Below are 459,998 nucleotides of genomic sequence, written 5' to 3'. Positions count from 1 at the left end.
GACCCAGCACGGTCTCCTTCGGCCCAAAGGCCTGCATGCGACCATCCTTCAGCACCAGCAGCATGTCGACGCCTTCGATGCCGATCGGCCGGTGTGCAACCACGATGACGATGGCGCCGCGCGTACGGGCCGCGCGCACGGCCTTGGTCAGCGCTTCATCGCCTTCGGTATCGAGATTGGAATTCGGTTCGTCCAAAACGATCAGGAACGGATCGCCATACAGCGCGCGCGCCAACGCGATGCGTTGCGCCTGACCGGCGGATAGAACGCCGCCGTGATCGCCGACCTGCGTATCATAGCCCTCGCGCATGCCGACGATGAGGTCATGGACGCCGGCCTGCCTTGCCGCGGTGATGATATCGTCATCCTTCGCATCGGGATCAAAACGGCAGATATTGTCGGCAATGGAGCCTGCGAACAGTTCGACATCCTGAGGCAAATAGCCGATATGGCGGCCGAGATCGTCCGGCGCCCATTGGTCGAGCGCCGCGGCATCGAGCCGGACATGACCGCGCACCGGCTTCCAGACGCCGACCAGTGCGCGCAGCAGCGATGACTTGCCGGAGCCCGACGGTCCGATGATGCCGAGGCCGTTGCCGGCCGCGAGTGCAAACGTGATGTCGCTGACCGTGATCTTCTGCTCACCCGGCGGTGCGATGCTGACGCCTTCGATCGTCAGTTTCTGCGACGGGTTCTGCAGTTGAGTAACAGCTGCCTGATCCGGCAAGGCGTATAGAAGCCCGTTGAGCCGATGCCAGCTCTGCCGGGCGGTGACAAAACCCTTCCAGTGCGCGATCGCCAGATCGACCGGCGCCAGCGCGCGGGCGCTGAGGATCGAGCCCGCGATGATGATGCCGGCGGTGGCTTCCTGATTGATCACGAGATAGGCACCGACACCGAGCACCGCCGATTGCAGGATCATGCGCATGACCTTGGCGATGGCGCCGAGACCGCCGGCCACATCGCTGGTGCGCTGGTTGCCGGCCAGATAGGTCTCGTTGGCCTCGCGCCAGCGCTGCGTCAGGCGCCCGGCCATGCCCATCGCGACGACGACTTCGGCATTGCGCCGGCTGGCTGAAGCGATGCCGCTGCGACGAGCGGCTAGTCCGTTGGCCTCGCGCGCTGGTTCGCGGGTCATGATTTCCGTGAGGATCGTCAGGCCCACCAGCAGAACTGCGCCGACCAGCGCGGTAACGCCGATCATCGGATGGAAGGCAAAGCAGATCGCCAGATAGAGCGGCAGCCATGGCAGGTCGAACAGTGCGCTCGGCCCCATGCCGGAGAGGAACGAGCGAACGTTATCGAGGTCGCGCAGCGGTTGCAGGCCTTCGTTGTGTCCGCCGGCAAGGAGGGGCAGTCGCACCACGGTCTGGAACACGCGAGGGCTCAGCGCCTCGTCAAGCGAACTACCGATCCGCACCAGAATGCGGCCGCGCAGCAGGTCGAGAATACCCTGAGCCACGTAAAGGCCGCCGGCCAGGACGATGAGACCGACGAGAGTCGGCACGCTGCGGCTTGGCAGCACGCGGTCATAGACCTCGAGCATGAAGAACGAGCCGGTCAGATACAGAATATTGATCATGCAGCTCATCAGCCCGACGCCCAGAAAGGCGCCGCGGCAGGCCCGCAAGGCATCGCCGAGCTCGGTCCGCGCCGGCAGGCTGGAGGTTCGTGACAGGCCACGCTGCATCGTCAAACCTTTGCGGATCATGCGGACGGTCGCTCGTCAGGTACCAAGCGCCACCCCAAGCCCCGATCTGACAGCCATTATGCCATCAGTCAGGCGACTTGTGCAGGTGCTGTCGGGACGGTTAACGGTGCCGCGCTACGCCACGTTGGAATAGGGGTGGACGATGAAGTCGCTGGCGTGCAGCTGGGACATGTGCACGTTATTGAGTTGCAGCGTGTCACCGCCATCGAGGTGGATCAGGGTATTGCTTCCCTTCTGCTCGATTCCGCCGGACAGCTCCCAAAGGGTCAGCTTCAAATCGCCGAAGGGGCCTGAAAGATTGGGCACACCACGAATGTGGTCGAGCACGATCTTGTCGGTGCCGACCTCGAAGTCCGTGATGATATCCCTATCGATCGATCCGCTATGCGACCCGAAGACGAACTGATCCGAGCCGTGGCCACCCATCAGCGTGTCTTTATTGACCGTTGCGAAGATGACGTCATTTCCGGCCGTGCCGTTCAGTGACACCTGCGTATTGGACTGGAGAGGCGCTGTATTGAAGATGAAATTGACATGTTCGCTGGCGCCGAACCCGTCAGTGATGGTGACCGCAACGGTCGTTTGAGGCGTTCCCGAACTGGTTGGTTTGAAGGTGAAACCATCTTCGAGATAATGATCAATAGACGAGAGTGATCCCGACTTCACCACCGTGCCGTTGATGTCCAGCTTATAGTTCTCACCGCTGGACCAATCTTTGTCCCATACGGACACGTCGGAAATCTTGAAATAGCCGTCGTGGAGCCTGGAAAGCTCAGCCGACGACGTATCGATGTCGGGCGCGTCATTGCTCCAGGTCATCTCGGTGCCACCGTGATGGTCGGAGTCAATGTCGAGGTGTTTCAGCACGCCTGGATCGGTCAGCGTGAAATAGTCATTCTTGCCCCAGCCGTAATGCACATCGACAACGCCGTCGTGCTGGTCGAACCAGAGCTGCCAGGGCGAAATGCCCTTCAGGTCGATCGTGTCGCCATAGGACAGACCGGATACCGTGCCGACAAAGTGCGAACCACGATCGAGGATCAATTCGTCGCTGCTGCAGCCAGAGAATGTGACATTGGCATCCGACCAGCCGCCGAATTCGAGATTGCCGCCGCTGATCCTCGCGGTACCGTGACCGGTGACGTTGCCGCCGATCTCGAACAGGCCCGCATAGGCTTCGATGGTCCCGTAATTGACCAGATCGCCTTTGATTTCGAGACCGCCGGTGGCCATCGACGCGATCAAACCAAAGTTGATCAGGCTACCCTTGCCGGTGTCGATAATCAGTGCGTGCGAGCAGTCGGATGCGATGATTTTACCGTCGCATTCATTGACGATGCTGAGCTTGCCGTCGCCGAGCTTGCCATAGCCGTTGATCGTATTGTCGGCATTGATGAGTTTCGAGCTGAGCGAGTCGCTGGTGATCCGGTCGGCGCTTCCGTCGAGCGTCACGGTGCCTTCGCCATCGAGCGTGACCGTGCCGTGGATCAGCAGGGTCGCGCCGGCCGTGTGATCATCGACCAGCAGCGTGCCGGTGTTTTGCACGACACCATGGACTTCGAGTGTCGTGCCCGGTGCGAGCTGAATATCGCCGTCGTTCACCAGTGTGCCGGTGACATTCAGCGTTCCGGTGCCGGTCAAATCGAGTTCGGCCCGGACTCCGATGTGAAGCCCGGCGATTTCCAGCAGGCCATTGAGATTGAAGGTAACTGTCCCCGTATTGATATAGACGATCTCGTCTGCCGTCGGGACGATCCCGAGCGACCAGTTGCCGGGCGTGTTCCAGTCATTGTTGACGGCGCCAGTCCAATAGTTGGAGGCTCCGTAGGGTGGCGGCGCAGCGATGATCACATCGGTTGGGCCACTGGCAACCAGTTCGGCGGTTCCACCGCCGTCGGTGTAGCTGACGATAACATAGACGGTCACGCCGACATCTGCGGCAGTGAGGACGTAGCTGCTGCCCGTGGCCTGCGAAATCGCGACAGGTCCATTGGAGCCGGGGCTCAAGCGGTACCATTGATAGTGAAACATCCCCAGCCCATCGACATCGGCCACGCTGCCGGTCTGGGCAGTGATCGTCGCGCCTTCCTGGAACGTTCCGGAGATCGTGACCTTGCCGCTGGGCAAATCATTGACCGGCGTGACGTCAAGCGCCGCATGGCCATCAACAGCCGTCACGCCGTCGGAGATCCGATACGTAAACGACACGGGTCCGTTGAAATTGGCCGCAGGCGTGAAGGTCCAGGTGCCGTTTTGGTTGTGAGTGAGCGTGCCGCAGCCGTTCGCGACTTCAAGACAGGTTACGTGCAGCGTCTGGCCGTCGGCATCCGTGGCATTTGCCAGCAGCTGCGCCTCTGTGATGGTCAGGCTGCCGTCTTCGTCGACGGCTGCGAGCGTCACACTGCATGTATCCGGGGCGTGGTTCTCACCGGGCGCGACCGTGCCTTCATAGGGGGCGCTGAAATTGTTGTGGCTGCCGCCATCGTCCACCTGCACCGTGAAGGTGGGCTGGCTCGTGCTGCCGTCACTGACGAAACGGACATGATGTTGGGCGAGTTGCTCACTCGTGAAAGTGCAGGTGGTCTCCGAGCCAGTCGACTCAGCGCTAACTCTTTGCGACATGGGCGTCGCCGGCACCCAGTCGGTGCCGTCCCACACTTCGAATGTGCCGCCAGTGACGTTGCTCACCGTGAAAGTGAAATCGGTCGTTCCGTCGGGATCGCTGACCGTGAAGCTTGTATCGCTCAGCACCGTCACGCCGCCAAGGACGACTTCGATCGATGTGCCGGCGATTACCGGAGCATCGTTGACGCCTGTAATCGTGATGGTTTCGGTCTGCGCGATGCTCGCGCCATGGGCGTCGGTGATATTATAGGTGACCTTGAGAGTCGCGGTCTCACCTTCGCCGAGATAGGCAAATGCGTTCGGGCCGATTTCCAGCGTGGCGCCGTTGAGTGTCACGCCGGCCTGCGTGTTGGCCGGTGCGCCGTTGTTCAGTGAGAATTTCACATTGCTTACGGTCAGCGTCGCGGTTTCGCCGAGATCGGCATCGGACGCACCGGCGAGCAAATCGAAGCTCTGGGTGGCATTGCTCTGCGTTGCGGCGCCTGTCAGCGTAGATGCAACGACCGGCGCATCATTGGAGCCATCGACCGTGAAGGTCAGCGTCTCATGGGTCGTGTCCGGCCCGGATTGGCTATCGAAGCCGATAGTGTAGACGGCCTTCTGTCCTGCGGCGAGGAACTTGAACGCTGCCGGGTCGTAACTGACATGGCCGGTTTGCGGATCGACGGTGATCAGCGATTTGAGGTCAAGCGAGGCAGGTGTGCCGCTCGGGCCGTTCGCCGAAATGATATGCGCCGTTCCCGGCACATAGGGTGTCGCAACGTCGCCGCTGTCGGGATCGGTGATCTGGACCTGATCCTTGATCTCGAAGCTGGTCTTGTCGATCGGCAGCATCACGACAACCGGCGCAACGGTGATGGTCGGCGCCGTGTTGAAGCGCGTGATCGTGACGATGATCGGCGGCGTATTGGGAGCATCACCTGGCAGGTTGATTGGAACCTGGAAGGGCTGCCCCGGCGGCGCATCCGGCAGAGGAGCGAATTTCAGCGGATCCGGGCTGGTGCCGGAATTGGGATCGGCCGGTGATGATCCACTACCGGATCCGTTGCTGCGCGGATTGGCGTTCGGCACATAGTTCGGGAAATACGTCTGGAAAACAGGGCCAAGAATAGCCATTGCTTCCGGCGACAGCGGTGGTGCCTGGCCTGTCGACGTATCGCCATTGCCGAGCACGCTGGTCACCTGACCGGCTGCATTCACTGTGCCGATGATCTGGCCGCTCGTCTTACTATACAGCACATAAGAGCCGACGCGCCCGCCCGGCTCGACCAGAACCTGGAATTTCACCGGCGGCGCACTGCCTTGTCCCGGAACCTCGAAACCGATTTCGACCAGCACCGCGGTGCCGCGGATGCCCATGGTGGCAACCGGCGTATCGACGCGCATGTTGCCATGCTTGGCAGTCTCGCCAGCAACGAAGGTGATCGTGCCCTGCACGAGGCTGAGCAGAGATGAATTCGACGATCCGTTGGGATCGTAGACCATCTCGTTCAGCACCATGCGTGCGTTGGCCGAGAGACCGAACACGGTGCCGTCAATGAAAGTCATGGTCAGCGATGAGTCCCCGCCGGCCTGGACAACGTCGCCCTTCTGCACCTGATCGCCGACATTGAGCATCACGGAGACGCCGTTGCGGATCGCAGTCGCGCTGCCGGCTAGTTTGCTGACGGTGCCAATGACCTGCGCGGCAGCATTGGCGCCGCCGCCGAGCTGCGCGACCTGCACTTCGCCGACAAGGGCAGTGACGAGGTCGCCGGACAGCTGCGCGCCATCGGGCGACGACAGAGCTGCGCGCAGCGAACCCTTGAAATAGTCGGAGACGACGTGTTCGTGCCCGTCCTTGGACAGCACGAGATCGACGCCGGAGCGCTTGTAGTCGCCGGAGAACAGCAGGTTGGCATCCTGCACGACAATAGTGGAACCGGCTGTATGAGTGGAAAACGTATGGCCAATACTGCCGCCACCAGCCGTTGGTTCGGCCGGAGCATCGCCAGATTGCGAAAATTCGAATGGACCCGCGTAGTTCAATGTCTACCGCGCATGGTTATGGTTATTAATTAGCTAATTTGCGAGCCATGCATACCACCGCGGGGTGCAATGCGATAGTGGACGTCTGCGCATCACCCTTTCAAGCTATTGGCTGCTTTGTGAAATCGCCTCAATGTCATTGATCCATATGGTAAATTTTCATTAACGATGTTCCAAGTTCAGTCTGTGTTCCCGGTCAAGGAACTCAAGGCCAAGGGAACAAGGGCGTGAGGTAATATAATCCTCTAATTCGGCCATTTCGATAAAATTGTAGCCAAGCCGGTTAGCCCCCTTTCAGCCTGTCTGCGAACTTCGTCGACCCGGCTAACCCCTTTTAATCCCGTCGAAAATCCCCCGCCTCAAGATGGCCCCACAAATGATCCGGTCACGTGCGAGCAGCCCAGCTTGCCGATGCCCGGACAGACGGGGCGTCTATGATGTGGACTTCTGCTTTTGTGCGGGTGCGCTGCGCGTCTGTGCTGGCCTTGGGGCTGGTGATTTTCGCGGCACCCACGGATCTCACGGCCGGAACGGCCTTCCCTGACCAGGCGATCGGTGCTGTCGACCGGCCTGCGGAGCCGTTTGGCCTCGCCACATCGGCGCTGCCGGAAGGCGAGCTCAAAGCCAAGTGGCGCGGGGTGGAACGCGAGCAGGACGACGAGCAGCTTGCCCTGGAGCTTTGTGCCGAGACGCCCGTCCGCTGCTCGCCCGAGGCGGCGAAGTTTCTGGATATCGTCGGCGATGCCAGTGCCCGCGATGGTCGCGCCCGTATGGGTGAGGTCAATCGCGCTATCAATCTGGCGGTTCGGCCCGGCGATGATCTTGTGCTCTATGGCGCAACGGATGTCTGGCGTTCGCCGCTGGCACTGTTCGCCACGGGCGCCGGCGATTGCGAGGACTACGCCATCGCCAAGTTCACCGCATTACGTGCCGCCGGCGTTGCGGCCGAGGATCTGCGGGTCGTGATCCTGCGCGATACGCTGCGCCAGGAGGATCACGCCGTTGCGGCCGCCCGCCTTGATGGCCGCTGGTTCATGCTCGACAACCGTCGCATGGCGATGGTCGAGGACGTTAACATGAAGAACACCAGGCCGCTCTTCGTGATGGATCACAACGGTATCCGGCAATATGTCGATGCGCCGCTGCTGGCAGCTACGCAGCGTCCCGTCGCGGATGAAGCAGCTCTGACCACGCTGGCATCCAGCGCCAAAAAGACATCGGGCCGCCCCGCGCTGTAAGCGGAACGGCCCGTATCGATCGAAGCTTCGGTCGGCCGCCTGATTTAGGCCGCGCGAACCTTGGTCAGGAAGTCTGTCACCGCCGATTGCAGCATGCTGGCCTGCCCGTCGAGCTCGCGCGCACCGTTGAGGACCTGTCCGGCCGCTTGTCCCGTGGCGGAGGCTGCCGCGTTGACGCTGCCGATATTGGTAGCGATTTCGCTGGAGCCCGTCGCTGCCGCCTGAATGTTGCGGGCGATTTCGCGGGTCGCAGCGCCCTGTTCCTCGACGGCCGATGAGATCGCCATCGAAATCTCGCTCATCTTCTCGATGGTCGCACTGATATTGCCGATCGCCGAGACGGCATCGCCGGTCGTCGACTGCATGCTGGCAACTTGCGCCGAGATTTCCTCCGTCGCCTTGGCTGTCTGGGTCGCCAGGGCCTTCACCTCCGAGGCGACGACCGCGAAACCGCGTCCCGCTTCGCCTGCGCGGGCGGCCTCGATGGTGGCGTTGAGCGCCAGGAGGTTGGTCTGTGCTGCAATCGTGTCGATCAACTGCACCACGACGCCGATCTTCTCGGCTGCGCCGGACAGGAGCTGAACCGTTGCGTTGGTTCGGTCTGCTTCGCCGACGGCCTGCCGCGCGATCTCGGTCGATTGCGCGACCTGCCGCGAGATTTCCTCGACGGACGCCGTCAGTTCTTCCGCTGCAGCCGCAACGGTCTGCACGTTGTTCAGCGCCTTCTCGGACGCCATGCTGACGCTCGCGACGCGATCGGTGGTTTCGCTTGCGGTGTTGGTCATGGACGATGCGGTGGCCTGCATTCCGGCCGCGGACGTCGCAACCGATTTCACGACGCCGTTGACGCTTTGCTCGAAGCCATCGGCAAGGCTGTTCATCGCCGACTTGCGTTCGGCGGCGACGCGCTGCTGGACGGCGACCTCTTCCTGCTCGAGGCCGTGCATGCGGATCGCGTTGTCCTTGAACACCTGCACCGTCGTAGCCATCGCACCGATCTCGTCGCGACGGCCGGCGCCGGGGATCTCGGCTTCCAGCTTGCCGTCAGCAAGATCCCGCATGCGGGTGCCGAGCTGGCTCAGCGGCCTCGTGATACTGCGGGCGATGAACCAGGCGATCAGACCGGCAACAACAGCGATACCGAGGATCGCTGTTGCCAGTGACCAGATGATCGGCGTCATCTTGGTATCGAGGTCGTCGAGATAGGCGCCGGTGCCGACGAACAGATTCCAGTCGGGCACGGCAACCGCATAGGAGAACTTGCGGATCAATTCGGTCGTGCCCGGCTTCATGTATTCGTAATACAGCGTGACATCGCCCTTGGCGGCGACGCCGTCGCGCAACTCGCGGGTCAGCGCACGGCCGTTGGTCGGGACGTCCAGCCGGTTGGTGCCGAACTGTTTCGGATCCGGCGTCACCAGCGCGATGCCGTTCATGTCATAGGAGAAGACGTAGCCGTTGCCCTTGTCATAAGTCATTGTGCGGGCGCGCTTAACGAATTCCTGGATCGCGGCATCCTTCGTCAACTCACCGGCTGTCACTTGCTTCTGCAGACCGAGCGCCATGTTGTGCGCCGTTTCGACGATGGCGAGAACCTGCTCCATGCGAGAGCTGCGCATCTCGGCGCTGACGAGGCGCGTCGCCTGCACGCCGGCGAGGCAGAGACCGATCAGAGTGACGGTGACGAGAAGCCCGAGCTTGGCGGAAATCGGAAGGTTATTGAGCAGCTTCACGGAAAAGGTCTCCAGCAATCGCGAGCCATGCTTGGATGGCGGTACAATGCTGCACGATACGCAGATGCGTCTTAGAACTTCCTTAATCGTAATTCTCGGGCCTCTCCGACGGTGGTGGCTTGGAAAGTGCGCCGCTTCATCTGCAAATTCAGCGGGCCGCGAGTCGCGCTGACTCAAAATACGCCTTGCGCGGGCGCAGGTTCGGGGCGTCAAATGCCGGCCATAAAAACAAACGGGGAAACGATATGGGGCGTCTCGACAACAAGGTCGCAGTCATCACCGGTGCAACGAGCGGCATCGGATACCGTACGGTGGAAATCTTCATCGCGCAGGGTGCGAAAGTTGTGATTGCCGGGCGTCGTGCGCCGGAAGGCAATGCGCTTGCTTTGAAGCTCGGCGCAAATTGCAGTTTCCGTCAGACCGACGTTACCGATGAAGCGCAGATGAGTGCACTGATCGGTCACGCGGTCGAGAAATTCGGCCGCATCGATTGCCTGTTCAACAATGCCGGCGGTCCGGCGCAGACCGGCGGTATCGAGGGTCTTGACGTCGATCGTTTCGATGCGGCGATGGCGACGCTCGTACGCAGCGTCATGCTCGGCATGAAACATGCCGCCCCGCATATGAAGAAGCAGGGCTCGGGCAGCATCATCAACAATGGCAGTATTGCCGGCCGGCTCGCCGGCTACTCGTCCTCGGTGGTCTACGGCGCCGCCAAGGCCGCGGTCATCCATCTGACCAAATGCGTGGCGATGGAGCTCGGTGAGAGCGGCGTGCGCGTCAACAGCATCTCGCCAGGCGCCATTGCGACCGGAATCTTCGGCAAGGCGCTGGGACTATCGGTGGAAGCAGCCGAGCAGACGCCGGCGCTGATGCGCGAGGCATTCAAGGCTGCACAGCCGATCCCGCGTGCCGGCCTGCCGGACGATATCGCCCATGCCGCGGTGTTCCTCGCCAGCGATGAATCCTCTTTCGTCAACGGCAACGATCTGGTGGTCGATGGCGGTGTCACCGGCGGTCGTAACTGGAGCCAGCAGCAGCAGGGCTATGTCGCGATGCGCAAGGCGTTCGGCCAGGACAACGGCTGACGGGCAGGGAGCGAAGAATGTCCATCACATGCGATGCGATCGCACCGCGGCTGCCTGAAGCCCGCTATGTGTCTGTTGCCATTGCCGCAGGACTGATGTGTGCGATTGCCCTTGGCAAGGCACTTCCGGCGACAATGGACGCCTTGTCGATTGTTCTGGCGCCGCTTTGCGCCGTCAATGCTGGCTCCAGTGCCAATCCCGGCGATGCGGTGGAGCTGATCACGTCGCATGCGCTGCCGAATGTGCCGGGAAAGCGCGTGACCATTGTGCGCGTGTCCTATGGCCCCGGCGGCTTCAGCGCGCCGCATCGTCATTCCGGCACGGTGACAGCCTACGTCACCAAGGGAGAGATTCGCTCGCAGCTCGGCGGCGGGCCGGTCGAAACCTTCAAGGTTGGGCAGTCATTCTTCGAGCCACCGGGCTCGACGCATCTCGTTTCGGCCAATGCGAGCAATACGGAGCCGGCCGAGCTGATCGCGGTGTTTGTGGCCGATGAAGGCGCGCAGCTTACGATGCCGCTGGACTAGTTGCGGTGATCGAGGCTGGCGTCTTTGGCATGACGCGTCCATGCCGTTGCAGAAAGGACAAACCTGCGGCCGTCACTTGAACGACGGAACTATGTCCGGCGATGTGCAGGCGCGTCGCGAATCCACGGTCGATGCAGTCTTCCCACACCGTCAGTCGTGGGCACGATGTCCGCCACGCATCGAGCACGTCGGCATAGGATCTGGGTTCGCGCGCGATCCATTCCAGGAGATCAAGGATCAGGGGATCGAGGTCATGGGAAACGAGCTCAAGGAGAACATGGTCATGGGGCATGGCGCTGTCTGCCTCCCGCGATCGAGGCCGGCGCAATCCGCACCGACCTATGCTATCGATACGCATATCCGCACATAATAAGAACCGGGAGACATTCCATTGTCCAGAACTTTGCGAGTCTTGCTTGTCGCCGTGGCGACCCTTACTGCCATGGCCAGTGCGTCCGTTGCGGTGCAAGCGCAGACCAAACCCAAGGTCACGACGCTGGGGCCGGATTTTCCGAAGACCGAGATCTTCATCGGCAACAGCTTCTTCTATTTCAACAACAGCATGCATAGCCACGTGTTGGGGATGGTGCGTGCTGCCGACTCCGCCAACAGGACGAGCTATCAGGCGACCTCGGTGACCATCGGCGGCTCCGGCTTCGAATGGCACGATGTCGAGAGCTATTTCCGACCCAACGCAATCGCGTCCTATTCCTTCGACGACAATAACAACATCATCTTCAACAAGCGCGAGCGGCTGTTCGATGCTGCGATCATGATGGATTGCAGCCAGTGCCCGATCCATCCCAAGCTGAAGTCGGTCTTTACCGAATATGCGAAGAAGGATGCCGACATCGTCAGGGCGCATGGCGCGAAACCGGTCTTCTTCATGTCCTGGGCCTATGAAGACAAGCCGGAGATGACGCAGCAACTGGCCGAGGCCTATACGGTCGCCGGTAATGATAACAATGCCTTGGTGATTCCGGCAGGTCTGGCATTTGCGAGGGTGCGCGCGAAGCAGCCCGAGCTCAATCTGTACCAGTCCGACAGGCGTCATCCGAGCATGGCAGGCACATACCTTGCGTCCTGCGTGGTCTTCGCCGCGCTGACGGGCCGCTCGCCGGTGGGCAATCCGTATCTCGCGGGTCTCGATGAAGCGACTGCGAAGATGCTGCAGACGGCGGCGTGGGAAACGGTGCAGGATTATTACGGGAAGTAGGCCGCCAGCCTCTCCCCGTCATTGCGAGCGCAGCGAAGCAATCCAGTCTTTCTTTGCCGAAGTGAAGAGCTGGATTGTCGCGTCGCTTCGCTCCTCGCAATGACGGGGGAAAGGCCTGAGCCGGGCTTACCCCTTCTTCTGCAGATCCGGTGCATTGACGAGTGGAATCGCCACGCGTCCCGGCCCCGTCAGCGGCAATGCCGCAGCTGCTTTCTCGTTGGCCATGATCTTGGCCATCACGGCCTGGCCCGCACGCTCGAACACCTCGCGGTTCTCGATCACGAATTGCTGCGACTTGCGCAAAGACGCGATGTAGCCGTTGATCTCTGGCACCACGTAGCGTGCCACCATGTCCCAGCTGCGCCGCGTGTTCTCCGGATTAGCCCAGTCATGCACGAAGCCGATGATGGTGCCGACACCGCCTGAGACCTGCATCAGGTTCTTGATGGTCTTGATGAGGTCATCTGGCGTGCCGATGGTCGAGGCCGCATTCTCGCCGCCCGCCGTCTTTTCCACTGCGTCCTCGGGTGAGATGAAGGGCTGCAGGCCCGGCCGCTGCAGCGTGCCGACATTATATTCGTTGTGCCAGCGCATCAGGCCGGGGCCGGCCTCGCGCGCCGCCTGTTCGCGCGTCTCGGCGATGTGCCAGGATAGCAGCACGCGCCAGTTGGCGCGGTCGACCGTGGTGCCGTGCTTCTTCGCGGCATCCTCCGCAAAGCCCCATTGTGTCGGCAGTGCCATCAGGCCCTGCGTCGACATCGAGCCCAGCGAGATGATGCCGATGCCGTATTTGCCGGCCAGTGTCATGCCCGAGGGCGATATCTGCGACGCCACCACGAACGGCATCTCCTCTTGCAGCGGCAGGATCTGTAGCGCGGCGTCGTTCATGGTGAACCACTCGCTCTTCGCGGTGACGCGCTCACCGTTGAACAGACGGCGGATGATGGCGATGGCTTCGTCCTGACGGTCGCGCTGGGTCATCGGGTCGATACCGAGCGTATGCGCGTCGGAGGCGAGCGCGCCCGGCCCGGAGCCGAAGATCGCGCGGCCGCCGGTCATGTGATCCAGCTGCACCATGCGCTGTGCGACATTGTAGGGATGATGATAGGGCAGTGAGATCACGCCGGTCCCCAAGCGAATGCGCTTGGTGCGTTCGCCTGCCGCGGCGAGGAACATCTCCGGCGAGGCAATCATCTCCCAGCCCGACGAATGATGCTCGCCGCACCAGAATTCATCGTAGCCGAGCGCATCGAGCTGCTCGACGAGATCGAGGTCCCGCCGGAACTGCAGCATCGGGTGTTCGCCGATCGGATGATGCGGTGCGAGAAAGGCGCCGAACTTCACGCGAGCCATAGTGTTTCCTCTTTGTAATGTTTGTTAATGTTTTCGTTGCGCAGCCTATGGCCGGATGTCGCGGCATTCAATGCAATCCGCTGCATGGCCGCGACGCGCTGCCGCACAATGCCGTCTTGCGGAACGATCGGGCGGATCACCATTTGATGCCTGCACCGCAGCGTTTCCCGCAGGCGGGCAGGAGGACCAATGAGCTACTTCAAGACCGCGATTCTGCTGGCTGGCATGACCGCCCTGTTCATGGGCGTCGGCTATCTCATGGGCGGCGCGTCGGGTGCGATGATCGCGCTGGTGGTCGCCGCCGGCATGAACATGTTCGCCTACTGGAATTCGGACCGCGCGGTGCTGTCGATGCACGGCGCCCAGCCGGTTGATATCAGCAATGCGCCGGACCTGTATCGTATGGTCGGTGAGCTCGCCCACAATGCCGGCCTGCCGATGCCCAAGATCTACATCATGGACAATCCGCAGCCGAACGCCTTTGCGACCGGCCGGAATCCCGAGAACGCCGCCGTCGCCGTGACGACGGGGCTGATGCAGCAGCTGTCGCGCGAAGAGCTCGCCGGCGTGGTGGCGCATGAGCTGGCGCATATCAAGCATCACGACACGCTGCTGATGACCATCACCGCGACCATCGCCGGTGCGATCTCGATGATCGCCCAGTTCGGCATGTTCTTCGGCGGCAACCGCAACAATAATGGCCCGGGCATGATCGGCCAGATCGCGCTGATGATCCTGGCGCCGCTCGCCGCCATGCTGGTGCAGATGGCGATCAGCCGGACGCGCGAATATGCCGCCGACGAGATGGGCGCGCGGATCTGCGGCCAGCCGATGTGGCTGGCCTCGGCACTGGCCAAGATCGACAACGCCGCGCATCAGATTCCCAATGAGGATGCCGAGCGTGCGCCGGCGACCGCCCATATGTTCATCATCAATCCGCTGTCGGGGCGTGCCATGGACAATCTGTTCACCACGCATCCGGCGACGCAAAATCGAATCGCAGCGCTGCAGCAGCTTGCGGGGCAGATGGGTGCTCAGTCGCAGGTACCGACGCGTTCCGCGCCTCAAGCAACCGGCCCGTGGAACGGCGGCAGTCAGACGCGCCGCGGTCCGTGGGGCTAAACCCGTTTGGACTTAACGAGATTGGTCGCCGCGCAGCACCGTTCGGTTCAATGAAAACCGGACATGGCTGCGCGGCCATTCGCTGCGCTTTAGTCCGCTTGTTTACATGTCCCAAATCGTCATCGTGAGCGCTCCTGAAACGGGGACGCATGACTCATGCTCGGACGCATTCTGACGGTTGGCTTGTTTGTTCTTTTCGGTGCGTGTGCGGCACAGGCCGATGCGACAATTCCCAACAAAGATATTCCCGGTGCCCGAGATAGTGCGCTGCTGAAGCGTTACGACGGCTCCTTCATCATCAGCTATGAGCGTCTCGCCTTCACTGACTTCACCATCCCGCTGTCGAAGCTCGAAAAGACGGGTGATAGCGACCGCGATCGCATGAACAATCAGGTCTACAAGCCGAACAAGGTGCTTGAAGTGGAAGGAGCACGCACGCGCATCACCTATCTGCTGCCGGCCAACCGTTCGCCGCTCGAAGTGCTGCGGAACTATCAGGATGTGGTCAAGGCAGCCGGCGGCGAAGTGCTCTATAACTGCAAGACCGATGACTGTGGCGGCGATCCGACGCGCTCGGCCGCGGGCGGCGGCGGCGATATGAGCCTGCTGATGTATTTCGTCGCTGAGGCGCAGCTGAAGGATGGCGACTTCTCCAACGGCAAATGCGCCATGGCGTCCCATCTGGACGACCAGCGCTTCTTCGCTGCAAAAATTCCGCAAGCTGGCGGTGATGCCTATGTCACCGTGCAGACTTACTTCGTGAAGGACGATCTCTACTGCAAGGCCTTCAACGAACGCACCGTGGCCGTCGTGCATATCGTCGAGCCGAAGCCGCGCGAGCAGAAGATGGTGGTCGTGAAAGCCGACGAGATGGCGAAGACCATCGGCTCTACCGGCCGCGTTGCGCTCTACGGAATATTCTTCGATACGGGCAAGGCCGACCTGAAGCCGGAATCATCGCCGACCCTGCAGGAGATTGCAGGTCTGCTGTCGTCGGATCCGAAGCTCGCCGTGCTGATCGTTGGCCATACCGATAATCAGGGCGCCTATGACTACAATCTCGATCTGTCGCGCCGCCGCGCCGAGTCGGTGGTCGCAGCGCTCACTACGAGCTTCCGTGCAGACGGCAAGCGCCTGCGCGCGGCCGGTGTCGGCATGCTCGCACCCGCAGCATCGAATGACCAGGATGATGGCCGCGCCAAGAACCGGCGCGTGGAGGTCGTGAAGCTGAACTGAGTGCAACGGATGTTGTAGTGGGTGGGCTCGCCGGTGTCAGGTCCTTCGGATAGCGCTGTTCTGTTGGGGGAGAGATATCTCTGCGGATTCGACCAAAGCCCAATAGTGTTGAAGAAGCAGGCGGGGATATTAGTATCGGAAGTTGATGGAAAGGTTGTTGCCCGGACAGATAGAAGGGTAATTGCATGACGCCCGATGCCGTCGCTTTGGCCTCTATGGTCCTTCTGATTTTCTCGATGGGCTTCTTTCTGCTGTCGTCACCGGCCTTTCTGCTGGTGAGGCTGGATATCCCGGAAGTGACTCAGTTACTGCGGGGCCTGTTCCGCTCTTATTTTCTGATGGTCGCTATCGCCGGTGTCATCGCGACAACGGCCTTTGCACTGGCGGGTCGACTGGTTTTCACCATCGGCATCGGCTTGATCGCGGCTTTTGCGATTTGGGCGCGGGGCTGGTTCTTGCGGCGGATGGATAGTCAGATGAGTGCACGAGACGCCGGTGATGCCGAGGCCGTGCGCCGGCTCCGACGGATGCATTGGGGCGGCATGCTGTCGAACGCATTCCAGCTTGCCGCCATTATCGGCAGCATCCCCTACGTCATGTCGGCTTGATCAGCCTCGCAGCACAGCGATGTGCTGACGATAAAGCGCGATGGAGAATGCAGATGAGCAAGTTCTCATGGCGGTGGTTGTCACGTCAGAAGCCTAAGCCTTCGAATGCTGGGTCTCTGGATGCAGCGCAGGGTACTGAACGATTTGCAGGCAGCGATCGGCGCCAACTGCTTCAGGCGCTTTCGGTGATCGTCGGTGGCGGCGCTTTGGCCGCGCTGCCGCAAAGCTCGGATGCGAAAGATGCGAGCGAGCTGCCACCGCCCAAGCGGGTCGTGACCGGCCGCGATGAAGCCGGCAAGTCGGTGTTCAAGTCCTTCGATGTCACGTCCAAGGTCGTGGAGATCGATGCCAATCCCGGCCTGACATTCTACGAACTCTACATGACCGAGGGAGTGCCCGGACTTACGGGCCTGGAGCCGGACCCGATGCTCAAGGGAACGCGCGCTTTTCCCGGCCCGGGAGGAACGATGTTTCGTCTGATTTCGTATCCGCCCAAGCGGCCCGAAGGCTGGAAGCCGCCGCCCGGCGTCACAATGGAAAGCGGGCTGCGCGAGTTGTCGGACAAGGTCCCGGGCATGGGGGATCATTTCGAGCGCGATGCACCAGGCATGCACACGTCGGATACGATCGATTACGGAGTCGTGGTTCGCGGCGAGATGACGCTGGAATTGGACGATGGTCAGAAAGTCCATTTGCGTCAGGGCGACTGCGTCGTGCAGAACGGGACACGCCATCGCTGGCGCAACCCGTTGCCGGAGCCCTGTCTCATGGCGTTCATCTCGATTGGTGGCAAGCGCAGCTAGGAGAGTGGGGCTGCCTCAGTCATTCCCGGCTCGTGCTCTCGGCTGCGCCGAGACTGTGCTCCGGAATGACAAAGAGTTACCTTGCCGTCATCCTGTTCCACGCATCCAGCCCGGCGATCTTGTAGGCCTCCGCCAGAGTCGGATAGTTGAACGTGTTCTGGATGAAATAGTCGATCGTGCCTTTGAGGTTGAGCACGGCCTGGCCGATATGGATCAGCTCGGTGGCGCCTTCGCCGAGAATATGCACGCCGAGCAGGCGGCGGGTCTTGGTCGAGAAGATCATCTTCATCATGCCGCTATCCAGGCCCATGATATGTCCACGCGAGGTCTCGCGAAACCGCGCGACGCCGACTTCATAGGGAATGCCCTTCTGGCGGACTTCCTCTTCGGTGAGCCCGGTCGTGGAAATCTCCGGCACCGAATAGATGCCGTAGGGAAAGAACTCCGGGGGCGCCAGCGGCTCCATCCCGAGCGCGTGGCAGGCGGCAACGCGGCCTTGCTCCATCGATGTGGAGGCCAGTGAAGGAAAGCCGATGACATCGCCCGCCGCATAGATATGCGACACGCTGGTCTGCAGCGTTACGGGATCGACGGCAATGCGACCGCGGTGATCGATGGCGATGCCGGCAACATCGAGATTGAGCCGGTCGGTCGCGCCGACGCGGCCGGCAGCGAACAGCAACATCTCGGACGTGACGTTGCGGCCGTCAGCGAGCCGGGTGACGATCTGGCCATGTGCGTTCTGCTCGATCGTACTGACCTTGGAGCCGAGCCGCAGCGCGACATTGCGATCGCGCAGCTCATGCATGAATTCGTCGATCAGCTCCTTGTCGATGAAATCGAGAAAGGTCGGCCGCGGCTCGATCAGGGTCACGGCGACATCGAGCGCGCTGAAGATGGTGGCATATTCGACACCGATCACGCCGGCGCCGATCACCGCGAGGCTGCGCGGCAGCTTCGGCAGGTCGATGATCTCGTCGCTGTCGAACACTGTCTTGTTGTCGAACGGGACGTAGTCGGGTCGGAATGGCCGTGTGCCGCAGGCGATCAGGATATGACCGGCGGTGACATTCTTGATTTCGTTCTTTTCGTTGGCGATCTCGATCTGGTGCGGTCCGGTGAAACGTGCCTCGCCGAGCGCCGTCTTCACGGCATTGCGGCTAAACTGATGCTCCAGCACCTCGACCTCGTGGTCGAGTGTCTTCTGCAGCCGCACGATCAGGTCGTGGGCCTCGATGTCCTGTTTCACCCGATAGGAGCGGCCGTAGAAGCCGCGCTCGCGCCAGCCGGACAGGTTGAGCACGGTCTCGCGCAGGGTCTTCGATGGAATGGTGCCGGTATGGACCGAGACGCCGCCGACCCGTCGGCCCTTCTCCACCACCAGCACCGATTTGCCGAGCTTGGCGAACTGGACGGCTGCGCGCCGGCCGGAGGGGCCGGAGCCGATCACGATCATGTCGTAGTCATACATCGAAGAGGCCTCGAAACCGGAAGGGCCGGCATATGCAATCGCTTCGCCATGCAGCAATCGGGCCACAGGCGGTATCTTCCTGCACGAGGAATGCAAATTCGGTGTGACTTGGACGGGGAGATCGACCTGCGAAGCCGGGCCTGCGGTCAGCGCGCCACCAATTCCGACGGGAGAGTTCAATTGAATAAAGCTACCTCCGAGGTAATCGACGCGATGACTGGAAGCTGGGATCAAAGTGGACGGCTGCTTCAGGCCGACCGTTGAGCGAGGCGCTCCATGCACCAGATCGTTGCCAATCCTGTCGACTCCGTGCGCCGCTGGTGGGTGCTGGCGATCGTCGTTGTGGCGCAGTTCATGTTTGGGGTCGATGCCTTCATCGTCAATGTCGCGATCCCAACCATCGCGGTCGAGCTTCGTGCCAGCGCGGCGCAGATCGAGGCCGTGATTGCGGTCTATCTGATCGGATATGCGACGCTGGTGATCACCGGCGGCCGGCTCGGTGACATCTACGGCACCAGGAACACCTTTCTCGCCGGCGTGCTCGGCTTCACCCTGACGTCGCTGTGGTGCGGGCTCGCGCAATCCGGACCGGAGCTAATTCTGGCGCGGCTGGCACAGGGCGCCACTGCAGCGCTGATGGTGCCTCAGGTGCTGGCCACCATCCACGTGCTGTTTGTCGATGAAGCCCGCGCCCGCGCCTTCGCCGTCTACGGCATCGTGCTCGGCCTTGCTGGCGCTGCGGGCTTTCTGCTCGGTGGGCTGCTGGTAACGATGGACCTTGCAGGCCTCGGCTGGCGTGCGGTGTTCTTCGTCAATGTACCGATGGGGCTTGTCATCATCGCGGCGGCGTGGCGGCTGATGCCATCCGTTCCTCGCCGTCCAGGCACGCGGCTGGATATACCGGGTGCGTTGGTGCTGTTCGCCGGGTTGCTCGGTCTGATCGGCCCGCTGCTGTTCGGGCACGAATTGCACTGGGCGCCGTCTGTGTGGCTGGCGATGGCTATGGGTGCGGCAGTGATCGTCGGCTTCGTCAGGCTGGAGCGCCGTGTCGCGCTGCGTGGTGGCATGCCGCTGATCGATCTGGCGTTGCTCGCGGATGCTGCTTTCATGCGCGGGCTGTGCGCGGTGTTCTTTTTCTTCTTCGCCAATCTGTCATTCTACCTCGTGATGACGTTGTTCATGCAGAACGCGTTGCACATGCCGCCGCTGCGGGCCGGTTTTATTTTCGTATCGCTGGCGCTGGCTTTCGTTGTCGCGTCGCGTCACAGCGGCATGCGGTCACGCCATCGTGGCACGCTGGTGCTGATCGAGGGGTGTGCGGTGCAGGTCATCGGTCTTGCCGCGCTGGCTGCAACGGTGCTGGCCGTCAACGCGTCGTCTGCATCGCTGCTGGCGGTACCGCTTGCCGTGTTCGGTTACGGCCAGGGTCTGGTCATGGCGCCGCTGTCCAGTGCCGTGCTGTCGACCGTACAAACGTCGAGCGCGGGAGCCGGCTCGGGCATGTACGGCACCACGACACAAATCGCCAATGCAGCCGGCGTTGCTGCGATCGGCGCGGTCTATTTCGCGGTGCAATCCGCAGCATCGGCAGTCACCGCGCTGCTCGCAAGCCTCGCATTATGCGTGTTGTCGGTCGCCGCCAGTGCGGGCTTTCTGCTGTGGATGCGCCGCGCGGGCAACGTATAGAATTCCAGCACGGCGTTTGATCGTCCAGCACGCGCCTTGACAGGTCAATCGCGATGGCTTGATATTAGGGCATGGGGACAAAGCGATCTCCCCACGAGGCGACATGCCCAAGTATCGCGTCCCGCATTCCTGCAAGGACGCGCCATGTCATCGATTAACAGCATTTCCGTTGAAAAACTCGTTCGCCTGATCGGGACGCCGAAATGTCCCGCGCTCGTCGATGTCCGCACCGACGAGGATTTCGCCCGGTCGCCGTTTCTCCTGCCGGGTTCGGTCCGGCGGCCATTCGGCGACGTGAATGGTTGGGCCGCGGCGCTGCGCGGTCGGTCCGCCATGGTGATCTGCCAGAAAGGTCTCAAGCTCAGTCACGGCGTTGCCGCGCTGCTGCGCGATGCCGGTATCCCGGCAGAGGTTTTGGAAGGCGGGTATCTCGCATGGGAGAGTGCAGGCCTGCCGCGCGTTCCCACCAGCAAGTTGCCGCCGCAAAACCCGCAGGGCCGCACTTTGTGGGTGACGCGCGAACGCCCAAAGATCGACCGCATTGCCTGTCCCTGGCTGATCCGGCGTTTCATCGATCCGGCGGCGCTGTTCATGTTCGTTGCGCCGTCGGAAGTCTCGGCCGTCGGCGAGAAATTTGATGCTGCGCCCTTCGATATCGAAGGCGTGTTCTGGAGCCATCGCGGCGAGCTCTGTACCTTCGATGTGATGATCGAGGAATTCGGCCTCGCCACGCCGCCGTTGCTGCGGCTGGCTACCATTGTCCGCGCAGCGGATACAGCACGGCTCGATCTCGCCCCGGAAGCGCCGGGCCTGCTGGCGGCGTCACTCGGCCTGTCGCGGATGTATGCCGACGATCTCGAGCAGCTTGAGGCTGGACTGAATCTGTACGATGCGTTCTATCGCTGGTGCCGAGATGCCAGCACCGAAACCCACAACTGGCCGACAGCAAAGACGAAAGCTTGAGATGGCGGAAGCAACTTCGGTCACACCACCAGCCATTCCCGAGCCGCAGACCCACGGCGTTTCCTTCTCGGAGGCATTTTCGGTGTGGCTGCGGATCGCGTTGCTTTCCTTCGGCGGTCCGGCCGGGCAGATCGCGGTGATGCATCGCATCCTCGTCGATGAGAAGCGCTGGGTGTCGGAGAGCCGGTTTCTGCACGCGCTGAACTATTGCATGCTGTTGCCGGGCCCGGAGGCGCAGCAGCTTGCGACCTATATCGGCTGGCTGATGCACCGGACCGCTGGCGGGCTGATGGCCGGCGGGCTGTTCATCCTTCCCGGTGCGATCTGCATCATGGTGCTGAGCTGGATTTATGCTGTGTTCGGCAATGTCGGCATCGTCGCGGCGCTGTTCTTCGGCTTGAAGGCCGCAGTGCTCGCGATCGTGCTGCAGGCGGTGGTGCGGGTCGGTAGCCGTGCACTGAAGAACGATGTGATGCGCGTGCTGGCAGCCATCGCCTTCCTCGCGATCTTCTTTCTCGATGTGCCGTTCCCGGTGATCGTTTTCGGTGCGGCAGCGATTGGCTTCCTCGGCGGTCGGGCCGGTCTGCCGGCCTTCACGGTGAGTGCGGGTCACGGGTCATCAGGCGGAGGCGACGCTGATAGTTTGCTCGGAGATCAACTTCCTCTCCATGCCCGGCCGAGTGTACGGCAGTCGCTCATCGTTGCGACCGTCTGGCTGGTGCTGTGGCTCACGCCCGTCGCTGTGCTGCTCGTGGCGTTCGGCAGCAATGACGTGTTCAGCCAGATTGCCGTTTTCTTCTCCAAGATGGCAATGGTCACCTTTGGTGGTGCCTATGCGGTTCTCGCTTATGTCGCGCAGCAGGCCGTCGATCACTACGCATGGCTGAAGCCGGGCGAGATGCTCGATGGCCTTGGCATGGCCGAAACCACGCCTGGTCCGTTGATCATGGTGCTGCAATTCGTGGGCTTCATGGCGGCCTTCCGCGCACCGGGGATGTTGCCGCCGCTGCTGGCGGGCACGCTTGGTGGATTGCTCGCGACCTGGGTGACCTTTGCGCCGTGCTTTCTCTGGATTTTTCTCGGGGCGCCGTTCGTCGAAACCCTTCGTGGCAATCGCGCGCTGAGCGCCGCGCTGGCGGCGATTACCGCCGCAGTGGTCGGTGTCATCCTCAACCTGGCGATATGGTTCGCCATCCACACGATGTTTCGCGACGTGAAACCTGTTCGTGCGCTCGGACTCAGCTTCGACATGCCGGTTCTGCACAGCGTCAACGGATGGGCTGTCGCGCTGTCGGTCGCGGCGCTGCTTGGGGTCTTCTATCTGAGGATTGGTCTGCTGCAGATACTGTTGGCTTGTGCAGGCGCGGGTGTGCTTTTGCACATCGTCGGTCTGGTGTGACGTCAATCGCGAAACCGTGTGCGGAACCGGTAATTGACGGCCGACGGAACAGGAACGTTTCGAACGACGTTGCGTTGAAGGCCGTTCACTCAACAGGAGCTGACCATGCGGAAAACCATTCTTGTTGCGATCTGCGCCACGGCCATCGGCGCTACTCCGTTCGCAGCCTTTGCCCAGGCGACCGGCCCCTCCGGCCAGGATTCGACCAAGATGGGCACCGGCACGACGGCGAAGGAAGGCGAGACCAAGGCCACGGGCACCCAGGGAATGTCGAAAAATAGCGCGAAGAAGGATTCCATGCACAACGACGGCATGAAGAAAGACAAGATGATGAAGAACGAGATGAAACAGTAACTCGTCATCTCTCCCCGACTCGCCCCGTATGACCTGGCCATGTTATGGCCGGCCCTGCGGGGCTTCCTTTGCAATATAGGTAATTTCGGAAGCGTCCGTGGCGCCTCTCGTTTCGTTGATAGGTATATTGAAACCGTATTTGTTTTATTTTGCAGTGCAGCAACCATATGTCGTCGGTACTGTTGTATAAGCCTGACGACCTAGGAGCTGCCGTGTCTCTTGCCGATAATATCGATTTCCTTCGCAATCTCCCGAAACCGCCCGGAATCAATACGTTGCAGGGGTTGGCGCGCGGCCGTGCGTCGGCAGGTTTGAGCCCGATCAGCGAATCAACGGGTTTCGGCAGCAATCCCGGCGACCTTCGTATGTTCAGTTACGTGCCCGCCACGCTGGCAGCAAATCCGGCATTAGTCGTCGTGCTGCACGGATGCACTCAGAACGCTGCGGGCTATGACAACGGCACCGGCTGGTCTGCTCTCGCCGAGCGTTATGGTTTCGCGCTGCTGATGCCTGAGCAGAAGTCATCCAATAATGGCAACACCTGCTTCAACTGGTTCAATGCCGATGACATCGCGCGCGATAGCGGCGAAGCGCTCTCGATCCGTGAGATGATCGAGCAGATGGCCGTGGACCACGATGTGGATCGCAAGCGCATCTTCGTTACGGGTCTGTCGGCCGGCGGCGCGATGACCTCGGTGATGCTCGCAACCTATCCTGACGTGTTTGCGGCCGGCGCCATCATTGCGGGCTTGCCTTACGGTATCGCCACCACCATGCAGGAAGCGCTGAGCGGCATGTATCGCGCGGCGCCGCGTGCCGCGAACGATCTCGGCAACCTCGTGCGCAAGGCATCGCCGCATACCGGTGAGTGGCCGAAAGTGTCCGTCTGGCACGGCAGTGCCGATCGCACCGTCAATCCGGCCAATGCCGGCGAGATCGTCAAGCAATGGCTCGACCTTCACGGCCTGCCGCCCGCACCGATGTCCGCCGTGGATGTCGACGGCTATCCGCGTGAGGTGTGGTGGAACAAGGACGGTGAAACCGTCGTGGAATCCTACACGATCACCGACATGGCGCATGGCACGCCGCTGGCGATTGCCGGACAGGACGAGCCCTATGGCGCCGCCGGTGCCTTCCTGCTCGAAGCCGGCATCTCATCCTCGTATCATATCGCGCAGTTCTTCGGCCTTACCCGGCAGCTTGCACCCCGCAATGTCGAAGCTGCAGCCGTGGAACCGGCGGCTCCGGCGGATGCCACTGTCTCATCGGTGACGCAAAAGCCGCGCACATCAGGCGATCGACGCGCCGCGCGCCGCGATCCCGTAGGACGGCGGTCTATCGATATCAACGGTGCCATTACTCGTGCCCTCACGGCTGCCGGTCTCATCAAGTCACCCTGACAAGTAACAGGCGTGATCGGCGCCGATTTGCGCCAGGTCTGACAGGGCGCTAAGTTCTCAAGATACGTCAGACTGGTCTTGCGTACCGATTGCCCGCGCATGTTGGATGCCCATCGACCGAATTCGCCCGACTTTCTCGCCGGTGGAGGCGAGATGGGGGCGTTGATGCGTGCTTACGATTGGGCATCGCATCCGATCGGAGCCCCGGATACCTGGCCGCAGAGTCTGCGCACCGCGATCCGGATCGTCCTGAATACCAACCACCCGATGTTCATCTGGTGGGGACCGGACCTCATCCAGTTCTATAATGACGCCTATGCGCTGACCATGGATGCACAACAGCATCACGCAGGGCTGGGCGCGCGCGGCCGTGAATTCTGGCACGAAATCTGGCCCATCATCGGCCCGCAGATCGCGCAGGTGATGAGTGGCGGCGGTGCCACCTGGCATGAAAACCAGCTGATCCCCATGACGCGCAATGGCAAGCTCGAACACAGCTATTGGACCTACAGCTATAGTCCGCTCGATCTGGATGACGGCGTCGGCGGCGTGCTGGTGGTTTGCCGCGATGTTACCCGGGATCATGAAGCGACCATTGTCTTGCGCGAGCGAGAAGCAGAGCTCGCGCGTGTGCAGCAGATCGGCCAGATCGGTGGTCTCGAAGTCGATCTGCGTACCGGCTTCCGCAACCGTCGATCGCCCGAATATCTGATCGTTCATGGTTTGCCGCCGGAAGCGGCCAACGAATCGCACGAAGATTGGGTGCGTCGCATCCATCCCGAGGATCGCGAGGCGACGGAGCAGAAGTTTCGCGACGCGGTGAAAAGCGGCGTGCGCGACTATACTGTGCAGTATCGCATCATTCGCCCGAGCGATGGCCAGACCCGCTGGATTTCAGTGCGATCCTATATCGAGCGCGACGACGCGGGAAAGCCGCTGCGGCTGGTCGGTGCGCATACCGACGTCACCGATCAGGTGCTGGCAGAGCAAGCGCTGCGCAAGAGCGAGGATGAGGCGCGTCGGCTCGCGGCAAAACTAGCAGACCTCAATGAGACGCTGGAACAGCGCGTGCGCGACAAGACGCGTGAGCGCGACCGGATCTGGAGCGTGTCGCAGGACCTCCTGATGGTCGCCGACCATGATGGCGTCTGGCGCACCGTCAATCCGGCCTGGACGCGCACGCTCGGCTGGAGCGAGGCCGAGCTGCTCAACACGACCTCGCGCTGGCTCGAGCATCCTGAGGATCAGGCCAGGACGATGGCCGAGGTCGATAAGCTTGCTGCCGGCGAGCCGACGATCCGCTTCGAGAATCGCCTTCGCCACAAGGATGGCTCCTATCGCTGGCTGTCCTGGACGGCGGTGCCGGATCAGAACCAGATCTATTGCGTGGCGCGCGATATCACGGCCGAGAAGGCTGCCGCCGAGCGCCTTAAAAACACTGAAGAGGCGCTGCGGCAGTCGCAGAAAATGGAGGCTGTCGGTCAGCTCACCGGCGGCATCGCGCATGACTTCAACAACCTGCTCACCGGCATCGTCGGCTCGCTCGACTTGATGCAGACACGGCTCGGTCAGGGTCGCACCGACAATATCGCGCGCTATATCGACGCTGCGATGACCTCGGCCAATCGTGCGGCTGCGCTGACGCACCGGTTGCTGGCCTTCGCGCGGCGGCAACCGCTGATTCCGAAAAGCGTCGATGCCAATATGCTGATCGTCTCGCTGGAGGATCTGTTGCGCCGGACCATTGGCGAGACGCTGGATCTCGATATCGTGGCGGCACCTGATCTATGGTGCACGCTGTGCGATCCGAACCAGTTGGAGAGCGCGTTGCTCAATCTGGCGATCAATGCGCGCGACGCGATGCCTGATGGCGGGCACTTGAAGATCGCGACACAGAATGTGCGCGTCGATGCCATCAATGCCAATGCGCCGGCTCTGACGCCTGGCGACTATATCTGCATCAGCGTCAGCGACAGCGGAACCGGCATGAGCCCGGAGGTCGTGGCGCGCGCCTTCGATCCGTTCTTCACGACAAAGCCGATCGGGCAGGGCACGGGCCTCGGCCTATCGATGATCTACGGCTTCGCGCGTCAGTCCAACGGACATGTCAGCATCGACAGCAGGCTCGATATTGGGACGACCGTGAAACTGTATCTGCCGCGCCATGAGGGAGACGCTGCCGCACAGGATGCGGCCCCGCTGAAGGGCGATCAGCATGTGGCCGCAGGCGAAACCCTGCTGGTGGTCGAGGATGAGCCGGTGGTGCGCTCTGTCATCGTCGATATGTTGAAGGACGAAGGCTATCGCGTGCTTGAGGCAGTTGATGGTCCGTCGGGCTTGCGGGTCCTGCGCGAGACGCCGAATATCGATCTGCTGGTCACCGATATCGGGCTGCCCGGCATGAACGGCCGTCAGCTTGCCGATCAAGCGCGCGAGGCGCGGCCGGACTTGAAGATCCTGTTCATCACCGGTTATTCCGAAAGCGTCGTTATGGCGAAAGGCTTTCTGCTGCCTGGGATGGAGATGATCACCAAGCCGTTCGACCTCGATCATTTCCTGCGACGCATCCGCGCGATGGTCACGAGCTAAAGCGTTTTCAAGCGAAGTGGATACCGGTTCGCGTCTAGAAAACGCGTCAGAATAAAAGGCGTAGCCCTCCGGTTCCATATCTCTCCAGATATTTCAGCCTCGATGCGCAGGTTCTAACAGTTCAATCGCCGGAACCATTGTGCGGCCGCGAGCTTGTATCGGCGCAATACCGATCAATCAAAACTGGAGATCATCATGATCCGCCGTCTTCTTGGAACCGCTGCCATCGTCACCATGATGGCTCTTCCCGCCGTTGCTCAGGCTCAGGGTGTCCCCGGAGGCATTGAGCGTGGTGCGCGCGATGGCGAGCGCGCAGCTGGTCCTGTGGGCGCTATCGTAGGCGGCACCATCGGTGGTGTTGTCGGCGGCGTAGCCGGCGTGCTCGGTGTCGACGATCGTCCGCGGTTCCGCAGCTATGTCGTGGAACAGCGTCGCCCATCCTACACCTATAGCAACGAAGTTCGTGTCGGTGCCGTGCTGCCTGAGAGCGGCGTGACCTATTACGAGGTTCCGGCAGAATACAATTCCGCCCGTGAATACCGCTACACCGTGGTCAATGGTCGCACGGTTCTCGTCGAGCCGCGCACCCATCGCATCGTGGAAGTGATCGATTAAGCCGATCAATAAATGACTTTTCGAACGGGCCGCCTTCAGGCGGCCCGTTTTGTTCCATCTATGGCCTGCGGCGTATCTGTAGTCAGCGCCGATGTTCTCGCGTAGAGAAGTGCCGGGGAATCACACGAGCACCACGCGGCGATCAATCGCCCGGATGCGGAGAACGATGGCCACCAGCAATCGCGATCAGATCGCCCCTGCCATCGCACTGGACATTCCCCTTGCCGATCGTACCGAGACAGGTCTCGCTTTGCCGGACGGCGTGCAGCCCTATCGCATCGACTGGCTCAACACGCTCACCATCGCCACCTTTCACGCACTCGCACTACTCGCGCTGATGCCGATGTTCTTCAACTGGACAGCGGTGATTGTGGCGGTCATCGCAGCGCGGTTGTTCGGCCTCATCGGCATCAATATCGGTTATCACCGGTTGCTGACGCATCGTGGTTTCAAGTGTCCGAAATGGCTGGAGCACGCTTTCGTTGTCGTGGCGATCTGCTGCGCCGAGGATACGCCGGCGCGCTGGGTTGCCATCCATCGCCGTCATCACGAGAAGTCCGACGAGCAGCCGGACCCACACAGCCCGCTTGCCAGCTTCTTCTGGGGCCATATGGGCTGGCTGCTGGTGAAGAACCCGGACCTGTCCCGCCTCGGCATCTATGAACGATATGCCAAGGACGTCCTGCGCGATCCGTTCTATGTCGCGCTGGAGCGCAATTTCTGGCAGCTGAAGATCCTGCTCATCCAGATCAACGTCTTCTTCTTTGCGGGCCTGGCCGGCAAACTGCTGTGGGGCGGCTCATGGGCCGAGGCCGTGCAGTTCGCTTTGAGCATCGTCATCTGGGCGGTCTTCGTGCGAACCGTCTTCGTCTGGCATCAGACCTGGGCGGTCAACTCGGTCACCCACATCTGGGGCTATCGCAACTACGCGACCGATGAGGACAGCCGCAATAATCTGTTCATTGGCTACCTCGCCCATGGCGAGGGCTGGCATAACAACCATCACGCCGATCAGCGCTCCGCGCGCCATGGCCATCGCTGGTGGGAGTTCGATACCACCTATCTGACGATCCGCCTGCTGGAGAAGCTCGGCCTGGTATCGGATATTGTCGAGCCGCGGCATACGACCAAGAGGTAAGGCCTGCCAAGCTCGAGCATGCCACACGAGATGCAACTTTTCGTCACAATTCGCGTTACTACACCATGATGACGAAGCCCGATATCTGGTACGTGGCGTTTGGCCCCGACAAATCCGTGAAGTCCGACACTCGTGCGACAAACGGTGTGCGTACGACCAGGACCTTCAAATCCGAAATCGATGCAAAACTGTTCGCCCGGGAAATCCTGGCCAAAGGCTGGACCGCTACAGCCGGCACACTCAATCCATATCAACCCAAGCGCACCATTGCGGCATCGCAGATCGAAGACTGGGCCGATCCCGCTCGAGCCGACTAATCTGGCTAGATGACTTCGTAGGCGAAAAACAGAATGATTACCGTGATCGCGACGAGGCCTCCCAGAAAGCACTGATCGGCAATCGACTCGCAGCGCTCGCTGAGTTGGCGGTTTTGCGACTTCCGCATCGATGTGTAGGACGCGACCGCGCTGGCGAGGAAGAACAGCGAGGCGATGGCCGAATATTCATCGACCCGGCTGGGGCCGATCTGCGGCTCCATGATCTTGACCAGTCCGATCAGCGTCGCGCAGACGCCGATCATCGTCCCGGAGCTCGGCAGGATGTGCTTGGAAAGCGCTCCTTGCTCCCCGGAAGCCCTGTCGTCGCTCATGGCGGGATTATGCCTCGCCGGTGAGGAACGGGTTGGTCATGCGCTCCTGGCCGATGCTGGAGCCGGGGCCATGACCGCAGATGAAGCCGACATCGTCGCCGAGCGGCAGCAGCTTGGTCGTGATCGAATTGATCAATGTCTCATGGCTGCCGCCGGGGAAATCGGTCCGCCCGATGGAGCCTGCGAATAGCACGTCGCCGACATGGGCGAATTTCATCGCCTTGCTGTAATACACGACGCTGCCGGGCGAATGACCGGGGCAGTGCAACACGTCGAAAGTCAGGCCCCCGACACTGACGGTGTCGCCTTCATTGAGCCAGCGATCAGGCATGAAGTTGCGGGTGCCCGTCATGCCGTATTTTGCGCCGCTGTCCTCGACATGTTCGAGCAGGAACGTATCGGCGACATGCGGGCCGATGATTTCGACCTTCAGCGTTTCGCGCAGCTCGTCGGCGCCGCCGACATGGTCGATATGGCCGTGGGTCAGCCAGATCTGTTCGACCTTCACATTGGCCTTGGCAATGGCGTCCAGGATCAGCGGCACGTCGCCGCCGGGATCGATCACCACGGCCTGCCGCGTGGCCTCATCCCACAGCAACATGCAGTTCTGCTGAAACAGGGTCACCGGAATGATGGTGCCGCCGGCCTGGCCTTTATGTTCGGTTTCATCTGTCATCGCGCCACAATGCTGATTTTTGCGGGCGAGAAAAGGGGGAATTTGGGCGGCTTTCTTTCTTCCCCTCTCCCCGGGCGTGGCGCAGCCGCGACGGGTGGGAGAGGGTGGATCGAACCGCAGAGCGGTTCGAGACGGGAGAGGGGGGCGCTTGCTCAAGGCCCTCTCCCGCCTTCGCTTCGCTCAGGCACCCTCTCCCGCGGCGCGCAGCCTCGCTGCGCTGGGGGAGAGGGGAGGAAGGACGACCGCGTTCTACTTCTTCAACTGCACCTTCAGCGTCGCCTCCACCTCGCGGTCGAAGGACGACGCCTTGGCCGGCGCCTTGTCGCGCTGGGTCATGAGGTAGGCATCGCGCTTGGCCACCAGCGCTGTCAGCTTGTCGTTCAGCGCCTTGCGATCCTTCATCTGCTTGCCGAGTTCATCGGCGCGCTGCTGCGGCGACAATTTGCGAATGGCCTCAGGCAATTCATCTTCCTTCACGCTGTCGAGTTTCTGCTTGCCGGCGGACACGTCGCTGACGAGGTCGCCGCCGCCGGTGACGGCTTCCGACGACACTTTCGCGCGCTTGTTGATGTAGCTTGCCATATCCGTTGCCGAGGCGGGCGCCGCCGCTGCGACTTCCGAGAGCTGCCGGGTCTTGTTCTCGGTGTGCTTCTGCAGCGCGCGCGGGCCGTAGGGGATCACCGTCTTGTTGATGTCGTTCTGCAGGATGATGATCTCTTCGTCATAGGGCGTCTCGATGATGACAATCTGGCCGCCATCCTGCGGGATTGCGATGAAACGGCCGTCGCCGCGCTGGGCGACGTCGCGCCAGACCTTCTCCGTATCGCGGGCGGCGCCTGCGAGAACAGCGTTCACGATGATGTTCTTCTGCTTCGCGACTTCGAGCGTGGTCGTGTATTTCGTGTCCTGCTGATAATCCATATGCGGCGGCGCGTCGCCGACCAGGAAGACGATACGCCTGACATCGTTGCCCTTGGTCCATTGCAGCTTGTTGACGGCGACATCGAGCGCCTCGTTGACGCTTTCCGGCCAGTCGCCGCCACCCTGCGCCCGGACCTGCAGCAGGTTGCCATAGAGGTCCTGGATGTCGGTGGTGAGGTCGAAGGTCTTGGTCACGTAGTCGTCGCCGATGTCGCGATAGGCGACGAGACCCATGCGGATGTCGGCGTCGGGATTGCTGTCGAGGATCGTGGTTGCGATCGACCAGATCTTACGTTTGGCGCCTTCGATCAGCCCGCTCATGGAACCGGTGGTGTCGAGCACGAAGGCGACTTCGACGGTCGGCTTTGCCTGCGCGGAACCGGCGAAAATCGCCTGCGGCAAAGTTGCGGCAGCGGCGATCAGGATGACGCGGCCGATATGGGCTAAGTTCATGGGATGTCTCCGTAATCCGGGCTGCAGCGATGGAAGAACTCGCCCGCCGCCGCTCGCGGAAAACTTGCGTCCGGCTTGCGACATGCGAGCGGCAGACCGGCGGGAGACGTGATGGGCGGCCCCGCCGAAATCGGCTAAGTTTGTCGCCATGGAATCGAATGCCGTTCACACCCCCGCGCTGATTTTCGATCGCCGCCAGTCGGAGACGGCGTTGGCCATTGCGCGCGGAACCACAAGGCTGCTGCGGTCGCTGGGATTCTCATGCGTCAGCGAACTATCATTGCCGTCCGGACGGCGTGCGGATCTGGTCGCGCTGAACGAGCGCGGGGATGTCTGGATCGTCGAGATCAAGTCATCGATCGAGGATCTGCGGGCGGATCAGAAATGGCCCGAGTATCGCGCGCATTGCGACCGGCTGTTCTTTGCCTTCACGCAGGATCTCCCCTGCGAGATTTTTCCTGCCGACACAGGCCTGATCGTGGCGGATGCCTATGGCGCGCATGTTCATTGCGATGCACCGGAGCACCGGCTGCCGGCGCCGACGCGCAAGGGCATGATGCTGCGCTTCGCGATGACCGCGGCGCACAGACTGAACAGGCTGCACGACCCTCAAGGTCATGCAGCCTGGCCGAACGAAATCTAGCTTTTAAAGAAGGCTCAGCGCGGCGCGCGCTTGGCGAGAATGCGCTGCAGCGTACGGCGATGCATGTTCAGACGACGTGCGGTTTCCGAGACGTTGCGGTTGCACATCTCATAGATGCGCTGGATGTGCTCCCAGCGCACGCGGTCGGCCGACATCGGGTTGTTCGGCAGTTCGGACTTGTCATTGTCGATCGCAAGCAGCGCTGCAACGACGTCGTCGGCATCGGCCGGCTTCGACAGATAGTCGACAGCACCCATCTTCACCGCCGTCACGGCGGTGGCGATGTTGCCATAGCCGGTGAGTACGATGGCGCGCGCATCGGGACGCTGTTGCTTCAGCGCCGACACGACATCGAGGCCGTTGCCGTCACCGAGACGAAGATCGACCACAGCAAAAGCGGGTGCTGACTTGCTGATCTGGGCGAGACCTTCGGAAACGGAGTCGCAGGATGTGACCGTGAAGCCGCGCGTTTCCATTGCACGCGAAAGACGCTCCAGAAACGGCTTGTCGTCCTCCACGATCAGGAGCGAGCGGTCGGTCTGTTCAGTCACTTCGGCGAGCGCATTCACGGTTCAAAATCCTCCATATCCAATACGATACCATATGGCGCTGCCGAATGCAGCTGCCAAGGGTGTGAAGATTTGAATGGCTTGATTGTGAAGTTAATCCAAAAGCGTTTTGGCCCGTAAAACGGGTGGTTAATTCTAATCACGGTGGTACATCAGCGCGGCGTGTTGTCGCAGAGCAGCATGATGGACGAAACGTAATGAAAGTAGATCCGGAATGGACGCGACTCCAACTGGGCCGAAGAAGCCCGAGGTAAATGACGAGACATCGGCTCGTTACGACGGCTGGCGTATCGTCGGTGTTTGTTTCCTGCTCGCGACATTCGGCTGGGCGCTCGGCTTCTATGGCCAGAGCGTCTATCTCGCGGAACTTCAGCGCGTGCATGGCTGGCCGGCCTCGACCATCGCAACGGCCACCACGTTTTTCTATCTCGTCGGCGCGTTGCTCGTCGCATTCGTGAGTGAAGCAATGCGTGCGCTCGGGCCGCGCAACTGTTTGCTGGCCGGCGTCGGCGTGATGGCTTTCGCCACCATCCTGCTCGGACAAATCACGTCGCCCTGGCAGCTCTATGCGGTGAATGTGCTGCTCGCATTCGGGTGGGCCGGCACCAGTCTCGGCGCCATCACCAACACGCTCGGTCTGTGGTTCGACAAGAAGCGCGGTATGGCCATCAGCCTTGCGCTGAATGGCGCGAGTTTCGGCGGCATCGTCGGCGTGCCTTTACTGGTCGCGGCGAGCAATGCCTTCGGCTTTGGCGGCGCGACTATCGCAGCAGCGATCGCGATGCTTGTGCTGCTCGTCCCGGTGATCATCATCTTCGTCGGCCATCCGCCGCATCGCGCAGCATCCGCCACACCGGACGGTGTTGCCGCTGCGGCCGGCGCGCCATCGTCGACACGCATTCGCGCGGAGGCGATGCGCGACGTGGCGTTCCTGACGCTCACCATTGCTTTTGCGTTCGGATTATTTGCGCAGGTCGGCTTCATCGTGCACCTGATCTCGTTTCTCGATCCGGTGATCGGCCGCGAGCGCGCGGCAGCCGCGGTATCGCTGCTGACGCTGATGGCGGTGGTTGGTCGCATGCTGTTCTCGACAGTGATCGACCGGCTCAATCAGCGACTGGCATCGGCGCTGTCGTTTCTCAGCCAGGCGACGGCGCTTGCGATAATTATCAATTCGCGCAATGAGGCGCTGGTGTTCTTTGCCTGCGCGTTGTTCGGCTTTTCGGTTGGAAACCTGATCACGCTGCCGGCGCTGATCGTGCAGCGCGAATTTGCCGCACGCTCGTTCGGGGTGCTGGTCAGCCTGATCACGGCGGAGACGCAGGTCACTTACGCTTTCGGTCCGGGCATTGTCGGCTGGCTGCGCGATCTTTCGGGCAGTTACGCCGTGCCGTTTTATGTCTGCATGGCGTTGCAGGTGGCCGCAGCCGTGTTGATCATGGTGCGGGGGCGAAAGAGCAAAGCTCTCACCTCATGGTGAGGAGGCGTAGCGCCGTCTCGAACCATGAGCCGCTTGGCACATCCTTCGAGACGCCGCGCGAAGGGCGCGGCTCCTCAGGATGAGGACTGAGTTTATGTCTGCCGCTGCTTCAGCAGCTCCTCAACATCCAGCCGCTTCGTAAACATCGCAATCCCGCCATCGCCACTCCGTGGCCACTCCGCCTCCGGCCGATCCCAATATAACTCGACGCCGTTCTGGTCAGGGTCGCGCAGATACAGCGCTTCGCTGACGCCGTGGTCGCTGGCGCCGTCAAGCTGTATGCCGGCCGAGAGCACGCGGTGTAGCGCGTCGGCCAATGCGGCGCGGGTGGGATACAGGATCGCGGTATGGAAAAGACCTGTCGTGCCGGGCGCCGGCGGCTGGCCGCCTTTGCTCTCCCAGGTGTTAAGGCCGATGTGGTGATGGTAATCGCCGGCGGCGATGAAGACAGCCTGATCGCCATAGCGTTGCTTGACCTGAAAGCCGAGGACGTCGCGGTAAAAGCCGAGCGCGCGATCAAGATCGGCAACCTTCAGGTGAACATGCCCGATCCGTGTGCCTGCGGGGATCGGCGTGGTGGGGTCGGGCATGTCGAAGCTCCTGAATGGTGTGACGCTCGGGACGATCTAGTCACGCGATCGCAGGAAGGGTAGAGCGTCTTCGCGAAACCCATCGTTTCCGGGAATTGGATTGATGGGTTTCGCCGCGCTTTACTCATCCCAAGGGACGTCGGCTATGCAAGCTCGGACACCAGCCCGTCCGGCAGGCCGAATTCGTAGGTGTTCAGCGTCATTGAGACCATGGTGTAGTAGCCGCACAGGCCGATGATCTCGACGAGGCCCTGGGCGCCCAGCGTCTCGGTGGCTTCGTCATAGAGCGGCTTGGACAGGCCCTGTGCCTCGTGCAGCGACTTGGCGACGTCATAGATCACCCGCGCCTTCTTCTCGCTGAAACTCGGCGTACGACGGTTCTTGATGTCTTCGATGACGGCGGGATCGAGACCGCCGTCCAGCGCCATCTTCTTGTGGGCGTACCATTCGAAATGCGCGGTCCAGTGCCGTGCGGTGACGAGGATCGCCAGCTCGGCATGCGCCGGCGTCAGCGTGGTGTCGTAGCGCAGAAACGCGCCGAGGCGGGTCGCGTGCCGGGCCATATTCGGGCTGGCGAGCCAGGCCATCATCGGCTCCGGCGGGCGTCCGCGCTTGCTGGCGATCGACTCGTCATAGATGGACTTCTGGTCGGGAGACATTTCGCCAGGCGAAAGCCACTTGAGACGCATGTTGTTTCCTCGTGTGTTTTTGCTCGTTGTCCTTTGGCGATACACCGGAATGGCGAGCCTGACTACTTCCGCTTTGCAGCAGGCCATTGAATTCCACGAAGTGGCGAGTAAGCTTCGCCCAACAACATTGCGGATGCTCGGCATCCCGCGCACAAAACGGATGGAAACGCTGATGTCGGATCTCGATCAATTTCGCGGCGAGACGCGCGCCTGGCTCGAGGCCAATTGCCCGCCGGAGATGCGCAAGCCGATGAGCTCGGACGAGGATACGTTCTGGGGCGGTCGCAATGCGAAGTACTCATCCGAGCCGCAGCGGATCTGGTTCGAACGGATGCGCGACAGGGGCTGGACCGTGCCGCATTGGCCAAAGGAATATGGCGGCGGCGGCCTCGACGGCGAACAGACGAAGATCCTGCGCCAGGAAATGGCTGCGATCTCCGCCCGTCTGCCGCTGGTGTCGTTCGGCATTTCCATGCTCGGGCCGGCGCTGCTGAAATATGGCACCGACGCCCAGAAGCAGGAGCATCTGCCGAAGATCGCTGCGGGTCTGATCCGCTGGTGCCAGGGTTATTCCGAACCCAATGCCGGATCCGATCTGGCCTCGTTGCAAACGCGCGCTGAGAGCGACGGCGATGACTATCTCATCACCGGCCAGAAGATCTGGACGTCTTATGCGAACTATGCCGACTGGATCTTCTGCCTGGTGCGTACCGACGCGTCCGGCAAGAAGCATGACGGCATCAGCTTCATCCTGTTCGATATGACGTCGAAAGGTGTCTCGACCAAGCCGATCCTGCTGATCTCCGGCAAGTCGCCCTTCTGCGAAACTTTCTTCGATAGCGTCCGCGTGCCGAAGTCACATGTGCTCGGCACTGTCGATCGCGGCTGGGACGTGGCGAAATATCTGCTGCAGCATGAGCGTGCGATGATCTCTGGCATGGGCGAGCGCGGCGCTGGCCGACCGCTTGGCCAGGTCGCTGCCGACTCCATCGGGGCTGATGCGCAGGGCCGTCTCGACGACGCGATGCTGCGCGGGCAGATCGCAAGTTTCGAAGTCGACGAGGCCGCCCTGGCCTGTGCGGCCGAGCGCGCCGTCGATCTGGCGAAAGCGGGGCAGGCGCATCCGGCGTTTTCGTCGGCGATGAAATATTACGGCACCGAACTCAACAAGCGCCGCCATGAAATCCTGATGTCATCGGGCGGCATCGATGCACTGGAATGGGAAAGCCAGCGCTCGCATGAAGGCGCACGTCCGCGTGCGTGGCTGCGCACCAAGGCGAATTCGATCGAAGGCGGCACCAGCGAAGTGATGCTGGGGATCGTCGCCAAGCGCATTCTGGATTTGCCGGGGGCGTGAATTTCACTCTGCCCTCATCCTGAGGAGTGGCCGGAGGCCGCGTCTCGAAGGATGGTGGTGCACTCCATCTCATGGTTCGAGACGGCGCTTCGCGCCTCCTCACCATGAGGACTGAGCTAGGATCAATTTGGTCGCCAGACCGCCTCATCATTGGATCACACCCATGCCTCTCCTCCTCAACGAAGAACAGACCATGCTGCGCGATAGTGCCCGCGGCTTTATCGGCGACAAGGCGCCGGTCAGTCATTTCCGGCAGCTCCGCGATAGCAAGGATGCGACCGGGTTCTCGCGCGACTATTGGCGCGCGTTTTCCGAGATGGGATTTGCCGGATTGCTGGTGCCGGAAGCGTTCGGCGGCAGCGGGCTCGGCGCCGTCGAAGCCGGCGTCGTGATGGAAGAGATCGGCCGCACACTGATGCCGTCGCCATTCTTCTCCACGGCTGTGCTGGGCGTCTCGGCGCTGAATCGGGGCAGCGACGCGCAGAAGTCGGAATATCTGTCGAAGATCGCCAGTGGCACGCTGCTGGCGGCACTGGCCATCGATGAAGGCGCGAAGCATCGCCCGCTGCAGACGGCGATGAAGGCCGCACGCTCCGGCAATGGCTTCAAGCTGAATGGCGCGAAGGCCTTCGTCGTGGATGGTCACACCGCCGATCTCCTGATCGTCGCAGCGCGCAGTGCAGGTGCGCCGGGTGAGCGGGACGGCCTCACGCTGTTTCTGGTCGATCCGAAGGCCAAGGGCATCGCGCTCGAGCGCACCGCGATGGTGGATTCGCACAATGCAGCGCGGATCACGTTCGAGAATGTCGAGGTCACGGCCGACAGCGTGCTCGGCGATGTCGATCAGGGCGGCGCATTGCTGGACAGCGTGCTGAATATCGGCCGCGGTGCCGTTGCTGCCGAAATGGTCGGCCTGTCAGACGAAGTGTTCGGCCGCACCGTGACCTATCTCAAGGAGCGCAAGCAGTTCGGCAAGCTGATCGGTGAATTCCAGGCGCTGCAGCATCGCGCCGCGCATCTCTATACCGAGATCGAGGTCACGCGCGCGGCCGTGCTGAAGGCGCTACAGCTGATCGACGACGGCGCGCCGACGGCGCCGGCCGCTATTGCCGTCGCCAAGGCCAAGGCCGGCACCACAGCGACGCTGGCTGTGCAGGAAGGCGTGCAGATGCATGGCGGCATGGGCATGACCGATCAGTTCGACATCGGCTTCTTCATGAAGCGCGCGCGGGTCTGCCAGGAATTGCTGGGGGACAGCAATTATCACGCGGACCAGCTGGCGCGGCTGAAGAATTATTGAGGCGGGCGCTCTTAACCTCTCCCCGCGCTTTGCGGGGAGAGGTCGCCGCGTCTTCGCGGCGGGTGAGGGGCATGGCAGGCGCGCGCCTCATCGGCAGTTCATCGGATCGCTCCGATGATGGGCGCCGAAGCTTCCCGTGGAATTCTTTGCTTAGAGAGTGTGAGATTGGCGCTGGCCCTGTGCCATGCCCCTCACCCGCCCCGGCGTCGCTGTGCTCTGCCGGGTCGACCTCTCCCCGCGCAAGATGCGGGGAGAGGTTAAGTACCTACCTGATCGGCGGGGCGTACTGAATGCCGCCGGCGCTCCAGATCTGGTTCAACCCGCGCGGAATCTTCAGCTTCGAGCCTTCGCCGATATTGCGGTCATAGACTTCGCCGTAATTGCCGACATGGCGGATGATGCGGGCAGCCCAGTCCTTCGAGAGGCTGAGGTCTTCGCCATAAGCGCCTTCGGTGCCGACCAGACGCATCACGTCGGGCTTCTTGGACTTCAGGGCTTCGTCGATGTTCTTCGAGGTGATGCCAAGCTCCTCGGCATTGATCATGGCGTAGAGCGTCCACTTCACGATCATCATCCAGTCGTCGTCACGCTGGCGCACCACGGGGGCCAGCGGCTCCTTGGAGATGACGTCAGGTAGAATCACATGATCGTCCGGTTTGCTCATAGTCAGGCGCAACGCATAGAGCTGCGACGCATCCGCCGTGAAGGTGTCGCACTGGCCGGAATTATAGGCCTTGAGGACTTCGTCCAGCTTGGGAAACTTCACTTCGGTATATTTGATGTTGTTGCTGCGGAAGTAGTCGGCAAGATTCAACACCGTCGTGGTGCCGTCCTGGACGCAGACCTTGCTGCCATCGAGTTCCAGCGCGGAATCGATCTTGCGGGACTTCGGCACCATGAAGCCCTGGCCGTCATAATAGGATACGGCCGGGAAATAGAGATCGTAATTGGTCTCGCGCGACATGCTCCATGTGGAGTTGCGCGACAGGATGTCGACCTTGCGGCTCTGCAGCTCCTTGAAACGATCGGACGCGTCGAGCGGGACGAAGGTCACCTTCTTCGGATCGTTGAAGATCGCGGCGGCAACGGCGCGGCAGAAGTCGACGTCGAAGCCGGTCCAGGTGCCCTGCGCATCCGGCGACGAGAAGCCGGGCAGGCCAGTGTTCACGCCGCACAATACGGCGTCGCGCTTGACAGTGCGCTTCAGCGTCTTGGTGTCGTAGCGCTCATAGGTGATCGCAGCCGCAGCCACTGCAGTGGCAACCACCAGGCCGATGGCCAGCCCGGTCGTGAAAGTCCGCTTCATCCCCATGCGAAGTCCGCCCCGTCGTCAGAGAAAAATATGTCAGAGAAAAACTGGATCGAAGAGCTGCGCGGCGAGGCGCAGATCAGATTTCAGGCTTCTGCCGCACGATGACCTTGGTGCCCACCGGGATCCTCTCATAGAGGTCGGCGACATCCGCATTGACCAGCCGGAAGCAGCCGGACGATACGGCGGTGCCGATGGTGTCGGGCCGGTTGGTGCCGTGGATGCGATAGACGGTGGCGCCGAGATAGAGCGCGCGGGCGCCGAGCGGATTGCCGGGGCCGCCTGCCATAAAGCGCGGCAGATAGGGCTGACGCGCGATCATTTCCGGCGGCGGCGTCCAGTCCGGCCATTCCGCCTTGCGCGAGATTTTCAAGAGGCCCTGCCACTGGAAGCCGTCGCGGCCGACGCCGATGCCGTAACGCAGCGCGCGACCATTGCCCTGCACCACATAGAGATGGCGCTCTGAGGTCGCGATGATGATGGTGCCCGGTGCCTCGGTGGTGCGGTACAGCACCATCTGCTTCTGGAATTCCGGTTCAAGCTGAACGGAGTCGTCGGCAATCAGCCCGGGCTCGTCGCCGACATCCGGACGCGGTTGCTGGGCGAGGCCTTGCGTGATCGACAACATCAGGCTGGCTGCGGCGACGAGTTGAAAGCCAAGCAGGCGGCGGATGTTGATCATCGCAGGCATCTCCGGTTTCGCGTCCGATATCCTGTATCATCCCAGCCAAATCACGGGAACCATGAAATCAGCGGGCATGGCGACGGTCCGCGCGCGGACCTCGTGAATCGCCGGCATATTTGCCGTCCGCGGGTGACGATTTGATTAAAGGTCACCGCGTCTATTTCGGTGCGATCCACAGTCGCAGCACGTAGCTGACGAGGGTCACACTGGCGACGCCGCCCAGCCACAGCGCAACAAACCACAACAGGCGCTGCATCAGCGGGCGCTTGTCTGAAGGGGCGGGCTTTTGCTGCGACGCAGGTGTCATCAGTGATAGCCCGCGCCGGCGCGAACTTTGCCGCGAAACACGTAATAGGCCCAGGCGGTGTAGCCGAGGATGATGGGAACCAGCACGGCGACGCCGTAGCTCATGAAATGCAGGCTGTTGTCGGGCGACGCGGCCTGCCAGATGGTGATGCTGCGCGGCACGATATAGGGCCACATGCTGATGCCCAATCCGGCATAGGACAATGCGAACAGCGCCAGCGACAGGAAGAACGGCCGGTAATCCTGTTTGGTCGCGAGGCTTCGCATCAAGAGCGCTGTGATGGCAGCAACTGCAATCGGCACCGGCGCCGTCAGGATGATGTTGGGCCAGGCGAACCAGCGCCTTGCATATTCGGCATCCAGAAATGGCGTCGCAATGCTGACGAGACCGATGGCAGCGAGCATGGCGAATAGCAGCCACCAGCTCAGACGATAGGCCTGATCGCGCAACGCGCCTTCGGTCTTCAGCACCAGCCAGGTGGCGCCGAGCAGGCCGTAGCCGGCCATCAGTGCGAGTCCGGTCAGGACGCTGAACGGTGTCAGCCAGTCCCACCAGCCGCCGCCATAGTGGCGACCATTGACGACGATGCCTTGCAGGATCGCGCCGAGCGCCACGCCCTGCGCCAGCGTGGCCATCAGCGAGCCGCCGGCAAAGGCGATGTCCCACAGATTGCGCTCGCGCGTGGTGCGCCAGCGGAATTCGAAGGCGACGCCGCGAAACACCAGCCCCAGCAGCATCACGATCATCGGCGTATAGAGCGCCGGCATCAGCACCGCATAGGCCAGCGGAAACGCCGCCATCAGCCCTCCGCCGCCGAGCACCAGCCAGGTCTCGTTGCCGTCCCAGACCGGGGCGACCGAGTTCATCATGACGTCACGGTCTTCCTTCTTCGGGAAGAGTGGAAACAGCATGCCGAGGCCGAGATCGAAGCCGTCCATCACGACATAGACGAACACGGCAAAGGCGATGATGAAGGCCCAGACGACCGCTATATCGATCATGACGCGTGCCCCGATGCGGTTGCACCCACAGCCGGGGTAATGCCCGCCGCACGACTCGGCACGTTGCCGGCCGGGCCTTGCTCATCATGATGCGGCGGCGCGGCCATGAGCCGGAGCAGATAGATCGTGCCCGCGGCGAAGACCAGGAAATAGACGATGGCGAAGGCGATCAGCGACGACGCAACGGCTGGCGCCGCCAGCGGCGAGACCGAATCGCTGGTCCGCAGCAGGCCGAACACCGTAAACGGTTGCCGCCCGGTTTCGGTTGTCACCCAGCCGGCCAGCACGGCGATGAATCCGGCCGGTCCCATCGCCAGCGCAAAGCTGTGAAGCAAACGCGACTCATAGAACTTGCCGCGGAAGCGCATGAAGAGGCTCAGCAGTCCCAGCCCCAGCATCAGGAATCCGATGCCGACCATGATGCGGAACGACCAGAAGGTCACCGGCACCGGCGGCCAGTTTTCGCGCGGAACAGTATCGAGCCCGGCCATCGGCGCATTGAGGTCGTGCTTCAGGATCAGCGATCCGAGCTTGGGTATCTCGATGGCGTAGTTCACTTTGCCTTCGGCCTGGCTCGGGATGCCGAACAGGATCAGCGGCGCGCCATGGGGATGGCTCTCGAAATGGCCTTCCATGGCCATGATCTTGGTCGGCTGATGCTCGAGCGTGTTGAGGCCGTGCTGATCGCCGGCGAGTATCTGCAGCGGCGCGACCAACGTGGCCATCCACATCGCCATGGAGAACATCACGCGCGGGCCGGGCAGGCGCGTATCCTTGAGAAGATGCCAAGCGCCGACCGCGCCCACCACGAAAGCCGTGGTGAGATAGGCCGCCAGCACCATATGCACGAGACGATATGGGAAGGACGGATTAAAAATCACCTTCCACCAGTCGGCGGCAACAAACTGGCCGGCAGCGTTGATAGTGTAGCCGGTCGGCGTCTGCATCCAGGAATTCGCGGAGAGAATCCAGAAGGCCGAAAACAGCGTCCCGATCGCGACCATCAGCGTAGCGAAGAAATGCAGCCTTGGACCGACGCGGTTGAGGCCAAACAGCATGACGCCGAGAAAACCTGCTTCGAGAAAGAAGGCGGTGAGGACTTCATAGGCCATCAGCGGGCCGATGATCGGTCCCGCCTTGTCGGAGAAGGCCGACCAATTGGTGCCGAACTGGTAGGACATCACGATGCCCGAGACCACGCCCATACCGAAGGCAACGGCGAAGATCTTGAGCCAGTAATTGAACAGGTTGAGGAAGACGTCGCGCCCGGTCCACAACCAGAGCGCTTCGAGCACGGCGAGATAGCTCGCTAGCCCGATGGAGAACGCGGGAAAGATGATGTGAAATGACATCGTGAACGCAAATTGCGCTCGGGCTAGTATGACAGGGTCAAAGCCTTCGAACATCTGCATCCGTCCATGTGTAGTCTGGACGTGTTCTATCATGCAGAGCGCGCGGGCGAAACTGCGCGAGGTCTTTGTTAGTTGGCCGCCCGGATTCGGCAACGTCTTGAAAAGGCTGTCCATCTGCCCACATTGGCGTTCGCCGTTGGACTCGTAGACAATTTGTCCAATTTTGTCAGATGTATTGCGCAGGTCGATGCGGAAGTTCGTGCGTCCGCCGACGATGACAAAGCCGTAGCTCCAAACAGAATACGACCCGGAAGGGGGCATCCCGTCCGGGTCGCTGGAGGTGGGGAGGTTTACGCGAACTGACGTCTGTAACGTTGGAGCAAAAGGAACGCGGCAGATTACGCTGCGATACTGTCGATGCCGGCGGTCTTCAGGAGATCGGCGAGCTGCTTGCGGGCGTAGAACATGCGGGTCTTCACCGTCGACGCGGGGATGCCGATCAGGCCGGCGACCTCTTCCACTGACTTCTCATGATAGTAGACGAGGTTGACGATCTCGCGATGCGCCGGCGACAGCTTGGCGACACAGGCCCGGAGGATGGCGCTGGTGCGGCTGCGATCGAGCGATGCCTCAGGTGTATCGGCCTGGTCGGCGATTTCCATGACATCGTCCTGGTCGATGTCTTCATATTTACGCTGGCGTAGCGCGGTCAGTGCCTTGAAGCGTGCGATCGACAACAGCCATGTGGAGACCTGCGAGCGGCCTTCGAACTGGCTGGCGGTCCGCCACACATCGAGGAACACCTGGCTGACCAGATCTTCAGCCGCCGACGTGTCACGCAGCATGCGGAGAACGAAGCGATAGACCCGCACATTGTGCCGGGCATAAAGCGTGTGCATCGCTGTGCGGTCGCCGCTGGCGATATTCTCCAGCAGCATCTCGTCCGAGGTGGCGCGGGCCGTAATGATACCCTGCTGACCGGCGGCATTGAGGGCGATGACGTTCTGCATGACTAACTCCCGTAAGAGACCGCGTTGCGGCTTCGTTGGGAGGATTGTTAAGGAGCCCCGGTTTCAGGGCGTCTGCTTCAAAAGCGGAAAATGGTTTCATGGAACCGGAGAATTGTTTCGTCGCAGGGTTAGCGACGAAACATTCAGAGGTGAAATGCGTGCAACTTGAATGAGATAGATTCCAAAAGGGGTGCTCAGGCCTTGTCGCCCACCGGGGAGAACAAATAGCCCCCACCGCGAATTGTACGGATCACGGCGGGTTTCGTCGGATCGGGCTCGATCTTGCGGCGGATTCGCATGATCCGTAGGTCAACCGCCCGGTCGAAAGCCTCTGCATCGCGGGCATTGGCCAGTTCGAGCAGCCGTTCGCGCGAGAGCACGCGCTTCGGATTCGCGGCGAATACCTTGAGCAGGCCAAATTCAGAGGCTGTCAGCGGATGTTCGTTGCCTTCATCATCACGCAGGGCCTGCGCTTCCAGATCGAGCCATTTCGTGCCGAAGCGCACGAGATGATCCTTGCTCTCCTTGGCAGGCGTTGCGTCTGTTGCTGCGCCCTTCACCGGCGTGCTTCGGCGCAAGACCGAGCGGATGCGCGCCATCAATTCGCGGAGTTCGCAGGGCTTGGCGATGTAATCGTCGGCACCGAGTTCGAGGCCGACGACACGGTCGATCGGGCTCGCGGTGGCAGTGAGCATGATCACCGGCACATTGATGCGGCTCTTGAGGTCGCGGATGATCGAGAGCCCGTCTTCCTCGGGCATGTTGAGGTCGAGCACCACGAGATCCGGCACCTTGGTCTCGATCTCGCTGCGCAGGCTCTTGCCGCCGTCGCACAGGGTCACGGCAAAGCCGTGCATCTTGAGATAGTCGCCCACCATCTCGCGGGCGGGTGCTTCGTCGTCGACGATGACGATATGCGGGCTCTGGCTCATGACAGGCCCTCACTGGTGGCTGGCAGCAGGATGGTGAAGGTGGCGCCCTGGCCGGGGCCGGGGCTATGTGCGTTCACTTCGCCGCCATGCATGTCGATGATGCGTTTGACGATCGACAGGCCGAGGCCGGTCGAGCTTTCGCCGCCGGTCGGCTTGGCTGAAAGCCGCTGGAAACGACCAAACAGGCGGTCGAGATCCTCCGGCGACAGGCCGGGACCTTCGTCGCTGATGCTGATGCGGACATAATCGGCATCGCCTGTGATGAGCAGCGCGATCTTGCCGCCGATCGGGCTGTATTTGATGGCGTTGCTGACGAGATTGTCGATCGCTTCGCGCATCCGGTCGGCATCGCACATGGTGAGATCGTGGTGGTCCGGCGCCGAGACGGAGAGGTCCTGCTGCTTGTTCACCGCAGACGGCCGGTTCGCTTCAGCGACGTCCCGGACCAGCGTCGCCAGATCGACCGGCTCACGGCGGATGGTGATATCGAAGGCGTCCGCCATGGCGTCGGAGATCAGGTGATCGACCATCGAGGTCAGTCGCTTGGTGGCGTCACGAATGTGATCGACCTGCGCGGAGATGTTTTCCTTCGGCGATCCCGCGGATATCAGCTCGGTCAGCATCTCGGTGCGGCCGAGGATCACGCCGAGTGGATTCTTCAGGTCATGGGCGACGGTACCCAGAATCTCGTTCTTGAAGCCGTTGGCGCGCTGCAGCCGCAGCCACTGCGCGGAAAGCCGGCGATTGGCCTGCATCAGGGCGCGGGTACGCTGCGCCACGCGGTCTTCCAACTGCGTATTGGCCTCGTGCAGTTGCTGATAGAGGATCACGTTGTCGAAGGCGATCGACAGCCGGCTGCCGAAGATCTCAACCAGAGAACGGTCTGTCTCCGACAATTGCCGCTCCGCCTGCAGCAGCACGACAACCTCACGGCCGCTGCCGGTGCGAATATAGAGCGCCGTCCGATGGTCGGCGAAGTCGTGCTTGCGGCGCTTGAAGGCATCTTCGACCATCTGGCGCAGGTCCGGATCGAGCGACTGTGCGGTGGCGGTACCCATGAAGCGGCTGTAACAGCCTGATCCGGCGAGGACGGCATAGTCGTCGCCGACAACGCCGCCATCGCGCAGCACCAGAATGCCGGCGCAATCGACATTCAGCAGCGAGGCGATCTGCGTCAGCACGCCTTCGGCAAGCCGCTGCATCGATTTGAAATCATAGAGCGTCGAGGCTGCGTCGATGATGATTTCGAGGCCGCGCCGTGTCTGCACCATGCGCTCGAGCTGCTGATAGCTGCGCAGCGCGGCCGTCAGCGAGGTGAACAGCTTGTCGGCGGTCAGTTCGGTCTTCGCCTTGTAATCGTTGATGTCGTAGTCGACGATGACCCGGCGCTCCGGCGCCTGACCGGGCTGGCCGGTGCGCAGGATGATACGAACGGTTTCATTGTGCAGTTCGTTGCGGATGAACTCGACCAGCTCGAGGCCGGCCGCATCCGTCTCCATGATGACGTCGAGCAGTACGGCTGCGATATCCGTATGCTCGCGCATCAGGGCCTGGCCTTCGGCAGCGGAATAGGCCGACAGGATTTCCAGCGACTGGCCGTTCAGGGTGTAATCGCTCAGCGCGAAGCGCGTGCCCTCATGCACGGCTTGGTCATCGTCGATGACCGCGATCTTCCATTTTCGGTTATTGGATTCTTCCGGGACATCACCGGAGTCTTCAATCAGGTAGAGGACATCGTCCTGGTCGGCCATTGCGTAGTCCCGTCAAATGATCCGGCGGCGCCAGTGGCGGCCCGCGGCATGATAATGCGAAATGTCGTGCCTTGTCCCAATCTTGACTCCAGCATCATCCGGCCCCCCAGCTGCTGGGTCACCAGATTGTACACGATGTGGAGGCCGAGGCCGGTGCCGCCTTCGTTGCGGCGCGTGGTGAAAAACGGGTCGAAAGCCTGTCGCTGGACGTCCGGGCTCATGCCCGCGCCGTTGTCGGAGAAGCTGATCTCGATATCGTCGGTGCCGCGCGGCTTGGCGGTGATAGCGATGGCGCCCGGCTTGCCGTCCGGAAATGCGTGATTGGCTGCATTCAGGAACAGATTGGTCAGGATCTGGCCGTAGGAACCGGGATAGCCATCGATCATCAGCCCGTCCGGCACGTCGACTGTCAGCGTGATCGGAGCCTTCTTCAGGACGGGGCGCAGACTGGCGATGATCTGATCGGTAGCCTCGGAGAGGCTGAATTGCCGCCGTTCGGCGTGGGACCGATCGACGGCGACCTGTTTGAAGGACTGAATAAGCTCGCCGGCGCGATGCAGGTTGGCGACCAGTTGCTGCGCCGCGTCGCGTGACGTCTTGACGAATTCTTCCAGTTGCGAGCGCCGCAGCGGGGCATTGGAGCGCAGCTCGGCCTCGAACATTTCCGAGCGCCGGGCGAAGCTCGATGCCACCGTAAGGCTGATGCCGATCGGATTGTTCACCTCGTGGGCCACGCCGGCGACCAGACCGCCAAGTGCGGCCAGCCGTTCGGCGTCGATCAAATTCTGCTGTGCGGCATTTAGTTCGAGCAAGGCGCTTTCGGCTTTCTCTTTCGATGCACGCAGCTCGTTCTCGGCTTCGCGCTTGGCGACGGCGTTCTCACGGAACACCTCGACCGCGCGGGCCATGGCGCCAACCTCGTCCTTGGCGGCGGTGCCCTGAACCTTGCGATCATAGTCGCCGGAGGTGATTGCGCGCATCGAGGCCATGATCTGCTGCAGCGGCAGGCGGATGCTCAGCGCGATGATGATGCCTGCGGTGATGATCAGCCCAAGAAAGCCCGTGGCGATGACCATGACATTGCGGGAGATAGCCGTCAGCGTGCGGTCGAAAGTGGCCTGCGCGGACTGCTCGCGCTGGCGCATCTTGACGGACAGGCCATCGATCGCAGCAATCGTGTCGGCCTGGCTGGCATCGATCGAATTGCGCAGCAGGTCCGTGCGGCTGGAGAGTTGTTCGGACAGTTTTGCGAGCCCCTGGCGGAGGGCAACTGAGCGTCCCTTGAGCCGCTGCAACGCAATACGCTGCAGATCATTGTCGGCGAGGTCGGTCATGACCGGGATAGTACGCTCGATCGTCTCGGTGTTGCGGCGTGCATCTTCGGCCGAGGCGGATGCCAGCGACAGATAATAGGCGTTGGCGGCGACCAGCATCGCGGTGAATGCCTCACGCGACTTGCCGAGTGCCGGCCAGATCAGCGCGTCGCGCTGGCCGGTGGCGCCCTCGATGATGGAGTACAGTCCCGCCATGTCCTTGGCAGGCCCAAGCACCTGTTCTTCGTAGGTCTTGGCAATGGTGGTTTGAAGCGTCCGCAATTCACCGAAGCCGCTAAGGAAGCGCTCGGTGACGCGTTCCAGCTCGGCGACCGAGCCAGACAGCATGGGGTCGGTCGAGGCACGGGTGTTCAGTGTCCCAAGCACAGCCTCGCGCAGCAGCAGGATTTCGGCGAACAGTTCGGGGCTGGGCTGATTGATATAACGATGGATCAGGTTCTGCAGCCGGCCGGTCTCGCTCTCGAGCAGGGCAAGAACCTGATCGGACTGCCGGACCTGGCGCACGTCGTCCCAGGCGGAGGACAACACCCGCGAGCCGCTCCAGATCAATCCCGCCAGGACGAGGACGACCGCCGAGTTCAGGGCTGCGATGGACAAAATGCGCCAGCGGATCGGAATCGCACGGACAGCCGCAACGAGGCCGGTCCGGCCTCGCGCCGCCAGCTCGTCCTGTCCTTCAGAAACTCCGTTGTGCGGGCTCGTCACCACAGGTGTGTCATTCGGCCTTGCGAAAGGTTCAATCGGTGAGACAGCCGTGCGTCGCAACCCGGCAATTCGTTTTTTCTAGTCTGAAAGAGTTTCGTTGAGGTTGCGAGACAGTTCAATGTAGCAAATACAGGCGGTGCTGGCTATTAACCTGCAACAACTGGTTGAATTGGCGCAGTCCCGATTGAACCGAACGCCGCGAAGTCGCAACAGAGTGCTGCGGCAGATCGCGTCCGGTGAACGCCACCGTGCGGGGCGATTTCGATCAAAACTATAACGGAATCATTATTTTATTGGGCGGCGGAAGCTTTGGCCTCCCAACAAGAATGATTAGCACAGCAGGCCGGCAGCCGACGGCGTTGTAAGGGCAGAATGAAATGAAGTTGAAGGCGGCGCTCGGATATCTCGCGCTCGTGGTGACAGTCAGCCAGACGGCGACGCCCGCACGCGCCACCGACATTCAGTGGTGGCACGCGATGTCCGGAGAACTCGGCCGGCACGTTGAAAAGCTGGCCGCGGATTTCAACGCCACGCAGACGGGCTATCGCATCGTTCCGGTCTACAAGGGCAACTATACCGAAACCGTCACGGCGGCGATCTTTGCTTTCCGGTCCCGGAGCCAGCCGGCCATCGTCCAGGTCAACGAAATCGCGACGGCCACCATGATGGCCGCCAAAGGCGCAACCTATCCCGTCTATGAGCTGATGCGCGATCAGGCGGAGGCGTTCAATCCGTCAGCCTATCTGCCAGCCATTACGGGCTACTACACCGACATGGCCGGCAACATGCTGTCCTTCCCGTTCAATGCGTCGACGCCGATCCTTTACTACAACAAGGATCTGTTCCGTGCCGCTGGGCTCAATCCGGACGAGCCGCCGCGGACATGGCCGGAACTCGGCGCAGCTGCCAAGCGATTGCGGACGGCAGGTGCGGTTTGCGGCTTCACCACGGCCTGGCCGTCATGGATCAATGTCGAGAACTTCTCGGCATTCCACAACATTCCGGTGGCGACCAAGTCCAATGGCCTTGGCGGGTTAGATGCGGTGCTCACCTTCAACAACCCGCTGATGGTGAGGCATATTACGCAACTTGCCGAATGGCAGAAGACCAAGGTCTTCGATTACAGCGGCCGCGCGACAGCGGCTGAGCCACGCTTTCAGAAGAGCGAATGCGGCATTTTCCTGGGCTCGTCGGGGACCCGCGCCGACATTCTCGCCAATGCGAAATTCGAGGTCGGCTATGGTATGATGCCGTACTGGCCGGATGTCACGGCCGCGCCGCAGAATTCGATCATCGGCGGCGCGACGCTCTGGGTGCTGCGGGATCGACCGCGCGAAGAATATAAGGGCATCGCGAAGTTCTTTGCGTTTCTTTCGCAGCCCGAAGTGCAGGCGACCTGGCATCAGAAGACGGGTTACCTGCCGATCACGCGCGCCGCTTATGAACTCACGCGCCAGCAGGGTTTTTACGACCGCAACCCTGGCACCGTGAAATCCATCGAGCAGATCACGCTCAAAGCACCGACGGAAAATTCGAAGGGATTGCGCCTTGGTTCGTTCACGCTGATCCGTGACGCCATCGAGGATGAGCTGGAGCAGGCATTCAGCGGCAAGAAGCCTGCGCAGGAGGCCCTCGACGCTGCAGCAGAGCGCGGTAACAAACTGCTGCGCCAGTTCGAGCGCGCCAATCCGGTGCAGTGATATCTGCCCGGTCGCGGCGCGTCACGATCTTCGGCTGTTGCTAACGAAGGTCGTATCGCAGTGGAACATTGAACGCCTCCGTACCACCGGTCTTCTCCGGCGGAAATGCCGGGAATGGCTGCGCGCGACGAACCATGGCGAGCGTTTCGGCATCGAGCGCTTGATTTCCCGACGATCCCAGGAGGCGAGAAGACAGCACGCGACCGCTGCGATCGAGTGTAAAGGCGATCCTGACGACTGCTGTGCCTGACTGACCGGTGCGTGCACTCTGGGGAAATTGCTTGAAGCGCTGCAAGTGTGATTGAACGAGCTGATTGTAAGACGCTGACGCTGCCCTCGAGGCACCGGCGGCGGCCGCTGATGCTGCAGGCGCGATGCGTTCTGCGCGCGGTGCCGCAGTGGTCTGCGGCGCTGCTGGCGTATCGTTGGGCTTCTTCTTGATCTCGGCGCGTATTGGCTTCGGCTTGGGCTTTTCCGGCACCGGCTTTGGCGGATCGGGAATGATCTTGGCGGGCTCGGGCGGGGGCGGCGTCGGCTCGGTCTTCTGCTCGGGCGGCGCTTCGACGACCGGCTTCTCCATCAGCGGCGTCGGCGGGATCTGTTCTTCCACCTGCTTCTGCTGAACGGGCTCGGGCGGCGGCTCGGACGGCGCTTCCGCTTGCTGCATCTCGGGACCAGGGGCGATATCCAGCGGCTGCGTTTCAGGCGCGGCGGTGGCGGGCGCCATGTCGATCATGATGGTGGGCATCGTAACGCCCGGCGGGTTCGGTTGATGGTACCACCAGATGCCTGCGGCGATCAGGCCGGCATGGATCGCGACGATAGCGATCGCCGACCCGGTCCAGCGAAGACCGACGCTGTCGGTCGGCGCATGTAGCGCAAAGACGTTCATGGCGCGGAGGTTCGTCCGTCGAGGCCGACCAGTGCGATTTTGAGGTAGCCTGCGTTGCGCAGCAGGTTCATCACTTCCATCAGATCGCCATAGCTCACGACCTTGTCCGCGCGCAGGAAGATGCGCTCGTCCTTGTTGTTCTTGGTCGCAGCATCCAGCGTGCCGCTCAGCGTATCGCGCGGGATGATGTCTTCGCCGACGGCGATCGTCAGGTCAGGTTTGACGGTGACGAAGACCGGCTTGTCGGGACGCGGCTGTGGTTCGACGGCGCTTGCCGGCAGGTCGACACCGAGATCGACCGTCGCCAGCGGCGCTGCCACCATGAAGATGATCAGCAGAACCAGCATCACGTCGATGAAGGGCGTCACATTGATTTCGTGGTTGACTTCGAGGTCGTCACCGCCACCTGAGCGTCCACCTAATCTTGCAGCCATGATCTATTCCGCCGCCCGCGAGATCGGCATGCCGCGACGGCCGTGATCGCGGCTCATCAGCAGCATGACCTGTGCGGAGGCGTCGCCGAGCAGCGCTCGGTAGGTCGTGATGTTACGAACGAGCTGGTTATAGATCACCACGGCCGGAATGGCTGCGACAAGACCGAGTGCTGTCGCGAGCAAGGCTTCGGCGATGCCCGGCGCGACGACGGCGAGGTTGGTGGTCTTGGTTTCCGAAATACCGATGAAGGCGTTCATGATGCCCCAGACGGTTCCGAACAGGCCGACAAAGGGCGCAGTCGCACCGATCGTGGCGACCACGCCGATGCCACGGGAGATCCGGCGCGACATCGCCTGTTCGACGCGCTCAAGGCGGAGCGCAATGCGCTCCTTGAAGCCGTCATCGAACAGTCCATGGGAGAGGGCAGTCTCGCGCACTGCCGAATGAATGAGTTGGGCCACGGGATCGCGGGCGTTGGCACTATCGCGCTCGACCTGAGCCAGCGTCGTGTCGCTTTCCAGTATATCGAGCCGCCGTTTGGCGGACCGCGTTTCGCGGTTGAGTTCGATGGTCTTTGCGAGCCAGACCGTCCAGGTCACCAGCGAGGCGATGGCAAGCCCGATCATCACGGCCTTCACCACGATGTCGGCGTTCATGAACATGCCCCACGGGGACAGATTATGCGGCAGCAGCGCTTCCGTGGTCGCAGCTACAGCAAACTGCGGAAGCGCCGCCGTTCCGCTAACCGCCACCAATACAGTTGTAATGGGAGACCAGGATCTTGTCATAGGGGCTGCATTCCGTCGGTCGAAGTTTGCAATGGGAGATGATGGCGAAGAATACCTTCGCATGTGAACGATGTCGCCCTCTGGAGGCCGAGTTGAGGCCCAAACTGGAGCGATTCCAAGGTCATTGGGCTCAAAATCTCATACTCGTGAAGAGCCGCACGCCACGTCCGGGCTGCAGCACCTCCGCCTTCTTGAAGGAGATGTGGTTGCGGACCTGTTCGTCGAGCAGATTGTCGCCGGTGACGCCGAAGGTGATGTCGCGCAGGCCGCCGTCGACCTTCGCGAATGTGTGGGTATAGCTCACCTCAGCCTTCAGCAAGTTGTAGCCGGCCGTCGACGTTTCATTGAGTGCAATATCGTTCTGTGTGAACGCGTGGAGCACGCCCAGGCGCGCATACCATTCGGCGCTGCGCCACCAGACGCCGCCGCCCACGCGCATCGGTGCGATGCGCGGAACATTGCTGCCATCGGCGAAGGTCGCGCGGACCACGTCGAACTGGGTGTCGACTCCGAGCATGCCGTCGCTGAGCGGCGTTACATCGAGTTGTGCCATCAGCTCGGCGCCGCGGAAATTGGCATCTCGCTGACCGTAGGCCACTTGCAGCAGTGGGCCGGTCGCGCCGCAGCTTGCGAAAGTGTCGGTGCAGAAGTTGCCGGTCACCTGTTTGAAGATGAAATCCAGATAGCGCGTGTAGTAGAGGCTGGCCTCGAAACGTAGCTGGCCGCCGCTGCGCTTGAGACCGACTTCGACCGACTCTGCGGTTTCGATTTTCAGATCCGGATTGCCGATGACGAAAGTGCCGGATGCGCCGTCAGAGCCGCGCGAATAAAGCTCGGGCGCGGCAGGCGCGCGCTGTGCACGCTGTACGCTCAGATTGGCAACCATATCCCAGGGCAGTGATTTCAGCAGTCCGAAGCTGAAGCTCTTCGGGGTGAAATCGCGCGTCGCTGCTGTCTCGGAGAATGTGTCGGGTGGTGGCAGGAAATTGCTGGGGAAGATCGGCGCCATGCCGGAGACCGACAGGCTCTCGATACGGCCGGCCGCCTGGAATTTGAGTGTGTCCGAGAGCTGCAATTGCTCGAACACGAAGCCTGCGACTGTGTCCGTATTGGTGGGAGCGAGCAGCCCGCCGAGCAGGCCCGCGGTGCCGAGCTTGCGGTTGCTGGCCTGTACGCCCCAGCTTCCGGTCAATGCGCCGAGCGGTGTTGCGACCGCGGCGTGGTCCAGTTCGAAACGGCCTTCGATTTCCTTGTTGGTGATGGTGTTCTGCAGGCCATCGACACCATTGCTGCCGATGCCGAGCTCGCCATGCTTGTAGTCGCTGACGCCGAACGTATAGCGGATCGCGGCGATGCCGTCGGTGGGCGCGCGCCATTCGCCCTTGCTGGTCACCTTGGTCTGTTCGAGGTCGATGCGGGTTCTTGCAGCTGACTCGGCGATGCCGGGGATATGATACAGGCTAGTGATGTGCTGGATCGCGGTGCCGATATAGCCGCCATCGAAGATGTAGGAGCCGCCGACCGACTGGCCTTCCGAGCGCAGTCTCGTATTGGCCTGTACGCCGCCGCCGGGAATTCTGTAATCGCCGGCGCTGCGGCCGAAGGCATCGACGTGAATGGCGACATTGTTGCCTGACGCATCGATGCTGGCCGCGCCGTCGATGCTGCTATCCACCGAGGAGCCGCCACCCTTGATGCGCGCGCTGAAATTGTCCGGCACGAGATTTTCCGGAATGCGATTGTTGCTGGCATTGACGACGCCGCCGATGGCCTGATTGCCATAGCGCAGCGTTGCGGGACCGCGGATCACCTCGATCTTGTCGGCGGAGAGCGGATCGACCGGGACCTGATGATCCTGGCTGAAATCCGAGGCGTCCTGGCTGCCGATGCCGTTCTCCTGGATGCGGACGCGATAGTCGTCGAGGCCGCGGATATTCGGCCGGCTCGCGCCCGGCGCAAAGGTCGATGCGGCAACGCCCGGCTGGGTCGCTAGCAAGTCGGCGATGGAGGCGGAGGTGGTGCGTTGGAGGGCGTCGCCGGTCAGCAGGGTAGTGGACTGGAAGGCGTCAGCTTCCTTCTGCCGCTCGGCGCTGACCACGATTTCCGACAGCGTTTGCCCCTCCTGGGCCTTCGCCTCTCCAATCCAGATTGATGAGAGGCACGCCGCCCCCGTGATCGACGCCCACAACCTCAAACTCACGCCATTCCCCAAGGTTCTTGATCTGATGCAAATGCTAATGCGAATTATTCGCAATAAGAAGCGGGAGCCGATGTATGTCAAGCCAGAAACAGGCGATCAATGACCGAGCAACGCCTGCACATCAGTCTAAATTATGTGCATCTCAATATCTTTGTATGCAATACAGTCGGGTCTCTGGTTATGCCGGCCGCCGGGCTCGTTGCAAAATGCGAGATTTATCAGATGCCTAGGCGCGCATTAGGTGTTCGTTAAGCTCTGGCACGAAGTTTGCGATGTCTGTTCCCAAGCCGATCCACTCGCGCCCTTGGGGAGAGCCAGAATGAAGCGTCGTGATTTTCTGAAAACCGCCACAGGCGCCGCCGCTGGCGCCATGGTCTCCGGCCCGGCAATCTTTTCGTCCGCCAAGGCAGACGCCCGATCCGAAACCCTGCTGATCGTCTCCGAAAGCGGCCCCAACAACCTCGATATCCATGGCGTGGGCACCAATGTGCCCGGCTATGAAGTGTCCTGGAATTGCTACGACCGCCTGATCGGCCACGAGATGAAGGCCGGCCCCGGCGGCGTGCCCTATTACGACCGCGACAAGTTCAAGCCCGAACTCGCCGAGGACATGACCATCAGCGACATGTCGGCGACCTTCAAGCTGCGCAAGAACGCGAAGTTTCACGACGGCACGCCGGTCACGGCGAAGGACGTCAAGTGGTCGCTGGATCGTTCGGTCAGCGTCGGCGGTTTTCCGACCTTCCAGATGAGCGCCGGATCGCTGAAGAAGCCCGAGCAGTTCGTCGTTGTCGACGATCACACCGTGCGCGTCGATTTCGCCACCAAGGATCGCCTGACGATTCCGGATCTCGCGGTCATCGTGCCCTGCGTGATCAATTCCGAGCTGGTGAAGAAGAATGCCACCGAGAAGGATCCGTGGGGGCTCGAATACACCAAGATGCAGACGGCAGGTGGCGGAGCCTACAAGGTGACCAAGTGGACGGCAGGCACCGAAGTCATCCTCGAGCGCAATGATGATTGGGTCTCCGGCCCGATGCCGAAGATCAAGCGCGTGATCTGGCGCATGGTGCCGCAGGCCGGCAACCGGCGCGCGCTGCTCGAGCGCGGCGATGCCGACATGTCCTATGAACTGCCCTACAAGGATTTCCAGGAGATCAAGGCCAACGGCAAGCTTGACGTGGTGTCGCTGCCGTTCTCCAACGGCATCCAGTATATCGGCATGAATGTCACCAAGCCGCCCTTCGACAATCCGAAGGTGCGTCAGGCCGTGGCCTATGCGCTGCCCTATCAGAAGATCGTCGATGCCGTGCTGTTCGGTCTCGCCAATCCGATGTACGGCGCATCAGCCGACAAGCCCACCGAAGTCGCGTGGCCGCAGCCGCATAAATACAATACAGACATGGTAAAGGCGAAGGCGCTGCTGGCCGAGGCCGGCTATCCCAACGGCTTCGAGACCACGATCTCATTCGATCTCGGCTTTGCCGTCGTCAACGAGCCGCTGTGTGTGCTGGTGCAGGAAAGCCTCGGCCAGATCGGCATCAAGACGACCATCAACAAGATCCCCGGCGCCAATTGGCGCACCGAGCTGAACAAGAAGGAGATGCCGCTCTACACCAACGTATTCTCCGGCTGGCTCGATTACCCCGAATACTTCTTCTACTGGTGCTATCACGGCGACAATTCGGTGTTCAACACCATGAGCTACAAGTCGCCCGAGATGGACAAGTTCATCAACGGCGCGCGCACCGCCGCCGCAACCGGCGACAAGGCCGCCTATGATGCCGACGTGAAGGGTTTCGTCGATCTCGCTTTCACTGATGTGCCGCGCATCCCGCTCTATCAGCCCTATGTCAACGTGGCGATGCAGAAGAACATCTCGGGCTACCAATACTGGTTCCACCGTCGGCTCGACTATCGCGCGCTCGTGAAGGCGTGATGTGATGATCGCCGCGAAGCGCGGGCACTTTCTTCCCCTCTCCCCAACCCTCTCCCGCCTAGCGAAGCTTCGCTTCGCGTGGGGGAGAGGGAGCGCTGCGAGTTCGCGTTCGCATCCGTCGATGAACACGAGGTATGCATCATGCTCGCTTTGATCGGCAAACGACTGATGCTCGCGATCCCGAGTTTGATCGGGGTCGTGATCGTGACGTTCCTGCTGACGCGCGCGCTGCCCGGCGATCCCGCGGCCTATTTCGCAGGACCGTCAGCGGACAAACAGGCGATCGAGGAAATCCGCAAGAAGCTCGGCCTCGACAAGCCGCTGATCGAGCAGTTCTTCCGCTATACAGCGGATCTGGCCAAAGGCGATTTCGGCAACTCGCTGACGACCGGCCAACCGGTAGCGACTGAAATTCGCAATCGCCTGCCGGCCTCGGCGGAGCTGACGCTGCTGGGTCTGCTGGTCTCGGTCATGATCGCCATTCCGCTTGGCATTCTCGCCGCCACCCGGCCGGGCTCGTGGATCGATCATCTCTGCCGGGTGACGACGACGGCCGGCGTATCGCTGCCGGTGTTCTTCACCGGCCTAGTGCTAGTCTATGTCTTCTATTTCAGGCTCGGCTGGTCGCCGGCTCCGCTCGGACGTCTCGACGTGTTCGCGTCGACGCCGCCCAACGTGACCGGCTTCTATCTGATCGACAGTCTCATCGCCCGTGACTGGGAAGCCTTCAGGTCCGCCTTCAACCAATTGATCCTGCCGACGGCGACGCTGGCGATCTTCTCGCTGGCGCCGATCGCCCGCATGACACGCGCGTCGATGCTGGCGATCCTGTCCTCCGATTTCGTCCGTACTGCGCGCGCCAGCGGTCTGTCGCCGCGCGCCGTAATCGTCACTTACGCCTTCCGCAACGCCATGCTGCCGGTCATCACCACACTGTCGATGACATTCTCGTTTCTGCTCGGCGCCAATGTGCTGGTCGAGAAGGTGTTCGCCTGGCCGGGCATCGGCTCCTACGCGGTCGAAGCTCTGATCTCGTCGGATTTCGCGCCGGTGCAGGGCTTCGTGCTGACCATGGCCGTCATGTATGTGCTGATCAATCTGATCATCGACATTCTTTACGGCGTGATCGATCCACGCGTGCGGCTGGAAGGGTGAGGTGTAAACCATGAACGCTGTCACGCCTGTCGATTCCGAAGCCGTTCCCGCGCCGCCGCCTGCGCCAGCAAAACGCACCTCCGGCTTTGCCGCGACGCTGTCGCACACCCGCTACATCCTCGGCGAGAACCGCGTCACGGCCTTTGCCTTCGGCCTGCTGGTGCTGATCGTTTTCGCTGCATTGTTCGGTCCGTATGTCGTGCCTTACGATCCGCTCGCCAGCGACACGGCGCAGGCGCTGAAGGCGCCGTCCGCGGCGCACTGGTTCGGGACCGATCAGCTCGGCCGCGATATTTTCAGCCGCGTCATTGTCGCGACCCGGCTCGATTTCTTCATCGCTATCGCCTCGGTCATCCTGGTGTTCGCCATGGGCGGCCTCGCCGGCATCGCCTCGGGCTATTTCGGCGGCTGGACCGATCGCATCGTCGGCCGCATCGCCGATACGATCATGGCGTTTCCGCTGTTCGTGCTCGCCATGGGTATCGTCGCGGCGCTGGGCAACACCGTGCAGAACATCATCATTGCGACGGCGATCGTGAATTTCCCGCTTTATGCGCGTGTCGCTCGCGCCGAGGCCAATGTCCGCCGCGAGGCCGGCTTTGTGCAGGCGGCCCGGCTGTCGGGCAATAGCGAGATGCGCATCCTGCTGGTGCATATCCTGCCCAACATCATGCCGATCATGATCGTGCAGATGTCGCTGACCATGGGTTACGCGATCCTCAATGCGGCGGGCCTCTCCTTCATCGGTCTCGGTGTCCGTCCGCCGACCGCAGAATGGGGCATCATGGTCGCCGAAGGCGCATCCTTCATGGTGTCGGGCGAATGGTGGATCGCATTGTTTCCCGGTCTGGCGCTGATGATCGCGGTGTTCTGCTTCAACCTGCTGGGCGATGGTCTGCGCGACATCGTCGATCCGCAGCGACGCACCTGAGGGCCCGGACATGACAGCTCAACCGCTTCTCGACGTCAGCGACCTCACTGTCCAATTCGCCACGCGGCGCGGCATCGTCAAGGCCGTGCAGCACGTCAATATTTCCGTGGCCAAGGGCGAAACACTCGGCATCGTCGGCGAGTCCGGCTCGGGCAAGTCGGTGACGTCCTATGCGGTGATGCGCATTCTCGACCGGGCCGGCAAGATCGCCGAAGGCTCGGTGATGTTCTCCGGCGTCGACATCAAGGGCGCAACCGAGAACCAGATGCGCGACCTGCGTGGCCGCGAAATCTCGATGATCTTTCAGAACCCGCGGGCGGCACTGAATCCAATCCGGAAGGTCGGCGACCAGATCGAGGACGTGCTGCGGCAACATGCGCAGGCTGGTAGCGCAGACCGTGCGGAGAAAGCCATCGAGGCGCTGGAGCAGGTCAAGATCGCACGCCCGCGCGAGCGCTATCACGCCTATCCGTTCGAACTCTCGGGCGGCATGTGCCAGCGCGTGGTGATCGCATTGGCGCTGGCCTGCAATCCACAGCTCCTGATCGCTGACGAGCCGACCACCGGCCTCGACGTCACGACGCAGAAGGCGGTAATGGATCTGGTCGTCGAGCTCACCAAGAGCCGCGGCATGTCGACGATCCTGATCACCCATGATCTCGGCCTGGCCGCTGCCTATTGCGACCGTGTCGTGGTGATGGAAAAGGGCAGGGTGGTCGAGACGGCGCTGTCGGCCGATATCTTCGCCAATCCGAAACACGCCTATACGAAGAAATTGATGCAGGCGACGCCCCGGCTTGGCGTCTCGCTGCGCGATCTGCTGCCGGCCGAAGAACGCGCGGCAATGCCGGTGCAGCAGCCGATTGCTGACAGTGTCAGCGCCGATACTGCCGCAAAGCCGCTGCTGGTGGTCGAAAATCTGGTCAAGGAATATGCCCGCCAGGGCGCAACCGCCTCTCTGGCAAAACTGTTCTCGCGCAAGCCGCCGACCGAGCCGGACAAGTTTCGTGCTGTCGATGGCATCAGCTTTACGGTTGGCCACGGCGAGAGCGTCGGTCTTGTCGGCGAATCCGGTTGCGGCAAGTCCACGACGTCGATGATGGTGATGCGGCTGATCGACAAGACCTCGGGGCGCATCTCCTTCGATGGCGACGAGATCGGCGAGATGGCGCCGAATTCCTTTGCGCGGTTGCCGCTGCGCAAGAGCATCCAGATGGTGTTTCAGGATCCCACGGACAGCCTGAATCCTCGTTTCACGGCGGCGCGGGCCATCGCCGATCCGATCATGCAGCTCGGCGATATCAAGGGCTCCGATGCATTGCGTGCAAAATGCGAAGACCTCGCGCGACAGGTGGGGCTGCCGCTCGAATTGCTCGATCGCTTTCCGCATCAGATGTCCGGCGGCCAGAAGGCGCGCGTCGGCATTGCGCGGGCCATCGCGCTGCAGCCGAAGTTGATCATCCTGGACGAGCCGACCGCCGCGCTCGACGTCTCCGTGCAGGCGGTGGTGCTGAACCTGTTGCAGGACCTGAAACAGTCGATGGGAATGAGCTATTTGTTCGTGTCGCACGATTTGAATGTGGTGCGTTTGCTGTGCGATCGTGTCATCGTGATGCGCACCGGGCGGATCGTCGAGCAGGGCCTGACAGAGACTGTGCTGGATGCGCCGCAAGATGCTTATACGAAGGAACTGCTGTCGGCGATCCCGCATCCGCCGTTGCCGATTCATTGAGACAGATCGAGAGAGGGACCGTGGCCGAACCGCTTGATGACTATATCGACGCCGTCGCAAAGGCGTTGGAATTGCCAATCTACGACGCGTGGAAGCCGTCCGTCCGTGCCAATCTCGCGGTGACGCTGAAAATGGCTAAGATGGTCGACGAATTTTCGCTGCCAGATGAAACCGAACCGGCGAGCATCTATGCAGCTTGATCCCGTTATCACCCCCGAAGGCGATTGGCGTCCGGCGTCCGACATCGCGCAGGCGGTTGCCGCGAAGAAAATCTCCGCACTCGCTATCACCGAAGCTGCGCTCGCGCGGATCGCGCAGCACAATCCGGTCCTGAACGCATTCACCGATGTCACCGCCGACCGCGCACGCGCCACGGCGAAGGCGCTGGATGCCGCTATTGCTGCGGGCCAAAGTGTTGGGCCACTCGCAGGCGTGCCGTTTGCAGTGAAGAACCTGTTCGATGTCACCGGCCTGCCGACCCGCGCCGGCTCCAAAATCAACCGCGATCGTCCAGCTTCGACCCGCGATGCGACACTGGTCGAACGCATGGAAGCGGCCGGCGCCGTATTGGTCGGCGCTCTCAACATGGGCGAATACGCCTATGATTTTACGGGCGAGAATATTCATGACGGGCCGTCGCGGAATCCGCATGACGTGACCCGGATGACCGGCGGCTCATCGGGCGGTTCCGGCGGCGCCGTCGGCGGCAGTCTTGTGCCGCTTGCCTTGGGGTCGGACACCAACGGATCGATCCGCGTGCCGTCGTCGTTTTGCGGTATCTTCGGCCTGAAGCCGACTTACGGCCGGCTGTCGCGGGCGCGCTCGTTTCCGTTTGTCGCGAGCTTCGATCATCTCGGCCCGTTCGCACGATCGGTCGAGGACCTCGCGCTGGCCTACGACGCCATGCAGGGACCCGACGCCGAGGATGCGGCGTGTTCAACCCGCGCCATCGAGCCGGTGACGGCGCTGCTCGGACAGGATATCGGCTCTCTCCGCATCGCTGCGGCCGGCGGATACTTCCGCAAGAACCTGTTTCCGGAGGCCCAGGAGGCGGTTGCGCGTGTCACGAAGGCGCTCGGCGTCACACGCGACATCGAGCTGCCCGAGGTCGCCCGCGCGCGTTCGGCGGCCTATATCATCTCGACCGTTGAAGGCGCCTCGCTGCATCTGGATCGCTTGCGCACACGTCCCAATGACTTCGACCCGGCGGTGCGGGACCGGTTGCTGGCCGGCGCCATGGTGCCGGCGCCGCTGGTCGATCGCGCGCAGAAATTCCGTCGCTGGTACCGCGCGAAGGTGCTCGAACTGTTCAAGGACGTCGATGTGATCATCGCGCCGGCGACGCCTTGCGTCGCGCCGAAGCTGGGGCAGGCGACTTTTGTGCTCGACGGCATCGAGCTGCCCGTGCGCGCCAATATCGGCATCCACACCCAGCCAATCTCCTTCATCGGTCTCCCCGTGGTCGCCGTGCCGGTGCCGCTCGATCCGATGCCGATCGGCGTGCAGATCATTGCAGCGCCGTGGCGGGAAGACATCGCGCTGCGCGTCGCTTATGCTCTGGAGCGGGCCGGCATCGTTGCTGCTCCATCAGCAAAAGGGTTCTGACATGGAAATCGATCTGCCGGACGTCATCGCCGAAGTGGGCGCCGCTTTCGCACGCTATGAGAAGGCGTTGACGACCAACGACACGGCGGTGCTTGGCGAGCTGTTTCGCAACGATCCGCGGACGCTCCGTTACGGCATGGGCGAAAACCTCTACGGCTATGACGAGATCCAGGCCTTTCGCGGTGCACGCTCGCCGGTCGGATTGATGCGCCGCACTGCGCGCACGGTGATTTCCGCCTATGGCCGCGACACTGCGGTCGCCTCGACGCTATTTTATCGCGACACGGCTCCGGGTAAGGTCGGTCGACAGATGCAGACGTGGATCCGCTTTCCGGAAGGCTGGCGAATCGTGGCGGCGTCTGTCAGCCTGATCGACGAACCGCAGGGCGCCAAGGGATGAGTTTCGACGACATGCTGATTCAGCCGGGGAAGCCGCGCCGCAAGGCGGGCATCGCCGGGCCGGTCAGCCGGGTTGACCGTGCCGGGACGATCACCGGCAAGATGACGCGCGCCGAAGAGCTCCGCCTGCAACTGGCCGACGAGATCGTGCGCGGCGTGCTGCCCCCCGGTACCTCACTCGACGAAACCGATCTGGCACAGCGTTTCAATGTTTCGCGCACGCCCGTTCGTGAAGCGTTGCGTCAGCTCACGGCAAGCGGCCTTGTCGACTCGCGCGCGCATCGCGGTGCCGTCGTGGCGCAGCCGTCGATCGATCGTCTCACCGGCATGTTCGAGGCGATGGCCGAGCTCGAAGCGATATGTGCGGGTCTCGCCGCCGAACGGATGCCGGCCGTGCAACGTCACGGGCTGGAGGCCATTCACGAAGAGCTGCGGGTGCTGAGCTATGACGGCAATCCGGATCGCTTCCACGAAGTGAACGAGCGTTTTCACAACGCGATCTATGCGGGCTCGCAGAACGAATATATCGCCGAGATCACGCTTGCGACCCGGGTTCGGGTGCAGCCGTTCCGGCGAGCCCAGTTTCGCAATCTCGGTCGTCTTGCCAAGTCGCAGGCCGAGCATGACCGCGTCGTCGTCGCCATCATGCGCGGCGATCGCAACGGCGCCGCCGCGGCGATGCGCGCCCATATCGAGTTGGTGCGCGGCGAATACGAGCATTACGCCGTTTCGCTCTAGGTCCCAATTCCCCCGCATAAAATCGGAACCAACGCGCTCTTCGCGGGTTGTTTCCCGGAGAATGTAACCCTCTGGCGCTGAATGACCCGTCACCGCAAGGTTTCGGGCTTTTCGCGTTGCTGTCGATTTTCCGCCTGTCCGTGGGAATAGCGAGCAAATGCTCAGGAGCAAGGCGGCATGGCTTATCTGAGCAGCGCGGATATCACGGCTTCGCCGGTGCCGGGCCAGACGCCAGCTTCTGACCCGGGTCGTATCATCGAAACCGATATTCCCGCGCGTCTGGATGCGCTGCGCTGGAGCGGCTTTCACACACGCGTTGTTCTGGCGCTCGGTATTACATGGATTCTCGATGGTCTTGAGGTGACCCTGGCGGGCGCGCTGTCCGGCGCGCTCAAGGAAGATCCGCTGTTGAGGTTCTCGAACGTCGATGTCGGCTTTGCCAATAGCGCTTATCTTGCAGGCGCTGTGATCGGTGCACTGGGCTTCGGCTGGCTGACGGATCGCATCGGCCGGAAGAAACTGTTCTTCATTACGCTTGCGCTTTATCTCACGGCGACTGCCGCGACGGCGCTGTCATGGAATCTTGCCAGCTATGCCGTGTTTCGATTCCTGACGGGTGCCGGCATTGGCGGGGAATATACGGCGATCAATTCAACGATTCAGGAGCTTGTCCCGGCGCGTTATCGCGGCTGGACCGATCTGGTGATCAACGGCAGCTTCTGGCTGGGCGCCGCAATGGGTGCCGTTTGTGCCATTGTCCTGCTGGACCCCGCAGTGATTTCGCAAGCCTATGGCTGGCGGCTGGCCTATTTCACTGGTGCTATTCTGGGTCTCATCGTGCTGTTCATGCGGATGTGGATTCCGGAAAGCCCGCGATGGCTGATGATCCACGGTCAGCCGCAGCGCGCCGAAGAGATCGTGGCTGAGATCGAAATCTCCGCGCATCAGAAGGCCAAGCCGTCGGTTCTGGCCGCGCTGCCGAAGATCAGGCTGACGATGCGCGATCATACGCCGCTGAAGGAAGTCGCGCAGACACTGTTCGTGCTGTATCGGCAACGGTCGCTGGTCGGACTCGTGCTGATGGCATCGCAGGCGTTTTTCTACAACGCGATCTTCTTCACCTATGCGCTGGTACTGACGGATTTCTTCGGTATCCCGTCCAACCATGTCGGCTGGTATATCCTGCCGTTTGCCGCAGGCAATTTTCTTGGACCGCTGCTGCTCGGCCGGCTGTTCGATACGCTCGGGCGTCGCGTCATGATTGCGGTGACCTACGGGATGTCGGGCATCTTGCTTGCGATCTCCGGCTATCTGTTCTCGATCGATGTGTTGAGTGCACAGACCCAGACCATCGCCTGGATGATCATCTTCTTCTTTGCGTCGCCTGCGGCGAGTGCGGCCTATCTCACCGTCAGTGAGACGTTCCCGATCGAGGTGCGCGCATTGGCGATCGCTGTCTTCTACGCGATCGGCACCGGGATCGGCGGCGTTGCCGGCCCGGCGCTGTTTGGCGTGCTGATCGATACCGGGTCGCGCAATAGCGTGTTTGCCGGCTACCTGTTTGGCGCTGTTCTGATGATCGTGGCTGCGATTGTCGGCTGGCGCTATGCCATCGCGGCGGAACGCCAGCCGCTTGAATCAGTTGCACGGCCGCTGGCCGTGGTGGAGTAACTTGATGAACATGTCTCAGAAAATTATCGAAATTCATGTCGACGATGCGCCGCACTCCGAAGAGGTACTGTATCCGGGTGCGGAGTTGCCGCGGCTTACCGAATGTGCGCTGCTGCTCGATATCGACGGTACGCTGCTGGATCTTGCGCCGACGCCGCGTGAAGTGTGGGTGCCACCGGATCTGGCGACGTCCATGGGCAAGCTGCTGCAGCGCACGAATGGCGCCATGGCTCTCGTTTCGGGCCGCTCGATCAACGATATCGATCTGATCTTTGCGCCTATGCAGTTTCCTGCCGTTGGCGGTCATGGCGCCGAAATGCGATTGTCAGGCGACAATGAATCGGTAGCGTCAGGCGCGCCGCCGATGGACAAGGAATTGAAGCGTCGCCTTGCTGCCATTGCGAAGTTGAGCCCGGGCATTCTGCTCGAGGACAAGGGCTATGCGCTCGCGCTGCATTATCGTCTCGCGCCGCATGCGGAGAAGGCGATCTATGATGCGGTCTCTGCGATCCGTGCCGATCTGCCGAATGCGCCGATCGAAGTGCTGCCGGGCAAGGCTGTCTGCGAGATCAAGCCGGCTGGTGTGACCAAGGCGACGGGCGTGATCGAATTGATGACGCATGAGCCGTTCAGCGGGCGCCGTCCGATCTTCATCGGCGATGATGTCACCGATGAATCGGTATTTGCGATCATGCCCGGCATGAATGGTCTCGCATTCTCCGTCGGTCGCCGTGCGCAAGGCGTATCGGGTCACTTCGACGAGCCGCGCGATGTGCGCGCATGGCTCGCGCGCTTGCTGATCGACGATGCAGCGAAATCGAAGTGATTCATCTCATGTCTTGATACCGATGCAGATGGAACTCACTGAAAGGTGAGTTCCATCGTCGCGTGCCCGAATTTGGTTTCAATTGGGTCGAATGGTGACGAGGAACCATATTGATGAACGGACGTTTATCAATGTGTGCAATCAGGAGGGGACCCTGTGAATCTCGTCGTAGTCTCAAACCGAGTATCGCGCGCTTCGGCGAATGAGCCGATGACCGGCGGTCTGGCAGCAGCCTTGCTGCCCGTGGTGGAGAAATCTGGCGCGATTTGGGTGGGTTCCAGCGGCCGCGTGCGCGACGGCGCGCAGAAGGAACCGTTTGCCGAAATCGAGGCGCTGGGCGCCGGTGCGCTGGCAATGCTCGATCTGCCTGCCGCGCATTACGGTGGCTATTACGAAGGCTTCGCCAATTCAGCGCTTTGGCCTGCGCTGCACTCCCGTACCGACCTGATCTGCACGTCGCACGATGATTATCAGTCGTATCGCGAAGTGAATTCGTTCTTCGCGCGCGCGCTGCTGCGGTTCCGCAAGCCCGATACCGCGTTCTGGATTCAGGATTACCATTTCCTTGCGCTCGGCGCAGAATTGCGCGCGCTTGGCGTGACGCATCCGCTGGGTTTTTTCCTGCATACGCCGTGGCCGGCACGCGATATTTTTGGCGGCGTGCCGCATCATCGCGAACTGGTCGAGGCAATGCTCGCTTACGATCTGATCGGCTTCCAGACCGAAGGTGATCGCGACAACTTCCTGTCTTATGTCGATGGCGAGCTCGGCCTGGACACGACGGGTGGTGTGGTGATGTCGCGGTACGGCGTGTCGCGCTGTGCGGTATTTCCGATCGGCATCGATCCCGCGAAGTTTGCTGCGCATGCCGCCAAGGCGGCGTCGCATCCAGATGTGTCGCGGCTGCGCCGCAGCCTGAACGGCGAGAAACTCGCCATCGGCGTCGATCGCGTCGATTACTCCAAGGGCCTCGTCAATCGTCTCGATGCGTTCGATCGCATGCTAACGCGGCAGCCGCAGCTCAAGCGCTCGGTCTCGCTGTTGCAGATCGCGACTCTGTCGCGCGGCACGATCGAGGCCTATGGTGATCTGCAGAACCAGCTTGCGAAGCTGGTGAGCGACATTAACGGGCGTCACGGCGAAGTTGACTGGACGCCGATCCGCTATCTCAACAAGGGCTTCAGCCAGACGGTGCTCGCTGGCCTCTATCGCACCGCGCAGGTCGGTCTGGTGACGCCGCTGCATGACGGCATGAATCTGGTCGCCAAGGAATATGTCGCTGCGCAGAACCCGGTCGATCCCGGTGTGCTGGTGCTGTCGAAATATGCCGGTGCCGCGAACGAGCTCGATACGGCCCTGCTGGTCAATCCGCATGATGTGGACGGCATGGCGCGCACCATCGCGACCGCATTTTCGATGCCGTTGCTGGAGCGCCGGATGCGCTGGGAAGCCATGATGGCGAAGCTGCGCGCCGGCACCATTCAGGACTGGTTCGCCGATTTCGTCGAGGCGCTTCAGCAGGCCCATGTCGCCAATGACAAGACGCCGGTGGAAACGCTGCCGGTTGAGCCGGCCGTACTCTGGCCGGTCCAATCGCTGGGCGCTGGGGTCGGTAGCCGGTTCCACTGAGCCGCGGCGCCGCCCAGGCGAAATGGGGAGGTCCCCCCGCGGCGCGCTAGCGCGGGGATTGCTGTGCCGACGCATCGCAAGCCGATTCGCCGCTCGCCAGGACGGGCAGGTGGCGCCAAGGCTCCCCGGAATTCCCTATATCCTTCAATAATTTGAGAAAAACCGCCGGGCCGAGCCGGCGGTCCCTTGCAAATCTCGCTCCGGCCCGTCATGAGAAGGCGCGCCGGAGAGATGGCCGAGTGGCTTAAGGCGCACGCTTGGAAAGCGTGTGTGCGGGAAACCGTACCGTGGGTTCGAATCCCACTCTCTCCGCCAGCACCCCCTCCTAACCATCTGATCCATTTGCGAGCCGGCCGTCGTCCTTCCGCACCCCGCGCGCGGTAACAGGATGACGTCTACGTCGATGGCTGGGTTTTTAGCGAGCCTGTTTAGGCAGGCTGGACTGGAAAAGGAATCTCTCGCTCTGGGAGACGGACCTTCCGGAGTGGCGCAAAGTCTGGCAAGGCCAAAATGGCCTAATACGTCAGGCTCGTTGGCTTGATTTGAGCCTGAATCATTAGGTAGCCTTTTTGCGTCGTGTCCGGGGCATCAATTGCGTAGATCTCGAATTGTTATCGCTGCTGCGTCTGTCGGAGCCCTCGCTGCGGCTTTGACGCTATGTGCGTATGTTCGAGAGCCTCAAAATGTACTGAGCTTCTTTAAGGCGAAAAATCCAAGTAGTCCCCAGCTCGACGACGTCTCGTTCGTTCAGCGTTTTCCGCAAGCGTTTGATTTTGAAGTGTCGGCTTCTCATGTCGAATTAGAAGTTCAGCGGGCTAAGTCGCAGCTCGCGCAAGCAATGCGATCGCCGCCAGTGCTTCCCGCCGACAGCTCGCTCGGAATCTCGGCGGCGAATGGAAAAGTGCCGCTACCGAGAGTCCGGCCGTCGGCGGCCAATTTGATTGCTGTGTCTCTGCCCGATCAAGCGTCAACACCGTCTGATCCTTTGTCCAACGTAAGCGCAGCACTTAAAAAAGTCTTCGCGATGCTACAGCCGTCTGAAACTGTTTTGGCATCTGCGTCACCCGAGGGTGGAATCTCCGGTGACGGAAAGGACAGTGCACCTCCAACGTTGGCGGAAACGCGAACGGCGCTTTACGATATTTCCGCGCGCACCGTTTACATGCCCGACGGAACGCGGCTCGAGGCTCACTCCGGACTTGGCGAACTGATGGACGATCCAACGCAAGTCCACGTCCATGATCGAGGTGCGACGCCGCCGCAGATATATGAACTGAGCAAGCGAGAGAAGCCGTTTCACGGCGTTGAAGCATTGAGAATGAAGCCGGTGGGTCAAGGTGATCTGTTTGGCCGCGCCGGATTGCTTACGCACAGCTACCTGATGGGACCAAAGGGAGATTCGAACGGTTGCGTATCGTTCAAGGACTACGCAACGTTCTTGCAGGCTTACAAAGCAGGCGCCGTGAAGCGATTGATCGTCGTACCGAGCCTGGCCGATCCGACCGTTATGGTGGCACAAAAAACGTCGATGTAGCCGTGTCTGTGAATACTCAGATATCGCACCGGCTTGAGATTGATCTTCAGAACTAATTTTCGCCCAGATTTAGATTGGTAGTATGCCAACGCCGAATCGGGGGATTCGCATATGACACCCAGTGACTACGCGCGAATGGCGAAAAATTGCGCTGAGCGAGCTGACGCCTTGGAGCCCGGCCCGAAGAGAGACGAACTGCTTAAGAAAGCACAGCAGTTTCGTTTTTACGCGAAGGTCGAAAATTGGGTGGCGTCACCGGGACTGCAACCCCCGGATTGATTTCCGCGCAGTCAGAGCGGCAAACGACGCAGTGCCTGGAAGACGGGACGCAGATAGTCCAGCATTTTTGGCGGGTTCTCCGTCATCGGAAAATGCCCGAGCTCCGGCATCTCTGTCACCACGGCGCCTTCGATCCATTCGGCGAGCGCGTAGGCATCGCTCACGGTGGCAGAGAAGTCGTAGTGACCGATCAGGAGATGGACGGGGATCTTGTGGCCGTCGATGAGCTTGGCGATCTGCTCGCCGTCGAACTCGTCCGAATAGAAAGCCAGATCGCCGTCATAGATGCCCGGCGCACCCTGCGAATAGATCCACGCGGCGCGGCGGCGATCCTCAGTGGGGCTGGACGGGCTCATCAATCCGCGCACATAGGCTGCCGAATGCCAGCCGCCATTGACGCGTGCATGGGTGAGATAGTCGTTACGACGGCCACGCGGGCGCAAGGGCGCCTCGAGCGCGATCACGGCCTTCACGAGATCAGGTCGCTCTGCGGCGAGCGCCATGGCGATGCCGGCGCCCATCGAGCAGCCCATCACCACAACGGGGTCGCCGATCGCCTGTTCGATGAAGCTCGCGCACCAGTCCAGATAGGTCGGTTGATCGAGCTGATAGATGCTGCCGTCCCAACCGATAGGTGGCATGGAGCGGCCATGATGCGGCATGTCGAAGCCGATCAGGCGCCAGTCGCGCCCCAGTTCGGGATCGCACATCACGCCGTGAAACTGCCGCGTATCCGCTCCGGCTGTGTGGAGGCACAACACTGGCCTGCCGGTGCCCGTGGCCTCTGAATAGATTTCGGCAATCTGCCCGCCGGCGCTGTGCACGCGGTGATAGCGGCCCTCAAGGCGTGTGAGATCGACTTCTACCGCATGCGCGGCCGGCGTCGTCAGATTCGCAAACACGGCTTCTAGAAATGCGCGGGCCTGCGCAATGACCAGCGCATCGCCGCTCACGGTGAAGCTGGTGTTGCGCAGCTGGATCGATGAAAATGAATGATAGGTCGGCGGCGGGCAGGGCGCCAGCACCTTCAGCCATGCTGTGGCTGGTCCAGATAGCGCGATATCCGGCGCATTGCTGGGTATACTGACAACCGGCTGGTTGTTGCGACAAGCGATCGCGACGGCGGCCTCATCGATCCCAAACTGAATTTCAAGATCCAGTCCGCGCGCAAAAGACTGCACCTCCGGCGCGGCAATCGCGACCGCAAGTCGATTGCGAAGCTCGTCGATCAGGCCCATGCCCAACGTCACCTACTTCCTGGCAGTGAGATAGCGGCCAATTTCGACATGGTCGGCCGACGGTCCGAGTTTCTCCAGCGCGGCATCCCACAGTGCAGCGACTTCATCTGCCAGTGGCGCGCTGACGCCGATCTGGTGGGCGAGCTCGTCGGCGGTGCGGATATCTTTCGCCATCAGGGCCAGCCCAAATCCCGAAGTGTATTTCTCGGGAATGATAAACTGCTTGAGCTTGTTCTCGGTCGAGTTGTTGCGCCCGGTGGAGGCGTTCAGCACGTCGACGAGGACATTCGGGTCGATGCCGAACTTACCGCCGATGGCAACGGCTTCGGCGGCAGCGGCGAGGCCTGCTGCCGAGACATAGTTGTTCAGCGCTTTGGCGGCGTGACCGGATCCGAGCGGGCCGGTGCGGAATACCGACTTGCCCATGGCATTCAGCACGGGATCGGCGCGATCGATGGTCTTGCCGTCGCCGCCGGCCATGATCGCCAGCGTGCCGTCGACGGCGCGTTTCACGCCGCCCGACACCGGTGCGTCGATGAAAGCAAGGCCTGCCGCGATCAGTTCTTCGCCGAGTGCACGCGTGCCCATCGGAGCGGAGGAACTCATATCGATCACCACCGTGCTCGGCGCGAGCTTCGCCTTGAAGCCTTCCACGGCCGCGCGCACGATCTTGCCATCGGGCAGCAGCGTGATGACGGCGGCTGCATCCTTGACGGCTTCATCGACGGTCGCCGCTGACGTGCCGCCGGCTTCGGCATATTTGGCGCGGGCTTCCGCAAACGTATCGAAGCCAACCACCTGATAGCCCGCGCGCGCAATACATGCGGCCATGGGGCGTCCCATATTGCCGAGGCCGATGACGGCGATCTTGGCGGGCGGATTGATGGCGGCTGAATTCGACACGGGCGTTCCTCTTCAAGTTCTTATTTTAGTCGATATCTGGCGCGGCAGGTGATCGCGCTGGTCAGGGATTATCACGCCGTAACGCTTCCAGCGCTATCGCGGCGGCATTCTTGATGTGCTGGACGCAAGCCTGCTCGGCGCCATCTTGGTCGCCGGCCTCGATCGCGACAAGGATGGTCTCGATTTCGGCAAGACTGCGGCCGATGCGATTGGACTGGGTCATCGACGTCATGCGCAGCACCGTGACGCGGTTCAGCAGCATCTTCAGAAAGCGTTCGACGAAAACATTGCCGCAGCCTTCGAGCAGCGCAGCATAGAATTCAGTCTTGGCGGCCAACAGGTCGCTGCGGTCTTCCTGACCGGCAACGGCGCCCATCTGGACGAACTGTTTACGCAATCGTCCAATGATTTCCGGATCGCGCAGCCGCGCACATTCACGGCCGGCATAACCCTCCAGCAGCGCGCGCAGATCGTAGAGCTGCTCGGCTTCCTCGACGCTGATGGTGCTGACGATGGGGCCGCGATGCGGGATCGTAGTGACAAGGCCCTCTGCCTCCAGTTGCCGGAGCGCCTCGCGGATCGAGGTGCGGCCGACGCCGACCTGCTCGCACAGCTCACGCTCGATCAGCCGCTGGCCGGGCTTGAACAGCCCGCTACCGATTGCAGAGCGCAGTCTGTTTTCAACCAGCAGTCGCAGGCTGGTCGATTCCCGCGAGACATTCAGGTCCGATTCGATCTTTGCCATGCGTCAAGTTGACCGCCTATCAGACAATCTGTCAAGCTGCTTGACCGCTCGTCTGTTTTATGTCGAATTGGCGATGAAGCCGCAAAGGCCGTTCTGCATTCGGAGAAAACGCCCATGTCCAAGACAACCTCCCATCGTGGTGGCCTGAGCCGACGTTCGCTGCTCGCCGGAACCGCGTCTCTGCTGGCCAGCCCGATGATTGTTTCGTCGGCACGCGCGCAGGCGAAGCCGGTCAATATCGGCGTGATCATGCCGCTGTCGGGCGCCAATGCGCAGTTCGGCATCAATTCGCGCAACGGCATCGAGCTGGTCGCCGATGAGATCAACGCAGCCGGCGGCATCAAGGCGCTCGGCGGTGCCAAGATCAATTTGATCGTCGCGGACGCGACCTCGACACCGACCACCGCGGGCACCGTTGCGCAGCGCCTCATTACCCAGAACGAAGTGACGGCGATCCTCGGCGCATTCGCATCATCGCTGACCATCGCCATTTCGGAAGTCACGGAACGCCGTGACATTCCGCTGCTCACCATGTCCTTCGCGGACCAGATCACCGGCCGCGGTTTCAAGAACATCTTCCAGATCGTCGCCAAGGCATCTGCGCTCGGCAAGGCGCAGCTCGACTACACGCTGGCGATTGCGCAGGCATCCGGCGCCAAGATCGACAAGATCGCGATCATGTATGAGGACACTGCCTATGGCACTGCGCAGGCGGCCGGCCTTCGTGCCGCTGCCAAGGCAGCCAATATCGACATCGCGATGGACGATGCCTATCCGCTGGGGATCACCGACACCACGCCGTTGATCAACAAGCTGCGCGCGTCCGGTGCCCAGGCCGTCTTCCCGGTGTCCTATCTCAATGACAGCCTGCTGCTGATCCGCACCATGCGCCAGCAGCGCATCACGATTCCGGCCATCGGTGGCGCGGCCGGCTATGTTATTCCGGATTTCGAGAAAGGCCTCGGCGAATTCGCGGAGAATGTGCTCTCGATCGCGCCAGCCAATTACGATCTCGCGCCGGATCTCACCGAGCGTTTCCGCAAGCGCTTCGGCTATTTCATGGTGCATGAGGCGCTGGAACACGCCGTCGCGCTCGACGTGCTGGTGCAGGCGATCGAGAAGGCGAAGTCGGCCAAGGCCGAGGACGTCACCATGGCGCTGCGCGGCGCGAAGTTCACCGGCGGCTGGACCAAGGCGATGACCGGCGGCGCCGTCGAATTCGACAGCACTGGCCTCAATATCCTGTCGGTTCCCGTCATGGCGCAATGGCGCAACAAGGAGCTCGTCACGGTCTGGCCGAAGGATGTCGCCAAGGGCACGGCGGTCTGGAAGTCCTGACGAACTGAAGAAAGATCGCAGTGTCATTTCTACAAGCAATAATCGACGGGTTGTTGGTTGGTGGCGTTTACGCCGTCATCTCCATCGGCCTGACGCTGGTCTATGGTGTCATGGGCATCGTGAATTTCGCGCAGGCGGAATTCCTGATGATCGGCATGTTCGTGTCCTGGTTCGCCTGGGCTTATCTCGGCCTTGATCCGGTGCTGGCCGCGCCGCTGTCCTTCGCGGTGGCGTTCGGCATCGGCTGGCTGGTGCAGGGGCAGTTGATTGCGCGCGTGTTGAAGGCACCGTCGGTAGCGCAGATCTTCCTCACCGTCGGACTCTTGATCGTCATCGAGAACGGATCGCTGTTGCTGTTCGGCTCGCAGTTTCGTTCGGTGACCTCGTCCTACCAGACCATGTCGCTGTCGCTCGGCGCGCTGTTCATCAGCGTGCCGTATCTGATCGCCTTCGGCATGTCGCTGGCTTGCGGCCTGGCCCTGTGGTGGTTCATGCGCACGAGCTGGTTCGGCCGCGCCATGCGCGCGACGGCGCAGAACCCGATGGCCGCGCAGCTGATGGGGATCGATACAGCATTGATGTACAAGATCGCATTCGCGCTCGGCGTCGGCCTCACGGCTTTCGGCGGCGCGGTGATCCTGCCTTATGTCACTGTATTCCCCGGGGTCGGTGGCCAGTTCGTCGTGCTGATGTTCACCGTCGTCGTGCTCGGTGGTCTCGGCAGCGTTGCGGGTGCCGTCGTTGGCGGGCTCGCGGTGGGCGTCATTCAGGCATTGTCCTCGCTGTTCTTTCCGATCCAGTTGCAGAACCTCATTCTGTTCATCGTCTTTATCTTCGTGCTCGCGGTGAGGCCGCAAGGCCTCGTGGGAGCATCCCGATGAAACGCTGGATCGCAATTCTGGCTGTGATCGCCATTGCGGCTGTGTTGCCGCTGCTGCTTAGCCCGACCGGATACTGGATCCGCGTGCTCACCTTCACGCTGCTGTTCGCGGCGATGGCGCAGGTCTGGAATATCATCGGTGGCCTGGCCAATCAGACGTCGCTCGGCCACGCCGCCTTCTTCGGCATCGGCGCCTATACGTCCACCATCCTGGTGCTGAAATTCGGCATCAGCCCGTGGATAGGCATGTTCGCCGGCGGCTTCCTCGGTGGCATCGCCGCGCTGATCATTGCCGTTCCGACCATGCGACTGCAGGGCCATTACTTTGCTCTGGCAACGCTGGCGTTCGGCGAAGTGATGCGCGTCATTGCCAATGTCTGGACATCGCTCACCGGCGGACCGGTCGGCCTCTCGGTGCCGTTCGTGCCGCCCAGCATTGCTGCCTATTCGTTCAAGCAGCTATTGCCGCATGCCTATATCGCGCTGATCGCCTTGATCATTGTGACGGTCATTTTTGAATGGATTCGGCGCAGTGCCATGGGCTATCGGCTGCGCGCCATCAAGGAAAACCCGGCCGCTGCGGAAGTGATCGGCATCGACACCACCAAGGTGAAGCTGCAGACCGCTGTGATCTCCGGCGTGCTGATGGCCATGCTGGGCACGCTCTATGCGCAGGTCGCGGTGTTCTTCGATCCGGATACGGTGTTCAGCGCCGCCTCCATCTCCATTCGCGTCGCTTTGATCGCCATTCTGGGCGGCGTCGGTACGGCGATCGGTCCGATCCTCGGCGCATTGTTCATCATCCCCGTGGAGGAGCTGATGAACGATCTATTCTCGTCGGGCGCGGCGGGCCTGTCGCAACTGATCTTTGGCGCCATCCTGATCGCCGTCATTCTGTGGCGTCCACGGGGCTTTATCACGGTGTTCGACTCGTTGATGGCACGCTTCTCGAAGAAGGCACGCTCATGACCATTCTCGATGTGCGTAGCATCTCGCGTCGTTTCGGCGGCCTTCAGGCGCTGTCCGACGTGACGTTCTCGGTACCGAAAGGCCAGATCGTCGGCCTGATCGGGCCCAACGGTGCCGGCAAGACGACGTTCTTCAGTACGCTGGTCGGCCTCATTCGCCCGGACAGTGGCTCGATCCAGCTCGACGGCACCAGCGTCGTCGGCCAGAAGCCGCATAGGGTTGCGGCGCTTGGCATGACCAAGACGTTCCAGAACGTGGCGCTGTTTGCCGAAAGTTCGGTGCTCGACAACGTGCTCACCGCAGGCCTGTTGCGCCACGATGTCGAGACTGCGCGCAAGGAGGCGTTGATCTGCCTCGACCGCGTCGGGCTCAAATCCGTCGCCCACAAGCTTGCGGGCAATCTCTCGTTCCCCGAGCGCGCGCGTGTCGAACTGGCACGCGCATTGTGTACCGGCCCGAAGGTGCTGCTGCTCGATGAGGTGATGGCCGCACTCAATCCGGTGGAGATGCAGGAGATCATGGACCTGATCCGCTCGCTGCGCGACGACGGCATCACGCTGCTGGTTGTCGAGCATCATATGCGCGCAATCATGACGATCTGCGATCGCATCCTGGTGCTGAACTTCGGCCGCCTTCTAGCCGATGGTACGCCGGAGCAGGTGGCGAACGATCCGGTGGTGGTGGAAGCCTATCTTGGCCGTTCGATGGAGGCCCACAAATGAATGCGTCTCAGCCATTGCTCGAGATCAAGGGCCTCAATGCCGGTTACGGCGAGATCGAAGTCCTGCACGGCATCGATCTACAGATGTTCGAAGGCGAGTTCGTCTGCATCATCGGCGCCAATACTGCGGGCAAGAGCACGATCCTGCGCGCGATCTCGCGCCTTGTGCCGCATGTCACCGGCACGTTGCGTTTTGCCGGCAATGATCTGTCAAGCCGCGCCTCGCATGATATCCCCACGCTGGGCATCGCGCATGTTCCCGAAGGGCGTCATGTGTTTACGGATATGATGGTGGAAGAAAACCTCATGCTCGGTGCCTTCACCGCACGGCATGCCAAGGATCTGTCGTCGCGCATGGAAGGCATCTTCGAACTGTTCCCGCGTCTGCGCGAGCGGCGCGGTCAACTGGCAGGCACGCTCTCGGGCGGCGAGCAGCAGATGGTCGCTGTCGGGCGTGCGTTGATGCTTCAGCCGAAGCTGTTGCTGCTGGACGAACCGAGCCACGGTCTGGCGCCGAAGGTCGTCGAAGAAATGCACGATGCCTTCACCAAGATCCACAGCCGCGGAACGTCGATCCTGCTGGTCGAGCAGAATGTCGGGCTGGCGCTCGATGTTGCGACACGCGGTTATGTGCTGGAAAGCGGTCGCATCGCCCTGCAGGGCACGTCTGCAGAATTGAATGAAAATCCTGCCGTTCGCGCGGCCTATCTCGGCATATGATCGAGTCAGACGGGCGAACGACGTCGAATCCCGGCAATCGCAAATGGAAGGAATAAACATGAGCTACGATCAGAACATCACACTCGGCGGAATGTTCGACATCGGTCTTGCCGCGCGGCGCGAAGTTCTCGGCGCGGCCTATGTCGACAAGTCGATGCAGTCGACCAATGACTTCATGATGTCGTTCCAGCACATCACCACCGAATGGTGCTGGGGCTATGCGTGGAATCGTCCGGGCCTCGATCGCAAGACCCGCAGCATGCTGAACCTCGCAATGCTGACGGCGCTGAACCGCGCGCCGGAAATCAAGCTGCACACGCGCGGCGCAATCACCAATGGCGTCACGGTTGACGAGATCAAGGAAGTGCTGCTGCACGCCACGGTCTATTGCGGTATCCCGGCCGGCCTCGATGCCTTCAAAGCCGCCAACGAAGTACTCAAGGAAATGGGCAAGGTGGAGTAGGTCGCCGGCCTAACAACGACACCTCAAACGCAAATTCAACAGTCCGCTTGATCTGCGCAAGATCAGGCGGACTTCGTTATTCGCGGCGATGATACGCACAAGAGCAATTGGCGCAGATATCTACGCCGAGCGCTTCTGTTGTACCCATGCCAGCCCAAGCAAACTCAGGCAGCGGGCTTGGATGCCGTGGTCGTGGACGCCGCTGGTGCTGCCTGAGCCTGGGGCTCGGTTGTGGCCTTGGCGAGCGCGTTCCTGAGCGCCTGCTCCTTGGCATCGTCCAGGGACGTCTTCAGCACGGTGCCGCCGGCGTCCTGGATTTCCTTGAGCACCTTGTCTGCGGTGATGCTCTTGATGAGAACGAACAGCGCCGCATTTCCCGGCTGAAGATTTGCCGATAGTTCCTTCATGAAATCATCGTTGATGCCGTAATCCGTCAGTGCGCCGCCCAATGCACCGGATGCGGCGCCCAGTGCCACGCCGAGAAGGGGATTCAGGAACAACACGCCGATCAATAATCCCCAGAAGCTGCCGGAGGCCGCACCGGCCATGGTGGTATTCATCAACTGGTTCAGCTTGACCGGGCCGGCTTCGGTTTTCACCGCGATAACGGCATCGCTGATCGTGATCAGATATTCCTTCTGCAGCTTGAACAGACGCTGCCGCACCTCTTCGGCTTTTGCTTCGGATGGATAGATGATCGCAACGAGATCTGACATTTCTATTCCTCCTGACTGAGAGATTTCTATGGTGCCACGTGGCCTTCGTCGTTGATGGTTCCTTCTGCCGCTATGCTGCCTTGGTTCTCAGTTGCCATGCGTAAGCGAGCCACGCCAAACCGTGGGAGATCATGTCGACGGCCAGCAGAGAGCCGAGGACCCACAGGCCCGTCCTGGGAAAACCTGTCAGAATAACCAGACCTGCCAGAACGCCGAACAGTCCTGAAGCCAGCATGATCCAGCCCCCTTTGCTCCAGCGGCTAAATCCAAGCAGCGCGCGAATGACGCCGGAAACCAGCAGCAATATACCGAGGACATAGGTGAGGATGATCGCGCTGGCGACGGGCTGTTGCACCAGAACGATGCCGAATGCGACGTAGAGAATGGCGAGGAGGATCTGCCACAGAAATCCTCCCCATCCTTTCGTCCAGAACGCATGGATCATTTCGAACACGCCGGCGGCAATGGCCGTCCAGCCGATGAACAGCGTGCTGATGACGGTGGCGAGAACGACATCGCCGAGGATCAGGAGCCCGGCCAAAATTAGAACGATGCCAAGCAGTACGCATATCCAGAACGGCGGTGAAGACAAGCCGGTGACGCTTACCGAGGAACTATTGCCATACGTCGTCATCTTGTCCTCCCGCTCCTGCGCTGCTTTTGCGCTATGATTTGAGGCCGCCCGTGTCACTGCGCATGCGCTTCATACCATCAGCGCCAAGCGCAGACGCGGCGACCATGGCGCCACCAACATACACGGCGACGACGTCGCCACGATCGATGCGGGTGGTGAAGGACCCTGCGTGGCGGCCGGCCCGCCACAACCACCTGGGCGTTTTCGGTGAGCGGCTCCAGCTTGTTGGCAAGGTCTTTCTGCAGCGGGATTGGCGCGGCCTTGGCAGTCGTAAGAAAGACGCTCGTGCCAAGGCCCGTGGCGACCGCGCTGAACAGAAGGCCCTGCAAGAGGTTTCGCCGATCCATCGCTTCCATAGAACTTCTCCTTTCACGAATAGAAAAGGAACGTCAGGGATATAAGGAGGCGCCGGAACTGCACGGCAGAGCCGATAATCGTAGCGACTCCGAATAGCGACGGCATCGCAAGATCAACGGTGAGGCGCGGACGTGCATGGGCCCGCAAATGGCAGTCGCGAATGATAGTTCGCCCATGAAAGCTGTTGTGAAGCGGCGATGGGTTTCAGGCGCCAGCCCTTGAACAGTCTCCGACCAGGTCGATTGCCCAGTCGGGACATCAGGCCGTTCAGCCTGTGTTGCGATCGATTGCGAGTCCATGGGACTCCGTTCCGGCTTTTTATCAGCCTGATTTTTGATATCGCACGGGGCGAATGGATATTACCAAAGGCGTAGTCCGTCAATCAGAACGGGAAGATGCGCTCCATATGGGTATGCCTCGCTGTCTCAATTTTCAGGAGTCTTGAACCGCCTAATCAGATCTGCATGCCTGCTGCAACATGTTCGAGAAATTGAGTGATATTTTCAGTGACCTGTCTCTATTTGCCGCGCTCATCTCTCGCCATGCTTCGGTAATTACATCATACGAGCGGTGATGTTGCATCGGGTCAAACCCTGACGCGCGCGGATGTCGTCGAAGATGTGATAGCGTCACTCTGGTGACAGGAACATGCCTGCTCACAAGAGGCGATGCCATGAAGAGAGGGGATGCGGGAGACGACGAGCCAACGAAGGAGTGGAACAGGGAAACGATCGACCCGCGCCAGGGCGACATCGAGGACGATGCCGCCAGTCCTGAACAGCGAACCCTGCTCTCGATGGCCGGGAGCCTGCTTGTTGAAGTCAGTCTGCCGAAGCTCCTGTTTGCCTGGACAGTATCGTTGTTATTGCCGGCGGTGTCGTTGGGTCTCGCGGCATTGGTTGCTTCTGCCTGGCTCTCAACTCTGTCGGACAAGGTTCTCGTCCTGACCGAGATTGGCGCGTTCCTGGTGGCGATCGGGATCATCGCGCTGGGGTGGATCGGCTGGAAGCCTCTGTTTCGGTTCGCCGAGACCAACTTCTGGTCTCTTAACGCGCTTGCCATCCAGCCCGGATATGTCTTCGGCCGCGAAGGCCTGCAGCATCTGACGGAGAAAGTGCTGGGGAGACATCTGACCGTGCATGGCAGAGCGCGGCTCCGCGCGGTGAATTCGGCCGCGGCAGGAATCGCCATCTCCATCTGCGCTGTGGCGGTCGCGATGTGGGCGTGGCCAGCCTCGCGCTGGACAGGAAGCCTGGAAGATCTTGGTGTTCCCCATCGTTTGATCATTCCGACGCTGGCAAATGCCGCAGTCCTGATATGCGGCTACCTTGCCGGCGCATCGCTTGTCTGGGGCCTGGCCGATGCCCGTATGGCACAGCCGGTGGATATTGTCGCGTTCGATGCAGCGCCGGCACACACCAGGATCTGGCGCGTGGCTCACTTGTCGGACCTCCATGTGGTTGGCGAACGATACGGGTTTCGCATTGAAAGCGGGCGCGCCGGGCCGCAGGGGAATGAGCGTCTTGAGCAAGTGATGGTGCGGCTGGCCGCCATTCACGCCGTTGATCCGCTCGACCATGTACTGATCAGCGGAGACATGACCGATGCCGGACGGGCGACCGAATGGGCAGAGTTTCTGGACGTCCTGTCGGGCTATCCGGATCTCGTCGCGCGCACCTTCGTGCTGCCCGGAAATCACGATATCAACATCGTGGACCGGGCGAATCCGGCACGGCTGGATCTCCCGTTCAGTCCGGGCAAACGGTTGCGACAGGTCCGCACGCTTTCGGCCATCGCTGCCATTCAGGGCGATCGTGCGTTTGTTGTGAAAGACGGGAAAGGCCATACAACGACACTGAACGACGCGTTGGCGCCGTATCGCCGTCAGATGGCCGACTTCGCGGACCTCGGTGGCCTGCAGCGCGCAGCCCGGTTGCGTGGGGTCTTCGATGATTTGTATCCGATGGTGGTTCCTCCTCTGGAGGAGAATGGCCTCGGCATAGCGCTGCTCAATTCCAATGCCGAAACACATTTCTCCTTCACCAATGCACTTGGCCTCGTCTCGATCGAGCAAACCCGTCGGCTGGAGGCTTTTATCGCTCAGTTCCCGAAAGCGCGCTGGATAATCGCATTGCACCATCATCTGATGGAGTATCCGATGCCAGTGACCGCGTTCGCTGAACGCATCGGCACGGCTGTGATCAACGGCAGCTGGTTTGTACGTCGGTTGGAGGCCTTTGCCGATCGGGCCGTCGTCATGCACGGACATCGCCATATCGATTGGATCGGCACCTTTGGATCGTTGAAGGTCATTTCGGCGCCGTCACCGGTCATGGGCGCTGCCGATGCGGCCAGCACGCACTTCTATATTCACAGGCTTGCGGCAGGGCCGGGTGAGCAGCTTTGCTTGCTTGAGCCGGAGCGGATCGACGTGCTGGCGGGCGCGCTTGACCATGCGGATGCAGCGGAGGATACGACCGCCAGATCATCGATCGCGTAATGCGATCACTCGCAATCGTCTGCGGAAATGTATCGACCAGAAAATAGCGCCGGGCCGCATCGCGTCGTAACTATTCGAATCGAAATCGAGTCAGCTTGTGAGTTGGCCTGACGTGGCGATCTTGCGGCGCTGAATAGCAACTGCCATATTCTCGCGCAGAAAGTGGAGGCTCCCATGATCAAGAAAGCCCTGCTTGGACTTTTCGGTGCATCCCTTTTGCTTTGCGTTTCATCGCTGCCGGCTTCCTCTGCCGCATTCAGGGCAGGAACGCTGACATGTATGAGCAACGTCCGGATTGGATTGATTATCGGTTCACGTCAGACGTTGCGATGCGTGTTCAGGGTACGAAATGCGTCACGGCAGTACATCTATGAGGGAACGGTACGCCGCATCGGCCTGGATCTCGGAGTAACTCCGTCGAGCGCGTTGGTCTGGCGGGTCTTTGCCCGAAACTCACAGGTCGGCCGGGGTACGCTCCGTGGAAATTACGTCGGCGCGAGTGGCAGTGTGGCGTTTGGCCCGGGTCTGGGCGCTAATGTTCTGATCGGGGGATCTCGCAGGACCGTGATGCTCCAGCCACTGTCGCTTGAGCGCCAGATCGGCGTGAGCCTTGCCGCGGGAATAGCGACGCTGACGTTACGCTAGCGTCACTCGACTGATCTTTGTTGCCGGCGCAACCGCAATTGTCGCTCGCTCGGAGGTCGCGGCATGGCGTGCAAGCGTGGTCGCCCTCTGCGGTGCAGTGTCTGTCCTTGAGTTTGCCGCGGTTGTTCGACGTTGAGCGGTGACGCTGGTGTCTTCAGGCGGTTGGTGCGGACATCGTCTCGAATTGCTTCAGAATCCAGTCTTTGACCGCGCTCGACGGAGTCGCGAGGGTCTGCAGTCGCGGAGAACGCAGCGCACAAGAAAATCAGCCCTGAACCTGCCGCAGCAATAAAGCGCTTCATGACATCTCCCAACAAGGATCGCTCCCACGGAAACTCTTAAATGAAAAAGCTGCGCATCTCCATGCGGCCTAACGCAGCTTCCTGGTTTGTCAGATCCGCTAATCGTCGCTTAGCCCAAGGCGCCGGCGAGCTGCTTCGATGTCCGATGTATCTTCGTCCGATGTGTCTTCGTGACCGGCAACCGGATCGCCCGGCGAGGCAGGCCGTGAAGACGCCGTTCGCTCCGATCGACGCGTATCCGTCCGGAGCGACCAGAAAGCCATGGCAAGGCCGATTACGAAGACCACAACCAGAATCAGAAAGAGCGCCGATTGCTTGATCCAGGAAATCGCGGGAACTGCCAGAGCCATCGAGAGGCCGAGAAAGCCCATTTGCAGCGACATAAGGTTCAGGCCGGCGAGAAAGGTGCCAAGCGCCAGCAACATCAAAAGCACGAGACTCGTCGCAGGCGCAGGCAGAAGCTGTTGAACGCCTGCCAGCAGCATGATGTTCATCGTAACAAGAACAGCGATCCAGTGAAGCGCTTGCGTCCATACCAGTCGAACCCGAGCCTGCCTGTCATCGAGCTCGGTCCATTCGGTCACGACGCATACAACGCCAATTGCGAGGGCGAGGAACTCCCAATAGCCAATGAGCGGTTTGCCTGAAAAATTCGTATAGGCCACACCCGCAATTGCAAGCGCGAGGATGGCGAGAAAGGGTAGCTGCCTGAGTACGATGCTTCTCGTTCTGAAGCGAATGTCTTCAGTATGTCGACCCGGTGGCAAATCCAGTTCACTCATCGACGATCCAGTCGCAATTCTGTCCGCTGTCGCGAACTCCGAAACGGCGCGGCCTCCTTGAAAAAGCTAGCCTAAGCTTCTGTGAGGCCGATGCGATATCGGATGATCACCTTAGGGGACCTAGGAGATTTCCCGATGAGTTCGCAGGTGCCATTCGTTTCCAGCCTGGGTGAGGCGTCGCCGGACGCAACAAGTGCGGGCGCAATCGGCGTTCCCTAATCTGGATCCTGCATCTCGCCCTAGGGGAAACACCTGATTGTACTGGTGGTAGCGTCAATGATCTGCTGGGATTTCTCGGCTCGTCGGACATTCCCTGCGACCGCCGCGCCGGCACGCCTCGTTGCTCGAAGACGATCGAGAAAGGTTATGAGAAACCGTTCGACCGAAGGGGCACAAGTCGGGCGAATAGAAATGAAGCTTCGCAAGGTATCGCAGCTCTTCGATACGCTCGATCCGTCTCCGTTCCGCGAGACTGATCTCGCGCTACAGGCTGAGGATTATATCGTTGATCGCGTGCTGGAGTTTTCCGACCGTGTCCCAATTGAAATCGTCATCTATCTGCCGCCTGACGAACTGCGAAAAACGCACGTATCCGATATCGCTGCCGCCGTCAGATACTACTTTGGCCTTCGAAGCCAGGCCGTCTCGCGTGAACTGAGCGAGTTATTCAAGACCGGCCGGCTGTCACTCGTCGTCGGAATGGTGATCCTTTTCATTTGCCTCTTGCTCGGCTGGGTCTTCGCTCAGCGAATGACGGAGGGACCGTTCTCAAGAGTTCTGTCAGAGAGCTTTCTTATTCTGGGCTGGGTTGCGATCTGGAAGCCTTCGGAAATCTTTCTTTACGCCTGGCCACCCGTTGCAGCTCGCAGAAAACTCTTTGACCGGCTTTCCAGGGCGGCTGTTCTGCTCGATGTGGACGACACCGTGTCGCCGATTGCAGAAGGTGCGAACGGATAGCCGGAACGATCTCGGAGGGACCCGGAAACGGTGCCCTCCTATTGCTGCGCCAATACCGGTCCTTCTTCATTCGACCGATCGTCTTCGAGCGTCAGGTTCAATAGAAAAATGGGAACATCATCCAATTCATCCGATCAGAAGCTCTCGCGCGGCGCGTTGATTGCGCTCGTGGTCGGCTCGATGGTCGGCTCCGGGATCTTTGCATTACCATCGGCATTCGGTCGCGCCACGGGCGGTCTCGGCGCCCTGATTGCCTGGTGCATTGCCGGCACCGGAATGCTGATGCTCGCTTTTGTCTTTCAGACGCTGTCCCGGCGTCGGCCCGATCTCGATACGGGCATTTTCGCTTATGCTGAAGCTGGCTTCGGCGACTATGCCGGCTTTGCATCTGCGGCCGGTTACTGGATCGGATGCTGCCTTGCCGATGTTGCGTGTCTTGTGCTGATCAAAGCGACATTGGGACAGTTCTTTCCGGTGTTTGGCGACGGCACCACGCCCGTTGCGATCGTGGCCGCGTCGTTGCTGCTCTGGAGCGTTCATATCCTTATCCTCCGGGGCATCAAGGAAGCTGCTGCGCTCAATACGATTGCGACATTCGCGAAGATGATACCGATACTCCTGTTCATCGTCGTTGCCGCTTTTGCGTTCAAGGCCGACGTCTTCGCACTTAATTTCTGGGGCGGTGAGGAGCCGAGCTTTGCCAGTGTGTCGAGCCAGGTTCGCAACACGATGCTCGTCACCGTATTCGTGTTTGTGGGGATCGAAGGAGCAAGCGTCTACTCGCGCTACGCAAAGGACCGCAACGATGTCGGGATCGCGACGGTTCTGGGTTTTCTCGGTGTGCTCGCTTTGCTTGTCCTGGTCACCATGCTGTCCTATGGAATTCTGCTCCGCCCGGAGCTGAGCGCGCTCGCGACGCCGTCGATGGCGGGCGTATTGGAAGCGATCGTTGGGCCTTGGGGCAAGGTATTCATCAGCATCGGCCTGCTGATCTCCGTGCTTGGAAATTATCTATCCTGGTCATTGCTCGCCGCCGAGGTTCTCCATTCCGCAGCCGTCAGCGGCACGATGCCGCGCTTCCTCACGCGCGAGAACATCAATAAAGTGCCCGCAGGGGCGCTGTGGCTTACCAACTGCCTGATCCAGCTTTTCCTGCTCGTTACCTATTTTGCTGAATATGCCTTCACGCTGGCATTGAAGATGACGAGTTCAATGACGCTCATTCCCTATCTGTTTGTCGCTGCATACGGACTTAAACTCGCATGGACCGGGGAAACATATCAGACAGAGACGCGTAGCCGCGCTATCGACTGGGTGCGCGGTGCGCTCGCCACGATTTACGCGGCTGTGATGATTTACGCAGGCGGTCCCACCTTCCTGCTGCTTTCGGCACTTCTCTATGCGCCGGTCACGATCCTGTTTGTGATCGCGCGGCGGGAACAGAAAGCGACGGTCTTTGCATCTGCCGAAGGAATCCTGTTCGGAGCGATCCTCGTGGCAGCGGCCGCTGGCCTCTACAATCTTGCGATGGGCAATATTTCCATCTAGTCGGAGTTTCCCGCCTTTACCTAAGGTCAGGACCGTCGTTCAGGTTATCTCCCAGGCAGTCCTCCACATAGAGTCGAAGAACGGCGACGCGCCCGATCGCGAATAGCGGCATCGCAAGCGCAATTCCCAGGACGCCGAACAGAGAGCCGAGCAGGACGATGGCGACCAGCGTCCATGCGGGCGGCAGCTCCACCGCGCGCCGCTGAATGAGCGGGCCGATCACATAGCCCTCGATGGATTGAATAACGGTGTAGATCCCGATGGCCCAGATCACCATCGAGGGGCCAAGCGGCATTGCCACCAATCCCACGGGGATACTGGCCAATATCGGCCCGAGATAAGGCACGAAGTTCGACAGGCCGGCCTGCAGGCCGAGCAGAAATGCGCTTGGAAGGCCGAGCAAATAGAGCGCCAGCCACACGCAGGCGGTCATCAGGACGATCCGGATCAATTGCCCCATGAGCCATGAGCGCAGCACGGCGCCCATTTCATCCAGAACAGAGCGCATGCGCTCACGCGAGGAGGGCTTGACCAGCAATACGACACCGTCGCGATAGGCCTGCGGATCGAGCGAGAAGAGAAGGCCGAGAAATATGATGACGAGCGTATTGGCAAGAAAGCTCGAGGCGGTCCCGACGGCCGATTGAGCGTGGCCAAAGAGCTTGTCGTGATCGGGAAACCAGCGGGAGAAGTCGCGCCCTCCGTCCGGGCCGAACAGATCCACGCCAAAAGCCAGAAGGCGTTGTTGCAGGACATCCAGTTGTGCGTCCATGACGCGCATCAGGATCCGGGCCTGCTCGGGGATTTTTCCAATCCCCCATATTGTCCCGAGCACGATCACTGCAGTCAGGATGACGATCACGATGGCTAGCCGCCACGCGCGCCCGATCGGAATGTATCGACCAAGCGACCGAGCGCAGGCATCGAGAAGCGATGCAAGCAGGATCGCCGCAAATATGATGAGAAGGCTGGACGACGCGCGCCAGGCGAGGAAGATGCCGCTGGCAACACCCAGAATAACGAGTGCTCCTCCGAGGGTCAGCCGCCGGCCGGCGTTCGCGCCTGCCGTCGGAAGATCCCCACTTCGAACGTCCTTGGCTAGGATGGCTTGATCCACTCTCGGCTCAGGCATGGTCCCCCACATTTCCTATGGCAGCTAGGGTCCAATCAGTTTCATGCGAATTGCATACCGGACCAGTTCGGCAGTGGAGGAAACTCCAAGTTTACGCATGGCGGATGCGCGGTGGGCCTCGACAGTTTTCACGCTGAGATTCAGTACCGTGCCGACGGACTTGTTGGTGTGTCCTTCGGCGATCAGCTGGACAACGTTTTGCTCGCGTAACGACAGCAGGACTTTCGATTTGTCCCTCTTGCTGGCCAGGTAGTCGTGAAGCAATTTTTCCACGACCACACCAGTGAAGTAAGGCCGGTGATTGAGTAATGCGTCGATCGCTGCAATGAGATGATGTCGCGCATCTGACTTTAACAAGAAGCCTCGTACCCCTGCCAGGAGGGATTCGGTGAGGATTTCATTGCTTTCATGCATTGTCAGGATGAGCACCTCCGTCCGGGGGTAATGCAACTTGATCTGACGGCTCACCTCCAGACCATTCAGGACGGGCATGGAATAGTCGACAATTGCTATATCGGGCTTCAACTCCCTGATCATGGCGACCGCAGCCCTGCCATCGCTCGCTTCTCCGCTCACCGCCCAGTCCGCACGGCTTTCGACGATCGCGCGCAATCCGGATCGCACGACTTCATGATCGTCTGCAATCAAGATCTGCTTCACAGTGCCGTTCCCATTCGTTGGAACCACTGGCCATATCCAATTGACGAAAGCAGCTCGCTAGAACGACCGCCTTGACATGATATGCATCACGACCTTCAATTCCGTGAAGGCCGTCGACCATGTTTGCGCAATCACGCTTCTACTAGATTATTTCGTACGGCGTACCGAACCAGACCTGCAGTCGATTTTACGTTAAGCTTGCGCATCGCCGCAGCTCGGTGGGTCTCGGTCGTCTTGATACTCAAATTCAAGGTCTCGCTTACACGCTTGTTGCTGTAACCCTCGGCAACCAGTTTAACGATTGTCTTCTCTCGCGGCGAAAGCGATCGGCTTGTGCCAATATTTCCGTCAGCCGATCCGACCATTGTGCCGCAAGTCGCGCCGGCATGAAACGATCGGTGATGCATCAGTGATTCAACGGCTGCCAGGAGCATTTTGTTGGCATCGGATTTTCGCAGGAATGCGCGAACGCCAACTTGAGATGCCTGTAGCTCGAGCGCGATTGAGTCGTGCATCGTGAAGATGAGCACCTCTGTTGCGAGTTTGCACTCCTTCATCCGCCTCGCTACCTCGATGCCGGTCATGAATGGCATCGAGTAATCAACGATAGCGACATCCGGCTGCTTCTCGATGGCGCAAGCGACAGCTTCTTTACCGTCGCGGGCCTCGCCAACGACCTCCCATCCGGGACGTCGTTCCAGAACTGCACGAATTCCAGCCCGCACCGCGTCATGATCATCGGCTATCATAATCTGCTTCATGGTCCTCAGTACTCCGATGTCATTTCCTTACGGGCGGCAAAATACTTTCATCGGGAAGATCCAGCCCTTGGAGTTCGTTGCCCTCGCTGAGCGTCAAATTGCTGCATCCGTTAGCTGACCTTTAGCCATGCGACGGTCGGATCTTCGCCGATCCTCGGCCGCCCTGGTGGATATCTGCTGGTTTGTTTCCTTTGCGCGAGATGGCTCGTGGAATAGTCGCGTACACTGTGGTCCCGCTCCATGCCGCTGTGGATGACGAGTGGATCTCAAATGTGCCTCCCATCTGATCCAGTCTCGCTCTCATGGCCGGAATTCCAACACCAAGCGGCACTGCTTTATGGCGATCTCTCGCCTGAGAAATCGGCATTCCGCAGCCATTATCGCTAATCCGAAGCGTGACGTTGGTGTCTGTGGCCTTGATCGAGATAGTCACCTGCGTCGCTTTCGCGTGCCTGAAGACGTTCGCGAGCGCTTCCTGGACAACTCTCAGCAATGAGCGCTGCGTTTCGTTAGGCAATGCGTCGACCGCAGCATCGATCTTGAGACGCGTTTCCAGCGATGTCCGCGATGAAAGCCCCACCACAAACTCCTCGATCGCCGACTTCAATCCGCCGTCGAGCAAATTCTGGGGATGCAGGAGGTAGGTGAAAGCCCTGATTTCCCTAAGAGCCTCACAGATCGACGCGTCGATCTCATCACAAATTTTTATTGCGCTGCCGATGCCAGCAACGGCGCACCTCATTCGCATCATATTCAAACTTGCGGCCAGCAGATGCTGGCAAGTCGAATCGTGAAGGTCTGATGCAATCCGCTGCTGCATATCTTCTTGCAGCGCCAAAAGCTGGATACCAAGGCCTGATTTTCCAAGTTTCGATTTTGTTCGTGCACTAGCGGTGCCGTTGAAAGTGTCGTGAACCACGATCTTTTCCCGAACGTGAATTCGACACGAGTCGTCTACGTGAGCCTTGTGGGCCATCATGTAGTCCGATGCATCTTGGATCGAGTGGCGAGTAACCACTAAGGTTAAATGCCATCGTTCTCTTGCGCGAAGTTGTCCTTACTAAATACCCTTGATTGAATCGGCGTCAAGTAAGATGTCGCCAGATCGTCCGATGTGCGACTGACTGTACTCAGTCTCGAAATATACGAAGTAACAATAGAAGTAATTTCAGTTAATTGCCGCGTTTGCTTTGCACAAGGAACCTTGTCGTCTTCAACAGGGCGCATGAATCCCGCTACGGTTTGAGAGCGTCCAGCAGCGCGTCAGAGAATCGTTGGTGCGATCAGTAGTTTCCCCGATACCGGGTAGATATCCGCACCCCCAGAATAGTTTGAGTCATAGAAGAATTGGCGGGCAGGCGATCACGCAGGCAAAAGCCAGCTATCTGCTTTTGCGAGGTGGTCAGCGAATCTGGTGTGCAATTTTGCTCAGCGAGGGTTTCTTCATGCCTGCGTATGCGCGTCATGCCTACCTATGTCGAGTTACACGATATCGGACGATTATAATTATTCTAACAATTGTGCCGGCGTTTCTGCTGACGGCGTGCGGCAGAGAGTCTGATGAAGCCGCTCCTGTCGTGCGGCCCGTGCGTACGGTCACTGTTGCGAAGAGCATTGCGGGCGCGCCGCTTTCATTCACCGGCCGTATCGAAGCGGAAGACGAGGTGGCGCTGGCATTTCGTATCTCGGGTCGGCTGATCGAAAACAACGGGAAGACCGGAGATCGGGTGCAGCCCGGTCAGGTCATCGGGCGGCTTGAATCCCAGAATGAGTTGAACACGTTGCGCCAGGCCCAGGCGGCAGTCGCGGCCACGCAGGGGCAACTGACCCAGGCACGCAACCATTTCGATCGTCAGCAGACACTGCTTGCACAGGGCTGGACCACCCGCGTCAACTACGACCAGGCAACGCAGGCGCAACAAACCGCTCAATCGCAGGTCGATGCCGCCGAGGCCCAGCTCAAGACGGCACATGATCTGGTGAGCTTTACCGAGCTGAAGGTAGATGCACCGGGCGTCATAACCGCTGTCGGACCTGGTGCCGGAGAAGTTGTTCAGGCCGGGCAAATGATTCTCAGGCTGGCGCGTCAGGATGGCCGCGACGCAGTCTTTGACGTACCGGCTCAATTTTTTCGATCGGCACCGAGCGATCCGCAAATAACCGTCAGCCTGACCGACGATCCCGCGGTGACGGCTCACGGTCGTGTCCGTGAGGTCGGCGCCCAGGCCGATCCCGTCACGCGCACCTTTGAAATCAAGGTTGGCCTGACGGATCCGCCGGCGGCGATGCGGCTTGGCGCGACCGTCGTGGGGCGCATGGAAATGGATGCCGTCTCCATGATCGAGATCCCGGCATCGGCATTGACGAGGGCCAATCAACAGCCCGCAGTCTGGATTGTCGATCCCGCGAGTCGCACGGTTTCGATCCGAAACGTGGACGTCTTGCGCTTCGAGCAAGCGCAGGTCGTGGTGTCTCAGGGACTCGACACGGGGGAGGTCATCGTGACCGCGGGTGTGCAGGCGCTGCACCCCGGCCAGAAAATACGTCTTCTTGGGTCAGAGCAATGACCGGCTTCAACCTCTCGGAATGGGCACTTAAGCACCGTTCCCTGGTGGTTTATGTCATGATTGTTGCCGTTATCTTCGGTGTCCTGTCCTACTTGCGCCTCGGTCGCAGCGAGGACCCGTCATTCATCATCAAGACGATGATCGTTCAGGCGGCATGGCCCGGAGCAACGGTTGAGGAGACCGTCAAACAGGTTACCGAGCGGCTCGAGCGCAAGCTGCAGGAAACAACGCATCTGGACTTCCTGCGCAGTTTCACGCGGGCAGGCGTCACCACAATCTTCGTCAACCTGCAGGGGAACGCGAACGCCAAACAAGTCTCCGACACCTGGTATCAGGTCCGCAAGAACATTGGTGACATCCGCGATACGCTGCCGGCAGGGGTGGTCGGACCCGGGTTTAACGATGATTTCGGCGATACGTTCGGAATTATCTATGGCTTCACGAGCGACGGTTTCACGCACCGCGCGCTTCGCGACTATGTGGAAGACGTCCGCTCGAAGCTTCTCCTAGTCCCCGACGTATCGAAGATCGAGTTGCTGGGAGCTCAGGACGAGCGGATCTTCGTTGAATTTTCGATGAAGGAACTGGCAAGCCTTGGCATCGACCGCACCGCACTGCTGTCCGCTCTCCAGACGCAAAATATCATAAGGCCAGCTGGCACGATTCAAACGGGCGACGAGACACTATCGCTTCGGGTATCGGGTGCATTTCAGTCCGAGCAGGATGTCGCTGACATCAATTTTGTCGCCGGCGGCCGCATGATCCGCTTGAGCGACATCGCCCGGATTACGCGCGGCTATTCCGATCCGCCGCAGCCTTTGTTTCGCGTCAATGGCGAGCCGGCCATCGGCCTGGCCATCTCGATGCGGGACGGTGGAGACATTCTCGCGCTCGGCAAGAGTCTCAAGCGGGCGATGGCTGCGATCACGGCGGATCTGCCGATTGGCATTGAACCGAAGCTCATTGCCGACCAGGCTGTCACGGTCGAGAGCGCTATCTCCGAATTCATGATGTCATTGCTGCAGGCAATTGCCATCATTCTCGTGGTGAGTTTTATCAGCCTTGGCGTGCGCCCGGGCCTGATCATTGCGCTGTCCATACCGCTGACACTCGCCATCGTGTTCCCGATCATGAAGCTTGCCGGAATCGACATGCAGCGCATATCGCTCGGCGCGCTCATTATCGCGCTCGCGCTCCTCGTCGATGATGCAATGACCACCACGGATGCCACCCTGAACCGGCTGGCTGAAGGCGACGACAAGGTTCAGGCTGCCAGCTTTGCCTTTCGCACCTACGCGTTCGCCATGCTGGCGGGAACACTGGTGACCATCGCGGGCTTCGTGCCCGTCGGTTTTGCCGCGAGTTCTGCGGGAGAATACACGTTCTCCCTCTTTGCCGTTGTTAGTATCGCCCTGATCGTCTCCTGGTTCGTTGCCGTGATCTTCGCTCCGCTGATGGGCGTTGTCATCCTCAAGCCGCCGAAGGACCGCAAGACAGACGCCCCCGGCAGAGTTTTCAGGTGGTATCGCGGCTTTCTAATATTCGCCGTGCGGGCGAAATGGCTGACCATCGTGCTCTCGCTGGTGCTTTTCGTCGGCTCGTTTCTTCTTCTCCCGTTCATCCCTCGGCAATTCTTTCCGTCGTCTGATCGTCCGGAGTTGCTCGTCGATATCAGCCTGCCGCAGAATGCATCCATCTATGCGAGCCAGACAGCCGCACAGAAATTCGATGCCGCTCTGCAGGGTGATCCGGACGTTGCGCGCTGGAGCACCTATGTGGGCCGCGGTGCTATCCGGTTCTATCTTCCGCTCAATGTTCAGCTGCCAAATGATTTCTTTACTCAGTCAGTGGTCGTCGCAAAGGATGTCGCAGCGCGTGAACGTATCCGCGCAAAGCTGGAGACGCTTCTGGCGAATGATTTTCCCGGTGCGATTACACGGGTCTCGCCCCTCGAGCTGGGGCCGCCGGTCGGCTGGCCCGTCCAATATCGTGTCAGTGGTCCTGACGCAGGCATGGTGCGCGAAATTGCGTTCAAGCTTGCTCAGGTCATCGCCGCCAATCCCCAGGCGAATGGTGTCAATTTTGACTGGATCGAGCCGGCAAGGCAGGTGCGTATTCGGGTCAATCAGGACAAGGCGCGTTTGCTGGGGTTGAGTTCTCAAGCCCTGGCAGGCGTGCTGAATACGGTCATCTCAGGCACCACGGTCACCCAGGTTCGCGATGATATCTATTTGATCGATATCGTTGCTCGCGCGGTCGATGAACAGCGCGTCTCATTGCCCAACTTGCGCAATTTGCAAGTTCCGCTGCCAGGCGGGCAGACGGTTTCGCTCAGCCAGTTTGCAACTTTCGAATACGAGCAGGAATATCCCTTGATCTGGCGGCGTGATCGTGTCCCGACCCTGACGGTGCAGACGGATATCACTGCCGGTGCAATTCCGGAATCCGTCGTCAACTCGCTGACGCCGGCCGTTGCCGCGTTGTCGAAGACCATTCCAGCATCCTACAGGATCGTGGTTGGGGGCACGGTCGAAGAAAGTCAGAAATCGCAGGCGTCGGTCATCGCCGTTGTGCCGGTGATGCTGCTGATCATGTTTACGGTCCTCATGATCCAGCTCCAGAGCTTTCAGCGGCTGTTTCTGGTCCTCAGCGTCGCGCCCCTCGGGCTCATCGGTGTGGTCGCTGCCCTTCTGCTGTCAGGCCGACCGCTCGGCTTCGTTGCGATTCTGGGCATTCTCGCGCTGCTCGGTATGATCACAAAAAATGCGGTGATCCTGATCGGTCAGATCGACGCCGAACGCGATGACGGGAAAAGCGTGTGGGACGCCGCGCTGGATGCCTCGAGTTCTCGTTTTCGCCCGATCATGCTGACGGCCGTGTCGACCGTGCTCGGCATGATACCGATCGCCCCAACGGTGTTCTGGGGACCGATGGCTTTTGCGATCATGGGTGGGCTGTTGGTTGCGACGGTTCTCACTCTGATCTTTCTGCCCACATTGTATGTGGCATGGTTCGGGGGAAAAGAGAGGGCGCCGGAGCCGCTCCGATCAGCGCAAGCATAGTCAGATCGTATCCGTTTCACGCCGGACGCTTCGGCACTTAGGGTAACTCCCCGTCTTCAACCTAGGGCATCACCCGATATCGTGGTGCATCCCGAATGTGCTCTTCTTTCCAGTAGTTGATGTTGGAAGGGGACGCCCGGTGCAGGACCTGATGTTGTTTACATCTGCCCGCGCCTTGCGCGCGCCGGCGCGGCTCCTGCGGCCACCGTATGAGGCTGCGCAACACAATCAGTGCGCACGCTCTTCGCGGTCAATCATTCTTCAATCCCGTCGCCGCGTCTTGCAGACCCCGGTCGCAGGTGGTCGCCTGTATGTCCCATTTGCTGCAGGCCGACTGCATCTGCACATGGGAGTGCTTTGGCCATGAGCAATGCAGGTGACCAGAAATTGCCGCTTTGGACGCTCACGGCCATGGTGGTTGGCGGCATGGTCGGCGCCGGTGTGTTTTCGATACCGCGTAATTTTGCGCAGGCCACCGGCATCTATGGAGCGCTGATAGCGTGGGCCGTCGCTGGCGCCGGCATGCTGATGCTGGGATTTGTGTTTCAGACGCTGGCCAACCGCAAGCCGGATCTCGATGCGGGCGTCTACGCCTATGCGCGCGAGGGGTTCGGGCCCTATGTCGGCTTCTTCTCCGCCTTTGGCTACTGGGCCAGTGCCTGCGTCGGCAACGTATCCTATTGGATTCTGATCAAGTCGACGCTCGGCGCGTTGTTCCCAGCGCTCGGTCAGGGCAATACGGTCACTGCCATCGCACTATCGTCGGTCGGTGTCTGGGCATTTCATTTCCTTGTGCTGCGCGGCGTCAAGGAGGCGGCAGCGATCAACAAGATCGTGACGATTGCCAAACTCATTCCGCTGCTGTTGTTCGTCGTCCTGTCGATCTTCTTCTTCAAGCCGGATGTGTTCGTCGGAAACCTCTGGGGCGGTGCAAGCGGGGACTACGGAAATCTCTTCGCGCAGATCAAGGCGACGATGCTGGTAACGGTCTTCGTGTTTCTCGGCATCGAAGGCGCCAGCAACTACTCCCGCTTCGCGCAACGGCGCGAGGACGTCGGTATTGCGACTGTGACGGGATTTCTGGCCGTGTTGGCCTTGTTCGCGTCGGTGTCCATTCTTGCATACGGCATCCTCCCCCGCGAAGAACTGGCGCAATTGCGTCAGCCCTCGGTTGGCGGCGTTCTCGAAGCGGCCGTTGGTCATTGGGGTGCGATCTTCATCGGCATCGGCGTGATTATCTCGGTGCTCGGGGCCTATCTTGCCTGGACCCTGATGGCCGCCGAAGTGCTGTCGGTTGCGGCGAAGAGGCAAGACATGCCGGCCTTCCTGGCGCGCGAAAACGCAAATCAGGTTCCGTCAATGGCGCTCCTGATGAGCACGTTACTGGTTCAGGCTGTTCTCATCGCGACGTTGTTTTCCGACGATGCCTTCACCTTCGCTCTCTCGCTGTGCAGCCACCTGTCGCTGATCCCGTATTTCCTCTCGGCGGCGTTCGCGTTGATGCTGGTCTACCGCAAGGAGACTTACGAGACCGATCCAAGCGATCTTCGGAAGGACACGATCATCGCTGTTCTGGCGACTGCCTACACGATCTTCCTTCTGTTCGCCGGCGGTATGAAATTTCTGCTGCTTGGCTTCATCATCTATGCGCCCGGCACAATCCTGTACTTCATCACACGGAGGGAGCTCAACAAGCAGCTCTTCACTCCGGCAGAATGGGTCCTGTTCGGCGTCGCTGTCGTCGGATGCGTAGTCGGCATCCACGGTCTCGCCACCGGCTATATCAGCATCTAGGAAATCGATGGGAGTTCATGATGGCCAGCGCAAAAAAAGTCCCGTTTGGTGTGCACTCCGAAGTTGGCCAGCTGCGCAAGGTCCTGGTCTGTGCCCCCGGCCTTGCCCATACACGCTTGACCCCGTCCAACTGCGATCAGTTGCTGTTTGACGATGTGCTCTGGGTCGATAATGCGAAGCGCGACCACTTCGATTTCGTCACCAAAATGCGGGACCGCGGCGTCGATGTCGTTGAGATGCATAACCTGCTCGCCGAGACGCTGGCAGTCCCGGAGGGCAAGGCCTGGATCCTCGACAATCAGGTCGTGCCGAACCAGGTTGGCCTTGGCTTCATCGACGAGCTCAAAAGCTACCTGTCCGGGCTGGAAAACCGAAAGCTCGCGGAAACGCTGATCGGTGGCCTGTCGACCCATGACTTTCCCGAAGCACATGGGGGCGCGGCACTCAGGATGGTCAAGGAGGCCGCGGGGGCGACTGAATATCTTCTGCCGCCGCTGCCGAACACGCTCTATACGCGCGACACGACCTGCTGGATCTATGGCGGTGTCACTCTCAACGCGCTGTACTGGCCGGCGCGACACGAGGAAACGATCCTCACCACCGCGATCTACAAGTTTCATCCCGATTTTGCCGGCAACGTCAATGTCTGGTGGGGCGACCCGACAAAGGACCATGGACTAGCCACGCTGGAAGGCGGCGATGTGATGCCCATCGGCAAGGGGGTCGTGCTGATCGGCATGAGCGAACGCACCTCCCGCCAGGCGATCAGCCAACTCGCAGCGACCCTCTTTAAAAAGAAGGCTGCGGAGCGCGTGATCGTTGCGGCAATGCCGAAGATCCGCGCGGCCATGCATCTCGATACTGTTTTCACATTCGCCGACCGCGACTGCGTGCTGCTCGCGCCCGACTTTATGAACCAGACACGTACCTATTCCTATCGTCCGAGCGATCATCCGAGCGGTGTCGAGTTGTATGCCGAGAAGAAGTCGTTTGTCGGCGTCGTCGAGGAAGCGCTGGGCCTCAAGAAGCTCCGCGTGGTCGAAGCCGGTGGCAGTGACTACCAGCGGGAACGGACCCAGTGGGACAGCGGCGCCAACCTCGTTTGCGCATCGCCAGGTGTCGTCTACGCCTACGACCGCAACACTTACACCAACACGTTGCTGCGCAAGGAAGGCATCGAGGTGATTACGATCGTCGGCGCCGAACTCGGTCGCGGCCGTGGCGGCGGTCACTGTATGACCTGCCCGATCATCCGCGATGCCGTGGATTACTAACGTAATCGGCCATTCTCCGCTCGGGGGAGCGAGATCATGGGACTGTTACCATCGAAGCCAACACCATCGACCGACGGAGAGTAATTGTCTGGGGAGTGTGCAATGCGTGGATCCGGAATTGTCCTGGCAGCAACAAGCTTCCTTTATGCCAGCTGGGCATTGGCTGCCGACATAGATCTGACCGAGCTCAGAAAGGTCGAATACACGTCGATGAGCCCGACATGGAGCGTTGTTGGATCCCTATCGCCCACCTACACGGCCAATGCCCTGTTTTCGCGCGACGACCGGCGGGGGGATTTTTACTATGAGCCCGATGTGAGCTTGCGGCTGGACGGCAAACTTGCGCCGGACCTGTCCTACCGTATTTTTGCACGTGCTCAGTTTGAGGCATTTTCCAGAGAACACGACGGCAATGCCGCCATTGCGCGTCTGGGCGCGCGGCTGACGAAGAATCTGTATGGCTGGAGAATAAGCGCAACCTACGAAAACAGATATGACTACGATGGCGTCTTTCGCGATCTCGCCTTCACCTCCCACGATGTCACCGGTGCCATCGCGCGCGATTTCAGCTTCGACAATGTCACGCTCTCGCCGCTCCTCCAGCTCACTTATCGTTTCTCCGATCTCGCCGAGGCCAGGCGCTGGCGTGCCGATGCGCTGCTTGGCATCGAGGTCGAGCTGAATTCGAAATGGTCGATCGTCAGCACGCCTTTCATCGAAGCGTTCTGGTTTACAGACGGCTTGAACCGCGACCGGCAGGACCAGATCTATTCGGCGTCTCTCGGCCTGAAATACAACATCGCCAGCAACGTATCGCTCACCACGAACGTCATCTACGAGGCGCGAAACTCAAACGTGGCGCTGCGTCACTATAGAGACTGGCTGATCGGCCCACGGCTCGACTTCGCGTTTTAGCGATCAGGACACAAGAGGCGATCATGCGGAATTCGATTGTGGCGGCAGGTACCGCTATTCTCTTCATCTGTACGGCGTTCGCCGCCAGTGCGGAGCCACGCGACTCCGTCGAGCGCGGCGACCGGATGGACCGGGATGCCTTGCGGGACGATGTGCGCATCGATCGTCTGAAAATTCCGCAGCACCCGATCGTCGTCGAGGAGCCCCAGCAGCCCGTTTACAATACGAAGAGCAAGCAGAAATCAAAGCGGAGCACGGACAGCAGTCGTTAGGGTGGCTTCAATGAATTTGATCAAGGCCGGCAATATTGGCGAGGCGAGTCCGGCGAGGTGGTCGGATGCCATCGGCAGTGCTGTGATCCGCGCTATCGGCTTTTTCTGCTTCTGGCTAATACTGACGCGCGGCGATCCCGGCGATGTGGGGCCCGGTCTGATTTCAGTTGCCGCAGCGACTTGGGCAAGCCTCAAGCTGCTGCCTGCCGAACAATGGGGCTTCCGCCCGATCAGGTTTGCCGGGTTCGTCCTGCACTTCCTCCGTCAGTCGATTGTCGCGGGAGCGGACGTTGCGCTGCGGGCGCTTCACCCACGACTGCCGCTGCATCCAGGCTTCGTCACCTACCGGGCGCAGCAGCCGCAGGGCAGGAAGCGAAATACGTTTTGCGCGATCATGAGCCTGATGCCGGGTACGCTTCCGTGCGGAACGTCGAATGACGGCAGTCTGGCCATTCATTGTCTCGATGTGACGCAGCCCGTCGTCGAACAATTGTCGATGGAGGAAACCCTGTGCATGGGGGCGCTCGGAGGCGCAAGATCCGATGCCTAGCCTGCTGTTGGGTGCTTCGGTCTTTGTGCTGCTGACGGTGGCGCTGGGCCTGTTCGCCATCCTTCGGCGATCGGCCGATGTGGACCGCCTGATGGCCGTCCAACTGCTGGGCACGGGAGGAGTCGCCATCCTCCTTCTGCTCGCGGTCGCAACCGAGACGCCGCCTGTCATGGATGTTGCTGTGATGCTCGCGCTGTTCGCGGCGTTTGCGGCCGTCGCATTCGTCAGAGACGCGTCCGGCGCGTCATCCGAAGCCAAAGGGGAGTGAGGCGCGCATGAGCTTCGTCATGGATATCCTGACCATTTGCGCGGTCTTCGCAGGAGCGCTGTTCTTCCTTGCGGGCACGGTGGGTCTGTTGCGTTTCCCGGATACGCTGACGCGTCTGCACGCCCTGACCAAGGTTGACAATCTCGGTCTTGGCCTGATCGTTCTGGGCTTGCTGCCGCAGACGAGCAGCCTGCTGTTCGCGGTCAAATTGGTGATCGTCTGGCTGCTGGTCCAGCTGTCCGGGGCGGTCGTCACCCAATTGATCGCCGGTGCGGTACGCCACCACGGAGCAGACGGATGAGCATCGCCTCCGTCTTCGATGTCGCTCTCGTTGCGCTGATCCTGACGATCGGTGCTTCAGCCATCCTTGTGCGCACGGCATTCGCCGCAGTTGTCATGTTCGTCGTCTATGGGCTGCTTCTGTCCATGGTATGGGTCCGGCTCCACGCCGTTGATGTGGCGCTGACAGAGGCCGCGATCGGCGGCGGCATGACCGGCCTGTTGCTGCTCGGCGCCGTCGCGCGTTCCCGCTCCGTGACTGTCGATGGTCCGCGGATTTCGCGGCCGACGCGCCTTGCCACCTGTGCAATGTGTGCGCTGGTCGTGGCGAGTCTTGCCGTTGCCATCCTCCATCCGCCGGCGCCCGTTCCGACGCTCGCGCCGATGGTGATGGAAAACCTGCCGCCGAGTGGTCTCGGCAACCCCGTTGCCGGCGTGCTGTTCGTGTTCCGGGCACTCGACACGCTGCTCGAAAAGGTGGTCCTGCTACTCGCTTTGCTCGGGGTCTGGTCGCTGGCGCCAGATCATGCCTGGGGTGGAACGCCAGGTTTGCAGGTTTACGCACGGCCCGATCCCACGCTGATCTTTCTAGCTCAGCTTTTGCCGCCGGTGGGAATCGTGTTCGGAATCTATATGTGCTGGGTCGGCGCGAAGGATCCTGGTGGCGCCTTTCAGGGTGGCACGGTGCTGGCTGCGATGTGGCTCCTTGTCATTGTCGCGGGATTGCAAAAAGCTCCTGCGATCGGTCGGCTCTGGCTACGTGTTCTGCTCGTCACCGGACCGGTGCTGTTCCTTGCCATTGGCCTTGCTGGATGGGTATTTGCCGACGCTTTTCTGGCTTACCCGGCAGGCTACGCCAAACCGCTGATTGTCGCCGTGGAAGCCGCTCTCACGCTGTCGATCGCTGTGGCGCTTGGCATGCTGGCCGCAGGACCGCCGGTACGGGCGCAGCAGCAATGAACGCGGCAACGCTGTTCGGCTTGTGTGGCGCAGCGCTGGTGGGCATCGGACTGTACGGGCTCATCACGAATCCCGAGCCACTACGCAAGATCCTTGCATTCAATTTGCTCGGGAGCGGTGTGTTTCTGCTGTTCGGTGTGATCGCCAGGCGGGGGGCAGCGGCCGGGCTCGGCGGTGACCCGGTCCCCCAGGCGATGGTGATCACCGCGATTGTCGTCGCCTTCGCGGCGACGGCCATGGCCATCGCGCTGGTGCAGCGTCTTGGCGATGAGACCGGCCGCGCCTCGATCGGTTCCGACAGTTCTGAAACCGGCGAGGAAAAATCCTGATGCCGGCTGCAACCGCGCTTGAGGCGACAACTGCCGACGGGGCGCTTCTTGTTCTGGCCATCGTATTGCCGGTTGTCGGCATCCTGCTGTCGTTTGTCCTTGGCGGGCGGCACGCCGAAAGGATTGCCGCGTTTCTGTTGCCCGCCGGTCTCTGCGTGGCCTGCATTGTCTTCCTGAAAGTATGGCAAAGCGAAACGTCGCTGAGCTACATTGTGGGCAACTGGCAGCAACCGCTCGGCATCACGCTGCGCGCCGACGGACTTTCAGTCGCGATGATGGTGGCAATGGCCATCGTGATCTGCCTCATTGGCGTGTTCGCGCATGCGAATTTCGGCAGTCGCGCAGCGTCCGTTGAAACCCGCGCACCGTTGGTGTTCTGGGTCATGCTCATGGCGATCTCGGGCGCGATGAACATGATCTTTCTCGGCGGCGATCTGTTCACCCTCTACGTTGCGCTTGAGCTGCTGACTTTCGCTGCGGTGCCGCTGGTCTGTCTCGATGGTCGCGGGGAAACCTTGCAGGCAGCATTGCGCTATCTGCTCTTTGCGCTGCTGGGCTCGATCCTCTATCTGGTCGGAACGGCCTTGATGTATGGCAGCTATGGGACCCTCGACATCGTCTTGATGTCGCAGCGCGTGCGTCTTGAACCAGCGACGCTCGCTGCTGCCACGCTGATGACGGTGGGGCTGTTCGCCAAGACCGCGCTCTTTCCACTGCATCTCTGGCTTCCCCCGGCGCATGCCGGCGCACCGGCGGCGGCAAGCGCGGTTCTGTCAGCCGTCGTGGTGAAGGGATCGTTCTTTCTCATTGTGAGGCTCTGGTTCGACGCCATGCCGGGTCTGCTGAACGTAGCCGGCGGTCAACTCCTTGGGGCGCTGGGGGCGTCGGCGATCATATGCGGCAATGTCGTTGCGCTACGCCAGCGACGGCTCAAATTGTTGATCGCCTATTCGACGGTCGCGCAGATCGGCTATCTGTTTCTGATGTTCCCGCTCGCTGCCGACCCGTTGCATCTCCAGTATGGCGATGCCCTGACGGGAGGCATGCTTCAGGCCATCTCGCACGCGACCGCCAAGGCAGCCATGTTCATGGCTGCCGGACTTGTCTATGCCGCGCTTGGACATGACCAGATTTCGGAGCTTGGCGGGATCGCGCGGGCGCTTCCCATGACGATGTTCGCCTTTGGCCTCGGTGGCCTATGCCTGATCGGGTTGCCGCCGACGGGTGGCTTTCTGGCAAAGTGGCTGTTGCTGGAGGCGACGATCGCAACGGCGCAGTGGTGGTGGGCAGTCGTGATCGTCGCAGGAGGGCTGCTCACGAGCGCATATACCTTCATCGTGCTGTCGCGGGCGATGGGCCCACCAAGCGCGCCGCTGATACTGCGCGCCGCGGTGCCGAAGTATCAGGAAGTGGCGGCGCTGGGGCTGGCCCTTCTTTCGGTATCGCTGGGGCTCGTGGCGCTCGGCCCGATCGATGTATTGCAAGTTGGTCGTCCGGAGGCACCGATGGCTTGGCTGCGATGATAGAGGCCTATCCCTTGCTGGCTTTCGCGTTGCTCTTTCCGCTCGGGATGCTGCTGGCTTGCCTCTGGCCAATGGCATTACTGCGAATGCCTTCATATCTGGCGTTTGCTCCGATTCCTGCATTTGTGGCCGTGCTCCTTGTCTCCGACGATTCCCCGCTTGTCGTCGGCCCCGCCCGTCTGCATTTGACTTTCGCCCTTGATCTCCCCGGGGCACTGCTGCTCGGCGTTGCCGCGCTGCTATGGAGCATGGCCGGGGCCTATGCGTCACCGTATCTGCAGGGCAAGCCGAATCGCGGGCGGTTCGCCGTGTGCTGGCTCACCGCATTGACGGGTTGCATCGGCGTCTTTCTCGCTGCCGACATGGTGGGTTTCTATTTGTTTTTGGCGATGCTGACGCTTGGCGCCTGTGGCCTCATCATCCAGCATGAAACGACCGATGCGTGGCGGGCCGGCGCGCTCTATATCGGCCTCGGATTGCTGGCGGAGACATTGCTGCTCATCGCCTTCGTGCTGCTCGCGGCGGATATTCCCGGCAACGGGCTGTTAATCGGCGATGCCGCCGCCGCACTCCCGACGTCGCCGCACCGCGACCTGATCATCAGCCTGTTGATCGCAGGTTTTGGCATGAAGGCTGGCCTTGTTCCATTTCACGTCTGGATGCCACGGGCCTATGCGGCCGCGCCGGCGCCGGCTGCCGCTGTTCTGAGTGGTGCAGCCGTCAAGGCAAGCATCCTCGGAATGATCCGCTTTCTCCCCCTCGATACGGCACTGCCCCACGCAGGAACGTTACTCGCAGCTGCGGGCCTGTTCGCGGCGCTCTACGGGGTGGTGATTGGAATGACGCAACGCAGGCCCAAGGTTGTGCTGGCTTATTCGAGCGTTAGCCAGATGGGATTCATCGTGGCCGTCATTGGCATGGGCATGATCGCCGGAGATGGCCGCGCTGCACTGGCGGCGATCTTCTATTCTGCGAACCACGTTCTGGTCAAAGGTGCGCTGTTTCTCTCCGTCGGTGTGATCGCCGCGACCGGTCGCCGATATCTGCTGCCCATCCTTCTCCCTGTGGCGATCATCGCAGTCGGCCTTGGCGGCCTTCCGCTGACGGGCGGTGCGCTGGCAAAAATCGTGGTCGATGGACCGCTCGGAGACGGGGCCGCCAACACGGTTGCAACGCTGTCCGCTGTCGGCACGACGCTGCTCATGCTGCAGTTCGTCCGAGGCCTGGTGACGACGGTGTCGACAGATCAGGAGGCGACAGCGGCGCCGAGCTTGTTCTGGCCATGGCTGTCGACCGCCGTAGCGTCGCTCATCGTACCGTGGGCGCTATTCCTCGCGGTCCCCGAAGGAATGTTGCCCAATCCTCTGGCGCCCGAACTGCTATGGAAAGCCCTGCTTCCAGTTTTGTTGGGGGCCATACTGGCCGCAGTGCTGTGGCGCTGGGTGCGACGGCTGCCCCATATTCCCGAGGGGGATATCGTCGTCGTTCTGGACAGGTGTGTGAAGATCGCTCCAGCCTGGGGCAGGACCATCGAGCAAGCGGAAGGCACGCTTCGCCAATGGCATGTGGCTGGAATTTCACTGCTCGCACTGACAGTGGCTCTCGGAGCGGCACTGTTGGCCCAGTGATCATGCCGAAGATCTGCATCTCTAGGATGCACCTGATCGCGTCAGGCTGACATCGCGGCCAAATTCTTTATGCGAGCGACGACGTGCTGTCGAAGTTCGACACGCTGCCGGGACGATACACCCAGAAGGTCTGCCGCACGCCAGATCAGATTCTCTTCAAATTCGTTGACCCGCTGATCCGCGTAAACGGTCTCCCACATCAGTTGAACGATCCGTCGACGTCCATCGTCATCGAGGAACTCGTTGAGTTGCCGGGTAAAGCGATAAAGATCGACCGCGCTACGAGCGACTGCATCTGCATCAACGAGAAGCTGAACCGTAGCCGCGTCATCCAGCCCATAATGCGATCTGAAAATGGCATGCAATCTGACGCGCCTGATATCCGATAGCTCGCTATCGACGGTGGCGACGCGGATGAGCAATGCCGCGGTCACGATGAGAAGCTCTCTCTGCTCGACGTTTTTCCGTTGATTGGCGTCTTCCATCGCACGCGAGATGAACGCCTTGATTGATCCAAACATCACCCGACCATTCTCTTCAGAGACAACGACGACTGCGCTCTTGCGGCCGGCCATCCGGGCCCGCGATATCTGGGAAGTTTCAGGAGCGGTCGCCTGAGCTGAAGATGGCGTTTGTCCATCGGCGCCGCCACTTTCTTACCGAATTTTAAAGTTTCCGGATTTGGCCAAAAGCGAGGCTAAGCAGCCGTAGTTGTGGCGCTCCGGCCTCTGCGCATGACCTGGAATTTTCCGCGGGGACAGGCGTTGCTGCGCGTACCTGAATCCAGATCAATGTTCCCCGGCAATCCGGGTACTCATCATGACCTCTTCAGGGTTTTTCCCGATTAACTATTGCGTGCTGACGGCTAGCCTCGTCCGGCAGAAGCCTGGTTATTTTGTCGCGGCTCCGAGAGGGAAGCAGATGTTCAGCATTCGCATATTGACCGTGGCATGTGCCTTCCTGATCCCGCAGATGCTATCCGCACCGGCTCATGCGCAACAGCTTTTCCGCGTCGGCGGACTGACATGCAGCACCGGTCCGAGAGTTGGGCTGGTTCTAGGCTCACGCCAGGAGATGCAATGTGTCTTCCTGTCCACCGTGGCTGCGCGGCAATATAGTTACAGGGGCACGATCAGGCGGGTTGGCCTCGATGTTGGCGTAACGCGCGGAGGAACGCTGTTCTGGGGCGTCTTTGCGCGCAACAGTAATATCGGCCGCGGCACGTTGCGAGGCAGCTATGTCGGGGCAAGCGGAAATGTTGCCATCGGCTTGGGTCTTGGCGCCAATGTCCTCGTCGGCGGATCACGCCGTACGATCACGCTGCAGCCGCTCTCTGTCGAGGGCCAGATCGGACTGAATCTGGCACTGGGCATATCCAATCTCGTTCTTCGATAGTCGGCATTTATTATCGGTCATCGCTTTATCGGGCGGGTTGAGCGGTCTTTGCCGGGGGTGAGAATGCTCTCACCGATCCGGCCGACCATATAGGGGAAGAACGGGTTTGATGACGCCCGCATCAGCGAGTCGAGGCTGGCGATCAGCACATTGCGTTCGCCGCGCGGCGCCAGGGTACCGAGGTTCTCGCCAAAATCTTCGGACTTGTCCGGCTCCGCCCCATAGAGAGAATCGCTGACCGGAAATGGCAGCGCCACGTGCGACAGCGAATAGAAGCCCCGTGGATAGTTCAGGCCGAGCGGGCGGGAATGCTCGTCGACGGTACCGGCCTCGGTCACACGTTCGATCACGTCGTCATTATTGTCACCGGAATTGGTAATGACGGCGAGGCGGTAGCGCCGCGGGCCGGCAGGTACAATGCGTGCCAGCGCGGTATCGGTGCTGGTGCGGAGCAGCGGGCCAAATCTGGCGGTGCGGTTGACGTCGAACAGGACGAGTTCGCTCCCATTGGCCGGCAGATGGGCATAGAGATCGGAGACGATGGCCCGTGTGCTGACGGTGAAATCCATCAGCGACTGGAATGTCAGGATGGGTGGAAACTGACTCAATCGGCCTTCACTCGCATAGCGCGCGAGCCGCCGTTGCAGAGCCCTGGTCAGGAGATGCGATTGACGCGCACCGTTCACCGGGAATGAATTGTACTTGAAGGGATTGAACTCCGGAACAACATCGAGCCATGCGGCCTTGGCGAAGGCGGGCAGAATTGCTGGAAATCCCGCAAGGCCGGCAAACCGTGCAAAACTGGTGATGCCGACCATCGGCGAGATCAATATCAGGCGGTCGGGTCGCGACAGTTTTTCGTCGTCGATGGCATCAAGCGCATACATGATGGCCAGTGCACCGCCATTGGAAAACCCCACCAGATGCAGCGGCACGGGCGAATCCACACGCTTCTTCACTTCCCGCACTGCGAGCCGCGTGGCTGCCAACCAGTCTTCCCACGCGACGTCGGTCAGCGCAGCCGGAACCGTGCCATGTGCCGGCAGCCTTGGTACGATCGCCAGGAAGCCTTGATCGCGGTAGAAGCGCGCAATATGGCGCTGGCTGTAGGGGGAATCCGTCAGGCCATGAAGAAGCACGACCGCCCCGATCGGCTTCCCCTTCGGCTCCAGCACAAAGGAGCGGTTGAAATCCTGCACGAAATGCGGGGGATAGACCGGGCTGCCTTCGAAGTACCGATTGGGTGGCACACGTTCTGTCGCATCGAGCTTCTGCGATACCTCGCGCTGGACTTCGTCGAAAAGCTCCGCCTCAGCCGCCATGTATTGCGCCCAGTCGGCAGTATCCAGCTTGCTCGCATGGAGCTCATGCGGAACGTAGGTATGCCATGTCTCGAGTGGCAGTCCGCGCTGCGAATCGTAGATGCGGACAGCGAAGATCGTCATCAGCGCGATGCCGAAAAACGCCATCAGGATCTTTGCAAATCTGAAGATTCTGGCCCGCACGACCGAACCCCGTAAATGACGACGTGGTGCAGGATAGTCCGGAAAATTTGAAGCGCGACAGGAGATATAAGGGAAAGCACCTGAGCGGGTATCGGGCTTTACCCTGATAATCGGTAACTTCTTCGGCGACGTCTAGATCCGCGCATGCGACGGCAGTCATATGCAAAGCCGTCAGTTAGCCCGGCAGCCGAAGATCCGGTTGCCGTTCTCGTCGAGAACGAACACCAGATGGGACCCGCAAAGCGCGCCGGCCTTGCCTAGTTCCGTAGCAAGGGCGCGCGCTTGCGTGATCGCAAGCTTCGGATTTGAAAGGCGGCTTCCGACCTCATCGGGAAAAACTTTCGGCCCGTCCAGGATATGGAAAAAGTATCGCATCGGGCTCCAATAATTCGGAAGAGCCGCGTGTCCCAGTGAATAATTAGTAAGGCGCTGACACATACGATGGCGCGTCATGTGCACCGACCAAGGGTTTTCCCCGATAGCCATGGTTCTGGATGTGCATTTCAAATCGGAACGCGTGCGGGGGCCACAGCATCAATTGTCAGGGAGTTACGCATGCGAAGGATCTCAGCCTTGCTCGTTCTACTCGCGCTATCTGCAGTGGTTCCGCTGGCGGATGCGCTTGCCCAAAGCGCAGCAGGACGCGGCGCAGTGTCCGGTGCCATCATTGGCGGCGCCGTCGGTGGGCGACGCGGCGCGGCCATTGGCGCTGCCACCGGAGCGGCCGTGGGGAGTCACAGGCGGCATTGGCATAACCGGTATTACTGGCGTCATGGTCGTTGCTGGGTCCGCACATCGAGCGGAAGATCCCACCCGGTATCGCATCGCTATTGCAGGTGAGCGATACGATTGCACCGTTGCGGCTGCGATAGCCATTCCAGCGCATCACGATCTTTCGCTGTGATCGCAGGGGTGATTCCGCGGCTCGGATCAGGTCAACACCCGATATCGTGATGCAATCGCGTCATCCATTATTCTGACGATTGAAAAGGAGGATGCGATGCAGAACCTGAAGAAGCGTTTCTTATTGTCCCTGCTTGTTTCCACGATTGTGGCGAGCGCGAGCATGGTATTCGTCACCACGCAGAGCGAAGCCAAGGGGAGGGCGTGGTGCGCCAAATCACAGTCGCGGGGCACCGATTGTAGTTATGACACGATCGACCAATGCCGTGCAGCGGTCAGTGGAACAGGGGCTTCCTGTCGCAAGCGCGTCCGTTAAGGCGCCTTGTCGTCATTGAAATGGCGCTCCATTGACCCGTCGCCGATCAACGGAGTCTCCATATACAAACGAAGCGGCGGCCTCCGACGGAGGCCGCGTAGGTCTGTGAGCCCTCCGCCCTGGTCGGCGACATCAGCGTTCTGCGTCACAGCAGAAGCGCGCGAAAACTAACTCGATCTTTGGTTGGACCTGCGTGATCGTCTCGCCGGCGATGGGAGGCGGAAATGCCCTCCAATGAGGAGGCGACCCTTGCCGGCGACATTTCCCCAGTAAACCAGCAACTCAGGCGGCGAGTGGTAATCCGCGATCTCATGAACAGTCTGGTCGCCGGGAGCGGAGCACAAACATCCATCGTCCTTCACTCATGATGAGTCGGACTCTCGGAGTCAGCCGTCGAATATTCACCAACTAAAACTGGCTCCAAACTTGCCGTTGTATGCGTAGCTCTTTCCTTCGAAGCGAGATTGATACGAAACACTGGCGAACAGAGTGGCATTCGAGGTCACCTGGCCGCTGACGCCGGCGTTCAATTCGCCCCACGTGCCATTGAGTGTGGCCTGGAAAGGGGTGAAGCCGGTATCGGACGAAAATTCGGTCAGGGGATTTCCGCGAAATTCGTGCCAGAGGCTTGGACGGATCCACGCAGTCAAGTGACGGCGGATCGCATCGTCACCGATGTTCCAACTACGGCCAATACGAGCGCCGATCCGGCTTGCTAACGAATCAACTTTATCGAAGCGAACCTGGGCGCCGACGTCACGGCTACCGGAGAGATCGATCGCCTGATAGGCGACCTGGACCTGCGGCTCGATGAAAAATCCGTGGCGCAAGTTGATCGGATAGCCTGCCTCGACTGATCCGCCGATACCCGTCCCGTCGGTGGTAAGCGAGGTTAGACCACGATTGGCGTTGCTGGTCACGTCGTACCAGGTGCCCTGCAGCACAGTGTCGAAATACCAACCAGTCGCGCCAAAGTGAGTCCAATAACCGCCGAGAGTGTAGCCCTTGACGTCACTTTCGCCGGTGATGCCGTCATAATGAGTAACTCGCCCGTAGGCCCCGCCGAGAGCAAAATATAAACCGAGATGATCCCGGCTGCCGTTGCTGTGTTCGCGGCGCACAAAGTCTTGGCCAGCCTGAAGGCCAAGGAAATTATATGTGTACTGCGGACCGGTGCCGTAAATGCCGCGCGCGTCCCCGTCGCGCCGCCCGGTCATGCCGATAAAGCGGCCCCAGCCTCCGATGAAAGGCGCATCTGCGTTCGACTCAGTGCGTCCACCGACGTCCTCCCGGTTGCCTGCGCGCTCGTGGAACGTATCAAGGAGGTTCCGTCCGTAGAGCAGGGCCATCGCAGGCACCGCAGCATAAAGGGAGGTCTCCGGCCGGAAGTTCGGCACCGGTGGTTGCGGTGCTGATCCCGGCGGCGACGGGCATACCGCTGCGTTGGGGGCCAGACTACAATCGAGCGTCGAGCGGAGATACCATGCTTGCGAGTTGCTACCATCTACACTGCTGCGATGGAGCGTATATTCGAAGGGACCAGCCACGACCGGTCCAGCGAGCTTGAATGCAGCCGGCGCCGTCGTGCCGCCGTTGGTCGTGTCGACGACAAGGATGCCGTTGCCTACAGTCAGCTCGCCGCCGCCACCTGCGTTTGTTACGCGCAACGACGTATCACCCGTTGCGGTCCCGCCGTTGATCGAGAGCCTGTCGGATGGCGCACCATCCGTGTCGAGGAACGTATTCAATCCGATGGTTCCGCCGACGCCCGTATAGTTGATGGCGCTCAGCGTCTTGAACGCCCCGCCCGACGTCGGTGCAAAATCGATCAAGCTCGACGTGTTGATAAGATTGGAAACGTTGGAGTTGCCGGTCACCTTCCACGTCGTTGCATTTTGCAATGTCAAATTCGACGCGCTTCCCGCGTCCGTCACCGCTGCGCCGGTAAGTGTCGAAGATGCTGCTATCAAGTTCAGCGTGCCATTGGCAACGACTTCCAGGAGATTCGGATTTCCGGCGAGGGAAGAGCCAAGGAATGTTGCATTCAGCGTCGTGCCGGAGATCCGGATACCTGCGCCCTGGGCTGAACTGAGTGTGCTGTTTGAAATCTGCGCAATACTGGCCCCCGCATCGTAGGCCGATGAATACAGCGCGGCACCGCCCGCTCCAGAAACGGTCAGGGTGCTGTCGTTCAGCGCAAGGCTGCTTCCGCCGCGAACGCTCGCACCATGAGATCCGGTTCCGGATGTTCTGACTGTCACACCGTTCGCAGTGAGAGTTGAGCCGGTTGGACTGGCAGAAGGCGTTGCGGCATCGTCGAGCAATATGAGTGCTGTCGGAACCGCCGGCGTGGCCGATAGAGCCGAAAGCAACCCGACCGAGAAAAGACCTGCCGCCGATGCGCCTGTGGTTGTGACCGTTCCGCCGTTCAAGATGAGCTGGCCACCAAATTGCGCGCTTGCGCCAGTTCCACTTGCCCCGCTCGTGACTACCGTCGCATTTGTTGCCGTCAACGTACTTCCCAATGTCGCCAGCAGGCCGAACGACGAGGTTCCGAGGGTTGTGAACGCGCCTCCTGTGATTGCGACCGAGCCGGCATTGTCGGCCCTGGCGCCGTGGGAGTTATCGCCAATCGTCGTGACCGCAAGATTGTCGAGTGTCATGCTTCCGTAAAACGCATTGGCGCCGCTGGCCGTTGGGCCACTTGTGCGGATAATGATATTTGCCGCATCAATCGTGGCGGTACTGTCGATGGTGATGAGGGCGTCGGCGCCGCTGCCGGTGGTTGTGATCGAGCCTCCATTGAGAGCGATATGCCCAGCTGCATTCGCCCGCGCTCCGTAGCCAGCGCCCCCGGTCGTGTTGATGGTCACGTTGGTCGCGCTTATCATCGCGTTGGCTTGGGTGGCAAAAAGACCATAGGCCATACTGCCAGCTGTCGTGACCGAAACGCCGGCAAGGTTTACGGTCCCACCCTGTGCCGCTTCGACGCCGTAGGCGTTGCTACCTGTCGTGAAGACGGTGGTGTCGGTCGCATTGACGATCGAGTTGACCCCCGTTGCGAACAGACCCACTCCACCTCCGCCGGTGGTCGAAACGGACGAGCCGCTGAAGAGCGTGATACTGCCGCCGCTCTGCGCGTATGCCGCGTGGGAGGCTGAGCCCCCTGTGATCACACTCAGCGGGCTGAAGCTATCGATGATTCCATTGTTAAGTGCGTAGAGCCCGTAGCCTGCCGTGGGCGTCAACACACCCGTGTTGATCGTTCCACTCGCGCTCTGCGTGGTGCCGTTCGCGATCACCTGCTGGGCATATGCAGTGCAGCAATCCAGCAGATCTGATACTGAAATAACAACCAGACTGAGCGCGGTCGTCCTTGAGTATTTTCGCATGATGACTTCTCCGATCACCAGGCGGTCTTCGTTGGGCGACTTCGGCCTCAGCGAATCTCAGCCGAAAAATCAGAGAGGCAATCATCTCGATCGCTGCGCGTATTGCTATTGGGGGAAACCCTGAATGTCGGGGCAATTAAAGATCGTGATCGTCATGACGACATCTCCCGTACGCGTTTGGCGCTGCAGCTTGATGTCGAGATCCGCCCTGGTCGGCATTACCTGCATCAGGACCAGCCGACCACATACCCATAGACCAGAACCGGGATCGCAAGAAGAATGCGCTGGATTGCACAGCGCAGCGTCTTGCGCTCTCTTTATTCCGCCGCGACTGCGACCTGACCCAGCCTGTCGAACACGACGTCGCCGCCCAGAATGGTGAGGTCGCAGCGGGTGTCCTTTTCGACTTCTTCCGGCGAGACCGTAAACACGTCGTGGCTGAGCACGGCGATATCCGCGAGCTGGCCCGGCACCAGACGGCCCATGCGATCTTCGGCGAATTGCGTATAGGCGCCGAAATAGGTGTAGGCGTGGATCGCTTCCGCCATCGACAGCTTCTGTCCTTCGCCCAGCAATGTATGGCGGTTGGACATGCGCGTCGTCATCGTGAACAGGTTCTTGAACGGGTCTGTGGTGGAGACCGGCGCGTCCGAACTCGCTGCGGGATGCAGGCCGGCGTCGAACCACTTGCGCATGGGATAGGCGACATCGGTGCGCGCCTGGCCGAGATTGGTGATGTAGAGATCGCCGAATTCATACATGAAGACCGGCTGCGGCACTGGATCGATGCCCGCAGCTGCCATGCGTGCGATCTGGCTGTCGCTGAGGAAGCCGCAATGCTCGATGCGATGGCGGCGGCTGAGGATAGGGTTCTCCGCCGTACCGGCCTTCTCGATTCCTGACAGCACCTGTTCGATGGCGGCGTCGCCGATGGCGTGGATGGCGAGCTGGTAGCCGAGATTGTGATAATGCGCGAGATAGTCGTGCATCTCCTTGTCGGTGTAGCAGAAGATACCGCGATTATCGGGATCGCCCACGAGATAGGGCTCGGACATCGCAGCGGTGAGTCCGCCCGCGCTGCCGTCGCCGAACACTTTCATCGCGCCATAGCGCAGCAAGCCGACCTCGCGGCCGAAGCGATAACCGGCAGCATGGGCCTGATCGCCGATGCCGTCGGTGTTGCCGTAGATACAGACCCAGGTGCGGATCGGCAGCGTGTTCGATTTCGCAAGATGCTCGTAGGCGTCGATCTCGTCCATGCCCGCGGCCATGCCGACCGCGGCATCCATCACGCTGGTGAAGCCTTGCTCGAGCATGAACCGGCTGGCGCGGTCAATCGCATCGCGCAGGCGCTCGGCGCTTGGCTTCGGCGCGGCGTCGACGATCAGGCGCAGCGCGCGTTCGGCGAGCAGGCCTGTCAGCTTGTTGTCGCGGCGTTCGATGATGCCGCCATCAGGCTGCGGCGTGTTGTGGCCGATGCCGGCTACGCGCATCGCCTGTGTGTTGATCACCGCGACATGGCCGCAGGTGCGCTTGAGATAGACCGGATTGTTCGGCGCAACCTGATCGAGCTCTTCCGCGGTGGGGTGACGCTTTTCCGCGAGCTCGTAATGGTCGTAGCCGCGGCCATTGATCCATTCGCCGGGCTTGGCGGTCTTGGCCTTCTCGGCGACGCGGCGCAGGATCTCGCCGATGCTGTTGGCGCCGGTCTCCGGCCGCAGATTGATCTCGGTCATGGTCAGGCCGAGCGGCAACAAATGCATATGGGCGTCGTTCAGGCCGGGGATGGCGGTGCGGCCGGCGAGTTCGATGATGCGCGTATCCGGCCCGGCAAGCTCGGCGATTGTTTCGGCCGAACCGGTCGCCAGCACGTGTCCCGATGCGATCGCGATGGCTTCGACAAAGCCCTCGTTGAGACCACAGAACACGCGTCCTCCGGTCAGGATGAGGCTTGGCTTTTCCATCTTAAGTCTACCTTTTATTCACGGGATCGAGTGCAGCGACGGGTACGCCAAAATTATTCAGCGGAGCAAGATCGCAGATTGTGCAGTGTGAGCCTGCAGACGGGGCAACGCGCCGCATATCGCGCTTTATGTTGGAGTTTTTCTCGCAGGTCAGGAATTAGACACCTGCCATGCGCGTCACGCAGCGACATTTGCGTGAGGCGCACGTCGGTGTAGGATTCGCCTGATGTCTGGAGCCGGTGTGATGACGACCAATACTCAAGCTGCAACGCGTGCGACGGCCGAAATCCCGAGCATCCCCTGTGACGCCGAGGGTCCGGTGTTTCGCGAGCCGTGGGAGGCCCAGGCCTTTGCCATGGCCGTGACGCTGCATGAGCGCGGCGTGTTCACCTGGATGGAATGGGCTGCGGCGCTGGCTGCCGAGATCAAGCACGCCCAGGCGGGCGGCGATGCCGACACCGGCGAGACCTATTACCGGCACTGGCTGGCGACGCTGGAAAACCTGATCGCCGAGAAGGGTGTGACGACGGCGGATGCGCTGCATCGCTACCGCGATGCCTGGGACCACGCCGCCGATCGCACGCCGCATGGCCAGCCGATAGAACTGACCCCGGCGGATTTCGATCGCCACGCGTAGAGCCGCGGCGCACGCCTCTCTCCGCCGTCATGGCCGGGTTTGTCCCGGCCATCCACGTTTTTGACAGAAGTGAAGTGAGGCGTGGATGCCCGGGACAAGCCCGGGCATGACGAGTTCTTATTGAAGCGTCATCCCTCACGGTGCGCAGCGCGCACCACCGACCCCCTGTTTGGCATCTCCCGCAATCGCCTGGGCAATTCGATGATCCCTTCGTTGACGCTGGCCCTGTTCGTGGCTGTCCGGCGTCGTCGGAGAAAAACATGCTCGATACAACAAGAACAACCGGCGATTTGCAGGCGCTCGACGGCGCGCATCACGTCCATTCCTTCACCGATCCTGCCGTGATCGCCGGCGGCAAGACACGCGTCGTGGTGCGAGGCGAGGGCTGCCAGATCTGGGACAGTGACGGCCGCAGATTTCTCGACGGCATGGCCGGATTGTGGTGCGTCAATGTCGGCTATGGCCGGCAGGAACTGGTCGAGGCCGCCACACGGCAGATGGCGGAGCTGCCCTTCTACAGCAACCATTTCCAGTCGACGACGCCGGCGATGACGGAGCTCGCGCACAAGCTGTCGCAGCTGACGCCGGGAGGTCTCGACCACTTCCTGTTCACCTCGTCGGGCTCCGAGGCCAACGACACCATCGTCCGCATGGTGCGCTATTTCTGGAAGCTGCAGGGCAAGCCCACCAAGCGCACCTTCATTAGCCGCACCATGGCCTATCACGGCAGCACGCTGGCGGCCGTGAGCCTGTGCGGGATGCCGCACATGCATGCCATGGACGGCGGCACGCTTCCGGGTTTCGCGCATATCCAGCATCCGCACTGGTACATGTTCGGCGGCGAGCTGACCAAGGAGGAATTCGGGCTGCAGGCCGCGCAGGCGCTGGAGCAGAAGATTCTCGAACTCGGGCCCGACAATGTCGCGGCCTTCATCGGCGAGCCCGTGCAGGGCGCTGGCGGGGTGATCGATCCGCCGTCGACCTACTGGCCGGAAATCCAGCGCATCTGCCGCAAATACGATGTGCTGTTGATTGCGGATGAAGTGATCTGCGGTTTCGGCCGCACCGGCGAATGGTTCGGCGCACAGACCTATGGTGTCACGCCGGACCTGATGACGCTGGCCAAGGGTCTGTCCTCCGGCTACCTGCCGATCGCCGCGGTGGCGATGAACAAGCGGGTGTTCGAGACCATCGGCGCCGGCGGGTTGCTCGCTCACGGCTATACCTATTCGGGCCATCCCGTCGCCTGCGCGGTGGCACTCGCCAATATCGACATCATTGAACGCGAAGGCCTGGTCGACCGCGTTCGTAACGACATCGGCCCCTATCTGCATCAGGCGCTGGCGCAGTTCGAACAGCATCCGGTGGTCGGCGAGGTACGCGGTATAGGCACGCTGGCGGCGCTGCAACTGGTCAAGGACAAGGACACCCGTGAGATCTTCACGGTCGAGGACGGCGCCGGCATCTTCTGCCGCGAAGCCGCCTATGCCCATGGCCTGATCGTTCGCGCCGTCGGCCAGTCCATTGTGCTCAGCCCGTCGCTGGTTATCACCCATGCCGAGATTGACGAGATCGTCGACAAGCTCAAGCGTGCGCTGGATGAGACGGCCCGGCATTTTGACCTGTAAATATTTCAACCTGATTTGGAGAACCGCATGAGGATGAGATCAGCTTTCGTCGCGCTTGTTGCGGCCTTTGCTTTCGCGGGCCCGGTCGCCGCCGAGGAGCCGATCCGCGGCGGCACCATGCGGATCGTGATGACGGCGGATATCCGCACGCTTGACGCCTCGCGCAGCGACAATCTCACCGATCACGTCCTCAACCACATCTATGAGCAGCTTGTCGCGCACAGGAACGACATGACCATCGGTCCCGCAGCAGCCGAGAGCTGGACCGTGTCGCCGGACGGCAAGACCTACAGTTTCAAGCTGCGCGACGGCATGACCTATCACAACGGCGACAGGGTGAAGGCTGCCGACGTCAAATGGCTGTGGGATCGCCGCATGGCCGCGCCGAAGTCCGGCGCACCATGGGTCTGCGCCGCGAGCTTCGACGGGTCGCGCGGCATGAAGGTCGAGTCGGTGGAAGCACCGGACGATGGCACGGTTGTCTTCACCCTCGACAAGCCGAACACGCTGTTTCTGATCCGGCTCGCCGACATCGTCTGCAATTTCTGGATCGCCAGTCCGAAGAATGTCGATGCCGACGGCAACTGGATCGCAGGTTCGGCGATCGGCTCCGGCTCGTTCAAGCTGAAGGAATGGCGCAAGGAGCAATATGTCTCGCTGGAACGCTTCGCGGATTATGTCCCGTCGAAGCAGAAGCGTGACGGTTTTGGCGGCGACCGCACCAGCTATTTCGATGAGGTCCGTTTCGTCGTCATTCCCGACAAGACCGCGGCGGAAACCGCGCTGCTTGCCGGGCAGGTCGATATCGTCACCTATCTTCAGGTCTCGCGCATCGAGGAGATGAAGAAGCGCGGCGCCATCGTGAAGACCGCGCCGGGCCTGTCGCTATCGGCGGTCCTGATCCAGACCTCCGATCCCCTGATGTCGAACGTCAAGATTCGCCGCGCGCTGGCGCATGCGATCGACTTCAAGGAAATGGCCGAAACCAAGCTGCTCGGGCTCACCGAGTTCAACCCGTCGGGGGTGGCGGAATCCTCGGCCTATTTCGATAAGTCGTTCCAGGCCTGGCCGAAATACGATCCGGAAGCCGCGAAGAAGCTGTTGAAGGAGGCCGGCTACAAGGGCGAGCCGATCAAGATGCAGACCAACAAGCGCTATATCGGCATGTATGAGAATGCCGTTGTGGTGCAGGCGATGCTCAACGCCGCCGGTTTCAACGTGCAGCTCGATGTGATCGACTGGGCCGCGCAGCTCGAGAACTGGATGAGCGGCAAGTTCCAGCTCCAGTCCTTCGGATATTCGTCGCGCGCCGACCCGATGCTGATGTATGGCACCATCATCGGCAACAAGACCAAGGCGCCGACGTCGCAATGGGACGATGCGGAGGCGCAGGCGCTGTATCTCAAGGCGCTGACGACGACCAGCTTCGACGACCGCAAGGCGCTCCTGAAGCAGCTCCACGCCAAAATGGCGGAGGAAGTGCCCATCCTCGGGCTTTACTACTATCCCGTAATCGAGGCGGTCTCGCCGAAGCTCGTGAATTACGAGTCGTGGCCGCTCGAAAAACCGCGCGCCTGGGGTGTGTGGAAGAAGCCGTAACTGCCCGCAGCGTTACGGTAGACTTGAAGACCCGGAGCCAGCGACGGCTCCGGGTTTTTTCGTGGGGGGATACTTAGAGAAGTGGGAGGAGCGCTTGGAGATGGTGTGCACCGACCTCTCCCCACGTCATTGCCGGGCTTGACCCGGCAATCTATCTTTCAGGCGACGAGAGTGGCGTGTGGGGCAAAGATGGATACGCGGGTTGTCTAGCGAAGCTCTTCGCGCTGCCCGCGATGACGGCCTGAGAAATCGGCGCTAGACGGCTGTTGCCGCCACCGCTCCCTCAAACCTCCGATCCAGCAGCATCGCCGCATTCAGCAACCGCTTCGTATAGTCATGCTGCGGCCGGTCGAAAATATCGTCCCGGCTGCCGACCTCGACAATCTTTCCGTTCTGCATGACGGCGACACGGTCGGCGACCTGCTCGACGGCACCGAGATCATGCGAGACGAACAGACACGCAAACCCATAGCGCTCCTGCAACTCGCGGATCAGTTTCAGGATCTGCTTCTGCACGGTCATGTCGAGCGCGGACACCGGCTCGTCGGCGACCACGAAGGCCGGGCGCCGTGCGATGGCGCGGGCGATGGCCACGCGCTGGCGCTGGCCGCCGGAGAGCTGATGCGGCAGCCGGCGCAGGAAGTCCTGGGACAGGCCCACTTCATCGAGCACCTCACGCACGCGGAGTTCGCGCGCCTTGCCATCCATTGTGGTGTCGAGGCGCAGTGGTTCGCCGACGATGTCGCCGACGCGTTGGCGCGGATCGAGCGAGGAATACGGATCCTGAAAGATGATCTGCATTTCCTCGCGCTGCAGCCGCGCCGCGCGGCCGCGCCAGGTCATGATCTGCCCGCCGCGGAAGGCGATACTGCCGGAGGTCGGTGTGATCAGGCCGACGGTGGCGCGGCCAAGCGTGGTCTTGCCGGAGCCGGAGCCGCCGACCAGCGCCAGCGTCTCGCCCTCGCCGATGGTGAGATCGATGCCGTCGACGGCGCGCTTGGCCTCCGTGCGGCCGAACAGGCGCGGGCGTCCCGCATAGTCGATCACCACATCGCGCAATTCGACTAGCGGTTTGATCGTGCGGGCGCTGCGTAAGCCGCCGGCGCTTCGTCGCGGCAGCGCGTCGACGAGACGCTGAGTATAGTCGTGCTGCGGCGACGACAGCACGTCGAGGCTGCGACCCTGTTCGACGATCCGGCCCTTCAGCATCACGGCGACATCGCGCACATAATGCGAAACCATGCCGAGGTCGTGGCTGATCAGCAGCACCGCGGTGCCGTTCTCCTGCGTCAGTTCCACCATCAGATCGAGCACGTCGCGCTGCACCAGCGTGTCGAGCGCCGTGGTCGGCTCGTCTGCGATCAGCAGGTCCGGCTTCAGCAGCATCACCGAGGCCAGCATGATGCGCTGGCGCATGCCGCCGGAAAATTCATGCGGATAGGCGCCGAGGCAATGGACGGGGTTGGGAATGCTGACGCGCTTCAGCATCGCGAGGCAGCGCTCGCGGATCTCGCCGCGCGACAGCCGGCGATGATGCAGCGCGAGGCCCTCGGCCATCTGCCGGCCGATGGTCATCGACGGATTGAGCGATACCATCGGCTCCTGGAACACCATCCCGATATGGGCGCCGCGAATCTTGCGCAGCGCCGGGGGCGCGATGCCGACCAGCTCGGTGTGGCGGAACCTGATGCTGCTGCCGGGTGCGGCGATCAGCGGCGTCGGCAGCAGGCCGAGCACGGCGCGCGCGGCCATGGTTTTGCCCGAGCCGGACTCGCCGACCAGCGCCAGCATGCTACCGGGCATGATGGAGAAGCTGGCATCGTCGACGAGCTTGTTGCCGTCGGGGCCGACGGTAACCGTCAGATGCTCGGCGGCGATGACGGGCTGCGATGGATCGTGTGTCATCGTCATCGCATCAGGCCTGCATCTTCGGGTCGAGCCAGTCGCGCAGCGCATCGCCCAGCATGTTGATGCCGAGCAGCGTCAGCGAGATGCACAGGCCCGGCAAAATGAGCAAATACGGCGCCTGGGTGATGAAAGGCCGGCCCGAGGCCAGCATGTTGCCCCAGCTCGGCGCCGGCGGTGGCACGCCGAGGCCGAGAAAGCTCAGCGCGCTCTCCGACAAGATGACCCAGCCGAACATCGTGGTGGCCAGCACCGTGATCGGCGCCATGCAGTTCGGCAGCACATGGCGCACCATGGTCACGAGTTCCGAATTGCCCATCACCCGCGATGCCTCGATATATTCGCGTTCGCGCACCGACAGCACGCTGGCGCGTGCGACGCGCACCACGGCGGGCATATAGGCGACGCTGAGCGCCAGGATCAGCGCCTCGCGGCTGGCGCCGGAGATCGCCATGATGAACAGCGCCAGCAGCAGGCCGGGAAAGGCCAGCAGCGAGTCGTTGAGGATCATGAGTATCCTGTCGGTCCAGCCGCGCAGGAAGCCGGCGACGATGCCGAACAACAGGCCGAGTGAGACGGCGATGGCAACGGTCGCGAGCGCGATCCAGCCGGTGGTGCGTGCGCCATAGATCAGGCGGCTCAGCACATCGCGGCCGAATTCGTCGGCGCCGAACAGATGCGATGCGGAAGGTGCTTTCAGCACGGCGCGCAGGTTGAGCTTGAGCGGATCATAGGGCGCCAGCATGGGGCCGAAGATCGCGAGCAGGGTCAGCAGCAGCACGAGGCCGCCACCGATCAGGAGATTGGCGCGGCCGCGCGCGAGGCGGGGGAAGTAGCGCGTCATTGGGCGATCTTCGGATCGAACAACGGATACAGCATGTCGACGACCAGATTGACGATGACATAGATGACGCTGATGAACAGGATGCAGCCCTGCACCACCGGATAGTCGCGGGCATAGATCGCCTCGACCAGCAGGCGGCCGAGGCCGGGAATGGTGAATACCGTCTCGGTGATGGCGATGCCGCCGAGTAATCCGCCGAGGATCAGGCCGATCAATGTCCAGGTGGGCGCAAAGGCGTTGCGGAAGGCATGGCGCCACATCACCTCGGATTCCGACAGGCCCTTGGCGCGGGCATGGGTGATATATTCGAGCCGCGACACTTCGATGGTGGAGGCGCGCGCCATGCGCACGATCGGGCCGAGCTCGACCATGATCAGCGTCAGCACCGGCATGAAGATGAACAGCACGCCCTGACGGAAATTCTCGCTCAGCGATACGTAGCCGATGACGGGAAACCATTCGAGCCACATGCCGAATACCAGAAGGATCATCAGGCCAAGCCAGAAGCTCGGGATCGACAACAAGAGCGTCGAGAGTGCCACGGTGCCGTAGTCGGCGAAGGTGCCCTGCCGCCAAGCCGCGAACATGCCGGCCGGTACCGCGATGAGCGCGGCAAACACCACGGCTGTAACGACGATGGTCGCGGACACCGCGAAGCGGTCCAGCATCAGCGGCAGCACGTGTTCGCCTGATGAGATCGACTTGCCGAAGTCGCCGGAAAAAATATGGCCGAGCCAGGTCAGATATTGCGACGGCAGCGCGCCGGACAGACCCATCTCCCGGCGCAGCGCCTCGACCTGTTCGGGCGTCGCGAGATCGCCGAGCATGACGGAAGCAGGATCGCCGGGGATCAGTCGCATGGCAAAAAAGATCGCCGCCGATACGATGATCAGTGTCGGCACCGCCTGCAGCAGACGTCCGAGCAGGAAGCGGCCCATCACGCTGCCTTTCGGTTATCGTGCGAGTGCATCGCGGATCGCATGCGCGGCGGCGACGGCCTCGCGGGCGCGGGGCACGCTGGTGACCTCGGGCCAGGTCGAGAGCTTGACGAAAGCAAATTCGGATTCCGGATCGATATAGATCAATTGCCCGAAGATGCCGCGTGCCAGCATGGCACGCCCCCGGGGGTCCTCGATCCACCATTTGTTGTGATAGGCGCCCTCGGGCAGCGTCTCGCGGAAGAAGCCCTGGAACAGTTCGGTGTTGCCGTTGTTGCGGGTCTCGTCGATCCACGCTTTCGGGATCACCTGACGATCGCCGGACCGTCCGCCATTGATGATCATCTGGGCGAAGCGGCCATAGTCGCGCAGGCTTGCGCAGAAGCCGCCATCGGCCAGCGCGAAGCCGCCGTGGTCGACAGTGAAATAGCCGTCCTCCTGCGCGCCCATCGGCGCCCATAATTCGCGGCTGACCAGTTCGGAGAGCGAAGTTGCGGTGGCACGTTCGAGGATGAAGCCGAGCACGTCGGTCTCGATGGAGCGATACTGGAACAGCGCGCCGTGGGGGCGGTCCTGTTCGGTCAACGTCAGGATCAGCTCCCACATGGTGCGCGGGTAATCCGGCTGGTCGTTGACGCGCCAGCCGCAGGCATAGCCGAGCTTCACCATATGTGAGCCGGGCGTGGTGTAGGATTCGTCGAACACCACGCCGGTGGTCATGTCGAGCACGTGCTGCACGGTCGCGCCGCTATAGGCGGTGCGCGCTAGCTCCGGCAGATACTGCGTCACCGGCGCCTTGGGATCGAGCACGCCGCGGTCAGTGAGAATGCCGGCCACCATGCCGACCATCGATTTCGCCATCGACATCGACAGGTGCAGGCTGTGCGGCTTCATGCCGTTGAAATAGCGCTCATAGACGATGGCGCCGCGATGCAGCACCAGCATGCCGTCGGTGGCGTTGTCTGCGAGGATGCGGTCGAAACTCAACTCGCGGCCATCGAAGGTGAACGCGACATCGTCCAGCGCCTGAAAATTCTCGAGCATCGGCATGACCGGGCCCGGGCCGCGCCAGACCTGCGCGGTCGGCGTCATCTCGCGGATGTGCTGGAAGGTCCAGCGATGCATCGGCGCGCGGCTCCAGCCGGAGCGTGGCAGCAGGGGGCCGCCGGGATCGAGCGGGTCGCGGTAGGGTGGCCGTTGAAACAGGTCGGTCAGCGTCGTCATCCCCATGCAGCGGCCGCCGCGCAGCGCGCGATGAGCCATCGTTAGACCTCACGAGGGTAACGCCATCAAGATGGCTCGGAAGATGCCAATGAGGGGCATGGTGGTGCACCGGGCGCACCGTGCTAGACTGCCATCTTGCCGCAGCCTTGCCGACTTGCCTCTGCGCATACCGGCATGTCTCTTGCTTCGCTGAATGTTTGTCTCACTGGCACGATCCGCCTGGCGGTCGTGCCGCCAACCGAATGTGGATGGATGATGAAGCCGGTCTCCGGTCCAGGCCCCAATCCTGTCGTGATGGACGATAGCGGCGCCGCGCCGGCCCCCGCACTGAACCCGCCGTCGCGCAAGTCGATCCCGCCTTTCGAGGCGCTGCGTGCCTTCGATGCGGTGGCACGGCTCGGCGGCGTGCGCCGCGCGGCGCAGAGCCTCGGGCGTGATCACGCGGTGATCAGCCGGCATCTGCGCACGCTGGAATCATGGACTGGCACCAAGTTGATCGACCGGACCTCATCGAGCATCTCGCTGACCGATGACGGCGTGCGTTATCACCGGCATATTGCGGCGGCGATGGATGCCATCGCCGATGCCACCATCGACCTGATGCGGCGCGGTGACAATCATCGCCTGCTGATCTGGTGCGCGCCGGGCTTCGCGCTGCACTGGATGTCGCGCAAGATCGGATTGTTCGAGAAGGCCAATCGCGACGTCGATATCGAGCTACGCCCCACCGATCGCCGGCCGGATTTCGCCTCGCACGAGACGGATATCGATATCCGCTTCGAGTCAGTCTATGGCAATCCGCTGCAGCTCGCCCCCGGCCTGCGTTGCATCGAGGCGGCGCGTGTGCCGATCGTCGCGGTGGCCAGCCCGGCCTACCTGGCTTCAATGCCGGCGATCGAGACGCCGCGCGATCTGCTCAGCCAGCGCCTGCTGCATGAAGAGGATTTCGATAGCTGGGCGCACTGGCTGGCAGCGCACGGCATCTATGACGAACTCGACCTCGGCGGTCCTCGCCTGTGGCAGGGCCACATGACGCTCGACGCTGCGATCCACGGCCGCGGCGTCGCGCTGTCCAACCATATGGTGGTTGCGCATGAGCTGGAATCCGGCCGCCTCGTCGAGATTGGAAAAGACAATGCGAGCTTTCAACCTTATTCGGACGGCATCTATTACTTGATCACCCGCGCCGACCGCTGGGATGCGCCGCTGATCCGCCGCTATCGCAACTGGCTGATCGAGGCCATCGCGCAAGACTGGCCCGAGCTGAGCGTCGCGGCGCAGGCGAAGCGGAGCAGGGTGGGGTAGAACAAGCGAGCGGCTTCCTAACCTCTCCCCGCTTGCGGGGAGAGGTCGACTGGAACGCGCGAAGCGCGTGGAAGTCGGGTGAGGGGGACTATCCATTCGCTCTGAGCTTGCGGAGACTCCCCCTCACCCAAAGCCTTCGCTGCGCTCAGGCTTCGACCTCTCCCCGCTTGCGGGGAGAGGTTAGGAAGCCAGCGCCTCACTTCAGCGCCTTCACCACCGCATTGAAGAAATCATTGTCCAGAATCGGCGCGTTCAGCGTCGTCGGTTTTGAGCGTGCGCTCAGCACGACGCAGATCACGCGCTGTTTCGGATTGATGTACAGCATCTGGCCGAAGATGCCGCGCGCGACGAAGGCGCCGTCGTCGAGCGTGCCGTCGGGCGCCGGCACGATCCACCACATATAGCCGTAATCGACGCGCTGGCCGTTGATCTGGCGTGAGGACCCGGCCTCGCGGACCCAACCTTCCGGCAGCACGCGGGTGCCATCGATCACGCCGTCATCGAGAATGAACCGGCCGAACCGGGCATAGTCGCGCAGGGTGGCGAACAGGCCGCTGCCGGCGACTTCCAGCCCGCCGGGCGCTTCCAGCCACCAGGCGCCATCGGCCTCCATGCCGAGTCTGGACCAGATCTTCTCCGAGAGATAATCGCTCAGCCATTTGCCGGTGGCGGCCTTCACCAGCGCGCCGACGACATGGGTATCGCCGGTCGAATAGGTCCATTGTGTGCCAGGCACCGCGGCGCGTGGGCGCTCAGCCATGTAGCGCATGACGGCACCGGGCTCCTGCCCGACCTGCAATGCGAGCATCTTGCGGCGCTCGGAATTCGCGTCGGTCTGGTCGTCGCTCCAGCGCAGGCCCGACGTCATCTGCATCAGCGTCTTCACGCTGACGCCCTCATAGGCGGTGCCGGAAAATTCGGGAAGATAAGTCACCAGCGGATCGTCGACGCTCTTGATGTACCCGTCCTGGATGGCAGCGCCGATCAGTGTGGTGCTGAAGGATTTCGCCATCGACATCGACAGCCAGCGTGTCGATGCCTCGATACCGAGATCGTAATGTTCGAGCAGAACCTCGTCGTCCTTCATCACCAGAAGTCCGGCGACGCGGTTGCGCGAAACATAGTCGTAGATGTCGTAATTCGCGCCATTGGAGACGATCGGAAAGTCAGGCAGCGTGTGCTTGCTATAGATCAGTGGCCGCACCGGTGCGCCCGCCTTGATGGTGCGCGTCGCGAAATTCATCTCGGGCGTGACGAAGGTCCGCAGATGATCGATAGGCATCGATCGGCCGGCATAGGAATTGATGATCGCGTCGGTTGCAGTTTGGGGGCTCGTCGCGGAAGCCTGACGAATGGTGCTGTTGGCTTCGCCTGCACCCGGCGCCACATCTGTCACAGTCAAAGGTCTGTCCTGCATCTTCGGGCGCGTCGATGCGCTCAAGGATTTACTATGGCAGGGCAGAAGGGCTGTCGAGGGTGCCAAGGTTGAAACGCGCGGTGCGCCGGGATCACCGGCGCATGTCGCTGATCCCGGGATCAGCGGCACATCACGCTGATTTAAGTCAAACCGGTCCGGTGTCCTGATGCGATAATCAGCGAACCGCCGTCGTGTTCGAACTGGTGAGCGCGGTCGGCTGACCGGCCTTGATGACGCGGGCCGTCTGGGTGCCGTCGCTGGTGCCCGTGCGGGCGGCAATGCCGAAACCTGCAACCGCGATGCCGGCAACCAGGGCGACAACGACGATCTTCAGATGCGTGCTGCGGTCTGCGCTGTGGATCGAGTGGTTCATGGCGGCCTCCTGCCGTCTACGCGGCTACTTGTTGCATGGAGGTGTAGTCCCGGCCGGTTTCCAGCCGATGGCGTCCGTGTAGAAAATTGTTTCGTGGAAGCGGAGATTTGTTTCGTCGCGTAGCCGGATACTTATGAAACCAGCGGTTTTGGCGCCTTTGGTGGTATTCGCGTCATACGTATTGTTCGATGCCGGGGAGTCCCGACCCACGCTTGTCATTCCGGGCGCGGCCGGCACTTGCCGGACGCGAACCCGGAATCGCGAGATGTTCAGCGCAAAACAGGTCGGGATTCCGGGCGCGTGATCGCCGTCCGCGACGTCGCTCCCGCCCTCAGGCAAACCAATTGGTTTGCCGGGGAATGACGGGTTGGAGGCGGCAGATAGCCCCCAACATTTTTTCCTATTCTTTGTTGACAACATCCCTATAAGGATTATTATCTCCTCCGTCCGGCCCCGATGAGAGGGGCGAGCGCGATCGTCACGTTCGCGGGGCTGGATGCGGTGGACGCCGGAGATGCGGCGTCACGCGGTTCACGGAGGAACGTCTGTCTTCGGGCAGGACGGATCTGCGCCAGCACTGCCACTGGCAAGGAGACGACCGGCCTTCGGATGGAAAGACTCCCGGGACAGTGTGACGGACGACCAAGTCAAAACGTGTCCGGCCTATTCGCTTGAGGCTCCCTTCCCATCGCCTTGGGACTTTAATTCGCGATCGGAGCGTTCGTCGAGGCAAAGTGCAAGCAACCGAAAAAACACCGCAGGCGGAACGTCGGGCACTTGCCTGACGCCTCCGAAAGTCCTGATGCACTCTAAATTGCGGAAGACCGCATCGCATCAGGCCCAAGGGTGCAACGGGCACCCGGCGTTCCGCACGCCCTCTTGATTGAGGGTGGGAAGGAATGCGCAAAACTCGGACGCGCAAGCGCCGCGAGAATGCGAGCGTGTGTTTCCACGTCACCGAAGCAGGTACCGCCACCCCACTCGATTTAGGTAAGCACTCCTGCTTGTTATTGCGGAGGACGGACCTCAAAACTCCCACTCGACAGGCTCATGGGCAGACGAGGATCACATGATCATCAAGCCCAGCGCATCGTGGCACACCCGCTCGACCCTCAGCAGGTTGGCGCACATTCTCGAACGGACCGGACTCGCTTTGGTTGGGGCTGCCTGCGGGCTGTTCGTTGCCGAGGTTGGCCGCTTCATCGAGGTCATTGGCTCGGGTGAAGTCGTGTTCGCCATGATCATTTACGGGGCTACCGGCTTCTATCTCGGGATCGATCTGCCCCAGGTTCCTGCCGATTACCGCATGCATCTGCCGCTATGGCGCGGGCTGGGCAACAGTGCGGATATGGTGGAGCTGCTCACGGCGGCCGGTACCTTCATCACATCGGTGACGGCGATCACGTCAGTCTCCAGTATCATTCTGGGCGAAACCGTGCGCCCCAGGACGGCTGGCATCATCTGTTTGAGCTGGGCAATCGGCGCCACCATGCAGATCGCTGCCGGTATCATCGCGCGAATAGAGTTAGGCCGTGCCGTGAAAATGGCGAAGCTCGCGCTGTTCTCCCGGTGAAAGGTCAGGACAATCCCGGCTGACGGAGGTCGAACATGCCGCTCTATATGTATCAGGCTGCCTACACGCCGGAATCATGGGCCGCGCAAATGAAGAATCCGCAGAACCGCGTTGAATCCGTTGGACGGCAGACGACGGAGGCTGTCGGAGGACAATTGATCGGTGGTTGGTATTGCCTGGGCGAATATGACGTGATGCTGATCGCCGATGTGCCGGATATCGAGAGCATGGCGGCTATCGCCGTCGCGATTGCGGCGGGCGGCGCTATCAAGTCCAGCCAGACGACTGCATTGATGACCGGGGCGGAACTTGTGGCGGCTCTGAAGAAGTCGGAGTCCGTCATCAAGGGCTACAAGCCCGCCCGATAGACATCGGTGGCGTCGATCGCCCGCTATCGTCCCGGCGTCGCATTCACCAAAGCGAGGATCTCCGCGCCGTAATGCTCCAGTTTCTTGTCGCCGATCCCCGGGATTTCGCGGAGCTGGTCGAGCGTGGTGGGATGTTCGCTGGCGATGCCATCGATGGTGGCGTCGTGCAGCACGACATAGGCCGGGACGTTGCGCTTCTTCGCGACTTCCGAGCGCCAGGCGCGCAGCACGGCGAGCAGATCGGGATTGGCGTTGTCGCTGCGCGGTGCCGCGAGATCGCCGCGGCGGGATTTGCTGCGCGGCGCGCGGCCGGTGCCGCCGGTCTCCTCGCGGAACATCAGCTCGATCTCGCCCTTGAGCACACCGCGCGCTTCTTCGGTGAGCTTCAGCGCATTGAACGCGTCCGCGTCCGCATAGAGAAAGCCGCGCGCCACCAGTTGCCGCATCACGGCGCGCCATTGTTTCTCGGTGAGTTCGCCGCCGATGCCGAATACCGACAGCTTGTCATGGCCGAATTGCTTGACCTTGTCGGTGAGGCGGCCGATCAGCACGTCCACCAGATGCATGGCGCCGAATTTCTGCCCGGTGCGATAGGCGCAGGACAACAGCTTCTGCGCGGCGACGCTGCCGTTCCAGACTTTCGGCGGCGAGAGGCAATTGTCGCAATTGCCGCAGCGTGTGCCGGTCGCCTCTTCGCCGAAATAACCCAGCAGTCGGGTGCGCCGGCAATCGACGGTCTCGGCGAGGCCGACCAGCGCATCGAGCTTGCCGATGGAGACGCGCTTGAAGGTCTCCGATCCCGTGGACTCGTCGATCATGCGGCGCTGCTGCACGATGTCGGAAAGACCATAGGCCATCCACGCATTCGACGGCTTGCCGTCGCGGCCGGCGCGGCCGGTCTCCTGATAATAGGCCTCGATGCTCTTCGGCAGATCGAGATGGCACACGAAGCGCACATCGGGCTTGTCGATGCCCATGCCGAAGGCGACGGTGGCGACGATCACCACGCCGTCTTCATTGATGAAGCGATCCTGGTTGGTCTCACGCAGGCGCGCGTCGAGCCCGGCGTGATAGGGCAGCGCGAGGATTCCGGCCTTGTTCAATGCGGCTGCGGTGTCCTCGACCTTGGCGCGCGACAGGCAATAGACCACGCCGGCCTCGCCGGAATGCCGGTCGCTGATGAAAGCCTGCAACTGCTTCTGTGCGTTGGTCTTGTCGACGATCTCGTATTTGATGTTGGGCCGGTCGAAGCTCGCCACGAAATTCGGTGCGTCTTCCAGGCGGAGGCGTTGCACGATCTCCTGCCGGGTCAGATCGTCGGCGGTGGCCGTCAGCGCAATGCGCGGAATGTTCGGGAACCGTTCGGCGATGACCGAGAGGCCGATATATTCGGGCCGGAAGTCGTGGCCCCATTGCGCGACGCAATGCGCTTCATCGATGGCGAACAGGGCGATCTTGGCGCGGCCGAGCATCGACAGACAGCGCGGCGTGACCAGACGTTCAGGGGCGACGTAGAGAAGGTCCAGTTCTCCGGCGAGCAATTGCCGCTCGACCTCGTTGGCTTCGTCCCAAGACAGGGTGGAATTCAGCACCGCCGCCTTGACGCCCGCCTCAAGCAGGCCCGCGACCTGGTCGCGCATCAGTGCGATCAAGGGCGAGACGACGATACCGCAGCCCGGGCGTAGCAAGGATGGCAACTGGTAACACAGGGACTTGCCGCCGCCGGTCGGCATCAGCACCAGGCAATTGCCGCCATCGGTCACGTGGCGAACGATATCTTCCTGTGCACCGCGAAAACCCGGCAGGCCGAACACCGAATGCAGCACGGACAATGCGCCCGAGGTCTGGAACACGTCTGGCTGATTTTTCGATTGACGCGAGGCGCCGGCGGGAACGGACATGGCGCAGGTCTATTCCTGATTCGAGGGTCGCGTATATCCCGGGAAACGCGTCGTTCCCCCAGGAGAACGCGTCATTCCCGAGAGAATGCTTCATTCTCTATGGCATCGCGACGTTTCGCCTTGATCGCGCCGCTTTACCCCTGTCGATGATCCGTTCTAAGAGAATGAGTGCGCGACCGCGCCAGCGTCGCTGCAACCGGGCAAAAAGAAAAGCCGTATGCCATTCATTTTGCGAATCTTTTCTTGGCTTCTGAACCGTCGCCGCGGACCCAAGATCCGCTGGCACGCGGCCAATGAGAATGCCGCGCGCAAAGTGCGCCGGAAATTCAAAAAGGGGCCAAAGTCCGCGATCCTGTCCCATGTCATCGCGCATCGGCCGTCCGTGACGCTGGTGGGGCGGCTGCCCGCGGTCGAAATCTGGAACTTGTCCGATCCGAAGCGTGTCGCGCTGCTCTATCTGCAGCATGGCCGCCGGTTGCGGCTGCCAGCGCCAAAGGCGTTGATGGACGATGCCGTGAAGCGGGCCCGCGCCGCGGAATAGTGGACGTGGTCCACGCGGGGCCACTTGTGCCGTGTGACGTCATGGGCTTGACGGGCCAGTTCCGAGCGGGGATGGTCCCGCCCGGGTCACTCCGTTCCACACTCAATGAAAGACTTCTGCATGATCAAGCGTCTCGGTCCCGGCAAGCGTCTCAGCCAGGCTTCCATCCATGGCAACACCGTCTATCTGGCCGGCCAGGTGCCCGATGAATATTCGGGCGACGTCAAGACGCAGACCAAGCAGGTGCTCGACAAGATCGATGCGCTCCTCAAGGAAGCCGGCACTGACAAGAACAACATCCTCAGCGCCACCGTCTGGCTGCCGAATATCAATGACCGCGATGCCATGAATACGGTGTGGGATGCCTGGGTGCCCGACGTCGGTCCGGCACGCGCCTGCGTCGAGTCGAAGCTCGCCGACCCCGCTATCAAGGTCGAGATCGCCGTCATCGCAGCGATTCCGTAAATCATGTCACCCGTTGCCATTGCGGTCGCCCCCAACGGCGGCCGCAAGGTCAAGGCCGACCATCCCGCCGTGCCGCTGACGCCGGCGGAGTTGGCGGTGACGGCCGCGCATTGCCTCGAGGCAGGCGCGGCGATGATCCATGCCCATGTGCGCAACGCCGACGGCAGTCACCTGCTCGATACGGCGGCCTATCGGGACGCCATCGCGGCGATCCGCAGCGCAGTCGGCGACAGGCTCGTCATCCAGATCACCTCCGAGGCGCTCGGCAAATACACACCAGCGCAGCAGCGCGCGGTGGTGCAGGCGGTGAAGCCGGAAGCGGCGTCGCTGGCGCTGCGCGAACTGGTGCCCGATGCCAGCGAGGAGCAGGCCTTCGCCGATCTGCTCGGCTGGATGAAGCGCGAGCGCGTGACACCGCAAATCATTCTCTACGATGCGCAGGATGCTGCGCGGCTGGCCGAGTTTCGCAAGCGCGGGCTGGTGCCGTTCGAGAAGCTGCCAGTGCTGTTCGTGCTCGGCCGTTATACGGCGGGGCAGACGTCGCACCCGTCCGATCTGTTGCCGTTCGTCGCGCCCGCTGCGCCAACATTCGAACACTGGAGTGTCTGCGCCTTCGGTGCGCAGGAGACGGCCTGCGTCACCGCGGGCGCATTGCTGGGCGGCCATATCCGCGTCGGCTTCGAGAACAACGAATTGCTGCCGGATGGCTGCCGCGCCAAAGGCAATCAGGATCTGGTTGCGGCGGCGCGCCGCGCGATCGAGGCGGTTGGGCTTAAGCACGCGACGGCGGATGAGCTGCGCGCCGCGACGGCGGACTAATCAAACCACGGCCATTCCGCGCCGCCGTCATGCGTGACGGCGCCGCCGGGGGCCTGTCCGACGAGCTTGGCATATTTCGCCAGCGCACCGGCGCGGTGACGCGGCGGGCGCTGGGTCCATGCGGCCTTGCGTGCGGCGAATTCGGCATCACTGATCATCAGATCCAGTCGCCGCGCCGGCGCGTCGATGCGGATCTTGTCACCATCGCGCACCAGCGCGAGTGGGCCGCCGATATAGGCTTCCGGCGAGACATAGCCGATGCACATGCCGCGGGTGGCGCCGGAGAAGCGCCCGTCGGTGATCAGGGCGACCTTCTCGCCCATGCCCTGGCCGTAGATGAGCGCGGTGACTCCGAGCATCTCGCGCATGCCGGGGCCGCCGACCGGGCCTTCGTTGCGGATGATCAGCACGTCGCCTTCCTTGTAGTTCTGGTCCCTCACGGCGGCGACGCAGCTCTCCTCGTCCTCGAACACACGCGCCGTGCCCTCGAATACCGTCTTCTTCAGGCCGGCGACCTTGATCACCGCGCCATCGGGGGACAGGTTGCCCTTCAACACCGCGACGCCGCCATCAGGCATGATCGGCCTTGCTGAACTGTAGATGATCTCGCCATCGGCCTTGTTGGCATTGCCGTATTCTTCCGCAATCGTGCGGCCGGTGATGGTGATGCAGGAGCCATCGATATGGCCGCTCTCGACCAGCGCGCGTATGACGACCGCTGTGCCGCCGATATCGTAGACATCCTTGGCAACATATTTGCCGCCCGGCCGCAGATTGCCGATCAGCGGCGTGCGCGCGAACACCTCGCCGACATCGTCGATGGTGAATTTGATGCCGGCCTCGTTGGCGATGGCCGGCAGATGCAGTGCGGCATTGGTCGAGCCGCCGGTGGCGGCGACGATGGCGGCGCCGTTCTCCAGCGATTTGCGCGTGACGATGTCGCGCGGCAGCGGGCCATTGTTGCGCAGCATGTCCATCACAAGACGTCCGGCACGCCGCGCGAATTGCGCGCGTTCGGCATAGACGCCGGGGATCATCGAGACATTGGGCATGGTGATCCCCAGCGCTTCGGATACCATCGCCATCGTATTGGCGGTGAACTGGCCGGCGCAGGCGCCGATGGTCGGAAGACACGCGCGTTCGATGGCTTCCAGCTCCTGCTTGTCGATGTCGCCGGTCATGAAGGCGCCGACGGCTTCATAGGAATCCAGCGCGGTCAGCGTCTTGCCTTTGTGCAGTCCCGGCAGCGAACTGCCGCCATAGATGAAGATCGACGGCACGTTGCAGCGGACCATGCCCATGATGACGCCGGGCAACGTCTTGTCGCAGCCACCGAAGCCGATCAGCGCGTCATAGGCGAGGCCGTGCATCACAGCTTCGATACTGTCGGCGATGATTTCGCGCGACAGCAGCGAGAACTTCATGCCCTCATGGTTCATGCTGATGGCATCGGAGACCGAGATGGTCGAGAACTCGCGCGGTGTGCCGCCGGCTTCCGAAATACCGGTCTTGGCGGCGTCGACCTGAAAGTCATGGGTCATGTTGCAGGGCGTCTGCTCGCCCTTCATCGACACCACGCCGATCATGGGTTTTGCGATCGCCTCGTCGTCGAGGCCCATGGCGCGCATGAAAGCGCGGTGCGGGGCACGGTCGAGGCCGTCGGTGGTGACGCGGGATCGCAATTTCTTCATGGGGCGTATCTTTCCGTTTCTTGGTCTTGTCGTTCAATGCAGTGAGGCCACGCCGCGGGGCGTGGCCTCAGGACATCATACAATGAGATATCGTGTCTTGCTCTACTGGATCGGCGCGACGATGGTCGGGTGTTTGAACTGCATCGCGTCCATCTTCGGCAGCATGCCGGCCTCGGTGTAGATATCGAGCATCTTCTGCATGGCGGGGAAGTTCGGTGCTGCGCCCGGGTCGCGGGCGAAGTCGTTCTCCTTCAGCAGATAGGTCTCCAGCACCGGGATCGGCGCCTTCATGACTTCGTTGACGACCTTCAGCGTTTCCTCGCGGTTGGCCAGCGCCTTCTTCATGCCAAGGGTGATGTCGGCGACATAGGCCTTGGCGAGTTCGGGGTTCTTGTCGACGAAATCGGCGCGGCAGGCTTCAAGGATGTGCACGATGTTCGGCATCGCCTCGTTCAGCGAGAACAGCTTGCGTGTGCCGCCCTTGGCTTCCATGCGCGCGGCAAATGGCTGGTTCATGTTGATCGCGTCGACGCGACCTTGGCGCAGTGCATCCTCGGAAGCTGCGAAGCCGATCTCGATCAGCTTGACGTCCTTCTCAGGATCGACGCCGGCGCCCTTCAGCAGCATCTTGAACGGACCATAGGTGCCGCCGCCGATGACGGAAATGCCGACATTCTTGCCCTTGAGATCGGCGATGGTCTTGATCGGCGAGTCGTCCTTCACGGCCCAGTAGACCGAGAAGCTGCCGGGCTTTTCCGACACGTGCTGCGCGACGATATAGGCCTTGAGGTTGCCGCCGTTGACGCCGTTGGCGAGCGACAGCACGCCCTGGGTGGCGCAATCCAGCGCGCCGGCGGCGAGCGCCTGCGTCATCGGCGAGGTACCCTGAAACTGGGTCCATTCGATATTGTAGGTCTTGCCGAGATTGGTGAATTCGGTCGGGCGCTTCATCATCCAGTATTTGGATTCTTCGGCTGGAATGGTCCAGCCGACCTTGATGGTCGGGATTGTCTGCGCCTGTGCCGTACCCGACAGCGCCCCCGCCGCGAGAGCTGCCGCGATCAGCCACTTCGAAGAACCCAGCTTCATGCCCGCTCACTCCCGTTTGATGATGGCCAGACCCGGCCAAAAGAAAAGCCCCACTGTCTTGAAGCCTTTCATGCTTCAAATATTCTGGCAAGCGAGGTGCGTGCCCAACATTCATTCGTGCTGTGGCGCAACATTTGGCAGTTACGCAGGCGTTGATATCATCGTTGCTGCGGCTGCGGACGCAGCGTAGATAGCTCGCGGATGCGAGCAGCGTGGCTCGGCGGCAGAAGGACAACGGCGTCAAAATGGTGGATTCAGCGGGCGGCAAAGAGAAGCTCGGTTACCTCGGCCTCGGCCTGATGGGACTGCCGATGACCAAGCGGTTGCTGGGCGCCGGTTACGATGTGGCCGTCTGGAATCGCTCGCCCGGCAAGGCCAATGCTCTGGTGGAGGCCGGTGCGAAAGCAGCCGCCAGCCCGCGTGATGTCGTCGCGCATGCCAGCATCGTCTTCATGTGCCTCACCGATGCATCGGCGGTGGAGGAGGTCGTGTTTGGCGACAACGGTCTGTCCGGCGCCGATGGCAACGGCAAGCTCGTCGTCGATTTCTCCTCGATCCATCCGGATAAGACGAAGTCCATCGCGGCGCGGCTGAAGGCGGCGAACGGCATGGGCTGGATTGATGCGCCGGTGTCGGGCGGCACCAAGGGCGCTGAGGAAGCCACGCTGGCCATCATGGCCGGCGGCGAGGCCGCCGATGTCGAACGTATCAGGCCCTATATTCTGGCGATGGCGCGTAACTTCACGCATATGGGGCCGACCGGCGCCGGGCAGATGACCAAACTCTGCAACCAGGTGATCGTCGGCTGCGCCATGGCGGTGCTGGCGGAAGCAACGCGGCTCGCGGTGAATGCCGGCATCGACGCCAAGCGTCTGCCGGAAGCGCTCGCGGGCGGTTTTGCAGACTCGATCCCGCTGCAACTGTTCGTGCCGCGCATGGCGCAAGGCATTCACTCGCCGCCGCTCGGCCACATCCATACGATGCTCAAGGACCTCGATACGGTCGTCGCCGTGGCGCAGGACACATCGACGCCGGTGCCGATGGCTGCGCTCGCGGCGCAGATATTCCGCATGGGTAAGGCGGTGCGCGGCGCCGATGCCGACGCGCTGGAGATCTACAAGCTGTCGGCGCCCAAAGAGTGAAGATCAAGGAATGAAGGTTCTGGTGATTGGCGCGGCCGGCATGATCGGCCGCAAGCTGTGTGAGCGGCTGCTGAAGGACGGTCATGTCGGCGGTGGGGAAATCGGCGATCTTGCGATGGCCGATGCGATCCCCAGCGATCTGGTTGGCGCGCGCAGCATCATGGTCGATCTCGCAAAACCGGATGCGCCCGCAGCACTGCTGGCGTCAAAGCCTGACCTGATCTTCCATCTTGCTGCGGTCGTCTCCGGCGAAGCCGAACAGAATTTCGACAAGGGCTACGCGGTCAATCTCGACGGCACGCGCAATCTGTTCGAGGCGATCCGCGCGATGGGGGGTGGTTATCGCCCTCGCATCGTCTACACCTCGTCCATCGCGACCTTCGGCGCGCCTTATAGCGGTCCTATCGCCGACGATTTCTTTCACACGCCGCTGTCGAGCTACGGGACGCAGAAGGCGATGTGCGAATTGCTGCTGGCGGACTATACGCGGCGCGGCTTCTTCGACGGCATCGGCATTCGCCTGCCGAATATCTGCGTGCGGCCGGGCAAGCCCAATGCGGCAGCGTCGGGTTTCTTCTCCAATATCATTCGCGAGCCGCTGGCCGGGCGTGAGGCGGTGCTGCCGGTAACCGACGACGTCGGGCAGACACATGCCAGTCCGCGCGCGACGACGGAATTCCTGCTTCATGGCGCGACGCTCGACAGCGCCAAGCTCGGCGCACGCCGCACGGTGATGATGCCCGGCGTGCGGGCATCGGTCGCGGACATGATCGCGGCGCTCCGCCGCGTGGCAGGTGACAGTGTTGTGACACGCATCGAGCATGTGCCAGATCCCGCCACGATGGCGATGGTTGCCGGATGGCCCACGATGTTCGATACCAAACGTGCGCTGGCGCTAGGCTTTCAGGCGGAACAGAGTTTCGATTCCATCATTCATGCTCATATCGAGGATGACCTCGATGGCGTCTTTGTGCGTTAGCGGTTAAGGACAATCATGGCGCGCGATATCATCATGGCGGCGGGAGGCATTGTCGTGCAGCGGGGCGAGACGCCGCTGTTCGCCGTGGTCTGCCTGCGCAAGCGCGGCGACTGGGTGTTGCCGAAGGGCAAGCTCGACAACGGCGAGACGCCGCGCGACGCAGCCGAGCGCGAGGTGCTGGAAGAGACCGGCCATGCCGCGTCGGTGCATGACTATCTCGGTGCCCTGGCCTATCCGCTCGGTGAACGGACCAAGGTCGTGCATTTCTGGCACATGGAGGCCGCGGCCGCGCCGTCACGCAAGTTGATGAAGGATATCAGCGAAGTCGCGTGGCTGCCATTTGACGCCGCGCTGGCGCGGCTGACGCGCAGCCATGAACATGCGTTCCTCGCGCAGGTCGGGCCCATGGCGCTGGCGGCAGCAAGGGCAGCGCCGGTCGTGGATGGCGAGCCCGTGCGGCCAATTGCCGTGGGGCCTGTCAGCGTGCGACGTGACACGGGGTTCTTCGCGAAGATCCGGAACTGGTTGAACGGGTAAGTTCTCTCGTTGCAGCGATGGCTGAAGCGGCGGGCTCAGTGCGTGTTGGTCGCGTCATCGAAGCGCAGCACATTGCCGAACGGGTCGGTGATCTTTGGGGCCGTATCGGTCGGACTCGGGCGCGCGAAACGGGCCCGCTTGTCATGCAGCTCCTTTGCGAAAGCCGCGATATTGCTGCCGCGGATATAGACCACGTTGCCCGGCGTGCCGTCGCCATAGTGTTCGCTGAGATGCAGCTTCACGCCGCCGCGCGACACCTGCATGTAGAGCGGGGAGTCCGGCTCGTAACGATGTTTCCAGTCGATCGCAAAGCCGAGGAAGTCGACATAGAACTCCTTCGCTTTAGCAATGTCATAGATGCGCAGAACCGGAATTGCCGGTTCGAAAGTGACGTCGGTCATCGCTGTCTCCCGCTCGTGGCGTAGGGGAGATTATCGCAGCGAAGTCGTCATTGACTAGATCGTGCGGCTAGGCGCCGCGCATGATCACGCCGTACCAGCCGAGACCTTTGTAAGTCTCATAGCCCGGTGTGGCATGGAAGGCGACGAGGCCGCCGGAACGGTCATGATAGAAGCCACTGCGGCGGCCGTTCAAGGCCAGTGGGATGCGTTCGGTGAGCAGGCCCTGGCCGTCGGACGAGGCGATGACGCGCAGGTTCGAATCCACCAAAAGTACGCGCGTCTTGTCGTCGTCGACGCGAACGCCCTCGACGATGGCGCGCGCCTGGGCTTCCCAGTCGAAATGAATCGCGAGCACGCCGATGGCGCGGCCATTGGCCTTGCCGCCTTCGCGCACGCTGGCGCAATAGGTCGCGACCTGCGCATTGTTCAGGAGCGGCTGGCGCTCGACGTCGCCCGCGGTGTAGTCGTCGCCGGAGCGCAGCGTACGGGCGTCGCGAAACCAGGCGGTGCCGGCGATGTTCTGGCCCATCACATTGAAACGATCGCCACGGCCGCTGGCGATGACATTGCCCTGCATGTCGCACAGCCAGAGATCGAGATAGACGGTGTAGGCGCCGAGGATCACGGCGAGCCGCTCCGATACATGGGCGACGGTGGCATCGCTCGGTGCGGCTGCGCAATCGACGACGGCCGAGTCGGTTGCCCACCAGCGGACGTCGCAGGTGCGCTCATAGAGATTGCGGTCGATCAGCTCGATGGCGTTGAGCGACAGATCGACCATGCGTTCGCCGCGCGAGCGTTCGGTCATCTTCTCGATCGAGGCCATTAGGCTGCCGGTGCGGGCTGTGAGCTGGGATTCCAGATCGCGCGCGATGGTCTCGACCTGCTGGCCGACATTACGCACTTCCTGCGCGACGACGGCGAAGCCCGCGCCCTGCGCGCCTGCCCGCGAGCTTTCGATCAGCGCGTTCAGCGCCAGCATCTTCATCTGGTTGGTGATGTGCTGGATCGACCGGGTCTTCTCGCAGGCGATCTCGTTGACCTCGGCGGTCAACCGCCCGATCAGCGCGGAGATATCGGAGCTATCGTCGTTCTCTTCGGTTGCATTGGCATGCGCAGAATGACTGCTGCGGTTCATTGCCAAGACCATCGTCGTATCCCCGTTGACAGCAATTAGTTACCTCCCGGTTATTGCCCGGTCATGGTTAATCGTGGCTTAATTTTCCGTGTGCCGGGTTCCGCCGACTTGCACGAATAAGCGGCAGGAGTGCGCAACAGGCACTATCTCATTGCGTCTGGTCATGTGCGGCCGCATCCGTAGGACGTTCGATGCCCCCTAGCGGTACAAATTAGGGCGTCATTAGTGATGCTTATGCACGCGCCCCCCGATTGCCCTGACCAACAACGCGATATCAACCACACTCGTGCAGGCTCAAAGCTTCATAGGCCGAGCCATTGTGATGAGCGTTCTCGAAGACCTGACCGGTGCGACCACGTCGGAACTGTCCGACGAATTGATCTTCCAGATCGCCTCGGCGTCCAGCTCCGAGCAGCGCAAATACGCGGCTGACCTGTTCCGGTATTTCGCCAAACAGCTCGAATTCGAATCTTATCGGCGCGGGCAGCAGAGCATGGCCGTTCCACAGCTTCCGTCGCCGGCCATGATTATCGACGCGACGCCCGAACACGACGAAGCGCCCACGATCCAGCCGTCGGATGACCCTGGCGATGACCCGTCCGTCGGTCTGATCCCGCCGGTGAGCTGGCAGGATTGACGGCGGCGCGACAGTTTTACGTCAGATCCGTTGCTTCCTACCGATTGGCTTAACCATTCGCAGGCCAAATGAGTCGCGAGTGATTCGAGCGTTGCAATCGTGAAGAGCGGGCGTGCCAGTGAGTGTAGTTATCCCTTTCCCCATGCGTGTAGCGGCCCCCCAGGCCGATGAGTGCGAAATCGATCTGCTGAGCGCCGTCGATCTGGCGATCCGCGATCTCCGCGAAATCTCCCAGACCGCGAACGACATCGCGCAGGCGCGTGCGCGTGAATGCCTGGCCATGCTGGAAAGCGCCTATCACGGTGCGCTGCAGGGCTGACGCATTCTGAGTGCGCCGACAGGAGATCAGCGATGCTGTTTCTGGTGATCTCGAATCCGCGCGCCGATCGTCCGTCCGACATGGCGGCCGCGCGTCAGAGCTTCTGGCCGTGGATGGCGGGGTATCAGGCGTCGGGCATCTGCCAGCACATCTATCCGCGCGTCGGCCGCGGCGTGGTCGCGGTGTTCAAGGTCGATGGCAATGAAGTGCTGCATCGCATCCTGAACGAATGGGCCGATATCATCCCGGCGCAGTTCGAGGTCTATCCGCTGGTCGATCTCGATGCGACCACGGCTCTGCTCGCATCGCAGGTCGCTGCTTCAAAGTAGCGTCGCGAGTTTCAGTTCCCGATCAGCCTTTTCGCGCGGAAACCATCGGTTTGCACCATGGACTCGGCAAATCCGCGTCGCTATATGCGTGATCTCTCCCTTACCAGTATCGGGCACTTTTCATGACGACCACTGACACCGCTGCACCCGTTTCCCAGCCGTTCCAGGCCGAAGTCGCCGAATTGCTGAACCTGATGGTTCACTCGGTCTATTCCGAGACCGACATTTTTCTGCGCGAACTGGTCTCCAATGCGTCCGATGCCTGCGACAAGCTGCGCTATGAGGCGATCGCCAATCCGCAGCTGATCCCCGACGGTCAGTCGCCCAACATCACCATCATTCCGGACAAGGCGGCGGGCACGCTGTCGATCGTCGATACCGGTATCGGCATGGATCGCCAGGAACTGATCGACAACCTAGGGACCATCGCGAAATCCGGCACCAAGTCATTCCTGTCGCGCCTGACCGAAGCCAAGGATGGCTCCAACCTGATCGGCCAATTCGGCGTCGGCTTCTATGCGGCCTTCATGGTGGCGGAGAAGATCGTCGTCACCAGCCACCGTGCCGGTACTCATGACGCCTTCACCTGGACCTCGACCGGCGGTGCCGGTTTCGAGATCGGCCAGGTCAGTGACGGCATGAGCGTGCCGACCGGCACGTCGATCGTGCTGCATCTGAAAGACGACGCGAAGAAATATCTCGAGACCTATGAGATCGAGCGCATTGTCGGCGCCTATTCGGACAACATCCAGTTTCCGATCATGCTCAAGGACGGCGACGCCGAGCCGCGGCAGATCAATTCGGCCAGCGCGCTGTGGCAGCGCTCCAAGTCCGAACTGACGCCGGAGGATTACAGCGCGGCTTACAAGTCTATCGCGCATGCCTATGACGAACCGGCGATGACGCTACATTACCGTGCCGAGGGCCGCTATTCCTATGCGGTGCTGCTGTTCGCGCCATCGCAGAAGCCGTTCGACCTGTTTGAGCCGAACCGCAAGGGCCATGTGAAGCTCTATGTGCGCCGCGTCTTCATCACCAACGATGCGGACCTGTTGCCGTCCTATCTGCGCTTCATCCGCGGCGTCATCGATGCCGAGGATCTGCCGCTGAACCTCTCCCGGGAGATGCTGCAGAACAATCCACAGCTCGCGCAAATCCGTAAGGCCGTGGCGACGCGTGTGATCGGTGAGCTGGAGACGCTGAGCGAGAAGGATGCCGAGACCTTCACCAAGATCTGGGATGCCTTCGGTCCGGTGATCAAGGAAGGCATCTATGAGGACTTCGAGCGCCGCGAGAAGCTGCTGGCGCTGTCGCGCTTCACCACGACCTCGGGCGAGAAGCGCTCGCTGAAGGATTATGTCGCCGACCTGAAGCCGAACCAGACCGAGATCTATTATCTCGCCGGTGACAGCCTCGATCGCCTGAAGTCAAATCCGAAGCTGGAAGCCGCCAAGTCGCGCGGCATCGAAGTGCTGCTGCTGACCGACGCGGTCGATGCGTTCTGGTCGTCGGCGCCGCTGGATTTCGACGGCAAGCCGCTGAAGTCGCTGAGCCAGGGCGAGGTCAATCTCGATCTGATCCCGCGCATTGATGAAGATGCGACCAAGGACGAGCCGAAGACCGAGACCGATGAGGCGGCGACCATCGCCGTCATCAAGGATGCGCTCGGCGAGCGCGTTTCGGACGTGAAGGTCTCGACGCGTCTGACCACGTCGGCCTCGTGCCTCGTGGCCGGCGGCGCCGGCCCGGACCGCGAACTTGAGCGTATGCTGGCGATGCAGAACCGTGGCTCGGTGACCAAACCGATCCTTGAAATCAATCTGCGCCATCCGCTGGTGGCGAAGATCGCGGGCGCGGACAAGGCGTCGGGTGGCGAGGCGTCCGACATCGCGTTCCTGCTGCTCGAGCAGGCGCAGATCCTCGATGGCGAATTGCCGGAAGATCCGGCCGCCTTTGCAAGCCGTCTTAACCGGCTGGTGCTGCGCGGGCTCTGATCGCCGACCATTCACGGCGCGGGGCATTCGTCCCCGCGCTTTTGATGCCAAGGAATTCCCCCATGAGCACTGTCTTCGAGAAACTCATCGCGAAATATGCCGAGCGCGGCGATTTCGAGCGCCTGCAGGGTTATCGGGACGATCGTCTGGCCATCCTGAAGAGCATTCAGGATGGGACATACGAGAAGATGCACCTGATCTCCGACGCCGATCCTGTCTCGATGGTCGCGGAGATCGAGCGGGAACTCGCCTGTATCGACGCTGCGCTGAAAAAGCGGATGCAGTGACCGCGCGCGTGCGTTGCAGCAATCGTCGTTGGGCGTGGTCTTGAACTAACGCAAGGCTGATCTGCACATTTCGGCTAAGTCGAAAGATTATCTGGTTCGTCCCGAGCTTCTCACATAGCGTGCGCCCAAATTGAAAACCTGGGAGGCATTGATGAAATTCGGACTGTTGTCGACGGCTGCGCTGTGCGGTCTTTTCCTGGCCGCGCCGGCCTCGGCGCAAGGCGTCAAGATCGGCATTCTCAACGATCAGTCCGGTGTCTATGCCGATTACGGCGGCAAATATTCGGTCGACGCCGCCAAGATGGCGATCGAGGATTTCGGCGGCGAGGTGCTCGGCAAGAAGATCGAACTGGTCACCGCGGATCACCAGAACAAGCCTGATCTCGCCGTCTCGATCGCGCGGCGTTGGTATGACGTCGAAGGCGTCGACATGATCACTGAATTGACCACCTCGTCGGTGGCGCTCGCGGTGCAGGAGCTCTCCAATCAGGAGAAGAAGATCGACATCGTGGTCGGCGCGGCCTCGTCGCGCGTCACCGGCGATGCCTGCACGCCCTATGGCTTCCACTGGTCGTTCGATACACGCGCCTTGGGTGTTGGCACCGGCGGCGCGCTGACCGAAGCTGGCGGCGATACCTGGTTCTTCCTCACCGCGGACTACGCCTTCGGCTATTCGCTGGAGAAGGACACCGGTGACATTGTGAAGGCAAAGGGCGGCAAGGTGCTCGGCGCCGTTCGCCATCCGCTGAACTCGTCGGACTTCTCGTCGTTCCTGCTGCAGGCGCAGGCGTCCAAGGCAAAGGTCATCGGCCTTGCCAATGCTGGTCTCGACACGACCAACGCCGTGAAGCAGGCGGCTGAATTCGGCATCGTCGCCGGCGGCCAGAAGCTCGCCGGCCTCCTGCTGACGCTGGCCGAAGTGAACGGCCTCGGGCTGCAGGCCGCGCAAGGCCTGGTGCTGACGGAATCTTTCTATTGGGATCGCGACGACAAGTCGCGTGAGTTTGCCGATCGCTTCTTCAAGCGCACCCAGCGCATGCCGAACATGATCCAGGCCGGCACCTATTCGTCGACACTGTCCTACCTCAAGGCAGTCAAGGCGGCAGGCACCAAGGACTCCGAAGCTGTCGCGAAGAAGCTGAAGGAACTTCCGGTCGATGACGCCTTCGCCCAGGGCGGCAAAGTGCTCGCCAATGGCCGCATGGTGAAGGACCTCTATCTGTTCGAGGTCAAGAAGCCGTCGGAATCCAAGAAGCCATGGGATTACTACAAGCAGCTCGCCGTGGTGCCCGGCGACAAGGCCTATCCGACTGCAGCCGAGAGCGGCTGCCCGCTGACGAAGTAAGCTTCGCTACTTAACCTCTCCCCGCAAAGCGGGGAGAGGTTAAGTAGCAGCCTCAATATCCCGTCATCTCAAGATAACCCACGCCGCTGTGGCTCCCGGCGAAGCTCACCGGCCCTTCCCAATAGGGGAAGCTCGTCGTCATCCAGCTCCAGGTATTCAGCGGCGAGGTCGCGATCTGCAATCCGCGCGATGCGATCGATACCTTCCATGACGTCGGGATCCTGCGGCCGGCGATCTCCGTCATGACTGTCGGCGTCATATCTATGGCGCCTGGGGCAAGCTGTTCGGATTTTCCGTCCGCGGTGATCCAGTTGCCGGCAAAATAATGCGCGCCATCTTTCTGCCTGAGACGAAACAGCATCAGCTTTGCATTATCGGGCAGATGCAGCGAGAACCAGTCCCAGCCGGTCTGGTCGGAAGCCAGCGGCTGGCTCGAATATTCCCTGTCCATCCAGGCGTGGCCAGTGACGGCGATCTCCTTGCCGTCGATGGTCAGCGCGCCCGATGCGGTGAAATAGGGCTGGCTGTAGTAATACGACGCCTGGCCGCGTTCGGATTTGCGGCTGAAACCATTTTCGCCCTGCAGCACGAGTGGCTGCTTTGCATTGAGCCGTAGCCGGTAGCTGAAATCCGCTGACGATGCCGACACGTCGAGCGGCGCAACCGACCTGTCGTCGAAGTTCTCAAGCCCGCGCATTTCCCACGCATCGATCCATGCACGGAACGGTGTTGTCGTGACACCGGCCTGACCGACGCCGCCGCGGGCAAAACTCTCGGCTGCATGATGCGCGGTCGCCGATGTCACCGCCGCATGGCCCATCCAGATCTGCGGCGTTGCCCAGCCGTCGCCTTGCGCGCCCGCCGCCATTGCCTGGCGAAACAGTGTCCACTGCGCGCCGTAAGCATTGCCGTTCGTGTCAGTGAGATTGGCGGTGAGGTACCACCATTCGATACGGTAATCCGGATGCGGGCCGTGGTCGGCCGGAAAGGTGAGGGGGCGGCCCGGAACGACAGTCGCAAAACCTTCGGCGTCGCGGCCGAGGCCGGCAAAGCCCTGGGCAAATGCGCGTGAGCCGCCGAGGCCGAGCAATCCGGCGGCGCCGATCAAGCTGCGACGCGTGATGAGGCTATCGCTCATTGGCGAACACTTTCACCAGTGTGGCCGGCTGCATGCGCAGCAGTTTCAGGATCGGTAGCAGAGCTGCGAGTAGCGAGGCCAGCATGGCAACGCCCAGCAACTGGACCAGTTGCAGCGGAAACACATGGAACGGCAGGCGCCAGCCAAAGGCCTTTACGTTGACAATAGCGATGAGGCACCACGCCACCAGCAGCCCGAGGGGCAGCGCCAGCAGTGAGGTAATCAAGGCAACCGACAGCGTCTTCAACAGCTCGATCCCGGCCAGCCGACGGCGCGTGATGCCGATGGCCCAGAGCGGGGCCAGTTGGGGCAGGCGCGAATTGCTCAGTGTGAGCAGGCTGGTGAGGAGCGCGACGCCGGCAACGCCAAGCGTAAAGGCATTGAGCGCGGCCGTCACCGCGAAAGTGCGGTTGAAGATCGCCAATGACTCCGTTTTCACTGTCGTCTGGTCGGCGAGGTTGCGGCCGTCGAGACCGAAGCGCGTGCGGATGGCGTCGATCAGCGCGGGCACGGCCGCGGGGGCCACGCGCAGGCCCATGCGCGTCTGCGAAATGTCAGGGAAATGTTTGACCAGCGCATCGATGTTCACGCCGATCTGGCCTTTGGGATTGCCGTAATCCGCATACACGGCAACGACGTCCATCGGCCATGTGCCGGTCGGCGTCGGCACGTCCAGACGATCGCCGAGTTTGAGCTTCATGCGAAGCGAGAGTTGTTCGCTGACGAGTGCGCCGTCGCCGCTGCGCACGCGATCCCATGCGTCGCTGGTAGAATCCAGCAGCGGCCATTGATCGCGATAGGTGGCGTGATCGGCGAAGCCGAGAAGCTCGATCGGCGCACCGTTGAAATGCAGGTCGGTGCGGCTGCCCGGCAGAACTGCCTGCACGTCGGGGCGCGTCTTCAGCCAGGTCTTGATCTCGCTCGCCTGCTTCTCGCTCGCCGCGTTCAGATAGATCTCGGACGCCAGCCGCCCGTCGAGCCAACCCGTAAAGGTCCGGCTGAAACTCTCCACCATGGTGCCGACGCCGACATTGACGGCCAGCGCCAGCAGCAGCGCCATTAGCGCCAGCGACAGGCCGGAGAGTTGCAGCCGGCTGTCGGCCCAGAACCATGTGACGAGTGGCCGTCGCGTGCTGCGTTCACCGCCGGCAAGGACGATGCCGAGGATGACCGGCAATGCGAGCGCTGCGCCGAGCAGGAGCGCCGCCAGCACGAAAAAGCCAGCAATCAGTGAATCGCCAAGCCAGAGCGCAAGTCCGGCAGCGATGAACACGAGCAATGCGCCCGCGCCTTGCAGCCGCAGCCAGCGATGCTGTGCCTGTTGCCAGGCATAGGGCTGTGCGGTGGCGAGCAAGGGCAGGCGGACAGCTTTCAGCAAGCTCGATGTCGCCGCCAGCAGCGCGCCGATGATGGAAATCGCGAGGCCAGCGAACCACCATTCGGGCTTCAGTGTCAGTTGCCCCGGGATCTGCGCGCCATAGAGCCCGCGCAAGCTGGCCGCAACGTCGGGCAGCAGCGATGCGGCGATGAAATAGCCGCAGACGAGACCGATGACGCCGGCGATCAGCGCGATGCTGACAAGCTCCAGCAACAGCACGCTGTTGAGCTGCCGCGCCGAGACGCCGCAGGCACGCAAGGTGCGCAGCATCGGCAGGCGCTGTTCGAAGCCGAGGCCGATGGCCGAATTGACGATGAACAGCCCGACGAAGAAGGATAGCAGGCCGAAGGCGGTGAGATTGAGATGGAAGCTGTCGGTGAGACGTTCGAGGTCGGTCTCTGCATCTGGCTGCACCAGCCGCAACCGATCGACGGCGACGCTTTCAAGCGAAGCGCGGGGACCCTTGGCGCTGCCGATCAGCAGGCGCGAGATCTGATCCGGCATCTTCAGCAGTTTCTGCGCAATGCCGATATCGACCACCAGCACGCCGGGTGCGAGTTGCGGCTGCAGTTTCAGGGGCGGCAGTAGCGCTCCGTCATTGAGCGCGGGCGTCGCGCCCTCGGCGAGGCCGAGGCTGGCCACTGTCTCCGGCGCGATCAGGGCTTGCCCGGGCGGCGTGAGAAACGCCTGCACGCCGGTCCTGCCGATCTCCGTCGCAGCGCTGGCTTCGACAGGCATGGTCACCGGCTCGATGCCGAGCAGGCGCACCGAGCGGCCGCCAATTTGCACGCGGCCTTCGATGACAGGCGACACAGGCCAGCCTGCGCGTCGGAGATCGACAAAGAGCTGTTGCGAAAACGCGCTGCCATTGGTTGCGACCAGCATCGGCGTGCGCGTGCCGCCGAAGGCGGCGGCGGCGCGGTCATAGCTGGTGCGCGCCTGCTGGTTGAGCGCCTGCACGCCGCTCCATAATGCGGTCGCGGCGATCAGGCCGATCAGGAGTGTCGCGAACTGCATCGGATGCCGGCGCCAGTGGCTGAGTAGCACCGCAAGGATCCAGAGCGCGCGTCTCACGCGATCAATCCGGCATGAAGATGGATGCGGCGATCCAGCGTGGCGGCGAGACGCTCGCTATGGGTCACCATCAGGAAACCGCAGCCGGTGCGCGCCACGAGATCGCGCGCCAGCTTCAAGACTTCGTCAGCCGTATCCTCGTCGAGATTGCCGGTCGGTTCATCGGCGAGCAGCAGCAGTGGCTTCGAGGCCAGCGCGCGGCCGATGGCGACGCGCTGTTGCTGGCCGCCGGAGAGCTGCTCGGGATAGCGCTTGAGCAGCGCGCTGAGGCCGAGCCGTTCGGTGAGTTCGCTTTGCCAGGCTGCGTCGTGCTTGCCGGAGATGCGCGCCTGAAATGCGAGATTGTCGGCGACCGACAGCGACGGGATCAGGTTGAACTGCTGGAACACGAGGCCGAGCCGATCGCGGCGTAAGGCGGCGCGGGCGGAATCATGGGGGCCGGTGACGATGATGTCGCCGAGTCGGATCTCGCCGCCGTCGGCTTCATCGAGGCCAGCGATCAGATGTAACAGCGTGCTTTTGCCGCTGCCGGATTCGCCGGTCAGCGCCACGCTCTCGCCGGCGGCAACGCTGAGATCGACGCCGCGCAGAACGGCGACCTCTTCCTGGGCTGAACGATAGGATTTGGTGAGATGGCGAACCGTGAGCATGCGGTGCCATCATAGCAGATACATGCCGGCCGCGCGATGACGCCAGCGTTACCGCTTGCGCTCCGACACCAGCGCCAGCAGCACCGTCGCGGCCATGAAGCAGGCGGATGCGCCGAACACCCAATGCGGCAATGCGTGGTCCATGAACCAGCCGAACAGGATGGGACTGATGATGCCGCCGAAATTGAAGCCGGTGGAGACGATGCCGAAGGCGCGGCCGGCAGCACCGGGAGGGGCCGCCTCGCGGACCAGCATGTCGCGCGACGGCGTCAGCACGCCGCCGAGGAAGCCCGCGGTGGTCATGGCCGCGACGATCACCGGCGTCGGCAGCGTGAACACGGCGATGGCACAGATGATGGCGGCATTGATCGTGAAGCACACGGCGGCGACGCGGCTGTGGTGTCTGGTGCGATCGGCCAGCCAGCCGCCGGCAAGCACGCCGACGGCGCTGGCCGCGAGGAAAGCGGTGAGGGCGATATTCGCCGATGACAGCGATGTGCCGTAGCCGTTCATCAGCGCGACGATGCCAAAGCTGTTGATGCCATTCTGCGACAGCGACAGCAGCGTGAAGAACAGCGTCAGCATCAGGATTGCCGGGGTCATCATGCTGACCTTCGGCGAGTCGGCGCCCTTGGCATCATCGCCATCAGCCATCGCGCCGGCATCGGGAATGCCGACCACGATCAGCATCAGTGCAATTGCCACGCCGATGGCGCCCGCGACGATCAGCGCGCCCTGGCCGCCGATACCAACCAGCAGTGCCGCCATCAGGGGAGGCGCGACTGCGCCGCCGACGAAGCCTGCGAATGTATGGATCGAAAATGCGCGACCCATCTTCGACTCGTCCATATGCGCAGCGAGGATGGCGTAGTCGGCCGGATGATAGACGCTGTTGGCGAGGCCGAGCAGCGCGGCGCAGACGATCAGCGCGGGATAGCTGAGCAACAGGCCGAGCGCGATCAGCGCGCAGCCGCCGAGCATGACGCCGAGGATCAGGATCTTGCGCGCGCCGATGCGGTCGACGAGATAGCCGATCGGCGCCTGAGTGAGGCCGGAGACGACAGCGAACGTGGTGAGGGCGAAGCCGAGTTCGATATAGCCGACGCCGAGCCGGTCCTTCAGGAACGGGAACAGCATTGGCAGCACGAAGATGTGGAAGTGACTGACCCAATGCGCAGTGGAAATCGCCGTCAGCGTCCGCGTCGCCGAAGGGACGTGGTCACGCGACGCGAGATGCGAGGTCGAGGCCGGAATATCGACCATATGCGTTTCCACCCAAGGCGGCTGACGGCCGCTTTTTGCAGCCTCGAAAAGGTGCGCTATGCCTACGTTCTCAGCAGGTTAATGTCTATCAGCGCTGCGACATGCAGGTGTTGCGGCCCGTGCAGGGCGGCAGCGGGAAACGCGACCACGGCCCGGGAATGCGACATGATTAAGCATGATGACGAGCAGCCCGAATTTTAAGCCGCTGCGGATCCTGCTGTCGGAAGGCACCAGCACCTCCGCGCGGGAGGCTGTCACCGTGCTCGGCCTTGCTGGCCATATGGTGGATGTCTGCGATCCCGCCGCTGCCGGGCTGGCGCGGTTCTCGCGATTTGTCCGCATGTATCACCGCTGCCCGGGAATGCGGGAAAATCCCCTGGGCTTCCTGCGGTTCATCGAAGGCCTGCTGGCGACAGGCAACTACGACGTGCTGCTGCCAATCCACGAACAGGGCTTCCTATTCGCGAAAGTGCAGGAGCGGCTGAGGCCGCTGGCCGGCCTGGCCTTGCCGTCCTTCGCGAGCTACCGGGCGGCGCATAGTAAGGCCGGTTTCAGCCGTATGCTGAGCGAGCTTGGATTGCCGCAACCCGAGACCCAGATCGTCGCCGGCGCTGACCTGCTCCGCAACGCTGTCCGCTTCCCCTGCGTTATCAAGACCGCCATCGGCACTGCGAGCCGCGGCGTCTGGATGGTGCGCAATGATGCTGACCTTGCGCAGGCCGTGAGAGAAATTGAGACCGGCAACGGCTTTGCCGGCGAGCTGCTGGTGCAGGCTCACGCCGCGGGCGCGACCGAGAAGGCGCAGGGTGTGTTCTGCCGCGGCGAACTGGTCGGCTTTCACGTCACTCGCCAGATCATGGAAGGTGCCGGCGGCGGCGATGCCATCAAGCGCAGCGTGCGGCGCGACCGTGTGCGTGACGATCTCGCGGCCATCGGTAGGCATCTCGCCTGGCACGGCGCGCTGTCGATCGACTTCATCATGCCGGACGATGACGGCGGGCCATTCTATATCGACTGCAATCCGCGGCTGGTGGAGCCGATGGCCGCCTGGCTCGCCGGCGTCGATCTGGTCGATCTGCTGCTGCGAGTCTCGCTGGGCGAGACTCCGGCGGTCGCGCGGGCAACGCGCGAGGACGTCGTCACGCATCAGGCCATGCAGGTGCTGCTCGGCAGTGCGCAGCGCGGTGGCGACAGGCGCGATCTGCTACGCAGCTGCCGCGATATCTGGTGTCGCCGTGGCGACTATGCCGGCAGCACCGAAGAGCTCACGCCGGTGCGCATCGACTGGCTCAGCGTAGCGCCGCTGATGATAACTGCGCTGTTGCTGCTGGTGTCGCCGGGGCTGTCGCATGTGCTGGCGAAACGCGGCTGGGGCCAGCATCTGCTCGATGTCGGGACGGTTGCGGCCATCGAAAGCGAGACGTTTTAGTTTCATCCGGCCGCGTTAGAGTTGAATAGTTGCGGCAGACGCGGCCGGCTCCCTCTCCCCGCTGTGCGCGGGGAGAGGGGTGGGGTGAGGGGCGTGGCACCTCAGCCACTGTCATCTCCGCTTCTTCGATTCGATAGGTCTTGCTAGGCGGCAACTGCAGTGCGCCGCCCCTCACCCGGATCACGCGCGATGCGCGCGACCCGACCTCTCCCCGCGCAAGATGCGGGGAGAGGTAAGAGGCGATTGATGTGTATCAATGTGTGCCGCGCGGATCCGGTTATCCCAAAGTGCCCCGCACCCCTGCGAGGCCAAAGAAACCGGGATGCGCATGACAAAGCTGATGGCTGCATCGTCGTTTGCTGCGCCTTGTGCGAATGCTGCTGCGCAGCCGGGCGGCTTCCTGTCTCATCTGGGTGCCGCCGATCTGCGCCAGTTGATGGCCCTGGGCGAGCGGGTGCCCTACACTTCGCAGGATGTCCTGTTCACGCAGGGAGCGCCGGCCGGCAAATGCTTCAGTGTGGTCGAGGGTGTGGTCGGCATCTACAGGACCGAATGCGATAATCGTCGCCAGATCACAAGTTTTGCGCTGCCGGGCGACATCCTCGAGATCGCAACGCAGGGGCATCATGAAGTGTCCGCCGCTGCAATCGGTCCTGCAGTGGTGTGGGAAATCCCGCGTGAGAAATTCGCGCAATTCGCCAGTCACCGGCCCTATGTGCTGAACGAGATCGTCGCGCTGATGGCGGCCGAGATCGCCGACGCACATGACAAGATGTTCTCGCTGGGCCGCCGTGCAGCGGAAGAGAAGCTCATCGTGTTCCTGACGTACTGGCGCGACCGGCTGCTACGGCTCGGCCGCGATGTCGATCCGCTGCCGGTGCCGATGAGCCGACGCGATATCGCCGATCATCTCGGCCTCACCGTCGAGACCGTGTGCCGGACGCTGGCCAAGCTCGAACGCCGCGGCACGATCGAGATTCTGCCGGGCCGCATCCGGCTGCTCGACACCGAATCCGTCGCGGCTCCCGCTCTCGCCTGACGCCTCGCGCAGCCAGCAAGCGAGCTTCCCCCAACTTTGATTTCAATCAATTCACTGAGCGCGCCGCCGTGATTGATGGGTGCGTGCTCGGGAAAGAATCATCATGACGAACCAGACTGACAGCGTGAAGTGGATGACGATCGGCGAGGCCGGTCTGACCGTGATTCTCGCAGCCACCGTATTTCTCTCCATCATCGCAGCAGCCAAGGCGGAGGATGCGGCCTATGCCTTCCACGTGACGCTGGCCGGCTTCGCCAGCCTGGCCTCCGTATTCGTCATCCTCAATCGCTATTTCGAGCGCGGCGCATTGCCGCCGCAGGAGATCGACGGGCGGCCGAATTACAATTTCGGGCCGATCAAATTCGCCACTGTGGCTTCGGTGTTCTGGGGCATCGCCGGCTTCACGGTCGGGCTGCTGATCGCCATGCAGTTGGCGTGGCCGGACCTGAACTTCAATCTGCCCTGGACCAGCTTCGGCCGGCTGCGGCCGCTGCATACGTCGGCGGTGGTCTTCGCCTTCGGCGGTAACGTGCTGATCGCGACCTCGTTCTTCGTGGTGCAGAATACCTGCCGCACCCGGCTCGCCGGCGATCTTGCGCCATGGTTCGTGGTGTTCGGCTATAATTTCTTCATCGTCATTGCCGGCACCGGCTATCTGCTCGGCGTCACGCAATCCAAGGAATATGCCGAACCGGAATGGTATGCCGACCTCTGGCTGACCATCGTCTGGGTGACTTATCTGCTGGTGTTCCTGATGACGCTGGTGAAGCGCAAGGAGCCGCATATCTTCGTCGCCAACTGGTTCTATCTCGCCTTCATCATCACCATCGCGGTGCTGCATCTCGGCAATAACCCTGCGCTGCCCGTCTCGGTCTTCGGCTCCAAGTCCTATGTCGCCTGGGCCGGTGTGCAGGATGCCATGTTCCAGTGGTGGTACGGCCACAACGCGGTGGGCTTCTTCCTCACCGCCGGCTTCCTCGCCATCATGTATTACTTCATTCCGAAGCGCGCCGAGCGACCGGTCTATTCCTATCGGCTGTCGATCGTGCACTTCTGGGCGATCATCTTCCTCTACATCTGGGCGGGTCCGCATCACCTGCACTATTCGGCACTGCCCGACTGGACGCAGACGCTCGGCATGACCTTCTCCATCATGCTGTGGATGCCCTCCTGGGGCGGCATGATCAACGGCCTCATGACGCTGTCCGGCGCATGGGACAAGCTGCGCACAGATCCGGTGTTGCGCATGCTGGTGGTGTCGGTGGCGTTCTACGGCATGGCGACCTTCGAGGGTCCGCTGATGTCCATCAAGGTGGTCAATTCGCTCAGCCACTATACCGACTGGACCATCGGTCACGTGCATTCCGGTGCGCTTGGCTGGGTCGGCTTCGTCTCCTTTGGGGCGCTCTACTGCCTGGTGCCGTGGCTGTGGAATCGCAAGCAGCTCTACAGCCTGAAGCTGGTCGAGTGGCACTTCTGGATCGCGACGCTCGGCATCGTTCTGTACATCTCGGCGATGTGGGTGTCGGGCATCCTGCAGGGTCTGATGTGGCGCGCCTACACGTCGCTGGGCTTCCTCGAATATTCCTTCATCGAAAGCGTCGAAGCGATGCACCCGTTCTACATTATCCGTGCCGCGGGCGGCGGGCTGTTCCTGATCGGTGCGCTGATCATGGCCTGGAATTTGTGGATGACAGTGCGCGTCGGTGAGGCGGAAGAGGGCGCGCTGTCGAGCCCTGGCGCCACGTTGCAGCCGGCTGAGTGAGGATCAATCATGTCGTTCTGGAGTCGGCACCAAATCTTCGAGAAGAACTCGATCGTCTTGATCGTGGGTATCATTCTCGTCATCGCCATCGGTGGCATCGTCGAGATCGCGCCACTGTTCTATCTCAAGAGCACCATTGAGGCCGTCGAGGGCATGCGGCCCTATACACCGCTCGAACTCGCCGGGCGCAATGTCTATGTCCGCGAGGGCTGCTATCTCTGTCATTCGCAGATGGTGCGGCCGCTGCGTGACGAGGTCGAACGCTATGGGCACTATTCGCTCGCGGCGGAGAGCATGTACGACCATCCGTTCCAGTGGGGCTCGAAGCGCACGGGGCCGGATCTGGCCCGCGTCGGTGCCAAGTATTCCGATGAATGGCACGTCACGCATCTGAGCAATCCGCGCGCCATCGTGCCGCAATCGGTGATGCCGTCCTACAAGTTCCTGGCCGAGACGCCTGTCAGCACCGAGAACGTCGCCAATCATCTGCGCACCAACCGCGCGGTGGGTGTGCCCTATACGGACGATCAGATCGCCAATGCGGTGGCGGACCTGAAGACCCAGGCCGATCCCGACAATGGCGATACCGACGCGCTGCTCAAGCGCTATCCGAAATCGGTGGCACGTAACTTCGATGGCAAGCCGGGGCTGCCCACCGAGATGGACGCACTGGTGGCCTATCTGCAGATGCTGGGCACGCTGGTCGATTTCAAACTCTACAACGAAAAAGCAAACCTCCGCTGAGGAGATGGAAGCATGCGCGCAATCCTGACCGTCGAGAACTTCGCGTCGAACCTCGTCCTCACATTCTGGACGCCGGTCTTTGTCGGAATCTTCATCGCAATTCTGACTTACGCTTTGTGGCCCCGCAACAAGGCGATGTTTGACGCAGCCGCGCGTCAGCCGTTGCGAGAGGATTGATCAGATCATGAGCGATCACGAAGGTGAATTCGACAAGGCCACCGGCAAGACTACCACAGGTCACTCCTGGGACGGCATCAAAGAACTCAACACGCCGCTGCCGCGCTGGTGGGTGATGACTTTCTATCTCACCATCGTTTGGGCGATCGGCTATTGGGTCGTGTATCCGTCCTGGCCGCTGGTGCAGAGCTACGCGACGGGCGTCATGGGCTATTCGTCACGCGCGGATGTCGCTGTCGATCTCGCTAATCTCGAGAAGATCCGCGGAGGCAAGATGGCGGCGCTCGGCGCTGCACCGCTCGCGGACATCGAGAAGGATCCGGCGCTGCTGGCACTGGGGCGTGCCAGAGGCCGTGTGGTGTTCGGCGACAATTGCGCGCCGTGTCACGGCACTGGTGCGGCCGGTGCCAAGGGCTTCCCCAACCTGAACGATGACGACTGGCTGTGGGGCGGCACGCTGGAGCAGATCGAGAAGACAATCCAGTTCGGCGCGCGTTCCGCCCATGCGGAATCGCATGAAGGATCGATGCTGGCCTTTGGCCGCGAAGGCGTGTTGAAGAAGCCGGAGATCGAGACGGTTGCGAACTACGTGCGCTCACTGTCCGGATTGCCGACGGCCAAGGGTTACGACGCGAATGCCGGCCAGAAACTGTTCGCTGACAACTGCGCTTCGTGTCACGGCGACGCCGGCAAGGGCAATCCCGACATGGGGGCGCCGAACCTGACCGACAACATATGGCTCTACGGTTCGGACGAGGCGACCATCGTCGAGACCATCACCAATGGCCGCAACGGCGTGATGCCAGCCTGGATTGGCCGTCTCGATCCGGCGACCATCAAGGCACTGACGATCTATGTCCATTCGCTGGGGGGTGGACAATAAGTCATAGCGCGCGCGGCCAATCCCGCGCGTGCCTTTGACGTACATCAATTGCATCGCACCGGCGAAGTCTAGGGTCATTCCAAGGACGAGAGTGACCTTCATGAACAAGCCTGTTACGCCCCAGGAATTCGACTACGGCCCGCTCTATGCGGCGCAGAAAAAAGTCTATCCGCAGAAGGTCTCCGGCAGGTATCGCAACGTCAAATGGGCGCTGATGGCGGTCTGCCTTGGCGTCTATTATCTGCTGCCCTTCGTGCGTTGGAACCGCGGTCCCGGTGCCCCCGATCAGGCGGTGCTGGTCGATCTGCCGAACAGTCGCTTCTATTTCTTTTTCATCGAGCTGTGGCCGCAGGAAGTTTATTTCTTCACCGGCCTGCTGATCCTTGCCGCCCTCACGCTGTTCCTGATGAATGCCATCGGTGGTCGCGTCTGGTGCGGTTATCTCTGTCCGCAGACAGTCTGGACCGACTTGTTTTTCGCCGTCGAACGCCTGATCGAAGGCGACCGCCGCGAGCGGATGAAGAAGGAGGCCGAAGGGCTCACGCTGCAGCGTGTCGTCGAACTGACGATGAAGCATTCGATCTGGCTCCTGATCGCATGGTGGACCGGCGGCGCCTGGGTTCTCTATTTCAACGATGCGCCGACGCTGGTGAGGGAACTCGTGACGTTCCAGGCGCCGGCGCTGGCTTATATCTGGATCGCGATCCTGACGGCAACGACCTACACACTGGCCGGCTGGATGCGCGAGCAGGTCTGTCTCTATATGTGCCCGTGGCCGCGCATCCAGGCGGCGCTGACCGACGAGTGGGCGCTCAATGTCACCTACAAGACCGATCGCGGCGAGCAGCGCACCTCGCTGAAGAAGGCGGCCGAGCTGCGCGCGCTCGGCCAGCCTGCAGGCGACTGCATCGACTGCTATCAATGCGTCAACGTCTGCCCGGTCGGCATCGATATCCGCAACGGCCTGCAGATGGATTGCATCCAGTGCGGATTGTGTATCGACGCCTGCGACGGTGTGATGAGCAAGATCGGCCGGCCGACCCGGCTGATCGGCTACGACACCGACATCAACATTGCCAGGCGCAAGGCGGACAAGTCAGAAATCTATCGCATCATTCGCCCGCGCACCGTGGCCTATGTCGGCATGATTGTCGCTGTCGGTGCGGTGATGCTCTACGCGCTGCTGAACCGCTCGCTGCTCGACATCAACGTGCTGCACGATCGCAATCCGGTTGCGGTGCGCCTGAGCGACGGCTCGATCCGCAATGCCTATACGGTGCGCCTCTTGAACAAGCGTGGCGCCGGCCGCGTGGTCACGCTCGATGTCAAAGGGCCGGTTAACGCTACGGTGCATGTGGTGGGCATGGATGCGGTGTCTTCGGGCTGGCCGGAGATCGTGCTTGGCCGCGACCAGACCACCGAGCTGCGCGTACTGGTGACGGCGCCCGCGGCAATCAATTCCGAGAAGTCGCTCCCGCTCGTGATGCGTGTCACCGATGCCGTCCATGGCGACATGGCGTCGGCGACCGATCATTTCGTTGCACCGTGAAGGAGAACAGCATGAGCGCCGCCGTTGCCGCACCTCGTCCGATCACCGGCCGGTTCGTCCTGATCTGCCTGGTTTTGTTTTTCGGCATGATCATCGGCGTCAATGTCGTCATGATGAAATTCGCGCTGGAGACGCTGCCGGGTGTCGAAGTGGATAGTCCCTATACAGCGAGCCTCGCTTACGGCAACGAGATCGAGGCCGCGCGCGGCCAGAGCAGTCGCGGCTGGAAGGTCAGCGCGCATGTCGAGCGCGATGCTGCAGGTGATGCCGCGGTCCGTGTCGAAGCGCGCGATCGTCACGGCAATCCGATCACGGGGCTGAGTTTCACCGGGCGGCTGGAGCGGCCGGCCGATCGTCGCGCGGACCGGCCGGTTGAGCTGATCGGGGCCGGGGGCGTGGTCTATCGCGGCAAGGTCGCCGAACTTGCGCCGGGACTGTGGGATCTGGTGCTTGAAGGCGAGGCCGGCGGACAGCGCATGTTCCTGTCGAAGAACCGCCTCGTGCTGAAATAGGTCCAACCATGCAGTCCCTCGTCGTCCTCGTGCCGCTGGCGCTCGCGCTTGGGTTGCTCGGCCTCTGGGCCTTCATGTGGTCGCTGAAAAGCGGACAGTATGAGGATCTGGAAGGTGCGGGATGGCGCGCGATTCTCGATGAGGATCCGCCGGCGAAGAAGCCTGGCGATCCGGCCTGAGGCCGTCTGCCGTTCATTTTCTTACCGTTACAACTTTATCGTCATGCCTTTGCCGCGTGCTGCCTCTGCAGGGCGCCTGCTGGCGTCTGCTGTGCGCTCGGCGCATACTCCCGGGAACGGATTTTGCACGCGTTGGGCCGGTCAAGAACGGCGCGATGCGCCTCACCAGAGAGAAATGAAGCACTATGTATGATGTGATCGTCGTCGGCGGTGGATCTGCCGGCGCTGCCGTGGCTGCCAGGCTCTCCGAAAATCCCGCCACGCGCGTGCTGCTGCTGGAAGCCGGCCTCGACTGGCGCGCGGTGGATGCGCCGTGGGAAGTCACCACGGCGAACCCGATCCCGATCATTCACCAGCGCGAATTCCAGGAGAAGTGGCAGTGGCCGCAGCTGCATTCGCGTCGCGTTGCCGGGCAGGACCAGCGCTTCTACTGGCGCGGCAAGGGTCTCGGCGGCTCGTCGATGATGAACGGCCAGATCGCGATCCGCGGTGTCGCCGACGCATTCGACGAATGGGCGTCGCTGGGGTGCACCGGCTGGTCGGCGAAGGAGATCATGCCGTTGTTCTCGGTGATTGAGGACGATCTGGACTTCGGCGACAGGCCCGGCCACGGCCGCGGCGGTCCGCTGCCGGTCTACCGTGCGCCGCCGGAGACATGGGGGCCGATCGACAAGGGCTTGCGCGATGCAGCACTGGCCTCGGGTTATGCGTGGTGCGACGACGTCAACGGGCCGGATGGCGAGGGCGTTGCCTGCTACCCGATCAACAGTCGCAAGCTGCGTCGCATCTCCACCAATGAAGCCTATCTCGAACCGGCGCGCGGCCGCGCCAATCTCGAAATCCGCGGTCATGCGCTGGTCGACCGCGTTGTGATCAAGGACGGTCAGGCGACCGGTGTGATCGTGCACTTCGAGGGGCAGGGCACGCAGGAAATCAGCGCGCGCGAGATCGTGCTATGCGGTGGCTCGATCCACAGCCCGGCGATCCTGCTGCGCTCGGGCATCGGTCCGGCGGACGAGCTGAAGGACATGGGCATCGCTGTCGAGTGCGATCTGCCCGTCGGCCGGAATTTCTTCGATCATCCGCTGTTTCGCACCACCCTCAAGCTGCAGGATGCCGTCGCGCCAAAGGATCGGGACACCCGCCACACCAATTGCTGTGTAACTTACTCGTCGGGCTTGGCCGAGGGCGGCAAACGCGACATGATCCTGATCGCGTTCAATCACCGTGGCATCGGCAATCCCGGTGCCATCGGCGCCGGCCTGTTCAATGCGTTCTCACGCGGCACGCTGAAGCTCGCATCGACCGATGCGTCGATCGACCCGATCGTCGAGGAGAACATGCTGGCAGACCCCCGCGACATGCTGCGGATGGTCGATGCCGTGAAGCGGCTTGCCGTGATCACCACGCAGCCGGCGCTGGCCGGCATCGCGGACTGGATCCGCCTCACCGATACCGACATGACGCTGCCGCAGGCGGCGGCGTTGCCGACGCGCGAGCTTGAAGCCGTGCTGCGCCGTGACACCGGCGATATCCAGCACGCCGCCGGCACCTGCCGCATGACCGGCTTCAAGGATACGGGTGGCGTGGTCAATCCGGATGGCACCGTGAAGGGCCTCAAGGGTCTGCGCATTGCCGATGCGTCGATCATGCCGTCGGATTGCCGCGCCAACACTCATTTCACCACGGTGGTGATCGGCGAAGCCATTGCGCGCATGATGATGCGCAGGTCGAATGTAGCGTCGCCCGTCGTGGCGATGGCGAAGTAAGAACGCGCAACGCAAGCGCTCAAGAGTGACCGAAGGACAATTCATGTTGAACACTACCGAAACCCAGATCATCGACTGGCTCGCGTCCCAGAAGCAGCCGATGATCGACCTGCTGCGCGACGTCGTGAACATCGATTCCGGCTCCTTCGACAAGGAAGGTGTCGATGCCGTCGGCGCTCGTTTCGAACAGCACTTCGCCGAATACGGCATCGAAACCTGGCGCGAGCCTCATGATGTCTATGGCGATGCCGTGCATGGGCTGATCACCAAACCCGGCAGCAACGAAAAGCCGATCCTGCTGATGGGCCATCGCGATACCGTGTTTCCCAAGGGCGAAGTCGCCAAGCGCCCCTTCACTATTAAAGGCAATCTGGCCCATGGGCCTGGTGTTGCCGACATGAAGGCCGGCGTCGTCATCAACGTATTCGTGGCCGCCGCGCTAAAGAAGTTCGATGCTGCGCCGTGCCCCATCAAGCTGCTGATCACCGGCGATGAGGAGATCGCGTCGCGCTCGTCACGGCCGATCATCGAGCGCGAGGGCCGTGCGGCGCGCGCCGTCTATAATTCGGAACCGGGACGTCCGACCGGCAATATCACCACCGGCCGCAAGGGCGGCGTGTTCATGCGCTTCGAGGTATTCGGCAAGGCCGCGCATTCCGGCAACAATTTCTCGGTGGGCATCAGTGCCATCGGCGAACTCGCGCACAAGATCGTGCAGATTCATGCGCTGACCGATATGGACAAGGGCATCACGCTGAATGTCGGCCTGGTGTCCGGCGGACAGTCGGTCAACACCACGGCGCCGCATGCCGAAGGCGAGATCGATTTCCGTTACATCGATCCGGCCGATCGCGCGACCATCATGGACGCGATTGAAAAGATCATCGCAACATCGACCGTGCCGGGCACGACGGCAAAGCTGCACATCAACGGCGAATTCCTGCCGCTGGTGCAGGACGCCGCTGCAAAAACGATGTTCGAGGCCTATCAGGCTGCAGCTGTGGATTCCGGGCTCACCACGCTGACGGGTGAATTCGCCGGCGGCTGCGCAGATTCCGGTTTCACCGCCAGCGTCGGCACGCCGACATTGTGTGGGCTCGGCCCGGTCGGCGGCAATGTCCATACCGACCTGGAGTGGCTGGATATCGAGAGTATCGTTCCGCGTGCACAGACACTGGCGCGGGCGATCCTGCGCACGGAGATCTGACGACGGGAGATGCCGCATGGCATGGTTCTGGCACGGCGATGGTTGCTGACAACGCCTTTGTTTGAAGAGACACTCGCCTGATCATGACATCATCTTCTCCCAATACTTCGGTTCCCACCCATCTCGAAGCCGATGTTCTCGTGATCGGCGCCGGTGGTGCCGGCATGTATGCGGCGCTGGAAGCGGCGAAGGGTGGCGCGTCCGTCATTCTTGCCGATCGCAGTTTGATCGGGCGCGGCGGCGCCACTGTCATGGCGCAGATGACGGTCGCAGCCGCTTTGGGCGAGCAGACACCAGATCACTGGGAACATCACTTTGCCGATACGCTCGCGGCCGGCCGCGGGCTCTGCGACGAGCGGCTCGCTGCACTGCTCTGCGAAGATGGCCCGCAGCGGTTGCGCGAGATGGATGCGTGGAAGGTCGGCTGGGCGCGCGAGGACGGCCATATCAAACAGGCGCAGGCGCCGGGACATGATCGGCCGCGCTGTGCCTATGTGGATTTTCTTTCCACCGGTCCGGCGGTGTCGAAGACGCTGCGCACGCAGCTGAACAATGCGAGCGGCATTCGTCGCATCGGCGATCTTACTATCGTCGATATCGCATTGCGTAACGGCGAGGCTTGTGGCGCCACGGCGCTGCATCTGCCAACCGGGCAGACGGTGACTTTGGCCGCTAAGGCTGTGATCATCGCCACGGGCGGGCTCACCGGTCTCTATCGGCGTAACAGTGCGTCGTCGAATATGGGCGGCGACGGTTATGCGCTTGCACTCCGCGCCGGCGCCGAACTCATCGATATGGAATTCGTGCAGTTCTTCCCGATCGGTCATCTCGCGCCGCGGCTCGTCGGCATGGATCCGATCATGTGGGACCCGTTTCGTTACAAGCTTGGCGGCAAGCTGCTCAATTCCGAGATGCGCGAATTCGAAGAGGACTATGCGACGCGCGACAAGCGCAGCGACGGCACCTATGTGCTGACGCGCGATCTCGCCACCTATGCGATGACCAAGGAGGTCGAAGCCGGCCGCGGCAGCCCCGCCGGCGGCGCCTATCTCAGCTTCCAGCATGTGCCGGAAGCTGAAATTCGCAAGGCATTCGGGCCGGTGGTGGACCGGCTCGCCGAAAACGGCATCGATCTCGCGCAGCGCCCGGTCGAGGTGGCGCCGATCGCGCATTATCATATGGGCGGCATTCGTGTGGACGAGATGATGGCGACCGGCGTGCCTGGCCTCTATGCCTGCGGCGAAGCGGTCGGCGGTGCCAATGGTGCCAACCGGCTGTCGGGCAATGCGATCACCGAAGCCTTCGTGTTCGGCGCGCGTGCAGGCCGCAGTGCTGCAGAGCGCGCGAAGCAGAATGCGTCGATGTGGTCAGCCGATGCTGCCAAGCCGGCAATCGATCTGCTGCGCAGTGCCAGCAAACGTGATGCGCCAAATCCCGCAGCGGTGATCGTGAAGCTGCAGGCCGTGATGGCCGACGATGTCGGCCCGTTCCGCACCGATGCGAAACTGCGTTCTGCGATATCGGCCATCGCGCAATTGAAGTCCGATATCGGCGATACGCCGTTCGCGTCGACCGAAGCCTTCGATCCCGTGCTGGCCGACTGGCTCGATCTCCGCAACATGCTCGCCGTCGCGCAATCCGTCGTCGTGCCGGCACTCGCGCGTACGGAAAGCCGCGGCGCCCATCAGCGCGACGATCATCTCGGTCTGGATGATGCGTGGAGCGTCAACCAGATCGTGGCACTGTCGGGCAGCGACATGACCCTGCGCAAAGTGATGCCGACCACCGGAAAGGCTGCCGCATGAAGGCGACACTTAGCATTCAGCGCGGCGCCTTCGGTGAAGCGCCGCATCAGGACATGTTCGACATTCCCTTCGAACACGGCCAGTCCATTCTCGACGGCTTGCGTGCCATCAGGCGCAGCATGGATCCCTCACTGGCGTTTCGCTTCTCCTGCATCAATGCGAATGCGTGCAAGGAATGCATGATGCTGATCGATGGCAAGGTCGATTACGCCTGCACGGTTCGGCTCAAAGAGGGAATGACGACGCTGGCGCCGCTGCCGAAAAAGGCGCTGATCCGCGATCTCGTCACCGAAATCGCACCGCCTGATGAACGGCTGATGCTGCGGTCCTGAATAATTGTCTGCCTGCGCGGCGATCAGGCTGATTAATTTATAGTCGTTCTAATCTGGGAAGAACCGCGTCGGCGACCTTCAATCCGATAGATCAGCGGCTCCGTCGCGGCTGCTGTTCGCTGCGACAATGCGCTGCATCATGGCAATAAACGCAGTCTGTTCCGTCTTGGTGAGGTTGCCGAGCGTGGCGCGGTGCGCCTCGCGTGCGGCGGTTTCGATCTTGTCGAGCAGGGCTGCACCGGCCGGTGTGAGCCGGCAGACGCGGGCGCGGCGGTCGTCGTCGCTGACCGGACGCTCGACCAGTCTGCGTGCTTCGAGTCGCTTCAGCGCGCCGGTCGTGGTCGTGCGATCCAGAGCAATATCAGCAGCTAAGCTGGTTTGATCGGCCGTTCCCCGCGCCGCCAATGCGGACAGCAGGCTGTATTGGAGTGGCGTCATCTCGAAGGCACTGCAGGCTTCCTGGAACAGCGCGACATGGATCTGGTGTAGCCGCCTGATCAAAAATCCCGGTCGCTGGGCCAGCGGCCAGGGCTTGTGGACGGGCTTGTCACGGCGCGGCTTGGCCTGGGGCAACGCAGTCTCTCCTTGTGTCGGCTACGGCTCGTATGGTGCGAGCGCGTTGAAAAACTACCGCATCGCAATGTTTATGGCACGGACTTTGCTTTTGTAAAATACGAAGTATGCTTCGTATTTTGGTGGATCTCTAATGTCCGCCGGAACGCAAGGAGACCGCCATGTCCGTTACCGCCTCATTCGACCTGCTGCTGCGCGGTGGTCGTGTTATCGATCCCGCCGCCGGTGTTGACGGCATCAAGGATGTCGCCATTCGCAATGGCAAGATCGCCGCCGTGCAGTCCGATATTTTGCCGACCAGCGCGAAGGAAGTGGTGGATGTGACCGGCAAGCTGGTGCTGCCGGGCATGATCGATACCCATGCGCACGTCTATCAGTATGTCAGTGGCCGTTTCGGCATGCAGCCCGACATGGTCGGCGTGCAATCCGGCGTCACCACGCTGATCGACCAGGGCGGCCCGTCCTGCATGACGCTGCCCGGCTTTCGTCACTTCATCGCCGAGCCCGCGAAATCGCGGGTCTACGCGTTCCTGTCGGCCTATCTCGTCGGTGGTCTTGAAGGCCACTTCTATCCCAACCTCTACAGCCCGGATGGCGTCGATATCGACGCGACCGTGAAATCGGCGGTGGCCAATCGCGATCTCGTTCGCGGCATCAAGGCCCATGCGGAAATCGGCGGCTTCGCGCGCTGGGGCATTCGCGTGATGGAAATGGCGGCCGAAATCGGCAAGCGCGCGGAATTGCCGGTTTACGTGCATTTCGGCCAGCTCTGGGGTCTGCCGGAATCGGGCAACAACGGCGAAGACGTCGATACGATTCTGGAGCGCGTGATTCCGCTGCTGAAGGAAGGTGACGTGCTTGCGCACCCGTTCACGCGGCATCCCGGCGGCTTCGTCAATCGCGAAGGCGAGGTGCATCCGGTGATCCAGGCGGCGATCGATCGTGGCCTCAAGATCGATGTCGGCCATGGCAGCCACTTCTCCTATCGCCTCGCCAAGAAGGCGATTGCCGCTGGCATCGTGCCGAACACACTCGGCGCCGACATCCACGGTTACAACACGGAGGTGCCTGCGCCTGCCGGCACGCCGGATGAGCACGAGGATGACGAGAACCATCCGTTCAAGGGCCAGGCTAAGTTCAGCCTGGTGCAGGCGATGAGTTCGATGATTTCGCTCGGTCTCACGCTCGAACAGGTGGTGCCGATGGTGACGTCGAACCCGGCCAAGATGATCGGCCTGTCCGACAAGATCGGTTCGCTCAAGGTCGGCATGGATGCCGACGTTTCGGTGCTCGTCGAGAAACCCGGCCGTTACGTCTTGCGTGACAACGAGAATACCGACGTGATTGCGAATGGGCTGCTGCAGCCGGCCTTCTGCCTGCGTGCAGGCACCCGCTTCGATCCGATCGCTCCGATCCTGCCTCAGGCCGTTGCGGCCTGAGCTTTGCAAGCCAGCTCGCTAGTCAATCCGGAAGACGCCGGGAGTTCGTCGATGCGCAATGAGCGAGATATCTCGCCCGCCGCGCCTGCCTCAAAGCAGGGCGTCGGCGCGCGCGTGCCGCGCAAGGAGGACGATCGCCTCATGCGCGGGCGCGGGCAATTCGTCGGCGATATCAGGCTGGCGGGATTGCAGGACGTCGCTTTTGTCCGCAGTCCACTGGCGCATGCGCGAATCCGGGCGATCCATATTCCGGAACGCTATCGCGACGTGGTGTTCACGTCCGCAGATCTTGTCGGTATCAAGCCGATCCGCGCGATTACGGGGCTGGCCGGTTTCAAGCCGTCCGATCAACCCATTCTGGCCACCGACAAAATTCGTCAGGTCGGCGAACTCGTCGCCATGTGCGTCGCGCCGACGCGTGCCGAAGCCGAGGATATCGCGGCCTCCGTCACGCTCGATCTCGAAGAGCTTCCCGCCGTCTACGATATGCTCAAGGCGCGTGAGCCCGGCTCGCCTCTGGTGCATGAACACTGGGGCGACAACGTCTTTCTCGAAAGCTTCTTCGAACTCGATATTACCCAGGCTCTCGATGCGCCGATCAAGGTGACGCGCGAGATCTCGACCGCGCGACAATGCATGTCGCCGCTCGAAGGTCGGGGTGTCATCGCCACGTTCGATCATCGTCTCGATCAGCTCACGCTCTATACGGGCAGCCAGATGCCGCACATTGTGCGCAACGGTTTGTCCGATTGCCTTGAGATGGATCAAGGACAGATCAGAATTGTCTCGCCGGATGTCGGGGGCGGCTTCGGTCACAAGGGCATCTTGCTGCCGGAAGAAGTCTGTCTGTCATGGCTCACCATGAAGCGCGGCTTCCCGGTGCGCTGGATCGAGGATCGCCGCGAGCATTTGGTCGCCAGTTCCAACTGCCGCGAGCATCACTACAAGATCACCGTCTATGCCGATCGCGACGGCACGCTGCGCGGCATCGACTGCGAAGCAACGGTCGATTCCGGTGCCTATTCTTCCTATCCATTCTCGGCCTGCCTCGAAGCGGCGCAGGTGGTCAGCATTTTGCCCGGCCCCTATCAGATGCGGGCCTATCGCTGCCGCACCTATTCGGTCGCGACCAACAAATGTCCGATCCTGCCCTATCGCGGCGTCGCCCGCACCGGCGTCTGTTTCGCGCTGGAATTGATGCTCGATCTGGTCGCCGCTGAAGCGGGGCTTGAGCCCGGCGACGTCCGTCTGCGCAATCTGGTCCGGCCGGAGCAGATGCCGTTCGACAACATCACCAAGAAGCATTTCGACAGTGGCGATTATCCCGAGGCGCTGCGCCGCGCTGTCGCGCAGATCGATATCGAGGACATCCGCGCGCGGCAGCGCAAGGGCGAGCCCGATGGACGCCTGATCGGCGTCGGCCTCTCGATCTATTGCGAGCAAGCCGCACATGGCACCTCGGTCTATTCCGGCTGGGGCATTCCCATGGTGCCCGGCCATGAACAGGCCACCGCGCGACTGACGCCGGATGGTGGACTCGAACTGAAGGTCGGGGTGCATTCGCACGGTCAGGGTCTGGAGACGACGCTGTCACAGGTCGCATTCGAGATGCTCGGTGTCGATGTCGGCAAGATTCGCGTGGTCCATGGCGACACGGCGATGACGCCTTATTCGACCGGCACCTGGGGCTCGCGCTGCATGGTGATGGCCGGCGGCGCGGTGGCGACGGCGTGCCACGAACTCGGCGAGCGCGCCAAGAAGATCGGCGCCAAGCTGCTGCAGGTCGATGAAGCCAATGTCGTGCTGGTCGACGGCGAAATCCGCGGGCCCAATGGCAGCGTGACGCTGAAGGAAATCGCCCACACTTGGTATCGCCGCCCGCAGGATCTGCCCGGGGATGTCGATCCCGGCGGCCTGGAGGCGACCTCCGGTTACAAGCCGCAGCGTGACAGCGGCACGTTCAGCTATGCCGCCCATGCGGTCACCGTCGCCGTCGATCCTGATTTGGGCGATGTGGAAATTCTCGATTACGTCATCGTTGAGGACGGCGGCGTGCTGGTCAATCCGATGATTGTCGACGGCCAGATCTATGGCGGTCTCGCGCAGGGCATCGGCACAGCGCTGTATGAGGAGATGCCGTTTGATCGCGCCGGTCAGCCGCTGAATACGACGCTCGCTGACTATCTGCTGCCCGGTCCGACCGAAGTGCCGATGCCGTGGCTCGACCACATGGAGACGCCGTCGCCTTACACCAAGTTCGGCGTCAAGGGCATCGGCGAAGGCGGGGCCATCGCGCCGCCGGCGGCTATAGGCAATGCGGTGAACGATGCGCTGCGCGGTCTCGGCGTCGAGATGCTGCAGTCGCCGATCACGCCGCGCCGCGTGCTGCAGGGCATTCTCGCAGCGCGCGATGCGAAGAGGACCGCCGCATGAAGCCGGCACCTTTCGCCTATGAGCGCCCGCGCGACGTCGCCTCGGCCTTAGCCGCAATGGCTGGCGATGGCGTGATCAAGATCATGGCCGGAGGCCAGTCGCTCGGGCCGATGCTGAATCTGCGTCTGGTGGCTCCCGACACCATCGTCGATATCACCGGCCTCGCCGAGCTGAAGCATGTGGAAGTCGCCGGCGATGAGCTGGTGATCGGCGCCTGCGTCACCCATGCCGATATCGAGGATGGCCGCATTCCCGACGTCACCCGCGGCGCGATGCAACGCGTGGCCTCCGCCATCGCCTATCGCGCGGTGCGCAACCGCGGCACCGTCGGTGGTTCGCTCAGCCATGCCGATCCGTCCGCGGACTGGGTCTCCACTTTCGCCGCACTTGGCGCGACGCTGTCGCTGCGTAGTGCAAGCGGAGCGCGGCGTGTTGCGATGAAGGATTTCATGCTGGGTGCGCTGGAAAGCGTGCTGCAGCCCGGCGAGATGCTGGAAGCCGTGCGCGTGCCGGCGATGTCTCGCTCCGCGCGCTGGGGCTATGTGAAGAGCTGCCGCAAGACGGGCGAGTTCGCCCATGCCATTGGCGCGGTGCTGATCAATCCAGAAGCTGGCAAGGCACGTATCGTCATTGGCGCAGTCGAAGCCGCGCCGATCATCGTTGAGAATGCCGAAGAACTGTTCGGCGGGCGTATCACCAGCGATTTCAAGTCGCGCTTCGACGCGCGCGTCGCCGACACCCTGCTGTCGAAGGGCGGCATGAGTGATGCTGCGGACCGGCACATCCATGTCACCATTCTGCGCCGGGCTGTTGCGGAGGCCGCGGCATGAACTCGGTCGAACTCACCGTTAACACCCGTGCCGTGAAGAGGGATGTCGAGCCGCGCACGAGTCTCGCCGACCTGATGCGCGACACGCTCGATCTCACGGGGACGCATCTCGGCTGCGAGCATGGCGTCTGCGGCGCCTGCACGATCCTGGTCGATGGCGTACCGACGCGCTCCTGCATCACCTATGCGGTGGCCTGCGACGGCGCTGACGTCACCACCATCGAAGGTCTTGATGATGACGAGATTGCCACGGAGCTGCGCGCCGCCTTTACCCGCGAACACGCGTTGCAATGCGGCTACTGCACGCCGGGCATGCTGGTCTCGGCGCGCGATCTGGTGAAGCGCCTGCCGGATGCTGACGAGAAGCAGATCCGCATCGGCATGTCAGGCAATCTCTGCCGTTGCACTGGATATGTCGGCATCGTCCGCGCCGTGCAGTCGGTCATCACAGAGCGCCGCGCGCGCGATATCGCGCCGGAGCCGGATGCTGGCCGCAAGGTGCTGGGGCCGGCGGGTTCGGGACACAAAGCCTGTGTCAGCTCCCAGAAGCTGATGCCCGCGCAGCCTGCTGTATCCGAACCGGCTGCAGCCATCGCACCGCTGGACATTCCAGACTTCACGCCATCGACCACGCTGGATCAACAGTTCACCGTCGCGCATCCACCTGCAAAAGTCTTTGCACTGTTCGATGACATCGCGGCCGTCGCCTCGTGCCTGCCGGGCGCCACGCTGGTGGGCACGCCCAGACCTGAGCGGGTCGAAGGCGCGATCCGCGTCAAGATCGGACCGATCTCGGCCAATTTCAACGGTGCCGCGCGCGTCGAATGCGACGAGGCCAATCTCTCCGGCCGCATTCTCGGCGTCGGCAACGACCAGCGCAGCCGCTCCACTACGCAAGGCGAGATTCGTTACCGGCTTGTGCCGCAGGATGACGGCGTGGCCACGCGTGTGGAGCTTTCCATCGGTTACAGCCTCACCGGCATGCTGGCGCAGGTCGGTCGCAGCGGGTTGGTGCGCGATCTCGCGGCGCGGCTGGTCGCGGAATTCGCCGGCAATCTCGATCGCCGCCTGTCGGGCGATGCGACATCGGCGCCGTCAGCGGCAGCCGATCTGAATGGTGTTTCGTTGATCCTCGGTCTCCTGCGTGAGCGCGCGACGAATGTCGTTCGCCGCCTCACCGGGCGCGGAGGATCGGCGTGAGAGATCGACGTTCGCGCGGACATGCGAGCGGCGGGGTTTGGACTGCGCAAGTTTCATCAGCGTAACACTGGAGGACCACATGATACGGACCATCAAAGCCGCCTCGGCGACGGCCCTGGCAATTGCTTTCCTGAGCAGCGCTGCGACTGCGCAAACCATCAAGATCGGCGTCAACGAACCGCTGACCGGCGCCTTTGCCGCGTCGGGCACGTATGTCGTTAACGGCGCCAAGATCGCCGCCGACGAAATCAACGCCAAGGGCGGCCTGCTCGGCAAGAAGATCGAACTCGTCATCGAGGACAACAAGAGCAACCCGACCGAAGCCGCTGCCGTCGCCGAAAAGCTGATCACCCGCGACAAGACGCCGGTGATGCTCGGCGCCTGGGGCTCGAGCCTCACGCTGGCGGTAATGCCGAAGCTCGTCGAATACGAAACCGCGATGGTCGTCGAGACCTCGTCGGCGAGCAAGATCACCACCTCGGGCAATCCTTACGTGTTCCGCATCTCGCCGCCGTCTTTCGTGGAAGCGGCCGCCTTCAAGAACATCGTCGACAAGCTGGCGTTGAAGAAGGTGGATTTTCTTGTGATCAACAATGACTGGGGCCGCGGCACCGCCGAGGACTTCAGCAAGATGATGAAGGAGAAGGGCATCACCATCGGCTTGGTCGAGACCATGGATCAGTCAGCGCAGGACATGAGCGCGCAGCTCGCCAAGATCAAGGCAACGGACTCCGAGACCGTGATCATCACCGCCGCGGTCGACCAGCTCACGCTGATCTTCAAGCAGGCCGCAGCACTCGGCCTGAAGAAGCGCATCATCACCACCGGTGGTTCGCAGAACCCCGACCAGATCATCGCGCAGGCCGGTGCCGCCGCGAACGACACCATGCATCTGACGACCTTCCTGCCCTGGATGCCGGAGAAGACGCCGAATCCGGAAGCCACCACCTACTTCATCGGTGAGTGGAAGAAGCGCGGCTTCGATTTTGCCGGCTGCACCGAGAGCTTCCGCGGCTATGACGGCATCCGCACCATCGCGGCAGCCATTGAAAAGGCCGGCAAGGCCGAGCCGGCAGCGATCAAGGATGCGCTCTGGAAGATCGACGTCAAGGGCCTGAACGGCGACATCGTGTTCAAGAAGTCGGGCCCGGCCGGTTCGGAGAGCGGCCAGAGCTTCCCGAACGTCTATCTGGTCGAAATCACCGGCGGCAAGATCGTGATGAAGGATCTCTGAAGCTTCCACGCTCCGGCCATGAGCTCCCTCGCCCCTCGCTTGCGGGAGAGGGCCGGGGTGAGGGGCTACTTCAAGGTGGAATACTGGCTCCCCCTCACCCGGATTACTCGCTTCGCTCGCAATCCGACCTCTCCCCGCAAGCGGGGAGAGGTTAGTCAACCACTGAGATTGGATTACCCGTGGACCAGCTCCTGCAACACCTCGTCAACATGCTCGTGCTCGGCGGCACCTACGCCCTGCTGGGCATCGGACTGACGCTGATCTTCGGCATCATGAACGTGGTGAACTTCACCCACGGTATCCTCTACACGTTCGGCGCCTATATGATGTTCATTGTCGTGCATCAGCTCGGTCTGAATTTCTTTGTCGCGCTGCCGGTAGCGATTGTCGCGGGCTGGCTGCTGGGCGCGGTCATCGAGATCACGCTGCTGCGGCCGCTGCGCGGCGCCGATATCGACACTACCATGCTGGTGATGATCGGTGCCTGGATCGCGATGCAGTCCGGCGCGCTGTGGATCTGGGGTGGCGTCGCCAAGTCCATCGACAATCCGTTTCCCGATGCGCCACTGGTGATCGGGCCCGTGTCCGTGTCCTGGCTTCGCCTGTTCGTGCTGTTCGCCGCCGCGCTGCTGATCGTGCTTGCCTACTCGCTGATCAATCTCACGAAACTCGGCAAGGCGATGCGCGCGACCTTCCAGGATTCCGACACCGCGGCGCTGATGGGCGTCAATGTCAGCCTGATCTACACCTCGACCTTTGCCATTGGCTCGAGCCTTGCGGCCGCTGCCGGCGCGTTGCTCGGTCCGGTCTATGTCGTGTTCCCGCAGATGGGCGATCTTGCTGCGGTGAAGGCCTTCGCCATCGTCATCCTCGGCGGTCTCGGCAATATCACCGGCGCCGTCATCGGCGGCTTCATTCTCGCACTCGCTGAAGAGCTCGGTGCCGGCTACGTCTCGTCGGGCTATCGCGATGCCATGGGCTTCCTGATCATCATCATGGTGCTGATCTTCAAGCCGACAGGACTGTTCGCACGGGCGGAGCGCGTCGGATGAAACAGATTGTCACGCTCCTCTGTCTTGCCTTCTTCATCTCTGTGCCGATGTGGCTGACGGATCCGTATCTGCTCAATGCGCTGATCACGACCGGCATCTTCATCATCGGCGCCATGAGCCTCAATCTGCTGCTCGGCTTTACTGGACAGCTCAGTCTTGGCCATATCGCCTTCTTCGGCATCGGCGCCTATGTCAGCGCGTTGACCTCGCTGGGCTTCGATGTGCCGATCTACGGTGACTTCCACATCGTCCACGTGCCGTGGCCGCCGATTGCAGGCTTCTTTCTGGCGATCCTCATTTCGGGCTTCTGCGGCTATCTGGTCGGACGCCTGTCCTTCAGCGTGCGCGGCGCTTACTTCGTCATCGTCACGATCTCGTTCGCCGAAGTTGTCAGGCTGGTGGCCCTGAACTGGGTCGAGCTGACGCAGGGCCCGCTGGCGCTGACCAATATTCCGTCGATCACCATAGGTCTGCCGGGGCTTGGCTATCTCGTGCTGAAGACGAAATTTCACAACTACTATCTGGTATTGGCCGTTGCTGCGATCTCCTACTTTCTGATTTCGCGCCTCGTTCACTCTCATTACGGCCGGGCCATGCGCGGGCTGATGGAGAACGAGACGCTGGCTGTCGCCGTCGGCATCGATGTGACAAAGACGCTGACACTGGCTGCCGTGATCTCTGCTGGTATCGCCGGCGCGGCGGGAAGCCTTTACGCGCATTACATCCGCATCATCGATCCCGACGTCTTCGCTTTCATCTCGACGGTGACCATGGTGATCATGGTGGTGTCGGGCGGCAAGGGATCGCTGGCCGGGCCCGTCGTCGGCGGCGTCATCTTCGGCCTGCTGCCTGTGTTCCTGCGACCGATCATGCCGCCGGAAGCGCAGTGGATCACCTATGGCGTGGTGCTTATCGTCATCCTGTTCGTGATGCCGCGCGGCATCGTGCCGTCGCTTGCTGCGAAACTCGGTTTGGCCCGTGCCGGTGGAACCAGACGAGCGTCCATCGCCGTCTCCGAACGCACCGCCGAGGAGCACGCGTGATGGCCGAGACAGTCCTCAGCATTGAACACGTCGCCGTTCATTTCGGCGGCCTCGTCGCGATCTCGGACATGAATTTCCATGTCGACAAAGGCGAGATCGTCAGCCTGATCGGGCCGAACGGCGCCGGCAAGACCACGGCCTTCAACGTCATGACCGGCTTCCTCACGCCGACCAAGGGCGCGGTGAACTATTGCGGCGCGGACCTCAAGGGCAAGAAACCGCATGAAATCGCAGATCTCGGGCTCATCCGCACCTTTCAGCGTACCAGCGTGTTTCCCAACGACACCGTCTACGACAACGTCCTGATCGGCCTGCATCGCCAAGGCGAGCTTAAAGGCAAGCTCGGCCTCGCCGAAGCCATTCTCGGCCTGCCGCGCGCCCGCGCATCGGAGAAAGCCCAGCGCGCGCGCGCGGCCGAATTGGTGCGCTGGATCGGCCTCGAAGCCCGCGCCAACGACCTCGCCGGTTCGCTCTCCTACGGCGAACAGCGCCTCGTCGGTGTCGCGCTGGCGCTCGCCGCGCAGCCGAAGATGCTCCTGCTGGACGAGCCTGTGTCCGGCATGAACGCGTCGGAGACGCATACTTTCGTGCAGCTGATCCGCAATATCCGGGATCGTGGCGTCACGATCCTCTTGGTCGAGCACGACATGCCGATGGTGATGAGCGTATCGGATCGGATCGTCGTGCTGAATTACGGTCGCATCATCGCCGAAGGACCGCCCGACGAAATCCGCAAGAATCCCGCAGTGATCGAAGCCTATCTCGGTCAGAGCGCGAAGGATGTGGTCAAGGAGGTCGCAGTCCATGCTTGAGATCCGTGACATGGTTTGCGCGTATGGCCAGATCTCGGCCCTCAAGGGCATTTCGCTCTCGGTCAAGGCCGGGCAACTTGTGGCGCTGATCGGTGCCAACGGCGCCGGCAAGAGCACAACGTTGCGCGCGATCTCGGGCCTCGTGCCGTCGCGCTCCGGCAGTCTTCATTTCGACGGTGAAGACATCACCGGTATTGGCGCGCAGCGGGTGCTTACCAAGGGCATAGCGCATTGCCCGGAAGGCCGTCGCGTTTTTCCGCACATGACGGTCGCCGAAAATCTCGACATGGGCGCCTATCTGCGCTCCGACATGTCCGAAGTCGCAGTGGACCGCGATCGCATTTATGGCGAGTTCCCGCGCCTCGCCGAACGCCGCAAGCAGGCGGCTGGCACGTTGTCCGGCGGTGAGCAGCAGATGCTGGCGATTGGCCGTGCGCTGATGTCGCGGCCGCGCCTGGTGATGTTCGATGAACCGTCGCTTGGTCTCGCGCCCAACATTGTCGAGCGTACCTTTGCGATCATCCGCGCGATCCGCGACGCCGGCACGACTGTTTTGTTAGTTGAGCAGAATGCCTTCGCCGCGCTCGAGATGTGCGATCATGCCTATCTGCTGGAGTCCGGCCGTGTCGTGCTGTCGGGCGCGGGCGCGGAGCTGATCGAGAACGAGCATGTCCGACGGGCCTATCTTGGCGGATGACGACAATCCCGCCCGATGGGTCGCGGTCTGTTCGCGCGAGCGCCTGACCGAGCAGACAATCGTCTGCGTAAGCGTGGCTGGCCTTGGTGTTCTCATCGTGCAGGATGGTGAGACCATCTATGCCTGCGAGCGCGCCTGTCCACATGAGCAGGCCGATCTCAGCCTTGGCCGCGTCGCCGATCGCCGGCTGCACTGTCCGCGTCATCTGGCCTGGTTCGATCTGGCAGACGGCAGCATGTCGCCGGGCTGGCCCAGCAGGGGTTTGCGACGCTATCCGGTGCGCGAAAGGGGTGCACAAATCTGGGTCGATGCACAGGCCGTCGTCCCGAAGTAACAAGCCTTCGCGACAGTTACGCGGCATCGGGTCTGGATGCAGAATTCGTTGGCGCTGCAGCATTCAATTGGTGCAGTTGCGGTATAATAATCATGCTTGCCCCCTCGTAAAGCGCGGATAATACTGCTGAAAAGTCAGACTCCTGAGTGTGTCTGGCAGTACACAAATGGGCGCAAGACCCATGCTTCTCGTCGATCTTCCAAGCGATCTCCGTCAAGGGCCAGGGATGTGACCATTATCGATTTCGGCAGGGCCATCCCATCGTCGCAGGGGCGCGGCTGGCAGCAATGGCCCGGCCATGAGGACTTTTCGCTGCAGTTCTTGCGCGTGCTGCGCGCGGCGCAGGAAGGCGGAAGTACCGTTTCGGAATGTTTCCTGGCGGCGGAGCGCATCAATCCGCGCGATGACGAGAGCTGGTATCGCGAATGGCACAGCGCGGCTGATATCAACCGTGAGCGCGCCGCGGAGGCGCTGGCCAGCGGCCGCATCCCGACGGCGCTGAGCAACTGGCTGCGCGCAGCCAACTACTATCGCACCGCTCAGGTCATGCTCGCTTGTAGCGATCCGCGGCAAGGCGCAGCCATCGCCTTGATGCAGGATTGCGCCCGACTTTACGTGCAGCATGCAACGCCTGCCGGCGAGGTCGTCGAGATCCCGTGGCGGGACGGTGTGTTGCAGGGATACTTCGTTCCTGCGCCGCGCGCGACGCGGCCGCTGCCGGTCGTTCTCTGCGTCGTCGGGCAGGGCCACTACAAGGAAGAGCATCTGCACAGGGTGCCCAGCTACGCGCTGGAACGTGGTCTCTCGCTGTTGCTCGTCGATTTACCCGGTCAATCCTATAGCCAGGAGATGATCGGGTCGCCTTGTCGGTATGAGGTCGAAACGGCGATCAGCGGCTGGGTCGATTTCCTGGCCGACCGCAGCGATATCGATCAGGAGCGAATTGCGATCTTCGGAGACGGCCTCGGAGCTGCCTTTGCGACGCGCGGCGCAAATCTCGACGACCGCTTTGCAGCAGCTGTTTGCGATGCCGGAATCTGGGAGCTTCACGAGCGCGCCTTTATTGCCAGCCGCATTTCAGGCCGCGCAGGTCTGGGCTGTCCGAGTGAAATCGAGGGCTTCAACAGCAGCAGTGTCGCCGCCAACATCAAATGCCCGGTCCTGGTTGCCATGGGCGAACGCGACTGGCTCGATGTCGATCACGTCACGGAATGTTGCCGCGTCATGAAACAAAACGGCCTCGACATCGAACTGAAGATCTTCCGCGCGTCGGAAACGGTGGCCCCGCCCGCCCAGATCGATATTCCGACAGTGGGCAACGAGTTCATTTTCGACTGGATTGTCGATCGTCTGGACTCACGAACGAAGTAGGGCGCGGCGCGGTCGATTGATCCGCCACTCACCCGGCGACGTTTAGCTCTCGACTTCCAGCATCAGTGTTGCTTTTTCGAGGCGACTCTTGAGCCGGGACATGTGCTGTCCGATCTCCTTCAAGGCCTGCTCGTCGAAATCGCTGAGAATGAAATCCCCGAGCGACTCCCTACGAGCTGATAGCGCGGAGATCTTCTTGCTGGCCTTTTCGGACAGCGACATCAGTACGACACGGGCATCCTCGCGGGACGCGACGCGCCGCATGAAGCCATTCTTCTCGAGCATCTTGGATTGGGTGGTGACGAAGGAGGGGTCGACGTGGAGCATGGCGGACACATCCTTGACCGGCACGCCGTTGCCGCGATCGAGGTCGCTGACGGCCATCAGGATCATCCATTGCGGTCCGCTGATGCCGAGCTCCTTGGCCCAGAACTGGCGGATTCCCTCAAGATGGACGTTGATCGAGGCGATGTCCCAGATGAACTGTCGGATGATCTCCTGATTCTGGCCGGTCACCCAAATCGAAAGCTCATTTTCGTTCCAGCCCGCAGATCCCCCACGCATAGTCACCACTGCCCCGCCGGCCATTCCATCGTCCCACACTTCTCAGAATTCTATAATTGTATCAGTGAATTGTGACGTGCAAACCACGATTTCGTGTGTTGCCGGGAAACCACACTGCATCGCGATAAAGTTACCTGAGTTCATAAAGTATTTTGCTTCTAAGAATTGCGCAGGCATTCTCAGTTCCGGCGATGGGGAAACCCTCAGTCGTCCCGTTGAAGTAGTTCGCTTGAGTGCCTCGCGTTATGCGGGTGTTTCCGAAAGCGCGAAGTGCTCTAGCGGTTAGTTTGGGGACTTGGGGGACTAAATCTTCGGGCGCACGCGCCTGGCAGATCCGGAACCTTCCCTTTTGGACAACTTGGAGGTTTAACATGACGATGATTAAGAGCCTTATCCTCGGCTCGGCGGCGGGTCTGATCGCCATCGGCGGAGCTCAGGCAGCCGATCTTCCGGTGAAGGCCAAGGCAGTGGAATACGTGAAGATCTGCTCGCTCTACGGCGCAGGCTTCTACTACATCCCAGGCACCGATACCTGCATCAAGATCGGCGGCGCGATCCGTTTGGACGTTGCGTTCAACGGCAGCACCTACGACGTTCCGTTCTGGCAGGGTGGTGCCGGCGGCAACAATCTCTGGACCAAGAACTATTTCTCGACTCGTGAACGCGTCAACTTGACGACGGACACCCGCACCGCGACCGAATACGGCGTGGTTCGTACCTACGCGAACATCCAGTTCGACTTCCTCCAGGATCGTGAATCGATCGCTGGCGGTTACACCGAAGTCGACTACGCGTTCATCCAGTTCGCCGGCTTCACCTTCGGTAAGGCCGTCTCGCAGTTCGATCCCCAGTGGGCGCTCGCCAAGCCGTACATCTCGTCGGGCTTCAACGCTGGTTCGAACAACGCGACCGGTATCCCGCAGCTCGCTTACACCGCTTCGTTCGGTAACGGCGTGTCGGGCACGATCTCGATCGAAAACGCATCGGCCTACCGCAACGCCGGTCTCTGGAACACCAACACGTTCATCGTTGGTCCCGGTGCGGCCTCGTTCACCGGCGCGTTCTACGGTACGACCTCGAACACCTTCCTGGGTAACGCCTACGGCGGCAATCACATTCCTGACATCGTCGGCAATATCCGCCTCGATCAGGCTTGGGGAACCCTGCACTTCGCTGCTGCGATGCACGCTGCAACCCCGGGCTTCTACGGCGCGAACGAAGCAACCGGCCATGCTGACGACAAGTATGGCTTCGCTGTGAGCGGCGCGGTCGAGTTCAAGAACCTGCCCACCGGCGCAGGCGACAGCTTGAAGATCGAAGCGTCGTACGGCAAGGGCGCTGCCAAGTACGTCTTCGGTGGCACGACCGACACCTCGGGTGGTGGCCGTTACGCGAAGGTTGATGGCAACACCCTCGGCTTCGGCTACGTGCTCGATGGCGTCTACACCACCAACGGCCAGATCATCCAGAGCTCCGCTTGGGAAGTTAGCGCTTTCTACGAGCACTACTGGAACCCGGCTTGGCGTACGTCGCTGTTCGGCAACTACAGCCATATCTCGTACGGCTCCGGCAACGACCTGATGATGGCCGCCTTCCAGGGCCTGACCCCCGGTGGCCCGGGTACCAACTCGTCGGCAGCTGCAGCTTCTCGTGCAGGTGTGTTCGCTGGCACGGGTAACTTCGACCTGGGTCTCGCCCAGATCGGCACCCGTACCGCCTGGACCCCGGTTCAGAACCTGACCCTGTCGGCTCAGTTCACCTACAGCCGCCTCGATCAGAATCTGAACGGCACGTACACTGTGACGAGCATGTCGGGCAAGCCAGCCGGTACTGTTCTCAACACGGCCGACCAGAACCTCTACAACGGTTCGGTGCAGATCCTGCGCTCCTTCTAATTCTGATCGTCTCACGACGACCAGTCTTTGAACCAAAGACCCCCGGCAGGAAACTGCCGGGGGTTTTTGGTTTTATGGAGCCGGGCCGGACCTCATCGGCTCGAGCGGGCGTTCTCGACGTCACAGAGGCGGGTGTCTATACCGGACGGCGTGGCCCCAACCATGCAAGCCGCAAAGCCAGAAGTCCGAAGAACCATGGCGTCTCCAGCTGAACTGTTTCAAAACGCATTCGCCGCCTTCCAGCAGGGCCGCCTCCAGGAGGCCGAGCGCGAGTTCAGCAAGTTCTTGCGCAAGGATCCTAAGCATTTCCCGGCGCTGAACATTCTGGCCATCGTCCTAGTCGCGCTGAAGCGCCATGCGGAGGCCGAGCCGCATCTGAAGGCGGCTCTACGTATCAATGCGACATCGGATGCCACGTTCTACAATTACGGCCTGGTGCTGAAGGCGCTGAACCGGCCGGATGAGGCGCTGCAGCGTTTTACCGAAGCGCTGGCGCTCAATCCCGGCAATGCCGAAACGCTGAATAACCGTGGCACGGTTCTGAACGATCTGCGCGACTACGCCGCCGCGCTGGCGGATTTCGATCGCGCGCTGGCGCTCAATCCGCGCTACGCTGCAGCATTCTTCAACAGGAGCAAGTCGCTGGCGGAGTTGAAGCGCTATGACGAGGCCCTCGCGGCTTGCGAGTCGGCGCTCGCCTTGCAGCCCGATCTGGCGGAAGCTTGGTTTGGCCGCGGTTACATCTTTGGCCAGATGCGGATGCCGGCTGAAGCGGTGGAGGCCTATGGCCGCGCGCGCCAACTCAATCCGGACATGCCGCTGCTGAAGGGCAATCTGCTGCATCAGAAGATGCTGATCTGCGACTGGCGTGACGCGAATGCGCTGATTGCCGAGATCGAGGTTGATCTCATAGCCGGCAAACTGGCCGCCGAGCCGTTTGGCTGGCAAGGCGTGGCCACTTCGGAACGTAGCCTGCAGCGCTGCGCCGAATTGACCAACGCCTCGCGTTTTCCCACGCAAGCCCCGCTGCTGCGTGCGTCCCCGACCGGGCCGAATGGAAAAATCCGCATCGGCTATCTCTCGGGTGAATTTCGACAGCAGGCGACCTCGCTGCTGCTGGTCGGTGTGCTGGAGCAGCACGACAAAAGCGCATTCGAGATTTTCGCCATCGACAACGGGTATGACGACGGCAGCGACATCAGGCGACGCATCGCTGGCGCCGTGGATGGGATCGTCGATATCTCCACACTGAACGATCCGCAGGCGGTGGACGCCATTCGTGCGCAGCGCATCGACATCCTCGTCAATCTCAACGGCTATTTCGGCGAGCAGCGCACCGGCGTATTCGCGCGCAGGGCCGCGCCGGTGCAGATCAATTATCTCGGCTTTCCCGGTACACTCGGCGCGGGTTTCATGGATTACATCCTCGCCGATCAGCACGTTCTGCCGCCCGAGCACCGGCAATTCTATAGCGAGAAGGTGGCTTGGCTGCCGAATTGCTATCAGGCCAATGACGATCGCCGGGAGATATCGACGCGTGCATTCACACGTGCCGAGGTCGGCTTGCCTGCGCAGGGCTTTGTGTTCTGTTGCTTCAACAATGCCTACAAGATCACGCCCGATGTCTTCGATAGCTGGACGCGGATTCTCTCAGCCGTTGACGGTAGCGTTCTCTGGCTGCTGGAGGACAGCGCTGCGGCTGTGGCGAATCTGCGCCGCGAAGCAGAATTGCGGGGTATCGACCCCGCGCGTCTGGTCTTTGCCGCGCGCATGCTGCCGGCCGAGCATCTGGCGCGGCATCGTTGTGCGGATCTATTTCTCGATACGTTGCCGTACAATGCGCATACCACAGCGAGCGACGCATTATGGGCTGGATTGCCGTTGCTGACGTGTCGTGGAGAAACCTTTGCAGGGCGCGTTGCCGCGAGTCTTCTGCAGAATCTGGGTGTGCCGGAGTTGATTGCGGCGAAGCGAGATGACTATGAGCGTATGGCGATCGAGCTGGCGGAAAATCCCGAGCGGTTGTCGTCGATCCGGGAGAAATTATCGGCCAATCGTCTGAACATGCCGGCCTTCGACACCCGGCGTCTGGCGCGTGATATCGAAACCGCATTTCGCAAAATGGCCGAACGGGCCCGGGCAGGGCTGGCGCCAGCCCACATCATGTTTCCCGCTAACGATAGCGGCCAATAATATATTTGATTGAGCAAATCAGGTATTGCGCTCAACATTCTGGCTCATGTAATATTTTCGTGCGCAGCCGGCAAATTTTTGACGGCCCTAAGTCTTCGAGGAGACTCGCGCACTCTGCTGTAAATCTCCGAAACCACCGGCAATGCCCTGCCGGTGGTTTTTCGGCTTTTTTGGGGCCAGTTTCGAGTGGCCCGCTGGTATTCCAGGATTATTGCTAACGCGGAAAGGGCTCGGGAACTGTGTCATGCCGGCACGCCCTTGAATCAGTCCAACCCCCTCTGAAAACGGCAGAATTGCTGCTGACCAGATCAGCAGCATGAGATGGAATCTGTCGCAGAGACATCCAAATTATGACCTGTTGCCCATCGTTGCATATCAGGACTGACGAGCTATCTGGCCGAAATTGCTAGAGATTTCTTGCTTTTTGAGCAAGTTGTGGCTAAAAGCCGCTCATCGTGGAGAGTATGAATAATGGCGCATAACTACGCAATTAATGAGGACGTTCACCACCAGCTGCAGGGGCCGCAGGGCCGTTCCACCATCAAGGAACGCAGCATCTACACCATCACCTCTCGCCTTCCGATCGAAGCCGATGGTCGCCCGCGTTACCGGATCAAGAGCAAGTCCGAGAACATAGAGCGTGTCGTGACCGAAGAGCAGATCAGCCGCCTGGGTTGATCTCGGATCAGCCTTCTGGCTGATCGTACTTGCCGTTTGCTGTCGTCGCCGGGGCCTTGGACCCCGCGACGAAGCAGACCGCCCCAAAGACCCCAACCAGATTCTATCTTAAAGCGGGAAGCTTGGCCGGGGCTGATCTCTACTCGTCCTGCTGCGATGGTTGCGGCAAAGCGGCTTCGCACCATATGCTTTGCCCCGAGGGCGGGTACCGAAGGCCACACAGGCGATCGTCGCGCCGCACCTCGGCAAAATGATGTGGTCGGAGCGGGGCGTCCCTTGATCGAAAAACTTGAACTGCTGTTGTCGCTGGCGAAGGAACGGCATTTCGGCCGCGCCGCGGAAGCTTGCGGCGTGACGCAGCCCACCATGTCCACGAGCCTCAAGCAGCTCGAGGACATGCTCGGCGTGATGCTGGTGCAGCGCGGCTCGCGCTTCCAGGGGTTTACGCCGGAAGGCGAACGCGCACTCGATTGGGCACGCCGCATCGTCGGCGATGCTCGCGCGATGAAGCAGGAAATCAACGGCCTCAAGGACAGTCTGTCCGGCGAGATCCGCATCGCCGCAATTCCTACGGTGCTCGGCATGGTCGCCTCACTGACGACGCCGTTTCGTGCGCGGCATCCCGATGTACGCTTTAAAATCATGTCCTGCACTTCGGCGGCGGTGCTGGGCCTCCTGGAAAATCTTGAGGTCGATGCGGGGCTGACCTACATCGAAAATGAACCGCTGGGCAAAGTCCGCTCGATCCCGCTCTACAAGGAAAGCTACCGGCTGCTTACCTCGCCGGACGGCCTGTTCGGCGATCGCAAGGAAGTCACCTGGAGCGAAGTCGGCCAAGTGCCACTGTGCCTGCTGACCCCCGATATGCAGAATCGCCGCATCATCGATCGTGCCCTGAAATCGGTGGGCGCCGAAGCGATGCCGATGCTGACGTCGAACTCTATCATCGTGCTCTATACCCATGTGAAGACCGGCCGTTGGGCCAGCGTAATGCCGGCCAAGCTGGCGGAGACGCTGGGCCTGACCGCCAATGACTCCGTCCGCATGATCCCGATCGTCGATCCCGTGGTGAATTATGGCGTCGGCCTCGTGGTGCCCCAGCGCGATCCCATGACCCCGCTGGTGGCGACGCTGGTCCAGATCGCCCGGGAGGTTGCGCCGTCGCTGGAAGCGTAAGACCTTCGTTTCGGGTGCTGCAATTGCTGCGCTGCAACCAAGCTAACCATTTCAAATTCATCGATTTCGCCGGGTGTCGATACCGTTTCCGTATCGCAGCATGAGACAGCTTTATTGATCTTTGGATCGATTCCAATTTTGATTGGTTTTCCAGTCATAAGATCAATTGAGTACCGGGATGAACGCAGCCTACGAGCCGAATGCTTATGAGCCTTGGAGTGCCGACCGAGGCACCGAGATCATCGAGAGCCTGTCCCATGTGGAAGGCGGCGTGATCGTGATTCTGCATGCGATGCAGGAAGCCTTCGGCTATGTGCCGGAGCCGGCAATCCCGATGATCGCGCTGGCGCGTAACCTGTCGCGCGCTGAGGTCCATGGCGTGTTCACCTTCTATCACGACTTCCGGCATGAACCGGCTGGCAAACATGTGCTGAAGATCTGCCGCGCTGAGGCTTGCCAGGCGGCTGGCGGCGATGCACTTGCGGCGCGCGCGGAAGCGAAATTGGGTGTAAAGTTTGGAAACACGACGGCGGATCAGCGTGTTACATTGGAGCCGATCTATTGCCTCGGGCTCTGCGCCACGGCGCCATCGGCGATGCTCGATGGCCGTCTGGTTGGCCGCCTCGATGAGAAGCGCATCGATGCGCTGGTCGCGGAGGCACAGCGATGACATCGTCTGATAAAACTCTGAAGATCTACATTCCGCGCGATGCGGCCGCCGTTTCCGTCGGCGCCGATGAACTCGTCAGTGCCTTCGAAGCGGAGGCTCAAAAGCGCAAGCTTGCAATCGAGATCATTCGCCCCGGTTCGCGCGGATTGCTGTGGCTGGAGCCGATGATCGAAGTCGCGACGCCGGAAGGTCGCGTCGCCTTCGGGCCGGTCGAAGAGAAAGACGTTGCGTCGGTGCTCGATGCGATGGTCGCAAACGGCCAGCACGCACTGCGTCTTGGTGTCGCGGAGGAGATTCCGTGGCTCAAGAAGCAGACGCGTCTGACCTTTGTGCGCTGCGGCGTCGTCGATCCCCGTTCGGTCGAGGATTACATCGCGCATGACGGCTACAAGGGTCTCACGCGCGCGCTGACGCTGGATAGCGCCGGCATCATTGCCGACGTCACCACTTCCGGGCTGCGTGGCCGCGGCGGGGCCGGCTTCCCGACCGGCATCAAGTGGAAGACGGTGGCCGATACCAAGGCCGATCGCAAATTCATCGTCTGCAATGCGGACGAGGGCGACAGCGGCACCTTCGCCGACCGCATGATTATGGAAGGCGATCCCTTTGTGGTGATCGAAGGCATGACCATTGCCGGCATCGCCGTGGGCGCCACCAAGGGCTATATCTATATCCGCTCGGAATATCCGCATGCCGTCGAGGCGATGAATGCGGGTATCGCTGCCGCCAAGCGCGCCGGTTATCTCGGCGACAAGATCCGCGGTTCGGCGCACGCATTCGATCTCGAAGTCCGCGTCGGCGCCGGCGCCTATGTCTGCGGCGAGGAGACCTCACTGCTGGAGAGTCTCGAAGGCCGTCGCGGCATCGTCCGCGCCAAGCCGCCGCTGCCGGCGCATAAAGGCCTGTTCGGCAAGCCGACGGTCATCAACAACGTCCTCTCGTTTGCGGCGATACCGTTCATCCTCGACAACGGCGCCAAGGCCTATGCGGATTACGGCATGGGCCGCTCGCGCGGCACGATGCCGATCCAGCTCGCGGGTAACATCAAGTTCGGCGGCCTCTTCGAAGTCGCTTTCGGCATCACGCTGGGTGAGCTGATTGATGATATCGGCGGCGGCACCTTCACCGGCAAGCCGGTCCGCGCGGTGCAGGTCGGCGGTCCGCTCGGTGCCTACTTCCCGCGCGAATTGTTCGACACGCCGTTCGACTACGAGGCTTTCGCCAAGCGTGACGGCCTGATCGGCCATGGCGGCATCGTGGTGTTCGACGACACCGTCGATATGTCGAAGCAGGCGCGCTTTGCGATGGAATTCTGCGCCATCGAATCCTGCGGCAAGTGCACGCCGTGCCGCATCGGCTCCACCCGTGGCGTTGAGACCATCGACAAGATCCGCCGCGGCGAACGCGTGGCCGAGAACATCGCCGTGCTGCAGGACCTCAGCAACACCATGAAGTTCGGTTCGCTCTGTGCGCTGGGCGGCTTCACGCCGTATCCGGTGATGAGTGCGCTGAAACATTTCCCCGGAGATTTCGGCTCGGCGCCATCGCGCCTTCAGGCCGCAGAGTAAAGGAGCAACACATGTCGCTCGTTCACGAAATCGATTTTGGTACGCCGCGTTCGAAGTCCGAAAAGATGGTCACGCTGACCATTGACGGGCAGAGCGTCTCGGTGCCCGAGGGCACCTCTATCATGCGCGCCGCCATGGAGATGGGCACGCAGATTCCGAAACTCTGCGCCACCGACATGGTGGATGCCTTCGGCTCCTGTCGTCTCTGTCTCGTCGAGATCGAAGGCCGCGCGGGCACGCCGGCCTCCTGCACCACGCCGGCCATGGAAGGCCTCGTGGTTCATACCCAGAATGCGCGGCTCGCGGCGCTGCGTAAGGGCGTGATGGAGCTCTATATCTCCGACCATCCGCTCGACTGTCTCACCTGCGCCGCCAATGGTGATTGCGAATTGCAGGATATGGCCGGTGCCGTCGGCCTGCGCGACGTGCGCTACGGCTATGACGGCGAGAACCATGTGTTCGCCAAGTCTGGCCCGAAGCACAATCACAATTCGCCGGAAGCCTGCGAAAACGATCACTGGATGGCGAAGGATGAATCCAATCCGTACTTCACATATGACCCCTCCAAGTGCATCGTTTGCTCGCGCTGCGTCCGCGCCTGCGAAGAAGTACAGGGCACTTTCGCGCTGACGATTTCCGGCCGCGGATTCGAGAGCCGCGTCTCGCCAGGCATGAGCGAGAGCTTCCTGGGTTCGGAATGCGTCTCCTGCGGCGCCTGCGTGCAGGCCTGTCCGACCGCGACGCTGACCGAGAAGGCCGTGATCGAGATCGGCCAGCCTGAGCACTCCGCTGTGACCACCTGCGCCTATTGCGGCGTCGGCTGTACCTTCAAGGCGGAAATGCGCGGCGAGGAACTGGTGCGCATGGTGCCGTACAAGGACGGCAAGGCCAATCGCGGCCATTCCTGCGTCAAGGGCCGTTTCGCCTGGGGCTATGCGAACCACAAGGAGCGCATCCTCAATCCGATGATCCGCGAGAAGATCACTGATCCATGGCAGGAAGTGTCATGGGATGAGGCCTTCAATTTCGCGGCCAAGAAGTTCAAGGGCATCCAGGCCAAACACGGCAAAGACTCCATCGGCGGCATCACCTCGTCGCGCTGCACCAATGAAGAGGTATTCGTGGTGCAGAAGCTGATCCGCGCCGGCTTCGGCAACAACAACGTCGATACTTGCGCGCGCGTTTGCCATTCGCCGACCGGCTACGGCCTGTCCTCAACCTTCGGCACCTCGGCCGGCACGCAGGATTTCGACTCGGTGGAAGACACCGACGTCGTGATGATCATTGGTGCGAACCCGACCGATGGCCATCCGGTGTTTGCGTCGCGCCTGAAGAAGCGTTTGCGCGCCGGCGCCAAGCTGATCGTGGTCGATCCGCGCCAAACCGATATCGTGCGCTCGGCCCATATCGAGGCACAGCACCATCTGCCCCTGATGCCCGGCACCAATGTCGCCGTGCTCACCGCGCTGGCCCATGTCATCGTCACCGAAGGCCTTGCCGACGAGACCTTCATCCACGAGCGCTGTGACTGGAGCGAGTTCGAGGACTGGGCGGCCTTCGTCGCGCAGCCGAACCACAGCCCCGAAGCCACTGCCATCATGACCGGCGTCGATCCGAAGGAGCTGCGCGCCGCCGCCCGTTTGTTCGCCACCGGTGGCAACGGTGCGATCTATTACGGTCTCGGCGTCACCGAGCACAGCCAGGGTTCGACCACCGTAATCGCGATCGCGAACCTCGCGATGGCGACCGGCAATATCGGCCGTCCCGGCGTCGGCGTGAATCCGCTGCGTGGCCAGAACAACGTGCAGGGCTCCTGCGACATGGGCTCGTTCCCGCACGAGCTGCCGGGCTATCGCCACATCTCGGGCGATGCGGTGCGCGAGCAGTTCGAAGCGATGTGGAACGTCAAGCTCAACAGTGAGCCGGGCCTGCGCATTCCCAACATGTTTGATGCCGCCACCGAAGGCACTTTCATGGGCCTCTACGTGCAGGGCGAAGACATCCTGCAGTCCGACCCCAACACCAAGCATGTGGTCGCGGCGCTGTCGGCGATGGAATGCGTCATCGTCCACGACCTGTTCCTGAACGAGACCGCCAACTACGCCCACGTGTTCTTCCCGGGCTCCACCTTCCTGGAGAAGAACGGCACTTTCACCAATGCCGAACGTCGCATTCAGCGCGTCCGTAAGGTAATGTCGCCGAAAAATGGTCTTGAGGATTGGGAAGTGACCTTGGGATTCGCCAAGGCACTCGGCTATGAGATGTCCTACAATCACCCCTCGGAGATCATGGACGAAATCGCGGCGCTGACGCCGACTTTCGCCGGCGTCTCCTATGCGAAGCTGGAGGAGGTTGGTTCGGTGCAGTGGCCGTGTAACGAGAAGCAGCCTCTGGGCACGCCGATTATGCATATGGACGGCTTCGTGCGCGGCAAGGGCAAGTTCATGCTCACCGAATACATTGCCACCGACGAGCGTACCGGGCCGCGCTTCCCGCTGCTGCTCACCACCGGCCGTATTCTCAGCCAGTACAATGTCGGCGCGCAGACACGGCGCACCGAGAATGTGGTCTGGCATGAAGAGGATCGTCTGGAGCTGCATCCGCATGACGCCGAGCTGCGTGGCATCCGCGACGGCGACTGGGTGAAGCTGCAGAGCCGTGCCGGTGAGACGACGTTGCGTGCGCTGCTCACCGAGCGTATGGCGCCGGGCGTGGTCTATACGACCTTCCATCACCCGACCACGCAGGCCAATGTCATCACCACCGAGTTCTCGGACTGGGCCACCAATTGCCCGGAATACAAGGTGACGGCGGTGCAGATCTCGCCCTCGAACGGTCCGTCCGAGTGGCAGAAGGAATATGACGAGCAGGCCCGCCAGTCGCGCCGGATCGCCATGCCCGTCGTGGAAGCGGCGGAGTAGGTCTGGAGACCAGACATGCACGAGCCGGTTCGCTCAGTCCCCCGCAAGATCTGGCGCCAGTCCGGCGTCAGCGAGGGGCTGCGTGCGGTGCCGGAAGAGACCGCGTTGGCGATCACCTATAATGGCGGTACCTATGCCGTCATGATGGGGACGCCGCAGGACTATCGCGACTTCGCCTATGGCTTCAGCCTGAGCGAAGGCGTAGTCACCTCGATCGACGAGATCGAGAGTTTTGAGGCCGTTGAATTCGACGATGGCGTTGAGCTGCGGATGTGGCTCGCAGGCGAGAAGGCCGAGAGCATCAGCGCGCGGCGCCGGCAGATCGCCGGGCCGACGGGCTGCGGTCTGTGTGGCATCGACTCGATCTCGGAAGCCGTTAAGCCGGCGGCCATCGTCGCGCCCGGCGGCGTGTTCTCCTTCGACCAGATCATGGCGGCGATGGAGACGCTGTCGCCGCTGCAGAAGGTCAACATCCAGACCCGTGCCGTGCACGCCGCGGCGTTCTGGACGCCGGCCGACGGCATCGTCGCGTTGCGTGAGGATGTCGGCCGTCACAATGCGCTCGACAAGCTGGCCGGCGCGCTGGCGCAGGCCAAGGTCGATGCAGGGCAGGGCATGGTGCTGCTCACCAGCCGCGTCTCCGTCGAGATGGTGCAAAAGACGGCTGCCATCGGCGCGCCGCTCCTGGTGTCGGTCTCGGCCCCCACCGCACTGGCCATCCGCATGGCGGAAGCCGCAGGCATTACGTTGGCCGCGATCGCGCGCAGCGACGGGTTCGAAGTTTTCACACATCAGCATCGCGTACGTCAGCACGGCGTCACCGCGGATGCATCAGGGCAAGAGCATGGACACCCACACATCGACGTCGCCTGACCGGCTGATCTATATGGCCAACCAGATCGGCGACTTCTTCAACAGCCAGGGCCACGATCACGCCGTGGCCGGCATTGCCGAGCACATCAAGAAGTTCTGGGATCCGCGCATGCGGAAGAAGATCTTCGAACATCTGGATGCGGGCGGCGCCGGGCTGAAGCCGAATGTCCTTGAGGCGATCGCGTCGCTGAAGAAGTAGCTCAACCCACACTCGTCATTCCGGGCGCGGGCGTGTCTTCTCGCACGCGAACCCGGAATCTGGACATGGCATGGCGCTGTCGGAGACTCCCATGCTGAGATTCCGGGTTCGCGATCGCCAAGTGGCGCTCGCGCCCCGGAATGACGGTTAGGGTGCCGCGACGAAACCTAACCCGCTTCCTGCGGCGTCTGCGGTTTCAGCGCCAGCGCATGTACCGTTCCCGCGAGTTCCGCCGCCAGCAGTTCGTTGATCATGCGATGGCGGTCGATCCGGCTCTTCCCTTCGAAGGCCTCCGACACAATATTGATCCTGAAGTGGGTTTCACCCTCCGGGCGGTGGCCCATGTGACCGGCATGCAGATGCGATTCATCTGAAACGTCGAGGCTGAGGGGCGCGAAAGCCTCTGTCAGCTTCTTTGTGATGTTATCTTTCATGGTCATGATGGCCGGCTTAGCGGTTTGCCCCGCTCATGGTCAATCACGATGTGGCGACCATATTGGTGCGGCGCAGGGCGCCGAATGAGGTAATCGGAATGTCAAGACTTGAAGCTTTTTGCATTGCGTTGTCATAGTCAGCCATGCCCATCGACTCATCCAAATTCTTCGACAGCATCCGTATCAAGCCGAACAAGCTGAGCGCGAAGCAGCAGGCCGCTGCGCGCGAAGAAGCTATTATGTGCGAGTGGCCCGAGTGCAAGAACAAGGGTCCGCACCGCGCGCCCAAGGGCCGTGCGCAGGACAAGGAATACTGGCACTTCTGCCTGAACCATGTCCGCGAATACAATCAGGGCTACAACTTCTTCCAGGGTATGGCCCCAGACGCGGTCGCCAAGTACCAGAAGGATGCGCTGACCGGCCATCGTCCGACCTGGAAGATGGGCGCCAACGGCTCTGCGGACAAAACCAAGGCCGGGCAGCCCGACCTCGACGGCGCGATTGATCCGTTTGCCATGTTCAACGAGATGAACGGCATGGGTATGGGGCGCGGCCGGGCCCGCAAGCCGCAGCAGCCGATCAAGGAAGAGACCCGCAAGATCTTCAATGCCGAGCGCAAGGCGCTGCAGGTCATGGGTCTCGGCCCCAGTGCCACGCTCGACGACGTCAAGGCGCAGTACAAGGCGTTGGTGAAGCAGCACCACCCCGACGCCAATGGCGGCGACCGCTCCACCGAGGACCGGTTGATCGAAATCATCAAGGCTTACAATTACTTGAAGACCGTGGTCCGGGGCTCGTAAGGCGCTCCAAGATCGTCCACGCGATTGCCAATGTTCGTCGTGCCCGGCCAGCGCGAAGCGAGCTTCGCTGGATGTGCCGGGCATCCACGTCTTTGGCGGCGAGTGAACAAAGACGTGGGTGGCCGGGACAAGCCCGGCCATGACGGCCGAGAGCGCTGCCAAACTATTAAGCATAACCCATCGCCGCCTGCTTAATTAGCCTTCCCGCCAGATACCGCCGCAATTCCGCCCGGCTAAGATCTTCAATCTCTGTTGACCATCGCCGGAACGGAACCTGCTGCTCACGGCCAGTTGCCTTGCGAGCAAGGGGCCTTAAGGCTAATATTTGCGTACGAATAAGGGCTCATTTGTCTTTATTCCTTGGGGTGTCGACGTCCCGTCGGCTGCGGAGCTTGGCTTTGAAACATCGCTCGCTTGTTCGCGCGCTGCTGACGTCGGTCGTACTTGCGACAGGCGTGGTGCTGGCCGGCTGCAACGGCGAAGATATGTCGCTCGCCAGCAACGCGAAGGCCAACCAGCCCGTTCCTCCCAAGCTCGTCGCCGAGATGACTGAAAAGGACATGGACCTGCAGTCGCCGATGCTGGTCCGTGTGTTCAAGCAGGAAGCCGAACTCGAAGTCTGGAAGCAGAACCGCTCCGGCCAGTTTGCGCTGCTGAAGACCTATCCGATCTGCCGCTGGTCCGGCGATCTCGGCCCGAAGGTCAAGGAAGGCGATCGCCAGGCACCGGAAGGTTTCTATGCGATCACGCCGGCGCAGATGAATCCGCGCTCGTCCTATTATCTATCCTTCAATACAGGTTTCCCCAACGCCTTCGATAAGTCGCTGGGCCGCACCGGTTCGCAACTGATGGTGCATGGCGATTGCTCGTCGCGCGGCTGCTTCGCCATGACCGACGAACAGATCGCCGAGATCTATTCGCTGGGTCGTGAGTCCTTCTTCGGCGGGCAGCGCTCGTTCCAGTTCGCGGCGTTTCCGTTCAAGATGACGCCGGTCAACATGGCCAAGCATCGCAACAACCCGAACATGCCGTTCTGGAAGATGATCAAGCAGGGCTATGATCATTTCGAAGTGACCCGGCAGGAGCCGAAGGTCGAGTTCTGCGAGAACAAGTATGTGTTCGATCCGGCTGCGCCTGCGGGATCGACCAAGCCGCTGGTGTTCAATGCCTCGGCCAAGTGCCCGGTCTACCAGATTCCGTCCGAGATCGCCGATGCCGTCAGCGCCAAGCAGGCGCAGGATGATGCGAAGATTGCCGAACTGGTTGCCAAGGGCACGCCAGTCGCACAGCGCCGTCCCGATATCGACGGCGGCATGAACCGCGTCTTCGCCTCCAAGTTGCCCGATGGCGCCACCGGCCTGTCGGATCCGGAGCCGCCGGGCGTGCAGACCGCCGCCTATTCGCGCGCACCGGGCACCATCCCGCCGCACGTCAATCCGCCGAAGGCCAATGCTGCGGCCTCGACGTCCTATTCGGCGTCGCTGTTTGCAGCGTCGGAAGAACCCGTCGTCGCCGTGCCCTCCACGCGTGTTGCGTCGGCCTCGTCGGATGGTGGCTTCTTCAGCAATCTCGCCAAGAAGGTCGGCATCGGCGGCTCGGAAACGACCGCGACCGCAACTACGGTGCCAGCCGGTCCCGTGCCGACACCGGCCGCGAAGCCGAAGGCTGCCGCCAGCAAGGCTGGTCCATCGCCTGCTCCGGCTGCGACTACTCCCGCTGCGTCTACCTCCGTAGCAGCGAAGCCGGCCGCCGCACCTGCGCCGGTCGTCGCGACCGCGCGCCCGCCGCTCAAGCCGACGCTGTCGGCCGAACCATCCGCTCCGGCCTCCGGCGGCGGCGCCGGCACAGCCGCGCTGTCAGGCGCAGCCCCGGTCGTGTCCGCGAATTCGTTCACGGATCGCTTCTCCGCGATGCGCTGAGGCGCGTCGCTCTTCCTGCAGACATATCGCTCACGTGTGATTGGCGCCGTGGTCGCTGACGCGTTTGACAATACTCACCTGACGCACGCCATCGAGCTCCTGCAGCTTCGAAGGATAGCTCGCGATATCCTGTGACGACACCTTGCTGAGCAGGATCGAGAGCTGGTCGGTGCCTTGGGGATCGCGGCTTTCCACGAGGAAGCGCTTCACCTGGCCGGCGCGCAGCGACAATGTCTCGCGCAGCAATTCCGGCGTCAGGCCGTTGTTCTCGACTTCCACCTTCAGCATGCAGGTCTGGTTGCGCGAGCGATAGGCTTCCTCGAGCGGCTTGATACCGACGAGGATGATCAGGATGATCACCGTCGATGCGCCGGCCGCGAGATACAATCCTCCGCCGACCGCAAGCCCGATCGCTGCCACCGTCCAGATACTTGCTGCTGTCGTGAGCCCTTTCACGATCTCGCCGCGCGCCAGGATAGATCCCGCACCGAGAAAGCCGATGCCGGACACCACCTGCGCCGCGATGCGCGATGGATCGAGCACGACATTGGATTGCGTGAGCAGGATGTTGGAGAAGCCGTATTGCGAGACCAGCATGATCAGGCAGGAGCCGACGCAGACCAGCATATGCGTTCGGATCCCCGCGGCCCAGAGCAGCCGCTCCCGCTCGAAACCGATCAGACTGCCGAGCGCCGCGGCGGAGATCAGGCGGATCAGCATTTCGGAATTGGACATCATCGGCACGCCCCCTCATTCCTGCGGCCGCTCTTGTCGGCGCGATGAAACAGGCTAGTCCTCTGCGACGCGTTGTCCAATCGTCGTCAGCGTCGTCCAGCGCAGTGCTTGGCCGCGTGAATGCGTGGAACCAACAGCCCAAAGAAAAATCCCTCCCGAACGGGGAGGGATTTCAGATGGCTTCGCGATTTACCCGGTGGTCGGCTTACGCATACCGCCCGTGGCAATGCTTGAACTTCTTGCCGGAGCCGCAGGGACAATCTTCGTTGCGGCCAACCTTGCCCCAGGTGTCCTGATTGTTCGGATCGCGGGTGACGGCGGGCTGCTGCTGGCCCATCGGAGCCAGCGCCGCATTGGCGAAGGCCATTTCGTCTTCGCCGGTGTTGTAGTCGAGCTTGTGGGCTTCCATCACAGGCAGTTCGGGCTGCACGTCCGGCGGCACGATTTCGACGCGCATCAATTGCGCGGTGACGGCTTCGCGCAGATTGGAAATCATGGCCTCGAACAGGTTGAAAGCTTCCGCCTTGTATTCCTGCAGCGGATCGCGCTGGCCGTAGCCGCGCAGACCGATGACCTGACGCAGGTGATCCAGCATCACCAGATGCTCGCGCCACAGATGATCCAGCGTCTGCAGCAGGATCGTCTTCTCGACGTAACGCATCACGTCGGGGCCCCACTGGGCGACCTTCGCGGCCATGTGCTCGTCGGCCTTCTGCTCGATACGGTTGAGCAGCTCCTCGTCGGCGATGCCTTCTTCCTTGGCCCATTCGTCGACCGGAAGATCGAGATCGAGCACGCGCTTGAGCTCTTCCTTCAGGCCGACCACGTCCCACTGCTCGGCATACTGGTTTTCCGGCACGTGTTTGGTGACGAGGTCCTCGACGAAGGCGCGGCGCATGTCGTTGACGGTCTCGGCGACGCTATCGTTCTGCATCAGGTCGACGCGCTGTTCGAAGATCACCTTGCGCTGGTCGTTCTGCACGTCGTCATATTTCAGCAGGTTCTTGCGGATGTCGAAGTTGCGCGCCTCGACCTTCTGCTGGGCTTTCTCGAGCGCCTTGTTGATCCACGGATGGATGATCGCTTCGCCTTCCTTCAGGCCGAGCCGCGTCAGCATCGTATCCAGACGATCCGAGCCGAAGATGCGCATCAGGTCGTCTTCCAGCGACAGGAAGAACTTGGACCGGCCAGGGTCGCCCTGACGGCCGGAGCGGCCGCGGAGCTGGTTGTCGATGCGGCGTGACTCATGGCGCTCGGAGCCCATGATGTAGAGGCCGCCGGGCTTCTCGACGGTCTTGGCCGGCTTGCTGCCCTTGGCGGGCTCGATCTCGACCACTTCCTTGGCGTTCAGCACGATTTCGCGGAAGCGCTCGATCTCGGCCTTGATCTCGGCGATCTTGGCAACCTTCTCGGCTTCGTCGGCGATATCGGCCGTTTCGATCTGCGCGCGCATCTCGACCGAGCCGCCGAGTTTGATGTCGGTACCGCGGCCGGCCATGTTGGTGGCGATGGTGATGGCGCCGGGGACGCCGGCTTCGGCGACGATATAGGCCTCTTGCTCGTGGAAGCGCGCATTCAGCACCGCGAACAGTTTCGCCGGCTTGCCGGAACGCGCGGCCGCATAGAGCTTGTCCATCGCCTTCGGCTTGGTGAAGTCGATCAGCTTGTAGCCGTTCTTGAGCAGATACTCGCCAAGCACTTCCGATTTTTCGATCGACGCGGTGCCGACCAGCACCGGCTGCATCCGCGCATTGGCGCGCTCGATCTCGGCGAGGATGGCGGCGTGCTTCTCGTCCTGGGTGCGATAGACCTCATCGTCCTCGTCCATGCGGCCGATGCCGACATTGGTGGGCACTTCGACGACTTCGAGCTTGTAGATGTCGAACAGCTCATCCGCTTCGGTCAGAGCCGTACCGGTCATGCCGGCCAGTTTCTTGTACATGCGGAAGTAGTTCTGGAACGTGATCGAGGCCAGCGTCTGGTTTTCCGGCTGGACCGTCACATGTTCCTTGGCTTCCAGCGCCTGGTGCAGGCCTTCCGAATAACGGCGACCCTGCATCATGCGGCCGGTGAACTCGTCGATGATGATCACTTCGTCGTCGCGGACGATGTAGTCCTTGTCGCGGTTGAACAGCGAGTGGGCGCGCAGCGCCTGATTGATGTGATGCACGACTGAGACGTTCTCGACGTCATACAGCGTCTCGCCCTTGAGCTGGCCGGCATCGCGCAGCAGGGTTTCGATCTTCTCCATGCCTGCTTCGGTCAGCGTCACGGTGCGCTGCTTCTCGTCGACTTCGAAGTCGATGACCTTTTCGAGCTTGGGCAGGAAGGTGTCGATGGTGTTGTAGAATTCCGAGCGGTCGTCGAGCGGGCCGGAGATGATCAGGGGCGTACGCGCTTCGTCGATCAGGATCGAGTCGACTTCGTCGACGATGGCATAGAAGTGCTTGCGCTGGACCATGTCCTCCAGCCGGTACTTCATGTTGTCGCGCAGATAATCGAAGCCGTATTCGTTGTTGGTGCCGTAGGTGATGTCGCAGGCATAGGCCGCCTGGCGCTCGGCATCGTCGAGGCCGTGAACGATCACGCCGGTGGTGAGGCCCAAGAAGCTGTAGATCTGGCCCATCCAGCCGCTGTCGCGCTTGGCCAGGTAGTCGTTGACGGTGACGACATGCACGCCCTGGCCGGCGAGGGCGTTCAGATAGACGGCGAGGGTGGCGACCAGCGTCTTGCCTTCGCCGGTCTTCATCTCGGCGATGTCGCCCTCATGCAGCACCATGCCGCCGATCAGCTGCACGTCGAAGTGACGCTGGCCGAGGGTGCGCTTGGCGGCTTCGCGAACGGTGGCGAAAGCAGGAACGAGGAGATCGTCGAGAGTCTTGCCGGCTTCGAGTTGTGCCTTGAACTCGGCGGTGCGCACTTTGAGCGCATCGTCCGACAGCGCTGCGACCTCAGGTTCCAGCGCGTTGATCGCGGCAACACGCGATTGATATCCCTTGACGCGGCGGTCGTTGGCAGAGCCGAAGAACTTGCGGGCGAGCGCGCCGATCATCACGAAATCCTGTCTTTAGCAATGCGGCCCGAAGGCCGTGGAATGGTGCAGCGGTCGCCCAGCCTCGTCATATCCAAAGTCTGTGGCGGATTGCTGTCTGGACCCCGGTGCGGAGCGCCAAAAAAGCAAGACCCCGGGAGATGAGTGGGAGCAGGGCAATCAGGGGTTCAATGACCACGGCGCGGCCGAAATCGCGCCTTCGCCACCGGCCCGGTCGGGGAGAGATATGGCCCGTGTGGGGGGTTGTCAACGGCGCGAACCTCTCAAGGATTTCATCATTTTGACAGAGTTTTCGCGTTGCCAAGACGGTACGTTTGGGAGAGTGTCCGCCGTCCCCAACAGGCTCTTATCCGAGATAAGGATTTTCCATGACCTTCGTATCGCTCGCCCTGACGCCGGGCCTGCGCCCGGGCCGCACCCTGGCTGCCCTGACCGGCGCCGTTGCGGTGGCCTTTCTCACCAGTTTCCCGGTTTACGCGCAGGATGCCAATCCGGTCCTCGCCAAGGTCAACGGCCAGGAAATCCGCCAGAGCGACGTCACCATTGCCGAGGAAGAGCTCGGCCCGAGCCTCGCCCAGATGGATCCCGCGACCCGGAAGGACAATGTGCTGTCGTTCCTGATCGACATGAAGATCGTCGCCAAGGCTGCCGAGGACAAGAAGATCGCCGATCGTGAGGATTTCAAGTCCAAGCTGGCCTTCGCCCGTAACCGCCTGCTCATGGACAACCTGTTGGCCGTCGAAGGCAAGGAAGCCCTGACCGACGACAACATGAAGAAGGTCTATGAGGACGCGGCCAAGCAGATCACCGGCGAAGCCGAAGTCCATGCCCGCCACATCCTGGTGGAGAGTGAGGCCGAGGCCAAGACGGTCGCCGACGAGCTGAAGAAGGGCGCCGATTTCGCCGAACTCGCCAAGAAGAAGTCGAAGGATCCGGGCGCGGCCGATGGCGGCGATCTGGGTTTCTTCACCAAGGACCAGATGGTGCCGGAATTCTCCGCCGTTGCCTTCGCGCTGGAGCCGGGCAAGATCTCGGACCCCGTGAAGTCGCAGTTCGGCTGGCACATCATCAAGGTCGAGGAAAAGCGCAACCGCAAGGCGCCGGAATTCGACCAGGTGAAGCCGCAGATCGAACAGTATGTCGTGCGCAAGGCGCAGGCCGACTACGTCACCAAGCTGCGTGAAGGTGCGAAGGTTGAGCGTATCGATCAGGCCGCCGCAACGCCTGCTCCGGCGGCACCCGCCGCGCCTGCCGCCAAGGACGCGCCGAAGCCGGCCGACAGCAAGATGGCTCCGGCGAAGAAGTAATTCTGGACCCGAAAAGCCCGCCCTCTGTCGAGAGGGCGGGCTTTTTGCTGCCTGTGCGTGGCTTCAGGCCTGCGTTTCGGTGACACGCTGCCGCTGCGTCACGTGGTAGCGCGGCGCTGGCGTCGCATGACCGAATTTGGTCGAGAGGGCGCGGCGATCTGCTTCGAAGCGGGTCCAGTTCGCGCCGTCCTGCAGGCCCGGAATGGTGACGAGCTCACCCTGGTCGAGGCCGGCCAATGCAGCATCGACCATGTCGTCGGCGCGCATCACTGTGGCCTGATCCATGTTCTGGTGCGGGTAGCCCGCGATGTCCCAGAATTCGGTGGCCGTTGCGCCCGGCAACACCGCCTGCACGCGGATGCCCTTGTCGGCCAGTTCATGCACCAGCGAATGGCTGAAGCTGAGCACATAGGCCTTGCTGGCTCCGTAGACGCCGTTGAGGATTTCTGCACCGATACCAACGATCGACGAGATGTTGATGATCGTGCCTTTGTTGCGCGCGACGAAGCCGGGCACGGCGGCATAGGTCAGCCGTGTCAGCGCGGTGATGTTCAGCGTGATCATGTCTTCCATTTTGTCGACATCGGCATTGAGCAACGGTGCCACCGCGCCGACTCCGGCATTGTTGACCAGCATCGTAATGCTCGCATCGTCGCGCAGCGCGGCTTCGACCTTTGCCAGATCGGCCTTGTTGCCGAGATCGGCGGCCAGCGTGCGGACCGATCGTCCGGTCTCGCTGGTCAGTCGCTTGGCGAGGGCCGCCAGGCGGTCCTGGTTCCGCGCCACCAGAATGAGATCATAGCCGCGCCTGGCCAGCCGGTCCGCATAAACGGCGCCAATACCCGTCGAGGCGCCCGTAATCAGTGCCGTACCCTGATGTGAAATCGTCATTGTCGTTCTCCTGAATGCTCTCGGCCGCAGCGGCCGTGTCAGGAAACCTAGTCTTGCGCGGGCATGTCTCAAATGTCATATAAACAGCGTTTTAGGACGTTTTGTCCTGAGGGAGCGAACACATGCAGCGCATCGGCCTTGTTGTTTCCCCGGGGTGCTCGCCCATCAGCCTTGCGGCGATGTCGGTCTTTGAACTGGCCAATATGCTGACCGATCCGCCCACCTATGATCTGCATGTGTTGTCGGAGCGGGGCGGTCAGGTCGGCACCTCGCTGGGCATGAGTTTGACCACCGAACCGTTCAATGCGGCTGATGCCTATGACACGCTGATCATTGCCGGCGGTCTGACGGTCGAATCTGCGACGCCCGGCCTGATCGATTTCGTACGACGGGCGCCCAAACATGCGCGGCGTGTTGCGTCTATCTGTATCGGCGCCTTCGTGCTCGCCGAAGCCGGCATTCTCGATCAACGGCGCGCGACCACGCACTGGTTCTATGCGCGCGACATGCAGAAGCAATTTCCGAAAGTGAGGGTCGATGAAGACCGCATCTTCGTGAATGACGGTCCGGTCTGGACCTCGGCCGGCATGACCGCGGGCATCGATCTCGCACTGGCGATGGTCGAGGCTGATCTCGGCGAGGACGTCGCACGCAACATCGCGAAAAAGATGGTCGTGTATCACCGCCGTGCCGGCGGTCAGTCGCAGTTTTCCGCGCTGCTGGAATTGGCGCCGAAGTCGGACCGTATCCAGAAGGCGCTCGCTTTCGCGCGCGACAACCTGCAGAAGCCGCTGACGGTGAATGATCTCGCCGATGCCGCAAATCTCAGCCCGCGGCAGTTCAGCCGCGCCTTTCACGCCGAGACAGGCCAATCGCCTGCCAAGGCCGTCGAGCATCTGCGGCTAGAGGCCGCGCGGTTGATGATGGAGCAGAGCCGGCATCCCATCGACACCGTCGCGCAGCAGACGGGGTTTGCCGATCGTGACCGCATGCGCCGCGCATTTCTGCGCGCCTATGGCCAGCCGCCGCAGGTGATCCGCCGAAATGCGCGGTCTCAGATGGACGCGTGAGAGAACGTCAGATCAGCCGATCTTGCGGCCGATATCCAGAAACTTCTGCCGGCGCTGCTGACGAATAGTCGCCGCGTCCATGCCGCGCATGTCGTTGAAAGCCTGGGCGATGGCGTCGCCGGTGATAGCAATCATGGCGGCGGGGTCGCGGTGTGCGCCGCCCGGCGGCTCTTTCAGGATGGAATCGATCACGCCGAAACGCAGCAAATCCTGCGCGGTGATCTTCATATTGGTCGCGGCTTCCTGCGCCTTGGATGAGTCGCGCCACAGGATCGACGATGCCGCTTCCGGCGAGATCACGCTGTAGATGGCGTGTTCCAGCATCAGCACCTTGTTGGCGGTGGCAATGGCGATGGCGCCGCCCGAGCCGCCTTCGCCGATGATCACGGCGACATTGGCAACGCCGAGGCCGAGGCAGGCATCGGTCGAGCGTGCGATGGCTTCAGCCTGGCCGCGCTCTTCCGCACCGATGCCGGGATAGGCGCCGGCGGTGTCGACCAGCGACAGCACGGGAATGTTGAAACGGTCGGCCATCTCCATCAGGCGAACCGCCTTGCGGTAGCCTTCGGGGCGGGCCATGCCGAAATTATGCTTGAGGCGGCTCTCGGTGGTGTTGCCCTTTTCCTGGCCGAGTACGCAGACGCTCTCGCCGCGGAAACGGCCGAAGCCGGCCACCAGCGCTTCATCTTCGCCGAACTTGCGGTCGCCGGCGAGCGGCGTGAATTCGGTGATCAACGCTTCCACGTAATTCATGCAATGCGGGCGCTGCGGATGCCGCGCGACCTGGGTCTTCTGCCACGGCGTCAGGTTCGCATAGAGCTCGTGCAGAGCGGCGACGGCCTTGTCCTCGATGCGCACGATCTCTTCGCCGATGTCGCTGCCGCTGGCGGCCAGCGTGCGCAATTCATCGATCTTGGAATCCAGCTCGGCGACGGGCTTTTCAAAGTCGAGATAGCTGCGCATGGGTTCGGACATTCACTGGATATGGGAAGGACGGACGGCGGGCGAAACTGCCGGTGCAGGCTTTTCAAGTCAATCGGGGCTGCAAGTCAAGCCGCGAAGGTGTCATTTACTTTGAAAAATCAAAGAGATATTTCAACGTTCAAGCGCCTTTTTATGACGTTTCCATTGCTGTGTTGCGCTTGCGGCGATGCCACCACCAGATGGTGGCGCCGGCCAGCACGGCCGCCACGATCACGGCCTGAATCCAGTAGTGTTTGGCTTGGCCTTCGAGGCCGGCAATGCCGCCATAGCGGTCCAGCACCGACACCGCGAGCACGCCGGGCAACACATGCGCCGGCGCCCAGAGCAATGCTGCGGGGATGTTTACGGCATAGAATTTCGCCGGTGCGGTCCCCAGAGCGCCGGCCGTGACCGGCACGAAAGCGCGGATCGGCGGAACGAAGCGGCCGAGGAACACGGCCAGCGTGCCGAAGCGATGGAAGAAGGCCTCGCTCTGCGCCACCACGCCCGGATAATTCGAAAGCGGCCACGCGTCGAGCAGTTGCCGTTGCCGGACATGCCCGATCCAGAACGCGCTCCCGTCGCCGAGCACGGCGCCCGCCACGGCGGCCGCCAGCACCGCCACGAGATCGAGGTCGCCTGCCGGAATCAGGGCGCTCAGCGCCAGAATGACCGTGGTGCCTGGGATGAATGTTCCGAGCACCGGCACGGCTTCCAGCAAGGCAGCGAGGAAAATAGTGAGGTAGCCCAGCCAGGCATGCGCGGCGACAAAATGGGTCAGGGCATCGATGAAGGACGTCACGAAATTCCGATCCAGCGCGGGGTGCCTCAGCCAACTGTGACAGCATATATGATTGAAATGGCCGGCCGCGCCGTTCGATCCCCAAATACCGCTGCAAATTGATCGACCCGGAGCATCGGCTGATTCGCAGGGCAGACTTCCAAAAATTGCCGTTAGAACCTATCTCGATGATAACATTCGGGAACTTTGATGAAGAGCTGGGCTTTGTCCAGCCGCGGCTCTCTGATACGTTCCACAAAGCACCCCATCCGCAGCCATTACTAGACTGGTTTCGGGATATCCGGGACCACGGAGGATTGATGACCGCCGCCTCGACCAAACTGCAAGAAAAGACCGACGCGTTGATTGGCATTCCCGACAAGATGGTGTCGGTGCGCAAATTGTTCGGCATCGATTCCGACCTCGAAGTGCCTGCCTTCTCCGAATCCGATCCGCATGTGCCGGACACCGATCCCGATTACCGGTTCGATCGCGCCACCACGCTTGCCATTCTCGCCGGCTTCTCGCGCAACCGCCGCGTGATGGTCACGGGCTTCCACGGCACCGGCAAATCGACCCATATCGAGCAGGTCGCCGCGCGCCTCAACTGGCCTTGCGTGCGCGTCAACCTCGACAGCCACATCAGCCGTATCGACCTCGTCGGCAAGGACTCCATCGTGGTCCGCGACGGCAAGCAGGTCACCGAATTCCGTGACGGCATTCTGCCCTGGGCGTTGCAGCACAATGTCGCGCTGGTGTTCGACGAATACGACGCCGGCCGTCCGGACGTGATGTTCGTGATCCAGCGCGTGCTGGAAGTCTCCGGCCGCCTGACGCTGCTCGACCAGAACAAGGTGATCAAGCCGCATCCGGCGTTCCGTCTGTTTGCGACCGCGAACACCATCGGTCTCGGTGACACGTCGGGTCTCTATCACGGCACGCAGCAGATCAATCAGGGCCAGATGGATCGCTGGTCGATCGTCACCACGCTGAACTATCTGGCGCATGACGAGGAAGTCGAGATCGTGCTGGCGAAGGCCAAGCACTATCAGAACCCCGAGGGCCGCGACATCGTCAACAAGATGGTGCGCCTTGCGGATCTCACGCGTAACGCCTTCGCCAATGGCGATCTGTCGACGGTGATGAGCCCGCGTACGGTGATCACCTGGGCCGAGAATGCCGACATCTTCAACGATATCGGCTTCGCGTTCCGCGTGACCTTCCTGAACAAGTGCGACGAACTCGAGCGTCCGCTGGTGGCCGAATTCTATCAGCGCTGCTTCAATGCAGAGCTGGCGGAAAGCTCGGTGAATGTGGCGCTGAGCTGATGTGATGGCGAAGGTCACCGTGGAGCGCACGATTGGAGCAACCAAGCGCGCGGTTCAAGGTGGCCTGTTTCGCTACAATGTCGAGAAGATGGGGAAGCAGAAGCACAAGAGCTTCGCTGTCTCTTTGCGCGACAAGAAAGAGGTCGTCGGCGGCATTGTTGGCGAAGTCTGGATGACCGTGCTGTTCATCCAGCTCTTCTGGATCGATCAGCAGTTTCGCGGCAAGGGTCATGGCAAGGCGCTGATCGAAGCGATCGAGGATCAAGCGCGAAACTTCGGCGCGGTGCGTGCCTATGTTGATACGATGAGTTTTCAGGCGCCAGACTTCTACCGCGCCTGTGACTATGAAGCTTTAGGCACCATTGATGGTTATCCAGGCGGCGTGACGCGCCACTGGTTTACCAAGGCGCTGTAGGGACTGGCGATGAGCACGACGACCACAAACAAATTCCGCCCCGGCTCCAAGGAAGCGCCGACCGAGCCGTTCAAGCGCGCGGTGACGTCGTGTTTGCGCGCGATCGCCAAAGCGCCGGAGCTTGAAGTGACCTTCGCGGCCGAGCGGCCGGGTCTCTCACCGGGCAAAGCCCGTCTTCCTGAACCCGCGCGAAAAATGAGCAAGCGCGACGCCGCCATCGTGCGCGGCCACGCGGATTCGATCGCGCTCAAACTCGCCTGTCACGATCCCAAGGTTCACCGCAAGCTGATGCCGGGGAATCCGCAGGCGCGCGGCGTGTTCGAAGCCGTCGAGCAGGCCCGCGTGGAGGCGCTCGGGTCGCGCCGCATGGCCGGCGTGGCCAAGAACCTCACGGCGATGCTCGACGATCATTTCCATCGCGGCAAGTTCGACGAAATCACCGACCGCGCCGATGCGCCGCTGGCCGATGCGCTGGCGATGCTGGTGCGCGAGCGCCTGACCGGCATGGCGCCGCCGGCCGCCGCGAAGAAGATGGTCGATCTCTGGCGTCCGGTCCTCGAAGACAAGATCAGCGATCGCCTCGACCAGCTCGATCGGTTCGCCGAGAACCAGGCCAAGTTCGGCGATGCCGTGCATGACCTGCTGTCGGCGCTGGAGCTCGGCGATGATCGCAATGCCGAGCCGGACGACGAGGAGAGCGAGGACGATGAGCGCCAGGGCGAGAACGATCAGGCCGGCGCCGAAGGCTCGCCCGAAAGCGACGCCTCGCAGGAAATGAGCGCCGATCATGCGCAGCAGTCATCCGACGAAATGTCTGACAGTTCGATGGAGAGCGCGCAGGCGTCTGCATCGGACACGTTCGACGAAGACGGCGAGATGGGCGACGACGAAACGCCCGGCGAAGCTACGCGTCCGAATTCGCGCGGCGCGAACGAGCCGCGCGGTCCCGAATATCACGCCTTCGCGCCGAAATTCGACGAAGTCATCGCAGCCGAAGACCTCTGCGATCACGACGAGCTCGAACGGCTGCGCTCCTATCTCGACAAGCAGCTCGCACATCTGCAGGGCGTCGTCGCGCGCCTCGCCAACCGCCTGCAGCGCAAGCTGATGGCGCAGCAGAACCGCGCCTGGGACTTCGACCTCGAGGAAGGCATCCTCGATCCCGCGCGCCTGTCGCGCGTGGTGACCGACCCGCATCATCCGCTGTCCTTCATGCATGAGAAGGAAGCGACGTTCCGCGATACGGTGGTGACGCTGCTGTTGGACAATTCCGGTTCGATGCGCGGTCGCCCTATCACGGTCGCTGCGACCTGCGCCGACATTCTCGCGCGCACGCTGGAGCGTTGCGGCGTCAAGGTGGAAATCCTCGGCTTCACGACGCGCGCCTGGAAGGGCGGGCAGTCGCGTGAAGCGTGGCTCGGCGCCGGCAAGCCGGCCAATCCCGGCCGCCTTAACGATCTCCGTCACATCATCTACAAGTCGGCGGACGCGCCGTGGCGCCGCGCGCGCAAGAATCTCGGCCTGATGATGCGCGAAGGTCTGCTCAAGGAGAATATTGACGGCGAGGCGCTCGACTGGGCGCACAAGCGCCTGCTCGGTCGTCCCGAGCAGCGCAAGATCCTGATGATGATCTCCGACGGCGCGCCGGTGGACGACAGCACGTTGTCGGTCAATCCCGGCAACTATCTGGAACGCCACCTGCGCCACATCATCGAAGAGATCGAGACCCGCTCGCCGGTCGAACTGATCGCCATCGGCATCGGCCATGACGTGACGCGCTACTATCGCCGCGCTGTGACCATCGTCGACGCCGAAGAACTCGGCGGCGCCATTACCGAGAAGCTGGCTGAATTGTTCAGCGAAACGGCAGGGCCGGCACCGACCCATGGTCGGCGACGCAGAACGCATTAGGCTTACAGGATGGGTTTTGCTTTGCTCTACCCATCCTCCAGGGCCATCGCTTGACCGCTCATCTCACCCGTCGTCACTTTCTTGCAGTCGCGGCTTCAGCAGCCGCGCTGCCGTCGCTTGCCCATGCGCAGCCCGTGCCGGTGCCGGCAACGCCATCGGCCCGTGCGACGGTGTCGATCGAGATCGAAGCGCGGCCGATCCCGGCTTTCGATACGCGTGATCGCGCGCATACAAGGTTCGGGTCGCTGCAATATCGCAGCGGATTGGTCCTGACGTCGCGATACAAGGACTTCGGCGGCATCTCCGGTCTTCGCCTGGACGACAAGGGCGAGGGTTTCATCGCCATCAGCGACAAGGGTAACTGGTTCACCGGCAAGATCGCCTATAGCAGCGATGCCATGGTCGGCATTATCGATGTCGAGGCGGCGCCGATGTTGGGCGCCGACGGCAGGCCGATCACCGCGCGCGGCTGGTACGATACCGAGGCGATCGCGGTGGACGGACCGACGGTCTATATCGGCCTCGAACGCGTGCATCAGATCCTGAAATTCGACTTCGGCCGCGATGGCGTGCGCGCCCGGGGGGAGCCGATCCCGCAGCCGCTGGGCATGCGCAAGCTGCCCAGCAACGGCAGTCTCGAAGCGCTGGTGATGGTGCGCAGGGACAGGTTCAAGACCTCGCCGCTGGCCGGCATGCTGCTGGCGATCTCGGAACGCGGGCTAGACAGCGCCGGCAATATTGCGGCCTGGATCATCGGCGGCAAGGTGCCGGCAAGTTTCTCGGTCCGCCGCACCAAAAATTACGACATCAGCGATGCGGCGCTGCTGCCCTCCGGCGATCTGCTGTTGCTGGAACGCAAGTTCTCGCTGTTCGGCGACACCGGCGTCCGCATCCGCCGCATTCCCCTCGCATCGATCGTGCCGGAGGCCGTCATCGACGGTCCCACCATCTTCGATGCGGATCTCGGCTACGAGATCGACAATTTTGAAGGGCTCGATGTCCATGTGACGCCGGAGGGCGACACAGTGCTGACGCTGATCTCGGACGACAATTTCTCGATGCTGCAGCGAACTCTGCTGATGCAGTTCACGCTGCTGGAATAGAGTCTTGATTCTGACGCGTTTTCCTAATGCGAACCGGCATCCACTTCGCTCGAAAACGCTATGGGAGGTCAGGCCGCAGCCTCGGACTGCTTGGCCTGATGGGCGATCAGCAAGTCGCGCAGTTCACCTGCGGGCTTGGCGGGGCTGAACAGATAGCCCTGCATTTCGGTGCAGCCGAGCGCGCGCAGCAGCTCCTTCTGCCGGGGCGTTTCGACGCCTTCGGCCGTCGTCGTCATGTTGCGCGAACTCGCGATATTGACCACGGCCTGCACGATCGAGGACGACCCCTGTGCATCGGCGATATCGGTCACGAAACAACGGTCGATCTTGATCTTGTCGAACGGGAAACGCTGCAGATAGCTCAGGCTCGAATAGCCGGTGCCGAAATCGTCCAGCGCAATCCGCACGCCGATCTCGCGCAGCCCGTGCAGGATTTCCAGTGCGGTCTCGTCGTCGCGGATCAGCACGGCCTCGGTGATTTCGAGCTCCAGTCGCCGCGCCGGCAGTCCGGACGCGGCGAGGGCGGAGGTCACCTTCAGGGCGAGCGACGCGCAGCGGAACTGAACCGGCGAGACATTGACCGCCACCCGGATGTCGTCGGGCCAGTTGGCAGCCTCGGCGCAAGCGGTGTTCATCACCCATTCGCCGAGCTCATTGATGATGCCGATATCTTCGGCGACCGGAATGAACTCGGCCGGCGAGATCATGCCGCGTTCGGGATGACGCCAGCGCAGCAGGGCCTCGCAGCCCACGATGGTGTCGTCGCGCAGCGTCAGCAGCGGCTGATAATAGACTTCGAAGCCGCCTTTGGCGAAGCCGCCATCACCGGCGGCGTGACGCAGTTCAAGCTCCAGCGAGCGGCGGGCCTGCACCCGCGCATCCATTTCGGGCTCGAAGAAGCGGAACGTGCGGCGGCCGTCGGCCTTGGCGCCATACATCGCAAGGTCGGCGTTCTTCAGCAGCGTATCGAGGTCTGCGCCGTCGCGCGGCGCCAGCGCAATGCCGATCGACGCGTCGGTGAGCAGGCTGTGGCCGAGACAATCGAATGGCTGGCGGATCGCATCATAGATGCGGCCGACAAGATCCGTGATATCGGAATGGCTCTCCACACCGGTCTGCACGATGGCGAATTCGTCGCCGCCGAGCCGCGCCACCACGTCGGAGCCGCGCACGCAGCCGCGCACCCGCAGCGCGATGCCCTTGAGCAGTTCGTCGCCGACGGGATGGCCAAGCGAGTCGTTGATGCCCTTGAATTCGTCGATGTCGATATAGAGCACCGCACATTGCGCGCCGCGCGCGACGCGCTTCAATTCGCGTTCGAGCTCGTTGCGGAACAGCGTGCGGTTCGGCAGGTCGGTCAGCGCATCGTAATGCGCCAGATGCGCGATCTTCTCCTCGGCATTGCGCCGCTCGGTGATGTCTTCATGGGTCGCAACCCAGCCGCCATCGGCCACCGGCCGCGACGAAATCTGGATGGTGCGGCCATCGGCGGTCTGCATGATCTGGATGTGCGACCGCCCGACGTCGCGCAACACTTCCGCCACATAGGCGTCAACGCTGCCAGCGAATGAGCCCGTGTCCTTGCGATGCGCGATCACGTCGCGGAACGGTCGGCCGGGTGTGATGACCTCGCGCGACAGCCCGTACATGTCGAGATAGCGCTGGTTGCAGACCACCACGCGCGCCTGCGCGTCGAACAGCAGCAGGCCCTGCGTCATGTTGTTGATGGCGGTATCGAGGCGGTTCTTCTCCAGCGTCATCTGCAACTGTGCTGCACGGTTCTGCCGCTGGATGTGACGGATCATCAGATAAAGCAGACCTGCCAGGATCAGGGCCGACAGCGTCGCGAGGGTCACGAGAAATTTGGTCTGGTCGCGCCAGTTGGCCAGTGTGCCCTCGACCGTCGTGGTTGCGACCAGCGCGACCGGAAAGTTTTGCAGCAGGCGGATCGAGCCGAGCCGATCGATATTGTCGATGGGGCTGACGGTGCGGATGGTTGCGGGCGCGTCGCTGAAGCGCAGATGCTGCAGCAGCGGGCCGCTATTGAAAACCTTGCCGATCGACGAGGGCGTCTGCGGGTATCGCGCCAGCAACGTGCCATTGCGGTGGAACATTGCGATGGTCCCGTTTTCGCCGAGCGAGACGGAGGCAAAGAATTTTTCGAATTGCTGCGGTTCGACGCTGCGCGTCACGATGCCGAAGAATTCGCCCTTGGGCCCTGTAATGCGACGTGCGAACAGCGTCTTCCACCGGCCGGTGATGCGGCTCAGGACGGGCTGCACGATCTCTTCGTCCTGGGTGAAGGTCTGCGATTTGAGTTTCTGGAAATATTCACGGTCGGCCAGCACCAGATCCGGTCCGGGCCAGGCTCCTGTCCAGTTGACCAGACGGCCTTCGGCATCGAGAACGGTGATGTCGTTGACGAATTCATCATCCACCTTTGACTTCAGCATCATGTGGGACTCATAGCTCGACATGCTGCTGGCAAAGCTGTGAACCGACATCACGCCATTGGCGAGAAGATGAGCCGTGAGGCTCTTCTGGATGCGCTGGAGATCCTGGAACTGCTGATCGAAATGCCGGCTGAGCAGCAGCACAGTGTTTTCGAGTTCGCGGTTGGAATTGTCGATCGTGCGCTGACGGAAATTGTTCACGGTCATCGCCGTGCCTGCGGCAATGGTGACGATCAGCACGGCGCCAACGAGCACGAGCCAGCGCACTGGCGCGCGACGTGTCGTCGAGCGTCCATCGCCATGTTCGGCAGAGCCCGGCGCTGAAGCGCGCACGTCGTTCGTCATTCGCCTCCCCAGCAGCCGCATGAATTCCTACCCCTCGTGCATAGGAATACCCGGGCAAGGGTGGAAGACGCGTTAGGAAGTCAGGTGAACTGCGGGTTAATTACAACCGTACAAATGGTATCATGCTACGCGGCAAGGCTTTTCTGCAGCGGTGCGACCGGCCATGTCTGGTTGCGACCGTGCGCTTTTGCGGCATAGAGCGCACTGTCGGCATTGCTGATCAGGTCGTTCGACGTGGTCAGCGATGACGGCACGAGACACGCTGCACCGACGCTGATCGTCGTCGTGGTCATGCCGTCGCGCTCGAGATGGCCCACCTCGACGCGGATCCGTTCGCCGAGCTCGATGGCGTCGGCCAGAGAGAGGCCCGGCAGGATCAGCGCGAATTCCTCGCCGCCATAGCGCGCGGCGCAATCGCTGGCGCGTTTGGCATGCCGGGCGATGCTCCAGGCGATCCCGCACAGAACGAGGTCGCCGGCCTGATGGCCGAAATTGTCGTTGAACACCTTGAAGTGGTCGGCGTCGATCATCAGCAGCGAGATCGGTGCGCGGGCGCGCTGGGCGCGCTGCCATTCCTTATCCATCACCACGTCGAAATGACGTCGGTTGGCGAGGCCGGTGAGGCCGTCGGTCATGGCGAGGCGTGCCATCCTGTCTTCCATCTCGCCGCGCTTGCCCATCTCGCGCGCCAGGATCAGCATCAGCGCGCAGGCGATCAGGCCGAGCGCAGCCATGGCGCCGCCGATCTGCAGCGCTTCCTTGCGCCACTGGCCGAAGATCACGTCGGTGGACCGCCCCACCATCACGATCAGCGGGTGGGAGCCTTCACGCCAGACAAAAAGACGCCGCACGCCGTCAGTCGCGGAATCGCCGATATGGGAGCCGGAGAAATAGGCCAGCGCTTTCTGTACGCCCGGGACCCGGCTGAGATCGCGGCCGATGATCTCCATGTCAAACGGTGCGCGCATGATCAACACGCCGTCCTGCCGGATGACGGAAATCACGTCGTTCGGCTCGAGTTGCAGGCGATCGGCGATCTCGTGGAAATAGCTGTAGCGGATGAAGCCGGCGACGATGCCCAGAAAAGTTCCGTCGCGCGCCGCGATGCGGCGGCTCAGCACGATGCCGTAACTGCCCTGATGCAGCATCGGCTTGGAGATATAGAGGCCGAACAGCGGATCGCGCTTGTGGACCTTGAAGAATTCCTCATCGGCGAAATTCTGCGGCTTCGGATCCAGCGTCGACGAATCCAGCGTCACGTTGCCGGCGACGTCCGTGACCTGGATGGCGCCGAAGTGGCGCGCGGTGGCGGCGTGGTCGAACAGGATCAACTGCCGCATCGGTCGCGAAATCTCGACCAGTTCCGGCGAGGTCATGTTGCTGACCACGTTGCGCAGCGACAGATCGTAAAGTTCCACATTGCGGGCGACATCGGCATCGATGCTGGAGGCGAGGTTGCCGAGCGTCTGGTGCGCCAGCTTCTCGTCGCCGCGCCGCATGCTCATCAGCACGCTGCCGCAGATGACTGTGAATCCGACAACGACGATCGCCGCAGCGGCCAGCAGCCAGCGCGGGGAGATCCGGCGGGTCGTCTCGGATGTATTACGGGCCAGCATTGGCTTTCGTCGATCAAAAAGGACTGCGTTACAATCACCGACGCATAGCATCAGAACCGGTAATTCTTTGACAGCTACGCGGTGATCAACAGTTTCGTTTCGCCGTTTTGTGACGGGCGGTTAATAGGATGTGAAAGAAATCGAGACGCTTTGGTCGGCGAATGCGCAAAAAGAAATATGGGCGTGCCGCGCAGGCACGCCCATAACGTCGGTAGGAACCTGGAAAGCGGGTTCCCGGCGTCACCGCATGGCGCCGGCCACCATGATGTCGCGGCCGGAACGATACGCGTTGTCGTCGCAGGTTAGCGCCACGGCGATGTCGGCGATGCCTTCGGTTGTGTGGTTGCGCGCAGCGGGCAAAGCGATGAACTGCCGGTTCCGCACGCTGCCGTCGAGCACGTCGATCGCGGCGGGTTCGTCGGGGCCGAGCATCCCGGGCGCGATGGTGCTGACGCGGACATTGCGCGTGCCATAGGCGCGCGACAGCCCGCGCGTCATGGCATCGATGGCGGCGTCGGCGCCGGGGTCCGGCGTTGAGGCGGGCGCTGTCGGAATCCCATCGAGCGCGGTGAGATTGACGATGCTGCCGCCGGCGACGCCGAACATCCGCACCGCCTCCTGGCATAGCAGCATGGCGCCGAACACCTTCAGCTCGCGCTGCCGGTGCAACTCGTCCTCGGACACCACGTCCTCCACCTCGCTGCGCGCGAAGGCGCCGTTATTGACGAGAATATCGAGCCGGCCGAAGGTCGCCGCGATTTCCTCATAGAGCCGCCGCACGTCCGGCCAGCGGGCGATGTCGCCCTGGACGGCGATGGCGCGGCCGCCGCGCCATACGATTTCGGCGACCACGCGCGCCGCGCCGCGGGGATCGTCCGCGTGATGCACGATCACCGCCGCGCCTTCTGCGCCGAAGCGCCTCGCAATGCCCGCGCCGATGCCGTCCGCGGCGCCGGTCACGAGCGCAACTTTTCCTGCCAGTCTTGTCATGGCATGTCCTTGGATCTGGATGATGTCTGTCTTGATCGTCAGTCGTGTGCGTAGATTTTGAGGCGGAATCGATCCGGGCGTGATCGCGCCCCGACAACAGTCTGGACGCGCAAGGCGGGGAGTTCGACCCGATACCCGTATGGCCTGGCAGATCCGAGGCCCGCGGGCGGCTCGCCGATCTGCTCTGTGGCTGACGCTGTTATCGCAAATGCAGCCGCGTCGGTGTTAGCGCGATCCTGCATCTGTTTTGCACGATCCTGCAAAAGTGATCCCGCAGCCATTTCCCTGCCACGGCACTGCACCTAGATACACCTCGGCATAAAAGGCCTGCCGCTTGAGGGGTTTGCGTGTGACCGAGACGATTCGTGAGATTGCCGACATCATTGCCCGTTACGCCGCCAATGGCAGCGACCATCCGACCGGCCTCGCCAGCCTCTATCTGAAGCGGCAGACCGAGCCGACGCAGCTCGTGCATACCGCGCAGTGGCCGTGTTTCGGCCTCGTGGCGCAGGGCGCCAAGCGGCTGCAACTGGGCACCGAGACCTACACCTATGCCGCTGGCGATTATGTGCTGGTGTCGCTCGATCTGCCGATGTCGTCCTGCATCGTCGAGGCCTCGGAAGCGCAGCCGCATCTCGGCATGGGCTTTGCGATCGATCCGCAATTGTTGAAGGAGGTGCTCGGCCGGTTCGGCAACGGCCATGCCGATGCGCCCGCGCATCCGCAGCTCCCCGAGCGCGGGGTCGTCGTCGCCAAGGCCTCCGCCGATCTGCTCGACGCCACGCTGCGGCTGCTGCGCCTGCTTGACCGGCCGCAGGACATTCCGGTGATGGCGCCGCTGCTGGAGCAGGAGGTGCTGTATCGCCTGCTGGTCGGCCCTTACGGCGCGCGTCTGCGGCAGATCGCGCTGGCCGAGAGCCCGAGCAACAAGGTCGCCAAGGCCATTTCCTGGCTGCGCAGCAATTATGCCAGCCCGCTCCGCATCGAGGATCTCGCCGACCGCGTCGGCATGAGCGAATCGTCGCTGCATCACAATTTCAAGACCGTCACCGCAATGACGCCGATGCAGTATCAGAAGCAGCTAAGACTGCACGAGGCGCGCCGCCTGATGCTGGTGGAGCGGCTCGATGTCGGCAGCGCCGGCTATGCGGTCGGCTATCAGAGCCCGTCGCAATTCTCCCGGGAATATGCCCGGCTCTACGGCCAGCCCCCGATCCGCGACGTCGGCAATGCGCGCGGCCCGGTGCTCGGAGGCGAGGCCCGCGTCGCGGGGTGACGGCCTTCTTTACCTCGCCCCGCTTGCGGGGAGAGGTCGGCGCGAAGCGCCGGGTGAGGGGGACTTTCCGCAAGCTCCGCTGCCCTCGATTCGGCGACGCTGCCAACTCTCCCCACGTCATTGCCGGGCAGCGCGAAGCGAGCTTCGCTAGATGACCCGGCAATCCACCTTGATGGTCAAGCTCAGTAAAGATGGATACGCGGGTCAAGCCCGCGTATGACGTCGGAGTGTGAAGCGCGCGCGGCCACGCACGACAACGAAGCAACAACAAGGGAAACACATGATCTCTGCGGTAATCTTTGATTTCGGCGGGGTGATCACCTCCTCGCCCTTCGAGGCCTTTGCGCATTACGAGCAGAGCCATGGCCTGCCGAAGGACATCATTCGCCGCACCAATGCGGACAACCATTTCGAGAATGCCTGGGCGAAATTCGAGCGCGCCGAAATCGATCTCGCCACTTTCGATGCGCTGTTCGCCGCCGAGTCCAAAGCGCTCGGCGCCGAAGTGCCGGGCCGCGATGTGGTCAAGCTGCTGAAGGGCGAGATCCGCCCCGAAATGGTCGAGGCGCTGCGCCGCATCAAGCAAACATTCAAGACCGGTTGTATCACCAACAACCTGCCGGCCAATGCCATGGGCTCCACCGACGGCCGCGCGCTCTATGTGGCCGAAGTGATGGTGCTGTTCGATCACGTCATCGAGTCCGCCAAGATCGGCCTGCGCAAACCCGATCCGCGCATCTACACGATGATGACCGACAAACTGGGCGTCGATCCGAAGACTTGCGTCTATCTCGACGACCTCGGCGTCAACCTCAAGCCCGCGCGCGAACTCGGCATGACCACGATCAAGGTGACATCAGCCGCGCAGGCGCTGACCGAACTGGAAGCCGCGACGGGATTGAAATTGAGGTAGGCGCTGACGCTACTCCAGTGTCACGACGCACCGTCGGTCATGCCCCCTCTCCCCCAGGCGAAGCGAAGCTTCGCTAGGCGGGAGAGGGTCGGGGAGAGGGGTAGCCACAAACTCCGTCGCCCGTGGCAACCCCTCTCCCGGCGCTACGCGCCACCCTCTCCCGCAAGGGGAGAGGGGACGATGAACACGCGCAGCCGCGCTTCAATCGCAACCTCGCACTACACTACACAAAAACAAACGGCGCGCTCATCGCGCGCCGCTTGCTCACTTCCCACCCGATCAGATAATCGAACGGTCCACATGGCGCACTTCGCCGGTGCGCGCATCGATGTCGACCTGGATCCACTTGCCGTATTGATCGCGGCCCTCGATCTCCCATTCGTTGTCGTCGAAATGGGTGTTCTGCACCGTCACCACGCCGATCCCCGAGGCGATCGCCAGCGCATCCTGCAGCGTCAGCGGGCCCGATGGCACCGGCACCACGGCGGCCCGCGGGGCGGGCTGGCGCATATAGACATCGGCGGCAAAGGCCGGCGCCGCGACGCCAATCGCGCCCGCCAGTGCCAGCGGAAGCAAGGCCTTCGAAAACACGGCCTTCTTCAAAATCTGTTGCATCGAAATCTCCTCATCTGTCCCACGCGCCGCATGCGGCGCAACCGGGTTAAGAACGGTGCACGCTGCACTGCGTTCCCGGAGGAAATGAGGCGATTTGGTGCGGGAAAAGCGGTGATGCGCTATATTGGCAGCAGCACATCAGCACTCTCACGAATGAGATTTTTGGTCGAGGTCAGTGATGACAAAAGCTGGCAAAGCGTTGGTGAAAAACCGCAACGTCCGCGGGTGAGGGGCCTTGCGCTTACTCTGCTGCGCTCACCGCTGGCAGCGCGAACGTCTCGATTCGCGTGAGGTCGAGCTTGCCGGATGCCTGATCGATAGCGAAGCCCACCACATCGCCGTTGGCGTCGAGATAGACCACCAGCCCTGCGACGATTTCCCGGCGCCGGGCGCATCCTTCAGCGCGATATAGAGACTGTCAGGATTTTTATTCCGCTGAGATGTCGGGGCCTGGCGGCCCCGTTCGTCATGGATGTATCGGGCGGCGGAAGCTGCCCGCCGGACGACAACCGAAGTAACCGAGCCACAGGAAGAAGCCCATGCCCAGCACGATCCGTCTGCATCGCGTCATTGCCGCCAGGCCGCAGAAGCTCTATCGCGCGTTCCTCGAACCAGACGCGATTGCGAGCTGGCTCCCACCCTACGGATTCACATGCACCGTCCATGAGCTGGATGCGAAGGTCGGTGGCCATCACAGGATGTCATTCCGGAACTTCACCACGGGCGGCAGTCACTCCTTTGGCGGGACCTATCTGGAGCTCGTTCCCGGTGAGCGTCTCGTCTACACCGACCGCTTCGATGATCCCAACCTGCCGGGCGAGATGAAGGTCACGGTGACGTTGAAGGCCGTGTCTGTCGGCACGGAGGTGAACATCGAGCAGCAGGGCGTACCCGACGTGATCCCGGCCGAGGCCTGCTATCTCGGCTGGCAGGAATCCCTGCGCAAGCTCACGAAACTTGTCGAGCCCGAGATCAACCAGTAGCGCCATCGCTTCCGGAACGGCCTGGGGAAATTCAATCAACAGCAGGAAGGAGCGCCAGCCCATGGCACTCGCCCGTGTCCAACATGTCTCCGTCTCGCTCGACGGTTTCGCCACCGGCGAAGGCCAGAGCCTCGACGCGCCGTTCGGCCATGCCGGCGAGCGGCTGCACCAATGGATGTTCGCGACCCGATGGGGTCGCCAGATGCTCGGCCAGCCCGGCGGCACGGCGGGCATCGACGACGCGTTCCTGCGGCTGTTCGCGCCCGGGATCGGCGCCGAGATCATGGGCGCCAGGAAGTTCGGTCCTCCCACATGGCATGAGGATCCGGACTGGAAAGGCTGGTGGGGTCCCAACCCGCCGTTCCATACGCCGGTCTTCGTCCTCACCCATCATCCGCGCGCATCGATCGAAATGGAGGGCGGCACGGTGTTCCACTTCATCGACGCTTCGCCTGCCGAGGCCCTTGAGACGGCCCGCGAGGCTGCGGCCGGCAAGGACGTGCGCATCGGCGGAGGTCCCACCACGATCCGCGACTTCCTTGCCGCCGGCCTCGTCGATCACATGCACATCGTGGTGGTTCCGATCCTGCTCGGCCGCGGCGTACGCCTGTGGGATGGCGTGGAGGGTCTCGAGAAGGACTACGAGATCGAGACCACATCCTCTCCGGGCGGGGTCGCACACATGACATTCGCTCGAAAGCACCAACCGCTATGAGAAACTGCGCCAGAAACCGATCCCAAAATGCCATGTCGTCGAACTGCCGAAGGCGTTCGGTAACGGCGCGCTCCACGACATGAGGAACCGATGGTCCGTTTGGCGTAGGGGAGTGCCGCGACCACCAGATCGATGATGACCGTTTCGTTGCAGTCTGTGATCGGAATATTCGGAAAGCACCTCAGGTCGCGCCGGGGCAGGTCCGGGAGGCCGGGGCTGGCTGGCGCGATGTGCGGAAACTGCAATGTTGCAATGCGGTATTGAACTGTGCAGTGCAGCAAAAGAAGTCTAGGCTCCCTCGTTCAATCCTACGAGGAGATTAATAGTGAAGATGACCTTATCGATCGCCGTCGCGGCCGTGATCTCGATTGCGGGTGGCTGCGCCGGCTTCGCTGCGGAGTTGCCGACCTATGGATCGGCGGGTTTGCCGATATCGGCGGTGCAGGTTCGCGTGCTGGGAGCTGCGAACGTCCAGGAACAGTCGGCGGCGCCAACCTCCACGGCGTCTGTGCATCAGCTGAGAGTCCTGGCACCGCGGACGGAAATGACGGCCGCGACGGCACCAACCCGGACCGAAACCGCCCGCTCACTTCGTTGACCGGCACCTCGTACCGATATCGCCGCGTCTTTCATTTTCGAAAGGGCTTCGCGTGCACATCAGGGCGGTGCCGCACCTCTCCCCGCCGGGGAGAGGTCGCCGCGTCTGCTCAATGTTACCAATCCCGTGATATCTCTATCAGACGAGAGGTTCGCGATGACCTCGACAGCTAAAAAACCCGACTAACAAAGGGCGCGAAAAAGCGTGCGATGACGGCCGGCAAAAGGCCGGGACAGCACGCGTGACAGGGCAACACCCGCCTGACCCTGGAGCTGCTGGAAACGGCGCGTGACATGCACGCCGGTGGTGTTCTGACAGACGTTGTCCGCAACAAGATCACGATGCGTCACCTCGGCGGTGCCGCCGCTCTTGCAGGTCCGGCTGAGCTGACGGGCGAGGACATCAAGGCCCTTCGTGAGCAGGCCAATCTCGGCCAGGCGGTGTTTGCAAGCTACCTGAAGCTGACGGTCGGCTATGTCTCCAAGCTCGAGCGCGGCACGGAAAGTCCGAAAGGACCGACGCTCGTCCTGCTCGATGTCATCCGCCACAAGGGCTTCGAGGCGATTCTTTGATTGCGATAAGAGCCGTGAGTTGCGCGCGCCGCGTGCGGGGCAACCGGGTTAAGAACGACGCACGCTGCGCTGCGTTCCCGGGGAAAATGGGGCGATTTGATGGGAGTAGACTCGAATGGGAGAAGGCGTTTGTCTACTACGCGTCACTTGCGAGCTTGATGCCACGAGTTCGCAAGGACGCTGCCTCTATATCGTTAGCGTTCACTTCACTAGCACGCTTGATAGCCAGCTTTTGCTTTTCAATGGCCAGATTGAAGCTGAAACTTGGTGTTAAAAGGCCGGATCCGGGGATGAGACAATAGCTTCCTACACGACGATAGGCCGACAGAAATCGAGCTAAGTTGTCGCCGTTGGGTGGCGTCATCGTCATAGAGCGTGTGCCAACGACAGTAGGCTTTCCGTTCTTTATGTTAGTCGGATTGGATGCGACTTGAACGCAATAATGATGGGGGCTTTCGTTGGGTAAGTCAGTAACTATAGAGATCAGTATTTCATCATCGGCGTCTTTTTGACCGAAACGAGTGATCCATCGCTCGAATATGATTTCGGCGACTGGTTGATCCTCGAACAAAAATGCCATGAAGGGGATAGTGCTTCCAGCAGTGGTTAGATATCCGCACCCTCGCCATTTTGCCTTTTCCCAAGCGTGAACGTCGATTACTGACTTAATGTTGACGTCCCTGTGGTTGCTTGCCTCAAAGTCGTTGCCTTCTTCGCTTGAAGGACGCTGTGGTTTCAGCTTCGTCTTTAGATGGATTCTCGGAATGAGGATATTTCTGTTTCGATTAGGATAGCTCTTTTTTGCGATCTTCTCCCAATGGGATAGGTCGAGATAGTTTTGAGACGTTACTCTGTGAAAACTGTTAGATGCGACCGCAATCATCATCATTCGATGGTGAACTGCGGCATCAGTATAGAGGTCTTCAAGCAAAACGTTGCTATCTTTGAAAATGAAGGCCGAGCCCATCACGTGGGCTGCGATCATTGTAAGAAGATCTTGGACTTTTCTCTGTTGATTAAAAACACTAGGCTTAAGTTTGCGCGGCCACTTCACAATCAATGTGAGTTCAATTTCCTTTATTTCGATGTCAGGTTCTGCTTCGTCAGATTCGTGCAGTTGAATGCGAAAGCATTCAGCGTGAGGGACACCGCTTTTCTCGATTACGGTTGCGAAGAATGCTTCAAGTGCGCCCAGTATGCACTCTGCGATTACAATGTAATCCCTTGTGCCGATCTCAATTTCTATTCGCATTCCGATAATGCGGCTTGTGAAAATCTGTCTTTCGTCAGCATTCAAGATTAGAGGACTGCAGAATTCTTCTCCGGCTGGCTGGCTCTTGAGCAGCGAAAGAAATTCGATCGCGCTTTCCTTGGTTTCTTGTTGAGGTATGCTGCCATCGGCCCGAAGTTCGTCTTCGTACCCGAGTGAGAAGAGTACACACGTGCGAGACACAAAGAGGCCAATTGCCTCAAGTGTATCCGGGACATTCTCAAGTGTTTTAAGCTCGCTCGTCTGCAAATTTAAAACGATGCTTCCAAGTGCTGCGTCGAGCATCTGCAGATCTTCAGCGACGAGCTTTTCCGATTCTTCAGTCAGGGGGAGTCCCGACGCACACCCGTTGATTAACTGAAAGCCGTATAGAAAATCCGGTAGATGGCCAAGTTCAAGCGCGATCCATGCCCAAGTTTTCATGGTTGGGAAGATGGTGACTGGAAGTTCGCTGTCTTCTTCACCTGAAATGATAACGCAAGCTGCAGCAAAGCTGCAGCTTGCGCGAGCGGCCCACAGCAGTCCGGCGCTCTTGTAAGCGACGGCCAAGAGCAGTGTCGCTTCAATGAGGTAATTTGAATATTCGCGCTTTGTTAAATTGACCGTCGCTTTGCCCAACAAGCGAATGATGTCGTACTTGTTCGTTAGATCGAGTTTTTGCGCGCGTTTGAGTAGGACTAGAGCTCCCTCGCCTTCGCTTTTTCGAGAAGAAACAAATTCTGCTAAGTCTTCAACCAGATTGTTGTAGCTCGAGTCGTTGCCAGCGATCTGCCCAGATATTTCAATTATCGAAGCGAGTGCGTCCGCGTCGAACTCGCCTAGGCCCTTGGCCTTCTTGAGCACTTCAGAAAATTTTTGCCAGATGGTGGGGAGCGCGTCTGGTGTTCCAAATGCAGTAGCTTTGTTCAGTTCGCAGCGTAACAATGCTGCCTCAGCTTCCAAACTATTGTTTGGTCGAGTGGTGTCTTTCGCGCATTTCGTCAGGGCCTGAATGAGTCGATCCGTTCGATCCGTGATCGCACATTCTTCCGGACTTAAATGACCGTGAATTATCGAAACAAAAAGGAGCTGGTTGACGTTGCCAAGGAGCTCCAAGTTTTTTGAATGATCAGAATTGATGGCGAGTGATTCGAATTCCGAGTAGGTCTCGTTTAGATAGGAGAAATCATCGAACCACCAAAAAGCTGTCCGTATCTGTTCGTATCGTGCTTCCAGCTTTTGGCGAAATACGCCGTGTTTATTGGCGACGCGAACAGCACGAGCGAATCTTCCGTCGGTCTCGGTGCGGGGGCGCTCGAGGGATCTCGATAATTTTGCGGCTACAAGAGCTTCAGAAACGAGTTGAAGCTCCATGCCTTTGAAAGCATCGGGGTCGTCAATTGCCTTCTCAATATCGACGAGCTGTTGTGATCGTGAATAATCCTTTGGCCCCAATCTTGCGTCATTGGATGGCGGGTTCCCGACTTTTAGATAGTTGAAGGCAAGATCAGTGCGATCTTTCGCGATGGTTTCGTTCACTATCCATGAGCGATCGTGGATAGTAATTGGAATGCTGTGCTTTTGAGATAGCTCGTCTTCTAAGGCGGCTCGCGTCTTTGCTTTTGCAAAGCGACTCGTAACGCAGATAATGCGATCGTAATTTCTGCCTGTTGAGATTAGGCCCGCTACGTCATCGCGCACCTTCTGAGCCCATCTAGCCTTAGCGCTGAAGGCGAATGCCCATTTTTCATTGCCGCTGTTTGCTTCGGAAATGTAAGTGAGATTCGAAATTTCATCCGCTACAGCGAAAGTTTCGGTATCGGCTTTGCTGTCTCCGCCGCCGTCTGGACCAGTTTGAGGACGCAGGTTTGGGCAGATCGCGCGCTCGCACAATTTGCGGCAGAAAATTTCGAAATCATGCGTTTGATTTCGAGCTGTTATCGTCTCCAAGCAGTACTCAAGGGAGGAGGCTGTCAGCGAGTAGTCTGGCCTCTTTTTCGTATCGGAATAATATTCCGGTCGAAAGCCGCGTAAAAATTCCGACGGCTGCACTCGTGGTGCCGCGCGATCCATAGCTTCGTTCTCAGGACCTTTGTCCGCCATGGAACATTGGTAGAACAAATTTAGATTCTCATCCACGCTTTAAAATCGAACTTACACAGGCCTGCAATTTTAGCTTCGGTTTCTGCATAGCGGGAGACCGGGAAAGCAAAAGCAAAAACGGCCGGATCTTGCGATCCGGCCGTTTTCAAATTTCAGTCCGCTCAGTGTGAGCGGCGGGTCAGCCTCAGGCCGCGACTGCTGCGGTCTCGGCCTTCTTCTTTTCGATGGCGCGCTTGAGCAGCACGGCCTTCTGGGACAGCTCGCTCTCGCGGGCCTTGATCAGATAGGCATCGAAGCCACCGCGGTGGTCGACCGACTTCACGGCATTGGCCGACACGCGCAGGCGCACGCCGCGGCCGAGCACGTCAGACAGGAAGGTCACATTGACCAGGTTCGGCAGAAACCGGCGCTTGGTCTTGATGTTCGAGTGGCTCACCTTGTGGCCCACCTGGGGGCCCTTCAGTGTCAGTTCACAGCGCCGAGACATGGCGAAAATCCTCTGTCATCCCCGCAGCTAAAAGGCGAAGAGCCCAAAGCCGGGCAGGGGGTCAAAAATCACGTCCATTTCAGGAGTGGCGGACGTATAGGGGGCTTGGCCGCGATCGTCAAGATATCCGGCCAGCTAAAGTCGCGGCAAAACCGGCAAAAGCCCCCGGCATTCGGGGGCTGTATAGCCCGTCCTACGAGCGGAAACCACATGGAATCCAACCCGGTTCCCATCATATAAACGACGTATTCGGGCCGGAAACAGGTCGCTCCAGCCCAATTGAGCGATGCGGCCCTGGGCCTTTGGCCGGGGATCGCCGACCAGGTGATATCAGCAAGTGAGCCCTCGCACGCCCCGCTTTGTGACCCGACAGGTGACGACCGCGCGGACCGCCGCGCCCGCAAGAGTGCGATTTGCGGGCTTTGGCGCGCGTTTCGCCGTCGCCGCGGGCCTGATGCTGCCGGTTTTGCCGGTGGACGCCTCGGCGCAGGTGCAAGGCCAGATCCAAAGCCAGACCCAAGGCCAAGCTCAAGGCCAGAGCCCGGCCGCCGTGCCGGTTCAGGCCCCCGCCCAGGCGGTGTTGGCCGGCGGCAAGCTGGAAGCCAAATATGAAGCCAGCCTCGCCGGCATCGCGGTGGGCAAGGGCCAGTGGGCCATCGACATCAATGAAGACCAGTATTCCGCGACCGCCAGCGGCGGCACCGCCGGTCTGCTGAAAGCATTTGCCGGCGGCTCGGGCTCCGGCCAGTCCACCGGCCGCGTGGTCGCGGGCGCGCTGGTGCCGTCGAATTATCAGGCCGTCACCACCTCCGCGAAGAAGTCCGAGACGATCAAGATGCTGATCACGCCGGGCTATGTGAAGGAGTTCTCCATCGAGCCGGAGCCGCCGCTCGATCCCGAGAAGATTCCGATCACCGATGCCCATCGCCGCAACGTGATCGATCCGATGACCGGCTCGCTGATGCGCGTCGGCGGCACCGGCGAATTGCTGACGCCGGATTCGTGCCGCACCGGCGCGTCGATCTTCGACGGCCGCATGCGCTACGATCTCAAGCTCGACTACAAGCGCATGGAAAGCGTGAAGGCCGAGAAGGGCTATCGCGGGCCTGCCATCGTCTGCGCCGTCTATTTCACGCCGATCGCCGGCTATGTGCCCGACCGCGCCGCCATCAAATATCTTGCCGCCCAGCGCAATATCGAAGTGACCCTGGTGCCGATCGCCGGCACCCGCGTGCTGGTGCCGTATCGCATGGTGGTGCCGACCCCGCTTGGCGTCGCCATGCTGGAAGCCACCGAATTCGTCACCACCCCCGCGCCCGCCAAGGCCGTGGCCAAGACGAACTGAGAGAACGAGGCAAGTTCTAAAGGAGGCGGCTCCACACACCGGCCTCATCCTGAGGAGCCGCGCCCTTGCGCGGCGTCTCGAAGGATGGTGACAGGTCTTGGCCTCGCCAGCTCATGGTTCGAGACGCGCGAAGTCGCGCTCCTCACCATGAGGGACCGAGACGGGACGCTGCCGCAACATGGCCGCAAGACAAAGTGCGCCATCGCAGCATCGTCGCAAACGCGCCGCAGGATTTGCGCAGGATCCCGGCTTGACTCAAAGCCGGTTCGGAGTCCGTGCGCTGTTCATAACTTCGGGGATTTGTCGGCCCTTGTTGCGCTGTCACAAACTTGATCTAGTCAGTCTCGGAGAATGTCAGCGCGAGATGTTGGGGTGATGCGGCCATGGAGGTGCCGAGTCACCGATTCGGGCCGCTTTCGTTCCGGACTCGTTCCAAACCATCAAAAAGCGCGGCTCTGAAGCGTCGTAACCTGTCTCCGTCCTTGACAGTCGGCGACGCGGAAATATCTGAAAAACATGGCCTTTTTGTCTTCTCCGCCCACGCTGTCCAACGGCAGGGCCCCCGGCGCCGGCGTCACCGCAGTGCTCGGCCCCACCAATACCGGCAAGACCCATCTCGCCATCGAGCGCATGCTCGCGCATTCGTCGGGCATCATCGGCCTGCCGCTGCGCCTGCTGGCGCGCGAGGTCTATAATAAAATTTTGGACCGCGTCGGCCCCGAAGCCGTGGCGCTGATCACCGGCGAAGAGAAGATCAAGCCCGCCAAGCCGCGCTACTGGGTCTCCACCGTCGAGGCCATGCCGCGGGATCTCGACGTGTCGTTTCTGGCCGTTGACGAAATCCAGATCGCGGCAGATCTGGAGCGCGGCCACGTCTTTACGGATCGCATCCTGCATCGCCGCGGCCGCGACGAGACGCTGCTGCTTGGCGCCGCCACCATGCGCCCGATCATCGAGCGTTTGCTCCCCGGCGCCAGCATCGTCACGCGGCCGCGTCTGTCGCATCTGGAATTCGCCGGCGATCGCAAGATCACGCGGCAGCCGCGCAGGACAGCAATTGTCGCGTTTTCGGCCGATGAGGTTTACGCCATCGCCGAACTCATCAAGCGCCAGCACGGCGGCGCGGCAGTCGTCTTGGGCTCACTGTCGCCGCGCACGCGCAACGCGCAGGTGGCGATGTTCCAGAACGGCGACGTTGACTACCTAGTGGCAACCGACGCGGTCGGAATGGGCCTCAATCTCGACGTCGACCACGTCGCCTTCGCCAGCGATCGCAAATATGACGGCTATCAATTCCGCCGTCTGACACCATCCGAATTCGCGCAGATCGCCGGCCGCGCCGGCCGCGCCACACGCAACGGTACCTTCGGCACCACAGGCCGCTGCGAGCCGTTCGAGCCCGAACTCGTCAATCAGCTGCAGAACCACATCTTCGAGCCGGTGAAGGTGCTGCAGTGGCGCAATTCGAAGCTGGATTTCTCATCGATCGCGTCGCTGCAGGTGTCGCTGGCGGAGGTGCCGCGCCACGAGGCGCTGACCCGTGCGCCGATCGCCGAGGACCTGCGCGTGCTCGATCATGCCGTCCGTGACGTCGATGTGCGCGAGATGGCGCAGGGCAAGGCCGCCGTCGAGAAATTGTGGGATGCGTGCCAGATTCCAGATTACCGCCGCATCGCGCCCGCTGCACACGCAGAGCTGGTAGTCACTATCTTCAACTTCCTGATGCAGCGTGGGCGCATCCCCGATGCCTGGTTTGGCGCTCAAATCGCGCAAGCTGACCGAACCGATGGCGATATCGACACATTATCGGGCCGAATCGCGCAAATCCGGACCTGGACATTCGTGGCAAATCGTCCCGATTGGCTCTCAGATCCTGATCATTGGCAGGGAATTTCGCGCGAATTGGAAAATAAACTGTCAGATGCCCTTCATGAGAGGCTCACTGAGCGTTTCGTTGATCGTCGTACCAGTGTATTGATGCGCCGCTTGCGGGAAAACACGATGCTGAATACTGAAATTGGTAAGACGGGCGAAGTGATCGTAGAGGGCCATGTAATTGGCCGTCTCGACGGATTTACATTTTTGCCCGATGCGGCCGAGGCTGGCTCGGATGCGAAGGCCTTGCAGGCCACGGCGCTGAAGGCGCTGGCCGGCGAGATCGACGCGCGCGCCGAGAAACTCGGCAATGCACCGGACGATCAGTTCGTGCTCGCCTCCGACGGCACAATGCGCTGGACCGGCGATGCGGTGGCCCGTCTGGTCGCAGCCGACGATGTGCTGCATCCCCGTCTCCGCATCATCGCTGATGAGCGCCTCTCCGGCGCGCCGCGCGATGCGGTTCAGGCTCGCCTCGATCTCTGGCTGAAGACGCATATCGAGAAGCTGCTCGGGCCGCTGTTCGATCTCACCAAGGCCGAAGACATCACCGGTATCGCACGCGGCATCGCGTTCCAGCTCACCGAAGCGCTGGGCGTGCTGGAGCGGCAGAAGATCGCGACCGAGATGAAGGATCTCGATCAGCCGTCGCGCGCGACCTTGCGCAAATACGGCGTCCGGTTCGGCGCCTATCACATCTATATTCCCGGCCTGCTGAAGCCTGCGGGGCGTTCGCTCGCGGCGCTGCTCTGGGCGCTGAAGCAGGACAATGTCGATATGTCGGCGCTGTCGAGCGCACAGCATCTCGCAGGGTCGGGCCGTACATCCTTCCCGGTCGACAAGCTGCTCGATCGCGATGCCTATCGCGTGCTGGGCTATCGCCAGTGCGGCGAGCGCGCGGTGCGCGTCGATATTCTCGAACGTCTGGCCGATCTGATCCGTCCTGCGCTGGCCTGGCGCGAAGCCTCGCCGGGCGAGAAGCCCGCCGGCGCTTTCGATGGCCGCCACTTCGTGGTGACGCAGGCGATGACCTCGCTCACCGGTTCGGCCGGCGAGGATTTCGCCTCGATCCTGCGTGCCCTGGGCTATCGCATGGAGAAGAAGGCGCCGCTGCCGCCGGCACCGCCGAAGCCGGTTGCTGCGACGACGCCGATTGAGGTCAAGGCTGACGACAACACGGGCGATCAGCCCGACGCCCTGGTGGGACTTGCCGAGTCTGACAAGCCCGGTGAGGACAATGTCATTGCGGTCGAGGCTGCCGCTGAGGCGGCCGAGACGGCTGACATCGCGGCTACGGATGTCGCACCTGCCGAGGTTGCGACCGAAGCAGCCCCGGCCGAGGAAGCTGCAGCCGCCCCGTCGGCATCGCTGTTGCCTGAAGTCGCGCTGGTGCCCAGCACCGCGCCTGAGGCTGCGCCCGTTGAAGAGACGGCTTCCGTCGAAGCGCAGCCAGAGCCCGCTGCGGCCGTTGCCGAAACCGAGACTGTTGCCGAGACCGCACCTGCTGCAGTGGCCGATGCTGCTGCGCCTGCCGAGGGCGACGCCGCTGCGGTTCCTGCCGTCGCTGCCGAGCCCGAACTGGTCGAAGTCTGGCGCCCGGGTGGCCGTTCGGAAGAACGCCGTCCGCCGCGTCACGACCGCAACCGCCACCATCGTAATACCAACGCCTCGCAGGGCGCTGCGCAGTCGGCTCCCGCCGAAGGCGCCGTGGCCGATGGCGCGCAGCGCGAGCGGCATGACCGCGGAGGCCAAGGGCGCCGCGATCGCAACAATAACAACGAGTTCCGCCGTCCGCGCAGCGATGCACCGGCCGCCGCGGTCTCCGCCGAAGGTGCGCCGAACCGCGACAACCGTGGCAATCGCGGTAACCGCGACAGCAAGCCGGGCGAGGGTGGCCGTCCGCCGCGTGAGCGCGAACGCTTCCAGGGCAAGGGCAAAGGTCCCTTCAAGGGCGGCGACAAGGGCCGTGAGGGCCGTGGCAACGACCGCGGCGGTGCAACCCGTCCATTCGCCACATCGGCCGCACCGCGCGAACGGGACCGTCCGATCGATCCGAACTCCCCCTTCGCGAAACTCGCCGCGCTCAAGGAACAGCTCAGCGGCCGCAAGGATTGATGCAGGTCATGTAAGGCGGCACCGAGCCGCCATTTGGTGGTGTGTCGGTTGGAGCGCCAGCGTCTCGATAAATGGCTGTGGCACGCGCGGGTGGTCAAAGCCCGCACCAGTGCCGCTGCGCTGGTGGAAGGCGGCAAGGTTCGCATCAATGGCGAGCGCGAGAAATCGCCGGGCCATGGTGTGAAGATCGGCGACGTGCTCACGGTGGCGCTGGATCGCACCGTGCGGGTGATGAAGGTCGAGGGCTTCTCGGAACGGCGCGGCGATGCCACTGCGGCGCGTGTGCTCTATACCGATTTGCAACACCTTCCGGAGTAACTATCTAGGCTAGATGCCGCGTCCAACGATGGTTTCGTGGCAGGCTTTTTCCTTGGTCGAAATGCCCTGACCTATGCCGGCTGCATCCCTTGCGGCAGCGGGGTTGGTGCGCTACGCAAACACTGAATATCGATCGTTTCCGGAGTTCTGGATGACTTACGTCGTCACCGACAATTGCATCAAATGTAAATACACCGACTGCGTCGAAGTGTGTCCCGTGGACTGCTTCTACGAGGGTGAAAACATGCTGGTCATCCATCCGGACGAATGCATTGATTGCGGTGTCTGCGAGCCCGAATGCCCTGCGGACGCGATCAAGCCTGATACCGAAGGCAATATCGAGAAGTGGCTGCAGATCAATCTGGAACACGCCAAGACGTGGCCGAACATCACCCAGAAGATCGACGAACTGCCCGAAGCCAAGGAATTCGATGGTCAGGAAGGCAAGTACGAGAAGTATTTCTCGGCGGCGCCTGGCAAGGGCGACTGAGTTCCCCGGTCGCAGTGATCAAGCAATTGATTGGGTGACCCGATACCCCCAGCCACACGAAATTTACCCTAGCCCCGATTATGCCCCGGAAGCGGCCGCCGAGCGGCCGCGACAGGGCATAAATCATTGATTTTTGCGGGAAATGTGCTATAATAGGCACAATTCAAGAAGCTGGACCATGTGGTGCCGCTCGATTTGGCCCTGCCGGGTTCCCGTTTAAACATCAAACAGGGGCGTGGCGGTTTCCACGCGCAGGCTGTGTCACAGAAAACGCGTAAAAAGAGTGTTTCCAAGGCTGCTGTTTCGAAGAAGGCTACTGCTTCGAAGGTTTTGGATCCGAAGGCTTCCAAGAAAACAACTGCGGCGAGCCGCGTTGTGAAGGGTCCTGCTGCGAAGAATTCTGTCACCAAAGGCCGTGCCCGGGCTCCTGTCAAGGACACCCGGACCGCCGCGAAGGCTGCGGCTGAAAAGTCCTCCAAAAATAAAAGAAGTGCAATGCCCAACAAGACTGCCAAACCTGCCCCGAAGGCTGCTGCTTCGAAGACCACTGCCGCTAAGCCTGCTGCGCCGAAGACGGCTGCGAAGGCTCCCGCCGCCGCTCCTGCTGTGAAGGCTGCTGCGCCGAAGGAAGTTGCCAAGGTTGCTGCGAAGCCGGTCGTTGCCAAACCGGTTGCCGCCAAGCCGGCGCCCGCTGCGGCTCCGCGCGTCGAAGAGCCGAAGAAGCCACTGACCCAGCGTCAGGGCTTCAAGACCAACGAATTCGTTGTCTATCCGGCGCATGGTGTTGGCCAGATCCTCGCCATCGAAGAGCAGGAAATTGCAGGCGCCAGGCTTGAACTCTTCGTGATCAATTTCATGAAGGACAAGATGACCCTGCGCGTTCCGACCGCGAAGGTCGCGAATGTCGGCATGCGCAAGCTGTCCGAGCCGGCGCTGGTCAAGCGCGCGCTGGAGACACTGAAGGGCCGTGCCCGCATCAAGCGCACCATGTGGTCGCGCCGCGCACAGGAATACGAAGCGAAGATCAACTCGGGCGATATCGTTGCCATCGCCGAAGTGGTCCGCGATCTGTTCCGCTCCGACTCGCAGCCCGAGCAGTCCTACAGCGAACGTCAGCTGTATGAAGCAGCTCTCGATCGTCTGTCGCGCGAAATCGCTGTGGTTCAGCACGTCACCGAGACCGAAGCGGTCAAGGAGATCGAAGGCCAGCTCGCCAAGAGCCCGCGCCGTGGCGCCAAGGCCGAGGCAGGCGCTGAAGCCGGTGCTGACGAGGCCGACAGCGATGGTGACGATGATGTCGCCGCCGCGGACGAGGCTGCATAAGCAGCGTCTCGCAAGTTGAATACGAAAGGCCCGGCCGAGAGGCCGGGCTTTTTTGTTGTCTATGAGCAAGTACTTGGGTGGATCTCAATCCACCACGACCTTGACGCGGTCGCGGGCTTTCACGCTGGCATTGTTCTCGAGCCCGTTCAATACACGGAAGCGCTCCAGTGGACGATCGACGCCGCTCATGCGATGCGACAGTGACTCCACGGTGTCTCCGGGCTGCACGGTGATCACCTTGATGCGCAGCGGACGGGCGGCCTGAATCTCGGCCAGGGTCAGGCGGCGGAACGAGTTGACGGTTTCGCGGGCGTTGCGTTCGCTCTCGGTGCTCTTCTGCTTGGCAGCGAAGATGAAGCGGTAGACGTCGCTGCCGAAGCGCAACGCGTAAACGCGGAATTGCCACTGGTCGCCGCGCGCGATGGCGGACGCTGCCGGGAAGCCGTTGATGGTCAGTTCTTCTGTGGTGGCTTTATCGACATTCTCCATCCAGCCGGAATTGAGATAGTCGCTCAGTGTCTGTTCGGAGGGTACGCGCACCACGTCGAAGCGCATGGCCTGATTGCCGCCTTCGCGCACGCCGATCACCGCCTGCGCCGTATTGTCGAGGGTGAACGCCTCCGGCGCCTGGAAGGTGAAGCCGAGCTTGGGATGCAGGAAGCGGCGGCCGCGCACGAAACCCTCGCTCGGGTCCTCGCCATAGACGATGCCGTCGATGGCCGAGAGATAGGTCTCGCGATCGCGCTCGCCGCCGTCGGGCGAGGAATATTGCCGCGCATTGGCTTGCGCATTCTGCACGCGCTCGGGCGTCGCCGGATGGGACGACAGGAAGTCCTGCGCGCGGGGATCGAGCGGCGTGCGGCTGGCCTTCAGCGCCGCGTTACGCTCCATCGCCGCGAGAAAGCGCGACGCCCCATAGGGATCGAACTTTGCACGGGCCGAGATGCCTACGCCGATGCCGTCGGCTTCGAATTCCTGCGCGCGCGAGAAGCTCGCCATCGTCAGTTTGGATTTGGCGAGCGCGAGTGCGGTGAGATCGGGATCGCTGCCCATATCCGTCACGACACGCGTGACGATCGAGGCCTGCCGTGCCTGCTCTTCGCGGATCGAGGCGTGCTTGGCGAGTACATGCGCCATCTCGTGCGACAGTACCGACGAAATCTCGGACGTATCGCTGGCGAGCGCGATCAGGCCGCGCGTGACATAGAGCTGTCCAGTCGGCAGGGCGAAGGCGTTGACGGCGCCGGAATTGAGGATCGTGACCTTGTAGGCGAGGTCTGGTCGCTCAGAGGCAGCGACCAGCCGATCGACGGTCTTGGTGATCAGTGATTCCAGCCGGGGGTCGTCATAGGCGCCGCCATAGGATGCGAGGATGCGCTCGTGTTCTTTCTCGGCGGCCGGGGTCTGCACCACGGCAGGCTTCGGCGGCTTGGCCGGCACCGTCGGCTTGACCGACGAGGCGGCCTCGAACCGGCTGGCATCGCCGCAGGCCGATAGAGCGAGCGCGGCGCACAGCAGGGCAGGCGCAGCCCAAAGGCGGCGGCTCAAGCTGGTTTGCCGTCCCACACCCGTCACGTCGTCCACTCTCTGCCCAAACAGCCCATTCGCCCAAATCATCTTCGCTCAAGCGATCTTGCTGCCCAAGTGGCCTACTTGTCCCCGACCACTTCGATCTGCCACACCCCGAGCGCCTCGATCCGCGGCCCGCCGCGCCTCTCGATCCATCCCCGAACGCGAATATGTCGTCTTTCCAGGGACTTAAGCATAATTCCTGCCGTCTCGAAGGCGGCTATCATGCGCCTTGAAACGGTCACCGCAAAGTCCTCAGTCCAGCGACGCCCAAAATTGACGTAGGTCACCGTCCCAGCCTGGCGAACCGACAGAACCCGCCCCTCGACCACCCCGAAACGCCCCACATCGGCCAAGATATCGCCGGGACTTTCCGCGTTTTTTATGACGTTGGTTTGAGCCCAGATTCCGCGCTTCAGCCGGCGGGCCAAGCCTTCTGCAGCGGCGAGTTCCGCCGCACAGGCCTTGTCGGAAATCGCGCCAGAGGCGAGGGCGGCGCCCTGTGCCAGAAGCTGCGCCTGGAGCGACGGCGCAGTGGGATCGACGAAGACAAAAGCCGGTTGTCGGCCGTAGCGATCCGGCATGTCGCTTTCGCCGTACAAGGTGACATCACGGCCGGAGACCAATGCGAAAAGTTCGTTCGTCGACTTCGATGAGCCAGCGATCGGCTCGATCCCCGCCAGACGGATCACGTTGCCGTCGCTCAAACGCAATGTTCTGACATCGATCACGTCGGCGACACGACCTTCGCCCTGGGCGGCAAACATGCAGGCCGCCGACGCAGATTGCGCGGATGTTGAAAAGGCGGTCACTACCAGCAACAGCGTTGCGGCACGCGACACGTCACACTTTGCTGATGCGGCACGCATCACGCCACCTTGCGAGCTCCGGTCAACCTCTCGTCTATTATAGCCAGCAATCCATTCCGCTTTGCGGAAAACCTTGATGTCTTTGCAGCTATTCTTGGCAGCGCCGCCGCTTGCCGCTGTTGTTCCATTGCGGCATGATCGCGATAACAACAACACCGCGCACGAACAACAACGGCGCGTCTGAGGGAGGGACTTTTGAAGAAGATCATTTCAGGTCTGCTGGCGTCAGCAATGGCATTCGCGGCCACAAGTGCCATGGCGCAGACCAAGCCGCTGAAGCTCGGTGCAATTCTCGATATGTCGGGCCTGTACGCCGATATCACCGGTGTTGGCAGCGAGACCGCTGCGAAGATGGCTGCGGACGATTTCGGCGGTGAAGTGCTGGGCCGCAAGATTGAGATCATTGCTGCGGACCATCTCAACAAGGCCGATCTGTCCGCCAACATCGCGCGCGACATGCTCGACAATCAAGGTGTCGAGGCGATCATCGACGTTGCGGCATCGGCGACCGCGCTGGCTGCGAGCGAGATCGCGCGTGCGCGCAACAAGATCATCATCTTCAACGGCCCGGGCTCAATCCGCCTCAGCAACGAGGCCTGCGGCCCCTATACGGTGCATTACGTGTTCGACACTTACGCGCAGGCCAATGTGACCGGTCTCGCCACGGTGAAAAACGGTCTCGACACCTGGTTCTTCCTGTCGGCCGACTATGCATTCGGCGCGGACCTCGAGAAAGACACCACGGCTGTCGTCACCAAGGCCGGTGGCAAGGTGCTGGGATCGGTCAAGCATCCGCTGAATACGTCGGATTTCTCGTCCTTCCTGCTGCAGGCGCAGAGCTCCAAAGCCAAGGTCGTCGGCCTCGCCAATGCTGGCGGTGATACGATCACCGCGATCAAGCAGGCGGCCGAGTTCGGCCTGACGCGGAGCGGCGGACAGAAACTGTCGCCGCTGCTGGCCTTCATCTCCGACATCGACAGCGTCGGTCTCGATACCGCCCAAGGCCTGATCCTGGCGGAAGCGTTCTACTGGGATCTCAATGACGAGACGCGCGCGTTCACCAAGCGCTTCCAGGAGCGCACCAAGCGCGTGCCGACATCGGCCCAGGCCGGCGTGTATTCATCGGTGCTGCATTATCTCAAGGCCGTGAAGGCCGCCGGCACGACGGATTCGGCTCCGGTCATGAAGCTCATGAAGGAGACGCCGATTAACGACATGTTCGCCAAGAATGGCCGGATTCGCGAGGATGGCCGCATGGTGCATGACATGTACCTGTTCGAGGTGAAGAAGCCGTCGGAATCCAAGGGCCGCTGGGACGACTACAAGCTACTCGCGACCGTTCCCGCAGAGCAGGCATTCCAGCCGCTGGAAGCCTCGCGCTGCCCGCTGGTGAAGAAGTAATCGTCAGGGTCTGAACCTTGCCGGACGATCAAGAACAACAACAAGGAGCGCAATCATGAGCGACATCGTCCTGCAGGACCTCGACAGCGGTCTTCTAACCATCACCATGAATCGTCCGGATCGGCGCAATGCGCTCAATCCGGAGATGACACAGGGCCTGGTCGCGGCAGCACGCCGCGCGCAGGAAGATCACGACGTCCGCGCCGTGCTCATCAAGGGCGCGGGCGGCACCTTCTGCGTCGGCGGTGACGTCAAGTCGATGGCGGCTGGCCGCGCGCCGCTGCCGTTCGAGGCCAAGCGCGCCAACCTGCGCCGCGGCATGGAAGTGTCGCGCATTCTGCACCAGATGCCGAAGCCGGTGGTGGCGCAGCTCGACGGTGCGGCCGCAGGCGCCGGTCTTTCGATCGCGCTGTCCTGCGATCTCCGTGTCGCCAGCAAATCGGTGAAGATCACCACGGCTTTCGCCAAGGTCGGCTTCTCCGGTGATTATGGCGGCACCTATTTCCTGACCAAGATGCTTGGCAGCGCCAAGGCACGCGAGCTTTATCTGATGTCGCCGGTGCTCTCCGCACAGGAAGCGCTGGCGCTCGGCATGGTGACGAAGGTCGTCGATGACGCCGAGGTGGAGACAGCGGCACGCGACTTGGCAATGTCACTCGCACAGGGCCCGAGCATTACCTACGGCTACATCAAGACCAACATCAATAATGCCGAGACGATGACGCTCGAAGCCTGCTTCGATGGCGAGTCAATCCATCACACCCGCTGCAGCGATACTGACGATCACAAGGAGGCCGCCCAGGCCTTCGTCGAGAAGCGCAAGCCGGTCTTCAAGGGGCAATGACCATGAGCCAGATGCGGTTGCGGCAAGTTTGTCTGGTCGCTCCGCATCTGGAGCCAGTGGTGAGCGATATCGCGGCCATTCTTGGCCTCAATGTCTGCTACCGCGATCCTCATGTCGGCAAATACGGGCTTGAAAATGCACTGATGCCGGTTGAGGCGACGTTGCTCGAAGTGGTCGCGCCGACGCAGCCGGGCACGGCGGCCGGGCGGTTCATGGAGAAATCCGGCGGGCGCGGCGGCTATATGGTGATCCTGTCCTGCGAGGATCCCGACGAGCGTGGGCGCTTCGCCGCCAACATCGGCGTGCGCACCGCCAATGTGATCGATCATCCGCCCTATCACGGCGTGCAATTGCATCCACGCGATTGCCGGGCCGCCTTCATCGAGTTCAATCACACCAAAGACAGCGACGACGATTTCGGGCCGTATCCGCCGGCCGGTCCGGACTGGCAGGAGGCGATCCGCCACGACATCACGCGCGCGCTGACCGAGGTCGAGCTGCAGAGTCCGGACCATTACGATCTGGCGCAGCACTGGAGCAATATCATCGGCGTGCCGCTGACCTCGGCCCGCAACGACGATCCGCAGATCGCGTTCACGAACGGCTGTTTGCGCTTCGCCAAGGGTAAGAGCGAAGCGATGACCGGGATCACTTTTCGCGTCAACGACGTCGCACAGGTGCTCGGCAGCGCACGGGCACGCGGATGTCCCTGCGCCGGGGATGCATTTCTGCTGGCCGGGGTCACGTTTCGCGTCGTTGCGTGATCGCGGCAATCGCCGCACGATCCCTTCTTTTCTGACGCGTTTCCTTCATGCGAACCGGTATCCACTTCGCTCGGAAACGCTACGGCAACAACAATAAACCGGAAACGCCATGACAGTGACACGTCCGCATCCGCTGGACTCGTTCTTCAATCCATCCAGCATCGCCATCATTGGCGCTTCCCGCGATGTCACGAAGATCCCGGGCCTGCTTCTTTCCTTTTTGCGCAAGAATCAGTTCTCCGGCGCGATTTATCCGGTCAATCCGAACTATCCGGATATCGATGGGCTGACGTGCCATCCGAGCATCGCAGCCATCGGGCAGCCGATAGATCTCGCCATCGTGATCATTCCTGCGCGTGTCGTGCTCGGCGCGCTTGAGGAGTGCGCGAAACTCGGCGTCAAACACGCGATCATCATCTCCTCCGGCTTTGCCGAGGAAGGCGGCGATTCCATCGCCATGCAGGATGCTATTGCGACGCTGGCGAAGCGCACGGGGATGCGGATCTCCGGACCGAACGCCGAGGGGTACTACAACCAGATCGCCGGCATTGCCGCGACCTTCAGCCCAACCGTTGATGTAAGGCCGGATCAGCTGCAGCTGGTCGCTACCACGAAGCGGATCGGTATCGTCGCGCAATCCGGCGGCATCGGCTTTGCGATCTATAACCGCGCCAAGTCGCTCGGCATTGCTCTGAGCACCGTGATCTCGACCGGCAACGAGTCCGATCTCGGTGCCGGCGAATTCTTTGGCTACATGGTGCAGGACACGGCAACCGACGTGATCCTGCTGTTCATCGAGGGCATTCGCGACGTCGACAAATTTCTCGCCGCGGCTCGCAAGGCGGCGGAGCTCGGCAAGCCGGTCATCGTCGTAAAGGTCGGCCGCTCCCGTGCTGGCGAGCGCGCGGCAGCCTCGCATACTGCCAGCATGGCAGGCTGGACGGCCGCCTATGATGCGGTGTTCGCGCGCTATGGCTTCATCGTCTCCAACGATCTCGACGAAGCGGTGACCATCGCCGCCGTGCTGACCACGTCGCCGCTGCCGAAGGGCGATCGCGTCGCTGTCGTCACCGTCTCGGGCGGAGCAGGTATCTGGGGCGCTGATGCCGTGTCGGCGCAGGGGCTGCAGGTGCCCGAATTGTCGGACGGCGTTCAGGCGACGATTCGCGGGCTGATCCCGTCCTACGGGTCGCCATGCAATCCGATCGATATCACGGCCCAAGCGGTGCATAGCGGCGGGCTGCAAAAGACCATTGAATTGCTCGACAGGTCTGACGAGGTCGATGCGATCCTGGTGGTCATCTCGCTGTCGAGCGAGACGCGGATGCCGCTCAAGACGCCGGAGCTGAAGCCCGTCATTGCCGCGCAGAACAAACCGATTGTGTTCTGGTCCTATACGCTGCCGTCGAACTTTGCGCGCATGGGTCTCGCCGAGTCCGGCGTCGTCGTTTTGTCCGGCCTCACCCATGTCAGTGTAGCGTTGCGGCGACTCGTTGATCACGCAAGCTTCAAGCTTGTAGAGCCGGTTGCTACAGCGGCACCTGCGCAGAATGATCTGGCTGAGTATCTGACCGCGCCGACGCTCTCCGAGTATGACAGCAAGACGCTGCTGCAGATTGCCGGTGTCGCGCTGCCAGGCGAGGTTCTTGTTGCCGACAGATCGGCGCTGGATGCAGCGATTGCCAAGATAGGCTTCCCGCTGGTGATGAAAATCCAGTCGCGCGACATTCCGCACAAGAGCGAGGTCGGCGGCGTCAGGGTCAGTATCACCACGAAGAATGAAGCCGCAGCTGCCTATGATGCTCTGACCGCCAGCGCCCGGCAGCACCGACCGCAGGCCGCGTTGCAGGGCGTGCTCGTTTCGCCGATGGCCAGGAAGGGTGTCGAGATCATCGTGGGCACACTACTGGACGAGACCTTTGGGCCAATGGTGATGGTCGGTCTTGGTGGAGTGACGGCGGAATTGTTCAAGGACGTGGTCTATCGCCCGGCGCCCGTGAGTGCCGCTGAGGCTGCTTCCATGCTAGGCGCACTCAAGGCCGCGCCGTTGCTGAACGGCTTTCGCGGCGCGCTGAAGGCCGACGTGTCGGCGGCGGCGGAGCTGATTGCGCAGCTCTCGCAGCTCGCAGCTCAGTTCAAGGGCGAGATTGCCGAGATCGAACTCAATCCGGTACTGGTGCATCCGGCGGGCGAGGGCGCCACCATCGTCGATGCGTTGGTGGTGCGGAAAGACTAGAGTGCCCATGACATAAAAATGGCCGGGCGAACCCGGCCATTTCCAAGTGAGGTTTGAAAAACAAACCCGACGGGGACTTAGCGCCCCTTGAAGTTCGGCACCCGTCGTTCGGCAGTCGCCGCAACGCCTTCCTTGAAATCTTCTGTCTTACGCAGGCGCGTCTGTTCGGCGAGTTCGTGCTCCGTCGCCTTGGCGACGCGGTCGGCGAGGCCGTTGCGCATGGTGGCGCGGGTAGAGAGCAGGCCGAGCGGCGAGCATTCGGCGATCTCCTCGGCGAGCTTGATGGCGGCGTTGCGGACCTCGGCCTGCGGCACCAGCACATTGGTGAGGCCCATCTTCAGGGCTTCCTCTCCGCCCACACGGCGGCTGGTGTAGAACATCAACTCCGCATTGTTCTTGCCGACCACTTCGGTGAGCGCGACCGTCAGGCCGAAGCCGGGATGGAAGCCGAGCTTGGTGAAGTTGGCGGCGAAGCGGGTTTCCGGGCAAGCTACGCGGAAATCGGCCGACACCGCGAGGCCGAGGCCACCGCCGATGGCTGCGCCCTGAACGGCGGCGACGATCGGCTTCTTGGCGCGGAAGATACGCACGGCTTCCATATAGAGATGGCCGATGGAACCGAGATTGTCAGCGGGGTCGCCGCTTTTGGCGGCCGCTTCGGTTTCCTTGCGGTTGGGATCGCTGAAATCGGCGCCGGCGCAGAACGCCTTGCCTTGCGCGCACAGAACCGTCGCCCGGATTTCGGGATTGGCATCGATCTCGTCCAGCGCGTTGGCGATCTGCTGGATCAGCAGGATGTCGAAGAAGTTCAGAGGCGGCTTGCGAATCTCGATAATCGCAATGTGGCCGCGGGTCTCGACGCCGATGTCTTTGTAGGTGGTCATGTGTTTCCTCGTCATTCCGGGGCACGCCCGGCGCTTGCCGGGTGTGAACCCGGAATCTGGATGTGTTCAAATCACTTCTAGGTTCCGGGTTCGCGCGCGCAAAGATGCGCGTGTGCCCCGGAACGACGAATTATTTCAGCGCAGACCAAGTCCGCGCGCGATGATGCCGCGCAGGACTTCGGTGGTGCCGCCCTGAATGGTGAGTTTCGGTGCCGTCTTGATGGCGAAGCCGAGCATTTCGTCCAGCGTGGCGTGGTTCGAGGCGTTGTCGTCGACGAAGGCTGCGAGTTCGCGCACGCGATGCGGCAGCTGCTGCTCCCAGATCGTACCGATATCCTTGACGATGGACGCTTCCACCACCGGCTCCTTGCCGGCCTGCAGCATGCCAGCCACCGACACCGACATGCGGCGCATCGTGTGCAGCTGTGCGACGAGGCGGCCGATGCCTTCGGCGCTGCGAGTGTCCGGCTTCGGCCCGACGGCGCGAACCAGCTCGGTCAGCACGTAATAGGTTTCAAGGAAACGTTCGGGGCCGGAGCGCTCATAAGCGAGCTCGCTGGTGGCTTGTTTCCAGGCGCTGTCGATCTCGCCGAGCATGTGGTCGTCCGGCACGAAGTGATCGGTGAACACGACTTCGTTGAATTCGTACTGGCCGGTGATCTGCGCGATCGGGTTCACCGTAATGCCCGGTTTCTTCATATTGACCAGAAACTGCGTCAATCCGTGGCGGCGATTTTCCTTGGTCGGGGCTGATGTGCGGAAGATCGCGATCATGTAGTCGGCCATATGCGCCGAGGTCGTCCAGATCTTGCTGCCATTGATGAGCCAGCCGCCGTCGGTCTTGGTGGCCTTGGTCTTGGCAGCGAACAGATCGGAGCCCGAATTCGGCTCGCTCATGCCGATAGAGAAACAGACCTCGCCGCGGCAGATGCGCGGCAGGATGTCCATCTTGATGTGCTCGGGGGCGTATTTCAGGAGCACCGGGCCGCTTTGGCGGTCGGCAACGAAAAAGCGGCGCACCGGCGCGTTGGCCACGCGCATCTCTTCGGTAACAACGTAGCGTTCAAGGAACGAGCGCTCGTGGCCGCCATATTTCTTGGGCCAGGTCATGCCGAGCCAGCCGCGCTCGCCGACGCGCTTGCTGAATTCAGGATTGTCCGAGTCCTCGCGCTGGGGCTTGTGCGGATCGAAAGTGCCGGCGGCGATTTCCTCGGCGAGGAAAGCGCGCACTTCCTTGCGCAGCTGCTCGCATTCGGGCGGCAGGCGGATCGGATCGAAACGAAGGGCAGCAGTCATGTGAAAGATCTCGTTTCTTGTGTTCGATCAGCGCGAAGCGACCAGAGGCCACAGCTCGTCGGCACCGCGCGCAGCGACCAGTTTGCCGAGTTCGACTGCCCAGTAGCTTTCGCTGCCGAAATCATCGCGCCATGCCAATGCGCGCAGCGTGTAGCGATGCAGGATGTGTTCCTGCGTGAAGCCGATGGCACCAAGAACCTGATGCGCGATGGCGGCGCCCTTTTCGGCGGCCTCGGAGCAACGGATCTTTGCAGCGGCCGCCTCGAGGAAGAGAGCGTCATCGAGCGGCGCGCCGCTGGAGAAGGCGTCAGCCGCGGAGCTGGCAGCGGCGAGGGCTGCCGAGGTCTCGCCTGCGAGTTTCGCCAGATTGTGCTGCACCGCCTGGAACTTCGAGATCTTCTTCTCGAACGCCACGCGCTCGCCGGAATAGTTCACGCCGATGCCAAGCATGGTTTCCAGTGCACCGGCAATCTGCTGGCTGCGTACGAGTGCGCCCATCAGCAACAGCGCGTTCTGATCGAAGCCCGATGGCGCAGATCGAAGGATGACCGGCTTCACAGTGTCGAAATGCACCGTGTCGGACGGATCATCGGCCAGACCGAGCCCACCCTCAATCCGGCAGGCGCTGGCGTCCACCAGCGCAATAGAGGCTCCGCCGATGCCGGAGGCGACGATGGCGATGTGTTTCGCATCCCTCGCGAACGGCACGCCGCGCGCGCGGCCGGTAATTGTACCATCGGCGTTGAGCGTGAGGCGATCACGCGGGCTTGCCGGCGCGACGGTCATCATGCCTTCGGGCGATTTGATCTGGGCCTGCGCGAGCAGCCAGCCCGCCAGCATGGTCTCGGCGAGCGGCACCGCAACGCCGGCGCGGCCGGCGACGCTGAGGACACTGAAACCTTCGGCCATGCTAGTGCCGGAGCCGTCGCACTCTTCAGGCACCCATGAGAGCGGCAGGCCAGCATCTGTCAGTGCCTGCCAGAGCGGCGCTTTCCAGCTGCCGTTCCTGTCGTGATTGATGGTCTGTGCGTCAGCGAGATCGGCGAAAATACGTTCCGCGGTTTCCGCAACGATATTGTCTGCGTCCGTCAAGGCGTTCCCCGTGTGCTAGCGCATCTCATTCGGCAGGGAATGCCGGGCATGGGCGCTGCCACTTTTCTTGCATTCATGATGCGGAAAAGGTGGAAGGAAGACAAGCGGGCTGGCCGCAGAGGGGCCTGCGGTGGCGGCATGATGTGTTGGTGCAGCGCAATTTAATTCCGCAAAGCGAACTTGTGCCGCGTTGTATACCAGCGCGACCGCATTATGGTAGATCGCATCAGCGTCAGAACAAGCAGAGGAAATGCAGATGGCAAGTGACGGTTTGTGCGTCGTGATTACAGGGGCGGCATCGGGGCTTGGTGCTGCGACCGCGGCCATTCTCGCCAAGGACGGCGCCCGTATTGTCATCAACTATTCGTCGAGCCAGAAGGAAGCCGAAGCCACTGCCGAGCTGTGCCGCGATGCTGGTGCAACCGAAGTCATCGTGGTTCAAGGCGATGTATCGAAGGACGACGATTGCAAGAACATCGTCGCGGCCGCCCAGCACTGGGGGCGGATCGATGCGCTGATCAACAATGCCGGCATGACCAAGCATGTCCCGCATAACGATCTCGATGGCCTGTCCGCGGAAGATTTCCAGCGCATCTACGCGGTCAACACGATCGGGCCCTATCAGATGGTGCGTGCGGCGCGCACCTTGCTCGAAGCCGGCGCCAAGGCGTCGGGTCGCGCCTCGGCCGTCGTCAATGTCTCGTCGATGGCCGGTATCACAGGCGGCGGTTCGTCAGTCGCCTATGCCGCCAGCAAGGGCGCGCTGAATTCGATGACGCTGTCGCTCGGCCGTGCACTGGCTCCGCTGATCCGCGTCAATACGGTCTGCCCTGGCTATATCGATACGCCATGGTTCACCAAGGGACGCGGTGCGGACGGTGCTGCTAAAGTTCGCGATGCCGTGATCGCGCGAGTTCCGCTGAAGGTGGCCTCGACCGCGGAGGACGTCGCCGCCTTGATCTGCTTCCTCGCCACGTCGCCATCGAGCAATATGACGGGCGAGTTGGTGCGGATGGATGCCGGCATGCATCTGCTGGCCTGATCGGAAACCTGCGTCAAACAGCAAAAAGCCTCGGGTGATGCCCGAGGCTTTTTTCATTCTCGACTGCAGGCACGTCAGCGATTGCCCGGATCGGAAATCATCCGGCGGGCAACCAGTCTGTTCCAGATGAACAGCACCACCAGCGCGCCGATCGTGGCGGTGATGAAGCCGGCACCTTGGTTCGGGCCGTAATGGCCGATCTGCTGGCCTATGAACGTCGCCAGGAATGCGCCGGCAATACCCAGGATAGTGGTCAGAATGAAGCCGCTGGGATTGTTTGGCCCCGGTGACAGAAGGCGGGCGATAATGCCTGCGACAAAGCCCACAACGAGAATCCAGATCATAGCAATATCCCCTCTTTCAAGTGCGCGTTAAACCCAGCTGGACTTAACTTCGTCTTCCGTGGGTAGCCGGCCATGCGGTGTGAACTGATTAACGGCATCGGGCAGTTCGTTGCTCAGCTCCGCGAGAAGCTGCTCGCGGGACATGCCGGTGCGCGATGTCAGTTGCGCGATCTGATCCGCGCCAAGCGCTGCGCCGAGATCGTTAGGCGAAATCTGCTTGTTCGGGCCGGAACTGACCCAGGAATCCGCGGCGTCGCCATGGCCGTTCTGCTGGAACTGCTTAAGCAGGTCGCCGAGGCCACCGCTGAGCACGCTGCCGGCGGCACCGCCCGCCAACAGACCGCCGAGCGGGCCCTTCAGAAGGTCGCCGAGGCCGCCACCGCCTGCTGCAGTGCCAGAATTTCCGCCGAGGAGGCCGCCAAGCATACCACCGAGGCCACCATCCTGCACGCTGGCCTGCGTTGTATTCGGCGGCGGGATTTCTTGCGAGTGCCCCTGTGCCGCCGGTTGGCTGCCAGTGAAGTGCTTGTAGCCTTTGTAGGCGAGCAGCGCGAGGATCGCCATCGTCATCGGCGACATGCCGCCGCTCTTGTCGTTGGGATCGCTGGGGCCACGCGGCCCGTTGGCCATGCCATTCAGAATGTCGAGCAAACCCATGATCATCTCCTGTTCTGCCAGCCCGGCGAAAGCATAGCTGCGCGGTATGACGCCTACAAGGCGCGTCGGTTCCGCCGATAGGCAGCGCTGCGGCATTTTGCTAGTAACTGATGCTGGATGAACGGGAGATGACGTGATCGAAACGCGGCCCATTTGTATCGCCGGTGCCGGCAGTATCGGCTGTTTCGTGGGTGGCATCCTGGCGGCAGCCGGCCGCGACGTCGCCATACTGGCGCGGCGGCGCATCGTGGACAGCATCGAGGGGCACGGTCTGAGGCTGACGAGCTTCGAGGGACTTGATCAACGTCTCGCCCCCGGCCAGCTGCGGCTGTCGGATGACCCCGCCATCATGAGCGAGGCGAAGATCATTCTGGTCGCGGTCAAGAGCGGCGATACGGCGGAGATGGCGGGGCTGATCGCGGATCATGCAGCGCAAGACGCGATCGTCGTCAGCCTGCAGAACGGCGTCGGCAATGTTGCGGTCCTCCGCGCAGCTCTGCCCGGGCGCCGCGTCCTCGGCGGAATGGTGCCATTTAATGTCATCGCAAAGGACGATGGTCATGTTCACCGCGCAACGTCCGGAAACATCGTCGTCGAACGCGATGGGGCCGATACCGCTTCGGCACTATCTGTGCCGCATCTTGCCGTCCTGGCGAGCGATGATATCGTCGGTGTCCAGTGGGGTAAGCTGCTGGTCAATTTGAACAACGCGCTCAATGCGCTGTCGGATATACCGCTGCGGTCGCAGCTTGCACAGCGCGCGTGGCGCTCGTTATTCGCCGATCAGATGGCTGAAGGTCTGGCCGTTCTGAAGGCGGCTGGTATCAAACCCACCTCGGCGACACCAATCCCCGCGTGGCTGACGCCGCGTTTGCTGCGGCTGCCTGACGGCCTGTTCAATATACTGCTCGGGCGGACGATGAAGATCGATGCAAATGCGCGCTCGTCCATGTGGGAGGATCTGCAGCGCAATCGACACACCGAGATTGACTATTTGCAGGGTGTCGTCGTTGAGCTGGCGGCGAAATATCAGATCACGGCTCCGCTATCGCTGCGCGTGATGACACTGATCAAGCACGCAGAGACGTCAGGCAGGGGATCGCCCGCACTCACGCCAGATCAGATTCGCAGTGAACGTGACATTGATTGAGCCGAAGGGACTGTTGGACCGGCTTCGGCGCTATCATTACGAGAATGTTACTATTCGTTTCGGCTACTATCGGCGGACTCAACTATCCGAATGCTCCAATTGCGTCTGCCGGTCAATGCGATGGTACCATTATCCGTTGCATTCGCATCAAGCCGATGATTATCCGTTAAATATCAATTGCGGATACGCGTCGGTGAATTCTCAGTAAATGAGATGTAAAGAGTCTTTTAGCCCGTTATTCGCAGACGAGTAGCAGTTCGCGTCGTGAAGAAGGCTCGCAGGAGTACGGCTGGTTCAATACTGAACATCATGATGTGACATCAGGGGCTATGTCATTCGCGACATCTTTAGTATAGAAGGCCGCGTGATTTGACGGTGGTTCGCGCTTCACGCGCTGGACCGGGCGTTTGATCCTTTCATATCATCGGCAAAGCGTGTGCCGGTCGAATTATTCAACTAACAATCGGAGCTACAATGGCCAAGAAAGCGAAAAAGAAACTCGTCCGTCGCGAGTACACAAAGGAAGACGTGAAGATCCTGAAGGCGCATTCGAAGGCCCAGACTCCGCTCGAGAAGATTTCCAAGGAGATGAAGCGCACCGGTGGTTCGCTGCGTCAGAAAGCCATCAAGCTTGGCATTCCGCTCGGTCATCGTCGCCGCAAGGCGAAGAAGGTTGCCACGAAGGCTACCAAGGTGACTAAGACTGCAAAGGCCAAGAAGGCCAAGAAGTAAGCTTTCGTACTGAACGAAGTCGGCCTGAAGTTCGTTAGCGCTTCAGGCCGTTTTCTTGGGTGGAGCGATCGATGCGAACCCTGTTTTTGAAGGTCTTGAAGCGGAAATCCTGCGCCGCTATCGCTGTGGTTGCGGCGATACTAAGCATTGGTGCCATCGCACCTGCATTTGCGGTTCCTCCGACGGTCATTCCCTCGCCGGGTTATGATGCCCGGCTTGCCGAGCAACGGCGTGCGGCTGAAGTGCAGACGCCTGCCCATGCCCTCAAGCCGTTGCCGCGACCTCCTGCGCAACGTCATCGGTATAGTCATTGAATCTGATCCGTGAAGCGATTGTCATGACGTACCGCCCCCTGAGGTTGTTTGTGCTCTGTGGTGCGTTGATCGCGGCAACCATTGTCGAGACCAGAGCGGCGGATTATGCGAGCCAGATCAGTGCCTTCCGCCGAGCGCACAAGCTCTCCTCTGTCACGCTGGACAGTAAACTGAATGCGGTCGCGCTTGCTCAGGCGCAGGCGATGTCATCCAGCGGCAAGGTCAGCCATGAGGTCGGCGGTGTTTTCTCCGCACGCGTGGGGAAGCTCCGCAAGTCCAAAGCAGCTGAAAATATCGCGGCGGGCTTCCTGACATTTCCCGAAACGTTGAGGCAGTGGGAAGAGAGCCCAGGTCATCGCGAGAACCTGCTCATGTCCGGCGCACGCAAGGTCGGCGTCGCTTACGTCGCCAATCCCAAGTCGCCCTACCGGATGTTCTGGGCGATGGTGATCACGGATTGATACTTGACGGGTTTCTATGGCTCAAGTGCGCTTGGTCTTGGCCGGCGCGGGCGTGCCGAACAGCGCGTCCTTGATGTCTTTCAGCCCGGATGACAATTTGGACCACCCGCAGGTAAGCGGCTCGATCGCGCAGTCCGGCTCCTTGGCGCGCACTTTGGGTCGAGGCCTGGGTAGCACGACAGGTTTCACGTCGCTTGGAGTTTCCGCAGTCTGCCGAAAGTCCGTTTCGAGCGCAGCCTGGGTTTGCGCCTCGCGCTGCTTTTCAGCGAAGGCCGCGACGATGACGCTGCGACGCTGATTGTCCAGATAGATTTTGTACTGCTCGTCGATCGCCTTCTGTTCGGCCGTGGTTGGGTTTGGGCCAGCGATATCGAAGCTGCGGTTCTGCATGAAGTCGTGATACGTATAGCCCCCACCGCGCTTGCGCCGTCCCGCGAACTTGCTTTCGCAATCCGACAGCGCCGTAGCCTTGGCGTCTTTCGAAGCCGTCGATTTTTCGATGCGCTCGGCGCAATCTTCATAGTCCGCAGGCGCGGCAGTCCACCATTGCGCACGAGCAGGCGAAGACATCAACGCGAGACCGGAGAGTGATGCGGTCGTCAGTAGCGCAAATATGAGTGACTTGTATGCGGACAAATGAGCCACGTGGGTTCCGATGTAGATAACAAACCCAATTCTCGCCATTTGTGGGCCATTTTTCAACCTCGGATGTGTTACTTCTCCCCGCTTTTGGAGCAAGTGCAGCATGACTGCATCAGTGCCGTCATGTGGTAGGCAGACCGGCGTTATTTCGCGATACAACGCTGATGTAGAAGTGTTTTCAGGGAGAGATCTGTTACTGCTCTCATATCACTGAAATTGATGACTTCAGAGTTTTGAGTCATTCTTGACAGTAGTTTTCGGATCGCGCTGCTACTCGACGCGCAATCACCTACACGGGACCACACGTAGTTTGCGAAGCGACGGGCTGACGTCCGATGGAGCGGTGTTGTCGTTTCGTTTCGTGCGCCTGGAACTCTATCGGATAACAGACACGAAAAAGGGCGGTCCTTGGACCGCCCTTTTTCTCAGATGTCAGTTGTATTACTGGCAGATGTGTCGTCGGCCGTCCTCGCCGCGGAACCAAGTTCCCGGCTGACACACGAAGCCCATGCGCTGTGCGTAGGAATCGCGCGGGACGCCATTGTAGCCATCATAGGAATTGTAGCTGTTCCGGAACGGCGCAGTTGCGATGGCCCCGGCGGTGCCCACAGCCGCACCCGCTACACCGACCGCGCCGCCAACCACGCCTGCTGCAACGTCACCCGGCCAGAAGCCCGAATCACGATAGCCGCTATCGACCGTACTGGCGCGATATTCCTGCGTGGCCTGCGCCCGGCGATTCATCGGGTCCTTTGCCATCACTGGCGTAGCGATCAAGCCAGAGACCACGGCAGTAGCAGCAAGAAGTTTCATCTTTGTCATGCGGGATTCTCCATCGTTATTATGACAACCAGCCAACGATGGGCGGTCCGAGACGTTCCGCGATAGATGTCCCGGTCTTTTAAGGGCATGTGACGCCGGTTCCGGCCCCGTCCTATTTGAACTGCCAACGGGTAGCGATGATCGAACGGCTCTGGTATGGAACTGTCCATGCCCGGTGTTCCTGACCGGGATCGCGGTCCCGTAGCTCAGCCGGATAGAGCGACGGTTTCCTAAACCGTAGGTCGCATGTTCGAGTCATGCCGGGATCGCCAGCTTTCCTTCTGTTTAATCCAAAACAGGCCATTTTCGCGACGATTTCGGGCCTGCTAATGTCAGGCGACGGCGATCTCGCGCTTCTGGAGCATGGCGCGAATCTCTCGTGACGGCTTGGCGGCACTGAAAAGAAAACCCTGCATCTGGGTACAACCGAGCATACGCAGTGCGTCGAGTTGATCAGCTGTCTCAACGCCCTCCGCCGTGGTGATCATGTTGCGGGCGGCCGCGATGGTTACAACCGCCTGTACGATCGATGACGATCCGCCGGGCGCTACGATGTCCCGGATGAAACTGCGGTCGATCTTGACCTTGTCGAACGGGAATCGCTGCAGATAGCTGAGCGATGAATAGCCGGTCCCGAAATCGTCCAGCGCAATCCCGACACCGATGCCGCGGAGCTGATGGAGGATCGCGAGCGCCATCTCATCATCGCGGATCAGCACTGTTTCCGTGACCTCAAGTTCGAGTCGGTGAGCTGGCAAGTTGGCTGCCACCAGGGCTCGAGTGACATTCAAGGCCAGGGTCTGCGTCGTGAATTGAATCGGCGATACATTGACAGCGAGCTTGATCGGCGCCGGCCAGGAGGCGGCCTCAGCGCATGCCGTTCGCAATACCCAATTGCCGAGTTCGGTAATCAGGCCGGTTTCTTCGGCGATCGGAATGAACTCTGCCGGTGAAACCATGCCGCGAACCGGATGCCGCCAGCGGAGCAACGCTTCGCAACCAGTAATCTCGTTGCTGGCGATATCGACGACGGGTTGATAGTGAACCTCAAGTCCGTCTTCCGCGAGCGCCTTCCGCAGATCCTGCTCCAGCGCGCGCCGCGCCCTTGCGCCTTCATCCATGGCAGGCTCGAAGAAGCGAAAGGTGCGCCGTCCAGCGGCCTTGGCGCTATACATTGCGAGGTCGGCATGTCTGAGCAATTCGTCGAGATCGGAGCCGTCATCGGGGGCTACAGCGATTCCGATGCTGGCATCGGTCGTGATCTGGTGACCAAGGCATTCATAGGGCTGCCGGATGGCGTCATAGAGCGGCACCACCAGATGGGTGACATCGCTGCGGCGGGCAATTCCCGTATGCACGATGGCGAATTCGTCGCCGCCAAGTCGCGCGACAAAGCCCGCATTACCGACACAGCTGCGCAGCCGCGTGGCCACGATTTTCAGCAGCTCGTCGCCGATCGCATGACCGAGCGTGTCATTGACGCTCTTAAATTCATCGATATCGATATAGAGAATCGCAAATCGCGCGCCGTCATGCAGCGTTGCGATTTCCGCTTCGAGGCGCTCACGGAACATCACCCGATTGGGGAGATCTGTCAGAGCATCGTAATGCGCAAGATGGGCGATGCGCTCTTCCGAACGTTTGCGATCGGTGATGTCCTCGAGCGTCGAGGCCCAGCCGCCGTCCCCCGATCTCTGAACGAGGATCTGGATCGAACGACCATCCGGCGTGGTCAATAGCGTATCGTGGACAGGGCCTTCAGCAACGCTTCGCAAGAACGACGTGCAGTATTCGTCGACATCGCCGATGAAGGTTCCGTTGTCCTTGCGATGCTGGATGAGGTCGCGGAAATAGCAGCCTGGCTTCACGATCTTGTCGGATAGTCCGAACATGTCGATGAAGCGCTGATTGCAGACGACCAGCCGGCCATAGGCATCGAACAACAGCAGGCCCTGCGTCATATTGTTGATTGCAGTATCGAGATGTGTCGATTTTTGCGCCAGCATCCGTTCGGCCGAGCGGTGCTGGCGGTTCAGCTGCCGGACGATCAGGAACAGCGTCGCCAGGATCACCAATGCGGCAAGTGTCGCACCGATGATTTGATATTTGGTCTGCTCGCGCCAGTCATGCAGGGCCGCGGGCATGCTGGTGGTCGCGACGATCATCACGGGAGCCGCCGCGAGGCGCCTTGCGGAGCCCAATTCGTCTTCCCCGTCGATGGGGCTGATATAGTGCCCCGTCGAGGTTCCGCCCGTCGACCAGAGGTCCTTGAAGACTGAGCTGTTGCTGAGGTTCTGGCCGATAACGGTCTCGTTCTGCGGATAGCGAGCAAGCACGGTGCCGTTGCGGTGGATCATCAAGATCTTGGCGTCTTTTTCGAGCGCGAGGGATGCGAAGAAGCTCTCGAAGTGAACCGGCTCGACGCCGCGGCTGATGATGCCCATGAATTCGCCATGGCGTCCGATCAGCTTGCGCGAAAACACGGCGGTCCATGCACCAGTCACCCTGCTGATGACAGGTTCGGCCAGTACGACCGTGGGCCCGTTGTCGGCCTGCAGCGTCTGGAAATGCTGACGGTCGGCAATGTCGATGGCCGGCACCGGCCAGGTTTCCGACGAATTGAGCAGCTTGCCTTCGGAATCGAACAGGTTGATGCCGCCGACATAGGGCAGGCTGCTGAGCTTGGTGCGTAGCATGCGGTGGACGTCGATCCCCGACATCAGATGCTGATAGGCGGCGCTGTTCTGGATGTTGGCCGACTTCATATAGGTGATGACGTCGTTCTGGATGCCCTGCAGGTCTCCGAACTGCTGGTCGAAGTGTCGTGCGACCAGCAGAACCGTGTTGTCCAGTTCGCGCTTCTTGCTCTCGATGGCGCGGTCTCTGAAATGGACGGTGATGTAGGCCGTGCCGATGGCGATGGCGGTAATCAGCAGGCAGCCGCACAGGATGAGGCCTTGGATCGGCCCGCCTTGAAATCGGAAACGGCGCAGCGCGGCGAAGCCAGCAAGGCCGCCAGCGCCATCAGACCGTTCCCCCGACTTTGCGTCGTTTTGCCCCATGCGTAGTTTTGTACCGGGGGACCGCCAACACGCCGTTACGAACTTCGGTGAACGATAGGTTAAGACGCTGCGCCATCGCGACGATGTCGATACGCCGCCGGTGGCCTATCCCGCCGCCGAACCATTGACGATATCGGCCTGCTCGCCGCGCTCGATCAGCGATTTGACCAGCGAGGATTTCACGCCGGAGACGTGTTCGCGCATCAGTACCTCCGCGCGCCAGGGCTCGCGGGCCATAATGGCGTCGTAGATCCGGTGGTGATCATCATGACGCCGGCGCACGTCGCGATGCTCGAAGGCGACGATGTTGCGGCTCGATGACATCGGCACGTGGTGGCAGATCCGGATCATCTCCGCCAGCATGCGGTTACGGGCGGCGCCCAGCAGGGTGTCGTGGAAGTCGCCATTGATGCCGCGATAGATGGTGAGATCGCCTTCCGCAAACTCACCGCGCGCCAGTAGTTTGTCGCCGGCGACAAGGCTTTCCTCGATGATGGCGCGCTCCTCGGCGCTCAGTCCACGTTCGGCGGCGAAGCGTGCGGCCACGCCTTCCAGCGATGCGCGAATTTCATAAGCATCGACGATGGCCGAGAGCGGGAATTCACGGACGGTGAAGCCGCGATTGGGGGCGTAGTCGAGCAGCCCTTCGCCGGCCAGTGCCTGCAAGGCGGCCCGGACGGGGGTCCGCGAGACCTCCAGCGTCTTGCTGAAGCGGACCTCGTTGATCCGCTCGCCCGCACTCACCGTGCCATCCAGAATGGCGTCACGGATCTGATCCGTCACCGACAGCGACCGGTTAGCGGCGCGGCCGGGGCCGCCAGCTTCAGGCGGCGGCAAGGGGGAAGAGTCGGGCATCGGTGGTGCTCCGCAGCAAAGTGAATACAATTCAATCCGAGTGTGATCCGTCTTTGCTACTCAGCATACAGGAAAGCGCAATTTTACTGCATAAATATCGCGCATAAAGGGGAGGCAATTCGCGGAAATGATGAGCATCTGAAAAAGTGTATGTAATTCCGATTGACTCGAGACCCGAACCCGCAATGATGCGGTCACGTTCACAAGAAGCAGGCGGTACGCGTCTCATGGCGGCAGGGAAGTCGATCGGCGAAAACGCCATCGAGGAGATCACGGCGGATCGCGCCCCGCACTATGAGCCGTTTGGCTGGCATCACTGGCCGGAGCATCCCTGGCTTGCCTATCAATTCCGCCGCGGTCTCGGTGAGACCCAGGAGGGCGGCGGCAGCGTGTCCGAGGTGATGCTGGCCGGTTCGCGGATGATCCCGGGCGACCTCGAAAGCTGGCATAAAGAGTGGATGGTGATCGCGGATGCCAACTGGCAGCGCGGCCTTTCCGAAGAAAAGCTCGGCCACATCCGCACGGCGATGAACTGCTTCCTGCGGGCCGCCGACTACTACCGCCAGGCAGAATTCCATCTCGAGCCGACCGACCCGCGGCGGCTGCCGACCTTCGAGAAGATGGAGGCCTGCTCGCATAAGTTCATTTCCTATCTCAATCCGCCCGGCGAAGTGGTTGAGATCCCCTATGAGACGGGCAAGCCGATCTGCGGCTACTTCATCCGTGCGCCATTTCCGGGAGACAAGCTGCCGGTGCTGATCTGCATGGGCGGTCTCGACTCCATCAAGGACGAGATGTGGTTCATGCAGGCCCATGGTTGCCTGCAGCGCGGCATCTCGGTGCTGATGGTCGATCTACCCGGGCAGGGCGGTACCTTGCGCCGCCACGGACTTGCAACCCGCGCCGATACGGAAGTGCCGGTCGGCAAATGTATCGACTGGCTCGAAAAGCGCGCCGATGTCGATAGCTCGCGCATCGCGGTCTGCGGCTCCAGCATGGGCGGTTACTACGCCGCGCGCGCCGGCTGTTACGAGCATCGCCTCGCGGCGGTGATCTCGCACGGGGCTGTCTGGTCGGTGCATGACATGTGGGGCCAGAAGGGCGACGACTTCGGTCTGGCGATGCATATCCGCTGGGTATTTGGCGCCAAGACCATGGAGGAAGCTCATGAGCTGATGAAGCCCTTTACGCTGAAGGGTCATCTCGAGCACATGAAGTGTCCGTATCTCGTGCTGCATGGCGGCCACGACGTGCTCACGGTGACCGCGGCGCGCTCGACCTATGACCACGCCATTGCCAATGGTGTCGATGCGACGTTGCGCGTGCTTGAGCCGGATGAGACTGGCGCTGAACATTGCCAGCACGACAATCCGACGATTGGTCAGGAAGTGCTGGCCGACTGGCTCGCCGACAAATTCAAGATCGATCAGCGCGCGTTGCTGAAGACCTCATTCAACCCGCTGGGGTGATCATGAATCTCGGTGTCAATCAAATCAAGGCTGCCGTCGTTGCGATCGACCTGCATCGCGGTCATCTGGACATGTCGGTGGCGACCATGCCGACCACGCCGGATGTCGCGAAGACGGTGATCGCTGCCAATAAGCGGCTGTTCGACTGGTGCCGTAGTGTCGGCATTCCCGTGATCCACCAGGTCACGTCCTATCGCGACGAGGCCGAGATCCGCGCCAACCCGTTCTGGCGGACCCGCGCCGAGGATCCAAAAGCAACGCGCAAGAATGTGATGAGGCACAATATCATGGGCGGCCCCGGTTGCACCGTGATGCCGGAGCTGCTCGACCCCAGCGACTTCATCGTCAACACCAAGAAGCGCTACGATTGCTTCTTGGGCACCGATCTCGATTTCGTGTTGCGTTCGCACGGCGTCAATACACTGCTCATCACCGGCGTGAACACTAACTCCTGCGTATTGGCGACGACGACGGCTGCCAATGTGCGCGACTACTCGGTAATCGTCGTCGAGGACTGTGTCGACAGCATGGACGGGCCAGAGTTGCATGCCGCCGGCCTTGCCTGCATCCGCACCGCCTTCGGTTTCGTGATGGATACCGATGCCGTGATGCAGCTCGATGGCCTCAAGGGTGCAGGACGCGCCGCATGATCCCATACAATTTCCCACTTTCGAAGGGCATCCAGCCATGACCGGTCCCATGCAGCCGCGCGAGCGTTGCGACTACTCCGCCATCGTCGATCGTCCCAAGCTGAAATTGCCGGGCAACGCCCGCATGATCGTCTGGACCATCGTCAATCTCGAGGTCTGGGATATTGCCAAGCCGATGGCGCGCCAGGTGCTGCCGGCGCCGACCGGCGTTCCGCTGCTGCCCGATGTCGCCAATTGGGGTTGGCACGAATACGGGATGCGTGTCGGTGTCTGGCGTTTCTTCGATCTTTACAAGAAGCTCGGCATAAAGCCCACGCTGTCGATCAATGCGCGCGTCTGCGAGGATTATCCACGCGTGGCTCAGCAGGCGAAGGACGCCGGCTGGGAGTTCATGGGCCATGCCTATGAGCAGGGGCCTATCCACAAGGAAGCCGACCAGAAAGCGATGATCAACCGCTCGATGGATGTGATCGAGAACTTCACCGGCAAGCGCCCGGTGGGTTGGCTGGGGCCCGGTCTTACGCAGACGCTGGAGACTCCGGAATTCCTCGCTGAAGCCGGCGTGAAATATATCGGTGACTGGGTCTATGACGACGAACCGACGGTGATTCGTACCGAGAAGGGGCCGCTTACAACGCTGCCTTACACGGTGGAGATGAACGACATCCCGATGATGATGGTGCAACATCACGAGAGCACGCAGCTCCTGAACCGCGCCAAGGATCAGTTTGATCGCCTCTATGCTGAAAGCGCCGAGCGGCCGAAGATCATGTCGATCGCGATCCATCCGTATATTTCGGGTCAGCCGTTCCGCATCAAATATCTCGAAGCGATCTATGACTACGTGAACCAGTTCGAAGGCGTGGTGCATTGGAATGGCGCCCAGATCCTCGATTGGCACAATACCCAGGTGGCGAAGTGAGTGTGACGTCCCAGCAGATGCTGCCAGCAATTCCCGTCACCGGCGTGCCGGTCGTGGGTGGCGGTTTTTTCCCTGTACGCCGCGTCTATTGCGTGGGGCGCAACTATCTCGACCACATCCGCGAGATGAAGGAAGCCGACGAGCGCGATCCGCCGTTCTTCTTCCAGAAGCCGCGCGACAGCGTGGTGCCGGACGGCGCGCGCGTGCCTTATCCGGCTTTCACCGAGGACTTCCAGTTCGAGGTTGAGCTGGTGCTGGCGATCGGACGCGGCGGCCGCGATATCGCGGTGGAGGATGCGCTCGATCACATCTGGGGTTATGCCGTTGGCATCGACCTCACCCGTCGCGACCGCCAGCGCGATGCCCGCGATATGCGACTGCCTTGGGAAATGGGCAAAAGCTTCGACGCGTCCGCGCCTTGTGGCGAAATTGCGCCGGCACGCGATGCCCGGCATTTCAACAATTGCGCGATCACGCTGTCGGTGAACGGCGTCGAGAAGCAGCGCGGCGATATCGGCCAGATGATCTGGAGCGTGCCGGAGATCGTGGCGCAGCTGTCGAAGCAGATGAAGCTCGAGCCGGGCGATCTCATCTATACGGGCACGCCTGCCGGCGTGGGTCCCGTCGTTCCGGGCGACGTTATCGACGCGCGGATCGAAGGCCTGCCGTCGCTCGGCATTACCATCGTTGAGCCGGAGACCTGATCATGTTGCCGACCGAACGCATTTCCTACTCGCCGATTGACGCTCGTCCACCACTGAAGCTGCCGAATGGCAAGCGCATGGCAGTGTGGATCATCGTCAATGTCGAGGAATGGGACGCCAAGCAGCCGATGCCGCGCACGGTGCTGACACCGCCAGCCGGCGGCTCGCCGTCGCCGGACGTTCCGAACTGGGCCTGGCACGAATACGGCAATCGTGTCGGCTTCTGGCGCATGCTGAAAGTGTTCGACGACTACAAGCTCCCCGCCGCGCTGGCGATCAATGGTTCGGCGATCGCTGCTTACCCGCCCATCGTCGAGGCAGCCAAGGCGCGCAACTGGGAATTCATGGGTCATGGTTTCACCCAGCGCAATATGCAGAAGGTTGAGAACGAACGCGAGGATATCCGCAAGACTGCCGACGTGATCGAGAAGGCCACCGACAAGCGGCCGCGCGGCTGGCTCGGGCCCGGTCTGACCGAGACCTGGGAAACGCCGGATCTGCTGAAACAGGAAGGCTATGACTACGTCGCCGACTGGGTGCTCGACGATCAGCCGGTGTGGCTCAAGACCACGACGACGCCGATCGTCAACGTGCCCTATACGCAGGAATGCAATGACGTGGCGATGATGCTGATCCAGCATCACAAGGCGTCGGAATATTACGACCGGGCCATCGACCAGTTCGAGCAGATTTACGAGGATTCCGAGAATTCGGCTCGTGTCATGGCATTGGTTGTGCATCCCTACATCATGGGCGCGCCGCATCGCCTGAAGCATTTCCGCCGAATCTTCGAGACCATCCAGAAGAAATCCGACGTGGCTTTCATGACCGGCGAACAGATTCTCGATTGGTATCTTTCGGTCGGACCGAAAGCGCCAGAAGCATAGATCAGGCAAGCAGCAGGGCATGAGTCTCTTTCAACTCCTCAACGGCCTGACTTTCGCCGCGTTGCTGTTCGTCGTGGCAAGCGGCTTCACGCTGATCTTCGGCTTGCTGCGCATCGTCAATCTCGCGCATGGCGCGCTGTATCTGTTCGGCGGCTATATCGGCTATAGCGTTGCGGTGAAGACCGGCAGCTTCGTGCTCGGCGGTATCGGCGCGATGGCGGCGATCGCGGCCATCGGCTTCGTGCTCGATCAGGGACTGCTGCGCTTCGTGCGCGGCAACGAGCTGCGGCAGGTGCTGCTGACCCTCGGCGTCGCCTTTTTCCTCAACGATCTCGCGCTGGTGATCTGGGGCGGCGACAGCTTCACCGTGCCGATCCCGGAGATGTTGCGCGGCGGCACGCGGGTGTTCGGCACCTTCTATCCGATCTACCGCTTGTTCGTGCTGGTCACCGGCATCCTGGTCTTTATCGGCCTGTGGGTGCTGCTCAATCATACAAGGCTCGGCGCGCTGATCCGTGCCGGCGTCGACGATGCCGAGATGGTCGAAGCCTCCGGCGTCAATATTCGCCGCGTCTTCCTCTTCACCTTCCTGTTCGGTTCGGCGCTCGCCGGCCTTGGCGGCCAGATGGGAGGCGCGTTCCTGTCGCTCTATCCCTCGGCGGACGCGGAAATCCTCACCTTCAGTCTCGCCGTCGTCATCATCGGTGGGCGTGGCAGCCTCGTCGGCGTCGGTGTCGGTAGCCTGCTGGTCGGGCTTCTGAATACGCTCGGCCAGGTGATGTTCCCCGAACTCGCTTATTTCGTGATCTTCGGCCCGATGGCGGTGTTGCTCGCATTCCGTCCGCTCGGCCTGTTCGGACGTGCCACATGACGCAGCCCGTATCCAAAACGTCAGTTCTCGCCGGCATGACTAGCCGTGCGCTCGTCATCGCCGCGCTGGTGGTGATCGTCGCTGCCTGCCTGCCGATGGTGCTGTCGAGCTATCAGGTCGGCCTCGCCACCGAAGTGTTGATCTTCGGAGTCCTTGCCATGTCGATCGACATTCTCGCCGGTTTTGCCGGCCGGACTTCCCTCGGGCATGGTGCCATCTTCGGTGTCTCGACCTATGTCGTCGTTTATGCGACCGGCCAGGCCGGTCTGTCGCCATGGGCGGGCTTCGCGCTTGGTGTGCTGGCGGCCACCGCGGTGGCCTCGGTATTTGCGCTGCTCGCGGTCCGCACCTCCGGCGTCTACTTCCTGCTGCTGACGCTGGCGCTCGGCATGATCGTGTGGGGCGTCTGCTTGCGCTGGACGCAGGTCACCGGGGGCGAAAACGGCATGCGCGCCGATGTGCGGCCGGCAGCCCTGATGAGCCACAGCGCGTTCTATTGGGCGGTGCTGGCCGGCGCAGTTGTCGTGTCCTTTGCCATGTGGCGGTTCGTGCGTTCGCCGTTCGGCCTGACGCTGCGCGGCATCCGAGACAGCGAAAGCCGCATGCGTAGTCTCGGCTACAATGTGCCGCTGCATCTGTTCATCGGTTTCACGGTGTCAGGCATCTTCGCCGGCATCGCCGGTGGGCTCTATGCGATGTTCAACAATTTTGTCAGCCCCTCGACGGTCGCGCTCGCGCAATCGGTGGAGGGCGTGTTGATGATGATCGCGGGCGGTGTCGGCACGTTGTTTGGGGCTTTCGTCGGCGCAGCGGCGATCATCGTGCTGGAGAACATCGTCAGTTCCTACACCGAACGCTGGCTGATGGTTCTCGGCATCACATTCGTTCTCATCATGATCTTCGCCCCCGAGGGCATTATAGGCAAGCTGCGCGCGATCACTTCGCGCAAGGTGCGATAAGTCGGTTTTACGTTTCAATCGGGTTGCTCACGAAAGGACTTCGAGATGGATCGCAGGCAATTTCTCAAGAACACGACGGCGGCTGTCGCTGCCGCGGGCGTCGGCGTCGCTCCGTGGCGCTCGGCTCAGGCTCAGGCCGGCCCGATCAAGATCGGTCTGCTCGCGCCGCTGACCGGTGTTGTCGCGTCGGGCGGCAAGGAAATGGTCGAGGGCGTGCAGTTCTATCTCGATCAGGTGAAGAACGAGATGGGCGGCCGTAAGGTCGAGCTGGTGATTGAGGACGATGCGTCGAATCCCGACACCGCTCTGCAGAAAGCGCGCCGCCTGGTCGAGCAGGGCAATTGCCACATGCTGATCGGCAATCTGCTCGCCAATACCGGCCTTGCTGTCGCCAACTACGTCAAGGGCACCGGTACGCCCTACTTCATTCCGATTATCGCGGCTGACGATCTCACCCAGCGCGCCCGCATCAAGAATGTAATCCGCGTCGCCGGCTATTCTGCCAGCGCCTTCACCCATCCGTTCGGTGATTGGGCCCTGAAGCAGGGCTACAAGAAGATCGCCACCATCAGCCAGGATTACACCTTCGGCCACGAACAGTGCGGCGGTCTCGCCCAGGTGTTCACCGAAGGGGGCGGGCAGATCGTGCAGCAGTTCTGGCATCCGCTGAACACTGCCGACTTCAGCCCCTATCTCGGCCAGCTTGCCGATCTCAAGGTCGACGCGATCTTCGCGATGGAGACCGGCGCGGATTCGACTCGTCTGATCCAGCAATATGCGTCGTTCGGTCTGAAGGAAAAGACGCCGCTGTTGATGGCGATGAACGGCACCGACCAGTCGGTGATCCGCACCATGGGCCCCGAATGCGAAGGCATCATCGCGGCGGCGCATTTCGCCGAAGGTTCGGACGTTCCGACCACTGCGAAGTTCGAGAAGGATTATGAGGCGAAGTACGGCAAGATCCCGTCGCTCTACGGCTTCTCGATGTATTCCGGCATGATGTGGATCGATGCCGCGCTGAAGAAGATGGGTGGCAAGGTCGAAGACCGCGAAACCTTTATCGATACGGTACTGAAGACCGAGCTCGACAATTCGCCGCTCGGTAAGACCGTGAAGTTCGACGAATACGGCAACCCGATCTACGACGTCTATATCCGAAAGGTCGTGAAGCGCGCCGACGGCAAATACTGGAACGTGCCGATCGAGACCTATCCCAATGTCTCGCAGTTCTGGAAATACGATCCGGCGACCTACCTGAAGCAGCCGCCCTATTCGCGGACCTTCCAGGGCATCAAGAAGACCTGATTCAATATTGCTGACATCGAGGCGCGGCCGTGTCGCCGCGTCTCGTTCACTGGGAATTATTCGTGTCCGAACCGATCCTGACGCTGACAGATGTGGTGGTGGCCTTCGATGCCTTGCGGGCGGTCGATGGCGTCAGCCTGATTGTGCCACGGGGCCAGCGTCGCGCCATCATCGGCCCCAATGGCGCCGGCAAGACCACGTTGTTCAATGCCATCGCCGGCGCGCATCCGCCGACCTCCGGCAAGATCAAATTCAACGGGCATGATGTGTCCAGACTGCCGCCACACCGGCGTGCACAGCTCGGCATCTCGCGCACCTTCCAGATCACCAATCTGTTCCCCACGCTGAGCGTGCAAGACAACATGATGCTGGCGCTGCGCGGATTGAAGCCGAAGAAGTTTTCGCTGTTCGGCTCGCCCGATCCGGACGATAGCGAGGCTACGCGCATCGCGGCCGCGCTGAATGCCGCACGCATCGCCGAGCGCGCCGATATCATCGTCAAGGAAATGTCCTATGGCGAGCAGCGGCAGCTGGAGATCGCGATTGCGCTGGTGACGACGCCGACCATGTTGCTGCTGGATGAGCCTGCGGCTGGCCTGTCGCCGTCGGAGCGCTCGATGATTGCCGAGGTGATCCGCTCGCTCGACCCCGCGATTACCGTGATCCTGATCGAACATGACATGGATCTGGCGCTCGGTCTGGTCGACTACGTCACCTGTATGTTCGAAGGCCGCGTGCTGGTGGAGGAGCCGCCGGAAGGCATCCGACGCAACAAGCAGGTTCAGGAAGTCTATCTCGGGAAGCCGCGTCATGTTTGAGGTCAAGGATCTGCACAGCGGTTACGGCGACGCCGTCGTGGTGCGCGGCGCCTCGCTTGAGGTGCGTCCCGGCGAGATCGTGGCGCTGCTCGGCCGCAATGGTATGGGCAAGACCACTTTCATTCGTTCCATTATGGGTCTGACGCCGCCACAGGTGCGCTCGGGCACGATCACCTGGCGCGACGAGAGCCTTGTTGGTTTGCGTCCTCATGATATCGCCAATCGCAAGATCGCCATTGTGCCGCAGGGTCGCCGGCTGTTTCCATCGCTGACGGTGACCGAACATCTGACCATGCTGAAGAGCGTCCGCGCCAAGGACGGCTGGACACTCGATCGCGTATTCGGCATTTTTCCGCGGCTTGCTGAGCGCCGCTATCACCGCGGCGGCCAGTTGTCTGGCGGTGAGCGCGGCATGCTGGCTGTGGGTCGTGCTTTGATGATCGATCCCGAATTGATCCTGATGGACGAGCCGTCCGAAGGTCTCGCGCCGGTAATGGTGCAGCACCTCGAAAGCATCATTCTCGATCTTAAAAAGGAAGGGCTGTCGATCCTGCTGGTCGAGCAGAATCTCTACAGCGCGCTGGCCGTCGCCGATCGCGTCTACATTATGGAAACCGGGCAGATCGTGCATCACGGCACGTCGCAGGAAATGAACCAGCAGACTGATGTGCTGTTCCAGCGCCTCGGCGTGCATTGAGGTGATCATGAGCGAAGACCTGTTGCGCCAAGTAGCCGCCGAATTGAACAAGGCGCCCGGCGCCGCTGAACGCGCACCGCGCATGACGGGGCTGGTCGTGGACAACAACACGCGCGTCGCGACTGCGGCTGTACAAGACATGGCGTTCGATTCGACGCCCTACGCCTATCAGGCGTGGCTCGCTGGCATGGACAAGCGCTGATGCAGAGCGCAATCGCAGCCCTTGATCTCTGCGCTCTCGCGGATGCTGTTGCTAAAGGCGAAGTCACGTCCGTGAAGGCGACAACGGTGGCGCTGGAACGGCTCGATCTGATCGGCCGCAAATTGAATGCGGTGGTGCGGCTTGACGACGAACGGGCGCTGGATGCGGCCGAAGCCGCCGACAAGTTGCGCGCATCGGGGGGGGCATTGCCGGTACTGCATGGCGTGCCCCTTGCACATAAAGACCTCTTCTACCGTGTCGGTGATCTGTCCGGTGGCGGCTCGAAAATCCGGGCTGACTTTCGCGCTGACGTGACAGCCACGGTGATTGCCCGGCTCGACGCCGCCGGCGCGCTCGATCTCGGCCGGCTGCAGCTGGCCGAATTCGCGATGAGTCCGACGGGTTATAACGAATCGCTGGGGCATGCGCGCAACCCGTGGAATCCGGCGCATGTGCCGGGCGGCTCGTCCTCCGGTTCCGGCGTCGCCGTCGCCGCGCGCCTCGTGACCGGCTCGCTCGGGACGGATACTGGCGGTTCACTACGCCATCCCGGCGCGATGTGCGGCCTGATCGGGTTGAAGCCGACCTGGGGACTGGTTCCGACTGATGGTGTGATGCCGCTATCTGCCTCACTGGATTGCACGGGACCTCTGGCCCGCACCGCACGGGATGCCGCGCGACTGCTGTCGGTGATCGCGGATCGCGACTATGAAACGACGCTCGATACGGGTGTGACCGGGATGCGCATCGCAATTCCCGGTGGATACTACCGCGAGCTCGTGCATTCGGATGTGGCGACTGCGCTGGACGAAGCTGTGAAGGTGTTGCGGTTGCTCGGCGCCACCGTCGTCGAGACCTCACCGCCGGATATGGCCTTGATCAACGCGCTGATGCAGATCGTCATGAGCGTCGAGGCCGCGACGATCCATCGCCGCTGGCTAATCGACCGCCCGCAGGATTATGCCGATCAGGTGCGCTCGCGCATCGAGCCTGGCCTGCTCTATCCGGCGACCCGTTATGTGGAAGCGCTGTCGCTGCGTACGCAGATCACCCAGCAATGGATCGCGTCCTGCATCGGATCCGCCGATCTCGCGCTTCTGCCGGCGATCTCGATTCCGGTACCGACCATCGCGGCGACTACCGAAGGCAACCCCGCCGACGTCGCTGCTGTGATCGGCCAGCTCACACATTGCACCCGCGGCATCAATTATCTCGGCCTACCCGGAGCGTCAGTGCCGTGCGGCTTCGATGCGGCAGGTCTGCCGATCGCGTTCCAGCTGGTCGGCCGCCCCTATGCCGAGGCCGATATCCTGCGCGCGGCTCATGCTTATCAAGGTGTGACCGACTGGCATCATCGCGTCCCCGACGCTGCCGAACTGAACTAGGAAAAAGAGATTCCGAATGCCCATCATCGATATGCACACCCATGCCCTCAGCAAGCGCGTCGAGCCGCTGGTGGCCGGGCACTACGATCCGATGGACAATCCCTATCGCCGCGACATGTCGCCTGCGAGTCGCGAGACCGATGCGGAGCAGGGCAAGCTGCTGCCGGGCCTGATGCTCGACATCGCCAAGCGCCGCGAGATGATGGCGAAGATGGGCGTCGACTTTCAGGTGATCGCGCCGGCACCGGCGCAACAGAACTACTGGGCCGACGAAGATTTGCAATGTGCGCTGTCGCGCGTGCAGAACGAAGACATTGCCGCGCTCGTGGCGCAGGATCCTGCACATTTCGCGGGGATGGGTACGCTGCCGATGCGGTTTCCCGGGCGTGCGGTGGAGGAGGCGGTTCATGCAGTCGAGCAGCTCGGCCTGCGCGGATTCCAGATCGATACCCGCGTCGAAAACCTCGAACTGTCCCATGCCGCCTTCGATCCACTCTATGCGCGGCTTACCAATCTGCGCGTACCGCTGTTCGTGCATCCCCTGGGCTTCTCCCATGGCCAGCGGCTCGGCGATTTCTTCATGGTCAACAGCGTCGGCCAGCCCATCGAAGAGACGATTGCGATCGCCCACTTCATCATGGGTGGCATTTTAGACCGGCATCCGGATCTCGACGTGGTTATCGCTCATGGCGGTGGTTTCTACCCATTCTACGCAGCCCGACTGGATCACGCCTGGAAGGTGCGTCCGGAAGTACGCCGGCTCACGGCAGATGCGCCGTCGACCTATCTCAAGCGGCTCTGGTTTGACACCTGCGTGTTCTCTGCGGAGCTGATCGACAACCTGGTCAAGACGGTGGGCCTCGATCGCGTCATGATGGGCTCGGACTACCCGTTCGACATGGGGGACCCCGATCCGGTAGGGCTGGTCAACAAGGCCAAGCTATCGGACACTGATCGTCAGAAAGTCCTGTTCGGTAATGCGAGCCGGCTGTTCAAGATCGGATAAGCTCCTGCCTCGTTGCGGCAAGGTGCGGCACAAGAGGCAAAACCTGCGATGACGATCCACTTTGATTTCGCCAAGCTTAGCGCGCCGGAGCGCTACAAGTTGCTTTGTGGTCTTGTTGTCCCGCGACCGATTGCGTTGATCACAACCATTTCCGAGGCTGGCGTGGTCAATGCAGCGCCGTTCTCGTTCTTCAATGTGTTCTCCGAAAAGCCGCCGCTGGTAGTGGTCGGCCTGCAGGCCAGGCCCGATCTGTCGGTCAAGGACACGACCCGCAATGTGCGCGCCAATGGGTTGTTTGTTATCAATATGGTGGATGAGGCCCTTGCCAACGATATGGTCGATTGTTCGATCAGCTTTCCATCTGACATCGGTGAACTGGATGCCCTGCAGCTTCCAATGACGGCTGGCATCAATGTGCCGGTACCGCATTTGGCGAAGGCGCCTGCGGCACTGGAATGCCGAAAAGTGACAATGATGAACTTTGGCGCAGAACGCGACCTATTGGTCGGAGAGGTCCTGGGCATTCAGGTTCGCGATGGTGTTGTCGACCCCGTCACCTTGCGTACGGACTACGATCACTATCTTCCGGTCGCACGCATCGCGGGAACCATGTATGCACGGATGAAAGATCGGTTCGAGATCAAACCTGACAGCTTAGACACCTGGCAACTCCGCAACCCCCGCTGAGGGAGGTTTTGTCCGCGGAGTGCGTCGGAATGCCGGTGGTAGTTCTCTGCGCGTTCGATTAACCGTCAGAGGTGAGAAATTGCCGCTCCTGCGGTTGCATGGGATATGACTGCTGGATGTATCGGAAAACCGTCATTGTTGTCGCGTGGACTACACTTGCATTGATTGCTTTTGCGACTCTGTCACCGATCGGGTTGCGGCCGCATTTTGGCGGCGTCAGCCTTGAGCGCTTCGGCGCATTCGCACTCGTGGGCCTTTTGTTCGGTCTCGCTTATCCCCGCCATCTCTGGCTTGTCCTGACGCTCGTTGGGGGGGCGGCAGTCGGGCTGGAGGTGCTGCAACATCTGACGCCGGACCGGCACGGCGAGGCGCGGGATGCGCTGGTCAAATTTGCAGGTGGCGTCACCGGCATCGGGATATCGCTCGCGCTCCATCAGACCTTAAAGCGATTTATCACCTTAGGTTGACAATCAGCTGAACTACTCACTGAGGTACGTCAGTTTTTTCCGCGAATCGCGTTTGGTGAGTTCCAGCCTGTGAAGCGCTATCCCGATGCTTTACATCTCGCGGCTTTAAAAAAAATACGTGTAATCACGGTAGTGCTCTACCCGCGCCCCCTCTTGAGACTGCTAATGGCAGAAATCACACATGTCTCCACATGAAAGTACTTGGCATGTGTAAAAAGACACCGATACAACTTGAAGGACGGTGTATGCCGTGGCGTCTACAATTTTGACGAGCCTAAGAAACGTTTCGGCCAGATTGATGTAGATGGCCGATGACTTTGGTGCGAGGTCTCGAAGCGGACAATTCCGTTGCGTGGAGAAGACGTCGATCTCAAAGGACAACGTATTATGCATCGGCGGTACCAGCATTCGAGCATCCCAACCGAAATCATGCGATCGGTTGTCGGTATTTCCGAAGCCGGCAGTATCACCAAGGCCGCGAAGCTGCTCGGCCTGAGCCAGCCTGCCATCAGCTCGCAGATCAAGCGCATTGAGCACGCGGTCGGCGGCAGTATCTTCCAGAAGTCTGCCAACGGCTCATCGACGACAGAACTCGGAAAGCTCGTTCTGATCCAGGCCAGGAAGATTTTGGAGGCGAACGACCAGTTGCTCTTGCTGCGTGGCGCTTCGCCCGAAGATCAGACCATCCGGCTTGGTCTGACCAATTTCTATTCGCAACGCGCAATGGAAGGGATGAGCAAGGCGGCGATGAGCAATGTCTGCATCTATTCAGATAATTCGGCCGAGATCGCGAAAAGCATGCTCGACGGCTACGTCGATGTCGGCGTGTTCCTCAGTATCTCCGATATGCCCGGGGATGCGGCCATCGATGTCATCGCGCAACGCGACGATGAATTGACTTGGGTTCGATCCAGGGATTTTACGTTAAGCCCTGGCGCGCCCATTCCGTTGCTGACCTGGCCGGGGCAGATCGTGCATAACGTCATGATTCAGGCGCTTGAGCGCAAGGGAATGATCTATCGTATCGCATTTTCCAGCCCGGACTATCATGCACGGATCGAGGCTGCGAAGGCGGGCATCGGTTTGACCCTGCTGCCAACGGCTCTGATCCCGGCGTCGCTCTTGGCGGCCAATGAGTATTATCTTCCAAAGCTGGCGATACCCAAACTCGTGCTATGCGCGCGCGAGGGTATTCGCAAGAAACACAGCATTCTAATAGAGGAACTACACGTTAAATTCTTCGGTATATAGTTCTCTCATCAGCGCGCGTATCAGAAAACATGATCACCTCATCAAATCCAATGCCATCATCCAACACAATGCAGGCATTGGAGATGATCGATCCCACCAAGTGGTAGCAGAAGTTGTATAGGTAGTTTTCACGCGGTCTTGCGAAACTCAGCGCATGTTGAGATTCGATGCCAGTATGAAAAAACTCCTATCGTGTCGACGCGGTTCTTCCGCAGTCGAATTCGCGATGCTGCTTCCCGTCTTTCTGTCGATCGTTTTCGGCATCGTCGTCTTCGGGTCATATTTTGCAGTCGTTCACGGTGTTCAGCAGCTTGCTGCCGAGGCAGCACGTTCCTCTGTCGCCGGGCTGACCGAGACCGAACGTGGCTCGATCGCATCGACCTATGTCACGTCGAATGCCGCGACTTATCCGCTGATCAATGCGTCAAAACTGAGCGTCAATGCAGCGACATCGTCGTCGAACGCAAACGTCTTCGTGGTCACGGTCAACTACGACGCGTCGACCATGTTCATCTATTCACTTCCTTTCGTGCCGATGCCTCCATCGCAAGTCTCGCGATCTGCCGCCATTCCCTACGGAGGGTTTTGAGCGATGGAACGGATGCGCGCACTTCTCAAGAGGTTTCGCGCCGACCAGCGCGGAAATATTGCCATCATGTCTGCGGGCGGCATGATCCTGGCCGTTTGTTGTGCTGCACTGGGTGTCGATATCGGGACCATTGCCGCCGATCGTCGCAAGACGCAGGCTGCCACGGATCTCGCCGCGATCGTTGCGGCCAGCAACTTAAGCAATGCGACAAACGCAGCAAAGGCGGCGGTCACCAGCAATAACTATCCAGCAAGCGCTCTGGTCGGTGTAGAACTCGGAACTTACACAACCAATTCCGCCGTCGCTGCGCAAAGCCGCTTTGTCACGCCAGCGACTGGAACAGCCAATGCGGCGCGGGTCAGTCTTCAGACGGCGACGCCCCTCTACTTCAGCCATTTCTTTACCGGCAGCAACAATTTCACCATCAAGACAACGGCGACCGCAACAACGACGGCCATCGCGTCGTTCTCGATCGGTTCGCGATTGGCATCGTTAAATGGCGGCTTGTTGAATAGTGTTCTCGGATCAATGCTGGGCACGACCCTGTCGCTGTCAGTCATGGACTACAATGCGCTTCTTGGCGCGCGCATTGATGCTTTCACCTTCCTCTCAGCGTTGGCGACGCGCGTCGGTCTGACCGGTGTGACTTATGACACGCTGCTGAATTCGAACATCAAGATCGGGGATGTTCTTGCCGCAGCGCTGAGCGCGCAGCAGGCTACCAATGGCAGCGGCACCGCGACCACCGCACTCTCGACGATATCGCAGGCTTCGGCATCCGTGACGACCAAGATTGCGCCTGGCAAGCTGATCGATGCGGGCCCCTACGCGAACCTGATTGTGGGCGTCAAGCCGAAAGACGGTGTGAGCATCTCGCTTTACGATTTGCTACAGGCAACAGCTGGAATCGCTAACGGCACCAACCAGATCGCCACATCCGTCAATTTAGGTCTGCCGGGCATTGCCAGCGCGTCACTGACGGCGACTATTGGCGCACGGCCACAGGGATCCGGCTGGATTGCCGTGGGCACGCAGGGCGTCAGTGTTCATACAGCTCAGACACGTGTGCTGCTATCCATCCAGTTGATCGGAAGTGGTTCGGCGTCGTTGGTCAATCTACCGGTTTATGTAGAGGTCGCGTCGGGCACAGCGACGCTGAACAAGGTCAGTTGCGGCTATCCCAACGTCAATACATCGAGCGTCACGCTTGGCGTTACGCCGGGCATTGTCGATGCATGGATAGGTAACGTCACTGTAGCCGACCTCAACAATGTTGCGACCAAGCCGAATCCAGGGCCGGCACCGCTTGTGAATCTCCTGGGTATTCCAATTGTGACGGCAAAGGCCCATGCGGGCATGGGCAACACCACGCCGGTCAGCGTCAATTTCAGCTATTCGGATATCACGTCGCAGACGAAGAAGACCGTCAACACGACAAACTTCACGTCGTCCCTGACGGGCAGTCTGCTTGGCGACCTCAACATCAGTGTTCTTGGACTGGGTTTGGCGATCCCGGGTCTTGGTGGACTCGTCACCAGCATCATCAGCGGGGCAACCAGTTCAATCGATCAATTGCTGGCGGCAACGTTGGCAAGTCTCGGCGTCGGAATTGGACAGGCCGATGTGTGGGTATCCGGCATTCGCTGTGACGGTGCAGTGTTGGTGAACTGAATCAGTAACGCGTGAACTTCAATGCCAGCTTTAACAGAAGAGGACTGATAAAATGGGATACGAAGCCGCAATGAACCGCCCCAACGTTAACCGCAAGCGCTCGGTTGTCGTCTCGAAAAAACGCACTAGCGTCAGCCTGGAAGACAGCTTCTGGGCCAGCCTGCAAGCGATCGTTCGCATGGAAAATACCACTATCGAGCACTATATCGAGAAGATTGAGCGCAAGCGCGAAACACCAAATTTATCATCCAACCTGCGTATCGCTGTGCTCGAGTATTTTCAGCAGATTGCTGCACGCAGCTTGACAGCCGGTACGGCCGATCAACCGGCGGCGAGCAGCAATGCCAAGCTGCATGACAACCACAACCAGCTGGCTGAAAAGGTAGCGGCCTATTGGGGGCGTGAGGGATCACAGAATCAGCAGCTGGTCGACTAGGTCAGCTGCTCGAACCTTCCAGTTTATTTGATTTGAGGAAACGACGCGCAGTGCCGCGCGACGTCGTTCGTCGACTATTTTACGACAACGGCCGTTTTGGCCACGGAGCGACAGATGTTTAACCGACAGAGCAAGACCGATTTGCAGAATGCGTTGGCGCAAGCGACCGCCATCAGTCGCTCCCAGGCCATCATAGAATTCAATCTCGATGGCATGATCATCAAAGCGAATGAGAATTTTCTCAAGGCGCTCGGCTACACGTTCGATGAGATCAAGGGCAAGCACCACAGTATATTTGTGGAGCCTGCCGTACACGAGAGTGTCGCTTATCGGGAGTTCTGGGGTAACCTTAACAGGGGTGAATTTCAGGCAGGGCAGTTCAAGCGGGTTGCCAAAGGCGGCAAGGAGATCTGGATCGAGGCCTCCTATAACCCGATCATGGACAAGAGTGGTAAGCCGTTCAAAGTCATCAAATTCGCTACAGATATCACGGCGCAGAAACTCGAAAGCCTCGAAGCCTCCGGAAAAGTGATCGCGATCAGCCGTGCGCAGGCGGTCATCGAATTCAATCTTGACGGAACTATCATTACCGCAAACGAGAATTTCCTGAACACGCTTGGTTACGCGCTGTCCGAAATACAGGGGCGGCATCACAGCATGTTCGTGGAAGCCGGTGAACGCGATGGCGCAGCCTACCGGGACTTCTGGGCGCGGCTCGGCCGGGGTGAGTATCAGGCGGCCGAATACAAGCGCGTCGGCAAGGGTGGCAAGGAAATCTGGATTCTCGCGACCTATAATCCGATTCTCAATGATGCCGGCAAGCCGTTCAAGGTTGTGAAATTCGCGACCGACGTGACCCAACAAAAGTTGCTGGCCGCTGATAGCAACGGCCAGATGGCGGCTATTCGCAAGTCGCAGGCGGTCATCGAGTTTCGCATGGATGGCACCATCCTGACGGCAAACCAGAATTTCCTTGATACGGTCGGTTACACGATCGACGAAATCCGGGACCGGCATCACAGCATGTTTGTCGATCCGATAGAGCGATCTGGCGCGACCTATGTGGAATTCTGGGCGAGCCTCAATCGCGGGACCTATCAGGCCGCAGAATACAGGCGCATCGGAAAGGGGGGGCGGGAGATCTGGATCCAGGCATCCTACAATCCGATTTTCGATCTGAATGGCAAGCCGTTTAAGGTGGTCAAATACGCTGCCGATATTACGGCGCAGGCCATGGCCCGCCTGAAAGCGGAGCGCGCTCGTTCCTTGATCGAGTCGGTCGCAGCCGGCAGCGAAGAGATGAATGCATCGATCCGCGAGATCTCCGAGACGATGGTAAAGTCCCGGCAGACGGCAGAATCCGCGGTGCAACAGGTGGAGACGGCGGACATCCAGGCGCAGCGGCTTACCTCGGCTGCACATGCCATGGGAGGCATCGTTGGGCTCATCGGCGACATCACCGGCCAGATCAATCTGCTCGCCCTCAATGCGACCATCGAATCGGCTCGCGCCGGTGAGGCGGGGCGGGGCTTTGCGGTGGTGGCCGCGGAGGTCAAGAATTTGGCCAACCAGGCCAAGCAGGCGACCGACAAGATAAGCAGCGAGATCGAGGCCCTGAACGGTATCTCCGGTGACGTGGTTGGCGCGCTGGTTTCTATCAAGCAGGCGATCGAACATGTTAACGAGTTCGTGACTTCGACGGCAGCGGCCGTCGAAGAGCAGAGCACTGTGACCAGTGATATGTCGGACAACATGCAGCGCGCGGCATCTGAACTGGCCTGATGCGCTGAATTTATCGGCTTTGTTGGATCATCCGTGACTGTGCTATCAATCGCGGATGATCCTGCCGTTCAATGCCGCCACCCGAACAATGATCGAGAATCGCCTGGCCGCATTCACGCGGATCGGCGAGGGCCAGTACGCTTCGGGGCTGAAGCGTGCGGCGGTGGCCCTGGTGATGGTTGAAGCGGCGACCGAATTGGAGACCTCGCTGTTGCTGACGTTACGCGCGTCCGGTCTGCGCGCTCACAGTAATCAATGGGCACCTCCTGGCGGTCGCTGCGATCCAGGCGAGACGCCCGTGCAGGCGGCAATCCGCGAGTTGCATGAGGAGCTCGGTCTGCAGCTTACGCGGGACGATGTCGTCGGTGTCCTCGACGATTACCCGACCCGCTCCGGCTATCTGATCACGCCTGTCGTCATGTGGGCGCACGACAGCGTTCAATTGATGCCGAACCCCGATGAGGTCGCCTCGGTTCATCGCATTGCGCTGTCGCAGATCGCGCGGCCGCAGGCGTTCGATTTCGTTGCCATTCCCGAGAGCGACCGGCGTCTGATCCGCTACAGCCATTTCGGCCACTTTATTCACGCGCCGACCGCCGCGTTGATCTATCAGTTCAGCGAAGTTCTTGCGGGGCGCACCACCCGTGTGGCCGAGCTGGAGCAGCCGGTCTTCGCCTGGAAGTGATTCTGCTCCCCGGCGCGACGCGTCAGCGCAGGCAGCGTCCGGCCTTGGAAAGACATTGTTCACCAAACTCATCCAACGTCATTTTAAGCGGGGTATGTTTGACCCGCCTGGGACGGGCGCGGGGCGGCGTCCCGCCTCATTCCTCTGCATGGCCGGCTATGCCGGCTGACATCTCGACAGGTCCCATGTCTCATTTGATTCGCACCTTTACTGCCACTGTCCCGCTCGCGGTATTTTTGTTCATGCCGGTCGGTCATGCGCTGGATTCCGCCCAGTTACCGGCAGGCGTTGCCAATGCGATGGCGCAGGGCGCCTCGCCGCAGGCCGTCGCAGAATACCGACGCAAGCTTGCGGAATATCAGGAAGCGCGCGCGGCCTTCGATCAGGAGGCCGGTGCCTATTGGGATGCAATCTCTGAGAAGCGAAAAATCCGCAATGCCAAGCGCCGCGACCGCCAGCAGATCACGCTTAATGACTACGTGCTGGAACAGGCGCCGCTTTATGAAGGACCAAAACGTCCGGTGAATCCGGAGCCCGAGGATAGCGATCCGCGCGTCCGCAAGGATCTTCCGGTGGTGGCGGATTTCCTCGCGGCGGCGAGGGAGCAATTTCAGTTCGTGCCGCAGCGGCCTGCCAATGAGATGGAGTTCAAGCGCGCTTATGCTCGTGCCGCCCTGCAGGCCGGGCTGACACGCGACATTGCGGTACGCGTCTATTCCTTCGAGACCGGTGGCAATGGCGGCCATGACATGCAGTCGGGCCTGAACCCGTCACGTCCGGGGTCTCGCGCGATCTCCACCGCTATCGGCTACAATCAGCTGCTCACAGCCAATACGACGACGCTCGTTGCCGAACAGGGGCCTCAGATTTTGAAAGTTCTGACCGAGAAGGCATCGACGCTCTCGGGCCCGCAGCGTAAGGCGATGGATCACAAGATTGCGGTCTTCAAGCGCATGCAGGCGACTGTGCGCACTGTCCCGCAAAACTGGAGCGCGCTTGAGAAGCTCGGCACGACGCCGCAGGGCTGGGCCATGCATGCGCTGGTGCTGGACATGGATATCGGCCCGCAATTGCAGGTCCACAAACTACTGACGTCAGTGAATTTTGCCCGCGCCCGCGGGTTTGATCGCCCGCTCAGCGCAGCCGAGCTTGAGATGATGAATCTCACTGGCGATGGCAACGGCTTCGATATGGTGACCATGCCGCTGGCGATGCGTGAACAGGTGCCGACGGCGAACTTCTTCCAGCGTGGCGGGTATGAGCGCAATCCGGTGGCGATCCGCCACAATACCGTGGCCAAGCTACTCGCAGTTACCAATGCGCGAATGGACAGCAACAGCAATCTGCCAGGCGCAAAAGAATTGGCCGCGGCTTTTTGAGCCACGGCCAATCTAAGCCTCGTGATGTGCGCTCTCTCGCCGGAGAGCGGCTGGGCTTATGAGTTGCCCGGATTGAAATCGTCGCTTGGTGCTTCTGCCGGCGCGCCAGCTGCAGCAACGTCGGGGCGAGGACCGTGCGGACGGCGGCGACGACGCGGCGGGAAGCGCTCCCCACCAGCATTCTGTTCGAAGCCGCCTGGAGCAGCACCCGGCTGAGGCTGCGCACCACCCGTGATGAAAGAAGGCAGACGATCGACACCATCGCCGACCGGCATCATCGGCTGCGGTTGCGGCTGATATTGCGGCTGGCCCTGCGGCTGATTCTGCTGACGGTGTTCGCGATTATTGTTCTCGCGGGGCTGATAGGGCTGTTCGCCGCGCTGCTGATAGGGCTGACCACCCTCACGCTGCGGAGGCTGCTCGCGCTGCGCAAAGGGCTGCTGTTGTACCGGCACGAAACCGGGCTCGGCACCGAAGTTCGAGTAGCTCTCGCTCTCGTCATCGTTGTCCTCAGGCGGCATCTCGTTTTCGGTGCGCGGTTGCGGCTGATTCTGCCGGAACTGCTCCTGCGCGGCGGCGATCAGGCGGAAATAGTGCTCGGCGTGCTGATAGTAGTTCTCGGCAGCAACGGGATCGCCGGAGCTGCGTGCATCGCGGGCGAGCTGGACGTACTTCTCTGCGACGTGGGAGGCGGTACCGCGGATCTTGATGTCGGGGCCATTCGATTCGAAGACCCGGGTCATCGGGTTCTGGCCGCGCCGATTGTTATTGTTGTTATTATTATTGTTGTTGCGGTTGTTGTTGTTCCGCATCCGCTTGTTGTTGTTGTTCTGACCGTTTCGCATGTGTCGCCTTCAGTTATCGATCCAGAGTGTCACAGAGCTATGTTTCAAAGAGATGATTGCCGCAGCACATTGCGGGATGCGGACGCGCGAAGCACCCGAATCGTCGTGCAGACCTTTGCTGCATCGATCTTGCCGTCATTCGCGTTCAACAAAGACGCGTTCCCCAACCGCCCGCTGACCGTGCCAGCCGGACCAAATCACCCACCTGCCGAAACAAGGTCAGGCTTCTGTGCGTGAAGTTTAAAGCGCAATATCAGGCTTTCGTTCGCTTTGCGGTCGCGAGCAGCGCAGCTCTCTCAGCCATCGCGCTCAACCAAACCTGCCTGTTGGAACCTTTCACCCGGACGGGCTCTCTAGCGAGAATTCTGGCTTCCTGCCGTAAATCTACGGGGCGAGCCAACCCTGAACCGATGTTGTGACAGGAAGGTAGTCGCTCCCCGGGGATATTCCAAGTGGTTTTTTCTGTCGCAAGAAGGCTTTATCGGGGCTTTTTTTGTCCCGATACCGCCCTGCGAATGCCGCCCAGATCGGCTTTGGCTGGCCCCGGCAGGGTTAACCCGGACACCGTCATCAGACCGGCGACATCGTCGCTTTGGTCGTGGCCCACCTCGACCACCAGGAGGCCGCCGGGCACCAGCAACCGGGCGGCTTCGGGGGCGATGGTTCGATAGGCATTTAGTCCGTCTTTTCCACCATCCAAGGCGCGGAGCGGGTCGTGGTCGCGCACCTCGATGTCGAGGCCGGCAATGTCGGCCGAGGGAATATAGGGCGGATTGGAGACGATCAGGTCGAAGCCGCCGGCCAGGGCTGAGGCATAGTCGCAGACAGCGAAATGGGCGCGCTCGATCAAGCCGAGTTGCGCAGCGTTGGAGCGAGCCGTTCGCAGGGCGTCGAGATTGATATCGGTCGCAATGCCGGTGGCGTTGGTTAACTCCGAAAGCAGCGCCAGCAGGATTGCGCCGGAGCCTGTGCCGAGATCGGCGATCACAAGCGGACGGTCACGCGGACCTGTCGCATCGAGAAGTTCGAGCGCCGCCTCGACGAGGGTTTCGGTATCGGGACGGGGCACCAGCGTGTCGGGCGATAGCTGCAGCGGCAGACCCCAGAATTCTTTCATGCCTAGGACACGGGCCACGGGTTCGCCATCGATGCGGCGCTGTGCGAAGCGGGCAAGTTGGGCCGCTTCATTGGACGTCAAGATGCGATTCGCAGCCGAGATCAACCCGGTCAGATCGAGTCCGAGCGCGTCGCCTGTCAGCAAGCGCGCGTCGAGTTCAGCGGAATCGATGCTGTGGGTGCGGAGCAGATTGGTCAATGAGCGTCGTGCGTTCTCGACGCTCTGTCCGGCGAACATGTCGCCGGCGCTCACGCCGCGTCGCCCTGGGCAGCGAGTTGTGCAGCCTGATGCTCTGTCGTCAGCGCATCGACCAGTTCGCCCAACGCTTCGCCGGCAATCACCTGCGGCAGCTTGTAGAGCGTGAGATTGATGCGGTGGTCGGTGACGCGGCCCTGCGGGAAATTATAGGTGCGGATGCGCTCCGAGCGGTCACCGGAGCCGACCTTCTCCTTGCGCTCGGCCGAGCGGGCGGAATCGATACGCTGCTGCTCGGCGTCATAGATGCGCGAGCGCAGGATGTTCATCGCCGAAGCGCGGTTCTTATGTTGCGAGCGGCTGTCCTGCATCATCACCACGATGCCGGTCGGGATATGCGTGATGCGGATCGCTGATTCGGTCTTGTTGACGTGCTGGCCGCCGGCGCCCTGGGCGCGCATCGTGTCGATGCGCAGGTCGTCCTGCTTGATGTCGATATCCACTTCTTCGACTTCGGGCATGACAGCGACCGTTGCCGCCGACGTGTGAATGCGCCCTTGAGTCTCCGTATCGGGCACGCGCTGCACGCGGTGTACACCGGATTCGAATTTCAACTTGGCGAAAGCACCGCGGCCCTTCACCTCGGCGATGATTTCCTTGTAGCCACCCATGGTGCCTTCGGACGCCGATATCACCTCGACCTTCCAGCCGGCCAGCGCCGCGAAGCGCTCATACATCCGGTACAGGTCGCCGGCGAACAGTGAAGCCTCGTCGCCGCCGGTGCCGGCACGGATTTCCAGCACCACGTTGCGCTCGTCCATCGCATCCTTCGGCAACAGCGCCACGCGGATTTCCTGCGCCAGCGCCTCGATGCGTTCTTCCAGCGCCGGGCACTCGGCCTGCGCCATCTCGCGCATCTCCGCATCGGTCGAAGTATCGGCGATCATCGCATCGATATCTTTGAGCTCTGCAAGCGCACCGCGATAGGTCTTCACCGCGTCGATCAGCGGATTGAGCTCGGACAGCTCGCGCGTCATCTTCACATAATTCTCGGCGCTGACCTGACCCATCAGTTGTGCCTCGAGCGAGGCGTGATGTGCGAGGAGTACGTCGAGTTTGGTTTCGGGCAGCAGGGACATCGTGGAATCTCGGAGATCGCGGAAAGGGGAAGCGCGTCGTACGGGCAGAGCCTCGCTACAACGACAGTCCCTCGGCCTCAGCGAATTCGGTGAGCTTCTGCCGAATCGAGACGCTGCCCGAGGGGGCGTCGAGCAGTTGTGTCATCAGCGCCTCGGCCTTTTTGGCATCGAGGTCGAGAATCATTGCCTTCACGGGACCGTGTGCGGTGGCCGACAGCGACAGCGAGCGATAGCCCATGCCAATCAGCGCCAGCGCGCCGATCGGCTGCGAGGCCATCTCGCCGCACAGCGAGACGTGACGTTTGGCGGCGTCGCCCTTTTGCACGATCTCACGCAGTACGCGCAGGATCGGCGCCGACAGCGTATCGAAGCGTTCCGACACCTTGGCATTGCCGCGGTCGACAGCGAACAGGAACTGGAACAGGTCGTTGGAGCCGACCGAGACGAAGTCGACCTTCTTCAGGAGTTCGTCGAGCTGATAGACTAGCGCAGGCACCTCGATCATGGTGCCAACATCGATCCGCTCTGGCAGCGCATGGCCATGCTGGCGCAGATAAGTCAGCTCGCGTTCGATGATTGCCTTGGCCTGATCGAATTCGGCCACTTCCGAAATCATCGGGAACATGATGCGCAGCGCCCGCCCGCCGCCGGCGCGCAGCAATGCGCGGATCTGGCCGCGCAGCAGGCCCGGCCGATCGAGGCCAAGACGGATCGCGCGCCAGCCCAGCGCCGGGTTCTCCTCAACGATGGTCTCCATGTAAGGGAGCGCCTTGTCGCCGCCGATGTCGAGGGTGCGGAACGTCACCGGCTTGGAGCCGGCCGCATCGAGCACCGCACGATACAGCGCCAGCTGATCGCTGGAGCGGGGCAGGCTTTCGCCGACCATGAATTGCAGTTCGGTACGGAACAGGCCGATGCCCGCCGAGCCGGTATCGTCGATATGCGGCAGGTCGATGATCAGACCGGCATTGATCAGCAGGTCAACCTTCTGGCCGTCCTTGGTTACGCAGGGAAGGTCGCGCAGCGCTGAATACTGCGCCTGTCGCCGTGCGCGGAACCGCACGCGTTCGGCATAAGCGGATTCGATCTCGGCGGAGGGCCGAATATAGATCGAGCCCGAGGTGCCATCGACGATGACGGCGTCGCCTGGATCAGCAATGCCCGGCGCATTTGCGACTTCGCCGATCGCGGGAATGCCGAGCGCGCGCGCCACGATCGAGACATGCGAATTAGCCGTACCTTCCTCCAGCACCAGGCCACGCAGCTTCTTGCGATCGTAGTCGAGGAGGGCGGCTGGGCCCATCGCACGTGCGATCAGGATCGCATTGTCCGGCATCTGCTCGCGCGACGGCGCGTGATCCTGGCCGACCAGCTGCCGCATCAGGCGGTGGCCGAGATCTTCAAGATCGTGCAGGCGGTCGCGCAGATAGGGATCGGTGGAACGCAGCATGCGCGCACGGGTATCCGACTGCACGCGTTCGACGGCGGCTTCGGCGGTGAGGCCGGTGGCGACGGCTTCGTGCAGCTTGTGCGACCAGCCGTGGTCATTGGCGAACATGCGATAGGCTTCGAGGACATCGCGATGCTCGCCGCCGTCGGCGACGTCGCCGCGTTCCAGCATGCGGTCGAGGTCCGATCGCAGCTTGGTCAGCGCGGTGTCCAGCCGTTTGATTTCCTTCGGCAGGTCTTCGGCGATGTAATTGGTGATGACGACGCGCGGCTCGTGCAGCACTACATGTCCGAGCGCGATGCCATCGGAAAGGATGGCGCCGGTCTTGTGCAGGGAATGCCGCGCAGCGGGCTCGGCGCCCGGCTGCGCCAGCGCCGATAGCTCGCCGGAGGCGATCATCTCGGCGAGCACCATTGCCGTTGTCTGCAGCGCCTCGACTTCCTCCTCGACATAAGTGCGCTTGGCGCGGTTCTGCACCACCAGCACGCCGAGCGTATTGCCGGCGCGCAGGATCGGCACGCCTAGGAACGAGTGATAGATCTCTTCGCCGGTCTCCGGGCGGAACGAGAACGCCGGATGGCTCTGCGCGTCGTTGAGATTGAGCGGCGTGGCTTCGGAGGCGACCAGACCGACCAGGCCTTCATGGGAGCTCAGCACGGTCTGGTGGACGGCGTCGCGGTTGAGGCCTTCGGTGGCGTAGAGCTCGAGTGTATTGTCGACGCGCAGCACGTATGTCGAGCAGACTTCCGCCACCATATTGGCGGCGATCAGCACCACGATCTTGTCGAGGCGTTCCTGAGCGCTGACCTGCTCCGCCATCACTTCGCGGAGCCGTCTCAGCAAGACTCGGGGGCCACCCGACGCGCTCCGCATGTGCCGACACCCTCCCCACGAGGCCGACACCTGACAAAAGCCGTGCGCCGACGCTAAGCCTCAGAAAACAATAGAATTTGCACCGCCGCGCAACAAGAGGCGCAGCGACAGAACCGTATCAGATTGTCCGAAACGGCGCCCTCAGCCGCAACGGCTGCCCATGCAGGCCGTATAGCGAATTGAGGCTTGTTTTGCCAAGCAAAACACCTGCCAGACAAGAAACACACCGTTCACATCAAAATAACGGATGTTTCAGGAAAAATTTTCTACGCTTTGTCGAGACCATACAGCGTGTGCAGGGTGCGAACCGCCAGTTCCGTATAGGCCGTATCGATCAGGACAGAGAACTTGATCTCGGACGTGGTGATTGCCCGGATATTGATCTGGCGCTCGGAAAGGGCGGCAAAGGCTTGCGCGGCGACGCCGGCATGGCTGCGCATGCCAGATCCGATCACCGAGACCTTGGCGACATCGGTCGCGCTGTCGATGCGGGCATAGCCGATCTTGGCCTTGGCCGCCGTGATGGTCTCTTTGGCACGGGCATAGTCGGTGGCCGGGACGGTGAAGGTCAGGTCGGTGGTCTTGCCGTCTTCGGAGACGTTCTGGACGATCATGTCCACATTGATGTTGGCTTCGGCCAGCGGCACGAAGATCGAGGCGGCGACGCCCGGCTTGTCCTCGATCTGGCGGACGGAAATCTGGGCCTCGTCCTTGGAAAAGGCGATTCCGGTAACGACGTGGCTTTCCATGATTTCCTCCTCGCTGCAGATCAGCGTGCCCGGCGGGGTGCCGTGCGGGTCGATGTCTTCGGGTTTGTCGAAACTTGAGCGCACGAAAATCGGCATATTATGGGTCATGCCGAGTTCCACGGAGCGGACCTGCAGGACCTTGGCGCCCTGCGACGCCAGTTCCAGCATTTCCTCAAACGCCACCTTGTTCATGCGTTGTGCCTTTGGCACGACGCGCGGATCGGTGGTGTAGACGCCGTCCACGTCGGTATAGATGTCGCAGCGGTCGGCCTTGACGGCGGCGGCAATTGCCACTGCCGAGGTATCGGACCCACCGCGGCCGAGCGTGGTGACGCGGCCGGTCTCGGCATGGATGCCCTGGAATCCGGCGATGACGGCCACTTCCTTGCGCTCCTTGAAGCGCTTGATGAGCTTGCCACCGTCGATCTCGTCGATTCGGGCCGAGGCATGAGCGTCCGACGTCTTGATCGGGATCTGCCAGCCCTGCCAGGAGCGCGCCTGGATGCCGATGGTCTGCAGCGCGATCGCCAGCAGGCCGGCGGTCACGAGCTCACCGGACGCGACGATGGCGTCGTATTCCCGGGCGTCATGCATCGGCGACACTTCGGTGCACCAGGCCACCAGTTCGTTGGTTTTGCCCGACATCGCCGACACCACGACCGCGACCTCATGACCGGCATCGACCTCGCGTTTGACGTGCTGCGCGACGTTGCGGATGCGGTCGATGTTGGCGACGGACGTACCGCCGAATTTCATTACGAGCCGGCCCATGACGAGTGGTGCATTCCCTGACGACAGTGGGTAAAGATACCGCGCACTACGCACGCGGGCGAAAACGCGCGTATACATAGCGGCGAGGGTGGGGGCAAGCAACCCGGGCTCCTGGTCCCTTAGAACGCACCGAGACAGGGCATTTTGGACGGTTTATGGGGCGCTATATCGACGATATCCTGCAGCCGGGCGAGAAGGTGCTGTATTCCAGCAACTTGCACTGGGTGGTCTATGTCCCGGCCATCGCGGCCTGGATTGTCTCCGCGGCTTTGCTGGTCCTGACGCGTTACGCGATCAACGAAACCCTTGTTCTGCTCTGCCTGGCATCTTCGGCGGTAGTGGCCTTCGCGGCGCTGTACTGGTCGATGAAGGGCTGGTTCCAGCGCTGGACGACCGAGACGGATGTCACCACGCTGCGGGTCGTGCACAAGGAAGGCTTCATCACGCGCAAGACTTTCGAGATCAGTATCGACAAGGTCGCGAGCGTCAGCGTCAATCAGAGCATTCTGGGACGCATCTTGAATTATGGTGACATCGCCATCGAGAACATGGGTGATGATGAGGAAGTCATCAAGATGATCGCGTCGCCACTCGCATTTCGCAGCCACATCACAGCGCGATAGGACAACGGCTCTACAATGGCCATGCAATCCAGCTATTCCGATGCTTCCGCATCCTCCGTCGATGCCAGCGAAGTCGCGAAATTCTCGAAGCTGTCGGAGGAATGGTGGGATCCGCGCGGCAAGATGGCGCCGCTGCACAAGATCAACCCGCTGCGCCTGACCTATATTCGCGACGCCGCCTGCCGCAAGTTCGATCGCAATGTCCGCAGTCTCAATTGCCTGAGTGGCTTGCGCATGCTCGATATCGGTTGCGGGGCTGGTCTGCTGTGTGAGCCGTTCACGCGGCTCGGCGCACAGGTGATCGGTATCGATCCCTCCGCCACCAATATCGCCGCCGCCAAGTTGCACGCAGACAAGGGGCATCTGTCGATCGATTATCGTTGCACCACCGTCGAGGAGATGGACGTGCGTGAGCGTTTCGACATCGTGCTGGCGATGGAAGTGATCGAGCATGTGGTCGATGTTGGTGCTTTCCTCGATCGCTGCGCGTCGATGCTGAAGCCTGGTGGCCTGATGGTGGTGTCGACGCTGAATCGAAACTGGAAGAGCTTTGCGCTCGGCATCGTCGCCGCCGAATACGTGCTGCGCTGGCTGCCCCGTGGCACCCATCAGTGGGACAAGTTCGTCACCCCGGACGAACTCGCGCATCACCTGTCGCGCAACAAGCTGGAAATCACCGAACAGTCAGGCGTGGTCTACAATCCACTCGGTGACCGCTGGACGCTGTCGTCCGATATGGACGTGAACTATATGGTGGTCGCGGAAGAGGTCTAGCGTTTCTGTTCTGCCTGACCCCCGCTTCGACAGGTCGTCAAACCCCGTTGAGAATAATCACCGTCGGTGCCTTGGGCAGCGCATTGAGTGATATTGTCAGTGTTTGGGCGCTGCGCTGGTCGATTTCGAACTCTTTTCCGATCTTCGCCATGAAGTCGCTGAGCGGCGTCATGAAGCGATGCATGGGCAGCACCACCGAGGCGCGTAGCCGCTTGGTGATCTCGGATACGCCGTCGAGAGACATTGTGTAGCTGCCATCGATCGGTACCATCACGATGTCGAGGCGGCCGATCGCGGCGAAGTGGCTTTCGTCGAGCTTGTGATGCAGATGGCCGAGATGGCCGATGCACAGGCCGGCAACCTCGAAGATGAAGATCGAATTGCCGTCCTTCACCATCTCGCCGCCGGCGTCATCGCCATAGTAGCGGCGGATGTCCGTCGTGACGTTGCGGATCAGCACATCGCCGATGCGCTCATGGATCTGCGCCGGCTGTCCACTCTCGCCCCACCCATGCAATACCGTCTTGATGCGCGGGTCGGGATACAGCGTGTAATGGGTGCTGTGGGCCCGGTTCATCGTCACCACATCCGGGATGCGATCGAGCTTGTAGATGCCGTTATAGTCGGTGGCGATAGTCACGCCGCCGGGTGTGTCGATGTAATAGGTGGAGTGCCCGGCATAGGTGATGGAGACTTCATCGGCCTTCGCAGCAGTCCGACGCAAACTGACTGGAATTGCGAGTGGTGGCCGTGTGGCCATTGCCAGACACTCACTGCCGCGCGGGGCATTTTGCGCGAGTGCTGGGGTAACAACCCAACTCATTGCCCAACAAGTCAGGGTGCCGAGGACAACAGGCAGAAATCGCAGCATGATCCGGCAGTCTCCGAATGCGCTTTGCTTCAATGTATCGCCAAAAGCGGACGCTGCAATGCTGGTTGTGGCGCCGGAGACTGCCCAAGATCGCGGCGCATCGCACGATGTGGATGCCCGGGTGCCGCGATGGAATAGTCGCCACGCTGCAGGGATTGACACGTTGTCTAAGGTAATATGGTTGGGTAGATCTTGTGATCACTACCGCGAGCATTGCAGTTGTCATCCAATTCAGCCCAGCCTTGGGAATTCGTCAGCCGCGATGATCGTGTTGCGGCGTCGCAATCGGGCTGGGTGTTTGACACTGCGATGCTGCTGCTGACGCGGCCACTTGATGCGGCGATTGCCGAGATACTCCAAGTCATAGGCGTGGAGGCCGAAGCAGATCGCGCATGGATGTTCGAATACGATGCCGACCATCTGCGCTTTCGCAACACCCATGAGTGGAGTCGCGGCGGAGTCGGATCCTTTGTGCAGGATCTACAGCATGTGCCGGTCACAATGATCGGCTGGCTGCATCAACGGCTAATCCTGGGGCAGGCTGTGATGGTCAATGACATCGAGGCACTGCCGCGCAGCGCCGGTGCGTTGCGCGCTGAGTTTATCAGGCAGAACAACAAAAGCGTACTCAGCGTGCCGGTGTTTCATAACGGTAGGCTCGTCGCCTGCATCGGTTTCGATGCGGTCGAGGCGCCGCGCCGGTGGTCGGATGAAATCGCTGATCTGTTTCGTTGTGCCGATCTCATCGCGGCGGCGCGCTATGGCCGGTCGCCGATCACCTCTGGTGGGGAAGATTCGCAGGCGGCGTATCCCGCACTGATCTACCTACGTCGCGCGCATGGCATTCTCGGCACGCCATTGACCGAAATCGTCGGCCTGCGCTCGTCGAAAGACTATACCGAGGTGTGGCTGGTGGATGGCGCGATGGTCCTTGATCCAAGGCCGCTGACACAGTGGCTGGGCCTGATCCCGCCGGGCTGGTTCGTTCGTATTCATCGCACGGCCGTCGTCAATCATCAGTTCGTGCGCGAGGTCGTGCGCCGGTCGAGCGGGGCATGGCAATTGCGCTTGCATGATTATGAAGACCATTGGCCGGTATCGCGCGCCGGTCGAGCTGAGCTACGTGCGCACCTTGGCGTTTGAACGACACCAAGCGAGATGAATGCGAGCACGTTAGCGACTCACATTCCACGTTCCGATTGCTATCAATCGCGTGCTGATCACGACTTAACAAATCGTTAGCGACGTCAGTGTGTTGAGTATTTTTCGCGTTGTGTGTTGCTACGTTTCAACACGCGAAAAACCTGCAGGGCGTTCGTCGAACCTATAGGTCGATTCGTCGATCTTTGATTGCGACTCGTCATGCGATCGCGTGTCTCATGGAACTTCATTCGCGTGGATCTGCGAGCTGGAGTCGAATCGTGAAGCTCCCAGTATTTTTCGTCGTCAGCGCAGCGTGCCGCAGCGGCTCGGACATGAGCAGCGTCACCGGCGTGCGCCGTGCTAACACGTTGATGTCGTCGACAGCCATGACGCTGTCGCTTGCCGGTCTGGTGCTGGTGGTTGCGGCGATTGCCTCGTCGCAAGCGGTTCATGCGCAGGCTTCGGGCGTCGGCGGAAATGGTGGAGCGCATGCATCCAGTAATCCGAAAGCGGGCGGAATAGGCGGTGTGATCGATCCCGCCAATGGAGGCGGAGGCGGTGGCGGTGGCGGCAGGAATGCCAGGAACGAGTCGCTGAAGAACGCTTATATCGGCAATGGCGGCAAGGGTGGCAGTGGTGCACATGCCAGTGGAGGGGGAGACGGCGGCCAGGGTGGAAACCTGGGCTTCAACGGCTCGCAACTCCCGGGCGGCCAAATCCAGGGAGGCGCGGGATCGCCCGGGAAGCGTCCCCAGCGGCTCAAAGGTGGAGATGGCAGCAACTGGTTTCACGGAATGGGCCATGACGGTGGCAGCGGCGGTGGTGGCGGCGGTGGCGGCACCGGCGCGATATTCAGCGGGTCGTTCGTTCCGAGCAACCAGTTCATTGCGGGCGGTGCAGGTGGCAGTGGCGCCGCCGCCGCCGATGGTGGCGATGGTGTTGTGGCGTACTACGGAACCTTCATGGCCCCCGGCTACGGCGGCGGCGGTGGAGGTGGGGGTGGGGGCGGCGGCGGCGGAATAGGCCTCTACGCATCCGGACAAACCCTGGAAACGCTCGCTCCCGCTATCAAAGGTGGTTCGGGCGGTTGGGGTGGCGCCGGCGGCAATGGAGGCACGGGCGCGCCGGATAGTATCGGTAACTATTGCCCGGGCGGACAGCCGCCCTGCATCACCACCGCGACCGACGGCGGCGTCGGCGGCGATGGCGGCAGTGGAGGCAATGGTGGCAATGGCGGCGCCGGCATCGTCGTCGAAAGCGCTCGTATGACCGTCATTAGAAGCGGCGCCTCGGTGTTCGGCGGGACCGGCGGGACCGGCGGGGCGGGTGGATCGGGTGGCCAAGGCGTTTCCGGCGGCAATGGTGGCAATGGCGGCAACGGCGGTGCCGGCGGCACCGGCGTCGTGTTGGCGAGCCCGGGCACTGTGCGCGTCGACAATGGTGGACTGGTGCAGGGCGGCGATGCCGGAGCGGGCGGGACAGCCGGCCCGAGCGGCGGCGGCTGGGAGCTCGGCAATGGAAGCAACGGTCACGCCGGTGCGAATGGAGCGGCGGGAGTCGCCATCCTTGGGCAAAGCGCCGGCATAACGGTCGTTGCGGCCGGGACGATCGAGGGTGGGCGAAACGTCGACGGATCGCGCGCTGCGGCGATTCTGTTCTCCGGCGGCGGCAACAGGCTGGAGTTATGGTCCGGCGCGAACATTACAGGCGATGTCGTCGTCGGCTCGGATGCGAGCAATCCCAATGTCTTTGCGTTGGGTGGCAATCAGGACGCGACTTTCGATCTCTCCGGATTGGGCACGAAGTATCGGGGTTTCTCGGTGCTGGAAAAAAATGGCGACGCCGTCTGGACGCTTTCGGGGATATCGGCATCCTTCGCCGGCGATTTGCACGCCAATGCCGGCAGCGTGGCCTTTGCTGGCGGCGCCAGACTGACGACGGCCAATGGCTATATCGGCTATGACAGCGGCACCGATGCCAATGTCACCGTCTCTGGCCCAGGCGCATCGTGGCTCAATACCAATCTGTTCGTCGGCTATCGCGGCACCGGCTCGTTGCTGATTGCTGATGGCATGCATGTGATTGCAGCCACCGCTTCAATTGGCAACGATGCGTCTTATGTCGCGCATGGCACGGTGAAGGTCGATGGCATCGGGTCGACGCTCGATGCCCAGACCCTGAAGATCGGCGCAGCGTCCGTCGGCGCGTTGACGGTGAGCGATGGGGGGGCTGCGAAGGCGCGCACGATTCGGGTGGGCGCCTCCGGTGTCAGCGGTGCGTTGAGTATCGGATCCGAGCCCGGGGCAGCGGCTCTGGCGCCTGGTGTTGTGACAGGTCCGGTTGAACTCGCACAAAGCGGCACGCTCAATTTCAACCATACGAGCGGCGACTATCTCTTCAATAATCTCATTATCGGCAATGGCGCGATCAATGTGCTGTCAGGCACCACGATCCTGTCCGGCCGCAGTGCTGCTTTCACGGGCACCACGGAAATCCTGAGCGCAACGCTTGGCGTGACCGGACAACTCGGCGGCACGGTTAATGTTGATGCGGGCGGACGCCTCACCGGCAATGGCTCCGTCGGAGCTACCACGGTGCTCAACGGTGGCACTCTTGCGCCTGATGGCACGGGTCGTCTGACGGTGAACGGCAACCTGTCGATGCTCGCCGGCAGCGCCTTTGATTTCAATCTCGGCCATTTTTCGAACGGCGCAGCCTCGACGACGTCAGCGAGCGTCTTTGCAAATGGCGATGTTTCGCTCAACGACGTGGCGTTCAATATCAGTGGTACGGGCGAGCCTGCGGTCGGTTACTATCGTATGATCAACTACACCGGCGGTTCGTCAATCTCCGGACTGACCATCGGCACGACGCCCCCGATCTCGGGACTGTTTCCCGTCACCTATTCGATCGACAGCTCGCGGCTCCATGTGGTCGATCTCATTGCTTCGCCCAACGGCACCGACATCCTTCAACGTTGGGATGATGCGTCGAGCGGCACCGGAACCTGGAATGCGCTCAACAACAATTGGTTTGATTTGGCCGGCGTTGCCAATACCCAGTGGGGATCCATTTATGGCGTCTTCAACGGCCCGGGCGGCACGGTCACGATAGATGGATCGCAGAAATTCTATGGGCTGCAATTCGTCGGCGGTCTCTACAACCTTGTTCAAGGCACTGGCGAACTGCGGCCAACCGCGCTGGGCGGTTCGGACGGTATTGGTGAGCTGCGTGTTCTGTCCGGCGAGACGGCGACGATTTCGGCTCCGATTGTAGGCGCCGGTGGTGTGAACAAGACGGGTGGCGGCACGCTCGTACTCGCCGGCGCCAGCACCTATGCTGGCGGCACGACCATCAGCGGCGGCACGCTGCAGATTTCGTCGAATGCAAATCTCGGCGCTGCAACCGGCGGTCTCACCTTCGACAACGGCATCTTGCATACGACTGCAAACATCGCCTCGGCGCGGAACGTATCGTTACTCGGCATAGGTGAGATTGATACCGACGCCGCAACGGCGCTGGTGCTCACCGGTACGGTGTCCGGAACCGGCAGCTTGATCAAGGCCGGCGACGGCACTCTGATGTTGGCCAATACCAACAGCTGGACTGGCGGTATGCTACTCGAAGCTGGCACGCTGCAGCTTGGCGCTTCCGGTGCGCTGCCCAACGGCAGTGACGTGATCGTCTATGGCGGCAAGCTCGATCTCAACAGCTACAACACTTCGACGCATTCGCTGATCGGCTTCGGTGGCGAGATTGCGCTTGCAAGCGCACAACTGACGCTCAATCAGGCAAGCGATACGGTCATCGCAAGCACCGTCACCGGTGTCGGCGGCAGTCTCGTGAAGACCGGCAGCGGCACGCTGCTGTTGTCTGGAGCGAATACTTACACGGGTGGCACGACAGTTTCCGGCGGCGCTGTTGCAGTTATCGCGGACGCTAATCTCGGCACGGGCACGCTGACGCTCTCGGGTGGTACGCTGCTGACGTTGGCCGATATCGCGTCCGCGCGAAGTATCGTGCTTTTCGGCAACGGCACAATCGAGACGCTGTTCGGAACGACATTCACGACCACAGGAAGTGTCTCGGGCGCCAGCGCATTGACCAAGGATGGCTGGGGCACGTTGGTCCTGGCAGGCGCCAACTCTTTTAGCGGCGGCACGACGATCAATGCCGGTACGCTGCAGATCGGCAATGGCGGCACCACCGGCACACTGGCCGGTAACGTCACGAATAATGGTATTCTGGCATTCAACCGATCCGATAATTTCTCCTATAACGACGTCATCTCCGGTCCCGGCGCTTTCATCCAGGTCGGCGCAGGCCTTACGGCGTTTGGCAATGACAACACCTACAGCGGCGGCACGTTGATCTCTGCCGGTACGCTGCAGCTCGGCACTGGCAGCACGGCGGGCTCTATCATTGGCGATGTCATCAACAACGGCACATTCCAGATTTTCCGCTCCGACGTCTACACATTCGGTGGCACGATCACGGGAATCGGCATGTTCCGGCATGTCGGCACCGGCACGACGGTCCTGACGGCAGACAATACTTACAGCGGTGGCACGGAGATCACGCAGGGCATTCTGCAGATCGGTGATGGTGGTTTCACAGGATCGATCATCGGCCATGTCATCAACAATGGCGAACTTGTCACGAAGCGCGACGGGCTGCTGACATTGGCGGGTGCCGTCTCGGGCAGTGGTTCATTCACGCAGAGCGGTTTGGGTATCACGCGCCTCGACGGACTCAATAGCTATACGGGCGCCACCGACGTCAAGGCCGGAACGCTCAGCGTCAACGGCTCGATCGCCGCGTCGTCGCTGGTGAGCGTCGAACGCGGCGCGACGCTCGGCGGCAACGGCATCGTCAGCACCACACAGATCCAGGATGGCGGCATGCTGTCGCCCGGAAATTCGGTCGGGCTGCTGTCAGTACAAGGCAATCTGACGTTTGCCGCAGCTTCGAGCTACATGGTCGAAGTATCTGGCTCGGCGGCGGACCGGACCAATATCGCAGGCGCCGCGTCGCTCAATAATGCAGGCGTTCGCATCAGCTTCGATCCCGCGGCCTATGTGCGTGAACGCTACACCATTTTGAACGCCGCTGGCGGCATCACAGGCAGGTTCAGCCCAAATATCGTCAGCGACGAGCCGCCTTCGTTCATCACGACGCTGAGCTACGATGCTCAAAACGTCTATCTCAATGTCGATCTGAAGCTGACCGGTCTCAACATCAATCAGAACAACATCGCTTCGTCGCTGAATGCCTATTTCGGCAGCCATGGCGGCATCCCCTATGCGCTCGGGGCGATGGCGCCGGAAGATCTGACGCAGTCGTCTGGCGAACTCTCGACCGGCGTGCAACAAAACACCGTTCAGGCCATGACGCAGTTCATGGGCGTGCTGACCGATCCCTTCGCCGCCAATCGCGGCCTCGCAACCGTGAACACGGCTTCGAATGCCTTCGCGACGGCCGATCGTTCACCGACGCACTGGCGCGACGCCTACGGTGCGATCACCAAGGCGCCACTTGCGACGGCGAGTTTCGAGTCGCGATGGAATGTCTGGGCCGCGGGCTTCGGTGGTGGTCAGGCGACCGACGGCAATACGGTCGTCGGTTCGCATAATAGCAGCAGCCGGATCGGGGGCATTGCCGTCGGTGCCGATACCTGGCTGTCGCCGCAGATGCTTGCCGGCTTCGCCGTGGCTGGCGGCGGCACCAGCTTCGGCTTGTCGGATAATCTCGGTTCAGGTCATTCGGACCTGTTCCAGATCGGTGGCTTCATCCGCCATCACCAAGGCCCCGCTTATATCACAGCTGCGCTCGCTTACGGGTGGCAGAACATCACCACCGAGCGGCTGGTGACCATTGTCGATGCCGACCGGCTGCGCGCGAACTTCACCGCGCACGCTTTCTCGGCGCGCGCTGAAGCCGGTCATCGGAGCGTGCTGCCGTGGCTTGGCGGCGTGGGTTTGACGCCTTATGCCGCGGGCCAGGTTACGAATATCGACCTGCCAGCCTATGCAGAGACGCTTGTCTCCGGCGGCAATGATTTTGCGCTCAGTTACACCGGACGCAACGTCACTGCCATGCGTAGCGAACTTGGCCTCCGTACCGACAAGTCCTTCGCTTTAGATCAGGCGTTGCTCACGCTGCGTGGGCGCGCCGCATGGGCGCATGACTTCAATCGCGATCGCGTCGCGCAGGCCTCGTTCCAGTCGCTGCCTGGCGCGAGCTTCGTCGTCAACGGCGCGGCGATGGCGCCCGATGCGGCACTGACCAGCGCGAGTGCGGAGGTCATGCTCGGCAGCGGGCTGTCGGTCGCAGCGACGTATGAGGGCGAGTTCTCCAACCTCACCCGCAGCCATGCTGGCAAGGGCGTCGTGCGCTTCGTCTGGTAAGCCAAGTCCGAGGCGGTCGCGATCGCATCGCAGGCATGGGCGCAGGCCGCTTGACCCTGCGGCGTGACGCGGTCAGGTTCCGCGCCATCGCTCGCGGACCCGTCCTGCCTCATGTTCACCATCGCCTCGCTCTGGATCCCCTTCACTATCATCGCCTCGCTGGGGCAGGTGGCGCGCAATGCCATGCAGCGCTCGCTCACCGGACCGCTCGGGACCTGGGGCGCCACCAACATCCGTTTTCTGTTCGGCTTCCCGTTCTCGATCGTCTTTTTCGTGGTGATCATCCTGGCGACGGGCGACAAGGTGCCGTGGCCATCAGCCGAATTCTGGCCGTGGCTGCTACTCGGCGCGCTGAGCCAGATCTTTGCCACAGGGCTCATGCTGGCAGCGATGAATGATCGCTCCTTTGTGGTCACCACGGCCTATCTCAAGACCGAGGCGATCCAGACCGCGATTTTCGGTTTCGTCTTTCTCGGCGATCATCTGACGGTGCTGAAGGTCACGGCAATCCTGATTGCCACCATCGGAGTCGTTGTCACGGCGCTGCGGCCCGGTGCCACGCGCAACATCGCCAGCATCCGGCCGACCGTCCTCGGACTGGTCGCGGCTGCGGCCTTCGCACTGTCGGCAGTCGGTTTTCGCGGTGCCATCATCACGGTGCCCGGTGTCAGCTTCGTCACGGCGGCATCCTATGCGCTGGTCTGGGCACTGTTCGTGCAGACCTTGATCCTGACCATTTATCTGCTGGCCCGTGCACCCAAGGTGCTGAGCGACATCCTCGGCCTGTGGAAGCCATCGATGCTGGCCGGCTTCATGGGCGCAGCCGCCTCGCAATTCTGGTTCCTGGCATTTGCACTTACGGCCGCCGCCAATGTCCGGACGCTGGCGCTGGTCGAGGTGCTGTTCGCGCAGGCTGTCGCCTATTATTCGTTCAAGCAGCCCCTTTCGGCACGCGAATTGTCGGGGATTGCGCTGATTGTCGTCGGCGTAGCGATGCTGGTTGCGGTGTGACGGCGCAGTGCGCGTGATGTCTCTTTCGTGGGCGCGCCTGCTGCGATAGGACTGATCGCAGTCCTCCCGTGCCGATCCCGAGACCAGATTGATGCGCATCCTGTCCCTGCTCTTCCTGCTGCTTGTCGCCAACCCGGCCTCGGCGGTCGAAGCCATCGTCAAGGACGGCGACACCATCCAGATCGGCAATGTCGCCTACAAGCTCGCCGGCCTGGACGCGCCGGAGGTGGATCAGCCCTGTGTCGATGAGCATGCCGACAATTGGGCCTGCGGCGTCGAGGCAAGGGACCAGCTGGTGAAACTGATCGGCAAGCGCGAGGTTCGCTGTGACGACCTTGGCGAGGACAAGATCTACAAGAACCGTCGCGCCGGTCTCTGCAGTGTCGTTGGCGAGACGGGTAGCCTCAATCAGGCGGTGATCCAATCGGGCTATGCGGTGAGCATCGAACCGTCGGACAAGGCAAGCGCCAAGACCAGCTTCAAGCCCGATGAGACGGCGGCCAAGGACAAGCGCCAAGGGCTGTGGCGCGGGTGCTTCGTGACGCCCGCGGAGTTCCGCCGCAAGGCGAGTGACAGCCCATTGCTCGGCTCGGCCTGTCGGAGCGACAAGGAAAAGGAGCTGCGCGCGGCGCTGTTTCCCACGGATCTCGCGATGCCGGCGGGCTGCAATATCCGGGCGAAACAGGTCCGCCGCGCCAAGTTTACCGGACATGTCGGTGTCTATCTCATCCCCCAGTGCCAGAATTATGCGACCCAGCCGAAGCCGGATCGCTGGTTCTGCAGCGAGGACGACGCCCGCGCCGCGGGTTACCGCAAGGCGCTCAACTGTCAGGCCCCCAGTCGCCGCAACTGAGCGATGAGCCGGTGGCGCTGGACGCCGCGGGCTGAACCACGTAGCAAATCAGGACGCCGGAATGAGCCGGGCGCAGGCGCGGTGGCTTATTCCAGTATGCGAAATCCGGAGTGAAGCGCGTGGCCGAGAACACCAGTTCAGCATCGATCGAAGCCGTTGAGCGCAGCCTGGCTTCTGCCGGCTATATCGCCAGCCGGCAGATCGCCACCGCTGTCTATCTCGCCGAGAAAATTGAGAAGCCGATTCTGGTCGAAGGCCCGGCCGGTGTGGGCAAGACCGAACTTGCCAAGGCGATCGCTGCCTCGCGCGGTCTCGAGATGATCCGCATGCAGTGCTATGAGGGCCTCGACGAGGCCAAAGCGCTGTATGAGTGGAAGTACGCCAAGCAGCTGCTCTACACCCAGATATTGAAAGACAAGCTCGGCGAAGTGCTAGGCGGTGCCGATACGCTCGACAAGGCGCTGGAGCAGCTGCATGATTTCGGCGACGTGTTCTTCTCCAAGGAGTTTGTCGAGCCGCGTCCGTTGCTGCGCGCTCTGGAACAGCCGATGGGCTGCGTGCTTCTGATCGACGAGATCGACAAGTCCGACGCCGAATTCGAGTCACTGCTGCTCGAAATCCTGTCCGACTTCCAGGTCACGATCCCCGAGCTCGGCACCGTCGTAGCCATCGTACCACCGACCGTGATCCTGACCTCGAACGGCGAACGTGATCTTGGCGATGCGTTGAAGCGCCGCTGTCTGCATCTGCATATCGGCTTCCCCGAACCGAAGCTCGAAGAGCGCATCGTCGAAACCCGCGTGCCCGGTGTTTCCGCGACACTGCGCAAGCAGCTTGTCGGCTTCGTCAATCAGGTCCGCACGCTGGACCTGAAGAAGCTCCCGTCGGTCAGTGAGACCATTGATTGGGCCAAGGTGCTGGTGCTGCTCGGTGCGTCCGAACTCGGCCACGAGATGGTCAAGGATACGCTCAACGTGCTGCTGAAATACGAAGGCGATATCGAAGCGACACTGCCGCAGGTCTCGGGCTTCGTTGCCAAGGCCGACCGGCAGGGCGTGTTCGGTTAGCCATGCGCGACACGCTGCATCGCTTCTTTCGGGCGGCGCGGGGCGCCGGTGTCAGGATTTCGCCTGCCGAAAGTATCGATGCGATGCGTGCCGCCGCTGAAGTGGGCCCCGCCGATCGCGCCATCCTGCGCGATGCGCTGCTGCTGACCATGGCGAAGTCCGGCGAAGAGAAAGCGGCGCTTGCTGCCTGTTTCGATACGTTCTTCACCCATCCTGAGTTCGACGCGCCGTCCGCGGCAAATGACGACGAGATTGGCGAGGGGGCAAGCGAGAGCGGAACCGACGCCGTGGCAGGCACCGCGTCGGCACAGGCTTCGACCGAACTCGGTTCGCTCGCGCAAATGCTGTTGGCGCAGGACCGCGCCGCCATTGCCGCGGCGCTTTCAAACGCATCGAATGCCGCCGGCCTGACCGACATCCGTGTCTTCACCCAGCGGGGGCTGTTTGCCAGTCGGGTGCTCGAGCAGCTCGGGATCGCACAACTGCGCGACGACATCGATGCGCTCACGACCCGCAATCCAGCAGATGCAGAACGGCTTGCAACGGCGCTCGGCAGCCTGCGCGAGACCGTCAGCGAAATGGTCGCGCAGGCGCTGCTGCTCTATGGCCGCGAGGAGAAAGAGGCGTTGCGCAATGAGATCCTGCGCAATGCGCCGATGGCGCGGCTGGAACAGCGGCAGATCGCGCAGATGCGCGTTCTGATCCGGCAGATGGCGCGGCGGCTGCGCGAGCGCTTCAGCAAGCCGCGCAAACGCCAGCGCCGCGGGCATCTCGATGTCCGCCGCACCATTCGTCGCAATGCCGCATGGGGCGGCGTGCCGTTCATGACGGCATGGAAGCGCCGTCATCGTGACAAACCGAAGATCGTCGCGATCTGCGACGTCTCGGGCTCCGTGGCGCAGGTCTCCGACTTCTTCCTGCTGCTGATCCACAGCCTGCATGAAGTGGTGTCCGATGTGCGCTCCTTCGCTTTTTCCGGCAACCTGATCGAAGTCAGTGAAGTCCTGGAGAAGAACAAACCTGAAGAGGCGATGAAGCAGATCATGTCGTCGGTTGGCTACGGCTCGTCCGACTATGGTCGCTCCTTCGTCGATTTCGAGAAGGGGTTCATGAGCGCGATCACGGCGCAGACCACGGTCATAGTGCTCGGCGATGCCCGCAGCAACAATCTCGATCCGCGCGCCGACATCCTGCGCCGCATCGGCGAGCGCTCGAAGCGGCTGGTCTGGCTCAACCCCGAGGGCCGCATGGGCTGGGGCTTCGGCGATTCCGAAATGCCGCGCTATGCGACCTTCTGCAATGTCGTGCGCCAGTGCGCGACGGCGCAGCAACTCGAGCGCGCCGTCGCCGATATCGTGGCGACCTATCAATAGCCGTCGCGATCAGCCGAAGGTGAAGGCATAGGCCCGCACGCCCGGATCGAGGAATTCGATTCCGAATGTGCGGTCGGTCACGTCGCCAGCCTGTCGCACCAGCTGATACAGCTTCGCATCCGTCACGATGCCATATCCCTCCGCATCGGTATCGGCGCCGTGGCTGGTGCCGGGCGCCGCGCCGTCGATGGTCACGCGGAAGCGTACCGGCTTGCCGTCCGGCGATGGCCCAAGAACCAGATGCAGGTCGCGGGCGTGGAAACGATAGACGATGCGACCTGACGTATCATCGAGCTGCGCATATTCGCGGCCGATGGTCCATGTGCCACCCAGCGTCCAGCGGTTCAGTGGCAGCATGTCGATGCCGCGATAGAGGCTCGGCACGTCTTCGCGTGCGCCGCCCGGCGACGTGAAGCCGCTGGCCTGCGCGTAGCCGAGATAGGTCTCCGACGAACGAAGTTGCTCCTCGTCTGCGGCGACCTGCGTGCCTTCCGCCTGGACTTTCGCGGTTTCGCCGGTCGGCTTGTGGCCGGCTTCTGCGAGCAGTTGCTGGATCACCTTTTCGGACGACGCGTAATTGCCTTCGCCGATCGCCTGATGACGGATACGACCATCGGCGCCGACGAAGTAGAGCGCCGGCCATGCATTGTTGCTGAAGGCACGCCAGATCCGGAAGTCGTTGTCGATCGCGACGGGATAGCCGACGCGGAGCTTCGTCGTTGCGGTGCTGACATTGCCGACGTTCTTCTCGAAGGCAAATTCCGGCGTGTGCACGCCGATCACGACGAGGCCCTGATCGCGATACTTCTCGGCCCAGGCGCGGACATGCGGCAGCACGCGCAGGCAGTTGATGCAGGAATAGGTCCAGAAATTCACCAGCACGACCTTGCCCTGCAGGTCTTCAGCCTTCAGCGGCGACGTGTTGAGCCATTGCCTGTTGCCCACGATCGATGCGAGCGGACCAGACAGTGATGCATGGGGTGTGGCATTGCCGATGGACGTTCCGGCCTGCGCGGATGGTGCGGGCTGGAGCGTGTCGATCAGCTTGCTTTCAAACGCCGTCGTTGATGGCAGTGATAGTTGCGTCAGCAGGCGCGTATCCAGCCCGGCCCAGATCGCGATGGCGCCGAGCACTACCGCGCCACCCAGCGCGCGACGCACGCCATCGCTCCATGGCATCAGCTCGCGCGCCTTGACGAGCAAACGTCCGCCCAGCAGCATGCCGGCGGCAAGTGATGTGGCCGCACCAAGACCATAGGCAAGCAACAGCAGCACGGTGTCGATTCCCGGCCCGTGCAGTGCCGCGCCGGTGAGGATCAGGCCCAGCACCGGTCCGGCACAGGGTGCCCAGACGAGGCCCGTCGCGATGCCGAGCAGCAGCGAACCGACCGGTGTGCGGTTGGCGTTTGCATCATTCTGGCCGGCCCAGCCGGACAGCTTCACGCCGAGTAGCACCAGCGGCGCCATCAGTCGCGTGGCGAGAGTCGGCAACAGCAGTGCCAGGCCGAACAGCGTCATCGCGATGAGGGCGATGGTTCTGCCATAACGATTTGCCTCGATCGCCCAGTTGCCGGCGACAGAGGCGAGACTGGCGGCCACCGCGAAAGTCAGTGTGAGGCCGATCAGCAAGGGCAATCCGCTGCGGCGAAACGGCTGGTCCGCGCGGGCGAGAATGATCGGTAGGATCGGGAAGATGCAGGGCGATGCGATGGTGAGCAGGCCGGCCGCATAAGCGAGGATGAAGAGCGTCACGGTGATCTCCAGAAATACACGAGTGAAGCCGGCGACCGTTCGGGGGAGCGCCGCGATCCGCGGACCGGTTGACGGTCCGCGGAAGAAGGTGAGGTTAGATCAGGTTGATCGCGACATTGATGTTGCCGCGCGTTGCCTTGGAGTAGGGGCAGATCTGATGCGCGGCATCGACCACTTGGCGAGCGACGTCCGGTGCAAGGCCGGGCAGGCTGACATTGAGGCGGCCCTGCAGGAAGAAGTCGCCGCCGGTGGTGCCGAGGTCGACTTCGGTGTCGACGGCAACGTCGGCCGGCAGCTTGACCTTCAGATTGCGGGCGGCGCGCCCGATGGCGCCGATGAAGCAGGCGGACCAGCCTGCCGCGAACATTTGCTCGGGATTGGTGCCGGCGCCGGCCGAGCCGGGAGGCGACAGCTTGACGTCGAGCCGACCGTCCGAGCTTTGCGACGCGCCATCGCGGCCGCCGGTGGTGTGGGTCTGGGCGGTATAGAGAACCTTTTCAATGGTGGTCGTGGTCATGGTCGTAGCTCCTATTTGTATCGTACGCGATGTAATCGAGTGCGATACAAATAACGGCTCCGATCTATCTGTCAACTCTTCCGATTTAATCGCATCCGATATATATGGATGCGTCAGGTCACGTTCTCGTGTCCTGACGGGAGTGCGGACATGTCATCAAGCAAGCTAAAATCGGTCAAATCCGAGCAGGCCGGGCCGAAACTGTCGGATTTCCTTTGCTTTTCGATCTATTCAGCCAATCTGGCCTATGGCCGGGCCTACAAGCCGATCCTCGAAAAGCTCGGTCTGACTTACACCCAGTACATCGCCATCGTGGCGCTGTGGGAGGAGGACGGGCAGACCGTGGGCAGCCTCGGCGAAAAGCTGTTTCTGGAGTCCAACACGCTGACGCCGATCCTGAAGAAGCTCGAAGCGATGGGCTATCTGCGCCGGCAGCGCGATCCTGGGGATGAGCGGCAGGTGGTGATCAGCCTGACCGACGAAGGCCGGCGGCTGCGCGAGAAGGGGCTGACCATGAATCTCGTGAAGGCATCCGGTCTTGAGCCCGACGAATTCAAGAAAATGCAGCAGGGCGTTGCCACGCTGCGCGATAACCTGATCAAGGCTGCGCGCGAGAGCTGACCCGCGTATCGGCCATGCAGTGGCCGGCGTGCGGGTGCATGCTGTGTCGTCCCCCTGTAACCTCGCGGCAGCAGATCAGTCCGAGAGGTTGGCGTGAGCGACATCGACAAAATTTTTACGCGGGCGAAATTCGCCGACGGCAGCCTCAACACGATTGCCGTCAGTGGCGGTCTGATCACCGGGATCATATCCGGCAGCGATCCAGCACCGACAACCGCAGAGACCGTCGATCTCGGCGGCACGCTTGTGATACCGTCCTTCGTCGAAGGTCACATCCATCTCGACACCAGTTTCTACGGCGACGTCTGGCGGCCGCATGTGCCCTATTCGAACGGCTTCAACGTGCAGGAGCGCGTTGCCATCCAGGCCGACAACATGGCCAAGGCCGCGCCGATGGCCGAGCGCGCGCAGAGCCAGCTTGAGCTTTGCCTCGGCCACGGCAGCACGCGGATGCGCAGCCATGTGATGGTGGACGGTTCGGTGGGTCTCAAATCGCTTGAGACCATCCTCGCGGTACGCGAGGCGCATCGCGACCTCATCGACATCCAGCTTGTCGCCTTCCCGCAGAGCGGCATCCTGCGCAGTCCGGGCACGCCGGATCTGCTCGATGCTGCTTTCGATCTCGGCGCGAACGTGATCGGCGGTCTCGATCCCGGTGGCTTCGACCGCGATGTCGAGAAGCATCTCGATGTGGTGTTCGGCATCGCCGAGCGCCGCGGCGTTGATGTCGATATCCATCTGCACGATCTCTCGATGCTCGGCATTTTCGAGATAGAACAGATTTGCTCGCGCACGCAGGCGCTGGGCATGCAGGGCCATGTCGCCATCAGCCACGCTTATTCGCTTGGCGATGTCGCGGCTGACGTGGTTCAGCGCACGGCGGAGGCGCTGGCTTCGAGCGGCGTGGCCATCATGACCAATGCGCCGGGCGCGCGGCCGTTTCCGCCGGTGAAGCTGTTGCGCGCTGCTGGCGTCACGGTGTTCGGCGGCTGCGACAATATTCGAGACTCGTGGTGGCCCTATGGCGACGGCGACATGCTCGGCCGCGCCATGATGATCGGCTATCGCTCCGGCTTCAACACCGACGAAGATCTGATGCTGGCCTTCGACATTGCCACCGCCGGTGGCGCCAAGGCGTTGCGGCTGGATGATCACGGCCTCCGCGTCGGCGCCAAGGCGGATTTCGTTGCCATCGATGCACCGCACGTGCCGCAGGCCGTGGTCGATCTGCCAAGGCGCCGCGCGGTCTACAAGAACGGCCGGCTGGTTGCGCGGGACGGCGAGATCGTCGCCCGAAAGGCTTGAATCATCGGCTGGACGCGTTACGACTGCGCCAGACAAAGCTGGCATGCCACGAGTTCTGGAGACGACGAATGCTTGAAACACCGCGCGCGCGACGGGGCATGGTGACCTCGCCGCATCATTTGGCGTCGCAGGCCGGCCTCGACGTCCTTAAGGACGGCGGCACCGCCGTTGAAGCGGCGATCGCCGTAGCGGCGGCGCTCGCAGTGGTCTATCCGCACATGACCGGCATCGGTGGTGACGGCTTCTGGCTGATCGCCGAGCCCGGCAAGACGCCGATCACGGTGGATGCCTGCGGCCGCGCCGGCGCTGCCGTCGATCTCGCTTACTATGCGGCAAAGGGCGCTTCTGCGATTCCGTTCCGCGGACCGCTCGCTGCCAACACCGTCGCCGGGACCGTGTCCGGCTGGCAGAAAGCACTGGATATCTCGCAGCATTGGCAGAAGCCGATGGTGCGCGAGCGGCTGCTGGAAAGTGCGATCTATTATGCCGAAAATGGCATCGTCGTTACGCGCAGCCAATCCGAACTGACGTCTGAGAAATTCGCGGAGCTGAAGGACCAGCCGAATTTTGCCGGGACTTTTATGCCGAACGGGCAGGCGCCGGCCGAAGGCGATATCATGAAACTGCCGGCGCTCGGTGCGACGCTGAAGCATCTGGCCGCCGAGGGCTTCGAGAGCTTCTACAACGGCAAGCTTGCCGACACGATCGCCGCTGACCTCGCCAAAGTCGCATCACCCGTCACCGCGGCTGATCTGCAGAACCATCAAGCCACCGAGCGCCCGCCGCTATCGACCACCGTGCGCGGCGCGCAGCTGTTCAACATGGCGCCGCCGACGCAGGGTCTGTCGTCGCTGATGATCCTCGCGATGTTCGATCGGCTCGGCGTCACCCAGGCCGAAGGTTTCGATCACATTCACGGCCTCGTCGAGGCGACCAAGCAGGCTTTCATCGTCCGCGACGAGCATGTCGGCGATCCCGATCACATGACGGTGGATCCCGCATCCTTCCTCGACGACGCCAAGCTGGACGAGTTGGCGCGTCATATCGATCGCAAAATCGCGCTGCCTTGGCCGCATATCCGCAAGCCCGGCGACACCATCTGGCTCGGCGTCATCGACAGGCAAGGCCGTTCGGTGTCGTTCATCCAGTCGGTCTATTTCGAGTTCGGCTCCGGCGTCGTGCTGCCGGAAACCGGCATCTGCTGGCAAAATCGTGGCGCCTCGTTCCGGCTTGCCGAGAGCGGCTGGAATGCGCTGAAACCGGGCCGCAAGCCGTTCCACACGCTCAATCCCGCGATGGCGATCTTCGATGACGGCCGTCGTATGGTTTACGGAAACATGGGGGGCGAGGGGCAGCCGCAAACGCAGTCGGCGGTGTTCTCGCGCTACGGTATGTTCGGCATGCCGCTGCAGCAGGCGGTGACCGCGCCGCGCTGGCTGCTCGGCAAGACCTGGGGCGATGAAAGCGTCACGCTGAAGGTCGAGGATCGCTTCGATCCCGCATTGATCCAGCAGCTTCGGGATGCCGGTCACGCGGTCGAGGTGCTCGGCAGCTATACCGGTACCATGGGCCATGCCGGCGCCATCGTGCTGCACGCCAACGGCGTGCTAGAAGGCGCGACGGACCCGCGCTCGGATGGTGCTGTCGCCGCTTGGTGATCAGCTCGCCATCATCTTGCGTAGTTCGGTCTTGAGGATCTTGCCGTTAGCGTTGCGCGGCAGCGGCTCCTTCAGGAAGGTGATGGTGTCCGGCACCTTGTAATCGGACAGCCGCTCCGCACAGTATTTGCGGATGTCGGCCTCGTTGCCGCCATCGGGACTATAGACGAAGGCGTGTACGCGTTCGCCGAGCACCGGATCGGGCTTGCCCACCACTGCGCTTTCGACGATGGCGGGATGATGTGACATCACGTTTTCGACCTCGGTGCAGTAGATCTTGAAACCGGCGCGATTGATCATGTCCTTCTTGCGGTCGACCACATAGACATAGCCGTCCGCATCCATGCGGCCGATATCGCCGGAGCGCCAATAGCCACCGACGAAGCCGGTGCGCGTCGCATCCGGGTTGTCCCAATAGCCCGGCACGACCATGGCGCCGGCAATCAGCAATTCGCCGTCCTGACCGACCGGCACCTCGCGGCCGTCGTCATCGGCGACCACGATATGCGCGCCGGTTACGGGGCGCCCGACCGAATTGATTTTGCTGACAGGCGAGCCGGGCGGAAACATCGTCGCGGGTGATGAAGTCTCAGTCGAACCATAGGCATTACAGAGATTAAGCTTCGGCAGCACTTCGGCGAGGCGCGTGATGGTCGCTTCGGGCATCGGCGCGCCGCCGAAGCCGGCGATGCGCCATGAAGACAGATCGTGACGATCGAAATCCGGCTGCAGCAGGCAGAGATTATACATCGCGGGCACCATTAGTGTGTAGGTCATGCGCTCGCGTGCCGCGACAGCGAGAAACTCCGGTGCCTTGAAGGTCGGCAGGATGACCGTCGTTCCGGCGACATTGATGGTCGCAAGGATCAATGCCACAAGCCCGGTGACATGCGATGCTGGCACCGCCAGCATGGTGACGTCACCGTCGTGCAGGCCATAGCCATGCTGGAAGTTGAGCAGCGAATGGATGATGCTCGCATGGGTGAGCATCGCGCCTTTCGGGTTGCCAGTGGTGCCTGACGTATAGAGCAGAAAAGCGGTGTCCTCCTGATGGAGTTCGGGAAGCGCAGCGGCAGGCGCATCTTTCGTCAGCTCCGCAAACGATGGCGCACGGCCGCTGCCGACCACCCACTGATTGCGCAAGTCCGCACGCGGTGCGGGCAGGTTGGCCTCGCAGTCGGCGTCATAGACGAGCGCTGAAGCCCCACACTGCTGCAACACATAGTCGATCTCGGGTGCGCGCTGCCGCGTATTGAGCGGCACGACGATCATGCCGGCGCGGACGGCGCCGAGCGCGCAGAAGATGAATTCCAGGCAGTTGCCGAGCAGCATCGCGATGCGCTCGCCCCTCTTGAAGCCGCAGGCGATCAGATTGCGGGCAACATTCTCCGCGACGCGGTCGAGCTCCGCATAGGTGACCCGTTTCTCGCCGAGTACCAACGCGACGCCCTCCGGCTTCCGCGCGACAGCAGCGCGCAGCATGGCGTCGAGAGTCGGCGAACGATCGGAGAAACAGGTGACGACGCGTTCGCTGTAGAGAACTTCATGGCGGGTGGCCGGCGCTGAGGTTCCCGGTGCGATCTGTCCTTGCATATCCGTCCCAGACGTTTTTTGCGCGCCGCAATCGGCACGCCCCACCATTTGGCTGGCGATGATGACGTCAGGTTAATCAGCCATGCGGCGAATGCCAACCCGCTTCGCCGCATGGCTCATAACGCGGGAGATGTGTGTCCGGCGCTAGCGCGCTTCCACAGTCACGTGCTGCAATTCATGCACGGCGGCGAGGCGCTGCCGCACCGTCTCTGTGCTCGCTCCGCCGGCAAAGCCGACGATCGCAGCATGCGCACCGGGGCCGACGCGCCACACGTGGAGGTCGAAGATGCGGGCGTCGCCGGGGCGCTCGACCTCATCGCGGATTTCCTGTTCCAGATGCGGATCTGACGTGTCGAGCAACACGGCCGCCGTGTCGCGCAGCAGATTCCACGCCCAGGCGGCGATGACGATGCTGCCGACGATGCCCATCACAGGATCGAGCCAAACCCAGTTCAGATAGCGGCCGGCTAGCAGCGCGGCGATGGCGAGCACCGAGGTCAGCGCATCGGCCAGCACATGCATGAAGGCGGAGCGCATGTTGTTGTCGTGATGATGCGCGCCGTGGTGATGGTCGTGGTCATGACCGTCGTGATGATGCCCGCCGCTCAGCAGAAACGCACTGGCGATATTCACGATCAGGCCGATGACGGCGATCACCGTGGCTTCGCCGAAGGCGACTGTGGACGGATTGAATAGCCGCTGCACGGATTCGACGGCGATGCCGATGGCGATGATCGCCAGCACCAATGCGGAGGCAAAGCCGGCGAGATCGCCGACCTTGCCTGTGCCGAAAGTAAAGCGGCGGTTATGTGCGTTGCGGCGTGCATAAGCATAGGCGCCCGCAGCAATGGCGAGCGCCACGGCATGGGTCGCCATGTGGAAGCCGTCGGCCAGCAGCGCCATCGAATTGAAGACTATGCCGGCGACGATTTCACCGACCATCATGATAGTGGTGAGGGCGACTACCCATAGGGTGCGGCGGGTATTGTCGTCGTGACTGTCGCCGAGAAACACATGGTCGTGGGCGAGGGCGTCGATATCTCCGGGCACGGTCATGCGCGTCTCCTATTTCGCGTAGCGCCGGATGGCGGCGATGAGTTCTTCGGCGCCGGCCGCACGGTCGTCGGCGCTGAGACCGGGATGGGCGACATGCTCGCGGACATGGTCCTCGATCAGTTCATCCATCAGCCCGCTCGCGGAGCCGCGCACGCCTGCGACCTGATGCAGAATCGTGGCGCAACCGGCGTCTTCGGTGATGGCCTTCTCAATGGCGGCCATTTGGCCGGCGAGCCGACGGACCCGGGCGAGCAGCTTGGTCTTGTTAGCGGTGAGATGCGACATAGGATAGTCCCCTACCCTATATTTCGTCCGAGCGAAAGTCCCCGCCCGGCGACAAGCCGGGCAGGGGAGTTTGCGGGAGGAAACGTAGGGGGATCGATCAGGCGGCCGCGGCCATCACGCGAGGATGGGCGACATGTTCCTTGAGCACCAGGCCGGAGGCATCGACCTCGGCAAGCGAGACGTCGTAGCTCCAGAGATCGGCGAGATGCTGCAGCACCCGCTTCGCATCGGGCTCATTGAGCAGGGCGCCATTGAGCACCGAATGCTTCAGCATCAACCGGCGATCGCCGGCGAGGTCGACGTCCACCACTTCGATATTCGCATCGATCAGGCCGACGTCGTACTGACGCGCCAGCACACGTCGGACGCGGCGATAGCCACGCTCGTCATGGATGGCGTCGACGCGGATGCCTTCCGACACGGCCGGGTCGTCATGCAGGTGGAACATCCGCATGTGGCGCATCAGTCGTGGGCTCAGGAACTGGCTGACGAAGCTCTCGTCGCGGTAGTTGGCCCAGATATCGCGCAGCACGGCCATTGCATCGCCTTTGCCGGCGATATCGGGAAACCACGCGCGGTCTTCGTCGGTCGGATCGGTGACGATTTTTTCGATGTCCTGCATCATTGCGAAGCCGAGCGCATAGGGGTTGAAGCCCGAGAAGCGCCGGTCATCGTAATTCGGCTGGAACACGACATTGGTGTGCGACTGCAGGAATTCCAGGAAGTTGCCGTCCGAGATCTGTCCGGTCTGATGCAGCCGGCTCATGATGCGATAGTGCACGTAAGTGGCCGTGCCTTCGTTCATCACCTTGGTCTGACCTTGCGGGTAGAAATATTGCGAGATGTGCCGAACGATGCGGATGAGTTCGCGCTGCCAGATCTTCAGGCGCGGTGCGGATTTCTCCAGAAAATATAGCAGGTTTTCCTGCGGCAGGCCGAGCAGAGCGCGTCGTCGCTCCGCGCTGAGCAGTGAGGCACTCTTCGCCCGCCCCGTCGGCACCGTGCGCCACAGATCGTTGAACGAGGTTTCTTCGTGATTGCGGCGCTCTTTGGCGCGTTTTTCCTCGGCCCGCAAATCCAGCGATTTCTTGCCGGGATAGCGATCGACGCCGTGCGACATCAGCGCGTGCGCGGCGTCGAGTGTCTGCTCCACCGCTGCGCGGCCATGCTTTTCCTCGCACTGCGCCACATAGCCCTTGGCAAAATCGAGATAGTCGAGAATGCCGTCGGCGTCGGTCCACTGCTTGAACAAATAATTGTTCTTGAAGAAGTGATTATGGCCGAAAGCGGCGTGGGCAATTACCAGCGTCTGCATCGTCGCCGTGTTTTCCTCCATCAGGTAGGAAATGCATGGCGACGAGTTAATAACGATCTCATAGGCCAAACCCATCAGGCCCTTGCGATAGGACGCTTCCTGATGGGCGAATTGTTTGCCGAACGACCAGTGCTTGTAATACAGCGGCATGCCTACGGACGAGTAAGCGTCCAGCATCTGTTCGGCGGTGATGACCTCGATCTGGTTCGGGTAGACGTTGAGGCCGAGCTCCTTTTCGGCAATCTCCTCGCAGGCATCGTGGATGCGCTGCAATGTGGTGAAGTCCCAGTCCGCACCTTCGTAGAGACGGTCTGTCATGGAGCCACCCTCTCCTTGGCCTGGCGACGTTGAAACAGGTCGTGGAACACCGGAAAGATCTCGCTGCGGTCGTTGACCTTGCGCATCGACAGCGGTGCACCTTCCGCGCGCAGCCGCTGATACAGCGTCCACAGTGAGGATTCCGACATTTCGAACGGATGGCTGCCGGATTCGCCCACTTCCAGATAGGCGAAGAACTGCGTCACCGGCAGGATCATGTCCTTGAGCAGGCGGCCGGAGAGATCGCCATCGGCATAAGAGTTGTCGCCGTCCGAGGCCTGTGCGGCATAGATATTCCAGTCGGCGGGGCGATAGCGTGACTGCACGATCTCATGCATGGCCTGCAGTGCGCTGGAAACCAGCGTGCCGCCCGACGCGGGGCCGTGGAAGAAGGTTTGCTCGTCGACTTCCTCGGCACGGTCGGTGTGACGGATGAAGACGATCTCGACTTTGCGATAGCGACGCGTCAGGAAGACGTAGAGCAGCATGTAGAACCGCTTGGCGAGATCCTTCATGTGCTCGGACATCGAGCCGGAGACGTCCATCAGGCAGAACATCACCGCCTGCGCCACCGGCTTCGGCACGTTCTCGAAGCGGCGATAGCGGATGTCGATGGGATCGATGAACGGAATCCGCCGCATCTTGGATTTCAGCCGCGTGATCTCTGCCAGCAATTCGGGGCGGCGCTCGTCACTGCAATGCTCCAGTTCAGCTTCCAACTGTGCAATGGCCTCGGGTCGCGGTCGCTGCAGTGCAACCCGTCGTGCCATGGCCAAGCGTACGGTGCGGCTGACCGAGATATTGGCAGGCGAGCCGGACGTCGTATATCCGGCGCGGCGCAGGCCTTCGTTTTCGACTTCGGCCAGCTTGCGCTTGGAAAGATCCGGCAGTTCCAGGTCGTCGAGGAAAATGTCAACGAACTCCTCCCGGCTGAGCACAAACCGGAATGCATCCTCGCCGTCGCCTTCACCGGCATCGTTCGATCTGCCGCTCTTCGATTGCGGCCGCTGAAGGTAATCACCTTCCACGAATTTCACGTTGCCGGGCAACACCCGGTCGCGAATGCCGCCTTCGCGATAAAAGCGGGGCTCGTTCATCCCGTCGAGCGGGATGGACACTTCGCCGCCTTCCAGGACGTCTTTGATGTCGCGGTCCTGGGAGGCTTTCTTGACGGCTCCCTGAACCAGAGCTTTCGCGCGTCGCAAGAACCGCTGGCGGTTCTCAAGACTCTTGCTGCTCGGGTTCAGGCGTCTATCGACGATATGCATGGCCACGTTATGTTGGCTCCTTGCGTCAGCCGGCCTGTTTCACGCGCATATACCATTCGACGAGACGGCGAACCTGGCGCTCGGTGTAGCCGCGAACGATCATCCGCGCGACGAAGTCGTCATGCTTTTTCTCGGTCTCGCCGTCCTTCTTCGATCCGAAGGAGATCACCGGAAGCAGATCTTCAACTTGAGAGAAGATGCGCTTTTCGATGACTTCCCTGATCTTCTCATAACTCGTCCAGGTCGGATTCTTTCCACCGTTCTGTGCTCGCGAGCGAAGCGAGAACTTCACGACTTCGTTGCGGAAGTCCTTGGGGTTGGCGATTCCGGCCGGTTTTTCGATCTTGCTCAGTTCCTGATTGAGCAATTCGCGATCGAGCAATTGTCCGGTGTCAGGATCCTTGAAGTCCTGATCCTCGATCCAGGCATCGGCATAGTCGACATAACGATCGAACAGGTTCTGGCCGTAGTCCGAATAGGATTCCAGATAGGCTTTCTGGATTTCGTGACCGATGAACTCCGCATAACGCGGCACCAGCTCGGCCTTGATGAATTCGAGATAGCGTTTTTCGACTTCATCAGGCATCTGCTCCCTGCGGATCGCTTGCTCCAGCGTATACATCAGGTGCACGGGATCCGCCCCAATCTCCGACGTGTCGTGATTGTAGGTTGCGGCCAGAACTTTGAACGCGAAGCGCGTCGAGGCACCGTCCATGCCTTCATCAACACCGGCGGCGTCCTTGTATTCCTGAACGCTGCGGGCCTTTGGATCCGACTCTTTCAGGCTTTCGCCGTCATAGACCCGCATCTTGGCGAAGGTCGTCGAGTTCTCGTGCTTGCGCAGCCGCGACATCACGGAGAAGCGTGCCAGGGTTTCCAGCGTCGCCGGTGCGCAAGGTGCGGTGGCAAGTTCGGAGCCCTGAATAAGCTTCTCGTAGATCTTCTGTTCTTCGGTGACGCGCAGGCAGTAGGGCACCTTAATGACGCAGATACGATCGATGAAGGCTTCGTTGTTCTTGTTGGCCTTGAAGCTCTGCCACTCGGATTCGTTGGAGTGGGCGAGGATCACGCCGGTGAACGGGATGGCGCCGATGTTTTCGGTGCCGATATAGTTGCCTTCCTGCGTCGCCGTCAGCAGCGGATGCAGCATCTTGATTGGCGCCTTGAACATTTCGACGAATTCAAGCACGCCCTGATTGGCGCGGTTGAGGCCACCGGAATAGCTGTAGGCGTCGGGATCGTTTTGGGCGAAGATTTCAAGTTTGCGGATATCGACCTTGCCGACCAGCGAGGAGATGTCCTGGTTGTTCTCGTCACCGGGTTCGGTCTTGGCGATGGCGATCTGGCGCAATCGCGACGGCTGGATGCGGGCGACACGGAATTGCGAGATGTCGCCGCCGAAAGCTTCGAGCCGCTTGTAGCACCACGGACTCATGAGACCCGTAAGCCGCCGGCGCGGAATGCCGTATTTCTCTTCGATCATCGGGCCGAGCGTGTCGGGATCAAACAGGCTGAGCGGGCTTTCATAAACCGGAGAGAGTTCGTCGCCGGCTTTCAGCACATAGATGGGATGGACTTCCATCAAGGCCTTGAGGCGCTCGGCAAGCGATGATTTGCCGCCGCCGACCGGGCCGAGCAGATAGAGAATCTGCTTGCGCTCTTCGAGACCCTGCGCCGCATGTCGGAAGAAGGCGACGATGCGTTCGATCGTATCTTCCATGCCGTGAAAGCCGGCAAAGGCTGGATAGCTACGGATGGTACGATTCAAAAAAATACGGCCAAGGCGTGGGTCCTTGGCCGTGTCTATCATTTGAGGCTCGCCGATCGCCGCCAGTAGGCGTTCCGCCGCGTTCGCATATCGCATCGGGTCCCCTCTGCAGGATTCCAGATACTCGGACATCGACATGTCCGTCTCACTTCGGGCTTCGTAACTTCTAGCGAACGCATTGAACAGAGAATCGTTGTACATGATCCCTCTCTCCTTGCTGGTCGGCCGTCCTGTTGGTCGCGATGCTCCTAAGGTGGTAACGGAACGCGTCTTTCCGATCGCGACTCAACATCAGCACTATAGCCTTCAGGACACATCCAGGTCCGAAATCGCGCAATGCGATCTGAGTGCAGCGCGCGACTCATATTCAGGCACTTGCTTATAAGTTAGGCGAGTTTTGCCATGTCTCAAGGGCTAACAAAGCGATTGTGCACGCCTGTGACTCGAACGCCACAAAGTTGCCGTATGTGGGAAGCTTTCGGAATCATGTACCGACGGCGCAGTTTGGATGAGTCGAAACGCGCACAAGAATGCTGGTGAGCGGAGGTTGCGGTCAGTTCCGATCGCTGGGCAGGACAGGCAGCGGAGTCACCTCGATACCTTCATCGATCAGCGACCGTGCTTCATCCGGCGTCGCTTCGCCGTAGATCGGGCGATGTTCGATGTCGCCATAATGCATCTTGCGAGCTTCGGTCGGGAAGCTTTCACCGACATTGTCCGCGTTTTTGGTAACGTGATCGCGCAGTTCTTTCAGCTTGGCGCGCAGTTCGGCTTCCTGCGGCGCCATCATCAGCGGGGCTGTGGTCTCGGAACCGGCGTCAGGGGCGGGTGCCGGGCGATTCTTGCTCTTGCCCACGATACGCGGGGCCATAATGGCCTTTTCGACCTTCACCGATCCGCAATTCGGGCAATTCACCAGCTTGCGCTTCACTTGGGAGTCATAGGCGCCGGAACTCTGGAACCAGCTTTCGAAAGCATGGCCCTTCTCGCAGCGTAGGTCGTAACGGATCATGTCGCTTGCCGGACAAGGTGCAGATAGTCTGGGCCCGATTTGGGATCGCTGACGCTGAAACGGCGGCCGTGCTGCAGGGACGGCACGGTCTTGCGCGCTTCCGTCACCTTCGCAGGATCGATCTTGGCCAGAATGAAGCCCGGCTCGACGCCCGTCGCTTCGGCCAGAACCACGCCCCACGGGTCGATAATCAGCGAGTGTCCATATGTCGCACGCTTGTTCTCATGCACGCCGCCCTGGGCTGCCGCAAAGACGAAGCAGCCAGTCTCGATGGCGCGGGCGCGCAGCAGCGTGTGCCAATGAGCTTCGCCGGTCTTCTGGGTGAACGCCGAGGGCACGGTGAGGAAAGACGCGCCGCTTTCGGCCAATGCGCGATAAAGCGCCGGGAAACGGACGTCGTAGCAAATGGTCAGGCCGATGCGGCCCCATGGGAGATCAGAGATGACGGCGGTCTCGCCCGGCTGATAATTCGCGGATTCGCGATAGCTCTCGCCGTTCGGCAGGTCGATGTCGAACATGTGGATCTTGTCGTAGCTCGCCAGCACATTGCCGTCCGGTCCGATCAGGAACGAGCGATTGGCGGCGCGTTCCGGGTTGGCCAGCACGGCCAGCGATCCGATATGCACGTAGATCTTCAGCTCCGCGGCGAGCGCGCGATAGGCCTTCAGCGAGAGGTCGTCTTCCTCCGGGCGCAGATGTTCGAACAGCGCCGTGCGATTGAGCTGCATCATGTTGCTCACTTCCGGCGTGAGCACATAGTCGGCGCCGGCGAGCGCGGCTTCGCGGATCAGATGCCGGCCCTGTTCGAGGCTCGGCTCCGGCAGTAGGCCGGTGCGCATCTGCACCATGGCGGCGGTGAAGGTCTGGGGCTCGGACGTCGGAGATGTCTGGCTCATGAGGTGGCCTTCTCGCCTGCGATCATGGCGTCAAATTTGCCTTCGCGGTCCAATGCATAGAGATCGTCACAGCCGCCGATCAGGGTGCCGTCGATGAAGATCTGCGGGAAGGTGGCGCCGGGATAGGTACGGTCGAACATTTCCTGGCGCAGCTTCGGATCGGTCGCGGTGTCGAAATGGGTGAATGCAGCTTTCTTGCGCTGGAGCAGCGAGATCGCGGCGCTGCAATAGCCGCAGCCGGGGCGGGTGTAGATTTCAATAGCGGCGGCCATCGGGTGCTCCAGTTGCAGGGAAGTGCCTGATTATATGGGGACCTTGTGGGCCTCCACAACCCGCGCAAAGACCAGCACATCGACCTGGGCGGCCTTGGCGCGCAGCAGCGCCCGTGCGCAGGCGTCCGTCGTGGCACCCGAGGTCAGCACGTCGTCGACCAAAATGACGCGGCGGCCCTGGATTTCAGCCCGGCGTTCAGGTGGGACCTTGAAGGCGCCCTGGACATTGCTGGCGCGCTCGCTGCGCGACAGGCCGATCTGGTGTTCGGTCGGACGTATTCGCCGCAAGGCGTCGCGGGATATCGCAACGCCGCTCTGCCGGCCAATGGCCCGCGCCAGCGCGCCGGACTGGTTGAAGCGCCGACTGAAGCCGCGGCGCCAATGCAGCGGCACCGGCACCAGAAGATCGGCGTCCGCGAGCAATTCCTTCCCCGCCCGCGCCATCCAGCGACCCATGATTGGCGCGAGGTCTGTCCGGTCATGATATTTCAACTGATGCACCAGCGTGCGGGCGACATCGTCATAGCGCACGGCTGCGCGGGCCCGCTGATAGGCCGGCGGATCGGCAATCGCCTGCATCGACAGGATGCCCGGGCCGGGATCGTAGACGAAGGGGATGCCGAGCCGGCTGCAGAACGGCGGCGCGATGAAGGAGAGCTGGCCCCAGCAGGCCGCACAGACGCCTTCGCCGGCGACCGGTTCCCGGCAGGCGACGCAGAGCGTCGGCAGCGCGATGTCGAGCGCAAGACGGGCGGTTTGCGTCCATGCAGACCGGCAAAGCTTCAGCGCGCCGCGCAATTGCGCGGGGAGGGACCACGACACTGTCGCCTCTGCGTCCATGGGTTGAAGGCTAGAGCCCTCCTGCGCCGATCTCAAGCGCGATTGCCAGATCCCTGGTCTTCGGCGTACCAAGCCGCATGGCTCAGACCCCGAATGCCGCACCTATTTTGTTCGATCGCGCTCTGCTGCGGGCGCGGCAGGCGCGTGCATCGCGGCTGGGCGCCGAGAATTTCCTGCTGGATCGTGTCATCGCCGACATGGATGAGCGCTTGCAGGCTGTGTTGCGCCAGTTCGACAATGCCGCTGACGTCGCGACGCCGGGCAACCGTCTGCGCGATGTTGTGGCCGGGCGTGTCGGCCATCTCACACATGCCGACGTGCCCGATGTCGAAAGCGATGGTCTCAATCTCGCGCCGGCGTCGCTCGATCTCGTCATCTCCGCGCTCGGGCTGCACTTCGTTAACGATCTGCCGGGCGTCATGGCGCAGATCCGCCGCGCGCTGAAGCCTGACGGCTTGCTGCTGGCCGCAATGCTTGGCGGCGACACGCTGACCGAGCTGCGGCAATCCTTCGCCGCGGCGGAAGCCGAACGCGAAGGCGGCATCTCGCCGCGCGTCGCACCAATGGCCGATCTGCGCGATGTCGGCGCCTTGCTGCAGCGCGCGGGATTTGCGCTGCCGGTGACCGATGTCGATCGCGTCGTGGTGCGCTACGACAGCGCCTTCGGTCTGATGCAGGATCTGCGCAGGATGGGCGCCACTAACGTGCTGGTCGAGCGCCGCCGGGCGCCGCTGCGCCGCGCGACGTTGCTGCGTATGGCGCAGATCTACAGCGAGCGTTTCGCCGACCCCGACGGCCGCATCCGCGCGACCTTCGACATCATCTGGCTGTCCGGCTGGGCGCCGCATGAGAGCCAGCAGAAGCCATTGAAGCCGGGCTCGGCGAAAGCAAGTCTCGCCGACGCGGTGAAGGGGCTGAAGCCCTAGAGCAGATCGATCAGATGCGGGATCAGCGGGATATCCGCGGCCGGCATCGGATAGTCGCGCAGCTTGTTGGGGCGTACCCAGGCGAGGTTCTGACCTTCCCTGGAGATCGCGAGGCCTTCCCAGCGCCGGCAGATATAGAGCGGCATCAACAGGTGAAAATCCTCATAGGCATGGCTGGCGAAGGTCAGTGGCGCGAGGCAGGCTTCCTTCACGGTGATCCCGAGTTCTTCATCGAGCTCGCGGATCAGCGCGGCTTCCGGCCGTTCGCCGGGCTCCAGCTTGCCGCCGGGAAATTCCCACAGGCCGGCCAGCGCCTTGCCTTCCGGCCGCTGCGCGATCAGCACGCGGCCGTCGGGGTCGATCAATGCGCAAGCGACGACGAGAACCATTTTCATCGGATATATCTCACTTCAAGAGACTAGCGCTGCGCAGCTTGGAATCTCGCCCGGAGGCTGGCGCGTGAACGTCGGGTCATTGTCCTTGCGCGCAGTGCCTGCAGCGGGCTTGATGCGGATATCGACAATCAACGGCTTCGTACCGCGCGGAAATTTCAGCGTATAGCCGAGCGTATCCGTGCCGTCGAACCCCGGGCGGGACCGATACACAACCTCGACGCCTTCGATTTCCATCGGCATGCAGTGCTTGGCGCCACCGAACAACACATTGCTTGGTTTGACCAGGCCGCTGCGCAGGCAGACGAAACCATGAGCGGGTGCGGTGTCGAGCTGAACCTGCGGAATGCCGACGCTCTTGCAGGCATTGTTCCAGCGTGCGCCAATGCCGATGCCGACTTCCTTGTTGCTCTCGGTCGCGCGTCGCATGCGCCCGACCGGCAGGTCCTTGGCCAAGGCCTCCGTCGAAAAGACGATCGCCGCCAGGCCGATGCCCGCGGCGATCCTCTTCACGACCGATAATCGCCGTTGATCGCGATATATTCCTTGGTGAGGTCGCAGGTCAGCACGCGGTCGCGCGCTTTGCCGAGGCCGAGCGCCACCTTGATCTGGATTTTCTGCTCTTTCATCGTCTTCGAGACCTCGGCCTCGTTATAGGACGGGTCGCGCGCGCCGGACTTGGCGACGCGGATGCCGTTGAACGAGATCGACAGCTTGTCGCGATTGGCCGGCTGGCCGGCCTTGCCGACGGCCATCACCACGCGTCCCCAATTGGCGTCTTCACCGGCAACGGCAGTCTTCACCAGCGGCGAATTGGCGATCGACATGGCGATCTTGCGGGCCGAGGCCTTGGTGGTTGCGCCTTCAACGATGATCTCGATCAGCTTGCGGGCGCCTTCGCCGTCACGGGCGACCTGTTCGGCGAGGTCGGCGAGCAGCGTCTGCAGCGCCTTCACGAATGGCTTTAGCCTGACGTCGCTGGCCTTGGTGATCTTCGGTGCGCCCTGGGCCGCCGCGGCACCGGTGGCGAACATCATAAGGGTGTCGGAGGTCGAAGTGTCGCCATCGACCGTCACGGCATTGAACGTGTCATCGACGCCCGCCTTGAGCAGCGCCTGCAAGGCCGGCGCGCTGATCGGCGCGTCGGTGAAGACGAAGGACAGCATGGTCGCCATGTCCGGTGCGATCATGCCCGAGCCCTTGGCGATGCCGTTGATGGTGACTTTGGCCTTGCCGAGTTTCACGGTGGCCGTCGCGACCTTCGGGAAGGTGTCGGTGGTCATGATCGCCTTGGCGGCGTCCATCCAGCCCTCGGGCGTCGCGCTATCGGCCAGCGTGGCGAGAACACCGTCGAACTTGGTGGCGTCGAGCGGTTCGCCGATCACGCCGGTCGAGGCGAGGAAGATCTCGTTCGGCTTGCAGCCGACGGCCTTGGACGCGATGTCGCCGGTCAGCTTGGTCGATGCCTTGCCGGTCTTGCCGGTGAAGGCATTGGCATTGCCGGAGTTGACCACCAGCGCCTGGGCTTTGCCGCCCTTCAGCACGGCGCGGCACCATTCCACCGGAGCGGACGGACACTTCGACGTGGTGAAGACGCCGGCGGCCGTCGTGCCCTTGTCCATCACCGCGAGCAGCACGTCGGTGCGGCCGGTATAGCGGATGCCGGCAGCGGCCGTAGCGAGGCGCACGCCTGCAATCGCGGGCAGTTCGGGAACAGCGGTCGGGGCGAGGGGGGAGACGGGCAGCGACTTGGCCATGAGTGCTTTCAGCTTTCGTAAAAAGATGAAGCGCTCTGTATCACCTCTGCCACCGTGGTGGGAGAGGGCTTCATGGCGAAAGGGAGCAATGTCATGTCTCCGTCATGCGGCACCCGTCCGGTTGCGCATGATCCTGTCCGAAACCGGGACTAGCCCGGGCCGAACTTGAACTTCCCATCATCTTCGAGGAACGGACCGCTGCGCATATAGAGCTGGCCGTTCTCGCCGATAAAGAAGAGTGTGTTCTTCGGCACTTTCTTGGCGCCCTTCAGCAGGAATTTGGCATTGTTGGTGCCCATCTTGTACGCGAAGGTCTTGCCTGACGCGTCGTAGCCATAGCCCATGTCGGGCGAGAGCACCCAGGGCGTCGGCGCCTGAGCCAGAGCAGGGCCGGCAAGGGCCGATGTCATCAGTGCGGCGGCGCACAGCATCGTAAAGGCTCGAGCGGTCATCCCAAATTCTCCGAAAAGTGTTTTTGAAAGTACATCGCGGCTGCGCGGTGGTCTTGAACAAATCACGAACGGTGACAGCCCGTCAATACGACATGCGGTCGCGACAGAGTTTGTTATTTCGCAAGCGCGGTCTGGCGACTATCTTTCGCTTTCGGGCTAAGCCGGTCCACGATGAATGTGGCGATGGGGATGATTCGACAATGCGAGCGATCGTGAAAAGTCTTTTGGTTGTTGGCGCGGTGGTATTGGCGCCCGGTCTTGCTGCGGCAGATGATTTCAAGCTCAGCAACAACCAGCGCATCTCCTGCGGGCGTGGGCTTGCCGCAGGCAAGCTGAGTACGGCGACCTGCCGCTCTTATGCCTATCTGTTCAATGCGAAGACCTCGGAATATTTCCGTTGCTCGGTGTCGCTATCGATGACGCGTGATGCCAAGGAAGTCATCAACGTCCAGAGCGACGGCGCCTGCGTGAAGAAGCCGCGCGTGTTCGATACCGACTCCAGCTATTCCTTCGATGCCACGGAGACCGAGCCGCCGAACACCAATTCGTTCTTCGGCAATGGTGGCTTTGCCATGTGGGTGAGTGACAACACCCAGCAGAAAATCCGTGGCTGCGTCACGATTCCCTCGGGCCTCGGCTCGGACGTGTCGCGCTGCATCGATATGAAGTTCGAGTAGACGGTCTTCCTTTTCCCTCCCCCTTGCGGGGAGGGTGGCCGGCCGCTTGGCCGGTCGGGTGGGGGGCCACAAGCGGCGCTCTCACGTGGGGCACCCCCACCCCGGCCTCCACTTCGTCGATGCTACGCATCGCCTCGTTCGGCCGACCCTCCCCGCAAGGGGGAGGGGTCCTACAAACGCCTATGCGCTATCGCTGATTCAACTGTCAAACAGCTACTGCTTTGCAGACATGCGTCATCACCCCCCATTATTTGCGGCGCGGGGGCGCCGTCGTCTGCTGCATTCCCGCCCCCTTGTGAGAGGGCGTGCGGAACGCCGGGTGCCCGTTGCACCCTTGGGCCTGATGCGAATGCGGTCTTCCGCAACGATAATGCATCAGGACTTTCGGAGGCGCCGAGCGAGTGCCCAGCGTTCCGCCTGCGGTGTTTTTTCGGTTGCTTGCGCTTTGCCTCGACGAACGCTGATCGCGAATTAAAGTCCCAAGGCGATGGGAAGGGAGCCTCAAGCGAGTAAGCCGGACGCGTTTCGATTTGGTCGTCCGTCACACTGTCCAGGGCTCTTTCCATCTCAAGGTCGGCCGTCTCCTTGCCAGTGGCAGTGCTGGCGCAGATCCGTCCTGCCCGAAGACAGACGTCCCCCGTGAACCGCGTAACGCCGCATCTCCGGCGTCCACCGCATCCCACCCCGCGAACGTGACGATCGCGATCGCCCCTCTCGGTGGGGCAGGACGAAGGGGAATATAGTCCAAAAAGGGATGTTGTCAACGGCGGATAGGAAAAAATGTTTGAGTGCATTCCCTCCACTGTCATTCCGGGGCGCGCCCTTGCGCGAGCCAGGAATCCATAACCACGATCGAGCTTATGGATTCCGGGCCTGCGCCCCAGCCGGCTGCGCCGGCCGGGCGCATCCCGGAATGACAATTGAGGACTCAGCGCGTCCGGGCTTACGCACGCCCTCAGGCAAACCAATTGGTTTGCCGGGGAATGACGAGTGTGGAATGGGCGCCAACTGCACTCCCAAAGCAAAAGGGCACACGCGGATGCGCATGCCCTTCGATCTATTCACGCTTAACGAAGCGAGACAGGCAGGCGCGTCTAACGCCCTGCCAACCCTGCGCTGCCCTTACTCCGGCTTGATGCCGGCGAACTGGGCGACCTTGCCCCACTTCTCGATTTCGGACTGCACATAGGCATCCATATCGGCCGGCGAACCGCCGGTCGGATCGGCGCCGAGCTTGATCAGGCGGGCAGTGCCGTCGGTCGACTTAATGAACTTGTCGGTCGAGGCATTGAGCTTGGCGATGATCTCCTTCGGCGTCTTCGCCGGGGCTGCGATGGTGAACCAGGAGGCGGCGTCGTAGCCGTCGACGCCGGATTCCGCGATGGTCGGAATGTCCTTCATCGGCTCCCAACGCTTGCTGGTGGAGACGGCGAGTGCACGGATCTGGTTGCTCTCCGCGAAAGGCTGCGCCGCCGGCAGGTTGTCGATCATCACATGGACGCGGCCGCCGATCAGGTCGGTGAGCGCGGGGGCGCTGCCCTTGTAGGGCACGTGGGTCAGCTTCACGCCGGTCATCGACTTGAACAGTTCGGTCGACAGATGCGCGGTCGAACCGAGACCCGGCGTGCCGTAGAAATATTCATCCGGCTTGGCCTTGGCGAGTTCGATGAATTCCTTGACGCTCTTGGCCGGCAGCGAGTTGGTCACCGAGAACAGGTTCGGCACCTTGGCGATCACGATCACCGAGGCCAGATCCTTCACCGGATCATAGGTCATGTTCTTGAACACGAACTTGTTGATCGCGTGGGTGCCGGGCGTGCCGACCAGGAAGGTGTAGCCGTCGCCTTCGGCCTTGGCGACGAAGTCAGCGGCGATGTTGCCGCCGGCGCCGGCCTTGTTCTCGACGATGAACTGCTGGCCCATCTCTTCGGACATCTTCTGCGCGACGACGCGCGCCAGAATGTCGGTGGTGCCGCCGGCCGCGAACGGAACGATGAACTTCACCGGCTTGGTGGGCCACTCTGCGGCGCTGGCGCGGCGTGACAGGATCGGCAGGGTGCCGAGGGCAGCCGCGCCGCCGAGGATCACGGAGCGGCGGGACGGGAAGCGGATCGATGATGACATCTCGAAGAGTCCTTTTGCATGTCGGACAGGCCGCGCGGCTGCGACGCGCGATCTGATTGAGGGTGTTTAAGACATTGACGGGAGGCCGGGATCAAGTGGGAACCGGCACGGCTGGTACAACGAACCCGAAGACGGTCCGCTCCTGCGACTCATCTGCGCAACCGGCAGGTCTTTCCAGCTTCTCCCGATCAGGCGTTTCCATGGACAACATGCATGGAAACGTACTGGGTGAATGGTACTATGCTGCACTGCGAGTTGCTACCGCAATGCAATACCATCCTTAAGCATTCGGTACTAACGGCTGATGACGTGCGTCGGAAGGTCGCGTCTCCGGCATGGCGACAATGAACAGGATGAGGCCGATCCCCGCCAAAGCGGCCAGCGTCAGAAATGCCGCGCTGTAGCCGGCCTTCACGACGACCACGCCGGCAATGGCCGTGCTGAGCGCGCCGCCCAATCCCGCGGCGGTGGCGATTGCGCCCTGGCTGATATTGAAGTGGCCGGTGCCATAAGTGAGGTCTGCGACCACCAGCGGAAAGATCGCGCCGAAGATTCCGGCGCCGATGCCGTCGAGAGTCTGCACGCCGACCAGCCAGTAGGGATTATCGGAGAGCGGATACAGCGCGCCGCGCAGCGCCAGCACTGCGAGCGCGCAGGCGAAGATCGGTTTGCGGCCCCAGACATCGGCCTTGCGGCCGACCAGCATGGCGACCGGCACCATCACCAATTGTGCCGCGACGATGCAGACCGACATCAGCGTGGTGCCGAGCTCGTTGTTCACCAGTGCGAGTTTCTGGCCGACCAGCGGCAGCATCGCCGCATTGGAGAAATGAAACAGCACGGTGGCGGCGGCAAATATCAGGAGCGGCTTGCAGGTCAGCAGCACCTGAAAGCCGGAAGGCCGGTCGGCGGCATCGTGATCGTGCGTGTCGTCGAGATCGCCGAGGCCGCGGGCCATCTGATGATCGATGGCATCGGCGGGGATCGCCAGCGTCGCGAGGATGCTCGCCGCAGCCATCGCGGCCATCAGCCAGAACACGACGATCGGCCCGAAGGCATAGGCGAAGATGCCGGCCAGCGTCGCTGCCGTCGCGTTGCCCGCATGGTTGAACGCCTCGTTGCGGCCGATCCGGCGCGCAAAGGCTTTGGGGCCGACAACGCCGAGTGTGATCGCCGCCAATGCCGGTGCGAAGACGGCCGCGGCGACACCGGTCAGTGCCTGTGTCGTCGCGACGAACAGGAAGCCGGGGTAGAGTGGCAGCACGATCGAGCCGAGTGTGACGATGACGGCGGCAAGAATGACGATGGCGCGCTTGGCCGTGGTCTTGTCGATCAGGGCGCCGGCAGGGGTCTGCGCGACGATGCCAGCGAGGGCGGCGACCGACATCACGATGCCGATGGAGGCCTCGTCCCATTTCTGGACCGTGAGGAGATAGATCGCAAGATAGGGCCCGAGCCCGTCTCGGACATCGGCGAGAAAGAAGTTCAGCGCGTCGAGCGGATGTTTGATCCTGTTGGCGTCGTGCACGCGTGGTCCTCACGGCACGGCAGTGCCCGGCAGGCAACGGCGCGAAGGCACGCCGGTTCCGCGGTAAAATCCGCGGCCCCCGACCGACCGGCTCATTGAAAAGTAGGCCGTTACGCGATACATAACACCATGATCAAGACCTTCGCAGACAGGCGGACGGCCGACATCTTTGCCGGGAGGCCGATCAAGAAAGGCTTCCCGAACGCCATCATCGATGTGGCGCGGCGCAAGCTGGATATGATCGACAGTGCGCCGACCCTCGAAAGTCTGAAGGTGCCGCCGAGCAACAAGTTGCATCCGCTCAGAGGCGATCGAAAGGGCCAGCAGGCCATATGGACCAACAGCCAATGGCGCGTTTGCTTCGTTTGGCGCGATGGTGACGCTTACGATGTCGAAATTACTGACTACCACTAGGAGATAGCATGAGTATTCCACGCGAGAAGATTCAGATGCAGCGTCTCCCGACTGCGCCGGGAGAGATGTTGCTCAAGGAATTCATGCTCCCCAACGATCTCTCGGCACGTGCGCTCGCGCGCGATCTGGGCGTGCCGCCAAACCGCATCACAGGGATCATCAATGGCAAGCGCGCCATGACGGCCGAAACCGCGGTGTTGCTTGAGAAGCGCCTGGGCATGCCCGGTGAGTTCTGGATGAACCTGCAATCGAGCTATGACCTCGCCGTGGCGCGGCAGAGGCCTTCCGAGGCAGCTTAGTGCACAGCGCGGACTAAACCTGTGACATCATGAAGAAGGCCGCGACACCTGAGTGCGCGGCCTTAAGTCTGGTCTTGTGGCGGGCTGGTCTTACTTCCCGATGCCCTTTTCCTTGAAGTACTTCAGCGCGCCCGGATGGAACGGCACCGGGGAGCGCTCCTGCACCTGGTTGTCGAGCGAGAAGCTCTCGGCCTCCTTGTGCACGGCGACGATGTCGGCCTTCTTCTCCACCAGCGTCTTGACGATGTTGTAGGCGTCGTCGTCACTCATCTTGTTGCCGGTGACGATGATGTTCCAGACTTCGGTATTGGCGTTGTCCTTGTCCATGCCGGGATAGATGCTCTTGCTGATGGTCGAGGGCGAGTACAGCTTGCCGTATTTCTCATTCATCTTGGCGGCAAGGTCGGCGTGGTCGACGAACTTGATCTTCATGCCGGGTGTGGCGGCGAGATCGGTGACGGCGGCAGTGGGCACGCCGCCGACCCAGAAGAAGGCGTCGATCTTGCGGTCCTTGATGGCGTTGACGGACTCAGCGACGCCGAGACGCTCGCGCTTCATGTCCTTGTCCTTGTCGAGACCGGCGGCCTCGATGACGCGGAACGCCATCACTTCGGTGGCGCCGCCCGGCGAGCCCGTGGAGACGCGCTTGCCCTTGAGATCCGACATCTTCTCGATGCCGGCGCCCTCGATGGTCACGATATGCATGCGGTTCGGATAGACCACCAGCAGGGTCTGCAGCGGGACTTTGCCGCTCTTGAACTTGTCCTGGCCGTTCAGTGCGTCGAGCGCGGCGTCGGCCATGCTGAAGCCGAGCTCGCTCTGGCCCGAGGCGATCAGCTTGAGGTTATCGACCGAGCCGCCGGTGACTTCCGCGGTGGCCTGGGTGTTCGGCAGCGCCTTCGACAGCACATTGGCGATGGCGCCGCCGAGCGGATAATACACGCCGCCGGTGCCGCCGGTGCCGATCGCCATGGTCTTCTGCTGCGCGATGGCCGCGCCTGCAAGGCCGGCAGTGGCGACCAGCGCCACGGCAATCGATGTCTTTCTGAAACGCTTGAACATGGTTGTCCTCTCCTCCAGTTTTGATTGATGTCGCGGTGACTATTTCACCGCGCCGACTTCCTTGAGATATTTCAGCGTGCCGGGGTGATAGGGCGCCGGCGACTGCGCTGGTGTCTGCGTGGCGAGATTGATGTTCTCGGCCTCCTTATGGACGGCGACGAGATCGGCCTTGTTCTCGAAGATCGTCTTCGTGATCGCATAGGCCGTGTCGTCCGACATCTTGTCGGTGGCCATGATCTGGTTCCAGGCGGCGAAGCCACGGCTGTCGGTGGTCTGGCCCGGATAGCTGCCGGCCTTGATCACGCTGGGTGCGAAGATCTGGCCGTATTTCTTCACGATCGGCTCTAACAGATAGTCGATGTCGATCAGCTTGATGGTGACGCCGGGCGTTGCGGCAAGGTCAACGACGGCGGCGGTCGGCACGCCGCCGCCCCAGAAGAAAGCATCAATCTTGCGATCCTTGAGCGCGGACGCGGATTCCGCGACCGACAGACGTTCGCGCTTGACGTCCTTGTCCTTGTCGAGGCCCGCGGCTTCGAGCAGGCGGAAGGTCTGCGCCTCGGTGGCGCTGCCCGGCGCGCCGCCCGAGATGCGCTTGCCTTTAAGATCGGCGAATTTCTCGATACCGGTGCCGGCGATGGTCACCACATGGACCGGGCTGGAATAGACGGCGACGATGGTGCGCAGCGGCACAGGCTTCTTGAACTTGTTCTCGCCCTTCACGGCGTCGGACGCGACGTCGCCGGTCATGAAACCGAGATCGGCCTGACCGGTCTCCAGCAGCTTGATGTTGTCGACGCTGCCGCCGGTGACTTCGCCGGTGGCCTGGGTATGCGGCAGTTTCTTCGACAACAGGTTCGCGAGACCGCCGCCGAGCGGATAGAAGATGCCGCCGGTCCCGCCGGTCGCAATGGCGATGGTCTTGTCTTCCGCAGAAGCGCCGGTCGCCGCGCAGGCGATGCCGAGCAGTGCAAGGCTGAATGCCCTGTGTCTGAAAGCTGTCCATCTCATCGCGTCACTCCCTGAAGTCGGCGGCGCCGCTTATCTGCGGCGTCCGCTGTCATGCGATAACTTGACGTTATTCGTTTCTATCGTTGGTCATGCCGGCGCCGGTTGCGTCCTCGTCCTTGCCTGCCACACCAGCACGCCGAGGCCGATGATGAGGCCGGGCACGAATGTGTAGCTGATGTCGCGACCGATGATCGATTCGATGATCGCCTCGATCAGGCTCGGGAACACCAGCAGCAATCCCGATAGCAGAAGCAGGCCGCGCTCGATCGGTGTATTTTGTCGCAGTGCCCAGTTCTGCGCGACGGCGGCGAGTGCCAGCAGTCCCAGCGTGGTCTTGAAGGTGATCTCGACGATGTCCACCCACGAGCCGCCCTTCGGAATGTTCAGCAGCAGGCCGACGCCCTGCGGGTCGCAGACGAAGACGAATGGCACCAGGAAGGCCGGCAGTGTGTATTTCCACGATTGCAGCGTGGTCTTGTAGGGATCGCCGCCGGTGATGGCTGCCGCCGCGAAGGGCGACAGCGCGGTGGGCGGCGAGACTTCCGAGAGGACAGCGTAATAGAAGATAAACATGTGTGCAGCGTAGTCGGGCACGCCGAGCTTGATCAGCGCAGGCGCTGCGATCACCGCGCAGATGATGTAGGACGCGGTGACCGGCACGGCGAGGCCAATGATCCAGACGATCAGCGCCGTATAGATCGCCGTCAGCAACAGGCTGCCGCCGGCATAGGAAATCACGATCGACGAAAACTTGAGGCCGAGGCCGGTGAGCGTGACGACGCCGACCACGATGCCGGCGCAGGCGCAGGTCGTGGCGGCATTGAGCGCTCCGATCGAGCCATCGGCCAGCGCCTTCACCAGCTTCTTCGGCACCAGCGCAGTGTCCTTGCGGAGGAAACTGAGCACGAAGGTGACGAGGGTTGCGTAGAACACCGACAGTGACGGCGAGTAGCCGATGATCATGAAGACGACGACGGCGAGCAGAGAGATGAAGTGGAACCCGTAACGCTTCATCATCACGCCGAGGCTGAGCTCAGGCCTGACATTGACATTGTGGGCGCCGAACCGCTTGGCGTCGATCTCCACCATGATCAGCAGCGACAGGTAGTAGAGACAGGTCGGGATGGTCGCCATCCAGATCACGTCGAGATAGCTGATCTTGAGGAATTCCGCGATCAGGAACGCGGCAGCGCCGAGCACCGGCGGGGACAGGATCGCGCCGAGACCGCCTGCAGCCAGCAAGCCACCGGCAGCGTTCTTCTCGAAACCGGCCTTGGCCAGCATCGGGGCGGCGACGGTGCCGATCATCACCGTGGTGGCGACGCCGGAGCCCGAGGGGCCGCCGAGCAGGAACGACGACAGCACCACGGTGCGGCCCGCGGCGTTCGACTTGTTCCCCATCAACGATAGCGAGAAATCGATGAAGAATTTGCCGGCGCCGGACATCGACAGGAAGGCGCCATAGATTGTGAACAGGATGATCAGCGTGGCTGACACGTCGACCGCGACGCCGAAGATGCCCTCCAGCGTGATGAAGAGATGGCCGACGAGGCGCGGCAGGTCATAGCCGCGATGGGTCCATGGCGCCGGCAGATGCGGGCCGAGCATCGCATAGGCGATGAAGAAAACGGACACGACCGGCATGATCAGGCCGGTCGTGCGGCGGGTCGCTTCCAACAGCAGCACGATGAAGACGATGCCGACGATGACATCCATATGATCCGGCAGTGTGGCGCGGTCGGTGAAATCGTCGCCGCCCCACAGCGCATAGGCAATGGTGCCGATGGCGACGATGCCCGGAACGATGTCCCACCAGCGCACGCGGTTGCGGAAGCGCGCAGCGACGGGGAACAGCAGGAAGCTGAGGATCAGCGTGAAGGCGACGTGGACGTAACGCAGTTCCTGCGTCGGCACGATTGCGTAGGCGGCATAGAGATGAAACAGGCTCATCACCACGGCGATGCCGGTGGAGATCGTTCCGGCCCAGCCCAGCAGGCGATTTGTTGCGCCTTCATCGGCTTCGATGAAGGCTTCAGCCTTCGCCAATGCCTCGTCGGAGACGGCAACGGTGTCATCGCTCGCGTTTGGTTTTTGATCAGCCATGTTTCATCCCCCGGGATATTTCCCGCAGCCGGCTTTGCCGGCCTTATTATTCTGAGTGCGGCGCATTCATGCCGTTTTACCCGGCTGGCGCAAGGGCTTACCGGTGAAACTTTCGTCGCGGCAACGGCGTTCGCTATTGCGACGCCGTTGACCGCATGAGGGCTGCGGTTCACCTTCGCGGCCTGAATGACAGGACTAAAATGAGTATGAGGAAGCGTCTGATAGCCGCCATGACGACTGTGGTCGTCATGTGCAGCGCAGCGGCATGCGCCGAGCCATCGATCACGCTGCTGACCGGCAATACGTCCGGGATCTATTTTCCGCTCGGCGTGTCGATCGCGATGATCTATGCGGATATTCCCGGCGCGAAAGTTCAGGTGCAGACAACCGACGGTTCGGTCGAGAACCTCTCGCGGCTGCAGCAAGGCACCGGGCAGGTGGCTTTTGCGCTCGGCGACGCGCTGAAAGACGCCTGGGCCGGCAATGCCACGGCGGGCTTCGACGGCAAGCAGGACCGGTTGCGGGTGATCGGCGCGCTCTATCCGAATTACATCCAGATCGTTGCCACCAAAGCGAGTGGCATCAGGACGCTGAGCGATCTCAAGGGCCGAAGCCTCTCGGTCGGCGAGCGGAGATCGGGCACCGAGCTGAATGCGCGCGCCATTCTGGGTGCTGCGGGGCTGCGCTATGAGAATCTCGGCGAGATCAGGTATTTCTCCTTTGCCGAATCCACCACGATGATGATCGAGAAGAAGCTCGATGCGACGCTGCAGTCTGCGGGTCTCGGCGTGACATCGATCAAGGAACTCAGCGAAGTCGCGGATATCGTCGTCGTGCCGGTGCCGCCCGCGCTGGTCAGAAAGATCGGCGCGCCATACAAGCCGGACAGGATTCCAACCGGGACCTATGTCAGCCAGAACAGACCTGTGCGGACCGCATCGGTCATGAATTATCTGGTCACGAGCAGCGCGGTGTCCGACGATCTCGTCTATCAGATGACGAAGCGCCTGTTCGACGGCCTCGACGAACTCGCCATCGCGCACCGCGCCGGCCACGAGATCAGGTTGGCCAGCGCCGTGAGCAAACGTCCCGTGCCGCTGCATCCCGGCGCGCTGCGCTACTATCGGGAGCGGGGCCTGATCAGGTAGAGTGGTCCGGCTGGCTTGCTGGGGCTTTCATGGGTCATCCGTTCCGGACATTGGTTCTGTGCGTCGCTCTTGCGGCGCCATCGCTGCCCTATGCGGCCGTCCGGGCGCAGGGCGCGGCCGAGGCCGCTGCCACCTGCGCGAATGACGACACCTTGCCGCCCGAGCAGATGCTCGGCATCTGCGGCCTGGTGATGAACTCGACGGCGGCACTGCCGGACCGCATTCATGCCCTGATCGTGCGCGCCGGGCTGCAACTCAGGCTGGAACAGGTCGACCTCGCCGTTGCGGATGGTGATCTGGCGGTTCAGCTCGATCCCCTCTCGGCTGCAGCGTTCGAAGCCCGCGGCAAGGCGCTTGCAGCCGGCAAGAAGTTCGACCGTGCGCTCGACGATTTCGACCACGCGATCAGGCTGCGGCCGTACGAGGCCCAATTATTTGCGAGCCGCGCCGCGACCTTCGCATCGATGCACGAAAATCGATTGGCCGTTCGCGATTATAACGAGGCGGTCCGCCTCGATCCCACGCGGGTGCAGGGTCTCATCGATCGCGCCGCGGCCTATGCCAAGGTCAAGCGCTTCGATCTGGTGATCGACGACCAGAGCGACATCATTCGCCTGGAGCCGACCGCGGACCATTATGATGCGCGGGGTCAGTCCTATGCGCGCAACAATGCCTATGGCCGCGCGATTGCGGATTTCGACGCGGCGATCCGGCTGGAGCCGAAGGCGAGCTATTTCGTGAACCGCGGAAATTCCTTCAGCCTCAGCGGCGCCTATGATCGTGCTATCACCGACTACACGACGGCGCTGCAGCTTCAGCCGGAGCTGGCGATGGCCTATAACAATCGCGGCGTCGCCTGGCGCGACAAGGGCGACCCTGCGCGCGCTCTGGCCGATTTCGACGCAGCCGTTCAGATCGATTCAACGCTGGATATCGCTTTGCGACATCGCAAGCAGCTTGAGAAATATCGGGTGGCGGCGCGCAAGCCGGCGATCGGATTGCATCCATCCGCCGATGCGAGCACGCGATAGACAATGACTTTTCGCAATTCATATGTTGGCAGCGTGCCGCGCGTCATCGGCGTCCTGCTCGTATTATGTTGCGTGGCTCCCGACAGGGCATGGCCGGCGGTCAACGAACCCGCAGCCACCGCGCCCGTCGATCCCGCGCTGTGCGTTGCGGCAGTCGCCTCAGGCGATGATGACAGGATTGTCGCGGTTTGCAGCACGCTGATCGACAACGAAAAGACCGAGCGGGCCGACCGGCTGAAAGCACTGATTGCGCGGGCCGGCGTCTATATGCGTAAGGATCAGACCGATCGCGCTATCGCCGATTATGACGCGGCGCTGCGGCTCGATCCGACGCAGGCCGTTCTGTTCAATGCGCGCGGCGAACTCTGGCGCAAGAAGGGCGATCGGCCGCGCGCGGTCCGGGATTTTGGCGCCGCGATCAAGCTCGATCCGCAACTCGATGTGGCGCGCGCCAATTACAAGGCGCTGGCGCAGGAAATCGAGCGGATCGGCGTAGAGATGTCGGTCAAGCCACAACCAAAGGCACCCTTGAAATAGCCGGCGATCCCGTGACAATCAGTGTGCAATGAACCCGGCGGTAAAGCCGGGGCGGGAGAGACGCCATGACGACCAACGTATCCAGCCGCTATCACGACGTCCACGCGCAGTCGCTGTCCGATCCGGAAGGTTTCTGGAGCGAAGCCGCGAAGGCGATCGACTGGATTGCGCCAGCGAAGAAGGTGTTCGATCCGTCCGTGGGTCTCTACGGCCGCTGGTTCGTCGGCGGCGTGCTCAACACCTGCTACAACGCGCTGGATCGCCATGTCACGCGTGGCCGCGCCGATCAGGTTGCGCTGATCCACGACTCGCCGCTGACGGGTGAGATCCGGAAATTCACTTATGCGCAGCTGCTCCATGAGGTGCAGGTGCTCGGCGCCATCCTGCAGGACCTTGGCGTCGGCAAGGGCGATCGCGTCATCCTCTATATGCCGATGGTGCCTGAGGCTGTGGTCGCCATGCTCGCCTGTGCGCGCATCGGCGCGGTGCATTCGGTGGTGTTCGGTGGCTTCGCGGCGAAGGAACTCGCGACACGCATCGACGATGCGCGGCCGAAGCTGATCCTGTCGGCGAGCTGCGGGATCGAGCCCGGCCGCATCGTGCAATACAAGCCGCTGCTGGATGAAGCGATCGCGCTCGCCAGTGCGAAGCCGGATGCCTGCATCATCCTGCAGCGGCCGCAGCATGGCTGCGACCTGGTGGCCGGCCGCGATCACGACTGGGCCGAATTGCGCAGCAAGGCGATAGCGGCGAAGAAGTCCGCGGATTGCGTGCCGGTGCTGGCGACGGATCCGCTCTACATCCTCTATACGTCCGGCACGACCGGCAAACCGAAGGGCGTGGTGCGCGACAATGGCGGCCACGCGGTCGCGCTCGCCTGGTCGATGGAGAATCTCTACGGCGTGAAGCCGGGTGAGGTCTGGTGGTGCGGCTCCGACATCGGCTGGGTGGTCGGCCATAGCTACATCGTCTATGCGCCGCTGTTCCATGGCGCGACCTCGATCATGTATGAAGGCAAGCCGGTCGGCACGCCGGATGCCGGCGCGTTCTGGCGCGTCATCTCCGAACACAAGGCCGTTGCTTTCTTCACGGCCCCGACCGCCTTCCGCGCCATCCGCAAGGACGATCCGGACGGCAGCTTCATCCGCAAATACGATCTGTCGCATTTCCGCACGCTGTTTCTCGCCGGCGAGCGCGCCGATCCGCCGACGGTGGACTGGGCCGAGAAGCAGCTGAAGGTGCCGGTGATCGATCACTGGTGGCAGACCGAGACCGGCTGGTGCATCGCCGGCAATCCGGTGGGCCTTGGCCAGTTGCCGGTGAAGCACGGATCGCCAACCGTGCCGATGCCCGGCTACAAGATCGAGGTGGTCGACGAAGCATCGAAGCCGCTGCCTGCCGGCACCATGGGCTCCATCGTGATTAAGCTGCCGATGCCGCCGGCCTGCCTGCCGACATTGTGGGAGCAGGACGAGCGCTGCAAGGAAGCCTATTTCAACGAATTCCCCGGCTACTACAAAACGTCCGATGCCGGCTACCTGGATGACGACGGCTATGTCTATGTGATGGGCCGTACCGACGACATCATCAATGTCGCCGGCCATAGGCTCTCGACCGGTGGCATGGAAGAGATTCTGGCCTCGCATCCCGACGTCGCCGAATGCGCCGTGCTGGGGATCAAGGATACCATCAAGGGCGAGGTGCCCTGCGGTTTCCTGGTGCTGAAGGCCGGCGTGGAGCGGCCGGTTGCTGACATCGAGAAGGAAGTGGTCGCGCTGGTGCGCGAAAAGCTCGGCCCCGTCGCGGCGTTCAAGCTCGCCATCGCCGTCGGGCGCCTGCCGAAGACGCGGTCCGGCAAGATTCTCCGCGGCACCATCAAGAAGATCGCGGACGGTGACAGCTGGACCATGCCCGCGACCATCGAGGATCCGAAGTCGCTGGACGAAATCGGCGCGGCGTTGAAGGGCAGGGTGTAGCATCGCTCCTTGCGTAGGACGGGTAGAGCGGAGGCGCGTCGCGCCGCAGCGAAACCCATCGATGGGTGTGGACGGCCGATGGGTTTCGCGAAGACGCTCTACCCATCCTACGGCTTCCCCAACATCTACCTTACAAATCTCGCATTTGGCGTTAAACACTCTCACGTCATGCCCGGGCTTGACCCGGGCATCCATCTTCCTTTCAAACGGCAAAGCTGGATTGCCGGGTCAAGCCCGGCAATGACAGAGAAGATCAAGTAACGGAACCATGCATGCGACTGACCTCGACCTCTCTCATCGCGCTGACACTGACAGCGATGCTGCTCAGCGCCTGCGCGCGCCGCACCGATGTTCCGATGTCGAGCCTTGGCGATGACGATGACGCGATCTGCCGCGCCAATGGTGTCGTTGTCGGCTCGCCGGAATATGCGGCCTGTCGCAAGGACCGCGACGTTCAGCGCAGCAATTCGATCCAGCGCGCCGATCGTGCGCAGCGCAATCTCGGCGAATACATGCTGAACAATCCGAACCGGCCGTAACGCCGCGGATTGATATTCCGCAACACTGTGTCTCCCAAAGGCAACGACCGCGCAGCGAGACGCTGTGCGGTCGTTTGCTTTTGATTGAGATCAACGTGTGAGCGCCGCGGCGAGCGTCTTTCGGATTTGATCGGGTGAGATCGTTCACCCGAACGAATCGAAAGACAGGGCGCTTCGCGATGAAGAGAATTTTGACGACGATGTCGTTGCTGATGGCGGCAACGGCACTGACTGGCATGGTGGCGACCAGCATGGCGACGACGGCAGGTGCTGCCGATCTTCCGGCCGCGGCGCCGTATACCAAGGCGCCGGTGGTCGAGGCGTGGAATCCCTGGATGATCCGCCTGCGCGTGCTCGGCGTCATTCCGGAAAATGGGGGTACGGTTCACCAGGTGCCGGGCTCCAGCCTGAAGACCTCCGATCAGGTCGTTCCCGAACTCGACATCTCGTATTTCTTCACGCCGAACCTCGCAGCCGAATTGATCCTTGGCGTCACCAAGCACCACGTCACCGGCGACGGCGCGATCGCCGGCCTCGATGTCGGCAAGGCCTGGCTGCTGCCGCCGACGCTGACCTTCCAATATCACTTCACGCAGTTCGGCGCCTTCAAGCCCTATATCGGCGCTGGCGTGAACTACACCTGGTTCTTCAGCCAGAGTGCCAGCGGCGTGGGCGTGACGAGCAGCCGTCTGAAAGACGCCGCGGCGCCGGTGCTGCAGTTCGGCTTCGACTACATGATCGACAAGCATTGGGGCTGGAACGTCGACGTGAAGAAGATGTGGATGCGTCCGGATTGGGAAGGCACGCTGGCCAGCGGCGCGGCGATCACCGGTCAGGTCAAGCTCGATCCGTGGCTGGTTGGCACCGGCATCACCTACAAGTTCTGATCCTTTCGATCTCTCACTGTGTGACTGAAGGGCCGATGTCAGTCGGCCCTTCTTTTTTGCGATTTTGCCGTGCCACTGTTGCTTTCGGCGCTCCCATCCTGTTGGGTGCCCCGCTCCACACCACCGCACCATCAGGACAACATCATGGACATCAAGGTCAGGGATTCGAACGGCGCACTGCTCGCTGAAGGCGATACCGTCACGCTGATCAAGGACCTCAAGCTGAAAGGCTCGTCCACCGTGCTCAAGCGCGGCACCGTGATCAAGAACATCCATCTGACCGATAATGAAGACGAGATCGAAGGCCGCACCGACAAGGTGAAAGGCCTGGTGCTGCGCACGGAATTTCTGAAGAAGGCGTGACGGCTACGATATCACTCCCGGCCTTCCTCATGCTCTCGGAACGTCGATAGCCGCGACAGGAATGCCAGCATCAGTCCGATGCCGCAGATCGAGAACAGCATTGTGAAGATCTTGGCGATGGCGGTGGTTGGCGACAGCGTGGCGTCGCCGACGGTGGTGAGCGCCATCGCGCTGAAATAGGCGGCGTCGATCCACGGCCAGCCTTCCACGGCGTGAAAGAACACGGCGCCGCCGGTCATGGCGATGGCCAGCAAAAACAGGATCGCGCGAAATTCGGGATCGCGCAGACCGCGGCGGAAGCCGGCCAGCAAGCGCATCAGACCAAGCCAGAGAGATGCCATCGTCGCCACTCCATGCGTTGCCGTCCATGCGCGATGTCGCAGGATTCGATGGCGTTTGGAAAGTGAAGATTATGCGTCGGGCGCGACCATGAACCTTGCCTTACCTCTGCAGCACCAAGGGAGGCACCGCTCAGGCGGGATCCTTTACGCATAAGCGGAGTACATGATGGCGAACGAGTTCAGGTTCGAAGACTATCCCGATGCGATGACATTCAAGCCGGTGACGGAGAAGGCGATTGCAGCTTTTGCCGCCGAGCAGGGTATCGAATTCTCATCCGACTATACGGCGTTTCTGAAAGCGAATAACGGCTTCTATTTCGATCTCGACACAGCCAGCCCGCTGGCTGATGGCGTCGAGACATTCGATTCAATTCGCTATCTGCACGGCCTCGATACCGGCTTCGAATATAACGACATAGGGGTATTCTTGGCCAAAGCCGATCTCTGGGACCAAGCGTTTCGTGCGTTCTGCTATCCGGTGGCGGAAAGTCACGGCGGCGATCCGATCGTCGAAATCTACAAGGGTAAGGCGAAGGGCAAGATCTACTTCGTCGATCACGAGGTCATCCCGGACATCAGCGAACTGGCTGATGCAGGCGTGAACCTGGAGAATGCCGACGACGTCCTCGCTTACATGATCGACAGACAGGGCTGCTTCATCGAAGTCGCCACGTCGTTCTCGAATTTCATCGGCAAGCTGGTGGCATATGACGATGACGGCAGCATCAATGTCAGCATCCGTCGCCCGCTGGCGTAAGCGGGCGGCGCATCACCTGAAACAAAAACGCGGCGGGATGAACCGCCGCGTTTTCAATTCTGTCCTTGCCGCCGCGCATCTGCGCGCAGCGCAGCCGCTTATTCGTCGTCGTCCTGCTTCTTGCTGCCGCCGATGCCCTTCAGCTTGGCGAACACGGCGTCGACATTGAGGTCGCCGCTGCCGCTCTCGGCGGTCTCCAGCTCATCCTTGCGGGTGGTTTCCGAGGCCGGCAGTAGGGTCGCGCCGCCGTAAGCCTGGTCGGTCGGTTTTTCCTTGGCCGCGCGCTGCACCTCGAAATCGAGTTCGATCTGCGAGCACAGGCCGAGGGTCACCGGATCCATCGGGGTGAGGGTCGAGGCATTCCAGTGGGTGCGGTCGCGGATCGAGGCGATGGTGGTCTTGGTGGTGCCGACCAAGCGCATGATCTGGCTGTCTTTCAGCTCGGCATGGTTACGCACGAGCCACAGGATCGCGCTCGGGCGCTCATGACGGCGCGACACCGGGGTGTAGCGCGGGCCCTTCTTCTTGGCGGCTGGCGGCAGGATCACCTTGCTCTCTTCGAGCTTGAGCCGATAATTCTTGTCCTTCTCGCCCTTTTCGATCTCATCGCGGGTCAGCTGCCCGTTGGAAATCGGGTCCATGCCCTTGATCCCCTGGGCGGCGTCGCCGTCGGCAATGGCGCGGATCTCGAGCGGGTGCATCTTGGTGAAATCGGCGACCTGATCGAAGGTCAGCGCCGTATTGTCGACCAGCCACACGGCCGTCGCCTTTGGCATCAGCGGGGCATTGCTCATGGCACATCTCCTTTGCGCTTCGCCCACCTCTTTCGGAGGCGAAGCCGTCTGGTCATCGGTGATGACGGGAATTAAGGCTCTATATAATCTGTCAGAGGGCAACCGCGCAATGCCCGGCAGTTCGGCCTTGACAGCGCCGCAAACCGGCCCCAAGTCCTTATTCAGACAAGCTCTTTGGCTGAATTTTGCCAATCTGACCCATAGCACCTGCCATTTTGGTGCCCAGGCCCCTGGATCGCCCCGATATGACGACCAAACCGTCCCTGAAAATCGTTCTTTGTTCGCCGCGCGGCTTCTGCGCAGGCGTCGTCCGGGCGATCGATACGGTCGAACGCGCACTCGCCATCCATGGCGCACCGGTCTATGTCCGGCATGAGATCGTCCATAACAAGTATGTGGTGGACAGCCTGAAGACCAAGGGCGCGATTTTCGTCGAGGAACTCGCCGAAATCCCGGACAACACCTCCGCGCCGGTAGTATTTTCCGCCCATGGCGTGCCGAAATCGGTTCCTGAGGATGCCCGTCAGCGCAATTTCTTCTCGCTGGACGCAACCTGCCCGCTGGTCACCAAGGTGCACCGCGAGGCGGCGATCCACTTCAAGCGCGGTCGTGAGATCCTGCTGATCGGGCATTCGCACCATCCGGAAGTGGTCGGCACCGTCGGCCAGCTGCCGCCTGGTGCTGTGCAGCTCATCGAGACCGCTGGAGACGCACAGACCTTCCAGCCGAAGGATCCGAACAATCTCGCTTTCGTGACCCAGACGACGCTGTCGATCGACGACACCGCCGAGATCGTCGAAGTGCTGAAGAGCCGCTTCCCCACGATCAACGGGCCGCACAAGGAAGACATTTGCTACGCCACCACCAACCGCCAGCTTGCCGTGAAGAAGGTGGCGCCGGTGGTCGATGCGCTGATCGTAGTCGGCGCGCCGAACTCGTCGAACTCGCAGCGTCTGCGCGAAGTGGCCGAGCGCGAGGGCTGCAGGGTTTCGGTGTTGGCACAGCGCGCCAGCGATCTCGACTGGAGCATGTTCGAGGGCATCACCAGCCTCGGCATCACGGCAGGCGCCTCGGCGCCGGAAGTGATCGTCGAAGAGATCATGGACGCCTTCGCGCAGCGTTATGAGCTGCATGTGGAGACGGTGTCGGCTGCTGAAGAAAACGAATTCTTCCCGCTGCCGCGTTCGCTGCGTCCCGAGGCCGCGGCGTAACCGCGATGGCGGTCTATACCGATGTTGCCGCCGATGATCTCGCGGACTTCCTGAAGAGCTACGATGTGGGCGAATTGCTCTCCTACAAGGGCATCGCCGAAGGCGTCGAGAATTCCAACTTCCTGATGCACACCTCCAAGGGCGCGTATATCCTCACGCTCTATGAGAAGCGCGTCGAGGCGGATGACCTGCCTTACTTCCTCGGTCTGATGGCGCATCTGTGCGCGCGCGGCGTGAATTGCCCGCAGCCGCAGAAGAATCGCGACGGTGCGGTCTATGCATCGCTCGCCGGCCGGCCCGCCGCGATCATCAACTTTCTCGAAGGCATGTGGCCGCGTCGTCCCAATGCGATGCATTGCGCCGGTGTCGGCGAAGCGCTGGCGAGGATGCATGTCGCCGGGCGCGATTTCCCGCTGGTGCGCAAGAACAACCTGTCGGTCGATGGCTGGCGCGGTTTGCTCGACCTCGCAGCACCGCGCGCCGATACGGTTCAGCCCGGGCTGCGCGCTTTCCTGCAGACCGAACTCGACTATCTTGCCGCGCATTGGCCGAGCGATCTGCCGGAAGGCGTGATCCATGCTGATCTGTTTCCGGACAACGTGTTCTTTCTCGGCGACAAGCTCTCCGGCCTGATCGACTTCCCGTTCGCCTGCAATGATATGCTGGCCTACGACGTGGCGATCTGCCTGAACGCCTGGTGCTTCGAGCCGGACCTGTCGTTCAATGCCACCAAGGCGCGCGCCTTCCTCAATGCCTATGAGGCGGTGCGTCCGTTGACTGGTGCCGAGCGCGCGGCGTTTCCGCTGCTGGCGCGCGGCGCGTCGATCCGCTTCCTGCTGACGCGGCTGGTGGATTTCCTCAATGTGCCGGAAGGCGCCTTCGTGAAGCCGAAGGATCCGGTCGAGTATGTCCGCAAGCTGCGCTTCCACCAGTCGGTGACGTCGATGGCCGACTACGGCGTCGAAGCGGCGAGGCAGCCCGCGTGACCACTGCGACCCCTGTGACGATCTATACCGACGGCGCCTGCTCGGGAAATCCCGGCCCCGGCGGCTGGGGCGCGATCCTTCGTTTCGGCGATGCCGAGAAGGAGCTGAAGGGCGGTGAGGCGCACACCACCAACAACCGCATGGAGCTGATGGCGGCGATCTCGGCGCTGGAAGCGCTGAAGAAGCCGTGCTCGGTGGATCTGCACACCGACAGCCAGTATCTGCGCAACGGCATCATGAGCTGGATTCACGGCTGGAAGAAAAACGGCTGGAAGACGTCGGACAAGAAGCCGGTGAAGAATGTCGACCTGTGGCAGCGCCTCGACGCCGCGCTGAAGACCCATGACGTGCGCTGGCACTGGGTCAAGGGCCATGCCGGCCATGCCGAGAACGAACGCGCCGATCAGCTGTCGCGGGACGGGCTGGCGGAGAACCGGGGCAGGTAGAAGCGGGGACGGCATTTTGCGCCGACTGCACACCAAACTCCGCCGTCATGCCCGGCGAATGCCGGGTATCCACGTCTTGGCCCGCGGCGAGACGTGGATGGCCGGGACATCTAGCGAAGGTTCGCTTCGCGCTGCCCGGCCATGACGGAGTTCGTGGTTCTCTAATCGAAGATCTCAGCTCAGAGCTGACCCAGCAGCGTGTCGCCGCCGGAGACTTCGACCTTGCCCGGTGCCGGCTCGAGGTTGAGCTTGGTCACCTTGCCGTCTTCGACCAGCATCGAATAGCGATGCGAGCGGATGCCGAGGCCGTTGCCGGATGCGTCGAGCTCCATGCCGATCGCCTTGGTGAAGTCGGCATTGCCGTCGGCGAGGAACACCGCTTCGTCGCGCAGATCGGTGTCTTTCTTCCAGGCGTTCATCACGAACACGTCGTTGACGGAGATGATCGCGATGGTGTCGACGCCCTTGTCCTTGATGGCATAGGCGTTGAGGAAGATGCTCGGCAGATGCATCTTGTGGCAGGTGCCGGTATAGGCGCCGGGCACTGCGAACAGCGCCACTTTCTTGCCCTTGAAGATGTCGTCGGTGGTCTTCACGGCCGGACCTTCGGAGGTCATGACACGGAGCTTGGACTCGGGCAGCTTGTCGCCAACTTGAATGGTCATTGTCGATCTCTCCTGAAATGCGGGTGAGTGTGTTTAGACCGGCTGCATGACGCGGGCAATATTGGGCGCTGCGCAAAACTTGGCCTGCTGCGCGCATCCCGATGACGTCACCCGCCGAAGCCGCCGGCATCGAGAAACGCCTGTTCCTCCGCCGTGGTGCTGCGCCCCAGCACCCGGTTACGGTGCGGGAAGCGGCCGAAGCGCCGGATGATGTCGGCGTGCTCGTCGGCGAATTTCAGATTGTCGGTCTCGCCGGTGGCGCGAAACAGCGCGCAGCAGCGCTCCTGATCGGCGAGGTCTTCCGAATGCATCAGTGGCATATAGACGAACTGCTGCATCTGCTGGTCGACGCGCTGATCGACGCCGCGCGCGACGGCCTTGATCGTGAGGTCGCAAGCGAGGCGATCGCTGGAAAAAGCGCGCGGGTCGTTGCGGAACATGTTGCGGGGAAACTGGTCGAGCACGAGGATCAAAGCGAGCGTGCCCTCGTCACTGGCCTCCCATGACGCAAGGTTGCCTGCGACGGCCTCATCCCACAGCGCGCGAAAGCGGCGGGTGATCTCGGCATCGAAATCGTCGTTCTTGGCGTACCAGCGGTCCCAGCCGGCGTCTGTCCAGAAGGCGATGATGTCGGCAGGAGTCGTTGCAGTCATGCTGAAATCCATAGGGTGGGCCATGCGAAAGCGGGCCCACCCTATAGCAGTGTGTCAGGCCGCTGAGGCCTGCTTCTTCTCGTCGCGGAGTTCGCGGCGCAGGATCTTGCCGACATTGGTCTTCGGCAAAGCGGTGCGGAATTCGATCTGTTTCGGCACCTTGTAATTGGTGAGCTGGGTGCCGCAGAACTTGATGATGTCCTCGGCGGTGACGTTCGGATCCTTCTTGACGACGAAGGCCTTCACCGCCTCGGTGGTCTTCGGATCGGGCACGCCGATCACGGCGCATTCCAGCACGCCGGGATGGCTGGCGATGACGTCCTCGACCTCGTTCGGATAGACGTTGAAGCCCGAGACCAGCACCATGTCCTTCTTGCGATCGACGATCTTGGTGAAACCGTCGGGGCTCATGATGCCGATATCGCCGGTGCGGAAGAAACCGTCCGCGGTCATCACCTTGGCGGTCTCGTCCGGCCGGTTCCAGTAGCCCGACATGATCTGCGGACCCTTGGCGCAAATCTCGCCAGGCTCGCCGAGCGGCACTTCGTTGCCGTCGTCGTCGCGGATCGAGATCCAGGTCGATGGCACCGGCACGCCGATCGAGCCGTTGAACTGATCGACATCGGCCGGGTTGCAGGTCAGCGTCGGCGAGGTTTCCGACAGGCCGTAGCCTTCGGCGACGAAGCAGCCGGTCGTCTTCAGCCAGCGCTCGGCCACCGCCTTCTGCACCGCCATGCCGCCGCCGTTGGAAATCTTCAGCTTGGAGAAGTCCACCTGGTCGAAACCGGGCGTATTCAGCAGGCCGTTATAGAGCGTGTTGACGGCCGGGAAGCTGTTGACCTGATACTTCATCAGCTCCTTCACGAAGCCCGGCATATCGCGCGGGTTCGGGATCAGGAGGTTGACGCCGCCGGCGCGCACGGCAAGCAGGAAGCAGGCCGTCAGCGCGAAGATATGATACAGCGGCAGCGCGCAGACGATGAAGAGTTGGTCCACATGCGGCGGCTTGCGCAGTGCCGGCTGCAGCCAGGCATCGTTCTGCAGCACATTGGCCAGGATGTTGCGATGGCGCAGCGTCGCGCCCTTGGAAACGCCGGTGGTGCCGCCGGTATATTGCAGGAAGGCGACGTCGTCGGGCCCGAGCACCGGCTTCTTCATCTTCATGCTGCGGCCGGCGGAGACTGCATCGTTGAACCAGACAGCGCCCGGCAATTCGTAAGCCGGCACCATCTTCTTCACGCGGCGGACCACGAGATTGACGATCACGCCCTTGAAGCCGAGCATGTCGCCCATGCTGCCGAGGATGACGTGCTTCACATTGGTTTTGGCGATCACCTGCTGCACGGTCGAGGCGAAGTTCTCCAGCACGATGATGGCTTCGGCACCGGAATCCTTGAGCTGATGCTCGAGCTCGCGCGGCGTGTAGAGCGGGTTGACGTTGACCACAGCATAGCCGGCGCGCAGCACGGCGGAGGTGGCGATCGGATATTGCAGCACGTTCGGCATCATCAGCGCGACACGGGCGCCCTTGGCGAGGCCCTTGCTCTGCAGATAGGCGCCGAGCGCCAGGGACATTTCGTCGAGCTCACGATAGGTGATCGACTTGTCCATGCAGATGAAGGCTTTGCGATCGCGGAATTTGGCAAAGCTCTCTTCGAGCAGATCGACCAGCGACGGATACAGGCTGACGTCGATGTCGGCTGGCACGCCTGCCGGATATTGTTTGAGCCAGATACGCTCCATGACACTTCCCCCTCGATTTGATTATTTCGTCGAAGTATTGAGCAAAGCTGCCCTTGATAGCAAGGCGCGGCGCAACATGACGCAGCCGGAAACCGGCCGCGTTAACGATGATAGTTGAGCCTTGTCGACGAAGGTCTAAGTGCGCGGAGCTGCCGCAGCCGGCTTGGCTTCGCCGGTGGTAGCCTTCGGTGCGGGTTTGGCCGCTGCCTTCGGCTTGGCCGGCGTTGTGGCCGGAGCGGCGGTGGCTGCCGTGGCAGCAGCGGGTTTGGCGGCTGCTGGCTTAGCCGCAGCGGCCGGTTTCGGCGCGGCTGCATCCGGTTTCACCGCTGCCTGTTTTGCAGCCGGTTTGGCCGCAGGTTTCGCGGCTGGTTTCGCCTCGGCCGATGCCGCGGTTTTGGCGTCCTTGCTGTCGGCTGCCGCATCAGGCTTCTTGGCGGCGGTCTTGGTGCCCTTCTTGCCCTTGGGCTTCGGCGTCTGCCGGGCTTCTTCCACCGCATTGGCGGCGATCAGGTCGGCACCGGTCTTCTTCGGCCCAATATAAACGATCACCGGCTCGACCGGTGCGGCAGCTGCGGCGATCATGTCGACCGGGCGCAGCGTTGGCGGCTGCAGGCCGGCGGTGAAGAACGACATGGCCTGGCTGCTGGCTTCGTTGCTGGCGACGACTTCATCATCGGCGTCGCTGGCCGGGCGCTTACGTTTCGGTCCGCACATCTCGTCGCGCAGGTTGGGCGGTGCAGCGTCGATCGGTGCGAGGGCATCCACGGTGCCGAGCGCCGGCTGCAGCCAGGTCAGGCCGCCTGTGCCGGTGTTGAAGCCGCGTTCCAGCAGCTGCGCGGCCTTGACGGCGCGCGCCTGGCCGGACGAGGCGCCGAGCACCACCGCGATCAGCCGCTTGTTGCCGCGGGTGGCGGTGGCGACAAGATTGTAGCCGGAGGCGCAGATGAAACCGGTCTTCATGCCGTCGGCGCCGGGATAGCGGCCGATCAGCTTGTTGAAGTTCGGCGTGATGCGGCGGCCGAATTTGATCGCGGGAATATGGACGAAATATTCGTATTCCGGCAGGTCGCGAATGATCGCACGCGCAAGGATCGCGAGGTCGCGCGCCGAGGTCACCTGTTCGTCCGCGGGCAGGCCGTTCGGATTGACATAGTGGGTTTGCGTCATGCCGAGCTTCTGCGCCGTGGCATTCATCATCGCGGAAAATCCGTCGACGGAGCCGCCGACGCCTTCGGCGAGCACGACGGCCATGTCGTTGGCCGACTTCACCATCATCATCTTCAACGCGTTATCGATGGTGACCTGCGTGCCGGCCTTGAAGCCCATCTTGGATGGCGACTGTGCGGAGGCGATCGGCGACACTGTCACCACCGTGTCGAGGTTGATGCGTCCCTGCTTCACCGCCTGCAGCGTGACATAGGTCGTCATCAGCTTGGTGACGGAGGCGGGGTGCCACGGATAGGTCGCGTTCTCGGCCTGCAGGACCTTGCCGGTATCGGCTTCGACAAGCAGAAGCGCTTCAGCACTGGCCGTGCGCGGCGCAGTCACGCCGAGCGCAAGTGCCGCGGCGAGAATGAACCAGTTGAGTGATAGCAGGCGGCGCGATGCGAAGTGAAACTGCACTATCCGATTCCGGTCCTTTGCGGCCCGCCTGCAGTGCTCCAGCACCGCGCGCAGCAATTCTTGGATTTGAGGTTCGGGGCTCTCATGTCGGTCTGCCGTCACGCGGTGACGGCTGCAAACCTATACCGGCCGAGAGCATCAGAACAGTGGCGAGCCGGTTAAATCGGTGATGAAAGGGGCCAAATTTCGACCGGTTCTCCAAAGACATCAAAGGGGTTCGGCGACATCGGGCAGGGCCATGCTGGCGCGTGCGTCCTCCTGAACCATGAACTGGGCGGCGGCCAGACTGGCGAAATAGCCGCCCTGCATCACGAGTTCATCGAAAGTTCCCGCTTCGATCACGCGGCCGTTCTCAAATACGAGGATGCGCGTGGCGTTGCGGATGGTGGACAGCCTGTGCGCGATCACGAAGGTGGTGCGGCCCTTCATCACTTCATCGAGAGCGACGTTGAGCTTGGCCTCGGTCACGGCATCGAGCGCGCTGGTGGCCTCGTCGAGGATCAGGATCGGCGGATCCTTCAGCAGCGCACGGGCGATCGACAGCCGTTGCCGCTCGCCGCCGGACAGCATGCGGCCACGTTCGCCGGCATTGGTGTTGAAACCGTTATCGCTGCGTTCGATGAAATCGAGCGCCTGGGCGCGGGCAGCGGCAATGCGCAACTCTTCGTCCGTCGCATCCGGCTTGCCGACGCGCAGGTTGTCGGCGATGGAGCGATTGAACAGCAGCGCCTCCTGAAACACGACGCCGATGTTTCGGCGCAGGCCCGACAGGGTGAGTGCACGGACATCCATACCGTCGATCGAGATGATGCCGGATTGCGGGTCGAAGGCCCGGTGCAGCAGTGCGATAGCGGTGGATTTGCCCGCGCCGGTGGCGCCGACGAGGGCGATGGTCTCGCCGGGCAGCGCCGTGAAGGACAGATCCGCGATGGCCGGCCGCTTGCCGTCATAGGAGAACGACACGTCGTTGAATTCGACCATGCCCTGCAGCCGGCCGGGATCCATGGCGTCGATGCGGTCGCGCACCGCGGGTACTGCATCGAGGACGTTCATGAAATCGCGCAGCCGCGGTGCTTCCATGAAGATGGTGTTGATGAAGGAGACCACCTGTTCGAGCTTCTGGATCAGCATCGTCGCAAAACTGACGAACATCACGATTTCGCCGACGGTGGTGAGACCTTGCTGATGCAGCGCGATGCCGACGGTGAAGATCGCCAGCACCGTGATGGTGGTGGAGGCGCGCGTCATCACCGAGACCAGTGCCCACCACGACAGCACCGGCATCTGCTTTTCGAGCAACTGGCTGGAGACGCCGCGCAGGCCCTGTACCTCGGCATCGATGCGCGTGAAGCTCTGCACCAGCGCGACATTGCCCAGCGCGTCGGAGGCGCGCGCGGAAAGGTCGCCGTAATGCTCCTCGACGTCGCTCTGCATGCCCGATGTCTTGCGCACGACCATGGTGGTCAGCACCGTGAATACGACGCACAGGATCACGAGCAGGATCGCCAGCCGCCAGTTCAGATAGATCGACAGCGGCAGCAGCACGAACAGCGAGACGATGGAGGCGAAGTGCTCGCGGAAGAAGCCGAGCCAGACGCGCCAGAGGGCATCGGTGCCGGCCAGCATCACTTTCATCAGGCGTCCTGAATGCGTGCCGGTGTGGAAGGTCAGCGGCAGTTGCATGATGTGTTCGAAATAATCGGTCAGCACCGCCTGGCGCTGGCGATGCGCGAGGCGATCCGCATGAAGCGCCACCACCGCGCCGCAGACGATGGTGAACAGGCCGAACGCAACCCAGGCCGCCAATAGCGGCCAGGGCGATGCGCTGTCCGTCTGCATCGCGGCCGTCGAGAGATTGCCGGAGAGCACGTCGATGATCCGGCCGAACAGCACCGGTTCGGCGAATTGCGCGCCGGCCAGCAGCAGGTTGGCGCCCGCCAGGATCCAGCCAAGGCGCCTCTCCTTGCCGAGCAGCTCCAGCACACGGGTGTAAAGACGGATCATGGGAGGTCACTCAGCGCAGCGCGAACGGGATAACCGATTGCACACAGTCTAGGCGGGGATGGCAGCCGAATACAGCTTCGGGAAAAGTTGTTCAGTTGAACTTCTTCAGTTCATCTTGCGGCCGACCGAGCCCGGCAGGAAGCTGTCGTCGAAGATGTCCGCGGCTGAGGGCCGCTTCTTGAAGGTAAAATCTTCGGCGATCTCGTTGAGCGACGCCTCAAAGCGTGCGGCGTCGATGCCACCCAGCCCGTCGCGGCGGACGTCGTCGGTCAGGATATTGTCGGTAATGGCAATGTGGAGCCGCGTCAGTTCGAGCTCGCGCGAACCATTCTCCATCTGGGTCATGACGTCGGTGATCGCCTTGGCCGGGTCCTGGATCGCCAACTGCGTCCCGGCGGTGACGGCACGAATGAATGCTTTCACGGCCTCAGGTCTGGCGGCAGCGAATTTCGGATTGACGATCAGCGTGAGGCCATAGGCGGCGGAGCCGAACTCGGCGAAACGAAACACCGCCAGGTCATCGGCGGGGACGCCGCGGTCGCGCAGGTTGACCGCCGAAAGATAGGAGAAGCCGGTGACCGCATCGACCTGACCGGCCGAGAGCATCGGTTCGCGCACCGCGGCGCTGATCCTCTCCAGCTTCACGGCTGCAAGCTTGATGTTGTTGCGCTTGGCCAGTGCCGGCCATAGCCGGATCGCGAGATCGCGATCAGCGACCCCAAGCACTTTTCCTTCAAGGCTACCGAGCGAGATCACGCCGCGGCTCTTGCGGGCGACGATGGCATAGGGTGCTACGTTGAGCAGTACGAAGACGGCTTTCACCGTCGCGGCGTCGGTGTCGCCGCGATAGCGGATCAACGCATTGAGATCGGCCAACGCCATGTCGCAGGCGCCGGAAGCGATCCGCGCGATGGCCTCCTTCGATCCCGCGGCCACGGTGGTGGTTACATTCAAGTTCTCGGCCCGGTACAGGCCGCGGGCATCGGCGAGCACGAAAGGTGCGGCAATCGCATCGACTGCGCGATCGAGCGCAAACTGGATATTGGTCGGTGCTTTGTCGTCAGGCGCCTTGTCGTCAGCAGCGGCGTGTCCCGATGATGCGCAAAAAGCGACGGAGCCCAGCGCACTCAGCGAGAGGAGGACATGCCGCCGGGAAATGTTGGTCGCGTTTCTGGGCATCAAGATACTTAACGACTGACGGACCGGCAGTTACCCCGCCGGGCATGTCTGATTGATGGCGCCATGGTGCGACATCTTGCGCGTCGTTTCTAACCGTAAAAGGCTGAACGGGAGATGACTGCCCCGATTTGGACACCGATCGTTCAGCTGCCGTTGGGGTTGGGGAACTCATAGTGGCCGAAGTGGTTGGCTATACAGAGGCCCACAGGGCCAGACGACCACGGAGGACATTGAGATGTTCGTACGAAATGGATTGTTTAATAAGACCGGCCGCGCCGCCATCGTGGCGACCGTCGCGGCCATGACGATCTCGGCAATTGCGCCGACCGGAGCAATCGCGGCGCCTGTCGCCAAGAGCACGAGCCAGGCTGTGGCAACTCACGGCATCAGCGATGCGACCGATTTCAGCAGCGCGCGTCGTCGCCATTATCGCGGTGGCGGCAATGCGGCCGGCCTTGCGGCCTTTGGCGCCATCGTCGGTACGATTGGCGCAATCGCTGCAACGCAGAGCCGTCGCGACTATTACTACGATAATGGCCCGGGCTACGGCTACTACGGCGGTGGCCCAGCCTATTATGACGGCGGTCCTGCCTATTACGGTGGCGTACCGTATCGCGGCTACGGCGGTGGTCATGGTTATGATAATTCGCGTCGGATGACCTGGTAGTTCGCGATCGGTCACAACTTATTTCGTCATGCAACTGTCACTTAACTATCAAACGCCGGTCGCGCTTGCGGCCGGCGTTTTGACGTCGTTGCAGACACTTGAAAGCCAGGCGTTAACGCGCTGGCCACGGCTTTGGGATAGTGTAGTTGCATGAGTGATTCGCTCGACCGGCTTTATCAGGCGGTGATCGCGGCCAAGGATCTCGATCCATCGGTCTCGCGAACGGCCCGGCTTTATCAGCAGGGGCCGGAAAAGATGGCGAAGAAGCTGGCCGAGGAGGCCATCGAGGTCGTCATCGATGCGATCAACCGCAAGCCGGACGCCGTGATCCGTGAAAGCGCCGATCTTCTCTACAATTTGACTGTATTGTGGGCGGCCGCGGGCGTGCGTCCTGAGCAGGTCTGGGCCGAGATGAGCCGGCGTGAAGACATGCTCGGTATCGCCGAAAAGCTCCCGAAACCGCCGAAACGGCCCAAATCCATCGAGCAAAGCGCTGCGCGGCGGCCAATTGTCGCGCTCGAAGGTCGTCGCCTTCGCAAGTTGAGTTAAGCTTTTCATCTCGCGCGTGTCAGCCCAGCCATAGACAAATCGGCGTCAGGATGGTTCATCGCGAACCATGCTCAGACGAATGTATGACTGGTGTATCGACGCCGCCCACAAGCCCTATGCCCTCTGGATTTTGGGCATCGTGTCCTTCGCGGAAAGTTCGTTCTTTCCGGTGCCGCCGGATGTGATGCTGATTCCGATGGCGCTGGCCCGGCCACAGAAGGCTTGGCTCTATGCGGGCATCTGCACCATTACCTCAGTGCTTGGCGGCGTGGTGGGATATCTCATCGGCGCGGTGCTGTATGACTCCGTCGGCCAATGGGTCATTCATTTCTATGGCTATGGCGACAAGGTCGAGGCATTCCGCGCCGGCTATGCCGAATATGGCGCATGGATCATCCTGCTGAAGGGGTTGACGCCGATCCCCTACAAGCTTGTCACCATCACGTCAGGCTTCGCCAACTATAATATCTGGATGTTCATCGCGCTGTCGGTGGTTGCCCGTGGCGTGCGCTTCTATGTCGTCGCCATCCTGCTCAACCGGTACGGCGTGTGGATTCGCGAGACCATCGAGAAGCGTCTGGGTCTGTGGGTTGCGCTGGGCGTCGGCGTTTTGGTGCTCGGCTTCATCATCGCATTCCGGCTGTTCTAGATCAGGATGCTTCCCCCGGCGCAGGTGCCGGGATACATTTCGCATCATGTTCGATTTGACCTGTCTGTTGGCTCCGGTAACCCGCAACTGCGTCGTCGCTGCGATCGCGGCGCTGGCCGTGGGCGCAGCTACGATGTGCGCCTGGTCGCAGGCGATGCAGCAGCAACCGGCGCCGCAGAAATCGATCACGATTCAGGTTGTCCCGGCTCCCTCGGCCGCACCCCCGCCTGCCGCGGCTTTCGCGCCGGCTCCGATGGCTGAACAGGCGCCGCCGCCGTCACCGCCCCCGGCGCCCGAGAATCCCGGCCTGTTCAACGAGATCGGCAAGCTGTTCAAGAATTCCACCTCGCTGCTGCCGTCGCTGCCCACCATGCCGTCGCTCGGCACCGACAGCCTGACCAAGCTGAACACGGTGGTGAAGGGACGGGTGGCTTGTCCGGTCGCTGCCAATGGCGCACCCGACTGCAAGGCGGCCTCAGACAAACTGTGTCAGAGCAAGGGCTTCAAGGACGGCAAGAGCCTCGACACCGACGCCGCGCAAAGCTGCTCGCCCAGGGCCATGATCCCCGGCCGCGCGCCGGAGCCGGGTGACTGCAAGACGGAAAATTACGTCACCCAGGCGCTCTGCCAGTAGGTCTATGCCGGCAACAGACCCGCTGCGCGATAGCTCTCGATGAGCGTGTCATAGAGCGAGACATCCGCGCGGCTTCTTGCCATCAGCTGGGCGCCGGTGATGGCGGCGAAGATAGCGCGCGCACGCGGTCCGCTCTTCTCAGGGCTCGCGGCGGTCACAGCGGTGAGAACCTTGCTCAGCCATGCCACATTGATATCCGTGAAGGTCCGGATCTCTTTCTTCACCGGCTCCGGCAGGTCGTCATATTCGGCGGCCATGAAGCTGCAGAGGCACATGCGGTTGCCGCTCTCCAGCGCCTTGCGGAACGTGCCGGGATATTGGCGCAGGCACGCGGCCGGATCGGTGGACTCGGCCTGCAACGTCTCCAGATAGGCGGCCGAGTCCTCCCAATAGCGCCTGGCAACCGCGGCGCCGAGATCGGCCTTGCTCGGGAAGTGGTGGTAGATGCTCGCAGCCTTAATGCCGACCTCTGCCGCGAGATCGCGGAAATTCAGGCCGCTATAGCCATGGGACTGCGCAGTGAGCTTGGCTGCCGCCAGGATGGCTTCTCTGGAATTCGAACTCATGTCCCGGTCTCACAACCCCGTGTTTGCGGCCTACCAAGTGATAGATAGGCGTTGCCGCCTGTAAATCAAAGCCGTAAATCACCCTACCAACTGATAGGTAGGATAAACTAATGAATACTCAGATCTCCAATGGCAACGCGACAAAGCTCCCGATGATGACGATTCACGACTGGAGCACAGGGCCTTACCCGGCGCGCGTCCGGATCGCGGTGGCCGAGAAGAAGCTTCGATCGCGCATCAATTTTGTGTCGGTCGATCTCACCAAAGGCGAGCACAAGAAGCCGGCGTTTCTCGCCAAGAACTACTCAGGCACGCTGCCGGTGCTCGAACTCGACGACGGCACTTTCATTGCCGAATGCACGGCCATTACCGAATATCTCGACGGACTTGACGGCTCCCCCACGCTCACCGGCGGCACGCCGCGCGACACGGGCTTGATCCACATGATGAGCAAGCGTGCCGAGCTGGAGCTGCTCGACGCCATCAGTGTCTATTTCCATCACGCAACACCGGGGCTCGGACCCCACGTCGAGATCTATCAAAATGCCGAGTGGGGTTTCCGCCAGCGCGACAAGGCGCTCAGGGGAATGGCGTACTTTGACGGGGTGTTGAAAAAGCAGCCATTCATCGCCGGCAATTTTTTCTCGATGGCCGATATCACGGTAATTGGCGGTTTGATCTTCGCCGGTCTCGTGAAGCTCGAGGTGCCTGCGGAGTACGAGGCTCTCCACGCCTGGTACGCAAGGATGAACCAGCGTCCCAGCGTCAAGAACCGTGTGACGATGTCAGATCCGGCTTGATCGGGCGCTTGCCGATAATCGATCAGTCATCCTGATAATGGGGCGCCACCTGGATAATGTGGTGCCCCATTATTCCGCGTACCGGACGAACGCCGCTCGGGGTCCGGCTTTTTTCTCCCGCAGCGCAATTGCCATCAGCCCCACGCTTCTGGCATCGTCCGCCCGCACCCGGATCGACCGGGGGCAGGCGCGCAGGATCGCGCACAAATCAAGAAAAGAAGTCGAGGAATTTCCCATGTCGATGCCGGCTTTGTTCAAGAACCGCCTGTCGCTGCCCGTGATCGGTTCGCCGCTATTCATCATTTCGGTGCCGGATCTCGTCATCGCGCAGTGCAAGGCCGGTATCGTCGGCGCGTTTCCCGCGCTGAATGCGCGTCCGGCGGCGCTGCTCGACGAATGGCTGCACCGGATCAAGGAAGAACTCGCCGCGCATGACAAGGCGCATCCGGATCGGCTCTCCGCACCCTTCGCGGTCAACCAGATCGTGCACAAGTCCAACAACCGGCTCGAGCAGGACATGGCGCTTTGCGAAAAGCATAAAGTGCCGATGATGATCACCTCGCTTGGCGCGCGTGAAGAACTCAATCAGGCGGCCCATGCCTGGGGCGGCATCGTGTTTCATGACGTCATCAATCAGCGTTTCGCGCACAAGGCGATCGAGAAGGGGGCTGACGGCCTGATCCTCGTTGCGGCAGGCGCCGGCGGTCATGCTGGCGAGATTTCGCCGCTCGCGTTCGTCGCCGAGACCCGGCAGTGGTTCGACGGTCCGATCGCGCTGTCGGGCGCCATCGCCAACGGTCGCGCCATTCGCGCCGCGCGTATCCTCGGTGCCGACTTCGCCTATATCGGTTCGGCCTTCATCGCCACTACCGAAGCGAATGCGGTGCCTGGCTACAAGGACATGATCGCGGCTTCCGGCTCGGAAGACATCGTCTATTCGAATCTCTTCACCGGCGTTCACGGCAACTACCTGAAGCCGTCCATCGTCGCCGCCGGCATGGATCCGGACAATCTGCCGGAGTCCGATCCGACCAAGATGAATTTCGGCACCGACGCCAGTGGCGAGCGTGCCAAGCCAAAGGCCTGGAAGGAGATCTGGGGCAGCGGCCAGGGCATCGGCAGCGTGTCGAAGGTCGTGCCGGTGGCCGAGCTCGTTGCGCGCTTCAAGAAGGAATATGACGAAGCGATCGATCCGCCGCTCTGATCCTGCATTGAGAAGGCCGATCTGATGGACGCCATCTATCGCGTGGACGGCAACCATGTCGTCACCAGCCCGCATGCTGCGGGTCCGTGGAACGAGACCATGCAGCACGGCTCGGCGCCATCGGCGCTGGTGACGTGGTTGGCTGAGCAGATGCCCACCGCAAGCCCGATGCATGTGACGCGTGTCACCATCGACTTGTTACGGCCGGTGCCGGTGGCGCCGCTCACTTTCGAGACGGAAGTGCTGCGCGAGGGTCGCAAGATTCAGCTGTGTGGCATTCGTCTCATGGCGAACGGCACCGTGGTGGTGCGTGCGACGGTGCTGAAGATCAGGGCGGAGGCGCAGCCACTGCCGCCGGAGATCGGTGATCCGCCGGTCACGGTGCCGCCGCCGGATCAGGGTGGATTGCTCGAGCCACGTTACGCCAGCAGTCCCTTCGTCACCGGCATGACCATTCGCGCGGTGCGCGGCGGTTTCCTGTCGCTGGGGCCGGGCGCGATCTGGTACCGGGCCAACCGGCCGATCGTCGAAGGCGCCGGTCTCTCGCAGGTGATGCGTGCGGTGATCGCGGCCGACTTCAGCAACGGCTCGTCACCGGTGCTGAGTTTCGACGACTGGACATTCCTGAATGCCGACCTCACCGTGAGCCTGTCACGTCCGCCGGTGGGCGACTGGATCCTGCTGGACGGGGAGAGTTGGATCGGGCCGGATGGCGCCGGTCTTGCTGCGTCGAAGCTCGCCGATATCAATGGTTATTTCGGCCGGGCAGTGCAGAGCCTGGTCATTGAGAAACGTTGACGACCGCGCTTTTTAGAATTTTTGTCCTGGACAGGGAACCGATTGATATTGCCCCGGTTATCGCGCGTCAGGGGGCAGTATGAGTTCGACGCACGTGCAGGACGACAAAGCCAGGACCGGCATCTGGGGATTGGATAATATCCTCTCCGGCGGATTCTCCCGAGGTCACATTTTTCTTGTCGAAGGCGCGCCGGGGACAGGCAAGACCACGGTCGCGTTGCAGTTCTTGCTGGAGGGCGCGCGGGTCGGAGAGAAGTGTCTCTACATCACGCTATCCGAAACGGATAGTGAGTTGCGCGATGGCGCAGCGTCCCATGGCTGGACCCTCGACAAGAGCATTGAAGTTTTCGAGCTCCTGCCGCCGGAAAGCCTGCTTGACGAGGATCAGCAACAGAGCCTGCTCTATTCGTCCGACCTCGAACTCGGCGAAACCACCAAGCAGATATTCGAGGCCGTGGAACGCACCCAGCCGACCAGGGTCGTGCTGGACAGCCTGTCCGAAATCCGGTTGCTGGCGCAGAGCTCGCTGCGTTATCGCCGCCAGATACTGGCTATCAAGCATTACTTCGCAAAATTCGGCACGACGGTGATGCTGCTCGACGACCTCACGGCGGAAGTAGCCGACAAGACAGTGCACAGCGTCGCCCATGGCGTGCTGCGGCTCGAAGAACTGGCACCCTCCTACGGCGCAGAGCGTCGGCGTGCGCGGGTGATCAAGTATCGCGGCGTCAAGTTTCGCGGCGGCTACCACGATGCTACCATCACCACGGGCGGGCTTAACGTTTTTCCTCGGCTGGTCGCATCCGAATTCCGCAACAGCATGGATCGCAAGACCAAGTCGAGCGGCATTGCGCAACTCGACCAACTGCTCGGCGGCGGCATCGAAACAGGCTCGAGCACATTGATTCTCGGGCCCGCGGGCACCGGCAAATCACTCACGGCGATCGTCAATGTGGTCGCGGCCGTCAAACGCGGCGAGAAGGCGGCCATGTTTATCTTCGACGAGGAGCTTGGACTGCTGTTCGATCGCATGAAGGGGATTGGAATCGATCTCGCCGCCATGCAGGCGAGCGGGCATCTATTCGTCGAACAGGTCGATGCTGCCGAATTGTCGCCGGGTGAATTTGCGCATCGCGTCCGTCGTCAGATCGACGAGCACAACATCAAGACCGTCGTGATCGATAGTCTCAATGGCTACCAGGCCTCGATGCCGGAAGAGAACTCGCTGATCCTGCACATGCATGAGCTCCTGCAATATCTCAACCGCAGGGGTGCAGCGACCTTCATGACGGTGGCGCAGCACGGGCTCGTCGGCGAGATGAAGGCGCCGGTAGACGTAACGTATCTCGCCGATACCGTCATTCTTCTTCGCTATTTCGAAGCTCGGGGCAGTGTTCGTCGCGCCATTTCGGTGATCAAGAAACGAACCAGCGCGCATGAGGACACCATTCGCGAATACCGGATCGACGGGCGAGGGCTGACAATTGGTGCGCCGCTCAGCGAATTCCAGGGCGTGTTGCGCGGCGTACCCGTCTATAGCGGTCAAAGCTCTCTGCTCGAGGGATCCTCGGCGTGAAACCGGGGCGTTCCTCCGAGCGTGCTGTCATCCTTGCTCCCACAGGGCGCGATTCTGCCGTGGCTGCGGCCTTGATCCGCGAGGCCGGTTTCTACGCGCAGCCTTGCGCGGATTTTCCGACGTTGTTCGAGGAGATCAAGGGCGGCGCCGGCGTGGCTGTCATCGCCGACGAGGCGATCAAGACCGTCGATCTGCGCGGTCTCGGCAATTGGCTGCACGACCAGCCGTCGTGGTCCGATTTCCCTATCGTGCTGCTGACGCGTCAGGGCGGCGGACCGGAGCGCAACCCGGATGCCGCGCGGCTCGGACAGTTGCTCGGCAATGTGACGTTCATCGAGCGCCCGTTTCATCCGACAACCCTGATTTCGATCGTCGGTTCGGCCGTCCGCGCGCGCCGGCGTCAGTATCAGACGCGTGCTATTCTCGAAGACCTCGGCGACAGTCAGGGACTGTTGCAGACGGCGCTCGATGCGGGACGGCTCGGGACGCTCGAACTGCATCTGCCCGAACTGCGGCTGGAGGTCTCGGATACGACCAAGGCATGCTTCGGCCGCCGACCGGATCAGTCATTCACGTTCAGCGAGTTGCAGGCCGCGGTTCATCCCGATGATCGCGAGCAACGCCAGCAGGCGCTCGATGCGACGCTGATGGCCGGCGCGGATTACAATGTCGAATATCGGAACATCTGGCCGGACGGCTCGGTGCATTGGGTCGAGACGCGTGCGCGCATGGTCCGTGGGCCTGACGGCAAGCCGAAAACGCTGGTTGGCGTCTCCGTTGATATTACGGCGCGAAAGTCTGCCGATATCGATCGCGACAATTTGCTGGAGCAGTTGACGACGGAGCGGTCCGCGCTTGCCGAGCTCACGGCGACGCTCGAACAGCGCGTCGAGGAACGCACTAATGACTTGATGAAGGAAGTTGCGGCGCGCGAGAAGGCGCAGGACCAACTGCGCCAGGCGCAGAAGATGGAGACCATCGGCCAGCTCACTGGTGGCGTCGCACATGACTTCAACAATCTACTGATGGCGGTGATGGGTAATCTCGATCTGCTGCGCAAGCGCATGCCGGATGATCCGCGGCTGAAACGACTGGTCGAAGGCGCGATGCAGGGCGCCGAGCGCGGCGCCTCGCTGACGCAGCGGCTGCTGGCCTTCGCGCGGCAGCAGGATCTGAAAGCGGTGGCCGTCGATCTCGGTGCGCTGGTCCGCGGCATGAGCGATCTGCTCGAGCGCTCGCTCGGGCCGCGCGTCGCGCTACGTCTCGATATTCCCGACGATCTGCCGAGGGCGCAGATCGATCCCAATCAGCTCGAACTCGCCATCCTCAATCTCGCGATCAATGCGCGCGACGCCATGCAGGACGGCGGCTCCATCGATATCAAGGTGAAGAAGCATCGGGTCGGCAAGGGCGACCCGATTCTGAAGCCTGGCGACTATCTCAAGGTGTCGATCATCGACAATGGCGCCGGCATGTCGCCGGAGACGTTGAAGAAGGCGATCGAGCCGTTCTTCTCGACCAAGCCGGTCGGCAAGGGGACTGGTCTCGGTCTGTCCATGGTGCACGGTCTGGCTGTACAGCTCGGCGGCACGCTCGATCTCTCGAGCGTCGTCGGCAAGGGAACGACGGCGACCCTCGTGCTGCCGGTCACCGACAGGAAGCCGGAGGCCGCCGATACGGCCCATGTCATGCGCCATGCCGCGCGCTCTGCCGTGATCCTGTTTGTCGATGACGATCCTCTCATCGCGATGTCGACGATGGAGATGCTGGAGGATCTCGGCCATCGCGTGATCCCCGCGACTTCGGGGCGGCATGCGCTGGAGATTCTTAAAAGCGACGAGCCGCTCGATCTGATGATGACGGATCATGTGATGCCCGGCATGACGGGCATCGAACTTGCGGCTCATTCCCGCGAAATGCGGCCCTCGCTGCCGGTCCTGCTCGCGACCGGCTATGCGGATTTGCCCGAAGGCGCTCAGCTCGATCTGCCGCGGCTTGCCAAGCCTTATCATCAGGATCAGCTCCGGGATCGGCTCGATCAACTGCTGGGCTGAGCCTCCCGCAGCGGTGGTATCAATCTGCCAGCGGTGCAGCAAAATTAACCATTCATTAAATCCTGTGGAACCAACAATGCCCTGATCGGGAATCAACCGATTCAGGGGCCATCATGGATATCGAAGCCTATTTCGCGAAGACGCCGGCCACGATCGAGGAGATCAAGGCACGCGTGGCCGCAGCTTTCGGCCGTCATCCGCTGTGCCGCGAGGTGCAGTTCGACATCGTCAGTACGCCCCGCGCCGGAAAGGGCGCGAACTGGACCATCAGCATGCAGTCGGTCGCCCCGGATGCGCTGTGGGAAGCCTCCGATATCGTGAGCGATATCCAGGAAGCCTATGTTCTCGCCAACGCCGCCTGAACCTCTGTGAGTATTATCGCACCGTTACGGTATGGTTAGGCCTTAATTAATCTCCATTTGTGAGGACAGGTACCTCTGGTAGTCCTGAATTTCGGAGACTGGCTTGACGCGTGCGCTGACCCTTCTTGTGCTGGGCTGCCTGTTGCTGACCGGCGTGGCTGTTGCGAGCATCCTCGGTCGCGATAGCATCCCATCGCTGTCGCTGTCATATGACGACAGTGCTGCGCAAAATTCGGTCGCGGTGTCGCGCGGGCCGGTTTCCAATACGCAAGGCAAGAAAGACAAGTTGCCATTGGCCGGCGCCATGATGGCGTCGCTCGATCCGCAGCAGGTCCCGAGCGTTGACGGCAGTCCGTTGCGCCAGGCCTTTGCATCCGACAGTCCGATCGAAGTGCCCGGTTCGACGGTGCTTGCCCCGATCGTGGTGCCGCAGCCGACCGCCAAGCCCAAGGCCGCTGCCAAGCCGGTGCAGAAGACCTATACGCTGCTCAGCGATGCGCAGATTTCGGCGATCAAGAGCCGGCTCAATCTGACCGCGTCGCAGGAATCCTACTGGCCCGGCGTCGAAGCGGCGCTGCGCAACGTGGCGCGCAGGATTCACGAGACCAAACAAGCCAGTCCGTCAGCCGGCGCTCCGCCGATCGATCCCGACAGCGACGAGGTGCAGCAGCTCAAGTCCGCTGCGATGCCGTTGCTGTTCCAGTTGCGTGAGGACCAGAAGCGCGAAGTCCGTGCACTGGCGCGCATGATCGGGCTCGAAAAGGTCGCCTCGGCGATCTGAGCCCTGTCACATGCCGGCCTGTCGGCGACGCATGACTGTCACAACCCGTAACAGACAAATTGTCGCGCCTGTCATCCGGGCTTCGCATCCGTGGTGCAGAGATTAACGCCTCTTAACCTGTAACGGGGGCGTTTCATGACCGATTTCACTGCCAATCAATCCATTTCCGGAGGCGCGGCTGTTGAGCCGGCCTCGCGGCCCAATCTCGACAAGGGTTTTAACCCGCTGACGATGATCCTGTTTTTCGGGATCCTGGCCGCCGGCCTCCTGTTCGTCGCCTACAGCATTTATGTCGACGTCAATGCCACCGGCACCCGCGTTACCAGCTACCTGCCTTACCTCCTGCTGTTCGTGGCGCTGCTGATCGCGCTCGGCTTCGAATTCGTCAACGGCTTCCATGACACCGCCAATGCGGTGGCCACGGTCATCTACACCCACTCGCTGCCGGCGGAATTCGCCGTGATGTGGTCGGGCTTCTTCAACTTCCTCGGCGTGCTGTTTTCCACGGGCGCGGTAGCCTTCGGCATCGTCTCGCTGCTGCCAGTGGAATTGATCCTGCAGGTCTCCAGCGGCGCCGGCTTTGCCATGGTGTTCGCGCTGCTGATCGCAGCGATCATCTGGAATCTCGGCACCTGGTATCTCGGCCTGCCGGCCTCTAGCTCGCACACGCTGATCGGTTCGATCATCGGCGTCGGTATCGCCAATGCGCTGATGCGCGGCCGTGACGGCACCTCGGGTGTGGATTGGGGCAAGGCCACCGAAATCGGCTATGCGCTGCTGCTGTCGCCGCTGTTCGGCTTCGCCTGCGCCGCCATCCTGCTGCTGGTGCTGAAATTCCTCGTGCGTAACCCGGCTTTGTACGCAGCACCGGACGGCAACAAGGCGCCGCCGTTGTGGATCCGCGGCATCCTGATCGCCACCTGCACCGGCGTGTCCTTCGCACATGGTTCGAATGACGGTCAGAAGGGCATGGGCCTGATCATGCTGGTGCTGATCGGCACCGTGCCGACCGCCTATGCGCTCAACCGCGCATTGCCGGAATCCCGCGTCGCCCAGTTCCAGGTCAACTCCATCGCGGCCGCCAAGGTGATCGCAGCCAAGGGGGCCGGCCACAGCATCATCGGCGATCCTCGTCCGGCGGTGACCACTTACGTGTCGCAGCGCAAGATCAGCGAAGGCACCTATCCGTCGCTCGCCGTTCTCGTGCAGCAGGTCGGCGATCAGGTTCGCAGCTACGGCACGCTCGACAAGGTGCCTGCGGAATCCGTCGGCAACACCCGTAACGACATGTATCTCGCATCGGAAGCCATCCGCTTCCTGATGAAGGACAAGGAAAACGACCTCAACAAGGAAGATGTCGCGACCCTCAATGCCTATAAAGGCTCGCTCGATGCCGCGACCAAGTTCATCCCGGATTGGGTGAAGATCGCCGTGGCCATCGCGCTCGGTTTGGGCACCATGGTCGGCTGGAAGCGCATTGTCGTCACCGTCGGCGAGAAGATCGGCAAGACGCATCTGACCTATGCGCAGGGCGCTTCGGCCGAACTCGTGGCTGCGGCTACCATCGGCGCGGCCGACGTGTTCGGTCTGCCGGTCTCGACCACCCACGTGCTGTCGTCCGGCGTTGCGGGCACCATGGCGGCGAACGGCTCGGGCCTGCAGATGGCCACCATCCGCAACCTGCTGATGGCCTGGGTGCTGACGCTGCCCTGCGCCATCATGCTCTCGGCCTCGCTCTACGTGCTGTTCAGCCAGTTGTTCTGAGGATAACGAGGCCGCTGCGGAAACGTAGCGACCTCGTTCTTTCAGATCGCGAAAAGAAGAAGGCCCGCGCATCATCTGCGCGGGCCTTCTTTATCGAACAACGCTGTCATTCCGGGACGTGTGCGCATCTTCGCGCACGCGAACCCGGAATCCCAGAATGCTTTGCAAAACACTTCGGGATTCCGGGCTCGCATTTCAGCGGCTTCGCCGCCTTCATGCGCCCCGGAATGACGAATATTATGTCCTACGAACTGCTCTCGCGATGCACGTCGTGCACCACGATGCCCTTGCCTTGCTCCGGCAGCGCCAGCCAGTCGCGGCGCTTCAATGTGCGGCGGGTATCGTCGAGGCCGCTCTGCCAGTGCTCGCGCATCGAGGTGGCCGAGAACTCGTGGTCCTTGGAATCGCCCTCATAGGCCTTCTGCTGATAGATCATCTGCAGGATGGTGATCTCCGGCAGATCCGACAGGCTGTCACGCCGCGCGCGCTCCTCGTCGCTAAGCTGGTCGTCGGGAATGCGCTGCAAGACCTTGTAGAGCTCCGACTTCAGATTGTTCATGCGCCGATAGATGTCGGTGTTGTGGCGTGTGCGGGACGAGTAGACGATGTCCTTGTGCCGGGCCAGAACCTCTTGAATATCGCGCGGCAGCACGCCGCGGGCGCTGAACAGGTCGACCTGGAACACCAGCGAGTTCATCCTGTCTTCCTGGTCGAGCAGGTGCTGCAGCGGCGTGTTGGAGACGATGCCGCCGTCCCAGAAATGATCAGTGCCGATCTTTACCATGGGCAGGGCCGGCGGCAGTGCGCCTGATGCCATCACGTGTTCGGGCGCGATCACTTCCTTCTTGTTGTCGAAATACAGGAAGTTGCCAGTGATAACGTTGACCGCGCCGACGGCGAAATGCGTCTTGCGCGAATTGATCAGGTCGAAATCGACCAGTTCGAGCAGGGTGTCGCGCAGCGGCGAGGTGTCGTAATAGCTCGTCGCCGTCTTCGCACCGGCCGGGCTGAACCACGGATTGACCTCGTGCGGCTTGAAGAAGCCCGGCTGGCCGAGGGTCGTGGTCATGAACGAGCTCGCGAGATTGCGGGCCTTGCGGTAGACGTCGCCGTCCGGTGTGTAGTGCCAGACCTTGCGGGCGGTGATGCGGTCCCAGAAGATCTGCAGCTTCTCCAGCCGGTCTTCCGGCGGATTGCCGGCGATGATCGCCGAATTGATAGCGCCGATCGATACGCCGCACACCCAGTCCGGCTCCATGCCTTGCTCATGTAGCGCCTGATACACGCCGGCCTGATAGGCGCCGAGGGCGCCGCCGCCCTGCAGCACCAGTGCTACACGATCGCAGCGGTCAGGGCGCCAGCCGGTCTCGGCCGTCATGTCTGAATCGGGTGTCCGCGCATCCATCTGGGTGTTCTCCTCAACGATTACATAATGTTGGCGGCAGAATTCAGATGAGCAGTGACGGCGTTGTGACAAATGGCAAATTCGATGACTGCGCGTCAGTCCACGCAGCGCGTCACGCGGCTGAAGGAAATTCCTCATACCGCCGTCAAACAGGATCGCTAGCAAAGAAGCAGATATTAACGTTTGCTTACGAAGGGTTGCGCGCATGCTGTCTGGAAAGTCCGCCATCATCACCGGCTCCACCAGCGGCATCGGCCTTGGCATCGCGCGCGGCCTCGCGGCCAGCGGCGTCAATATCGTGCTCAACGGCTTTGGCGATGCCAATGAGATAGAGGCCATCCGCAGCGAGCTTGCCGACAGCCATCAGGTCCGGGTGCTGTATAGCGGCGCCAACATGGCCGACGGCAATGACATCGCGGCGATGATGGCACAGGCGGAACAGGAATTCGGCGGCGTCGATATCCTGGTCAACAATGCCGGCATCCAGTATGTCGCGCCGCTCGAGGAATTCCCGGTCGAGAAGTGGGATGCGATCGTGGCGATCAATCTGTCGAGTGCGTTTCACACCACACGTCTCGCCATCCCCCACATGAAGGCGAAGTCCTGGGGCCGCATTGTCAACATCGCCTCGGCCCATGCGCTGGTCGCCTCGCCGTTCAAGTCGGCCTATGTCGCGGCCAAGCATGGCATTGCCGGGCTGACCAAGACGGCGGCGCTGGAAGTCGCCGAACACGGCATCACCGTCAACGCCGTGTGCCCCGGCTATGTGATGACACCGCTGGTGGAAAAGCAGATTCCGGAGCAGGCCAAGGCGCGCGGCATTACGGAGCAGCAGGTGATCTCGGATGTGCTGCTGGCCGCACAGCCCACCAAACGTTTCGTGACCGTCGAAGAACTGTCCTCGGTCGTCAATTTCCTCTGCACCGACCACGCCCGTTCGATCACCGGCATCACGCTGCCGGTCGATGGCGGTTGGACCGCGCACTGAGTTCAAACCAACGATCCGAACCCAGCGATTTCAAACCAAGGAGTTTCCGATGCGCCAGGAAGACATCCTCCGTCTGCCGTCGATGCCGATGGCCGGCCCAAGCTATCCCGCCGGTCCCTATCGCTTCATCAATCGCGAATTCCTCGTCATCACCTATGAAACCGATCCGGACCTGATTCGGATGGGTCTGCCCGAGCCGCTCGAGCCGATCGAGCAGCCGATCGTGCATTATGAGTGGATCAAGATGCCGGATAGTTCAGGCTTCGGCAGCTACACCGAGACCGGCCTCGTGATCCCCGCACGCTTCAAGGGCGAGGACGTCAACTTCGTCTCGCAGATGTATCTGGACGATGATCCGCCGATCGCTGCCGGGCGCGAGATCTGGGGCTTCCCGAAGAAATACGCCCATCCGAAACTTGAAGTGGTCAAGGACACGCTGACCGGCACGCTGGAATATGCCGGGCAGCAGGTGGCCATGGGCACTATGGCCTATAAGCACGGCGCCATGGCGGGCAATGGCGAAGCGACGCACGCCACGCTCTCCAAGACCCAGATCAATCTGAAGCTGATCCCCGGCGTCGATGGCAGCGCGGAAGTGTGTCAGCTGGTAGCGATCAACCTGACTGATATTACCGTGAAGGGTTCGTGGTTTGGCCCGGGCCGTCTGCATCTGATCCCGCACGTCAACGCGCCGGTCGCCGACTTTCCGGTGCGCCGCGTGATCGGTGCGCATCATTTCCTGGCCGATCTGACATTGCCCTATGGCCGCGTCGTCCATGACTACAACAAGCAGAGCGCCGCACTCGCCGAAGCCGCCGAATAACGGTGGCTGACATATCCCTGTAACAAGGGTGTCATTAAGTGCCTGCGGCGGACTGACACAGTCGGAGAGCCGCAGGCAGATATTTTATTTTTTGGTGGCGCATGCGTATTGCGTGGCGTGAAAAACGGTGGGTGTCCGATGCAGCTTGAAGTGCCGGTCACATCTGCAGAGGTGACGTCCATACCAGGCGTGTCCGATCCGATTCCGGGTCTGGTCTGGGCCTTCCGCATCCATTCCGACGGCAAGCCGGAGCCATTGCCGGTCGATGCCGGCATCGATCTCGTCCACGGCGGGCTGCTGTGGCTGCATTTCAACCTGACTGACGCGCGCGCGCTGCAATGGCTAGCGCAGATCTCATTGCATGCGCCGGAGCAGGCCCGTGCCTTGTTGCTGTCCAAGGACACATATCAGCAACTCCATGCCACCGATGACAGTATCTATGGTGTGATCTCGGACCTGTTGCGCGATATCGACGAGGCGACCGAAGACACTGGTTATCTGCGCTTCGTGATGACCGAGCGCTTGCTGATCAGCGGCCGGCATCACGCGCTGTGTGCCGTCGATGCGACGCGCCGTTCGCTTGAGCAGGGCCAGCGGGTCGACAGCATGGCCGCGCTGCTTGAGACGATCGTGGAGAATGTTGCCGACACCATGGACGGCGTCGCCGACAGTTTGGCGATATCGCTCGACGAGATCGAGGAGCAGGTGGTCTCCGGCGACTCCCGTGACATGTTGCAGAAGCTCGGCCGTCTGCGCCGGACCTGCGTGCGACTGCATCGGCAGCTGTCCGGGCTGCGCATCGTGTTCCAGCGGCTCGAGGCCAAAGGTCAGCGTGAGTTGAAACCGTCGCTGCAGCTGCGTGCCGGCAAGCTGGCGCAACGGCTCGACGGGCTGGATCACAACGTCGTCGAGATGCGCGAGCGCAGCCGGCTGTTGCAGGAAGAGCTGCATCTGCAGATCGAGGAACGCGGCAACGAAAGCCTTCGCGTTCTTTCAGTGCTTACCGCGCTTCTACTGCCGCCGACGCTGGTCACCGGCATCTTCGGTATGAACACCAAGGGACTGCCGCTGACCGATGTCGAAACCGGATTTCTCTGGGCGGGCGCACTGATATTGATTTCGTCAGCATCGGCCTATGCCGTGATGAAGCGCCTCAAGATCATCAGGTAGCTATCATGGTTGGTGTGTTTCCGTGCTGGATGGCCCGTGCGATGATGGCGCTCGCCGGCCTTGTCGCCTGTGGCACGGTCTCGCTGTCATCGGCTCATGCCGGCGATTGGCGCGATAGCGGCCTGAAGCCGATCAATGACCGGCTCGCCGAATGGGGTGTGGCGCTGTCAGCCACTTACATCGGCGAGGCGCTCGGCAATGCGTCCGGCGGCATCCGGCGCGGCGCGGTCTATGAGGGGCGGTTCGATTTTGGCGTGGATGTGGATCTCGACAAGGCGGTTGGCTGGAGCGGCGCGACCTTTCACGCCAATGTCTATCAGATCCACGGACCTGGCCTGTCGCGCGACTATATCGGCAATCTGATGCTGGTGAGCGGCATCGAAGCGCTGCCGGCGACGCGGCTCTATGAATTCTGGATCGAACAGTCGCTGTTCGGCGGCAGACTGCTGGTGAAGGTCGGTCAGCAGCCATCCGATATCGAGTTCATCGACAGCAAATATGACGATATCTTCGTCAATTCGGCGCTGGGCTGGCCCGGCATTACCGGCGTGATCCTGCCGGCGGGCGGACCCTCGCCGCCACTCGCCGTGCCGGGCGTTCGTTTCAAGGCCAGTCTGTCGGATGCGTTCACGGCCTATCTGGCGGTGTTCAATGGCAGTGCGGCTGCGCCCGGCCCGAATGATCCGCAAATTGCCAACGCGCATGGTCTTGCATTTCGCGTCAACGATCCGCCGTGGATCATCGGGCAACTGAAATATGCCTACAAGCTCGGCCCGTCTGAGCTGCCGGGGTCAATCACCGGCGGCGGCTGGGTGCATCTCGCTGAATTCGATGACGAGCGCTGGACCGCACAGGGCCTGTCGCAGGCCGATCCGGCCGGCACCGGCGAGCCGCTGATGCGACGCGGCAATCGCGGCGTTTTCGCCGTTTACGAACAGCGGCTCGCTTTCAGTGCACTCGGCCCGGACAAGGGCATCGGCTTCTTTGCACGCACGTCGATCAGCCCGTCCGATCGTAATCTGATCAGCTTCTATCTCGATGGCGGCATTCAGGTGTCGGGTTTCTCGGCAGAGCGGCCGGATGACAGGTTCGGAATCGCGATGACTTATGCGCGTATCTCGGATGGCGCGCGCGGGCTCGATCGTGACGTGCAGCTTTTCACCGGCATCGCGACGCCGATTCGCGATTTCGAAGCCGTGCTGGAAGTAACCTATCTCGCTGCGGTCGCGCCCGGCGTGGCGGTGCAGCCAGTGTTTCAATATGTGATGCATCCCGCCGGCGGCGCCGTCGATCCCAACGATGCCACGCAGACAAAGCGCATCAAGGACGCCGCGGTGTTCGGCGTCCGCACCACCATCAATTTCTGAAACGCTTCAGCCGGTCGCTTCAGCCGGTGTCTTGGTGAGACCCGCAGCCGCCTCGGCGATCATCTCATAGGACTTGAGCCGCGTGGCGTGGTCGTAGACGTCCGAGACGATCATCAACTCATCCGCGCCGGTCTCCTCGACCAGCGCGGCGATGCCGGCGCGAACCGTCTCCTTCGAGCCGATGATTGAACGCCGCAGCATGCCCATGGCCTGCATCTTCTCGGCCGGCGCCCAGTAGGTCTCGATATCGTCGATCGGCGGCGCGCTTAGCCCGCGGGTGCCGCGGAACATGTTGGTGAACGACATCTGCTGCGTGGTCCACAACCGCTTGGCCTCGGCATCGGTGTCGGCGGCGATGATGTTGACGCCGACCATCGCATGCGGCTTCGTCGACTGTTCGGAGGCTTCGAAGTGCTGGTGATAGATCTGCAGGGCCTGCAGCAATTGGTCTGGCGCGAAATGCGAGGCAAAGGCGTAGGGCAGGCCGAGCGCCGCGGCGAGCTGCGCGCCATAGGTCGAGGAGCCGAGGATCCATAGCGGCACGTCGGTGCCTGCCGCCGGCACAGCCTGCAGGCGCTGGTTTGGGCCGGCCGGGGCGAAATAGGCCTGCAGCTCCTGGATGTCCTGCGGGAAATTATCGGAGTTCTGCAGCGAGCGGCGCAGCGCCCGCATGGTCATCTGGTCGGTGCCGGGTGCGCGGCCGAGGCCGAGATCGATGCGGCCGGGAAACAGTCGGGCCAATGTGCCGAACTGTTCGGCGATGACGATGGGCGCATGGTTCGGCAGCATGATGCCGCCGGCACCGACGCGAATGGTTTTGGTCCCCGCCGCGATATGGCCGATCACCACCGATGTCGCGGCGCTGGCGATGCCGATCATGTTGTGATGTTCGGCGACCCAGAAGCGCTGATAGCCCCATCGCTCCGCATGGCCGGCGAGATCGCGGGAATTGTCGAGCGCGCCGCGCGCATCGGTGTCCTGGGTAACGCGGACGAGGTCGAGGATCGAAAGTGCGGTCATGACGGGGCTCCCATTGCCCTTGCCATGTGGGCATGGCCGGGGCGGATTGCCAGCCGGTTGCGCGGCCGGCATGGCAGCCCGGCGTTACTCCCGAGCTGTCAGGCCAGGCTCGCGTGGAAGGCGCGGACGATTGCGGCGCATTCGGCCGGCTTTTCCATCTGCATGAAATGCGAGGCGTCGGGCACGGTGGTGAAGGTAAAGCCGCCATCGCGCGCGAAGGCACGCTCCATGTCGACGAACGGGCTGGTTCTCGTCTTTGGTTCACCGGCGACGAGCTTCACCGGCAGCCTGACCCTGCACATCCGCTCCCAGGCGCCCGGGAGATCCTGCATGGTGAAGATGCTGGCCTCGAATTCTCTGGCGCAGGCGAGTTCATAGAGCTGCCTGTCGTCGTTCCAGCGCAGCGTGGATGCGGCGAGTGCTTGCAGTCCGGCATCGTCGACGCCGGCAAATGCCGAGCTGCGGCGATAGGACTCGAACAGCTCCTGCACATTCGGAAAGTTGCTGCGACGCTGCGCGGCGCGCCCGGCGAGCCTGTCATTTTCGGTGCGGAAACTCTGGAACTCCGGATAGCTCGCTGGCGGCGTCGCCGGCGGCTCGAAGCCGACGATGCCGATCCATGGCGTCTGATATTCGGCGGCATGCAGCAGGGTCGTCAGTGCGCTCATCGAATGAAATGCACCGAGGCTCGGCGCCGCGCCGAGTTCGCGGGTGATCCCTTGCATGATCGCCTCATAGTCCCGGATGAGCTGCGGCCAGACATGCGGGATAGGCTGACGATACGGACTGCTGCGGCCGTGATGACGAAAGTCAAATACCACGGTCTGGTAGTCATCCGTGAAGTGGCGCCAGAAGCTTTGAAAAGCATCCATGGCGAGGCCATTGCCATGGCTGCAGATGATCCGCGGACCTTGTCCGTAAACGCGGACGCTGGCAGTGGCGCCGTCTTCGAGCAGAACCTGAAAAGCGTGCGTCTCGGCCGCAGGGGCCAGAGCGGAAGGCGCATAGTCCATATGGGGAAGAATCCGTTATATTTTGGAGCAGAAGGCGAAGCTGTCGCATGCTTGGCCGGACCGCAGAGTCTAAAAGACCTTGTCTGAAAGACTTTGCTGCTCACCGTCAGTTCGTACGCAGTTTCAGGATACAAAGCGCGGCGGGGCGGTTCAAGCCACAGCAGGTCATAGCAGCTCAGCTGGAACGCCGGACGATCGCCACGCGCCCGTCCAGCGGGATCGTCGCGTGCCCGTCGGCCACCGGCACGCGGCGCCAGTCGGCATCGTCATTCGGACGGTTGAAGGAGAGCGAAGCGGCAGGGCCATCGACGGCGATGTCGATCGGCTCGGTGGGCACCGGGATGTCTTCAGCCTTCTCCACATTCCAGCAGCGCACCGCGCGCCAGACCGCAAGCAGCGGTTGTCCCTGCGCATCCTGAAACGCGATGTGCCGCAGGTCCGGTGCCGTGGATGCCACGCGTAGCGCCGGATCGTTGTTGGCGCGGCGTGCGCCTTTCAGTGCGGACAAGAGATTCCGGATCGCATGGTAGCCAGGCTTCGGCGAGCCGTCATTGCGGACGAGGCCCCAATGATGTTCTCCGTCGTTGGGATCGGTACCGCCATCGAAGAATTCGTAGAGGAATGTCCGGAGAATGCCGAGGCGGAAGTTGTTGAGCAGCAGCCGCGGCAGATAGAGCGCCGCCGCCGTTTCCGAGACGCCGGAGGTACCGGGCTTCACGACATTGCAATAGCCGCATTCGGTTGCCAGCGCGGGTGCGCCGGGTTTGAACGCGTCGCGCATATTGTGCAGATACCACGACACGGCGGCGTAGTCGTTGGTTGTTTCCGGCTCTTGCGCCTTTTGTACATAGGAATGGATCGCGACGGCATCGCTGAACTGCGCGGCCGGGCGCAGCAGCGCGACGTCGGCGGGCTTCCAGTTGATGACGCTGGGTGACAGCAGCGGCAACTCCGCCGCCGCATATCGCGCGCGCAGCGCAGCGTGCACCTCGCGCTGATAGTTCACGACGACATTGCTCCAGCCCGGCTTCGCCAGCGGCAGCGACAGGAACCAGTCGCTGTTGCCCTCGTTCTGGCCCTCCATCGCCGAGACGCGCTCGATGCCCAATGCGGCGAGATAGGTCATCATCTCCGGCACGGTGTTGGTCGCCGGCGACACCACAACATTGAACAGGACGTTCGCGCGCTTGTTCAGCGCGCGCCAGTGATCGAGATCGTTGCTAGGTCGCAACTCGTCGCGCAGATGGCGAATGCCTGATGCCGCAAGCAGATCATGAAAACGGTCGAAATGACTCGCATATGGCTCGCTGCTGATATGCACATTGACGCCGACGCTATCGGTAAAGGTATCGGACGGGCCGGGAAGCGGCGCGCTCGCTGCGGGCACTGGCCGTAACAGCATTGTCGCCACGCCGCCTGCCAGGATGCTTCGCCGATCGAAGCTGCTCATATCGATGTCACGCGCGCCACCGCCTTTGCTCTCTCATGCGATAGCATGACCAGATTGAGCCGGCGAGGTGAAGCAACCCGAAGCATGTTAGTCCGTGCAATTCGCTGCGTGGTTAAGAGGCCTGGAACTTCATACGAAATGATCGGTGTTTAATTGCGGCATTCGGCAGCTCGGCCGATATCATAGAGCGACCGTTCCGGGTCGTCGTAGATCAAGCATGCAGCAGGAAGTCCTAGCCTCACAGCGGACATGACCGCTTCTGACGTATCCCGCTTTTCTATGAACACGCCGTCAAACCCGATCGCTCTGGCCCGCGCGACAAGTTTGGCAGGCTCTTCGTCCGCGGAAAGTTTTGATTTCAAATCTGCGAAGCCCGGCTGACGTTCTGATGTACCAAAACTCCATTTGGTGTTTGATCCGCGGGCATCAAAGATGGGGCCATAGTGATGCATCTGATATTCAGGCCACGATGCGATGGGCAATTGCAAGACGTGTGTGAGGCCAGCGCTGCTTTTGGCCTTGAGCGCTTCAGCGAAGCTTCTGATCATGCCTTGAGTTTTGACGTCATTTGAAGTCCACGCAAGTCTATCGGTCAAAATACCTGCCACGGAGACGCTTGATGAGAGTATGCCGATCAAAGCCAGATATGCGAGCAGCCTCCCCCATCTTGAGCGCCCTTGCAATGCGAAGTGAGCGATCGACGCAGCGACGAAGATTGCAAGAAACATCAAGAATGGCATTAGCCTTGATTGCCCCCGAAGCGCAGGATTTATCAACGTATTAAAGAGATATCCCGTGCCGCCACGGCTTGCGAAAACCAGTCCAATTGTGATCAGCGCAGCTGCGGGAATGATGCGTCGAAGGCCTTGGTCAATCGTGTTGTTGTTGAACGCCCACAGTGCGACTAGGGGCGAAGAAATGATAATCAACGACAGTACGATGCCCGGCCATTCGTGGTGACCTTCTCCGATCAGCGTATCGATTCGCTCGCGGTCATATCTCATGATCACTTTAGGAAGACCGGGTATCCAGCTGAAAGAGTAGAGTGCGTCTGAAATCGAAAGCCCGTGTCTGAACTGCTCCCACGGCCCGCGTTTCGGAGCGCCAGACGTCAGAAGGCTGATATTCGGGCCGAGAGATCCTGCAAGAAGAACCACGATGACTATTGCGGCCAGCCCTGCAAACGCTGCAAAAGGTCGGGCGTTCATGACCCGGAATGAAAATGGGATGATCGAGAACCCCATGAAAAGCAGGGTGAACATCGCGTAATACATGCCCGACGTCGAGATAATAAACAGAGACGCCAGAAAGAAGCGCGATTTTATCAGTTGAAAGAATTGGGCTTCGGTTTCCGCGAAATTGATCAGAAGTGCCAGGGTCGCGCCAAATGCCGCCGCCAGGTAGATTGAAAGAAAGTCGTGATTGACGCCACGCATCTGAAAGTAGCCGCTGACAGTGAAGGCGATAGCTCCGATCAGGGAGAGTATCGGGCCAACGCCTAGCTTTCGAAGGCAAATAAACCCCGAGATTGCCATGGCGGCGATCGCGACCACGTAGAAGATTTTCACCGTTGTGAAGACGTCGAATCCGAGCTTCGCGATCAGGAGCAGGGCGAATTTGAGCAGTGGCTCGAACTCCGGCCAGTAGGCTGTTTTAAGGCCGTAGGGGTAGCCGAGGAGATTGCTGCTCCAGAATCCTTGCCCTTCCATCAGCTGCCGGGCGGGCGACAGGAGGAACACATGGTCTCCGGAAACAGATAGCGGTCCAGCTGACCAGATGCTCAATGCGCCTTGGATGATCAGGCAAGCTGTAACTGCTGCCGAGCAGCAAATGACATCCAGCCAACGCGTATCAAGTCGAGCAGACGATCGCATGAGTTCTCCTGGCTCGCATCCAACGTAGAAACTCAACGGCCGGGCGTAAAGTGGCTCGGCGAGCCCTCATTAAGCCAGTTTTCCACTTCACGGGCACATTCGTAGGGGGGGCAGGCGCTGGCTTGGAGGGAGCCGCGGCTCTCAGCAATCTTTCCGACACTGAATCGTTGCGAAGGAGGTGGCGAGCGCGTCGCCGAAGTGCCGAAGATGATGGAAAGTGATCCCGTTATCTCGATGGGTTCAGTCGCCGCGAGGCAATGTGCCGAAAGAAAGAGACGATCAACGACCGCACAAGCTTTTGGTGCCCTGGCCGGAATCGATTTTCCAGCGTATCTTATTGATATTGCGTAGGTTATCTCAGTATGATTTTCAGAATACCAACGGGAATACCAACAACAGCTTTTGGCTACTTTTTCTGAATCGGGAGCGACTCGGATAGCCTTTGCATACTGACCCGACGCGGCAGAAACCGATGGGAAGCGAGCCGAAGCCAAAAGCGCCTAGCAAAGCCAAGCGCCGGCGCAAAACGCCGGAGGAGTTCGTCGATTACATCATATGGATCGAAAGCTGGGATTGGAGTTACTCGCTGTCTCTCAACAACGACCGACGTGCCGTCGATCCTTACCACGAATTTCGGCACCTGCAGATCAGCGGTCGTCTGCTGCATCCGAAAGGCTTGAAGACGGATCGGGTCGAAATCACGCTGTTGCCATCCTACGATATGCTTCCGCTTATTCGAAAAGAGCGGCAGCCGCGATGCGCGGGGTCACTTGACGTCCACGACGACCGTATCGCCGGACTGGTGTCGATCCCGATGGATGCCCTTCCTCCCATCCTGCAGATGCTGATGGGGGACCACTTCCGGATCGTCGAGATGCGAGGGTCACGCTTCCGTTACCATCAAGCGTTTTGCAACAGCTTTCGGCTCGAGATGAAGCTCGACAAGGATGATCTGCCGGAGGGCGTGGAGCTGCCGAGATAGGCTGGTTCGCCAGCTGCGTTGCCACCGGACTAGCTTGCTTAGTCATTGTCCGCTCGCGATCGTGACCCGACGTTCCCGCCTCGCTACGGCACCAGCGGCACGACGGCTTACCGAGCAAGATCTCTCAAGGCTAAAGTAAGGGTTCGATTCCCTTACGGAGCGCCAGTAAAATCAACTACTTAGATGATCGCGAAAAAGATCGTCGAATATCCGTCAAATAAGCGTCCACGAACTCTAGCCAACATTCCCACGCACATTGCGAGGCGTTCAAACCGGCTCCGGGACAAAGAAACGCACGTCTCGGAAATTATCGTGGGGAAGTGAGTCGATAGCGATCCATGCGCGGGAGAACAGAATTCGACAGCCGATGCTTGCGCTGAAAGCCCTTCGCGAGTGCCCGTAAGCAATTGACTGCATGATCTCGGAATTGCGCTACAGGCGGCTCTCGGTTCGTCGTTGAGCTAAAAGGTCCAAAATGATGCCTGCATCCGCGGCGATTTCTTGGCTGGGCTCTCTTGGTCAAGTCGGGGTCGAAGTTAGGAGGCGGCTGCTTCCCGGACTAAGGAGGGCCATGGTGGGCCACGACTCGGTCGGCGCTGGCTGCGCTAGCTGATCTCCCCTCGGCTGGCGTGCCTCACGGCCACGCAACTTTCGACCGTAGAGGTATTCGCCAGTTGCCCATGGGCTGCTCCCTCAGCTATGCGTGGTGAGCAGGGGGAATACGATTCAATGGCATCGCAAAGTAATAGTGGCAGTGATCTTGGGTTCGAAGCGGAGTTGTTTAAAGCAGCGGACAAGCTGCGTGGAAATCTTGAACCTTCGGAATATAAGCACATCGCTCTTGGCCTGATCTTCCTTAAATATATCTCCGAGGCGTTCGAGCATCATCGCGCGAAGCTGTTGCAGGAAGAGTTTGCCGATCCGGAAGACCCGGAAGAATATCTCGCATCAAACGTTTTCTGGGTGCCACAGGAGGCGCGATGGGAGCATTTGCAGGCCAATGCCAAGCGCCCGCTAATCACCTTTACCGACGTCACCACCGGCAAGGAGCGTGTGGGCGACATTGGTAACCTGATCGACAACGCGATGGATTCAATCGAGCGGGCCAATTCCACCGTACTCAAGGATGTGCTGCCTAAGGACTACGGCCGCCCGCAACTCGACAAGACCATGTTGGGTGAGTTGATCGACTTGTTCTCCAAGGTCGGGATGCACAGCGCGGATGGCAAGTCGAAAGACCTGCTGGGCCGAGCTTATGAATATTTCATCAGCCAATTTGCGGGCGCAGAGGGGCGGCGCGGCGGCGAGTTTTTCACGCCCCGTTCGGTCGTTCGGACCATTGTCGAGATGCTGGAGCCGCACAACGGCCGGGTTTACGATCCCGCCTGTGGCTCCGGCGGAATGTTCGTGCAGTCCGAGCGGTTCATTGAAAACCATCAGGGCCGCCGCAGCGACATCGCTATTTATGGGCAAGAGCGCAACCATACCACTTGGAAGCTCTGCAAGATGAACCTTGCGGTGCGTGGCATCGATGCGGACATCAAGTGGAACAACGAAGGCTCGTTCCTCAACGACGCCTTCCCCACGCTCAAGTTCGATTACGCGATGGCGAACCCGCCGTTCAACATTTCAGACTGGTGGCAGCCCCAGCTTGAAGGCGATGTCCGCTGGAAATACGGAACGCCGCCCGCTGGCAATGCCAACTTCGCGTGGTTGCAGCATATCATCCACCATCTGGCCCCGCGCGGAACGGCGGGCGTTGTGCTGGCCAATGGTTCGATGTCATCGCAGCAATCGGGTGAGGGTGAAATCCGCAAGGCTATGATCGAGGGCGACGTAGTGGATTGTATGGTCGCGCTGCCGGGTCAGCTTTTCTACTCCACGCAGATTCCTGCCTGCCTTTGGTTCCTCTCCCGCGACAAGAGCGCGAACGGCCATCGGGATCGACGCGGCGAGGTCCTGTTCATCGATGCCCGCAGTCTTGGCCATATGGTGGATCGCACGAGGCGCGAGTTTTCGGAAAGTGACATCGCCACGATAGGCGGCATCTACCATCGTTGGCGGGCAAAGCCGGAAGCGGGGCTTGGCGAGTATCAGGACATTCCCGGCTTCTGTGCATCGGAAACCTTGGACGAGATCCGCAAGCACGGCCATGTCCTCACGCCGGGGCGCTACGTCGGAGCGAAAGATGCCGAGGATGACGGTGTGCCCATTGCGGAACGTTTCTCCGCATTGACCGCAACTCTGGAAGATCAGTTCAGTGAAAGTGACCGGCTTACTATGCTAATCCGCGAGAAGCTGGCAACGGTGCGTGACGATGTCTGATGTTTGGGAAACGATGACACTGGGACAGGCCGGAGTGGAGTTGATCGATTGCGTCCATGCCACTCCCAAGCCCGCGCTTATCGGCTACCCGTATATCGCCATCCCGGAAATGAAAGATGGCAGGTTGAATTTCGACGCAGCTCGCAAAATCACTAGGGACGATTTTGTTGCATGGACACGTAAAGCAAAGCCGCGCAAACACGATATTGTTCTCTCCCGCCGCACTAATCCCGGTGTAACAGCCCCAGTCGGCGAGCAATCCGATTTTGCATTGGGGCAAAATTTGGTGCTGCTTCGGGCAGATGGGACCAGCGTCAAACCAGAATTCTTGCGCTGGTTGGTTTCCAGCCCGCAATGGTGGAATCAGATTCAGAGATACATGAACGTTGGCGCGGTTTTTGATAGCCTCAAGTGCGCCGATGTTCCGAAGTTCGAGTTGCCTATCCCGTCAAAGGAAGCGCAAGTTGGCATAGCTTCTGTCCTTGCGGCGCTGGACGACAAGATCGAACTCAACCGGCGGATGAACGGGACGCTGGAGGGGATGGCGCAAGCGATCTTTCGAGATTGGTTTGTCGATTTCGGCCCCGTCCGCCGCAAGGCGGCTGGCGAAGCCGCTCCTGTGGCGATCATGGGCGGCCTTGCTCCAGACCCCGCCCGTGCCGCCGAACTTGCCGCCCTCTTTCCCGCTGCCCTTGGTGACGATGGTCTGCCGGAGGGATGGAAAGAAACCGCGATCAGCGATTTGGTGAAGGCCCAAGGAGGTTCTACGCCCAGCACTGGCGACGAAACCCTATGGGCACCGGCGCAGCATTGTTGGGCCACACCCAAAGACCTGTCGAACATGAATGACCTCGCGCTGTTCGACACGGTGCGGCAGATCAGTGACGCAGGATTGGCTAAGATCACCTCTGGACTGTTGCCCGTGGGCTCGGTGCTGCTGTCGTCCCGCGCCCCGATTGGCTATCTCGCCATTGCCCAAGTACCGGTAGCTATCAATCAGGGTTTTATCGGTCTCGCTCCGACTGCTGAGACGGGCAGCGCCTATCTCTACTGTTGGTGCAAGGCCAACATGGACAAGGTCATCGCCAACGCCAACGGCTCGACCTTTCAGGAGATCAGCAAGAAGAACTTCCGTCCGATTACGTCGGCCCTGCCAGCAGACCGCCGCATCATTTTAGAGTTCGGGAACCTGGCTGATCCACTGTTCGCCCGTCTGATTGCAGCGGCTCGAGAAAACCGCACCCTCGCCGAAACACGCGACTATCTCCTGCCCCGGCTGATGTCGGGTGCAGTGCGCATCACCCCCTCCGGGGAGGAGCGCGCATAGATGGAAAATTACTTCAGACAGCGTTTCATTGATGAATTGAATGAAGAAGGCGACATTGAAATTCGCACAAAGGTTTGGCGGAGATCCGAAATATTGGAGATGGCGGGCGATGAGATTTTCAATGCCTTACTGGTAGATTGGATCAGTTCTGAAAGGGGAAACGCCGCCGACCGGGTTGAAGAATTTCTGACTGAAAACGGTTGTATCGATCGTTTTAAGGAATTGGTGCACCGTCTCAAGCAAGGTGCCGTGCTGCCTTTCGTCGGGGCTGGTATGTCGTGTGCCAGTGGATTTCGGACTTGGGGCAATTTTCTTAAATCTCTTCTGGCTGATGCAAAGGATCGGATCCCGGAGATTGAAGACCTGCTTCAACAGAACCGCTATGAAGATGCGGCACAAGCTGTGCACGATATTCTTGGGGGTAAGGTTTTTGGTCAAGAGATTAGGGAAAAGCTGGGTCCGCATCATTGGCGGATCGCCGGGCCAGTCTGCCTTCTGCCCCAGATATTCAAGCAAGAAGTGATTACGACAAACCTCGATTATGTCCTTCCAAATGTCTATCGCGAGGCCGCTCTGCCTTTCGACAACACGTTTTCAGGTGCCGCTCTGCGGGATGCTCCCGGTAGAATTGCAAACGGCAAACATTGTCTACTACGGCTACATGGCGAGGCTGAAACCGACAACGGTCGCGTTCTGACAGCCGCAGAGTACAACATGACCTACACCGCCGAGCGGACGTTGTCGGAAGTCATGAATGCGGTTTCAGCAACACGAAGCTTCCTGTTTCTTGGATGCAGTTTGACTCAAGACCGAACAGTTGAGGCTCTCAAGCAGTTGAACGGCAAGGCGGCCATCGGTCATGCACCACACTTTGCGTTCCTACCTCAGCCAGAAGAAGAGGGACGACTCGCACGGCGAGGTTTTCTCGCAGAATCAGGGATTCATCCCATCTACTATCCGGCGGGCGATCACGATTTGATGGTCGAAAATCTTTTGATCGCTCTCATGGAAGGTATGACATGAGCATCAGCGAGGACATCGTCGAACTGGCGGCTATCGAAACACTGCAAGAACTTGGTTGGTCCCACCTCCACGGTTCCGTGATCGCGCCCGATGGCACGGCACCGGAGCGCCGATCCTTCGGCGATGTCATCCTGACCGGCAGGCTGGAAACGGCGATTGCCCGGATTAACCCCGACGCGCCGGAAGCTGCACGCGGGGAAGCGCTGCGTCGCATACTCACCGGCGAACTTCCTTCGCTAGTCGAGGAAAACCGGCGCATCCATAAGCTGCTGACCGAAGGCGTCGATGTCGAATATCGCGGTGAGAGCGGCAAGACCGCTGCCACTAAAATCTGGCTGATCGACCTTGACCGCCCGGATGTGAATGACTGGCTGGCGGTCAATCAGTTTGTTGTCGTCCAGAACCGCACCAATCGCCGCCCAGACTTGGTCTTGTTCGTCAATGGTCTGCCGCTAGCCGTATTGGAGCTGAAGAACGCCGCTGCACAGAATGCGACAATTGCCGATGCCTACAATCAGTTGCAGACCTATCTGAACCAAATTCCCAGCCTGTTCAGCGCCAACGCCGCTCTAGTGACATCGGATGGCATGGAAGCGCGCATCGGTTCGATCACCGCTAACGCAGAACGCTTCATGCCCTGGCGCACAGTGGACGGCGAAGACTTCGCCCACCGGGGCACGCCAGAACTGGAAACCCTGCTGCGCGGCGTATTCACGCGCCAAAATCTGCTGGACCTGATCCGCGATTTCATCGTTTTTGGCGACAAGGGCGAAGGCCCGTTCAAGATTATCGCCGGTTATCACCAGTTCCATGGCGCAAAAAAGGCTGTGTGGCAGGCGGTAGAAGCATCGCGGCCCGATGGAGACCGCAAGATCGGCGTGATCTGGCACACGCAGGGTTCGGGCAAGAGCCTGTTGATGGCGTTCTTCGCCGGGCTGGCAGTCAAATCCAAGGCGCTGGAAAACCCGACGCTGGTTGTCCTGACTGACCGCAACGATTTGGATGATCAGCTTTTCGGCACTTTCGGGCTGTGCCGCGACCTGATCCGCCAGAACCCGGAACAAGCGGACAGCCGCCAAGATTTGAAGCAACTTCTCGACAAGGCGGCGGGCGGCGTGGTGTTCACCACAGTTCAGAAGTTTTCGCCGGAACGAGGGGAAGAGAGTTTCCCGCTGCTTTCCGACCGGCGCAACATCATCGTCATCGCGGACGAAGCTCACCGCAGTCAATATGGTTTTGAGGCGAAGCTTAACCGGGAAACCGGGCTGCGGCGCTATGGCTATGCTCACTATATCCGGCAGGCGATGCCGAACGCATCGTTCATCGGCTTTACCGGCACCCCGATTGAGGCGGCGGACATCAATACACCAGCGATCTTCGGCGAATATATCGATATCTACGACATCAGCCGCGCGGTGGAAGACGGCGCGACGGTGCCAATTTTCTACGAAAGCCGTCTGGCGCGTATCGAACTGAGCGATGACGAAAAGCCGCTGATCGACAGCGAAATCGAGGCGCTCGTAGAAGATGAATCACTGACCGAGGCGGAAAAGCTGAAGGCGAAATGGTCAGCTGTCGAAGCGCTGGTAGGCTCCGAAAAGCGGTTGGCACAGGTGGCGGAAGATATGGTCGTCCACCTTGAAGCTCGCATCGATGCAATGATCGGCAAAGCGATGGCCGTCTGCATGAGCCGTCGCATCTGCGTTGCCCTGTACAATCGGATCATTGCCTTGCGACCCGAGTGGCACTCGACGGATGATGCCGAAGGTGCAGTGAAGATCGTGATGACCGGCTCGGCTTCGGATCCGCTGGAGTGGCAGCGGCACATCGGCTCAAAGAAACGCCGCGACGATCTGGCAAAGCGGGCGCGCAATCCCAATGATCCGCTTCGCCTGGTTATCGTCTGCGATATGTGGCTGACTGGTTTTGACGCGCCGTGCATGAACACGATGTACATCGACAAACCTATGCGCGGACACGGGCTGATGCAGGCGATTGCCCGCGTGAACCGGGTGTTCAAAGACAAGCCAGGTGGACTGGTAGTCGATTACATCGGCGTTACACAGAACCTGCGAAACGCGCTCAGCCAATACACCGATTCCGACCGAGACAAGACCGGCATAGACGAATCCGCAGCCGTCGCCGCGATGATGGAACGATACGAAGCTATCCGCGACCTGTTCCATGGCTTTGACTATGGCCCCGGTATCGACGGCCAACCACGCGAACGCCTGATCTGCCTTGGCGGAGCTATCGACTGGGTTCTGAAATGGCAAGAGACTCAAGCCGCGCGGCAGAGCACTGACGAGGACAAGAAGCGGGCGCACCGCCGCTTTATGGACATGGTGCTGGAACTATCAAAAGCCTTCGCTCTTGCGTCTGCGAGTGACGAGGCTCGTACCATTCGCGATGAGGTCGGCTTCTTCCAGGCAATCCGGGCAGTGCTGTCCAAGACCACGGCGACCGGAAAGAACAGTGAAAAAGACCGGGCTTTCGCCGTTCAGCAGCTCGTTGATCGAGCCGTTGCATCGTCTGAAATCATCGACATCCTGAAAGTGGCAGGCATCCAGTCCCCCGACATTTCCATTCTGTCCGACGAGTTCCTTATGGAGGTTGGCAAGATGGAAAAGAAGAACCTAGCGCTGGAGGCGTTGAAGAAGCTGCTCAACGGCGAAATCGTCAGCCGCTCAAAGACCAATTTGGTTGAAAGCAAAGCGTTTTCCAGCAGGCTGGAGGAAGCAGTTGCCCGTTATCATGCAGGGGCTATTTCCGCCGCCGAGATGATTCAGGAACTGATCCAGCTCGCGAAGGACATGAAGGCTGCTCGCACGCGCGGCGAAGAGATGGGCCTTAGCCAAGAGGAAGTCGCATTCTACATGGCACTTGCAGAAAACGAGAGCGCGGTGGAAGCCATGGGCAACGAAAAATTGCGTGTCATCGCCCACGAACTACTGGAACAGCTGCGCAACAACGTCACTGTCGATTGGCATCAACGCGAAAGCGCCCGTGCCCGTATGCGTGTTTTGGTGAAGCGCATACTCAAAAAATATGGTTATCCACCAGACCTTTCGGACGAGGCGGTACAGACCGTTCTTGCCCAAGCAGAGATTCTACTGAGAGAGATCGCGGACTGAGTATCTCTCACTCGCGTTCCGCTACGAACGCTTTCCCCGTTCTCGCGTACAGTTGCCGCGCACGTTCGTCGTCCTCGCTGTCAAGTTTGTCCGCCATCCAGATCATCGCGCCGTAGATCGCGCGGCTATCGCCGGTTAGGTCCACGACGCAGATTTTTAAGGCCCGGCAGGCGCGCGTGGACGCGTTTCAGAATGGTCCCGATGAATTCGCGATCATGATCCTGTCGCCGCGCGCTGGAGGCGTTGGCTGACGAGCGCCAATCATGTGATCCGGGTCTCACGCTGGTGATCCGGCAGTGGAGGACCAATGCAATGGACGCGTGGTGTGGATCGGGCAGACGCGCGATTTGGAAGTGACATCCCCATCGCCGTGCTGCCAGACGGTCGAGCGTCCTTTGAAAATCTGCACGCGTTGTTGGAAAGGAAACTGCGGTCGATGCCAGATGCTCTCCTACCGCCAAATGCGACAGAGGCCGATAGAAACGAGCTTTTCGAAGCCACGATAGGCCCGGCCTGAGGTCCGATTGTATGTTCGCGCGATCGCCTGTTCGATCCGGGTGAATTGTATCTCACCGCCCATGTCGGCGGGCCGCTCTGCAGTCCCAAGGGCTCGACATTGAATGGAGATCAGGTGGTTACGCGTAACCACCACCTTGTCAAGATTTGAACTGGACCATCGCCTGTTCGAGGTTGGGCCTAGCGGTCTCTCTTGTTCAATAAAGTTCGATCTCTGAGAAAGGAGATCCAGCCAAGGCAAAGAAGGTCTGACCAAGGTCTCGGACCGCTCCCTGCGGACTCCAGCGGTCCACCGCGTGATAAGTGACGCCACGCCGCCCCTCGATCAACAAATTCGCGCCGTCGAACCCCATCCGCCTGTCATTGGTGGCGAGTGACCAGAAGTCCGACATCGTCAAGGCCAGCTGTAATTTCCTCCAATCGTCAAGCGAGAGCGCCGAGGAGACAATCGGCTCCTCTAAATAGAGGCGCGAATGGCGTAGAAAGCGGCAATACAGCCGAAACGAATCGTCCAAACGCGCGACGTGAACGAGTGCGGCTCCACTGAAACTGCTTTGCCAAACAAATCGGTAAGCCTCGGATTCCGTCTCTCGATAATGGCACAGCGGAGGCACATCATCGACACCGAGGAAGTTCGTTCCGCCGCTGTAACAGAGATACGGATCAGTGCTGGAACGTTGGTCTGGAGACACGTCTTCGAGAGGGCCGCAGATCGGATTTTTCATTGACCGTGTCCCTCCTGAAAGCGGCGCCGCGGATTTTTCACGGCTTTTCGATGGAGGTCAACGCCATTGTATAGACCAGTCCGCGAGGCGATAACCGCTTTGTTTTGGCTTCGTTCTAGTCCGACAGGATTCGCGTTTAGCAATTGGTTACGCTGTGCTTTGTAACCAATACGGCGCCATTCTTCGGGCGCGGCGTTCACCAGAGCAAATCGGCGTGAATAGATGAATGCGCCTTACTGGAGTTGAGCAACTCGGTCTCAAGCTTGTGGACGTGCGCAGCTTAGCCCCTGCCGCGTGCATTCATGGCCCTTGCTGGAAATCCAAGTTGAATCAAAGTAGTCATCGTGGGCTGGATGCAGCGACGTGAAACGGAGCGAACAGGATGCCGGATCTGCACCTGCTGCAGCACAGCTTGCTGGCGCTCTTGGGCCTTGTCATGCCGCCCCACCGGGCCGATAGACGGCAGTTTCGTTGAACTGGCCGACCTCGCTTAAGGCCTCTCCGGTCACGAGATCGATCGCGTCATTGATGCCCACACGTTCGGAAACGCTTACAGCGATTCTTCCAAGCCGGTGGCGCTGACATCCAACCTTTGGGGTCTTCCAGCCACTTCTGCACATTTTCTCTAGTCTTCGAGATAGGGGCAATGCGGTCAAACGCTGTGTCAGCGATACTCCCCTTATTTCGGTCGCGCCGCTGTGCCAGTCTTTTTTCCAAAACCTGCACTTCCGAGCTCGCGCGGCTCAAAGATCGATTGCGCGAGAACCTTATGACTGTCCGCCAGCAGAAGCGGATCAACGCCTAGCGGTGCGCTGAGCCGTTCGCTCAACCGTTCCATCACCAGGGCAATATCTGGTGATTGAACCTCCTCGTTGTCTCTGAACCCCGTCAGACGATAGACCCGCTCTGACAGCTTCAAAAGGTATGGTTGAAGAGCTGTGTGTTCAGTCTTTGAGTACGGCGCGCAAAGACATGCATGGAGGCACCAAAAGCATGTGGCCCAACATTCCACAAGGTCGTCGGTGAACTGCTTGTGCGAAGCATCGATAGCAACGTGCCGGATGGCAGGATCAGCTCCACCAAAGAATGAAAACAAGACTCGCCCAATAAGGCGGGGCCAACTTTCGTTGCTATCGCCGACAGGTAAGACTTGGACTGACGTCTTTGCGAGAATGTTTTCTTCTCCTGCATCACAACCGGCCCATCCGGCGGCAGCGATGACGGTCAGTAAGGAGCGAAGCCTAAGGATATCAATGGTCGTCAGTCCGTTGTTAGACTTACTCTTCAATATCCTTGCATTGAACGCCAAAACCGCATTTGCGATCTGATCGCGTGTAGCTTTCGTACGCGCTTTCTTGCGATGCTTTTCTTCGCGTGCCCGCAGCTCAGGGGACGTGTCATCGTCTATTGAAATACCGGTGCCGCGCCCGATGTCTTCCTCGGCATTAGACGTCTCATCTCCGAGATCGAAAGCTTTGTCGAGCGCCCTTTCGTCCTCAATGGTCCGATGTTCTTCATTACCAAGTTGGAGAATTCGATTGAGAAATCCGCGTACAAGCGAGACATCGCTACTTCCGAAACTGCTTCTTGGTATGGTTAAGTCCTGTTCGCGCGGCGCTCGCCCGGCGACAAATTGCTCGTAGGGAAGGGTCCGATGGTCGGCATGCAAACTGCTATCTTCTCCAGCGGCGAGCTTGCGGTGCACTACCATCGTCGCCTCGCTCCGAGCGCCATTATGCGCGCTCTCAGCCACCTCGAGCTGATCCAAAATCTCTAGCAGAAGAAGAGTTACCTCGGTTTCTTCGAAGAGCTGCGATGTGGCGTTTTCAGCCTGTCGAGATCGTGCTTCCTTCGCGGTCTCCCGGATCTTGTCAATCAAAGTGACGATAGCTACTGCAGACTGTGTTCCGTCTGCACGCCTTAGCTTTGCGAATGCCGGACGATCTGAAGAATCTGTCAGACGGTAATGCCGAGCGTTCCCCTTGCGCCCGGCCGACTTGAGCGTGTGTGGAAGTTTGTTTCCCTCGTGATCAAGCAAAATGACGATTACGGAATCTGGCTCGATACCATCAGGAGGCGTCCAGACTAACAGTTCGTAATTGCATTCAAAGCGCCCTGGGAAATCGCTGTGCCATTGCTCAAGATCAACGTCGTCAACATGCTCGCTCTCCGTTAGTTGCGTCGGATTGATCTCGGAGGAAAGATCGAGCAAACCGTCTAATTCAAGCGCTTCAAAGGCGGTTCCCGCCGGGAAGCGCTGATAGATGCTCACCTCTTCATTTATGCTTCCGACGTCCTTCAGACCGAGGGCGGCAACGGTGCAGTTTGCGCTTCCGTATAAAACATGATCTGCGTCCTCTGTCTGCGCAATGAATGCTTTGGCATGCAAAAAGCGGCTTTTGCGAAATCCCTTCCTATCGAACAGCCGAACGTTTGCGAACTTCTTCAACGCTTTTACTGGAAATAGCTTGGTTTCGGAGTCAACTAGCAGATCAATCTTTGCGGGTGAAAGCGTCTTGGCAAGATAGTCCAGAGCCTTCAGGCCATCGTCCCAATAAGGACTGATCACGACAAGTCGCTCGACCGACCTGCTATTGATCTGCGCGAGAAACCTCTCTGCAATGCCCGTCCTTTGACCTGTAGTGAGAAGTGCCGCTGTTGTCCCATCCTTCAGCACGACGGGGCCGGCGGCCGCTTGCGCGCGGCGCAGCCAGCCTGTTCGGGTTTCTGCCCAGGAAATCTGAGCGTCCAGAGCCTGTCCCGTTCTGTCACAATGGCGCATCACATAAGACCACGCCTGCGCAATCAGGCGCTGCTCTCCGGAATCGTCAACCCCGCATGCAAATTCTCCGGCCAACTCCACGTTTCCGGCTAGTCCGGTGGCCGTCATATTGGCGGAACTTACAATGATGCGCCCACCATCCCGGCCGAGTTGAATAATTAGCTTGGGATGAAAAGCCCCAGCGGCCCTTTTGCCGTTGACTGTGTAAAGCCGCCCAGCGGAACGCGGTTGCGTTGCGACATTTGCGAGGCTCTGGCCGAGAAGAGCTCCATCGCAGAGTAGAATATTATTGTGGCAGCCCGCTCCCCGCAAGCGAGACAATACGACGTTTTCATAGACGTCGAAATCGATCCCGAACGTGGAAATAATGCTGGTGTGGTAGCCGCGTTCTCCAAACCGCTCATACAGCCTCATGACTTTCGCAATACCTCCACGCCACGAGCCGTAAGCCCTTTTTCACCGATCAAATGGATGTCGCGAAGAAACTGAATTGCGGGTCCAAGCCGCGGATTTGTAAAAACAGGCCCATCTTTGCCGCGAAGACGTATCAGGCCATCATCAGTTTCGATGAGAAACGTGTAGTCGCCGCGCTGAAACTTTCGGAGCGCGACCCATAGATGCCGATGCAAGACACGTTCGTCGAGAATTCGCGAAATTGCCTCAAAGAAGGGCATGTCGCCGCACCGATCCAGCCAACGTCCCTCCGTGAGCAACGAGTGAAATGCCGGGACTTCGAGGCCGCCCAGTTCTTGCGTAACATCCTCTTCGCGGTCCCGAAACCTCTTATGTAGGATACCCAGAAGCACAAGCGCTTGCGCCGCGACGTCAGCCGAGCACCAAGCCGTATCGCGCCGTACGGCCATGATCGCCCGCACCAAAGAAAATTCACTTCCTTCAGCTTTGGGATCGTTTGCATTGTCCGGGAGCTTCAGTCCGGCGACAAAGTCGTTCCATGATGATGGCAGGCGCTTTTGGGCGGCAGCAATGGCACTTGCGCTGCGAGCGATCAACGCTGATGGTTCCATCCCGCGCGGCTCGCTGCCAAGTTGATCTAGCAGGAATTTCAATAAGCATTCTAGTGCAACGTGGCAGAGGTCATTTGCGTGATAAACACGCCAGCGTTTCACTTGTACTTCCAGATCGCCGTCATCCATGGAGAAAGTGCCTCCCGCCTGATCCCTGCCGGCGTACAGCATCCATCGTACATCATTCACACTAGGGCTGCGCTTCAGGTGGCCGGCAATCGCGAGTATAAGGAGCAAGCTCGATCGACGTGAAGCGTCATCGGCATTTTCTGCGCGGACTCGTGCAAAAAGGATGTCCTCATAGAGCCGCCGTTCCGGTGCCGTCTTTCGAATTTCGGAGGGAGCAAGCTTCGCAAAGCGGTCTAGCTCGTTCAACGAAACCTTGGCCCGTTTTATTACACCGAGGAATAGTGTCGATAGCTCGCCCATTTCGTTCTCAAATACCCTGGCAAGTTTTTCGCCAATGGCAGCACTGGGCACAGCGATCTGGTGTTCCGGCGATTGTTCAAGAATTCCGATCTGAAAGAGCTGACTCGCATAAGCAAGTCCATAAGCTCCCCATTTCACGGCGAAATAGTTCGGTCGTTCGGTCTCGGCGGCGGTCGAAAAGTCAATCGTCTTGCCAGTCAGCTCTCGTAGTGTGTCTCTAGCCCAATCCGTACCAGCTACGCCGCTACTTTCGCCATAGCGCTGTGCAATCAGCGCATAAAGCGCTTCTGTGCGCCGGACAATGCGCTGCCAGTTCTTCGGATCGGTATCGCCAATCTGGGTCGCATAGACCCAGCTTAGCCAAGCATACAAGCCATAGTATCGGACCCGCAGGGTCACGTTGCCAATGCCGGGAAGCAACGTCTGATAGAGACTGACGCTGCTATTCTGCATTCCCAAAGGATCGAGCCCATTCTTTTTTTGGTAATCGGTCCATTGGGGAAAATTGAGCTTCGTTAGGACGTTCAAGTGCTTCTGTCCTCTTCCTTCTTCTCGGCGCCACGCTTGCAATGCGGACGCTTCATCCCATGGCTCCCGCGAGAGCCAGCCTCGCCGGTTGATTCGTGACCATCGTCAGCGCGTATCCACCAAGAGTGCATCCATCGCGCCAGAGAAATTGCGCCGGCAATTCCCGCAGTTGCGAAGAGCCCGTTGATGAAAAATTCAAAAAGAAAGGAGACGGGGTAGTCGTCAAATGTGATTAGGCGATAGTCGCTCGGTTCTCCTCTGCTTCGAAAATCGACCCATACCTCCCCGGTGATGAACCAGTGAAGGAGCCGATAAGCGCCAAAAAGTCCAGCGCCGACAAAAATAAGCGCGCCTGGAATTTGTGATCGTACCGATGGTGTCAAAGCATGTCCCACTCTTTCATTAGTAACAGGTATCGCAGTGGCGGCGATAGCTGCGTCCGCACCACAGGGGCAAGATTGTCGGGAAAGATCGCGTGCAGGGGCGGTAGGTTTCCGGTGCTGTCGCGGGTCGCCTTGAATCGGTTGCGGATGGCGGCTTGGTTCGTTGTGATGCTAGAGGTTGACCACGTAATAGTCGCTCCGGTCGATGATGCGCTTGATAAAATCAAGTGCTGATCCGTAGTAGGAAATAGCTCCATACGCAGCGAGATAGCCCGCTTTTGCAAGCGTATTGCTAACCTGAAGCCGCTCTTCCTCAAGGTCGGTGAAAGTCGAACTCACGAAGACCTGATAGACACGATCCAAACGAGTTCCTCCGATCCGCCATACAGCATTGACTAGTTTTGAACAGCAGCAAGGGCTGCATCGATTGGCTGGAGCCGATACGCCTCGACCGGCGACAAGTGACCCGACAGAACTTATTAGTTACCGTCCACAGTAAAACTGTAATGCCCAGCCGCGATCTTCTTTCGCGCTTCGATGAATGCCCATTCCGGTGGCGTTATGCTTGTGGACCTCGCTACGTCCATACGGTCCATCAAATCTGAAAGAAACTTCTCAGCTTGATTCACGTCCTGCGATGCAGTTATACGCGCGACGCGACGGAATCGATCCTGAAGAGACTTGTATTCGGCCGCAAGACGGGTTGTTTCATCTACGCTTGTTTGGATTGAAAGCGCATCGCTTAAGGCCGGCAAAAGACCGGAAACAAATGCGAGAAGCGCAACGAACCATTCAGGTGTGAGGTTCTTCAAAAGGGAAAGGCCGGCGAAGCCACCCAGCAAAACCGGAGTGATTGCAAAAAACTGCTTCTGGCGACGCACCCGTCGCAACCAAATATGTAAAGTGACCGATGTGTAAAGGCACGATTCTTCCTGCCGAAGGCATTCGTCAATGATCGACTGCTGCCGAGCTGCGTCTAGCTCACGTGAACTCGAATTCGCGTCCCGAATATCTTCTGCCATTCCTCACCCGCGATGATGGTCCAGTCATTATATTCATAGCTGCATGCAACTGAGGATATTTCAGTAGCAGTCTCCGCTTTCCTTGCCCAATCCGTTCCAAGTTGGATCACATCGCCTGTTCCTGGCAGAGTTAGCTGACCACCTACCAGACTACCAAGATAGATGAAGAAATCGCGGACAAGCCAATCGTACCAAAAAAAATCCCTCGAAGCGTTATGGTGCTGTCGAAGAAAGTGAACAACTAAGAGTTCTAGAACAAATGATTTCAAAGGTACGTTATTCTCACGCTTCCAAAGCTTGACCATTCTCGCAAGGTTTCTTGCGTTTCCACCACATTGAGTATCTGTCGTATCCACCAATTTTATCTGAGCGATAGGGTCAACGATCTTCCATCGTCCACCGTCGTTTGTGTCAGGCATTACAAATTGGTTGTTAGTGATTGCAAAGACTGGAACCACCTCCACCGCCAGCGAATTGAAGGCAATAAGGACAACCTGTCCGTCTGCTCTCAGATCTGACTGAGTATATTTATCCAGCAATTCCGCCCTAATCTCCTGTAGAAGAGCCGACTGCTTGTTGCCTGCCCTTGCTTCAATTCGGCTAAATACCTCGCTGGGCAGAACGAAAAATAGGTCTAAGTCTTTTGGTGGCCGAACTTGGGTCCCTTTTCCCCAAGATCCAACTACAAATCCCGGTGGATCGTCTGTCGAATGGCCATAGTAAGCCTTCTGAAGCTTTTGGCGTATGCCTAGCTGCTTAGCTAAACCATCCTGAAATTCGTCTGACTTGAGCAGCAAATCGTAATTGAGCAGCTCAAATCGCTGCTGGACGCCCTTCCACATGGATTACCTTCTGAAGCGATCACTATGCTGGCCGCGCCGAACGCTCCTGACCGAAGTGCGCAGCGCAAACGCGTAAAATGGCAAGTGTGGCGTAGTACATGAGGCGGATTCGGTCTATAATGCAACTGGAGCGAGAGTCGCTCAAATGCGCCGGCGAAGCATTCATCGAGGCGAGCTAGCAAATTTGGCGCCGACCATCGCCGATCTGGCCAGCCCGCGCCCCAACTGCTATAATTTGCTATCTAAATACTTGCTACTTTTAACGCAGTGATCGGTTGCAGGATCGTGTCAGCTTCCATCGAAACGCTTCTTCAGACGCTTAAGCAACAGATCTTAGCCTGCATTGGCGAAGGTCATGCAGTAGCGTTTATCCTATACGGCTCTACCGTCACCGCAGAGAACCCTAGGGATGTTGACATCGCAATTGTCTTAGAAGACGCGACTGACCCAATCGCGTTTATCCGAGCGATCTCGCCCATTGTCGCTAACTCAATGAAATCGTCAGGTCGTTCGATTAGCTGCTTTCCCCTTAGCGAACTGAGCTATCGGAACTCCGCTTCCCAGTTTGTTGCGAATGTGAGGAATCATGGTGTCGGTTTCTGACATTCAGCGAAAATTGCGCAAATCTGAGGAGTTTGTGGCTGCCGGTTCAACGTTGTTTCACTCGCAACATTACCGGCAAGCGATAGTAATGTTCTGGATAGCAGCTAGAGACCGTATCTTTGCATGGCTCGAACAGCGCGCGGTCCCATATGATGGAACAAGCTCTGCGGTTCTCCATATCGTCTCTCGCATTCAGTCCGAAGAGGCGCGAGCGGCGATCGTCTATATCTACACCGTAGGGGTGATGGCTGAATGGGATGAATCCATAACTATCTCTGCGACTGACGCATCGGAGTATCGGGCCGCCGCCGATAGACTAATAAGTATTATTGCTGACAGTGGTATTAACAGATGACTTTTGACGAACCGCACTTTCATCGGGTCTGCGACGAAGTTTTGCGGCATCTCGAAGATACTGAGATTTCAAAATTGGCGCATTGGCATGCAGCACAAGTCTACAGCACGTTGAACCGCTGGCTAATCGGCGTACCGGCAACACTGATGTCCATTGCGCTAACATGGATGTTAGCCGCAGACACGAAAACCGTCGTTTCATTTCAGCAACTTCCAGTCTTTTTAAGTCTGGCTGTTAGTATGCTGACTGGCATTGGCACATTCTTAAATTTGAACGAAGCAGCAACGCGCCATCGCTCTACTGCGGAGAATCTGCATGGCTTGTGGAGAGACTGTAAGAATTGGGAGACGGAGTTTCCCGATTCATCGGTTTGCGAAAAAGCCGTACAGACGGCTCTAGCCTATCGCCGCCGATTAAACGAGATCAACAAGGATGCTCCGCAAATCCCCAAGTGGGCCTGGAGAAGCGTCAAGCGCCAGCGCTCTGAGGGGTCGGTCTCTTACAACTCTGAAAATATTGCAAGTTCCTAATCTTGCATACTGGATTTCGATCCAGAAGTCTAAATGAGACGCGGACTAATGAATGCCGAGCAACGCGCGTCGCAAATTGCGCGAAGCTGCCCCGCGTCGATTGAGGCGTGGCCGATTAGCTCGCAGTGAAGGCGAAAAGCATCAACTTCCTGGCTCCGGTGTAGGGTTTGCTGATCTGTTTGCTCGAATGGTGGGCTGCTCAAGGGGCTGCAGGCGGGCCCCATGGTGAAGGAAATGGATCCACGGCATCAAAGACCAGCCGTTCATTCTCGATGGTTATGCGAACCCCGCCATTGTGCGGGATTTTGTCCGGCAAGAGCCGTTGATGGACCGGATAGATTAGTGAGCCGACGAAATATCCAACGCAACAGATGCTCCACTCAATTCCGAAATCTGTATGTCGCATCAGGATGCTCGTGCGATCCTTCTGAATGGTTCGCTCTTGAAGAAGGCGAAACGCGTCAAGCACAGGATCATCGGCTCGCAATACGAATGGATCAATATAATAAAGCCTCGCTTGATTGCTCAAAGGATCCTTGCATGTTCCAATCATTGAGCGAAGCGCATCGGTTTGTGCGGTAGCGAGAAATGCCTCGCCGAAGATCTTCCACCCCAGACCAAGCAGCGTCTTGGCGACAAACCTAGCTCGTGCGTTGCTGTCAATTTGCATAGCCGGGATTGCGAAGCCAGTACTCGCAAGAATACTCGGGTGAAGGAATTGTCCCGTCCTGGTGTCGTACACTTTTGGCGGGCCCTCCTTCGGAACCTCAACGTTGTACTTCAATTCTGCGTCGTACCAAACCTCGCCTCGTTTCCACGATGCTGCGCGTTTCAAAATCGCACGAGGCGCTTGGCGACTATTGCCCCTCATGTCGGTGTCGCGGCGGCCAAACATGATTATCGGATCATTGGTGACCTTTGTATCTATCTCGTGACCGATACGGGAATTGACAGCTTTGCTGCATGGGATTGTCGTCGCGCCCTTCCCGCCGAGCGCGCGAGGAATAACGTGCTCGGAGCTTATAGCAGCGTCAGGCAGATGATGTCCGGAATAGACGCAAAATGTTCGCCATTCGGGAGAGAAACGCGCCATTGGAATTTCGATTCGCATCAGTTCGCCTGAACAGTGTCCCTTTCCACCATCACGGTGGAGATGCTCTCTCTAACATCGGCGATGACGGACGTAACTCATCAATCGGTTATGCTCCGTCTTCAGCGCTTAATTGCTGCCAGCGGGCGAACGCAAAAGAGGCCTCGACGAACGATGCGAAGAGACAACCGAAGCGATTCATTGTCTCAGTACGATCTTGAGATCACTCGATCGAAATGCCTGAACGCAAAGAACGTTGCATCCGCTATTTCGGCTTGATCGACTTCTCTCCGCGAGCAACGCGCCTCTGCCAGTCACCTAGCCAACGCCCATCCAACGCTTCCCTCGCCAAACTGAGGGCGCCGTTTACGTCTCCCATCGAAATCAGGTGCTGATAAAGCTTCTGATATCCGACATGGGCCACCGGCACCTTGAAATAGGTTGCTCGTGGTCGAGAATATTCGATCATTGCTTGGCACGCGGACATCAAGATCGGCAGGAGATCTTCGTCTCCGCGGCTTGCTTTGAAGATCATATCGATTTTATTTGAGTGAAACGAGAGCGATTTCGGGATGTCCTTCTCGCTCACTAAGTCGATGGATTTGTCGAGCAGTTTTGCTGCCAAGATCAAATCAACTGGGGCAACATAGTGCAATGCGAGGTTGCTCAGATAGTCAGCGCTGGATCCGCCGAGCCATGGTACTGAGTTGACACCATCAACGCTTTTGTTGCCACGCGCTGTGCGGATGCGTGCTTTTTCAGCATCGCTTACCGAGGCATCCCACCACTCGCACAACTGATGTCCGCGAATGGCGCCGCCATAAAGTTTTCTCCACTTGAGGTCGTATTCCGACCTCTGGCGATCCTTCGGCTTCTTCTCAACGGATTTCCGGACTGGCTTTTTCGGACGATAGCAGCATGGGCAGCACCAGTATTCAACGCCAATGTAGTCTTTCCGGTTGCCGAATTCCGCAACGATAACTTCTGGCATCATTCTGACTAGAGCCGTTACCTTCTTGCCACTGTCTAACCAGCAATCCTCACACATGTAAGGATGTCCGCTAAACGATAAAACGATTTCACCCATTCGAAATCCTTAGGTGCAGGCGCAAACGAGATTGCTGTGATGTTCTCTTATTGTGTAAGCCGATGAAAGGGTCTGCCTTTTTGACCCGCGTGCGACTTCGACCAACCTCCGACCAGATATCCTACGCCTCAATTGAGCCGCGCTTGTATTCCTTGGACTGGCAACGTCTCCAAGAATCATGACGGCATAAGCTGTAACGAGACGTATATATCGGCAAAGTTATTTTTATCACCTGATAGCCAGCGCGGCGTTTCGCCGCCATGGGATCGAGGATCGGTATCGCATAATCATAAAAATGATCACTTCGCTACGCTCGTTGAGACGATGCAGTCGGCCAGCATACTGAGCGGGGTGCCTTTCCAAGCAATTGGCATGGTAAGAAAAGGGGTATCGAGGCGGGAATCATCAATTCACCGAGCGAGTACCCATGTTGAAGGGGCGGCTTGACCGGAAGGTCTCGACGGCGACCGATACGCTTGGATCACGCGCCGCGGCTCATGTGGGTGCCTCCGTGCAAGGGCCCTCGAGCGTCCGCTCGATCATCGATAAATCTGGCCACCGGGCTAAGCTGACGCTCGCCATGTGCCTGGACGTGCTTTTGTCAAGAATAGCGCCGTTTCGACTTGTGACGGGCACACGTTCTGCATTGAACCGGAGAGCAAAGCCGCGGTCTCGTGCGCTTCGCGCACGTATGTGCCATAGGCGTTTGCAGCTCGTCCGTACCAGTGATACGAGGTACCTAAAAGCTCTCTAGTCTTAGGAAAGCTGCTGGACCAAGGTGAGGTCCGATCGATAATCGCCTTTATGACGTTGCGATCGAAAATTAGCGCCTTACCTTCATTGAAATTCAATTCGGTGAAATAAAGGATCTTGCTCGTTGTGGCGAATCCGACCCCAGAAACAACGTCGTTCAGCAAGCGAATAGAGGTGACTGCATCGGTTGGTTTTGCGCGCGCACTGTCGAGAATATCGACAAATTTTGAAACTGCGTTGAACGCTCGGACAAATCCTTCATGTCGTCCTCTTGGACCTCCTCTGGGAAAACCCCAGACCATCGCCGCTATAACTCCAGTGGCTGCATCGTGCTGCGCAAGTTGAAAAACCTGCCTTCTAGTAAAAAAATCCTCCGACCGGGCGATTTTCAGTGCGGTCTGGAGCTCAGAACAATGCGGCAGTAGCCTGACGTGCTTCAACCACACATCCGGATTATGACGCGCGCCGAAATTAAGGACGGTGGCTAGATCTGGAATCGATTTATCGAGGCTCATCTCAAACTTCGGTTTAAGCTCGCGATCAGATCTATTGGAAATCTTGTGCGCGATTGTGCCTTGGTAGAGGGCGTCGGTTTGATTGAGTTCTTCGACCATAAAATCTGCGACATCTCGGGATGACGGCATCTTACGTTTTGACCGGGGCAAGGTGAAGAATTCCTAAGGGCGCAGTTTTCGCTTCCACGGGGGCTGCGGGACGGAAGAGTGGATACTCCTAGGTTCAATTGGAGGGGGCACGCACAGCGGGCGACTGTCTCGGATACGCTCAAGCTCTTCGTCTTCCTCGTCCATCATGCGTCTGAAGTCAGCATATTCTTCTGCACATTGCTTATCGTAACCAAGCTGCCAAGCTGCCAACACAACGGGGTTTTCGGGATCCGGGCAGCCCTCCGATCGCTCCTGTTCGACCCATTCTCGATGGTTCCGCTTGCTCTCGTTCCGCCTGCTCAACTTGACTGAGAACGCGAAGTATTCGCCCTTTTAGGCTCGTCGTTCATATGCCTTTTTGTGACCCCCGCGAAAATCATTCGGACTGAAATAAAATCGAATGGCTAGAGGAGGAGCAAGACCTAACGCAGGGCGAAAGACGAGCGCCCCCAATAAGCATCTGACAGGCCCATTTCGGCAGCCGGAATTGCCCCTCTGGATTCCATGCTGCGGATTATGCGAGACGCATATGCAGACGGTGAGCGTCCACACGATATGGTCAAGGCTGCGGCGCCGTATATCGGCATTGAGCATCTCAGTTTCGAGCTTGTAGACGCGCGCAGCTTGGCCCTCTTACAGAGTCCAATAATTCCGGATATCTCTTCATCCCGTTATGAATGGTCGCACGGGCAATACCCATTGCGCCAGCTGCCGCTGTTATAGACAGCCCATGAGATATCAGCCAGTACACCCGATCTCCCATTTCGAGCGTGTAACTTGTTGGCCGACCTCGCTCAGTCCTGTTCTTCGTCCAGTTCCTCCAAAAGTGAACAGCCGCGAACAAATGGCGCGTTACGTTCGGTTACGTCGCTAATAGGAAAGCGAACCGAACGTAACCCATTCGTCCCGATTAGGTATGATCGATATACCAACGTCCGCCACTTTCCCGGACGAGCCGCTTATCGAGTAGCGCTTTCCGCAGATCCAGCAAGTCGGCCCTGCGCCGTTCACCCAATCCCGCTTGCCGGGCCTGTTCATTCCATTCCTCGAGGGCAAGGCCTCGATCGCCGGCGTCGTACAGGATGCGGTAGAAGGTCTGCTGATTGGCCGTCAGCCGAACCGTTTCTGAACCGCCAGAGCCGGTTTCAACGGCCTCTTGGCTCACGATGTTGACCGTGACGGGATCACCGTCCTCGTCGACGCCCAGCTCGATAATTTTCGACCCGAAAGATAGCAAAGGGCCTTCGGGCCGATCGTTGGCTTTAGTTACGGTTGCAGTCTTCACTTGATCGCCCGAAATCTCCACCATGACGTCCACGTCGCCATAGCTGGCGTTGGAGCCGCGCATACCCCGCGCCTCGTCCTTGCCGGTATGGCCGACAATCGCGACATGGACACTCGTTGCGCTCTTAATGCGCGCAAGATTAGCGAAACAGACTCCTTGGTCCTTGGCGGAGTTTTCATCACCACCGCCGGCGGCAATAGCCTTGGCAAAGGTGTCGATCACAATCAGACCAACTTTGTGCGGCCGTATGCGCTCATTCACGTCATTGATGATGGCGATCACCCTTTCAACGGTGCGGAGATCCATGAGATTCATAGTCTCGGGGACGACGGCGATCGGTGGGTCGCTCTCGGTCGGCGGCCAGCCAGCTCGAAGTCTACGCCGCACGAGGTCCACCCGCTCAAGTGCAAAGTAGACGACGCCACACGCAGCTTTACTGCGATTTCCGCGCCAGTCTTTTCCGCCAGCCACAGCAAGGCAGAGATCCGCCATCAAAGCCGATTTTAACGAGCCAGGCTTACCGACCCACGCGGTTGTCTCTCCTCTCGCGAGGATCCCTTTCAAAATCCAGTTCTTCCGCAAGGCGTGGACGCCGAACTCCGACATCAACTCGTAGCGAAATCCAGCTCGATTTCGCTCCTGTCTCTGATCGTGGCGCATCGCAATGTTATCCAGAGCAACGTTGTCGAGGCCAGCATGATCAACGATGCTCATGTGCCCGCCACATGCTGAGGCTATTCGCCAGGATGTATCGAGCGAGTTGCAGCCCATGATCCTGAATAAGCTGCCTGTAGGGTGAGGTGTCCTCCAGCATCTTAACTGCGTCGGCAAATGTAATGTGTCCGGTCCTTACATCATTGACGAGCGAACAAGCTTGCTCATTGACCAAGGCGAGCGCCGATTTGGTGACGACCCTCGCGCCAGCACGTGCGATTGGGAGCAGCATCACGCAACCTCCGATCTGAAGGGTGTGGCGATGATGCTGTGAATTCGATCGCGTCCATACTCCACGTACAGCGCATTATAGAGCGCGACTTCGTGCAGCAGGTCTACGGCGTCTTGCTTCGTAACCAACCCTTGGCGGACAAGGCCAGCGATGTATTCAGCAACGTCGAGGAAACGTTCGAACTTAGCATTCGCTACCAACACAACCATTTCAAGTTGTAGCGATGTCCATGAGGTTGGATCGTCAAAGATCCCAGGGCGGCCTACAGGATTGTAGGTCCCCTCAAGATATTCTAGGGTAAGCATGTGAATTCTTTCTGGCCCGTGACCGCTTGCAGGCGGCGCGGGCCTTCTCTTTGAGAGAGGCCCGCGAAAGGCATTGCTGTTGGGAAGGTCAGTTCGCGGTCGCGACGACGGGCAACGAATGAAGCCACGCTTCGGCGGCGTCTCTGGAGATCAGAGACTTGGCACCCGCTTTCCGGAGTACTAGCCGTCCCGCTTTGATCTCGGCATACGCCATCGTTCTGCCGATACGCGCCCAGTTGCAGAATTCCGCGATCGTCATTGCACCGCCGGGAATAGCGAGCTGACTTAGATCAGCGGCGAGATGGGAGGACATTTCTAAGTTCCTTTCTGACCGCTTTGTGCGCTCGATTGCGTGCGGTCAGACAAGGAATTGCCCGGGCTTTGATACCGGGAAATCCCCGTAATACCGGGAAATTATCGCCGGCGATTTCCCGGTTTCACTCCTGCGGCAACATCAAGCCCGTGGGTCTTGATCGCTTCCCGAATGGTCTTATCGTCAGGGCTTTTGTTGGGGTCGATCTCGTCCTGAATCAACCGGATCAATGCGATTAGGTCTGCCGTATCTTTCAGCGACCTACCTCTTTTCTTCACGCGCTCGACTATTCTTTGGTTAATGAGCGGCCAATCGTAAGTGGGCGGACGGCCAGCCTTGCCTGCCGCCATAACCGGCCATGTCTTTTTGATTTCATCGCGTCGGAATTTGATATCCACGTAAGCCGGCTCAAAACGGTTTTCGTCAAACACGAGCACGTCTTCAAATCCGTCTAATGGAGGCTTTCGTCCAAGCCCGGGGGTGAGTACCTTCTTCGATAGCGGGGCCGCGGTAACTGAGTGAAGTGAGAGCGAGGAGAATTCATACGATTGGATTTCCACAGGCCTGCCAGTCGCGTTCTTTCCTATGGCAGTGATCTTGTTCTCCGCACACGCGTTGAGCAATAGTCTTATCAGGGCCGCTTTCGGGCGCGATCTTATTGAAACCGTGACAACTGACGCTCTCAGCATTGGAGCTTTTCCGTCACTAAGATTCTGTTCAGTGGCGTATTCCGACCACGCCTTGCGATATTTGTCCCATTGATCGCGGACTTTGGTTACATCGCGCCAACCAACCCACGCGATTGCCATCGGGAACGTCCAAAACAACTCCTGGTCTGGATCGAAGTCATCGGGATCAGGCCGCACCACGTTCAGCATCCACTTATCTCGCGCCATTCATTGGAGACCGCGCGAATCCGCGCGCACCATTTAAGCATGAGGTGGCGTTCATCTAAGGTGAGCAAACCGACCATCCACAGCCGGTCAAGTCAGGGCAAGACGCTGCTTATCTGGACCTCGCGATCGTGGCTTCCTTGAAATTTCAAAATCTTGCCGCCGCTCGCGCAGCGTGTCGCAATAGTCGGCCCACCAAGCCATGAGCTTCACACGTTCGTCGAAATAGTCACCGCGGGCATAGGCGCGACGCACCTCGTTCGGTTCGATGTGCGCCAGTGCGGCCTCGATCGCGTCGGGGTTCCACTTTCCGCTTTGGTTTGCCAACGTACTGAAGGTCGAACGGAAGCCGTGCGCGGTGGCTTCATCCTGCGAATACCCGAGACGCCGAAGTGCCCCGTTCATGGTGTTTTCGGAAATGGCCCGGTGCGCCGACCGCAGGCCGGGAAACACAAGGCCACCGGCGGCCCGCCCCGTGACCAGATGCAGAGCTTTGAGGATTGCAACAGCTTGCGCTGGCAGCGGAACGCGGTGCGGGCGGCGCATTTTCATGCGCTCGGCCGGAATGCTCCACGCGCGGTTATCCAGGTCAAATTCGACCCATTTCGCGTGGCGTAGTTCGCCGGGACGGCAGGCAAGCAGGGCCGCAAGTTGCAGCGATGCTTTGGTGGTCGGCTGGCCCATGAAACCGTCAACGGCCCGCAACAAGCCACCAAACGCCACTGGATCGATGATGGCAGCGCGTGGCTTGACCTTGGGCGTGGCGATGGCCCCACGCAATGCTTGCGTCGGATCGGCCTTTGCCCGCACCGTCTGAATGGCGTGCCGAAACACCGCGCCGATGGTTTCCCGGACACGGGTTGCCGTCTCCAATTTCCCGGCGGCCTCGATCGGCCGAAGGACCGCCAGAACCTCAACGGGCTCGATTTCGCTGATCGGTCGTTGTCCTAGGGACGGGCGGGCATGGTTCAGCAACCATTCGACCTTGCGGATGGTCGTCTCGGCGCGGTGGTTACGCTTCATCTTCGCCAGATAATCGTCGGCGAGGGCGTTAAAGGTGTTGGCGTTCGCTATGAGCCTTGCGGCCTTGTCGAGCTTCTTCTGTGCGCCTGGGTCTTTGCCGTCCACAAGCAGCTTGCGCGCATCGTCACGTTTGCGGCGCGCGCTCACCAACGAAACGATGGGATAGGAGCCAATAGCGAGTAGCTTTTGTTTGCCATCATACCGATAGGCGAGGCGCCAAAGCTTTGCGCCGGTCGGCATGATCCAGAGTTGCAAGCCGTCGCCATCAGACAACTTCACTACGCGCTCGCCCGGCTTTGCGGTCTGACATTTCCGATCTGAAAGCTGCGCCATTCCCAACCCCACCAACTCGCGGCCGATACCAACATGATACCAACGGCAATTTCCTGGATACCAACACCGATACCAACAGATTGTGCGAATTGCCGTGACCCGCTGCGAACGTCAGAGAGCAAGAAAGGCTTGTTTTTACAAGTCTTTTTGCATGATCGCGAACGGTGATGAACGTCTGGAAACTGCTTCGTGGTGCCCCTGGCCGGAATCGAACCAGCACTCCTTGCGGAACTCGATTTTGAGTCGAGCGCGTCTACCAATTCCGCCACAGGGGCCTTCGGACGCCGGCCGGAGACCGGGGGCGCGAAGCGGGCGGAATATAGCGGGCGCGGGCGGCGGGTCAACCTGCGGTTTGGCCAGATTGGCCGCCGCGCACACTCCAGTGTGATCAAGGCTGCCTCGACAGGGTGTGTGCCCCGGGATAGGACGCAACAGCCACTCCGGAGAGCACCGTGACTGCCCAGACCGCCCCTCAATCCGCGCCCGTGCATGCCTCATCCAACCCGGCGCTGGTCGCCGCACTGGTAGTCGGCCTGATCGCCTTGGCGACGCTGGCGGGGGCCTGGTTCTTCCAGCTGGTACTGGATATCCGGCCGTGCCCGCTCTGCCTCGAACAGCGCTATGCCTATTATCTCGCGATCCCGCTGGCGGTGCTGGTGGCGATTGCGGCCGCCAGGGACGCGCCGCGCGGCCTGGTTGTGACCGGCCTCGTTGTGCTGGTGCTGGCGGCGCTCGCCAATGCGGTGCTCGGCGGTTATCACGCCGGCGTCGAATGGACATTCTGGCAGGGTCCGACGGACTGTTCGGGTCCGGTGGTCGATCTCGGCAAGGCCGGCAGCCTGCTGGAGCGCCTCGACACCGTGAAGGTGATCCGCTGCGACGAGGTGCAGTGGCGCTTTTTGGGCCTGTCGCTGGCCGGCTACAATGTGCTGATCTCGCTGCTGATGGCGGCGATCGCACTGTGGGGCGCGGGCAAGACCGCACGGCACTGATCCGCCGCCGGTCCTGCCCGCTGAGGCACCGCTACCAGCGATAGCGCAGCGTGCCGATCACCGTGCGTCCCTGGCTCAAATAGCAGTAGCCGGAATTGCAGACCGCAACCTGCTCGTCGGCGACGTTGTTGGCGTTGATCGAGGCCTGATAGCCCGCAAACTTCGGTCCGAGCTTGGCGAAATCGTAACGCGCGGCCAGATCGAACAGCGTGTAGCCGTTGTTGCGTGAGGTGTTGTCGTTCGACGTCCAGGTGGCGTCGATGTAACGGACACCGGCACCGAGACCGAGGCCTTCAAGCGAACCGTTCAGGAAGGTGTAGTTCATCCAGCTCGATGCGGTGTGCTTCGGCGTCACTGCAGGGGTCTTGCCGAGCTCGGTCGCGATCGAGCTCCTGGTGATCTCCGCGTCGGAATAGGTATAGGCCGTCACCGTTTCGAGTTCCGGCGTGAGTCGTGCGCGTGCCTCGAATTCGAAGCCCTGCACGCGGATCTCGCCGACCGAGGCGTAATAGGCGATGCCGTTGACATAGCCGGCGAGCTTGGCGGCGTTCTTCTCCTTGAGGTCGTAGATCGACGCCGTGAGCAGCACGTCGGGCCGTGGCTGATACTTCACGCCGCCTTCGATTTGTTCGCCTTCGGATGGCGCCAGCACGATGCCGTCGAGGCCGAGTGAGGTCTCCGGCTGGAATGAGGTCGCATAGCTCACATAGGGCGCGATGCCGTTCTCGAAGTGATAGAGCAGGCCGGCGCTGTATGAGAACGCGTTGTCGTTACGCGCGCCTGTGACGGCGCCCGTATAGGAATTGATTTGCGTGCGATCGGTCCAGTCCTGACGGCCGCTGACCGACAGGTGCCAGTTGCCGAGTCGCATCTGGTCCTGCAGATAGACGCCGACCTGCTCCTGCGTCGAACGCGAACCAGACGTATAGCCCGGGGTTGGGCCGGCAATGCCGTAGACGGGATTGAGGATGTTGAGCGCATAGCCGGGATTCACGGCGCCCAGGCCAAGCTTGAAGTCCCAGGTATTGTGATCGTAATTCACGCCGAACAGTGTGCGGTGGACGACCGGGCCGGTGGCGAAGTCGGCCTGCAGCGCATTGTCGGTCTGCCAACTCGTCTGGTCGTCGCCGACGGCTACGGCACCGCGGTCATAGACGGTCGATGTTGGCGTCGCGAAGCTGCCGTCGACATAGCGCGATTCCGCATGCAGCACGCCGAACCGCGTGTGCTGGCGGAACGTGAAGACGTCGTCGAAGCGGTGCTCGAGCTTGTAGCCAACCTGCGCCTGCTGCTGCCGCAGATAGTCGTATTTCGGATCGCTCGAGCGCAGCTTGATGGTCGCGCCATTGACGTTTACCAGCTGGCCGTCGCGATTGAGCATGGCGACGCTGGCGTCGGTTTCGTCCTTCTGCAAGATGGCATATGCGGTCAGCGTGGTGTCGATGCTCGGTCGCCAGGTGATCGATGGCGCCAGCATCAGCCGCTCGTCGGCGATATCGTAATTGGTCTCGCCGGCGCGGCCGAGGCCCACCAGGCGGTACAGCAGCGACTTGTCGGAACTGGCACCGCCGATGTCGAACGCCGTTTGCATGCGGCCATAGGTGCCGCCTTCTAGTGAAATCTCGTTGACCTGATTCTCGACCGGGAATTTCGATCGGCGATCGACGAGGCCGCCGGGGACGGACTGTCCATAGAGCACGGCGGCCGGGCCCTTGATCACCTCGACGCTATTAAGCTGATAGGGTTCGGTCCGGAATGTAGTGAAGCCGGAGGGGAACTGCTTCAGTCCGTCGCGGAAGTCGCCGAGCGTCGTCGTCGAGAAGCCGCGGACATAGATCTGATCGAAACGCGGATCGTAGCCGAAGCCGCCGGTGGTGACGCCGGCTGTGTAACGAACCGCCTCCGGAATGCTGGTGACGCCGCGATCATCGAGTTCCTTGCGGTCGATGACGCTCACCGAACGCGGCGTATCGATCAGCGGCGTATTCGTCTTCGACGCCGAACTGGCCTGACCTGCGACATAGCTGTTGTTGTCGGCGCTATAGATGCGCTGATTGGCCGATTGCGCGGGTGCAATCTGCGGCGTCGTCGTGCGTGTGCGTCGCGTTGCGCGTGCCGATGTCTGCGATCTCGTTGCCGTCGTGCTGCGCGCGCGTTGCGGCTGCGGAGCATCCACCGTGACTGGCGGTAGGCTGGCCTGCGCGAATGCGTCACGCGGAAGATCCGTCGCCAATGCCATCACACTGACGGTGCAAAGCAGTGCAGTCTGCTTCGTCGATTTTCTTGTTCTCAATTTCATTTCAACGCCTCGATGATGCTGGTCACGCCAGCTTGATCGAGCGTCTAACTTGATTGGTTTCGTGGCGCACTACGATGCGCGGTAGAATACGTCTAGACCTTGCGACGCAAATGTCTGCAATCACTGCAAGGCGCTCATATTTGTTAGATCTATTCCATTGTTTCGATCGGTGTCTGCGACGACTGAAGATCAATCGTCGATATCGTCCTGCGCCTTGCCGAACAGATGCACGATGCCGGGCGTGACGATCGAGACATAGATGAAGCGCGACAGATGATGCGCGCCGACGAACACCGGATCGATATGCAGCGTCAGCGCCAGTGCGAGCATGGCGTCCATGGCGCCGGGCGCGAAGGCGACGACGACATCGCTCAGCTTCACAGTCGTGGTGAGTGCAATGATCGTCACGAACACCGCCGAGATCGCGATGGCCACCGTGAATGAGCCGAGCGCGGCCCAGACATGGCTGAGAATGGTGCGGGGCGAGATCTTGCCGAAGCGCGAGCCGATCAGGCTGCCGATGCCGACGAGGGCGGTGATGTAGGCCCATTGCGGCAGCGTGCCGTGGACCCAGCCGGTGCCATGCAGCACCGATGACGCCATCATCGCGCCGAACATCCAGCTCGCCGGAAACTTGATCCAGCGCATGAACAGCGCGACGGCAACGGCCGCGGCTGCCAGTTCGGCCAGTGCGAGCGGCGAGGCTTCCGGTCCGCGCGATGGCAGCGGACCGTGGCCCATCAGGCCGGTGGCGGCGAGCAGCAGCGGCACCATGGCGGTGAGGATGATGACGCGAAAGATCTGCACCACGGCGATGCCCGGCACGTCGGCATTGCGCTCGGTGGCCAGCATGATGATCTGCGACAGCGCGCCGGGGCTGCCGGCCAGCAGCGCGGAGGTGCGGTCCCAGCCATGGACGCGCTGCAGATAGATGCTGCTGCCGAAGGTGGCGCAGAACGTGGCCAGCGCCAGCAGCGCGATGGTCACCGGATAGGCGCTTAGATTGTGCACCATCTCCGGCGACACCATCGAGCCGAGCGACAGGCCGAGTGTCATCAGGATGACATGGGCCATCGGCTGCGGCAGGCCGACCGGGCGTCCGAAGATGCCGTAAGCGGCGACCGCGATCATCGCGCCGGAGATCAGCCCGCCCGGCAATTCCGCCCAATAGAATAGCGCGCCGCCGGTCGTGCCGATGACGAGGGTCTCAAGGGTGGTGCGGATCTGCAGGGAGCTGGGAAGAGCGATGGCCATTTGCACGGAAAGCTGAAGGAGCCCGCTTTATGGCAAAGTCCGCACCTGTCGACAAATGCAGTGTGGTCTACCTGTCCCTCGCTTTCCGGGCGAGGGACAGGCGGATGACGAGAGTTTAGTTCGGTTTCGTGGTCTTCTTGCATTCCGAACGGAATTTGCGGCGCTCGGTGCCGTGCAAGCCCTTGGCGTCGGCCTGTTTCGAACATTCGAGTGACGCTGCGGTGCGGGGTTTCTCGGCTGTCTTGTCCGCAGGCGCCGTCTTCTCGGCGGGGGCCGCCTTGGCGGGCGCAGTTTTGGTGGCCGCCGGCGCGGGTGTCTGAGCGGTGGCCGCGCCGACCAGGAGGAAGGAAGCGACGGCAGCGGTAGCTAGGCTGGAAGCGAATCGGATCATGGCAGCACCTCGAATTGAACGGGAAATCAGCGTGGGCGCGCCGGGCTGAACGGCAGGTGAATGAGTTGAAATATATTTGACGGTGCGATCACGATAATTTTTCGCGGGCAGCTGCGATGTCGTTGCCACGTGCAGCGGTAGCGATAGGATGCCGCCGTCTACTTTTACTTAGTGTAGCAAAGGGAGAGAACGTTATGACGATGCCCGTCAAATTCGCCTGCGCGATTGCAATGTCCAGTTTTGCTCTGCTTGCCTTCAGTCCGGCCCATGCACTCACCGCGACTGAATGCAGTGCAAAATATCAGGCGGCCAAGACCGCCGGCACGCTGAACGGCCAGAAATGGAATGACTTCCGCAAAGCCGAATGCGGGACCGATGCCGCTGCGACGACGCCCGCCGCTGCGCCTGCTGCAACCGCGGCGCCGAAGGCTGCCGAAGCCAAGCCTGCCGAAGCCAAGCCGGCAGTGGCTCCCAAACCTGCTGCAGCCCCCAAGTCGGCAGCGACGACAGCCGCGGCTCCGGCAGGCCCTGCCACCTTCCCGTCGGCGGTCGATCCGAAATACGCCAAGGAGACGGCTGGCAAGGCGCGGATGCACACCTGCGTGGATCAGTACAATGCCAACAAGGCCGCCAATGCCAATGGCGGCATGAAGTGGATCGAAAAAGGCGGCGGCTACTACAGCGAATGTACCAAGAAGCTGAAGGGGGCCGCCTGATCGGATCAGCCGCGCGCTGGGGTTGATCGACATCACTTACTTCGCGGGCGATAACGATCCGTCACCCGCGGAGTCCCCATGATTGCCAGTCTATCCCTGATCCTGCTGTGCCAGCTCGCTGGCGAGATCGCCGTGCGCGCTTTTGCATGGCCGGTGCCCGGCCCGGTGCTCGGCATGCTGTTGCTGCTCGTTCTGCTGTTGCTGCGTGATCGTGCCGTGATGTTCGCGCAGGGGCCGCTGCAAGGCGGCGGCGTGGAGAATGCCGCGAAGGGCCTGCTCGCGCATCTGTCGCTGATGTTCATTCCCGCCGGTGTCGGCGTGGTGCAGAAGCTCGATCTGCTGGCCGAACATGGCACGGCCATCGTCGGTGTTCTGGCGATCTCGGTCGTGATCACGTTGCTGGTGACGGTGGCGACGTTCCTCATCATCAGCCGGGTCATGACACGCGGGCGGAGCGCGTGATGACCGCCAATCCGTTCTCACTCTGGGTCTATCTCTCGCAGCAGCCTCTGCTCTGGCTGACCGTGACGCTGTTGGTCTATGCGACGGCGGATGCGCTGTCGCTGGCGACCGGCCGGCATCCGTTCGCCAATCCGGTGTTCCACTCGATGTGGATTATCGCCGTGTTTCTGCTGATGACCGGGACGTCCTACACGACCTATTTCAGCGGTGCGCAATTCGTGCACTTCCTGCTCGGTCCGGCGACCGTGGCGCTCGCGGTGCCACTCTATGAGAATCGCAAGGTCGTGGCGGCAGCGATCGTGCCGATGCTCGCCGCGCTGGTGGTCGGCTGTGCCACGGCAATCGTCTCGGTGGTGTTGCTGGCAAAGGCCTTCGGCCTGCCGCAAAATGTGGTGCTGTCGCTGGCGCCGAAATCGGTCACCGCCGGCGTCGCCATGGGCATCAGCGAGTCGCTCGGCGCCGACGCATCGCTGACCGCGGTGGCCGTGGTGCTGACCGGCATCATGGGGGCGATCATCGTCACGCCGATGATGAACCGCATGGGCATCAGCGACTATCGCGCCCGTGGCTTTGCCGTCGGATTGGCTTCGCATGGGATCGGCACCGCACGGGCCTTTCAGGTGGATGCCGTGGCCGGCGTCTTTGCTGGCATCGCCATGAGCCTGAATGCGCTGGTGACCTCTCTACTGGTTCCGCTTGCCGTCACCCTGCTGGTGCGCTGATGCTCACGACAGCGTTTTCCCGGCAGGCGGATTTGTGATGCCGGCTGCATGGAGCCGGGCCGGAAAGGTCATTATGGTCACGCCGTTGCGTGCATGATCCGAACAAGTGGACACTGATTTTTTCGAAAGATCATGCTCAGATGAGAAGATGAGAATCAGCCGTTCATGATGACTGTGATGCAAGGGGCGCTCGGCCTGGCTTCGGGCGCACTGGTCGGCTTCTCGCTCGGCCTGGTCGGTGGCGGCGGCTCGATCCTCGCTGTGCCGCTGATGGTCTATGTCGTCGGCGTGCCTGAGCCGCATGTCGCGATCGGCACCAGCGCCATTGCGGTCGCGGCCAATGCGGCGGTCAATCTCGGCAATCATGCGCGTGGCGGCAATGTGCACTGGTCCTGCGCGCTGGTGTTTGCTGCCGCAGGAATCGCCGGTGCGCTCGGAGGCTCGATTCTCGGCAAGCAGGTGGACGGGCAGAATTTGCTGGCGCTGTTCGCGGTCCTGATGCTGGTGATCGCCGTGCTGATGCTGAAGACGCGCGCCCAAGTCGGCGAGCACCGCGTCGAGATCAGCATGTCGAACACGCCTTCGCTGCTTGCGCTGGGTCTTGTCACCGGCGCGCTGTCCGGCTTCTTCGGAATCGGTGGCGGCTTTCTGATCGTGCCGGCGCTGATGGCGGCCACGGGCATGTCGATCATGAGTGCGATCTCGTCATCGCTGGTGGCGGTCACCGCATTCGGTCTCACCACGGCATCGAGCTATGCCTGGTCCGGGCTGATCTCCTGGAAACTTGCGCTGGTGTTCATTCTGGGTGGTCTGCTTGGCGGACTGTTGGGAACCGGCCTGGCGCGGCATCTGTCGCTGCGGCGGGGCGCGTTGAATACCGTTTTTGCGTCTATCATTATCGTCGTGGCGCTCTATATGTTGGCCCGCAACATCTACATCACCTGAGCGCTGGCGCATGATGCGTCTTCGGAGAACATCATGACCGCCGCAATCCGCGAGACCTCGAAGACCGCCACGACGCGCCGCGCTGCGCTCGGGCTTTTCGGTGGCGCCATGCTGCTCGGCGCCTCCGGCAAGGTGCTCGCGGCATCTGGTGCCGCCAAGGACGAAGACGTCCTCAACGAAGCCGCGGTACTCCGCGATCCGGACATCCCGGCCGCAGGTAACCCGAAGGGCGACATCACCATCGTCGAATATTTCGACTACCAATGCCCCTATTGCCGCAAGATCGCCCCCGACCTGCACGCCCTGGTGAAGGAAGACGGCAAGGTTCGCCTGGTGTCGAAGGACTGGCCGATCCTCGGGCCGGTGTCCGTCTATGCGGCCCGTCTCGTGCTCGCTGCCAGATACCAGAACAAGTTCATCGAGGCGCAAGACGCCCTGATCAGCCTCGATACCAAACTGACGGAAGCGATCGCGCGTGACCGGCTCGCCAAGGCCGGTATCGATGTCGATCGCGCCGTCGCCGATCTGCAGAAAAATCAGGATGCGATCGTTGCCAAGCTGAAGCAGATCGATGAGCAGGCGACGGCTTTCGGCTTTAACGGCACGCCATCCTTTATCGTCGGCAAGTTCCGCATTCCCGGGCCGATCACCAAAGAACAATTCGTTCTCGCGATCGCCGATGCGCGTAAAGCCGCGGCTGCGAAGAAGTAAGCTTCAGCGCGTTCAGACAGAAAATGCCCCCGCTCATGGGCGAGGGCATCTTTGATCGGCTGAACCAGTCTTCTCGTTGCTGATGTGCTTACGACTTCACTTGCGAGGTCAGCTTGGCCCAATCCTGCTTGGTGCGCGTCTTCAGTGCTTCCCACTCATTGGCAGCAACATCCCAGTTGACGATCGTCCGGCGCTCCTGCGCCGTCTGGCCGTTCGCCACTGACGAGGTCGACATCGAATCGTAGATGTAAACGCCGATGCCCAGGATCAGCGCACCCAGGATCATTCCAAAAAACGTCCGCATGGCGGTAGCCTCCATTGAACGCAAACAACGCGACGTCCGGGGCTTTGGTTCCCGGTTGCATGGTGCGCTATTGCCGCAGCGCATTCATTGGCAGCATTGATCTTGCGGTCACGCCGTGGTGATCCTTGGGAATCATGACCGTTCATCTTACCGATCAATCCGTGCTCGACGACGCCGTTATGGAGCTGGTGAAGCTCGACCCGCGTCTGAAACCGATCCTGGCCATGGCCGGGATGCCGGCGCTGCGGCAACGCGCGCCGGGCTTCGAAGGGCTTGCGCAGATCGTCTGCGGACAGCAGGTCTCGGTGGCCTCAGCCTCGGCGATCTGGGGCCGCGTCTCCAGCGCCTTCTCGCCATTCGATCATCATGCCATCCGCAAGGCACGCACCGATCGCCTGGGCCGGCTGGGCCTGTCGGCGGCAAAAATCAAGACGTTGAAGGCGCTGGCGCGTGAACTCGTCGAGGAGCGGTTGAATCTCGACGTACTTGCCGAGGAAGACGCTGACGCCGCGCATAACACGCTGGTCGCGTTGCACGGTATCGGTCCGTGGACGGCCGACGTCTATCTGCTGTTTTGTCTCGGCCATGGTGACGCCTGGCCGGCGGGCGATGTCGCCATTCAGGAATCCATCAAGGTCGGGCTCGGTCTCAATGAGCGTCCGACCGTGAAGCAGATGGCGCCGCTGGCAGAACCATGGCGTCCGCTGCGCGGTGCGGCGGCGCATCTGTGGTGGGCTTACTATCACGCCATCAAGAAGCGCGAAGGCGTGATCGGCAAACCGGCGAAGTGAACACGTCGCGGGCCGCGGCGTCGACTGCGCGGGCCAGGCTATTCCTCGGCAGGAGGCGAGGTGGATGTCCCTATGGCAGATACTGCGGCGTCGGACGCTGGCTTCCATACGAACCATGTGAGCAGTGCGTCGAGCGAAGGGCAAAGAGACTCGCCCCAATCCGTTAGCGCATATTCAACCTTCGGCGGCACCTGTGCATGCACGACGCGTCGAACAATGCCGTCGGCCTCAAGCTGCCGCAATTGCTGCGCGAGCATCTTCTGCGAGGCCGCAGGGATTGCGCGTTCGAGTTCGGAGAAGCGCAAAATTCGGCCGCCGAACAGACGAAACAGGATTTCCAGCTTCCAGCGTCCGCCGATCATCTTCAGCGACTGCTCGATCCCGTCCGATGCGGTCGTCGCAGTCCACGGTTCCTTACCTGGAGGTAAGTCCCCCACTTTCTCGTGCGTTCTTGTCATTCGGCAAACATATCCGCATTTCCTTCGCAGACAATGCGCCGCGCTGTGCGGATGTGAAAATGAGGAACTGGACGATGACAAATCATCAGGCGGGCGGCGAACTCGCTGGCAAGCGGGCGCTCGTGACCGGTGGGACCAAAGGTATTGGTGCAGCCGTCGTCGCGTGTCTGCTGGCACAGGGTGCAGTGGTGCTCACGACAGCGCGCAACAGGCCGGCCGGCATGCCGGACCATGCCGGCTTCGTCGTTGCTGACGTTGCCACCGCCGACGGGTGCACGGCGCTCGCCGACGCGGTCCTGAAGCGCCTCGGCGGCATCGATATCATTGTCCACGTCGTTGGCGGGTCGTCCGCGTCGGCGGGCGGTTTCGCAAAGCTCGATGACGCCGCCTGGCAGCGCGCAATGGACCTGAATCTCTATGCTGCCGTCCGACTCGATCGCGCTCTGTTGCCGTCGATGCTGGAGCAGAAATCCGGCGTGATCATTCATGTCACTTCGATCCAGCGTGTGTTGCCGCTGCACGATGCCACGATGGCCTACGCGGCAGCGAAAGCGGCACTCGGAAACTACAGCAAGGCGCTATCAAAGGAAGTTAGCCCGAAAGGCATCCGCGTGGTGCGCGTCTCGCCGGGCTGGGTGGAAACCGAGGCCGCCGTCGGGCTGGTGCAGACGATCGCCGACGAGAACAGCACCGATTATGAGGGCGCGCAGAGAATGCTGATGGATTCGCTCGGCGGTATTCCGCTCGGACGCCCGGCCAGGCCGCACGAAGTCGGGGACCTCGTGGCATTTCTGGCATCGCCGCGCGCGGCATCAATCACCGGTGCAGAATTCGTGATCGACGGCGGCACGGTTCCCACGGTGTAGTCGAACAGTGTTTGAAACGGACGTTGTTTTAAACAACTCCGCTGTCGCAAAACAGACATTGGTGAAAGGAATGATCGCTGCAGGGAAACGCAGCGGAGTTCGAACATGAGCACGTATACGCAATTCAATATTTCCAAGACTGATTTTGAAAGTACGACGCTTCGACAGATGTCGCTGCCGAGGCTCGACGAACTATCCGACGACTGCCTTCTGGTCGAGGTCGAACGCTTCGCTTTCACCGCGAACAACGTCACTTATGCGATGCTGGGTGACCGGATGAAATACTGGCAGTTGTTCAAGGCGCCTGACGGCTTCGGCAATATTCCGGTCTGGGGTTTCGGCAAGGTGATCGCGTCGATGCATCCGCAAATCGCCGAAGGCGAGCGGCTGTTCGGCTATTTCCCGATGGCCTCGCATCTGGTGATCGAGGCCGCGGATGTCAGCAAGCGCGGCCTGCGCGACGGCGCGGCGCATCGGCAGGGCGTCGCGCCGGTCTACAATGCCTATGCGCGGGTGACGGGTGATCCGGCCTTTGCTGGACGCAACGGCGACTATCAGGCGCTGCTGCGGCCGCTCTTCATGCTCTCGTTCCTGGTCGATGATTTTCTCGCCGAGGAGGAATTCTTCGGTGCACGCACTGTCATTCTCTCCAGTGCCTCCAGCAAGACAGCCTTTGGTCTCGCGCATCTGCTGCACAGCAAGCGCAAGCCGGTTCGTGTGATCGGACTCACATCAACGGGCAACGCCGATTTCGTGCGGTCGCTCGGCTGTTACGACGATGTCGTGCTCTACGATCATATCGATACGCTGCCCGCCGATCAGCCGGTGGCCTTCGTCGATATGGCCGGGAATGCCGACCTGCGCGGCCGGCTGCATCGGTACCTCAAGGACAAACTCGTCTATAGCGGGCGCGTCGGGCTCACCCATCAGGATGCTGCGGTGGATGAGGAGCTTCCCGGCGCGAAGCCCGCATGGTTCTTCGCGCCGGACCAAATCCGCAAACGCGCCAAAGAATGGGGACCGGGCGGCATCGATACCCGGTTCAACGCGGCGTGGTCGGGATTCCTGCCGCTGCTGGAACAGTCGCTGGAGATTGCCGAGAGCCGTGGCCCTGTCGCCGTCGAGAATATCTATCGCGCTACACTGGCCGGCCGGGTGCCGCCCGATCAGGGGCATATGTTGTCGCTCGCGGACGGCTAATGCCGGACCATCACATCTCGCCGAGCGCTTCGCGGCGGCGCTGCTCGGACTCTTCGGCATAGCGCCGTGTCGCATGAGCCTCCGAGAGCGTGCCGAGCACGCGGTGGCTTTCGGCCTCGACCACCGCCAGCGATTCCGCTTCGGCGCCCTCGAATACCACCATGGCGTCGCGGATGTTCATGTCCGGATGCAGGACGACGTCGCGACAATGCAGCAGGCTGTTGAGCCGAAAGGCTGTCACGTCAGGCGAATGCGCTTCAGCGACGATGGCGAGGCCGACATAGCGGCCTTCGGGATCGACGGCGACGACCTGGGTCTTCGAGCCGAGCGGGAACTTCTCGCGGAATTCGTCGAGCGGCATGGTGGAGTCGACAGTCGGCACGTCCGGGCGCAGCAGCCGCCTGACGGTGAGATCGCGGATCCAGCCCACGTCGGCGGCGCTGCGGATGGTCTCGCCGCGCAGATGCAGGCGCCATGTGGCGAAGGAGTAGCCGAACAGTTCGCGGGTCATCTGGGTGGAGATGATGACGGCCACCAGCACTGCGGTGGTGAGCCAGAGATTGCCGGTGGATTCAAGCGCGATGAAGGACATGGTGAGCGGCCCGCCGATCACCGACGCCGACAGCGCGCTCATGCCGATGATGGTGTAGACGGCGGGGTCGATGGTGAAGCCTGCGCCGATCGCATTGAAGCCGACCGCGAACAGGTGGCCGCCGAGCGCGCCGAGAAACAGCGTGGCGAAAAACAGACCGCCACGAAAACCTGTCCCGAGCGAGATGATCGAGGCGAGCGTTTTCAGCGCCATCACGAAGGCGACCAATGCGACTGGATAGGCCGTCATGCCGCCGAAATGCAGCGCGCCGTGTCCGGAGGCCATAACTTGCGGCGTCAGCAGCGCCATCAACCCGACCAGCAGCCCGCCCAGCGCCAGACGCAGCGGCGGCCACAGTTTGATTTTGGTGAGCAGCGCTTCGGTCCAGGCGACGACACGCATGATGCCGATGCCGAAGGTCGCGGCGAACACGCCGAGCAGCGCCGCCACTGCGAGATCATGACCGAGCACGTCGCCGAACCGGCCGGCAACGACGCCAAGCGATAACGGATCGAAGGCATGGGCAACGAAATAGCCAATCACCGCGGCGATGCCGACCGGCATCAGACTCGCCGATGTATAGCCGCCGATCACCAGTTCGAAGGCATAGAACGCGCCGGCCAGCGGCGCACCGAATGCGCCGGCGATCGCGGCCGCCGCACCGCAGCCGACCATCACGCGCTGGTCGCCGCGGCGCAGGTGGAAGGCGCGCCCGATGGAGGCTCCGAGCCCGCTGGCGAGCTGGGTGTAGCCGGCCTCGAGGCCGACCGAGGCTCCGACGCCGCTGGACCACACAGTTTGCAGCGCGACGATGATGCTGCCGCGGAACGACATCCGCCCCCCATGGAGCGCGTTGGCCTCGATGGGGTCGACCTCGCGGGCCGGTCGCCAGCGCAAAAGCCACAGGAAAGCGACGCCCAGCAGCAGCCCGCCAAAGGTGGGAACCAGAATCGCGCGCACCGGATCAATCCAAAACTGGCTGGAGAGCCGCTGGCCCCATTCCAGATTGAACAACACGGCGTGAAGGACACTGACCGCAGCGCTCATGGCGGCCACTACGAGACCCCCGATCACGCCGATCAGCGCTGCCAGAATCGCAAGGCTGGTTTCATGCGCACGGACAAAGGCGCGCAGCCGTTGCGGGGCCTCGAGATAGCGGGAGGAAGGGACCATCGGGCAGCGTCCGGTATTTGCGGCCGCGAACCGGGCGCGCGCCACGGGGTTTAGCGGCAGGCGCTGCGACAGACCACCCGCAGTTCCCAGAAAAGCGACCCAACGCGGCGCTTTTGTGAGGGGATAAGGTCTGCCCTATGCCCTTCACAACCCTGTCACGCTGCCTGTAGTATGTGGAGACAGGTTGCTTCGCAGCCATATGTGGGGGTCAGGAGCGTTACTTGAACGCACATGTCTCGCAAGGCGGTTGGCCGGTTCTGGTCCTCAATGCGGACTTCCGGCCGCTGAGTTACTACCCACTGTCGCTGTGGTCGTGGCAAGACGCGATCAAGGCAGTGTTTCTCGACCGTGTGAATATCGTAGAGCACTACGATCACGCGGTGCGGAGTCCTTCGTTCGAATTTCAGCTGCCCAGCGTGGTGTCGCTGAAGTCGTTCGTGAAGCCGACGACGCATCCCGCCTTCACCCGGTTCAACGTCTTCCTGCGCGACCGCTTCTCCTGCCAGTATTGCGGCTCGCATGACGACCTGACCTTCGATCATATCATCCCACGCTCCAAGGGCGGCCAGACCACCTGGGAGAACGTTGTTGCGGCCTGTTCGCCTTGTAATTTGCGCAAGGGCAACATGACCACGCAGCAGGCGCGCATGTTCCCGCGCCAGACGGCGTTCGCACCGACGGTGCACCAGCTGCATCGCAACGGCCGGCTGTTTCCGCCGAACTATCTGCACGGCAGCTGGCTGGACTATCTCTACTGGGATACGGAACTGGATCCGTAGGCGTCGGGCGCTACGCCAAGATCGCTATTCCTGCTTCAGCTCGAGCTTGCGGATGATATCGCCCCATTTGGTGATCTCTCCGCGCACATAGGTCTGAGAGTCGGTCACCGAACCACCAACGGCCGCGAAGCCGATGCGGTCGAATTGTTCGCGAACACTTGCATCTGCAAGCGTCTTGTTCACGTCGGCGTTGAGCTTGTCGATGACGGGCTGCGGCGTCCTGGCCGGCACCAGGAATGCCACCCAGGTTGCATCCTCGTCGTCACTCAGTCCGAGCTCGCGCGCGGTCGGGACATCCGGAAGCGATGGCATGCGCTCGCGGCTTGTCACGGCCAGCGCCTTGACCTGTTTGCCCTTCACGAGCTCCATCGCCGCGGGCAAGGCGACGCTGGCCAGAGGCGTGTGACCGCCCATCACCGCATTTAGCGCGGGACCTGCACCCGTGAACGGCGCATGTACGATGTTGGCCTTGGCGTTGAGCTTGAATATTTTTTCAGCCGACAGATGCGGCGTGGTGCCGACACCGGCAGTGCCATAGGTGAAGTTTTCCTTGGCGGCAGAGGCGATCACCTCGCGCAGGGTCGATGCTGTGAGACTAGGCGCGCCGACGATCAGATTGGGCGTGGTCGCCGCGACCACCACGGTCTTGAATTCGTCCGGCGAATAACCGGCCTTTGCCGACAGGCTCGGATTGACGGCGAATGCGCTTGTAGTCACCAGCACGGTATAGCCATTGGGTTCGGCCCTTGCAGCCGCGGCAGCCGCGATATTGCCACCGGCACCACCGCGATTCTCGATCACGACGGGTTCGCGCCACAGGTCGTTCAGTTTCTGTCCGACAATGCGCGCGATGATATCGGCTGGGCCGCCCGGCGCGAAAGCGACGAGCAGGCGCACCGGCTGCGGGTAGGGCTGCTGGGCGACGGCGGGACCGATCGCCGTCAGCAGCGCTGCGGTGATGACGACCGCGCTGGATGCGCGCTTGAAGAAGTGCGTCACGATATTCCTCCTCGATGTTTTTTCGGGAGGCTTTTGCGCCTCCTCAACGGGTGTGGTTCAGAACACCTCGTCCTTGAACCACCGGCCCTGCGCCAGCGCGTATTCGGCAATCTCCATACGCGTGCCGATCCAGACATCGTCGCGCTTGCGCGCCAGCTTGATCATGGCGTCGTAAACCCACGCGCCTGCCGGCCGACCGAACACATGGGTATGCGCGGTGACATCGAGCATGAACGGTGCCGCGTCGGCTTGGCTTGCATTGTCGAGGATGGCGCGGAACTGGTCGATCAGCGTCGCCGGCGCATTGCCGTAGCGGATGCTGTGCGGCAGATCGTTCACGTCCATCGTGAGCGGAATGCCGACGATGCGTTGCTCCGGCGCATCTTTCTGTATGATAATCGAGGGCAGGTCGTCGTCATTGCAGTCGCCGAACCAGACATAGCCTTCCTCAGCGAGCAGCTTTGGCGAAATCAGGCTTCCGGTGCCACGTGGGCTGATCCATCCTTTCGGACGTTCGCCGGTGACGGCGGCGATGAGGTCACCGGTGCGGCGGATATTGGCGCGCTCACCGGCCTCGTCGAAATAGACCGGGATGACATCCATGCCATAGGAATGCGCCACGATCTCGTGACCGGCGGCATGAAGCTCCTTCAGCACGGTCGGGTGGGTTTCGGCCAGCACGCCGTTGACCATGATGCTGGTCTTCACATCGTTTGCGGCAGCGATGCGCGTGAGGCGCTGGATGCCGCGTACGGCGCCGTAGCTTGCCCAGGAATGCGCGTTGGTATCGAAAAAGCCGGGCTGCAACACGTTGCCCATCGGCCCGATGCCCGGTGCCTTGCCGGGCGACCAGGCCTCATAGGCCAGATTGAAGACGATGCCGATGCGTGCGCCATTCGGCCAGCGAAAGTCCGATGTTGCACGCTGCACGCGGAATGTCCGGGAATCACTCATGTTGTTGTCCTTGTTTTTGGCGAGTGCGTGCCGTGTCAGGCCACGATGCTGTTGGACAGGATGCCGATGCCTTCGATCTCGGCTGTGACGCGATCCCCCTTGAGCAGGAAGCGCGGCGGCGTCATCGCATAGCCGACCCCGGACGGAGTTCCGGTGGCGATCACGTCTCCAGGCTCCAGCGTGAGGCCACGCGTCAGATGTTCGATGATGGCTGGGATATCGAAGATCATGCGGCTGGTGCGGCTGTCCTGGCGGACCTCGCCATTGACCGTGCTGAAGATCCTGATGTCGGCAACATTCGGCAGCGCGGACGCATGGACCACAACCGGCCCGAATGGGCAGGAGCGATCGAGGCCTTTGCCTTTGAACCACTGGCCGTAACGGCGTTGCATGTCGCGGCCGGTGATATCGTTGATGATCGAATAGCCGAACACATGATCGAAGGCGTTCTGCGCGGAAATATTGCTGCCCGGCTTGCCGATGATGACGGCGAGCTCGACTTCGTAATCGAGCTGTTCGGTGACATTGGCATGCTGCGGAATCGTCTCACCTGAAGCGATCACGGCGGTCGGCGGTTTGGTGAAGAATTCCGGCACGCTTGGCAGCGGCGCGGGCGCCTTGCCCTGCGCGCGCATGCCTTCGTCGATATGGTCCTTGTAATTGCGGCCGACGCAGAAAACGTTCTTCTTTGGCCGCGGGATCGGTGCCATCAGCGTCAGCGATGCCAGCGCAACAAGGTTCGCGGCAGTCGCGGTGGATGCGAGATCACGCACGATGGCGAGCCCCGCTTCGCCGGCGTCGGCGAGATCGCCGACATGGCGCGGCGCGGAGGCCTGGCCTGCAGCCGGCCACGCCTTTGTCAGATCGAGAACATTGTCATCGATCACGAGGCCAAGATGCGATCCGTCTGCGGCTGCAAAAGTCAGGAAGATCATGGTGTGGTCTCATTCTGTTCGGGGAGGTCAAATTCTTTCAGCGACGCCGCTGCCTGGTCGCGCAGCAAACGGACATGCCGTCGTGCGAGCATTTCCGCGCGGTCGGGATCGCGCTGTGTGATCGCGTCGATGATGTCGTGGTGCTCATGAAACGATTGCGAGCCGCGATTGAGACGCTCGATGAAGCGCAGTCCCGCCATTTTCAGATGCCCGAATGAGTCCCATGTTTTGCCGAGCAGGGCGTTGCCGCTCTCTTTGATCATCAGCGCATGAAAGGCGGTGTTGGCAGCGGCATATTCGGCGGGCCGTGCCAGCGCGCCGGCTTCATCGAAATCGGCGAACACGGCCCGCAGGCGGGGCGCGACATCATTCGCACCGTTGAGGGCGACTTCGCGCGCTGCCAGACCTTCCAGCATTTCTCGGATCGACAGCCATTCGAGATATTCCGGCAGCGATGTCGGCATCAGCCGTGCGCCGCGGCGCGGGCGAAACGTGATCAGCCCTTCCTGCTCGAGCCTGCGCATGGCCTCACGTACGGGCGTCCGGCTGACCCCGAGCTCTGCCGCAAGCTCCTCTTCTCGAAGCCGCAAGGGAGCCGTGAGGCCGGCCGCGCGCACCCCCAGCCGAACTTTCAGGGCCGTATAGACTTCGTCTCTCAGATAGGGCCTGGCGGCAATTGGGCTGATGCTCATAAATTTTGTATATGTATACAAAATCAAAAAGTCTATGGTATTTCAATGTTGCAACGCAGCGATTTTGCCGGATGTGAGTGATTTGGATGATCTGTAACTGGGGCTGACAGATCTTTCGCCGGGCGCGGAGATGGCCGCTTTGCCGTCGTATCAGTATGGTCTCTGGCTTCTTGCTCGGTCCTGGATTGATGGGGCCAAACGATTCGCCCGGAGCTTCCGATGAGCGACATAGTCGTCGACGATATCGTTGTTCTGCTGCCGCCCCTGCTGCAGTCGCTCGAGGCGCTGCAATTCGTTGCGCGCAATCTGCATCCGCCGACTTTCGGTGCCGTCATGGAAGCGGTGGGCGAGCCCGATCAGGCGCTCAAGGCGGTGCGCGCAGAGCTCAACGCTTGGCCGGATGATTTTAGCGATCTGCGGGCACATCTCGATGCGGCGAGCGACGCGGCGCTGACTGCCTTTACGGGCCTGCGTGCCGCCCAGCAGCCCGGTGGCGATCTGCCGATGGTGTTTCGTGCATTGCGCCACGCCACGCGCGCGCAGGAATCGCTCTATGCCACGGTGGCGCGGCTGCCGCCTGTGAGTACGTTCTTTCTTCCGCCTGACGAGCGCGAGAACGCGGCACTGCTTGAACGACTGGCATTGCCTTCGGTAGAGAACACCGGCGTCATTCATGATGGCGAGCCCGGACGTCGCGGCGGTTTCTCAATGTATGTGCCGGAAACCTACGCGCCGGATCGTGCCTGGCCGCTGGTGATGGCGCTGCATGGCGGCAGCGGCAACGGCCGGGCTTTCTTGTGGAGCTGGCTCGCCGATGCGCGCAGCTCTGGCGCGATCCTCATCGCGCCGACGGCGATCGGCAGCACCTGGGCGCTAATGGGCGACGATGCCGATACGCCGAATCTTTCGCGCATTCTCGATCTGGTGCAGTCGCGCTGGCATATCGATCCCGCGCAATTGCTGCTGACCGGCATGAGCGATGGCGGCACCTTCTGCTATGTCAGCGGCCTCCGCGCCGAGTCGCCCTTCACCCATCTGGCGCCGGTGGCCTCGACCTTCCATCCGCTGATGGCGCAGTTTGCCGATGCAGATCGCCTGCGTGGCCTGCCGATCCATCTCGTCCATGGCCGTCTCGACTGGATGTTCCCGGTGCAGACCGCGCGCGAGGCACAGCAGGCGCTCACGATCGCCGGCGCCGATGTCACCTATCGCGAGATCGACGATCTCAGCCACTGCTATCCACGCGAGGTCAATGCGGTGCTGCTGGCGTGGCTCGCACAACGTTCCGGTGCGTAACCAAACGCCGCAGGGCCGCTAAGTTCACAGGCTGGACTTCCACGTCCGCGATCGGTTCTTATATGGCGGGGGCTACCCATTCCGGACAAAGGAGATTTTGCATGCCTTCACTGACCGAGTGGAAAGTGCCGCCGGGCGTGCAGCCGCGTGCTGAGGATTACGGATTCGACCTCGAACAGGCGCTGGAGGCGGTGGTTGGGCTGCATTGCATCATCCCGGAAGATGCTTTCACGGCAGATACCCTCGGCATCGAGCGCGCCGGCAATGGCGTGCTGATCGGTGACGGCCTCATTCTCACCATCGGCTATCTCATCACCGAAGCCGAAACGATCTGGGTGCATCTCGGCGACGGCCGTGTGGTGCAGGGCACGGCGCTCGGCGTCGATCAGGAAAGCGGTTTCGGACTCGTGCAGGCGCTCGGCGAGATCGACATCGCGCCGCTGCCGCTCGGTGAGTCGGCGAGCGCGAAGATCGGCGATCGCGTGGTGGTCGGCGGCGTCGGCGGACGCACGCGGTCCGTGGCCGGGAAGATCGCCGCGACACAGGAATTCGCCGGCTATTGGGAATACCTGCTCGACGACGCGATTTTCACCCATCCGGCGCATCCGAACTGGGGCGGTGCCGCCCTGATCAACGCCAAAGGCGAGTTGATCGGCATCGGCTCGCTGCAGATCGAGCGCGAGCACGGCGGCAAGAACGAACATCTCAACATGGTCGTGCCGATCGACCTGCTGAAGCCGGTCCTCGACGATCTCAAGACCTATGGTCGTGCCAACAAGCCGCCGCGGCCGTGGCTCGGGCTGTATGCCGCCGAGGTCGAGGACAAGGTCGTCGTGGTCGGGATCGCCAGAAAGGGCCCCGCGGCCCGGGCCGAGCTCAAGACCGGCGACGTGATTCTTGCCGTGAACGGTGAGGAGGTATCCGATTCCGTCGAATTCTATCGCGCACTCTGGGCGCTCGGTCCGGCCGGTGTCGACGTGCCGCTGACGCTCTATCGCGGTGGCGATACATTCGATGTCGAATTGGTATCGACGGACCGCTCCAAGATGCTGAAAGCTCCCCGGCTGCACTGACGCCAGGATACACGCGACGCAATCGCGGCCTTGTCGTAGGCATCATGCGCACCGCAACATGTGCGGTGCGCAGCATCTCGACGTGATCAGTGCGCGTGTCCGCCGCCGGCCGGTGCCGAAGCGCCGACGGCGTTGACGTCGAGTTCGATATCCACCTTGCCGGCCTTCTCGAACTGCAGCTGCGCCTTCACCTTGTCGCCCTTGGCGAACGGCTTGGCGAGATCCATCAGCATCAAGTGATAGCCGCCGGGCTCGAGCTTCACGGTGGCGCCGGGCTTGATCTCGAGCCCTTCATTGAGCGGGCGCATCTTCATCACGCCATCGGTCACGCTCATCTCATGCACTTCGATGCGGCTGCCGCCGGTGAATGTGCCCCCCAGGAGTTTGTCGCTGGTCTTGCCGTTGTTGGTGATGGTGAGATAGCCACCGGCCACCTTGGCCGCGGGCGGTGTGGCGCGCGTCCAGGGCGTCATGATCATCAGGTCGCCCGCATGGACCATGCCGGCCATCTGCGCCATTGCATCATGTGGTGATGCCGCCGCAAGGCGCACGATCGGCGCCGGTGATTTCAGGCTGTGCGGATCCTGTCCCGCAGCCGGGATCTGCGCCCAGTCTTCCGAGCCCTGCTCGCAGCTCTGCAGTGTCGGCAGATATAACGGTGCATCGGCCTTCAATGCGGCAGGCAGATAGGCCGAGAATACGAACTCGTCATAGAAATCGTTGTCGAGCTTCCCGGTCCAGGTGATTTCCTTGACGCCTTCCGACGCTTTCATGCCGTGCATGAAATCGTAGGACTGTGCATAGGCGCCTTTCTTCACGGCGACGGTCCAGCCCGGCTTCGGCATCGGCTTCACTGCGATCATCCCTTCCGGAATCTGCACGGTGATCTTCGTCGTTGGCGAGGCACCGCAGCCATGCGGCACGGCGAGCACCGCGCGATAGGAGCCGCCGACCGTGGCCGGGCCGCTCTGCACGAAGACATGGGCATAAGCAGGCGATGCCACTGCGCCCAGCGCAGTGAGAAGCAACAGCATGGAGCGGTTGGTCATGGAACGTCCTTTCGTGGATTGAAGCATAGCGGAATTCGTCATCTTCACCACCTCGCCTTGACGCCGGCATAGATGGCGCGGCCGGTGCCGGGTTCGAACAGCGGCGATGTTGCCGTGGCTTGATTGAGAATGCTGGCGGACGCGATGTAACGGGTGTCGAGCACGTTACGTGCTTCGATATAGCCCGAATATGTGCCGCCATTGTCGACGCCGGCTTTCAGGCCGAGCAGCGCATAGGGTTCGGTCTTCAGCGTATTGGCGCTGTCGACATAGTAAGCTTCCGGCACCCATTCGAGATTGGGGCCGAGATAGAACCCGTTGGCGTGCTTGTAGAGCAATTCCGCGCGCAGATAGTGCCGCGGCGCGCCCGGCAGCAGGTTGTTGCCGAAAGTGGCGTCATTGTCGAAGCGGAAGTCGTTGAACGTATAGGCCATGTTGAGCCAGAGCTTGTCCGGCAGTGGCCCCGCATCGAATATGCCCTTGAACACGGCGATGCCGAGACCGGCCTCGATGCCCTGATGGATGGTGCTGTCGGCATTCGAGACGTTGCAGCTGCCGTTGGAGCTGTAGATGCACTGCAACTCGTCCCTGATTTCCGCCCGGTAACCAGTTAACTCCCAAGTCAGGTCAGGACGTCGACCGCGGGTGCCGATCTCATAGGTCGTCGCGCGCTGCGGCCGGATGCTGGTGAAGGGGATCATCGGATTGCTCGCGCCCGAACTGTCCCTGCCAGACACGCTCTCGCCGAAGCTCGGGACTTCGGCACTGCGCGAGACATTGGCATAGGCCTGCCAGGTCGGATCGATATTCCAGAGCAATCCGCCCTTCGGGCTCCACAGGTTGAATTCGGTGGCGCCAGATTGGTCGCCATCGTTCAGGAAACGGTCCTGACGGTTGCGCGTGGCATAGAGGAATTGCGTGCCGCCAATCAATGCGACGGTGGGCAGCACATAGAGCGAGTTCTCGACATAGACCGACGTGTTCTTCGAGCGGTCGATCGAGGACGACGCCAGCGCGCCCTTCTGGCCCGCGACATTGACATACTGGTTGTTGTCGATCCGGCCGTTGATGACATTCACGCCCGCGACGAACACGTTGCGATAGCCGCCGATATTGCGGTCGTCGGTCACTTTCGCGAAGCCACCATAGTCTTGATAGCTGTAGTCCAGATACTGGAAGATCGGATGCATCAGGTGCCGGTCGACGCCGAAGACGCCGAAGTCGATGGTGGTATTGTCGAGCCGGATGGTCGTCTTATTGGCAAGACGCACGGTGTCGATATTGCGCTGCTGGTCGCCGGTGAGGTTGCTGGCCGCCGCGGTGGTCGGCGAATTCAGCGCGCTGTCTTTGCTGACCGAGCCGGGAATGCGCTGCCGCACGCTGTTGGCATTGAGATAGAAGCGGGTCTCGAAGTCCGGCGAGAACTGGTAGCCGACATTGCCGCTGACGCGTGTTGCCTCGCCGTAGCTGTGATCGCGGAAGCCATCGGCGGATTGCGTCGAGGCCGTGATGAAGCCGTCCCACGGACCGTTGGCACCGCCGGTGTTGGCCTGCAGGCGGCGGAAGCCGAAGGCACCCATGTCGACCGACGCGCCGTTCGGAAAAGGATCGCGGCCGGTGGGTGTCACGAAATTGATCGCGCCGCCGAGCGAATTGGCGCCGAAGCGCAATGCGTTGCCGCCCTTGAACACCTCGACATATTTATAGGCGGTCGGGTCGATCTCCTGGAAATCGCCATAGCCGTCGGCGGTGTTGATCGGGATGCCGTCCATATAGAGCTGCACGCCGCGCAGATGGAAATTGCGCGACAGACTCGATCCGCGGATCGACAGCCGGGTGTCGTCACCCCATTTCGGTTGCGCGAACACGCCCGGTACGTAGTCGAGGATGTCCTTGATGGTGTTCGACGGCGTCGATGTTCGCCACGCATCCGCCGTCACCAGCGCGACGCCGCCGGGCGTCTGCTGGATCTCGCGGAGTGCCTGCTGCGCAGTGAGCACTGTGAGCGCGCCCGGCATGCTCGGCGCCTGGGCGTCGACGCGAGCTGGTGTGGCCGCAGGGGTGCTGCGGGCCGCGCGAGCGTTCGGCGCGGCGTTGCGTGGCTTGCGCGAGGCGGTAGCGCGCTGCTGCGCGGGTGCATCGACGGTAACCGCCGGAAGCGATGTTGAAAGGGCCGATTGGGCCGACACCGCGCCTGGAATGAGCGTGGCCGCGGATGCGAGCAGGACGCTGCGCAGCCGCATGGAAACGGATAGCATGGGGAAAACTCCACCGGGATTGAACTGAGCAACGCGCGCGCTGATGCGCGGCGTCTGACGGCGTGGAACGTCAGCTCAGGCACGGTGGCGCGCGGGCCCGGTGGTCGGAGGTTGCTGCTTCCGCAACGATGCGATCGTCGAGGGCGGCGACGGGAGCGATCGCGATGGCGATACGCGAGACGAGGAAAGTCGCGGAGGCCGGCGGGGCACCCGGCGCATGGGTGCCGACGCAGATCGGGCAATGCACCGCAGGAGCGCCTGATGTCTTGTCGGCGTCGTCAGGGGATGCGGCAAGGTCAGGATGGGTGAGGCAGAGCTCGAAGCCTGCGGCCTGCGCGGTCGGCGAGATCGCGGCGAGCAACAGGCTGGACAGCACGACATTGAGCACAAGCGCGTAGGCAGCGGCCAAAGATGCCACGGCCCCAAACCAGCGTTTGCGCGAAACATGTGTCACGGGAACGATCCTCGCCTCCCGATTAACACGGGGGCGGAACCTGTCAAAGCCGTTCGTGGAGCGAAGTCACCCGAAATCTAGAGAACGACGATGCCGGAATGCTTGGCCTTGTCGTCGGGTTCGACATGGATGGTGATCAGCGCCTCGCCGATCTCCTGGCGGATCGCGGTCTCGAGCTTGTCGCAAATGTCGTGCGCGGCGCTCACGGTGGTCGATCCTGCCACCACCAGATGGAAATCGATAAAGGTCATGCTGCCGGCGCGGCGGGTGCGCAGGTCGTGCGCCTCGATGGCGCCGTCGGCATGGGCCGATATGGTCTGCTTGATGCTCGCGAGCATGGCTGGCGGGATGGCCTCATCCATCAATCCGCTGAGCGACTCCTTCATCAGGCCCCAACCGGCCCACAGGATGTTGAGCGCGACGAGCGCCGCAAGGATGGGATCGAGAATGGCGATGCCCGACAGTGCCGCTACTCCGACGCCGCCGAGAACACCGATTGAAGAATATACGTCGGACAGCAAATGGCGGCCGTCTGCTGCCAGGGCAGGCGAGCGGTGGATGCGACCTTGCCTGATCAGCACCCATGCCCAACCTGCATTGATGATGCTCGCCGCTGCGTTGAGCAGCAGCCCAACCCAGGGTGCTTCGACAAGGCGCGGTACAAGATAGCTTTGATAGGCTTCGCGCAGGATCAGGATCGCGGCGAGCACGATCAGTACGCCTTCGAGCACGGCCGAGAAATATTCAGCCTTGTGGTGCCCGTAGGGATGATCGTCGTCTGCCGGTTTCGCGCTCAGCGTGGTCGCAAGCAAAACGACGATGGCCGTCACGACATTGACGATGCTTTCAATCGCATCGGACAGCAGTGCGACGCTGCCGGTCAGATGATAGGCAGCGTATTTCATACCGAGGACCAGCAGGCCAACGGCAATGCTGCCTTGCGCAAGACTGCGAACGCTTGTCATCTGAAAATCTCGTTGGGGTAACGCGAAGTCTCACGCGGCTGTGTGCTCTAATATGCCGATCACAACGATGCAAGCCGTGAAATCCAGCTGCAAGTGCTTCGCATTATAAGGCGCGTGTACTTCGTCGAGCACGTCGTCCTCCCAATGGACATGATATCGATCTCGTTATGCGCGTGATGTTTGTAGCGGTCGTCCGCGCATTGATAGTTGCGGGACGACATCGTGCTGGATCGTGTCGTCATGGCGTGGTCCTCAATGTTGTCGGCCTCAACAAGGCCGGGGAGACCCATGGTGGAGTGTTCCGGCCCGCTTCGGCGGGCATCGCTGTTGCGGTTCCGTGGGCAGGCTCGCGCTGCGCGCCGGCCGACCCTCAAGGGCGATCGATCAACCTGAGGTTATTCGTGAGCCTGCGTGGCTGTGGCGCGATCACCACAGCGGGGCGCAAAGTGCAGCACAGAGCTGTTCCATGAGCGAAATGACACGCTGTTGAGCCTGATTTGATCGCTCAGCCCTGTATGAGGTGCGGGTCGTCCGGGTTGGACGCGTTGCAGCAAGGGTTGGGAATGACAGGTTTTGGTGGATCACGCGGGCTGCGCCTTCTGGCGCTTTTGATGTTGCCCGCTGTGTTGGCAGGATGTGCAAGCAGCGGGGGGATGATGTCGTCCACCGGCTTTGGCGGTCCGTCCGCCAGCTATGCCGAGTTGAATGACGGCGGGCACACGCTGCCGGCCATCGACGTCTCCGGAATCGATTCGGCGATGCTGCGTCAGCGCGTCGCCTACCGCACCAAGGAGCCCGTCGGCACCATCGTGGTCGATACGGCCGCACGGCATCTCTATCTCGTGGAAGGCGACGGCAAGGCGATGCGCTATGGCATCGGCGTCGGCAAGGCCGGCCTCGCTTTCGCCGGCGCTGCGGTGATCAAGCGCAAGGCCGAGTGGCCGCACTGGAGCCCGACGGAAAACATGATGAACCGCGAACCCGCGCGCTACCGCAAGATGGCGGGCGGCATGGAGGGCGGCATCGATAATCCGCTCGGGCCGCGTGCGATGTATCTCTATCAGGGCGACCGCGACACCATGTTTCGCATTCACGGCACCACCGAGCCCGAGACCATCGGCCACGCCGTTTCCAGCGGCTGCATCCGGCTGATGAACCAGGATGTGGTCGATCTCTACAGCCGCGTGAAGATCGGTAGCCGCGTCGTCGTGATCCAGGGCGGCCGCGCCGAGTCCTGAGACGCGCCTTTGACCGAGAATTCAAAACGCCGGGTGTCTCTGATACCCGGCGTTTTGCGTTCGACGCCGCGAATTTTGCCATAGCCGGTTTCGTTGCACCGTTTTATGGTGCATCCTGAATTCAATACATCTTTTGATTGTTTTTGAGCGACCGCGAGGCCCAGATGTCTTTTCGCGAAGATAACAGCGCGTATGAGGATTGGCTGCGTGGCCAGTGCGACGTCGTGGAAAAGGACCTCAGGCTCAAGCACCGACTGATGCGCGAGGACCCCTTCGTCTTTTTGCGTGGCACGTATTTTCGGTGGGCAAGGAAGATCGAAGACCTCTGCCCGACATTATGCGATGCGCCGCATGTCCTGTGCGTCGGCGACGTCCATCTCGAAAACTACGGCACTTGGCGGGACGCCGAAGGGCGGCTGGTCTGGGGCATCAACGATTTCGATGAGGCGGCGAAGATGCCGTATCTGTTCGATCTCGTTCGGCTTACGACCAGCGCGCTGCTTGCGCCGGGCATGAGGCTTGGGAGAGCGGCAATCTCGCGTGCCATTCTCGCCGGCTACCGCAAGGGTCTGGCCGATCCCCATCCGGCTTTATTGGATCAACGCGAATTCTGGATGCGGCCCTATGCCGTTCGCGCACGCAAGAAGCCGGCGAAGTTTTGGAACGAGGTGAAGAAGTATCCGACCGCCAAGCCGCCTGCAAAGGTCGTCCAGGCACTGAAAAAGTCGCTGAAGGGCGCAACGATCGAGAGATTTGGCAGCCGCGTCGCGGGCACCGGCGGCCTCGGCCGGCCACGATACGTGGCCGTCGCCACTGCGGAAGGGGGGGGTCTGCCTGAGGGAGGCAAAGGCGCTCGTCCCTTCGGCATGGCTGTGGGCACATGGTAGCAAGTCGAGCATTTCGCATCTTCACGCCCTGGCGTTTGGACGCTATCGCGCGCCGGATCCGTTTCTGGCCATTGACGGCAAGTTCGTGATCCGCCGGCTGGCGCCGGATTCCCGCAAGATTGAACTCGGCAAGAGTCCGGGCGCCGAGCTGGCCAAATTGACCACGCAGCTATTGAACGCGATGGGGCAGGATCTCGCTGCCATTCACGTCGCGAGCAAGATCGGCGCAAAAGCGCTGCGCGCCGATCTCAGGAAGCGGCCTCCGGGGTGGCTGGGCATGGCGGCCAAGACCATGTCGGATCTGGTGGAAAGCGACTACCGCGCTTGGAAAAAGTAATGAGCCGCGGCAGTCGCTCCGATCTCACACAAGCCCGCCATTGGCGCGCAGCACCTGGGCGTTGATCCAGCCGCCTTCAGGGCCGACCAGGAAAGCAACGGCATTGGCGATGTCTTCGGGTGTGCCGAGACGCTCCATTGGCGTCGCCTTGGCGAAACGCTCGATCAGTTCGGGCGACTTGCCATTGAGGAACAGGTCGGTTGCGGTCGGGCCGGGCGCGATGGCGTTCACGGTAATCGAGCGGCCCCGCATCTCCTTGGCCATGATACCCGTCATGGTTTCGACTGCAGCCTTGGTGGCGGCATAGATCCCGTAGGTTTCCAGCTTGGTGCCGACGACGCCCGTCGAGAAGTTCACGACCCGACCGCCGTCGCGCAGCCGCTTCGCCGCCTCGCGCATGGTGTTGAACGTGCCTTTCAGATTGACCGCGATCTGCTGGTCGAACGATGCGTCGTCGGCGTCGGCGAATTTCGCGAGCTTCATGATGCCGGCATTGTTGATCAGCACGTCGATGCCGCCAAAGGCGGTCTCCGCTGCATCGAACATCCCGCGCACAGCGGCGGGATCGCTGACATCGGCCTTGGCGGTCAGCGCGCGGCCACCCGCGGCTTCGATCTTTTGTGCGACGGCCTCGGCCAGCGCGGCATTGCCGGAGTAATTGACGATGACCGTGAAGCCGTCGCGGCCCAGCCGCTCGGCGATAGCTGCACCGATGCCGCGGGATGCGCCCGTCACGATGGCTACTTTGCTGGATTGGTTGGTCATTTCGCTTCTCCTCGATAAGACGGCCGACTGGCGGCGCCGTTCTGATGGGAGAAACTTAGGCCATTCCATTTTCCGGATAATGATGCATTATCTGGCATCACAATCCGGATTTAGCGAACAAACCGATGGACCGTTTCGAGACGATGCGGGTGTTCACACGGGTGGTGGAGCGGCGCAGTTTTACGGCTGCTGCGGCGGATCTCGGCCTGCCGCGGTCGACCGTCACCGACGCCGTGAAGCAGATCGAGGCGCGGCTCGGCGTGCGGCTGCTCGAGCGCACCACGCGGCTGGTGCGACCGACGCTGGACGGCGAGGCCTATCACCAGCGCTGCCTGACGCTGATTGCCGATCTTGAAGACGCCGAAAGCGCGTTCTGCGGGGCCAAGCCCAAGGGGCCGCTGCGGGTGGATATGAACGGCACGCTGGCGCGCAATTTCGTGCTGCCGCATCTGCCGGACTTTCTTGCCGAATATCCGGATATCCAGCTCTATCTCAGCGAGGGCGACCGGCTGGTCGATCTGATCCGTGAGGGCATCGACTGCGTGGTGCGTGTCGGCGAGCTCCGCGACAGCGATATGGTGGCGCGCCGGCTGACCATGATGGACGAAGTCACCTGCGCCGCGCCGTCCTATCTCGCGCGCATGGGCGTGCCTTTGTCCATAGATGCGCTCGAAGGCCATCGCATGGTCGGCTATCACTCCTCGGCGACGGGCGCGGTGCTGCCGCTGGAATTTCAGGACAGCGGCGCGCTGCGTCTTGTCTCCTTGCGGGTGGCGATCACGGTGAACAGCGCGGAAAATTACGTGGCCATGGCGAAACTCGGCTTCGGCCTGGTGCAGGTGCCGCACTATCGGATCAAGGGCGAACTCGCCGATGGCACGCTGGTCGAGGTGCTGCCGCAATATCCGCCGACACCGTCGCCCGTGTCGCTGCTCTATCCGCGCAACCGCCAGCTCTCGCCGCGGGTGCGTGTGTTCATGGACTGGCTGACGCGTGCTTTTGCGCGCGACCTCATTTAGTGAAACCTGCGATGGCCCCTGTTTTTCGCTTCGCGCCCAGCCCCAACGGCTATCTGCATCTCGGCCATGCCTATTCGGCGCTGCTGAATTTCGATCTGGCGCGTGAGGCCGGTGGCCGGTTGCTGCTGCGGATCGAGGATATCGATGCCACGCGCTGCCGGCCGGAATTCGAGGCCGCGATCTATGAGGATCTCGCCTGGCTCGGCATCGCCTGGGAGATGCCGGTACGGCGACAGTCGCAGCATTTCACCGACTACCGCGCAGCGACCGAACGGCTTGCAGCCTTGGGACTGCTCTATCCGAGCTTCGAGAGCCGCGGTGAGATCGCGCGCATGATCGCGGCCGAAGAAGCGAAAGGCTCATGGCCGCGCGATCCCGATGGTGCGCCTCTCTATCCAGGCATTGCCAGATCGCTGTCGCCGCAGGCTGTCGCCGAACTCAAACGGGCAGATGCCCCGATGGCGCTGCGGCTCGATATGGCCAGAGCCATTGTGGCCAGTGGTTCGCTCGCATGGACCGAGCAGGGCGCGGGTCCGGGCGGCGAGACGGGCACCGTCACCGCGCAATCGGAGGCTTGGGGTGATGTCATCCTCGCCCGCAAGGAAACGCCGACCAGCTATCATCTCTCGGTCGTCATCGACGATGCGTTGCAGGGCGTGACCCATGTGGTGCGCGGCGAGGATCTGTTCTGGTCGACCAGCGTGCACCGGTTGCTGCAGCAACTGCTCGGCCTGCCGCAGCCGGTCTATCGGCATCATTTGCTCGTGCGCGATGGCACCGGCGCAAAACTGTCGAAATCGACCGGCTCCACCAGCCTGCGGGAGTTGCGGGCCGGGGGCACTACACCAGCGGATATCCGCCGCATGGTCGGGCTACCTGACCCGTCTGCCGCAAGTTAGCCGCAAGAAATTCGCAAGCCGGACCAGGCCTGCGGCGTGACTCCGCGCGCCCCGCCGTGGCATGGTGCCGCCGGGACAGGTGGGCAACATATGGCGCTGACATCGCGCTCTCCGCGCAAGATGCGGACGCGCACCAAGCAAACGCTGAAAAAGCGCGTGGCAAAGAAGCGTGCGGCGAAGAAGCCTGCATCGAAGCCGCGCGCCAAGCGCATGTCCCCGCGTGCCGATACGATGGTGGAAACCGCGCTGGCGGTGTTTGCCCATGAGGTGCGCACGCCGCTGACCGGCATTCTTGCGGTCAGCGATCTGCTGGCCACCTCCGATCTCGACGAGCGTGAGCGGCGCTGGGTCGAGACGATCAAGGCTGGCGCCGAACATCTGGCGGGTCTCGCGACATTGTTCGTCGATGCGGCGCGCAGCAGCAAATCCAGATTCGAACTGCGGCAGGATTTCTTCGATCTGCGCGCGCTTGCCCGCAACATCGGCGACTCGCTCGCGGGCCGCGCGGCTGCCAAGGGACTGCTGTCGCGGGTCGCGATCTCCGACAGACTGCCGGTGTTCGTGGTCGGCGATCCCGTGCGGCTGCGCGCGGCGCTGGAAAATCTGATCGACAATGCGGTGAAATTTACCGAGCAGGGCAATGTCGCGCTGAAGGTCTCGCCTGTGCGCATGGCGGGCAAGGTCGGCGTATCTTTCACCGTCTCCGATAGCGGCATCGGGCTCACGCTCGCCGAGATCAAGCGGCTGTTCAAACCGTTCTCGCAGGCCAATGTGTCGATCGCGTCGCGTTTTGGCGGCGCCGGCCTCGGCCTGTCGTCGGTCAAACAACTCGCCCGCGCCATGGGCGGCGACATCACTGTGGCGCAGAGCCGCGGCGGTGGGACAGTGTTCACGCTGACGGTCGGCCTCGACAAGACGAGCGGTCCGATCGCCATCATGTCGAGCGCCGATGATGCTGCTTTTGCGCCGGGAGACGCGCTGCGGGTGCTGAGCGTTGAGGACAATCCGTTCGGTCGCGTCGTGCTCAATGCCATTCTCACTGAACTCGGCCATCAGGCCGAGTTCATCGGTCGTGGCGAAGCAGCGGCGGAGCGCGTCGCGCAGGGCACGTTCGATGCGGTGCTCATGGACATGGTGCTGCCGGGTATCGACGGCGTCGAGGCGATCCGGCAGATCCGTGCGCTGAAGGCGCCGCATGGCCGCGTCGCGATCATTGGGGTGTCCGGTCGCAGTGAAGACGAAGCTGCATCGCGTCAGGCGGGCGCCGACGCGTTTCTGATCAAACCGGTGTCTCCGCGGGCGCTAGCGACTGCGCTGCTTGAAGCGAGACGCCGTGGGGCAGCCGCGACTTGATGATGGCGGCATTGAGTTCGCCCCCGAACACGAAGATCGCCGCAATAAAGTACAGAAACACCAGCGCGATGATCACCGATGCCAGGCCTGCATACATAGTGACATAGTTGTTGGCGAAGCGCGCCAGATAAAGACCGAAGCCGATACCGGAGGCCAGCGACGCCAGCATCGTGAAGATGATGCCCGGCAGGATCTGACTGAAGGTGCGGCGGCCTGCCGGCAGCCACACATGCAGGATGAACAATGCGATCACCATGGCGACGATGGTGATGCCGTAACGCGCCACCGTCAGTAGCCGCTCGTTGTTCTCCACCATCAGCGGGACATAGCGCCTCACGATTTCCAGCATCAGCGGGCCGAGCACGATCAGGAACGCCATGGCCAGCGCGGTGACGGCAGCGACCAGCGTGTAGCCGATTGACTCCAGCCGCAGCCAGTACCAGCGCCGCAGCTCGATCACCGAGTATGCGCGGTTCAGGGCAACGCGCAGGCTCTCGACGCCGTTGGAGGCGAAATACACTGCGAGCACGAGACCGATGGTCAGCGCATCGCCGCGGGTGGTGGTCAGCACGTCGTGGATCTGCGAGGACAGGGCGCCGGCCACCTGATCGGGCCAGACCTCCAGCAGCAGGCCGACGGCCTGATCGGCGAGATTCTTGGAGCCGAAAAAGCCGGCCAGCGAGGCCAGCACGATCAGGAACGGAAACAGCGCCATCAGGGTGGAGAGGGCGATATGGCTGGCGATCGCCCAGCCGTCATCGGCAAGAAACGTATAGAAGGCGTCCATCACGACATCGTAGACGGTGCGTATCTGCCCCACGTGCCACCTGGTTCGGGATCGGCCCGGCAAATCACCGGCCCTCATGTTAGCTTCTGATATCTAACGCGAAAAAGCCAGATCGTTGCATTGCGGCGCGCGCGTAACCGCTGTGTCATTTTGACGACTGACGATAGCGCAGCCTGTGACGCAGTGTTATGTAGCCGATATGACATCAACGCTCAGCAACATTATCCTCCCCATCGCGGTCGGCGCCGTTGCGCTGGTCCTGCTGCTTGGCTTGTTCAACATGATGCGCGGCGGCTCGCCTGATCGCTCGCAGAAGCTGATGCGGTGGCGCGTGGTGCTGCAATTCGTCGCCATTATCCTCACAATGGCCACCGTCTGGGCGATGGGCCGCTGACGCAAATTCCTTAACTGGCGCTGGATCAATTCGATGGTCGTTCTCAACCGCATCTATACCCGCACTGGCGATGACGGCACGACGGCCCTCGGCACCGGCGAACGTCGGCCGAAATACGATCTCCGCGTCAGCGCCTATGGAACCGTGGATGAGACCAATGCCGCGATCGGCGTGGTGCGACTGCATCTCGCCCATGCGCGGTCCCTGGATGCGATGCTCGGGCTGATCCAGAACGATCTGTTCGATCTCGGGGCCGATCTCGCGGTTCCGCAGCGCGAGGGCAAGGCCGAGCGGCTGCGCCTCCTGGCGAGTCAGGTCGAGCGGTTGGAGAACGATATTGACATGCTCAACGCGCCGCTGGCCGATCTGACCTCGTTTGTTTTGCCTGGCGGAACTCCAGCCGCCGCTCACCTTCATGTCGCCCGGACAATCTGCCGCCGTGCGGAACGGATCATAGTGGAACTCGCCGCCCAGCCCGATGAGCCGGTCTCGGACGCTGGTATCCAGTATATGAACCGGCTGTCGGACTTCCTGTTCGTCGCCAGCCGCTCGCAGAACGACAATGGTGCCGGCGATGTGCTCTGGGTGCCCGGCCAGAACCGGTAATTTCGGCTAAATCGGCTGGCCTAGAGACATTCGATTTTAGGGTCTGGCGCGTTGACCCCGTGTGGCAGGGGCTTTAGGTTCCGCGCCCAAGCTTCCGAGCAAGCTCTGAAACAATAAAACTCACACGAAAGAGGATCGATGAAGGTTCTGGTCGCGGTCAAACGGGTGGTCGATTACAACGTCAAGGTTCGCGTCAAGAGCGACGGATCGGGCGTCGAACTGTCCAACGTCAAGATGTCGATGAATCCGTTCGACGAAATCGCTGTCGAGGAAGCCCTGCGCCTGAAAGAGGCCGGCAAGGCAACCGAAGTGGTGGTGGTGTCGATCGGCCCCGCACAGGCGTCCGAAACCCTCCGCACCGGCCTCGCGATGGGCGCGGACCGCGGCATCCTCGTCAAGGTTGAAGGCACCGTCGAGCCGCTCGCCGTGGCGAAGATCCTCAAGGCTGTCGCCGATGAGGAAAAGCCGGGCCTGGTGATCCTCGGCAAGCAGGCGATCGACGACGACGCCAACCAGACCGGCCAGATGCTGGCTGCGCTGCTCGGCTGGCCGCAGGCGACCTTCGCCAACAAGCTCGTCATCGAGGGCGACGACGTCACCGTGACCCGTGAAGTCGATGGCGGTCTGCAAACCGTCAAGCTCAAGGGACCGGCCATTGTCACCACCGATCTTCGTCTGAACGAGCCGCGCTACGCCTCGCTGCCGAACATCATGAAGGCGAAGAAGAAGCCGATCGACGAGAAGACCGCCGATGGTTACGGCGTCGATATCTCTCCGCGTCTCGAGATCATCAAGACCAGCGAACCGGGCGGCCGCAAGGCCGGCGTCAAGGTCAAGGACGTCGCCGAACTGGTATCGAAACTCAAGACTGAAGCCGGGGTGCTCTAATGCCGACATTGCTGCTTGCCGATCACGACAACGCCACCCTGAAGGATTCCACCAACAAGGCGCTTACCGCCGCGACCCAGATCGGCGGCGAGGTGCACATTCTCGTTGCCGGCCAGAATGCGAAGCCGGCCGCGGAAGCTGCCGCCAAGCTGCAGGGCGTCACCAAGGTACTGCTCGCCGACGACGCCTCTTATGCCCACGATCTTGCCGAGCCGCTGGCCGCGCTGATCGTGTCGCTGGCGCCCGCCTATGACGTGCTGATCGCCGCTGCGACCACGCGCTCGAAGAATGTGATGCCGCGCGTCGCCGCCCTGCTCGACGTGATGCAGGTGTCGGAAATCACCAAGGTGATTGCGCCCGACACCTATGAGCGTCCGATCTACGCCGGTAACGCGATCCAGACCGTGAAGTCCAAGGACGCCAAGAAGGTCATTACGGTGCGTACCTCGACCTTCGGTGCAGCCGGTGAAGGCGGCAGCGCGGCGGTGGAAGACGCCAAGACGGCCGAGAATCCCGGTCTGTCGACCTTCGTCGGCGAGGACATGGCCAAGAGCGATCGTCCGGAACTGACCTCGGCGAAGATCATCGTGTCCGGTGGCCGTGCCATGCAGAGCCGCGAGAACTTTGCCAAATACATCGAGCCGCTCGCCGACAAGCTCGGCGCCGGTGTCGGCGCCTCGCGCGCCGCGGTAGATGCCGGCTATGCCCCGAACGACTGGCAGGTCGGCCAGACCGGCAAGGTCGTGGCTCCGGAGCTGTATATCGCCATCGGCATTTCCGGCGCGATCCAGCATCTCGCCGGCATGAAGGACTCCAAGGTGATCGTCGCGATCAACAAGGACGAAGACGCGCCGATCTTCCAGGTCGCCGATTACGGCCTGGTCGCCGACCTCTACCAGGCCGTGCCGGAGCTGACCGAAGCACTCGGCAAGTAGAGGCCCAGCGGGCAAGGATTTGGCAAATAAGGCCTTGCTGAATTAGGGCTTTGCGCCTCAATTAACGACATCGGCCGGAGTGACTGACTCCGGCCGATATTTTATGTAAAGATAGCTTTCCGAACGCGGCATGCGCGGGCGGCGTGTTCCCAGAGATGACAAGCAAGATGGCGGTTATGATCAAGAAAGTCGGCGTGATCGGCTCGGGCCAGATGGGCAATGGCATTGCGCATGTGGCTGCATTGGGCGGCCTCGAAGTTGTGCTGAACGATGTCTCTGCCGACCGCCTGAAGTCTGCCATGGCGACGATCAACGGCAACCTGTCGCGTCAGGTGTCGAAGAAGGTCATCACCGAGGATGCACGCAAGGCCGCGCTGGATCGCATCACCTCGTCCGACACGATGGACGGCCTTGCTGATTGCGATCTCGTGATCGAATCCGCCGTCGAGAAGGAAGAGATCAAACGCAAGATCTTCCACGATCTCTGCGCCGTGTTGAAGCCGGAGGCAATCATCGCCTCCAACACATCGTCGATCTCGATCACGCGCCTCGCCGCGTCGACCGACCGTCCCGAAAAGTTCATCGGCATTCACTTCATGAATCCGGTGCCGTTGATGGAGCTGGTCGAACTGATCCGCGGCATTGCCACCGATGACGCGACCTTCGATGCGTCCAAGGACTTCGTCACGAGGCTCGGCAAGCAGATCGCCGTCTCGGAAGATTTCCCGGCCTTCATCGTCAACCGCATTCTGTTGCCGATGATCAACGAGGCGATCTACACGCTGTATGAAGGCGTCGGCAATGTCGAAGCCATCGATGCTGCGATGAAGCTCGGTGCGCATCACCCGATGGGCCCGCTCGAACTCGCCGACTTCATCGGCCTCGATACGTGCCTGTCGATCATGCAGGTGCTGCATGAAGGCCTCGCCGACTCCAAGTATCGGCCGTGCCCGCTGCTGGTGAAATATGTCGAAGCCGGTTGGCTCGGTCGCAAGACCCAGCGCGGTTTCTACGACTACCGCGGCGAGAAGCCGATTCCGACGCGCTAAGCTTCGCGCGCTGTCCGTTACAGTAAGACTTCGTCATGGCCGGGCTTGTCCCGGCCATCCACGTTTTTGTGGCCAGCAAAATAAGACGTGGATGCCCGCGACATCCAGCGAAGCCGCGCCTCGCGCGGGCATGACGGAGTGCCTGGTTAGATGAGAGCCCGCATCAGGCTCACCGTCGCCGGCACCATCCCGACGATCGTCGCCATGCCCATGCCGACTCCGCACAGATGCGCCATCAATGTCTCGCGCTGCGTAATCATGTCACGTACTGCGCCACGCCATGGCCAAACGACCAGTTCTCCGGCAGCACCTCGACGAGGTTGATGAAGACGTCTTCGGGCCGCAGGCCCGGTCTGTCAGTCAACTTCTCGACGATCCGTTTGTAGAGCGCCTGCTTCTGCTCGCGCGGACGAGTGTTGCTCACCGTCAACTGGATGATGACCAGGTCATCGGTCCGGCGAATGCCGAGATAATTCGGATCATAGATGAAAGTGCCATCATCGTGCTCCGAGATGGTGACGAAACGATCGCCCTCCGGGACGTTGAAGGTCTCGCGCAGCGCCTGATAGACGCCTTCGGCGATCGCCTCCCGATAGGCGGCGGGCTTGCCCTTCTTCAGTGAAATGCGAACCAGCGGCATGGTGGTCTCCTGTCGTTCAAATCCGATCCAACAAACCTAATCCCATATTGATCATTGGAAAATCGTATGAAATAATATTTCAATGATGTCATATTGAAATGATTGGCTGATGAAAGCGCTCGATATCGAGGCCGTCCAAGCCTTCGTGCTGGTGGCCGATCTCACCAGCTTCACCCGCGCAGCCGAGGCTATGGGAAGCACGCAGTCGGCGATCAGCCTGAAGATCAAGCGGCTGGAAAGCGGGCTGGGCAAGCGCCTGCTGGAGCGAACGCCGCGGCTGGTGCGCCTGTCGGCGGAGGGGGCGGCTTTTCTGGCCTCCGCGCGAAATCTCGTCGCGGCGCATCAGTCGGCCATTGGCTCATTCGCTGCGGAGCGGCGGCGTCTCGTGGTCGGGATCAGCCATCATCTCGTCGGCGCCGATCTCGCCGACGTATTGAAACGCATGAGCGCGACTGATCCGTCCCTGGTGATCGAATTGCGGATCGAGTCATCGCGGGTCCTGCTGTCAGCCTATGACGCTGGCGATCTCGACGCGGCGATCGTGTTGCGGATCGACAGGCGACGTGGTGACGGCGAGGTCTTGATGGAAGAACCATTTGGCTGGATGGGCACGCTGGATTTTCGGCACGCGCCCGGTGAGCCGCTGCGACTCGCGGCGCAATCCGCGCCATGTACGGTCCGTTCGGCGGCGATTGCGGCACTCGATGGGGCTGGCATTCCGTGGACCGAAGCCTTCGTTGGCGGCGGCGTTGCGACCATCGGCGCAGCGATTTCCGCCGGTCTCGCCGTTGGTGCGCTGGTCCGCCGTGTTGCTCCCGCCGGCAGTATCGATCTCGGCCCGCGCCTCGGTCTGCCGAAATTGCAGGATGCCGAGACGATGCTGCATTCCAGCCTCACCGATGCGCGGGCGCGCGGCGCGCTGCGCACGCTGGGTGCGGCATTTCGGGCGAATGCCGGCTGATTGTTGCACCAGGTCAACATTCGTTAACCCCGCACCGCTATACCGGCGGTACGACGTTACGGAGTATTTCTATGGATATGGCCTTGGTTGCCAGCGCGCTTGCCATGAAGGCGGCGGGAACGCAGTCGCAGATCGCCACCTCGATCATGAAGTCGAATGCCGACATGGAAAAGAACACCGTGTTGACGCTGCTCGGCGGCGCGCAGCAGGCCTCGCAGGCCAATCTCGGCGCGGGCGTCGGCGGCAACGTCGATATCGCCGCTTAAGGCGCTGTCGAACCTGGCTGGTCGTCGCTGGACGCAGCAGTCAGTGTCGCGCGAAAATGGCTGGGCGGCGTGCCAATGATGCGCTTGAAGGCACGACTGAACGCTGCTTCCGATTCATAGCCAAGCCGCCGTGCGACGACCGCGATCTTTAGGCGGTCGCGAACGAGCCACTGCTTTGCTTCCTGCATCCGCAATTGCGCGACGTAACGGGCCGGTGTCTGGCCGACGACATTGGCGAAGCGCAACGCAAATGCCGAGCGTGACGCATGCATGACGTTCGCCAGCGCCTCGACGGTCCAATCCCTGGTCGGATCGCGATGGATCGCAGCGAGAACTCGCCCGATACCGGGATCGCGTGCTGCTGCGACCCAACCGGCAGAGCCGCAGCCCTTCTCCACCCAGTTGCGGATCAGTGCAGCGGCGACAACATCGGCCAGCCGCGTCAGCATGCCGCCGGCACCGACGCGATCCAGCGCCAGTTCGGACGTCATGGCCTCAAGCAGATGCGGGATGGCGGGCTCGTCGGTGGCCAGTTCGTGCATCTGCATCAGCTCAGGCATCATCAGCAGTAACGGATGCTGGCTGTCGAGGTTGAAGGTCATGCCGGCGCCGAACAGCACGGTTTCTTCGCCATTTCTGTTGCCGCCGCTGCAGGTGTCGAGGATGCCGCAGCAAACCGGCTCGAACTGGCAATTCTCGACCGGCGCCGGGAAGGCATCGGGTGAACTCGCCAGCGCATGTTCCGCGCCGCGCGGCAGCAAGACCGCATCACCTGGTTCAAGGCGGACCCACGCGTTATCAAGAGTTCGCAGCCAGCAGCCGCGTTCGGCGACGAAGTGGAATTGCGCCTTCGGCCGTGCCGGGAATACCAGCCCCCATGGCTCGGTCATGCGGCAGCGGACGTAATCGACGCCCTCAATCTTCAAGCCCCGGAGCATTTCGGTCAGGGGGTGAGTGGCGACAGTTGTGGACGAATGATCAAGCATTGAGGGTTTTCTAGCATGGAAACTCCAGGAGGTCACCTCCATCTCCGGGGTCCCTGCTGGAGACTGCCATGACTGATTCCGCCACTGCTGCACTTGATGCCGATGTTTCTCCCGTAACCACTGAGCGGACGGACGCGGCTTGGGCGGCTGTTGTCTCCTTGATGCTTGGCGCGTTCAGCCAGGTCACGGCTGAATTCCTGCCCGCCAGTCTGCTTACGCCGATCGCCACCGATCTCGGCGTCTCGGTTGGTGCTGCCGGGCAGGTGGTGACGGCGACTTCCCTTGTCGGAATCATCGCCGGGCTTGCGACGGCCATTGTGACACGCGCCATGGATCGCCGCGTCGTCCTGTGGTCGCTCACAGTGCTGCTGATCGTGTCCAATCTGCTGTCAGCTACCGCAAGCAACCTGCCGATCCTGTTGCTTGCCCGCGTGCTGCTCGGCATCAGCCTCAGCGGTTTTTGGGCAATGGCAACTGCCACAGCGATGCGGCTTGTTCCGGCGGAGGCGCTGCCGCGCGCGATCTCGCTGATTTTCAGTGGCGTTTCGATCGCCACCGTCAGCGCTGCGCCCATCGGTGCATATCTTGGAGATCTGTGGGGCTGGCGGAACGTGTTCTTGCTGGCGGCCGCTGTCGGCGCCGTCGTGCTCGTCTTTCAGGTGCTGACGCTGCCGCGCTTGCCGCCGCTCACATCACCGGATGTGCGCACGCTGTTCGTGCTGATGCGTCGGCCCAGTGTCCGGCTTGTGATGATCGCAATCGCCGTCAGTATCTCGGGCCACTTCGCCGGATTCACTTACGTCCGGCATTTCCTCGAACAAGTGCCGCAGCTTCCGGTCACTGCGATCTCGCTCGTCCTGCTGGCTTATGGCGTTGGCGGTTTCTTCGGCAATTTCGCGGGCGGGGTGCTTGTCGCCCGTAGTGCGAAACTTGCGATCGTCACGGGATCTGCGGCCATCGCCGTGCTCGCGCTGGTGCTGTTTGTCTTTGGCGCTTCGGGCCTTGTCGCGGGCATCGCGGTTGGTCTCTGGGGTTTTGCCTTCGGCGTGCTGCCGGTTGGCTTCCAGACATGGATGGTGCGGGTCGCATCGGACGAAGCTGAATCTGCGGGCGGCCTGCTCGTGTCGGCTTTCCAGGTCGCGATCACGGTTGGCGCAGTCGTTGGCGGCATTCTGGTCGACGGTTTCGGCCCGTTCGGTGCCGTTGGTTATCTCGCAGCGGCGACACTAGCGGGCGCGCTGCTCGTATTGCTGTCGCGCAGCGGCGGCGAAGTGCCGGCCTGAAGCGCGAAGGGAGGCAGCAGCCTGCTGCCTCCCGGCTTCTCTTACGCGACCGGTGTGATCCAGCCGATCCCGGCACCGCCGGGCTGCAGCAGGATTGCGAGCCGGCCGACATCGGGAATGTCGAATACCGGCCGCATCAGCGTCGCGCCGGCCGCGACAGCTTTCTTCACACGCGCATCGACATCGTCGACCGCGAGATACGGCATCCAGCCATCGGGGACATTCTCGTAGCCCGGGCCTTCCGCGTGGAAGATGCCGCCGACCGGCACATTGTCCATCATTGCGATCCAGTAGATGCCGCCGCCCGCCAGCTTCTTGGCCTGATAGGTCCAGCCGATGGTCTCCTGATAGAAGGCTTTCGCGCGCTCGGGATCGCGCGTCACGAATTCATTCCAGTTGAAATGACCGTGCGGCGTCATGGCGTCCTCCGTTGTTGCGTCAGACTGAAACCAGCGTCTTGAAGCCACCATAGATCATGCGCTTGGCATCGAACGGCATCGCCTTCGGATCCATCATCTTGGCGAGGCGCGGATCCTTCATCACTTTGGCGTTGATGCGGTCGCGATCTTTGCGCGTCTTGTAGATGATATAGGAAAACACAACGGTCTCGTCGGGTTTCAGTTTCACGCTGCGCGGGAAGGATGTCCATTTGCCGACGCTGACGTCATCGGCGACACATTCCTGATAGTCGAGTGCGCCGTATTCGCGCCAGATTTTGCCGGCCTTGCGCGCGATGGCGGCATAGGCTTTCAGCTTCTTCTTCGGCACCGGAACGAGGAATCCGTCGATATAGGCCATTGGTCGTTTCTCCCTGCTGTCATGCGTCGGCGCCGGGCGTGAACAGCCCGGTCGTTTTCAAGACGAACGCAAGTACGTTCATCCGACATGATGGCGGGGAATTTCGTGGCTGGGGCAGGCGGCCGTATGTCGCAGTCGTCTGTGCCGTGGTCTTCAGAAACTGGCCGCGGCGGGCTTCACCGCCGCTTTCAGCAGCTTGATGGCATCTTCGCTGTCCCATTCGGCGGGGCCGGCGATGGTCGCGATCTCGCAGCCCTTGCCGTCGATCAGCACCGAGGTCGGCATACCCAGTGCACGGCCGATGCCCTTGAGGTCCTGGAACACCTTGGCTGAGGTGTCGGTGAAATAATCCAGCCGGTTGAGGCCGCCGTCTTTCAGAAAGGCCTTCGGCTTCTCGGCGTCGCGGGTGTCGATATTGATCGCAACGACCTGGAAATCCGGGCCGCCGAGCTTGGTCTCGAGGTTGTTCAGCGCCGGCATTTCCCTGCGGCAGGGCACGCACCAGGTGGCCCACAGGTTCACCAGCACCGTCCGGCCGCGCCAGTCGGACAGCTTCTTCTCCTGGCCGTCGGCATCCCTGAAAGCGAGGTCCGGCAGTTTCAGCGGCGTTCTGGCCATGGTCAGGCCGGCAACTTCGCCGCGCGCCAGCGGTTCGATCTTCTTCGACAGCGCTATGGCCGGCGCACAGGTCGGATCGCCCGGCGCAGCCTGCTGCCGCAGCCGATCCATATTGGATACCGCGGCAAAGCCGATCACGGCGCCGACGAGCACCGCGCCGAGCACGATCAGGCGGCGTTTGGCAGGACGGGGGGCAGGCTGGTCGGGCATAGGGTTTGTCATTCGGTCTCAGTTAGGGCTATGCAACGGTTGGCGACGGACGATCCGTCGGCTGCGGTTAAAGATGAGTGACAATTCATGGCTTCGCGCAAGGGCAACGGCAAGTCCAGCAATGACGGTAAGGGCTCCAATGTGAGCAACAAGATGTGGGGCGGGCTGTTCGATGAAAGCCCCGACGCCATCATGGAGGAAATCAATGTCTCCATCGACGTCGATCGCCACCTCTATGCCCAGGACATTACCGCGTCCAAGGCCCATGCTGCGATGCTTGCCAGGCAAGGGATTATCACCGCGAAAGATGCGAAAAATATCACAGGCGGTCTAGACACGATCCTGTCAGAGATCACCAAGGGGGCGTTCACATTCAAGCGTGCGCTCGAAGACATTCACATGAATGTGGAGAGCCGGCTCGGCGAGCTGATCGGCCCGGCCTCCGGCCGCTTGCACACCGCGCGTTCGCGCAACGACCAGGTCGCGACCGACTTCCGTCTGTTCGTGCGCGATACCATCGACGAGATCGATGCGGCCTTTGCGTCGCTGCAGCGGGCACTGGTCGATCGTGCGCTGGAGCATGCCGACACGGTGATGCCCGGCTTCACCCATCTGCAGACCGCGCAGCCGGTGACCTTCGGTCATCATCTGCTGGCCTATGTGGAAATGGTGTCGCGCGATCGCGGCCGCTTCGCCGATGCGCGCAAGCGCCTCAATGAAAGCCCGCTCGGCGCCGCTGCGCTGGCCGGTACCTCATTCCCGATCGATCGCCATGCCACAGCCAAGACGCTGGGCTTCGATCGCCCGATGGCGAATTCGCTCGATGCGGTGTCGGACCGCGATTTCGTACTCGAGACGCTGTCGGCGGCTTCGATCGCGGCCGTACATCTGTCGCGCTTCGCCGAGGAGATCGTGATCTGGACCTCGCCGCTGGTCGGCCTCGTCAGACTCTCGGACAAGTTCACCACCGGCTCCTCGATCATGCCGCAGAAGCGCAATCCGGATGCGGCCGAACTGGTCCGCGCCAAGACCGGCCGCGTGATCGGCTCGCTCACCGGATTGTTGATTGTCATGAAGGGCCTGCCGCTGGCCTATCAGAAGGACATGCAGGAGGACAAAGCGGGCGCGATGGAGGCCTATTCGGCGCTATCGCTGGCGATCCGCGCGATTGCCGGCATGGTCCGCGATCTCGTGCCCAATGAGGAGCGCATGAAGCTTGCTGCCGGCGAGGGCTATGCCACCGCCACCGATCTGGCGGACTGGCTGGTGCGAACGCTGAAAATGCCGTTCCGCGAGGCGCACCACGTCACCGGCCGGATCGTCGGCATCGCCACCAAGAAGGGCGTGGCGTTGCACGAGCTCGACCTGAAGGAGATGCAGGCGGTCGAGCCGAAGATCACCGCAGAGGTGATGAAGGTGCTGTCGGTGGAATCCTCGGTGAAGAGCCGGGTCAGCTATGGCGGCACGGCGCCGAAGAATGTGACGTCGCAGGCGAAGGCCTGGCTCAAGCGACTGGAAAAAGAGCGGAAATTGGGCTGAGCGGGCTTGGCGTGCGAAAATTCAATGGATTTCGGGGTCTCGCCAGAGCGCAGCAATCTTTGTATGGTGCGCCCGCATTTGGGGATTTCGCTGTGACTTGTCCGACCCGCCCTGCGTCCGCGCGATGGGCCATTCTCGTTCTGACCGCTTCTGCTTTGGCGCTGGCTGGCTGCGGCCGTAAAGGCGGCCTCGATCTGCCGCCACAGGCGTCTGCGCAGCCGATGGGTACCGGCGCTCCAGCGGCGGATCCCGATGCACAGTCGGCTGCCAGCAAGGGCAGGGACGTGTTCGCGCCCTCGAACGGTGTCGATGAGGGCCCGCCGGCGGCGACCCGTGGTCGCAAGAAGCCGTTCCTGCTCGATCCGATCCTGGACTAACTCGCCATGCGCCATTTCGACTATCGCAACGGCGTGCTGCACGCCGAAGGCGTTGATATTGCCGAAATGGCGGATGCCGTCGGCACGCCATTCTATTGCTATTCGACCGCGACGCTGGAGCGGCACTACCGCGTCTTCACCGAGGCCTTTGCCGATACAAAGGCCCTCGTCTGTTACGCCATGAAGGCGAATTCCAACCAGTCGGTGCTGCGCACGCTGGCGAAGCTTGGCGCTGGCGCCGACGTGGTCTCCGGTGGTGAGTTGAAGCGCGCGCTGGCCGCCGGCATCCCGCCGAAGAAGATCGTGTTTTCCGGCGTAGGCAAGACCGCGGACGAGCTGCGGTTGGCGCTCGACGAGGACATTCTCTGCCTCAATATCGAGTCGGAGCCTGAACTCGCATTGCTGTCGGAGATCGCCAGCGAGACCGGCCGTACGGCGCGGATCTCGATCCGCGTGAATCCCGATGTGGACTCCGGCACCCACGCCAAGATCTCCACCGGCAAGTCGGAAAACAAGTTCGGCATCCCCATCAGCAAGGCACGCGAGGTCTATGCCCGTGCTGCGAAGCTGCCGGGAATTGAGGTCACCGGCGTCGACATGCATATCGGCAGCCAGATCACCGATCTCGCCCCGATGGAGCAGGCATTTCGCATCCTGGCCGATTTCGTCACCGTGCTGCGCAACGACGGTCACACGATTTCGCATGTCGATTTCGGCGGCGGTCTCGGCATTCCCTATTACGAGGACCGCGCCGCACCGCCGGAGCCGATGGCCTATGCGGCCATGGTCAAGCGCGTGACGCACAATCTCGGCTGCACGCTGATGTTCGAGCCCGGCCGCATGATCGTCGGCAATGCCGGCATTCTCGTCGCGCGCGTGATCCATGTGAAGCATGGCGACGGCAAGACCTTCGTCATCATCGATGCGGCCATGAACGATCTGATCCGGCCGACTCTGTATGAGGCCTATCACGAGATCCTGCCGGTAGCGGCGCCCGCACCCGGTGCGAAGCTCGCGGCTGTCGATGTGGTCGGCCCTGTTTGTGAGACCGGCGATTACCTCGCCCTCGACCGCAAGCTGCCGGAGCTGAAGTCCGGCGATCTGCTCGCGATCATGACCGCCGGCGCCTATGGCGCCGTGCAGGCGGGAACCTACAATACCCGCGCGCTGGTCCCGGAAGTGCTGGTGAAAGACGACCAGTATGCGGTGGTCCGCCCGCGGATCGAGGTCGAGCAGCTGATCGCCATGGACAAGGCCGCGCCCTGGTTGTGAGACGGTGATTTTACCTCTCCCGCTCTGCGCGGGGAGAGGTCGCCGCGCCTTCGCGGCGGGTGAGGGGCGGGGCACGGGGCTCTCTTCAAGCTCAAGCGCAGGTAGGCGGATCTCGAAGAGCCCCTCACCCCACCCTCTCCCCGCAAGAGCGGGGCGAGGGAGCGCACGGCCGGCGTTCCCTTACAAAGACCCCTCACGGCTTCGTGACCCCAATCGCTCCGAATCGACTTAGGCTCAGGCTTTGCATGTGCACGGATGGCCCCCGTGCCATGCCTCATTGCCGCCGCCGTGCTAGTGTGTCGTGCGGTAACATCGGAGATCGTCGTTGAGCGCTGCGCCCCCCGACCGACCACAACCCCCACACGATCCAAATGCCGATCGTCAGGCGGCGGCGCAGCTTCAGCTGGCGCAGGCGCTGCAGCGTGCCCGGGTGGCGATTGCCTGGGAGCGGGGGTGGCCGCATCTGGCCCGGCTGCTCAGTGTCGTCGGGTTGTTTCTGGTGGCGTCCTGGGCCGGCCTGTGGCTGACGCTTCCCTTCACTGCACGCGCCATCGGTCTTGCGTTGTTCGTCATCGCCGCGCTGGCGACGCTCGTTCCTCTCCTGAAGTTTCGCTGGCCGTCGCGTGAAGAGGGCTTGTCGCGCCTCGATCGCGGCACCGGAATTGCACATCGCCCCGCAACGGCGCTGACCGACACGCTGTCGTCGCAGGACCCGATGGCCCGGGCGCTGTGGCTGGTTCAGCGCGAGCGTACGTTGGCCTCGCTCAAGAAAATCCGCGCTGGCCTGCCGTCGCCGCGCCTCGCGATCCATGATCCCTGGGCGCTGCGCGCCATCGTGGTCGTGCTGCTGTTCGCCACCTGGTTTGCCGCCAGTGGCGAGCGCGGCGCACGCATCATGGCGGCGTTCGACTGGAACGGCGTGCTGGCGCCGGCGAATGTGCGCGTCGACGCCTGGATCACGCCGCCGCCTTACACCGGCAAGCCGCCCATCATCCTTTCCGCCGCCAATAAGGATGCGTCCACGGCCGATGCCGCTGCATTGCCGGTGCCGTCGGGCTCGACGCTGATCGTGCGCTCCAGCGGTGGTGCGCTTGATGTCGTTCTCACCGGCGGTGTCGCTGACGTGGCGCCGACGGCGGAAGCCCCGAAGGGCACCAACGAAAAGCATTTCATCATCACGTCTGACGGGACGGCACATGTCCGTGCGCCGTCCGGCCAGCCGCAGTGGAAGTTCACGGCAACGGGTGATCGTCCGCCGACCATCGCGCTCGCCAAGGACCCGGAGCGTCAGGCGCGCGGTTCGCTGCAGATGTCCTACAAGCTCGAGGACGACTACGGCGTTACCGAAGCCCATGCGCTATTCGCGGCGCGTCCCGCCGAGACCAAGGATGGCATCAAGGAAGCCGCCAAGCCGCGGCCGCTGTTCGATGCGCCGTCATTTGCGCTGGTGCTGCCAAATGCGCGCACGCGCAACGGCGTCGGCCAGACCGTCAAGGATCTCAGCGAGGATCCCTATGCCGGCGCCGATGTGACGCTGACGCTGACCGCGAAGGATGAGTCGGGCAACGAGGGCAAGAGCGAGCCGTTCAGCATGCGACTGCCGGAGCGGCTGTTCACCAAGCCGCTGCCGCGCGCGCTGATCGAACAGCGCCGTATCCTGGCACTCGACGCCAATCAGCGCGGCCAGGTCTCCTTCGCGCTGCAGGCCCTGATGATCGCTCCGGAAGCTTTCACGCCGGAAGCCGGTCAGTATCTCGGGCTGCGCAGCGTTGCCACCCAGATCGAACGCGCCCGCACCGATGCGGCCCTGAAAGAAGTCGTCGCCAGCCTGTGGGCGCTCGCCGTCACCATCGAGGACGGCGACATCACCGATGTCGACAAGGCGCTGAAGGCGGCGCAGGACGCGCTGAAGCAGGCGTTGGAGCGCGGCGCCAGCGACGAAGAGATCAAGAAGCTCACCGAGAACCTGCGTGCGGCGCTGGACAACTTTCTGAAGCAGCTCGCCGAGCAGATGAAGCAGAACCCGCAGCAGCTGGCGCGTCCGCTCGACAAGAACACCAAGGTGATGCGGCAGCAGGACCTCAACAATATGATCGAGCGCATGGAGCGGCTGTCGCGCTCCGGCGACAAGGATGCCGCCAAGCAGTTACTCGAACAGATGCAGCAGATGCTGGAAAACCTGCAGATGGCGCAGCCCGGCCAGTCCGGTGACAGCGAGATGGATCAGGCGATGAACGAGCTTGGGGACATGATCCGCAAGCAGCAGCAGCTTCGCGACAAGACCTTCAAGCAGGGCCAGGACCAGCGCAACGAGCGCCGCCGCGGCAAGCAGGGCGAGCAGGGTATGGGCGATCTGCAGCAGGATCAGCAAAACCTGCGCGACCGCCTCAAGCAGCTACAGGACCAGCTCGCCAAGCAGGGCATGGGCCAGGGTCAGAAGGGCCAAAAAGGACAGCAGGGGCAAAAAGGCCAGCAGGGCCAGCAAGGGCAGGGCCAAGGTCAAGGCGGCGACGATCAGGCGGACGCCGATGGTGACGGCGACGGTGATGGTCTCGGTGATGCCGACAGCGCCATGGGCGATGCCGGCGGCCAGCTCGGCGAGGGCAATGCCGATGGCGCCGTGGGTTCGCAGGGCAAGGCACTCGATGCGCTCCGCAAGGGTGCACAGAAGCTCGCGCAGGCCATGCAGCAGGGCGAGGGTGAAGGCCAGAACGACGGCCCCGGCAACAATCCCGGCCGCCAGCAGAGCGGTGGCCGGCAAAGCGATCCGCTCGGGCGTCCGCTGCGTGGCCGCGAACTCGGCGACGACCTCACGGTGAAGATTCCCGGCGAGATCGACGTGCAGCGTGTGCGGAGAATCCTGGAAGAATTGCGTCGTCGCCTCGGCGACACGACGCGACCGCAGCTTGAACTCGATTACATCGAGCGGCTGCTGAAGGATTATTGAGGGCGGAGTTAGGAAGCGCCGGTGCCAGTGGTTTCCCTCCCCCAAGCGAAGCGCAGCGGGGAGGGTCGGCCGATAGGCCGGGGTGGGGTGCTTCAGCAAGTGAGAGCGGCGTTTGTGGCACGACCCCACCCGTCTGGCCTTCGGCCAGCCACCCTCCCCGCTGCGCGGCTTCGCCGCTTGGGGGAGGGATCAGAAAGAGCCCTCTATCCCTTGTTCTTTACCGCCAGCGCATCCGCCACCGCAGTGCGGATATCCGCCACCGAAAACGGCTTCGTCACCACATCATGCACGATTGCATTCAGTCCGGTCGCGCGTTCGCGCTGGTCGGCGTAACCGGTCATCAGCAGGATTGTGAGCTCGGGGAAATCGCGCGCGACGGACAGCGCCAGCGCAATGCCGTCCATGACAGGCATCTTGATGTCGGTCAGCAGCAGGTCGAATGCGCCGCTTTGCTCGGTAAGGATTTCCAGCGCCTCGGCGCCGTCTTCGGCCGTGACGATCTCGTGGCCATCCATGGCGATGGCGCGGCCGACCAGCAGCCGCATCGATTCTTCGTCATCAGCAATCAGGATACGCGCCACGACAACTCCTTGGACTTACGCGCCGGCGACGTCGCGCTTGGTGAAGAAACGCACATCGATACTGCGGCCCTCGGCCGGCGGCGAGGCCAGCCGCGATCGAAACCATGTCTTGTCGCCGGGATTGAGGCCGGGCTGTTCCAGCACGGCGTTCCAGCCATATATTTCAGTTCCCTTCTCGTCGCGTACCACGAAACGCAGGCGCGGCAATGCGGTGGGCGTGCGGGTTTCGGACACGATTAGGCCTTCGATGAGCAAGACCGACTTGCCATCGACGGTCTCGGTGGTGACCTTGACGTCCTTGAAGGCAAGCCCCCGTATATTCACGTCGAGGCCGACCGCCTGATAGAAAGTCGCGGTCTGCGGCATCAGCTTGACCAGATCGACGCGCCAGATCACCAGTGCGAGCAACAGCGACGCCATGGCCGCGGTGGCGATCGGCAGGCTGTGACGTGGCATGACGAACAACCGCGGCAGCGACGGCACGAAACGGCCCAGCACGGCAAGGCGCGACGGCGGGGTGGCCCGCATCGCGGCCACCGCGTCGTGCTGCGCCAGCGTGGCCCAGTCGGCCTCCTCGGTACGATTATTGGCATCGACCGGCCAGTCGGCCGAGATCGACGGGCTTTCCACCACCGGAACGTTCGGTGCCGAAGCGTCGTCGTCCTCGGTCACGCCCCAGGCGCTCATGTCCTCGTTCGGATCGGGCTCGCTGGCCTTCGCCGCCATGGCGGGAACACGGGCTTCGGCGCGGGAGAGATCCTCCGGCCGCGCCAGCCAGACTTCCTTGCAGCGGGCGCAGCGCACCGTCCGTCCGGCATCGCCGAACGTAGCCGTGTTCACGGCGTAGGACGTCGTGCAATTGGGGCAAACGATATGCATGGAGCCGATAGCCGATGACATGGCCGGCAGGCTACAAGACGACCGTTAACGAATCGGAAACCATAACGGCCGCACAAGCAATTGACCGTCTTTTTGAGGCTTTTTGAACCCATCGAACGGAGCTGAATGTGGTCCGGTTCGAAAATGTTGGTTTGCGCTACGGGCTTGGCCCGGAGATTCTGCGCGACCTCAATTTCCAGATCCCTGCGCATTCGTTCCAGTTCCTGACCGGTCCCTCCGGCGCCGGCAAGACCTCGCTGCTGCGCCTGCTGTTCCTGTCGCTGCGGCCGACCCGCGGGTTGGTCAATCTGTTCGGTCAGGATATCTCGCTGCTCGGCAAGGACGAGATCGCCGACCTGCGCAAGCGCATCGGTATCGTGCTGCAGGATTTCCGTCTGCTCGACCACATGACGACCTATGAGAATGTCGCGCTGCCGTTCCGGGTGATGGGGCGTGAGGAGTCCAGCTATCGGCGCGAGGTCATCGATTTGCTGAAATGGGTCGGGCTCGGCGATCGCATGGATGCGCTGCCGCCGATCCTGTCGGGCGGCGAGAAGCAGCGCGCCGCCATTGCGCGCGCGGTGATCGCGCGGCCCATGCTGCTGCTGGCGGACGAGCCGACGGGCAACGTCGATCCGACGCTGGGCCGTCGTCTGCTGCGGCTGTTCATCGAACTCAACAAGTCGGGCACCGCGGTGATTATCGCGACCCACGATATTACATTGATGGATCAATACGACGCGCGGCGCATGGTGCTGCATCAAGGCCGGCTGCATATCTATGAGTAGAATCGGCGAAGAACACGGCCCGCTGATGGACCTCGGCACCGATCGCCCGCAGGTCCCGGCAAAGGCGCGCAACGCATCCCCGATCGTGCCGCGCGGCTCGATCGCCGGCCGCGCGCTGGTCGCCGTCGTCGCCATCATGACCTTCCTCGCCTCCATCACCACAGGCGCAGTGCTACTGATCAGCGCGTCGGCGTCGGAGTGGCAATCGGAAGTCGCCAGCGAAATCACCATCCAGGTGAAGCCGGTGGGCGGCCGCGATCTCGACCGCGATACGCAGGCGGTGACCGATGCCATTCGCGGCCAGCCGGGAATTGTCGAGGTGCAGCCCTATAGCCGGGAGCAATCGGCGCAGTTACTGGAGCCGTGGCTCGGCACGGGACTGTCGCTCGACGAGCTGCCGGTGCCGCGCGTCATCATTGCACGTGTCGCGCCGGGGACGGCGCTCGATATCATTGGCTTGCGCAAGCGGGTGACGCAGGCCGTGCCCTCGGCCAGCGTTGACGATCATCGCGCCTGGGTGGAGCGGATGCGGTCGATGACATCGGCAACGGTGCTGGCCGGGCTCGGCATCCTTGCGCTCGTTATTATCGCCACCATTATCTCTGTATCCTTTGCGACGCGCGGCGCGATGGCGGCGAACCGGCCGATCGTCGAGGTGCTGCATTTCGTCGGCGCGGGCGATCGCTATATCGCCAATCGCTTCTTCCGCCACTTCCTGCGGCTTGGCCTGCAGGGCGGTATCATTGGCGGCGGTGCCGCGATGCTGATGTTCGGGTTTTCAGAGTCGATCGCGAGCTGGTTTTCCGGCACGCCGGTGGGCGATCAGTTCGCCGCATTGCTGGGGACGTTCTCGCTGCGGTCGTCAGGCTATCTCGCGGTGGCAGGGCAGGCGCTGTTGATAGCAGGAATTACCGCCTGGGCGTCGCGCCGCACATTGTTCTCGACGCTGAACGACATCGAGTAACGCGTCAGGCACAGGCGATGGCATCGCCAAGGCGCCGAAAAATACCTAAGATTGCTGCCAAAGGACCAAACGCCAGACCGATGACCTTGCTCGACGACCAGAACACCACGGAGATGCCCGTTGCCGCGCCACCGCGGCGGCGCGTCATCCGTGCGGCACTTGTGGTCGCATTTGCACTGTCCTTCATGGTCGGCGCCATCGGCTTCGTTGCGTTTCTTGCGCAACTCCGAAGCGGCGAGCTGAAGCCGTCGGCGAATGCCGACGGCATCGTGGTCCTGACCGGCGGTTCGTCGCGCGTTGCGGATGCGCTCGAACTGCTCGCCAATGGCTTCGGCAAACGGTTGCTGATCTCTGGCGTGCATCCCACCAACGGTGCCGCCAATATCTCGCGCACGCTGCCCGACAGCCAGCGGCTGCTGGATTGCTGCGTCGATCTCGATCGCTCCGCCGTCAACACCCGCAGCAACGCGGTAGAGACCAAACGCTGGGTCCATGAGCGCGGCTTCAAGTCGCTGATCGTGGTGACCTCGAATTATCACATGCCGCGCGCGATCGTCGAAATGTCGCACGAGATGCCGGATATCGAGCTGATTCCGTTCTCGGTGATTGGCGACAAATGGCGTGACGAACCGTGGTGGACCAGTGGTCCGACGCTGCGGTTGCTGCTATCGGAATATGTCAAATATCTCGCGGCCGAAGCGCGGGTGCGGCTGGCGAATATCGGCATTGATCTGATGCCGGATTCCGGCAGCGACCAGCAGAGCGACGCGCCGCAGCGCCGGCCGGCCACGGCGTCTGCGAACTGAACTGCAATTGAGCTGATCGGAACACCATGACTTCGATATTCGTGCGTTCGTTGATCTACAACGTGCTGTTCTATGTGCTGCTGGTGTTCTGGATCCTGGTGGCGATTCCAACCTTCGTGATGCCGCCGCGCGCCTTCATGGCGATCGCGAAAGCGTGGGCGACCAGCAGCATCTGGCTGATGCGTATCGTCTGCAACACCAGGGTCGATTATCGCGGTCTCGAGAAAATTCCGGCGGGGCCGCTGGTGGTCGCCTCGAAACATCAATCGATGTGGGAGACCTTCGCGCTGATGCCGTTCTTCGATCGGCCGCTGTTCATCTACAAGCGCGAGCTCGGGCAGATTCCGTTCTTTGGCTGGTACCTGAAGAAGTCGAAGATGATCGGCGTCGATCGCGATGGCGGTGCGCGTTCGCTCATCGATATGGCCAAGCGCGCCACCGAAGAAATCCAGCTCGGCCGTCAGCTCATTATCTTTCCCGAAGGCACGCGTCGGCCTGTCGAGGCACCACCGGATTACAAACCCGGTGTCGCGCAGATCTACGCCAAATCCGGCGCGCCGTGTCTGCCGGTGGCGCTGAATTCCGGCCTGTTCTGGCCGCGCCGTACCTTCCTGCGCTATCCCGGCACGCTGGTGGTGGAGTTTCTCGATCCGTTGCCGGCCGGCCTGCCCCGCAAGGAATTCATCGCGGCGATCAGCACGTCGATCGAGGCCGCCACAGATCGGATCGTTGCAGAGGCGCGCGCGGAGCAGGCGACGATCTTCGGGCGCGTGCCGAATGTGGCGGTGAAAGAGAGCTAGCGCTTGGTCACTCGTGCAGCATGGCTGCGAGCTGATGGAGCTGCGCGTCGCGAAAACCTTCGGCCTCGATGGCCTTCACGGTCGACAGCACGTAATCGCGGTTGAGCCCGGAACGCCCGTGGCCCTGCCGCACGAAGTGCAATTGTTCGCTGAGGCTCAATCGCCCGGCATATTGCACATGGCCGCGATCAACCACATAGGCGAGCGCGCTGACGCGGGTGCGCTCCACGTCATCCAGCCAGACCGAGCGCATGACCTCGCGATAGACATGGGTGGTCTGCTCACGCTCCCGCAAATAGGCGATGGTGTCATGGCGCAGCTTCGCCGCCACCCGAAAGGCAATGCCGCGGCAGGCGCCGCCGCGGTCCAGGCCGAGCACGAGGCCAGGCTTTTCCGGCGTGCCGCGGTGGTCAAAGGAATAGACGCAGAGCGCCCGATGTTCGCCGATCAGCCGGGCCGGCACCTGTTCGATGAACTCGAAGCCCGGCCGCCACATCAGCGAGCCATAGCCGAACACCCAGAGATCGCTGTCGGAATCGGGCTCGGCGGTGATTTTCGCGGTCATGATGCCGACCTAGCAGAAACCTTGGGCCCGGGCGATCTTGATTTCCTGCAATGTGGCCCTGCGACGACAGGATAACCCCATGAAAGGGATCGCCGATTTGACAAAATCATGCGATCTACGTCCCGCCATGTCCGAATATGCACAGCCCACCCAGCGCCGCCTCTGGCCGATTTTCATCCTGCCGGTCCTCATCGTCGTCCTTGCGGCGGCGTGGAGCGGCTTCTGGTTCTATGCCGCGTCCAAGGTCGACGAGAACGTCGATATCTGGCGCGCCCGCGAGGCTGCGGCTGGCCGCGTCTATGATTGCGCCAACCGTTCGGTCTCCGGCTTCCCGTTCCGGCTCGAAGTCCGCTGCAGCGGTGTCAGCGTTTCGCTGACCTCGCAAACGGCCACCCAGAATGCGACGCAGGTGCCGATCACCGCGAAGCTCGGTGAGATCGTCGTGGTTGCGCAGATTTACACGCCGCGGCTCCTGGTCGCCGAATTCACCGCACCGGCCGTCCTGTCCGATCGCGGTCAGCCGGCGATGGTGATGAATTGGGGCTCCGCGCGCAGCAGCATCACCGGTCTCCCCGGCACGCCTGACAGCGCCGACATCGTGTTCGACGATGTGTCGCTCGACCGCTTCGCCGGCTCGGTGCAGGCGCCGACCGCACGTGCCAAACAGGTCGAATTGCATGGCCGCACGGCAGCGAATTCGACGCCGGACAAGCCGGTGATCGAGACGGCCCTGCAGATCAGGAGCGGCAGCATTGCCGATGTTCATCCGATCCTCGCCGCACCCTTCGATGCCGATATCCGCGCATTGCTCAGCGGCCTCAAGGATGTCTCGCCTAAGCCCTGGCCGCAGCGTTTCCGCGAGCTTCAGGCTGCAGGTGGACGCGTCGAGATCGTGCAGTCGCGCGTCCAGCAGGGCGAGATCATCTCGCTGGCGACGGGCTCGCTCGGTCTGACCGCCGCGGGCAATCTCGACGGCGAATTGCAGATGACCGTGGCGGGGCTGGACAAGGCTATCGCCGCCCTCGGCATCGACAAGTTGCTGGAGATGGGCGTGCCTCAGGAGGCGCTGGATCGCATTGCGCCCGGCGTGAAGTCGCAAGACGTCAACAACATCCTCGGTGCGCTGGATCGGGCGATCCCCGGTCTCGGCAATGTCGTGCGCAAGAATGCCGGCAGCGGCCTTGCGGCCGGCGTCAATTCGATCGGGACTGCGGCTGTCTTGGAAGGCAAAGCGGCGCGGTCGTTCCCGCTGAAATTTGTCGATGGCGCGGTGTTCCTCGGGCCGCTGCGCGTGGCGCAGATCCCGCCGTTGTTTTAAGGCGTGAGGTTCGCCGGCCTCTCCACGTCATTGCGAGGAGCGAAGCGACGCGGCAATCCAGAAGCTGCAAAGCAAGTAAGGCTGGATTGCTTCGCTTCGCTCGCAATGACGGCTGTTGGTCCTGCGATCAATCCTTCTTCGTCAGCGCCTGATGCTTGCGCCCGAAGTCCGGTGCCGCTTCATCCTGACCGATACTCACGATGCCGCGGCGGATCGCGCGGGTGCGGGTGAAGTGCTCGAACAGCGCATCGCCATCGTCGCGGCGGATGGCACGGGTCAGCTTCGACAGGTCTTCCTGGAAGGTGCCGAGCATTTCCAGCACCGCGTCCTTGTTGGCGAGGAACACGTCGCGCCACATGGTCGGGTCTGATGCTGCGATACGGGTGAAATCGCGGAAACCGCCCGCGGAGAACTTCAGCACTTCCGACCTCGTGACATCTTCGAGCTCGTCGGCCGTGCCTACGATTGTATAAGCGATCAGATGCGGCAGATGGCTGGTGACCGCGAGCACCAGATCGTGATGCGCGGCCTGCATGATCTCGACATTGGCGCCGAGCGCAGCCCAGAAGCCGGTGAGCTTCTCGACGGCCGCGGGATCCGCGCCCTCGGGCGGCGTCAGAATGCACCAGCGATTGCTGAACAGTTCGGCGAAGCCGGAATCCGGGCCGGAGTTTTCCGTGCCGGCGACCGGATGCGCGGGAATGAAGTGGATGTTGTCCGGCAGATATTCGGACATCGCGTGCAGCACGGAGGCTTTCACCGAACCGACGTCGGAGACGATTGCGCCGGGCGCGAGATGTGCTGCGATGCTTTTCGCCACGTCGCCTGCCACACCGACGGGGACGCAGGCGATGACCAGATCGGCATCCTTGACGGCGCTGGCATTGTCGTCGGCGATGCGGTCGGCGAGCTTGATTTCCACGGCGCGTGCACGCACGGCCGCCGAATTGTCGGTGGCAACGAGTTCACCGGCAAGGCCAAGCTGCTGAATGCCGCGCGCCAGCGACGAGCCGATCAGGCCGAGCCCGATCAGCGCGATACGTTTGAAGGGCGGCGTGGCGCTCACGTCATTGCCCCGAATTCGATGCCATGAATTCACGCAGCGTCTCGATCACCAGCCTGTTGGCTTCCTCGGTGCCGATGGTCATGCGCAGCGAGTTCGGTAGGCCGTAATTGGTCACGGCGCGCAGCACCAGCCCGCGCCTGGTCAGGAACGCATCGGCATCCGCTGCGGTCTTGCCGGTCGCCGGAAAATGCATCAGCAAGAAATTGGCCACGCTTGGCGTCACCTCGATGCCGAGCTTGGTTATTTCCTCGGTCAGGATGCCGATCCACTTGGCGGTGTATGTGCGCGACATCTCGACATGGCCGGTGTCCTCGATCGCCCCCACCGCGGCCATCATCGCCGGCGCCGAGACGTTGAACGGCCCACGAATCCGGTTCATCGCATCGACGATGTGCGCAGGGCCGAACATCCAGCCGATCCGCAGGGCGGCCAAGCCGTGCACCTTCGAGAAGGTGTAGGTGGCGACGGTATTCTCGGTGGTCTTCGCCAGCTCCAGGCCGTTGTCGTAGTCGCCCTTGGTCACGTAGTCCCAGTATGCGGCGTCGAGCACCAGCAGCACGTGCTCCGGCAGGCCGGCGCGCAGGCGTTTGATCTCGGAGGACGGCAGATAGGTGCCAGTCGGGTTGTTCGGGTTCGCCAGCCACACCAGCTTGGTGCGCGGTGTGACGCAGTTCAGGATCGCATCGACGTTGCAGGTGAAGTTGGTTTCCGGAGCGACCACATTGGTGGCGCCGTTCGCCTGGGTAGCGATCGGGTAGACCAGGAAGCCGTGTGCGGTTGAAATCGCCTCGTCGCCGGGGCCGAGATAGACATGCGCAATCAGGTTCAGAATTTCGTCGGAGCCGGCGCCGCAGATGATCTGCGCGGGATCGAGGCCGAAGCGGTGGCCGAGCGCCTCGCGCAGCACCTTCGACGTGCCTTCCGGATAATCCTCGAGATGCGCGACAGCAGTGGCGAAGGCGTCCTTGGCGCGCGCCGACGGACCGAACGGGGTCTCGTTGGCCGACAGCTTGTAGGTCGTGCGGCCGGGCTCCACCACCGGGCTCTTGCCAGGGGTGTAGGGCGCGATATCGAGAATGCCGGGCTTCGGCACAGGACGGGACATCTTCAACTCCAGAACGTCAGATTGGCTTACGAACGCGGTGCGTCGCTGGCGGCCACGGTATAGCGGGTTGCGTGGCTGCCGACGAGAGCCGTGGAGCGCACCGAGGCGCCGGCTTCGATCAGCGCCGACTTGATCTTGTCGAGGCTGGAGGCTCTCGTGATCGAGATCAGCAGCGCCGCGCCGTCAAAGGCGGTATCCGGCACGGCGACGATTTCGGCCCGCGGCGACAGCGCACGCGCGGTCTCGGCATTCCAGCCGGACACCCGCACGCTCCACATCTCGACCTCGGTCACCATGGCGCTGTCGGCAACGCGCGACACCACGAACACCGGCAATGCGGCCGGATGGTCGGCGCGTTCGATGAACGGCAGGCGTGCGATGATCTTCGGCGCGCCCAGGGCTTCCAGCGGGATCCACCACGGCGTGCGGCTGGACGTCGCCGAGACCAGCGCGAGATCGCCCTTGGACTTGGCCACGGCCTCGACCGCTGCGGCGGCGCTGAAATGCGCGACGTAAGGCACCGTGAAGCCGAAATGAAAGCGCGCGGAATCCCGCATCGCGCTCTCGCCGAGCGACAGATCCGCATGCACCGAGAACGGCGCCTGAACGTAAGTGAAAGTCGAAATGATCACCCGCCAGATGCTCTCGACGGTGTCGATCGGCAGGATGCCGCGATGGCGCTGCACCAGACGGCGCATCATGTCGGCCTCGCGCGCCGGCCGAAAGGCCGAGCCGACCTCCTGGGTCTGCTTCACCGAAATCAGCCGGTCGATGATGTCGCCGCGCTGCATCAATAGGGCGTGAACCTGCGCGTCGATGCTGTCGATCTCTTTGCGCAGTTCATCCAGCGAGGGCGGGGCGGGTGGTAATTTCGACATGTTCAAAACCTTCGGGACGGGAGGCGTGATAGGTCCCGTCGAGCTTGCCGGGCCGGCTCCAGGGAGCCGGCGGGCACGGCCATTGATTAGGTAAGACGGTGCCGGAAAGCAAAGAAAACATGGAAGATTTGGCCGCAGGGCAGTTGGGCAATTTGACCGGGGTATGCCCATATTGACGGCAGGCGGGTGTGGGACTAGTTTCTGGGCTCTTCCGTGGTCATTTGAGCCGGCCGGCTTGCAGCCACGTTAAACAACTCGCTAAACAGGCCGGGGACAGTTTGATCCCGGCCGAGCTATTTGTTCAGGCCGGGTTTTTTATGGCCTGATTCCGGTTTTGGTTTGAGAACCTCCTGAGGAGGCCGGTATCAAGATGGTAAATGTCGAACTGGTGAAGAGTCCGGTTGTCCGCCCCGATGAGCGTGGACATGAAGCCGATCACCCGACCTCGCTGGTCGCGGGTTTTGGCATGGATCAGCCGCTGCGGCTTGATTGCGGCGTCGACCTCGCCCCGTTCCAGATCGCCTATCAGACCTACGGAACGCTCAACGCCGACAAATCCAATGCGATCCTGGTCTGCCACGCTTTGACCGGTGACCAGCACGTCGCCAATATCAATCCGATCACCGGCAAGCCCGGCTGGTGGCAGACACTGGTCGGCCCCGGCAAGGCGCTCGACACCGAACGCTACTTCATCATCTGTTCGAATGTGCTCGGCGGTTGCATGGGCTCGACCGGTCCGGCCTCGACCAATCCCGCCACCGGCAAGATCTGGGGACTGGATTTTCCGGTCATCACCATTCCCGACATGGTGCGTGCGCAGGCGATGCTGATCGACAGTCTGGGTATCGGTCAGTTGTTTTGCGTCGTCGGCGGTTCCATGGGCGGCATGCAGACGCTGCAATGGACCGCGGCCTATCCGGAGCGCGTGTTCTCCGCGCTGGCGGTTGCCTGCAGCACGCGGCACTCGGCGCAGAACATCGCGTTCCACGAATTGGGTCGTCAGGCCGTGATGGCCGATCCCGATTGGCGCGGCGGGCGTTATTTCGAGGAAGGCACACATCCGCATCGCGGCCTCGGCGTCGCGCGGATGGCCGCGCATATCACCTATCTGTCGGATGCCGCCTTGCACCGCAAGTTCGGCCGCCGCATGCAGGACAGGGAGTTGCCGACATTCTCCTTCGATGCGGATTTTCAGGTCGAGAGCTATCTGCGCTATCAGGGCTCGTCCTTCGTCGAGCGCTTCGATGCCAACTCCTATCTCTATCTGACGCGTGCGATGGACTATTTCGATATCGCAGCCGACCACAACGGCAAGCTTGCGGAAGCGTTTCGCGATACGCAGACGCGCTTCTGTCTGATGTCGTTCACATCAGACTGGCTGTTCCCGACGGCAGAATCGCGCGACGTCGTGCACGCGCTGAATGCCGGCGGCGTCCGCGTGTCCTTTGCGGAGATCGAAACCGACAAGGGTCATGATGCCTTCCTGCTCGATGTGCCCGAGTTCCTCGATATCGCCGGTGCATTTCTGAACTCCGCAGCCTCCGTGCGCGGCCTGCCTGTTACGGGGACATAGAGATGGCGTTTCCACAACAAGCCTTGCCGCTGAATTCTGCGGTGGCGACGCCGGCGCCGCGCGGCACGCAGGATTATCGTGGCGATCACCTCCTGGTCGCGGAGATGATCAAGCCGGGTTCGAAGGTGCTCGACGTGGGCTGCGGCGATGGCGATCTGCTGCAATTGCTGGAAAGCCGCGGCATTGACGGCCGCGGCATCGAATTGTCGCGCGAGGGCGTCAACCGCTGTGTCGGCAAAGGCCTCGCAGTGGTGCAGGGCGACGCCGATACGGACTTGATCAACTATCCCGACGATGCGTTCGACTACGTGATCCTGTCGCAGACGCTGCAGGCGACGCGGCAGCCGCGCGTCGTGCTGGAAAATCTGCTGCGCATCGGCCGCAGCGCGATCGTGTCGTTTCCGAATTTCGGCTTCTGGAAGATGCGCGTGCAGTTGCTTGTCGGTGGCCGGATGCCGCGTACGGAGAATCTGCCGGCGACGTGGTACGACACGCCGAACATTCACTTCTGTACCATCAAGGATTTCGTTGTCTTGTGCGACGAGATCAACGTGAAGATGGAGCGCGCCGTTGCGCTCGATCTCTATGGCCGTCCGCTGCGCCTCAATGCGCCGTGGTGGTTCTGGAACATGTTCGGGGAGCAGGGCGTTTTCCTGCTGAGCCGCGCGAGTAAATCGGCGCAACCCTGATCGCGTGTAGATTTCTGCCTGATGGAAACAGAAGTACCGCATTCCATGCGGCTTTTCACGCCGTGTGTCGACCTGCGATACACGCCAAAGATGTGCGTAAAAGCTAATTCGAATAGGTAATATAAGCGCGCATTCTGTCGAATGGGTGGCTGCTATGTCTATACGTATGGCGTCCGTTGAAGTTGAAGCGATTCCCTCCGATGTCGCCGTTAAAAAATCGTCACTTGAACCGTTCTAGGTCTTGTTATCGCCATACCAACTTCGTTACCACGCCCGTCCCGATTGTTAGCCCGCGTATTTGGGCTGATGGGGTTCGGGGGTGTTAAGAGGAAAAATTCGGTATGGTTCAGTTCTTTGCGTATCGCCGTGCACTTCGCATCTCGGCTCTTGCGGTGTGTTCGGCGGCAGTTCTCGCGTCAGTCTCTCCCGCGTCGGCACGTCCTCATCACGGCGCTTCGCGTCATTCGCACCACGTCGGCAAGTACACACACAGCACGCGTCATCACGTCCGGCATCGCGCGCGGTATGCACGGCGCAGTGCCCGAGTCGAACAGCAGGCGCCTTCGTTCGGCGACTCCACAAATTTCAATAACGCCAATGCAAGCATGAACCAGCCTTCCGGCGGCTTCGGCGGTTCGGGCATCGTCGATGCAGCGCGCAGCTTCATCGGCCGCGGCAATCCGACCGCCCGCGGTCGCTTGTGGTGCGCAGCGTTCATGAACCTCGTATTGAAGCGCACCGGCCATCAAGGCACCGGGTCTGATATGGCGCGCTCGTTCTCGAGCTATGGCCAGCGCATCTCAGGTCCGCAGGTCGGCGCCATCGCCGTGATGTCGCGCGGTCGTCGCGGCGGTCATGTCGGCGTCGTCTCGGGTGTCGATGCCAAGGGCAATCCGATCATCGTCTCCGGCAATCACGGCAACCGCGTCGCCGAGTCGGTGTATTCGCGTGGCCGCGTTTACGCCTACGTGATGCCGACGAGCTGAGTTCGTCTATTCTTCGACGACGATCTTATCGCCGGCGGTGATCATGCCGCCGGTGACGACCTCAGCGTAAATTCCGCAATCGGCATGACCATAGGTCTGCAGCAGCGTTTTCGGAATCGTCAGATCCCGCGCGGCCGTATCCGGATCGACATTGGTCGCTGCACAGCGGACGATGCGCTTCACCACCTTGAGCCGGGTGCTGCCGATGGCGAACGTCCGGTCGATCAGCTCGAATTCATGCCAGGCCGGCCAGCCCGCTACATGCAGGTTGCCGCGAAAGCGCAGCGGATGCACCGTCTGCCCGACGGCCTTTTCGAGATCTTTGACGCTGGCGAGGTTGATGATCGACACCACCTTGCGCGGCACGTCCGAAAAGCTATGGCCGTCCGCGAACAGCACCCTGGGTGGTCCGCGTAGTTCATCGGCAAAATTTGCAGCGAAGAACGCTTCGATTTCCGCACGTCCTTCGGCCGTCTGCAGATCGGCTCGCGCTGCCTCCACATTATCCTGCCGGATCGTCAGTGTATGGCTGGCGTCGTCGTAGTGGCTGCGCAGCGCCGCCAGGCGCTCGTTGCGCATCAGCATCAGAAACTGGGTCTTGGGAAAATATTGCGGTGCTGCCGGGTCGAACCCGATTGGGCCGTTCTCGATGGCATAGCGCCGGTCGGCCGGCAGGGTCTGGCCGGGCTTCAGCGTGACTTGTTCCAGAGGCTCGGGCGTCAGGCCCTTCACGGGATAGCGGTAGATGCTGGCAACGCTGGCGTAAGACTGTTCTGGCATGGTTCCGGTCTTAAGAGATTTGGGCCCGCGGCGCTATCGCCTGGCCGATTGGAATTTTATGCGGACCCCTTCCGTTTCGGGAACTGGCTGCCCACATTTGCATCAAGCTGGTTTTGACGCCAGCGACGACCGCAGCCGGTTGACCACCATCAATGCGGCCTGCGGATACCCAATGAAGATGCCCCATCCGTGCTTTCGAGGCGGACAGGGCAGGCCGAGGGACAACACACAATGAATATTGAGAAATACACCGAACGGGTGCGCGGCTTCATCCAGTCGGCGCAGTCGCTGGCCGTGCGCGAGGGCCATCAGCAATTCTCGCCGCTGCACATTCTGAAAGTTCTGCTGGACGATAGTGAAGGTCTGGCCGGCGGCCTGATCGATCGTGCCGGCGGCAACTCCCGCGCCATCCTGAAGGCGACGGAAACCGAGCTGGGCAAGATGCCCAAGGTCTCGGGCGCAGGGGCCGGACAGGTCTATCTGGCGCCGGCGACCGCGCGCGCTTTCGATGCCGCCGAAAAGGCCGCCGAAAAGGCCGGCGACAGTTTCGTCACCGTGGAGCGGCTGCTGCTTGCGCTGGCGCTCGACAAGGACTCCGAAGCCGGCAGCCTGCTCAACAAGGGCGGCGTCACGCCGCAAAATCTCAATGCCGCGATCAATGCGCTGCGCAAGGGCCGCACGGCGGATTCCGCCACGGCCGAAAACGCCTATGACGCGTTGAAGAAATATGCCCGCGACCTGACCCAGGCCGCGCGCGATGGCAAACTCGACCCGGTGATCGGCCGCGACGAGGAAATCCGCCGCACGATTCAGGTATTGTCGCGGCGAACCAAGAACAATCCCGTGCTGATCGGCGAACCCGGCGTCGGCAAGACCGCCATCGTCGAAGGTCTCGCGCTGCGCATTCTCAATGGCGACGTGCCGGAGAGCCTGAAGGACAAGAGCCTGCTGTCGCTCGATCTCGGTGCGCTCATCGCCGGCGCGAAATATCGCGGCGAGTTCGAGGAACGGTTGAAGGCTGTACTCGGCGAGGTGACCTCGGCCGAGGGCGGCATCATCCTGTTCATCGACGAGATGCATCAGCTGATCGGCGCCGGCAAGGGCGATGGCGCGATGGACGCGTCGAACCTGCTGAAGCCTGCGCTCGCCCGCGGCGAATTGCATTGCATCGGCGCCACCACGCTCGACGAATATCGCAAGCACGTCGAGAAGGACGCGGCGCTGGCGCGGCGCTTCCAGCCGATCTTCGTGGCTGAGCCGACTGTGGAAGACACCGTCTCGATCCTGCGCGGCCTCAAGGACAAATACGAACAGCATCACGGCGTCCGCATCACGGATAGCGCGCTGGTCGCTGCCGTAACGCTGTCGAACCGCTACATCACCGATCGCTTCTTGCCGGATAAAGCCATCGACCTGATGGACGAGGCTTCGGCACGGCTGAAAATGCAGGTCGACTCCAAGCCTGAAGAACTCGATTCGATGGACCGCGAGATCATCCGGCTCAAGATCGAGCAGGAGGCGCTTGGCAAGGAAACCGATGCAGGCTCGAAGAGCAGGCTCGAAACACTCAAGAAGGAACTCGCCGAGCTAGAAGAGAAATCGGCCGCGCTCACCCAGCGCTGGTCGGCCGAGAAGAACAAGCTGTCGAATGCGCAGAAGCTCAAGAGCGAGCTCGATGGCTTGCGCCTTGAATTGGCCGATGCGCAGCGCCGCGGCGAATATCAGCGTGCCGGTGAGCTGGCCTATGGCCGGATTCCCGATCTTGAAAAGCGTCTGGCCGATATCGAAGCCAACGAGAATTCCGAGATGATGGAAGAGGCGGTCACCGCCAATCACATCGCGCAGGTTGTTTCGCGCTGGACCGGCGTGCCGGTCGACAAGATGCTCGAAGGCGAGAAGGACAAGCTGTTGCGGATGGAGCTGAGCCTCGGCGAGCGCGTCGTCGGCCAGGCCGAAGCGGTGCGTGCCGTGGCGACGGCGGTGCGTCGGTCGCGGGCAGGCCTGCAGGATCCCAACCGGCCGATCGGCTCGTTCATGTTCCTCGGTCCCACCGGCGTCGGCAAGACCGAGCTGACCAAGGCGTTGGCGTCCTATCTGTTTGACGATGACACCGCGATGGTTCGCCTCGACATGTCCGAATATATGGAGAAGCACTCGGTCTCACGCCTGATCGGCGCGCCTCCGGGTTATGTCGGTTATGACGAGGGCGGCGCGCTGACCGAAGCTGTGCGGCGGCGGCCCTATCAGGTCGTTCTGTTCGACGAAGTCGAGAAGGCGCATCCGGACGTGTTCAACGTGCTGCTGCAGGTGCTCGACGATGGCCGCCTGACCGATGGCCAGGGCCGCACCGTCGATTTCCGCAACACGCTGATCATCATGACGTCGAATCTCGGTTCGGAATTCCTGGTCAACCAGCCCGAGGGCGAGGATACGTCAGCGGTGCGCGACCTGGTGATGGGCAACGTCCGCGCCCATTTCCGGCCGGAATTCCTGAATCGTGTCGACGAGATCATCCTGTTCCACCGCTTGCAGAAGAGCGAAATGGGCCGGATCGTCGAGATCCAGTTCGCGCGGCTCACCAAGCTGCTGGAAGATCGCAAGATCACGCTGGTGCTGGAGGACGAAGCCCGTGACTGGCTCGCCGACAAGGGCTGGGATCCCGCCTACGGCGCCCGTCCCCTCAAGCGGGTGATCCAGCGCAACGTCCAGGATCCGCTGGCCGAGATGATCCTCGCCGGCGACGTCAAGGACGGTGACCATGTCGACATAAGCGCCGCCGGCAACGTCCTGACATTCAACGGCAAGCCAGCCCGGACCGCGGAGATCGCCGAGTTCGAGGCGCCGGTGCCGAAGCGGCAGCTGAACTGACGGCACGGGTTTAAACGCAACGAAACGGCCTGAACCTCACGGTTCAGGCCGTTTCCACGTTGGAGAAAGATCATGACCCGCATTCTCGTGGTCGGCGCCACCGGCCTTGTCGGCCGCCATGTCATCGCCAAAGCGCTCGCCGACAGTCGGATCACGCGCATCGTTGCGTCGACGCGGCGGCCGCTCGAGGCGCATGCGAAGCTCGACAACCCGCTGGTCGACTTCGACCGGTTACCAGCCGAGGCCGACTGGTGGGACGTCGATGGTGTGATCTGTGCACTCGGCACGACGCGCGCCAAGGCCGGCTCGGATCAGGCATTTCGCGTTGTGGATTATGATTACCCGCTGGAAGTCGCCCGGCTGGCGCGCAAGCACGGCGCTCGCCGTTTCGCGCTCAATTCGTCGGTGGGTGCCAATGCGCGCTCAAAGCTGCTCTATCCGCGTACCAAAGGCGAAGTGGAGGAAGCGCTGAAGGCGATGGGCTTTCCGTCTTTGACGATTGTGCGGCCGGGCCTGATCGGCGGTGACCGCGACGAATTCCGGCTGGGCGAACACGTCGCGGCGGCGGTGCTCGGTGTGCTGGGTCCGGTTCTGCCGCGCAGCTACCGGATCAGCCCCGCCGACAAGATCGCCGACGCATTGATCGAGGCAGCCGTGATCGGCGCGCCTGGCGTTCACCTGATCGGGTCTGCAGAGCTCGCTGCGGATTGATCGTCGGGACCTCAGCGGCCCTTTTGCCACTGTCCCAAGCGTCCCCTAGCCCACGCGGCGTCGGTCTGACGCGCAGAACAAGACGAAAAATATGAATTTAGCGGCTGGTCGTCGGCCGTGCTGGTGGCACCGCGCCGGTCACGCCTGCGTCGGACACGCGGGCGCCGGGGCCTCGCATGGTCATCTGGGCGTCGATCCGGTCACGTTCCTTCTCGAAGCCGGCCATGATCGGCCCTTCGAGCGAGCGGCCGCGTGGCAGTTTCACGCGCATAGGATCGACGAAGCGGCCGTTGACCAGAATTTCGTAGTGAACGTGGGCGCCGGTGGACATGCCGGTGGAGCCGACGAAGCCGATGACCTGACCCTGCCGCACGCGCTTGCCGGGCTCCATGCCCTTGGCGAAGGCCGACATATGGCCGTAGGCGGTCTCGTAGCCGTTGTTGTGCTTGATGCGGATATATTTGCCGTAGCCGCCTTCCCAGGCTGCTTTTTCGATCACGCCGTTGCCGGATGCGAAAATCGGGGTGCCGTAGGGCGTCGACCAGTCCACGCCGGTATGCATCTTGGTGTAGCCGAGGATCGGGTGGCGGCGTCCGCCGAAGCCCGAACGCATGATGGCGTTATTGACGGGTTTGCGGACCAGGAACTTCTTCGCGCTCTTGCCGGTCTCGTCATAGTAGTCGACGACCGAGTCGTCGGTGGTCAGGAAGCGATAGTATTTCTTGGTTTCGCCGCCCACCGTAAGCGAAGCGAACAACACTTCGGTCTTTTCGGTGATGGTGGCGCCTTCGTCTTCGCCGGCAAAGAACACGTCGAACGAGTCGCCGGGCTGTACTTTGCGCTGGAAATCCACGTCGTAGGAGTAGATCCGGATCATGTCCTCGATGACAGTAGCCGGGACCTTGTTGCGCAGCGCCGTCTCGTAAATGCTCTGATAGAGCCGCACGCCGGTGCCGTCATCCTCCTCGTCATCATCCGATGCGCTTGGCGCTTCGGCGACGGTGTTCATGCTGGAGACATCGACGGCGACGTATTTGCCGAGATCGGAGAGAGCGGCGACAGCTTCGATGGTGGAGTCGTTGGCGACGATCACGCGATACGGCTGCAAGCGCTGGCCAGGTCCGGTCGGCGACATCAGGATTCGAACTTTCTGGCCTTCCTTCAGTCCGCCGTCGCGGCCGCGGGCACCCAGCGTAGTGGCAATGGCCTTGGCTTCCTCGGGCATCGCGCCCTGGTCGCGCAGGATCGTCAGGATGGTGTCGCCCTTCTTGACGATATGGATACGCTCGCCATTGGGGTTGCCGCCGGTCGCCTGATCCTTGGTCTTGGCCAGCAGCGTGACGTTTTCCGGCACGATACGGGTTTCGAAGCCGGCATAAGGATCGGCTGTGGTCCCTTCGGCGGCATAGGCCATCTTCATGTCGGGCTGTCCGCCGATATCGCCGGTGGCGCTGGCGACGGTCGTGTAGCGAACGCCAGTATTGCCGCGCCAGTTGGAGGCGTCGCGCACGCGCATCAAGACTTCATCGATAGCAACGCTGGCGCCGATCTTGGCTTTCGGCAACACCTGACCGAGATCGCGGGTGACGAAGGAGACTTCGGCATCGGGCTCGACGGCATTCGGATTGACCGCGGCGTCGTCGCTGTTCGGAGCGGGGCTGCCGACATCGGTCAGCAGGCGCTGTGCATTGAAGGGCGGGATCTTGGCGCTGAGATCGCTGGTCGCCATCGCCAGATTGCCGGAAATCCGGATGAAGGGCCGCACGCGCATGACGTCGCGATTGCCGACGCGGGTGACGGTGGAGACTTTGAGTACCTGGCGCGCGGCGGAAGAGTCGCTCGGCGGCGGCAGGCGGTCACTCTTATGCAGGCTTGCTTGTTTGTCGGTGGCACTGAAGGCGCCGCGTAGCGCGCCTTCGACACGCTCCGGTACCTTGGCAAAGGTCATCTCGCCGTCAAGCGACGCGAAAACGGCGCCGCCGATCAGAGCCGCGCCGCAGAGACCTGTGAGGATAGTACCACTGAACCACTGTACCGAGACGCGGCGACGATCGATGACTGCGGCTTCGGAGCCATCAACGGATAGCGGCGGCTCGTGGCCGAGATCAATCATCCCGGTCTCACGATTATAGGCGCCACCGCGTGACAGTCCGTGATTCAAGCCGACATCCCCCGAATTCCCAGCATCATGCGAAGAGTCTTCCCCAAGCACATCGCATCGACGGTCGAACAGTGCGCGCCAAAATGCTGGCCGAATGGACGAACGTCAATGCTGCAAACTCTTTCGCTGTGTTCTCTTTGGCCCAAAAGCGCACTGCGATGACGCAGCTCGTTCTTTCGAGAGACCGTTGGGCCCAGATCCGGTTCGGCCACCCCCAAAAAGTTTCAGAGGCGACGCAGAATCTTTGCACAAGGCATGCTCAGAACGTCGGAGGAATGTGGCTCTTGTACGGCGTCACCCCTGTAAAACCTACGCTTTTTGGGCCCTGGAGCCTCCTCCACAGCACGTGACGATTTTCTGACGAATGGCGTTGACAGTTTCGGGTGAGGGGGCCTATAACCCGGCCACTGAGCGCAGCGGCGCCGGGGCCTACCAGCCCGGGCGGTTGTTCGTGTCTCGGAAGCTCATCACCGCGAAGAGTGTTTCAGTAGCCGATAGGTGTCGGCTGCTGATCTGTTGTCGAGTGATTGGGTGACAAGATTTCTCCCTCCTGGGGAGATTGACGCATCTGCGTCGGGCTGTTTGACAAGTTAAATTGAAGAAAGAGAAACGTGGACGGCGGAGTCCTTGCGGGTCTCGTTCGATGGAAGCTTCGGCTTCCGGATAGCGAGGCCGGACGAAAGACTTCGGCGGTACACGTTTTGAACAAAGGTTAACACCATCGTTGTTAGCGCTGTGAAGCGCGGACAGCAGATTGGCTGAACTTCGGTTTGGCTGATTTAGTATGGTGGGACCTCGTCAATACGTTGTGATCAGCCGGTTTAAAGTTTCAAGTCCAACTTGAGAGTTTGATCCTGGCTCAGAGCGAACGCTGGCGGCAGGCTTAACACATGCAAGTCGAACGGGCGTAGCAATACGTCAGTGGCAGACGGGTGAGTAACGCGTGGGAACATACCTCTTGGTTCGGAACAACACAGGGAAACTTGTGCTAATACCGGATAAGCCCTTACGGGGAAAGATTTATCGCCGAGAGATTGGCCCGCGTCTGATTAGCTAGTTGGTGGGGTAAAGGCCTACCAAGGCGACGATCAGTAGCTGGTCTGAGAGGATGATCAGCCACATTGGGACTGAGACACGGCCCAAACTCCTACGGGAGGCAGCAGTGGGGAATATTGGACAATGGGCGCAAGCCTGATCCAGCCATGCCGCGTGAGTGATGAAGGCCCTAGGGTTGTAAAGCTCTTTTGTACGGGAAGATAATGACGGTACCGTAAGAATAAGCCCCGGCTAACTTCGTGCCAGCAGCCGCGGTAATACGAAGGGGGCTAGCGTTGCTCGGAATCACTGGGCGTAAAGGGTGCGTAGGCGGGTTTTTAAGTCAGAGGTGAAATCCTGGAGCTCAACTCCAGAACTGCCTTTGATACTGAAAGTCTTGAGTATGGGAGAGGTGAGTGGAACTGCGAGTGTAGAGGTGAAATTCGTAGATATTCGCAAGAACACCAGTGGCGAAGGCGGCTCACTGGCCCATAACTGACGCTGAGGCACGAAAGCGTGGGGAGCAAACAGGATTAGATACCCTGGTAGTCCACGCCGTAAACGATGAATGCCAGCCGTTAGTGGGTTTACTCACTAGTGGCGCAGCTAACGCTTTAAGCATTCCGCCTGGGGAGTACGGTCGCAAGATTAAAACTCAAAGGAATTGACGGGGGCCCGCACAAGCGGTGGAGCATGTGGTTTAATTCGACGCAACGCGCAGAACCTTACCAGCCCTTGACATGTCTATGACCGGTACCAGAGATGGAACCTTCCCTTCGGGGCATAGAGCACAGGTGCTGCATGGCTGTCGTCAGCTCGTGTCGTGAGATGTTGGGTTAAGTCCCGCAACGAGCGCAACCCCCGTCCTTAGTTGCTACCATTTAGTTGAGCACTCTAAGGAGACTGCCGGTGATAAGCCGCGAGGAAGGTGGGGATGACGTCAAGTCCTCATGGCCCTTACGGGCTGGGCTACACACGTGCTACAATGGCGGTGACAATGGGATGCAAAAGGGCGACCTCTCGCAAATCTCAAAAAGCCGTCTCAGTTCGGATTGGGCTCTGCAACTCGAGCCCATGAAGTTGGAATCGCTAGTAATCGTGGATCAGCATGCCACGGTGAATACGTTCCCGGGCCTTGTACACACCGCCCGTCACACCATGGGAGTTGGTTCTACCTGAAGGCAGTGCGCTAACCGCAAGGGGGCAGCTGACCACGGTAGGGTCAGCGACTGGGGTGAAGTCGTAACAAGGTAGCCGTAGGGGAACCTGCGGCTGGATCACCTCCTTTCTAAGGATGGTTCTTCAGATGCTTGCATCTATCGAACCTCTTTTGAAACATCAGTGGCCAGACATTGGATCAATGTCTGAGCTGCATAGGCGGGACACCGCCGTCTTCGTTTCTCTTTCTTCGCGGACGAACACACGCTGGGGCGTGCTCGTGCTGCTTGTTGGCGTTTGATCGCAAGGTCATGTCGATGAGCCGAGCGCAGTCCTTTGTTGTTAGGGCTTGTAGCTCAGTTGGTTAGAGCGCGCGCTTGATAAGCGTGAGGTCGGAAGTTCAAGTCTTCCCAGGCCCACCATATTTGCGCGCTTTGAATTGAAGCTGCTGCTGACGTCGACATCACATGCGCAAGCATCGCATCTGCAAAACGCGCCATTCAGCGTTGAGCATTCGTCTTCTGGAACGGGGGCATAGCTCAGCTGGGAGAGCGCGTGCTTTGCAAGCATGAGGTCGTCGGTTCGATCCCGTCTGCCTCCACCAGAAACTTCTGATGGATGGCGACGTTGAGATCGTAACAAACATTCAGTGTGTTCAGACAGTGCGCGCCATATGGGCGGCGCCTGATTTAGTCCGCGGTATAACTTCGCTTGTCGGTCTTACGAGATCGACTGCGGGATTTATGACATCGTAAAGAGGAGATCGTTCCGAGGTTCGGATCTGCAAGCAATTGCGGGTGCCGCAATCATAATCTCCAGGAATTGAGTGCGAACGCTTCGCTTGCGAAGCTTCCGCATCTTTATTCCTTTTCAACGAAGCTTGACCGCCTCGTTGTCGGTTCGATCTTACGAAGCAAACTGGTCTTTCTAAATCATATCCAGCTGCATGAAGTGCGCACGGCTTGATCGCCGGCGTGCGGATTTTGCGTTTAGGCGCAAAGCAGCGTGCAGCAAACTCTGCCGAGTGTGTGGATATTGATAATGAGAGCAATCAAGTGTCTTAAGGGTATTCGGTGGATGCCTTGGCAATGAGAGGCGATGAAGGACGTGCTACGCTGCGATAAGCTATGGGGAGCCGCGAAGAGGCTTTGATCCATAGATTTCCGAATGGGGAAACCCACCTTCGATAGCCGAAACTCTAAGGTCATCATCACGCAAGTGAGGGTGGTTTTGGATTTTCGGTTATCAGTTGAAGGTATGAGACTCCTGAATACATAGGGGGTTTCAAGCGAACCCGGGGAACTGAAACATCTAAGTACCCGGAGGAAAGGACATCAACAGAGACTCCGTTAGTAGTGGCGAGCGAACGCGGACCAGGCCAGTGGCATATCAAAGACAACCGGAACCAGTCAGGAAAGCTGGACCTCAGAGGGTGATAGTCCCGTACGGGTAATGCAATGATATGTCCTTGAGTAAGGCGGGACACGTGAAATCCTGTCTGAACGTGGGGGGACCACCCTCCAAGCCTAAGTACTCCTCATTGACCGATAGCGAACTAGTACCGTGAGGGAAAGGTGAAAAGCACCCCGACGAGGGGAGTGAAATAGACCTGAAACCGGATACCTACAAACAGACGGAGCCCAAGATACGTTCTGGGTGACGTCGTACCTTTTGTATTATGGGCCAGCGACTTAATTTAACGAGCAAGCTTAAGCCGATAGGTGTATGCGCAGCGAAAGCGAGTCTGAATAGGGCGCTAAGTTCGTTGTATTAGACCCGAAACCTAGTGATCTAGCCATGGGCAGGTTGAAGGTGAGGTAACACTCACTGGAGGACCGAACGGG

At 61.4% G+C, this 459,998-nt stretch carries 417 protein-coding genes, 5 tRNA genes, 2 rRNA genes and 1 riboswitch (2 of these 425 running past the window's edge); of the genes, 256 read left to right on the top strand and 168 right to left on the bottom strand.

The window, feature by feature from the left end; all coding sequences use genetic code 11:
• Positions 1-1,690: the 5' portion of a type I secretion system permease/ATPase gene (locus tag AB7783_RS21725; protein ID WP_120288067.1), read on the bottom strand. It extends 68 nt beyond the left edge of the window; the window shows 1,690 of its 1,758 coding nt (coding positions 1-1,690); it begins with the start codon at positions 1,688-1,690; its stop codon lies beyond the left edge, outside the window.
• A 135-nt stretch (positions 1,691-1,825) separates the two neighbouring features.
• The gene (locus AB7783_RS21720) at positions 1,826-6,244 is read right to left on the bottom strand and encodes a cadherin-like domain-containing protein (protein WP_441278787.1); all 4,419 of its coding nucleotides are present in this window, start codon (positions 6,242-6,244) and stop codon (positions 1,826-1,828) included.
• Between the two features lie 557 nt (positions 6,245-6,801).
• Between AB7783_RS21720 and AB7783_RS21715 the strand changes: the two genes are divergently transcribed.
• Positions 6,802-7,602 carry a transglutaminase-like cysteine peptidase gene (locus AB7783_RS21715; protein ID WP_441279745.1) on the top strand — a complete coding sequence of 267 codons (801 nt, stop codon included), beginning with the start codon at positions 6,802-6,804 and terminating at the stop codon, positions 7,600-7,602.
• Positions 7,603-7,646: 44 nt separating this feature from the next.
• On the opposite strand, the gene AB7783_RS21710 is transcribed toward AB7783_RS21715, so the two are convergent.
• Positions 7,647-9,335 carry a methyl-accepting chemotaxis protein gene (locus tag AB7783_RS21710; RefSeq protein WP_441278786.1) on the bottom strand — a complete coding sequence of 563 codons (1,689 nt, stop codon included), beginning with the start codon at positions 9,333-9,335 and terminating at the stop codon, positions 7,647-7,649.
• A 245-nt stretch (positions 9,336-9,580) separates the two neighbouring features.
• Between AB7783_RS21710 and AB7783_RS21705 the strand changes: the two genes are divergently transcribed.
• From AB7783_RS21705 to AB7783_RS21690, 4 genes are all read left to right on the top strand, one after another.
• Entirely contained in the window at positions 9,581-10,423 is an 843-nt protein-coding gene (locus tag AB7783_RS21705) for an SDR family NAD(P)-dependent oxidoreductase (protein ID WP_441278785.1), read from the top strand.
• A 95-nt stretch (positions 10,424-10,518) separates the two neighbouring features.
• Positions 10,519-10,950 (top strand): cupin domain-containing protein, encoded by a 432-nt coding sequence (locus tag AB7783_RS21700; protein WP_441279744.1) that lies wholly within the window; start codon positions 10,519-10,521, stop codon positions 10,948-10,950.
• A 40-nt stretch (positions 10,951-10,990) separates the two neighbouring features.
• Positions 10,991-11,320, top strand: coding sequence for a hypothetical protein (locus AB7783_RS21695; RefSeq protein WP_441278784.1), 330 nt, complete (start codon positions 10,991-10,993; stop codon positions 11,318-11,320).
• A gap of 72 nt (positions 11,321-11,392) precedes the next feature.
• Entirely contained in the window at positions 11,393-12,166 is a 774-nt protein-coding gene (locus AB7783_RS21690) for a DUF4886 domain-containing protein (RefSeq protein ID WP_441279743.1), read from the top strand.
• Between the two features lie 126 nt (positions 12,167-12,292).
• Here AB7783_RS21690 and AB7783_RS21685 read toward each other — a convergent pair whose 3' ends face one another.
• Positions 12,293-13,519 (bottom strand): LLM class flavin-dependent oxidoreductase, encoded by a 1,227-nt coding sequence (locus tag AB7783_RS21685; RefSeq protein ID WP_441278783.1) that lies wholly within the window; start codon positions 13,517-13,519, stop codon positions 12,293-12,295.
• A complete protein-coding gene (locus tag AB7783_RS21680; RefSeq protein WP_170849618.1) occupies positions 13,507-13,662 on the bottom strand; it encodes a hypothetical protein in 156 nt (51 codons plus the stop codon). Before AB7783_RS21680 ends, AB7783_RS21685 begins: the two co-directional genes overlap by 13 nt.
• Positions 13,663-13,708: 46 nt before the next feature.
• On the opposite strand from AB7783_RS21680, the gene htpX reads away from it, so the two are divergent.
• The 4 genes from htpX (at position 13,709) to AB7783_RS21660 (ending at position 17,288) form a co-directional block, all read left to right on the top strand.
• Complete coding sequence (gene htpX / locus AB7783_RS21675; protein WP_441278782.1) at positions 13,709-14,641, top strand: zinc metalloprotease HtpX; 933 nt, start codon at positions 13,709-13,711, stop codon at positions 14,639-14,641.
• Positions 14,642-14,797: 156 nt separating this feature from the next.
• Positions 14,798-15,877, top strand: coding sequence for a DUF4892 domain-containing protein (locus AB7783_RS21670; RefSeq protein WP_441278781.1), 1,080 nt, complete (start codon positions 14,798-14,800; stop codon positions 15,875-15,877).
• Positions 15,878-16,062: 185 nt separating this feature from the next.
• Positions 16,063-16,485: a hypothetical protein gene (locus tag AB7783_RS21665; RefSeq protein ID WP_089263479.1), complete on the top strand. Its 423-nt coding sequence runs from the start codon at positions 16,063-16,065 to the stop codon at positions 16,483-16,485.
• Entirely contained in the window at positions 16,482-17,288 is an 807-nt protein-coding gene (locus tag AB7783_RS21660; protein WP_441278780.1) for a cupin domain-containing protein, read from the top strand. The genes AB7783_RS21665 and AB7783_RS21660 overlap by 4 nt, the downstream gene beginning before the upstream one ends.
• Positions 17,289-17,364: 76 nt before the next feature.
• Here the strand turns inward: AB7783_RS21660 and sthA are convergent, their stop codons facing one another.
• Positions 17,365-18,759 carry a Si-specific NAD(P)(+) transhydrogenase gene (gene sthA, locus AB7783_RS21655; protein ID WP_441279742.1) on the bottom strand — a complete coding sequence of 465 codons (1,395 nt, stop codon included), beginning with the start codon at positions 18,757-18,759 and terminating at the stop codon, positions 17,365-17,367.
• A 276-nt stretch (positions 18,760-19,035) separates the two neighbouring features.
• On the opposite strand from sthA, the gene AB7783_RS21650 reads away from it, so the two are divergent.
• The 9 genes from AB7783_RS21650 (at position 19,036) to AB7783_RS21610 (ending at position 29,220) form a co-directional block, all read left to right on the top strand.
• Positions 19,036-20,445 (top strand): MFS transporter, encoded by a 1,410-nt coding sequence (locus AB7783_RS21650; RefSeq protein ID WP_441278779.1) that lies wholly within the window; start codon positions 19,036-19,038, stop codon positions 20,443-20,445.
• 144 nt (positions 20,446-20,589) lie between these two features.
• Positions 20,590-21,408: a chromate resistance protein ChrB domain-containing protein gene (locus tag AB7783_RS21645; RefSeq protein ID WP_441278778.1), complete on the top strand. Its 819-nt coding sequence runs from the start codon at positions 20,590-20,592 to the stop codon at positions 21,406-21,408.
• A gap of 1 nt (position 21,409) precedes the next feature.
• The gene (chrA, locus tag AB7783_RS21640; protein ID WP_441278777.1) at positions 21,410-22,807 is read left to right on the top strand and encodes a chromate efflux transporter; all 1,398 of its coding nucleotides are present in this window, start codon (positions 21,410-21,412) and stop codon (positions 22,805-22,807) included.
• A 105-nt stretch (positions 22,808-22,912) separates the two neighbouring features.
• Positions 22,913-23,161: a hypothetical protein gene (locus AB7783_RS21635; protein WP_441278776.1), complete on the top strand. Its 249-nt coding sequence runs from the start codon at positions 22,913-22,915 to the stop codon at positions 23,159-23,161.
• Positions 23,162-23,373: 212 nt separating this feature from the next.
• Positions 23,374-24,561, top strand: coding sequence for an extracellular catalytic domain type 1 short-chain-length polyhydroxyalkanoate depolymerase (locus AB7783_RS21630; RefSeq protein WP_184512348.1), 1,188 nt, complete (start codon positions 23,374-23,376; stop codon positions 24,559-24,561).
• A 99-nt stretch (positions 24,562-24,660) separates the two neighbouring features.
• Positions 24,661-27,150, top strand: a complete 2,490-nt coding sequence (locus AB7783_RS21625) for a PAS domain-containing protein (protein ID WP_441278775.1) — start codon at positions 24,661-24,663, stop codon at positions 27,148-27,150.
• A 195-nt stretch (positions 27,151-27,345) separates the two neighbouring features.
• Positions 27,346-27,765 carry a DUF1236 domain-containing protein gene (locus AB7783_RS21620; protein ID WP_441278774.1) on the top strand — a complete coding sequence of 140 codons (420 nt, stop codon included), beginning with the start codon at positions 27,346-27,348 and terminating at the stop codon, positions 27,763-27,765.
• 166 nt (positions 27,766-27,931) lie between these two features.
• A complete protein-coding gene (locus AB7783_RS21615; protein ID WP_244528061.1) occupies positions 27,932-28,903 on the top strand; it encodes an acyl-CoA desaturase in 972 nt (323 codons plus the stop codon).
• A 65-nt stretch (positions 28,904-28,968) separates the two neighbouring features.
• Positions 28,969-29,220, top strand: a complete 252-nt coding sequence (locus AB7783_RS21610) for a hypothetical protein (protein ID WP_093757625.1) — start codon at positions 28,969-28,971, stop codon at positions 29,218-29,220.
• A 5-nt stretch (positions 29,221-29,225) separates the two neighbouring features.
• Here AB7783_RS21610 and AB7783_RS21605 read toward each other — a convergent pair whose 3' ends face one another.
• The 3 genes from AB7783_RS21605 to AB7783_RS21595 all read right to left on the bottom strand — a co-directional run bounded on the left by AB7783_RS21605 (position 29,226) and on the right by AB7783_RS21595 (position 31,602).
• Positions 29,226-29,552, bottom strand: a complete 327-nt coding sequence (locus tag AB7783_RS21605; protein WP_089263487.1) for a hypothetical protein — start codon at positions 29,550-29,552, stop codon at positions 29,226-29,228.
• 7 nt (positions 29,553-29,559) lie between these two features.
• On the bottom strand, positions 29,560-30,228 hold the full coding sequence (locus tag AB7783_RS21600; protein ID WP_441278773.1) for an MBL fold metallo-hydrolase: 669 nt from the start codon (positions 30,226-30,228) through the stop codon (positions 29,560-29,562).
• 249 nt (positions 30,229-30,477) lie between these two features.
• Positions 30,478-31,602, bottom strand: a complete 1,125-nt coding sequence (locus AB7783_RS21595) for a vWA domain-containing protein (protein ID WP_441278772.1) — start codon at positions 31,600-31,602, stop codon at positions 30,478-30,480.
• A 148-nt stretch (positions 31,603-31,750) separates the two neighbouring features.
• Between AB7783_RS21595 and AB7783_RS21590 the strand changes: the two genes are divergently transcribed.
• Positions 31,751-32,245, top strand: coding sequence for an MmcB family DNA repair protein (locus AB7783_RS21590; protein WP_439083866.1), 495 nt, complete (start codon positions 31,751-31,753; stop codon positions 32,243-32,245).
• A 14-nt stretch (positions 32,246-32,259) separates the two neighbouring features.
• Here the strand turns inward: AB7783_RS21590 and AB7783_RS21585 are convergent, their stop codons facing one another.
• Positions 32,260-32,814, bottom strand: coding sequence for an ActR/PrrA/RegA family redox response regulator transcription factor (locus AB7783_RS21585; RefSeq protein WP_089263491.1), 555 nt, complete (start codon positions 32,812-32,814; stop codon positions 32,260-32,262).
• 214 nt (positions 32,815-33,028) lie between these two features.
• Between AB7783_RS21585 and AB7783_RS21580 the strand changes: the two genes are divergently transcribed.
• The gene (locus tag AB7783_RS21580) at positions 33,029-34,294 is read left to right on the top strand and encodes an MFS transporter (protein WP_441278771.1); all 1,266 of its coding nucleotides are present in this window, start codon (positions 33,029-33,031) and stop codon (positions 34,292-34,294) included.
• A gap of 92 nt (positions 34,295-34,386) precedes the next feature.
• On the opposite strand, the gene AB7783_RS21575 is transcribed toward AB7783_RS21580, so the two are convergent.
• Positions 34,387-34,884 carry a VOC family protein gene (locus AB7783_RS21575; RefSeq protein WP_231078803.1) on the bottom strand — a complete coding sequence of 166 codons (498 nt, stop codon included), beginning with the start codon at positions 34,882-34,884 and terminating at the stop codon, positions 34,387-34,389.
• A gap of 143 nt (positions 34,885-35,027) precedes the next feature.
• Entirely contained in the window at positions 35,028-35,573 is a 546-nt protein-coding gene (locus AB7783_RS21570; RefSeq protein WP_441278770.1) for a carboxymuconolactone decarboxylase family protein, read from the bottom strand.
• A gap of 172 nt (positions 35,574-35,745) precedes the next feature.
• On the opposite strand from AB7783_RS21570, the gene AB7783_RS21565 reads away from it, so the two are divergent.
• Positions 35,746-36,930 carry an acyl-CoA dehydrogenase family protein gene (locus tag AB7783_RS21565; RefSeq protein ID WP_441279741.1) on the top strand — a complete coding sequence of 395 codons (1,185 nt, stop codon included), beginning with the start codon at positions 35,746-35,748 and terminating at the stop codon, positions 36,928-36,930.
• 163 nt (positions 36,931-37,093) lie between these two features.
• Positions 37,094-38,230, top strand: coding sequence for an acyl-CoA dehydrogenase family protein (locus AB7783_RS21560; RefSeq protein ID WP_439074353.1), 1,137 nt, complete (start codon positions 37,094-37,096; stop codon positions 38,228-38,230).
• Between the two features lie 265 nt (positions 38,231-38,495).
• On the opposite strand, the gene AB7783_RS21555 is transcribed toward AB7783_RS21560, so the two are convergent.
• The 9 genes from AB7783_RS21555 to AB7783_RS21515 form a co-directional block, all read right to left on the bottom strand.
• A complete protein-coding gene (locus AB7783_RS21555; RefSeq protein WP_441279740.1) occupies positions 38,496-39,536 on the bottom strand; it encodes an amino acid ABC transporter substrate-binding protein in 1,041 nt (346 codons plus the stop codon).
• An 82-nt stretch (positions 39,537-39,618) separates the two neighbouring features.
• Complete coding sequence (locus tag AB7783_RS21550) at positions 39,619-40,221, bottom strand: L,D-transpeptidase (RefSeq protein WP_089263709.1); 603 nt, start codon at positions 40,219-40,221, stop codon at positions 39,619-39,621.
• Positions 40,222-40,381: 160 nt separating this feature from the next.
• A complete protein-coding gene (locus AB7783_RS21545; protein ID WP_309942049.1) occupies positions 40,382-40,531 on the bottom strand; it encodes a DUF2474 domain-containing protein in 150 nt (49 codons plus the stop codon).
• Complete coding sequence (cydB, locus tag AB7783_RS21540; RefSeq protein WP_441278769.1) at positions 40,531-41,532, bottom strand: cytochrome d ubiquinol oxidase subunit II; 1,002 nt, start codon at positions 41,530-41,532, stop codon at positions 40,531-40,533. Before cydB ends, AB7783_RS21545 begins: the two co-directional genes overlap by 1 nt.
• Complete coding sequence (locus AB7783_RS21535) at positions 41,529-42,938, bottom strand: cytochrome ubiquinol oxidase subunit I (protein WP_441278768.1); 1,410 nt, start codon at positions 42,936-42,938, stop codon at positions 41,529-41,531. The genes cydB and AB7783_RS21535 overlap by 4 nt, the downstream gene beginning before the upstream one ends.
• A gap of 344 nt (positions 42,939-43,282) precedes the next feature.
• Positions 43,283-43,894, bottom strand: coding sequence for a sigma-70 family RNA polymerase sigma factor (locus tag AB7783_RS21530; RefSeq protein ID WP_093757615.1), 612 nt, complete (start codon positions 43,892-43,894; stop codon positions 43,283-43,285).
• A gap of 194 nt (positions 43,895-44,088) precedes the next feature.
• Positions 44,089-44,826, bottom strand: coding sequence for a response regulator (locus tag AB7783_RS21525; protein ID WP_184512339.1), 738 nt, complete (start codon positions 44,824-44,826; stop codon positions 44,089-44,091).
• A complete protein-coding gene (locus AB7783_RS21520; protein WP_441278767.1) occupies positions 44,823-46,577 on the bottom strand; it encodes an ATP-binding response regulator in 1,755 nt (584 codons plus the stop codon). The genes AB7783_RS21525 and AB7783_RS21520 overlap by 4 nt, the downstream gene beginning before the upstream one ends.
• Positions 46,547-48,574: a sensor histidine kinase gene (locus tag AB7783_RS21515; protein WP_244558258.1), complete on the bottom strand. Its 2,028-nt coding sequence runs from the start codon at positions 48,572-48,574 to the stop codon at positions 46,547-46,549. The genes AB7783_RS21520 and AB7783_RS21515 overlap by 31 nt, the downstream gene beginning before the upstream one ends.
• 419 nt (positions 48,575-48,993) lie before the next feature.
• Between AB7783_RS21515 and ugpB the strand changes: the two genes are divergently transcribed.
• Positions 48,994-50,316: a sn-glycerol-3-phosphate ABC transporter substrate-binding protein UgpB gene (ugpB, locus tag AB7783_RS21510; protein WP_093757612.1), complete on the top strand. Its 1,323-nt coding sequence runs from the start codon at positions 48,994-48,996 to the stop codon at positions 50,314-50,316.
• Between the two features lie 40 nt (positions 50,317-50,356).
• Here the strand turns inward: ugpB and AB7783_RS21505 are convergent, their stop codons facing one another.
• The 4 genes from AB7783_RS21505 to AB7783_RS21490 form a co-directional block, all read right to left on the bottom strand.
• The gene (locus tag AB7783_RS21505) at positions 50,357-51,208 is read right to left on the bottom strand and encodes an energy transducer TonB family protein (RefSeq protein ID WP_441278766.1); all 852 of its coding nucleotides are present in this window, start codon (positions 51,206-51,208) and stop codon (positions 50,357-50,359) included.
• Complete coding sequence (exbD, locus tag AB7783_RS21500) at positions 51,205-51,642, bottom strand: TonB system transport protein ExbD (RefSeq protein ID WP_089263503.1); 438 nt, start codon at positions 51,640-51,642, stop codon at positions 51,205-51,207. The genes AB7783_RS21505 and exbD overlap by 4 nt, the downstream gene beginning before the upstream one ends.
• A gap of 3 nt (positions 51,643-51,645) precedes the next feature.
• Positions 51,646-52,431 carry a tonB-system energizer ExbB gene (exbB, locus tag AB7783_RS21495; protein ID WP_441278765.1) on the bottom strand — a complete coding sequence of 262 codons (786 nt, stop codon included), beginning with the start codon at positions 52,429-52,431 and terminating at the stop codon, positions 51,646-51,648.
• A 130-nt stretch (positions 52,432-52,561) separates the two neighbouring features.
• Entirely contained in the window at positions 52,562-54,631 is a 2,070-nt protein-coding gene (locus tag AB7783_RS21490; RefSeq protein WP_441278764.1) for a TonB-dependent receptor, read from the bottom strand.
• Between the two features lie 319 nt (positions 54,632-54,950).
• On the opposite strand from AB7783_RS21490, the gene AB7783_RS21485 reads away from it, so the two are divergent.
• The 13 genes from AB7783_RS21485 (at position 54,951) to AB7783_RS21425 (ending at position 68,790) form a co-directional block, all read left to right on the top strand.
• Positions 54,951-56,570 (top strand): ABC transporter substrate-binding protein, encoded by a 1,620-nt coding sequence (locus AB7783_RS21485; protein WP_441230952.1) that lies wholly within the window; start codon positions 54,951-54,953, stop codon positions 56,568-56,570.
• Positions 56,571-56,711: 141 nt separating this feature from the next.
• Entirely contained in the window at positions 56,712-57,725 is a 1,014-nt protein-coding gene (locus AB7783_RS21480; RefSeq protein ID WP_441278763.1) for an ABC transporter permease, read from the top strand.
• Positions 57,726-57,735: 10 nt separating this feature from the next.
• Positions 57,736-58,656 (top strand): ABC transporter permease, encoded by a 921-nt coding sequence (locus AB7783_RS21475; protein ID WP_441278762.1) that lies wholly within the window; start codon positions 57,736-57,738, stop codon positions 58,654-58,656.
• 10 nt (positions 58,657-58,666) lie between these two features.
• A complete protein-coding gene (locus tag AB7783_RS21470) occupies positions 58,667-60,388 on the top strand; it encodes a dipeptide ABC transporter ATP-binding protein (protein WP_441278761.1) in 1,722 nt (573 codons plus the stop codon).
• Positions 60,389-60,408: 20 nt separating this feature from the next.
• Positions 60,409-60,588, top strand: coding sequence for a DUF4089 domain-containing protein (locus AB7783_RS21465; RefSeq protein ID WP_439078666.1), 180 nt, complete (start codon positions 60,409-60,411; stop codon positions 60,586-60,588).
• Entirely contained in the window at positions 60,578-61,993 is a 1,416-nt protein-coding gene (locus AB7783_RS21460) for an AtzE family amidohydrolase (protein ID WP_441278760.1), read from the top strand. The genes AB7783_RS21465 and AB7783_RS21460 overlap by 11 nt, the downstream gene beginning before the upstream one ends.
• Before the next feature lies 1 nt (position 61,994).
• On the top strand, positions 61,995-62,393 hold the full coding sequence (gene hpxZ / locus AB7783_RS21455) for an oxalurate catabolism protein HpxZ (protein ID WP_120287485.1): 399 nt from the start codon (positions 61,995-61,997) through the stop codon (positions 62,391-62,393).
• An 11-nt stretch (positions 62,394-62,404) separates the two neighbouring features.
• Positions 62,405-63,130: a GntR family transcriptional regulator gene (locus AB7783_RS21450; protein WP_420878729.1), complete on the top strand. Its 726-nt coding sequence runs from the start codon at positions 62,405-62,407 to the stop codon at positions 63,128-63,130.
• Positions 63,131-63,307: 177 nt separating this feature from the next.
• Positions 63,308-64,801 (top strand): MFS transporter, encoded by a 1,494-nt coding sequence (locus tag AB7783_RS21445; RefSeq protein ID WP_441278759.1) that lies wholly within the window; start codon positions 63,308-63,310, stop codon positions 64,799-64,801.
• Positions 64,802-64,811: 10 nt separating this feature from the next.
• Entirely contained in the window at positions 64,812-65,627 is an 816-nt protein-coding gene (gene otsB / locus AB7783_RS21440) for a trehalose-phosphatase (RefSeq protein ID WP_184520030.1), read from the top strand.
• A gap of 156 nt (positions 65,628-65,783) precedes the next feature.
• On the top strand, positions 65,784-67,256 hold the full coding sequence (locus tag AB7783_RS21435; protein ID WP_170849615.1) for a trehalose-6-phosphate synthase: 1,473 nt from the start codon (positions 65,784-65,786) through the stop codon (positions 67,254-67,256).
• 225 nt (positions 67,257-67,481) lie between these two features.
• A tRNA-Ser gene (locus tag AB7783_RS21430) sits at positions 67,482-67,571 on the top strand.
• Between the two features lie 334 nt (positions 67,572-67,905).
• The gene (locus AB7783_RS21425) at positions 67,906-68,790 is read left to right on the top strand and encodes a DUF2778 domain-containing protein (RefSeq protein WP_441278758.1); all 885 of its coding nucleotides are present in this window, start codon (positions 67,906-67,908) and stop codon (positions 68,788-68,790) included.
• A gap of 290 nt (positions 68,791-69,080) precedes the next feature.
• Here the strand turns inward: AB7783_RS21425 and AB7783_RS21420 are convergent, their stop codons facing one another.
• From AB7783_RS21420 to AB7783_RS21410, 3 genes are all read right to left on the bottom strand, one after another.
• Positions 69,081-70,319, bottom strand: a complete 1,239-nt coding sequence (locus AB7783_RS21420) for an alpha/beta fold hydrolase (RefSeq protein WP_441278757.1) — start codon at positions 70,317-70,319, stop codon at positions 69,081-69,083.
• Positions 70,320-71,210 (bottom strand): NAD(P)-dependent oxidoreductase, encoded by an 891-nt coding sequence (locus AB7783_RS21415; RefSeq protein WP_320445871.1) that lies wholly within the window; start codon positions 71,208-71,210, stop codon positions 70,320-70,322.
• 61 nt (positions 71,211-71,271) lie between these two features.
• Positions 71,272-71,955 carry a GntR family transcriptional regulator gene (locus AB7783_RS21410; RefSeq protein WP_231078820.1) on the bottom strand — a complete coding sequence of 228 codons (684 nt, stop codon included), beginning with the start codon at positions 71,953-71,955 and terminating at the stop codon, positions 71,272-71,274.
• A 114-nt stretch (positions 71,956-72,069) separates the two neighbouring features.
• Between AB7783_RS21410 and AB7783_RS21405 the strand changes: the two genes are divergently transcribed.
• Genes AB7783_RS21405 through AB7783_RS21380 form a run of 6 tightly spaced genes read left to right on the top strand, consistent with a single transcriptional unit; the run spans position 72,070 to position 77,046 of the window.
• Positions 72,070-73,293: an ABC transporter substrate-binding protein gene (locus AB7783_RS21405; RefSeq protein WP_120287479.1), complete on the top strand. Its 1,224-nt coding sequence runs from the start codon at positions 72,070-72,072 to the stop codon at positions 73,291-73,293.
• Between the two features lie 20 nt (positions 73,294-73,313).
• The gene (locus AB7783_RS21400) at positions 73,314-74,174 is read left to right on the top strand and encodes a branched-chain amino acid ABC transporter permease (RefSeq protein WP_441278756.1); all 861 of its coding nucleotides are present in this window, start codon (positions 73,314-73,316) and stop codon (positions 74,172-74,174) included.
• Positions 74,171-75,142 (top strand): branched-chain amino acid ABC transporter permease, encoded by a 972-nt coding sequence (locus AB7783_RS21395; RefSeq protein ID WP_441278755.1) that lies wholly within the window; start codon positions 74,171-74,173, stop codon positions 75,140-75,142. Before AB7783_RS21400 ends, AB7783_RS21395 begins: the two co-directional genes overlap by 4 nt.
• On the top strand, positions 75,139-75,864 hold the full coding sequence (locus AB7783_RS21390) for an ABC transporter ATP-binding protein (protein WP_184512290.1): 726 nt from the start codon (positions 75,139-75,141) through the stop codon (positions 75,862-75,864). Before AB7783_RS21395 ends, AB7783_RS21390 begins: the two co-directional genes overlap by 4 nt.
• Positions 75,861-76,583 carry an ABC transporter ATP-binding protein gene (locus tag AB7783_RS21385; protein ID WP_441278754.1) on the top strand — a complete coding sequence of 241 codons (723 nt, stop codon included), beginning with the start codon at positions 75,861-75,863 and terminating at the stop codon, positions 76,581-76,583. Before AB7783_RS21390 ends, AB7783_RS21385 begins: the two co-directional genes overlap by 4 nt.
• 58 nt (positions 76,584-76,641) lie before the next feature.
• The gene (locus AB7783_RS21380) at positions 76,642-77,046 is read left to right on the top strand and encodes a carboxymuconolactone decarboxylase family protein (RefSeq protein WP_170849614.1); all 405 of its coding nucleotides are present in this window, start codon (positions 76,642-76,644) and stop codon (positions 77,044-77,046) included.
• Between the two features lie 164 nt (positions 77,047-77,210).
• Here the strand turns inward: AB7783_RS21380 and AB7783_RS21375 are convergent, their stop codons facing one another.
• Both AB7783_RS21375 and AB7783_RS21370 read right to left on the bottom strand, forming a co-directional pair.
• Positions 77,211-77,762 carry a DUF1269 domain-containing protein gene (locus AB7783_RS21375; RefSeq protein WP_089263522.1) on the bottom strand — a complete coding sequence of 184 codons (552 nt, stop codon included), beginning with the start codon at positions 77,760-77,762 and terminating at the stop codon, positions 77,211-77,213.
• 70 nt (positions 77,763-77,832) lie between these two features.
• Positions 77,833-78,396: an HdeD family acid-resistance protein gene (locus tag AB7783_RS21370; protein ID WP_441278753.1), complete on the bottom strand. Its 564-nt coding sequence runs from the start codon at positions 78,394-78,396 to the stop codon at positions 77,833-77,835.
• A 1,030-nt stretch (positions 78,397-79,426) separates the two neighbouring features.
• Here AB7783_RS21370 and AB7783_RS21365 point away from each other — a divergent pair.
• Positions 79,427-81,253: a metallophosphoesterase family protein gene (locus AB7783_RS21365; protein WP_441278752.1), complete on the top strand. Its 1,827-nt coding sequence runs from the start codon at positions 79,427-79,429 to the stop codon at positions 81,251-81,253.
• Positions 81,254-81,427: 174 nt separating this feature from the next.
• Positions 81,428-81,898, top strand: coding sequence for a DUF992 domain-containing protein (locus tag AB7783_RS21360; protein ID WP_441278751.1), 471 nt, complete (start codon positions 81,428-81,430; stop codon positions 81,896-81,898).
• Between the two features lie 400 nt (positions 81,899-82,298).
• On the opposite strand, the gene AB7783_RS21355 is transcribed toward AB7783_RS21360, so the two are convergent.
• Complete coding sequence (locus tag AB7783_RS21355) at positions 82,299-82,982, bottom strand: hypothetical protein (protein ID WP_441278750.1); 684 nt, start codon at positions 82,980-82,982, stop codon at positions 82,299-82,301.
• Between the two features lie 411 nt (positions 82,983-83,393).
• Between AB7783_RS21355 and AB7783_RS21350 the strand changes: the two genes are divergently transcribed.
• On the top strand, positions 83,394-83,939 hold the full coding sequence (locus tag AB7783_RS21350; protein ID WP_441278749.1) for a hypothetical protein: 546 nt from the start codon (positions 83,394-83,396) through the stop codon (positions 83,937-83,939).
• Between the two features lie 108 nt (positions 83,940-84,047).
• A complete protein-coding gene (locus AB7783_RS21345; protein WP_441278748.1) occupies positions 84,048-85,487 on the top strand; it encodes a basic amino acid/polyamine antiporter in 1,440 nt (479 codons plus the stop codon).
• A gap of 16 nt (positions 85,488-85,503) precedes the next feature.
• Here the strand turns inward: AB7783_RS21345 and AB7783_RS21340 are convergent, their stop codons facing one another.
• The 4 genes from AB7783_RS21340 to AB7783_RS21325 all read right to left on the bottom strand — a co-directional run bounded on the left by AB7783_RS21340 (position 85,504) and on the right by AB7783_RS21325 (position 88,959).
• A complete protein-coding gene (locus AB7783_RS21340) occupies positions 85,504-86,604 on the bottom strand; it encodes an AI-2E family transporter (RefSeq protein WP_441278747.1) in 1,101 nt (366 codons plus the stop codon).
• Positions 86,605-86,643: 39 nt separating this feature from the next.
• Positions 86,644-87,279, bottom strand: coding sequence for a response regulator transcription factor (locus AB7783_RS21335; RefSeq protein WP_089263530.1), 636 nt, complete (start codon positions 87,277-87,279; stop codon positions 86,644-86,646).
• Positions 87,280-87,410: 131 nt separating this feature from the next.
• A complete protein-coding gene (locus AB7783_RS21330) occupies positions 87,411-88,040 on the bottom strand; it encodes a response regulator transcription factor (RefSeq protein ID WP_441278746.1) in 630 nt (209 codons plus the stop codon).
• A gap of 121 nt (positions 88,041-88,161) precedes the next feature.
• Complete coding sequence (locus AB7783_RS21325) at positions 88,162-88,959, bottom strand: sensor histidine kinase (protein WP_441278745.1); 798 nt, start codon at positions 88,957-88,959, stop codon at positions 88,162-88,164.
• Positions 88,960-89,485: 526 nt separating this feature from the next.
• Between AB7783_RS21325 and AB7783_RS21320 the strand changes: the two genes are divergently transcribed.
• From AB7783_RS21320 to AB7783_RS21260, 13 genes are all read left to right on the top strand, one after another.
• On the top strand, positions 89,486-90,607 hold the full coding sequence (locus AB7783_RS21320; RefSeq protein ID WP_441279739.1) for an efflux RND transporter periplasmic adaptor subunit: 1,122 nt from the start codon (positions 89,486-89,488) through the stop codon (positions 90,605-90,607).
• Positions 90,604-93,669, top strand: a complete 3,066-nt coding sequence (locus AB7783_RS21315) for an efflux RND transporter permease subunit (protein ID WP_441278744.1) — start codon at positions 90,604-90,606, stop codon at positions 93,667-93,669. The genes AB7783_RS21320 and AB7783_RS21315 overlap by 4 nt, the downstream gene beginning before the upstream one ends.
• Positions 93,670-94,032: 363 nt before the next feature.
• Positions 94,033-95,463: a basic amino acid/polyamine antiporter gene (locus tag AB7783_RS21310; protein ID WP_068729654.1), complete on the top strand. Its 1,431-nt coding sequence runs from the start codon at positions 94,033-94,035 to the stop codon at positions 95,461-95,463.
• Positions 95,464-95,483: 20 nt separating this feature from the next.
• The gene (arcA, locus tag AB7783_RS21305) at positions 95,484-96,737 is read left to right on the top strand and encodes an arginine deiminase (RefSeq protein ID WP_441278743.1); all 1,254 of its coding nucleotides are present in this window, start codon (positions 95,484-95,486) and stop codon (positions 96,735-96,737) included.
• Between the two features lie 102 nt (positions 96,738-96,839).
• On the top strand, positions 96,840-97,652 hold the full coding sequence (locus AB7783_RS21300) for an outer membrane beta-barrel protein (RefSeq protein WP_441230929.1): 813 nt from the start codon (positions 96,840-96,842) through the stop codon (positions 97,650-97,652).
• 23 nt (positions 97,653-97,675) lie between these two features.
• On the top strand, positions 97,676-97,924 hold the full coding sequence (locus tag AB7783_RS21295; protein WP_089263537.1) for a hypothetical protein: 249 nt from the start codon (positions 97,676-97,678) through the stop codon (positions 97,922-97,924).
• Positions 97,925-97,934: 10 nt separating this feature from the next.
• Positions 97,935-98,474 carry a Na+/H+ antiporter subunit E gene (locus AB7783_RS21290; protein ID WP_441278742.1) on the top strand — a complete coding sequence of 180 codons (540 nt, stop codon included), beginning with the start codon at positions 97,935-97,937 and terminating at the stop codon, positions 98,472-98,474.
• Positions 98,467-98,742, top strand: coding sequence for a monovalent cation/H+ antiporter complex subunit F (locus tag AB7783_RS21285; RefSeq protein ID WP_441278741.1), 276 nt, complete (start codon positions 98,467-98,469; stop codon positions 98,740-98,742). The genes AB7783_RS21290 and AB7783_RS21285 overlap by 8 nt, the downstream gene beginning before the upstream one ends.
• Positions 98,743-98,749: 7 nt before the next feature.
• Positions 98,750-99,043, top strand: coding sequence for a monovalent cation/H(+) antiporter subunit G (locus AB7783_RS21280; RefSeq protein WP_441278740.1), 294 nt, complete (start codon positions 98,750-98,752; stop codon positions 99,041-99,043).
• Positions 99,040-99,981, top strand: a complete 942-nt coding sequence (locus AB7783_RS21275) for an MnhB domain-containing protein (protein WP_441278739.1) — start codon at positions 99,040-99,042, stop codon at positions 99,979-99,981. Before AB7783_RS21280 ends, AB7783_RS21275 begins: the two co-directional genes overlap by 4 nt.
• Entirely contained in the window at positions 99,978-100,310 is a 333-nt protein-coding gene (locus AB7783_RS21270; RefSeq protein WP_441278738.1) for an NADH-quinone oxidoreductase subunit K, read from the top strand. Before AB7783_RS21275 ends, AB7783_RS21270 begins: the two co-directional genes overlap by 4 nt.
• Complete coding sequence (locus AB7783_RS21265; RefSeq protein ID WP_441278737.1) at positions 100,310-101,833, top strand: complex I subunit 5 family protein; 1,524 nt, start codon at positions 100,310-100,312, stop codon at positions 101,831-101,833. The genes AB7783_RS21270 and AB7783_RS21265 overlap by 1 nt, the downstream gene beginning before the upstream one ends.
• Positions 101,830-103,461 (top strand): proton-conducting transporter transmembrane domain-containing protein, encoded by a 1,632-nt coding sequence (locus AB7783_RS21260; RefSeq protein ID WP_441279738.1) that lies wholly within the window; start codon positions 101,830-101,832, stop codon positions 103,459-103,461. The genes AB7783_RS21265 and AB7783_RS21260 overlap by 4 nt, the downstream gene beginning before the upstream one ends.
• Positions 103,462-103,502: 41 nt before the next feature.
• Here the strand turns inward: AB7783_RS21260 and AB7783_RS21255 are convergent, their stop codons facing one another.
• Positions 103,503-104,036: a TerB family tellurite resistance protein gene (locus AB7783_RS21255; RefSeq protein ID WP_231078843.1), complete on the bottom strand. Its 534-nt coding sequence runs from the start codon at positions 104,034-104,036 to the stop codon at positions 103,503-103,505.
• Positions 104,037-104,382: 346 nt separating this feature from the next.
• Here AB7783_RS21255 and AB7783_RS21250 point away from each other — a divergent pair, with 346 nt between their 5' ends.
• Positions 104,383-104,856: a DUF992 domain-containing protein gene (locus tag AB7783_RS21250; RefSeq protein ID WP_089263717.1), complete on the top strand. Its 474-nt coding sequence runs from the start codon at positions 104,383-104,385 to the stop codon at positions 104,854-104,856.
• A gap of 17 nt (positions 104,857-104,873) precedes the next feature.
• Here the strand turns inward: AB7783_RS21250 and AB7783_RS21245 are convergent, their stop codons facing one another.
• Both AB7783_RS21245 and AB7783_RS21240 read right to left on the bottom strand, forming a co-directional pair.
• The gene (locus AB7783_RS21245) at positions 104,874-106,325 is read right to left on the bottom strand and encodes an alpha/beta hydrolase (protein ID WP_441278736.1); all 1,452 of its coding nucleotides are present in this window, start codon (positions 106,323-106,325) and stop codon (positions 104,874-104,876) included.
• A gap of 207 nt (positions 106,326-106,532) precedes the next feature.
• The gene (locus AB7783_RS21240) at positions 106,533-106,736 is read right to left on the bottom strand and encodes a DUF6894 family protein (protein ID WP_120287454.1); all 204 of its coding nucleotides are present in this window, start codon (positions 106,734-106,736) and stop codon (positions 106,533-106,535) included.
• A gap of 76 nt (positions 106,737-106,812) precedes the next feature.
• Between AB7783_RS21240 and AB7783_RS21235 the strand changes: the two genes are divergently transcribed.
• Together AB7783_RS21235 and AB7783_RS21230 are read left to right on the top strand one after the other, a co-directional pair.
• On the top strand, positions 106,813-107,265 hold the full coding sequence (locus AB7783_RS21235) for a hypothetical protein (RefSeq protein WP_441278735.1): 453 nt from the start codon (positions 106,813-106,815) through the stop codon (positions 107,263-107,265).
• A gap of 96 nt (positions 107,266-107,361) precedes the next feature.
• Positions 107,362-107,580, top strand: coding sequence for a DUF3551 domain-containing protein (locus AB7783_RS21230; RefSeq protein WP_089263548.1), 219 nt, complete (start codon positions 107,362-107,364; stop codon positions 107,578-107,580).
• Between the two features lie 401 nt (positions 107,581-107,981).
• Here AB7783_RS21230 and AB7783_RS21225 read toward each other — a convergent pair whose 3' ends face one another.
• Together AB7783_RS21225 and AB7783_RS21220 are read right to left on the bottom strand one after the other, a co-directional pair.
• Positions 107,982-110,972: an autotransporter family protein gene (locus AB7783_RS21225; protein WP_441278734.1), complete on the bottom strand. Its 2,991-nt coding sequence runs from the start codon at positions 110,970-110,972 to the stop codon at positions 107,982-107,984.
• A 317-nt stretch (positions 110,973-111,289) separates the two neighbouring features.
• A complete protein-coding gene (locus tag AB7783_RS21220) occupies positions 111,290-112,936 on the bottom strand; it encodes an amidohydrolase (protein ID WP_441278733.1) in 1,647 nt (548 codons plus the stop codon).
• 244 nt (positions 112,937-113,180) lie between these two features.
• Between AB7783_RS21220 and AB7783_RS21215 the strand changes: the two genes are divergently transcribed.
• The 3 genes from AB7783_RS21215 to AB7783_RS21205 all read left to right on the top strand — a co-directional run bounded on the left by AB7783_RS21215 (position 113,181) and on the right by AB7783_RS21205 (position 116,800).
• Positions 113,181-113,573 carry a nitrile hydratase accessory protein gene (locus tag AB7783_RS21215; protein ID WP_441279737.1) on the top strand — a complete coding sequence of 131 codons (393 nt, stop codon included), beginning with the start codon at positions 113,181-113,183 and terminating at the stop codon, positions 113,571-113,573.
• 260 nt (positions 113,574-113,833) lie between these two features.
• Positions 113,834-115,201 carry an aspartate aminotransferase family protein gene (locus AB7783_RS21210; protein WP_441278732.1) on the top strand — a complete coding sequence of 456 codons (1,368 nt, stop codon included), beginning with the start codon at positions 113,834-113,836 and terminating at the stop codon, positions 115,199-115,201.
• A gap of 27 nt (positions 115,202-115,228) precedes the next feature.
• Entirely contained in the window at positions 115,229-116,800 is a 1,572-nt protein-coding gene (locus tag AB7783_RS21205) for an ABC transporter substrate-binding protein (RefSeq protein ID WP_441278731.1), read from the top strand.
• A 255-nt stretch (positions 116,801-117,055) separates the two neighbouring features.
• Here the strand turns inward: AB7783_RS21205 and AB7783_RS21200 are convergent, their stop codons facing one another.
• From AB7783_RS21200 to AB7783_RS21185, 4 genes are read right to left on the bottom strand one after another with little or no spacing between them, the layout of a single operon-like run.
• Complete coding sequence (locus AB7783_RS21200; RefSeq protein WP_441279736.1) at positions 117,056-118,705, bottom strand: dipeptide ABC transporter ATP-binding protein; 1,650 nt, start codon at positions 118,703-118,705, stop codon at positions 117,056-117,058.
• A 10-nt stretch (positions 118,706-118,715) separates the two neighbouring features.
• A complete protein-coding gene (locus AB7783_RS21195) occupies positions 118,716-119,549 on the bottom strand; it encodes an ABC transporter permease (protein ID WP_089263556.1) in 834 nt (277 codons plus the stop codon).
• On the bottom strand, positions 119,546-120,487 hold the full coding sequence (locus tag AB7783_RS21190; protein ID WP_441279735.1) for an ABC transporter permease: 942 nt from the start codon (positions 120,485-120,487) through the stop codon (positions 119,546-119,548). The genes AB7783_RS21195 and AB7783_RS21190 overlap by 4 nt, the downstream gene beginning before the upstream one ends.
• 15 nt (positions 120,488-120,502) lie before the next feature.
• Entirely contained in the window at positions 120,503-121,750 is a 1,248-nt protein-coding gene (locus tag AB7783_RS21185) for a serine hydrolase domain-containing protein (RefSeq protein ID WP_441278730.1), read from the bottom strand.
• 135 nt (positions 121,751-121,885) lie between these two features.
• On the opposite strand from AB7783_RS21185, the gene AB7783_RS21180 reads away from it, so the two are divergent.
• Positions 121,886-123,016, top strand: a complete 1,131-nt coding sequence (locus AB7783_RS21180; protein WP_441278729.1) for a LysR substrate-binding domain-containing protein — start codon at positions 121,886-121,888, stop codon at positions 123,014-123,016.
• Between the two features lie 196 nt (positions 123,017-123,212).
• Here AB7783_RS21180 and AB7783_RS21175 read toward each other — a convergent pair whose 3' ends face one another.
• Both AB7783_RS21175 and AB7783_RS21170 read right to left on the bottom strand, forming a co-directional pair.
• A complete protein-coding gene (locus AB7783_RS21175; protein WP_441279734.1) occupies positions 123,213-124,412 on the bottom strand; it encodes a serine hydrolase domain-containing protein in 1,200 nt (399 codons plus the stop codon).
• Positions 124,413-124,608: 196 nt separating this feature from the next.
• Positions 124,609-124,806 (bottom strand): hypothetical protein, encoded by a 198-nt coding sequence (locus AB7783_RS21170; RefSeq protein WP_089263559.1) that lies wholly within the window; start codon positions 124,804-124,806, stop codon positions 124,609-124,611.
• Positions 124,807-125,875: 1,069 nt separating this feature from the next.
• On the opposite strand from AB7783_RS21170, the gene AB7783_RS21165 reads away from it, so the two are divergent.
• Positions 125,876-126,379: a hypothetical protein gene (locus AB7783_RS21165; protein ID WP_210269244.1), complete on the top strand. Its 504-nt coding sequence runs from the start codon at positions 125,876-125,878 to the stop codon at positions 126,377-126,379.
• 35 nt (positions 126,380-126,414) lie between these two features.
• Positions 126,415-126,747 carry a GYD domain-containing protein gene (locus AB7783_RS21160; RefSeq protein ID WP_089267827.1) on the top strand — a complete coding sequence of 111 codons (333 nt, stop codon included), beginning with the start codon at positions 126,415-126,417 and terminating at the stop codon, positions 126,745-126,747.
• 23 nt (positions 126,748-126,770) lie between these two features.
• Here AB7783_RS21160 and recQ read toward each other — a convergent pair whose 3' ends face one another.
• A complete protein-coding gene (gene recQ, locus AB7783_RS21155; RefSeq protein ID WP_441278728.1) occupies positions 126,771-128,648 on the bottom strand; it encodes a DNA helicase RecQ in 1,878 nt (625 codons plus the stop codon).
• A gap of 313 nt (positions 128,649-128,961) precedes the next feature.
• On the opposite strand from recQ, the gene AB7783_RS21150 reads away from it, so the two are divergent.
• The 3 genes from AB7783_RS21150 to AB7783_RS21140 all read left to right on the top strand — a co-directional run bounded on the left by AB7783_RS21150 (position 128,962) and on the right by AB7783_RS21140 (position 130,473).
• A complete protein-coding gene (locus tag AB7783_RS21150; RefSeq protein WP_147421582.1) occupies positions 128,962-129,189 on the top strand; it encodes a hypothetical protein in 228 nt (75 codons plus the stop codon).
• A 120-nt stretch (positions 129,190-129,309) separates the two neighbouring features.
• Positions 129,310-129,654, top strand: coding sequence for a RidA family protein (locus AB7783_RS21145; RefSeq protein ID WP_089267869.1), 345 nt, complete (start codon positions 129,310-129,312; stop codon positions 129,652-129,654).
• A gap of 3 nt (positions 129,655-129,657) precedes the next feature.
• Positions 129,658-130,473, top strand: a complete 816-nt coding sequence (locus AB7783_RS21140) for a 3-keto-5-aminohexanoate cleavage protein (RefSeq protein ID WP_441278727.1) — start codon at positions 129,658-129,660, stop codon at positions 130,471-130,473.
• Here the strand turns inward: AB7783_RS21140 and ilvD are convergent.
• The gene (gene ilvD / locus AB7783_RS21135) at positions 130,470-132,164 is read right to left on the bottom strand and encodes a dihydroxy-acid dehydratase (protein WP_441278726.1); all 1,695 of its coding nucleotides are present in this window, start codon (positions 132,162-132,164) and stop codon (positions 130,470-130,472) included. The genes AB7783_RS21140 and ilvD overlap by 4 nt on opposite strands.
• Before the next feature lie 102 nt (positions 132,165-132,266).
• Positions 132,267-133,253 carry an ABC transporter substrate-binding protein gene (locus AB7783_RS21130; RefSeq protein ID WP_184512260.1) on the bottom strand — a complete coding sequence of 329 codons (987 nt, stop codon included), beginning with the start codon at positions 133,251-133,253 and terminating at the stop codon, positions 132,267-132,269.
• Positions 133,254-133,498: 245 nt separating this feature from the next.
• On the opposite strand from AB7783_RS21130, the gene AB7783_RS21125 reads away from it, so the two are divergent.
• The 3 genes from AB7783_RS21125 to AB7783_RS21115 are packed head-to-tail and all read left to right on the top strand — an operon-like array spanning position 133,499 to position 135,911.
• Positions 133,499-134,395, top strand: coding sequence for an NAD(P)-dependent oxidoreductase (locus tag AB7783_RS21125; RefSeq protein ID WP_441279733.1), 897 nt, complete (start codon positions 133,499-133,501; stop codon positions 134,393-134,395).
• Between the two features lie 10 nt (positions 134,396-134,405).
• The gene (gene denD, locus AB7783_RS21120) at positions 134,406-135,374 is read left to right on the top strand and encodes a D-erythronate dehydrogenase (protein ID WP_441278725.1); all 969 of its coding nucleotides are present in this window, start codon (positions 134,406-134,408) and stop codon (positions 135,372-135,374) included.
• A 15-nt stretch (positions 135,375-135,389) separates the two neighbouring features.
• Positions 135,390-135,911 (top strand): NUDIX hydrolase, encoded by a 522-nt coding sequence (locus AB7783_RS21115; protein ID WP_089267820.1) that lies wholly within the window; start codon positions 135,390-135,392, stop codon positions 135,909-135,911.
• 35 nt (positions 135,912-135,946) lie between these two features.
• On the opposite strand, the gene AB7783_RS21110 is transcribed toward AB7783_RS21115, so the two are convergent.
• Positions 135,947-136,312: a glyoxalase superfamily protein gene (locus AB7783_RS21110; protein ID WP_441278724.1), complete on the bottom strand. Its 366-nt coding sequence runs from the start codon at positions 136,310-136,312 to the stop codon at positions 135,947-135,949.
• 67 nt (positions 136,313-136,379) lie between these two features.
• Complete coding sequence (locus AB7783_RS21105; protein ID WP_441279732.1) at positions 136,380-137,450, bottom strand: methyl-accepting chemotaxis protein; 1,071 nt, start codon at positions 137,448-137,450, stop codon at positions 136,380-136,382.
• Positions 137,451-137,772: 322 nt separating this feature from the next.
• On the opposite strand from AB7783_RS21105, the gene AB7783_RS21100 reads away from it, so the two are divergent.
• The 6 genes from AB7783_RS21100 to AB7783_RS21075 all read left to right on the top strand — a co-directional run bounded on the left by AB7783_RS21100 (position 137,773) and on the right by AB7783_RS21075 (position 142,361).
• Positions 137,773-138,087: a hypothetical protein gene (locus tag AB7783_RS21100; RefSeq protein WP_441278723.1), complete on the top strand. Its 315-nt coding sequence runs from the start codon at positions 137,773-137,775 to the stop codon at positions 138,085-138,087.
• Between the two features lie 142 nt (positions 138,088-138,229).
• Entirely contained in the window at positions 138,230-138,406 is a 177-nt protein-coding gene (locus AB7783_RS21095; protein ID WP_210269243.1) for a hypothetical protein, read from the top strand.
• Between the two features lie 32 nt (positions 138,407-138,438).
• Positions 138,439-138,735, top strand: coding sequence for a DUF3303 family protein (locus tag AB7783_RS21090; RefSeq protein ID WP_120287442.1), 297 nt, complete (start codon positions 138,439-138,441; stop codon positions 138,733-138,735).
• Positions 138,736-138,857: 122 nt separating this feature from the next.
• On the top strand, positions 138,858-140,729 hold the full coding sequence (htpG, locus tag AB7783_RS21085; RefSeq protein WP_441278722.1) for a molecular chaperone HtpG: 1,872 nt from the start codon (positions 138,858-138,860) through the stop codon (positions 140,727-140,729).
• Between the two features lie 62 nt (positions 140,730-140,791).
• On the top strand, positions 140,792-141,016 hold the full coding sequence (locus AB7783_RS21080) for a hypothetical protein (protein ID WP_120287440.1): 225 nt from the start codon (positions 140,792-140,794) through the stop codon (positions 141,014-141,016).
• Between the two features lie 151 nt (positions 141,017-141,167).
• Positions 141,168-142,361, top strand: a complete 1,194-nt coding sequence (locus AB7783_RS21075; RefSeq protein WP_441278721.1) for an ABC transporter substrate-binding protein — start codon at positions 141,168-141,170, stop codon at positions 142,359-142,361.
• A gap of 52 nt (positions 142,362-142,413) precedes the next feature.
• Here the strand turns inward: AB7783_RS21075 and AB7783_RS21070 are convergent, their stop codons facing one another.
• Genes AB7783_RS21070 through AB7783_RS21055 form a run of 4 tightly spaced genes read right to left on the bottom strand, consistent with a single transcriptional unit; the run spans position 142,414 to position 147,864 of the window.
• Positions 142,414-143,499, bottom strand: coding sequence for a lipocalin-like domain-containing protein (locus tag AB7783_RS21070; RefSeq protein ID WP_441278720.1), 1,086 nt, complete (start codon positions 143,497-143,499; stop codon positions 142,414-142,416).
• Positions 143,489-145,951, bottom strand: coding sequence for an FtsX-like permease family protein (locus tag AB7783_RS21065; protein ID WP_441278719.1), 2,463 nt, complete (start codon positions 145,949-145,951; stop codon positions 143,489-143,491). Before AB7783_RS21065 ends, AB7783_RS21070 begins: the two co-directional genes overlap by 11 nt.
• Positions 145,948-146,601, bottom strand: coding sequence for an ABC transporter ATP-binding protein (locus AB7783_RS21060; protein ID WP_441278718.1), 654 nt, complete (start codon positions 146,599-146,601; stop codon positions 145,948-145,950). Before AB7783_RS21060 ends, AB7783_RS21065 begins: the two co-directional genes overlap by 4 nt.
• 48 nt (positions 146,602-146,649) lie before the next feature.
• Positions 146,650-147,864: an MFS transporter gene (locus tag AB7783_RS21055; protein WP_441278717.1), complete on the bottom strand. Its 1,215-nt coding sequence runs from the start codon at positions 147,862-147,864 to the stop codon at positions 146,650-146,652.
• 175 nt (positions 147,865-148,039) lie between these two features.
• Between AB7783_RS21055 and AB7783_RS21050 the strand changes: the two genes are divergently transcribed.
• From AB7783_RS21050 to AB7783_RS20990, 13 genes are all read left to right on the top strand, one after another.
• The gene (locus tag AB7783_RS21050) at positions 148,040-149,293 is read left to right on the top strand and encodes a hypothetical protein (RefSeq protein ID WP_441278716.1); all 1,254 of its coding nucleotides are present in this window, start codon (positions 148,040-148,042) and stop codon (positions 149,291-149,293) included.
• 322 nt (positions 149,294-149,615) lie between these two features.
• A complete protein-coding gene (locus AB7783_RS21045) occupies positions 149,616-150,332 on the top strand; it encodes a Crp/Fnr family transcriptional regulator (RefSeq protein ID WP_441278715.1) in 717 nt (238 codons plus the stop codon).
• A gap of 133 nt (positions 150,333-150,465) precedes the next feature.
• Entirely contained in the window at positions 150,466-152,097 is a 1,632-nt protein-coding gene (gene ccoN, locus AB7783_RS21040) for a cytochrome-c oxidase, cbb3-type subunit I (protein WP_441279731.1), read from the top strand.
• 9 nt (positions 152,098-152,106) lie between these two features.
• Positions 152,107-152,841 carry a cytochrome-c oxidase, cbb3-type subunit II gene (ccoO, locus tag AB7783_RS21035; RefSeq protein WP_441278714.1) on the top strand — a complete coding sequence of 245 codons (735 nt, stop codon included), beginning with the start codon at positions 152,107-152,109 and terminating at the stop codon, positions 152,839-152,841.
• A 12-nt stretch (positions 152,842-152,853) separates the two neighbouring features.
• Positions 152,854-153,018 (top strand): cbb3-type cytochrome oxidase subunit 3, encoded by a 165-nt coding sequence (locus tag AB7783_RS21030; RefSeq protein ID WP_068729582.1) that lies wholly within the window; start codon positions 152,854-152,856, stop codon positions 153,016-153,018.
• 7 nt (positions 153,019-153,025) lie between these two features.
• The gene (gene ccoP / locus AB7783_RS21025; protein WP_441278713.1) at positions 153,026-153,901 is read left to right on the top strand and encodes a cytochrome-c oxidase, cbb3-type subunit III; all 876 of its coding nucleotides are present in this window, start codon (positions 153,026-153,028) and stop codon (positions 153,899-153,901) included.
• Between the two features lie 100 nt (positions 153,902-154,001).
• On the top strand, positions 154,002-155,450 hold the full coding sequence (gene ccoG / locus AB7783_RS21020) for a cytochrome c oxidase accessory protein CcoG (RefSeq protein WP_441278712.1): 1,449 nt from the start codon (positions 154,002-154,004) through the stop codon (positions 155,448-155,450).
• Between the two features lie 11 nt (positions 155,451-155,461).
• On the top strand, positions 155,462-155,962 hold the full coding sequence (locus AB7783_RS21015) for a FixH family protein (RefSeq protein WP_093758164.1): 501 nt from the start codon (positions 155,462-155,464) through the stop codon (positions 155,960-155,962).
• 8 nt (positions 155,963-155,970) lie between these two features.
• Positions 155,971-156,141, top strand: a complete 171-nt coding sequence (gene ccoS / locus AB7783_RS21010) for a cbb3-type cytochrome oxidase assembly protein CcoS (RefSeq protein WP_441278711.1) — start codon at positions 155,971-155,973, stop codon at positions 156,139-156,141.
• 185 nt (positions 156,142-156,326) lie between these two features.
• A complete protein-coding gene (locus AB7783_RS21005) occupies positions 156,327-157,910 on the top strand; it encodes a GMC family oxidoreductase (RefSeq protein WP_441278710.1) in 1,584 nt (527 codons plus the stop codon).
• A gap of 43 nt (positions 157,911-157,953) precedes the next feature.
• On the top strand, positions 157,954-159,117 hold the full coding sequence (locus AB7783_RS21000; RefSeq protein ID WP_441278709.1) for a M20 family metallopeptidase: 1,164 nt from the start codon (positions 157,954-157,956) through the stop codon (positions 159,115-159,117).
• 83 nt (positions 159,118-159,200) lie between these two features.
• Complete coding sequence (locus AB7783_RS20995; RefSeq protein WP_441278708.1) at positions 159,201-160,922, top strand: FAD-binding protein; 1,722 nt, start codon at positions 159,201-159,203, stop codon at positions 160,920-160,922.
• Complete coding sequence (locus AB7783_RS20990; protein ID WP_441278707.1) at positions 160,919-161,254, top strand: 2Fe-2S iron-sulfur cluster-binding protein; 336 nt, start codon at positions 160,919-160,921, stop codon at positions 161,252-161,254. Before AB7783_RS20995 ends, AB7783_RS20990 begins: the two co-directional genes overlap by 4 nt.
• Positions 161,255-161,332: 78 nt before the next feature.
• Here the strand turns inward: AB7783_RS20990 and AB7783_RS20985 are convergent, their stop codons facing one another.
• A complete protein-coding gene (locus AB7783_RS20985) occupies positions 161,333-161,827 on the bottom strand; it encodes a MarR family winged helix-turn-helix transcriptional regulator (RefSeq protein WP_320445806.1) in 495 nt (164 codons plus the stop codon).
• 161 nt (positions 161,828-161,988) lie between these two features.
• Here AB7783_RS20985 and AB7783_RS20980 point away from each other — a divergent pair, with 161 nt between their 5' ends.
• The 11 genes from AB7783_RS20980 to AB7783_RS20930 all read left to right on the top strand — a co-directional run bounded on the left by AB7783_RS20980 (position 161,989) and on the right by AB7783_RS20930 (position 174,271).
• Complete coding sequence (locus AB7783_RS20980; RefSeq protein WP_441278706.1) at positions 161,989-163,266, top strand: amidohydrolase/deacetylase family metallohydrolase; 1,278 nt, start codon at positions 161,989-161,991, stop codon at positions 163,264-163,266.
• 51 nt (positions 163,267-163,317) lie between these two features.
• Positions 163,318-165,699: a xanthine dehydrogenase family protein molybdopterin-binding subunit gene (locus AB7783_RS20975; protein WP_441278705.1), complete on the top strand. Its 2,382-nt coding sequence runs from the start codon at positions 163,318-163,320 to the stop codon at positions 165,697-165,699.
• Complete coding sequence (locus AB7783_RS20970; protein WP_441278704.1) at positions 165,696-166,529, top strand: FAD binding domain-containing protein; 834 nt, start codon at positions 165,696-165,698, stop codon at positions 166,527-166,529. Before AB7783_RS20975 ends, AB7783_RS20970 begins: the two co-directional genes overlap by 4 nt.
• Positions 166,526-167,728 carry a xanthine dehydrogenase family Fe-S subunit gene (locus AB7783_RS20965; protein WP_441278703.1) on the top strand — a complete coding sequence of 401 codons (1,203 nt, stop codon included), beginning with the start codon at positions 166,526-166,528 and terminating at the stop codon, positions 167,726-167,728. The genes AB7783_RS20970 and AB7783_RS20965 overlap by 4 nt, the downstream gene beginning before the upstream one ends.
• A 79-nt stretch (positions 167,729-167,807) precedes the next feature.
• Entirely contained in the window at positions 167,808-168,962 is a 1,155-nt protein-coding gene (locus AB7783_RS20960; protein ID WP_441278702.1) for an ABC transporter substrate-binding protein, read from the top strand.
• 179 nt (positions 168,963-169,141) lie between these two features.
• Entirely contained in the window at positions 169,142-170,014 is an 873-nt protein-coding gene (locus AB7783_RS20955; protein WP_170849610.1) for a branched-chain amino acid ABC transporter permease, read from the top strand.
• Positions 170,011-171,057, top strand: coding sequence for a branched-chain amino acid ABC transporter permease (locus tag AB7783_RS20950; protein ID WP_441278701.1), 1,047 nt, complete (start codon positions 170,011-170,013; stop codon positions 171,055-171,057). The genes AB7783_RS20955 and AB7783_RS20950 overlap by 4 nt, the downstream gene beginning before the upstream one ends.
• Positions 171,057-171,869, top strand: a complete 813-nt coding sequence (locus tag AB7783_RS20945) for an ABC transporter ATP-binding protein (protein ID WP_089267863.1) — start codon at positions 171,057-171,059, stop codon at positions 171,867-171,869. The genes AB7783_RS20950 and AB7783_RS20945 overlap by 1 nt, the downstream gene beginning before the upstream one ends.
• The gene (locus tag AB7783_RS20940) at positions 171,862-172,566 is read left to right on the top strand and encodes an ABC transporter ATP-binding protein (protein WP_441278700.1); all 705 of its coding nucleotides are present in this window, start codon (positions 171,862-171,864) and stop codon (positions 172,564-172,566) included. Before AB7783_RS20945 ends, AB7783_RS20940 begins: the two co-directional genes overlap by 8 nt.
• Entirely contained in the window at positions 172,538-172,900 is a 363-nt protein-coding gene (locus AB7783_RS20935; RefSeq protein ID WP_441278699.1) for a Rieske (2Fe-2S) protein, read from the top strand. The genes AB7783_RS20940 and AB7783_RS20935 overlap by 29 nt, the downstream gene beginning before the upstream one ends.
• Positions 172,901-173,128: 228 nt before the next feature.
• The gene (locus AB7783_RS20930) at positions 173,129-174,271 is read left to right on the top strand and encodes an alpha/beta hydrolase family protein (RefSeq protein WP_441278698.1); all 1,143 of its coding nucleotides are present in this window, start codon (positions 173,129-173,131) and stop codon (positions 174,269-174,271) included.
• A gap of 42 nt (positions 174,272-174,313) precedes the next feature.
• Here the strand turns inward: AB7783_RS20930 and AB7783_RS20925 are convergent, their stop codons facing one another.
• On the bottom strand, positions 174,314-174,787 hold the full coding sequence (locus AB7783_RS20925; protein WP_244558562.1) for a MarR family winged helix-turn-helix transcriptional regulator: 474 nt from the start codon (positions 174,785-174,787) through the stop codon (positions 174,314-174,316).
• Between the two features lie 419 nt (positions 174,788-175,206).
• On the opposite strand from AB7783_RS20925, the gene AB7783_RS20920 reads away from it, so the two are divergent.
• From AB7783_RS20920 to AB7783_RS20880, 9 genes are all read left to right on the top strand, one after another.
• Positions 175,207-176,730 (top strand): porin, encoded by a 1,524-nt coding sequence (locus AB7783_RS20920; RefSeq protein WP_441278697.1) that lies wholly within the window; start codon positions 175,207-175,209, stop codon positions 176,728-176,730.
• Positions 176,731-176,925: 195 nt separating this feature from the next.
• Complete coding sequence (locus AB7783_RS20915; RefSeq protein WP_441278696.1) at positions 176,926-178,923, top strand: O-linked N-acetylglucosamine transferase, SPINDLY family protein; 1,998 nt, start codon at positions 176,926-176,928, stop codon at positions 178,921-178,923.
• A gap of 471 nt (positions 178,924-179,394) precedes the next feature.
• Positions 179,395-179,601, top strand: a complete 207-nt coding sequence (locus tag AB7783_RS20910) for a hypothetical protein (RefSeq protein ID WP_068729538.1) — start codon at positions 179,395-179,397, stop codon at positions 179,599-179,601.
• Positions 179,602-179,877: 276 nt separating this feature from the next.
• Complete coding sequence (locus AB7783_RS20905; protein WP_120287415.1) at positions 179,878-180,777, top strand: LysR family transcriptional regulator; 900 nt, start codon at positions 179,878-179,880, stop codon at positions 180,775-180,777.
• A gap of 178 nt (positions 180,778-180,955) precedes the next feature.
• A complete protein-coding gene (locus AB7783_RS20900; protein WP_184512234.1) occupies positions 180,956-181,447 on the top strand; it encodes a formate dehydrogenase subunit gamma in 492 nt (163 codons plus the stop codon).
• On the top strand, positions 181,444-183,015 hold the full coding sequence (locus AB7783_RS20895) for a formate dehydrogenase beta subunit (protein WP_441278695.1): 1,572 nt from the start codon (positions 181,444-181,446) through the stop codon (positions 183,013-183,015). The genes AB7783_RS20900 and AB7783_RS20895 overlap by 4 nt, the downstream gene beginning before the upstream one ends.
• Before the next feature lie 11 nt (positions 183,016-183,026).
• The gene (fdhF, locus tag AB7783_RS20890) at positions 183,027-185,936 is read left to right on the top strand and encodes a formate dehydrogenase subunit alpha (RefSeq protein ID WP_441278694.1); all 2,910 of its coding nucleotides are present in this window, start codon (positions 183,027-183,029) and stop codon (positions 185,934-185,936) included.
• Positions 185,937-185,951: 15 nt separating this feature from the next.
• A complete protein-coding gene (gene fdhD, locus AB7783_RS20885; RefSeq protein ID WP_309942296.1) occupies positions 185,952-186,809 on the top strand; it encodes a formate dehydrogenase accessory sulfurtransferase FdhD in 858 nt (285 codons plus the stop codon).
• On the top strand, positions 186,781-187,008 hold the full coding sequence (locus AB7783_RS20880; RefSeq protein ID WP_068729526.1) for a formate dehydrogenase subunit delta: 228 nt from the start codon (positions 186,781-186,783) through the stop codon (positions 187,006-187,008). Before fdhD ends, AB7783_RS20880 begins: the two co-directional genes overlap by 29 nt.
• 167 nt (positions 187,009-187,175) lie before the next feature.
• On the opposite strand, the gene AB7783_RS20875 is transcribed toward AB7783_RS20880, so the two are convergent.
• Positions 187,176-187,448: a BolA family protein gene (locus tag AB7783_RS20875; RefSeq protein WP_441278693.1), complete on the bottom strand. Its 273-nt coding sequence runs from the start codon at positions 187,446-187,448 to the stop codon at positions 187,176-187,178.
• 137 nt (positions 187,449-187,585) lie between these two features.
• Here AB7783_RS20875 and AB7783_RS20870 point away from each other — a divergent pair, with 137 nt between their 5' ends.
• Both AB7783_RS20870 and AB7783_RS20865 read left to right on the top strand, forming a co-directional pair.
• Entirely contained in the window at positions 187,586-188,242 is a 657-nt protein-coding gene (locus tag AB7783_RS20870; protein WP_089267780.1) for a J domain-containing protein, read from the top strand.
• A gap of 398 nt (positions 188,243-188,640) precedes the next feature.
• The gene (locus AB7783_RS20865) at positions 188,641-190,161 is read left to right on the top strand and encodes a L,D-transpeptidase family protein (RefSeq protein WP_441278692.1); all 1,521 of its coding nucleotides are present in this window, start codon (positions 188,641-188,643) and stop codon (positions 190,159-190,161) included.
• Positions 190,162-190,191: 30 nt separating this feature from the next.
• Here AB7783_RS20865 and AB7783_RS20860 read toward each other — a convergent pair whose 3' ends face one another.
• Together AB7783_RS20860 and secA are read right to left on the bottom strand one after the other, a co-directional pair.
• Positions 190,192-190,899, bottom strand: coding sequence for an MgtC/SapB family protein (locus tag AB7783_RS20860; RefSeq protein WP_309942303.1), 708 nt, complete (start codon positions 190,897-190,899; stop codon positions 190,192-190,194).
• Between the two features lie 202 nt (positions 190,900-191,101).
• Entirely contained in the window at positions 191,102-193,948 is a 2,847-nt protein-coding gene (gene secA, locus AB7783_RS20855; RefSeq protein WP_441278691.1) for a preprotein translocase subunit SecA, read from the bottom strand.
• 368 nt (positions 193,949-194,316) lie between these two features.
• Here secA and AB7783_RS20850 point away from each other — a divergent pair, with 368 nt between their 5' ends.
• A complete protein-coding gene (locus AB7783_RS20850; RefSeq protein WP_089267776.1) occupies positions 194,317-195,255 on the top strand; it encodes a peptidylprolyl isomerase in 939 nt (312 codons plus the stop codon).
• Positions 195,256-195,318: 63 nt separating this feature from the next.
• Here AB7783_RS20850 and AB7783_RS20845 read toward each other — a convergent pair whose 3' ends face one another.
• The gene (locus tag AB7783_RS20845; RefSeq protein ID WP_231078888.1) at positions 195,319-196,146 is read right to left on the bottom strand and encodes an SDR family NAD(P)-dependent oxidoreductase; all 828 of its coding nucleotides are present in this window, start codon (positions 196,144-196,146) and stop codon (positions 195,319-195,321) included.
• A gap of 122 nt (positions 196,147-196,268) precedes the next feature.
• On the opposite strand from AB7783_RS20845, the gene AB7783_RS20840 reads away from it, so the two are divergent.
• Entirely contained in the window at positions 196,269-197,216 is a 948-nt protein-coding gene (locus tag AB7783_RS20840) for a GlxA family transcriptional regulator (RefSeq protein ID WP_439060013.1), read from the top strand.
• Positions 197,217-197,228: 12 nt separating this feature from the next.
• Here AB7783_RS20840 and AB7783_RS20835 read toward each other — a convergent pair whose 3' ends face one another.
• Positions 197,229-198,191, bottom strand: a complete 963-nt coding sequence (locus AB7783_RS20835; protein WP_093757526.1) for an acetyl-CoA carboxylase carboxyltransferase subunit alpha — start codon at positions 198,189-198,191, stop codon at positions 197,229-197,231.
• Positions 198,192-198,330: 139 nt separating this feature from the next.
• Entirely contained in the window at positions 198,331-198,981 is a 651-nt protein-coding gene (locus AB7783_RS20830; protein ID WP_441278690.1) for a DedA family protein, read from the bottom strand.
• A gap of 299 nt (positions 198,982-199,280) precedes the next feature.
• Between AB7783_RS20830 and cobS the strand changes: the two genes are divergently transcribed.
• The 4 genes from cobS to AB7783_RS20810 are packed head-to-tail and all read left to right on the top strand — an operon-like array spanning position 199,281 to position 203,717.
• Positions 199,281-200,288 carry a cobaltochelatase subunit CobS gene (gene cobS, locus AB7783_RS20825; RefSeq protein WP_068729504.1) on the top strand — a complete coding sequence of 336 codons (1,008 nt, stop codon included), beginning with the start codon at positions 199,281-199,283 and terminating at the stop codon, positions 200,286-200,288.
• Between the two features lie 4 nt (positions 200,289-200,292).
• Positions 200,293-200,703 carry a GNAT family N-acetyltransferase gene (locus AB7783_RS20820; protein ID WP_441278689.1) on the top strand — a complete coding sequence of 137 codons (411 nt, stop codon included), beginning with the start codon at positions 200,293-200,295 and terminating at the stop codon, positions 200,701-200,703.
• 9 nt (positions 200,704-200,712) lie between these two features.
• Positions 200,713-202,614 (top strand): cobaltochelatase subunit CobT, encoded by a 1,902-nt coding sequence (gene cobT / locus AB7783_RS20815; RefSeq protein ID WP_441278688.1) that lies wholly within the window; start codon positions 200,713-200,715, stop codon positions 202,612-202,614.
• Between the two features lie 50 nt (positions 202,615-202,664).
• Positions 202,665-203,717: an esterase-like activity of phytase family protein gene (locus tag AB7783_RS20810; RefSeq protein ID WP_441278687.1), complete on the top strand. Its 1,053-nt coding sequence runs from the start codon at positions 202,665-202,667 to the stop codon at positions 203,715-203,717.
• A gap of 68 nt (positions 203,718-203,785) precedes the next feature.
• Here the strand turns inward: AB7783_RS20810 and AB7783_RS20805 are convergent, their stop codons facing one another.
• The 3 genes from AB7783_RS20805 to AB7783_RS20795 form a co-directional block, all read right to left on the bottom strand.
• Positions 203,786-206,515, bottom strand: coding sequence for a bifunctional diguanylate cyclase/phosphodiesterase (locus AB7783_RS20805; protein ID WP_441278686.1), 2,730 nt, complete (start codon positions 206,513-206,515; stop codon positions 203,786-203,788).
• 125 nt (positions 206,516-206,640) lie between these two features.
• On the bottom strand, positions 206,641-208,131 hold the full coding sequence (locus AB7783_RS20800; protein ID WP_439060008.1) for a diguanylate cyclase: 1,491 nt from the start codon (positions 208,129-208,131) through the stop codon (positions 206,641-206,643).
• A 240-nt stretch (positions 208,132-208,371) separates the two neighbouring features.
• The gene (locus AB7783_RS20795) at positions 208,372-209,121 is read right to left on the bottom strand and encodes an SDR family NAD(P)-dependent oxidoreductase (RefSeq protein WP_441278685.1); all 750 of its coding nucleotides are present in this window, start codon (positions 209,119-209,121) and stop codon (positions 208,372-208,374) included.
• A gap of 349 nt (positions 209,122-209,470) precedes the next feature.
• Between AB7783_RS20795 and AB7783_RS20790 the strand changes: the two genes are divergently transcribed.
• On the top strand, positions 209,471-210,397 hold the full coding sequence (locus AB7783_RS20790) for an AraC family transcriptional regulator (protein ID WP_309942327.1): 927 nt from the start codon (positions 209,471-209,473) through the stop codon (positions 210,395-210,397).
• 280 nt (positions 210,398-210,677) lie between these two features.
• Positions 210,678-211,310, top strand: coding sequence for an HAD-IA family hydrolase (locus AB7783_RS20785; protein WP_441278684.1), 633 nt, complete (start codon positions 210,678-210,680; stop codon positions 211,308-211,310).
• 279 nt (positions 211,311-211,589) lie between these two features.
• Here AB7783_RS20785 and AB7783_RS20780 read toward each other — a convergent pair whose 3' ends face one another.
• Positions 211,590-211,925 (bottom strand): PepSY domain-containing protein, encoded by a 336-nt coding sequence (locus tag AB7783_RS20780; protein WP_441278683.1) that lies wholly within the window; start codon positions 211,923-211,925, stop codon positions 211,590-211,592.
• Positions 211,926-212,464: 539 nt separating this feature from the next.
• Here AB7783_RS20780 and AB7783_RS20775 point away from each other — a divergent pair.
• The 4 genes from AB7783_RS20775 (at position 212,465) to AB7783_RS20760 (ending at position 214,793) form a co-directional block, all read left to right on the top strand.
• Positions 212,465-212,908 (top strand): SRPBCC family protein, encoded by a 444-nt coding sequence (locus tag AB7783_RS20775; protein WP_439087373.1) that lies wholly within the window; start codon positions 212,465-212,467, stop codon positions 212,906-212,908.
• Between the two features lie 61 nt (positions 212,909-212,969).
• The gene (locus tag AB7783_RS20770; RefSeq protein WP_439060003.1) at positions 212,970-213,623 is read left to right on the top strand and encodes a dihydrofolate reductase family protein; all 654 of its coding nucleotides are present in this window, start codon (positions 212,970-212,972) and stop codon (positions 213,621-213,623) included.
• Positions 213,624-213,954: 331 nt separating this feature from the next.
• Positions 213,955-214,221 (top strand): hypothetical protein, encoded by a 267-nt coding sequence (locus AB7783_RS20765; protein ID WP_441279730.1) that lies wholly within the window; start codon positions 213,955-213,957, stop codon positions 214,219-214,221.
• Positions 214,222-214,514: 293 nt separating this feature from the next.
• Positions 214,515-214,793 (top strand): helix-turn-helix domain-containing protein, encoded by a 279-nt coding sequence (locus tag AB7783_RS20760; protein WP_441278682.1) that lies wholly within the window; start codon positions 214,515-214,517, stop codon positions 214,791-214,793.
• Positions 214,794-214,929: 136 nt separating this feature from the next.
• On the opposite strand, the gene AB7783_RS20755 is transcribed toward AB7783_RS20760, so the two are convergent.
• Positions 214,930-218,181, bottom strand: a complete 3,252-nt coding sequence (locus tag AB7783_RS20755) for a hypothetical protein (protein WP_441278681.1) — start codon at positions 218,179-218,181, stop codon at positions 214,930-214,932.
• Positions 218,182-218,329: 148 nt separating this feature from the next.
• A complete protein-coding gene (gene rpmB / locus AB7783_RS20750) occupies positions 218,330-218,632 on the bottom strand; it encodes a 50S ribosomal protein L28 (protein ID WP_089267758.1) in 303 nt (100 codons plus the stop codon).
• A gap of 373 nt (positions 218,633-219,005) precedes the next feature.
• Between rpmB and AB7783_RS20745 the strand changes: the two genes are divergently transcribed.
• From AB7783_RS20745 to AB7783_RS20725, 5 genes are all read left to right on the top strand, one after another.
• The gene (locus AB7783_RS20745) at positions 219,006-219,977 is read left to right on the top strand and encodes a DUF3108 domain-containing protein (protein ID WP_439074446.1); all 972 of its coding nucleotides are present in this window, start codon (positions 219,006-219,008) and stop codon (positions 219,975-219,977) included.
• Positions 219,978-220,493: 516 nt separating this feature from the next.
• A complete protein-coding gene (locus AB7783_RS20740; RefSeq protein ID WP_441278680.1) occupies positions 220,494-223,967 on the top strand; it encodes a helicase-related protein in 3,474 nt (1,157 codons plus the stop codon).
• A 48-nt stretch (positions 223,968-224,015) separates the two neighbouring features.
• Positions 224,016-224,285, top strand: coding sequence for an RNA-binding S4 domain-containing protein (locus AB7783_RS20735; RefSeq protein WP_089267756.1), 270 nt, complete (start codon positions 224,016-224,018; stop codon positions 224,283-224,285).
• Positions 224,286-224,436: 151 nt separating this feature from the next.
• The gene (gene fdxA, locus AB7783_RS20730; protein ID WP_068730400.1) at positions 224,437-224,775 is read left to right on the top strand and encodes a ferredoxin FdxA; all 339 of its coding nucleotides are present in this window, start codon (positions 224,437-224,439) and stop codon (positions 224,773-224,775) included.
• Positions 224,776-225,033: 258 nt separating this feature from the next.
• Positions 225,034-226,098, top strand: coding sequence for a CarD family transcriptional regulator (locus AB7783_RS20725; RefSeq protein WP_414716831.1), 1,065 nt, complete (start codon positions 225,034-225,036; stop codon positions 226,096-226,098).
• Positions 226,099-226,182: 84 nt separating this feature from the next.
• Here AB7783_RS20725 and AB7783_RS20720 read toward each other — a convergent pair whose 3' ends face one another.
• On the bottom strand, positions 226,183-227,646 hold the full coding sequence (locus AB7783_RS20720) for a M48 family metalloprotease (RefSeq protein WP_244628330.1): 1,464 nt from the start codon (positions 227,644-227,646) through the stop codon (positions 226,183-226,185).
• Positions 227,647-227,747: 101 nt separating this feature from the next.
• A complete protein-coding gene (locus AB7783_RS20715) occupies positions 227,748-228,536 on the bottom strand; it encodes a thermonuclease family protein (protein WP_441278679.1) in 789 nt (262 codons plus the stop codon).
• Between the two features lie 195 nt (positions 228,537-228,731).
• On the opposite strand from AB7783_RS20715, the gene AB7783_RS20710 reads away from it, so the two are divergent.
• The 4 genes from AB7783_RS20710 to AB7783_RS20695 all read left to right on the top strand — a co-directional run bounded on the left by AB7783_RS20710 (position 228,732) and on the right by AB7783_RS20695 (position 233,781).
• The gene (locus AB7783_RS20710) at positions 228,732-229,937 is read left to right on the top strand and encodes an ABC transporter substrate-binding protein (RefSeq protein WP_441278678.1); all 1,206 of its coding nucleotides are present in this window, start codon (positions 228,732-228,734) and stop codon (positions 229,935-229,937) included.
• Positions 229,938-229,992: 55 nt separating this feature from the next.
• The gene (locus AB7783_RS20705; RefSeq protein WP_175500500.1) at positions 229,993-230,781 is read left to right on the top strand and encodes an enoyl-CoA hydratase; all 789 of its coding nucleotides are present in this window, start codon (positions 229,993-229,995) and stop codon (positions 230,779-230,781) included.
• A 2-nt stretch (positions 230,782-230,783) separates the two neighbouring features.
• Positions 230,784-231,545 carry a hypothetical protein gene (locus tag AB7783_RS20700; protein WP_439065200.1) on the top strand — a complete coding sequence of 254 codons (762 nt, stop codon included), beginning with the start codon at positions 230,784-230,786 and terminating at the stop codon, positions 231,543-231,545.
• Positions 231,546-231,654: 109 nt separating this feature from the next.
• Positions 231,655-233,781 carry an acetate--CoA ligase family protein gene (locus tag AB7783_RS20695; protein WP_441278677.1) on the top strand — a complete coding sequence of 709 codons (2,127 nt, stop codon included), beginning with the start codon at positions 231,655-231,657 and terminating at the stop codon, positions 233,779-233,781.
• Between the two features lie 77 nt (positions 233,782-233,858).
• Here the strand turns inward: AB7783_RS20695 and AB7783_RS20690 are convergent, their stop codons facing one another.
• From AB7783_RS20690 to AB7783_RS20680, 3 genes are all read right to left on the bottom strand, one after another.
• Positions 233,859-234,665 (bottom strand): enoyl-CoA hydratase/isomerase family protein, encoded by an 807-nt coding sequence (locus AB7783_RS20690; protein WP_441278676.1) that lies wholly within the window; start codon positions 234,663-234,665, stop codon positions 233,859-233,861.
• 135 nt (positions 234,666-234,800) lie between these two features.
• A complete protein-coding gene (locus tag AB7783_RS20685; protein WP_120287384.1) occupies positions 234,801-235,961 on the bottom strand; it encodes an acyl-CoA dehydrogenase family protein in 1,161 nt (386 codons plus the stop codon).
• Positions 235,962-235,988: 27 nt separating this feature from the next.
• Entirely contained in the window at positions 235,989-237,053 is a 1,065-nt protein-coding gene (locus tag AB7783_RS20680) for an acyl-CoA dehydrogenase family protein (RefSeq protein WP_441278675.1), read from the bottom strand.
• Positions 237,054-237,309: 256 nt separating this feature from the next.
• Here AB7783_RS20680 and AB7783_RS20675 point away from each other — a divergent pair, with 256 nt between their 5' ends.
• Positions 237,310-238,095 carry an SDR family NAD(P)-dependent oxidoreductase gene (locus tag AB7783_RS20675; RefSeq protein ID WP_441278674.1) on the top strand — a complete coding sequence of 262 codons (786 nt, stop codon included), beginning with the start codon at positions 237,310-237,312 and terminating at the stop codon, positions 238,093-238,095.
• Positions 238,096-238,169: 74 nt separating this feature from the next.
• On the opposite strand, the gene AB7783_RS20670 is transcribed toward AB7783_RS20675, so the two are convergent.
• Together AB7783_RS20670 and AB7783_RS20665 are read right to left on the bottom strand one after the other, a co-directional pair.
• Positions 238,170-238,439 carry a GlsB/YeaQ/YmgE family stress response membrane protein gene (locus tag AB7783_RS20670; protein ID WP_089267746.1) on the bottom strand — a complete coding sequence of 90 codons (270 nt, stop codon included), beginning with the start codon at positions 238,437-238,439 and terminating at the stop codon, positions 238,170-238,172.
• Positions 238,440-238,466: 27 nt separating this feature from the next.
• Positions 238,467-239,096: a YidB family protein gene (locus AB7783_RS20665; RefSeq protein ID WP_441278673.1), complete on the bottom strand. Its 630-nt coding sequence runs from the start codon at positions 239,094-239,096 to the stop codon at positions 238,467-238,469.
• 133 nt (positions 239,097-239,229) lie between these two features.
• On the opposite strand from AB7783_RS20665, the gene AB7783_RS20660 reads away from it, so the two are divergent.
• Both AB7783_RS20660 and AB7783_RS20655 read left to right on the top strand, forming a co-directional pair.
• Complete coding sequence (locus tag AB7783_RS20660) at positions 239,230-240,246, top strand: 2-dehydropantoate 2-reductase (RefSeq protein ID WP_441278672.1); 1,017 nt, start codon at positions 239,230-239,232, stop codon at positions 240,244-240,246.
• A 474-nt stretch (positions 240,247-240,720) separates the two neighbouring features.
• Positions 240,721-240,978 (top strand): hypothetical protein, encoded by a 258-nt coding sequence (locus AB7783_RS20655; protein ID WP_231078919.1) that lies wholly within the window; start codon positions 240,721-240,723, stop codon positions 240,976-240,978.
• A gap of 34 nt (positions 240,979-241,012) precedes the next feature.
• Here the strand turns inward: AB7783_RS20655 and AB7783_RS20650 are convergent, their stop codons facing one another.
• A complete protein-coding gene (locus AB7783_RS20650; RefSeq protein ID WP_441278671.1) occupies positions 241,013-241,168 on the bottom strand; it encodes a hypothetical protein in 156 nt (51 codons plus the stop codon).
• A gap of 120 nt (positions 241,169-241,288) precedes the next feature.
• On the opposite strand from AB7783_RS20650, the gene AB7783_RS20645 reads away from it, so the two are divergent.
• A complete protein-coding gene (locus AB7783_RS20645; RefSeq protein WP_441278670.1) occupies positions 241,289-241,753 on the top strand; it encodes a CAP domain-containing protein in 465 nt (154 codons plus the stop codon).
• Positions 241,754-241,774: 21 nt separating this feature from the next.
• On the opposite strand, the gene AB7783_RS20640 is transcribed toward AB7783_RS20645, so the two are convergent.
• Entirely contained in the window at positions 241,775-242,500 is a 726-nt protein-coding gene (locus AB7783_RS20640) for a hypothetical protein (RefSeq protein ID WP_441278669.1), read from the bottom strand.
• Positions 242,501-242,836: 336 nt separating this feature from the next.
• Positions 242,837-243,217, bottom strand: coding sequence for a hypothetical protein (locus AB7783_RS20635; RefSeq protein WP_441278668.1), 381 nt, complete (start codon positions 243,215-243,217; stop codon positions 242,837-242,839).
• 195 nt (positions 243,218-243,412) lie between these two features.
• Here AB7783_RS20635 and AB7783_RS20630 point away from each other — a divergent pair.
• Positions 243,413-243,489, top strand: a tRNA-Arg gene (locus AB7783_RS20630).
• Positions 243,490-243,549: 60 nt separating this feature from the next.
• Here the strand turns inward: AB7783_RS20630 and AB7783_RS20625 are convergent.
• Both AB7783_RS20625 and AB7783_RS20620 read right to left on the bottom strand, forming a co-directional pair.
• The gene (locus AB7783_RS20625) at positions 243,550-246,279 is read right to left on the bottom strand and encodes a bifunctional diguanylate cyclase/phosphodiesterase (RefSeq protein WP_441278667.1); all 2,730 of its coding nucleotides are present in this window, start codon (positions 246,277-246,279) and stop codon (positions 243,550-243,552) included.
• 105 nt (positions 246,280-246,384) lie between these two features.
• Positions 246,385-247,134 (bottom strand): GntR family transcriptional regulator, encoded by a 750-nt coding sequence (locus tag AB7783_RS20620; protein WP_092150091.1) that lies wholly within the window; start codon positions 247,132-247,134, stop codon positions 246,385-246,387.
• A gap of 227 nt (positions 247,135-247,361) precedes the next feature.
• Between AB7783_RS20620 and AB7783_RS20615 the strand changes: the two genes are divergently transcribed.
• The 22 genes from AB7783_RS20615 (at position 247,362) to AB7783_RS20510 (ending at position 267,956) form a co-directional block, all read left to right on the top strand.
• Complete coding sequence (locus AB7783_RS20615; RefSeq protein ID WP_441278666.1) at positions 247,362-248,603, top strand: alpha/beta hydrolase family protein; 1,242 nt, start codon at positions 247,362-247,364, stop codon at positions 248,601-248,603.
• Positions 248,604-248,605: 2 nt separating this feature from the next.
• Complete coding sequence (locus AB7783_RS20610) at positions 248,606-249,253, top strand: cysteine hydrolase family protein (RefSeq protein WP_441278665.1); 648 nt, start codon at positions 248,606-248,608, stop codon at positions 249,251-249,253.
• A 37-nt stretch (positions 249,254-249,290) separates the two neighbouring features.
• Positions 249,291-250,175, top strand: coding sequence for a polysaccharide deacetylase family protein (locus tag AB7783_RS20605; RefSeq protein ID WP_441278664.1), 885 nt, complete (start codon positions 249,291-249,293; stop codon positions 250,173-250,175).
• Positions 250,172-250,879, top strand: a complete 708-nt coding sequence (locus tag AB7783_RS20600; protein WP_309942401.1) for a fumarylacetoacetate hydrolase family protein — start codon at positions 250,172-250,174, stop codon at positions 250,877-250,879. The genes AB7783_RS20605 and AB7783_RS20600 overlap by 4 nt, the downstream gene beginning before the upstream one ends.
• Before the next feature lie 2 nt (positions 250,880-250,881).
• Positions 250,882-251,766, top strand: coding sequence for a polysaccharide deacetylase family protein (locus tag AB7783_RS20595; protein WP_441278663.1), 885 nt, complete (start codon positions 250,882-250,884; stop codon positions 251,764-251,766).
• A gap of 19 nt (positions 251,767-251,785) precedes the next feature.
• Positions 251,786-252,637, top strand: coding sequence for a branched-chain amino acid ABC transporter permease (locus AB7783_RS20590; RefSeq protein ID WP_441278662.1), 852 nt, complete (start codon positions 251,786-251,788; stop codon positions 252,635-252,637).
• Complete coding sequence (locus AB7783_RS20585) at positions 252,634-253,596, top strand: branched-chain amino acid ABC transporter permease (RefSeq protein WP_441278661.1); 963 nt, start codon at positions 252,634-252,636, stop codon at positions 253,594-253,596. The genes AB7783_RS20590 and AB7783_RS20585 overlap by 4 nt, the downstream gene beginning before the upstream one ends.
• Positions 253,597-253,641: 45 nt before the next feature.
• Positions 253,642-254,901 (top strand): ABC transporter substrate-binding protein, encoded by a 1,260-nt coding sequence (locus AB7783_RS20580; RefSeq protein WP_441278660.1) that lies wholly within the window; start codon positions 253,642-253,644, stop codon positions 254,899-254,901.
• A 62-nt stretch (positions 254,902-254,963) separates the two neighbouring features.
• Positions 254,964-255,719, top strand: coding sequence for an ABC transporter ATP-binding protein (locus AB7783_RS20575; protein ID WP_441278659.1), 756 nt, complete (start codon positions 254,964-254,966; stop codon positions 255,717-255,719).
• Complete coding sequence (locus tag AB7783_RS20570; protein ID WP_441278658.1) at positions 255,712-256,416, top strand: ABC transporter ATP-binding protein; 705 nt, start codon at positions 255,712-255,714, stop codon at positions 256,414-256,416. The genes AB7783_RS20575 and AB7783_RS20570 overlap by 8 nt, the downstream gene beginning before the upstream one ends.
• A 7-nt stretch (positions 256,417-256,423) precedes the next feature.
• The gene (locus AB7783_RS20565) at positions 256,424-256,618 is read left to right on the top strand and encodes a hypothetical protein (RefSeq protein WP_441278657.1); all 195 of its coding nucleotides are present in this window, start codon (positions 256,424-256,426) and stop codon (positions 256,616-256,618) included.
• The gene (locus AB7783_RS20560; RefSeq protein ID WP_441278656.1) at positions 256,618-258,003 is read left to right on the top strand and encodes an amidase; all 1,386 of its coding nucleotides are present in this window, start codon (positions 256,618-256,620) and stop codon (positions 258,001-258,003) included. The genes AB7783_RS20565 and AB7783_RS20560 overlap by 1 nt, the downstream gene beginning before the upstream one ends.
• A 16-nt stretch (positions 258,004-258,019) precedes the next feature.
• Positions 258,020-259,009, top strand: a complete 990-nt coding sequence (locus AB7783_RS20555) for an amidohydrolase family protein (RefSeq protein ID WP_441278655.1) — start codon at positions 258,020-258,022, stop codon at positions 259,007-259,009.
• A 48-nt stretch (positions 259,010-259,057) separates the two neighbouring features.
• Positions 259,058-259,696, top strand: coding sequence for a flavin reductase family protein (locus tag AB7783_RS20550; RefSeq protein WP_441278654.1), 639 nt, complete (start codon positions 259,058-259,060; stop codon positions 259,694-259,696).
• 116 nt (positions 259,697-259,812) lie between these two features.
• Positions 259,813-260,163: a VanZ family protein gene (locus AB7783_RS20545; RefSeq protein WP_441278653.1), complete on the top strand. Its 351-nt coding sequence runs from the start codon at positions 259,813-259,815 to the stop codon at positions 260,161-260,163.
• A 348-nt stretch (positions 260,164-260,511) separates the two neighbouring features.
• A complete protein-coding gene (locus AB7783_RS20540) occupies positions 260,512-261,414 on the top strand; it encodes a LysR family transcriptional regulator (protein WP_139285789.1) in 903 nt (300 codons plus the stop codon).
• 154 nt (positions 261,415-261,568) lie between these two features.
• The gene (locus AB7783_RS20535) at positions 261,569-262,003 is read left to right on the top strand and encodes a TadE/TadG family type IV pilus assembly protein (protein ID WP_089267729.1); all 435 of its coding nucleotides are present in this window, start codon (positions 261,569-261,571) and stop codon (positions 262,001-262,003) included.
• Between the two features lie 12 nt (positions 262,004-262,015).
• Entirely contained in the window at positions 262,016-263,674 is a 1,659-nt protein-coding gene (locus AB7783_RS20530; RefSeq protein ID WP_441278652.1) for a TadG family pilus assembly protein, read from the top strand.
• A 52-nt stretch (positions 263,675-263,726) separates the two neighbouring features.
• The gene (locus tag AB7783_RS20525) at positions 263,727-264,110 is read left to right on the top strand and encodes a ribbon-helix-helix domain-containing protein (protein ID WP_093757490.1); all 384 of its coding nucleotides are present in this window, start codon (positions 263,727-263,729) and stop codon (positions 264,108-264,110) included.
• Positions 264,111-264,224: 114 nt separating this feature from the next.
• Entirely contained in the window at positions 264,225-265,892 is a 1,668-nt protein-coding gene (locus tag AB7783_RS20520) for a methyl-accepting chemotaxis protein (RefSeq protein ID WP_441278651.1), read from the top strand.
• A 55-nt stretch (positions 265,893-265,947) separates the two neighbouring features.
• Positions 265,948-266,577: an NUDIX hydrolase gene (locus AB7783_RS20515; RefSeq protein ID WP_441278650.1), complete on the top strand. Its 630-nt coding sequence runs from the start codon at positions 265,948-265,950 to the stop codon at positions 266,575-266,577.
• A gap of 242 nt (positions 266,578-266,819) precedes the next feature.
• Complete coding sequence (locus tag AB7783_RS20510; protein WP_441279729.1) at positions 266,820-267,956, top strand: hypothetical protein; 1,137 nt, start codon at positions 266,820-266,822, stop codon at positions 267,954-267,956.
• 56 nt (positions 267,957-268,012) lie between these two features.
• Here AB7783_RS20510 and AB7783_RS20505 read toward each other — a convergent pair whose 3' ends face one another.
• The 5 genes from AB7783_RS20505 to AB7783_RS20485 all read right to left on the bottom strand — a co-directional run bounded on the left by AB7783_RS20505 (position 268,013) and on the right by AB7783_RS20485 (position 275,095).
• Entirely contained in the window at positions 268,013-268,801 is a 789-nt protein-coding gene (locus tag AB7783_RS20505) for a DUF4167 domain-containing protein (RefSeq protein WP_309942441.1), read from the bottom strand.
• A gap of 478 nt (positions 268,802-269,279) precedes the next feature.
• Positions 269,280-270,170 carry a peptide chain release factor N(5)-glutamine methyltransferase gene (gene prmC, locus AB7783_RS20500; RefSeq protein WP_093757485.1) on the bottom strand — a complete coding sequence of 297 codons (891 nt, stop codon included), beginning with the start codon at positions 270,168-270,170 and terminating at the stop codon, positions 269,280-269,282.
• On the bottom strand, positions 270,167-271,252 hold the full coding sequence (gene prfA, locus AB7783_RS20495; protein ID WP_441278649.1) for a peptide chain release factor 1: 1,086 nt from the start codon (positions 271,250-271,252) through the stop codon (positions 270,167-270,169). The genes prmC and prfA overlap by 4 nt, the downstream gene beginning before the upstream one ends.
• Before the next feature lie 55 nt (positions 271,253-271,307).
• Positions 271,308-273,575, bottom strand: a complete 2,268-nt coding sequence (gene ptsP, locus AB7783_RS20490; protein WP_120287361.1) for a phosphoenolpyruvate--protein phosphotransferase — start codon at positions 273,573-273,575, stop codon at positions 271,308-271,310.
• A gap of 266 nt (positions 273,576-273,841) precedes the next feature.
• Complete coding sequence (locus tag AB7783_RS20485; protein ID WP_441278648.1) at positions 273,842-275,095, bottom strand: aspartate kinase; 1,254 nt, start codon at positions 275,093-275,095, stop codon at positions 273,842-273,844.
• A gap of 155 nt (positions 275,096-275,250) precedes the next feature.
• Here AB7783_RS20485 and AB7783_RS20480 point away from each other — a divergent pair, with 155 nt between their 5' ends.
• Complete coding sequence (locus AB7783_RS20480) at positions 275,251-275,718, top strand: PH domain-containing protein (protein ID WP_120287359.1); 468 nt, start codon at positions 275,251-275,253, stop codon at positions 275,716-275,718.
• Between the two features lie 15 nt (positions 275,719-275,733).
• On the top strand, positions 275,734-276,492 hold the full coding sequence (ubiG, locus tag AB7783_RS20475) for a bifunctional 2-polyprenyl-6-hydroxyphenol methylase/3-demethylubiquinol 3-O-methyltransferase UbiG (RefSeq protein WP_175368066.1): 759 nt from the start codon (positions 275,734-275,736) through the stop codon (positions 276,490-276,492).
• 37 nt (positions 276,493-276,529) lie between these two features.
• Here ubiG and AB7783_RS20470 read toward each other — a convergent pair whose 3' ends face one another.
• Positions 276,530-277,363: an MBL fold metallo-hydrolase gene (locus tag AB7783_RS20470; RefSeq protein ID WP_441278647.1), complete on the bottom strand. Its 834-nt coding sequence runs from the start codon at positions 277,361-277,363 to the stop codon at positions 276,530-276,532.
• 309 nt (positions 277,364-277,672) lie between these two features.
• On the opposite strand from AB7783_RS20470, the gene AB7783_RS20465 reads away from it, so the two are divergent.
• From AB7783_RS20465 to AB7783_RS20440, 6 genes are all read left to right on the top strand, one after another.
• A complete protein-coding gene (locus AB7783_RS20465; RefSeq protein WP_441278646.1) occupies positions 277,673-278,506 on the top strand; it encodes a LytTR family transcriptional regulator DNA-binding domain-containing protein in 834 nt (277 codons plus the stop codon).
• A gap of 278 nt (positions 278,507-278,784) precedes the next feature.
• Entirely contained in the window at positions 278,785-284,913 is a 6,129-nt protein-coding gene (locus AB7783_RS20460; protein ID WP_441278645.1) for an autotransporter-associated beta strand repeat-containing protein, read from the top strand.
• A 111-nt stretch (positions 284,914-285,024) separates the two neighbouring features.
• Positions 285,025-285,924: an EamA family transporter gene (locus AB7783_RS20455; protein WP_441278644.1), complete on the top strand. Its 900-nt coding sequence runs from the start codon at positions 285,025-285,027 to the stop codon at positions 285,922-285,924.
• Between the two features lie 91 nt (positions 285,925-286,015).
• Complete coding sequence (locus AB7783_RS20450) at positions 286,016-286,777, top strand: thermonuclease family protein (RefSeq protein WP_441278643.1); 762 nt, start codon at positions 286,016-286,018, stop codon at positions 286,775-286,777.
• A gap of 119 nt (positions 286,778-286,896) precedes the next feature.
• Positions 286,897-287,844 carry an AAA family ATPase gene (locus tag AB7783_RS20445; RefSeq protein ID WP_441278642.1) on the top strand — a complete coding sequence of 316 codons (948 nt, stop codon included), beginning with the start codon at positions 286,897-286,899 and terminating at the stop codon, positions 287,842-287,844.
• Between the two features lie 2 nt (positions 287,845-287,846).
• The gene (locus AB7783_RS20440; RefSeq protein ID WP_441278641.1) at positions 287,847-289,217 is read left to right on the top strand and encodes a VWA domain-containing protein; all 1,371 of its coding nucleotides are present in this window, start codon (positions 287,847-287,849) and stop codon (positions 289,215-289,217) included.
• Between the two features lie 9 nt (positions 289,218-289,226).
• Here the strand turns inward: AB7783_RS20440 and AB7783_RS20435 are convergent, their stop codons facing one another.
• A complete protein-coding gene (locus tag AB7783_RS20435; RefSeq protein WP_441278640.1) occupies positions 289,227-290,969 on the bottom strand; it encodes a cytochrome c biogenesis protein DipZ in 1,743 nt (580 codons plus the stop codon).
• Positions 290,970-291,063: 94 nt separating this feature from the next.
• Entirely contained in the window at positions 291,064-291,486 is a 423-nt protein-coding gene (locus AB7783_RS20430) for an organic hydroperoxide resistance protein (protein ID WP_441278639.1), read from the bottom strand.
• Positions 291,487-291,636: 150 nt separating this feature from the next.
• On the opposite strand from AB7783_RS20430, the gene AB7783_RS20425 reads away from it, so the two are divergent.
• The 3 genes from AB7783_RS20425 (at position 291,637) to AB7783_RS20415 (ending at position 295,070) form a co-directional block, all read left to right on the top strand.
• Positions 291,637-292,107: a MarR family winged helix-turn-helix transcriptional regulator gene (locus tag AB7783_RS20425; protein ID WP_231078961.1), complete on the top strand. Its 471-nt coding sequence runs from the start codon at positions 291,637-291,639 to the stop codon at positions 292,105-292,107.
• 93 nt (positions 292,108-292,200) lie between these two features.
• Positions 292,201-293,412 carry an amidohydrolase family protein gene (locus AB7783_RS20420; RefSeq protein WP_441278638.1) on the top strand — a complete coding sequence of 404 codons (1,212 nt, stop codon included), beginning with the start codon at positions 292,201-292,203 and terminating at the stop codon, positions 293,410-293,412.
• A gap of 68 nt (positions 293,413-293,480) precedes the next feature.
• The gene (locus AB7783_RS20415; RefSeq protein ID WP_441278637.1) at positions 293,481-295,070 is read left to right on the top strand and encodes a gamma-glutamyltransferase family protein; all 1,590 of its coding nucleotides are present in this window, start codon (positions 293,481-293,483) and stop codon (positions 295,068-295,070) included.
• Here the strand turns inward: AB7783_RS20415 and AB7783_RS20410 are convergent, their stop codons facing one another.
• From AB7783_RS20410 to AB7783_RS20365, 10 genes are all read right to left on the bottom strand, one after another.
• Positions 295,071-296,663 (bottom strand): class I adenylate-forming enzyme family protein, encoded by a 1,593-nt coding sequence (locus tag AB7783_RS20410; protein WP_441278636.1) that lies wholly within the window; start codon positions 296,661-296,663, stop codon positions 295,071-295,073.
• A gap of 144 nt (positions 296,664-296,807) precedes the next feature.
• Positions 296,808-297,719, bottom strand: coding sequence for a CDF family Co(II)/Ni(II) efflux transporter DmeF (gene dmeF / locus AB7783_RS20405; protein ID WP_441278635.1), 912 nt, complete (start codon positions 297,717-297,719; stop codon positions 296,808-296,810).
• A gap of 9 nt (positions 297,720-297,728) precedes the next feature.
• Positions 297,729-298,004: a metal/formaldehyde-sensitive transcriptional repressor gene (locus tag AB7783_RS20400; protein WP_441278634.1), complete on the bottom strand. Its 276-nt coding sequence runs from the start codon at positions 298,002-298,004 to the stop codon at positions 297,729-297,731.
• Positions 298,005-298,101: 97 nt separating this feature from the next.
• Entirely contained in the window at positions 298,102-299,637 is a 1,536-nt protein-coding gene (locus tag AB7783_RS20395) for a SpoVR family protein (protein WP_441278633.1), read from the bottom strand.
• On the bottom strand, positions 299,634-300,905 hold the full coding sequence (locus tag AB7783_RS20390) for a YeaH/YhbH family protein (protein WP_170849644.1): 1,272 nt from the start codon (positions 300,903-300,905) through the stop codon (positions 299,634-299,636). The genes AB7783_RS20395 and AB7783_RS20390 overlap by 4 nt, the downstream gene beginning before the upstream one ends.
• Positions 300,906-300,930: 25 nt before the next feature.
• Positions 300,931-302,874, bottom strand: a complete 1,944-nt coding sequence (locus AB7783_RS20385; RefSeq protein WP_089267701.1) for a PrkA family serine protein kinase — start codon at positions 302,872-302,874, stop codon at positions 300,931-300,933.
• 352 nt (positions 302,875-303,226) lie between these two features.
• Positions 303,227-303,685, bottom strand: a complete 459-nt coding sequence (locus tag AB7783_RS20380) for a DUF1178 family protein (RefSeq protein ID WP_089267700.1) — start codon at positions 303,683-303,685, stop codon at positions 303,227-303,229.
• On the bottom strand, positions 303,682-304,581 hold the full coding sequence (locus AB7783_RS20375; protein WP_120287340.1) for a carbon-nitrogen hydrolase family protein: 900 nt from the start codon (positions 304,579-304,581) through the stop codon (positions 303,682-303,684). The genes AB7783_RS20380 and AB7783_RS20375 overlap by 4 nt, the downstream gene beginning before the upstream one ends.
• The gene (gene grxC / locus AB7783_RS20370; protein WP_068729362.1) at positions 304,578-304,853 is read right to left on the bottom strand and encodes a glutaredoxin 3; all 276 of its coding nucleotides are present in this window, start codon (positions 304,851-304,853) and stop codon (positions 304,578-304,580) included. Before grxC ends, AB7783_RS20375 begins: the two co-directional genes overlap by 4 nt.
• Before the next feature lie 30 nt (positions 304,854-304,883).
• Positions 304,884-305,693, bottom strand: a complete 810-nt coding sequence (locus tag AB7783_RS20365) for a ComF family protein (RefSeq protein ID WP_441278632.1) — start codon at positions 305,691-305,693, stop codon at positions 304,884-304,886.
• 77 nt (positions 305,694-305,770) lie between these two features.
• Between AB7783_RS20365 and AB7783_RS20360 the strand changes: the two genes are divergently transcribed.
• Positions 305,771-306,619 (top strand): methyltransferase domain-containing protein, encoded by an 849-nt coding sequence (locus AB7783_RS20360; RefSeq protein ID WP_441278631.1) that lies wholly within the window; start codon positions 305,771-305,773, stop codon positions 306,617-306,619.
• On the opposite strand, the gene AB7783_RS20355 is transcribed toward AB7783_RS20360, so the two are convergent.
• From AB7783_RS20355 to AB7783_RS20340, 4 genes are all read right to left on the bottom strand, one after another.
• Positions 306,616-307,014, bottom strand: coding sequence for a (deoxy)nucleoside triphosphate pyrophosphohydrolase (locus AB7783_RS20355; RefSeq protein ID WP_374725597.1), 399 nt, complete (start codon positions 307,012-307,014; stop codon positions 306,616-306,618). The genes AB7783_RS20360 and AB7783_RS20355 overlap by 4 nt on opposite strands.
• 15 nt (positions 307,015-307,029) lie before the next feature.
• Complete coding sequence (locus AB7783_RS20350) at positions 307,030-307,524, bottom strand: hypothetical protein (protein ID WP_441278630.1); 495 nt, start codon at positions 307,522-307,524, stop codon at positions 307,030-307,032.
• A complete protein-coding gene (argJ, locus tag AB7783_RS20345) occupies positions 307,521-308,768 on the bottom strand; it encodes a bifunctional glutamate N-acetyltransferase/amino-acid acetyltransferase ArgJ (RefSeq protein ID WP_089267694.1) in 1,248 nt (415 codons plus the stop codon). Before argJ ends, AB7783_RS20350 begins: the two co-directional genes overlap by 4 nt.
• A 149-nt stretch (positions 308,769-308,917) precedes the next feature.
• Positions 308,918-309,220 (bottom strand): hypothetical protein, encoded by a 303-nt coding sequence (locus tag AB7783_RS20340; protein ID WP_184512165.1) that lies wholly within the window; start codon positions 309,218-309,220, stop codon positions 308,918-308,920.
• 200 nt (positions 309,221-309,420) lie between these two features.
• Here AB7783_RS20340 and AB7783_RS20335 point away from each other — a divergent pair, with 200 nt between their 5' ends.
• Positions 309,421-309,897 (top strand): hypothetical protein, encoded by a 477-nt coding sequence (locus AB7783_RS20335; protein WP_089267692.1) that lies wholly within the window; start codon positions 309,421-309,423, stop codon positions 309,895-309,897.
• 1,122 nt (positions 309,898-311,019) lie between these two features.
• Here the strand turns inward: AB7783_RS20335 and AB7783_RS20330 are convergent.
• Together AB7783_RS20330 and AB7783_RS20325 are read right to left on the bottom strand one after the other, a co-directional pair.
• Positions 311,020-312,021, bottom strand: a complete 1,002-nt coding sequence (locus tag AB7783_RS20330) for a Bug family tripartite tricarboxylate transporter substrate binding protein (RefSeq protein WP_309942508.1) — start codon at positions 312,019-312,021, stop codon at positions 311,020-311,022.
• Between the two features lie 280 nt (positions 312,022-312,301).
• Entirely contained in the window at positions 312,302-313,549 is a 1,248-nt protein-coding gene (locus AB7783_RS20325; RefSeq protein WP_441278629.1) for an MFS transporter, read from the bottom strand.
• Positions 313,550-313,678: 129 nt separating this feature from the next.
• Here AB7783_RS20325 and AB7783_RS20320 point away from each other — a divergent pair, with 129 nt between their 5' ends.
• On the top strand, positions 313,679-313,963 hold the full coding sequence (locus tag AB7783_RS20320) for a type II toxin-antitoxin system RelE/ParE family toxin (RefSeq protein WP_441278628.1): 285 nt from the start codon (positions 313,679-313,681) through the stop codon (positions 313,961-313,963).
• Positions 313,964-313,971: 8 nt separating this feature from the next.
• On the top strand, positions 313,972-314,262 hold the full coding sequence (locus tag AB7783_RS20315; RefSeq protein WP_441278627.1) for a HigA family addiction module antitoxin: 291 nt from the start codon (positions 313,972-313,974) through the stop codon (positions 314,260-314,262).
• A gap of 90 nt (positions 314,263-314,352) precedes the next feature.
• On the opposite strand, the gene AB7783_RS20310 is transcribed toward AB7783_RS20315, so the two are convergent.
• The 3 genes from AB7783_RS20310 to AB7783_RS20300 all read right to left on the bottom strand — a co-directional run bounded on the left by AB7783_RS20310 (position 314,353) and on the right by AB7783_RS20300 (position 318,438).
• A complete protein-coding gene (locus AB7783_RS20310; RefSeq protein ID WP_068729346.1) occupies positions 314,353-315,324 on the bottom strand; it encodes a TAXI family TRAP transporter solute-binding subunit in 972 nt (323 codons plus the stop codon).
• Between the two features lie 39 nt (positions 315,325-315,363).
• Positions 315,364-316,335: a TAXI family TRAP transporter solute-binding subunit gene (locus tag AB7783_RS20305; protein ID WP_439065159.1), complete on the bottom strand. Its 972-nt coding sequence runs from the start codon at positions 316,333-316,335 to the stop codon at positions 315,364-315,366.
• Between the two features lie 87 nt (positions 316,336-316,422).
• Entirely contained in the window at positions 316,423-318,438 is a 2,016-nt protein-coding gene (locus AB7783_RS20300; protein ID WP_441278626.1) for a TRAP transporter permease, read from the bottom strand.
• Positions 318,439-318,644: 206 nt separating this feature from the next.
• Between AB7783_RS20300 and AB7783_RS20295 the strand changes: the two genes are divergently transcribed.
• The 7 genes from AB7783_RS20295 to AB7783_RS20265 all read left to right on the top strand — a co-directional run bounded on the left by AB7783_RS20295 (position 318,645) and on the right by AB7783_RS20265 (position 324,919).
• Positions 318,645-319,586 (top strand): TAXI family TRAP transporter solute-binding subunit, encoded by a 942-nt coding sequence (locus AB7783_RS20295; protein ID WP_441278625.1) that lies wholly within the window; start codon positions 318,645-318,647, stop codon positions 319,584-319,586.
• A 29-nt stretch (positions 319,587-319,615) separates the two neighbouring features.
• The gene (locus AB7783_RS20290) at positions 319,616-320,617 is read left to right on the top strand and encodes a tetratricopeptide repeat protein (protein WP_441278624.1); all 1,002 of its coding nucleotides are present in this window, start codon (positions 319,616-319,618) and stop codon (positions 320,615-320,617) included.
• A gap of 3 nt (positions 320,618-320,620) precedes the next feature.
• Positions 320,621-321,154, top strand: a complete 534-nt coding sequence (locus tag AB7783_RS20285; RefSeq protein ID WP_441278623.1) for a tetratricopeptide repeat protein — start codon at positions 320,621-320,623, stop codon at positions 321,152-321,154.
• A 65-nt stretch (positions 321,155-321,219) separates the two neighbouring features.
• Positions 321,220-323,130 carry a propionyl-CoA synthetase gene (locus tag AB7783_RS20280; protein WP_441278622.1) on the top strand — a complete coding sequence of 637 codons (1,911 nt, stop codon included), beginning with the start codon at positions 321,220-321,222 and terminating at the stop codon, positions 323,128-323,130.
• A gap of 272 nt (positions 323,131-323,402) precedes the next feature.
• A complete protein-coding gene (locus AB7783_RS20275) occupies positions 323,403-323,669 on the top strand; it encodes a hypothetical protein (RefSeq protein WP_441278621.1) in 267 nt (88 codons plus the stop codon).
• 179 nt (positions 323,670-323,848) lie between these two features.
• On the top strand, positions 323,849-324,556 hold the full coding sequence (locus tag AB7783_RS20270) for an OmpW/AlkL family protein (RefSeq protein ID WP_441278620.1): 708 nt from the start codon (positions 323,849-323,851) through the stop codon (positions 324,554-324,556).
• Positions 324,557-324,700: 144 nt separating this feature from the next.
• A complete protein-coding gene (locus AB7783_RS20265; RefSeq protein ID WP_011665834.1) occupies positions 324,701-324,919 on the top strand; it encodes an alkylphosphonate utilization protein in 219 nt (72 codons plus the stop codon).
• Between the two features lie 11 nt (positions 324,920-324,930).
• On the opposite strand, the gene AB7783_RS20260 is transcribed toward AB7783_RS20265, so the two are convergent.
• Positions 324,931-325,260, bottom strand: a complete 330-nt coding sequence (locus tag AB7783_RS20260) for a potassium channel family protein (protein WP_093757451.1) — start codon at positions 325,258-325,260, stop codon at positions 324,931-324,933.
• A 166-nt stretch (positions 325,261-325,426) separates the two neighbouring features.
• Between AB7783_RS20260 and AB7783_RS20255 the strand changes: the two genes are divergently transcribed.
• Entirely contained in the window at positions 325,427-326,017 is a 591-nt protein-coding gene (locus AB7783_RS20255; RefSeq protein ID WP_441278619.1) for an SMI1/KNR4 family protein, read from the top strand.
• Between the two features lie 98 nt (positions 326,018-326,115).
• Here AB7783_RS20255 and AB7783_RS20250 read toward each other — a convergent pair whose 3' ends face one another.
• Positions 326,116-326,811, bottom strand: coding sequence for a DUF1013 domain-containing protein (locus AB7783_RS20250; protein ID WP_089267677.1), 696 nt, complete (start codon positions 326,809-326,811; stop codon positions 326,116-326,118).
• 245 nt (positions 326,812-327,056) lie between these two features.
• On the opposite strand from AB7783_RS20250, the gene ispH reads away from it, so the two are divergent.
• From ispH to rnhA, 3 genes are read left to right on the top strand one after another with little or no spacing between them, the layout of a single operon-like run.
• Positions 327,057-328,022, top strand: a complete 966-nt coding sequence (gene ispH, locus AB7783_RS20245; RefSeq protein WP_089267676.1) for a 4-hydroxy-3-methylbut-2-enyl diphosphate reductase — start codon at positions 327,057-327,059, stop codon at positions 328,020-328,022.
• Positions 328,023-328,027: 5 nt separating this feature from the next.
• Positions 328,028-329,008, top strand: a complete 981-nt coding sequence (locus tag AB7783_RS20240; RefSeq protein WP_089267675.1) for a homoserine kinase — start codon at positions 328,028-328,030, stop codon at positions 329,006-329,008.
• Positions 329,005-329,454, top strand: coding sequence for a ribonuclease HI (rnhA, locus tag AB7783_RS20235; RefSeq protein WP_089267674.1), 450 nt, complete (start codon positions 329,005-329,007; stop codon positions 329,452-329,454). The genes AB7783_RS20240 and rnhA overlap by 4 nt, the downstream gene beginning before the upstream one ends.
• 179 nt (positions 329,455-329,633) lie before the next feature.
• Here rnhA and AB7783_RS20230 read toward each other — a convergent pair whose 3' ends face one another.
• The 6 genes from AB7783_RS20230 to AB7783_RS20205 all read right to left on the bottom strand — a co-directional run bounded on the left by AB7783_RS20230 (position 329,634) and on the right by AB7783_RS20205 (position 337,321).
• The gene (locus AB7783_RS20230) at positions 329,634-330,119 is read right to left on the bottom strand and encodes a peroxiredoxin (protein ID WP_089267673.1); all 486 of its coding nucleotides are present in this window, start codon (positions 330,117-330,119) and stop codon (positions 329,634-329,636) included.
• Positions 330,120-330,226: 107 nt separating this feature from the next.
• Positions 330,227-330,772: a DUF924 family protein gene (locus AB7783_RS20225; RefSeq protein WP_441278618.1), complete on the bottom strand. Its 546-nt coding sequence runs from the start codon at positions 330,770-330,772 to the stop codon at positions 330,227-330,229.
• Between the two features lie 54 nt (positions 330,773-330,826).
• Positions 330,827-332,515, bottom strand: coding sequence for a long-chain fatty acid--CoA ligase (locus AB7783_RS20220; protein ID WP_089267671.1), 1,689 nt, complete (start codon positions 332,513-332,515; stop codon positions 330,827-330,829).
• A gap of 135 nt (positions 332,516-332,650) precedes the next feature.
• The gene (locus AB7783_RS20215) at positions 332,651-334,138 is read right to left on the bottom strand and encodes a D-alanyl-D-alanine carboxypeptidase family protein (RefSeq protein WP_441278617.1); all 1,488 of its coding nucleotides are present in this window, start codon (positions 334,136-334,138) and stop codon (positions 332,651-332,653) included.
• Positions 334,139-334,345: 207 nt separating this feature from the next.
• Positions 334,346-336,142 (bottom strand): glucan ABC transporter ATP-binding protein/ permease, encoded by a 1,797-nt coding sequence (locus tag AB7783_RS20210; RefSeq protein ID WP_120287318.1) that lies wholly within the window; start codon positions 336,140-336,142, stop codon positions 334,346-334,348.
• 105 nt (positions 336,143-336,247) lie between these two features.
• Positions 336,248-337,321, bottom strand: a complete 1,074-nt coding sequence (locus tag AB7783_RS20205) for an ABC transporter substrate-binding protein (protein WP_441278616.1) — start codon at positions 337,319-337,321, stop codon at positions 336,248-336,250.
• Between the two features lie 235 nt (positions 337,322-337,556).
• On the opposite strand from AB7783_RS20205, the gene AB7783_RS20200 reads away from it, so the two are divergent.
• The 4 genes from AB7783_RS20200 (at position 337,557) to AB7783_RS20185 (ending at position 339,820) form a co-directional block, all read left to right on the top strand.
• On the top strand, positions 337,557-337,988 hold the full coding sequence (locus AB7783_RS20200; RefSeq protein ID WP_441278615.1) for a hypothetical protein: 432 nt from the start codon (positions 337,557-337,559) through the stop codon (positions 337,986-337,988).
• Positions 337,989-338,138: 150 nt separating this feature from the next.
• The gene (gene hisE, locus AB7783_RS20195; protein ID WP_089267666.1) at positions 338,139-338,537 is read left to right on the top strand and encodes a phosphoribosyl-ATP diphosphatase; all 399 of its coding nucleotides are present in this window, start codon (positions 338,139-338,141) and stop codon (positions 338,535-338,537) included.
• A 67-nt stretch (positions 338,538-338,604) separates the two neighbouring features.
• A complete protein-coding gene (locus AB7783_RS20190; protein ID WP_089267665.1) occupies positions 338,605-339,186 on the top strand; it encodes a YqaA family protein in 582 nt (193 codons plus the stop codon).
• Positions 339,187-339,232: 46 nt separating this feature from the next.
• A complete protein-coding gene (locus AB7783_RS20185) occupies positions 339,233-339,820 on the top strand; it encodes a hypothetical protein (protein WP_441278614.1) in 588 nt (195 codons plus the stop codon).
• Between the two features lie 2 nt (positions 339,821-339,822).
• Here AB7783_RS20185 and AB7783_RS20180 read toward each other — a convergent pair whose 3' ends face one another.
• A complete protein-coding gene (locus AB7783_RS20180; protein ID WP_441278613.1) occupies positions 339,823-340,386 on the bottom strand; it encodes a TetR/AcrR family transcriptional regulator in 564 nt (187 codons plus the stop codon).
• 155 nt (positions 340,387-340,541) lie between these two features.
• On the opposite strand from AB7783_RS20180, the gene AB7783_RS20175 reads away from it, so the two are divergent.
• The 8 genes from AB7783_RS20175 to AB7783_RS20140 all read left to right on the top strand — a co-directional run bounded on the left by AB7783_RS20175 (position 340,542) and on the right by AB7783_RS20140 (position 349,725).
• A complete protein-coding gene (locus tag AB7783_RS20175) occupies positions 340,542-341,186 on the top strand; it encodes a glutathione S-transferase (RefSeq protein WP_441279728.1) in 645 nt (214 codons plus the stop codon).
• 235 nt (positions 341,187-341,421) lie between these two features.
• Positions 341,422-342,390, top strand: a complete 969-nt coding sequence (locus AB7783_RS20170; protein WP_068729293.1) for an NAD(P)H-dependent flavin oxidoreductase — start codon at positions 341,422-341,424, stop codon at positions 342,388-342,390.
• A gap of 24 nt (positions 342,391-342,414) precedes the next feature.
• A complete protein-coding gene (locus AB7783_RS20165; protein ID WP_439078501.1) occupies positions 342,415-343,188 on the top strand; it encodes a thioesterase family protein in 774 nt (257 codons plus the stop codon).
• Between the two features lie 79 nt (positions 343,189-343,267).
• A complete protein-coding gene (locus AB7783_RS20160; protein WP_441278612.1) occupies positions 343,268-344,764 on the top strand; it encodes an ATPase domain-containing protein in 1,497 nt (498 codons plus the stop codon).
• Positions 344,765-344,823: 59 nt separating this feature from the next.
• Complete coding sequence (locus AB7783_RS20155) at positions 344,824-346,818, top strand: ATP-binding protein (RefSeq protein ID WP_441278611.1); 1,995 nt, start codon at positions 344,824-344,826, stop codon at positions 346,816-346,818.
• 113 nt (positions 346,819-346,931) lie between these two features.
• Complete coding sequence (locus tag AB7783_RS20150) at positions 346,932-347,180, top strand: hypothetical protein (protein ID WP_068729285.1); 249 nt, start codon at positions 346,932-346,934, stop codon at positions 347,178-347,180.
• A gap of 103 nt (positions 347,181-347,283) precedes the next feature.
• Positions 347,284-347,961: a hypothetical protein gene (locus tag AB7783_RS20145; protein ID WP_441278610.1), complete on the top strand. Its 678-nt coding sequence runs from the start codon at positions 347,284-347,286 to the stop codon at positions 347,959-347,961.
• Between the two features lie 135 nt (positions 347,962-348,096).
• A complete protein-coding gene (locus tag AB7783_RS20140) occupies positions 348,097-349,725 on the top strand; it encodes an inorganic phosphate transporter (RefSeq protein ID WP_089267659.1) in 1,629 nt (542 codons plus the stop codon).
• A 244-nt stretch (positions 349,726-349,969) separates the two neighbouring features.
• On the opposite strand, the gene AB7783_RS20135 is transcribed toward AB7783_RS20140, so the two are convergent.
• Positions 349,970-351,130: a patatin-like phospholipase family protein gene (locus tag AB7783_RS20135; protein WP_184512141.1), complete on the bottom strand. Its 1,161-nt coding sequence runs from the start codon at positions 351,128-351,130 to the stop codon at positions 349,970-349,972.
• 205 nt (positions 351,131-351,335) lie between these two features.
• Between AB7783_RS20135 and AB7783_RS20130 the strand changes: the two genes are divergently transcribed.
• The 4 genes from AB7783_RS20130 to AB7783_RS20115 all read left to right on the top strand — a co-directional run bounded on the left by AB7783_RS20130 (position 351,336) and on the right by AB7783_RS20115 (position 355,478).
• The gene (locus AB7783_RS20130; protein ID WP_089267658.1) at positions 351,336-352,118 is read left to right on the top strand and encodes a 3-hydroxybutyrate dehydrogenase; all 783 of its coding nucleotides are present in this window, start codon (positions 351,336-351,338) and stop codon (positions 352,116-352,118) included.
• A gap of 49 nt (positions 352,119-352,167) precedes the next feature.
• The gene (locus AB7783_RS20125) at positions 352,168-352,941 is read left to right on the top strand and encodes an acetoacetate decarboxylase (protein ID WP_439078498.1); all 774 of its coding nucleotides are present in this window, start codon (positions 352,168-352,170) and stop codon (positions 352,939-352,941) included.
• Positions 352,942-353,079: 138 nt separating this feature from the next.
• Complete coding sequence (locus tag AB7783_RS20120; RefSeq protein WP_441278609.1) at positions 353,080-354,111, top strand: transporter; 1,032 nt, start codon at positions 353,080-353,082, stop codon at positions 354,109-354,111.
• Between the two features lie 5 nt (positions 354,112-354,116).
• Positions 354,117-355,478, top strand: a complete 1,362-nt coding sequence (locus tag AB7783_RS20115; RefSeq protein ID WP_441278608.1) for a carbohydrate porin — start codon at positions 354,117-354,119, stop codon at positions 355,476-355,478.
• A gap of 6 nt (positions 355,479-355,484) precedes the next feature.
• On the opposite strand, the gene AB7783_RS20110 is transcribed toward AB7783_RS20115, so the two are convergent.
• The 4 genes from AB7783_RS20110 to AB7783_RS20095 form a co-directional block, all read right to left on the bottom strand.
• Positions 355,485-356,498, bottom strand: coding sequence for an LLM class flavin-dependent oxidoreductase (locus AB7783_RS20110; RefSeq protein ID WP_441278607.1), 1,014 nt, complete (start codon positions 356,496-356,498; stop codon positions 355,485-355,487).
• 98 nt (positions 356,499-356,596) lie between these two features.
• On the bottom strand, positions 356,597-357,511 hold the full coding sequence (locus tag AB7783_RS20105) for an alpha/beta fold hydrolase (RefSeq protein ID WP_441278606.1): 915 nt from the start codon (positions 357,509-357,511) through the stop codon (positions 356,597-356,599).
• Between the two features lie 175 nt (positions 357,512-357,686).
• Positions 357,687-358,961: a hypothetical protein gene (locus tag AB7783_RS20100; protein ID WP_441278605.1), complete on the bottom strand. Its 1,275-nt coding sequence runs from the start codon at positions 358,959-358,961 to the stop codon at positions 357,687-357,689.
• Between the two features lie 149 nt (positions 358,962-359,110).
• Positions 359,111-360,835 (bottom strand): hypothetical protein, encoded by a 1,725-nt coding sequence (locus AB7783_RS20095; protein WP_441278604.1) that lies wholly within the window; start codon positions 360,833-360,835, stop codon positions 359,111-359,113.
• Positions 360,836-361,307: 472 nt separating this feature from the next.
• On the opposite strand from AB7783_RS20095, the gene AB7783_RS20090 reads away from it, so the two are divergent.
• The 5 genes from AB7783_RS20090 (at position 361,308) to AB7783_RS20070 (ending at position 369,626) form a co-directional block, all read left to right on the top strand.
• Entirely contained in the window at positions 361,308-361,817 is a 510-nt protein-coding gene (locus AB7783_RS20090) for a hypothetical protein (RefSeq protein ID WP_441278603.1), read from the top strand.
• A gap of 729 nt (positions 361,818-362,546) precedes the next feature.
• Complete coding sequence (locus tag AB7783_RS20085; protein WP_441278602.1) at positions 362,547-364,142, top strand: type I restriction-modification system subunit M; 1,596 nt, start codon at positions 362,547-362,549, stop codon at positions 364,140-364,142.
• On the top strand, positions 364,135-365,469 hold the full coding sequence (locus AB7783_RS20080) for a restriction endonuclease subunit S (protein ID WP_441278601.1): 1,335 nt from the start codon (positions 364,135-364,137) through the stop codon (positions 365,467-365,469). The genes AB7783_RS20085 and AB7783_RS20080 overlap by 8 nt, the downstream gene beginning before the upstream one ends.
• Complete coding sequence (locus AB7783_RS20075; protein WP_441278600.1) at positions 365,470-366,492, top strand: SIR2 family protein; 1,023 nt, start codon at positions 365,470-365,472, stop codon at positions 366,490-366,492.
• Positions 366,489-369,626, top strand: a complete 3,138-nt coding sequence (locus AB7783_RS20070) for a type I restriction endonuclease subunit R (protein WP_441278599.1) — start codon at positions 366,489-366,491, stop codon at positions 369,624-369,626. The genes AB7783_RS20075 and AB7783_RS20070 overlap by 4 nt, the downstream gene beginning before the upstream one ends.
• Before the next feature lie 7 nt (positions 369,627-369,633).
• On the opposite strand, the gene traD is transcribed toward AB7783_RS20070, so the two are convergent.
• The 8 genes from traD to AB7783_RS20030 all read right to left on the bottom strand — a co-directional run bounded on the left by traD (position 369,634) and on the right by AB7783_RS20030 (position 377,878).
• On the bottom strand, positions 369,634-369,771 hold the full coding sequence (traD, locus tag AB7783_RS20065) for a conjugal transfer protein TraD (RefSeq protein ID WP_441278598.1): 138 nt from the start codon (positions 369,769-369,771) through the stop codon (positions 369,634-369,636).
• Positions 369,772-370,339: 568 nt separating this feature from the next.
• Positions 370,340-370,867 carry a hypothetical protein gene (locus AB7783_RS20060; protein WP_441278597.1) on the bottom strand — a complete coding sequence of 176 codons (528 nt, stop codon included), beginning with the start codon at positions 370,865-370,867 and terminating at the stop codon, positions 370,340-370,342.
• A 679-nt stretch (positions 370,868-371,546) separates the two neighbouring features.
• On the bottom strand, positions 371,547-374,063 hold the full coding sequence (locus AB7783_RS20055) for a hypothetical protein (RefSeq protein ID WP_441278596.1): 2,517 nt from the start codon (positions 374,061-374,063) through the stop codon (positions 371,547-371,549).
• On the bottom strand, positions 374,060-375,631 hold the full coding sequence (locus tag AB7783_RS20050) for a hypothetical protein (RefSeq protein ID WP_441278595.1): 1,572 nt from the start codon (positions 375,629-375,631) through the stop codon (positions 374,060-374,062). The genes AB7783_RS20055 and AB7783_RS20050 overlap by 4 nt, the downstream gene beginning before the upstream one ends.
• Positions 375,628-376,014 carry a hypothetical protein gene (locus AB7783_RS20045; protein ID WP_441278594.1) on the bottom strand — a complete coding sequence of 129 codons (387 nt, stop codon included), beginning with the start codon at positions 376,012-376,014 and terminating at the stop codon, positions 375,628-375,630. The genes AB7783_RS20050 and AB7783_RS20045 overlap by 4 nt, the downstream gene beginning before the upstream one ends.
• 171 nt (positions 376,015-376,185) lie before the next feature.
• Complete coding sequence (locus tag AB7783_RS20040) at positions 376,186-376,377, bottom strand: DUF4062 domain-containing protein (RefSeq protein ID WP_441278593.1); 192 nt, start codon at positions 376,375-376,377, stop codon at positions 376,186-376,188.
• Positions 376,378-376,493: 116 nt separating this feature from the next.
• Complete coding sequence (locus AB7783_RS20035; protein WP_441278592.1) at positions 376,494-377,036, bottom strand: SLATT domain-containing protein; 543 nt, start codon at positions 377,034-377,036, stop codon at positions 376,494-376,496.
• The gene (locus tag AB7783_RS20030; RefSeq protein ID WP_441278591.1) at positions 376,991-377,878 is read right to left on the bottom strand and encodes an SMODS domain-containing nucleotidyltransferase; all 888 of its coding nucleotides are present in this window, start codon (positions 377,876-377,878) and stop codon (positions 376,991-376,993) included. The genes AB7783_RS20035 and AB7783_RS20030 overlap by 46 nt, the downstream gene beginning before the upstream one ends.
• Before the next feature lie 586 nt (positions 377,879-378,464).
• Between AB7783_RS20030 and AB7783_RS20025 the strand changes: the two genes are divergently transcribed.
• Together AB7783_RS20025 and AB7783_RS20020 are read left to right on the top strand one after the other, a co-directional pair.
• Positions 378,465-378,836, top strand: a complete 372-nt coding sequence (locus AB7783_RS20025; RefSeq protein WP_441278590.1) for a hypothetical protein — start codon at positions 378,465-378,467, stop codon at positions 378,834-378,836.
• Positions 378,833-379,366, top strand: a complete 534-nt coding sequence (locus AB7783_RS20020) for an SLATT domain-containing protein (RefSeq protein ID WP_441278589.1) — start codon at positions 378,833-378,835, stop codon at positions 379,364-379,366. The genes AB7783_RS20025 and AB7783_RS20020 overlap by 4 nt, the downstream gene beginning before the upstream one ends.
• A 199-nt stretch (positions 379,367-379,565) precedes the next feature.
• Here the strand turns inward: AB7783_RS20020 and AB7783_RS20015 are convergent, their stop codons facing one another.
• The 9 genes from AB7783_RS20015 to AB7783_RS19975 form a co-directional block, all read right to left on the bottom strand.
• On the bottom strand, positions 379,566-380,477 hold the full coding sequence (locus tag AB7783_RS20015; RefSeq protein ID WP_441278588.1) for a hypothetical protein: 912 nt from the start codon (positions 380,475-380,477) through the stop codon (positions 379,566-379,568).
• A 244-nt stretch (positions 380,478-380,721) separates the two neighbouring features.
• Complete coding sequence (locus tag AB7783_RS20010; protein ID WP_441278587.1) at positions 380,722-381,543, bottom strand: hypothetical protein; 822 nt, start codon at positions 381,541-381,543, stop codon at positions 380,722-380,724.
• A 563-nt stretch (positions 381,544-382,106) separates the two neighbouring features.
• Positions 382,107-382,910 carry an 8-oxoguanine DNA glycosylase OGG fold protein gene (locus tag AB7783_RS20005; RefSeq protein WP_441278586.1) on the bottom strand — a complete coding sequence of 268 codons (804 nt, stop codon included), beginning with the start codon at positions 382,908-382,910 and terminating at the stop codon, positions 382,107-382,109.
• A gap of 961 nt (positions 382,911-383,871) precedes the next feature.
• On the bottom strand, positions 383,872-384,960 hold the full coding sequence (locus AB7783_RS20000) for an AAA family ATPase (RefSeq protein ID WP_441278585.1): 1,089 nt from the start codon (positions 384,958-384,960) through the stop codon (positions 383,872-383,874).
• A gap of 231 nt (positions 384,961-385,191) precedes the next feature.
• Entirely contained in the window at positions 385,192-385,497 is a 306-nt protein-coding gene (locus AB7783_RS19995) for a hypothetical protein (protein ID WP_441278584.1), read from the bottom strand.
• Between the two features lie 88 nt (positions 385,498-385,585).
• Positions 385,586-385,810 (bottom strand): DNA-binding protein, encoded by a 225-nt coding sequence (locus AB7783_RS19990; RefSeq protein ID WP_441278583.1) that lies wholly within the window; start codon positions 385,808-385,810, stop codon positions 385,586-385,588.
• Between the two features lie 101 nt (positions 385,811-385,911).
• Complete coding sequence (locus AB7783_RS19985; protein ID WP_441278582.1) at positions 385,912-386,688, bottom strand: hypothetical protein; 777 nt, start codon at positions 386,686-386,688, stop codon at positions 385,912-385,914.
• 105 nt (positions 386,689-386,793) lie between these two features.
• Entirely contained in the window at positions 386,794-388,059 is a 1,266-nt protein-coding gene (locus AB7783_RS19980) for a tyrosine-type recombinase/integrase (protein ID WP_441278581.1), read from the bottom strand.
• A gap of 190 nt (positions 388,060-388,249) precedes the next feature.
• Positions 388,250-388,334, bottom strand: a tRNA-Leu gene (locus tag AB7783_RS19975).
• Positions 388,335-388,511: 177 nt separating this feature from the next.
• On the opposite strand from AB7783_RS19975, the gene AB7783_RS19970 reads away from it, so the two are divergent.
• Positions 388,512-389,051, top strand: coding sequence for a disulfide bond formation protein B (locus AB7783_RS19970; protein WP_441278580.1), 540 nt, complete (start codon positions 388,512-388,514; stop codon positions 389,049-389,051).
• 31 nt (positions 389,052-389,082) lie between these two features.
• Here AB7783_RS19970 and AB7783_RS19965 read toward each other — a convergent pair whose 3' ends face one another.
• From AB7783_RS19965 to AB7783_RS19955, 3 genes are all read right to left on the bottom strand, one after another.
• On the bottom strand, positions 389,083-391,350 hold the full coding sequence (locus AB7783_RS19965) for a TonB-dependent siderophore receptor (RefSeq protein WP_441278579.1): 2,268 nt from the start codon (positions 391,348-391,350) through the stop codon (positions 389,083-389,085).
• A 189-nt stretch (positions 391,351-391,539) separates the two neighbouring features.
• Positions 391,540-392,604 (bottom strand): AbrB family transcriptional regulator, encoded by a 1,065-nt coding sequence (locus AB7783_RS19960; protein ID WP_093757429.1) that lies wholly within the window; start codon positions 392,602-392,604, stop codon positions 391,540-391,542.
• 115 nt (positions 392,605-392,719) lie between these two features.
• Complete coding sequence (locus tag AB7783_RS19955; protein WP_441278578.1) at positions 392,720-392,995, bottom strand: PsiF family protein; 276 nt, start codon at positions 392,993-392,995, stop codon at positions 392,720-392,722.
• A gap of 194 nt (positions 392,996-393,189) precedes the next feature.
• On the opposite strand from AB7783_RS19955, the gene AB7783_RS19950 reads away from it, so the two are divergent.
• From AB7783_RS19950 to AB7783_RS19930, 5 genes are all read left to right on the top strand, one after another.
• On the top strand, positions 393,190-393,711 hold the full coding sequence (locus tag AB7783_RS19950) for a hypothetical protein (protein ID WP_441278577.1): 522 nt from the start codon (positions 393,190-393,192) through the stop codon (positions 393,709-393,711).
• Positions 393,712-393,789: 78 nt separating this feature from the next.
• Positions 393,790-394,173, top strand: a complete 384-nt coding sequence (locus AB7783_RS19945) for a CidA/LrgA family protein (RefSeq protein ID WP_441278576.1) — start codon at positions 393,790-393,792, stop codon at positions 394,171-394,173.
• A complete protein-coding gene (locus AB7783_RS19940; protein ID WP_089267646.1) occupies positions 394,173-394,895 on the top strand; it encodes an LrgB family protein in 723 nt (240 codons plus the stop codon). The genes AB7783_RS19945 and AB7783_RS19940 overlap by 1 nt, the downstream gene beginning before the upstream one ends.
• Positions 394,896-395,060: 165 nt before the next feature.
• Positions 395,061-395,840 (top strand): sulfite exporter TauE/SafE family protein, encoded by a 780-nt coding sequence (locus AB7783_RS19935; protein WP_441278575.1) that lies wholly within the window; start codon positions 395,061-395,063, stop codon positions 395,838-395,840.
• A gap of 33 nt (positions 395,841-395,873) precedes the next feature.
• Positions 395,874-396,551 carry a DsbA family protein gene (locus AB7783_RS19930; RefSeq protein ID WP_175366013.1) on the top strand — a complete coding sequence of 226 codons (678 nt, stop codon included), beginning with the start codon at positions 395,874-395,876 and terminating at the stop codon, positions 396,549-396,551.
• Positions 396,552-396,639: 88 nt separating this feature from the next.
• Here the strand turns inward: AB7783_RS19930 and AB7783_RS19925 are convergent, their stop codons facing one another.
• Positions 396,640-396,855 (bottom strand): hypothetical protein, encoded by a 216-nt coding sequence (locus AB7783_RS19925; RefSeq protein ID WP_068730379.1) that lies wholly within the window; start codon positions 396,853-396,855, stop codon positions 396,640-396,642.
• A 134-nt stretch (positions 396,856-396,989) separates the two neighbouring features.
• Between AB7783_RS19925 and AB7783_RS19920 the strand changes: the two genes are divergently transcribed.
• On the top strand, positions 396,990-397,646 hold the full coding sequence (locus AB7783_RS19920; RefSeq protein WP_441278574.1) for a DNA-3-methyladenine glycosylase family protein: 657 nt from the start codon (positions 396,990-396,992) through the stop codon (positions 397,644-397,646).
• Between the two features lie 38 nt (positions 397,647-397,684).
• Here AB7783_RS19920 and AB7783_RS19915 read toward each other — a convergent pair whose 3' ends face one another.
• Positions 397,685-398,104: a winged helix-turn-helix transcriptional regulator gene (locus AB7783_RS19915; RefSeq protein WP_184512130.1), complete on the bottom strand. Its 420-nt coding sequence runs from the start codon at positions 398,102-398,104 to the stop codon at positions 397,685-397,687.
• A 74-nt stretch (positions 398,105-398,178) separates the two neighbouring features.
• Here AB7783_RS19915 and AB7783_RS19910 point away from each other — a divergent pair, with 74 nt between their 5' ends.
• Both AB7783_RS19910 and AB7783_RS19905 read left to right on the top strand, forming a co-directional pair.
• On the top strand, positions 398,179-398,970 hold the full coding sequence (locus AB7783_RS19910) for an SDR family oxidoreductase (RefSeq protein WP_093758148.1): 792 nt from the start codon (positions 398,179-398,181) through the stop codon (positions 398,968-398,970).
• 105 nt (positions 398,971-399,075) lie between these two features.
• Positions 399,076-400,170: a DUF2855 family protein gene (locus AB7783_RS19905; RefSeq protein WP_441278573.1), complete on the top strand. Its 1,095-nt coding sequence runs from the start codon at positions 399,076-399,078 to the stop codon at positions 400,168-400,170.
• 10 nt (positions 400,171-400,180) lie between these two features.
• Here the strand turns inward: AB7783_RS19905 and AB7783_RS19900 are convergent, their stop codons facing one another.
• Positions 400,181-401,935 carry a chloride channel protein gene (locus tag AB7783_RS19900; protein ID WP_441278572.1) on the bottom strand — a complete coding sequence of 585 codons (1,755 nt, stop codon included), beginning with the start codon at positions 401,933-401,935 and terminating at the stop codon, positions 400,181-400,183.
• 221 nt (positions 401,936-402,156) lie between these two features.
• On the opposite strand from AB7783_RS19900, the gene AB7783_RS19895 reads away from it, so the two are divergent.
• The gene (locus AB7783_RS19895; RefSeq protein ID WP_089267641.1) at positions 402,157-402,714 is read left to right on the top strand and encodes an HNH endonuclease; all 558 of its coding nucleotides are present in this window, start codon (positions 402,157-402,159) and stop codon (positions 402,712-402,714) included.
• A 24-nt stretch (positions 402,715-402,738) separates the two neighbouring features.
• Here AB7783_RS19895 and AB7783_RS19890 read toward each other — a convergent pair whose 3' ends face one another.
• The 4 genes from AB7783_RS19890 to AB7783_RS19875 are packed head-to-tail and all read right to left on the bottom strand — an operon-like array spanning position 402,739 to position 406,294.
• Positions 402,739-403,713, bottom strand: coding sequence for a Bug family tripartite tricarboxylate transporter substrate binding protein (locus AB7783_RS19890; RefSeq protein WP_441278571.1), 975 nt, complete (start codon positions 403,711-403,713; stop codon positions 402,739-402,741).
• 57 nt (positions 403,714-403,770) lie between these two features.
• The gene (locus AB7783_RS19885) at positions 403,771-404,667 is read right to left on the bottom strand and encodes a polysaccharide deacetylase family protein (RefSeq protein ID WP_441278570.1); all 897 of its coding nucleotides are present in this window, start codon (positions 404,665-404,667) and stop codon (positions 403,771-403,773) included.
• A gap of 35 nt (positions 404,668-404,702) precedes the next feature.
• Positions 404,703-405,602: a fumarylacetoacetate hydrolase family protein gene (locus AB7783_RS19880; RefSeq protein ID WP_441278569.1), complete on the bottom strand. Its 900-nt coding sequence runs from the start codon at positions 405,600-405,602 to the stop codon at positions 404,703-404,705.
• On the bottom strand, positions 405,599-406,294 hold the full coding sequence (locus tag AB7783_RS19875) for a GntR family transcriptional regulator (protein ID WP_441278568.1): 696 nt from the start codon (positions 406,292-406,294) through the stop codon (positions 405,599-405,601). Before AB7783_RS19875 ends, AB7783_RS19880 begins: the two co-directional genes overlap by 4 nt.
• Positions 406,295-406,513: 219 nt before the next feature.
• On the opposite strand from AB7783_RS19875, the gene AB7783_RS19870 reads away from it, so the two are divergent.
• The gene (locus tag AB7783_RS19870) at positions 406,514-407,590 is read left to right on the top strand and encodes a phospholipase (protein ID WP_441278567.1); all 1,077 of its coding nucleotides are present in this window, start codon (positions 406,514-406,516) and stop codon (positions 407,588-407,590) included.
• A 101-nt stretch (positions 407,591-407,691) separates the two neighbouring features.
• The gene (locus AB7783_RS19865; protein ID WP_441278566.1) at positions 407,692-408,663 is read left to right on the top strand and encodes a S1C family serine protease; all 972 of its coding nucleotides are present in this window, start codon (positions 407,692-407,694) and stop codon (positions 408,661-408,663) included.
• A gap of 86 nt (positions 408,664-408,749) precedes the next feature.
• Here the strand turns inward: AB7783_RS19865 and AB7783_RS19860 are convergent, their stop codons facing one another.
• From AB7783_RS19860 to AB7783_RS19845, 4 genes are all read right to left on the bottom strand, one after another.
• Positions 408,750-409,712: a DUF1775 domain-containing protein gene (locus tag AB7783_RS19860; protein ID WP_441278565.1), complete on the bottom strand. Its 963-nt coding sequence runs from the start codon at positions 409,710-409,712 to the stop codon at positions 408,750-408,752.
• Positions 409,713-409,756: 44 nt separating this feature from the next.
• Positions 409,757-411,970, bottom strand: a complete 2,214-nt coding sequence (locus tag AB7783_RS19855; protein ID WP_441278564.1) for a TonB-dependent receptor family protein — start codon at positions 411,968-411,970, stop codon at positions 409,757-409,759.
• 70 nt (positions 411,971-412,040) lie between these two features.
• Positions 412,041-412,424, bottom strand: coding sequence for a DUF2946 family protein (locus tag AB7783_RS19850; protein ID WP_439065124.1), 384 nt, complete (start codon positions 412,422-412,424; stop codon positions 412,041-412,043).
• A gap of 77 nt (positions 412,425-412,501) precedes the next feature.
• The gene (locus tag AB7783_RS19845) at positions 412,502-413,389 is read right to left on the bottom strand and encodes a cation diffusion facilitator family transporter (protein ID WP_441278563.1); all 888 of its coding nucleotides are present in this window, start codon (positions 413,387-413,389) and stop codon (positions 412,502-412,504) included.
• Positions 413,390-414,042: 653 nt separating this feature from the next.
• Between AB7783_RS19845 and AB7783_RS19840 the strand changes: the two genes are divergently transcribed.
• The 3 genes from AB7783_RS19840 to AB7783_RS19830 all read left to right on the top strand — a co-directional run bounded on the left by AB7783_RS19840 (position 414,043) and on the right by AB7783_RS19830 (position 415,851).
• On the top strand, positions 414,043-414,627 hold the full coding sequence (locus tag AB7783_RS19840; RefSeq protein ID WP_441278562.1) for a L,D-transpeptidase: 585 nt from the start codon (positions 414,043-414,045) through the stop codon (positions 414,625-414,627).
• 143 nt (positions 414,628-414,770) lie between these two features.
• Positions 414,771-415,514, top strand: coding sequence for a DUF2252 family protein (locus AB7783_RS19835; RefSeq protein WP_441278561.1), 744 nt, complete (start codon positions 414,771-414,773; stop codon positions 415,512-415,514).
• 85 nt (positions 415,515-415,599) lie between these two features.
• Positions 415,600-415,851: a hypothetical protein gene (locus AB7783_RS19830; RefSeq protein ID WP_441278560.1), complete on the top strand. Its 252-nt coding sequence runs from the start codon at positions 415,600-415,602 to the stop codon at positions 415,849-415,851.
• A 24-nt stretch (positions 415,852-415,875) separates the two neighbouring features.
• Here the strand turns inward: AB7783_RS19830 and AB7783_RS19825 are convergent, their stop codons facing one another.
• Positions 415,876-416,616 (bottom strand): SDR family oxidoreductase, encoded by a 741-nt coding sequence (locus AB7783_RS19825; RefSeq protein WP_092150434.1) that lies wholly within the window; start codon positions 416,614-416,616, stop codon positions 415,876-415,878.
• A gap of 125 nt (positions 416,617-416,741) precedes the next feature.
• Here AB7783_RS19825 and AB7783_RS19820 point away from each other — a divergent pair, with 125 nt between their 5' ends.
• From AB7783_RS19820 to AB7783_RS19810, 3 genes are all read left to right on the top strand, one after another.
• Positions 416,742-417,635 carry a LysR family transcriptional regulator gene (locus tag AB7783_RS19820; protein WP_441278559.1) on the top strand — a complete coding sequence of 298 codons (894 nt, stop codon included), beginning with the start codon at positions 416,742-416,744 and terminating at the stop codon, positions 417,633-417,635.
• A gap of 11 nt (positions 417,636-417,646) precedes the next feature.
• Positions 417,647-418,534, top strand: coding sequence for a tRNA glutamyl-Q(34) synthetase GluQRS (gene gluQRS, locus AB7783_RS19815; RefSeq protein WP_441278558.1), 888 nt, complete (start codon positions 417,647-417,649; stop codon positions 418,532-418,534).
• 90 nt (positions 418,535-418,624) lie between these two features.
• Positions 418,625-419,887 (top strand): ATP-binding protein, encoded by a 1,263-nt coding sequence (locus AB7783_RS19810; protein ID WP_441278557.1) that lies wholly within the window; start codon positions 418,625-418,627, stop codon positions 419,885-419,887.
• On the opposite strand, the gene AB7783_RS19805 is transcribed toward AB7783_RS19810, so the two are convergent.
• A complete protein-coding gene (locus AB7783_RS19805; RefSeq protein WP_210269064.1) occupies positions 419,814-420,674 on the bottom strand; it encodes a YihY/virulence factor BrkB family protein in 861 nt (286 codons plus the stop codon). The genes AB7783_RS19810 and AB7783_RS19805 overlap by 74 nt on opposite strands.
• A 199-nt stretch (positions 420,675-420,873) precedes the next feature.
• On the opposite strand from AB7783_RS19805, the gene AB7783_RS19800 reads away from it, so the two are divergent.
• The 5 genes from AB7783_RS19800 to AB7783_RS19780 all read left to right on the top strand — a co-directional run bounded on the left by AB7783_RS19800 (position 420,874) and on the right by AB7783_RS19780 (position 424,546).
• Positions 420,874-421,068, top strand: a complete 195-nt coding sequence (locus AB7783_RS19800) for a twin transmembrane helix small protein (RefSeq protein ID WP_068730376.1) — start codon at positions 420,874-420,876, stop codon at positions 421,066-421,068.
• Between the two features lie 33 nt (positions 421,069-421,101).
• Entirely contained in the window at positions 421,102-421,674 is a 573-nt protein-coding gene (locus tag AB7783_RS19795) for a cob(I)yrinic acid a,c-diamide adenosyltransferase (RefSeq protein WP_089267625.1), read from the top strand.
• Between the two features lie 138 nt (positions 421,675-421,812).
• Positions 421,813-422,562, top strand: a complete 750-nt coding sequence (locus AB7783_RS19790; RefSeq protein ID WP_120287249.1) for an electron transfer flavoprotein subunit beta/FixA family protein — start codon at positions 421,813-421,815, stop codon at positions 422,560-422,562.
• Positions 422,562-423,497 carry an electron transfer flavoprotein subunit alpha/FixB family protein gene (locus AB7783_RS19785; protein ID WP_089267623.1) on the top strand — a complete coding sequence of 312 codons (936 nt, stop codon included), beginning with the start codon at positions 422,562-422,564 and terminating at the stop codon, positions 423,495-423,497. The genes AB7783_RS19790 and AB7783_RS19785 overlap by 1 nt, the downstream gene beginning before the upstream one ends.
• Positions 423,498-423,664: 167 nt before the next feature.
• A complete protein-coding gene (locus tag AB7783_RS19780; RefSeq protein WP_089267834.1) occupies positions 423,665-424,546 on the top strand; it encodes a 3-hydroxybutyryl-CoA dehydrogenase in 882 nt (293 codons plus the stop codon).
• A 256-nt stretch (positions 424,547-424,802) separates the two neighbouring features.
• On the opposite strand, the gene AB7783_RS19775 is transcribed toward AB7783_RS19780, so the two are convergent.
• Positions 424,803-425,186 carry a tautomerase family protein gene (locus AB7783_RS19775; protein WP_441278556.1) on the bottom strand — a complete coding sequence of 128 codons (384 nt, stop codon included), beginning with the start codon at positions 425,184-425,186 and terminating at the stop codon, positions 424,803-424,805.
• 109 nt (positions 425,187-425,295) lie between these two features.
• Here AB7783_RS19775 and AB7783_RS19770 point away from each other — a divergent pair, with 109 nt between their 5' ends.
• Both AB7783_RS19770 and AB7783_RS19765 read left to right on the top strand, forming a co-directional pair.
• Positions 425,296-426,147 carry a LysR family transcriptional regulator gene (locus tag AB7783_RS19770; RefSeq protein ID WP_089267621.1) on the top strand — a complete coding sequence of 284 codons (852 nt, stop codon included), beginning with the start codon at positions 425,296-425,298 and terminating at the stop codon, positions 426,145-426,147.
• Between the two features lie 71 nt (positions 426,148-426,218).
• Positions 426,219-426,413: a putative motility protein gene (locus tag AB7783_RS19765; protein WP_068729200.1), complete on the top strand. Its 195-nt coding sequence runs from the start codon at positions 426,219-426,221 to the stop codon at positions 426,411-426,413.
• Here the strand turns inward: AB7783_RS19765 and AB7783_RS19760 are convergent.
• Positions 426,410-427,399 carry an AraC family transcriptional regulator gene (locus AB7783_RS19760; RefSeq protein WP_441230778.1) on the bottom strand — a complete coding sequence of 330 codons (990 nt, stop codon included), beginning with the start codon at positions 427,397-427,399 and terminating at the stop codon, positions 426,410-426,412. The genes AB7783_RS19765 and AB7783_RS19760 overlap by 4 nt on opposite strands.
• A 68-nt stretch (positions 427,400-427,467) precedes the next feature.
• Between AB7783_RS19760 and AB7783_RS19755 the strand changes: the two genes are divergently transcribed.
• On the top strand, positions 427,468-428,682 hold the full coding sequence (locus AB7783_RS19755) for an MFS transporter (protein ID WP_309942803.1): 1,215 nt from the start codon (positions 427,468-427,470) through the stop codon (positions 428,680-428,682).
• A gap of 41 nt (positions 428,683-428,723) precedes the next feature.
• On the opposite strand, the gene AB7783_RS19750 is transcribed toward AB7783_RS19755, so the two are convergent.
• From AB7783_RS19750 to tlpA, 3 genes are all read right to left on the bottom strand, one after another.
• A complete protein-coding gene (locus AB7783_RS19750) occupies positions 428,724-429,101 on the bottom strand; it encodes a VOC family protein (RefSeq protein WP_089267617.1) in 378 nt (125 codons plus the stop codon).
• A gap of 19 nt (positions 429,102-429,120) precedes the next feature.
• The gene (locus AB7783_RS19745; protein ID WP_089267616.1) at positions 429,121-429,480 is read right to left on the bottom strand and encodes a DUF1428 domain-containing protein; all 360 of its coding nucleotides are present in this window, start codon (positions 429,478-429,480) and stop codon (positions 429,121-429,123) included.
• A gap of 153 nt (positions 429,481-429,633) precedes the next feature.
• The gene (gene tlpA, locus AB7783_RS19740; RefSeq protein WP_441278555.1) at positions 429,634-430,308 is read right to left on the bottom strand and encodes a thiol:disulfide interchange protein TlpA; all 675 of its coding nucleotides are present in this window, start codon (positions 430,306-430,308) and stop codon (positions 429,634-429,636) included.
• Between the two features lie 141 nt (positions 430,309-430,449).
• Between tlpA and argH the strand changes: the two genes are divergently transcribed.
• The 4 genes from argH to AB7783_RS19720 all read left to right on the top strand — a co-directional run bounded on the left by argH (position 430,450) and on the right by AB7783_RS19720 (position 436,443).
• Positions 430,450-431,847: an argininosuccinate lyase gene (gene argH, locus AB7783_RS19735; protein ID WP_441279727.1), complete on the top strand. Its 1,398-nt coding sequence runs from the start codon at positions 430,450-430,452 to the stop codon at positions 431,845-431,847.
• 92 nt (positions 431,848-431,939) lie between these two features.
• Positions 431,940-432,224, top strand: coding sequence for an LPS translocon maturation chaperone LptM (lptM, locus tag AB7783_RS19730; RefSeq protein ID WP_068730373.1), 285 nt, complete (start codon positions 431,940-431,942; stop codon positions 432,222-432,224).
• Between the two features lie 6 nt (positions 432,225-432,230).
• Positions 432,231-433,496, top strand: a complete 1,266-nt coding sequence (gene lysA, locus AB7783_RS19725) for a diaminopimelate decarboxylase (protein ID WP_089267614.1) — start codon at positions 432,231-432,233, stop codon at positions 433,494-433,496.
• Positions 433,497-433,821: 325 nt separating this feature from the next.
• Positions 433,822-436,443: a TIGR02302 family protein gene (locus AB7783_RS19720; protein WP_441278554.1), complete on the top strand. Its 2,622-nt coding sequence runs from the start codon at positions 433,822-433,824 to the stop codon at positions 436,441-436,443.
• A 203-nt stretch (positions 436,444-436,646) separates the two neighbouring features.
• Here AB7783_RS19720 and AB7783_RS19715 read toward each other — a convergent pair whose 3' ends face one another.
• Both AB7783_RS19715 and AB7783_RS19710 read right to left on the bottom strand, forming a co-directional pair.
• Positions 436,647-437,024 carry a response regulator gene (locus AB7783_RS19715; RefSeq protein ID WP_441278553.1) on the bottom strand — a complete coding sequence of 126 codons (378 nt, stop codon included), beginning with the start codon at positions 437,022-437,024 and terminating at the stop codon, positions 436,647-436,649.
• A 15-nt stretch (positions 437,025-437,039) separates the two neighbouring features.
• Positions 437,040-437,903, bottom strand: coding sequence for an MJ0042-type zinc finger domain-containing protein (locus tag AB7783_RS19710; RefSeq protein WP_441278552.1), 864 nt, complete (start codon positions 437,901-437,903; stop codon positions 437,040-437,042).
• A gap of 128 nt (positions 437,904-438,031) precedes the next feature.
• Between AB7783_RS19710 and ftsE the strand changes: the two genes are divergently transcribed.
• The 4 genes from ftsE to AB7783_RS19690 all read left to right on the top strand — a co-directional run bounded on the left by ftsE (position 438,032) and on the right by AB7783_RS19690 (position 441,261).
• Complete coding sequence (ftsE, locus tag AB7783_RS19705) at positions 438,032-438,691, top strand: cell division ATP-binding protein FtsE (RefSeq protein WP_068729180.1); 660 nt, start codon at positions 438,032-438,034, stop codon at positions 438,689-438,691.
• Positions 438,684-439,655: a cell division protein FtsX gene (locus tag AB7783_RS19700; protein WP_441278551.1), complete on the top strand. Its 972-nt coding sequence runs from the start codon at positions 438,684-438,686 to the stop codon at positions 439,653-439,655. The genes ftsE and AB7783_RS19700 overlap by 8 nt, the downstream gene beginning before the upstream one ends.
• 80 nt (positions 439,656-439,735) lie before the next feature.
• Positions 439,736-440,461: a YdcF family protein gene (locus AB7783_RS19695; protein WP_093757394.1), complete on the top strand. Its 726-nt coding sequence runs from the start codon at positions 439,736-439,738 to the stop codon at positions 440,459-440,461.
• 26 nt (positions 440,462-440,487) lie between these two features.
• The gene (locus tag AB7783_RS19690; RefSeq protein WP_120287238.1) at positions 440,488-441,261 is read left to right on the top strand and encodes a lysophospholipid acyltransferase family protein; all 774 of its coding nucleotides are present in this window, start codon (positions 440,488-440,490) and stop codon (positions 441,259-441,261) included.
• Between the two features lie 7 nt (positions 441,262-441,268).
• Here the strand turns inward: AB7783_RS19690 and AB7783_RS19685 are convergent, their stop codons facing one another.
• Entirely contained in the window at positions 441,269-441,826 is a 558-nt protein-coding gene (locus AB7783_RS19685) for a gamma-glutamylcyclotransferase (RefSeq protein WP_089267609.1), read from the bottom strand.
• 127 nt (positions 441,827-441,953) lie between these two features.
• On the opposite strand from AB7783_RS19685, the gene AB7783_RS19680 reads away from it, so the two are divergent.
• Positions 441,954-443,144 (top strand): DUF2125 domain-containing protein, encoded by a 1,191-nt coding sequence (locus AB7783_RS19680; protein WP_441279726.1) that lies wholly within the window; start codon positions 441,954-441,956, stop codon positions 443,142-443,144.
• Between the two features lie 127 nt (positions 443,145-443,271).
• On the opposite strand, the gene AB7783_RS19675 is transcribed toward AB7783_RS19680, so the two are convergent.
• From AB7783_RS19675 to AB7783_RS19665, 3 genes are read right to left on the bottom strand one after another with little or no spacing between them, the layout of a single operon-like run.
• Positions 443,272-444,210: a prephenate/arogenate dehydrogenase family protein gene (locus tag AB7783_RS19675; protein WP_120287235.1), complete on the bottom strand. Its 939-nt coding sequence runs from the start codon at positions 444,208-444,210 to the stop codon at positions 443,272-443,274.
• Position 444,211: 1 nt separating this feature from the next.
• A complete protein-coding gene (gene hisC, locus AB7783_RS19670; protein WP_441278550.1) occupies positions 444,212-445,315 on the bottom strand; it encodes a histidinol-phosphate transaminase in 1,104 nt (367 codons plus the stop codon).
• A gap of 26 nt (positions 445,316-445,341) precedes the next feature.
• Complete coding sequence (locus AB7783_RS19665) at positions 445,342-446,193, bottom strand: chorismate mutase (protein ID WP_441278549.1); 852 nt, start codon at positions 446,191-446,193, stop codon at positions 445,342-445,344.
• A 203-nt stretch (positions 446,194-446,396) separates the two neighbouring features.
• Positions 446,397-446,476: riboswitch (SAM riboswitch) on the top strand.
• Positions 446,477-446,563: 87 nt separating this feature from the next.
• Here AB7783_RS19665 and metX point away from each other — a divergent pair.
• From metX to AB7783_RS19650, 3 genes are all read left to right on the top strand, one after another.
• Entirely contained in the window at positions 446,564-447,766 is a 1,203-nt protein-coding gene (gene metX / locus AB7783_RS19660; protein ID WP_089267605.1) for a homoserine O-acetyltransferase MetX, read from the top strand.
• A gap of 2 nt (positions 447,767-447,768) precedes the next feature.
• Positions 447,769-448,455: a methionine biosynthesis protein MetW gene (gene metW, locus AB7783_RS19655; protein ID WP_199711970.1), complete on the top strand. Its 687-nt coding sequence runs from the start codon at positions 447,769-447,771 to the stop codon at positions 448,453-448,455.
• 341 nt (positions 448,456-448,796) lie between these two features.
• On the top strand, positions 448,797-449,441 hold the full coding sequence (locus tag AB7783_RS19650) for a TIGR02594 family protein (protein WP_068729161.1): 645 nt from the start codon (positions 448,797-448,799) through the stop codon (positions 449,439-449,441).
• A 6-nt stretch (positions 449,442-449,447) separates the two neighbouring features.
• On the opposite strand, the gene AB7783_RS19645 is transcribed toward AB7783_RS19650, so the two are convergent.
• A complete protein-coding gene (locus AB7783_RS19645) occupies positions 449,448-450,221 on the bottom strand; it encodes an MOSC domain-containing protein (RefSeq protein ID WP_441278548.1) in 774 nt (257 codons plus the stop codon).
• A 231-nt stretch (positions 450,222-450,452) separates the two neighbouring features.
• Between AB7783_RS19645 and clpB the strand changes: the two genes are divergently transcribed.
• Both clpB and AB7783_RS19635 read left to right on the top strand, forming a co-directional pair.
• Positions 450,453-453,089, top strand: a complete 2,637-nt coding sequence (gene clpB / locus AB7783_RS19640; protein ID WP_441278547.1) for an ATP-dependent chaperone ClpB — start codon at positions 450,453-450,455, stop codon at positions 453,087-453,089.
• 72 nt (positions 453,090-453,161) lie between these two features.
• The gene (locus AB7783_RS19635) at positions 453,162-453,800 is read left to right on the top strand and encodes an NAD(P)H-binding protein (protein ID WP_441278546.1); all 639 of its coding nucleotides are present in this window, start codon (positions 453,162-453,164) and stop codon (positions 453,798-453,800) included.
• Between the two features lie 97 nt (positions 453,801-453,897).
• Here the strand turns inward: AB7783_RS19635 and AB7783_RS19630 are convergent, their stop codons facing one another.
• The gene (locus tag AB7783_RS19630) at positions 453,898-455,913 is read right to left on the bottom strand and encodes a peptidoglycan DD-metalloendopeptidase family protein (protein ID WP_441278545.1); all 2,016 of its coding nucleotides are present in this window, start codon (positions 455,911-455,913) and stop codon (positions 453,898-453,900) included.
• Between the two features lie 884 nt (positions 455,914-456,797).
• Here AB7783_RS19630 and AB7783_RS19625 point away from each other — a divergent pair.
• The 4 genes from AB7783_RS19625 to AB7783_RS19610 form a co-directional block, all read left to right on the top strand.
• A 16S ribosomal RNA gene (locus tag AB7783_RS19625) occupies positions 456,798-458,284 on the top strand.
• A gap of 215 nt (positions 458,285-458,499) precedes the next feature.
• Positions 458,500-458,576: transfer RNA gene (locus tag AB7783_RS19620), tRNA-Ile, on the top strand.
• A gap of 106 nt (positions 458,577-458,682) precedes the next feature.
• Positions 458,683-458,758: transfer RNA gene (locus AB7783_RS19615), tRNA-Ala, on the top strand.
• Positions 458,759-459,203: 445 nt separating this feature from the next.
• Positions 459,204-459,998 (top strand): 23S ribosomal RNA (locus AB7783_RS19610); it runs 2,025 nt beyond the window's last position.
• The 16S and 23S rRNA genes sit together here with 2 tRNA genes alongside, the layout of an rRNA operon.

It is taken from the genome of Tardiphaga sp. 172_B4_N1_3 (genome assembly GCF_052076035.1).
GTDB lineage: Bacteria > Pseudomonadota > Alphaproteobacteria > Rhizobiales > Xanthobacteraceae > Tardiphaga > Tardiphaga robiniae.
Note: the sequence above shows the minus strand (reverse complement) of the source record. Positions and strands in the feature narration are given on the sequence as shown.

What these genes read in the sequence shown, in the direction of transcription:
- AB7783_RS21545 (WP_309942049.1), bottom strand. Translation starts at nt 40,531, where the DNA reads ATGACACCTGCGTCGCAGCAAAAGCCCGCCCCTTCAGACAAGCGCCCG.
- AB7783_RS20625 (WP_441278667.1), bottom strand. Translation starts at nt 246,279, where the DNA reads ATGGGGCAAAACGACGCAAAGTCGGGGGAACGGTCTGATGGCGCTGGC.
- AB7783_RS21680 (WP_170849618.1), bottom strand. Translation starts at nt 13,662, where the DNA reads ATGGTGATCCGCCCGATCGTTCCGCAAGACGGCATTGTGCGGCAGCGC.
- htpX (WP_441278782.1), top strand. Translation starts at nt 13,709, where the DNA reads ATGAGCTACTTCAAGACCGCGATTCTGCTGGCTGGCATGACCGCCCTG.
- AB7783_RS20330 (WP_309942508.1), bottom strand. Translation starts at nt 312,021, where the DNA reads ATGTCATCATCGATCCGCTTCCCGTCCCGCCGCTCCGTGATCCTCGGC.
- AB7783_RS20875 (WP_441278693.1), bottom strand. Translation starts at nt 187,448, where the DNA reads ATGACCATGAAAGATAACATCACAAAGAAGCTGACAGAGGCTTTCGCG.
- AB7783_RS20105 (WP_441278606.1), bottom strand. Translation starts at nt 357,511, where the DNA reads ATGGACTATGCGCCTTCCGCTCTGGCCCCTGCGGCCGAGACGCACGCT.
- AB7783_RS20275 (WP_441278621.1), top strand. Translation starts at nt 323,403, where the DNA reads ATGCGACTGACCTCGACCTCTCTCATCGCGCTGACACTGACAGCGATG.
- hisC (WP_441278550.1), bottom strand. Translation starts at nt 445,315, where the DNA reads ATGTCCCGTCCTGTGCCGAAGCCCGGCATTCTCGATATCGCGCCCTAC.
- AB7783_RS21045 (WP_441278715.1), top strand. Translation starts at nt 149,616, where the DNA reads ATGCGCATGACAAAGCTGATGGCTGCATCGTCGTTTGCTGCGCCTTGT.
- AB7783_RS19870 (WP_441278567.1), top strand. Translation starts at nt 406,514, where the DNA reads ATGAGCGACATAGTCGTCGACGATATCGTTGTTCTGCTGCCGCCCCTG.
- AB7783_RS20950 (WP_441278701.1), top strand. Translation starts at nt 170,011, where the DNA reads ATGAAACAGATTGTCACGCTCCTCTGTCTTGCCTTCTTCATCTCTGTG.
- AB7783_RS20780 (WP_441278683.1), bottom strand. Translation starts at nt 211,925, where the DNA reads ATGCAACAGATTTTGAAGAAGGCCGTGTTTTCGAAGGCCTTGCTTCCG.
- AB7783_RS21370 (WP_441278753.1), bottom strand. Translation starts at nt 78,396, where the DNA reads ATGACGACGTATGGCAATAGTTCCTCGGTAAGCGTCACCGGCTTGTCT.
- AB7783_RS20180 (WP_441278613.1), bottom strand. Translation starts at nt 340,386, where the DNA reads ATGAGTTCGAATTCCAGAGAAGCCATCCTGGCGGCAGCCAAGCTCACT.
- AB7783_RS21530 (WP_093757615.1), bottom strand. Translation starts at nt 43,894, where the DNA reads ATGCAGAACGTCATCGCCCTCAATGCCGCCGGTCAGCAGGGTATCATT.
- AB7783_RS20945 (WP_089267863.1), top strand. Translation starts at nt 171,057, where the DNA reads ATGGCCGAGACAGTCCTCAGCATTGAACACGTCGCCGTTCATTTCGGC.
- AB7783_RS20290 (WP_441278624.1), top strand. Translation starts at nt 319,616, where the DNA reads ATGGGTCATCCGTTCCGGACATTGGTTCTGTGCGTCGCTCTTGCGGCG.
- AB7783_RS21285 (WP_441278741.1), top strand. Translation starts at nt 98,467, where the DNA reads ATGCCTAGCCTGCTGTTGGGTGCTTCGGTCTTTGTGCTGCTGACGGTG.
- AB7783_RS20375 (WP_120287340.1), bottom strand. Translation starts at nt 304,581, where the DNA reads ATGAGCCAGACATCTCCGACGTCCGAGCCCCAGACCTTCACCGCCGCC.
- AB7783_RS20485 (WP_441278648.1), bottom strand. Translation starts at nt 275,095, where the DNA reads ATGGGCCGGCTCGTAATGAAATTCGGCGGTACGTCCGTCGCCAACATC.
- AB7783_RS21600 (WP_441278773.1), bottom strand. Translation starts at nt 30,228, where the DNA reads ATGACAGATGAAACCGAACATAAAGGCCAGGCCGGCGGCACCATCATT.
- AB7783_RS21310 (WP_068729654.1), top strand. Translation starts at nt 94,033, where the DNA reads ATGAGCAATGCAGGTGACCAGAAATTGCCGCTTTGGACGCTCACGGCC.
- AB7783_RS20675 (WP_441278674.1), top strand. Translation starts at nt 237,310, where the DNA reads ATGGCAAGTGACGGTTTGTGCGTCGTGATTACAGGGGCGGCATCGGGG.
- AB7783_RS20000 (WP_441278585.1), bottom strand. Translation starts at nt 384,960, where the DNA reads ATGAGCATCGTTGATCATGCTGGCCTCGACAACGTTGCTCTGGATAAC.
- AB7783_RS20530 (WP_441278652.1), top strand. Translation starts at nt 262,016, where the DNA reads ATGCGCGCACTTCTCAAGAGGTTTCGCGCCGACCAGCGCGGAAATATT.
- AB7783_RS19685 (WP_089267609.1), bottom strand. Translation starts at nt 441,826, where the DNA reads ATGACCGCGAAAATCACCGCCGAGCCCGATTCCGACAGCGATCTCTGG.
- AB7783_RS20515 (WP_441278650.1), top strand. Translation starts at nt 265,948, where the DNA reads ATGATCCTGCCGTTCAATGCCGCCACCCGAACAATGATCGAGAATCGC.
- AB7783_RS21235 (WP_441278735.1), top strand. Translation starts at nt 106,813, where the DNA reads ATGTGCACCGACCAAGGGTTTTCCCCGATAGCCATGGTTCTGGATGTG.
- AB7783_RS20335 (WP_089267692.1), top strand. Translation starts at nt 309,421, where the DNA reads ATGCGAGCGATCGTGAAAAGTCTTTTGGTTGTTGGCGCGGTGGTATTG.
- AB7783_RS19810 (WP_441278557.1), top strand. Translation starts at nt 418,625, where the DNA reads ATGGCGCTGACATCGCGCTCTCCGCGCAAGATGCGGACGCGCACCAAG.
- AB7783_RS20240 (WP_089267675.1), top strand. Translation starts at nt 328,028, where the DNA reads ATGGCGGTCTATACCGATGTTGCCGCCGATGATCTCGCGGACTTCCTG.
- AB7783_RS21170 (WP_089263559.1), bottom strand. Translation starts at nt 124,806, where the DNA reads ATGAACCACTCGATCCACAGCGCAGACCGCAGCACGCATCTGAAGATC.
- AB7783_RS20845 (WP_231078888.1), bottom strand. Translation starts at nt 196,146, where the DNA reads ATGACGATTTCACATCAGGGTACGGCACTGATTACGGGCGCCTCGACG.
- AB7783_RS19745 (WP_089267616.1), bottom strand. Translation starts at nt 429,480, where the DNA reads ATGGCCTATATCGACGGATTCCTCGTTCCGGTGCCGAAGAAGAAGCTG.
- AB7783_RS19910 (WP_093758148.1), top strand. Translation starts at nt 398,179, where the DNA reads ATGACAAATCATCAGGCGGGCGGCGAACTCGCTGGCAAGCGGGCGCTC.
- AB7783_RS21145 (WP_089267869.1), top strand. Translation starts at nt 129,310, where the DNA reads ATGATCAAGCGTCTCGGTCCCGGCAAGCGTCTCAGCCAGGCTTCCATC.
- AB7783_RS19920 (WP_441278574.1), top strand. Translation starts at nt 396,990, where the DNA reads ATGACCGTTCATCTTACCGATCAATCCGTGCTCGACGACGCCGTTATG.
- AB7783_RS21475 (WP_441278762.1), top strand. Translation starts at nt 57,736, where the DNA reads ATGAACGCTGTCACGCCTGTCGATTCCGAAGCCGTTCCCGCGCCGCCG.
- AB7783_RS20970 (WP_441278704.1), top strand. Translation starts at nt 165,696, where the DNA reads ATGAAGCCGGCACCTTTCGCCTATGAGCGCCCGCGCGACGTCGCCTCG.
- ubiG (WP_175368066.1), top strand. Translation starts at nt 275,734, where the DNA reads ATGGCCATGCAATCCAGCTATTCCGATGCTTCCGCATCCTCCGTCGAT.
- AB7783_RS20400 (WP_441278634.1), bottom strand. Translation starts at nt 298,004, where the DNA reads ATGTCGCATCTCACCGCTAACAAGACCAAGCTGCTCGCCCGGGTCCGT.
- AB7783_RS19690 (WP_120287238.1), top strand. Translation starts at nt 440,488, where the DNA reads ATGACTTCGATATTCGTGCGTTCGTTGATCTACAACGTGCTGTTCTAT.
- denD (WP_441278725.1), top strand. Translation starts at nt 134,406, where the DNA reads ATGAAGGTTCTGGTGATTGGCGCGGCCGGCATGATCGGCCGCAAGCTG.
- AB7783_RS20095 (WP_441278604.1), bottom strand. Translation starts at nt 360,835, where the DNA reads ATGCGATCGTCTGCTCGACTTGATACGCGTTGGCTGGATGTCATTTGC.
- AB7783_RS21300 (WP_441230929.1), top strand. Translation starts at nt 96,840, where the DNA reads ATGCGTGGATCCGGAATTGTCCTGGCAGCAACAAGCTTCCTTTATGCC.
- AB7783_RS20765 (WP_441279730.1), top strand. Translation starts at nt 213,955, where the DNA reads ATGACCTTATCGATCGCCGTCGCGGCCGTGATCTCGATTGCGGGTGGC.
- fdhF (WP_441278694.1), top strand. Translation starts at nt 183,027, where the DNA reads ATGTCGCTCGTTCACGAAATCGATTTTGGTACGCCGCGTTCGAAGTCC.
- AB7783_RS20635 (WP_441278668.1), bottom strand. Translation starts at nt 243,217, where the DNA reads ATGACAAAGATGAAACTTCTTGCTGCTACTGCCGTGGTCTCTGGCTTG.
- AB7783_RS21275 (WP_441278739.1), top strand. Translation starts at nt 99,040, where the DNA reads ATGAGCATCGCCTCCGTCTTCGATGTCGCTCTCGTTGCGCTGATCCTG.
- AB7783_RS20205 (WP_441278616.1), bottom strand. Translation starts at nt 337,321, where the DNA reads ATGCCCAGAAACGCGACCAACATTTCCCGGCGGCATGTCCTCCTCTCG.
- AB7783_RS20860 (WP_309942303.1), bottom strand. Translation starts at nt 190,899, where the DNA reads ATGATGTCCAATTCCGAAATGCTGATCCGCCTGATCTCCGCCGCGGCG.
- AB7783_RS21445 (WP_441278759.1), top strand. Translation starts at nt 63,308, where the DNA reads ATGGCTTATCTGAGCAGCGCGGATATCACGGCTTCGCCGGTGCCGGGC.
- AB7783_RS20670 (WP_089267746.1), bottom strand. Translation starts at nt 238,439, where the DNA reads ATGATCTGGATTCTCGTTGTGGGCTTTGTCGCAGGCATTATCGCCCGC.
- AB7783_RS20900 (WP_184512234.1), top strand. Translation starts at nt 180,956, where the DNA reads ATGAACGCAGCCTACGAGCCGAATGCTTATGAGCCTTGGAGTGCCGAC.
- AB7783_RS21030 (WP_068729582.1), top strand. Translation starts at nt 152,854, where the DNA reads ATGCGCGCAATCCTGACCGTCGAGAACTTCGCGTCGAACCTCGTCCTC.
- AB7783_RS20805 (WP_441278686.1), bottom strand. Translation starts at nt 206,515, where the DNA reads ATGACGAACGACGTGCGCGCTTCAGCGCCGGGCTCTGCCGAACATGGC.
- AB7783_RS20025 (WP_441278590.1), top strand. Translation starts at nt 378,465, where the DNA reads ATGGTGTCGGTTTCTGACATTCAGCGAAAATTGCGCAAATCTGAGGAG.
- AB7783_RS21700 (WP_441279744.1), top strand. Translation starts at nt 10,519, where the DNA reads ATGTGTGCGATTGCCCTTGGCAAGGCACTTCCGGCGACAATGGACGCC.
- exbB (WP_441278765.1), bottom strand. Translation starts at nt 52,431, where the DNA reads ATGACAAGATCCTGGTCTCCCATTACAACTGTATTGGTGGCGGTTAGC.
- sthA (WP_441279742.1), bottom strand. Translation starts at nt 18,759, where the DNA reads ATGTATGACTACGACATGATCGTGATCGGCTCCGGCCCCTCCGGCCGG.
- AB7783_RS20880 (WP_068729526.1), top strand. Translation starts at nt 186,781, where the DNA reads ATGGACACCCACACATCGACGTCGCCTGACCGGCTGATCTATATGGCC.
- AB7783_RS21315 (WP_441278744.1), top strand. Translation starts at nt 90,604, where the DNA reads ATGACCGGCTTCAACCTCTCGGAATGGGCACTTAAGCACCGTTCCCTG.
- tlpA (WP_441278555.1), bottom strand. Translation starts at nt 430,308, where the DNA reads ATGCCCGACCAGCCTGCCCCCCGTCCTGCCAAACGCCGCCTGATCGTG.
- AB7783_RS20685 (WP_120287384.1), bottom strand. Translation starts at nt 235,961, where the DNA reads ATGACTGCTGCCCTTCGTTTCGATCCGATCCGCCTGCCGCCCGAATGC.
- AB7783_RS20535 (WP_089267729.1), top strand. Translation starts at nt 261,569, where the DNA reads ATGTTGAGATTCGATGCCAGTATGAAAAAACTCCTATCGTGTCGACGC.
- AB7783_RS19700 (WP_441278551.1), top strand. Translation starts at nt 438,684, where the DNA reads ATGAGTAGAATCGGCGAAGAACACGGCCCGCTGATGGACCTCGGCACC.
- AB7783_RS21355 (WP_441278750.1), bottom strand. Translation starts at nt 82,982, where the DNA reads ATGAGTGAACTGGATTTGCCACCGGGTCGACATACTGAAGACATTCGC.
- AB7783_RS20150 (WP_068729285.1), top strand. Translation starts at nt 346,932, where the DNA reads ATGGATATCGAAGCCTATTTCGCGAAGACGCCGGCCACGATCGAGGAG.
- AB7783_RS20125 (WP_439078498.1), top strand. Translation starts at nt 352,168, where the DNA reads ATGCGCCAGGAAGACATCCTCCGTCTGCCGTCGATGCCGATGGCCGGC.
- AB7783_RS21550 (WP_089263709.1), bottom strand. Translation starts at nt 40,221, where the DNA reads ATGATCAACATCCGCCGCCTGCTTGGCTTTCAACTCGTCGCCGCAGCC.
- AB7783_RS21645 (WP_441278778.1), top strand. Translation starts at nt 20,590, where the DNA reads ATGTCATCGATTAACAGCATTTCCGTTGAAAAACTCGTTCGCCTGATC.
- AB7783_RS19825 (WP_092150434.1), bottom strand. Translation starts at nt 416,616, where the DNA reads ATGACCAACCAATCCAGCAAAGTAGCCATCGTGACGGGCGCATCCCGC.
- AB7783_RS21485 (WP_441230952.1), top strand. Translation starts at nt 54,951, where the DNA reads ATGAAGCGTCGTGATTTTCTGAAAACCGCCACAGGCGCCGCCGCTGGC.
- AB7783_RS20160 (WP_441278612.1), top strand. Translation starts at nt 343,268, where the DNA reads ATGAGTTCGACGCACGTGCAGGACGACAAAGCCAGGACCGGCATCTGG.
- AB7783_RS20870 (WP_089267780.1), top strand. Translation starts at nt 187,586, where the DNA reads ATGCCCATCGACTCATCCAAATTCTTCGACAGCATCCGTATCAAGCCG.
- AB7783_RS20990 (WP_441278707.1), top strand. Translation starts at nt 160,919, where the DNA reads ATGAAGGCGACACTTAGCATTCAGCGCGGCGCCTTCGGTGAAGCGCCG.
- clpB (WP_441278547.1), top strand. Translation starts at nt 450,453, where the DNA reads ATGAATATTGAGAAATACACCGAACGGGTGCGCGGCTTCATCCAGTCG.
- hpxZ (WP_120287485.1), top strand. Translation starts at nt 61,995, where the DNA reads ATGGAAATCGATCTGCCGGACGTCATCGCCGAAGTGGGCGCCGCTTTC.
- AB7783_RS20610 (WP_441278665.1), top strand. Translation starts at nt 248,606, where the DNA reads ATGAATCTCGGTGTCAATCAAATCAAGGCTGCCGTCGTTGCGATCGAC.
- AB7783_RS19930 (WP_175366013.1), top strand. Translation starts at nt 395,874, where the DNA reads ATGACCGCCGCAATCCGCGAGACCTCGAAGACCGCCACGACGCGCCGC.
- AB7783_RS20655 (WP_231078919.1), top strand. Translation starts at nt 240,721, where the DNA reads ATGGCCAAGAAAGCGAAAAAGAAACTCGTCCGTCGCGAGTACACAAAG.
- AB7783_RS21245 (WP_441278736.1), bottom strand. Translation starts at nt 106,325, where the DNA reads ATGGCGTTTTTCGGCATCGCGCTGATGACGATCTTCGCTGTCCGCATC.
- exbD (WP_089263503.1), bottom strand. Translation starts at nt 51,642, where the DNA reads ATGGCTGCAAGATTAGGTGGACGCTCAGGTGGCGGTGACGACCTCGAA.
- AB7783_RS21635 (WP_441278776.1), top strand. Translation starts at nt 22,913, where the DNA reads ATGCGGAAAACCATTCTTGTTGCGATCTGCGCCACGGCCATCGGCGCT.
- AB7783_RS21090 (WP_120287442.1), top strand. Translation starts at nt 138,439, where the DNA reads ATGCTGTTTCTGGTGATCTCGAATCCGCGCGCCGATCGTCCGTCCGAC.
- AB7783_RS20965 (WP_441278703.1), top strand. Translation starts at nt 166,526, where the DNA reads ATGAACTCGGTCGAACTCACCGTTAACACCCGTGCCGTGAAGAGGGAT.
- AB7783_RS20035 (WP_441278592.1), bottom strand. Translation starts at nt 377,036, where the DNA reads ATGGCAGAAGATATTCGGGACGCGAATTCGAGTTCACGTGAGCTAGAC.
- AB7783_RS20010 (WP_441278587.1), bottom strand. Translation starts at nt 381,543, where the DNA reads ATGGGTGAAATCGTTTTATCGTTTAGCGGACATCCTTACATGTGTGAG.
- metW (WP_199711970.1), top strand. Translation starts at nt 447,769, where the DNA reads ATGGCGTTTCCACAACAAGCCTTGCCGCTGAATTCTGCGGTGGCGACG.
- AB7783_RS19795 (WP_089267625.1), top strand. Translation starts at nt 421,102, where the DNA reads ATGGTCGTTCTCAACCGCATCTATACCCGCACTGGCGATGACGGCACG.
- AB7783_RS21665 (WP_089263479.1), top strand. Translation starts at nt 16,063, where the DNA reads ATGACGCCCGATGCCGTCGCTTTGGCCTCTATGGTCCTTCTGATTTTC.
- AB7783_RS20085 (WP_441278602.1), top strand. Translation starts at nt 362,547, where the DNA reads ATGGCATCGCAAAGTAATAGTGGCAGTGATCTTGGGTTCGAAGCGGAG.
- ccoG (WP_441278712.1), top strand. Translation starts at nt 154,002, where the DNA reads ATGAACAAGCCTGTTACGCCCCAGGAATTCGACTACGGCCCGCTCTAT.
- AB7783_RS21410 (WP_231078820.1), bottom strand. Translation starts at nt 71,955, where the DNA reads ATGGCAAAGATCGAATCGGACCTGAATGTCTCGCGGGAATCGACCAGC.
- AB7783_RS20305 (WP_439065159.1), bottom strand. Translation starts at nt 316,335, where the DNA reads ATGAGATGGACAGCTTTCAGACACAGGGCATTCAGCCTTGCACTGCTC.
- prfA (WP_441278649.1), bottom strand. Translation starts at nt 271,252, where the DNA reads ATGTCCCTGCTGCCCGAAACCAAACTCGACGTACTCCTCGCACATCAC.
- AB7783_RS20075 (WP_441278600.1), top strand. Translation starts at nt 365,470, where the DNA reads ATGGAAAATTACTTCAGACAGCGTTTCATTGATGAATTGAATGAAGAA.
- AB7783_RS21265 (WP_441278737.1), top strand. Translation starts at nt 100,310, where the DNA reads ATGCCGGCTGCAACCGCGCTTGAGGCGACAACTGCCGACGGGGCGCTT.
- AB7783_RS19960 (WP_093757429.1), bottom strand. Translation starts at nt 392,604, where the DNA reads ATGGCCATCGCTCTTCCCAGCTCCCTGCAGATCCGCACCACCCTTGAG.
- fdxA (WP_068730400.1), top strand. Translation starts at nt 224,437, where the DNA reads ATGACTTACGTCGTCACCGACAATTGCATCAAATGTAAATACACCGAC.
- AB7783_RS20355 (WP_374725597.1), bottom strand. Translation starts at nt 307,014, where the DNA reads ATGAAAATGGTTCTCGTCGTCGCTTGCGCATTGATCGACCCCGACGGC.
- AB7783_RS21180 (WP_441278729.1), top strand. Translation starts at nt 121,886, where the DNA reads ATGTCTCTTGCTTCGCTGAATGTTTGTCTCACTGGCACGATCCGCCTG.
- AB7783_RS20090 (WP_441278603.1), top strand. Translation starts at nt 361,308, where the DNA reads ATGGGAAGCGAGCCGAAGCCAAAAGCGCCTAGCAAAGCCAAGCGCCGG.
- AB7783_RS19995 (WP_441278584.1), bottom strand. Translation starts at nt 385,497, where the DNA reads ATGCTTACCCTAGAATATCTTGAGGGGACCTACAATCCTGTAGGCCGC.
- AB7783_RS21130 (WP_184512260.1), bottom strand. Translation starts at nt 133,253, where the DNA reads ATGAAGCTGGGTTCTTCGAAGTGGCTGATCGCGGCAGCTCTCGCGGCG.
- AB7783_RS20585 (WP_441278661.1), top strand. Translation starts at nt 252,634, where the DNA reads ATGACGCAGCCCGTATCCAAAACGTCAGTTCTCGCCGGCATGACTAGC.
- AB7783_RS20980 (WP_441278706.1), top strand. Translation starts at nt 161,989, where the DNA reads ATGTCCGTTACCGCCTCATTCGACCTGCTGCTGCGCGGTGGTCGTGTT.
- AB7783_RS21460 (WP_441278760.1), top strand. Translation starts at nt 60,578, where the DNA reads ATGCAGCTTGATCCCGTTATCACCCCCGAAGGCGATTGGCGTCCGGCG.
- AB7783_RS21060 (WP_441278718.1), bottom strand. Translation starts at nt 146,601, where the DNA reads ATGCTCACGGTTCGCCATCTCACCAAATCCTATCGTTCAGCCCAGGAA.
- AB7783_RS21520 (WP_441278767.1), bottom strand. Translation starts at nt 46,577, where the DNA reads ATGGCCGACCAGGACGATGTCCTCTACCTGATTGAAGACTCCGGTGAT.
- AB7783_RS21650 (WP_441278779.1), top strand. Translation starts at nt 19,036, where the DNA reads ATGCACCAGATCGTTGCCAATCCTGTCGACTCCGTGCGCCGCTGGTGG.
- metX (WP_089267605.1), top strand. Translation starts at nt 446,564, where the DNA reads ATGGTAAATGTCGAACTGGTGAAGAGTCCGGTTGTCCGCCCCGATGAG.
- AB7783_RS20555 (WP_441278655.1), top strand. Translation starts at nt 258,020, where the DNA reads ATGCCCATCATCGATATGCACACCCATGCCCTCAGCAAGCGCGTCGAG.
- AB7783_RS21055 (WP_441278717.1), bottom strand. Translation starts at nt 147,864, where the DNA reads ATGGTCGATATTCCGGCCTCGACCTCGCATCTCGCGTCGCGTGACCAC.
- AB7783_RS21590 (WP_439083866.1), top strand. Translation starts at nt 31,751, where the DNA reads ATGGAATCGAATGCCGTTCACACCCCCGCGCTGATTTTCGATCGCCGC.
- AB7783_RS21525 (WP_184512339.1), bottom strand. Translation starts at nt 44,826, where the DNA reads ATGAGCCAGAGCCCGCATATCGTCATCGTCGACGACGAAGCACCCGCC.
- AB7783_RS21450 (WP_420878729.1), top strand. Translation starts at nt 62,405, where the DNA reads ATGCTGATTCAGCCGGGGAAGCCGCGCCGCAAGGCGGGCATCGCCGGG.
- AB7783_RS20135 (WP_184512141.1), bottom strand. Translation starts at nt 351,130, where the DNA reads ATGGATGCGCGGACACCCGATTCAGACATGACGGCCGAGACCGGCTGG.
- AB7783_RS21095 (WP_210269243.1), top strand. Translation starts at nt 138,230, where the DNA reads ATGCGTGTAGCGGCCCCCCAGGCCGATGAGTGCGAAATCGATCTGCTG.
- AB7783_RS20365 (WP_441278632.1), bottom strand. Translation starts at nt 305,693, where the DNA reads ATGGACGCAGAGGCGACAGTGTCGTGGTCCCTCCCCGCGCAATTGCGC.
- AB7783_RS20060 (WP_441278597.1), bottom strand. Translation starts at nt 370,867, where the DNA reads ATGAAAAATCCGATCTGCGGCCCTCTCGAAGACGTGTCTCCAGACCAA.
- AB7783_RS21115 (WP_089267820.1), top strand. Translation starts at nt 135,390, where the DNA reads ATGGCGCGCGATATCATCATGGCGGCGGGAGGCATTGTCGTGCAGCGG.
- AB7783_RS21210 (WP_441278732.1), top strand. Translation starts at nt 113,834, where the DNA reads ATGCTCGATACAACAAGAACAACCGGCGATTTGCAGGCGCTCGACGGC.
- AB7783_RS21190 (WP_441279735.1), bottom strand. Translation starts at nt 120,487, where the DNA reads ATGGGCCGCTTCCTGCTCGGACGTCTGCTGCAGGCGGTGCCGACACTG.
- AB7783_RS20690 (WP_441278676.1), bottom strand. Translation starts at nt 234,665, where the DNA reads ATGACCACCTACAAAGACATCGGCGTCGAGACCCGCGGCCACATTGCG.
- ispH (WP_089267676.1), top strand. Translation starts at nt 327,057, where the DNA reads ATGACGACCAAACCGTCCCTGAAAATCGTTCTTTGTTCGCCGCGCGGC.
- AB7783_RS20910 (WP_068729538.1), top strand. Translation starts at nt 179,395, where the DNA reads ATGGCGCATAACTACGCAATTAATGAGGACGTTCACCACCAGCTGCAG.
- AB7783_RS19965 (WP_441278579.1), bottom strand. Translation starts at nt 391,350, where the DNA reads ATGAAATTGAGAACAAGAAAATCGACGAAGCAGACTGCACTGCTTTGC.
- AB7783_RS21070 (WP_441278720.1), bottom strand. Translation starts at nt 143,499, where the DNA reads ATGAGCGATAGCCTCATCACGCGTCGCAGCTTGATCGGCGCCGCCGGA.
- AB7783_RS21230 (WP_089263548.1), top strand. Translation starts at nt 107,362, where the DNA reads ATGCAGAACCTGAAGAAGCGTTTCTTATTGTCCCTGCTTGTTTCCACG.
- AB7783_RS19915 (WP_184512130.1), bottom strand. Translation starts at nt 398,104, where the DNA reads ATGACAAGAACGCACGAGAAAGTGGGGGACTTACCTCCAGGTAAGGAA.
- AB7783_RS21110 (WP_441278724.1), bottom strand. Translation starts at nt 136,312, where the DNA reads ATGACCGACGTCACTTTCGAACCGGCAATTCCGGTTCTGCGCATCTAT.
- AB7783_RS20340 (WP_184512165.1), bottom strand. Translation starts at nt 309,220, where the DNA reads ATGACCGCTCGAGCCTTTACGATGCTGTGCGCCGCCGCACTGATGACA.
- AB7783_RS20080 (WP_441278601.1), top strand. Translation starts at nt 364,135, where the DNA reads ATGTCTGATGTTTGGGAAACGATGACACTGGGACAGGCCGGAGTGGAG.
- AB7783_RS19875 (WP_441278568.1), bottom strand. Translation starts at nt 406,294, where the DNA reads ATGAGCATCAGCCCAATTGCCGCCAGGCCCTATCTGAGAGACGAAGTC.
- arcA (WP_441278743.1), top strand. Translation starts at nt 95,484, where the DNA reads ATGGCCAGCGCAAAAAAAGTCCCGTTTGGTGTGCACTCCGAAGTTGGC.
- AB7783_RS19860 (WP_441278565.1), bottom strand. Translation starts at nt 409,712, where the DNA reads ATGACCAACCGCTCCATGCTGTTGCTTCTCACTGCGCTGGGCGCAGTG.
- AB7783_RS21375 (WP_089263522.1), bottom strand. Translation starts at nt 77,762, where the DNA reads ATGTCAGATCTCGTTGCGATCATCTATCCATCCGAAGCAAAAGCCGAA.
- AB7783_RS19680 (WP_441279726.1), top strand. Translation starts at nt 441,954, where the DNA reads ATGTCCGAATATGCACAGCCCACCCAGCGCCGCCTCTGGCCGATTTTC.
- AB7783_RS20640 (WP_441278669.1), bottom strand. Translation starts at nt 242,500, where the DNA reads ATGCTGCACTTGCTCCAAAAGCGGGGAGAAGTAACACATCCGAGGTTG.
- AB7783_RS21005 (WP_441278710.1), top strand. Translation starts at nt 156,327, where the DNA reads ATGTATGATGTGATCGTCGTCGGCGGTGGATCTGCCGGCGCTGCCGTG.
- AB7783_RS20315 (WP_441278627.1), top strand. Translation starts at nt 313,972, where the DNA reads ATGAGTATTCCACGCGAGAAGATTCAGATGCAGCGTCTCCCGACTGCG.
- AB7783_RS21615 (WP_244528061.1), top strand. Translation starts at nt 27,932, where the DNA reads ATGGCCACCAGCAATCGCGATCAGATCGCCCCTGCCATCGCACTGGAC.
- AB7783_RS20895 (WP_441278695.1), top strand. Translation starts at nt 181,444, where the DNA reads ATGACATCGTCTGATAAAACTCTGAAGATCTACATTCCGCGCGATGCG.
- AB7783_RS19900 (WP_441278572.1), bottom strand. Translation starts at nt 401,935, where the DNA reads ATGGTCCCTTCCTCCCGCTATCTCGAGGCCCCGCAACGGCTGCGCGCC.
- cobT (WP_441278688.1), top strand. Translation starts at nt 200,713, where the DNA reads ATGAGCACGACGACCACAAACAAATTCCGCCCCGGCTCCAAGGAAGCG.
- AB7783_RS21105 (WP_441279732.1), bottom strand. Translation starts at nt 137,450, where the DNA reads ATGAACCGCAGCAGTCATTCTGCGCATGCCAATGCAACCGAAGAGAAC.
- AB7783_RS20225 (WP_441278618.1), bottom strand. Translation starts at nt 330,772, where the DNA reads ATGACTGCAACGACTCCTGCCGACATCATCGCCTTCTGGACAGACGCC.
- AB7783_RS20450 (WP_441278643.1), top strand. Translation starts at nt 286,016, where the DNA reads ATGCGCATCCTGTCCCTGCTCTTCCTGCTGCTTGTCGCCAACCCGGCC.
- AB7783_RS21605 (WP_089263487.1), bottom strand. Translation starts at nt 29,552, where the DNA reads ATGAGCGACGACAGGGCTTCCGGGGAGCAAGGAGCGCTTTCCAAGCAC.
- AB7783_RS20920 (WP_441278697.1), top strand. Translation starts at nt 175,207, where the DNA reads ATGACGATGATTAAGAGCCTTATCCTCGGCTCGGCGGCGGGTCTGATC.
- AB7783_RS20915 (WP_441278696.1), top strand. Translation starts at nt 176,926, where the DNA reads ATGGCGTCTCCAGCTGAACTGTTTCAAAACGCATTCGCCGCCTTCCAG.
- AB7783_RS20140 (WP_089267659.1), top strand. Translation starts at nt 348,097, where the DNA reads ATGACCGATTTCACTGCCAATCAATCCATTTCCGGAGGCGCGGCTGTT.
- AB7783_RS21290 (WP_441278742.1), top strand. Translation starts at nt 97,935, where the DNA reads ATGAATTTGATCAAGGCCGGCAATATTGGCGAGGCGAGTCCGGCGAGG.
- ccoO (WP_441278714.1), top strand. Translation starts at nt 152,107, where the DNA reads ATGTCGTTCTGGAGTCGGCACCAAATCTTCGAGAAGAACTCGATCGTC.
- AB7783_RS20700 (WP_439065200.1), top strand. Translation starts at nt 230,784, where the DNA reads ATGAGCCAGATGCGGTTGCGGCAAGTTTGTCTGGTCGCTCCGCATCTG.
- AB7783_RS20440 (WP_441278641.1), top strand. Translation starts at nt 287,847, where the DNA reads ATGCGCGACACGCTGCATCGCTTCTTTCGGGCGGCGCGGGGCGCCGGT.
- AB7783_RS20705 (WP_175500500.1), top strand. Translation starts at nt 229,993, where the DNA reads ATGAGCGACATCGTCCTGCAGGACCTCGACAGCGGTCTTCTAACCATC.
- AB7783_RS20285 (WP_441278623.1), top strand. Translation starts at nt 320,621, where the DNA reads ATGACTTTTCGCAATTCATATGTTGGCAGCGTGCCGCGCGTCATCGGC.
- AB7783_RS20360 (WP_441278631.1), top strand. Translation starts at nt 305,771, where the DNA reads ATGGCTCAGACCCCGAATGCCGCACCTATTTTGTTCGATCGCGCTCTG.
- AB7783_RS21505 (WP_441278766.1), bottom strand. Translation starts at nt 51,208, where the DNA reads ATGAACGTCTTTGCGCTACATGCGCCGACCGACAGCGTCGGTCTTCGC.
- AB7783_RS21695 (WP_441278784.1), top strand. Translation starts at nt 10,991, where the DNA reads ATGCCGTTGCAGAAAGGACAAACCTGCGGCCGTCACTTGAACGACGGA.
- AB7783_RS21380 (WP_170849614.1), top strand. Translation starts at nt 76,642, where the DNA reads ATGAGCTACGATCAGAACATCACACTCGGCGGAATGTTCGACATCGGT.
- AB7783_RS21205 (WP_441278731.1), top strand. Translation starts at nt 115,229, where the DNA reads ATGAGGATGAGATCAGCTTTCGTCGCGCTTGTTGCGGCCTTTGCTTTC.
- AB7783_RS21080 (WP_120287440.1), top strand. Translation starts at nt 140,792, where the DNA reads ATGAGCACTGTCTTCGAGAAACTCATCGCGAAATATGCCGAGCGCGGC.
- AB7783_RS21480 (WP_441278763.1), top strand. Translation starts at nt 56,712, where the DNA reads ATGCTCGCTTTGATCGGCAAACGACTGATGCTCGCGATCCCGAGTTTG.
- AB7783_RS21360 (WP_441278751.1), top strand. Translation starts at nt 81,428, where the DNA reads ATGATCAAGAAAGCCCTGCTTGGACTTTTCGGTGCATCCCTTTTGCTT.
- AB7783_RS20695 (WP_441278677.1), top strand. Translation starts at nt 231,655, where the DNA reads ATGACAGTGACACGTCCGCATCCGCTGGACTCGTTCTTCAATCCATCC.
- AB7783_RS20760 (WP_441278682.1), top strand. Translation starts at nt 214,515, where the DNA reads ATGCACGCCGGTGGTGTTCTGACAGACGTTGTCCGCAACAAGATCACG.
- AB7783_RS21595 (WP_441278772.1), bottom strand. Translation starts at nt 31,602, where the DNA reads ATGAACTTAGCCCATATCGGCCGCGTCATCCTGATCGCCGCTGCCGCA.
- AB7783_RS20510 (WP_441279729.1), top strand. Translation starts at nt 266,820, where the DNA reads ATGCCGGTCGGTCATGCGCTGGATTCCGCCCAGTTACCGGCAGGCGTT.
- AB7783_RS21075 (WP_441278721.1), top strand. Translation starts at nt 141,168, where the DNA reads ATGAAATTCGGACTGTTGTCGACGGCTGCGCTGTGCGGTCTTTTCCTG.
- AB7783_RS19650 (WP_068729161.1), top strand. Translation starts at nt 448,797, where the DNA reads ATGGTTCAGTTCTTTGCGTATCGCCGTGCACTTCGCATCTCGGCTCTT.
- htpG (WP_441278722.1), top strand. Translation starts at nt 138,858, where the DNA reads ATGACGACCACTGACACCGCTGCACCCGTTTCCCAGCCGTTCCAGGCC.
- recQ (WP_441278728.1), bottom strand. Translation starts at nt 128,648, where the DNA reads ATGTCCGTTCCCGCCGGCGCCTCGCGTCAATCGAAAAATCAGCCAGAC.
- AB7783_RS21670 (WP_441278781.1), top strand. Translation starts at nt 14,798, where the DNA reads ATGCTCGGACGCATTCTGACGGTTGGCTTGTTTGTTCTTTTCGGTGCG.
- AB7783_RS19940 (WP_089267646.1), top strand. Translation starts at nt 394,173, where the DNA reads ATGACCGCCAATCCGTTCTCACTCTGGGTCTATCTCTCGCAGCAGCCT.
- AB7783_RS19820 (WP_441278559.1), top strand. Translation starts at nt 416,742, where the DNA reads ATGGACCGTTTCGAGACGATGCGGGTGTTCACACGGGTGGTGGAGCGG.
- AB7783_RS19710 (WP_441278552.1), bottom strand. Translation starts at nt 437,903, where the DNA reads ATGCATATCGTTTGCCCCAATTGCACGACGTCCTACGCCGTGAACACG.
- AB7783_RS20390 (WP_170849644.1), bottom strand. Translation starts at nt 300,905, where the DNA reads ATGCATATCGTCGATAGACGCCTGAACCCGAGCAGCAAGAGTCTTGAG.
- AB7783_RS21470 (WP_441278761.1), top strand. Translation starts at nt 58,667, where the DNA reads ATGACAGCTCAACCGCTTCTCGACGTCAGCGACCTCACTGTCCAATTC.
- AB7783_RS19760 (WP_441230778.1), bottom strand. Translation starts at nt 427,399, where the DNA reads ATGCTTGATCATTCGTCCACAACTGTCGCCACTCACCCCCTGACCGAA.
- AB7783_RS21195 (WP_089263556.1), bottom strand. Translation starts at nt 119,549, where the DNA reads ATGACGCGCTACTTCCCCCGCCTCGCGCGCGGCCGCGCCAATCTCCTG.
- AB7783_RS20425 (WP_231078961.1), top strand. Translation starts at nt 291,637, where the DNA reads ATGTCATCAAGCAAGCTAAAATCGGTCAAATCCGAGCAGGCCGGGCCG.
- AB7783_RS20545 (WP_441278653.1), top strand. Translation starts at nt 259,813, where the DNA reads ATGTATCGGAAAACCGTCATTGTTGTCGCGTGGACTACACTTGCATTG.
- AB7783_RS19630 (WP_441278545.1), bottom strand. Translation starts at nt 455,913, where the DNA reads ATGATTGATCTCGGCCACGAGCCGCCGCTATCCGTTGATGGCTCCGAA.
- AB7783_RS21560 (WP_439074353.1), top strand. Translation starts at nt 37,094, where the DNA reads ATGCCTCTCCTCCTCAACGAAGAACAGACCATGCTGCGCGATAGTGCC.
- AB7783_RS19845 (WP_441278563.1), bottom strand. Translation starts at nt 413,389, where the DNA reads ATGACAAGCGTTCGCAGTCTTGCGCAAGGCAGCATTGCCGTTGGCCTG.
- AB7783_RS19635 (WP_441278546.1), top strand. Translation starts at nt 453,162, where the DNA reads ATGACCCGCATTCTCGTGGTCGGCGCCACCGGCCTTGTCGGCCGCCAT.
- AB7783_RS19800 (WP_068730376.1), top strand. Translation starts at nt 420,874, where the DNA reads ATGACATCAACGCTCAGCAACATTATCCTCCCCATCGCGGTCGGCGCC.
- AB7783_RS19755 (WP_309942803.1), top strand. Translation starts at nt 427,468, where the DNA reads ATGACTGATTCCGCCACTGCTGCACTTGATGCCGATGTTTCTCCCGTA.
- AB7783_RS20165 (WP_439078501.1), top strand. Translation starts at nt 342,415, where the DNA reads ATGGACGCCATCTATCGCGTGGACGGCAACCATGTCGTCACCAGCCCG.
- AB7783_RS20250 (WP_089267677.1), bottom strand. Translation starts at nt 326,811, where the DNA reads ATGAGCAATGCCCCGCTGATGCCAAAGGCGACGGCCGTGTGGCTGGTC.
- AB7783_RS20030 (WP_441278591.1), bottom strand. Translation starts at nt 377,878, where the DNA reads ATGTGGAAGGGCGTCCAGCAGCGATTTGAGCTGCTCAATTACGATTTG.
- AB7783_RS19925 (WP_068730379.1), bottom strand. Translation starts at nt 396,855, where the DNA reads ATGCGGACGTTTTTTGGAATGATCCTGGGTGCGCTGATCCTGGGCATC.
- AB7783_RS21200 (WP_441279736.1), bottom strand. Translation starts at nt 118,705, where the DNA reads ATGACACACGATCCATCGCAGCCCGTCATCGCCGCCGAGCATCTGACG.
- AB7783_RS20210 (WP_120287318.1), bottom strand. Translation starts at nt 336,142, where the DNA reads ATGATCCGTCTTTACACCCGTGTGCTGGAGCTGCTCGGCAAGGAGAGG.
- AB7783_RS20785 (WP_441278684.1), top strand. Translation starts at nt 210,678, where the DNA reads ATGATCTCTGCGGTAATCTTTGATTTCGGCGGGGTGATCACCTCCTCG.
- AB7783_RS19805 (WP_210269064.1), bottom strand. Translation starts at nt 420,674, where the DNA reads ATGGACGCCTTCTATACGTTTCTTGCCGATGACGGCTGGGCGATCGCC.
- AB7783_RS21610 (WP_093757625.1), top strand. Translation starts at nt 28,969, where the DNA reads ATGATGACGAAGCCCGATATCTGGTACGTGGCGTTTGGCCCCGACAAA.
- AB7783_RS20615 (WP_441278666.1), top strand. Translation starts at nt 247,362, where the DNA reads ATGGCGGCAGGGAAGTCGATCGGCGAAAACGCCATCGAGGAGATCACG.
- rpmB (WP_089267758.1), bottom strand. Translation starts at nt 218,632, where the DNA reads ATGTCTCGGCGCTGTGAACTGACACTGAAGGGCCCCCAGGTGGGCCAC.
- AB7783_RS20740 (WP_441278680.1), top strand. Translation starts at nt 220,494, where the DNA reads ATGGCCTTTTTGTCTTCTCCGCCCACGCTGTCCAACGGCAGGGCCCCC.
- AB7783_RS20975 (WP_441278705.1), top strand. Translation starts at nt 163,318, where the DNA reads ATGCGCAATGAGCGAGATATCTCGCCCGCCGCGCCTGCCTCAAAGCAG.
- AB7783_RS20820 (WP_441278689.1), top strand. Translation starts at nt 200,293, where the DNA reads ATGGCGAAGGTCACCGTGGAGCGCACGATTGGAGCAACCAAGCGCGCG.
- AB7783_RS20265 (WP_011665834.1), top strand. Translation starts at nt 324,701, where the DNA reads ATGGACATCAAGGTCAGGGATTCGAACGGCGCACTGCTCGCTGAAGGC.
- AB7783_RS20580 (WP_441278660.1), top strand. Translation starts at nt 253,642, where the DNA reads ATGGATCGCAGGCAATTTCTCAAGAACACGACGGCGGCTGTCGCTGCC.
- AB7783_RS20070 (WP_441278599.1), top strand. Translation starts at nt 366,489, where the DNA reads ATGAGCATCAGCGAGGACATCGTCGAACTGGCGGCTATCGAAACACTG.
- AB7783_RS20550 (WP_441278654.1), top strand. Translation starts at nt 259,058, where the DNA reads ATGACGATCCACTTTGATTTCGCCAAGCTTAGCGCGCCGGAGCGCTAC.
- AB7783_RS20470 (WP_441278647.1), bottom strand. Translation starts at nt 277,363, where the DNA reads ATGCTGCGATTTCTGCCTGTTGTCCTCGGCACCCTGACTTGTTGGGCA.
- otsB (WP_184520030.1), top strand. Translation starts at nt 64,812, where the DNA reads ATGTCTCAGAAAATTATCGAAATTCATGTCGACGATGCGCCGCACTCC.
- AB7783_RS21185 (WP_441278730.1), bottom strand. Translation starts at nt 121,750, where the DNA reads ATGGCTCATCGCGCGCTGCGCGGCGGCCGCTGCATGGGGATGACGACG.
- AB7783_RS19695 (WP_093757394.1), top strand. Translation starts at nt 439,736, where the DNA reads ATGACCTTGCTCGACGACCAGAACACCACGGAGATGCCCGTTGCCGCG.
- AB7783_RS19985 (WP_441278582.1), bottom strand. Translation starts at nt 386,688, where the DNA reads ATGCTGAACGTGGTGCGGCCTGATCCCGATGACTTCGATCCAGACCAG.
- AB7783_RS21100 (WP_441278723.1), top strand. Translation starts at nt 137,773, where the DNA reads ATGAGCGTTCTCGAAGACCTGACCGGTGCGACCACGTCGGAACTGTCC.
- AB7783_RS19840 (WP_441278562.1), top strand. Translation starts at nt 414,043, where the DNA reads ATGATGTCGTCCACCGGCTTTGGCGGTCCGTCCGCCAGCTATGCCGAG.
- AB7783_RS21330 (WP_441278746.1), bottom strand. Translation starts at nt 88,040, where the DNA reads ATGAAGCAGATTATGATAGCCGATGATCATGACGCGGTGCGGGCTGGA.
- AB7783_RS21395 (WP_441278755.1), top strand. Translation starts at nt 74,171, where the DNA reads ATGAAACGCTGGATCGCAATTCTGGCTGTGATCGCCATTGCGGCTGTG.
- AB7783_RS20605 (WP_441278664.1), top strand. Translation starts at nt 249,291, where the DNA reads ATGACCGGTCCCATGCAGCCGCGCGAGCGTTGCGACTACTCCGCCATC.
- AB7783_RS20380 (WP_089267700.1), bottom strand. Translation starts at nt 303,685, where the DNA reads ATGATCCGTTACGACCTACGCTGCGAGAAGGGCCATGCTTTCGAAAGC.
- AB7783_RS21555 (WP_441279740.1), bottom strand. Translation starts at nt 39,536, where the DNA reads ATGAAGCGGACTTTCACGACCGGGCTGGCCATCGGCCTGGTGGTTGCC.
- AB7783_RS19780 (WP_089267834.1), top strand. Translation starts at nt 423,665, where the DNA reads ATGGCGGTTATGATCAAGAAAGTCGGCGTGATCGGCTCGGGCCAGATG.
- AB7783_RS19645 (WP_441278548.1), bottom strand. Translation starts at nt 450,221, where the DNA reads ATGCCAGAACAGTCTTACGCCAGCGTTGCCAGCATCTACCGCTATCCC.
- AB7783_RS21565 (WP_441279741.1), top strand. Translation starts at nt 35,746, where the DNA reads ATGTCGGATCTCGATCAATTTCGCGGCGAGACGCGCGCCTGGCTCGAG.
- AB7783_RS21240 (WP_120287454.1), bottom strand. Translation starts at nt 106,736, where the DNA reads ATGCGATACTTTTTCCATATCCTGGACGGGCCGAAAGTTTTTCCCGAT.
- AB7783_RS20190 (WP_089267665.1), top strand. Translation starts at nt 338,605, where the DNA reads ATGCTCAGACGAATGTATGACTGGTGTATCGACGCCGCCCACAAGCCC.
- AB7783_RS20715 (WP_441278679.1), bottom strand. Translation starts at nt 228,536, where the DNA reads ATGCGTGCCGCATCAGCAAAGTGTGACGTGTCGCGTGCCGCAACGCTG.
- AB7783_RS21125 (WP_441279733.1), top strand. Translation starts at nt 133,499, where the DNA reads ATGGTGGATTCAGCGGGCGGCAAAGAGAAGCTCGGTTACCTCGGCCTC.
- AB7783_RS19945 (WP_441278576.1), top strand. Translation starts at nt 393,790, where the DNA reads ATGATTGCCAGTCTATCCCTGATCCTGCTGTGCCAGCTCGCTGGCGAG.
- AB7783_RS21345 (WP_441278748.1), top strand. Translation starts at nt 84,048, where the DNA reads ATGGGAACATCATCCAATTCATCCGATCAGAAGCTCTCGCGCGGCGCG.
- AB7783_RS20320 (WP_441278628.1), top strand. Translation starts at nt 313,679, where the DNA reads ATGATCAAGACCTTCGCAGACAGGCGGACGGCCGACATCTTTGCCGGG.
- AB7783_RS21385 (WP_441278754.1), top strand. Translation starts at nt 75,861, where the DNA reads ATGAATGCGTCTCAGCCATTGCTCGAGATCAAGGGCCTCAATGCCGGT.
- AB7783_RS20295 (WP_441278625.1), top strand. Translation starts at nt 318,645, where the DNA reads ATGAGGAAGCGTCTGATAGCCGCCATGACGACTGTGGTCGTCATGTGC.
- AB7783_RS20100 (WP_441278605.1), bottom strand. Translation starts at nt 358,961, where the DNA reads ATGAGCAGCTTCGATCGGCGAAGCATCCTGGCAGGCGGCGTGGCGACA.
- AB7783_RS20270 (WP_441278620.1), top strand. Translation starts at nt 323,849, where the DNA reads ATGAAGAGAATTTTGACGACGATGTCGTTGCTGATGGCGGCAACGGCA.
- AB7783_RS19955 (WP_441278578.1), bottom strand. Translation starts at nt 392,995, where the DNA reads ATGATCCGATTCGCTTCCAGCCTAGCTACCGCTGCCGTCGCTTCCTTC.
- AB7783_RS20410 (WP_441278636.1), bottom strand. Translation starts at nt 296,663, where the DNA reads ATGCAAGGACAGATCGCACCGGGAACCTCAGCGCCGGCCACCCGCCAT.
- ptsP (WP_120287361.1), bottom strand. Translation starts at nt 273,575, where the DNA reads ATGCGGAGCGCGTCGGGTGGCCCCCGAGTCTTGCTGAGACGGCTCCGC.
- cobS (WP_068729504.1), top strand. Translation starts at nt 199,281, where the DNA reads ATGACCGCCGCCTCGACCAAACTGCAAGAAAAGACCGACGCGTTGATT.
- AB7783_RS20650 (WP_441278671.1), bottom strand. Translation starts at nt 241,168, where the DNA reads ATGACCGTCGGAGGAACCGCAAATGCAGGTGCGATGGCACCAATGCTT.
- AB7783_RS21160 (WP_089267827.1), top strand. Translation starts at nt 126,415, where the DNA reads ATGCCGCTCTATATGTATCAGGCTGCCTACACGCCGGAATCATGGGCC.
- AB7783_RS20395 (WP_441278633.1), bottom strand. Translation starts at nt 299,637, where the DNA reads ATGACAGACCGTCTCTACGAAGGTGCGGACTGGGACTTCACCACATTG.
- AB7783_RS20300 (WP_441278626.1), bottom strand. Translation starts at nt 318,438, where the DNA reads ATGGCTGATCAAAAACCAAACGCGAGCGATGACACCGTTGCCGTCTCC.
- ccoS (WP_441278711.1), top strand. Translation starts at nt 155,971, where the DNA reads ATGCAGTCCCTCGTCGTCCTCGTGCCGCTGGCGCTCGCGCTTGGGTTG.
- AB7783_RS20015 (WP_441278588.1), bottom strand. Translation starts at nt 380,477, where the DNA reads ATGCGAATCGAAATTCCAATGGCGCGTTTCTCTCCCGAATGGCGAACA.
- AB7783_RS21260 (WP_441279738.1), top strand. Translation starts at nt 101,830, where the DNA reads ATGATAGAGGCCTATCCCTTGCTGGCTTTCGCGTTGCTCTTTCCGCTC.
- AB7783_RS21015 (WP_093758164.1), top strand. Translation starts at nt 155,462, where the DNA reads ATGAGCGCCGCCGTTGCCGCACCTCGTCCGATCACCGGCCGGTTCGTC.
- AB7783_RS20840 (WP_439060013.1), top strand. Translation starts at nt 196,269, where the DNA reads ATGCAGCGCATCGGCCTTGTTGTTTCCCCGGGGTGCTCGCCCATCAGC.
- AB7783_RS21625 (WP_441278775.1), top strand. Translation starts at nt 24,661, where the DNA reads ATGTTGGATGCCCATCGACCGAATTCGCCCGACTTTCTCGCCGGTGGA.
- AB7783_RS21390 (WP_184512290.1), top strand. Translation starts at nt 75,139, where the DNA reads ATGACCATTCTCGATGTGCGTAGCATCTCGCGTCGTTTCGGCGGCCTT.
- AB7783_RS21575 (WP_231078803.1), bottom strand. Translation starts at nt 34,884, where the DNA reads ATGCCCGACCCCACCACGCCGATCCCCGCAGGCACACGGATCGGGCAT.
- AB7783_RS21250 (WP_089263717.1), top strand. Translation starts at nt 104,383, where the DNA reads ATGTTCAGCATTCGCATATTGACCGTGGCATGTGCCTTCCTGATCCCG.
- AB7783_RS20200 (WP_441278615.1), top strand. Translation starts at nt 337,557, where the DNA reads ATGTTCGTACGAAATGGATTGTTTAATAAGACCGGCCGCGCCGCCATC.
- AB7783_RS20850 (WP_089267776.1), top strand. Translation starts at nt 194,317, where the DNA reads ATGACCTTCGTATCGCTCGCCCTGACGCCGGGCCTGCGCCCGGGCCGC.
- AB7783_RS20590 (WP_441278662.1), top strand. Translation starts at nt 251,786, where the DNA reads ATGAGTCTCTTTCAACTCCTCAACGGCCTGACTTTCGCCGCGTTGCTG.
- AB7783_RS20775 (WP_439087373.1), top strand. Translation starts at nt 212,465, where the DNA reads ATGCCCAGCACGATCCGTCTGCATCGCGTCATTGCCGCCAGGCCGCAG.
- AB7783_RS20480 (WP_120287359.1), top strand. Translation starts at nt 275,251, where the DNA reads ATGGGGCGCTATATCGACGATATCCTGCAGCCGGGCGAGAAGGTGCTG.
- AB7783_RS21365 (WP_441278752.1), top strand. Translation starts at nt 79,427, where the DNA reads ATGAAGAGAGGGGATGCGGGAGACGACGAGCCAACGAAGGAGTGGAAC.
- grxC (WP_068729362.1), bottom strand. Translation starts at nt 304,853, where the DNA reads ATGGCCGCCGCTATTGAAATCTACACCCGCCCCGGCTGCGGCTATTGC.
- AB7783_RS20430 (WP_441278639.1), bottom strand. Translation starts at nt 291,486, where the DNA reads ATGACCACGACCACCATTGAAAAGGTTCTCTATACCGCCCAGACCCAC.
- AB7783_RS19935 (WP_441278575.1), top strand. Translation starts at nt 395,061, where the DNA reads ATGATGACTGTGATGCAAGGGGCGCTCGGCCTGGCTTCGGGCGCACTG.
- AB7783_RS19885 (WP_441278570.1), bottom strand. Translation starts at nt 404,667, where the DNA reads ATGAGTGATTCCCGGACATTCCGCGTGCAGCGTGCAACATCGGACTTT.
- AB7783_RS20230 (WP_089267673.1), bottom strand. Translation starts at nt 330,119, where the DNA reads ATGACCATTCAAGTTGGCGACAAGCTGCCCGAGTCCAAGCTCCGTGTC.
- ccoN (WP_441279731.1), top strand. Translation starts at nt 150,466, where the DNA reads ATGACGATCGGCGAGGCCGGTCTGACCGTGATTCTCGCAGCCACCGTA.
- AB7783_RS20960 (WP_441278702.1), top strand. Translation starts at nt 167,808, where the DNA reads ATGATACGGACCATCAAAGCCGCCTCGGCGACGGCCCTGGCAATTGCT.
- AB7783_RS20260 (WP_093757451.1), bottom strand. Translation starts at nt 325,260, where the DNA reads ATGGCATCTCTCTGGCTTGGTCTGATGCGCTTGCTGGCCGGCTTCCGC.
- AB7783_RS21685 (WP_441278783.1), bottom strand. Translation starts at nt 13,519, where the DNA reads ATGGCTCGCGTGAAGTTCGGCGCCTTTCTCGCACCGCATCATCCGATC.
- AB7783_RS20565 (WP_441278657.1), top strand. Translation starts at nt 256,424, where the DNA reads ATGAGCGAAGACCTGTTGCGCCAAGTAGCCGCCGAATTGAACAAGGCG.
- chrA (WP_441278777.1), top strand. Translation starts at nt 21,410, where the DNA reads ATGGCGGAAGCAACTTCGGTCACACCACCAGCCATTCCCGAGCCGCAG.
- gluQRS (WP_441278558.1), top strand. Translation starts at nt 417,647, where the DNA reads ATGGCCCCTGTTTTTCGCTTCGCGCCCAGCCCCAACGGCTATCTGCAT.
- AB7783_RS19905 (WP_441278573.1), top strand. Translation starts at nt 399,076, where the DNA reads ATGAGCACGTATACGCAATTCAATATTTCCAAGACTGATTTTGAAAGT.
- AB7783_RS20255 (WP_441278619.1), top strand. Translation starts at nt 325,427, where the DNA reads ATGGCGAACGAGTTCAGGTTCGAAGACTATCCCGATGCGATGACATTC.
- ugpB (WP_093757612.1), top strand. Translation starts at nt 48,994, where the DNA reads ATGAAGTTGAAGGCGGCGCTCGGATATCTCGCGCTCGTGGTGACAGTC.
- AB7783_RS19865 (WP_441278566.1), top strand. Translation starts at nt 407,692, where the DNA reads ATGCCTTCACTGACCGAGTGGAAAGTGCCGCCGGGCGTGCAGCCGCGT.
- AB7783_RS20020 (WP_441278589.1), top strand. Translation starts at nt 378,833, where the DNA reads ATGACTTTTGACGAACCGCACTTTCATCGGGTCTGCGACGAAGTTTTG.
- AB7783_RS21620 (WP_441278774.1), top strand. Translation starts at nt 27,346, where the DNA reads ATGATCCGCCGTCTTCTTGGAACCGCTGCCATCGTCACCATGATGGCT.
- AB7783_RS19770 (WP_089267621.1), top strand. Translation starts at nt 425,296, where the DNA reads ATGAAAGCGCTCGATATCGAGGCCGTCCAAGCCTTCGTGCTGGTGGCC.
- AB7783_RS21270 (WP_441278738.1), top strand. Translation starts at nt 99,978, where the DNA reads ATGAACGCGGCAACGCTGTTCGGCTTGTGTGGCGCAGCGCTGGTGGGC.
- AB7783_RS19790 (WP_120287249.1), top strand. Translation starts at nt 421,813, where the DNA reads ATGAAGGTTCTGGTCGCGGTCAAACGGGTGGTCGATTACAACGTCAAG.
- AB7783_RS20185 (WP_441278614.1), top strand. Translation starts at nt 339,233, where the DNA reads ATGTTCGATTTGACCTGTCTGTTGGCTCCGGTAACCCGCAACTGCGTC.
- AB7783_RS21140 (WP_441278727.1), top strand. Translation starts at nt 129,658, where the DNA reads ATGTCACCCGTTGCCATTGCGGTCGCCCCCAACGGCGGCCGCAAGGTC.
- AB7783_RS21225 (WP_441278734.1), bottom strand. Translation starts at nt 110,972, where the DNA reads ATGCGAAAATACTCAAGGACGACCGCGCTCAGTCTGGTTGTTATTTCA.
- AB7783_RS20620 (WP_092150091.1), bottom strand. Translation starts at nt 247,134, where the DNA reads ATGCCCGACTCTTCCCCCTTGCCGCCGCCTGAAGCTGGCGGCCCCGGC.
- AB7783_RS19765 (WP_068729200.1), top strand. Translation starts at nt 426,219, where the DNA reads ATGGATATGGCCTTGGTTGCCAGCGCGCTTGCCATGAAGGCGGCGGGA.
- AB7783_RS21295 (WP_089263537.1), top strand. Translation starts at nt 97,676, where the DNA reads ATGCGGAATTCGATTGTGGCGGCAGGTACCGCTATTCTCTTCATCTGT.
- AB7783_RS20005 (WP_441278586.1), bottom strand. Translation starts at nt 382,910, where the DNA reads ATGGTCGAAGAACTCAATCAAACCGACGCCCTCTACCAAGGCACAATC.
- AB7783_RS19665 (WP_441278549.1), bottom strand. Translation starts at nt 446,193, where the DNA reads ATGTCGAAATTACCACCCGCCCCGCCCTCGCTGGATGAACTGCGCAAA.
- AB7783_RS20055 (WP_441278596.1), bottom strand. Translation starts at nt 374,063, where the DNA reads ATGAGGCTGTATGAGCGGTTTGGAGAACGCGGCTACCACACCAGCATT.
- AB7783_RS21220 (WP_441278733.1), bottom strand. Translation starts at nt 112,936, where the DNA reads ATGGAAAAGCCAAGCCTCATCCTGACCGGAGGACGCGTGTTCTGTGGT.
- AB7783_RS19785 (WP_089267623.1), top strand. Translation starts at nt 422,562, where the DNA reads ATGCCGACATTGCTGCTTGCCGATCACGACAACGCCACCCTGAAGGAT.
- AB7783_RS21715 (WP_441279745.1), top strand. Translation starts at nt 6,802, where the DNA reads ATGTGGACTTCTGCTTTTGTGCGGGTGCGCTGCGCGTCTGTGCTGGCC.
- AB7783_RS20935 (WP_441278699.1), top strand. Translation starts at nt 172,538, where the DNA reads ATGTCCGACGGGCCTATCTTGGCGGATGACGACAATCCCGCCCGATGG.
- AB7783_RS19775 (WP_441278556.1), bottom strand. Translation starts at nt 425,186, where the DNA reads ATGCCGCTGGTTCGCATTTCACTGAAGAAGGGCAAGCCCGCCGCCTAT.
- AB7783_RS20940 (WP_441278700.1), top strand. Translation starts at nt 171,862, where the DNA reads ATGCTTGAGATCCGTGACATGGTTTGCGCGTATGGCCAGATCTCGGCC.
- AB7783_RS20795 (WP_441278685.1), bottom strand. Translation starts at nt 209,121, where the DNA reads ATGACAAGACTGGCAGGAAAAGTTGCGCTCGTGACCGGCGCCGCGGAC.
- AB7783_RS21570 (WP_441278770.1), bottom strand. Translation starts at nt 35,573, where the DNA reads ATGCGTCTCAAGTGGCTTTCGCCTGGCGAAATGTCTCCCGACCAGAAG.
- AB7783_RS21255 (WP_231078843.1), bottom strand. Translation starts at nt 104,036, where the DNA reads ATGGCCGGCCGCAAGAGCGCAGTCGTCGTTGTCTCTGAAGAGAATGGT.
- AB7783_RS20595 (WP_441278663.1), top strand. Translation starts at nt 250,882, where the DNA reads ATGTTGCCGACCGAACGCATTTCCTACTCGCCGATTGACGCTCGTCCA.
- AB7783_RS21580 (WP_441278771.1), top strand. Translation starts at nt 33,029, where the DNA reads ATGGACGCGACTCCAACTGGGCCGAAGAAGCCCGAGGTAAATGACGAG.
- AB7783_RS20220 (WP_089267671.1), bottom strand. Translation starts at nt 332,515, where the DNA reads ATGGAGCGTATCTGGCTCAAACAATATCCGGCAGGCGTGCCAGCCGAC.
- AB7783_RS20570 (WP_441278658.1), top strand. Translation starts at nt 255,712, where the DNA reads ATGTTTGAGGTCAAGGATCTGCACAGCGGTTACGGCGACGCCGTCGTG.
- dmeF (WP_441278635.1), bottom strand. Translation starts at nt 297,719, where the DNA reads ATGACCGTGCCCGGAGATATCGACGCCCTCGCCCACGACCATGTGTTT.
- AB7783_RS20665 (WP_441278673.1), bottom strand. Translation starts at nt 239,096, where the DNA reads ATGGGTTTGCTCGACATTCTGAATGGCATGGCCAACGGGCCGCGTGGC.
- ilvD (WP_441278726.1), bottom strand. Translation starts at nt 132,164, where the DNA reads ATGAAGAAATTGCGATCCCGCGTCACCACCGACGGCCTCGACCGTGCC.
- AB7783_RS21705 (WP_441278785.1), top strand. Translation starts at nt 9,581, where the DNA reads ATGGGGCGTCTCGACAACAAGGTCGCAGTCATCACCGGTGCAACGAGC.
- AB7783_RS20175 (WP_441279728.1), top strand. Translation starts at nt 340,542, where the DNA reads ATGACGATTCACGACTGGAGCACAGGGCCTTACCCGGCGCGCGTCCGG.
- AB7783_RS20415 (WP_441278637.1), top strand. Translation starts at nt 293,481, where the DNA reads ATGCTTGAAACACCGCGCGCGCGACGGGGCATGGTGACCTCGCCGCAT.
- AB7783_RS21320 (WP_441279739.1), top strand. Translation starts at nt 89,486, where the DNA reads ATGCCTGCGTATGCGCGTCATGCCTACCTATGTCGAGTTACACGATAT.
- AB7783_RS21215 (WP_441279737.1), top strand. Translation starts at nt 113,181, where the DNA reads ATGACGACCAATACTCAAGCTGCAACGCGTGCGACGGCCGAAATCCCG.
- AB7783_RS19980 (WP_441278581.1), bottom strand. Translation starts at nt 388,059, where the DNA reads ATGGCGCAGCTTTCAGATCGGAAATGTCAGACCGCAAAGCCGGGCGAG.
- AB7783_RS20465 (WP_441278646.1), top strand. Translation starts at nt 277,673, where the DNA reads ATGCTGCTGCTGACGCGGCCACTTGATGCGGCGATTGCCGAGATACTC.
- AB7783_RS20835 (WP_093757526.1), bottom strand. Translation starts at nt 198,191, where the DNA reads ATGTCCGAACCCATGCGCAGCTATCTCGACTTTGAAAAGCCCGTCGCC.
- AB7783_RS21690 (WP_441279743.1), top strand. Translation starts at nt 11,393, where the DNA reads ATGGCCAGTGCGTCCGTTGCGGTGCAAGCGCAGACCAAACCCAAGGTC.
- AB7783_RS21280 (WP_441278740.1), top strand. Translation starts at nt 98,750, where the DNA reads ATGAGCTTCGTCATGGATATCCTGACCATTTGCGCGGTCTTCGCAGGA.
- lysA (WP_089267614.1), top strand. Translation starts at nt 432,231, where the DNA reads ATGCGCCATTTCGACTATCGCAACGGCGTGCTGCACGCCGAAGGCGTT.
- fdhD (WP_309942296.1), top strand. Translation starts at nt 185,952, where the DNA reads ATGCACGAGCCGGTTCGCTCAGTCCCCCGCAAGATCTGGCGCCAGTCC.
- AB7783_RS21405 (WP_120287479.1), top strand. Translation starts at nt 72,070, where the DNA reads ATGTCCAAGACAACCTCCCATCGTGGTGGCCTGAGCCGACGTTCGCTG.
- AB7783_RS20455 (WP_441278644.1), top strand. Translation starts at nt 285,025, where the DNA reads ATGTTCACCATCGCCTCGCTCTGGATCCCCTTCACTATCATCGCCTCG.
- AB7783_RS20800 (WP_439060008.1), bottom strand. Translation starts at nt 208,131, where the DNA reads ATGCTGGCCCGTAATACATCCGAGACGACCCGCCGGATCTCCCCGCGC.
- AB7783_RS19855 (WP_441278564.1), bottom strand. Translation starts at nt 411,970, where the DNA reads ATGCTATCCGTTTCCATGCGGCTGCGCAGCGTCCTGCTCGCATCCGCG.
- AB7783_RS20505 (WP_309942441.1), bottom strand. Translation starts at nt 268,801, where the DNA reads ATGCGAAACGGTCAGAACAACAACAACAAGCGGATGCGGAACAACAAC.
- cydB (WP_441278769.1), bottom strand. Translation starts at nt 41,532, where the DNA reads ATGATCGATATAGCGGTCGTCTGGGCCTTCATCATCGCCTTTGCCGTG.
- AB7783_RS19750 (WP_089267617.1), bottom strand. Translation starts at nt 429,101, where the DNA reads ATGACGCCGCACGGTCATTTCAACTGGAATGAATTCGTGACGCGCGAT.
- AB7783_RS20385 (WP_089267701.1), bottom strand. Translation starts at nt 302,874, where the DNA reads ATGTACAACGATTCTCTGTTCAATGCGTTCGCTAGAAGTTACGAAGCC.
- AB7783_RS20120 (WP_441278609.1), top strand. Translation starts at nt 353,080, where the DNA reads ATGCAGCTTGAAGTGCCGGTCACATCTGCAGAGGTGACGTCCATACCA.
- AB7783_RS19950 (WP_441278577.1), top strand. Translation starts at nt 393,190, where the DNA reads ATGACGATGCCCGTCAAATTCGCCTGCGCGATTGCAATGTCCAGTTTT.
- secA (WP_441278691.1), bottom strand. Translation starts at nt 193,948, where the DNA reads ATGATCGGCGCGCTCGCCCGCAAGTTCTTCGGCTCTGCCAACGACCGC.
- AB7783_RS20995 (WP_441278708.1), top strand. Translation starts at nt 159,201, where the DNA reads ATGACATCATCTTCTCCCAATACTTCGGTTCCCACCCATCTCGAAGCC.
- AB7783_RS20770 (WP_439060003.1), top strand. Translation starts at nt 212,970, where the DNA reads ATGGCACTCGCCCGTGTCCAACATGTCTCCGTCTCGCTCGACGGTTTC.
- argJ (WP_089267694.1), bottom strand. Translation starts at nt 308,768, where the DNA reads ATGGCCAAGTCGCTGCCCGTCTCCCCCCTCGCCCCGACCGCTGTTCCC.
- ccoP (WP_441278713.1), top strand. Translation starts at nt 153,026, where the DNA reads ATGAGCGATCACGAAGGTGAATTCGACAAGGCCACCGGCAAGACTACC.
- AB7783_RS20115 (WP_441278608.1), top strand. Translation starts at nt 354,117, where the DNA reads ATGGTTGGTGTGTTTCCGTGCTGGATGGCCCGTGCGATGATGGCGCTC.
- AB7783_RS21000 (WP_441278709.1), top strand. Translation starts at nt 157,954, where the DNA reads ATGTTGAACACTACCGAAACCCAGATCATCGACTGGCTCGCGTCCCAG.
- AB7783_RS20170 (WP_068729293.1), top strand. Translation starts at nt 341,422, where the DNA reads ATGTCGATGCCGGCTTTGTTCAAGAACCGCCTGTCGCTGCCCGTGATC.
- AB7783_RS20130 (WP_089267658.1), top strand. Translation starts at nt 351,336, where the DNA reads ATGCTGTCTGGAAAGTCCGCCATCATCACCGGCTCCACCAGCGGCATC.
- AB7783_RS21165 (WP_210269244.1), top strand. Translation starts at nt 125,876, where the DNA reads ATGATCATCAAGCCCAGCGCATCGTGGCACACCCGCTCGACCCTCAGC.
- AB7783_RS20310 (WP_068729346.1), bottom strand. Translation starts at nt 315,324, where the DNA reads ATGTTCAAGCGTTTCAGAAAGACATCGATTGCCGTGGCGCTGGTCGCC.
- AB7783_RS19990 (WP_441278583.1), bottom strand. Translation starts at nt 385,810, where the DNA reads ATGTCCTCCCATCTCGCCGCTGATCTAAGTCAGCTCGCTATTCCCGGC.
- AB7783_RS21535 (WP_441278768.1), bottom strand. Translation starts at nt 42,938, where the DNA reads ATGTTCGAAGGCTTTGACCCTGTCATACTAGCCCGAGCGCAATTTGCG.
- AB7783_RS20280 (WP_441278622.1), top strand. Translation starts at nt 321,220, where the DNA reads ATGACGACCAACGTATCCAGCCGCTATCACGACGTCCACGCGCAGTCG.
- AB7783_RS21050 (WP_441278716.1), top strand. Translation starts at nt 148,040, where the DNA reads ATGATGACGAGCAGCCCGAATTTTAAGCCGCTGCGGATCCTGCTGTCG.
- AB7783_RS20520 (WP_441278651.1), top strand. Translation starts at nt 264,225, where the DNA reads ATGTTTAACCGACAGAGCAAGACCGATTTGCAGAATGCGTTGGCGCAA.
- AB7783_RS20560 (WP_441278656.1), top strand. Translation starts at nt 256,618, where the DNA reads ATGCAGAGCGCAATCGCAGCCCTTGATCTCTGCGCTCTCGCGGATGCT.
- AB7783_RS19880 (WP_441278569.1), bottom strand. Translation starts at nt 405,602, where the DNA reads ATGATCTTCCTGACTTTTGCAGCCGCAGACGGATCGCATCTTGGCCTC.
- hisE (WP_089267666.1), top strand. Translation starts at nt 338,139, where the DNA reads ATGAGTGATTCGCTCGACCGGCTTTATCAGGCGGTGATCGCGGCCAAG.
- AB7783_RS21350 (WP_441278749.1), top strand. Translation starts at nt 83,394, where the DNA reads ATGAAGCTTCGCAAGGTATCGCAGCTCTTCGATACGCTCGATCCGTCT.
- AB7783_RS20525 (WP_093757490.1), top strand. Translation starts at nt 263,727, where the DNA reads ATGGGATACGAAGCCGCAATGAACCGCCCCAACGTTAACCGCAAGCGC.
- AB7783_RS20110 (WP_441278607.1), bottom strand. Translation starts at nt 356,498, where the DNA reads ATGACCGCACTTTCGATCCTCGACCTCGTCCGCGTTACCCAGGACACC.